General features: G+C 65.2%; 412 protein-coding genes, 7 tRNA genes and 7 pseudogenes (1 of these 426 only partly in view). 196 read left to right on the forward strand and 230 right to left on the reverse strand.

The window, feature by feature from the left end:
* The first annotated feature begins 112 nt into the window (after nt 1–112).
* The 5 genes from QX051_RS00305 (at nt 113) to QX051_RS00325 (ending at nt 4,638) form a co-directional block, all read left to right on the forward strand.
* Nucleotides 113–964: a 3-hydroxybutyryl-CoA dehydrogenase gene (locus QX051_RS00305; RefSeq protein WP_315741150.1), complete on the forward strand. Its 852-nt coding sequence runs from the start codon at nt 113–115 to the stop codon at nt 962–964.
* 897 nt (nt 965–1,861) lie between these two features.
* The gene (locus QX051_RS00310; RefSeq protein ID WP_315741151.1) at nt 1,862–2,158 is read left to right on the forward strand and encodes a copper-binding protein; all 297 of its coding nucleotides are present in this window, start codon (nt 1,862–1,864) and stop codon (nt 2,156–2,158) included.
* 25 nt (nt 2,159–2,183) lie between these two features.
* Entirely contained in the window at nt 2,184–3,017 is an 834-nt protein-coding gene (locus QX051_RS00315; protein WP_315774598.1) for a DUF2066 domain-containing protein, read from the forward strand.
* A gap of 116 nt (nt 3,018–3,133) precedes the next feature.
* A complete protein-coding gene (locus QX051_RS00320) occupies nt 3,134–3,973 on the forward strand; it encodes an SH3 domain-containing protein (RefSeq protein WP_409998049.1) in 840 nt (279 codons plus the stop codon).
* 230 nt (nt 3,974–4,203) lie between these two features.
* Nucleotides 4,204–4,638, forward strand: a complete 435-nt coding sequence (locus QX051_RS00325) for a Rieske (2Fe-2S) protein (protein ID WP_315712272.1) — start codon at nt 4,204–4,206, stop codon at nt 4,636–4,638.
* A 27-nt stretch (nt 4,639–4,665) separates the two neighbouring features.
* Here QX051_RS00325 and QX051_RS00330 read toward each other — a convergent pair whose 3' ends face one another.
* From QX051_RS00330 to QX051_RS00355, 6 genes are all read right to left on the reverse strand, one after another.
* On the reverse strand, nt 4,666–4,896 hold the full coding sequence (locus tag QX051_RS00330) for a zinc ribbon domain-containing protein (protein WP_315755665.1): 231 nt from the start codon (nt 4,894–4,896) through the stop codon (nt 4,666–4,668).
* A gap of 228 nt (nt 4,897–5,124) precedes the next feature.
* A complete protein-coding gene (locus QX051_RS00335) occupies nt 5,125–5,340 on the reverse strand; it encodes a hypothetical protein (protein ID WP_315741157.1) in 216 nt (71 codons plus the stop codon).
* Between the two features lie 467 nt (nt 5,341–5,807).
* A complete protein-coding gene (locus tag QX051_RS00340; RefSeq protein ID WP_315741158.1) occupies nt 5,808–5,999 on the reverse strand; it encodes a hypothetical protein in 192 nt (63 codons plus the stop codon).
* A 63-nt stretch (nt 6,000–6,062) separates the two neighbouring features.
* Nucleotides 6,063–6,413, reverse strand: coding sequence for a zinc ribbon domain-containing protein YjdM (locus QX051_RS00345; RefSeq protein WP_315741159.1), 351 nt, complete (start codon nt 6,411–6,413; stop codon nt 6,063–6,065).
* A 133-nt stretch (nt 6,414–6,546) separates the two neighbouring features.
* Nucleotides 6,547–6,831 (reverse strand): DUF2312 domain-containing protein, encoded by a 285-nt coding sequence (locus QX051_RS00350; protein WP_315774600.1) that lies wholly within the window; start codon nt 6,829–6,831, stop codon nt 6,547–6,549.
* A 147-nt stretch (nt 6,832–6,978) separates the two neighbouring features.
* Complete coding sequence (locus tag QX051_RS00355) at nt 6,979–7,794, reverse strand: transglycosylase SLT domain-containing protein (protein ID WP_409998050.1); 816 nt, start codon at nt 7,792–7,794, stop codon at nt 6,979–6,981.
* 128 nt (nt 7,795–7,922) lie between these two features.
* Between QX051_RS00355 and QX051_RS00360 the strand changes: the two genes are divergently transcribed.
* Together QX051_RS00360 and QX051_RS00365 are read left to right on the forward strand one after the other, a co-directional pair.
* Nucleotides 7,923–9,992, forward strand: coding sequence for a methyl-accepting chemotaxis protein (locus QX051_RS00360; protein ID WP_315774602.1), 2,070 nt, complete (start codon nt 7,923–7,925; stop codon nt 9,990–9,992).
* 921 nt (nt 9,993–10,913) lie between these two features.
* Nucleotides 10,914–11,126: a DUF2171 domain-containing protein gene (locus QX051_RS00365; protein WP_315774603.1), complete on the forward strand. Its 213-nt coding sequence runs from the start codon at nt 10,914–10,916 to the stop codon at nt 11,124–11,126.
* Nucleotides 11,127–11,323: 197 nt separating this feature from the next.
* On the opposite strand, the gene QX051_RS00370 is transcribed toward QX051_RS00365, so the two are convergent.
* The gene (locus QX051_RS00370) at nt 11,324–11,635 is read right to left on the reverse strand and encodes a helix-turn-helix domain-containing protein (RefSeq protein WP_315737741.1); all 312 of its coding nucleotides are present in this window, start codon (nt 11,633–11,635) and stop codon (nt 11,324–11,326) included.
* 90 nt (nt 11,636–11,725) lie between these two features.
* On the opposite strand from QX051_RS00370, the gene QX051_RS00375 reads away from it, so the two are divergent.
* Both QX051_RS00375 and QX051_RS00380 read left to right on the forward strand, forming a co-directional pair.
* Complete coding sequence (locus QX051_RS00375; protein WP_315774604.1) at nt 11,726–12,478, forward strand: glucose 1-dehydrogenase; 753 nt, start codon at nt 11,726–11,728, stop codon at nt 12,476–12,478.
* Nucleotides 12,479–12,892: 414 nt separating this feature from the next.
* A complete protein-coding gene (locus QX051_RS00380) occupies nt 12,893–14,434 on the forward strand; it encodes a hypothetical protein (protein ID WP_315774605.1) in 1,542 nt (513 codons plus the stop codon).
* Between the two features lie 451 nt (nt 14,435–14,885).
* Here the strand turns inward: QX051_RS00380 and QX051_RS00385 are convergent, their stop codons facing one another.
* Both QX051_RS00385 and QX051_RS00390 read right to left on the reverse strand, forming a co-directional pair.
* Entirely contained in the window at nt 14,886–15,140 is a 255-nt protein-coding gene (locus QX051_RS00385) for a hypothetical protein (RefSeq protein WP_315774606.1), read from the reverse strand.
* Between the two features lie 106 nt (nt 15,141–15,246).
* Nucleotides 15,247–15,510 (reverse strand): hypothetical protein, encoded by a 264-nt coding sequence (locus QX051_RS00390; protein WP_315774607.1) that lies wholly within the window; start codon nt 15,508–15,510, stop codon nt 15,247–15,249.
* A gap of 140 nt (nt 15,511–15,650) precedes the next feature.
* Here QX051_RS00390 and QX051_RS00395 point away from each other — a divergent pair, with 140 nt between their 5' ends.
* Nucleotides 15,651–16,145 (forward strand): protein-tyrosine phosphatase family protein, encoded by a 495-nt coding sequence (locus QX051_RS00395; RefSeq protein WP_315774609.1) that lies wholly within the window; start codon nt 15,651–15,653, stop codon nt 16,143–16,145.
* Nucleotides 16,146–16,297: 152 nt separating this feature from the next.
* Nucleotides 16,298–16,426 (forward strand): hypothetical protein, encoded by a 129-nt coding sequence (locus QX051_RS00400; protein WP_315774610.1) that lies wholly within the window; start codon nt 16,298–16,300, stop codon nt 16,424–16,426.
* Nucleotides 16,427–16,603: 177 nt separating this feature from the next.
* On the opposite strand, the gene QX051_RS00405 is transcribed toward QX051_RS00400, so the two are convergent.
* Both QX051_RS00405 and QX051_RS00410 read right to left on the reverse strand, forming a co-directional pair.
* A complete protein-coding gene (locus tag QX051_RS00405) occupies nt 16,604–17,830 on the reverse strand; it encodes a pentapeptide repeat-containing protein (RefSeq protein ID WP_315774611.1) in 1,227 nt (408 codons plus the stop codon).
* 108 nt (nt 17,831–17,938) lie between these two features.
* The gene (locus tag QX051_RS00410) at nt 17,939–21,712 is read right to left on the reverse strand and encodes a vitamin B12-dependent ribonucleotide reductase (protein WP_315774612.1); all 3,774 of its coding nucleotides are present in this window, start codon (nt 21,710–21,712) and stop codon (nt 17,939–17,941) included.
* Between the two features lie 831 nt (nt 21,713–22,543).
* Here QX051_RS00410 and QX051_RS00415 point away from each other — a divergent pair.
* Nucleotides 22,544–23,437 carry a DMT family transporter gene (locus tag QX051_RS00415; protein WP_315774613.1) on the forward strand — a complete coding sequence of 298 codons (894 nt, stop codon included), beginning with the start codon at nt 22,544–22,546 and terminating at the stop codon, nt 23,435–23,437.
* Here the strand turns inward: QX051_RS00415 and QX051_RS00420 are convergent.
* The 3 genes from QX051_RS00420 to QX051_RS00430 all read right to left on the reverse strand — a co-directional run bounded on the left by QX051_RS00420 (nt 23,400) and on the right by QX051_RS00430 (nt 29,339).
* Nucleotides 23,400–25,685: a CHASE3 domain-containing protein gene (locus QX051_RS00420; protein ID WP_315774614.1), complete on the reverse strand. Its 2,286-nt coding sequence runs from the start codon at nt 25,683–25,685 to the stop codon at nt 23,400–23,402. The genes QX051_RS00415 and QX051_RS00420 overlap by 38 nt on opposite strands.
* A gap of 214 nt (nt 25,686–25,899) precedes the next feature.
* Nucleotides 25,900–28,218: a CHASE3 domain-containing protein gene (locus QX051_RS00425; RefSeq protein ID WP_315774616.1), complete on the reverse strand. Its 2,319-nt coding sequence runs from the start codon at nt 28,216–28,218 to the stop codon at nt 25,900–25,902.
* Between the two features lie 455 nt (nt 28,219–28,673).
* Complete coding sequence (locus QX051_RS00430; protein ID WP_315774617.1) at nt 28,674–29,339, reverse strand: BA14K family protein; 666 nt, start codon at nt 29,337–29,339, stop codon at nt 28,674–28,676.
* Nucleotides 29,340–29,501: 162 nt separating this feature from the next.
* Here QX051_RS00430 and QX051_RS00435 point away from each other — a divergent pair, with 162 nt between their 5' ends.
* Nucleotides 29,502–29,912: an NADH:ubiquinone oxidoreductase subunit NDUFA12 gene (locus QX051_RS00435; RefSeq protein ID WP_315738307.1), complete on the forward strand. Its 411-nt coding sequence runs from the start codon at nt 29,502–29,504 to the stop codon at nt 29,910–29,912.
* Between the two features lie 90 nt (nt 29,913–30,002).
* Here the strand turns inward: QX051_RS00435 and QX051_RS00440 are convergent, their stop codons facing one another.
* Nucleotides 30,003–30,701 (reverse strand): DJ-1/PfpI family protein, encoded by a 699-nt coding sequence (locus QX051_RS00440; protein ID WP_315737753.1) that lies wholly within the window; start codon nt 30,699–30,701, stop codon nt 30,003–30,005.
* 172 nt (nt 30,702–30,873) lie between these two features.
* On the opposite strand from QX051_RS00440, the gene QX051_RS00445 reads away from it, so the two are divergent.
* The 5 genes from QX051_RS00445 (at nt 30,874) to QX051_RS00465 (ending at nt 35,107) form a co-directional block, all read left to right on the forward strand.
* The gene (locus QX051_RS00445; RefSeq protein WP_315774618.1) at nt 30,874–31,815 is read left to right on the forward strand and encodes a GlxA family transcriptional regulator; all 942 of its coding nucleotides are present in this window, start codon (nt 30,874–30,876) and stop codon (nt 31,813–31,815) included.
* 72 nt (nt 31,816–31,887) lie between these two features.
* A complete protein-coding gene (locus QX051_RS00450) occupies nt 31,888–32,217 on the forward strand; it encodes a hypothetical protein (protein WP_315774619.1) in 330 nt (109 codons plus the stop codon).
* Nucleotides 32,218–32,375: 158 nt separating this feature from the next.
* Nucleotides 32,376–33,134, forward strand: a complete 759-nt coding sequence (locus tag QX051_RS00455; protein WP_315774620.1) for an SDR family NAD(P)-dependent oxidoreductase — start codon at nt 32,376–32,378, stop codon at nt 33,132–33,134.
* Between the two features lie 22 nt (nt 33,135–33,156).
* Entirely contained in the window at nt 33,157–34,407 is a 1,251-nt protein-coding gene (locus QX051_RS00460; protein WP_315737757.1) for an FAD-dependent oxidoreductase, read from the forward strand.
* Nucleotides 34,408–34,438: 31 nt separating this feature from the next.
* Entirely contained in the window at nt 34,439–35,107 is a 669-nt protein-coding gene (locus QX051_RS00465; RefSeq protein WP_315755635.1) for an amino acid ABC transporter permease, read from the forward strand.
* 127 nt (nt 35,108–35,234) lie between these two features.
* On the opposite strand, the gene QX051_RS00470 is transcribed toward QX051_RS00465, so the two are convergent.
* From QX051_RS00470 to QX051_RS00510, 9 genes are all read right to left on the reverse strand, one after another.
* The gene (locus QX051_RS00470; protein ID WP_315737759.1) at nt 35,235–36,113 is read right to left on the reverse strand and encodes a transporter substrate-binding domain-containing protein; all 879 of its coding nucleotides are present in this window, start codon (nt 36,111–36,113) and stop codon (nt 35,235–35,237) included.
* Between the two features lie 133 nt (nt 36,114–36,246).
* The gene (locus QX051_RS00475; protein WP_315775293.1) at nt 36,247–37,260 is read right to left on the reverse strand and encodes a Na+-dependent transporter; all 1,014 of its coding nucleotides are present in this window, start codon (nt 37,258–37,260) and stop codon (nt 36,247–36,249) included.
* 102 nt (nt 37,261–37,362) lie between these two features.
* On the reverse strand, nt 37,363–38,427 hold the full coding sequence (locus QX051_RS00480) for a ketopantoate reductase family protein (protein WP_315755634.1): 1,065 nt from the start codon (nt 38,425–38,427) through the stop codon (nt 37,363–37,365).
* Between the two features lie 262 nt (nt 38,428–38,689).
* A complete protein-coding gene (locus QX051_RS00485; protein ID WP_315774621.1) occupies nt 38,690–39,301 on the reverse strand; it encodes a YitT family protein in 612 nt (203 codons plus the stop codon).
* 25 nt (nt 39,302–39,326) lie between these two features.
* Complete coding sequence (locus tag QX051_RS00490; RefSeq protein ID WP_315774623.1) at nt 39,327–40,493, reverse strand: amino acid aminotransferase; 1,167 nt, start codon at nt 40,491–40,493, stop codon at nt 39,327–39,329.
* 181 nt (nt 40,494–40,674) lie between these two features.
* Complete coding sequence (locus QX051_RS00495; RefSeq protein ID WP_315774624.1) at nt 40,675–40,995, reverse strand: hypothetical protein; 321 nt, start codon at nt 40,993–40,995, stop codon at nt 40,675–40,677.
* Between the two features lie 78 nt (nt 40,996–41,073).
* Complete coding sequence (locus QX051_RS00500) at nt 41,074–41,430, reverse strand: cupin domain-containing protein (RefSeq protein ID WP_315737764.1); 357 nt, start codon at nt 41,428–41,430, stop codon at nt 41,074–41,076.
* Nucleotides 41,431–41,612: 182 nt separating this feature from the next.
* Nucleotides 41,613–42,575, reverse strand: a complete 963-nt coding sequence (locus tag QX051_RS00505) for an alpha/beta hydrolase (protein WP_315774625.1) — start codon at nt 42,573–42,575, stop codon at nt 41,613–41,615.
* Nucleotides 42,576–42,603: 28 nt separating this feature from the next.
* Nucleotides 42,604–43,377, reverse strand: coding sequence for an SDR family oxidoreductase (locus QX051_RS00510; protein WP_315774626.1), 774 nt, complete (start codon nt 43,375–43,377; stop codon nt 42,604–42,606).
* 213 nt (nt 43,378–43,590) lie between these two features.
* Between QX051_RS00510 and QX051_RS00515 the strand changes: the two genes are divergently transcribed.
* Nucleotides 43,591–44,571, forward strand: coding sequence for a DUF2155 domain-containing protein (locus tag QX051_RS00515; RefSeq protein WP_315737766.1), 981 nt, complete (start codon nt 43,591–43,593; stop codon nt 44,569–44,571).
* A 6-nt stretch (nt 44,572–44,577) separates the two neighbouring features.
* On the opposite strand, the gene aat is transcribed toward QX051_RS00515, so the two are convergent.
* From aat to tcuA, 10 genes are all read right to left on the reverse strand, one after another.
* On the reverse strand, nt 44,578–45,258 hold the full coding sequence (gene aat / locus QX051_RS00520; protein WP_315737767.1) for a leucyl/phenylalanyl-tRNA--protein transferase: 681 nt from the start codon (nt 45,256–45,258) through the stop codon (nt 44,578–44,580).
* A 59-nt stretch (nt 45,259–45,317) separates the two neighbouring features.
* Nucleotides 45,318–46,406 carry a sensor histidine kinase gene (locus QX051_RS00525; RefSeq protein WP_315774627.1) on the reverse strand — a complete coding sequence of 363 codons (1,089 nt, stop codon included), beginning with the start codon at nt 46,404–46,406 and terminating at the stop codon, nt 45,318–45,320.
* On the reverse strand, nt 46,403–46,840 hold the full coding sequence (locus QX051_RS00530) for a response regulator (RefSeq protein WP_315737769.1): 438 nt from the start codon (nt 46,838–46,840) through the stop codon (nt 46,403–46,405). The genes QX051_RS00525 and QX051_RS00530 overlap by 4 nt, the downstream gene beginning before the upstream one ends.
* On the reverse strand, nt 46,837–48,357 hold the full coding sequence (locus QX051_RS00535; protein WP_315774628.1) for a sensor histidine kinase: 1,521 nt from the start codon (nt 48,355–48,357) through the stop codon (nt 46,837–46,839). Before QX051_RS00535 ends, QX051_RS00530 begins: the two co-directional genes overlap by 4 nt.
* 114 nt (nt 48,358–48,471) lie before the next feature.
* Nucleotides 48,472–49,821, reverse strand: a complete 1,350-nt coding sequence (accC, locus tag QX051_RS00540) for an acetyl-CoA carboxylase biotin carboxylase subunit (RefSeq protein ID WP_315737771.1) — start codon at nt 49,819–49,821, stop codon at nt 48,472–48,474.
* A 90-nt stretch (nt 49,822–49,911) separates the two neighbouring features.
* Nucleotides 49,912–50,397: an acetyl-CoA carboxylase biotin carboxyl carrier protein gene (gene accB / locus QX051_RS00545; RefSeq protein ID WP_315737772.1), complete on the reverse strand. Its 486-nt coding sequence runs from the start codon at nt 50,395–50,397 to the stop codon at nt 49,912–49,914.
* 51 nt (nt 50,398–50,448) lie between these two features.
* The gene (gene aroQ, locus QX051_RS00550) at nt 50,449–50,928 is read right to left on the reverse strand and encodes a type II 3-dehydroquinate dehydratase (RefSeq protein WP_315755619.1); all 480 of its coding nucleotides are present in this window, start codon (nt 50,926–50,928) and stop codon (nt 50,449–50,451) included.
* Nucleotides 50,929–51,205: 277 nt separating this feature from the next.
* Nucleotides 51,206–51,880, reverse strand: a complete 675-nt coding sequence (locus tag QX051_RS00555; protein WP_315774629.1) for a DUF1236 domain-containing protein — start codon at nt 51,878–51,880, stop codon at nt 51,206–51,208.
* 183 nt (nt 51,881–52,063) lie between these two features.
* Nucleotides 52,064–53,161, reverse strand: a complete 1,098-nt coding sequence (gene tcuB, locus QX051_RS00560) for a tricarballylate utilization 4Fe-4S protein TcuB (RefSeq protein WP_315774630.1) — start codon at nt 53,159–53,161, stop codon at nt 52,064–52,066.
* Nucleotides 53,148–54,563, reverse strand: a complete 1,416-nt coding sequence (gene tcuA / locus QX051_RS00565; protein ID WP_315774632.1) for an FAD-dependent tricarballylate dehydrogenase TcuA — start codon at nt 54,561–54,563, stop codon at nt 53,148–53,150. The genes tcuB and tcuA overlap by 14 nt, the downstream gene beginning before the upstream one ends.
* Nucleotides 54,564–54,767: 204 nt before the next feature.
* Between tcuA and QX051_RS00570 the strand changes: the two genes are divergently transcribed.
* Nucleotides 54,768–55,439 carry a GntR family transcriptional regulator gene (locus tag QX051_RS00570; RefSeq protein ID WP_315774634.1) on the forward strand — a complete coding sequence of 224 codons (672 nt, stop codon included), beginning with the start codon at nt 54,768–54,770 and terminating at the stop codon, nt 55,437–55,439.
* A gap of 122 nt (nt 55,440–55,561) precedes the next feature.
* Here QX051_RS00570 and QX051_RS00575 read toward each other — a convergent pair whose 3' ends face one another.
* Together QX051_RS00575 and QX051_RS00580 are read right to left on the reverse strand one after the other, a co-directional pair.
* Entirely contained in the window at nt 55,562–56,326 is a 765-nt protein-coding gene (locus QX051_RS00575; RefSeq protein WP_315772229.1) for a DsbA family protein, read from the reverse strand.
* Nucleotides 56,327–56,454: 128 nt separating this feature from the next.
* Nucleotides 56,455–57,849: a M48 family metalloprotease gene (locus tag QX051_RS00580; protein WP_315772228.1), complete on the reverse strand. Its 1,395-nt coding sequence runs from the start codon at nt 57,847–57,849 to the stop codon at nt 56,455–56,457.
* 152 nt (nt 57,850–58,001) lie between these two features.
* Between QX051_RS00580 and QX051_RS00585 the strand changes: the two genes are divergently transcribed.
* Nucleotides 58,002–59,201: a pyridoxal phosphate-dependent aminotransferase gene (locus tag QX051_RS00585; protein ID WP_315774636.1), complete on the forward strand. Its 1,200-nt coding sequence runs from the start codon at nt 58,002–58,004 to the stop codon at nt 59,199–59,201.
* A gap of 12 nt (nt 59,202–59,213) precedes the next feature.
* Nucleotides 59,214–59,402 (forward strand): annotated as a pseudogene (locus QX051_RS00590) (cation:dicarboxylate symporter family transporter); the annotation flags it as partial.
* Nucleotides 59,403–59,474: 72 nt separating this feature from the next.
* On the opposite strand, the gene QX051_RS00595 reads toward QX051_RS00590, so the two are convergent.
* Nucleotides 59,475–62,705, reverse strand: a complete 3,231-nt coding sequence (locus QX051_RS00595; RefSeq protein WP_409998051.1) for an Rne/Rng family ribonuclease — start codon at nt 62,703–62,705, stop codon at nt 59,475–59,477.
* A gap of 806 nt (nt 62,706–63,511) precedes the next feature.
* Between QX051_RS00595 and QX051_RS00605 the strand changes: the two genes are divergently transcribed.
* The 5 genes from QX051_RS00605 to QX051_RS00625 all read left to right on the forward strand — a co-directional run bounded on the left by QX051_RS00605 (nt 63,512) and on the right by QX051_RS00625 (nt 70,725).
* Entirely contained in the window at nt 63,512–64,837 is a 1,326-nt protein-coding gene (locus tag QX051_RS00605) for an N-acetylmuramoyl-L-alanine amidase (RefSeq protein ID WP_315738309.1), read from the forward strand.
* Nucleotides 64,838–65,067: 230 nt separating this feature from the next.
* The gene (locus tag QX051_RS00610; protein WP_315737782.1) at nt 65,068–67,575 is read left to right on the forward strand and encodes a penicillin-binding protein 1A; all 2,508 of its coding nucleotides are present in this window, start codon (nt 65,068–65,070) and stop codon (nt 67,573–67,575) included.
* 117 nt (nt 67,576–67,692) lie between these two features.
* Nucleotides 67,693–68,827, forward strand: a protein-coding gene (prfB, locus tag QX051_RS00615) for a peptide chain release factor 2 (protein ID WP_315737783.1) whose coding sequence is annotated in 2 segments (ribosomal slippage) — nt 67,693–67,761 and nt 67,763–68,827 — 1,134 coding nt in all. Because the reading frame shifts where the segments join, the coding sequence is not laid out codon by codon here.
* Between the two features lie 2 nt (nt 68,828–68,829).
* Nucleotides 68,830–69,711: an NAD(P)-dependent oxidoreductase gene (locus QX051_RS00620; RefSeq protein ID WP_315774639.1), complete on the forward strand. Its 882-nt coding sequence runs from the start codon at nt 68,830–68,832 to the stop codon at nt 69,709–69,711.
* 111 nt (nt 69,712–69,822) lie between these two features.
* The gene (locus tag QX051_RS00625) at nt 69,823–70,725 is read left to right on the forward strand and encodes a DMT family transporter (protein ID WP_409998052.1); all 903 of its coding nucleotides are present in this window, start codon (nt 69,823–69,825) and stop codon (nt 70,723–70,725) included.
* A gap of 15 nt (nt 70,726–70,740) precedes the next feature.
* Here the strand turns inward: QX051_RS00625 and upp are convergent, their stop codons facing one another.
* Both upp and QX051_RS00635 read right to left on the reverse strand, forming a co-directional pair.
* Entirely contained in the window at nt 70,741–71,376 is a 636-nt protein-coding gene (upp, locus tag QX051_RS00630) for a uracil phosphoribosyltransferase (RefSeq protein WP_315737785.1), read from the reverse strand.
* A 53-nt stretch (nt 71,377–71,429) separates the two neighbouring features.
* Complete coding sequence (locus tag QX051_RS00635) at nt 71,430–73,157, reverse strand: cation:proton antiporter (protein WP_315755609.1); 1,728 nt, start codon at nt 73,155–73,157, stop codon at nt 71,430–71,432.
* A 25-nt stretch (nt 73,158–73,182) separates the two neighbouring features.
* Between QX051_RS00635 and QX051_RS00640 the strand changes: the two genes are divergently transcribed.
* A complete protein-coding gene (locus QX051_RS00640; protein ID WP_315775295.1) occupies nt 73,183–73,737 on the forward strand; it encodes a DUF3124 domain-containing protein in 555 nt (184 codons plus the stop codon).
* A 12-nt stretch (nt 73,738–73,749) separates the two neighbouring features.
* Here the strand turns inward: QX051_RS00640 and QX051_RS00645 are convergent, their stop codons facing one another.
* A complete protein-coding gene (locus QX051_RS00645; protein WP_315774642.1) occupies nt 73,750–75,900 on the reverse strand; it encodes a methyl-accepting chemotaxis protein in 2,151 nt (716 codons plus the stop codon).
* A gap of 773 nt (nt 75,901–76,673) precedes the next feature.
* Here QX051_RS00645 and QX051_RS00650 point away from each other — a divergent pair.
* Complete coding sequence (locus tag QX051_RS00650; protein WP_315774644.1) at nt 76,674–77,921, forward strand: LysM peptidoglycan-binding domain-containing protein; 1,248 nt, start codon at nt 76,674–76,676, stop codon at nt 77,919–77,921.
* Between the two features lie 207 nt (nt 77,922–78,128).
* On the opposite strand, the gene QX051_RS00655 is transcribed toward QX051_RS00650, so the two are convergent.
* Complete coding sequence (locus QX051_RS00655) at nt 78,129–79,565, reverse strand: PLP-dependent aminotransferase family protein (protein WP_315774645.1); 1,437 nt, start codon at nt 79,563–79,565, stop codon at nt 78,129–78,131.
* A gap of 107 nt (nt 79,566–79,672) precedes the next feature.
* On the opposite strand from QX051_RS00655, the gene QX051_RS00660 reads away from it, so the two are divergent.
* Both QX051_RS00660 and QX051_RS00665 read left to right on the forward strand, forming a co-directional pair.
* Nucleotides 79,673–80,800, forward strand: coding sequence for a pyridoxal phosphate-dependent aminotransferase (locus QX051_RS00660; protein ID WP_315774646.1), 1,128 nt, complete (start codon nt 79,673–79,675; stop codon nt 80,798–80,800).
* A gap of 250 nt (nt 80,801–81,050) precedes the next feature.
* Entirely contained in the window at nt 81,051–82,217 is a 1,167-nt protein-coding gene (locus QX051_RS00665; protein ID WP_315737794.1) for a trans-sulfuration enzyme family protein, read from the forward strand.
* Here QX051_RS00665 and QX051_RS00670 read toward each other — a convergent pair whose 3' ends face one another.
* Complete coding sequence (locus tag QX051_RS00670) at nt 82,218–83,576, reverse strand: peptidoglycan DD-metalloendopeptidase family protein (RefSeq protein ID WP_315774648.1); 1,359 nt, start codon at nt 83,574–83,576, stop codon at nt 82,218–82,220.
* 105 nt (nt 83,577–83,681) lie between these two features.
* Complete coding sequence (locus QX051_RS00675) at nt 83,682–84,368, reverse strand: peroxiredoxin (protein ID WP_315774649.1); 687 nt, start codon at nt 84,366–84,368, stop codon at nt 83,682–83,684.
* Between the two features lie 514 nt (nt 84,369–84,882).
* On the opposite strand from QX051_RS00675, the gene QX051_RS00680 reads away from it, so the two are divergent.
* Entirely contained in the window at nt 84,883–88,593 is a 3,711-nt protein-coding gene (locus QX051_RS00680; RefSeq protein ID WP_315774650.1) for a DUF3971 domain-containing protein, read from the forward strand.
* 52 nt (nt 88,594–88,645) lie between these two features.
* Here the strand turns inward: QX051_RS00680 and QX051_RS00685 are convergent, their stop codons facing one another.
* From QX051_RS00685 to tyrS, 3 genes are all read right to left on the reverse strand, one after another.
* A complete protein-coding gene (locus QX051_RS00685; RefSeq protein WP_315774651.1) occupies nt 88,646–90,343 on the reverse strand; it encodes a methyl-accepting chemotaxis protein in 1,698 nt (565 codons plus the stop codon).
* A gap of 149 nt (nt 90,344–90,492) precedes the next feature.
* A complete protein-coding gene (locus QX051_RS00690) occupies nt 90,493–91,752 on the reverse strand; it encodes an MFS transporter (protein ID WP_315774652.1) in 1,260 nt (419 codons plus the stop codon).
* A gap of 55 nt (nt 91,753–91,807) precedes the next feature.
* A complete protein-coding gene (tyrS, locus tag QX051_RS00695) occupies nt 91,808–93,061 on the reverse strand; it encodes a tyrosine--tRNA ligase (RefSeq protein ID WP_315774653.1) in 1,254 nt (417 codons plus the stop codon).
* A 193-nt stretch (nt 93,062–93,254) separates the two neighbouring features.
* Between tyrS and QX051_RS00700 the strand changes: the two genes are divergently transcribed.
* Nucleotides 93,255–94,358 (forward strand): anhydro-N-acetylmuramic acid kinase, encoded by a 1,104-nt coding sequence (locus QX051_RS00700; RefSeq protein WP_315737801.1) that lies wholly within the window; start codon nt 93,255–93,257, stop codon nt 94,356–94,358.
* 81 nt (nt 94,359–94,439) lie between these two features.
* Nucleotides 94,440–95,123, forward strand: coding sequence for a glutathione S-transferase family protein (locus QX051_RS00705; RefSeq protein WP_315774655.1), 684 nt, complete (start codon nt 94,440–94,442; stop codon nt 95,121–95,123).
* 329 nt (nt 95,124–95,452) lie between these two features.
* On the opposite strand, the gene QX051_RS00710 is transcribed toward QX051_RS00705, so the two are convergent.
* Nucleotides 95,453–96,100, reverse strand: a complete 648-nt coding sequence (locus tag QX051_RS00710; protein ID WP_008971476.1) for an alpha/beta hydrolase — start codon at nt 96,098–96,100, stop codon at nt 95,453–95,455.
* 331 nt (nt 96,101–96,431) lie between these two features.
* Nucleotides 96,432–97,280, reverse strand: coding sequence for a LytTR family DNA-binding domain-containing protein (locus QX051_RS00715; protein ID WP_315774656.1), 849 nt, complete (start codon nt 97,278–97,280; stop codon nt 96,432–96,434).
* 115 nt (nt 97,281–97,395) lie between these two features.
* On the opposite strand from QX051_RS00715, the gene QX051_RS00720 reads away from it, so the two are divergent.
* The 8 genes from QX051_RS00720 (at nt 97,396) to QX051_RS00755 (ending at nt 105,086) form a co-directional block, all read left to right on the forward strand.
* Entirely contained in the window at nt 97,396–98,559 is a 1,164-nt protein-coding gene (locus QX051_RS00720; protein WP_315774657.1) for a cysteine desulfurase family protein, read from the forward strand.
* An 84-nt stretch (nt 98,560–98,643) separates the two neighbouring features.
* Nucleotides 98,644–100,140, forward strand: coding sequence for a Fe-S cluster assembly protein SufB (gene sufB / locus QX051_RS00725; RefSeq protein WP_315737805.1), 1,497 nt, complete (start codon nt 98,644–98,646; stop codon nt 100,138–100,140).
* 113 nt (nt 100,141–100,253) lie between these two features.
* Entirely contained in the window at nt 100,254–101,006 is a 753-nt protein-coding gene (gene sufC / locus QX051_RS00730) for a Fe-S cluster assembly ATPase SufC (protein ID WP_315712154.1), read from the forward strand.
* 22 nt (nt 101,007–101,028) lie between these two features.
* Nucleotides 101,029–102,342, forward strand: coding sequence for a Fe-S cluster assembly protein SufD (gene sufD, locus QX051_RS00735; protein WP_315774658.1), 1,314 nt, complete (start codon nt 101,029–101,031; stop codon nt 102,340–102,342).
* The gene (locus QX051_RS00740) at nt 102,339–103,586 is read left to right on the forward strand and encodes a cysteine desulfurase (protein ID WP_315755584.1); all 1,248 of its coding nucleotides are present in this window, start codon (nt 102,339–102,341) and stop codon (nt 103,584–103,586) included. Before sufD ends, QX051_RS00740 begins: the two co-directional genes overlap by 4 nt.
* The gene (locus QX051_RS00745) at nt 103,583–103,954 is read left to right on the forward strand and encodes an SUF system Fe-S cluster assembly protein (protein ID WP_315772211.1); all 372 of its coding nucleotides are present in this window, start codon (nt 103,583–103,585) and stop codon (nt 103,952–103,954) included. Before QX051_RS00740 ends, QX051_RS00745 begins: the two co-directional genes overlap by 4 nt.
* Nucleotides 103,955–104,015: 61 nt before the next feature.
* Nucleotides 104,016–104,417 (forward strand): iron-sulfur cluster assembly accessory protein, encoded by a 402-nt coding sequence (locus QX051_RS00750; protein WP_315772210.1) that lies wholly within the window; start codon nt 104,016–104,018, stop codon nt 104,415–104,417.
* Nucleotides 104,418–104,534: 117 nt separating this feature from the next.
* Nucleotides 104,535–105,086 carry a TfoX/Sxy family protein gene (locus QX051_RS00755; RefSeq protein ID WP_315737810.1) on the forward strand — a complete coding sequence of 184 codons (552 nt, stop codon included), beginning with the start codon at nt 104,535–104,537 and terminating at the stop codon, nt 105,084–105,086.
* Nucleotides 105,087–105,120: 34 nt separating this feature from the next.
* On the opposite strand, the gene QX051_RS00760 is transcribed toward QX051_RS00755, so the two are convergent.
* Both QX051_RS00760 and QX051_RS00765 read right to left on the reverse strand, forming a co-directional pair.
* Nucleotides 105,121–106,188 carry a diguanylate cyclase gene (locus QX051_RS00760; protein ID WP_315737811.1) on the reverse strand — a complete coding sequence of 356 codons (1,068 nt, stop codon included), beginning with the start codon at nt 106,186–106,188 and terminating at the stop codon, nt 105,121–105,123.
* Nucleotides 106,189–106,536: 348 nt separating this feature from the next.
* A complete protein-coding gene (locus tag QX051_RS00765) occupies nt 106,537–107,997 on the reverse strand; it encodes a DEAD/DEAH box helicase (protein ID WP_315737812.1) in 1,461 nt (486 codons plus the stop codon).
* A gap of 484 nt (nt 107,998–108,481) precedes the next feature.
* On the opposite strand from QX051_RS00765, the gene QX051_RS00770 reads away from it, so the two are divergent.
* A complete protein-coding gene (locus QX051_RS00770; protein WP_315774659.1) occupies nt 108,482–109,981 on the forward strand; it encodes a caspase family protein in 1,500 nt (499 codons plus the stop codon).
* A gap of 8 nt (nt 109,982–109,989) precedes the next feature.
* On the opposite strand, the gene QX051_RS00775 is transcribed toward QX051_RS00770, so the two are convergent.
* From QX051_RS00775 to parE, 4 genes are all read right to left on the reverse strand, one after another.
* A complete protein-coding gene (locus tag QX051_RS00775) occupies nt 109,990–110,757 on the reverse strand; it encodes a glucose 1-dehydrogenase (RefSeq protein WP_315774660.1) in 768 nt (255 codons plus the stop codon).
* Between the two features lie 28 nt (nt 110,758–110,785).
* Nucleotides 110,786–110,971 (reverse strand): hypothetical protein, encoded by a 186-nt coding sequence (locus QX051_RS00780; RefSeq protein WP_315712631.1) that lies wholly within the window; start codon nt 110,969–110,971, stop codon nt 110,786–110,788.
* Nucleotides 110,972–111,173: 202 nt separating this feature from the next.
* Nucleotides 111,174–111,947, reverse strand: a complete 774-nt coding sequence (locus QX051_RS00785) for a porin family protein (protein WP_315737815.1) — start codon at nt 111,945–111,947, stop codon at nt 111,174–111,176.
* Nucleotides 111,948–112,185: 238 nt separating this feature from the next.
* Entirely contained in the window at nt 112,186–114,249 is a 2,064-nt protein-coding gene (gene parE / locus QX051_RS00790; RefSeq protein WP_315755577.1) for a DNA topoisomerase IV subunit B, read from the reverse strand.
* A 270-nt stretch (nt 114,250–114,519) separates the two neighbouring features.
* Here parE and QX051_RS00795 point away from each other — a divergent pair, with 270 nt between their 5' ends.
* From QX051_RS00795 to QX051_RS00840, 10 genes are all read left to right on the forward strand, one after another.
* The gene (locus tag QX051_RS00795; protein ID WP_315737817.1) at nt 114,520–115,050 is read left to right on the forward strand and encodes a DedA family protein; all 531 of its coding nucleotides are present in this window, start codon (nt 114,520–114,522) and stop codon (nt 115,048–115,050) included.
* A 250-nt stretch (nt 115,051–115,300) separates the two neighbouring features.
* Complete coding sequence (locus QX051_RS00800) at nt 115,301–115,966, forward strand: FMN-binding negative transcriptional regulator (protein WP_315774661.1); 666 nt, start codon at nt 115,301–115,303, stop codon at nt 115,964–115,966.
* Nucleotides 115,963–116,955, forward strand: coding sequence for an N-acetyl-gamma-glutamyl-phosphate reductase (argC, locus tag QX051_RS00805; protein WP_315774662.1), 993 nt, complete (start codon nt 115,963–115,965; stop codon nt 116,953–116,955). Before QX051_RS00800 ends, argC begins: the two co-directional genes overlap by 4 nt.
* Nucleotides 116,956–117,072: 117 nt before the next feature.
* Complete coding sequence (locus QX051_RS00810; protein WP_315737820.1) at nt 117,073–118,299, forward strand: threonine ammonia-lyase; 1,227 nt, start codon at nt 117,073–117,075, stop codon at nt 118,297–118,299.
* Nucleotides 118,300–118,546: 247 nt separating this feature from the next.
* A complete protein-coding gene (locus tag QX051_RS00815) occupies nt 118,547–119,806 on the forward strand; it encodes an extracellular solute-binding protein (protein WP_315774663.1) in 1,260 nt (419 codons plus the stop codon).
* A gap of 1 nt (nt 119,807) precedes the next feature.
* Nucleotides 119,808–120,749, forward strand: coding sequence for a sugar ABC transporter permease (locus QX051_RS00820; protein WP_315774664.1), 942 nt, complete (start codon nt 119,808–119,810; stop codon nt 120,747–120,749).
* Entirely contained in the window at nt 120,742–121,590 is an 849-nt protein-coding gene (locus QX051_RS00825) for a carbohydrate ABC transporter permease (protein ID WP_315774665.1), read from the forward strand. Before QX051_RS00820 ends, QX051_RS00825 begins: the two co-directional genes overlap by 8 nt.
* A 22-nt stretch (nt 121,591–121,612) precedes the next feature.
* Entirely contained in the window at nt 121,613–122,710 is a 1,098-nt protein-coding gene (locus QX051_RS00830; RefSeq protein WP_315774666.1) for a Gfo/Idh/MocA family oxidoreductase, read from the forward strand.
* Nucleotides 122,711–122,720: 10 nt separating this feature from the next.
* Nucleotides 122,721–123,365, forward strand: coding sequence for a ThuA domain-containing protein (locus tag QX051_RS00835; RefSeq protein WP_315712128.1), 645 nt, complete (start codon nt 122,721–122,723; stop codon nt 123,363–123,365).
* The gene (locus QX051_RS00840; RefSeq protein ID WP_315755568.1) at nt 123,362–124,411 is read left to right on the forward strand and encodes a LacI family DNA-binding transcriptional regulator; all 1,050 of its coding nucleotides are present in this window, start codon (nt 123,362–123,364) and stop codon (nt 124,409–124,411) included. Before QX051_RS00835 ends, QX051_RS00840 begins: the two co-directional genes overlap by 4 nt.
* Before the next feature lie 9 nt (nt 124,412–124,420).
* Here QX051_RS00840 and QX051_RS00845 read toward each other — a convergent pair whose 3' ends face one another.
* Nucleotides 124,421–124,819, reverse strand: a complete 399-nt coding sequence (locus tag QX051_RS00845) for an MAPEG family protein (RefSeq protein ID WP_315737826.1) — start codon at nt 124,817–124,819, stop codon at nt 124,421–124,423.
* A 73-nt stretch (nt 124,820–124,892) separates the two neighbouring features.
* Complete coding sequence (locus tag QX051_RS00850) at nt 124,893–126,698, reverse strand: class I poly(R)-hydroxyalkanoic acid synthase (RefSeq protein WP_315774667.1); 1,806 nt, start codon at nt 126,696–126,698, stop codon at nt 124,893–124,895.
* Between the two features lie 369 nt (nt 126,699–127,067).
* On the opposite strand from QX051_RS00850, the gene QX051_RS29435 reads away from it, so the two are divergent.
* The 5 genes from QX051_RS29435 to QX051_RS00875 all read left to right on the forward strand — a co-directional run bounded on the left by QX051_RS29435 (nt 127,068) and on the right by QX051_RS00875 (nt 132,119).
* Nucleotides 127,068–127,256, forward strand: coding sequence for a hypothetical protein (locus QX051_RS29435; RefSeq protein ID WP_409997747.1), 189 nt, complete (start codon nt 127,068–127,070; stop codon nt 127,254–127,256).
* A 234-nt stretch (nt 127,257–127,490) separates the two neighbouring features.
* On the forward strand, nt 127,491–128,711 hold the full coding sequence (locus QX051_RS00860) for an LL-diaminopimelate aminotransferase (RefSeq protein ID WP_315737828.1): 1,221 nt from the start codon (nt 127,491–127,493) through the stop codon (nt 128,709–128,711).
* 39 nt (nt 128,712–128,750) lie between these two features.
* Nucleotides 128,751–130,070, forward strand: coding sequence for a homoserine dehydrogenase (locus QX051_RS00865; protein WP_315737829.1), 1,320 nt, complete (start codon nt 128,751–128,753; stop codon nt 130,068–130,070).
* 204 nt (nt 130,071–130,274) lie between these two features.
* Nucleotides 130,275–131,276: a class II fructose-bisphosphatase gene (gene glpX, locus QX051_RS00870; RefSeq protein ID WP_315737830.1), complete on the forward strand. Its 1,002-nt coding sequence runs from the start codon at nt 130,275–130,277 to the stop codon at nt 131,274–131,276.
* Nucleotides 131,277–131,399: 123 nt separating this feature from the next.
* On the forward strand, nt 131,400–132,119 hold the full coding sequence (locus QX051_RS00875) for a haloacid dehalogenase type II (protein WP_315774668.1): 720 nt from the start codon (nt 131,400–131,402) through the stop codon (nt 132,117–132,119).
* 10 nt (nt 132,120–132,129) lie between these two features.
* Here QX051_RS00875 and QX051_RS00880 read toward each other — a convergent pair whose 3' ends face one another.
* Nucleotides 132,130–133,218 carry a methyl-accepting chemotaxis protein gene (locus QX051_RS00880; protein WP_315737832.1) on the reverse strand — a complete coding sequence of 363 codons (1,089 nt, stop codon included), beginning with the start codon at nt 133,216–133,218 and terminating at the stop codon, nt 132,130–132,132.
* Nucleotides 133,219–133,527: 309 nt separating this feature from the next.
* Between QX051_RS00880 and recJ the strand changes: the two genes are divergently transcribed.
* A complete protein-coding gene (gene recJ / locus QX051_RS00885; protein WP_315774669.1) occupies nt 133,528–135,369 on the forward strand; it encodes a single-stranded-DNA-specific exonuclease RecJ in 1,842 nt (613 codons plus the stop codon).
* A gap of 725 nt (nt 135,370–136,094) precedes the next feature.
* Nucleotides 136,095–137,102 (forward strand): serine hydrolase, encoded by a 1,008-nt coding sequence (locus QX051_RS00890; protein ID WP_315774670.1) that lies wholly within the window; start codon nt 136,095–136,097, stop codon nt 137,100–137,102.
* A gap of 121 nt (nt 137,103–137,223) precedes the next feature.
* Here the strand turns inward: QX051_RS00890 and QX051_RS00895 are convergent, their stop codons facing one another.
* A complete protein-coding gene (locus QX051_RS00895) occupies nt 137,224–137,625 on the reverse strand; it encodes a hypothetical protein (protein WP_315737835.1) in 402 nt (133 codons plus the stop codon).
* 295 nt (nt 137,626–137,920) lie between these two features.
* Here QX051_RS00895 and QX051_RS00900 point away from each other — a divergent pair, with 295 nt between their 5' ends.
* Nucleotides 137,921–138,712: an NYN domain-containing protein gene (locus QX051_RS00900; RefSeq protein ID WP_315737836.1), complete on the forward strand. Its 792-nt coding sequence runs from the start codon at nt 137,921–137,923 to the stop codon at nt 138,710–138,712.
* A gap of 190 nt (nt 138,713–138,902) precedes the next feature.
* Here QX051_RS00900 and QX051_RS00905 read toward each other — a convergent pair whose 3' ends face one another.
* Nucleotides 138,903–140,135: a lytic murein transglycosylase gene (locus QX051_RS00905; RefSeq protein ID WP_315774671.1), complete on the reverse strand. Its 1,233-nt coding sequence runs from the start codon at nt 140,133–140,135 to the stop codon at nt 138,903–138,905.
* Between the two features lie 58 nt (nt 140,136–140,193).
* Entirely contained in the window at nt 140,194–140,739 is a 546-nt protein-coding gene (locus QX051_RS00910) for a MarR family winged helix-turn-helix transcriptional regulator (RefSeq protein ID WP_315774672.1), read from the reverse strand.
* Nucleotides 140,740–140,792: 53 nt separating this feature from the next.
* Between QX051_RS00910 and QX051_RS00915 the strand changes: the two genes are divergently transcribed.
* Both QX051_RS00915 and QX051_RS00920 read left to right on the forward strand, forming a co-directional pair.
* The gene (locus QX051_RS00915; RefSeq protein WP_315737839.1) at nt 140,793–141,263 is read left to right on the forward strand and encodes a carboxymuconolactone decarboxylase family protein; all 471 of its coding nucleotides are present in this window, start codon (nt 140,793–140,795) and stop codon (nt 141,261–141,263) included.
* A 59-nt stretch (nt 141,264–141,322) separates the two neighbouring features.
* Nucleotides 141,323–141,505 (forward strand): hypothetical protein, encoded by a 183-nt coding sequence (locus tag QX051_RS00920; protein ID WP_315712101.1) that lies wholly within the window; start codon nt 141,323–141,325, stop codon nt 141,503–141,505.
* Between the two features lie 84 nt (nt 141,506–141,589).
* On the opposite strand, the gene QX051_RS00925 is transcribed toward QX051_RS00920, so the two are convergent.
* The 3 genes from QX051_RS00925 to efp all read right to left on the reverse strand — a co-directional run bounded on the left by QX051_RS00925 (nt 141,590) and on the right by efp (nt 144,138).
* Complete coding sequence (locus tag QX051_RS00925) at nt 141,590–141,853, reverse strand: hypothetical protein (RefSeq protein ID WP_315774673.1); 264 nt, start codon at nt 141,851–141,853, stop codon at nt 141,590–141,592.
* A gap of 62 nt (nt 141,854–141,915) precedes the next feature.
* Nucleotides 141,916–143,532, reverse strand: a complete 1,617-nt coding sequence (locus tag QX051_RS00930; protein WP_315774675.1) for a M23 family peptidase — start codon at nt 143,530–143,532, stop codon at nt 141,916–141,918.
* A 39-nt stretch (nt 143,533–143,571) separates the two neighbouring features.
* Nucleotides 143,572–144,138, reverse strand: coding sequence for an elongation factor P (gene efp / locus QX051_RS00935; protein ID WP_315712097.1), 567 nt, complete (start codon nt 144,136–144,138; stop codon nt 143,572–143,574).
* Nucleotides 144,139–144,276: 138 nt separating this feature from the next.
* Here efp and epmA point away from each other — a divergent pair, with 138 nt between their 5' ends.
* Genes epmA through QX051_RS00950 form a run of 3 tightly spaced genes read left to right on the forward strand, consistent with a single transcriptional unit; the run spans nt 144,277 to nt 146,711 of the window.
* Nucleotides 144,277–145,326, forward strand: a complete 1,050-nt coding sequence (gene epmA, locus QX051_RS00940) for an EF-P lysine aminoacylase EpmA (RefSeq protein ID WP_315774677.1) — start codon at nt 144,277–144,279, stop codon at nt 145,324–145,326.
* Nucleotides 145,323–146,417 (forward strand): lysine-2,3-aminomutase-like protein, encoded by a 1,095-nt coding sequence (locus QX051_RS00945; protein WP_315737844.1) that lies wholly within the window; start codon nt 145,323–145,325, stop codon nt 146,415–146,417. Before epmA ends, QX051_RS00945 begins: the two co-directional genes overlap by 4 nt.
* Before the next feature lie 36 nt (nt 146,418–146,453).
* On the forward strand, nt 146,454–146,711 hold the full coding sequence (locus tag QX051_RS00950) for a hypothetical protein (protein ID WP_315737845.1): 258 nt from the start codon (nt 146,454–146,456) through the stop codon (nt 146,709–146,711).
* Nucleotides 146,712–146,759: 48 nt separating this feature from the next.
* On the opposite strand, the gene QX051_RS00955 is transcribed toward QX051_RS00950, so the two are convergent.
* From QX051_RS00955 to QX051_RS00965, 3 genes are all read right to left on the reverse strand, one after another.
* Nucleotides 146,760–147,845 carry a 3-deoxy-7-phosphoheptulonate synthase gene (locus tag QX051_RS00955; RefSeq protein ID WP_315774678.1) on the reverse strand — a complete coding sequence of 362 codons (1,086 nt, stop codon included), beginning with the start codon at nt 147,843–147,845 and terminating at the stop codon, nt 146,760–146,762.
* A 230-nt stretch (nt 147,846–148,075) separates the two neighbouring features.
* Nucleotides 148,076–148,663, reverse strand: a complete 588-nt coding sequence (locus tag QX051_RS00960) for an HdeD family acid-resistance protein (RefSeq protein ID WP_315774679.1) — start codon at nt 148,661–148,663, stop codon at nt 148,076–148,078.
* 129 nt (nt 148,664–148,792) lie between these two features.
* Complete coding sequence (locus QX051_RS00965; protein ID WP_315737848.1) at nt 148,793–149,821, reverse strand: PrsW family intramembrane metalloprotease; 1,029 nt, start codon at nt 149,819–149,821, stop codon at nt 148,793–148,795.
* Between the two features lie 776 nt (nt 149,822–150,597).
* Here QX051_RS00965 and QX051_RS00970 point away from each other — a divergent pair.
* The 4 genes from QX051_RS00970 (at nt 150,598) to QX051_RS00985 (ending at nt 154,178) form a co-directional block, all read left to right on the forward strand.
* Entirely contained in the window at nt 150,598–151,746 is a 1,149-nt protein-coding gene (locus QX051_RS00970) for a PLP-dependent cysteine synthase family protein (protein WP_315755545.1), read from the forward strand.
* 185 nt (nt 151,747–151,931) lie between these two features.
* Entirely contained in the window at nt 151,932–153,161 is a 1,230-nt protein-coding gene (gene hemA, locus QX051_RS00975; RefSeq protein WP_315737850.1) for a 5-aminolevulinate synthase, read from the forward strand.
* 140 nt (nt 153,162–153,301) lie between these two features.
* Nucleotides 153,302–153,880: a hemerythrin domain-containing protein gene (locus tag QX051_RS00980; protein WP_315774681.1), complete on the forward strand. Its 579-nt coding sequence runs from the start codon at nt 153,302–153,304 to the stop codon at nt 153,878–153,880.
* A 172-nt stretch (nt 153,881–154,052) separates the two neighbouring features.
* Nucleotides 154,053–154,178, forward strand: coding sequence for a hypothetical protein (locus QX051_RS00985; RefSeq protein ID WP_315737852.1), 126 nt, complete (start codon nt 154,053–154,055; stop codon nt 154,176–154,178).
* A 278-nt stretch (nt 154,179–154,456) separates the two neighbouring features.
* Here the strand turns inward: QX051_RS00985 and QX051_RS00990 are convergent, their stop codons facing one another.
* Complete coding sequence (locus QX051_RS00990) at nt 154,457–155,209, reverse strand: hypothetical protein (RefSeq protein WP_315737853.1); 753 nt, start codon at nt 155,207–155,209, stop codon at nt 154,457–154,459.
* A gap of 199 nt (nt 155,210–155,408) precedes the next feature.
* Here QX051_RS00990 and QX051_RS00995 point away from each other — a divergent pair, with 199 nt between their 5' ends.
* The 4 genes from QX051_RS00995 (at nt 155,409) to QX051_RS01010 (ending at nt 156,769) form a co-directional block, all read left to right on the forward strand.
* On the forward strand, nt 155,409–155,741 hold the full coding sequence (locus tag QX051_RS00995; protein WP_315774683.1) for a Rieske 2Fe-2S domain-containing protein: 333 nt from the start codon (nt 155,409–155,411) through the stop codon (nt 155,739–155,741).
* 214 nt (nt 155,742–155,955) lie between these two features.
* Nucleotides 155,956–156,030: transfer RNA gene (locus QX051_RS01000), tRNA-Glu, on the forward strand.
* Nucleotides 156,031–156,198: 168 nt separating this feature from the next.
* Nucleotides 156,199–156,456, forward strand: a complete 258-nt coding sequence (locus QX051_RS01005; RefSeq protein WP_315712079.1) for a PilZ domain-containing protein — start codon at nt 156,199–156,201, stop codon at nt 156,454–156,456.
* 43 nt (nt 156,457–156,499) lie between these two features.
* Entirely contained in the window at nt 156,500–156,769 is a 270-nt protein-coding gene (locus QX051_RS01010) for a porin (protein WP_315774685.1), read from the forward strand.
* A gap of 5 nt (nt 156,770–156,774) precedes the next feature.
* Here QX051_RS01010 and QX051_RS01015 read toward each other — a convergent pair whose 3' ends face one another.
* Together QX051_RS01015 and QX051_RS01020 are read right to left on the reverse strand one after the other, a co-directional pair.
* Entirely contained in the window at nt 156,775–157,416 is a 642-nt protein-coding gene (locus QX051_RS01015) for a glutathione S-transferase family protein (RefSeq protein WP_315737856.1), read from the reverse strand.
* Between the two features lie 267 nt (nt 157,417–157,683).
* Nucleotides 157,684–158,136 (reverse strand): VOC family protein, encoded by a 453-nt coding sequence (locus QX051_RS01020; protein ID WP_315737857.1) that lies wholly within the window; start codon nt 158,134–158,136, stop codon nt 157,684–157,686.
* A gap of 591 nt (nt 158,137–158,727) precedes the next feature.
* Between QX051_RS01020 and QX051_RS01025 the strand changes: the two genes are divergently transcribed.
* Nucleotides 158,728–159,030 carry an HU family DNA-binding protein gene (locus QX051_RS01025; protein ID WP_172109121.1) on the forward strand — a complete coding sequence of 101 codons (303 nt, stop codon included), beginning with the start codon at nt 158,728–158,730 and terminating at the stop codon, nt 159,028–159,030.
* A 450-nt stretch (nt 159,031–159,480) separates the two neighbouring features.
* Here QX051_RS01025 and QX051_RS01030 read toward each other — a convergent pair whose 3' ends face one another.
* Nucleotides 159,481–159,606, reverse strand: a complete 126-nt coding sequence (locus QX051_RS01030; protein WP_315774686.1) for a hypothetical protein — start codon at nt 159,604–159,606, stop codon at nt 159,481–159,483.
* A gap of 133 nt (nt 159,607–159,739) precedes the next feature.
* Between QX051_RS01030 and QX051_RS01035 the strand changes: the two genes are divergently transcribed.
* The gene (locus QX051_RS01035; protein WP_315774687.1) at nt 159,740–160,024 is read left to right on the forward strand and encodes a hypothetical protein; all 285 of its coding nucleotides are present in this window, start codon (nt 159,740–159,742) and stop codon (nt 160,022–160,024) included.
* A gap of 62 nt (nt 160,025–160,086) precedes the next feature.
* On the opposite strand, the gene QX051_RS01040 is transcribed toward QX051_RS01035, so the two are convergent.
* Nucleotides 160,087–160,251, reverse strand: coding sequence for a hypothetical protein (locus QX051_RS01040; protein WP_315737860.1), 165 nt, complete (start codon nt 160,249–160,251; stop codon nt 160,087–160,089).
* Nucleotides 160,252–160,624: 373 nt separating this feature from the next.
* Here QX051_RS01040 and QX051_RS01045 point away from each other — a divergent pair, with 373 nt between their 5' ends.
* The 3 genes from QX051_RS01045 (at nt 160,625) to QX051_RS01055 (ending at nt 162,478) form a co-directional block, all read left to right on the forward strand.
* Nucleotides 160,625–161,386 (forward strand): SIR2 family NAD-dependent protein deacylase, encoded by a 762-nt coding sequence (locus QX051_RS01045; RefSeq protein WP_315774688.1) that lies wholly within the window; start codon nt 160,625–160,627, stop codon nt 161,384–161,386.
* A gap of 200 nt (nt 161,387–161,586) precedes the next feature.
* Entirely contained in the window at nt 161,587–162,240 is a 654-nt protein-coding gene (locus QX051_RS01050; RefSeq protein ID WP_315737862.1) for a cold-shock protein, read from the forward strand.
* Nucleotides 162,241–162,401: 161 nt separating this feature from the next.
* Nucleotides 162,402–162,478, forward strand: a tRNA-Pro gene (locus QX051_RS01055).
* Nucleotides 162,479–162,553: 75 nt separating this feature from the next.
* On the opposite strand, the gene QX051_RS29440 is transcribed toward QX051_RS01055, so the two are convergent.
* Entirely contained in the window at nt 162,554–162,757 is a 204-nt protein-coding gene (locus QX051_RS29440; RefSeq protein WP_409998054.1) for a helix-turn-helix domain-containing protein, read from the reverse strand.
* 117 nt (nt 162,758–162,874) lie between these two features.
* On the opposite strand from QX051_RS29440, the gene QX051_RS01060 reads away from it, so the two are divergent.
* Nucleotides 162,875–163,144, forward strand: coding sequence for a helix-turn-helix transcriptional regulator (locus QX051_RS01060; RefSeq protein WP_315774689.1), 270 nt, complete (start codon nt 162,875–162,877; stop codon nt 163,142–163,144).
* Nucleotides 163,144–163,899 (forward strand): hypothetical protein, encoded by a 756-nt coding sequence (locus QX051_RS01065; protein ID WP_315774690.1) that lies wholly within the window; start codon nt 163,144–163,146, stop codon nt 163,897–163,899. Before QX051_RS01060 ends, QX051_RS01065 begins: the two co-directional genes overlap by 1 nt.
* A 28-nt stretch (nt 163,900–163,927) precedes the next feature.
* On the opposite strand, the gene QX051_RS01070 is transcribed toward QX051_RS01065, so the two are convergent.
* The 6 genes from QX051_RS01070 to QX051_RS01095 all read right to left on the reverse strand — a co-directional run bounded on the left by QX051_RS01070 (nt 163,928) and on the right by QX051_RS01095 (nt 169,776).
* Entirely contained in the window at nt 163,928–164,341 is a 414-nt protein-coding gene (locus QX051_RS01070) for a hypothetical protein (protein WP_315774691.1), read from the reverse strand.
* 671 nt (nt 164,342–165,012) lie between these two features.
* Entirely contained in the window at nt 165,013–165,705 is a 693-nt protein-coding gene (locus tag QX051_RS01075; protein ID WP_315774692.1) for an ABC transporter ATP-binding protein, read from the reverse strand.
* Entirely contained in the window at nt 165,702–166,937 is a 1,236-nt protein-coding gene (locus QX051_RS01080) for an ABC transporter permease (protein WP_315737864.1), read from the reverse strand. The genes QX051_RS01075 and QX051_RS01080 overlap by 4 nt, the downstream gene beginning before the upstream one ends.
* Nucleotides 166,934–168,013 (reverse strand): efflux RND transporter periplasmic adaptor subunit, encoded by a 1,080-nt coding sequence (locus QX051_RS01085; RefSeq protein WP_315772151.1) that lies wholly within the window; start codon nt 168,011–168,013, stop codon nt 166,934–166,936. Before QX051_RS01085 ends, QX051_RS01080 begins: the two co-directional genes overlap by 4 nt.
* A 42-nt stretch (nt 168,014–168,055) precedes the next feature.
* Nucleotides 168,056–168,460 (reverse strand): translational machinery protein, encoded by a 405-nt coding sequence (locus tag QX051_RS01090; RefSeq protein ID WP_315774693.1) that lies wholly within the window; start codon nt 168,458–168,460, stop codon nt 168,056–168,058.
* A gap of 173 nt (nt 168,461–168,633) precedes the next feature.
* Entirely contained in the window at nt 168,634–169,776 is a 1,143-nt protein-coding gene (locus QX051_RS01095; RefSeq protein ID WP_315774694.1) for an OpgC domain-containing protein, read from the reverse strand.
* Nucleotides 169,777–169,998: 222 nt separating this feature from the next.
* Between QX051_RS01095 and QX051_RS01100 the strand changes: the two genes are divergently transcribed.
* Nucleotides 169,999–170,304 (forward strand): ETC complex I subunit, encoded by a 306-nt coding sequence (locus QX051_RS01100; protein ID WP_315737868.1) that lies wholly within the window; start codon nt 169,999–170,001, stop codon nt 170,302–170,304.
* Nucleotides 170,305–170,320: 16 nt separating this feature from the next.
* On the opposite strand, the gene QX051_RS01105 is transcribed toward QX051_RS01100, so the two are convergent.
* The gene (locus QX051_RS01105) at nt 170,321–170,806 is read right to left on the reverse strand and encodes an Lrp/AsnC family transcriptional regulator (protein ID WP_315774696.1); all 486 of its coding nucleotides are present in this window, start codon (nt 170,804–170,806) and stop codon (nt 170,321–170,323) included.
* A 13-nt stretch (nt 170,807–170,819) separates the two neighbouring features.
* Nucleotides 170,820–171,464 carry a TetR/AcrR family transcriptional regulator gene (locus QX051_RS01110; RefSeq protein ID WP_315774698.1) on the reverse strand — a complete coding sequence of 215 codons (645 nt, stop codon included), beginning with the start codon at nt 171,462–171,464 and terminating at the stop codon, nt 170,820–170,822.
* 328 nt (nt 171,465–171,792) lie between these two features.
* Between QX051_RS01110 and QX051_RS01115 the strand changes: the two genes are divergently transcribed.
* Genes QX051_RS01115 through QX051_RS01125 form a run of 3 tightly spaced genes read left to right on the forward strand, consistent with a single transcriptional unit; the run spans nt 171,793 to nt 176,344 of the window.
* The gene (locus QX051_RS01115; protein WP_315774700.1) at nt 171,793–173,400 is read left to right on the forward strand and encodes a carboxyl transferase domain-containing protein; all 1,608 of its coding nucleotides are present in this window, start codon (nt 171,793–171,795) and stop codon (nt 173,398–173,400) included.
* A 2-nt stretch (nt 173,401–173,402) separates the two neighbouring features.
* Nucleotides 173,403–175,409 (forward strand): acetyl/propionyl/methylcrotonyl-CoA carboxylase subunit alpha, encoded by a 2,007-nt coding sequence (locus QX051_RS01120; RefSeq protein ID WP_315774701.1) that lies wholly within the window; start codon nt 173,403–173,405, stop codon nt 175,407–175,409.
* A 23-nt stretch (nt 175,410–175,432) separates the two neighbouring features.
* Nucleotides 175,433–176,344 carry a hydroxymethylglutaryl-CoA lyase gene (locus QX051_RS01125; RefSeq protein WP_315774702.1) on the forward strand — a complete coding sequence of 304 codons (912 nt, stop codon included), beginning with the start codon at nt 175,433–175,435 and terminating at the stop codon, nt 176,342–176,344.
* A gap of 94 nt (nt 176,345–176,438) precedes the next feature.
* Here QX051_RS01125 and QX051_RS01130 read toward each other — a convergent pair whose 3' ends face one another.
* Genes QX051_RS01130 through dctP form a run of 3 tightly spaced genes read right to left on the reverse strand, consistent with a single transcriptional unit; the run spans nt 176,439 to nt 179,365 of the window.
* Nucleotides 176,439–177,797, reverse strand: coding sequence for a TRAP transporter large permease (locus tag QX051_RS01130; RefSeq protein WP_315755523.1), 1,359 nt, complete (start codon nt 177,795–177,797; stop codon nt 176,439–176,441).
* Nucleotides 177,794–178,339, reverse strand: a complete 546-nt coding sequence (locus QX051_RS01135; RefSeq protein ID WP_315737875.1) for a TRAP transporter small permease — start codon at nt 178,337–178,339, stop codon at nt 177,794–177,796. The genes QX051_RS01130 and QX051_RS01135 overlap by 4 nt, the downstream gene beginning before the upstream one ends.
* A 3-nt stretch (nt 178,340–178,342) precedes the next feature.
* Entirely contained in the window at nt 178,343–179,365 is a 1,023-nt protein-coding gene (gene dctP / locus QX051_RS01140; protein ID WP_315774703.1) for a TRAP transporter substrate-binding protein DctP, read from the reverse strand.
* Between the two features lie 364 nt (nt 179,366–179,729).
* Between dctP and QX051_RS01145 the strand changes: the two genes are divergently transcribed.
* Nucleotides 179,730–179,969 carry a pentapeptide MXKDX repeat protein gene (locus tag QX051_RS01145; RefSeq protein ID WP_315737877.1) on the forward strand — a complete coding sequence of 80 codons (240 nt, stop codon included), beginning with the start codon at nt 179,730–179,732 and terminating at the stop codon, nt 179,967–179,969.
* A gap of 119 nt (nt 179,970–180,088) precedes the next feature.
* On the opposite strand, the gene QX051_RS01150 is transcribed toward QX051_RS01145, so the two are convergent.
* The gene (locus QX051_RS01150; protein ID WP_315737878.1) at nt 180,089–180,442 is read right to left on the reverse strand and encodes a DUF6481 family protein; all 354 of its coding nucleotides are present in this window, start codon (nt 180,440–180,442) and stop codon (nt 180,089–180,091) included.
* A gap of 307 nt (nt 180,443–180,749) precedes the next feature.
* Here QX051_RS01150 and QX051_RS01155 point away from each other — a divergent pair, with 307 nt between their 5' ends.
* The 5 genes from QX051_RS01155 to QX051_RS01175 all read left to right on the forward strand — a co-directional run bounded on the left by QX051_RS01155 (nt 180,750) and on the right by QX051_RS01175 (nt 183,096).
* On the forward strand, nt 180,750–180,995 hold the full coding sequence (locus tag QX051_RS01155) for a hypothetical protein (RefSeq protein WP_315712050.1): 246 nt from the start codon (nt 180,750–180,752) through the stop codon (nt 180,993–180,995).
* A 46-nt stretch (nt 180,996–181,041) separates the two neighbouring features.
* A complete protein-coding gene (locus QX051_RS01160) occupies nt 181,042–181,179 on the forward strand; it encodes a hypothetical protein (protein WP_315755519.1) in 138 nt (45 codons plus the stop codon).
* A 267-nt stretch (nt 181,180–181,446) separates the two neighbouring features.
* The gene (locus QX051_RS01165) at nt 181,447–182,322 is read left to right on the forward strand and encodes a hypothetical protein (RefSeq protein WP_315797371.1); all 876 of its coding nucleotides are present in this window, start codon (nt 181,447–181,449) and stop codon (nt 182,320–182,322) included.
* 145 nt (nt 182,323–182,467) lie between these two features.
* On the forward strand, nt 182,468–182,854 hold the full coding sequence (locus QX051_RS01170) for an NUDIX hydrolase (RefSeq protein ID WP_315712048.1): 387 nt from the start codon (nt 182,468–182,470) through the stop codon (nt 182,852–182,854).
* A 47-nt stretch (nt 182,855–182,901) separates the two neighbouring features.
* A complete protein-coding gene (locus tag QX051_RS01175) occupies nt 182,902–183,096 on the forward strand; it encodes a hypothetical protein (protein ID WP_315737880.1) in 195 nt (64 codons plus the stop codon).
* 12 nt (nt 183,097–183,108) lie between these two features.
* Here QX051_RS01175 and QX051_RS01180 read toward each other — a convergent pair whose 3' ends face one another.
* The 4 genes from QX051_RS01180 to QX051_RS01195 form a co-directional block, all read right to left on the reverse strand.
* The gene (locus QX051_RS01180) at nt 183,109–183,537 is read right to left on the reverse strand and encodes a group II truncated hemoglobin (protein ID WP_315737881.1); all 429 of its coding nucleotides are present in this window, start codon (nt 183,535–183,537) and stop codon (nt 183,109–183,111) included.
* A 95-nt stretch (nt 183,538–183,632) separates the two neighbouring features.
* The gene (locus QX051_RS01185; protein ID WP_315737882.1) at nt 183,633–184,046 is read right to left on the reverse strand and encodes a response regulator; all 414 of its coding nucleotides are present in this window, start codon (nt 184,044–184,046) and stop codon (nt 183,633–183,635) included.
* A 137-nt stretch (nt 184,047–184,183) separates the two neighbouring features.
* Nucleotides 184,184–184,594 carry a hypothetical protein gene (locus QX051_RS01190; protein ID WP_315737883.1) on the reverse strand — a complete coding sequence of 137 codons (411 nt, stop codon included), beginning with the start codon at nt 184,592–184,594 and terminating at the stop codon, nt 184,184–184,186.
* Between the two features lie 159 nt (nt 184,595–184,753).
* Nucleotides 184,754–186,229, reverse strand: a complete 1,476-nt coding sequence (locus tag QX051_RS01195) for a short-chain fatty acyl-CoA regulator family protein (RefSeq protein WP_315774705.1) — start codon at nt 186,227–186,229, stop codon at nt 184,754–184,756.
* A 144-nt stretch (nt 186,230–186,373) separates the two neighbouring features.
* On the opposite strand from QX051_RS01195, the gene QX051_RS01200 reads away from it, so the two are divergent.
* Nucleotides 186,374–188,011 carry an isocitrate lyase gene (locus tag QX051_RS01200; protein ID WP_315774706.1) on the forward strand — a complete coding sequence of 546 codons (1,638 nt, stop codon included), beginning with the start codon at nt 186,374–186,376 and terminating at the stop codon, nt 188,009–188,011.
* A gap of 323 nt (nt 188,012–188,334) precedes the next feature.
* Here the strand turns inward: QX051_RS01200 and QX051_RS01205 are convergent, their stop codons facing one another.
* Both QX051_RS01205 and QX051_RS01210 read right to left on the reverse strand, forming a co-directional pair.
* Nucleotides 188,335–188,946: a LysE family translocator gene (locus QX051_RS01205; RefSeq protein ID WP_315774707.1), complete on the reverse strand. Its 612-nt coding sequence runs from the start codon at nt 188,944–188,946 to the stop codon at nt 188,335–188,337.
* 123 nt (nt 188,947–189,069) lie between these two features.
* On the reverse strand, nt 189,070–189,276 hold the full coding sequence (locus tag QX051_RS01210) for a hypothetical protein (RefSeq protein ID WP_315774708.1): 207 nt from the start codon (nt 189,274–189,276) through the stop codon (nt 189,070–189,072).
* A 562-nt stretch (nt 189,277–189,838) separates the two neighbouring features.
* Here QX051_RS01210 and QX051_RS01215 point away from each other — a divergent pair.
* The 3 genes from QX051_RS01215 (at nt 189,839) to QX051_RS01225 (ending at nt 193,315) form a co-directional block, all read left to right on the forward strand.
* A complete protein-coding gene (locus QX051_RS01215; RefSeq protein ID WP_315774709.1) occupies nt 189,839–191,002 on the forward strand; it encodes an IS110 family transposase in 1,164 nt (387 codons plus the stop codon).
* Between the two features lie 1,145 nt (nt 191,003–192,147).
* Nucleotides 192,148–192,705: a hypothetical protein gene (locus QX051_RS01220; protein WP_315774710.1), complete on the forward strand. Its 558-nt coding sequence runs from the start codon at nt 192,148–192,150 to the stop codon at nt 192,703–192,705.
* Between the two features lie 121 nt (nt 192,706–192,826).
* Nucleotides 192,827–193,315, forward strand: a complete 489-nt coding sequence (locus QX051_RS01225) for a hypothetical protein (RefSeq protein WP_315774712.1) — start codon at nt 192,827–192,829, stop codon at nt 193,313–193,315.
* A gap of 83 nt (nt 193,316–193,398) precedes the next feature.
* Here QX051_RS01225 and QX051_RS01230 read toward each other — a convergent pair.
* Nucleotides 193,399–193,536 (reverse strand): annotated as a pseudogene (locus tag QX051_RS01230) (IS256 family transposase); the annotation flags it as partial.
* A gap of 90 nt (nt 193,537–193,626) precedes the next feature.
* Here QX051_RS01230 and QX051_RS01235 point away from each other — a divergent pair.
* The 3 genes from QX051_RS01235 to QX051_RS01245 all read left to right on the forward strand — a co-directional run bounded on the left by QX051_RS01235 (nt 193,627) and on the right by QX051_RS01245 (nt 195,544).
* Entirely contained in the window at nt 193,627–194,049 is a 423-nt protein-coding gene (locus tag QX051_RS01235) for a hypothetical protein (protein WP_315774713.1), read from the forward strand.
* A gap of 239 nt (nt 194,050–194,288) precedes the next feature.
* Nucleotides 194,289–194,690 carry a helix-turn-helix domain-containing protein gene (locus QX051_RS01240; protein WP_315705390.1) on the forward strand — a complete coding sequence of 134 codons (402 nt, stop codon included), beginning with the start codon at nt 194,289–194,291 and terminating at the stop codon, nt 194,688–194,690.
* Nucleotides 194,687–195,544, forward strand: coding sequence for an IS3 family transposase (locus QX051_RS01245; protein WP_315757083.1), 858 nt, complete (start codon nt 194,687–194,689; stop codon nt 195,542–195,544). Before QX051_RS01240 ends, QX051_RS01245 begins: the two co-directional genes overlap by 4 nt.
* A gap of 987 nt (nt 195,545–196,531) precedes the next feature.
* Here QX051_RS01245 and QX051_RS01250 read toward each other — a convergent pair.
* From QX051_RS01250 to QX051_RS01265, 4 genes are all read right to left on the reverse strand, one after another.
* Nucleotides 196,532–197,665, reverse strand: coding sequence for a TylF/MycF/NovP-related O-methyltransferase (locus QX051_RS01250; protein WP_315774714.1), 1,134 nt, complete (start codon nt 197,663–197,665; stop codon nt 196,532–196,534).
* A gap of 462 nt (nt 197,666–198,127) precedes the next feature.
* Nucleotides 198,128–198,203, reverse strand: a tRNA-Lys gene (locus QX051_RS01255).
* 427 nt (nt 198,204–198,630) lie between these two features.
* A complete protein-coding gene (locus tag QX051_RS01260; RefSeq protein ID WP_315774715.1) occupies nt 198,631–201,336 on the reverse strand; it encodes a glycosyltransferase in 2,706 nt (901 codons plus the stop codon).
* 343 nt (nt 201,337–201,679) lie between these two features.
* Nucleotides 201,680–202,273 (reverse strand): beta-1-3, beta-1-6-glucan biosynthesis protein, encoded by a 594-nt coding sequence (locus QX051_RS01265; protein ID WP_315774716.1) that lies wholly within the window; start codon nt 202,271–202,273, stop codon nt 201,680–201,682.
* A 435-nt stretch (nt 202,274–202,708) separates the two neighbouring features.
* Here QX051_RS01265 and QX051_RS01270 point away from each other — a divergent pair, with 435 nt between their 5' ends.
* Nucleotides 202,709–204,238, forward strand: coding sequence for a beta-(1-6) glucans synthase (locus QX051_RS01270; protein ID WP_315775296.1), 1,530 nt, complete (start codon nt 202,709–202,711; stop codon nt 204,236–204,238).
* Here the strand turns inward: QX051_RS01270 and QX051_RS01275 are convergent.
* Nucleotides 204,198–204,578 carry a hypothetical protein gene (locus tag QX051_RS01275; RefSeq protein WP_284416120.1) on the reverse strand — a complete coding sequence of 127 codons (381 nt, stop codon included), beginning with the start codon at nt 204,576–204,578 and terminating at the stop codon, nt 204,198–204,200. The two genes, QX051_RS01270 and QX051_RS01275, sit on opposite strands and share 41 nt — an antisense overlap.
* A gap of 108 nt (nt 204,579–204,686) precedes the next feature.
* Entirely contained in the window at nt 204,687–206,042 is a 1,356-nt protein-coding gene (locus QX051_RS01280; RefSeq protein WP_315774717.1) for a hypothetical protein, read from the reverse strand.
* A 135-nt stretch (nt 206,043–206,177) separates the two neighbouring features.
* Between QX051_RS01280 and glmU the strand changes: the two genes are divergently transcribed.
* Nucleotides 206,178–207,524, forward strand: a complete 1,347-nt coding sequence (gene glmU, locus QX051_RS01285) for a bifunctional UDP-N-acetylglucosamine diphosphorylase/glucosamine-1-phosphate N-acetyltransferase GlmU (protein ID WP_315774718.1) — start codon at nt 206,178–206,180, stop codon at nt 207,522–207,524.
* 9 nt (nt 207,525–207,533) lie between these two features.
* Here the strand turns inward: glmU and QX051_RS01290 are convergent, their stop codons facing one another.
* Nucleotides 207,534–207,761, reverse strand: a complete 228-nt coding sequence (locus QX051_RS01290) for a hypothetical protein (protein WP_315737896.1) — start codon at nt 207,759–207,761, stop codon at nt 207,534–207,536.
* Between the two features lie 228 nt (nt 207,762–207,989).
* Between QX051_RS01290 and glmS the strand changes: the two genes are divergently transcribed.
* The 3 genes from glmS to QX051_RS01305 all read left to right on the forward strand — a co-directional run bounded on the left by glmS (nt 207,990) and on the right by QX051_RS01305 (nt 211,470).
* Nucleotides 207,990–209,816: a glutamine--fructose-6-phosphate transaminase (isomerizing) gene (gene glmS / locus QX051_RS01295; RefSeq protein WP_315774719.1), complete on the forward strand. Its 1,827-nt coding sequence runs from the start codon at nt 207,990–207,992 to the stop codon at nt 209,814–209,816.
* Between the two features lie 52 nt (nt 209,817–209,868).
* Nucleotides 209,869–210,483: a LysE family translocator gene (locus tag QX051_RS01300; RefSeq protein WP_315774720.1), complete on the forward strand. Its 615-nt coding sequence runs from the start codon at nt 209,869–209,871 to the stop codon at nt 210,481–210,483.
* 189 nt (nt 210,484–210,672) lie between these two features.
* Complete coding sequence (locus QX051_RS01305) at nt 210,673–211,470, forward strand: DUF502 domain-containing protein (RefSeq protein ID WP_315774721.1); 798 nt, start codon at nt 210,673–210,675, stop codon at nt 211,468–211,470.
* A 60-nt stretch (nt 211,471–211,530) separates the two neighbouring features.
* Here the strand turns inward: QX051_RS01305 and QX051_RS01310 are convergent, their stop codons facing one another.
* Entirely contained in the window at nt 211,531–211,905 is a 375-nt protein-coding gene (locus QX051_RS01310) for a VOC family protein (RefSeq protein ID WP_315737900.1), read from the reverse strand.
* A 281-nt stretch (nt 211,906–212,186) separates the two neighbouring features.
* Here QX051_RS01310 and QX051_RS01315 point away from each other — a divergent pair, with 281 nt between their 5' ends.
* A complete protein-coding gene (locus tag QX051_RS01315; RefSeq protein ID WP_315774722.1) occupies nt 212,187–214,079 on the forward strand; it encodes an autotransporter domain-containing protein in 1,893 nt (630 codons plus the stop codon).
* Between the two features lie 162 nt (nt 214,080–214,241).
* Nucleotides 214,242–215,105, forward strand: a complete 864-nt coding sequence (locus QX051_RS01320; RefSeq protein ID WP_315774723.1) for an NAD(P)-dependent oxidoreductase — start codon at nt 214,242–214,244, stop codon at nt 215,103–215,105.
* Between the two features lie 126 nt (nt 215,106–215,231).
* On the opposite strand, the gene recG is transcribed toward QX051_RS01320, so the two are convergent.
* Entirely contained in the window at nt 215,232–217,334 is a 2,103-nt protein-coding gene (gene recG, locus QX051_RS01325) for an ATP-dependent DNA helicase RecG (protein WP_315774724.1), read from the reverse strand.
* Nucleotides 217,335–217,530: 196 nt separating this feature from the next.
* Here recG and QX051_RS01330 point away from each other — a divergent pair, with 196 nt between their 5' ends.
* The 5 genes and pseudogenes from QX051_RS01330 to QX051_RS01350 all read left to right on the forward strand — a co-directional run bounded on the left by QX051_RS01330 (nt 217,531) and on the right by QX051_RS01350 (nt 224,729).
* Complete coding sequence (locus QX051_RS01330; protein WP_315737904.1) at nt 217,531–217,818, forward strand: succinate dehydrogenase assembly factor 2; 288 nt, start codon at nt 217,531–217,533, stop codon at nt 217,816–217,818.
* Entirely contained in the window at nt 217,818–221,333 is a 3,516-nt protein-coding gene (mfd, locus tag QX051_RS01335) for a transcription-repair coupling factor (protein ID WP_315774725.1), read from the forward strand. The genes QX051_RS01330 and mfd overlap by 1 nt, the downstream gene beginning before the upstream one ends.
* Nucleotides 221,334–221,714: 381 nt before the next feature.
* On the forward strand, nt 221,715–221,975 hold the full coding sequence (locus QX051_RS01340; RefSeq protein WP_315774726.1) for a transposase: 261 nt from the start codon (nt 221,715–221,717) through the stop codon (nt 221,973–221,975).
* Nucleotides 221,858–222,391 (forward strand): annotated as a pseudogene (locus tag QX051_RS01345) (integrase core domain-containing protein); the annotation flags it as partial. The gene QX051_RS01340 and the pseudogene QX051_RS01345, both read left to right, overlap by 118 nt.
* A gap of 217 nt (nt 222,392–222,608) precedes the next feature.
* Nucleotides 222,609–224,729 (forward strand): MASE1 domain-containing protein, encoded by a 2,121-nt coding sequence (locus QX051_RS01350; protein ID WP_315774727.1) that lies wholly within the window; start codon nt 222,609–222,611, stop codon nt 224,727–224,729.
* On the opposite strand, the gene QX051_RS01355 is transcribed toward QX051_RS01350, so the two are convergent.
* Nucleotides 224,724–225,386, reverse strand: coding sequence for a response regulator transcription factor (locus QX051_RS01355; protein WP_315772117.1), 663 nt, complete (start codon nt 225,384–225,386; stop codon nt 224,724–224,726). The genes QX051_RS01350 and QX051_RS01355 overlap by 6 nt on opposite strands.
* Nucleotides 225,387–225,951: 565 nt before the next feature.
* Here QX051_RS01355 and opgC point away from each other — a divergent pair.
* A complete protein-coding gene (gene opgC / locus QX051_RS01360; RefSeq protein ID WP_315774728.1) occupies nt 225,952–227,319 on the forward strand; it encodes an OpgC domain-containing protein in 1,368 nt (455 codons plus the stop codon).
* A gap of 431 nt (nt 227,320–227,750) precedes the next feature.
* Nucleotides 227,751–227,882: pseudogene (locus QX051_RS01365) on the forward strand (IS3 family transposase); the annotation flags it as partial.
* Between the two features lie 53 nt (nt 227,883–227,935).
* Here QX051_RS01365 and QX051_RS01370 read toward each other — a convergent pair.
* The 3 genes from QX051_RS01370 to QX051_RS01380 all read right to left on the reverse strand — a co-directional run bounded on the left by QX051_RS01370 (nt 227,936) and on the right by QX051_RS01380 (nt 232,710).
* A complete protein-coding gene (locus QX051_RS01370) occupies nt 227,936–229,168 on the reverse strand; it encodes a GGDEF domain-containing protein (RefSeq protein WP_315774729.1) in 1,233 nt (410 codons plus the stop codon).
* A gap of 155 nt (nt 229,169–229,323) precedes the next feature.
* Nucleotides 229,324–230,832 (reverse strand): class I adenylate-forming enzyme family protein, encoded by a 1,509-nt coding sequence (locus QX051_RS01375; protein ID WP_315774730.1) that lies wholly within the window; start codon nt 230,830–230,832, stop codon nt 229,324–229,326.
* 51 nt (nt 230,833–230,883) lie between these two features.
* The gene (locus QX051_RS01380) at nt 230,884–232,710 is read right to left on the reverse strand and encodes an extracellular solute-binding protein (protein ID WP_315774731.1); all 1,827 of its coding nucleotides are present in this window, start codon (nt 232,708–232,710) and stop codon (nt 230,884–230,886) included.
* A gap of 261 nt (nt 232,711–232,971) precedes the next feature.
* On the opposite strand from QX051_RS01380, the gene QX051_RS01385 reads away from it, so the two are divergent.
* The gene (locus QX051_RS01385; RefSeq protein WP_315757443.1) at nt 232,972–233,748 is read left to right on the forward strand and encodes an invasion associated locus B family protein; all 777 of its coding nucleotides are present in this window, start codon (nt 232,972–232,974) and stop codon (nt 233,746–233,748) included.
* Between the two features lie 149 nt (nt 233,749–233,897).
* Here QX051_RS01385 and hspQ read toward each other — a convergent pair whose 3' ends face one another.
* Nucleotides 233,898–234,230: a heat shock protein HspQ gene (gene hspQ, locus QX051_RS01390; RefSeq protein WP_315711998.1), complete on the reverse strand. Its 333-nt coding sequence runs from the start codon at nt 234,228–234,230 to the stop codon at nt 233,898–233,900.
* A 144-nt stretch (nt 234,231–234,374) separates the two neighbouring features.
* On the opposite strand from hspQ, the gene QX051_RS01395 reads away from it, so the two are divergent.
* Nucleotides 234,375–235,328 (forward strand): AEC family transporter, encoded by a 954-nt coding sequence (locus tag QX051_RS01395; protein ID WP_315737913.1) that lies wholly within the window; start codon nt 234,375–234,377, stop codon nt 235,326–235,328.
* 6 nt (nt 235,329–235,334) lie between these two features.
* Here the strand turns inward: QX051_RS01395 and QX051_RS01400 are convergent, their stop codons facing one another.
* The gene (locus QX051_RS01400; protein ID WP_315774732.1) at nt 235,335–236,534 is read right to left on the reverse strand and encodes a UbiH/UbiF family hydroxylase; all 1,200 of its coding nucleotides are present in this window, start codon (nt 236,532–236,534) and stop codon (nt 235,335–235,337) included.
* A 118-nt stretch (nt 236,535–236,652) separates the two neighbouring features.
* On the opposite strand from QX051_RS01400, the gene pcsA reads away from it, so the two are divergent.
* The 3 genes from pcsA (at nt 236,653) to QX051_RS01415 (ending at nt 239,268) form a co-directional block, all read left to right on the forward strand.
* On the forward strand, nt 236,653–237,387 hold the full coding sequence (pcsA, locus tag QX051_RS01405) for a phosphatidylcholine synthase (RefSeq protein ID WP_315774734.1): 735 nt from the start codon (nt 236,653–236,655) through the stop codon (nt 237,385–237,387).
* A complete protein-coding gene (locus tag QX051_RS01410) occupies nt 237,384–238,109 on the forward strand; it encodes a TerC family protein (protein ID WP_315737916.1) in 726 nt (241 codons plus the stop codon). Before pcsA ends, QX051_RS01410 begins: the two co-directional genes overlap by 4 nt.
* Before the next feature lie 184 nt (nt 238,110–238,293).
* Complete coding sequence (locus QX051_RS01415) at nt 238,294–239,268, forward strand: quinone oxidoreductase (protein WP_315772107.1); 975 nt, start codon at nt 238,294–238,296, stop codon at nt 239,266–239,268.
* A gap of 24 nt (nt 239,269–239,292) precedes the next feature.
* Here QX051_RS01415 and QX051_RS01420 read toward each other — a convergent pair whose 3' ends face one another.
* The 3 genes from QX051_RS01420 to QX051_RS01430 form a co-directional block, all read right to left on the reverse strand.
* Nucleotides 239,293–240,048 carry a hypothetical protein gene (locus QX051_RS01420; RefSeq protein ID WP_315774735.1) on the reverse strand — a complete coding sequence of 252 codons (756 nt, stop codon included), beginning with the start codon at nt 240,046–240,048 and terminating at the stop codon, nt 239,293–239,295.
* A gap of 120 nt (nt 240,049–240,168) precedes the next feature.
* Entirely contained in the window at nt 240,169–240,450 is a 282-nt protein-coding gene (locus QX051_RS01425; protein WP_315737919.1) for a hypothetical protein, read from the reverse strand.
* 386 nt (nt 240,451–240,836) lie between these two features.
* The gene (locus QX051_RS01430) at nt 240,837–242,033 is read right to left on the reverse strand and encodes an acetylornithine transaminase (RefSeq protein WP_315774737.1); all 1,197 of its coding nucleotides are present in this window, start codon (nt 242,031–242,033) and stop codon (nt 240,837–240,839) included.
* A gap of 418 nt (nt 242,034–242,451) precedes the next feature.
* On the opposite strand from QX051_RS01430, the gene QX051_RS01435 reads away from it, so the two are divergent.
* Nucleotides 242,452–243,573 (forward strand): DUF2336 domain-containing protein, encoded by a 1,122-nt coding sequence (locus QX051_RS01435; protein ID WP_315737921.1) that lies wholly within the window; start codon nt 242,452–242,454, stop codon nt 243,571–243,573.
* A gap of 91 nt (nt 243,574–243,664) precedes the next feature.
* Here QX051_RS01435 and rimO read toward each other — a convergent pair whose 3' ends face one another.
* Complete coding sequence (rimO, locus tag QX051_RS01440) at nt 243,665–244,990, reverse strand: 30S ribosomal protein S12 methylthiotransferase RimO (RefSeq protein ID WP_315774739.1); 1,326 nt, start codon at nt 244,988–244,990, stop codon at nt 243,665–243,667.
* 113 nt (nt 244,991–245,103) lie between these two features.
* On the opposite strand from rimO, the gene QX051_RS01445 reads away from it, so the two are divergent.
* From QX051_RS01445 to QX051_RS01465, 5 genes are all read left to right on the forward strand, one after another.
* Nucleotides 245,104–245,694 (forward strand): ANTAR domain-containing response regulator, encoded by a 591-nt coding sequence (locus tag QX051_RS01445; RefSeq protein ID WP_012044202.1) that lies wholly within the window; start codon nt 245,104–245,106, stop codon nt 245,692–245,694.
* Nucleotides 245,691–246,845: a CmpA/NrtA family ABC transporter substrate-binding protein gene (locus QX051_RS01450; protein ID WP_315774740.1), complete on the forward strand. Its 1,155-nt coding sequence runs from the start codon at nt 245,691–245,693 to the stop codon at nt 246,843–246,845. The genes QX051_RS01445 and QX051_RS01450 overlap by 4 nt, the downstream gene beginning before the upstream one ends.
* Nucleotides 246,846–247,190: 345 nt before the next feature.
* Nucleotides 247,191–248,981: a NirA family protein gene (locus QX051_RS01455; RefSeq protein ID WP_315774741.1), complete on the forward strand. Its 1,791-nt coding sequence runs from the start codon at nt 247,191–247,193 to the stop codon at nt 248,979–248,981.
* A complete protein-coding gene (locus tag QX051_RS01460; protein ID WP_315774742.1) occupies nt 248,978–250,579 on the forward strand; it encodes a sulfite reductase subunit alpha in 1,602 nt (533 codons plus the stop codon). The genes QX051_RS01455 and QX051_RS01460 overlap by 4 nt, the downstream gene beginning before the upstream one ends.
* 159 nt (nt 250,580–250,738) lie before the next feature.
* The gene (locus tag QX051_RS01465) at nt 250,739–250,888 is read left to right on the forward strand and encodes a hypothetical protein (RefSeq protein ID WP_315774743.1); all 150 of its coding nucleotides are present in this window, start codon (nt 250,739–250,741) and stop codon (nt 250,886–250,888) included.
* A gap of 6 nt (nt 250,889–250,894) precedes the next feature.
* On the opposite strand, the gene QX051_RS01470 is transcribed toward QX051_RS01465, so the two are convergent.
* From QX051_RS01470 to pxpB, 3 genes are read right to left on the reverse strand one after another with little or no spacing between them, the layout of a single operon-like run.
* Complete coding sequence (locus QX051_RS01470) at nt 250,895–251,662, reverse strand: 5-oxoprolinase subunit PxpA (RefSeq protein WP_315774744.1); 768 nt, start codon at nt 251,660–251,662, stop codon at nt 250,895–250,897.
* Nucleotides 251,663–251,712: 50 nt separating this feature from the next.
* Entirely contained in the window at nt 251,713–252,747 is a 1,035-nt protein-coding gene (locus QX051_RS01475; RefSeq protein ID WP_315774745.1) for a biotin-dependent carboxyltransferase family protein, read from the reverse strand.
* Nucleotides 252,744–253,475, reverse strand: a complete 732-nt coding sequence (gene pxpB / locus QX051_RS01480; protein WP_315774746.1) for a 5-oxoprolinase subunit PxpB — start codon at nt 253,473–253,475, stop codon at nt 252,744–252,746. Before pxpB ends, QX051_RS01475 begins: the two co-directional genes overlap by 4 nt.
* Before the next feature lie 249 nt (nt 253,476–253,724).
* Here pxpB and QX051_RS01485 point away from each other — a divergent pair, with 249 nt between their 5' ends.
* Nucleotides 253,725–254,423 carry a ribonuclease activity regulator RraA gene (locus tag QX051_RS01485; RefSeq protein ID WP_315737930.1) on the forward strand — a complete coding sequence of 233 codons (699 nt, stop codon included), beginning with the start codon at nt 253,725–253,727 and terminating at the stop codon, nt 254,421–254,423.
* Between the two features lie 48 nt (nt 254,424–254,471).
* Complete coding sequence (locus QX051_RS01490; RefSeq protein ID WP_315774747.1) at nt 254,472–254,879, forward strand: cupin domain-containing protein; 408 nt, start codon at nt 254,472–254,474, stop codon at nt 254,877–254,879.
* 89 nt (nt 254,880–254,968) lie between these two features.
* Here the strand turns inward: QX051_RS01490 and QX051_RS01495 are convergent, their stop codons facing one another.
* Together QX051_RS01495 and QX051_RS01500 are read right to left on the reverse strand one after the other, a co-directional pair.
* Nucleotides 254,969–255,823: a DUF2147 domain-containing protein gene (locus tag QX051_RS01495; RefSeq protein WP_315774748.1), complete on the reverse strand. Its 855-nt coding sequence runs from the start codon at nt 255,821–255,823 to the stop codon at nt 254,969–254,971.
* A gap of 91 nt (nt 255,824–255,914) precedes the next feature.
* Nucleotides 255,915–256,391, reverse strand: a complete 477-nt coding sequence (locus QX051_RS01500) for an Lrp/AsnC family transcriptional regulator (RefSeq protein ID WP_315774749.1) — start codon at nt 256,389–256,391, stop codon at nt 255,915–255,917.
* 145 nt (nt 256,392–256,536) lie between these two features.
* Between QX051_RS01500 and QX051_RS01505 the strand changes: the two genes are divergently transcribed.
* Nucleotides 256,537–257,556, forward strand: a complete 1,020-nt coding sequence (locus tag QX051_RS01505; protein WP_315757464.1) for a 1-aminocyclopropane-1-carboxylate deaminase — start codon at nt 256,537–256,539, stop codon at nt 257,554–257,556.
* Nucleotides 257,557–258,470: 914 nt separating this feature from the next.
* Here the strand turns inward: QX051_RS01505 and QX051_RS01510 are convergent.
* The 12 genes from QX051_RS01510 to QX051_RS01565 form a co-directional block, all read right to left on the reverse strand.
* Nucleotides 258,471–258,845: a GNAT family N-acetyltransferase gene (locus QX051_RS01510; RefSeq protein ID WP_315774750.1), complete on the reverse strand. Its 375-nt coding sequence runs from the start codon at nt 258,843–258,845 to the stop codon at nt 258,471–258,473.
* A 69-nt stretch (nt 258,846–258,914) separates the two neighbouring features.
* Nucleotides 258,915–262,088 (reverse strand): efflux RND transporter permease subunit, encoded by a 3,174-nt coding sequence (locus tag QX051_RS01515; RefSeq protein WP_315774751.1) that lies wholly within the window; start codon nt 262,086–262,088, stop codon nt 258,915–258,917.
* A complete protein-coding gene (locus QX051_RS01520) occupies nt 262,085–263,509 on the reverse strand; it encodes an efflux RND transporter periplasmic adaptor subunit (protein ID WP_315774752.1) in 1,425 nt (474 codons plus the stop codon). Before QX051_RS01520 ends, QX051_RS01515 begins: the two co-directional genes overlap by 4 nt.
* 76 nt (nt 263,510–263,585) lie before the next feature.
* Complete coding sequence (locus tag QX051_RS01525; protein WP_315774753.1) at nt 263,586–263,978, reverse strand: FixH family protein; 393 nt, start codon at nt 263,976–263,978, stop codon at nt 263,586–263,588.
* A 90-nt stretch (nt 263,979–264,068) separates the two neighbouring features.
* On the reverse strand, nt 264,069–264,437 hold the full coding sequence (locus tag QX051_RS01530) for a hypothetical protein (protein WP_315774754.1): 369 nt from the start codon (nt 264,435–264,437) through the stop codon (nt 264,069–264,071).
* 275 nt (nt 264,438–264,712) lie between these two features.
* Entirely contained in the window at nt 264,713–265,504 is a 792-nt protein-coding gene (locus tag QX051_RS01535; RefSeq protein ID WP_315774756.1) for a transporter substrate-binding domain-containing protein, read from the reverse strand.
* Nucleotides 265,505–265,680: 176 nt separating this feature from the next.
* Nucleotides 265,681–266,091 carry a hypothetical protein gene (locus tag QX051_RS01540; protein ID WP_315774757.1) on the reverse strand — a complete coding sequence of 137 codons (411 nt, stop codon included), beginning with the start codon at nt 266,089–266,091 and terminating at the stop codon, nt 265,681–265,683.
* A gap of 235 nt (nt 266,092–266,326) precedes the next feature.
* A complete protein-coding gene (locus tag QX051_RS01545; protein ID WP_315774759.1) occupies nt 266,327–267,325 on the reverse strand; it encodes a hydroxyacid dehydrogenase in 999 nt (332 codons plus the stop codon).
* 28 nt (nt 267,326–267,353) lie between these two features.
* Nucleotides 267,354–268,454, reverse strand: a complete 1,101-nt coding sequence (locus QX051_RS01550) for a sn-glycerol-3-phosphate ABC transporter ATP-binding protein UgpC (RefSeq protein ID WP_315774760.1) — start codon at nt 268,452–268,454, stop codon at nt 267,354–267,356.
* Nucleotides 268,455–268,473: 19 nt separating this feature from the next.
* Nucleotides 268,474–269,385, reverse strand: a complete 912-nt coding sequence (locus QX051_RS01555) for a carbohydrate ABC transporter permease (RefSeq protein WP_315757471.1) — start codon at nt 269,383–269,385, stop codon at nt 268,474–268,476.
* Entirely contained in the window at nt 269,385–270,320 is a 936-nt protein-coding gene (locus QX051_RS01560) for a sugar ABC transporter permease (protein ID WP_315774761.1), read from the reverse strand. Before QX051_RS01560 ends, QX051_RS01555 begins: the two co-directional genes overlap by 1 nt.
* Before the next feature lie 123 nt (nt 270,321–270,443).
* Nucleotides 270,444–271,784 carry an ABC transporter substrate-binding protein gene (locus QX051_RS01565; RefSeq protein WP_315774762.1) on the reverse strand — a complete coding sequence of 447 codons (1,341 nt, stop codon included), beginning with the start codon at nt 271,782–271,784 and terminating at the stop codon, nt 270,444–270,446.
* 505 nt (nt 271,785–272,289) lie between these two features.
* Here QX051_RS01565 and QX051_RS01570 point away from each other — a divergent pair.
* Both QX051_RS01570 and QX051_RS01575 read left to right on the forward strand, forming a co-directional pair.
* On the forward strand, nt 272,290–272,934 hold the full coding sequence (locus QX051_RS01570) for a Spy/CpxP family protein refolding chaperone (RefSeq protein WP_315775297.1): 645 nt from the start codon (nt 272,290–272,292) through the stop codon (nt 272,932–272,934).
* Between the two features lie 431 nt (nt 272,935–273,365).
* A complete protein-coding gene (locus tag QX051_RS01575; RefSeq protein ID WP_315774763.1) occupies nt 273,366–274,649 on the forward strand; it encodes a hypothetical protein in 1,284 nt (427 codons plus the stop codon).
* Between the two features lie 115 nt (nt 274,650–274,764).
* Here the strand turns inward: QX051_RS01575 and QX051_RS01580 are convergent.
* Nucleotides 274,765–274,854 (reverse strand) — tRNA-Ser (locus QX051_RS01580).
* 931 nt (nt 274,855–275,785) lie between these two features.
* Here QX051_RS01580 and QX051_RS01585 point away from each other — a divergent pair.
* Nucleotides 275,786–276,706, forward strand: coding sequence for a septal ring lytic transglycosylase RlpA family protein (locus QX051_RS01585; protein WP_315774765.1), 921 nt, complete (start codon nt 275,786–275,788; stop codon nt 276,704–276,706).
* Nucleotides 276,707–276,781: 75 nt separating this feature from the next.
* On the opposite strand, the gene QX051_RS01590 is transcribed toward QX051_RS01585, so the two are convergent.
* Nucleotides 276,782–281,977 (reverse strand): beta strand repeat-containing protein, encoded by a 5,196-nt coding sequence (locus tag QX051_RS01590; RefSeq protein ID WP_315774767.1) that lies wholly within the window; start codon nt 281,975–281,977, stop codon nt 276,782–276,784.
* A 1,026-nt stretch (nt 281,978–283,003) separates the two neighbouring features.
* On the opposite strand from QX051_RS01590, the gene QX051_RS01595 reads away from it, so the two are divergent.
* The 4 genes from QX051_RS01595 to QX051_RS01610 all read left to right on the forward strand — a co-directional run bounded on the left by QX051_RS01595 (nt 283,004) and on the right by QX051_RS01610 (nt 285,351).
* On the forward strand, nt 283,004–283,546 hold the full coding sequence (locus tag QX051_RS01595; RefSeq protein ID WP_315774769.1) for a phage tail protein: 543 nt from the start codon (nt 283,004–283,006) through the stop codon (nt 283,544–283,546).
* Nucleotides 283,547–283,675: 129 nt separating this feature from the next.
* Nucleotides 283,676–284,203: a phage tail protein gene (locus QX051_RS01600; RefSeq protein WP_315711949.1), complete on the forward strand. Its 528-nt coding sequence runs from the start codon at nt 283,676–283,678 to the stop codon at nt 284,201–284,203.
* A gap of 62 nt (nt 284,204–284,265) precedes the next feature.
* Nucleotides 284,266–284,814: a phage tail protein gene (locus tag QX051_RS01605; RefSeq protein WP_315774770.1), complete on the forward strand. Its 549-nt coding sequence runs from the start codon at nt 284,266–284,268 to the stop codon at nt 284,812–284,814.
* Between the two features lie 18 nt (nt 284,815–284,832).
* Nucleotides 284,833–285,351, forward strand: a complete 519-nt coding sequence (locus QX051_RS01610) for a GNAT family N-acetyltransferase (RefSeq protein ID WP_315774771.1) — start codon at nt 284,833–284,835, stop codon at nt 285,349–285,351.
* On the opposite strand, the gene QX051_RS01615 is transcribed toward QX051_RS01610, so the two are convergent.
* Nucleotides 285,348–286,301 (reverse strand): alpha/beta hydrolase, encoded by a 954-nt coding sequence (locus QX051_RS01615; RefSeq protein WP_315774772.1) that lies wholly within the window; start codon nt 286,299–286,301, stop codon nt 285,348–285,350. The two genes, QX051_RS01610 and QX051_RS01615, sit on opposite strands and share 4 nt — an antisense overlap.
* A 164-nt stretch (nt 286,302–286,465) precedes the next feature.
* Between QX051_RS01615 and QX051_RS01620 the strand changes: the two genes are divergently transcribed.
* The 7 genes from QX051_RS01620 to QX051_RS01650 all read left to right on the forward strand — a co-directional run bounded on the left by QX051_RS01620 (nt 286,466) and on the right by QX051_RS01650 (nt 293,985).
* Nucleotides 286,466–287,725, forward strand: a complete 1,260-nt coding sequence (locus QX051_RS01620; protein ID WP_315774773.1) for a D-alanyl-D-alanine carboxypeptidase family protein — start codon at nt 286,466–286,468, stop codon at nt 287,723–287,725.
* A gap of 4 nt (nt 287,726–287,729) precedes the next feature.
* Entirely contained in the window at nt 287,730–288,410 is a 681-nt protein-coding gene (gene tmk, locus QX051_RS01625) for a dTMP kinase (protein ID WP_315774774.1), read from the forward strand.
* A complete protein-coding gene (locus tag QX051_RS01630) occupies nt 288,407–289,447 on the forward strand; it encodes a DNA polymerase III subunit delta' (protein WP_315774775.1) in 1,041 nt (346 codons plus the stop codon). Before tmk ends, QX051_RS01630 begins: the two co-directional genes overlap by 4 nt.
* A gap of 70 nt (nt 289,448–289,517) precedes the next feature.
* Nucleotides 289,518–291,590 carry a methionine--tRNA ligase gene (metG, locus tag QX051_RS01635; protein ID WP_315774776.1) on the forward strand — a complete coding sequence of 691 codons (2,073 nt, stop codon included), beginning with the start codon at nt 289,518–289,520 and terminating at the stop codon, nt 291,588–291,590.
* Complete coding sequence (locus tag QX051_RS01640; RefSeq protein WP_315774777.1) at nt 291,590–292,381, forward strand: TatD family hydrolase; 792 nt, start codon at nt 291,590–291,592, stop codon at nt 292,379–292,381. The genes metG and QX051_RS01640 overlap by 1 nt, the downstream gene beginning before the upstream one ends.
* Complete coding sequence (locus tag QX051_RS01645) at nt 292,378–293,178, forward strand: MBL fold metallo-hydrolase (RefSeq protein WP_315774778.1); 801 nt, start codon at nt 292,378–292,380, stop codon at nt 293,176–293,178. Before QX051_RS01640 ends, QX051_RS01645 begins: the two co-directional genes overlap by 4 nt.
* 177 nt (nt 293,179–293,355) lie before the next feature.
* On the forward strand, nt 293,356–293,985 hold the full coding sequence (locus QX051_RS01650; RefSeq protein ID WP_315774779.1) for an antibiotic biosynthesis monooxygenase family protein: 630 nt from the start codon (nt 293,356–293,358) through the stop codon (nt 293,983–293,985).
* Between the two features lie 5 nt (nt 293,986–293,990).
* On the opposite strand, the gene QX051_RS01655 is transcribed toward QX051_RS01650, so the two are convergent.
* Nucleotides 293,991–294,575 (reverse strand): hypothetical protein, encoded by a 585-nt coding sequence (locus QX051_RS01655; protein WP_315737985.1) that lies wholly within the window; start codon nt 294,573–294,575, stop codon nt 293,991–293,993.
* A 76-nt stretch (nt 294,576–294,651) separates the two neighbouring features.
* Between QX051_RS01655 and QX051_RS01660 the strand changes: the two genes are divergently transcribed.
* On the forward strand, nt 294,652–295,200 hold the full coding sequence (locus QX051_RS01660; protein ID WP_315774780.1) for a DUF2975 domain-containing protein: 549 nt from the start codon (nt 294,652–294,654) through the stop codon (nt 295,198–295,200).
* 6 nt (nt 295,201–295,206) lie between these two features.
* Nucleotides 295,207–295,443, forward strand: coding sequence for a helix-turn-helix transcriptional regulator (locus QX051_RS01665; RefSeq protein WP_315757488.1), 237 nt, complete (start codon nt 295,207–295,209; stop codon nt 295,441–295,443).
* Nucleotides 295,444–295,485: 42 nt separating this feature from the next.
* Here the strand turns inward: QX051_RS01665 and QX051_RS01670 are convergent, their stop codons facing one another.
* Genes QX051_RS01670 through QX051_RS01680 form a run of 3 tightly spaced genes read right to left on the reverse strand, consistent with a single transcriptional unit; the run spans nt 295,486 to nt 300,278 of the window.
* The gene (locus tag QX051_RS01670) at nt 295,486–297,129 is read right to left on the reverse strand and encodes an acyl-CoA synthetase (RefSeq protein ID WP_315774781.1); all 1,644 of its coding nucleotides are present in this window, start codon (nt 297,127–297,129) and stop codon (nt 295,486–295,488) included.
* Nucleotides 297,130–297,157: 28 nt separating this feature from the next.
* Nucleotides 297,158–299,224 carry a TRAP transporter large permease subunit gene (locus QX051_RS01675; RefSeq protein ID WP_315775298.1) on the reverse strand — a complete coding sequence of 689 codons (2,067 nt, stop codon included), beginning with the start codon at nt 299,222–299,224 and terminating at the stop codon, nt 297,158–297,160.
* Nucleotides 299,225–299,258: 34 nt separating this feature from the next.
* Nucleotides 299,259–300,278: a TRAP transporter substrate-binding protein gene (locus tag QX051_RS01680; protein WP_315737989.1), complete on the reverse strand. Its 1,020-nt coding sequence runs from the start codon at nt 300,276–300,278 to the stop codon at nt 299,259–299,261.
* Between the two features lie 319 nt (nt 300,279–300,597).
* On the opposite strand from QX051_RS01680, the gene QX051_RS01685 reads away from it, so the two are divergent.
* Nucleotides 300,598–301,587, forward strand: coding sequence for a hypothetical protein (locus tag QX051_RS01685; protein ID WP_315774782.1), 990 nt, complete (start codon nt 300,598–300,600; stop codon nt 301,585–301,587).
* A gap of 52 nt (nt 301,588–301,639) precedes the next feature.
* Here the strand turns inward: QX051_RS01685 and QX051_RS01690 are convergent.
* From QX051_RS01690 to QX051_RS01700, 3 genes and pseudogenes are all read right to left on the reverse strand, one after another.
* Nucleotides 301,640–302,560, reverse strand: a pseudogene (locus QX051_RS01690) (ATP-binding cassette domain-containing protein); the annotation flags it as partial.
* Between the two features lie 86 nt (nt 302,561–302,646).
* Nucleotides 302,647–303,372, reverse strand: a complete 726-nt coding sequence (locus QX051_RS01695; protein ID WP_315774783.1) for a site-2 protease family protein — start codon at nt 303,370–303,372, stop codon at nt 302,647–302,649.
* The gene (locus QX051_RS01700; protein ID WP_315774784.1) at nt 303,369–304,187 is read right to left on the reverse strand and encodes a DUF2167 domain-containing protein; all 819 of its coding nucleotides are present in this window, start codon (nt 304,185–304,187) and stop codon (nt 303,369–303,371) included. Before QX051_RS01700 ends, QX051_RS01695 begins: the two co-directional genes overlap by 4 nt.
* A gap of 357 nt (nt 304,188–304,544) precedes the next feature.
* Here QX051_RS01700 and QX051_RS01705 point away from each other — a divergent pair, with 357 nt between their 5' ends.
* A complete protein-coding gene (locus QX051_RS01705; protein ID WP_315774785.1) occupies nt 304,545–305,366 on the forward strand; it encodes a hypothetical protein in 822 nt (273 codons plus the stop codon).
* A gap of 69 nt (nt 305,367–305,435) precedes the next feature.
* Here the strand turns inward: QX051_RS01705 and QX051_RS01710 are convergent, their stop codons facing one another.
* Together QX051_RS01710 and QX051_RS01715 are read right to left on the reverse strand one after the other, a co-directional pair.
* The gene (locus tag QX051_RS01710; protein ID WP_315737997.1) at nt 305,436–306,323 is read right to left on the reverse strand and encodes a hypothetical protein; all 888 of its coding nucleotides are present in this window, start codon (nt 306,321–306,323) and stop codon (nt 305,436–305,438) included.
* 242 nt (nt 306,324–306,565) lie between these two features.
* On the reverse strand, nt 306,566–308,026 hold the full coding sequence (locus QX051_RS01715; protein ID WP_315770711.1) for a GH1 family beta-glucosidase: 1,461 nt from the start codon (nt 308,024–308,026) through the stop codon (nt 306,566–306,568).
* 278 nt (nt 308,027–308,304) lie between these two features.
* Here QX051_RS01715 and nthA point away from each other — a divergent pair, with 278 nt between their 5' ends.
* From nthA to QX051_RS01735, 4 genes are all read left to right on the forward strand, one after another.
* The gene (nthA, locus tag QX051_RS01720; protein WP_315774787.1) at nt 308,305–308,940 is read left to right on the forward strand and encodes a nitrile hydratase subunit alpha; all 636 of its coding nucleotides are present in this window, start codon (nt 308,305–308,307) and stop codon (nt 308,938–308,940) included.
* On the forward strand, nt 308,940–309,602 hold the full coding sequence (gene nthB, locus QX051_RS01725; protein ID WP_315774788.1) for a nitrile hydratase subunit beta: 663 nt from the start codon (nt 308,940–308,942) through the stop codon (nt 309,600–309,602). Before nthA ends, nthB begins: the two co-directional genes overlap by 1 nt.
* Nucleotides 309,599–309,985, forward strand: a complete 387-nt coding sequence (locus QX051_RS01730; RefSeq protein WP_315738002.1) for a nitrile hydratase accessory protein — start codon at nt 309,599–309,601, stop codon at nt 309,983–309,985. The genes nthB and QX051_RS01730 overlap by 4 nt, the downstream gene beginning before the upstream one ends.
* 187 nt (nt 309,986–310,172) lie before the next feature.
* Entirely contained in the window at nt 310,173–310,949 is a 777-nt protein-coding gene (locus tag QX051_RS01735) for a hypothetical protein (RefSeq protein WP_315774789.1), read from the forward strand.
* Between the two features lie 52 nt (nt 310,950–311,001).
* Here QX051_RS01735 and queC read toward each other — a convergent pair whose 3' ends face one another.
* Entirely contained in the window at nt 311,002–311,718 is a 717-nt protein-coding gene (gene queC, locus QX051_RS01740) for a 7-cyano-7-deazaguanine synthase QueC (RefSeq protein WP_315757501.1), read from the reverse strand.
* Nucleotides 311,719–311,852: 134 nt separating this feature from the next.
* Between queC and mazG the strand changes: the two genes are divergently transcribed.
* Nucleotides 311,853–312,671, forward strand: coding sequence for a nucleoside triphosphate pyrophosphohydrolase (gene mazG, locus QX051_RS01745; RefSeq protein WP_315774790.1), 819 nt, complete (start codon nt 311,853–311,855; stop codon nt 312,669–312,671).
* Between the two features lie 23 nt (nt 312,672–312,694).
* Here the strand turns inward: mazG and QX051_RS01750 are convergent, their stop codons facing one another.
* On the reverse strand, nt 312,695–313,597 hold the full coding sequence (locus QX051_RS01750; protein WP_315738006.1) for a LysR family transcriptional regulator: 903 nt from the start codon (nt 313,595–313,597) through the stop codon (nt 312,695–312,697).
* Between the two features lie 128 nt (nt 313,598–313,725).
* Here QX051_RS01750 and QX051_RS01755 point away from each other — a divergent pair, with 128 nt between their 5' ends.
* The 3 genes from QX051_RS01755 to QX051_RS01765 are packed head-to-tail and all read left to right on the forward strand — an operon-like array spanning nt 313,726 to nt 318,550.
* A complete protein-coding gene (locus QX051_RS01755; protein WP_315774791.1) occupies nt 313,726–315,099 on the forward strand; it encodes an MFS transporter in 1,374 nt (457 codons plus the stop codon).
* 20 nt (nt 315,100–315,119) lie between these two features.
* The gene (locus QX051_RS01760; protein ID WP_315774792.1) at nt 315,120–316,820 is read left to right on the forward strand and encodes an FAD-dependent oxidoreductase; all 1,701 of its coding nucleotides are present in this window, start codon (nt 315,120–315,122) and stop codon (nt 316,818–316,820) included.
* Nucleotides 316,817–318,550 (forward strand): thiamine pyrophosphate-requiring protein, encoded by a 1,734-nt coding sequence (locus QX051_RS01765; RefSeq protein ID WP_315738009.1) that lies wholly within the window; start codon nt 316,817–316,819, stop codon nt 318,548–318,550. Before QX051_RS01760 ends, QX051_RS01765 begins: the two co-directional genes overlap by 4 nt.
* A 64-nt stretch (nt 318,551–318,614) precedes the next feature.
* Here the strand turns inward: QX051_RS01765 and hflX are convergent, their stop codons facing one another.
* The 7 genes from hflX to dusB all read right to left on the reverse strand — a co-directional run bounded on the left by hflX (nt 318,615) and on the right by dusB (nt 328,026).
* The gene (hflX, locus tag QX051_RS01770) at nt 318,615–319,994 is read right to left on the reverse strand and encodes a GTPase HflX (protein ID WP_315774794.1); all 1,380 of its coding nucleotides are present in this window, start codon (nt 319,992–319,994) and stop codon (nt 318,615–318,617) included.
* A gap of 27 nt (nt 319,995–320,021) precedes the next feature.
* Entirely contained in the window at nt 320,022–320,270 is a 249-nt protein-coding gene (gene hfq, locus QX051_RS01775; RefSeq protein WP_006613906.1) for an RNA chaperone Hfq, read from the reverse strand.
* A 269-nt stretch (nt 320,271–320,539) separates the two neighbouring features.
* Nucleotides 320,540–321,910 (reverse strand): sigma-54 dependent transcriptional regulator, encoded by a 1,371-nt coding sequence (locus tag QX051_RS01780; RefSeq protein WP_315738011.1) that lies wholly within the window; start codon nt 321,908–321,910, stop codon nt 320,540–320,542.
* A 17-nt stretch (nt 321,911–321,927) separates the two neighbouring features.
* A complete protein-coding gene (locus QX051_RS01785; protein WP_315738012.1) occupies nt 321,928–324,273 on the reverse strand; it encodes a PAS domain-containing sensor histidine kinase in 2,346 nt (781 codons plus the stop codon).
* 175 nt (nt 324,274–324,448) lie between these two features.
* A complete protein-coding gene (gene ntrC, locus QX051_RS01790) occupies nt 324,449–325,891 on the reverse strand; it encodes a nitrogen regulation protein NR(I) (protein WP_315711890.1) in 1,443 nt (480 codons plus the stop codon).
* 9 nt (nt 325,892–325,900) lie between these two features.
* On the reverse strand, nt 325,901–327,076 hold the full coding sequence (locus QX051_RS01795) for a nitrogen regulation protein NR(II) (RefSeq protein ID WP_315774795.1): 1,176 nt from the start codon (nt 327,074–327,076) through the stop codon (nt 325,901–325,903).
* Entirely contained in the window at nt 327,073–328,026 is a 954-nt protein-coding gene (dusB, locus tag QX051_RS01800) for a tRNA dihydrouridine synthase DusB (protein ID WP_315775299.1), read from the reverse strand. Before dusB ends, QX051_RS01795 begins: the two co-directional genes overlap by 4 nt.
* 449 nt (nt 328,027–328,475) lie before the next feature.
* On the opposite strand from dusB, the gene QX051_RS01805 reads away from it, so the two are divergent.
* The 3 genes from QX051_RS01805 to QX051_RS01815 all read left to right on the forward strand — a co-directional run bounded on the left by QX051_RS01805 (nt 328,476) and on the right by QX051_RS01815 (nt 331,049).
* Nucleotides 328,476–329,657, forward strand: coding sequence for a bifunctional 2-C-methyl-D-erythritol 4-phosphate cytidylyltransferase/2-C-methyl-D-erythritol 2,4-cyclodiphosphate synthase (locus tag QX051_RS01805; RefSeq protein ID WP_315738014.1), 1,182 nt, complete (start codon nt 328,476–328,478; stop codon nt 329,655–329,657).
* A 69-nt stretch (nt 329,658–329,726) separates the two neighbouring features.
* Nucleotides 329,727–330,338, forward strand: a complete 612-nt coding sequence (locus QX051_RS01810; protein ID WP_315774796.1) for a CinA family protein — start codon at nt 329,727–329,729, stop codon at nt 330,336–330,338.
* Nucleotides 330,339–330,506: 168 nt separating this feature from the next.
* Nucleotides 330,507–331,049, forward strand: coding sequence for a hypothetical protein (locus tag QX051_RS01815; protein WP_315774797.1), 543 nt, complete (start codon nt 330,507–330,509; stop codon nt 331,047–331,049).
* Here QX051_RS01815 and QX051_RS01820 read toward each other — a convergent pair.
* Nucleotides 330,982–331,284, reverse strand: coding sequence for a type II toxin-antitoxin system RelE/ParE family toxin (locus QX051_RS01820; RefSeq protein WP_315775300.1), 303 nt, complete (start codon nt 331,282–331,284; stop codon nt 330,982–330,984). The genes QX051_RS01815 and QX051_RS01820 overlap by 68 nt on opposite strands.
* Nucleotides 331,281–331,508 carry a hypothetical protein gene (locus tag QX051_RS01825; RefSeq protein WP_315770741.1) on the reverse strand — a complete coding sequence of 76 codons (228 nt, stop codon included), beginning with the start codon at nt 331,506–331,508 and terminating at the stop codon, nt 331,281–331,283. The genes QX051_RS01820 and QX051_RS01825 overlap by 4 nt, the downstream gene beginning before the upstream one ends.
* Nucleotides 331,509–331,909: 401 nt before the next feature.
* On the opposite strand from QX051_RS01825, the gene QX051_RS01830 reads away from it, so the two are divergent.
* Entirely contained in the window at nt 331,910–332,878 is a 969-nt protein-coding gene (locus tag QX051_RS01830; RefSeq protein ID WP_315774798.1) for an alpha/beta hydrolase family protein, read from the forward strand.
* Nucleotides 332,879–332,914: 36 nt separating this feature from the next.
* Here QX051_RS01830 and QX051_RS01835 read toward each other — a convergent pair whose 3' ends face one another.
* The 3 genes from QX051_RS01835 to QX051_RS01845 form a co-directional block, all read right to left on the reverse strand.
* Nucleotides 332,915–333,265, reverse strand: a complete 351-nt coding sequence (locus QX051_RS01835) for a DUF1127 domain-containing protein (RefSeq protein WP_315738019.1) — start codon at nt 333,263–333,265, stop codon at nt 332,915–332,917.
* A gap of 249 nt (nt 333,266–333,514) precedes the next feature.
* Complete coding sequence (locus QX051_RS01840) at nt 333,515–334,072, reverse strand: HD domain-containing protein (protein WP_315774799.1); 558 nt, start codon at nt 334,070–334,072, stop codon at nt 333,515–333,517.
* Between the two features lie 46 nt (nt 334,073–334,118).
* A complete protein-coding gene (locus tag QX051_RS01845; protein ID WP_315774800.1) occupies nt 334,119–334,379 on the reverse strand; it encodes a hypothetical protein in 261 nt (86 codons plus the stop codon).
* A 555-nt stretch (nt 334,380–334,934) separates the two neighbouring features.
* Between QX051_RS01845 and QX051_RS01850 the strand changes: the two genes are divergently transcribed.
* Nucleotides 334,935–336,197 (forward strand): methyl-accepting chemotaxis protein, encoded by a 1,263-nt coding sequence (locus QX051_RS01850; RefSeq protein WP_315738023.1) that lies wholly within the window; start codon nt 334,935–334,937, stop codon nt 336,195–336,197.
* A 352-nt stretch (nt 336,198–336,549) separates the two neighbouring features.
* Here QX051_RS01850 and QX051_RS01855 read toward each other — a convergent pair whose 3' ends face one another.
* Together QX051_RS01855 and lipA are read right to left on the reverse strand one after the other, a co-directional pair.
* Complete coding sequence (locus QX051_RS01855; RefSeq protein ID WP_315770753.1) at nt 336,550–337,023, reverse strand: type II toxin-antitoxin system RatA family toxin; 474 nt, start codon at nt 337,021–337,023, stop codon at nt 336,550–336,552.
* A 10-nt stretch (nt 337,024–337,033) separates the two neighbouring features.
* On the reverse strand, nt 337,034–337,993 hold the full coding sequence (gene lipA, locus QX051_RS01860; protein WP_315757515.1) for a lipoyl synthase: 960 nt from the start codon (nt 337,991–337,993) through the stop codon (nt 337,034–337,036).
* Nucleotides 337,994–338,128: 135 nt separating this feature from the next.
* Between lipA and QX051_RS01865 the strand changes: the two genes are divergently transcribed.
* Nucleotides 338,129–338,767 (forward strand): DNA-3-methyladenine glycosylase, encoded by a 639-nt coding sequence (locus tag QX051_RS01865; RefSeq protein WP_315774801.1) that lies wholly within the window; start codon nt 338,129–338,131, stop codon nt 338,765–338,767.
* Nucleotides 338,768–338,840: 73 nt separating this feature from the next.
* On the opposite strand, the gene QX051_RS01870 is transcribed toward QX051_RS01865, so the two are convergent.
* The 5 genes from QX051_RS01870 to QX051_RS01890 all read right to left on the reverse strand — a co-directional run bounded on the left by QX051_RS01870 (nt 338,841) and on the right by QX051_RS01890 (nt 345,804).
* Complete coding sequence (locus tag QX051_RS01870; protein WP_315774802.1) at nt 338,841–341,705, reverse strand: valine--tRNA ligase; 2,865 nt, start codon at nt 341,703–341,705, stop codon at nt 338,841–338,843.
* Between the two features lie 309 nt (nt 341,706–342,014).
* Nucleotides 342,015–342,773: a DUF2497 domain-containing protein gene (locus tag QX051_RS01875; protein ID WP_315774803.1), complete on the reverse strand. Its 759-nt coding sequence runs from the start codon at nt 342,771–342,773 to the stop codon at nt 342,015–342,017.
* A gap of 379 nt (nt 342,774–343,152) precedes the next feature.
* The gene (locus QX051_RS01880) at nt 343,153–344,538 is read right to left on the reverse strand and encodes a TolC family outer membrane protein (RefSeq protein WP_315774804.1); all 1,386 of its coding nucleotides are present in this window, start codon (nt 344,536–344,538) and stop codon (nt 343,153–343,155) included.
* A gap of 282 nt (nt 344,539–344,820) precedes the next feature.
* Complete coding sequence (locus QX051_RS01885; RefSeq protein WP_315774805.1) at nt 344,821–345,486, reverse strand: protein-L-isoaspartate O-methyltransferase family protein; 666 nt, start codon at nt 345,484–345,486, stop codon at nt 344,821–344,823.
* 132 nt (nt 345,487–345,618) lie between these two features.
* Nucleotides 345,619–345,804: a hypothetical protein gene (locus QX051_RS01890; protein ID WP_315774806.1), complete on the reverse strand. Its 186-nt coding sequence runs from the start codon at nt 345,802–345,804 to the stop codon at nt 345,619–345,621.
* Nucleotides 345,805–346,061: 257 nt separating this feature from the next.
* Between QX051_RS01890 and QX051_RS01895 the strand changes: the two genes are divergently transcribed.
* From QX051_RS01895 to QX051_RS01920, 6 genes are all read left to right on the forward strand, one after another.
* Nucleotides 346,062–346,136: transfer RNA gene (locus QX051_RS01895), tRNA-Asn, on the forward strand.
* Nucleotides 346,137–346,322: 186 nt separating this feature from the next.
* The gene (locus tag QX051_RS01900; RefSeq protein WP_315774807.1) at nt 346,323–346,826 is read left to right on the forward strand and encodes an NUDIX domain-containing protein; all 504 of its coding nucleotides are present in this window, start codon (nt 346,323–346,325) and stop codon (nt 346,824–346,826) included.
* 15 nt (nt 346,827–346,841) lie between these two features.
* Nucleotides 346,842–347,687: an EamA family transporter gene (locus QX051_RS01905; protein WP_315774808.1), complete on the forward strand. Its 846-nt coding sequence runs from the start codon at nt 346,842–346,844 to the stop codon at nt 347,685–347,687.
* A gap of 206 nt (nt 347,688–347,893) precedes the next feature.
* Nucleotides 347,894–348,373, forward strand: coding sequence for a response regulator (locus QX051_RS01910; protein WP_315774809.1), 480 nt, complete (start codon nt 347,894–347,896; stop codon nt 348,371–348,373).
* Entirely contained in the window at nt 348,351–348,755 is a 405-nt protein-coding gene (locus QX051_RS01915; RefSeq protein ID WP_315774811.1) for a response regulator, read from the forward strand. Before QX051_RS01910 ends, QX051_RS01915 begins: the two co-directional genes overlap by 23 nt.
* A 364-nt stretch (nt 348,756–349,119) precedes the next feature.
* A complete protein-coding gene (locus QX051_RS01920) occupies nt 349,120–349,299 on the forward strand; it encodes a hypothetical protein (protein ID WP_315711867.1) in 180 nt (59 codons plus the stop codon).
* A 120-nt stretch (nt 349,300–349,419) separates the two neighbouring features.
* Here the strand turns inward: QX051_RS01920 and QX051_RS01925 are convergent.
* Nucleotides 349,420–349,920: pseudogene (locus QX051_RS01925) on the reverse strand (PQQ-binding-like beta-propeller repeat protein); the annotation flags it as partial.
* Nucleotides 349,921–349,987: 67 nt separating this feature from the next.
* On the opposite strand from QX051_RS01925, the gene QX051_RS01930 reads away from it, so the two are divergent.
* Together QX051_RS01930 and QX051_RS01935 are read left to right on the forward strand one after the other, a co-directional pair.
* The gene (locus tag QX051_RS01930) at nt 349,988–350,311 is read left to right on the forward strand and encodes a hypothetical protein (RefSeq protein ID WP_315774812.1); all 324 of its coding nucleotides are present in this window, start codon (nt 349,988–349,990) and stop codon (nt 350,309–350,311) included.
* The gene (locus tag QX051_RS01935; protein ID WP_315774813.1) at nt 350,308–350,463 is read left to right on the forward strand and encodes a hypothetical protein; all 156 of its coding nucleotides are present in this window, start codon (nt 350,308–350,310) and stop codon (nt 350,461–350,463) included. Before QX051_RS01930 ends, QX051_RS01935 begins: the two co-directional genes overlap by 4 nt.
* A 12-nt stretch (nt 350,464–350,475) precedes the next feature.
* Here QX051_RS01935 and QX051_RS01940 read toward each other — a convergent pair whose 3' ends face one another.
* Both QX051_RS01940 and QX051_RS01945 read right to left on the reverse strand, forming a co-directional pair.
* Nucleotides 350,476–350,718: a hypothetical protein gene (locus QX051_RS01940; RefSeq protein WP_315774814.1), complete on the reverse strand. Its 243-nt coding sequence runs from the start codon at nt 350,716–350,718 to the stop codon at nt 350,476–350,478.
* A 62-nt stretch (nt 350,719–350,780) separates the two neighbouring features.
* Complete coding sequence (locus tag QX051_RS01945) at nt 350,781–350,981, reverse strand: hypothetical protein (protein WP_315774816.1); 201 nt, start codon at nt 350,979–350,981, stop codon at nt 350,781–350,783.
* A 355-nt stretch (nt 350,982–351,336) separates the two neighbouring features.
* Here QX051_RS01945 and QX051_RS01950 point away from each other — a divergent pair.
* Nucleotides 351,337–351,410: transfer RNA gene (locus tag QX051_RS01950), tRNA-Cys, on the forward strand.
* Nucleotides 351,411–351,459: 49 nt separating this feature from the next.
* Here the strand turns inward: QX051_RS01950 and QX051_RS01955 are convergent.
* From QX051_RS01955 to QX051_RS01980, 6 genes are read right to left on the reverse strand one after another with little or no spacing between them, the layout of a single operon-like run.
* Nucleotides 351,460–351,633, reverse strand: a complete 174-nt coding sequence (locus tag QX051_RS01955) for a hypothetical protein (RefSeq protein ID WP_315774817.1) — start codon at nt 351,631–351,633, stop codon at nt 351,460–351,462.
* A 50-nt stretch (nt 351,634–351,683) separates the two neighbouring features.
* Nucleotides 351,684–352,421: a tRNA-uridine aminocarboxypropyltransferase gene (locus QX051_RS01960; RefSeq protein ID WP_315774818.1), complete on the reverse strand. Its 738-nt coding sequence runs from the start codon at nt 352,419–352,421 to the stop codon at nt 351,684–351,686.
* 39 nt (nt 352,422–352,460) lie between these two features.
* On the reverse strand, nt 352,461–355,565 hold the full coding sequence (locus tag QX051_RS01965; RefSeq protein WP_315774819.1) for an efflux RND transporter permease subunit: 3,105 nt from the start codon (nt 355,563–355,565) through the stop codon (nt 352,461–352,463).
* The gene (locus QX051_RS01970; RefSeq protein ID WP_315774820.1) at nt 355,565–358,693 is read right to left on the reverse strand and encodes an efflux RND transporter permease subunit; all 3,129 of its coding nucleotides are present in this window, start codon (nt 358,691–358,693) and stop codon (nt 355,565–355,567) included. The genes QX051_RS01965 and QX051_RS01970 overlap by 1 nt, the downstream gene beginning before the upstream one ends.
* A gap of 29 nt (nt 358,694–358,722) precedes the next feature.
* On the reverse strand, nt 358,723–360,117 hold the full coding sequence (locus tag QX051_RS01975) for an efflux RND transporter periplasmic adaptor subunit (protein ID WP_315774822.1): 1,395 nt from the start codon (nt 360,115–360,117) through the stop codon (nt 358,723–358,725).
* Nucleotides 360,107–361,561: an efflux transporter outer membrane subunit gene (locus QX051_RS01980; RefSeq protein ID WP_315774823.1), complete on the reverse strand. Its 1,455-nt coding sequence runs from the start codon at nt 361,559–361,561 to the stop codon at nt 360,107–360,109. Before QX051_RS01980 ends, QX051_RS01975 begins: the two co-directional genes overlap by 11 nt.
* Before the next feature lie 368 nt (nt 361,562–361,929).
* On the opposite strand from QX051_RS01980, the gene QX051_RS01985 reads away from it, so the two are divergent.
* The 4 genes from QX051_RS01985 to QX051_RS02000 all read left to right on the forward strand — a co-directional run bounded on the left by QX051_RS01985 (nt 361,930) and on the right by QX051_RS02000 (nt 366,555).
* Nucleotides 361,930–363,243: an NAD(P)/FAD-dependent oxidoreductase gene (locus tag QX051_RS01985; RefSeq protein ID WP_315774824.1), complete on the forward strand. Its 1,314-nt coding sequence runs from the start codon at nt 361,930–361,932 to the stop codon at nt 363,241–363,243.
* Between the two features lie 7 nt (nt 363,244–363,250).
* The gene (locus tag QX051_RS01990; protein ID WP_315774825.1) at nt 363,251–364,096 is read left to right on the forward strand and encodes a DUF1365 domain-containing protein; all 846 of its coding nucleotides are present in this window, start codon (nt 363,251–363,253) and stop codon (nt 364,094–364,096) included.
* 110 nt (nt 364,097–364,206) lie between these two features.
* Nucleotides 364,207–365,439 (forward strand): cyclopropane-fatty-acyl-phospholipid synthase family protein, encoded by a 1,233-nt coding sequence (locus tag QX051_RS01995; RefSeq protein WP_315774826.1) that lies wholly within the window; start codon nt 364,207–364,209, stop codon nt 365,437–365,439.
* 81 nt (nt 365,440–365,520) lie between these two features.
* Entirely contained in the window at nt 365,521–366,555 is a 1,035-nt protein-coding gene (locus QX051_RS02000) for a cysteine synthase A (protein WP_315774827.1), read from the forward strand.
* Nucleotides 366,556–366,619: 64 nt separating this feature from the next.
* Here QX051_RS02000 and QX051_RS02005 read toward each other — a convergent pair whose 3' ends face one another.
* Genes QX051_RS02005 through QX051_RS02020 form a run of 4 tightly spaced genes read right to left on the reverse strand, consistent with a single transcriptional unit; the run spans nt 366,620 to nt 371,153 of the window.
* Nucleotides 366,620–367,363, reverse strand: a complete 744-nt coding sequence (locus tag QX051_RS02005) for an amino acid ABC transporter ATP-binding protein (RefSeq protein ID WP_315711850.1) — start codon at nt 367,361–367,363, stop codon at nt 366,620–366,622.
* Nucleotides 367,364–367,385: 22 nt separating this feature from the next.
* Nucleotides 367,386–368,906, reverse strand: coding sequence for an amino acid ABC transporter permease (locus QX051_RS02010; protein ID WP_315774829.1), 1,521 nt, complete (start codon nt 368,904–368,906; stop codon nt 367,386–367,388).
* Nucleotides 368,903–370,108 carry an amino acid ABC transporter permease gene (locus tag QX051_RS02015; RefSeq protein WP_315738049.1) on the reverse strand — a complete coding sequence of 402 codons (1,206 nt, stop codon included), beginning with the start codon at nt 370,106–370,108 and terminating at the stop codon, nt 368,903–368,905. The genes QX051_RS02010 and QX051_RS02015 overlap by 4 nt, the downstream gene beginning before the upstream one ends.
* A 28-nt stretch (nt 370,109–370,136) precedes the next feature.
* Entirely contained in the window at nt 370,137–371,153 is a 1,017-nt protein-coding gene (locus tag QX051_RS02020) for an amino acid ABC transporter substrate-binding protein (RefSeq protein ID WP_315738050.1), read from the reverse strand.
* A 315-nt stretch (nt 371,154–371,468) separates the two neighbouring features.
* Between QX051_RS02020 and metC the strand changes: the two genes are divergently transcribed.
* Both metC and QX051_RS02030 read left to right on the forward strand, forming a co-directional pair.
* Complete coding sequence (metC, locus tag QX051_RS02025; protein WP_315774831.1) at nt 371,469–372,662, forward strand: cystathionine beta-lyase; 1,194 nt, start codon at nt 371,469–371,471, stop codon at nt 372,660–372,662.
* Between the two features lie 120 nt (nt 372,663–372,782).
* Entirely contained in the window at nt 372,783–374,477 is a 1,695-nt protein-coding gene (locus QX051_RS02030) for a Na/Pi cotransporter family protein (protein WP_315774832.1), read from the forward strand.
* Between the two features lie 145 nt (nt 374,478–374,622).
* On the opposite strand, the gene QX051_RS02035 is transcribed toward QX051_RS02030, so the two are convergent.
* The 6 genes from QX051_RS02035 to QX051_RS02060 form a co-directional block, all read right to left on the reverse strand.
* The gene (locus QX051_RS02035) at nt 374,623–374,961 is read right to left on the reverse strand and encodes a lipid-A-disaccharide synthase N-terminal domain-containing protein (protein WP_172109779.1); all 339 of its coding nucleotides are present in this window, start codon (nt 374,959–374,961) and stop codon (nt 374,623–374,625) included.
* Nucleotides 374,961–375,698: a glycosyltransferase family 2 protein gene (locus tag QX051_RS02040; protein WP_315774833.1), complete on the reverse strand. Its 738-nt coding sequence runs from the start codon at nt 375,696–375,698 to the stop codon at nt 374,961–374,963. Before QX051_RS02040 ends, QX051_RS02035 begins: the two co-directional genes overlap by 1 nt.
* Before the next feature lie 97 nt (nt 375,699–375,795).
* Nucleotides 375,796–376,587 carry a phosphatase PAP2 family protein gene (locus QX051_RS02045; RefSeq protein ID WP_315774834.1) on the reverse strand — a complete coding sequence of 264 codons (792 nt, stop codon included), beginning with the start codon at nt 376,585–376,587 and terminating at the stop codon, nt 375,796–375,798.
* Complete coding sequence (locus QX051_RS02050; RefSeq protein WP_315774835.1) at nt 376,588–378,330, reverse strand: glycosyltransferase family 39 protein; 1,743 nt, start codon at nt 378,328–378,330, stop codon at nt 376,588–376,590.
* A 51-nt stretch (nt 378,331–378,381) separates the two neighbouring features.
* Nucleotides 378,382–380,598, reverse strand: coding sequence for a penicillin-binding protein 1C (gene pbpC / locus QX051_RS02055; RefSeq protein WP_315774837.1), 2,217 nt, complete (start codon nt 380,596–380,598; stop codon nt 378,382–378,384).
* Nucleotides 380,595–385,814: an alpha-2-macroglobulin gene (locus tag QX051_RS02060; RefSeq protein WP_315774838.1), complete on the reverse strand. Its 5,220-nt coding sequence runs from the start codon at nt 385,812–385,814 to the stop codon at nt 380,595–380,597. The genes pbpC and QX051_RS02060 overlap by 4 nt, the downstream gene beginning before the upstream one ends.
* Before the next feature lie 473 nt (nt 385,815–386,287).
* On the opposite strand from QX051_RS02060, the gene QX051_RS02065 reads away from it, so the two are divergent.
* Both QX051_RS02065 and QX051_RS02070 read left to right on the forward strand, forming a co-directional pair.
* Nucleotides 386,288–386,364 (forward strand) — tRNA-Arg (locus QX051_RS02065).
* A 271-nt stretch (nt 386,365–386,635) separates the two neighbouring features.
* Nucleotides 386,636–387,076: a hypothetical protein gene (locus QX051_RS02070; RefSeq protein ID WP_315774839.1), complete on the forward strand. Its 441-nt coding sequence runs from the start codon at nt 386,636–386,638 to the stop codon at nt 387,074–387,076.
* A 44-nt stretch (nt 387,077–387,120) separates the two neighbouring features.
* On the opposite strand, the gene QX051_RS02075 is transcribed toward QX051_RS02070, so the two are convergent.
* Both QX051_RS02075 and QX051_RS02080 read right to left on the reverse strand, forming a co-directional pair.
* Complete coding sequence (locus QX051_RS02075; protein ID WP_315774840.1) at nt 387,121–387,504, reverse strand: hypothetical protein; 384 nt, start codon at nt 387,502–387,504, stop codon at nt 387,121–387,123.
* Nucleotides 387,505–387,625: 121 nt separating this feature from the next.
* A complete protein-coding gene (locus tag QX051_RS02080) occupies nt 387,626–388,465 on the reverse strand; it encodes a DNA adenine methylase (protein ID WP_315774841.1) in 840 nt (279 codons plus the stop codon).
* 320 nt (nt 388,466–388,785) lie between these two features.
* Here QX051_RS02080 and QX051_RS02085 point away from each other — a divergent pair, with 320 nt between their 5' ends.
* Entirely contained in the window at nt 388,786–389,559 is a 774-nt protein-coding gene (locus tag QX051_RS02085; RefSeq protein ID WP_315774843.1) for a DUF3800 domain-containing protein, read from the forward strand.
* A 33-nt stretch (nt 389,560–389,592) separates the two neighbouring features.
* On the opposite strand, the gene QX051_RS02090 is transcribed toward QX051_RS02085, so the two are convergent.
* From QX051_RS02090 to QX051_RS02105, 4 genes are all read right to left on the reverse strand, one after another.
* Nucleotides 389,593–389,877, reverse strand: coding sequence for a hypothetical protein (locus tag QX051_RS02090; protein WP_315774844.1), 285 nt, complete (start codon nt 389,875–389,877; stop codon nt 389,593–389,595).
* 83 nt (nt 389,878–389,960) lie between these two features.
* Nucleotides 389,961–390,428 carry a hypothetical protein gene (locus QX051_RS02095; protein ID WP_315774846.1) on the reverse strand — a complete coding sequence of 156 codons (468 nt, stop codon included), beginning with the start codon at nt 390,426–390,428 and terminating at the stop codon, nt 389,961–389,963.
* Nucleotides 390,428–390,799 (reverse strand): hypothetical protein, encoded by a 372-nt coding sequence (locus QX051_RS02100; RefSeq protein ID WP_315774847.1) that lies wholly within the window; start codon nt 390,797–390,799, stop codon nt 390,428–390,430. Before QX051_RS02100 ends, QX051_RS02095 begins: the two co-directional genes overlap by 1 nt.
* Before the next feature lie 62 nt (nt 390,800–390,861).
* Nucleotides 390,862–391,800, reverse strand: a complete 939-nt coding sequence (locus QX051_RS02105; RefSeq protein ID WP_315774848.1) for a glycosyl hydrolase — start codon at nt 391,798–391,800, stop codon at nt 390,862–390,864.
* Between QX051_RS02105 and QX051_RS02110 the strand changes: the two genes are divergently transcribed.
* On the forward strand, nt 391,799–393,985 hold the full coding sequence (locus QX051_RS02110; RefSeq protein WP_315774849.1) for an acyltransferase family protein: 2,187 nt from the start codon (nt 391,799–391,801) through the stop codon (nt 393,983–393,985). The two genes, QX051_RS02105 and QX051_RS02110, sit on opposite strands and share 2 nt — an antisense overlap.
* A gap of 6 nt (nt 393,986–393,991) precedes the next feature.
* Here the strand turns inward: QX051_RS02110 and QX051_RS02115 are convergent, their stop codons facing one another.
* From QX051_RS02115 to QX051_RS02200, 18 genes are all read right to left on the reverse strand, one after another.
* Complete coding sequence (locus QX051_RS02115) at nt 393,992–395,434, reverse strand: hypothetical protein (RefSeq protein WP_315774850.1); 1,443 nt, start codon at nt 395,432–395,434, stop codon at nt 393,992–393,994.
* Nucleotides 395,434–395,817, reverse strand: coding sequence for a hypothetical protein (locus tag QX051_RS02120; RefSeq protein WP_315774851.1), 384 nt, complete (start codon nt 395,815–395,817; stop codon nt 395,434–395,436). The genes QX051_RS02115 and QX051_RS02120 overlap by 1 nt, the downstream gene beginning before the upstream one ends.
* Before the next feature lie 85 nt (nt 395,818–395,902).
* Nucleotides 395,903–396,136 carry a hypothetical protein gene (locus QX051_RS02125; protein WP_315774852.1) on the reverse strand — a complete coding sequence of 78 codons (234 nt, stop codon included), beginning with the start codon at nt 396,134–396,136 and terminating at the stop codon, nt 395,903–395,905.
* Nucleotides 396,133–397,164 carry a hypothetical protein gene (locus QX051_RS02130; protein ID WP_315774853.1) on the reverse strand — a complete coding sequence of 344 codons (1,032 nt, stop codon included), beginning with the start codon at nt 397,162–397,164 and terminating at the stop codon, nt 396,133–396,135. The genes QX051_RS02125 and QX051_RS02130 overlap by 4 nt, the downstream gene beginning before the upstream one ends.
* Nucleotides 397,165–397,170: 6 nt before the next feature.
* A complete protein-coding gene (locus QX051_RS02135) occupies nt 397,171–401,106 on the reverse strand; it encodes a host specificity factor TipJ family phage tail protein (RefSeq protein WP_315774854.1) in 3,936 nt (1,311 codons plus the stop codon).
* Nucleotides 401,106–401,531, reverse strand: coding sequence for a hypothetical protein (locus QX051_RS02140; RefSeq protein WP_315774855.1), 426 nt, complete (start codon nt 401,529–401,531; stop codon nt 401,106–401,108). Before QX051_RS02140 ends, QX051_RS02135 begins: the two co-directional genes overlap by 1 nt.
* Nucleotides 401,528–402,052: a DUF1833 family protein gene (locus QX051_RS02145; protein WP_315774856.1), complete on the reverse strand. Its 525-nt coding sequence runs from the start codon at nt 402,050–402,052 to the stop codon at nt 401,528–401,530. The genes QX051_RS02140 and QX051_RS02145 overlap by 4 nt, the downstream gene beginning before the upstream one ends.
* Before the next feature lie 3 nt (nt 402,053–402,055).
* Nucleotides 402,056–402,427, reverse strand: a complete 372-nt coding sequence (locus QX051_RS02150; protein ID WP_315774857.1) for a hypothetical protein — start codon at nt 402,425–402,427, stop codon at nt 402,056–402,058.
* Between the two features lie 2 nt (nt 402,428–402,429).
* Complete coding sequence (locus QX051_RS02155) at nt 402,430–404,430, reverse strand: hypothetical protein (protein ID WP_315774858.1); 2,001 nt, start codon at nt 404,428–404,430, stop codon at nt 402,430–402,432.
* A 139-nt stretch (nt 404,431–404,569) separates the two neighbouring features.
* Nucleotides 404,570–405,025: a gene transfer agent family protein gene (locus QX051_RS02160; RefSeq protein ID WP_315774860.1), complete on the reverse strand. Its 456-nt coding sequence runs from the start codon at nt 405,023–405,025 to the stop codon at nt 404,570–404,572.
* Nucleotides 405,022–405,549 (reverse strand): hypothetical protein, encoded by a 528-nt coding sequence (locus tag QX051_RS02165; RefSeq protein WP_315774862.1) that lies wholly within the window; start codon nt 405,547–405,549, stop codon nt 405,022–405,024. The genes QX051_RS02160 and QX051_RS02165 overlap by 4 nt, the downstream gene beginning before the upstream one ends.
* A 47-nt stretch (nt 405,550–405,596) precedes the next feature.
* On the reverse strand, nt 405,597–406,025 hold the full coding sequence (locus tag QX051_RS02170; protein WP_315774863.1) for a phage tail tube protein: 429 nt from the start codon (nt 406,023–406,025) through the stop codon (nt 405,597–405,599).
* A 49-nt stretch (nt 406,026–406,074) separates the two neighbouring features.
* A complete protein-coding gene (locus tag QX051_RS02175; protein WP_315774864.1) occupies nt 406,075–406,578 on the reverse strand; it encodes a hypothetical protein in 504 nt (167 codons plus the stop codon).
* Between the two features lie 33 nt (nt 406,579–406,611).
* Complete coding sequence (locus QX051_RS02180) at nt 406,612–407,016, reverse strand: DUF3168 domain-containing protein (RefSeq protein WP_315774865.1); 405 nt, start codon at nt 407,014–407,016, stop codon at nt 406,612–406,614.
* On the reverse strand, nt 407,013–407,372 hold the full coding sequence (locus tag QX051_RS02185) for a head-tail adaptor protein (RefSeq protein ID WP_315774866.1): 360 nt from the start codon (nt 407,370–407,372) through the stop codon (nt 407,013–407,015). The genes QX051_RS02180 and QX051_RS02185 overlap by 4 nt, the downstream gene beginning before the upstream one ends.
* A gap of 5 nt (nt 407,373–407,377) precedes the next feature.
* Nucleotides 407,378–407,953 (reverse strand): head-tail connector protein, encoded by a 576-nt coding sequence (locus QX051_RS02190; RefSeq protein WP_315774867.1) that lies wholly within the window; start codon nt 407,951–407,953, stop codon nt 407,378–407,380.
* 477 nt (nt 407,954–408,430) lie between these two features.
* Nucleotides 408,431–408,883, reverse strand: coding sequence for a hypothetical protein (locus tag QX051_RS02195; protein WP_315774868.1), 453 nt, complete (start codon nt 408,881–408,883; stop codon nt 408,431–408,433).
* Nucleotides 408,884–408,958: 75 nt separating this feature from the next.
* Entirely contained in the window at nt 408,959–410,269 is a 1,311-nt protein-coding gene (locus QX051_RS02200) for a phage major capsid protein (protein WP_315774869.1), read from the reverse strand.
* 180 nt (nt 410,270–410,449) lie between these two features.
* Between QX051_RS02200 and QX051_RS02205 the strand changes: the two genes are divergently transcribed.
* Nucleotides 410,450–411,298 (forward strand): hypothetical protein, encoded by an 849-nt coding sequence (locus QX051_RS02205; protein ID WP_315774870.1) that lies wholly within the window; start codon nt 410,450–410,452, stop codon nt 411,296–411,298.
* A gap of 19 nt (nt 411,299–411,317) precedes the next feature.
* Here QX051_RS02205 and QX051_RS02210 read toward each other — a convergent pair whose 3' ends face one another.
* From QX051_RS02210 to QX051_RS02220, 3 genes are read right to left on the reverse strand one after another with little or no spacing between them, the layout of a single operon-like run.
* Nucleotides 411,318–412,172 (reverse strand): S49 family peptidase, encoded by an 855-nt coding sequence (locus QX051_RS02210; RefSeq protein WP_315774871.1) that lies wholly within the window; start codon nt 412,170–412,172, stop codon nt 411,318–411,320.
* A 5-nt stretch (nt 412,173–412,177) separates the two neighbouring features.
* Complete coding sequence (locus QX051_RS02215) at nt 412,178–413,506, reverse strand: phage portal protein (RefSeq protein WP_315774872.1); 1,329 nt, start codon at nt 413,504–413,506, stop codon at nt 412,178–412,180.
* On the reverse strand, nt 413,506–415,221 hold the full coding sequence (locus QX051_RS02220; protein WP_315774873.1) for a terminase TerL endonuclease subunit: 1,716 nt from the start codon (nt 415,219–415,221) through the stop codon (nt 413,506–413,508). Before QX051_RS02220 ends, QX051_RS02215 begins: the two co-directional genes overlap by 1 nt.
* Before the next feature lie 49 nt (nt 415,222–415,270).
* Here QX051_RS02220 and QX051_RS02225 point away from each other — a divergent pair, with 49 nt between their 5' ends.
* A complete protein-coding gene (locus tag QX051_RS02225) occupies nt 415,271–415,690 on the forward strand; it encodes a hypothetical protein (protein ID WP_315774874.1) in 420 nt (139 codons plus the stop codon).
* Here QX051_RS02225 and QX051_RS02230 read toward each other — a convergent pair.
* The 6 genes from QX051_RS02230 to QX051_RS02255 all read right to left on the reverse strand — a co-directional run bounded on the left by QX051_RS02230 (nt 415,687) and on the right by QX051_RS02255 (nt 420,612).
* Complete coding sequence (locus QX051_RS02230; protein ID WP_315774875.1) at nt 415,687–416,178, reverse strand: hypothetical protein; 492 nt, start codon at nt 416,176–416,178, stop codon at nt 415,687–415,689. The genes QX051_RS02225 and QX051_RS02230 overlap by 4 nt on opposite strands.
* Before the next feature lie 96 nt (nt 416,179–416,274).
* The gene (locus tag QX051_RS02235; RefSeq protein ID WP_315774876.1) at nt 416,275–416,556 is read right to left on the reverse strand and encodes an HNH endonuclease; all 282 of its coding nucleotides are present in this window, start codon (nt 416,554–416,556) and stop codon (nt 416,275–416,277) included.
* A gap of 273 nt (nt 416,557–416,829) precedes the next feature.
* Entirely contained in the window at nt 416,830–417,444 is a 615-nt protein-coding gene (locus QX051_RS02240; RefSeq protein WP_315774878.1) for a transcription termination/antitermination protein NusG, read from the reverse strand.
* Nucleotides 417,441–418,700, reverse strand: a complete 1,260-nt coding sequence (locus QX051_RS02245; RefSeq protein WP_315774879.1) for a hypothetical protein — start codon at nt 418,698–418,700, stop codon at nt 417,441–417,443. Before QX051_RS02245 ends, QX051_RS02240 begins: the two co-directional genes overlap by 4 nt.
* 65 nt (nt 418,701–418,765) lie before the next feature.
* Nucleotides 418,766–419,026 (reverse strand): hypothetical protein, encoded by a 261-nt coding sequence (locus QX051_RS02250; RefSeq protein ID WP_315774880.1) that lies wholly within the window; start codon nt 419,024–419,026, stop codon nt 418,766–418,768.
* Complete coding sequence (locus QX051_RS02255; RefSeq protein WP_315774881.1) at nt 419,023–420,612, reverse strand: DNA cytosine methyltransferase; 1,590 nt, start codon at nt 420,610–420,612, stop codon at nt 419,023–419,025. Before QX051_RS02255 ends, QX051_RS02250 begins: the two co-directional genes overlap by 4 nt.
* An 86-nt stretch (nt 420,613–420,698) precedes the next feature.
* Here QX051_RS02255 and QX051_RS02260 point away from each other — a divergent pair, with 86 nt between their 5' ends.
* On the forward strand, nt 420,699–421,319 hold the full coding sequence (locus QX051_RS02260; protein WP_315774882.1) for a hypothetical protein: 621 nt from the start codon (nt 420,699–420,701) through the stop codon (nt 421,317–421,319).
* A gap of 214 nt (nt 421,320–421,533) precedes the next feature.
* Here the strand turns inward: QX051_RS02260 and QX051_RS02265 are convergent, their stop codons facing one another.
* The 7 genes from QX051_RS02265 to QX051_RS02295 all read right to left on the reverse strand — a co-directional run bounded on the left by QX051_RS02265 (nt 421,534) and on the right by QX051_RS02295 (nt 426,277).
* A complete protein-coding gene (locus QX051_RS02265) occupies nt 421,534–421,938 on the reverse strand; it encodes a hypothetical protein (protein WP_315774883.1) in 405 nt (134 codons plus the stop codon).
* A complete protein-coding gene (locus tag QX051_RS02270) occupies nt 421,931–422,122 on the reverse strand; it encodes a hypothetical protein (RefSeq protein ID WP_315774884.1) in 192 nt (63 codons plus the stop codon). Before QX051_RS02270 ends, QX051_RS02265 begins: the two co-directional genes overlap by 8 nt.
* The gene (locus QX051_RS02275; protein ID WP_315774885.1) at nt 422,119–423,981 is read right to left on the reverse strand and encodes an MT-A70 family methyltransferase; all 1,863 of its coding nucleotides are present in this window, start codon (nt 423,979–423,981) and stop codon (nt 422,119–422,121) included. The genes QX051_RS02270 and QX051_RS02275 overlap by 4 nt, the downstream gene beginning before the upstream one ends.
* Nucleotides 423,981–424,469, reverse strand: a complete 489-nt coding sequence (locus QX051_RS02280) for an HNH endonuclease (RefSeq protein ID WP_315775301.1) — start codon at nt 424,467–424,469, stop codon at nt 423,981–423,983. Before QX051_RS02280 ends, QX051_RS02275 begins: the two co-directional genes overlap by 1 nt.
* Nucleotides 424,469–424,939 (reverse strand): DUF2312 domain-containing protein, encoded by a 471-nt coding sequence (locus QX051_RS02285; protein WP_315774886.1) that lies wholly within the window; start codon nt 424,937–424,939, stop codon nt 424,469–424,471. Before QX051_RS02285 ends, QX051_RS02280 begins: the two co-directional genes overlap by 1 nt.
* On the reverse strand, nt 424,936–425,433 hold the full coding sequence (locus QX051_RS02290) for a hypothetical protein (protein ID WP_315774887.1): 498 nt from the start codon (nt 425,431–425,433) through the stop codon (nt 424,936–424,938). The genes QX051_RS02285 and QX051_RS02290 overlap by 4 nt, the downstream gene beginning before the upstream one ends.
* Nucleotides 425,434–425,956: 523 nt before the next feature.
* Nucleotides 425,957–426,277, reverse strand: a complete 321-nt coding sequence (locus tag QX051_RS02295) for a hypothetical protein (protein ID WP_315774888.1) — start codon at nt 426,275–426,277, stop codon at nt 425,957–425,959.
* 27 nt (nt 426,278–426,304) lie between these two features.
* Between QX051_RS02295 and QX051_RS02300 the strand changes: the two genes are divergently transcribed.
* From QX051_RS02300 to QX051_RS02335, 8 genes are all read left to right on the forward strand, one after another.
* A complete protein-coding gene (locus QX051_RS02300; protein WP_315774890.1) occupies nt 426,305–426,643 on the forward strand; it encodes a helix-turn-helix transcriptional regulator in 339 nt (112 codons plus the stop codon).
* A 355-nt stretch (nt 426,644–426,998) separates the two neighbouring features.
* The gene (locus QX051_RS02305; RefSeq protein ID WP_315774891.1) at nt 426,999–427,229 is read left to right on the forward strand and encodes a hypothetical protein; all 231 of its coding nucleotides are present in this window, start codon (nt 426,999–427,001) and stop codon (nt 427,227–427,229) included.
* 43 nt (nt 427,230–427,272) lie between these two features.
* Nucleotides 427,273–427,551, forward strand: a complete 279-nt coding sequence (locus tag QX051_RS02310) for a hypothetical protein (RefSeq protein ID WP_315774892.1) — start codon at nt 427,273–427,275, stop codon at nt 427,549–427,551.
* Nucleotides 427,548–427,733: a hypothetical protein gene (locus QX051_RS02315; RefSeq protein WP_315774893.1), complete on the forward strand. Its 186-nt coding sequence runs from the start codon at nt 427,548–427,550 to the stop codon at nt 427,731–427,733. The genes QX051_RS02310 and QX051_RS02315 overlap by 4 nt, the downstream gene beginning before the upstream one ends.
* 260 nt (nt 427,734–427,993) lie before the next feature.
* Nucleotides 427,994–429,151 carry a site-specific integrase gene (locus QX051_RS02320; protein WP_315774894.1) on the forward strand — a complete coding sequence of 386 codons (1,158 nt, stop codon included), beginning with the start codon at nt 427,994–427,996 and terminating at the stop codon, nt 429,149–429,151.
* A 31-nt stretch (nt 429,152–429,182) separates the two neighbouring features.
* Nucleotides 429,183–430,064 (forward strand): hypothetical protein, encoded by an 882-nt coding sequence (locus QX051_RS02325; RefSeq protein WP_315774896.1) that lies wholly within the window; start codon nt 429,183–429,185, stop codon nt 430,062–430,064.
* A gap of 224 nt (nt 430,065–430,288) precedes the next feature.
* Nucleotides 430,289–431,026 carry an FkbM family methyltransferase gene (locus QX051_RS02330; protein WP_315774897.1) on the forward strand — a complete coding sequence of 246 codons (738 nt, stop codon included), beginning with the start codon at nt 430,289–430,291 and terminating at the stop codon, nt 431,024–431,026.
* 472 nt (nt 431,027–431,498) lie between these two features.
* Nucleotides 431,499–431,660: a hypothetical protein gene (locus tag QX051_RS02335; RefSeq protein ID WP_315774898.1), complete on the forward strand. Its 162-nt coding sequence runs from the start codon at nt 431,499–431,501 to the stop codon at nt 431,658–431,660.
* Between the two features lie 82 nt (nt 431,661–431,742).
* Here the strand turns inward: QX051_RS02335 and QX051_RS02340 are convergent, their stop codons facing one another.
* The 3 genes from QX051_RS02340 to QX051_RS02350 all read right to left on the reverse strand — a co-directional run bounded on the left by QX051_RS02340 (nt 431,743) and on the right by QX051_RS02350 (nt 434,737).
* Complete coding sequence (locus QX051_RS02340; RefSeq protein ID WP_315738059.1) at nt 431,743–431,955, reverse strand: hypothetical protein; 213 nt, start codon at nt 431,953–431,955, stop codon at nt 431,743–431,745.
* A 122-nt stretch (nt 431,956–432,077) separates the two neighbouring features.
* On the reverse strand, nt 432,078–432,551 hold the full coding sequence (locus QX051_RS02345; RefSeq protein ID WP_315774899.1) for a hypothetical protein: 474 nt from the start codon (nt 432,549–432,551) through the stop codon (nt 432,078–432,080).
* Nucleotides 432,552–432,700: 149 nt separating this feature from the next.
* Nucleotides 432,701–434,737 (reverse strand): acyltransferase family protein, encoded by a 2,037-nt coding sequence (locus QX051_RS02350; RefSeq protein WP_315774900.1) that lies wholly within the window; start codon nt 434,735–434,737, stop codon nt 432,701–432,703.
* A 1,129-nt stretch (nt 434,738–435,866) separates the two neighbouring features.
* Between QX051_RS02350 and QX051_RS02355 the strand changes: the two genes are divergently transcribed.
* Both QX051_RS02355 and QX051_RS02360 read left to right on the forward strand, forming a co-directional pair.
* Nucleotides 435,867–436,022: a hypothetical protein gene (locus QX051_RS02355; protein WP_315738062.1), complete on the forward strand. Its 156-nt coding sequence runs from the start codon at nt 435,867–435,869 to the stop codon at nt 436,020–436,022.
* Nucleotides 436,023–436,287: 265 nt separating this feature from the next.
* Nucleotides 436,288–436,563, forward strand: coding sequence for a hypothetical protein (locus QX051_RS02360; RefSeq protein WP_315738063.1), 276 nt, complete (start codon nt 436,288–436,290; stop codon nt 436,561–436,563).
* Between the two features lie 85 nt (nt 436,564–436,648).
* On the opposite strand, the gene QX051_RS02365 is transcribed toward QX051_RS02360, so the two are convergent.
* Nucleotides 436,649–437,017, reverse strand: a complete 369-nt coding sequence (locus QX051_RS02365) for a PRC-barrel domain-containing protein (protein WP_315738064.1) — start codon at nt 437,015–437,017, stop codon at nt 436,649–436,651.
* Between the two features lie 72 nt (nt 437,018–437,089).
* Nucleotides 437,090–437,254 carry a hypothetical protein gene (locus QX051_RS02370; RefSeq protein ID WP_315738065.1) on the reverse strand — a complete coding sequence of 55 codons (165 nt, stop codon included), beginning with the start codon at nt 437,252–437,254 and terminating at the stop codon, nt 437,090–437,092.
* A 211-nt stretch (nt 437,255–437,465) separates the two neighbouring features.
* Here QX051_RS02370 and QX051_RS02375 point away from each other — a divergent pair.
* Nucleotides 437,466–437,893, forward strand: a pseudogene (locus QX051_RS02375) (SDR family oxidoreductase); the annotation flags it as partial.
* A 10-nt stretch (nt 437,894–437,903) separates the two neighbouring features.
* Here the strand turns inward: QX051_RS02375 and QX051_RS02380 are convergent.
* Both QX051_RS02380 and QX051_RS02385 read right to left on the reverse strand, forming a co-directional pair.
* Nucleotides 437,904–438,035, reverse strand: a complete 132-nt coding sequence (locus QX051_RS02380) for a hypothetical protein (protein WP_315756589.1) — start codon at nt 438,033–438,035, stop codon at nt 437,904–437,906.
* 24 nt (nt 438,036–438,059) lie between these two features.
* Nucleotides 438,060–438,251 carry a hypothetical protein gene (locus QX051_RS02385; protein WP_315770763.1) on the reverse strand — a complete coding sequence of 64 codons (192 nt, stop codon included), beginning with the start codon at nt 438,249–438,251 and terminating at the stop codon, nt 438,060–438,062.
* Nucleotides 438,252–438,900: 649 nt separating this feature from the next.
* Between QX051_RS02385 and QX051_RS02390 the strand changes: the two genes are divergently transcribed.
* Both QX051_RS02390 and QX051_RS02395 read left to right on the forward strand, forming a co-directional pair.
* Complete coding sequence (locus QX051_RS02390) at nt 438,901–445,080, forward strand: HAMP domain-containing protein (RefSeq protein ID WP_315770875.1); 6,180 nt, start codon at nt 438,901–438,903, stop codon at nt 445,078–445,080.
* A 13-nt stretch (nt 445,081–445,093) separates the two neighbouring features.
* Complete coding sequence (locus QX051_RS02395) at nt 445,094–446,587, forward strand: HWE histidine kinase domain-containing protein (protein WP_315738068.1); 1,494 nt, start codon at nt 445,094–445,096, stop codon at nt 446,585–446,587.
* Between the two features lie 14 nt (nt 446,588–446,601).
* Here QX051_RS02395 and QX051_RS02400 read toward each other — a convergent pair whose 3' ends face one another.
* Both QX051_RS02400 and QX051_RS02405 read right to left on the reverse strand, forming a co-directional pair.
* Nucleotides 446,602–448,887: an FdhF/YdeP family oxidoreductase gene (locus tag QX051_RS02400; protein ID WP_315774902.1), complete on the reverse strand. Its 2,286-nt coding sequence runs from the start codon at nt 448,885–448,887 to the stop codon at nt 446,602–446,604.
* 266 nt (nt 448,888–449,153) lie between these two features.
* A complete protein-coding gene (locus QX051_RS02405) occupies nt 449,154–449,714 on the reverse strand; it encodes a type 1 glutamine amidotransferase domain-containing protein (RefSeq protein ID WP_315774903.1) in 561 nt (186 codons plus the stop codon).
* On the opposite strand from QX051_RS02405, the gene QX051_RS02410 reads away from it, so the two are divergent.
* Nucleotides 449,707–450,291 carry a hypothetical protein gene (locus QX051_RS02410; RefSeq protein ID WP_315774904.1) on the forward strand — a complete coding sequence of 195 codons (585 nt, stop codon included), beginning with the start codon at nt 449,707–449,709 and terminating at the stop codon, nt 450,289–450,291. The genes QX051_RS02405 and QX051_RS02410 overlap by 8 nt on opposite strands.
* A 103-nt stretch (nt 450,292–450,394) precedes the next feature.
* On the opposite strand, the gene QX051_RS02415 is transcribed toward QX051_RS02410, so the two are convergent.
* Nucleotides 450,395–450,589: a hypothetical protein gene (locus QX051_RS02415; protein ID WP_315774906.1), complete on the reverse strand. Its 195-nt coding sequence runs from the start codon at nt 450,587–450,589 to the stop codon at nt 450,395–450,397.
* Nucleotides 450,590–450,878: 289 nt separating this feature from the next.
* Here QX051_RS02415 and QX051_RS02420 point away from each other — a divergent pair, with 289 nt between their 5' ends.
* Nucleotides 450,879–451,166 (forward strand): hypothetical protein, encoded by a 288-nt coding sequence (locus tag QX051_RS02420; protein ID WP_315738073.1) that lies wholly within the window; start codon nt 450,879–450,881, stop codon nt 451,164–451,166.
* A 20-nt stretch (nt 451,167–451,186) separates the two neighbouring features.
* Here the strand turns inward: QX051_RS02420 and QX051_RS02425 are convergent, their stop codons facing one another.
* Complete coding sequence (locus QX051_RS02425; RefSeq protein WP_315774907.1) at nt 451,187–452,548, reverse strand: glycoside hydrolase family 3 N-terminal domain-containing protein; 1,362 nt, start codon at nt 452,546–452,548, stop codon at nt 451,187–451,189.
* A 210-nt stretch (nt 452,549–452,758) separates the two neighbouring features.
* Here QX051_RS02425 and QX051_RS02430 point away from each other — a divergent pair, with 210 nt between their 5' ends.
* Nucleotides 452,759–454,147, forward strand: partial view of a DUF4173 domain-containing protein gene (locus QX051_RS02430; RefSeq protein WP_315774908.1) — the 5' portion only. It continues 84 nt past the right edge of the window; 1,389 of the gene's 1,473 nt are visible here — the first part of the coding sequence; the start codon lies at nt 452,759–452,761; the stop codon falls past the right edge of the window.

The raw sequence follows: 454,147 nt of genomic DNA on the forward strand, positions 1-454,147 counted from the left end.
GCCGGCCCGGTCTGGCTCGTCGTGTTGGGTCTACCCGGCCGGGCGATAGCCTGTTAAGCAACGGCGCAGGACGGGGCGGTCCCCGCGGATACGAGACTGAGAGGAAGCGGCAATGATTCAGACGGTCGGCATCATCGGAGCAGGCACCATGGGCAACGGCATCGCGCAGGTTTGCGCCGCCGCGGGCGTTCCGGTCGTCATGGTCGACATCTCGGAGCAGGCGGTGGCGCGCGGGCTCGCGACCGTGGGCTCCAGCCTCGACCGCCTGGTCAAGAAGGAGAAGATGACGGCCGCCGACAAGGACAGGGCGTTGTCGCTCATCACCGGCACTGCCGACAAAGCGAAGCTGGCGAGCTGTGACCTGGTCATCGAGGCAGCGACGGAGAACGAGGAGCTGAAGCTCAAGATCCTCAAGGACCTCTGTGCCGGCCTGAAGCCCGAGGCGCTGATCGCGACCAACACCTCTTCCATCTCGATCACCAAGCTCGCCACCGCCACCGACCGGCCCGATCGCTTCATCGGCATGCACTTCTTCAATCCGGTGCCGATGATGGCGCTGCTCGAACTGATCCGCGGCCTGCAGACCTCGGATGCGACCCATGCGGCCGCCGCCGAATTCGCCAAGCGGATCGGCAAGGTTGCGATCACCGCGAAGAACAGCCCGGGCTTTGCCGTGAACCGCATCCTGTGCCCGATGATCAACGAGGCGATCTTCGCATATTCGGAAGGCATCGCGACCGCCGCCGACATCGACGAGGGCATGAAGCTCGGCTGCAATCACCCCATCGGTCCGCTGGCGCTGGCGGATCTGATCGGTCTCGACACGATGCTGTCGGTGATGGAGGTGTTCTACAACGGCTTCAACGATCCGAAGTATCGTCCGGCGCCGTTGCTGAAGGAAATGGTGGCTGCAGGCCAGCTTGGCCGCAAGACCGGCAAGGGCTTCTACGATTACAGCAAGTAGCTGCGGCAGATTGCGTCGGCGGCGGGTGACGCCTGCGCCCGCCGCGCATCCGCCGATGATGGATTTCGTTTCGGGGACATTGGGAATGCGGCGATGCCGCGAGCCGATATATTGGCTGGCATTGGTCAACTGATCCCTGCACGCGATCGGCTGATCACACGCTCCAATGTTCGCGTTGCGCAGTATCAGCCCGAGTGTTGGGTCTCGAGCCGCCGCTCCCGAATGATAGCTACCAAGCTCGCGCTGAAGTGATCCAGATTGACGGCACAGCGCCGGGCGGGCAAGGGGCCATGCCTCGCTGATGCAGCCCACTAAGCCGCGACCCGGCGTGCCGTTCGTGATTTGCCGCTATGCGATGGTCCGAAGCGAGTCCCGTCGCACTCAGCGGATCTGGTACGGAGGTGGAGTCATAGAACCTCCCTGCAATCAGATGGGTTGTTGTCGTTCGAACATCACCGGCACCATGATGAGCGGCCACCGGAAATGCACGACGAGGTGATCGTCCTCCCGGCTGTCTGCGCTGTCAAGGTGCATCCTGACGCATTGATGAATTCGGCGTTACAGGGCGTCGATACTGCGAGTGCAGGAAAACTTTGATCACGCGCTGGTCTGATGACAAATCCGCGCAAATCACTACATGAGGGGGGCCGAGCCGTGTCGGTCGAAGAAGGTTCGCGATTGCGCCCGGTCGAGCGCGCGTCGTCCGCAGGGCGGAGACGATCAGGATCTTGTATGTAGGCGTAGTGCTTGGGGGCAACAAAAAAGCTGCACGGCGCAGCGACATCGATTGCGGTGCGTCAAACGGCCCAAGGTCGTCAGCGACGAAGCTGAAGGTTCCGGGAACCAAAGATTTCGTGGTGTTTTGTTTGGCGCGAAAAGCAAGGCAGGAGAACAGCGATGAGAGCAGTTGGCATTACTCTGGCGACGGTCGCCCTGTTTGCGGGGACTCTGCCCGCTCTCGCGGCGGAGCAGGGCACGGCGGGCATGGTCACGGGGATCAACCGTCTCAACGGCACGATCGCGATCAAGCGCGTTCCCAACGGGACCGTCGGCGCCAACACGGCGGGAGCGGACCAGGAGTTCAAGATCAAGGACAGCGCCATGATCGAGAACATCCACGCCGGCGATCGGGTGACGTTCTCGACGTCCGACGCCGCCACACCGACGATCATCAAGCTCGATCGGCAGAAATAGCCGACATAGCCGGATCGAGGGCGCGATGCAGCAGTACAGTGTTCTCCGCGGGCTGGGCGCTTGGCGTCTCGGGCTCTGGGTGATGATGACGGTCGGGGCCTGCACCGTTGCGAATGCGGCCTCGACCGACCTGTACCAGGCGCAGACGGTCGTGACCGGTCAGGGCGAGGACAATCGCCGGGCAGCCTTTGCAGCATGTCTGGAAGACGTGCTGATCAAGGTATCCGGTGCATTTCAGCTCAGGAATGACGCTAGGCTCGCGCCACTCGAGGCGCGAGCGGCGGAGTTCGTCACCGGCTTCGACTATCACGATCAGATGTCGGGCAAGCCGAAGCACGACGAGCAGGGCACGCGCGACCGGCCGTATGACCTGACTGTGTCATTCGATCGCGCGCGGATCGATCAGTTGCTGGCGAGCTTGAACGTCAAGCCGTGGCCGGGGCCGCGCCCGTCGATTGCCGTGATCGTGGCGATGACGGCAGGCGGCCGCACGTTCCTCGTTGCATCCGACGACCGGACGTCCGATCTGCAGCGCGACGCATTGCGCGCGGCTGCCGTCAAGCGTGGACTCGAGATCGCTCTGCCAAGCGCCGCCGAGATCTCGAAGGCCGCTATTGAGAAGACCAAGCTGAACGATGTCCAGCCTGTGGCCGTCGCGTCATGGTTTCCCGGAGCTGAGGTCATGCTCTTCGGCGATCTCACCTGGGACGACGCCGAACTGGGGTGGGTCACGCGATGGCGCCTCGATCGTGCGGGCAAGCAATATCGGTGGCAATTCCGTGGCGTGACGTTCGACGAAGCATTTCGCCGCGCTCTCGGTGGAGCCGCGCAGCTCCTCTCCGACAACGGAGCGCCGTGAGGTTGCCGCGATAGTCTGCAACCATCCCTGTCGAGTGCATGCCGGAGCCGCGCATGCGGGGCGCGAGAGTCTCGCGCCCGAGCTCGCTCCGGCAAACAGACAGGAGGGTGTCCGTGGTGAAACTCAGAACGTGTCTCGTTGCTGCGCTGTTGATTGCCACGCCCGCCTCGCTGGCGGTGGCTGCCCCGGGCCTGGTGCGCACCGCGGCCACCATGCGCGCAGGACCTGGCTCGGGTTTTCCCATCGTCGAGCGTATTCCGGCCGGGGCCCGGATCACCATCCATGGCTGCATTCAAGGCGGCGCGTGGTGCGATGTCAGCTTCGGAGGCGAACGCGGCTGGGTCGCGGCGCGGACGCTCGCCTATCTGTACCGTGAGCAGTACGTCTACCTGCCCGAATATGTCGAGTACGTGCCGACTGTCGGCTTCACGCTGACCACCTATTGGAGCAGCTTCTATTTCGGACGGCCCTGGTATCATCGGCACGCGTTCTGGAACCGCTACTGGCATCGCCATCCGCCGGTCATGGCGCAAAATCCGCCTCAGCCTGGCATGACCCCGGGAATGCCGGGTCGTGGTCCCGGCGGAACGATCCAGCCTGGCGCCGGAGCGGGCGCGGTCGCCGGCACAGGCCAACAATCCGGACCGCCTCTGGGCATGCAGGGTCGTGTGCCACCTGCCACTGCCGCCGGCCCCGCCGCACCTCCAGCCGTGGCTGGTGCTCCCGCTCGAGCTGGAACACCACCGATGGTGCAGCCTCTGATGAGCCGGAGCGGCGGTGCGCCGCAGAGCGCCCGCGCGCAGATGGGCGGCATGCGCATGGTCGGGACTTCGCCGCAAATCGGCTTGGCGCATATCGGGGGCGGCCCCGCCATGGGTGCTGCGCGTGTCGGCGTCAGCGGCCCTCGCGGCGGCGGCGGGCGTTCCGGTCCGGGCGGTGGTTTCCGCCGGCACTGAGTCTTCAGCGTTGGCGTGGTGTCCGGATCGTGAAGGTGGCGTGCCGGCCGGCGCTGGCGACGGCGGGCGCTGAAATTTCCCGGCATCGGCCGCCTCGGCATGCCACCGGCCTGAGGCCCGCGATCTGCCTGTCGGGCACTCCTGGCTGGCATGCTGCTTGCTGCGAGCATCTTCAGCGCGCCTGCGATGTCGCGGATGCGCCAAACGCCGGGCGAGGCGAAAAGAGGCGGATGATGAGCACGCTGTTTGCGATCTGCGCGACCTATGAGGTGGACGATGGCGCGGCGCGGGGCTTCGTTCTCCAGCGCCGCGAGCCCGATGGCAGCGCCAAGCCCTGGCCGATCCTGGTCACGCGCAAGGGCAACAATTTCTACGGCTTCGAGAATGCCTGCCCACATCAGGGCGCTCGCCTCGACAAGCATCCTGGCGAGTTCATGGACGAGGAAGGCAATTTCCTCGTCTGTGGCGAGCATGGCGCGCAGTTCGACCTCGATACCGGACAATGCTTCATCGGGCCCTGCCAGGGCCGGACGCTGTCTCCGGTCGAGCTCGTGATCGATGACGGTGACATCTGCCTCTCCGGGATCGATCTGGATGAGGAGGACGGCCTCGACATCGACGATCCCGAGGATGACGTGCCCGAGGTGCAGATCACATCGGACTGAGGCTGAGGGCCGGCCGCCGCTGCCGGGTTAGCGTTTCTTCCGTTCGGCGCGGCTGTAGTTGCTGAAATGCCCCTCGCGCGCTGCCTGGCTGCGCGCGGCCTTGATCAGGCCGGGGCTGCGCGCTGGCGGCGCCGGCAGCGAGGGCAGGCGGGTCAGCTTGCGACTGCCACAGGTCGGACAGACCGGCCTTTCAGAAATCCCGATCAGCAACTCGAAATCCTCTGCGCAAGCTGCGCAATGGAAGCTGTAGAACGGCATGACGTCATCCCCCATTGTCGCGAGGGGCATTGCACGAAGCGGGCCAGCGTCATTGCGGGTCGAATCGCCGATTCCGGGCTCGTTGGCACGCGAACGGCAGCATTCTCTTTGCTGCGCGTGTCCCGAATGCGACGCGGCTGGGGTCGAACATTCGACAGCAGCGCAGAGGTCCTGCGCCCGGCCGGCCGGTCCCGGATACCCGGGCGCCGGCCGGACGGGCAAAGCGGATCAGGCGTTGGTCTTCGGCACGTACTTACCGGCGACACACTTGTAACTCTGCAGACGCCACTCGTGATAGGGACCCTTGGACATCCAGTCTGCGATTCCGATCTGCGCGCTGACGGCGCAGGATGTCATCGTGATGCCGGACATCTCGCTGTTGGTGACGACCTTCTCCATGCAGAGCTGGCCGTTGCATAGCATTGCGACGAGAGTGACGAGCACGTTGATTCTGCCTCCATAGAGTGGGACCCGGTCAGGATCGAGAAAGCAGGGTTCATGCCAAGTTATGAATCTGGGCCGTGCTCCTACGGAACGGATTGCTACGGGTGTCACTTCATGGCTACAGAAGCGTGATGGATTCACTGCTTGGATCACGCCGCGTTCGGCAACGGACCCGCGCGGGCTGGCCGATGAATTCGGGATTTGCTTGTGTGCGGTGCCTTCGGCCTGATGGTCGAGGCTGGCCCGGGTCTGCCGTGCCAAACAACAGGCACCGCCTGCGCAGTCCTGCGGCGCTCGCGGCTATTGGACGGCCGGGTCCCTTGGTGAACGCCGGGGCCGAACACGTAGACTTGCGCGACCAATATCCGATGCCCAGGACACGAGAATCAGTCGGAAGCCCGTCTCATTTGGCGGGCTGATATCAACGCCTTGATGCAGATGCCAGGGCCCTTCGGTCGTCCGTGGCGTCAGGCCTCGTTCAATCCGGCACCTCGATCGGTCAGGATCTTCTGCCCCTTCGCCGTCAGCTCGTAGATGTCGCCGTCCTTGGCGACATAGCCTTCGCGGATCAGTCCATCGAGCTCGTCGTGCCGGTCGGGCGAGAAGGCGATCGCCTGGCCGATATCCGAAAGCGTCGCGATCTGGTCGTCCGTCAGCATGGCCATCCTCCCGTTGTTGATCCGAACGCCATAGCGTCGCGAATGTTCCGGGAGCACTCGGAACTACGCCTTGCGCACGAACTCCGACTTCAGGTTCATCTGGCCGATGCCATCGATCTTGCAGGCGATGTTGTGGCCGTCGCTCGCTTCTTGCAGGCGGATGTTGCGCACCTTGGTGCCGCCCTTCACCACCGAGGACGATCCCTTCACTTTCAGGTCCTTGATGACGATGACGCTGTCACCGTCGGCCAGAACGTTGCCGTTGGCGTCGCGGATGCTGGCATCGTCGCTGGACGCTGCCGCGACCGCGGCGTCGCCGCTCCATTCATGGCCGCATTCCGGACAGACCCATAGCGCGCCGTCCTGATAGGCGTGCTCGGAGCGGCATTGCGGGCAGGTCATTGCGTCGGTCATCTCATCCTCGGGCGCGGGCAGGAGTGTAGCGCAGCGTTAGAGGCTCGGACGGAACCGGGCAAGAAAAATCCCCGGGGGAGGGCAGCGCGCGGCACAGATCGGCAGCGCGCCGCCATCGTCGGTCGGCAGCGTGTCACGCCGCCTTGCGCTCGGAGGTTTTGCTGGCCGGCGCGGTCTCGGCCGCTTCCATCGCCCGGAGGTAGGTATCGAGCAGCGTCTCGTGCTCGTCCCGCTCGTCCTGGTCCTGCTTCCTGAGCTTGATGATCTCCTTCAGGATCTTGACGTCGAAGCCTTCGCCCTTGGCCTCGGCGAACACTTCTTTCTTCTGCTCGTTCAGTTCCGCCAATTCGCCATCGAGGTGCTCGATCCGCTCGATGAAGGACCGGATGCGCGCGCCGGGAATGCCGATCTCTGACATGGTGACTCCTGTACTAATGGGAGGGAGAAAATGCGCGGCAGTTCGTTGCCAATGTCTTAACGCGCGCGCCTTGCACACACCCGCAAATCCGACGTGCTTAACGCGGAACCGGGCGGGCTGCCGATGTTGCCGAGCGGGCGCCATGCGCTAACTTCGCTCCGCTGCCGAGAGCTTCTGAAACTGCTTCTTCATCGCATTGACGCGGCCGAGATAGCCGGCGACCGAATGGTCGCCGCAGCGCTCGCCATCCGCCGGCTTGAAGCCGCGGCGCACGAATCCGGCCGCCGGCCCGGCGCCGCACAGATGAATGACGGCCGCGAGATCCTGCCGCTGCTGCGCGGTCGGCTTGCCGGAGGGCTGCCGTGCGAGCGCGGCGGCGACTTGGCGGTCGAGCGAGATCACCGTGAGCGCCACCGCGTGCGCCGGCCAGGCGCGAACGTACAGGCTCGGCGAGCCGCAGCCGTCGCTGACCACCTCGTGATCCCGAATGCAGAACCGTGCGGCGTCGGCAAAGGCGCCGTCGGTCATCTGGAACAGGCCGACGGCGCTGGAAGCCGGCTGATAGAGCGCAAACGGATTCCACGCGAACCGCCAGCGCCAGTAGGTGCGCGCCACCGGATTGCCCGAGCTCTCGGTCTGCGCCAAGGCGGCGAGCAGCTCCGGCGTGATCGATCGCGTCGCGCTCTCACGGAACAGCGCGCCATATTGACGCCAGGTCTTCTCCGGCTCCTTGTCGAGCGAATGACCCGTCACCACGAACAGCTCGGTCGGCTTGCGCATGACATGATAGGCCAGATTGACCAGCGCGAAGGTCACGAGCAGCACCAAGGCGCCGCAGGTGATCTTGATCCACCGCGGCGCCGCGCCCACCGTCCGGCCCAGCCACTGCGCACCACGCCCTGCGATTCGCTTCGCATCGCGCCGCAGCGCGCGCCAACGGCTGCCGCGTTGCGGCTTGCGCATTTTTTGTTGTCGTGGAGCAGGGGGATTCGGCAACTGATTACCTCGGTCGCCGGTGTGCCGGTCCATGGTTAAGGAAGAATTTGTGCAATGGCGTCATCCTGCCACTTTCCGGTGTGGGGCGGTGCGTGATGAGGAAATCGGTCAGTACTCTGCTGATGGTGCTGCTGTCGGTGCTGGCGGCGGGCATCCTGGTGTCCACGGCGATCCTGATGAGCGGTGCCGCGGGCCGCTATCGCGAGAGCGTCGCGACCGAGCAACTGACCGCGGCCGACAAGGCGATCTTCCAGAACGTCCTCGTCATGCGTGCCCACCGCGGCGACATCCAGAGCGTGCTGCTGAGCGAGGACGATCCGCGCGCCAAGCTCACCGAATATCAGGGCATCGAGGCCAAGGGCTATGACGGCATCGTCACAGCGCTCGCCGGCGTCGACATGGCCGAGCGCGACGACCTCATGGCCGGGTTGAAATCGAGCTGGGACGCCACGGTTCCGCAGTTCAAGCTGCTGTTCGACGAGGCCGCGAAGCCGCGCGCCGAGCGCGTGCTGGCGCGTACGCAGGCCTGGTATGAGGCAATGACCAAGACGCTGGACGTCGCCAACGCCGCCTCGCTCGCCGTCTCCAACCGCGCCTGGATGACCGATCCGGCGATCGCCAAGATGGTGCAGGCGCGGCGGCTGGCCTGGCAGGTCCGCGACCGCTACGGCCTGCAATGCTCGGCGCTGCGTCCCAACATCAACGCCTCCAAGCCGCTCGACGACACCCAGAAGGGTGGGATCGCGCAGTGGCGCGGCACCGTCGCCGCCGGCTGGTCCGGGCTCGACGACCTCCTGGCGGGGGGCGGCAGCACCGCGCTCGCCGGCGCCGTGAAGACCTCGCGCGCCGAGGTCGAGGCCGCGCATCAGCGCATGGACCAGCTCGCCAAGGGGTTTGACGGCAGCGGCAAGCCGGCGATGCCGGCGCCGGAATGGAACGCGTTCTGCCAAGGCCCGTTCGCCGGCATCATCGCGATCGGCATGACCGCGCTCGACGGCTCGATCGCCCGCGCCGAGGAGATCAAGACCGCAGCGCTGAGCAGCCTGATCGTACAGTCGCTCGCCTTCATCGCCGCGCTCGTGGTGGCCGGCCTGGCGCTGCGCGCGGTGCGCGTCCGCCTGATGCGCCCGGTCGGCATCCTGATGCAGGCGATCCAGCGCATCGGCCAGCGCGACTACCAGACGCCGGTGCCGCAGTTCGCTCATGCCGACGAGTTCGGCGCCATGGCTGCCGCCCTCGAGGGCTTGCGCGAGAGCGCCGCCACCGCCGAGCAGCTGTCGCGCGAGCGCGAGCTCGACCAGGGCCGCCGGCTGGAGCGCTCGCAGGCGATCGACAGCGCCTGCAAGAGCTTCGACGACACCGTGCAGGCGGTCATCGTCAGCATGGGCAACTCGACCGGCCAGCTCGATTCCAGCGCCGGCGACGTCCGCAAGCTGGTCGATGAGTCCACCGAGCAGACGGCCGCGGTCGCCAGCGCCGCGGAGACCGCGACCACCAATCTCGAGACCATCGCCGCCGCCACCGAGGAGCTGACCGCGTCGGTCTCCGAGATCGCGGCGCAGGTGCAGGCCTCCGCGGCCGATGCGCGCCAGGCGGTGGAGAAGGCGGCGCAGACCAACGCCACCGTCGAGATGCTCGACCGCGCCGCCAACCGCATCGGCGAGGTGGTCAAGATGATCACCGCGATCGCCGCGCAGACCAACCTGCTGGCGCTCAACGCGACCATCGAGGCCGCGCGCGCCGGCGATGCCGGCCGCGGCTTCGCTGTCGTCGCCGGCGAGGTCAAGAATCTCGCGGCGCAGACGGCGACCGCGACCGACGACATCACCCGGCAGATCGCCGAGATCCAGGCCGCCACCGGCGAGTCGGTCGAGGCGATCCACGCCATCAGCCACAACATCTCCAGCATCGACGAGAAGATGACGGCGATCGCCGCGGCGGTCGAAGAGCAGCGCGCCGCCACCACCGAGATCTCGCGCAACTTCCAGCACGCCGCGCAGGGCACCCGCGCCGTGACCGACACGATCGGCTCGGTCGCAGCGCTCAACCGCCAGACCGGCAATGCGGGCGCGGCAATGGTCGACTCCGTCCGCCGCATGTCGACGGATGCCGATCGTTTCCGCGTGGCGGTCGAGGGCTTCCTCGGGACCGTGCGCAAGGCTTGAAGCGGCGCCTGCATCGCGGCGGCGACGCTGCCTTGCGTCGTCGTCAGGACATGCGCTGAAACGTTGTCAAACAGCCCCGTGAGCGGATGAGTTCGGCGCACGATATGCGCTGACGATCCCGCGACGCAGATTGCGCCCGAGTCTTGCTCTTTGTTTGCCCTCCGAAGCAGAGAGGGCGCGGGGAATGCCGGGCGCTGGCCGCACCCATGGCCCGCCTGCGAAAGAAATGCAGGCGGCAGGAACCACAGGTTCAGCCGAGACATCCCAGCATTCCCCGCGCGATGGTTTTCACGCTTATGTCGCGATCTCCTCGGTGTCCGGCTTTTTAGCCACCGTCGCCCTCGGGATCATCAGCCCCTCGGACTTGGCGCCAGCATCGGGGCGCCAGGACCACGCGTCTTCGCGTCCGCAAGCGTGCCGTTCGTCGGCGGGCATCAAGCCCGCTGCGGCACACTCACAGCCACCGCATCTCCGGCCCACGTCTCGTGACGATCGCGATGCGCCCCTCTCGGCGGGCCGGGATGGGCGTAGACAATCATGATTTTTGAAAAAGCGAAAGTGATTTATTTTTCACCGAAGGACTGGACAGGCCAAATCAGCTTGAGACCAAGCACGAATTGGCTGGTGACGCGCACGGGTCTCTCCCGGCGTCATTGCGCTCGCGATGACGGCAGATGAGGCGGTCGGGTGGGCAAAGGCGCCCGGCTGGACATTGTCTGACGGCATGTTTCGCGCGCCGCGCCCACCGTTCGCATCCGCCGGTACCGATGGTGGGCACGCGCCGCCTCGCGGAGTCGCTTTGCCCACCCTACGACAGCGTCTGCGTGGAGATACGTTCCGGAACACTTCCCCGAGCCACAGGTTGAAAATGCTTCCACATCGGACACGGAGCCCTTCATCATGTAGGACATCAAGGAACACATGGAAGTCATCGGCGCCGACGGCGTGCATGTCGGCACCGTCGACCACGTCGAAGGCAATCGCATCAAGCTGACCAGGAAGGACAGCGGCGAGGGCAGCCACAAGGGGCATCATCACTTCATCGACAAGGGCCTCGTCGCCGACGTCGAGGGCGACAAGGTGCGGCTGTCCGCCGTCGGCGCCGTCGCGGTGACGATGGAGGAGGAGAAGTAGGACGCGTCCACTTCTGTCTGCGTCGCTGCGCTCGCAATGACGATGAGTGACAACCGTAGGGTGGGCAAAGCGGCGCCGTCGGGCGGCGCGTGCCCACCATCAAGGCGGGCGGGTGCGGCCGGTGGGCACGGCGCGGAATACATCATGTCCCATATCAACGTGAGGGGCGCGCCTTTGCCCACCCTACGTTTCTACGCCTACTCCGCGTAGCCGACGATCGTCTTCAACAATTTCGGGAACCTTGCGTTGAGGTCGGCCTCGCGCACGACGTTGCGGTGCTCGACGCCCTTTTTCGTGGTCTGGATCAGGCCGGCCTCGCGCAGGATCCGGAAATGGTTCGAGAGCGTCGATTTGGCCATGTCGGGGCAGGGCGCGGCCGCGGAGCAGGACATGCAGTCGTTCTGCTGCATCAGGCTCTTGACGATGCGCAGCCGCATCGGGTCGGCGAGCGCCGAGAGCACGCCGGCCAACGTGATGTCCTCCCGCGACGGATGAAACAATGGCGCCATGAAAAAACATATAGCGACGGCCTTGCGCCCGTTCAATAGTTCACTAGTTCTGAACTATTGAACGGAGCGCCGCGGCGCAAGGAGAGCAGGATGAGCAGGAGATTCGAAGGCAAGGTGGCGCTGGTGACCGGCGCATCCAAGGGGATCGGCGCGGAGATCGCCGCCAGACTTGCCGCGGAAGGCGCCGCGGTCGCCGTCAACTACAGTTCCAGCCGCGAGGGCGCCGACCGCGTCGTCGCCGCGATCACCGGCAAGGGCGGCAAGGCGGTGGCCGTGCACGGCAATCTCGCCAATCCCGGTGACGTCAAGACCGTCGTCGCCGAGACCGTCAAGGCGCTGGGCCCGATCGACATCCTCGTCAACAATGCCGGCGTCTACGACTTCGCGCCGCTCGACGGCATCACGCCGGAGCACTTCCACCGACAGTTCGACGTCAACGTGCTCGGCCTGCTCCTGGTGTCGCAGGAGGCCGCGCGGCATTTCAATCCGGCCGGCGGCAGCATCGTCAACATCTCCTCCGGCGTGTCGACCCTGACGCCGCCGAACACCGCCGTCTACACCGCGACCAAGGCCGCCGTCGACGCCATCTCCTCGGTGCTGTCGAAGGAGCTGGCGCCGCGCAAGATCCGCGTCAACACCGTCAATCCCGGCATGATCGTGACCGAGGGCGTCGTCGCCGCCGGCCTGCACGAGGGCGACATGCGCAACTGGATCGAAACGACCACGCCGCTCGCCCGTGTCGGCAAGGCCGAGGAGATCGCCGCCGCGGTGGCGTTCTTTGCCTCGGATGATGCGTCCTACGTCACCGGCGAGACGCTGCACGTCACCGGCGGTTTACGCTGAGCGTCACGTCGCTCCGCTCGTAACAACGGCCGGCGAACCGTAGGGTGGGCAAAGCGCCGCCGCAAGGCGGCGCGTGCCCACCATCGGCGCCGGCGGGTGTGGGCGGTGGGCACGGCGCGTGAGAGATCGGGCACACCAACGTCGTGCGGGGCGCGCCTTTGCCCACCCTACGCGCCGGAAACCGGCTCTGGCGAATAGGCCGTCATTGCCTCCGCCAGTGCGGTCGAAGACGAATGGCGACAACAACTATAGATTGATTATATATTTGATATCGTATCAAATTGGGCTCGCCGAATCCGTGATGCGCGCATCGCGGACAAGATCGGCGTTTCAACCTCCGGCCGGCCGGACGATGGCGTTTTGCCATCTATTCACCTCCCCGCCTGCTGCATTTCGGATGACCAAGGAGTTTCCATGCGCATTGGCATTGCACTTTCGACCCTCTCCGTCGTCGTGGGAGCGGCGGTTCTCGGCTGGGGGCTGACCGCGCCGCGCACCGCGCACGCGTTCCTGGAGGACATCTGCGTCCCGCGCGTGAAGGGCGGTCTGAGGAATTGTCTCGCGCCGGCCAGCGCGTGTCGCAATCCGGCAGAAGCGCTGAACCGGGGCTGCCTGCTCGAGGCGGTGCAGTTCGCCGTCATCCCGCCCGGCCGCAGCATGGTTCATGCCGACTCCACCTATTTCATCGCCCAGGCGCTCGGCTATCGCGCCGACGTGGCCTATTGGATCGCCGCCTACAACGAGAACTCCGACTACGCGCAATATGCGCCGATCGACCAGTGCGGCGGGCAGGCGACATCGACCAATTCGGGCGCCAGCTACATCACCGCCAAGTTCAACGGCTTCCAGCGCACCAACAACACCACCGACGGGCCGCTCTATCATTATCTCCTGAACTTCTCGCCGAACGGGCAGGGCACCGACGTGCACGGCGCCAGCGGCGTGCAGGCGGTGTATCCGTTCCACTATCCGCCGCCCGGCTATCCCGTGACCATCGACAGCGTCTATCAGGGCACGCTGTACGATCTCCGGCAATGGGCCATGAAGGGCGACGAGGCCCCGGGTCTGCTGTGCACCGCCGGATTCACGACGCCGAACGGGTCATCGAACTTCAGCGGCCCGCAATGTCTGGCAAACGTGCCGATCAGCGGCAACGTGCCGCTGCTGGAGAACTACGCGATCGGGCCGGCCATCAACATCACCTCGGGACCGAAGGTGCTCGACAACAGCAACGGCGTCGTCGACTACACCCAGCTCAAGTCCTGGCTGGACGACAAGAGCCGGACTACCGGCGTGCTGTTCGACGACCCCAGGAAGCCGCCGGTGCCGGTGCAGATCGCCCGGATCGGGCTCTATCTGCACTCCTTGCAGGATGCCTCGTCGCACGGCACCTTTTGCGGCGACGACGCGCCGTCGCCGCCGGGCGGCTCGGACGTCGGCAGCTACATGACCATGAGTTCCGGCAGCGTGAAGCTCGCGTTCGGCACCTATTGCGCCACCGGCCCGCATCTGGCGAGCCATGTCCAGGAGACCGGCACGGGTGACGCCAGCCTGCCGCTGCGCGACTATGTAGCGCTGAACAACACGCTCGACGAACTGATCCTGTTCGGCAACAACGTTGCCAAGCCGCGCGGCTGGATCGTCAACCCCAGCCTGCTGCCGCCGAACGTCGTCGGGGCTAAGAGCGCCGCCGGCGACAGCGCCGCCGATTTGAAGTCGCGCCTCGTCGGCCGCATCGTGCAGGGCCAGCAATGGTCCCGCGCCGAGGTCTACGCGTCCGGCGTCGTGACGCTGCCGCTGCAGCGCACCGACGCGCAGGACCGGCTGAACACCATGAACGCTGCGCTCGGCGCCTATTCTAAGCGGCTCTTGGCCACCAACTCCAAGCTGACCCCGCTGCGGCCGATGCCGGGGAATTCGTTCGACCCGAACGAAAAGTCGGTGTGCTTCCGCTAAGTAGCCCGGATGAGCGAAGCGATATCCGGGGTCTCATGCGCAGGTCGTGCGGTCCCGGATGTCGCTTCGCTCATCCGGGCTACGCGCGCTGATCATCGCGGTGCGTGGAAGAAAACGCGCGGCGCCCATGAATGCGCCCTCTCCCCTTGTGGGAGAGGGCATGTCAGGAATGTCGGCAAGCTCGGTCGGGTGAGGGGTCTGCCTCCACGCGCATCGTTTGCGGAGAGATACCCCTCACCCAATCGAGTCCGTGGGCGGGGCGGAGATGCCCTCTCCCACAAGGGGAGAGGGCGCTGTATCGCTCAGCGCGACGAGTCGATGGGATGCGCAAAGCGCCGCCGTCGGCGTGCCAACAATGTCACCCGTCCGGGCGGCGGTGGGCATGACTCCGCAGCGTCGCCGGGCGGTCGAGCACGATCCGCTCATCCGCGCGCGCGGCGTGGTCGGCCGATCAGCACCATCCCTTCTTCCAGTGGCCCGGCGGACAGTGATGGCCGCGCCATCCCACCTTTCGGCCGCGACTCCAGCCGAAGGCCCGGTGACCGCCTCCGCGGCCCCAGCCATGACCATGGCCATGACCGCCTCTCACCTCGATGAGATCAGATGCGCCGCGATCGACCTGAAGGGGAGCGCGAGGCAACGCGCTGGCGGGCACGATCAGCGCGGTTGAAATCGATGTTGCAAGGATGAAGATCGCTTTGCGCATGTGACTCCTCGGATGTCTGGAAGATGAACTGAGAGGCTTACGGCTTTTCTGTGTCTTCAAGCGAAAGGGGGCCGGGAAGCGGGATCGTATCCCGTTCGCGCGCCCACTACCTCCTATGCGTGCTGGAGCCGGTGGTCGTCATGCGCTGGCCGGGAGCGCTCTCGGAATGTCCCGGGCCGGCGGCGGTGTTGCTCTGATGACCGGGCGCTTTCTTCGACGCGCCGTGCGAACTTGCGCCGGTCTCTGCGGCGAACACCGGCGAAGCGGCGAACAGAGCCGCCGTCAAAACGATTGCCATCTGCATGAACGAACCTCCTTCGTTGTTGGGTTCGTAGTAAACTGCGGCGTGTCGGCGATCGTTCCGCTGCACCGGGAAATCCTGGGGATCGTGTAGCGGACGCGGTATGATGTTCGGGGGCCTGAGAGTGCATCCGTCTCGGCAACCGCGATCCCGGATGTCGCTCTCGCTTATCCGGGTTACGAACGCTCATTCATGACAGGACCATCACCATGTCCCGCCTGCACCGAATCGACCTGCCCACCGCCGGCCGCCTCGCCATCGCGGCGCGGCCGAGGGCGGAGGACTGGCTGGCGGAGGACATCGCGGCCTGGGTGGGCGAGGGCATCGCCGTCGTCGTCAGCCTGCTAGAGCCGGCTGAGGTTCATGACCTCGGCCTTCAGCGCGAGGCCGCGCTGTGCCAGTCACACGGCATGGCCTTCGTGTCATTTCCGATCCCCGACCGTGGTCTTCCTGAGAGCCGCAGCGTAGCGTTGCAGCTCGCGCACGACCTCGCCGCGCGGCTGACGGACGGCCAGACGGTCCTGATCCATTGCCGCGCCGGCATCGGCCGCTCCGCCGTCATCGCGGCCTGCGTGATGATTCGGCTGGGCATTGATGGAGCTGAGGCCTTCGACCGGATCGCCGCCGCACGCGGCGTGCGCGTGCCGGATACGGAAGATCAGCGGGAGTGGGTGAGGACGTTCGAGCGCAAACAGATCGAGTAAAGTGCAGCGTCACCGTAACTCCCAAGCCAGTCCGCCAGGAAACCTGCCACGTCGAGACTGCTGGCTTGCCGATGAGCCGCCATGCCATTGTTCGCGAGGGAGATAAGCGCTAAACGCCGACCGATCGGACGAACCTGATCCTGGAGACCATCATGGCCAACGAAAAAGGCCCGAACATCAAGAAGAAAGCCAAGTGCAAGAATTGCGAAGGCAAGGGCTTGGTCAAGAAGGGCGACAAGGTCGTAAAATGCCAGCGCTGCCACGGAACAGGACTGCGCTAGACCAGGGCGCGGGCGCCGGCGATGATCACCGCCGATGAACAGCTCGTACAGTAAAGTGCAGTCCATCCAGCACTGTCAGCTGCGTAGGGCGCGTTAGCGAAGCGTAACGCGCCGATCCGGTCAAGCGGCGGATTACACTCCGCTAGTCCGACCTACGCCCGCTGAATTTGGAATAGACTAATCAACATTTCCGTATCCGCGGGTCAGCGAGATTACATCTCGAACGTCCTCAGAAAGAATCGTCTGGTCGTTGTAGGTGGCTTTGGCCAAAAAAGTCGCCACGCTTGCTATCTCTGTCATTTCCCAGGGCTCGGCAGTGCCTTGGGATCTTATCCGATCAACGATGTATCTAAGAATGCTGCTGAAAGCGCTTTCGAGATTTGCTCCGGAGATATCTAACGACGTCAGATTTGCTCCACAAAGGTCTGTTCTTTCGAGCTTTGTATCTCTGAAGTCTGTGTTGACGATCTGTGCTCCGCCTAGGTTGGCATGTTTGAAGCAGGAAAATCTAAACGATGTGTCCTCAAGGTTCGCGTTCCTAAGGACGGATCGGTCAAATACACTTCTTGCGAAGCTGGATTCATTTAGTTTGGAAGCGTTGAGAAATGACCCGGTAAAGTCAGATCGGTCAAAGTTTAAGCCAGAAAGATCATATCCCACCAGATTGGTATCTCTGAAATCTAAGTTCCAAACGCCATGCTCGGCTTCTTGCCGAACTTGCAAGGAGCGCCGACCTATGATCGTGAGGGCAGCTTGGACATCGCTCCGGCGCGTAGCCTTAGGTGTTCGCGCCCCGAAAAAGAACTCCTGCCGTTCCTTATCTTCTTCTGGGAGTTCGAGAGGAGAGTTCTCTCTCACGTATGCGCACAACGTTTCAAGTATGGCTCGCCGGTCGCTTTTACTCTCGTTGAGCAGGCGCTCTAGAGAGTACAGTGCCCCGAGACGTGCTTCATAATTTGGCATGGATCGGGTTATGGATGTTCCGTCTGGCCGAATCGTCTTCAACTCTCGAATTCCGCCGAGCAGCTCTACAGACTTTGTAAAAATCCCTGTTATCTGGTTTTCGAATGCAACGTTCGCTTGCCGTGCAGCAGCGGCCGCTTGCATGTGAGCTACCCACGTTCTCCAAACGAGAAACGGTGCCCCAAAGACGCCCACGAGTGCGAAGAAGAAGTTCTTAGCGGAATCTTGATAGACGGTGCTTGGAAGCGTTAGAGCATCCCAAATCAATCGAGCTAGAAGGAATAAGCTTAGAAGAACAAGGGCGGCAAAGACTAGCATTGCGATGATCGCAATTACGCTGGCTGAGGCCCGTGCAACAGACGGCAAAGCGCGTATTGCTTTTCTGTTCAGAAAGAAATCGCTAAGCCAATCGGTTTCCGTGTCGGAGTCGACGGCGGCCATGTTGTCAAGGCTCCTGCGTTTCGTCGGCCTTGCAAAGCCGAGAGCGACCTGAAGGTCGCCCTCGATGTCGTCGATGCTTGAGCGAGCAGCACGCCGATCAGAGCGCCCTTACGAACACCCCGTCGTGCTTCCGCACGTATCGCACTTCATGCACGTGCCATTCCGCACCAGCGTGAAGTTGCCGCACTCCGAGCACATCTCGCCTTCGTAGCCCTTGGCCTTGGCTTCGGCGCGGCGTTCGGCCTTGGAGGCGACTTGCGTGTTCGCCGTGCCGGCCTTGCTCCATTGCAGCGCTTCGAGCTTCTCGGTCGGCGAGAGGTCGTGCTGCGGCTCCTGCTTCAGGGCGACGGCGCCTTCGATGGCGTCGCCGGCGCGGGCATGGGAGAGGGCGGTGACAGTCACCCCGCCCCGATCGGAAGCTGCGTTTCCGATCGACCCTCCCCCTGCAGGGGAGGGTGACGAGGAGCCGCCGCGCATCACGACGAGATTGTCGGTGCGGGAGCGGGTCAGGCCGCGCGACACGTACTTCGTGGCCTGCTGGCTCCCGTCCTCCGACGGCTTGCCTTCGTCGACGCCGCGGCCGAGCGCGTCAAAGTTGCTCTCGGAGGGGTCGACATGGGCGAGGTCGAAGCGCGACATGTAGCTGACGGCGAGCTCGCGGAACACGTAGTCGAGGATCGACGTGGCGTATTTGATGCTGTCGTTGCCCTGCACGGGACCTGCCGGCTCGAAGCGGGTGAAGGTGAAGGCGTCGACATACTCCTCCAGCGGCACGCCGTATTGGAGACCCAGCGACACCGCGATGGCGAAGTTGTTGATGAAGGAGCGCAGCGCCGCGCCCTCCTTGTGCATGTCGATGAAGATCTCGCCGAGGCGGCCGTCATCATACTCGCCGGTGCGCAGGTACACCTTGTGGCCGCCGACGACCGCCTTCTGGGTGTAGCCCTTGCGGCGATCCGGCATCTTCTCGCGCTCGCGCATCACGACGATGCGCTCGACCAGCTTCTCGACGATCTTCTCCGAAACCTGCGTGGCGCGCGCGGCCATCGGCTTCTCGTAGAAGGACTCGACCGCATCGTCCTCGTCCTCGTCGTCGGCGATGAGCTGCGAGTTGAGCGGCTGCGACAGCTTCGAGCCGTCGCGGTAGAGCGCGTTGGCCTTCAGCGCAAGCTTCCACGACAGCAGATACGCCGCCTTGCAGTCCTCGACCGTGGCGTCGTTCGGCATGTTGATGGTCTTGGAGATCGCACCCGAGATGAACGGCTGCGCCGCCGCCATCATGCGGATGTGGCTCTCGACCGAGAGATAGCGCTTGCCGATCTTGCCGCAGGGGTTGGCGCAATCGAACACCGCGTAGTGCTCCGCCTTCAGATGCGGGGCGCCCTCGACCGTCATCGCGCCGCAGATGTGCACGTTGGCGGCCTCGATCTCGCGCTTGGTGAAGCCGATCGCGGTGAGCAGGTCGAAGGTGGGGGCGGCGATCGCATCAGTGGTGACGCCGAGCTGCTTGACGATGAAGTCCTCGCCGAGCGTCCACTTGTTGAACACGAACTTGATGTCGAACGCGGTCGGCAGCGCCTTCTCGACCTTGGCGATGGCTTCGTCGGTAAAGCCCTTGGCCCTCAGGGTGGTGGCGTTGACGCCGGGGGCGTTCGACAGCGAGCCGTGGCCGACCGCATAGGCCTCGATCTCGGCGATCTCGCTCTCGCGATAGCCGAGCACGCGCAACGCCGCCGGCACGGCGCGGTTGATGATCTTGAAGTAGCCGCCGCCGGCCAGCTTCTTGAACTTCACCAGCGCGAAATCAGGCTCGATGCCGGTGGTGTCGCAATCCATCACCAGGCCGATGGTGCCGGTGGGGGCGACCACGGTGACCTGGGCGTTGCGATAGCCGTTGGTCTCGCCGAGCGTGAGCGCGTCGTCCCAGGCCTGGATGGCGTGGCTGACCAGCGAGACCTGCGGGCAGTGGGCGTGATCGAGCGGCACGGGCGCGACCGAGAGCGCCTCATAGCCGGTCGCCTCGCCGCGCGCGGCGCGGCGATGGTTCTTGATGACGCGCAGCATGTGCGCGGCGTTCTTCTTGTAGCCGGGGAAGGGGCCGAGCTCGCCGGCCATCTCGGCCGAGGTCTTATACGCAATGCCGGTCATGATCGCCGACAGCGCGCCGCACAGCGCGCGGCCTTCCTTGCTGTCGTAGGGCAGGCCCATGGTCATCAACAGGCCGCCGATATTGGCGTAGCCGAGGCCGAGCGTGCGGAACTCGTAGGACAGCTCGGCGATCGCCTTCGATGGGAACTGCGCCATCAGCACGGAGATCTCGAGCACGACCGTCCAGAGCCGGCAGAGATGCTCATAGGCGCCGACGTCGAAGTGCTTGGTCTCGGTGTTGTAGAAGGTCAGCAGGTTGGCCGAGGCCAGGTTGCAGGCGGTGTCGTCCAGGAACATGTATTCCGAGCACGGATTGGAGGCGCGGATGTCGCCGGACGCCTTGCAGGTGTGCCAGTCGTTCATCGTGGTGTTGAAGTGCAGGCCGGGGTCGGCCGAGGCCCAGGCGGCGTGGCCGATCTTCTCCCAGAGGTCGCGCGCCTTCAGCGTCTTGACGACCTTCTTGTTGGTGCGGCCGATCAGATTCCAGTCGCCGTCGGTCTCGACGGCGCGGAGGAAGTCGTCCTTCAGCGACACCGAGTTGTTGGAGTTCTGGCCGGAGACGGTCAGATACGCCTCCGAATCCCAGTCCGTGTCGTAGATCGGGAAGTCGATGTCCTTGTAGCCCTGCTTGGCGAACTGGATGACCCGCTTGATGTAGTTGTCGGGCACCAGCGCGCGGCGCGCGAGCTTGATCTCGCGGCGCAGGGCAGGGTTCTTCTCGGGATCGAAGCAGTCGTCGCCGGAGCCCTCGCAATTGACGCAGGCCTTCATCACGGCCTTGAGGTGCTTCTGGTTGATCTTGGAGCCGGTGACCAGCGCGGCGACCTTCTGCTCCTCCTTCACCTTCCAGTCGATATAGGCCTCGATGTCCGGATGGTCGGCGTCGACCACCACCATCTTGGCGGCGCGGCGGGTGGTGCCGCCCGACTTGATGGCGCCGGCGGCGCGGTCGCCGATCTTGAGGAAGCTCATCAGGCCGGACGAGCGGCCGCCGCCCGACAGCCGCTCGCCTTCGCCGCGCAGCCGCGAGAAGTTGGAGCCGGTGCCGGAGCCGTATTTGAACAGGCGCGCCTCGCGCACCCACAGGTCCATGATGCCGCCGTCATTGACGAGGTCGTCCTCGACGCCCTGGATGAAGCAGGCGTGCGGCTGCGGATGCTCGTAGGACGACTTCGACTTGGTCAGCTTGCCGGTCTTGTAGTCGACGTAATAGTGGCCCTGGCCGGGGCCGTCGATGCCGTAGGCCCAGTGCAGCCCGGTGTTGAACCATTGCGGCGAGTTCGGCGCGACCATCTGCTTGGCGAGCATGAAGCGCAGCTCGTCGTAGAACGCCACCGCGTCCTCCTCCGACGAGAAGTAGTTGCCCTTCCAGCCCCAATAGGTCCAGCAGCCGGCGAGGCGGTCGAACACCTGCTTGGCCGAGCGCTCGCTGCCGTAGCGCTCGTTCTCAGGGAGAGCAGCCAGCGCCTCGGTGTCCGGCACCGAGCGCCACAGCCAGGACGGCACGGTCTCTTCCTCGACCTTCTTCAGGCGCGCGGCGACGCCCGCCTTGCGGAAATACTTCTGCGCCAGCACGTCGGAGGCGACCTGCGACCAGAACTCGGGCACCTCGACATTCTCGAGCCGGAACACCACGGAGCCATCCGGATTCTTGATCTCGGACGTGGTCAGGCGGAAGTCGATCCCTGCATAGGGCGACTGTCCTTCGGTGGTGTTGCGCCGTTCAATCCGCATCGCGAGCCCCAATAGTTCTTGCCGGACCGCGCTTGGCGGCCGGGATCATTGCATCCAAGGGCGACGGCTGGAAGTCCCCGGACGCTGCCGGAAAATTCGTCTGCCGCCGCAGTTCAACCGGTTGCCCGGTCCGCATCTGTTCAGCCTCGAAGGCGAAGGCCTTGCGCCGTTGACCGGCGTCTCGCCCCGTCTTTCCTCGCCGGCCCGTGCAGCCCGTCCGCTGCCCGCGCCGCCGTCTCAACGCATCACGCTCTCAACGCATCACGCCCGCCATCCGGCTCCGTCGTCACCGCAGGGGAGCCCCCACATCTAGTGGGGTTCCCTTAAGGGGACACCGGCTGCCACCGTCCCAGCCTGGGACAGACGAGGCCCCGCACGCCGGGCCGACTGGCCAAAGAGCGTGATTGTCCTCGAACCCTGCTGGGAAGCGGCCGGCCAGACCCGAAACTGACTGTGCGCCGAACCGGGCCGGAAGCTAGGACGACTCCGCTTCCCACGTCAAGGACTAGTGGGGGTTCCCTAACCAAACACTAAATATGGGGGAAAGTACGGGAAAACCAGGGCGCGTGCCGGTACCGTGATGGCCGTAACTATCGGCGAGTCCTCGCGGATTCGAAACCGAAAAAATTTGCCCGGAGCGCTGTCCACAGGGCTTCGTCCCGCTGTTCACAGGGGCAGATTTATTCGCGTGCGGACGACGTGTTTCGCTTGCATCGGCGGGACTCACGGGCGCCTACGGAGCGTTCGCGGGGCTGGCATGCCCCACAATCCCTGGTGTGGCCGGAAAAACGCCGGCAAGCTCATCGTCCCACGGACGGTGCCGGTGATTCCATGACAGACAAGCCAGTGGCCAGCGGGCGGATCACGCCCGCCGGGCTGATGTTCCTCGCCATCACCTCGCTTGGCTGGGGCTTCAACTGGCCGGTCACCAAGCACCTGGTCGGCGTGCTGCCGCCCCTGACCCTGCGCGGCACCACCGGGGTGGTCGGCGCGCTGCTGTTGGCGCTGCTGGCCGTCATCCGCAGCCAGAGCCTTGACGTGCCGCGCGAGGTCTGGCCGCGGCTCATCCTGGCCGGGATGCTCAACGTCACCGCCTGGATGGTGCTGATGGGGCTGGCGCTGCTGTGGCTGCCGGCCAGCGAGGCGGCGCTGATCGCCTACACCATGCCGGTGTGGGCCTCGCTGCTGGCGTGGCCGATCCTGGGCGAGCGGCCGACGCTCTTGCGCGTGCTCGCGCTGGTGCTGGCCTTCGCGGGGCTGGCCTCGATCATGGGCAGCAACGGGCTCACCGCCAGCCGCGACAAGCTGCCGGGCATCCTGATGGTGCTCGGCGGCGCGTTCGGCTTCGCGCTCGGCACGGTCATGGCCAAGAAGCTCCCGATCAGGCTGCCGCCGCTGTCGGCGGCGGCCTGGCAGATCGGCATCGGCTGCGTGCCGATCGTGATCGTCGGATTCGTGGTCGAGCACTCCGACTGGACGAAGCTCGACCAGCTCGACTGGGCGCTGATGTTCTATTCCACCGTGATCCAGTTCTGCGTCGCCTATGTCGCGTGGTTCGCGGCGCTGTCGCGGCTGCCGGCTTCCGTCGCGGCGATCGGCACCATGGCGGTGCCGGTGATCGGTGTCTTGGCCTCCGCGATCGCGCTGCGCGAGCCGCTCGGGGCAGGGCAGGTGGCCGCGTTGGCCTTCACGCTGGCTGCGGTGGCGATGGCGACCCGCGGCTAGCGTCAGCCGCCCTGCCGTCCAGCGCCTGCCGCACCATCTGCGCGAGCTCGGCGCGGCGATAGGGCTTGGTCAGCAACAGCGCGTCCGGCACAAGCTGCCGGTTCTCGGCGATCGCCTCGTCGGTGTAGCCGGAGGTGTAGAGCACCCGGAGCGCGGGGCGCGTCGTCATCATGGTTTCGGCCAGCTGCCGGCCGCTGATGCCGCCGGGCATGATGACGTCGGTGAACAGCAGGTCGAAGGGCTGGCTCTGCGCGGCGATGGCCAGCGCCTCCGTGGCCTGCGAGGCGACGAGGGTGGTGTAGCCGAGGCCCTGCAACTGGGCGAGCACGAAGTCGCGCACCAGCGGATCGTCCTCGACCACCAGGATCGTCTCGCGGCCATGCGGCAGCGCCTGCTCGTGCTCCGGCTCGGTCTGCTGCACCGCCTGAGCCGCCGGCAGATAGAGCCGGATCGTCGTGCCGCGGTTCTGCTCGCTCTGAAGCTTGAGGTGGCCGCCGGACTGCCTGACGAAGCCATAGACCATGCTGAGGCCGAGACCGGAGCCCTTGCCGGCATCCTTGGTGGTGAAGAACGGCTCGAAGGCGCGATCCTTCACCTCCCGTGGCATGCCGCTGCCGGTGTCGCTGACCGCGACCATGACGTAGGAGCCGGGCACGATGCCGGGATTGGCGGCTGCGTCGGCCTCGTCGAGCGCGATCTTCATCGTCTCCAGGCGCAGCCTGCCGCCGTCGGGCATCGCATCGCGCGCGTTGATCGCCATGTTGACCAGCGCGTTCGCGAGCTGCGCGGAATCGACATGAGCGATGAGATCCTCGTCGGCGAGAACGGTCCTGATCTCGACCTGCTCGCCGAGGGTCGGCCGCAGCAGCTTGGCGATGTCCTCCACCGTGGCGTTGACGTCGATGTCGCGCGGACGTAGCGGCTGCTTGCGGGCGAAGGCGAGCAGATGCCGGATGAGCTCGGTGCAGCGATCGGTGGCCCTGCCGATCAGGGCCGCGAACTCGGCCGCCGCCGGCCGGTCCTGCACCGCGTCGATCAGGACCTCGATCGACCCGGTGATGATCGTCAGCATGTTGTTGAAGTCGTGCGCGACGCCGCCGGTGAGCTTGCCGATGGCATCGAGCTTCTGCGCCTGCTGCAGCAGGCGCTCGGTCTCATGCACGTCGGTGACGTCGTGATACACCAGCGCCGCGCCGCTGATCGCACCTGCGGAATTGCGCAGCGGCCGCCCGCTGACCATCAGGCGAAACTGCGGCCGGCCGTCGGTCGGCTTGACCACGACCTCGCGGCGGTCGAACGACAGCCCGCGCAAGGCGCACGCGATCGGGAGCTCCTCGTCGACGATGCGGGTGACGGCGTCGCTCTCGTAGAACTGGTTTGCGGCCAGCATCTCGACGAAGGTCTCGCCCACATTCGTTCCCAAGAAACGTCCCACCGCCTGGTTCGACAGCATGATCGTGCCTTCGGGATCGACGACGAGGACGCCCTCGGCCATGCTGTTGAAGGTGTTCGTGAGAATGGCGGAGAAGCGGCGCAGCTCGTCATAGGCGGCGGCGAGATCGCCGCGCTGCTGCACGGCCTGGGCTTCCAGCGAGGTCGCGGTCTCCTGCGACCGGGTGAGGGACGAGCGCAGCGCCCGGTCGGAAAGATGAGCGCGCCGGACGAGATAGGCCGACATCAGGAGCAGCAGCCCGACGCCGGCGAGGTCGATCGCCAGCAGCCAGGATCCGGTCCGTCGCGAGATCGTGGCACGGTCCGCCAGCAGCCGGCGCTCGTCGTCGGTGAAGGCGTCGAGCGCCTGGTTGATCGTCGTCATCGCCGCCGGACCGGCTGCGCTCGCCGCCGCCGCCTGCAGGCCGTCGCGATCGTTCGCCGCGTGACGACGGATCAACTCACCGGCAAGCTGGATGTGCCGCTGCACGATGCCGTCAATCGATCGCAGCCGCTCGCGCTGCGAGGAATTATCCCGGACGAGCCCCTGCAGGTCCGCCCAGGCTGCAGGGATAAATCCGCTCGTCTCCCGAAGCTCGGTGATGAACCGGTCGGCTCCGGACAATGCGAAGCCGCGCGAGGCCGCTTCTGCCTGCCGCAGCAGGACGCGGAGCTCGGAGGATTTCTCCAGCACCTCCATCGTGTGCTCGACCAGGGCGGTGTCGTTGCGCGCCTTGATGTCCAGCCCCGTCGACGCGGCGCCGATCGCGAGCAGAGTTCCAAGGCCGAGCCTGATGACCACGCGCCGGCGGATCATCGGTGGCTTCCAATGGCGCGGGATGCGCTCGGTCGATCAAGCAGCATCGTGACTATGACTTGCCCTATCGTGTATGGCGAATAGTTCGGTCAGCCAATGTCGTGAGTTGTAAGCAGCGCGTCGCGTCCTGCCAATTGCATGGGGTAGGTTTCCATCGGAATTTGTGGCGCCGAGCTCCGTGATGATTGCAGTTCCAATCCGCGCGATGGTCAAGTCAGGAGAAGTGAGCGCGCGTCGGCGCGTCCTCGGAAAAGGCGTTCTCGGCCAAGGCATCATCGGCCAAGGCGTCCGCGGCGGCGCCGGCCAGCGCGAGCCGCACCATCTTGGCGAGCTCCGACTTGCGATAGGGCTTGGTGAGCAGCAGCGCCGCCTGGTCGAGGCGGCCGTGCTCGACCATCGCATTGTCGGTATAGCCGGACGTGTACAGCACCTTGGTGCCGGGCCGCTGCCGCAGCGCCTCCTCGGCGAGCTCCTTGCCGTTGACGCCGCCGGGCATGATGACGTCGGTGAAGAGGAGATCGAAGCTTTGGCCGGAGTCGATCTTGGCCAGCGCCTCGACCCCGGTCGATGCGGTGATGGTCTTGTAGCCGAGGCTCTGCAACTGCGTGACGACGAAATCCTGCACCAGTGGATCGTCCTCGACGATGAAGATCGTCTCCTCGCCGCGCGGCGGCGGCGGCTCGGGCGGAGCGGGGCTCGCAGCCTGTCCCTTGGGTGTGGGGATGTAGAGCCGGATCGTGGTGCCCCGTCCTTCCTCGCTGTAGATCTTGATGTGGCCGCCGGATTGCTTGACGAAGCCGTAGACCATGCTGAGACCGAGGCCGGAGCCCTTGCTGGCTTCCTTCGTCGTGAAGAAGGGCTCGAAGGCGCGGTCGCGGACCTCCGGCGACATGCCAGTACCCGTGTCGCTGACGGCGACCATGACATAGGATCCGGGCGTCACGCCGGCGTTGGCTGAGGCATAGGCCTCATCGAGCTCCACCCGGCGCGATTCCAGCAGCAGCTTGCCGCCATTGGGCATCGCGTCGCGGGCGTTGATCGCCATGTTGACCAGCGAGTTGGCGAGCTGCGCCGAGTCGATATGCGTGATCAGCGTCTCCTCTTCGAGGATCGAGTTGATCTCGATCTGCTCGCCAAGCGTCGGACGCAGCAGCTTTGCGATGTCGAGGATCGTGCTGTTGACGTCGCTGTCGCGCGGATGCAGCGGCTGCTTGCGGGCGAAGGCGAGCAGATGCCGGATCAGCTCGGTGCAGCGGTCTGCCGCCTGTCCGATCAGCGCGGCGGTCGCCGCGGCTGCGGGGCGGTCTTTCACCTCGTCGGCCAGCGTCTCGATGGTGCCGGTAATGATCGTCAGCATGTTGTTGAAGTCGTGTGCGACGCCGCCGGTGAGCTTGCCGATCGCATCGAGCTTCTGCGCCTGCTGCAGCAGCCGCTCGGTCTCGTGCGCCGTAGTGATGTCGTGATAGACCATCGCCGCGCCGGTAATGCCGCCGGCGGCGTCGCGCAGCGGGCGGCCGGAGATCATCAGCCGCAGCGTCTCGTCCCGGTCGGGCCGGTAGACGATCAGCTCGCGGCGGTCGAAGCTCTCACCCCGCAAGGCTCGCGGCGTCGGCAGGTCGTGCGCTGCGACCGGCGTCACGCCGTCGCTTTCGTAGACGCGGAGGTGCGCGCGGACGTCGGTCAGATTCTTTCCCGGGCTGTAGCCGAGCAGATGTTCGACCGCGGGGTTCGAGAATACCACGGTGTCCGCGGCATCGATGACGAGCACGCCCTCCGCCATGCTGTTGAACGTGCTTTGCAGGATGTCGGCGGAATGGCGCAGCCTCTCATGGGCGGCGATCAAGTCGAGATGCTGCTGCTCGGCCTTTTCCGCCAGCGAGATGGCCTCGGCTTCGGAGCGGACCAGGGACGCGCGCAGCGCACGATCGTGCAGATACGTCCGCCGGATGAGGTAGAAGGCGATGATCAGCAGCAGCGCGAGGCCGCACAGGTCGATCGTGAGCAGCAGCGATCCGGTGGCCTTCGACGTCATCGAACGCTGCGTCAGCAGCTTGCGCTGATCGGCAACGAAACGGTCGAGATGGGCCGTGATCTCGCTCATGGTCGCCGGGCCTTCGGCGCGGCTTCTGAGCGCTTCGAGCCCCGCACGATCCGAGGCGGCGCGCAACCGGATCAGCTCCGCAGCGAGCTCGACCCTGCGGGCAATCAGGGCTTCGGTCTCGGTCAGAAGCTCCAGTGGTTCGGGATTGTCGGCCACGGCGCGCCGCAGCTCGGCCATGGCGACCGGGATTCTCGTGCTGACATCGGCAAACTCCGTCCTGAACTGATCGTCAGCGATGAGCGCGTAGCCGCGAGAGGTCGCTTCCGCTTCGCGGAGCAGCAGGCGCAGATCGGAGGTCTTCTGCAGGATGTCGAGCGAGGAATTCACCCAGGCCGCGTCGTGGCGCGACTTGATGTCGAGCGCCGTGGACGCAGCGCCGATCGCCAGCAGCGTTCCAAGACCGAGCCCCAATGCGAGGCGCTGATAGGTCATCTGCGTTTCTCAATCATCGACATGTCCGCCAGCTGGGCCGGGGATCACCGCGGCCAGCCACATGCATCCGAGTTGCGATGCAGCTGCGTCCAAGCAGTGAAGATATGTCGGCAAGGCGCGCCTCCTTGTTCGAAGTTCCTGGCGCGTTCGCGGGCGGCAGGCCCAAGCCGCTCACCCGCGGCGTTTGCACTGCGCGAGTCCCGCGAAAATCCATGTGCCCATCGAGAGATATCAACCCAGCCTGCGAAACGGCCCGTACGGGCAGAATCACGAGCTCAAACGATATTGGACCGGAACGGGCGGATCATCTGCATGTCGCGGGGCACATTTTGGAATATGGGCGAAAATCAGCCTGCAACGTGGCGCTTCAGACACAGAACAAACAACAATGCGGCGCGAAAAAGGCGGCGAGCATGGCCTCGCCGCCTTATTGTCGCAGCTACTACGTCAGACTCTTACGGGCATGGATGGCGAAAACCGTCATAGCCGAGATAGGTTCCCGAAGCCGGATCATACGAGCGGTACCGGCGTGCGCAATAGCTCGGGTCGACGCCTTCGGTTCCGATGACGGCGACAGGCGCGGAGTCGTCATAGTACGAGTAGTCGGAGTAATAGTCGGGCCCGTAATAATACGGATCATTGTAGTAGGCATAGCTGCTACCCAATCCGATCCCGACGCCAACGCCGACACCCGGCCAGAAGCCGCCGCCGCGGCGATGCCAGCCGCCACGGTGACCGCCCTGCCAGCCGCCGCCACTCCAATTGCCGCCGCTCCAGTTGCCGCGGCCGCCACCAGTGTTGACGGCGACGTTGGCGCCGGCCGCCGGGCCGCGACCCGCCAGGGCTGCGCCGCCAACGGCTGCGCGTCCGGCGAAGCTGCCGCCGCTCATGCCGCCGCCACCCGGGCCGGCCGCAAAGCCGCCGCGTCCGCCGGCGCCGCCGCCGCCACCACCGATAGCCGCGCCACCGCCACCGCCCCCGCCACCGCCGATGGCGGCACCACCACCGCCCGGACCACGACCGCCGCCGCCGGGACCCTGGGCAAAGCTCGTCGTCGCTGCCGCCAGCGGCAGAATCAGCGCCACTGCCGCCGCAGTGCTCCATGTCTTCAGTCTGGTCATCGCTATCGCTCCATCAGGGGAAAATGACCTAACCGCAGGCCGCGGATGTCGTTCCCCGCCGCGAACCGATACATCGTCGCGGGCGGAGGCGGTGCAACACTGGACAAGATGCGGGCGGGGTGGCATCAGAGCCGGGACCTTCACAGAACCGGCCCCAAGCCCATGAAACAGTTCTTTCTCAAGCTCTTCACGTGGTGGAACGGCCAGACTTTCGGCACGCAATTGTGGACCTGGCGGTTCGGCGAGCTCGTGGGGCAGGATGCACAAGGCAACCGCTATTACCGGACCGCCGGCGGCAAGATCGATCCGGTGCTGCATTTCGAGCGCAGGTGGGTGATCTACAACGGCCTGGCCGAAGCCAGCCGCATTCCGCCCGAATGGCACGCCTGGATGCATCACATGGTCGACGTGCCGCCGACTCAGGACAGCTACAAGCCGCGCGAGTGGGAAAAGCCGCATCAGCCGAACCTGACGGGGACTGCTCTGGCGTATCGCCCGGCCGGCTCGACCTTGGCCAGCGGTCGCAGGCCAAAGGCCACCGGTGATTATCAGCCCTGGACTCCTGGCAGCTGATTCGATTTCGTTCAAGATGATCCGATCGGAAGAGGCCGTCCCCAGCTCCGGGCGGCCTCTTTTTGCTTTCGGGAGCCTGCCAAGCCTGCGCTACGTCGGGTTGGTCCTGAGGGCGGCCGCCGCATGCTCCGCCGCCGCAATCCGCCGCTTCCGGGAAGGTGCGATCCGCTCCAGCATGCGTGACACCACTTCGGGCGGTGCCGTGTCGGGGGAACCGGCGGTGAAAGGGGGCGCCGGATTATATTCGAGCCGGAGCTGGATCGCCTCCGCCGTCTGACGATCGACCAACTGCGCCACCAGGGTCAGCGCGAAGTCGATGCCGGCCGTGACGCCGCCGCCGGTGATCCGGTTGCGGTCGATGCAGACGCGCTCGGTGCTGACGGTCGCGCCGAACAGCGGCAGGCACTCGCGCGCGCTCCAATGGGTCGCCGCGCGATAGCCATCCAGCAGGCCGGCGGCGCCGAGCGCGAGCGAGCCTGTGCAGACCGACGTGACGTACCTGGCCTTTTCGGCCAGGCGGCGGATGAAGCCGATGACCTCGTCGTCATCGAGGATGGCGTCGACGCCGAAGCCGCCGGGAACGCAGATCACGTCCGCCTGCGGACAGTCGGCGAAGGTCGTGGTCGGCATCAGAGTGAGAACCGAGTCTGTCGGAATGGGCTCGATCCTCTTCCACGCCAGATGTAGCGTCGCGCCGGGCACGCTGGAGAACACCTGCACCGGACCGGTGAGATCGAGCTGGGTCAGATGTGGAAACAGGACGAGAGCGATCGAGAGCGGTTGGGCCATGGCGGTGCTCGCAGGTCTGGTGCTTGACGGCCGTCATTCTGCATGGTCCGCTGGATGGCTGATATGCCAAAGTTCCCTCGTTTCCGGACAGACTTGGGATTTCACACCTGGGCACTCAGACTTGGGATCTCAGGCTTGGGACCTCAGACTTGAGATCACGGAGCCATCCACCATGATCGGCGTGCTCATCTATCCCGATTTTCAGTTGCTCGACGCCGCCGGGCCGATCTCGGTGTTCGAGATCGCTTCGCGCTATGCGCGCGCCGCGCCATCGATCAGGGTCGTCGCTGCCACGCCCGGACCCGTGCGGTCGTCGTCGGGGGCCGAGATGTTGGCGCGCAAATTCGGTCCGGTGTCGGCGCTGACCACGCTGCTGATCGCCGGCGGCGAGGGCGTCGAAGCGGCGAGCCGCAACGCATGCACGCTGAACTTCGTCCGTAAGGTCGCGCAGCGCGGCACTCGTCTTGCCAGCATCTGCTCCGGCGCCTTCATGCTGGCCGAAGCGGGCCTGCTGGACGGGCGGCGCGCGACGACGCATTGGCAGCGCACGCGGCAGTTCCTGCGCGCCTACCCCCATGTGAAGCTCGAGCCTGACAGCATCTATGTCCGCGACGGCAATGTCTGGAGCTCGGCTGGGATCACTGCCGGCATCGATCTCGCGCTTGCCATGGTCGCCGACGACCACGGCGAGGAGATCGCGCAGAAGACGGCACGGCAGCTCGTGCTATATCATCGCCGCAGCGGTGGGCAGTCGCAGTTCTCCTCGCTGCTGGAGCTGAAGGCGCCGAGCGGCCGTTTTGCGGATCTGCTCACCTGGGCGCGGGAGCACCTCTATGCCCCGCTGACCCTCGACGATCTCGCCGAGCGTGCCGGCATGAGCACGCGGCATTTCACCCGCGCCTTCGTCGCCGAGACCGGCACCACGCCGTCGAAGGCGATCGAGCGTCTGCGGCTGGAAGTGGCGCGCGATCGGGTGCAGGCCTCGCATCAGCCGATCGAGCTGGTGGCGGAAGCGACCGGCTTTCGCGATCCTGAGCGGATGCGTCGCGCCTTCATTCGCGCCTTCGGTCAGCCGCCGCAGGCCCTGCGGCGCGCGGCACGCGTCACCACCTGACCTGCATCAGTGGACGAGGAGCCGCGGGCAGAGATCCTCGTCGGCAATTGAAACAATTTAAAGTTGTGTCACATGCAGGAAACGCTCATAGTGAGCGCATTGCCACTGTTCATGGAGGATACGATGCGCGTATTGCTTTACCTGATTTTATTCGTTGCTGCCGCGGTCGGCGGTCTCGACAGCGCTTTTGCGGCGAAGGCCGAACTCACCGGAATGTGCGTCTGCAAGAAGGGCGGCAGCGTGCTGAGCACCTATAGCGAGACGCAATGTGTGAAGAACGATCATGCGGGCTGCACGTCGGTGAAGGTGGCCTGCGTGAACGCCAATGCCGCCGCATGCCGCACGGCCGGCGGCACGATCTCCCAGTCGACCAAGACGTGCAGCGTCGGCGCCAAATGCTGAGCAACTGATTTTATCAGCTTCGCTCGGACGGTTCGGAACGTCTGAGGTAATAGGCAGTCCCGCGCGGCGGACATCGGCGCATGTCCGTCCGCGTGTTGGCATCGGCAGGTCCGGGACCTATAGTCCGCCCCGCGAAACGAGGGGCAGACCAGGGCGCGATGCGTGTCACCATCATCACCGGCAGCGGGGCCGGCATCGGCGCTGCCGTGGCGCGCCGCCTGGCCGCGCCGGGGCAGGCCGTGATGCTGCACGGGCAGGGGGCTGACGAAGCGGGTCTCGCGCGTCTGCGGGACGTCGCCGCAGCGTGCCGGGAGGCCGGCGCCGACGCCGAGTTTCATTGCGGAGACCTGGCCAGGCAGGGCGTTGCCACCGGTTTGGCGACTGCGGCACGAACGCGTTTCGGCCGGATCGACGCGGTGGTGCATGCCGCTGGCTTTGCCGACCGCCGCAGCTTTCGCGATCTGCCGCGCGACGGACTCGACCGCTCGCTCGCAGTGATGCCGGCGGCCTTTCATGAGCTTGCCAGCGCCGCGCTCCCCGACCTCGTGCAGAGCACGCATGCGCGCGTGGTCGCGATCTCCAGCTTCGTCGCGCACCGCTTCGTGCCGGGCGGCACCTTCCCGGCCTCGGCCGCCGCCAAGGCGGCGCTGGAGGCGCTGGTGAAATGTCTGGCCATCGAGCTGGCTGCGTGCGGCGGCACGGCGAATGTCGTCGTGCCCGGCTATACGCGCAAGGATGCGGGACGGCTCGGCTCGCTCGATCCTGCCGCGTGGCAGACGGCGGCGTCTGCCAATCCGCAACAGCGCCTCGCCGAGCCCGACGACATCGCCGCGGCTGTCGCCTTCTTGCTGTCGAAAGATGCCGGCCACGTCACCGGCGCGGTGCTGCCGGTCGATGGCGGCCTGACCCTGATGTAAACGGCGGATGGATCGAGAGACGATGGAGCGTATGCAGCAGACAGCCGACGTGGTCGTGCTGGGAGCGGGGATCGTCGGCGTCTCCTCCGCCTACGCCATCCGGGAGCGTGGGTTCTCGGTGGTGCTGGTCGACCGCAAGGCGCCGGGCGAGGAGACATCGTATGGCAATGCCGGCATTCTCTCCTCCGGCTCGATCCTGCCGCTCAACAAGCCCTCGCTGTTCTCAGCGCTGCCGTCCTATCTCCGCAATCGGAGTACGGCCGTGCGCTGGGATCCATCGTGGACTCTGCGCAACCTCGAATGGGTGCTGCGCTTCCTCGCCAATGCCGTGGAGTCCCGCGTCAAGCCGCGCGCGACCGCGCTGCATGGCCTGATCGGCGCGTCGCTGACGCTGCATCGCGACTGGATCGTCCGATCTGGCGAGCCGCAGCGCATCCGTGAGACCGGCTGGCTGAAGGCGTGGCGCAGCGATGCGATCGCAGCCGCCAAGGCCGAGCAGGCGTTCCTGGCCGAATACGGCATCAAGAGCGAGCTGCTCGACCGCCAGGGCATCTCGGCGCTCGAGCCGAATTTGCTGCCGGTCTACAAGGTCGGCCTGCTGCATAGCCAGACGGCGTCGGTCGATTCGCCCGGCAACGTCACCAAGGCCTATGCGCGCATGTTCGAGGGCGCGGGCGGCGTGCTGCGCCAGTCCGAGATCAGGGCCTTGCTGGCCGACGGCGATGGCTGGCGCGTCGTGCTCGGCGACGGCGAGATCCGCGCCCGCCAGGTCGTGGTCGCGCTCGGGCCGTGGTCGCCGGACATTCTCAGGTCGCTCGGCTACCGCGTGCCGATGGCGTTCGAGCGCGGCTATCACCAGGAGTTCACACCCAATCCGGCGCGCATGCTGCACCGTCCGATCCACGACGCCGAAGGCAGCTTCCTGATGACGCCGATGGAGAACGGCGTGCGCGTCACCTCCGGCGTCGAGCTGACCGATCGAGATGCGCCGTCGAATTTCGCCCAGCTCGAACAGGTGGTGCCGCTGGCGCGCGGCGTGGTCGAGTTCGGCGAGGCCGTGGCCCAGCCCTGGCGCGGCGCGCGGCCGACCTTGCCGGACTCGCTGCCGATGATCGGGCCGGCGCCGCGCCATTCCGGCCTGTGGCTTGCATTCGGCAATCAGCACATCGGCTTCACCACGGGGCCGGCCACGGGCGCGGCGATCGCCGCGATGATCGCGGGCGAGACGCCGTCGTTCGACGCCTCCGCCTTTGCTCCGAGCCGGTATCTGTGAGGGGCCGCGACCGCGTCACGCCGGAGCTGCGATGAACTATACCTGGGATTTCGCCATCCTCGCCAAGTACAGCCATCTGTTCTGGGTGGGGCTCGGCTGGACCATGGCGTACACGCTCGGCACCATCCTGCTCGGCTCGGTGATCGGGCTCGTCGTCGGCATCGTCAGGCTGCGCCGTCCGGTCGTGATCGACTGGCTGCTGATCGGCTATATCGAGCTGTTCCGCTGCACGCCGCTGCTGGTGCAGATCATTTGGTTCTACTACGCATTCCCGGTGGTGATCGGCATCAACATTCCGGCGCATGTCGCCGCCGTCACCGTGCTGTCGCTCTATGCCGGGGCGTTCTATGCCGAGATCGTGCGCGGCAGCATCGAGAGCGTGCCGCGCGGGCAGTGGGATGCGGCACGCGCGCTCGGCTTGCGTCCGTGGCGGATGATGCGGCTCGTGATCCTGCCGCAGGCGCTGAAGCCGATGCTGGCACCTTATGTCAACCAGTCGGTGACGCAGTTGAAGAACACCTCGCTGGTGTCGGTGATCGCGGTGCCGGATCTCGTCTACAACGCGACGCTGATCAACGCCGACACCTACCGGCCGCTCGAGGTCTACACCATCATCGCGCTGATCTATTTCGCGATCCTGTTTCCGGCGACGCTGCTCGGCCGCCGCTTCGAGCGCGGCATGACGTACGACAAGGCGTGAGGCGATACATCATCGAATGCCTCCGTCATTGCGAGCGAAGCGTAGCAATCCAGGGCGGCACGCGCGGTCCTGGATTGCTTCGTCGCTGCGCTCCTCGCAATGACGCTAGGAGAGAGCGTGGCTTCGCTTAGATATTCACTTCGACCGGCACGTCCTCGGCCTTGACGCCGGCCAGCCCCAGGCCCTTGACGAACCATTCGCGCATCTGGCCGATGCCGCGGTTGTAGTCGATCCACACCGCGAGGAAGTCGCGCCAGCGCTTGTCGGCCTCGCGGCGCACGCCCATGCTGGAGGGGATCGCGACCGAGGGCGACTGCAGGATCTTGTAGGTGCCGAGATTGGGGTTCTTGGCGATTGCGGTGAGGCCCAGGATCAGCGCGTTGACGACGACGTCGACGCGGCCCGAGGCCATCTCCAGCATCACCTCGTCGCGCGACTTCAGCGACTTGATGGTCGCGTTCGGCGCAAAACGGCGCGCCACCGCCTCGTTGGCCGAGCCGACGTCGACGGCGATCTTCACTTCCGGCTTGTTGATGTCGGCCCAGGTCTTGGCCTCCATCCCCTTCTTCAGCATCGCGCCGAACGGATGCGGAAACACCGTGCCGCAGAAGTCGATGACCAGCGCGCGCTGCGGCGTCGGGTTGAGCGCGAAGCCAAGATCGATCTTGCCGGCCTGCAGGTCGAGCACCGAATTGCCGTAGGTCGACTCGACATATTCGAGCTTCACGTCGAGCAGCTTGGCGATGTCGTTGGCCATCTCGATCGAGAAGCCCGACCACGTGCCGGAGGCGAGGTCCTTGTTGAAATAGGGCAGCTCGCCCGGCAGCACGGCGATGCGCAGCACCTTGTTGGCGCGGACCCGGTCGAGCGTGTTGTCGGCCGCTTGCGCCGAGGCGGGCGTCGTCGTCATGGCGGACGCGAGCGCGGCACCGGATCCGATGGCGAGCGCGTAGCGCAGCGCATCGCGGCGGTCTTCGGAAATTTTCTGATCGTCTGACGTGGTCACATAATCCTCCTGCACCAACAGCCACGGAGCGTAGCGCCGGCCTTGCACGCCAGCAACAACCATGTCGGCCTTGATAGTAAGCGGCTGGCCGTCGCGTCATGCCGAAGCGGCCGCATGCCGTTGCTGCTTTGCCTCATTCCGATGCAGGGCTGGTCAAGCCGTGATCGGTCCCGCCAGATGGAAGCGCCTTCGGACGCAGGCGCTCGGCGAGCGGCCGCAGCAACTGCGGGGCAAGGTGAATCGGGAACTGGCTCATCGCGAAATACAGCCAGGTGGTGCCGGGGATCGCGCCCTCGGTCGCCGCCAGCATCAGCCCCATGTTGCGCAGCGATACCATCATGCCGAGCGCCATGGCGCGTTCGCGGCCCGCGCCGCGAAACAGCAGCATCGTGGTACCAAGCAACAGCAAGAACACGGTGAAGGCGAGCAGCGCTAGTCCCAGCATGCGGAACGGGCTCGCGGCCAGGTCGGCCAGGAAATGAGCCATGATGGCGGAGGCGAACACGAACAGGATGAGGACGTTGAAGCCGTCGATCGGCGCGCGATGGCGGCGGATCGTATCGATGCCGAAGGCAAGGCGGATCGCGGCGGCCGCAGCCAGCGCGCCCGCAAGGATGGCGGCGAGCTTCAGCCCGAGCGCGGCCGGAGACAGTGACAGCGTCTCGCCCAGGAACACATAGGCGAACAGCGGTGCCGTCAGCGGCACCAGCGCGGTCGAGGTCACCAGCGTGATGAGAACGAGTGTCGCGTCGAGCCCCATCAGCGCGGCGAGCGCGGGCGAGGCCATCATCGGCGAGGCCGTCCCCTGCAGCATCAGCGCGAGATACAGGTCGGGCGCTGTGGCATCGACGCCCGTGATGCGCCCGATCGAGCCGACCAGCGCCGGCACGGCGATCGTGGTCCAGGCCGTCGCGGCCACCACCAGCAGCGGGCGGCGCAGATGCGCTGTTAGCATCGCGACGTCGACGCGCATGAACGAGATGCAGAGCAGCAGGAAGATCGCGTGCGTGACGTAGGGTCGCGCCAGCTCGCCGAGCGGCGGCACGGCGATCGCCAGCAGCAGCACCGCGACGATGGCGCGGGTGCCCTGATTGCCGAGCCAGCTCAGGGCCTGCAGAGGAAAAGCGAGAGGCCCGAAGGATGGCATCTTCATTCCGAACGCTGTGAATCAATGAACGCGCGAACCATGCGTTGGCCGCGCGTTCATGCAAAGTCACATCTGGTTACGGACGATGTCGGCGCCTGCTCATCACTGCGCGCTGGAGCCGCCGACCACGATCTTCTCGTTGAGCTTGAAGTCGACGGTCTGCACCGTCTGGTCGATCTCGGCATTGGGCATGCCGAGCTGCTGCGAGATCAGCTTCACCAGAAGGTCGACGCGCTCGATGAACGGCGCGCCCGCGGCGACGGCCCGCGCGGCCGACGACGGCTTGAGCAGGCTCTCGGCCGCCTTGGCGTATTTTTCGAACGGCACCTGGTCGCTCGGATCTGCGCCGAGCTTGCGCGCGATGGCATCGACGTGCTCGTAGATCGATTTCGACTGGGCGAGATTGCCATGAACGGCATCACGGATGGCCTGCGGCTCACCGCGCGTGATGCAGCGATAGTTGCCGGTGAGCAGCATCGACCACTTCGCCAGCGGCACGAACAGCGAGTCGAACACCTTCAGCTTCACCGGCACGTCCTGGCCGTCGAGCCTGACCGCGTCGATGTCGCGCTCCAGCTCACGCAGCAGCGCATTGTGCTTTTCGTCCTCGAAGGCGGCGGCCTTGAAGTTGGTCGGCAGGCCGACATGCAGCACGTTGGCGGCTTCCTCCGGCGGACGGAAGGCCTGCGGATCCGGCGAGCACAGCGTGACCAGCCCGGGCGTGAAGCGTTCCCACACCGCGGGGTTGGTGTAGGCCTCGTCGAGGTCGACGTTGGCGAGCGCCGGGATGCGCTTGAGATAGGGCAGCGGCGGCATGTTCATGATCGACAGGCACGGCAGCCTGGCCTCGGCGATCTTCACCATCAGCACGCGAATGGTGTGGTTGGTGTATTGCGGTTCCTGCATCGCCAGGCCAACCAGGTCGTAGCGCGACAGGTCGACGCTATCCGGCGTGGCCGCGTCGAGCTTGCCCGGCAGGTCGCGCGAGAAGATCGAGCGATGCGCCGGCTCGTCGCGCAGCTTGATGCGGACCTCCGTGCCGTCGCGGTTGATCAGCTCGGCGGTCTTCTTGCGGCAGACCAGCGTCACGTTGTGGCCGGCCATCAGCAGCTTGGTGCCGAGGAGGGAGCCGTAGGAAGCCCCGAGAATCAGAATGTTGCGTGCCATACCTTGGTCGTCCCCAGAGATCGGTTCGAGATTTTGCGTTCGCGTTTCTTGTTGGCGATCCAGCCGCACCGAAGAGTCCGTCAGGCGCCCCGCAGGGGCGGACGGAGGCGGTAACCCATTGCCTCGGTTGCTGGCATACCAGAGCTTTCATCCCACGGAATGCGCCGTCTGGCAAGGTGCAGCGCACCCATGCGGCATCCGGCGCGTGTCACGGTGGGGGCTATCCGAGCGCAGATCGACCTTGCGGTTGGAGCTCGGCCGTTCAGCTCAGCGCCATGTAGCGCCCCGGCTTGTGGTTGATCGCGATGATGACGTTGACAATCACGATGCCGATGATCGACAGCGCCAGCCGGTTCACGGGGATGACGAAAAAGGCGGCGATCATGATCAGGACGTCGACCGCGAGCTGGAAGTAGCCGGCCCTGATCTTCCAGTGCTCCTGCAGATACAGCGCCAGGATGTTGATGCCGCCGAGGCCCGTGCGATGGCGGAACAGCATCAGCAGCCCTGTGCCGGTCAGGCCGGCGCCGATGATGGTGGCATAGATCGGCTCGATCCACGCAATCTCCACCCAGGACGTCGTCAGGCGCGAGAACAGCGCCACAAGCCCGACCGCCAGGAAGGTGCGGATCGTGAACGGCCAGCCCATGCGCTTCACGGCCAGCACGTAGAAGGGCAGGTTGAGCAGGAAGAAGCTGACGCCGAAGCCGTAGCCGCTGATATAGCTCAGCAGCAGCGACAGGCCGGCGGTGCTGCCGACCAGCAGCACCGTCTTGCTGTAGATGAGCATGCCCAGCGAGACGAACAGCGTGCCGAGCGTCAGGGCCATTGCGTCTTCGTAGAGCTTGTGCCGTTCCTGGACGATCTCGGTCACGCTGTCATTCCTCGCCCGCGCTCGCTCAAAGCGACTTGAACAGGCCGGCGACGCGCGTCACGTCTGATAGCTTCAGGCCGGCGACATTGATGCGGCCCGAGGTCGGCATGTAGACGCCGCTCTTCTCACGCAGGGTCAGCACCTCCGCCGGGGTAAGTGGCAGCAGCGAGAACATGCCTTCCTGGACGCCAATGGCGACCGTGTTGGACCAGCGGCCACCGAGCGCCTCGGCAAAGGCACGGCGCAGCGTCGCAAGGCGCAGGCGCATCGATTCCAACTCTTCGCTCCAGTCGCGCCGCAGATCGGGGCTGCCGAGAATGGTCTTCACGATCGCCGAACCGTGGTCCGGCGGCATCGAGTAGCTGGTGCGCGCGATCGCGACGAGATTGGAGCGCGCGGTGTCGGCTGCCGCCTGCGATGCCGCGACGGCGTAAAGAGCACCAGTGCGCTCACGATAGAGTCCGAACGACTTCGAGCAGGACACTGCGACGAGCGCCTCGGGGACGGCCGCGATCAGCATCCGCAGACCGGCCGCATCGCCGTCGAGGCCGGCGCCGAAGCCCTGATAGGCGGAATCGATCAGCGGCACGAGGCCGCGCGCTGTGATCATGGCGGTGATCCGCGTCCAGTCGTCGGCGCTGAGGGGAGCGCCGCTCGGGTTATGGCAGCAGGCATGGATCAGGACGGCATCGCCCGGCTGAGCGCGCCGCAGCGCGTCGAGCATGCCGTCGAGCTGCAGGGTCTGCGATGGCACGTCGAAGTATGGATAGGTCTCGACCTCGAGTCCCGCCGCGGCGAAGATGCCGGCGTGATTGGGCCAGCTCGGCAGGCCGAGCCAGATCTTGCCGGTGCCGGCCTGCCGGATCAGATCGGCGGCGAGGCGGAGCGCGCCCGAGCCGCCCGGAGTCTGCACGCCTGCGGCATGGACCGATGGCGCGGGGCCGCCGACGAGCGACCACAACAGGTCGAGGAAGCGCTGGTCGCCTTCCGGCGCCACATAGCTCTTGCTGTCCTGGCTCTCCCAGATGATGCGCTCCGCAGCTTTCACAGCGCGGAAGATCGGCGAATGGCCGGCCTCGTCGCGATAGACGCCGACGCCGAGATCGACCTTGTCCGGCCTCGGATCGGCTTTGAAGATGCCGATCAGAGCGAGCAGGGGATCATCGGGCTGGCGGGTCAAGCGGTCGAACATCGGGGCGATCCTATCGGAGGAGGGGCCCGCCAGACGGCCACAAGCCGTCCTTGCGGGCGACAGGACACTATCTCGGTTGCAGCGCAAAAACAGCGGACATTTCGGCGATGCTCCGCTTCGTCCGCTGCATGGGCGGCCGTTGCGCCCTCAGAACTGGCGGTGGCCCGCCTGAGCGACAACGTCAGCGACTGCCTTCTGAGCCAGAACGGGGCTCGGGGGCCGACTGTGGGGGCTCGTTGCGGATCTTGCGCGCGCCCCTGGCGGCGAGCTGTGAGCGAACCCTGCCATCGACTTTGCGCCCGGTCGCACGTTGCCATTTCCGAAGCTCGGCCGCGGTCAGGATCACTTTCACGATCCGCTCGTCCGGGCGACTGCCGATCGTGTCGATGACCTCCTGAGCGCTGGCCAGCCATTCTTCGTAGGTGTCGTGCAGATCTGGGCAGATCCTCTCCCACTCTTCGGGCTTGAACCAAGCCAGCGCAATCTCCAGAGTTGGCTCCATGTTTATCCTGCTCACCTGTCCGCTCTGAATGATATCTCAAGCTCGCGGAGTCCCGAAGCTCTGACGCCTTCCGGCGAGTCAGATGCGCGGCTTGGGCGCGGGCACCCGGTCGGAGTCGCCGGAGTTCGGTTCGCCCTTGGGTTCGATCAGGAGCACCTTGACCTCTTTGGCCGCGCGCGGCCGGTGGACGACCCCTTTGGGGACGACGAACAACTCGCCGGCCTTCACCGTCCGCGAAGGCTGCCCCTGAATGTCCATCTCCATCTCGCCTTCCAGGACCAGGAAGAAGTCATCCGTCGTGTCATGCTTGTGGAACGGGAATTCTCCCATGAACTTCACGACCATCACGTCATTGTCGTTGTAGTCCGCGATCACGTGCGGGTCCCAATGGCCTGAGAATTGGCTCAGCTTGTCGGCGAGGTTCACGGTCTTCATGCGGGAGTCTCCTGCTGCGAGGAATGAGATGTGAGCTGTCCAGTCGTCCCGCCCGGCTTGCACGGGATGTAGCTGCTGCTCGAGCGCGAGCAAGCCGATCTCACACGAGACGACTTCGGCCGCATGTGAGCACGATCCGCGAACTCGCGGGTCGTTGCGTTCTGAGCTCAGCGCGGTAACGCTCAGATGCCGCCGGGCCGGTCGAGCTGCTTCAGCCAGGCGCCGATGTCGCGCGCCGCGACATTGGCCTGGTCCAACAGCTTGCCCATCGTGAAGAAGCCGTGGAACTGGCCGGGATGCGTTCGGTAGGTCACCGCCACGCCGGCCTCGCGCAGGCGCCGCGCGTAGTCGTCGCCTTCGTCGCGCAGCGGATCGGCGCCGGCGGTGAGCACATAAGCGGGCGGTAGCCCCACCAGGCTTTCCGCCTTCGCCGGCGAGGCCCGCCAATCGTGAATGTCGGCGACGCTGTTGAGATAATGGTCGCGAAACCAGCGGATGACCGAATGCGTCAGCAGCACGCTGGTCTCGGGCTCGCTGTGGGAGGGATGGCTCATCGTGAAGTCGGTGGCCGGATAGATCAGCACCTGGCCTGAGAGCTTCGGGCCGTTGCCGTCACGCGCCGAGAGTGCGACGACGGCGGCGAGATTGCCGCCAGCGGAATCGCCGCCGACGCTGAGCCTGGCGGCATCGATGCCGAGCGCGGCGGCATTGTCGGCGATCCATCGTATGGCCGCGACGGCGTCGTCGACCGCCGCCGGAAACTTGTGCTCGGGCGCGAGGCGGTAGTCGACCGAGATCACGATCAGTTCGCCTTCGTGCGCCAGCGCGCGGCATACCACGTCATGCGAATCCAGATTGCCGATCACCCAGCCGCCGCCGTGATAGAACACCAATCCCGGCGCAAGACCGTTGGTCTGCCGCACCGCCCTTGGCCGATAGAGCCGTGCCGGGATTGCGCCATGCGGGGCAGGGATGGCGAGGTCCTTGACGTCCGCAAGCTCGGGCGGCTCGGGATTGCTCACGACGCGCGCGGCCAGATAGTAGTCCCGCGCCTCCTGCGGTGTCAGCGTCTCATAGGCCGGCCGACCGCCCTCCTGGAACGCCTTGTAGACGGCGGCGGCATCGGCATCGAGCTGAACGGGCATTGCAATCGACCTGTGCGTTGAGGGGACGTCAAGCGGCGGTGCGGCCACCATCGACGGTGTAGGCGGCGCCGGAGACGTAGCTGGCATCGTCGGAGGCGAGGAAGGCGACGATCGAGGCCACCTCTGCGCCCTGGCCGAGTCGGCGTGCGGGGACGCGATCGACCACCTTGTCGGCCGGAACCGGGGCGCCGCTGCGTCCTTCGATGATCGCGCTCAGCATGCGGCTCTCGATCAGCCCGGGGCAGATGCAGTTCACACGCACATTGGTCCCGGTGCACTCCCAGGACGCGCTCTTGGTCAAGCCGATGACCGCGTGCTTGCTGGCGCTGTAGACGGCGATCTGCGGCGAGCCGATCAGGCCGGCGATCGAGGCGGTGTTGATGATCGAGCCGCGGTTCTGCTTCAGCATCACCGGAAGCACGTGCTTGAGGCCGAGGAAGACGCCGACGACGTTGACGTCGAGCACGCGACGGAACGCCTCCAGCGGATAGGCGGTGATCGGCTTGATCTCGCCTTCGATGCCGGCGTTGTTGAAGAACACGTCGATGGTGCCGAACCGATCGCACGCTTGTCGCACATAAGCCGCGACCTGGTCCTCGTCGGTGACGTCGGCGGCCACGGCGAGCGCCTCGGCGCTTGCGGGCAGGGCGGCCGTCGCGGCGGCGAGATCGGCCTCGCGCCGGTCCACCGCGACGATGCGGGCACCGCGTGCGGCCAGCAGCCGCATGGTCGCGGCGCCGATGACGCCGGCCGCACCGGTAACGACGGCCACTCGGCCGTCGAGACGGATCGAATCAGACATCGGTTTCCTTCCCTTTGACGCCGGTTCCGATCGGGCTCTTGATCACGACTATCTCATTGGATGAACCGGCTGACCAGCACGCGGAGCGCTGGCAGCTCGCCCTTCCCCCGCCGTATTCGACATGTTAACGGGAGGGCTGATCGAGAGCGGCGGATGGGTCATGACGCGATTTGATTGTCCCGAACCCCGATTCGCCTGATAAAGCCGCGCGAGATGCACCGAACAATCGTCCTGACCGGTATCGCGGCATTGCTGGCCGCCACATCCCTCACGCTGTCCGTGCCGGCGCGCGCGCAGATCGGTACCATTTTCTCCGATCCCGTTCCGCGCCCGCCGGGCAACATTCCGCGCCGTGGCGAGCCGATTCCGCCTCCCGAGGAAGAGGAGGAGGTCCCGGAGCTGCCGCAGGGCCGGGTGCTGCCGGCGCCGACCCGTCCGCCGCCAGGGCAGGGCGCCGCCCTGCCGGGCCCGGTCCAATCCCAGCCGCTGGCGCCGCCGCCGGGAACGACGATCCTGCCACAGAACAATCCCCCCGTCGCGGCCGTGCCGCCGCCCGGCCAGGCTGCGCCCGGTCAGCGGCAGGCACCGGCTCGCGGCGCCCCCCAGAATGCGGCGATCCCGCCGAACGGCGCGGTGCCGCAGACGCCGGCCACCATCCAGCCGGGCGACGAGGTCGTGACCGAGCCGCCGGCGCAGAAGATCGTGAACAAGAAGGCGAGCTTCTCCGGGCTCGACAAGATCACCGGCCGCATCATCAATTTCGACGAGGACATCGGCGAGACCGTGCAGTTCGGCGCGCTCCGGGTGAAGACCGACGCCTGCTACACGAGGCCGGCCACCGAGGCCGCCAACACCGACGCGTTCGTGCAGGTCGACGAGATCACCTTGCAGGGCGAGGTGAAGCGCATCTTCTCGGGCTGGATGTTCGCGGCCAGCCCCGGCCTGCACGGCGTCGAGCACCCGATCTACGACATCTGGCTGGTCGACTGCAAAGAGCCGCAGACCACGGTGGTCAGCGCAGCCCCCGATCAGAAGCCCACGCCCACGGCGCAGCCGGCACAGAAGCGGCCGCCGCAGCAGAGGCAGGCGGCTCCCAGGCCGCCATCGCCGCCGCAGCAATATCAGACCCAGCAGGTGCCGCCACCGCCGCCGCCGCCCCAGGCGGGCGGACCGTTCGGCGGAGTGTTCAGATAACCGGGCTCAGCCGCGCGCGGCGATGATCGCCAACGCTTCGGTACCCGGCATCGGCCGATCGACCGCCAGCCTGGCGAAATTGGCGGCCGGTCCCCTCAGGGCCTTTTCGAGCAGCACGGTGTAGCGCCGGCGCGGGATCTCGACGGCGCCGAAGGTCTTGAGGTGCTCGGTGACGTATTGGGTGTCGAGCAACTCGAAGCCGCCGGCGATCAGCCGCGCGACGAGATGCACCAGCGCGACCTTCGAGGCGTCGCGGGTGCGATGAAACATGCTCTCGCCGAAGAAGGCGCGGCCCAGGCTGACGCCGTAGAGGCCGCCCACCAGCTCGCCATCCTGCCAGCATTCGACGCTGTGGCAATGGCCGAGCGCGTGGAGGCCACTGTAGAGCTCGCGGATACGCTTGTTGATCCAGGTGTCCTCGCGACCGGGCTGCGGTTCGGCACAGCCATCCATCACCGCCTTGAAGGCCTGGTTCACGGTCACGGTGAAGGTGTCCGATCGGACCGTGCGCGCAAGGCGCGAGGCGACGCGAAAGCCGTCGAGCGGAATGACGCCGCGCAGCTCCGGCTCGACCCAGAACAAGGTCGGGTCGTCGGCGCTTTCGGCCATCGGGAAGATGCCGCAGGCATAGGCACGCAGCAGCACCTCGGGCGTGATCTCGGACGCTGCAGAGTCGCGCGTATTCATGGGATCAGCATAGCAGGCCGACGTCGGGTGCGCGATGGTCGCGTGCCGGCTGCGTCGGCTCAGCCGACCCCAGCAGCCGCGGGCTTGGGAGCATGTTTTTCGAGGCGGAAGCGGACCACGATCTTGGTGCCGGCATGGCTCGGATCGGGGCCGACGGTGGCATCGAGCTTGGTCGCCATGGCGCTGACGATGCGCTGGCCCATTCCGGTCGAACGCGGATCGCTGGTTGCGTTGAGGCCGACGCCGTCGTCGGCAATCGACAGCACGATGTCCTCGCCTGCAAGCTTCAGCTCGACATGGATCGGGCCCGGCCCATCGGGGTAGGCGTATTTGACCGCGTTCATGACCAGCTCGTTGACGACGATGCCGATCGCGACCGCGCGATCCGGGTCGATCTCGACCGGCTCCGCCTTCAGGGTCAGCCGCGACATCCGGTTGCCCTCGGCCGAGCGGCGCAGGTCGTCGAGCAGCGAATCCAGATACTGGTTGAGCAGCACGCTCTTGAGATCCTGAGACGTGTAGAGCCGGCGGTGCACCTGCGCCACGGCGGCGACGCGGCCCATCGCATTGGTGAGCGCGGCCTTGACGTCGTCCTGGGTGCTGGAGTTGGCCTGAAGATGCAGCAGCGAGGCGATGATCTGCAGCGAATTGCCGACGCGATGATTGACCTCGCGCAGCAGGACCTCGCGCTCCGCCGCCAACGCCGCGTAGCGGTCGCGTGACGCCCGCACTTCGGCCTCCGCCTCGTCGCGGGCCTTCTGCAGCCGTGCCTGCCGCACCGCGCCTTCGGCTGCGACCTGCAGCAGCGGGATGAACTCGCCCTGCACGTCCTTGACGAGGTAGTCGGCTGCGCCCGCCTTCAGGGCTGTGACCGCGATCTTGGAATCCTGCGAGGCGGTGACGAACACCACCGGCGGCGGTTCGGGCAGCGCCATGATGCGCTCCAGCGTCTCGAGCCCGTCGAAGCCGGGCATGTACTGGTCGAGCGCAACGACGTCGATCCCGCCGCGCTCCAGCCTCTGCAAGCCCGCGCTGCCGTCGGCGGCGTGTTCCACCGTGAAGCCCAATCGCTTGAGCCCGCGCTCGACCAGCCGCGCCAGCGCCGCGTCGTCGTCGATGTAGAGCAGCGTGGGGGCGGCGGAGCTCATGCGGCGGGCGGAACCTGGATGACGGAGAAGAACAGACCAAGCTGGCGAATGGCGTTGGCGAAGCTTTCGTAGTTGACCGGCTTGGTGATGTAGACGTTGCAGCCGAGCTCGTAGCAGCGCTTGATCTCCTGCGAGTCGTCGGTCGTGGTCAGGATGACCACGGGCGCGCTCTTCAGGAAGCTGTTCTGCTTGACCATCTTGAGGATGTCGATGCCGGTCATGTCCGGCAGGTTCAGGTCCAGCAGGATCAGCAATGCTTGCCCCTTGTGATCGAGGCCGGTGCCGTCAGCACCCAGCAGATACTTCACGGCATCTGTACCGTTGGTGAACGGCTTGATCTCGTTGTTGACTCCCGAGCGGCGGATGTTGCGCTCGATCAGGCGGGCGTGGCCTTCGTCGTCCTCGATCATGATGATCGTCACGGGCATGGTCATCGGTCTGAGTTCCGGGTTGAGGCGTTCCAGTTGATCGGGAGCGTGATGGTGAACGTGCTGCCCTGGTCGAGCTCCGACGCGACCGACATGGTTCCGCCGAGCCGGCGCACCAGCGCGCGCACATGGGCCAATCCGATCCCCTGACCCGGACGGTCCTGGGTCCCGGCGCGGCGGAACAGATCAAAGATACGTTGGTGATCCCTGGGATCAATCCCCCGGCCATTGTCCGTGATCTCGAAGATGGCGAAACCGAGCTTGGTGCGGGCGCGAATGGCGATGTCACCGGCAACGCCGGGCTTCAGATATTTGATCGCGTTGTCGATCAGGTTGGAAAAGATCTGCTCCAGCGCAAGGCGGTCGCTGACGATGGCGGGCAGCGGCTCCACGCGGATGGTGGTGTTGGTTTCCGCAGCCTGATGCGCGAGCGTCGAGACGATGCCCTCGATCAGCTCGCGGGTGTCGATGCGCACCGGCACGAACTCGCGGCGGCCTTCGCGGGTCAAATTGAGGATGGCGGTGATGAGCCGGTCCATTTTTGCGATCGAGGACTTGATGAAGCCCAGCGCCTCGGTGAAATCCTCCGAGAGCTGCTTGTCGGCGCCTTCGAGCTCCGGCTCGGTGCCTTCGGCGGGCGGCGGCGCGTCCGACACCGCGCGCGCGAGCGCCGCGATGCGCCGGAAGATGTCGCTGCGCAGCTCGTCGAGCTCGCTGGTGAAGCCCATGATGTTGACGAGCGGCGAGCGCAGATCGTGGCTCACGATGTAGGCGAAGCGCTGGATCTCCTCATTGGCCTCGCGCAGGTCGGCGGTGCGCTCGTCGACGGTGGCTTCGAGGTTGAGGTTGCTCTCGCGCAGCTTGGCCTCGGCCTCGTCGCGGGCGCTGGTCGAGCGGCGCACAAGGAGCAGCGAGATGACGGCGAGCAGGACGACCAGCGCCGAACCGGCGACAGTGACGATGGTCGCGAGCTGCTGGCTCTCGTCGGCATTGGTGGTTCGCACCGCCAGCAGGCGTTCCTCCTCGGTGCGCATCGCCTCGGCGGTGGTACGCATGGTCGTGCTGCTGTCGATCGATGCGGCATCGCGCACCAGGGCCACCGCACTGGGAAGATCGCCGGACGCGACGAGAGCCTTCTCCCGGTCGAATTGCGCCAGTCGGGTCTCGATGATGCTGCGCAATCTGGCGAGCTTCGTCACCTGAGCCTGGTTGTCGGCGAGGAGCGTCGCAAGCTTGTCGAGCACGGGCCGGATCGCGGCAACGGCGGCTTCGTGATCTCTGAGAAAATCCGGGCTCTGGGTCAGCAGGTAGGCGCGGGCGCCGCTCTCGGCGCGGCGGACCTCGAGCAGCAGCGCATTGATCTGGTTCTCCGCCTCGATGGTGTGCACCACCCAGGCGCTGTCTCTGCGGGCCTTGTTGACCAGCAGCACCGAGGCCGTGCTGACGACGACCAGCACCAGGAATCCCGCCGACAACAGCAGGATTTGTCCTAGCGTGCGCCTCTGTCTGATCTCAGGCGCCACCGCTCACTCGCATGCCGATTGAAATACCTGCCCCCTCAGCGGAACCGCCGACAGAGCAGAACGTCGTGCAGACCGAAGAGTTCCCGCCGGGCCGCGGGATTCTTCAGGTGCTGCTCAGTCCGCGTTCTGGCCGGCGAGATACTGCTCGAGCCAGTGGATGTGGTAGTCGCCATCGATGATGGCGGGCTCGCGCACCAACGCCCGGAACAGCGGCAGGGTGGTCTCGATGCCGTCGACGACCATCTCGTCCAGCGCCCGCCGCAGCCGCATCAGGCACTCGACCCGGGTCTTGCCGTGGACGATCAGCTTGCCGACCAGCGAGTCGTAATAGGGCGGGATCACGTAGCCCTGATAGACCGCCGAATCGATGCGGACGCCGAGGCCGCCCGGCGGATGGTACTGCAGGATCTTGCCCGGCGATGGCCGGAAGGTGACGGGATTTTCCGCATTGACGCGGCACTCGATGGAGTGGCCGTTGATGACAACCTGGTCCTGGGTCATCGGCAGGTCGCCGCCGGCCGCGATGCGGATCTGCTCCAGCACGAGGTCGATGCCGGTGATCATCTCGGTGACGGGATGCTCGACCTGGATGCGGGTGTTCATCTCGATGAAGTAGAACTCGCCGTCCTCATAGAGGAATTCGACGGTGCCGACGCCGATATATTTCAGCTCCTGCATCGCCTTGGCGACTGTCTCGCCGATCTTGGCGCGGCTGGCCGGGTCGAGCACCGGCGAGGGGCCTTCCTCCCAGACCTTCTGGTGGCGCCGCTGCAGCGAGCAGTCGCGCTCGCCGAGATGGATCGCGCCGCCGCGGCCATCGCCGAGCACCTGGATCTCGATGTGGCGGGGCTTCTGCAGATACTTCTCGAGATAGACCGAAGCGTCGCCGAACGCGGATTTGGCCTCGTTGGCCGCGGTGGTCAGCGCCAGTTGCAGGTCCGCCTCGGTGTGGGCGACCTTCATGCCGCGGCCGCCGCCGCCGGCGGCCGCCTTGACCAGCACCGGAAAGCCGATCTCCTTGGCGATCGCCATCGCGTCCTGGTCGGGCGTCACCGCACCGTCGGAGCCGGGAACGACCGGAATGCCCAGCCGCTTGGCGGTCTTCTTGGCCTCGATCTTGTCGCCCATCAGGCGGATGTGTTCCGCCTTGGGTCCGATGAAGTGCAGGTTGTGGTCGGCGAGGATCTCGGCGAAGCGCGCGTTCTCCGAGAGGAAGCCGTAGCCGGGATGCACGGCGTCGGCGCCGGTGATCTCACAGGCGGCGAGCAGCGCGGGGATGTTGAGATAGCTGTCCTTCGACGGCGGCGGGCCGATGCACACGCTTTCGTCGGCGAGGCGGACATGCATGGCATCGGCGTCGGCGGTGGAATGCACCGCGACGGTGGAGATGCCGAGCTCCTTGCAGGCCCTGAGGATGCGAAGGGCGATTTCGCCGCGATTGGCGATGAGGATCTTGTCGAACATGGTGCCTCGGGCGCGAGTGGCGAGTAGCGAATAGGGAGTAGCGAATAGGGAACGGACGGCTATTCGCTATTCGCCATTCGCTACTCGCAATTATTCAATGATCACCAGCGGCTCGCCGAACTCAACGGGCTGGCCGTCCTCGACCAGGATCTGCGTCACCGTCCCGGCGCGCGGTGACGGAATCTGGTTCATCGTCTTCATCGCCTCGATGATCATCAGGGTCTGACCGACCGACACCTTGGAGCCGACCTCGACGAACGGCTTGGCGCCGGGCTCGGGCGCCCAATAGGCGGTGCCGACCATGGGCGAGGGCACCACGCCGGGATGTTTGGACAAGTCCGCGCCGGCGGCCGCCGCCGTCGCAGCTGCGACCAGGGGAACGCCAGCGGCGACCGCTCCGATGGACGAATGGACGGCCGCCGCAACGGTCACGTTGCGGGCAACGCGGATGCGAAGGCCGGCACGCTCCAGCTCGATCTCGGTCAGGCTGGTCTCATCCAGCAGCGCTGCGAGCTCGCGAATGAGCTGGCTGTCTTCGGATTTCGCGATGGTCTTGTCGTCGGGCTGGGGCGCCATGATCTGATCCGGAACGTTGGGTGGCGTGAGGACTGTGACGTCAGGCTTGCGCTAGATGTCGGTCTGCGTATCGGCTTTGGCGCCGATCTTGGCGGCGAGGCCAGTGATCGCGAGCCGGTAGCCGTCGATGCCGAAGCCGCAGATCGAGGCAAACGCCGCCTTCGCGGTGAAAGAATGGTGCCGAAAGCTCTCGCGAGCGTGGATGTTGCTGATGTGCACTTCAACGGTGGGGATCTTCACCCCCATCAGCGCGTCATGCAGGGCAATGGAGGTATGAGAGTAGGCGCCGGCATTGAGGATGATTCCGACCACACCGCGGCTGCGGGCCTCATGGATGGAGTCGACCAGCACGCCCTCATGGTTGGACTGCCGGCACTCCGCCACCAGGCCGAAGCGGGCAGCCGTCTCGACGCAGAGCCGTTCCACGTCGGCGAGGGTGGCGTGGCCATAGGTCTCCGGCTCGCGGGTGCCCAACAGGTTGAGGTTGGGTCCGTTGAGGACATAGATCGTGTTGTGAGCGGCGTCGGCCATTCCCATCCCGGCGGTGTGGCGGCAGTGGGCGGCGTTATAGGTAACAAAGCCGCCAAGGGGAAGCCTTTCGGCAGCCAGGCCGGCCGTTCGAGGCTTGGTCCGTCACACGAAAAAACCGTCTTAAGTGTGCGAAATCGCTGATTAACCAGGTTTGTCCACCGGGCTGCACGGGTTGCGTGTGATCGCCCTTGCGTGCTCTTTGCGCAATAGATTGGCGCAATAGAATGGGGCGGGCATTGCTGCCCGCCCCATGTCCTCATCGCCTGCCTGGTCGGGATCAGGCGTCGAGAACTGCGACGATCTCGTGGGTGCGAGGATCGATTACGATGATCTGCTCACGAACCAGGATGAAGTCATATCCGCGCCATTCCGGATAGATCGTCACGACTTCGGCCGGGAGCCGGTGGAAGTGAACGTCGCGCGGCACCCGGGTCCCGACCGAGATGTTGAAGTTCACGTTGGTCACCGGCTCGACGCGCTGGCTGCGGATCACGCTGGTGATCTTGGTGCGCTGCTCGGTCGTGAGCTTGGCGCCGGCGCCGGCCAGTCCGGTGGTGGTCTGCGACCGGTCGCTGCCGGTCTTGGTTTCGGCGTTCGTGCTGGTGCCGCTCTTGCTGTCGCGGCTCTCGGCCTTCATGCTCTTGGAGCCCGCCTTGTCGCTCTCGGAGGTCGCGCCCTTGGCAGTCGGACCCTTCATGCCTTCCTCGGCGCGCTGGCCCTTGGTCGCACCAGACTTCTGATCCGACTGGCTGGAGCGCATGTCGGACGCGCCGCCGGCCGCAGGCGAGGCGCTGTCGCGATGCATCGTGCCGCCGGGCGCGTTCATGCCGCCGGCTGCGCCGCCGGACTGTCCAACTGCGCCGCCCGCACCGCCGGCGCTCTGCGCATGAGCAAAACCTGCACCCGCCAGGAGCGCGATTGCAGCAACTGATACCATCAAGCGATTGGTCATCCTCTATCCTCCTCGTATTGGCACTGCCCGCGCCGACAACGGCAGGAGGTAGGAGTCGTTCCGTGCGTCTCCGATCGTTCCGGAAAAATGTCGCAGATCGCAACTTTATGAACGGATGCTCAGGGTCATGAATGCTGCATGACGACGGCGATCAGTTGCGCGTTGACGGCGACCTCGCGCGAGCTACGCGCCGTGACGTTCGCGCGCGTAGCGGAGGAGCGCCAAGAATCGATAGAGGCCGTGCACGAACTTGCCATAGGGCATCGTGATGAAGATCGCGAACACCGCACCGAGATGGACCGCGAGCAGCACGCCCATCGTGCTGGTCTCGCGAAGCACGAGGAGAGCGAGTCCGGTCGCGCCGGTGAGGACGAGCATCGCCAAGAACGCGACATCCATGCCGCGGCTGCCGCCGTCCATCATCGCCGGCTCACGCCTGCGCTTGGCGGCGTAGAGTCCGAGCGGACCGACCACGATGCCGAATCCGCCGAGCGTGCCGAGCACGACGGGCAGATCCCACAACGGATAGGGCGCCTCGCGGTGCAGAAGATAGTGATAGAGCGTCGCGACGCTGGTCGATGCGAAGCAGAGCACGAAGCCCCAGAACGTCAGATGGTGATAGAACCGCCGGGTGTCGCGCGGCCGCTCATCCTCGTTGTAGCAGCCGACGCCGCCGCCATCGAGATAGCGCAGGCTGCCTGCGTCGCGAACGGCGCGCAGCAGTGGACGTGAGCGCGTCAGGGTCGAGCTCGGCTCGCCGATGTCATTCCAGAAGGCCCGAGCGCCCATGATGATGGCGATGATGGCCCACAGGAAGGCGGCGCCGAACAACAGCGCCATCGTGTTGTGAGGCATGAGCGCGTAGAACGATCCCGGGCCGTGCCGGCTTGCAAACAGCGCGGCGGGATCGTTGAAGGCCACGAAGCCGAGGACGAACGCGGCCATGCTGATGACCGCGATGAGCGATATGGCAAGGCCGTTGCGCCTGAACAGCGGCGCCAGCGCGGGCGGCCAGGCATAGTCGGCGTAGCTCTCGTGCCGCACCCGGGCCAGAACGGACGGGACGCGAACGTCGAATTCGTGCGGCGGCGAGAATTGGCAGTCGACGTAGCAGGCGCCGCAGGCATGGCAGAGATTGGCGAGATAGTTGAGGTCGCCGCCGGTGAAGGCGCGGCGCATCTCCATCGCCGGAAACACGGCGCAGAGGCCCTCGCAATAGCGGCAGGAATTGCAGATCGTCATCAGCCGATCCGCCTCGGTCAACGCCTCACTGCGCTGCATGTGTCGCTGCTCCCCGGCCCGCGATGCGGCCGAACACGCTGCCGATCGTCATGCCGATGCCCGCAGCATAGCCGCGGCCGAGCACGTTGCCGGCCATGATCTCGCCGGCGGCGTACATGTTGTCGGCTGGCCCGCCGGCCTTCATCATCATCCTTGCCGCTTGATCGACGCGCACGCCGAGGTAGGTGAAGGTGATGCCGGGCCGGACCGGATAGGCGTAGAAGGGCGCTGAATCGAGACGGCGCGCCCAATGCGATTTGGGCGGCGCCAAGTTCTCGGTGCGACAATCGTCCAGGATGTCGGGATTGAAGCTGCCGTCGCGCACCGATGCGTTGAATTGCGCGACGGTGGTGGTCAGCTTGTCGGGATCGAGGTCGAGCTTGCCGGCGAGCTCGGTGATGCTGGCCGCCTCGATCGCGGGGTAGAGCGATGGCATGAACAGGTTCGCCGATTTCGCGTCGAAGATGATGTAGGCAATCTGGTTCGGCTGGGTCGCGACCAGGCGGCCCCAGATGGCGTAACGCTTCGGCCAGACATCCTCGCCTTCGTCGTAGAATCGCTCAGCGTTGTTGTTGACGACGATGCCGAACACGACGCAGTCGAGCCGCGTGATGATGCCGCCGTCATATTTGGGCGCCCGCGCATCGATCGCCACCGCATGGCATTGGGTCGGGTCGCCGATACTGTCGACGCCGGCGCCGAGCAGCATGTCCAGCACCGCGCCGCGATTGTTAGGCGTGCCGCGGATCAGGAAGTTACGGGCGATCTCACCCCAGCCCTCGACCAGCTTGTCGATGTTGGATTCGAAGCCGCCCGCGGCCGCCACCAGCGCCTTGCCGCCGATGCGCATCCTGCCGTTGCCGTGCTGCACGATCGCCGCGCGGAAGCGGCCGTCGTCCATCTGCAGCCCCACCACCTCGGCCTCGTAGCGCACGTCGACGCCGAGGCGCTCGGCGGTCAGATACAGAGCATTGAGCATGGCCCGGCCGCCGCCGAGGAAGAACGAGTTGGTCCGCCCTAAGCTCAGCGTTCCGCCGAGCGAGGGCTGGAAGCGCACGCCTTGTTCGACGATCCAGTCGAGCATGTCCTTGGATTCGCGGATCATCAGGCGCGCCAGTTGCTCGTTGGTCTGGCCTTCGGTGACGCGCAGGAGATCGTCCCAGAACTCGTCCTCGGTGTAGGGGCCGCTCAACGTTGCGGTCGCCGCGTCATGGGCGCAGCGCATGTTGCGGGTGTGGCGCGTATTGCCGCCGCGATAGAACTTCGAGGCGGCCTCCAGCACGATGACCGAGGCCCCGGCGCGCCGTGCTGCAATGGCGGCGCAGAGGGCCGCGTTGCCGCCACCGACCACGACGACGTCGTAGGTCACGGGATGGTCGGCGATATCGCTTAGATCAATCATCGCACGCCCTGGCGGACGCAAGGCGGCAAACCCTGGATCGTCTTGCGTCCGCACAGCCGCGCCATCGGTACGACAGCCGTCGGCCTAGCGACAATGGACAGTGCTGAAGTACCGGCTGCGGAGGCATTGTATTAGTATACTATTGTATACGATGATATGCAAGAGATGCTGTTGTTCGGAACAAGGTTGTGAGACAGTGACCCCATGTCCTCGGAAGCGCCATCGCTCACCATCGATCGTGACAACGTCTCTCTCGGCGAGGCGGTATTTCGTGCGCTGTGCCATGCGCTGGAGAACGGCCTCTATCGCTCCGGCGATCGACTGCGTGAGGATGAGGTCGCCCAGAAGCTGAACGTCAGCCGCACGCCGGTCCGTGAGGCCTTCGGCAAGCTGGTGGCCAAGGGGTGGGTGCAGCCGGCTGGTGGCCGCGGCCTGATCGTGCGAAGTCTCGACGAGAATGAAATCCTCGAGCTGTACGCGATGCGGGAGATTCTCGAAGGCGCTGCGGCCCGGCTCGCGGCACAGTATGCCGTGCCGGCCGAGATCGCGGCGCTGCGCGACATTCATGCGCGCTTCGTCAGCGGGGAGGGCGACGCCGTCGAGCTCGCGCGGCTGAATCGGCTGATGCACGGTGCGATCCAGCGCGCCGCGCGCAACCGCTATCTCGATGCCGCCCTCGAGGACATGCATGTGGCGACAGCGCTGCTGGGAACCACAACGTTTGCGGCCGAAGGACGTCCGGCAACGGCCGCGGCCGAGCATGGTGAGCTGATCGAGGCGATCGCGATCCGCGATCCCGATCGGGCCGAGGCGATTGCACGCGGCCACATCCGCGAGGCACTTCGAACCCGGCTCGGCATGAAGCTGACGGGATAGGCGAGGGCGGCAGCGCCACCGGTCTCTTGCTTCTTCACCGGCTCACGGCAAAAGCAGAAGGCCGGCTGATACAGCCGGCCTTCGATTGATCTCGTGATGGCGAGACGCTTTGACAGATATGCTCAGCAGCTCGCCTTGCCGCAGCGGGCCGTGCTGATCTTCTCGCGCAGGCCCTCGACGCCGACGGCGCCGATCACGACCTGCTTGCCGATCACGTAGCTCGGCGTGCCGTTCATACCCATCTCCTCGGCGAGCTTGAAGTTCTCCTCGATCGTCGCCTTGGCCTCGGGGCTTGCCATGTCCTTCTCGACGCGGGCCATGTCGAGGCCGAGTTCCTTGGCCACCGCGAGCGCGTGGGCCTTGTCGGCCTGGCCGCGGCCGCCGAGCAGCTTCTGGTGGAAGTCGAGATATTTCTGCGGGGCCTGCATCCGAACGGCAACCGCGACCTGCGCGGCCTCGACGGAGCCCTGGCTCAGCACGGGAAATTCCTTGAGCACGACCTTCAGCTTCGGGTCGCTCTTCATCAGGTCCATCATGTCGGCCATCGCGCGCTTGCAGTAGCCGCAATTGTAATCGAAGAACTCGACGAAGGTGACGTCGCCATCCTTGTTGCCGAGCACGACACCGCGCGGCGAGTTGAAGATGGTCTCGGCGTTCTTGCTGATGCTGGCCTCGTGCTTGGCCGCCTCGGCCGCCGTCTGGCGCTTCTGCAGCTCGGCCATCGCCTCTTCGAGCACCTCGGGATGCGCGATCAGGTAGTTTCGGACGATCGTCTCGATCTCGCCACGCTGGCTGTCGGAGAAGCTCTCCGCCGACGCGAGCTGAGGCACGCCGCAGAGCGAGAGCGCGAGCAACATCGCGGGAATGAGCGTGCGGACTGACGGCATGAAGGAGGTCCTCTGGGTCAAATGATCGGGTCCTTGTCGATGGTCGTGATCGGTATCTTGATATTCTGGATCGGATGATAGCAGTAATTCAAAACTTCAACGGGCGCCAACCCCCGCTGTCCGGCACATTACTGGCCGGAAAGCGGCTTTGCCGTGACGATGTCGTCGGCCTTGACCCAGCCCGGCGACCCCACCGCGAAGCGGGTTTTCGCACGCGAGGCAAGCTCGCGCGCCGTCTTGTTGTCGCCACGCAGGAAGGCGGCCTGCGCCGAGGCGAGATCCGCCTCCGCATAGTCGCCCTTGCGGCCATAAGCCATCGCGAGCTGGGAATAGCCGAGCGGTGCCTCGGATTCGCGCGCGACTGCCGCGCGCAGGATCGAGATCGCCTCGTCAGTGTAGGCTTTGTTCTCGGATGCCACCAAGGCCTGACCAAGTAACATCTCGATGAGCGGGGCGTTATTGGACAGGTGCACCGCCTTGCGCAGCGGGGCGATCGCCTCAGTGGGACGGCCGCCCTCCAGCAGGGCCTGGCCCCGGACCTCGTAGAAATAGGCGTTGTTGGGTTGCACCTGGATCAGGGCATCGATCTGGCTCAGGGCGCTGCGCAGGTCGCCATGCAGGTAGGTGGAGATTGCCCTGGCGTAGCGGGCGGGCAGGCTGGTGTCCGACAAGGGATATCGCCGTGCCACCGTGTCCGGCCGTTCCATGAAGGCCGAGATCTTGGCCCGGACCATGTCGTGGCGGAGCTGCAGCGCGGGGTCGTCCTTCTTGTCCCAATAGGGGCTCTGGCGCGCGAGGCCCTCGAGCGCCTCGACGCGATCGGCCGGCATCGGATGTGATTGCAGATAGGGGTCGGCGCCACGTGCGGCGAACAGGCTCTCATTGGTGAAGCGCTTGAACGTCTCGTACATGCCCTTCGGCGATTGCGCTGCCGCAGTGAGGAATTTCACCCCCGCACGGTCGGCGTTCTCCTCCTGCTGGCGCTGATACGACAACAGCGAGCGGCGGATGACCTCGCCCGGCGCGGACAGCGTCGCGGCGCCGGCATTGGCGAGGCCGCTGCCGCCGCCGCGGGCGCCGACGGCGAGGGCGCCGGCGCCGAGAATGGTGGCGATGATCATCTGGGTCTGGGCGGTGGCGAGCTGCTGGCGCAGCTTGGCGAGATGGCCGCCGGCGAGATGGCCGGTCTCGTGCGCGAGAACGCCGATCAGCTGGTTCGGATTTTCCGACTGCAGGATGGCGCCGTAATTGACGAAGATGCGGCGGCCGTCGGCAACGAACGCGTTGAAGGACGCATCGTTGATGATGACCATCTGGATGTTCTGCTTTTCGAGTCCGGCGACGCGTAGGATCGGCCGCGTATATTCACGCAGCAGCACCTCGGTCTCGGTGTCGCGCAGGATCGGCGGTCCCTTGCCTTGCTGCGCCGATGCAGGCGCGAGCGGCGCCAGCGTCACGGCCGCAGCGACGACCGCGGCAAGCCCGCCGGACAGTTTCTTGCGAAGCACGATACGGAGCGACATCAGGCGATCTTTGCAATTGGCGCGAGGCTCGAGACGGGCTATTGCCCACCAAACGGCGGAATGCGGCTCATCTGCGGCGAATGAGGCCCATGGGCTGACCTCGACCGGTTCACGGAGCGGGTCCGAACAGCCGGGGTCAATAGCAGATATCGATGGTGGATGCGACAGTGATACCGACATTGGAACAGCGGATCGCCAACCTGACGGCGCCGTCCGCGCGCAGCAATGTTCCGCCGTTCATGGTGATGGACGTGATGGCTGCGGCCGAGCGGATCGAGGCGGGCGGCGGACATGTCATCCACATGGAGGTCGGCCAACCTGCGGCGCCTGCGCCGCGAGCGGCCATCGCGGCCGCGCACGCTGCGCTCGATCAGGCGCGCATCGATTACACCTCGGCGCTCGGCCTGCTGTCGCTGCGACAGCGAATCGCGCGGCACTATCGCGAGACGCACGCTTGCGAGATCGATCCGGCGCGGATCGTGATCACGACGGGATCCTCGGCCGGATTCATCCTCGCGTTCCTGGCGATGTTCGAGCCCGGCGATCGCGTGGCCGTGACCGTGCCTGGCTATCCGCCCTATCGCCACATCCTGACGGCGCTGGGCTGCGAGCCGGTGCTGATCGAGACCACGGCGGAGAACCGCCACGCCCTGACCGGCGAGGCGCTGCTTGCCGTTCACTGCAAGACGCCGCTCAAGGGCGTGCTGGTGGCAAGTCCCGCCAATCCGACCGGCACCATGATGTCGCGTGAGGCGCTGGGCGGCGTCATCGCAGCCGCGCGCGATGCGGGCATCCGCTTCATCTCCGACGAAATCTATCACGGTCTGGACTACGCGTTTCCGGCGGTGACGGCGGCGGAGCTGTCGAGCGAGGCCCTGATCATCAACTCGTTCTCGAAGTACTTCTGCATGACCGGCTGGCGCATCGGCTGGATGGTGGTGCCGGATGCGCTGGCGCGGCCGATCGAACGTCTGCAGCAGAACCTCGCGATTTCGGTTCCGACCCTGTCGCAGATCGCTGCGGAAGCGGCGTTCGACGGCCGGACCGAAATGGAGGCGATCAAGCACGGTTATCAGGAGAACCGCCGCATCCTGATCGAGGGTTTCCCGAAGGCCGGCCTGACCCGCTTTCTGCCGGCCGACGGCGCGTTCTACCTCTATGCCGACGTGTCCGACTTCACCTCCGACAGCTTCGACTTCGCCAAGCGGATGCTGGAGGAGACCCATGTTGCGGCCACGCCCGGCGTCGACTTCGATCCGATCCACGGCCGCAGCTTCGTGCGCTTTTCCTATGCGCGTTCGGCCGAGGACATGCGCGAGGCCGTCTCCCGGATCGCCCGCTGGCTCGCGTAGGGCGGGCAGGACGTCGGCGCCCTGGCGCGCGGCGACATCCTGCAGGTGCTGCCGTTCGCGATCCCGTTCGGCTTCGCGCTGATGGCGCGCGGCGAGCGCGGTCAGCGGCCGCGGGACGTGATCGACGGTACAGCGCATGCGGTGTTCGGCGTCATCGCCATCGTCATGAAGTCGGCGCCGGTCGGCGCATTCGGTGCCATGGAAGAACGTCATATGAAAACGCCCGGCCATCTGGCCGGGCGCTTTGCATTGAAGCGTCGGAAAGCGGGGGGCTTACTGCCCGCCACCGAAACGGCGGGACCACCAGCCGGCCCGGCGCGGGGCCGCAGGGGACGAGGAATCGGTGGCCGCCGGCTCGGTGGCAACCGGCTCGGACGCAGCGACGTCGACAGCCGGAGCGGGCGCGCTGCTCTCGGCGACGTTGACGGCCGAAACCGCGCTCTCGGGCCTGGGCTCGGTGAGGAAGCTGACCTTCTCGCGAACCGTCGAACGGCGCGGGGTCTTCTCGGATTCCGTCTTCGGAGCCTCGGTCTGCTGCACTTCGGGTTGTCGAGGAGCAGCCTGGGGCACGGGCACGGAGGCGTCAGCGATGGGCTCATCGGCCTCGGCTGCGGCCGCCGCATGGACCGGCGCCGCGGGTTCGGCCGGCTCTTCCTCGTCGTGGCGGGAAGCGCCATTGCCGTCGAAATCGGCCACGGCGGCTTCTGCCTCCGATGCCGAAGCCGGCGCTAGCTCGTCGCCGATTGACGCGGCGAGACCTTCTTCCGCGCCACCGCGCCGACGGCGACCGCCGCGGCGTCCACGCCGGCGCGGACGCCGCTCGCCGCCAGGCTGATCCGTCTGCTCGCCTTGGGCGAACGCAGGCTGTTCCTCCGACTCGTCGTCTTCGCCGTCGGAGTCCTCGGCTGACTGCTCGGCGGCAAGGCCCGGCTCTGCGGGCTGCAGTCCGGCCGTTCCTTCAGGCAGCGTGCCCTCGCGGGTCTCGCCGCCGCGGCCGCGCCGGCGCCGTCGCCGCTTGCGGCGCGCGCCGTCCCGCTCGCCGTCGGCAGCGCTGCCGTCGGCCGCATCCTCGGACAGGCCTTCGGTCTCCTCGGTCTCGACCTCGGATTCCGTCTCGATGTCGAACGTCTCCTCGTCGTCGAAGACTTCCTCGGCCACCAGCGGCGGCGCGGAGGCCTGCGCCGCGAGCAGCGCCTTGGCGGCCTCCAGCGTATGCACCTGCTCGCCGCGATCGATGATGAAGGATTGCTGGCCGCTCACAGTCGGATCGGCGATGACCGCGAGCGACACCTTGAAGCTGTTCTCGAGGTCGCGCAAATGGCCGCGCTTGTGGTTGAGCACGTAGAGCGCCACCTCGGTGCGGGTGCGGACCACGAGGTTGTGGGTCGCGCCCTTCATCAGCGTCTCTTCGAGGCTGCGCAAGAGCTGCAGCGCCACCGAGGATACCGAGCGCACGTGGCCCGTGCCGCCGCAATGCGCGCACGGCTCGGTCGAGCTTTCCAGCACGCTGGCGCGGATGCGCTGGCGCGACATCTCCAGCAGACCGAAATGCGAGATGCGGCCGACCTGGATGCGCGCGCGATCCTGCCGCAGGCAGTCGGACAGCTTGCGCTCGACGGAGCGGTTGTTGCGCTTCTCGTCCATGTCGATGAAGTCGATGACGATCAGCCCGGCGAGGTCGCGCAGCCGGAGCTGGCGCGCCACTTCCTCGGCGGCCTCCATATTGGTCTTGAGCGCGGTGTCCTCGATGTGATGCTCGCGCGTAGCGCGGCCGGAGTTCACGTCGATCGAGACCAGCGCCTCGGTCTGGTTGAGCACGATATAGCCGCCCGAACGCAGCTGGACGGTCGGCGAGAACATCGCGTCGAGCTGGCTTTCGACGCCCATGCGCGAGAACAGCGGCTGGCCGTCGCGATACTGCTTCACCGCCCGGACGTTGGTCGGCATCAGCATCTTCATGAAGTCGTGCGCCTCGCGGTAGCCGGCTTCGCCGGCCACCAGGATCTCGTCGATCTCCTTGTTATAGAGGTCGCGCAGCGAGCGCTTGATCAGCGAGCCTTCCTCGTAGACCAGGGTCGGGGCCTGCGACTTCAGGGTCATGTCGCGGACCGTTTCCCACAGCCGCAGCAGATATTCGAAGTCGCGCTTGATCTCGGGCTTGGTGCGGTTGGCGCCGGCGGTGCGCAGGATGACGCCCATGCCCTCGGGCACGTCGAGGTCCTGCACCACTTCCTTCAGCCGCGAGCGGTCCTGCGCCGAGGTGATCTTGCGGCTGATGCCGCCACCGCGCGCCGTGTTCGGCATCAGCACGGCGTAGCGGCCGGCCAGCGACAGATAGGTCGTCAGCGCCGCGCCCTTGTTGCCACGCTCCTCCTTCACGACCTGCACCAGCATCACCTGGCGGCGCTTGATGACCTCCTGGATCTTGTACTGGCGGCGCGGGCGGAAGGTGCGCTCAGGCACTTCTTCCAGCACGTCATCGCCGCCGACGGATTCAACGAGCTCTTCCTCGATCTCCTCGCCGTCGTCCTCGTCGTCCTCGTGGTCGCCGGACCCCGATTCAGCGCTGTTGTCGTCGCCCGGCACGATCGTGACGCCGTTGCCGTCATGCTCGGCTACGGGCGCGCCGTCATCGTGGTGATCATGTTCGTCGTGATCGTGATGGTCATGGTCGTCATGGTCATGTTCGTCATGACCATGCTCGTCATGATCATGGCTTGCATGGTCATGTTCTTCGTCGTGCTCTTCCGCGGCGACAGCGGGGCTGGCCGCCTCGGCAGAGGTCGCGTCGCCGTTCTGCGCGACCGCGGTGTCCGCGGCTTCGCCGGCGGGCTGTTCGGCAGCCGCCACACGGTCCTGCGCGGCGACGGCATCATGCGGCTCGTCGGCCTGGTCGCGCGATTCGTCGGCTGCACCGTGGTGAGCTTCGCCCGGCGCGTCCTGACCCTGGGCCTTGACCGGGCCCTCGGAGAAGCCCTGCGCCTCGCTGGGATCGGTCGCGTCGGCGTGCGGCCGATCGTCGTCCTGCGCATAGGCGTGGTGCTCATGCGCCTCGTGGTCGGCCTCATGCCCTTGGGGCTGGGCAGGGAGGCCTGCCTCGGCGGCCTCGACGATCTCGCTCTGAACCCGTTCGCCGCTGCCGCGGCGTCGCGAACTGCGGTGCCGGTTGCGGCGGCGATTGGAGCGGTTCTCGCTTTCCTCTTCGGCTTCGCGGTGCGCGCGCTCCTCGGCCTCGATCAGAGCCTGCCGGTCGGCGACCGGGATCTGATAATAGTCCGGATGGATTTCGCTGAAGGCCAGGAAGCCGTGGCGGTTGCCGCCATACTCGACGAAGGCGGCCTGCAGCGAGGGCTCAACGCGGGTAACCTTGGCCAGGTAGATGTTGCCGCGGAGCTGCTTGCGTTGGGCCGTTTCGAAATCAAATTCCTCGACGCGGTTGCCGCGGACGACAACGACCCGGGTCTCTTCCGGGTGGGTAGCATCGATCAACATCTTGTTGGGCATATTGGAACTCTTGGAGGCGACGGGCGCGATTGGCCGCGAGCGCGTGGCGCGCTGTCGGATGACGCGACGGTCCACCTGATTCGGGGGTGAGGGGAAGGCCTAAACGCAGCTGGTCGCGCCGCGCCAACCCTGATGCCGGCGGGGCGATTGGCCGGGCAGGGGTCTGGCCCCGCATCGGCGCGGATCGTCCGCTGGTCATGGTTGGCAACTCAGTCTGGCGCATCAAGCGTCGGCCCGTCTGGAATACGTGGGCGGCAGCGGGTGCCGCCTTGCTCTGTTGCCGAAGGCCAGATTGCGCCGAAACGCTTGCCTGGATCGAATACCCACCCTGTCACGGGTGCGGTATCAGGCTATACCGTGTCTGACCTGGTGCCCGGGCGGTCTCTGCGAGGAGGCGCCTGACAGGCGCCACTCGGCTCGTGACCGGCTCTCCGTTGCGGCCGCGCGGGATCGCGCAGGCTTTGGTGGAGCGTCGGAAAGGCGCTGGAATCTCCGCCACGATCGAGGACCCGATACCGAGCACCCCGATCACGAAGCTTCCGGCGTTTCACCGGGAGGTTGAACGCGACACAACCGGCAGTAAGGATTAGCCTTCAGCCCTTCGTACATACGAGGAATGGTCAGGTCGCGCAAGCGAAGCGTCGCGGAACCGCAACAATCGGTGGCCTTTAACGAAAATGACAAAATTTGGCGGTTAACCCCTGGGATTGGTTGCGGTAAGACCATCCCGCGGAGGCATCGATTTGGCAGCTGGCCGGGCGAATTACCTTTCTTTGCTGGGATGCGCGTCGCTGTGCGTCACGCAAATGTTATGTGCGGCCGTCATTCCGGCCCGCGCCCAGAGTGGGCCGGTCGGCCAGGTGCCGCCTGCCGTGGTCGGGCCCGGGTTCCCGATCGCCACCGATGCGCGGGTCGCCGGCGATTCCCGACAGACCCGATTCGTGCTCGATCTCGACCGGACGGTGCCGTTTCGAGCCTTCCTGCTCAGCGAACCCTATCGCGTCGTCGTCGACCTGCCCCAGGTCAGCTTTCATCTGCCCACCGGAGCCGGGACCAGCGGCCGGGGTTTGGTGAAGGCGTTCCGCTATGGGATGGTGATGCCCGGTGGGTCCCGCATCGTGTTCGATCTCACCGGCCCGGCCCGAATCGCCAACTCCACGGTGCTTGATGCCGCCAACGGTCAGCCGCCGCGGCTGGTGCTCGAACTGGAGGAGGTCGACGAGGCGACCTTCGCCCGCGCCATCGGCAGCGACAGTCGTCTTGCCGCCAGGCCTGCCGATTCGAGTTCGGCGACGGCGTCGGTCGCTGTCGCAGGAAACCCTGCGCCGCCGGCAGTCCGGCCGCCGCCGACCACGGTTGCCATCGCCCCCCCTCCGACGGACGGCCCGCCGGACACCCGGCCCGTGATCGTGATCGACCCCGGTCATGGTGGCGTCGACTACGGCACACAGGGCGGGGAGGTGCCGGAGAAGAATCTGGTGCTCGCCTTCGGCCAGGCGCTGCGCGACCGGCTGGAACGGTCGGGCAAGTTCCGCGTGGTCATGACCCGAGACGACGACACCTTCATCCCGCTCGGAGACCGGGTCCGCATCGCCCAGAAGCAGTCGGCGGCGCTGTTCGTCTCCATCCACGCCGATGCGCTGCCGCGAGGTGAGGGCACTGCGCAGGGCGCGACCATCTACACGCTGTCCGACAAGGCGTCCGACGTCGAGGCGGAACGGCTGGCCGAGGCCGAGAACCGCGCCGACCAGATCGGCGGGGTCAATCTGACGGAGGAGCCGGCTGACGTGGCCGACATCCTGATCGATCTGGCCCGCCGGGAAACGCGGACGTTTTCCAACCGGTTCGCCCGTCTGCTGATGAACGACATGAAGACGGCGGTGCATATGCATAAGCGTCCGCTCAAATCGGCCGGTTTCCGCGTGCTCAAGGCGCCCGACGTGCCATCCGTGCTGGTCGAACTCGGCTATGTCTCCAATAAGGGCGATATGGGAAACTTGGTCTCCGACGCATGGCGGTCGCGCACGGCGGACGCAATGGCGCGGGCGATCGATGCCTTTCTGGCCAAGCGCATCGCCAATGCGGGCCCCGACAGGCCGGACAAGCCGGGGCCGGTACGCGCAAAGCCCTAGTTTGGCCACAGCAACATCCCTATAAACGTGCTGCGAGGCACCCGGAATCAGTGAAGATTCCTTCTCGGCAGACTTGTGATAGGCTTGACCGCTGATAGGCTTGACCGTGCGTTTCTCTGGCATGGGTCACGTGGCATTGCAGCCGACCGTGTGATTTTTGGCGGTAGCGCCCGTGGGTGCGCCGCGTCCGAGCCGAGAGACGAAACAAGAGTTGGAACGGATATTCGCCGATGCGCTTTCTGGTGCGGTTTTTGGGCTTCCTGTTCGCGGCCGGTACCGTCTTGTTCCTGGTCGGTGTGGCAGCAGCGGCCGGCCTGATCTGGCATTTTTCCAAGGACCTGCCTGATTACTCCCAGCTGCAGGATTATGAGCCGCCGGTGATGACGCGCGTGCACGCGGCCGACGGCTCGCTGGTCGGTGAATATGCCCGGGAGCGTCGGCTGTACCTGCCGATCCAGGCGGTTCCCAAGCTCGTCATCAACGCCTTCCTCGCCGCCGAGGACAAGAACTTCTACGAGCATGGCGGCATCGACTTCACCGGCATGGCGCGCGCTGCCGTGGTCTACGCCCAGAACTTCGGCTCGAATCGCCGCCCGCAGGGTGCCTCGACGATCACGCAGCAGGTCGCCAAGAACTTCCTGCTGACCAACGAGGTATCGTTCGCCCGCAAGATCAAGGAAGCGCTGCTGGCGATGCGCATCGAGCGCACCTACTCGAAGGACAAGATTCTCGAGCTTTATCTCAACGAGATCTATCTCGGCTCCGGCGCCTACGGCATCGCCGCGGCGTCGCTGGTCTATTTCGACAAGTCGGTCAACGAACTGACGGTGGCCGAGGCCGCCTATCTGGCGGCTCTGCCGAAGATGCCGGGCAGCCTTCATCCGATCCGGAATCGCGACCGCGCCATCGAGCGCCGCAACTACGTCGTCGATCGTCTGCTTGAGAACGGCTGGATCAAGCAGGCCGACGCCGACAAGGCGCGCAAGGACCCGCTGACGATTGCGAGCCGCAACACCGGCGCCCACATCTTTGCAGGTGAATATTTCGCCGAGGAAGTGCGCCGTGACATCTTCGAGCGTTATGGCGAGAAGAAGCTCTACGAGGGCGGCCTGTCCGTCCGGACGACGCTCGATCCGAAGATCCAGGTCATGGCGCGCAAGGCCATGGTCGCCGGACTCGTGAGGTACGACCAGGAGCAGGGCTATCGCGGGCCTGTCTCCAAGCTCGATACTTCGGGCGACTGGGGCGTGAAGCTCGCGGACATCAAATCGCTCTCGGACATCTCACCGTGGCGGATGGCCGTGGTGCTCGAGACCAGCGACCAGTCCGCCCGCATCGGCTTCCAGCCGCCGCGCGAGCTCGGCGGCGCCGTGAGCAAGGAGCGCCAGACTGGCCTGATCACGCTCGACGGCGTGAAATGGGCGCGGGCTGCGACGGCCAATGGCCGTGGCAAGGTGCCGACGTCGGTCGCTCAGGTGCTGCAGCCGGGCGACGTGATCTATGCGGATCCGCTGTACAAGGAAGGCAATCCGGTCGAAGGCCAGTATCGCCTCGAGCAACTGCCCGAAGTGTCCGGCGCGATGGTTGCCATGGATCCGAATACGGGCCGTGTGCTCGCGATGGTCGGCGGCTTCTCCTTCGACCAGAGCCAGTTCAACCGGGCAACGCAGGCCTACCGGCAGCCCGGATCGTCATTTAAGCCGATCGTCTATTCGTCAGCGCTCGACAACGGCTATACGCCGTCGACCCAGGTCGTCGACGCACCGATCGAGATCGACCAGGGGCAGGGTGGCCAGGTCTGGCGCCCCGAAAACTTTACCAACGGCAAGTATCTCGGGCCCACGACCTTGCGCAACGCGCTGCGCCTGTCGCTGAACACGGTGACCGTGCGTCTCGCGCAGGACGTCGGCATGCCGCTGATTTCCGAGTATGCCAAACGGTTCGGAGTCTATGACGAACTGCCGAATTACCTGTCCTACGCACTCGGTGCGGGCGAAACCACGGCCATGCGCATGGTCACGGCCTATTCGATGATGGCCAATGGCGGCCGCCGGGTGAAGCCGACGCTGATCGACCGGATCCAGGATCGCTACGGCCACACCATCTTCAAGCATGATGCCCGCGAGTGCCGCGGCTGCGACGCGCCGGACGGCTGGAAGAACCAGAGCGAGCCGCAACTGGTCGACCGCCGCGAGCAGGTGCTGGATTCGATGACCGCCTATCAGATCACCTCGATGCTCGAGGGTGTGGTGCAGGCGGGTACGGCAACCGTGCTCAGGGAGGTCGGCAAGCCGATCGCCGGCAAGACCGGCACCACCAACGAGGCCAAGGACGCATGGTTCGTCGGCTTCTCGCCGGACCTCGCCGTCGCGATCTACATGGGTTACGACAAGCCGCGGCCGCTCGGTAAGGGTAATGCCGCGACCGGCGGTCATCTGGCCGCGCCGATCGCAAAAGATTTCATGAAGCTCGCGCTGGCCGACAAGCCGGCCACGCCCTTCAAGATCCCGGCCGGCATCAAGCTGGTGCGTGTCGACGCCAAGACCGGCATGCGGGCGAGCCCGGGCGACGGCGGCCGTACCATCATGGAGGCGTTCAAGCCTGGTACGGCGCCGCCGGACAACTACTCGGTCATCGGTGTCGCCGACGCCGATGGACGTGTGATGCCGTCGCAGGGCGGCGGCCAGCCTGATGCGGGCAGCTTCATCATCCGTCCGGGTACCGGTAGCCTCTACTAGACCGGCGAAACTGTGCTGGTGCGGTGCAGAGCGATTGCGCTTTGCGCCGAGCGCCGTTACATCCCCCTGTGAGAGATGATGCTGCGGCGCTTCGAGCCGTGGCCTGAAGAGAGCGACATGCGCGCCGAAATCGAGAAAATCGTAGAAGAGATCAAGCAGTCGGTCGGGCTGCTGAGGAGGCATCTTTGACGTCGAGACATCGACGGCAAGGCTCGCCGAGCTGAACAAGCTCGCCGAAGATCCCAATCTCTGGAACGACCCCCAAAAAGCTCAGCGGCTGATGCAGGAGCGGACCTCGCTGGAGGATTCGCTGACCGGCATTGGCAAGGTCGAGCGTGAGCTCAGCGACAACATCGAGATGATCGAGCTCGGCGAGGCCGAGAACGATCCGGGGGTCGTCACTGAAGCCGAGAATGCGCTCAAGGAGCTGAAGAAGGAGGTCGCGCGGCGCGAGCTCGAGGCGCTGCTGTCCGGCGAGGCCGACAAGTTCGACACCTATCTCGAGGTCCATGCCGGCGCCGGCGGCACCGAGAGCCAGGACTGGGCGCAGATGCTGCTGCGCATGTACACGCGCTGGGCCGAGACCCACGGCTTCAAGGTCGAGTATCTCGAAGAATCGCTGGGTGAAGAAGCCGGCATCAAGTCCGCGACCATCCAGATCTCCGGCCATAACGCCTATGGCTGGCTGAAGACGGAAGCCGGCGTGCATCGCCTGGTCCGAATCTCGCCGTTCGATTCGAATGCGCGGCGCCACACTTCATTCTCTTCGGTGCAGATCTTCCCGGTCATCGACGACAGCATCAAGATCGACATCAAGGAGTCCGATGTCCGCGTCGACACGATGCGGTCGGGCGGCGCCGGCGGCCAGCACGTCAACAAGACCGAATCGGCGGTGCGGCTGACGCACATCCCGACCGGCGTTGCCGTGGTCTGTCAGGCCGGTCGCTCACAGCACAAGAACCGCGCTCAGGCCTGGGACATGCTGCGCGCACGTCTCTATGAGATCGAGTTGAAGAAGCGCGAGGAGAAAGCGGCGGCCGATCAGGCAGCCAAGACCGAGATCGGCTGGGGTCACCAGATCCGTTCCTACGTGCTGCAGCCGTATCAGATGGTGAAGGATCTGCGCACCGGCGTGCAGACGTCCGACACCGCCGGCGTGCTCGACGGCGATCTCGATGAGTTCATGGCGGCGACGCTGGCGCAGCGCGCGTTCGGCACGACGCCAGGCGCTGCGATCGAGGACGTCGATTGAGCGTGGCGCGCGTTGCCTTCATCGGGCTCGGGCGCATGGGCCATGGCATGGCCGGTCGTTATCTCGACGCAGGCTATTCCGTCGCGGTCTGGAATCGCAGCCGGGCGAAGGCGGAGGATCTGATCGCGCGCGGCGCGCGCTGGTCGACCTCGCCAGCTGATGCGGCAATCGATGCCGATGCGGTCGTTACGATGGTGGCTGATGACGACGCCTCGCGCGTGGTGTGGCTCGGGCCGGATGGCGCCGCGGCCACCATGCGGGTCGGCACGATCGCGATCGAATGCTCGACCGTGTCGCGCGACCATGCGCTGCGCCTGTCGCGCGAGCTGGATGCGCGCGGCGTGACCTATCTCGACTGCCCGGTGACCGGGCTGCCCGACGCGGCCGCGAGCGGCAAGCTGACCTTGCTGGTCGGCGCCGACGCCGCCGATCTCGACCGCGCGCGGCCGTATCTGGCGCCGATCGGCTCGACCATTCGCCATTTCGGGCCCGTGGGCGCCGGGACAGTCTACAAGCTGATCAACAACCTGCTTGGCGCGATGCAGATCGCAGGTCTCGCCGAAGGCCTTGCGATCGCCGAGCAGGCCGGGCTCGACATGGGGCTCGTGCTGGAGGCGATCCAGGGCGGCGTCGCGGCGAGCCCGCAGGTTCTGCGCCACGCGCCGCGCATGATCGCGCGCAACTTTGCCGATGCCAGCTTCACGGCGGCGCTCCGTCACAAGGATGCAGCCTATGCGCTGCAGCTCGCCGAGCAGCTGCTCGGTGAGCGTCCCGTCATGGCCCAGGCAGCCGTCGATGCCTATGCGCGGGCGAAGGCGGCGATGCCGGATGAGGACGAAGGCCGCATGATCGAGCTGGTCTCGCGGCCAAGAGATACGCGGTAGAGCGCGACGTCTGCGCCGACGGAAAGCGGGTGGACCTTGCTCCGCTTCATCTGCAACGTTCACGCGGACATTGAACAGCGGTTTGCGGTGATGACATCCCCGAACGACAGGATGGACACGCGGGATTGGTCGCTGCTTGGGCTGCTGTCGCTGCTCTGGAGCGGATCTTTCATCTTCAACGGCCTTGCCTTGAAGGAATTGCCGCCGCTGACGCTGGTGCTGCTGCGCATCGTGTTGGCGGCCGCGATCCTGCTGCCGCTGTTGCGACTGCGCGGGCTCGGCTTTCCCAAGGGGTTTGCCGGCTGGCGACCGTTCTTTGCCGTGGCGCTGTTCAACAATGTCGTGCCGTTCTGCCTGATCGTGATCGGCCAGACGTTCATCACCTCCGGCCTTGCCTCCGTCCTCAATGCGACGACGCCGCTGTTCACGATCGTGGTGATGGCAGCCGCGGGAGAGGAAAGGCTGTCGGCCCGGCGGGCAGCGGGTCTGGTCGTAGGCTTCGTCGGCGTCGTGATCCTGCGAGGTGGGCCGGGGCTCGACGGCTCGGGAGGCGGCTACGGCTTTCTGTTCGGTCTCGGCGCGTCGCTCAGCTACGGTATCGCCGCGCTGCTGGTGCGCCGCCATCTCGCCCATTCGCCGCCGCTTGCGACCGCCACCTTCCAGCTCTCGGCTTCCAGCGTGATGATGCTGGCCATCGCCGCTGTCGTCGACCAGCCATGGCGTCTTCCAATTCCCGGACTGCAGACCTGGCTCGCGGTCATCGGGCTTGCGGCGCTGTCGACGGCCTTCGCCTATATCGTGTTCTTCCAAATCCTGCGCCGCTCCGGGGCGACCAACGTGATGCTGGTGACGTTGTTGATCCCGTTGACGACGATCCTGCTCGGGTCGCTGGTGCTCGGCGAAAGCATCTCGTTGCGGGAGATCGGCGGTGCGCTGGTGATCGGGAGTGCGCTGCTGGTGATCGATGGTCGCATCTTCAGCGTCATTCGTCCTTCGCCGCGACCGTCCTGCTGAACCGCTCGCGCACGATCACTTCGTGCCGAACATCCGATCGCCAGCATCGCCGAGACCGGGCACGATGTAGGCGTGGTCGTTCAGCTTCTCGTCGATCGCGGCGGTCCAGATCGGAATGTCCGGATGCTCCTTCTCGAATTGCGCGATGCCCTCAGGTGCCGCCAGCAGGCAGACGAAGCGGATGTCGCGGGCGCCGCGCGCCTTCAGCAGCTCGGCCGCCGCGCAGGCCGAATTGCCGGTCGCCAGCATCGGGTCCATCAGGATCACCGTGCGGTCCGTCAGGTCCTGCGGCGCCTTGAAATAGTACTCGACGGCCTGCAGCGTCTTCGGGTCACGGTACAGGCCGATATGGGCGATGCGCGCGGACGGCATCAGCGCCAGCATGCCGTCGAGGAAGCCGACGCCGGCGCGCAGGATCGGCGCAAGCGTCAGCTTCTTGCCGGCGATCTTCGGCGCCTTCATCGGCGCGATCGGCGTTTCGATGTCCACCAGCTCGAGCGGCAGGTCGCGCGTGACCTCGTAGGCCAGCAGCATGCCGATCTCGTTCAACAGCTCACGGAAGCCCTTGGTCGAGCGGTCACGCTCGCGCATCAGCGAGAGCTTGTGCTGGACCAGCGGGTGATCGACGACGTGAACGTTCGTGTTTGCCATGCTTCAAGTCCAGCGGGATCGGAGATTCTGTGGAAGATGGATGCGCGCCGGCCTCATGGCAGCACCTCGCGGCGATCGGCGAGCATGGCCTCGGCCTCGTTGCGGCGCTCCGACAACAGCCCGGCGCTGGCGTCCTGGATCAGGTTAAGCAGAACCTGCGCATCGCTGAGCCTCGGCACCGTCACATAGTCGGCGCCGGCGTCGTAGAGATCGTTGACGTCCGCGAGCAGGTCGGCGGTGGCGACGATCTTGGCCGTGGCATTAATGCTGCGGACGTGCCGCACCAGCTTCTCGTTGTTGGCGCCCTTGAGCAGCGAATCCGGGATGCTCAGGATGATCAGCTCGGCCTGGCCGACCCCCGCATGAACCAGCGTGTCGACATTGCTGATGTCGCCATAGGTCACCTGGATGCCGCGATCGGACAGGGTGCGAAACACCACCGGATTGAAATCGACCACGCCGATCTGCTCCAGCAGCGCCGGCTGGCTGCGCTCGATTTCGCTGAGGAGGGCGCTGGCGGTGCGGAAGAATCCGAGCAGCACGATCGGACGCCCGGCGCCGTGTCCGCCCTCGTGGCCGGCCTCGCCATCCTTGCTTGCATCGAGGTCGCGCAGACCGATCCGCTTGAGCAGCGGGATGCTTCGCCGCGCGATCGGATCGGAGCGGACGATGACGAAGGTCGAGAGCACCGCGAGCAGCACGAAGGCAAAGGACGCCGCGCTCGACGTGCCGTTCTTGAGGTGACCGGCGGCGGCTCCGGTCTGGATCACCACCAGCGAGAATTCGCTGATCTGGGCCAGGTTGAGCGCCGGCAGCAGGCTGGCGCGCAGGCCCTGCCGCATCATGTACAGCGGCGTGAACGTGGTGAGCAGCCGGCTCGCCACCGTGAACAGCGCGATCACCAGCGCCAGCCCGACAACGGACATCGTCGGGATCGGGATGGTCATGCCGAGCGCGACGAAGAACAGCGTGATGAAGAAATCGCGCAACGTCGTGACCTTGGCGGTGACGTCGAGCGCGTAGGGGAAGGTCGATAGCGAGACGCCCGCGACCAGCGAGCCCATCTCGCGTGACAGGTGCAGCCTTTCTGCGATCTCGCCGATCAGGAAGCACCAGGCCAGCGCGCCGAGCAGGATCAGCTCCGGGGTACGCGCGATGCGATGGAACACCGGCGGCAAGACGTAACGGCTGAGGAGCAGGGCGATCGCGACCAGCGTGCCGGCGCGGGCGAACGACAGCAGGATCACGCTGACATGGAGGTCGTCGAGGCTCGGCTGTACCGCCAGGAAAAGGATCGCGAACACGTCCTGCAGCACGAGCACGCCGAGCGTGATGCGGCCGGGCAGGGTGTCGAGCTCGCGCTTCTCGTACAGCACCTTGACGATGATGACGGTCGAGGACAGCGCGCAGGCGACGCAGAGATAGAGCGCGTCGTAGCTCTCGGCGCCCATCCGCATGCCGATCGCGACGAAGAACAGGATGCCGAGCGCGGCGCCGCCGAGCAGCTGGACGCCGCCCGCGATGAGAATCACCGGGCCGGCGCGGATGATCTTCTTGAGGTCGATCTCGAGCCCGATCATGAACAGCATGAAAATCAGGCCGAGCTCCGAGATCACCGAAATCGACTCCTGGGACTTGACCCAGCCGGTGCCGAAGGGGCCAATGGCGAAGCCCGCGACCAGATAAGCGAGAATCGAGGGCTGGCGCCATTTATGCGCTGCCAGTCCAAGCACCCACGCAAACAGGATGCAGAGCGTGATGTCGCCGATCAGTTCATGCATGAAGCAACCCCCGGGGCGGCAACTTATGTCGTGCCGCCGCGCAAGGAAACCCGCAATCTGTCACATCCGGACCGGCGCATTCGCGCTGCTGCTCATCGCAGCTGCTGCGGCCGGCCCGGCGCAGGCCGCCGACGACGTGACCACCGCTTTCGCGAGCTCGCTGACGCCAGTTCCGGCGGAGCCCGTCACGGTCACGGGCGCCGTCTATGTCCCCGTCTATTCCAGCGTCGCGATGACCCCGGGCCGGGTCCAGGCCGATTTCTCGGTGACGCTGAGCATCCACAACGCCTCCGAGCAGCGGCCGCTGATCGTCCGGCGCATCAACTATTACGATACGGCCGGCACGCTGGTGGAGGCGCATCTGCGCGAGCCCGTCGCCTTGAAGCCGTTCGCGACCGTCGAGGTCTTCGTGCCCATCAAGGACACCCGCGGCGGCACCGGCGCCAATTTCGTCATCGACTGGGCCGCGACCGGTGAGATCGCCGAGCCCGTCGTCGAGGCGCTGATGGTCGGCGGCATCGGCGCCGGCCATTACGCCTTCATCAGTCAGGGCCGCCCGATCCGGCTGACCGGGCGGTGAGCGCGGGGCGGCTCAGGCCGCCCGCACGTTGCCAAGGAATCGGTCGACCTCCTGCCGCAGCCGGTCGCTTTCCTGCGACAGCGACTGCGCCGCCGACAGCACGTTGCCCGAAGCAGAGCCGGTCTGCGAGGCGCCGCGCTGGACGTCGACGATGTTGGTATTGACCTCGGTGGTGCCGCGCGACGCCTCCTGGATGTTGCGCGAGATCTCCTGCGTCGCCGCGCCCTGCTGCTCGACGGCGGCGGCGATGGTCGAGGAGATTTCCGACAGCCGCTCGATCGTCGTGCTGATCTCCCGGATCGCCGACACCGATTCCTGCGTCGCCGCCTGGATGCCCGAGATCTGCTGGGCGATCTCACCGGTGGCCTTCGAGGTCTGCTCGGCGAGCGCCTTGACCTCGGACGCGACCACGGCGAAGCCGCGGCCGGCATCGCCGGCGCGCGCCGCCTCGATGGTAGCGTTCAGCGCCAGCAGGTTGGTCTGGCCGGCGATGGTGTTGATCAGCTCGACCACGTCGCCGATCCTCGCAGCTGCCTTCGAGAGCTCGTTGACGCGGTCGTTGGTGGTGCGCGCCTGATCGACGGCGCCGTTGGCGATGCGCGCCGATTCCTGCACCTGGCGGCTGATCTCGGTCACCGACGAAGTCAGTTCCTCGGTGGCCGAGGCGACCGACTGCACGTTCGTCGCGGCCTGCTCGGACGCGGCGGCCACGGTGGTGGCGAGCTCCTGCGAGCGCGTCGCGTTCGAGGTCAGCGTGCCGGCGGACGTCTCGAGCTGCGACGACGCCGAAGATACCGTCTGCACGATGCCGCCGATCGCGCTTTCGAATTCGCTGGCGAGCTTGTTCATTCCGGCCTTGCGCTTGACCTCGGCCGAGCGCTGCACAGCCTTCACTTCCTCGCTGTTGAAGCGGACGATCGCCTGCACGGTCTGCAGGTTGCGCAGGGCCTCGCCGAGCTCGTCGTCGCGCTCCACCGGGATGCGGTTGTCGAGCTTGCCCTGGCTGATGTTCTGCATCGCGTCGTTGAGCACCTTGAGCGGCCGCAGCACCGCGCGGATGCTCTGCAGGCTGAACGTAGCGCCGATTCCGATACCCGCCAGGATCATCACAGAAATGATCGCGAGCACCACCAGATATTGTCTCTCGGCCTCCTCGTAGAGCGCCTTGCCTTCCTTCACCTGGATCTGAACGAGCTTGTCGAGCTCGTGCTTGGCGGCCTCGAACAGATCATGCCCCTTGGTGGCGATATGCTGGCTCGCCTCGTCGAACTTGCCCTGCTCGAGCAGAGCCAATCCTGGCCTGATGCCTTCCTCCAGATAGGCCTTGCGTCTGATCGCGAAGGCATCGGCGACGATCTTCTCCTCCGGCGTCAGGTAGCTCGCCATGTAGTCGGCCCACACCTTGGTGATCCTGGCGCTGTTTCCGTCCACCAGCGCCCTGATGCCGTCGATCGGTTTTCCGGCCTTGCCGTTCGCCGCCGCGGACTGTTGCGACGACATGTTCTGCAAGGTGCGATCGTTGATCTCGAGCAATTGCGCCAGTGGAATCGTGCGATCCTCGTACAGCGACTTCATGGCGACGTTGGTGGAGCGGGTCGACAGCAGGCCGGCCGCGCCGATGATCAGCATGAACACGCCCAGCACCGCGGCCAAGGTCGTCAGGCGCGCCCTGAGTGTACCCGTGAACAGCGACAGGCGGTCGAACACCGAGCGGCGGCGGATGACGCCCGCGCTGATCGCGTAGCCCTGCGCCTTGTTCTGATTCAGCAGCCCGTAGACCTTCTCGGCCTCGGCGCGCTGCTCGGCCGGCAGCTTGGTGCGGATGGAGGTGTAGCCCGTGATCTCGCCATTCTCGCGGATCGCCGACGCGGTCGCCTGCACCCAGTAGAAGTCACCGTTCTTGCGGCGGTTCTTGACGGCGCCGGCCCACGGCTTGCCTTGCTTCAGCGTGTCCCAGAGGTTGGCGAATGCGGCCTCCGGCATGTCGGGATGACGGATGATGTTGTGCGGCTGGCCCATCAGCTCGTCCGGCGTAAAGCCGGCGGCGTCGACGAACTGGTCGTTGAAATAGGTCAGCTTGCCCTTGAGATCGGTGCGCGAGACGATCAGCGTCTCGTCGGTGATCGGGTATTCGTTGGACGTGACGGGTAGATTCTTGCGCACGGATATGAACTCCAGCTGCCCAGTCGTATTCGGTGTCGGAATGCCAACCTTGGAACTAACAAGAGGCCCCAATCCGTTAAAGGTTGCGTAAAAGATGGGCACCGTAGGACTACGCGTTGTGCATTGCAGTGGGGCGGGAGCTGGGCACCACCTCAAACAACCAGCAATTGATACCGCATGCGAAATGCCTCGTGACGCATAAGCGTCCGAGCTTTGGGCAGCGAGCCCTCGAAACGAGGGCGCAGGGAATGCCGGGTGAAGGCCTCACCCATGGCCCGCCTGCGAAAAAAATGCAGGCGGCAGGTACCACAGGCAAAGCCGTAGCCGGCATTCCCTGCGCGATGGATTTAACAACTTATACGCGATCTCCCCGGGGACCGGGCTTTCTTGCCCCCGTCATCCGCGCCGTGACTTTATCGGCACCGGCACGAACTTAGCGCCAGCATCGGGGCGCCAGGACCACGCGACTTCGTCGTCCGCGAGCGGCCATGCCCGTCGTGCATCGCAGCCCACGTCCACCGCAGCCCGCCCCAACGTCCGTGACGACGCGTACGCCCCTCGCAACGAGGCGGGATGGGGAGATCATACATGATTTCTGGAAAAAAGAAACAGCAAAATGGCGTGGGGGTATTCGGCTAAAGGGGATGATGCCGAGCATGGGCCCGTTCAGCCGAATGATGGCGTTTCGGCGAACATGGTGCTAAGAGCGAACCGAGCATCCTGCTGGCGGAGCCGTCGTCTCCGTGTTCGCCGCGAACAGGACGGAGCTACGCATGAGCACCGGAATCAGTCGAGGCGTGTTTTGGGCAGGCGGTTTCGTGGCCGCGCTCGCGGCGGGCGCTGCCGCGATCGTGCTGGCGCCTGGTATCGATCTCGACCTTTCGATCTTCAAGCGTGAGCTGTCGGCCGCAAGCCCGACGGATGCTGCAGCACCGCGAGCGGCGTCTGCCCCAGCGGCTCCGGGCCGCGCGGTGGTGGAGCAGGAGCCGGCAGACCCGGGCGGCGCGAAGCAAGCTGCGGCCGCGCTGGCGACTGCCCGGCAACAGGCTAGCGGTCTGGCAGCGCTGTTGGCGCCGGTCGCGCCAGCCGCTCTCGACAGCGACGAGCCGTCGTTCGACGTGGTCAGCGTGGAGCCCTCGGGGGAGACCGTGGTCGCAGGCCGGGCCGCGCCCGGCGCGACCGTCGAACTGCTGCGCAACGGCGAGCCGCATGCGCAAACGGTTGCCGATCGATCGGGACAATTCTCCATGGTTCCGCCTCCCTTGCCGGCTGGAGCGTTCGACCTGACCCTGCGGTCACGGCAGCTCGACGGCCGCGAGGTGTCATCCAAGCAGAGCGTGGCCGTCGTGGTCGACGCCCGAAAGCAACCGCCTACGGTCGCGTTGATCGCGCCGGACCAGCCGACCCGCGTGCTGTCGAAGCCTGAGGGGGCGACGCCTCAGGCCGTGGCGATAGAGGCCGTGGACTTCGAGCCGAACGGAAATCTGCGCGTCAGTGGACGGGCCCGGCCCGGCGCGACGGTGCGGCTCTATCTCAACGATCGCCTGGTCAGCTCGGCCATTGCCGGTGCTGACGGTCGTCTCGCGGCGACCATCAAGGACGCCGCCTGGGGCAGCAAGGACCGGTTGCGGCTCGACGAGGTGGATGCCAAGTCGGGCACGGTTCAGGCCCGCGCGGAAGTGCCTTTGAACGTACCGGAGACGCTGACCACGGCCTCGCTGCCCGCGGCCGCCGGCCAGGGGAGCGCAGCCGCTCCCGCGAGCGCAAGCGCTCCAGGCGCGCGCACGCAGCTTGCGGCGGCATCGCCGGCCGACCTCAAGGACATGGCGGCATCACCCGCCCGCGGCGGTGGCGCCAGGACGATCACCGTGTCGCGCGGCGACAGTCTGTGGCACATCAGCCGGCGCCTGCTCGGCGAGGGCACGCGCTATGCGGTCATCTACCGTGCCAACCGCGAGCAGATCCGCCGGCCCGATCTGATCTATCCCGGCCAAGTGTTCGTGCTGCCGGCCAAGCGCTAGGCGGGGCTGAACTGACCGCTCGCGCAGATCCATGATTGAACCATCGCTGTCATCGTCCGCGAAGGCGGACGATCCAGTACGCCGAGACGTCGCGGTTCGCATCTTCTGCCGCGGAATACTGGATGCTCCGCTTTCGCGGAGCATGGCGAGGGTGGAGACGGCCAGACTTCCACCGCCCATCAATTGCCGGCTCTCAGGAAACGGTGTCTAGGCGAGCGGCTCATGAGCCAGCTCCCCCAGCCGTTCGACGCTGCGCTCGATGCGTGCGTCCCAGTCGTGGCTGCAGCTCAGCCGCAGGCAGTTGCGATAATCTGATGTCGCCGTGAACAGGCTGCCGGGCACGAAGCAGATGCGTTCGCGGATGGCGTGGTCATAAAGTGCGTCGGAATTGAAATCCGCGGGCAGCTCCAGCCAGAGCACGAAGCCGCCTCTGGGGTCGGTCATCCGCGTCTCCTTGGGGAAGCTGCGGTCGACAGTGCGGCGCATGCGGTCCATGTTGGCGGCGAACACCTTGCGGATGCGCCGCAGATGGGCGTCGTAGCCGCCGGAGCCGAGGAAGTCCGCCATCGCCTTCTGCGGCAAGGCCGCGCCGCTCAGCGACAGCGCGAACTTCGCGGCAAGGATCTGATCGTGGCGGCGGTTGGAGGCGAGCCAGCCGATGCGATAGCCCGGCGCGATGGTCTTCGAGAACGAGCTGCACAGGATGATGTCGGCCTTCGGGGCGATCGCGGCGAATGGGCGCGGCCGGTCGTCGCCGAAGCTGATGTCGCCGTAGATGTCGTCCTCGATCAGCGGCACGCCGTGGCGCGTGAGCACGCGGATGATGGCGGCCTTGCTGGCATCGTCGGTGCGCGTGCCCAGCGGATTGTTGAAGCTCGAGGCGAGCAGGCAGGCGGCGACGCGGCGCGCGCCGAGCGCCTTGTCGAGCGCGGCGACGTCGACGCCACGGGTCGGATCGGTCGGCAGCTCCAGCGCGCGCAGGCCGCGGGCTTCGAGCACCTGGAGCAGGCCGAAATAGGTCGGGGATTCGATCGCGACCGCGTCGCCCGGCCGGGTGGTGACGCTCAAGGCGATGTTCAGCGCCTCGGTGCAGCCGTTGGTGATGAGGACGCCATCGGGCGGCACGGCGTGGCCGAGGCGCAGTGCGCGCGCGGAGATCTGCGCGCGCAGCTCGGCATCGCCATGCGGATCGGCGTAGATGTTGTAGTGGCGGCCATGGACGCGGGCGCAGCGGGCGAGATGACGGTCGAGCCGCTCGGCGGCGAGCAGGTCGGCGCTCGGGAGGGCGCAGCCCAGCGGCGCATAGGTCGGGTCGCCGGCAAAGGCGAGCACGCTGAAGACGGGACTGGAGACGGCCACCGGGTTGGCGCGCTGCGGCGGCTGCGACGCGGTCGGCAGCGCGCGCTGCCGGTGGCTCCGCTGCGTGACGTAGAAGCCGGATTTCGGCCGGGCTTCGAGCACGCCGCGATCTTCCAGCAGGCGATAGGCCTGCACCGCCGTGGTCAGACTGACGCCGTGCTGGGCGGCGAAGGCGCGCACCGAGGGCGCGCGCATGCCCGGACGCAGGACGTTGTCGTCGACCAGCGCCGTGAGGTGGCCGGCGAGGGCTTCGTAGAGCGGCGAAGACGGGGTGCGCTGGTCCATACAGATCATCCAATCGCAAATCTGTACTGGTGGCAATCGGGCGTCTCTGTATCTGTCATCCCCAGCCCCCCGGGCGGTAGCTTGAGCGCATCACTCGGAGCTCAGCCATGCCGCACGTGCCCAGCCGTTTCCCGTACAACGACATCATCAGCTTGACCTCGCAGCCGGTCCGCTACGATCTCGCCGAGAGCATCGGCCCGGATCTTGGGCTTGACGAGCTGCTCGCGGACGGGCTCGGCGACGCGCTGACGGATGTTGTGCTGAGCTATGGTCCGACCGAAGGCCACCTCGAGCTGCGCGAGCTGATCGCCGCGCGACATGGTGTCGGCGCTGACGACGTCATCACCACCGTCGGCGCCATGCAGGCGCTGTTCCTGACGGCCTTCGTTCTCAGCGCGCCCGGCGCTGAGGTCGTGATCGGACGTCCTGCGTTTCCCAACGCGCGCAACGTGCTTGCGTCGGTGGGCCTGCGCGTTCTCGACCTGCCGCTGCATTTCGATGACGGCTATCGTCTCGATGTCGGCCGCCTGCGCTCGTTGCTGACGGCGCGGACGCGGCTGGTCAGCCTGGCCTCGCCGCAGAATCCGTCCGGCGTGGCGCTGTCCGATGCCGAGCTGCGCGAGGTGCTCGCGGCGATGGACGAGATCTGCCCCGATGCGTTCCTGCTGGTCGACGAGACCTATCGCGAGGCCGTGCATGGCGAGGCGGAGCCGCGTCCGAGCGTCGTCGCGCTGGATCGGCGCATCATCAGCTGCGCGTCGTTCTCGAAATGCCATGGCGCGCCGGGCATCCGCACCGGATGGGTGATCACGCGGGACGAGGCGCTGCGCGCACAGCTCGTGCTCGGCAAGTTCAACACCACGATATCGAACTCGGTCGTCGATGAGGCGATCGCGCGATCGATCCTGCGGAATCTCGACGGGATCATGCGCGAGCGGCGCCGTCATCTTGCCGAGGGTCTGGCGCGCACCGCCGGCTTCGTTGCCGCCCATGCCCGCCTGCTCGAATGGATCAGGCCGGATGCGGGCGCGCTGTGCTGCATCAGGCTCAGGCGCGAGATGTTCGAGGACGCGGCGGTGGCGCGCTTTCATCGCGAGCTGGCCGATCGCGAGACTCGCGTCGGTCCGGGATCGTGGTTCGGCGACGAGGCGCGGGTATTCCGTCTCGGCTTTGGCGTGCTCGCGTTGCCCGAACTCGACGAGGCGCTGCGGCGCGTCTCACAGGCGCTGAAATAGGCGTCCGTTATGGCGGTCGATCAGCCGTCATTGCGAGCGAAGCGAAGCAATCCAGGGCTGCGAGTGCGACTCTGGATTGCTTCGTCGCTTCGCTCCTCGCAATGACGGTGCCCCAAGATGACCTTTCGCCAAGCGGCCGGCCTCTTCTCAGTTGGATCGGTCACTCCCCAGTTTCGGTTATCGAAACCGCCCCCCCTGACCTCGCGCATTTGCGTTACGATGGCTGCACGCATTGTCTCACGAGGTGTCCATGCACGATCTCACCCGCTGCGTTCAACATCCTGCCGTGTCGCATGACGGCTTCACGTCGCTGGCCGTTCCCACCTATCGCGCCTCGACCATCGTCTATGACGATCCGCAGGACTTTGCCGGGCGCGCCGCGCGCGGCCTCGACGGCTACACCTATGGCCTGCACGGCACGCCGACGACACGGACGCTGGAAGCGCAGATCACCGCGCTGCATGGCGGCGAGCGCACGGTGCTGGTGCCGTCCGGACAGGCCGCGGTCGCGATCACGATGCTCGCCGTGCTCAAGCCCGGCGACACCGTGCTGATCCCCGATCACGTCTATCCGCCGGTGCGGCATCTGTGCGCCAATTATCTCGCCTCGCGCGGCATCGCGCATCGCGTCTATGATCCGCTGATCGGCGCCGGGATCGCCGATCTCATCGACGCCAGCACCAAGCTGGTCTGGCTGGAGTCGCCGGGCTCGGGCACGATGGAGGTGCAGGACGTGCCGGCGATCGCGCGGGCCGCGCGGGCGCGGGGCGTGCTCACCGGTTGCGACAACACCTGGGCGAGCCCGCTGCTGTTCAAGCCGCTGGCGCATGGCGTCGATTTCGCAGTGGAGGCGCTGACCAAATATGTCGGCGGTCATTCCGACCTGCTGCTCGGCTCGATCACGGTTGGGGATCTCGGCCTGCGCAAAGCGCTGAAGGAGGTGCTCGGCGTGCTCGGCATCGGCGTCTCGCCGGACGAGGCGGCGCTGGCGCTGCGCGGCATCGAGACGATGGGCGTGCGCATGGCGCATTCCGGCCGGGTCGCGCGCGAGTTCGCCGAGCGCCTGCAGGCCGCGCCGGCGGTCGCGCGCGTGCTGCATCCGGCGCTGCCGTCCTGTCCCGGCCACGAGATCTTCGCGCGCGACTTCAAGGCCGCGAGCACGGTGTTCAGCCTGGTGATCAAGCCGGAGTTCACGGCGCGAATTAATCCGGCGCTCGGCCATGTCCGCCTGTTCGCGATCGGCGCCTCCTGGGGCGGCACCCACAGCCTGATCGCGCCGATGGATGTGGTCGCCGACCGCACGGTGCGGCCGTGGAATGCCGCGGAAGGATTGGTGCGGCTCAGCATCGGACTCGAGGAGCCGGGCGAACTGTGGGACGACCTGTCGCGCTTTCTGGATGCGCTGGTGGCGGGCTGATCAGCCAGCGCTCAACCTGATCCCCGCGCGCAAGAATTTCTGCGGGTCGACGGCTTCGCCGTCGATGCGGGTCTCGTAGTGCAGATGCGGGCCGGTCGAGCGGCCGGTCGAGCCGACCTCGCCGATGATGTCGCCGATCTTCACCTGCTGGCCGATCTTGACGTTGATCTCGGAGAGATGGCCGTAGCGGGTGGAGAGGCCGTTGCCGTGATCGACCTCGACCATGCGGCCATAGCCGCCGGCCCAGCCGGCATTGACCACCTTGCCGTTCGCGGTCACGCGAACCGGATCGCCGGTGGCAGCACGGAAGTCGAGACCGGTATGCATCGCGGGGCGGCCGACGAACGGATCCGAGCGCACGCCGAAGCCGGAGGTGAACTCGACCTCGCCGATGACCGGCTTGCGATAGGGTACCAGCGACAGCGCGCGGTTCATCTTCTCGACCTGGGCGCGGGTGATGCTGATGCGGTAGAGCTGACGCTCGAACGGACCGGATTCGGCGCCGAGCTTGACCGGCACGAACGGGCCGCCCATGCCGCCCTTCGGCGCGGCCGCCTCGAGCTGGCCCATGTCGAGGCCGAGGTCGGTGATGACGCCGCGCATCCGCCGCAGCTTCGATTCCAGCGTCTCCTCGGCCGAGGACAGCATCGCGATCTGCCGCGCCTCGACCTGGTCGAGCGAGCGCGTCAGCCGCGTCAGCACGCTGTCGACGCCGGCGAGCTTGGTCGATGGGTTCGGCTGCGCATTCGCCATCACGGGGCTGCGCGATTCGAGCCGGGCCTCGCGGTCCGGCGGCGCGGTGAAGATCACGGTGTCGCTGATCGGCGACGGTTTTGGCGCGGACGACGCCGACTCGGTTGCCGCGGGTCCGCGCGCCGGCAGACGGATCGAGCCGGTGACGTCGGGCATGCTACCCAGCGCGGTGGCGCGACCTTCGAGCGCGGTCTGGCGCTTCAGAATCTGGTCGAGCTTCTGGTCGAACTGTTCCTGGTCGAGCAGCTGGCGGCTGGTGGCGCGGTCGACCTTGGCGCGCAGCTCGGCGATGCGGTCCTCATAGGCGTATTGCATCTCGGCCTGGCGCGCGATCAGCCGCGTCAGCACGTCGTCGCGGAAGGCGAAATAGGTCGCGGTCGCCGCCGACCAGAGGCCGAGCAGGCTGACGGTGCCGACCACGATCCAGAACACCACGGGGCCGATGCGCACCTGCTTGCCGGCATGCACCAGCGTGTAGTCGCCCTGCGATGCGGCCGCGACCTGCGCCGGATGGCTGACGGGTGCACGCCGATGGTGGTGGGCGTGCCCGCGATCATGAGGATGGTGCTGGGGATATTCGGCGTGATGGCCGGAACGATACGACATCGGCACTCCCGCGCCGGCCGGAGATCGTCATTCCAGCGGCGTCATTTACGGGAGCGATTTGACCTCTGCATGGTTAATTTTCCGCCAACGCCGTCAGGCGCATTCTCAGAGCGCGCGCGTCGCCGCCAGCACCGCATCGGCGTGGCCGTCGACCTTGACGTTGCGCCACATCTTGGCGACGCGGCCGTCGGCGCCGATCAGGATGGTGCTTCGGATGATGCCGAGGAACTTGCGGCCATAGAGCGACTTCTCGCCCCAGGCGCCGTAGGCCCCCAGCATCTCGTGCGTCTCGTCCGAGATCAGGGGCACGGCGAGATCGTGCTTGTCGCGGAAATTGTCCTGTGCCTTGACCGAATCGGCGGAGACGCCGAGCACGGCGGCGCCGGCGGCGGCGAAGTCCTTCGACAGGCGGGTGAAGTCGATCGCCTCCTTGGTGCAGCCGGGCGTATTGGCCTTGGGATAGAAGAACAGCACGAGCTTCCGGCCGGCATAGTCGGCCAGCGAGACGGTTCCGCCGCCATCGCGCGGCAGCTTGAAGGCGGGCGCCTTGGCGCCCTCGGCGAGGCCCGTTCCGGCCGCAGCCGGCGTCGCGGGCTTGGCCTTCGCCGCCCCGGTTTTGGTGGGCGCGGCTTTGGTCGTCGCGGTCTTTGCGGAGGTCGTCTTGGCGGCTTTCGTCAATGCCGGTTTGGCCGTCTTCTTGGTCGCCTTCTTGGCCGCGGTGGCGAGCCGGTTCCCGTCAATCGCCCCGTAGGACGCCGGGTTGGAGGATTTCTTTTGTGATTCCTTTGACATACGCCTTCCTTTCGTCGCTTTCGGCGGCTCAAAAATGAAAGTATCTCGGTTCTTGTCCGGTGTCCCGGGATCGATCTGGCATCCGTGCTTCGCGGCGCGCAGGGGATCACGCCTCTTGCGATGAAGAGAAGATCATGGCTACCAGCAGGCGTGAGCACCAGCGCAGTCGAGCACAGTGCAATGACGACTCTCGTACCGTCCGGATCAGACGCTCCACCAAAAATTTCGTCCGGCGGTGGAGCGGCGCCGGTCCGCTGGCGCGAGCAGGTGGGCAAACCTGACGGCGGTGGGGTATGGTGACGGGGATTTCGCGCGTCGTCCGCGCCGCCGGCGTACCGCCGGCAGGCGTGTTGACAGCTCCCGCCGAAGCGTGACGGGATCATTGGGGGATCGGGCCCTGCCGGCAGTGAGCACGCGCGCTGCGTGAACGGGCGGGGCTACACCGGCGACCAACCTGGCCGAGGCCAGATTGACACGAAATGTTTCGGACACGAGGGGCCGGCACCGAGAGGCAATGGCAAGACAGACATCACCCCACCGGCCCCATCTGCAAGCGGACACCCAGGGCCAACAGTGGGATGAGGCCGACTGGGATGTGGCCGACCAGTACGAGGCCGCCGCCGAGCCCGACGAGAGGGCTGGGCAGCGCGCCCGCCGCCTGTTGTCGCGGTCCGATTCGGGCGAGAGCACCGGTCGATTCGGCGGATCGCGCCCGCGTGTGCCGGGCGGCCGCATGGTCAAGCGGGTCGTCGTCACCTTGGCATCGCTGATGCTGCTCGTGGGGCTCGGCTTCGCCGGCCTGTGGCTGCGGCTGGGTGCGGGCCCGATCAGCCTCGATCTGGCGACGCCGTGGCTCGCGGCGGCGATCGAGGACAATATCGGCCACGGCAACACCGTCGAGGTCGGCGGCACCCAGATCGAGCGCGCCGGCCGGATCCGGATCGCGGTCCGGATCCGCGATATCATCGTGCGCGATCAGGATCACGCCATCGTCGCCAGCGCGCCCAAGGCCGAGGTGCGGCTGTCCGGCGCTGCGCTGCTGATGGGCCAGCTGCGCGCCGAGAGCCTCAAGCTGGTCGACGCCGAGCTTGCGATCCGCATCACGCCGGACGGCACCGTCACCGTATCGACGGGTGAGACCAACAAGCCGCTGGCGACGGGCGTCGCCTCCAAGCGCGACGCCGGCCTGCCGCCGACATTCCCGCGGCCGGGACAGGCCGCGCCACCGCCCAATGCGCCGGGACCGCAGGCCGGCTCGCAGCCGTCAGCACCGACCACTTCGACTTTGCCTGCGACTGCCGCGCCGGCCGCTCCCCAGAACGGCCTGCTGGCCGGCCTCGACTGGCTCGACAGCCTCAGCCTGACCGGGCTCGATGGCCAGAACCTGAACGAGATCGGGTTGAAGAACGGCGTGCTGGTCGTCGACGACCAGCAGCGCGGCAACAAATGGACGTTCGAGAACATCAGCCTCAGCCTGCGCCGGCCGTCCGGCGGCGGGGTGGCGCTGAGCCTCGGCGAAGAGGGCGCCAAGCCGTGGCAGCTGCGCATCCTGGTCGGGCCGCAGGCCAACGGCGTGCGCACGGTCGACATCAAGGCCGACAAGGTCTCCACCAGCAACATCCTGCTGGCGATGCGGCTCAAGGATCTCACCTACATGGCGGACCTGCCCATGAGCGGCGAGATCAAGGGCGAGCTCGCGCGCGACGGGCTGCCGACCTATCTGCGCGGCAAGATCAACATCGGCGCGGGCAAGATCATCGACACCGATACGCCCGACTATCCGATGGCGATCGATTCCGCCGAGATCAGCATGGAATGGGACGCCGGGCGCCGCGTGCTGATCGCGCCGTTGAAGGTGATCTCGGGCGCCAACCGCGTCACGCTCAACGCCAATCTCGAGCCGCCGAACGACACCGCAAACGACTGGCGGCTGGGTCTCAACGGCGGCACCATTCTGCTCGGCGCCATCGAAAACGAGCCGCCGCTGATCTTCAACCGCATCTCGATCAACTTCCGCTTCGACACCGAGGGCAAGCGCGTGCTGCTGACGCAGGCCGAGGTGTCCAACGGCGAGATCGGCGTCGCCGGCACCGGCAGCGTCGAATATGCCGGCGAGCCGCGGCTGAAGCTCGGCTTCGCGGCGACGCCGATGCCCGCGCTGGCGATGAAGCGGATCTGGCCGGCGCTGATCGTGCCGGAGGTGCGGGCCTGGATCATCGAGCGCATCGAACGCGGCTCGGTGCAGCGGATCGATGTCGCGGTCAATTCGCCGACGCGCAACCTGCCGCGCAAGGGGCCGCCGATTCCCGACGATGGTCTCGACGTCAACATCGTCGCCACCAATGTCACCGTGCATCCGGTCGACGGCCTGCCGTCGGTGCGCGATGCCGACGTGAAGGCGCATGTCACCGGCCGCACCGCGACGGTGACGATCGGGCAGGGCGTCGCGGATACGCCGGCCGGACGCAAGCTCAACTTCTCCGACGTCGTGTTCGAAGTGCCGGACATGGCGCCGAAGCCGTCGCCGTCGCGGGTACGCATGCGCGTCGAAGGTCAGGTCGCCGCTGCCGCCGAGATCCTCGCCTCCGACCGGCTCAACGATCTGTCGTCGATGCCGATCGATCCCAACCAGACCAAGGGAACGTTCCAGGCCAGCGTCAATCTCGCGATGCCGGTCAAGGGCGAACTGACCAAGGCCGACACCAGTTACGCGGTCACGGCCGATCTCAACGGCTTTGCCGCCGACAAGCTGGTGATGAACCAGAAGCTCGAGGCCAACACGCTCAAGATCGTGGCCAACACCGCCGGCTATCAGGTGAAGGGCGACGTCAAGATCAACGGCCAGCCGGCCACGCTCGACTATCGCAAGCCGACCGAGGGCGACGCCGACATCAAGATGCAGGCGATCCTCGACGATGCCAGCCGGGCCCGGCTCGGCATGGATCTGGGCACCGCGATCACCGGCAACGTGCCGCTCAAGCTCAATGGCAAGATCGCGGGCTCCAGCGATCGCGACAGCCGCATCGGCGTCGAGGCCGATCTGACCCAGCTCAAGCTCGACAACCTGCTGCCGGGCTGGGTGAAGAATCCGGGCAAATCGGGGAAGGCCACCTTCAACGTTGTCGCCAAGCAGCAATCGACACGCTTCGAGGACATCAGCATCGAAGGCGGCGGCGTCTCCATCAAGGGCTCGCTGGAAGTCGACCAGAACGGCGACCTGATGAACGCCAACTTCCCGACCTATTCGCCGTCGGAAGGCGACAAGACGCAGCTCAAGGCCGAGCGCGGCCAGGACGGCGTGCTGAAGCTGTCGATGCGTGGCGACGTGTTCGACGGCCGCGGCTTCCTGAAGTCGGCGATCTCGGGCACCAACAAGGACGCCGACAAGAACAAGGCGCGCTCGAACCTCGACTTCGACGCCGAGGTCAAGCTTGGCGCCGTCGCCGGCTTCAACGGCGAGGCGCTGCGCAGCGTCGACGTCAAGCTCTCCAGGCGCGGCGGTGCCTTCAAGAGCTTCAATCTGAGCGGAAAGGTCGGCCGCGACACGCCGGTGACGGCCGACCTGCGCATCGGCCGCGAGGCGCCCAGCGCCGATCCGCGGGCACGCCGCCAGGGCCGCGAGGTGATCTATCTGGTGACCAATGATGCCGGCGCGCTGCTGCGGTTCGCCGACACCTATTCCAAGATGGCAGGCGGCGAGCTGGAGCTTGCGATGGAGCCGCCGACGGCCGACACCAGCCCCAAGGAGGGCCTGGCGATCGTTCGCAACTTCACCGTCAGGGGTGAGCAGGCGCTGGATCGCGCTGCCTCAGGCGCCGCACAGGGCGCCTCGCAAGGCATCGCCTTCACCATGCTGCGCGCGGAGTTCACGCGGCAGAACGGGCTGCTCTCGATCCGCGACGGCGTGGTCAAGGGACCGACGCTCGGCCTGACCATCGAGGGCAGCATCGACTACAACGTCAACCAGGTCCGGGCTTCGGGCACGATCGTGCCGCTGTACGGGCTGAACAACATGTTCAACCAGATCCCGATCGTCGGCCTGTTCCTCGGCGGCAGCAATGAGGGGCTGTTCGGCGTGACCTACGAGGTCGTCGGCACGCCGAGCCAGCCGGTGGTGCGCATCAATCCGATCTCGGCCATGCTGCCGGGCGTGACGCGCAAGATCATGGACTTCAACACCGGCAGGCAGCAATACCCGCCGGCGGAGCTGCCGCCGAACAATTGACGCCGCTGGCCGCGTCAGCGTTTGGCGACGCCGTTGTGGCGGATCGAAGCGGTCAGGCGGCTCTGACGCCCGCAAGGAAGGTGTCGACCTCGCGGGAGAGCTGCTCGGCCTGCTTGGAGAGGTTGCCGGCGGCGATCAGCACGTGGCCGGCGGCGCTTCCGGTCTCATTGGCCGCCGTCGAGACGCCGCCGATGTTGGCGGTGACCTCGCGGGTGGCCTGCGCCGTCTGGGTGACGTTGCGCGCGATCTCCGCCGTGGCGGTTCCCTGCTCCTCGATCGCCGATCCGATCGTCGCGGCGATCGCCGACACCTCCTCGATGGTCAGGGTGATGCCGTCGAGCGCGCCGACCGCTTCCCTGGTCGCGTTCTGGATCTGGGCGATGCGGTCGCCGATCTCCTGCGTGGCCTGCGCGGTCTGGCTGGCCAGGCTCTTCACCTCCGCTGCGACCACGGCGAAGCCGCGGCCGGCTTCGCCGGCGCGCGCGGCCTCGATCGTGGCGTTGAGCGCCAGCAGGTTGGTCTGGCCCGCGATGCTGGAGATCAACTCGGCAACGTGCTCGATCTGCTTGGCGCCGTCGGCCAGTGCGCGAACGATCCCGTCGGTGTGGCGCGCGCTTTCGACGGCGCGTCCGGTGACCTCGGCGGATTGGGCGACCTGACGGCTGATCTCGGTGATCGACGAGGTCAGCTCCTCCGCAGCGGTGGCGACCGTCTGCACGCGCGAGCTCGCTTCCGTCGCCGCGGAGCTGACGGCGGTGGCGCGCGCATTGGTGCTCTCTGCCGTGCCGGTCATCGATTTTGCCGTCGCCTCGAGCTCTCCGGCGCCGGACGCCATCAGGGCGACGAGCTGGCCGACGGAGGCATCGAAGCGGTCGGCCATCGCAATCAGCGCGTCGCGCTTGTCCGCTTCGCTGCGCTGCTTGGATGCGGCCTGCTCCTGCTCCAGCATGCGCGCGGTGATCGCCGTCTTGCGCAGCACCTCCAGGGTCTCGGCCATGCGGCCGATCTCGTCGCCACGCTCGGTCTCGGCCACCGGCTGCTCGAGCCGCCCGCCGGCGATATCCTGCATGCGATCCTTCAGCCGATGCAGCCCGCCGACCACGTTGTGCGAGATCAGGAAGGACAGGAGGCCGAGCAGCACAAGCAGCGCCGCGCCGATCCCCGCGAGCCGCATCAGCAGTGCATAGACATCCGCCTCGATGTCGTCGACATAGAGCCCGTAGCTCATGACGATGTTCCACGGCGCGAAGCTGCGGACGAAGACGACCTTCCTGAGCGGCTCGGTCTGGCCGGGCCGGGGATAGAGATAGGACGTCGTGCTGCCTTCGGGTTTCTGCTGCGCAGCCTTGATCTGCGCATCGGCGATCATGACGCCGTTGGCGTCCTTGGTGCCGAGGATCTTGCCTTCCAGCTTCTCGTTGGCGGCGTTCAGAAGAAGCGCCGAATCGGACGCGTTGTAGGCGATCGGATATCCCTGGCCGTTGTTGAACGTCATCCGTCGCGCAAGATAGCGGAACTTGTTCTTGGCCTCCTCCACCGACATCTTTCCTGCCGCGACCTCCGTCTGCAGCGTCTCCGCGAGGCCGTAGACGAGGTCGACCGCCGTATGCATCTGGGTGATGCGGTCCTCCAGCATGCGCGCGCGGCTGAGCCAACCGGAGACGGCCACGATCGCGATCACCGTCGCGATCGCAAGGATCACCATGCTTGCAAGCTTGGTGCGGAACTTCATGCGGCTGAGCAGTGTCACGGCGTCCTCTTCGTTGTTGTTGCCGGAACAACTATCATCAAGCTGCTTACTAATCATGAATGCGAATCTGTCGAGCCGAGTCCATTATGTGGACTGACGCGGCAATCAGGCGCGTCCCAGCACATCGTGCGCGGATGGCCCGACCGCAACTACGTGCGGAGGGCAGGAACCACGAGGAACGGGATCATCCCGATGACGACGCTCACGAGCGCGAGCAGAATGACGGCATCGTAGCCGTGGGTGAGATCGTGGATGACGCCGCCGCTCCACGATCCCAGCGCGGATCCGAGCCCGCTGCCGATCGTGATGGTGCCGTAGATGGTGCCGAGCCGCTTGCCGCGGAAGATCTTCATCGCGGTGGCCGACAGGAGCGGTCCGCGCGAGCCGATCATGCTGCCGAAGCAGACGACGAAGCCGGTGAGCAGGAAGATGTTCGGCGAGAATTGCAACGCCCACAGCATCAGGATTCCTGCGATCGATACGGCGTAGGAGAACAGCACCGACGGCCGTCGGCCGATCAGCCCATCGAGGGCCGAGACGCCGAGCATGCCGAACAGCAGCACCACGCCCGAGAAGCCCCAGGCGGTGGCGGCCTGCAGCGGCGCGAAGCCGGCGTCGATCAGATAGGCGACGACCTGCGGCGCGATCGCATACATGCCAACGGCGGTGAAGAAGAAGGTCGAGAACAACGCCCAGAAGGCGTGATGACGTAGCGCCCGCGACAAGGTCCAGGCATCGTCGGCGAGCTCGTCGGCGACGGGCCTGGTGATGTGGGGCGCGCCGGCGGCAAACAGCCGCCAGGGCAGCAGCGCCAGCGGCACCAGCAGAATGAAGGCGGCGGCGCCGAACGCCTGATATGTGCTGCGCCACCCGATCGCGTCGATCAGCAGTTGTGAGCCCGGCAGCAGGATCAGCACGCCGGCGCCGGTGGCGGAATAGATCATCGCCATCGCGGTCGGCAGCTTCTTGCCGAACCAGCGGCCCAGCAGGATCGAGTTGGGGACGTTGCCGATCAGCGCGATGCCGATGCCGACGCACAGGCCGATGCTGATCTGGAATTGCCACAGCGCCTGCGCGTGCGCGGCGGCCGTGAAGGCTGAACCAAGCAGCAGGAGGCCGAGCGCATAGACGGCGCGTGGTCCGGAGTGGTCGAACAGCCGCCCGATCAGCGGAGCGGCGAGGCCGCCGGCGAGCGCCGTCAGCGAATAGATCGAGACGACCTCGGAACGATCCCAGCCGAAGCTGTCGGAGATCGGCTTGAGAAAGACGGTGAAGCTTTCTCCCAGCCCGCGGCCGATCACCGACAGCGCAAAGCAGAGACCCAGCACCACGAACGCCATGCGCACTCGTGGTGGAGCTGTCGGGGTTTCCTCGGCTTGCGCAGGCTCTCGCGGCGCGCTGATCGTCATGCCGTCAGGGAGCGCCTTTCGGCCTTCCCTGACAAGCAGGCAAAAAGGAATGCGGCTATGCAGGCTTGACCAGCACGTGGCGCTTCTTGCCCAGCGACAGCTTGATCACGCCCTCGCTGGTCAGCGCCGCCGGCGTCAGCGCCATCTTCTCGTCGGTGACCGCAACGTCGTTGACGCGCAGGCCACCGCCCTTGATCTGCCGCCGCGCCTCGCCGTTGGAAGCCACGAGGCCGGCCTTGACGAAGGCGTTGAGCACGCCAAGGCCAGCGTCGAGCTCGGCCTGCGGCACCTCGACCGTCGGCAGGTTCTCGGCGATGGCGCCTTCCTCGAAGGTGCGGCGGGCGGTCTCGGCAGCGGTGCGCGCCGCCTCTTCGCCATGCAGCAAGGTGGTGGCCGCATCGGCCAGTGCCTTCTTGGCCTCGTTGATCTCGGCGCCCTGCAGTGCAGCGAGCTTCTCGATTTCGGACAGCGGCAGCGTGGTGAACAGCTTGAGGAACTTGACGACGTCGGCGTCCTCGGTGTTGCGCCAGTACTGCCAGAAATCATACGGGCTGCACTGGTCGGCATTGAGCCAGATCGCGCCCTGCGCGGTCTTGCCCATCTTGGCGCCGGACGCGGTGGTCAAGAGCGGCGTGGTCAGCGCGAACAGCTGCTCGGTGCCCATGCGGCGGCCGAGCTCGACGCCGTTGACGATGTTGCCCCACTGATCGGAGCCGCCCATCTGCAGCCGGCAGCCGGTGCGCCGCGCCAGCTCGACGAAGTCGTAGGCCTGGCAGACCATGTAGTTGAACTCGATGAAGCTCATCTCCTGCTCGCGCTCGAGCCGCAGCTTGACCGAATCCATGGTCAGCATGCGGTTGACCGAGAAGTGCCGGCCGATGTCGCGCAGCATCTCGATCCATTTCAGCTGCGTCAGCCATTCGGCATTGTCGAGCATGATGGCGTCGGTCGCGCCATCGCCGTAGCGCAGCACCTTGGCGAACACGCCGCGGATCGACGCCTTGTTGGCCTCGATCTCCTCGACCGTGCGCATCGCCCGGGTCTCGTCCTTGCCGGAGGGATCGCCGACCATCGTCGTACCGCCGCCCATCAGGGTGATCGGCTTGTTCCCGGTCTGCTGCAGCCAGTACAGCATCATCATGGTCAGGAAGTTGCCGATGTGCAGCGAGCGTGCGGTGCAGTCATAGCCGACATAGGCGGTCGCCTGGCCCTTGGCGGCGAGGGCATCCAGCCCCTCGAAATCCGAGCACTGATGAATGAACCCGCGGCTCTGCAGCACGTTCAGGAAATCAGACTTGAAGCCAGTCATTGTCGGCGACTCTGAGCATTTGTTTACGGTATTGACCGCTTGTCGCGGGGACGTGCGGGGGGCACATGCCACGGATACGGGCGTTGTGGCATTATAAGATGCGCCGGGCTTGTACAAGCATGTGCACGGCCTGGGCGGGACCTCAAATCGGCCGTACTTGGCAAGCAGGGCAGGGTTTTTAGGTTCGACTGCAATGATTCTGACCGCACTTGGCCTCATGAGTGGCACCTCGCTCGACGGGGTGGACGTGGCCCTCATCGAGACCGATGGGCGGCAGATCAAGAGCCTCGGTCCCTCGGGCTACCGGGCCTATAGCGCCGCGGAGCGCAGCCTGCTGCGCGAGGCGCTCGCCGATGCGGTGCAGATCGAGCGGCGCGATGCGCGCCCCGGACGGGTGCGCGACGCCGAGCGCGTCGTGACGGTGGCGCATGCCGAGGCGGTCGCCGCGTTCCTGGCGCAGCACCGGCTCAAGCCCGAGGACATCGATATCATCGGCTTTCACGGCCAGACTGTGCTGCACCGCCCCGAACGCCGCCTGACCGTGCAGATCGGCGACGCGGCCGCGCTCGCCAAGTCCGTCCATATCCCGGTGATGCACGATTTCCGCGCTGCCGACGTCGATTTCGGCGGGCAGGGCGCGCCGTTCGTGCCGGTCTATCACCGCGCCCTGGCGCAATCGCTGTCGCGCGCGGGGCCGATCGCCGTCGTCAATATCGGCGGCGTCTCCAACATCACCTATATCGACGGCGACGACGTGCTGATCGCCTGCGACACCGGTCCCGGTAATGCGCTGCTCGACGACTTCATGCACCGGACCACGGGCCAAGCATTCGATCAGGATGGCCGCGTGGCGGAGCAGGGCAACCCGGACGAGGCCTGGATCACCAGCGCGCTGGAAATGCCCTTTTTCGCGCTGCCGCCGCCGAAATCTCTCGACCGCAACGATTTTGCCGCGCTGAAGCTGGGCGATGTGAAGCCGGCGGACGGGGCCGCGACCCTGACGGCGTTCACGGCCGCAGCGATTGCCCGCATCATCCCGCTGCTGCCGAAGCCGCCGGCGAGCTGGATCGTCTGCGGCGGCGGCGCCCGCAACCATACCATGATGCGGATGCTGCGCGAGCGTGTCGCGCCGGCGAGCGTCGAATCGGCCGATGCGCTGGGCTGGTCGGCGGACGCCATCGAGGCCCAGGCGTTCGGCTTCCTGGCGGTCCGCGGCATGAAGGGCCTGCCGCTGAGCTATCCCACCACCACAGGCGTGCCGTTTCCGATGACCGGCGGGGTGATTGCTCGCCCTTGATTCATGCAATTGCATGAACCTTGACAGTTCGATGCGCGTGCATCTAGTTTGATGCATCTGCATCAAACTGTCGAGGATGTCATGGCGCCTGTCCTGAAGCTGATCAGCCACAAGCTCTGCCCCTATGTGCAACGCGCCGTCATTGCGCTCACCGAGAAGGGCGTCGCATTCGAGCGGATCGACATCGATCTCGCCAACAAGCCCGACTGGTTCCTGAAGATCTCGCCGCTCGGCAAGGTGCCGGTGCTGGTGCTGGTGGTACCCTTAGGCCAGGGCGAAGTCGCGCTGTTCGAGAGCAACGTGATCTGCGAGTACATCGAGGACACGCAGCCGGCTGTGAGGCTGCATCCCGAGGACGCGCTGGTCCGCGCGCAGCATCGGGCCTGGATGGAGTTCGGCTCTGCGATCCTCGGCGATCTCTGGGGCCTGGAGACGACGCAGGATGCCGCATTGTTCGCGGCCAAGCGCGAGGCGTTGACGGCGAAGTTTGCTCGCGTCGAGGATGCGCTGGGCGAGGGGCCGTATTTTGCCGGCGCGCGTTTCAGCCTGGTCGACGCCGTGTTCGCGCCGATCTTCCGCTACTTCGATGTGTTCGATGCGTACGGTGATCTCGGCATCTTTGCGTCCACGCCGAAGGTTCGGGCGTGGCGCGATCAACTCGCGCAGCGGCCGAGCGTGAGGACGGCGGTCAGCGCCGACTATCCGCAGCTGCTGCGCGCGTTCCTCGCGCGGCACGATGCGTATTTGTTGAAGCAGGCGGCGTAGAGAGGCACGACGTTGTCATGGAAGGTGCCGGCTCCACTCACAGCGTCATCGTCCGCGCAGGCGGACGATCAAGTATTCCGAGACGCCGGTGACGAACTGAGAAGCCGCGGCGTACTGGATCACCCGCCTGCGTGGGTGATGACGGCGGAGGATGTGGCGACAGTTCGTAGTTCGTAGGGTGGGCAAAGCCGCAGGCGTGCCCACCATCGTCTCCGAGCCGCCAAATGAAGATGGTGGGCACGGCGCGTTGCGACCATCCGCGTTGACGGAGTGTCGGACGCGCCTTTGCCCACCCTACAGATCGAGGGCTTTGCAGCGACGTACCGACCTCACCTCACATTGGCGAGGCGCATGTCGAGATAGGCGGTGATGGTTTCCATCAGTGGCTCGAGCTTGCCGTCGAAGAAGTGGTTGGCGCCGGGGATGACCTGCTGGTCGATCACGATGCCCTTCTGCGTCTTCAGCTTCTCGACCAGCGTGTTGACGTCCTTGGGCGGCACCACCGCGTCGCGCTCGCCATGCACGATCAGCCCGGAGGACGGGCAGGGCGCGAGGAACGAGAAGTCGTAGAGATTGGCGGGCGGCGCGATCGAGATGAAGCCCTCGACCTCCGGGCGGCGCATCAAAAGCTGCATGCCGATCCAGGCGCCGAACGAGAAGCCGGCGACCCAGCAGGCGCGTGCCTCGGGGTTGATGGTCTGCGCCCAATCGAGCGCGGACGCCGCATCCGACAGCTCGCCGGTGCCGTGGTCGAACGAGCCCTGGCTGCGGCCGACGCCGCGGAAATTGAAGCGCAGCACCGAGAAGCCGCGATGCGCGAAGGCATAGTAGCACTGGTACACGATCTGATGGTTCATCGTGCCGTGGAACTGCGGATGCGGATGCAGGATCATCGCGATCGGCGCGTTCTTCTGCTTCGCCGGATGGTAACGGCCTTCGAGGCGGCCGGCCGGACCGTTGAAGATGACTTCAGGCATCAGAGAATCCTTGGCAGAGCGTCGACCGACTTCGTCCATGCTTCATCTGGCGCCTCGCCGAAGATATCAGCAGCGGACATCAGCAGGAAAAGTGGTGATCGAGCGCCATCCGTTCGCTTGGACGGAGCAGCGCTGGCGTGACTGGAAGTTGGCCTTCTAGCATGGAGCGCGGGGCAAAAAGCAAGGATTTTCAACGCCCGGCAAGGCGGCTGCGGCAGGGATGCAGACCGGGCCGCCGATACAGCGGCGGGGCGAAGCGGCCGCGGAACGTCATCCGAATGCGCCTGCAATTCTATGAAAATACTGGCGTTTTCGTCTGCAGCCCGGCCGTTCAGCGCAGCGACGCCGTCTGCTCCAGCTGCGCAACGGCGCTGCGATAGCGGCGGCTGCCCTGCACGGATTGTCCGTTGTCGAAGGTCAGGCCGAAATCGCCCGTTGGCAGGACCGAAAGCGCGGCGACCCGGGCCATGTTGACCAGCCGGCCGCGGTGGATGCGGACGAGCGCGAAGCGGGCGAGCTCGACCTCGGCGGCCGACAAGGTGCCGCGGATGAGATGCCGCCTGCCGTCGGCCATGGCATATTCGACGTAGTTGCCGGCCGCGGCGACCCACAGGATGTCGGCCGGCGAGATGCGGATGCGGCTCGGGCCGTCGCGCAGCCAGAGCGTGGCAGGGGCAGGAGGCTCGGATCGCCGTGTCGGCTCTCGGACAGCGCTCGCGCGATAGCCGTCGTACAGCCAGAGCGTGCCACCGATGAGGAGCGCCGTCATGACGTCCTTGCGGAACTCGTACACGATGGTGGCCAGCGAGAGCTGGAAGTCGTACGCGCCGCCCGCGGTCCACATCAGCAGCTTGCGCAGCGTCACCATGCCGATCATGTGAAGCGCAGAGAACGCGACGACGGCAGCAATTGTGAGCGCGATGTGACGTGCCATGGCAGCCGGGCCCAGCCGGATGGAACGAACGGTGGCGACCAGCAGCGGCGCCAGCAGGATGATGACGACAATGCTCGTCATTTCCCACAGCAACTGCTTTTCCAGATCATAGGCCGCGCCCCGCCTGACGGCATCGTGGGCGGCGGAAAGGGCGTTGACGACGCCGATGCCGAGCGAGAGCCCGGCCATGATCGCGTAGAAGGTACGATCATTCGGACGCAGCATCGAGCCGACAAGCTTGTTCATGGCACCGGACCCGCTATCTCAATCTCGCGCCCGACGATATCACGCTGGCCGTCGCGCATCATCATGGCGCGGGCGAGCGATGGTCGTTCGTGTCCCGAGTTGATAAGAACGAGCCATGGCCGACAGGATCTATCTCGACTGGAATGCGACGACCCCGCTGCGACCGCAAGCGCGCGCGGCGATTCTCGCCGCCATGGATCTGGTCGGCAATCCCTCGTCGGTTCACGCCGAAGGCCGCAAGGCGCGGCGGCTGACCGAGGAGGCCCGCGAGGTGATCGCCCGGGGGCTCGGCACCGTCGCGCGCCGCGTGGTGTTCACCTCGGGCGGAACCGAGGCCAATGTGCTCGCCTTGAGCCCAGGCCTGCGCGCGCCGGCCGGCCCGGTCGAGCGGCTGCTGGTGTCTGCGGTCGAGCATGCCTCGGTGCTGGCCGGCGGCCGGTTCGCGCCATCAGCGGTGCAGACGATCCCTGTCGACTCCTCCGGCGTGGTCGATCTCGGCCGCCTGGAAGCCCTGCTGGCCGGCGGGCCGCCGGCGCTGGTGTCCGTCATGGCCGCCAACAACGAGACCGGGGTGCTTCAACCGGTTTCGAAAGTCGCCGAGATGGTGCACCAAGCGGGCGGCGTGCTGCACGTCGATTCGATCCAGGCATTCGGGAAAATACCCCTCGATATCAAGCAGATGGGCGCGGACCTTGTGACCATCTCTGCGCACAAGATCGGCGGACCCAAGGGCGTCGGCGCTCTGGTCCTGGGCGCCGGCGTGGAGGAGCCGATTCCGGTTCTCCGCGGTGGTGGCCAGGAGCGCGGTCGCCGGGCTGGAACCGAAAACGTGGCCGGAATTGCCGGATTTGGCGCCGCGGCCGGCGCTGCCCTGGCTTCGCGCGAGGTAGACCTGACCCGGATCACGGCGCTGCGCGACCGGCTGGAAGCGGGCCTTCGTCAGACCGCTGGCGTAACGGTATTTTCGTCCGAAGCGGCGCGGCTTCCGAACACGACGCTGTTCACCGCACCGGGGCTCAAGGCCGAGACGGCCGTGATCGGCTTCGATCTCGAAGGGATCGCGGTGTCTTCCGGCTCGGCGTGCTCGTCCGGCAAGGTCCAGCCGTCCCATGTGCTGGAAGCGATGGGCGCCAGTTCCGCAGCGGCCCAGGGAGCGGTGCGCCTCAGTCTGGGCTGGTCCACCACGGAGGCGGAGGTCGATCGTTGCGTCCAGGCTTGGCGAAAGCTGTCGTTGACCCTACTTAAAGGAGGCGACGAAACCGTGCTTGAGCGATTCTAAGGGCGTGATTTCGTCGAGGAAACGTCGTAAGACGGTTCCAGAAGATGTCCACCGCGGTCCTTGAAACCGCGAGCGGAGGATGGAATGCCAGCCGTACAAGAGACGGTCGACCGCGTCAGGCGGATCGACGTCGACCAATATCGCTATGGGTTCGAGACTGTCATCGAATCCGAGAAGGCTCCGAAGGGGCTTTCCGAAGACACCGTCCGCTTCATCTCGGGCAAGAAGAACGAGCCCGCCTGGATGCTCGAATGGCGCCTCGAGGCCTATCGCCGCTGGCTGACCATGACCGAGCCGACCTGGGCGCGCGTCGACTATCCCAAGATCGATTTCCAGGATCTCTACTACTACTCGGCGCCGAAGCCGAAGAAGCAGCTCTCCTCGATCGACGAGATCGATCCTGAGATCCTGAAGACCTATGAGAAGCTCGGCATTCCCCTGCGCGAGGTTGCGATCCTCGAAGGCGTCGAGCCGGTGCCCGGCGCTGGCAGCCCCGAGACGCGCAAGATCGCGGTCGATGCCGTGTTCGATTCGGTGTCGGTCGCGACCACGTTCAAGGAGGAACTGAGGAAGGCCGGCGTGATCTTCATGCCGATCTCGGAAGCCATCCGCGAGCATCCCGAGCTGGTGCAGAAATATCTCGGCAGCGTGGTGCCGACCTCGGACAATTTCTATGCGACGCTGAATTCGGCGGTGTTCTCCGACGGTTCGTTCGTCTACGTGCCGCCGGGCGTGCGCTGCCCGATGGAGCTGTCGACCTACTTCCGCATCAACGAGCGCAACACCGGCCAGTTCGAGCGCACGCTGATCATCGCCGACAAGGGCGCCTACGTTTCCTATCTCGAGGGCTGCACCGCGCCGCAGCGCGACGAGAACCAGCTGCACGCGGCCGTGGTCGAGCTGGTCGCGCACGATGACGCCGAGATCAAGTACTCGACGGTGCAGAACTGGTATCCGGGCAATTCGGAAGGCAAGGGCGGCATCTATAATTTTGTCACCAAGCGTGGCGACTGCCGCGGCGACAATTCCAAGATCTCCTGGACCCAGGTCGAGACGGGATCGGCGATCACCTGGAAATATCCGAGCTGCATCCTGCGCGGCGACAATTCCCGTGGTGAATTCTATTCGATCGCGATCTCGAATGGCTATCAGCAGGTCGATAGCGGCACCAAGATGATCCATCTCGGCAAGAACACGACCAGCCGGATCATCTCCAAGGGCATCGCCGCAGGCCGCTCGCAGAACACCTATCGCGGCCTGGTGACGGCGCATCGCAAGGCGTCCAACGCGCGCAACTTCACCGCCTGCGATTCGCTGCTGATCGGCGACAAGTGCGGCGCGCACACCGTGCCCTATATCGAGGCCAAGAATTCCTCGGCCACTTTCGAGCACGAGGCGACGACGTCCAAGATCTCCGAGGACGTGCTGTTCTACTGCGTCCAGCGCGGCCTTTCGCAGGAGGAGGCGGTCGGCCTCGTCGTCAACGGCTTCGTCAAGGACGTGCTGCAGCAGCTGCCGATGGAGTTCGCGGTCGAGGCGCAGAAGCTGATCTCGATCAGCCTCGAAGGATCGGTCGGCTAAGACCACATGGGAGCGGGTCCGCGGCGCGGCCCGCTCTTGCTGACATCAACATCATCCGCCCTCGGACCCGATCGATCGGTTGCTCCAGGGCAAGCGTTGAGCGGAAACAGATTATGGCACTACTCGAAATCAACAATCTGCAGGTCCGCGTCGAGGAGCGCGAGATTCTCCACGGCCTGACGCTTTCGATCGACGCCGGCAAGGTGCACGCCATCATGGGGCCGAACGGCTCCGGCAAGTCGACGCTCTCCCATGTCATCGCCGGCAAGCCGGGCTATGAGGTCACCGGCGGCGAGATCCTGTTCAAGGGCGAGGATCTCCTGGCGATGGCGCCGGACGAGCGCGCCGCCAAGGGCGTGTTCCTGGCGTTCCAGTATCCGGTCGAGATTCCAGGCGTCGCGACCATGACGTTCCTGCGCACCGCGCTCAACGCGCAGCGCAAGGCGCGCGGCGAGGAGGAGTATTCGACGCCGGATTTCCTCAGGAAGGTGCGCGAGATCTCGAAATCGCTCAGCATTCCGCAGGACATGCTCAAGCGCGGCGTCAATGTCGGCTTTTCCGGCGGCGAGAAGAAGCGCAACGAGGTGCTGCAGATGGCGCTGTTCCAGCCGTCGCTCTGCATCCTCGACGAGATGGATTCCGGTCTCGACATCGATGCCCTGCGCATCGCCGCCGACGGCGTCAACGCGCTGCGCTCGCCGGAGCGCTCGATGATCGTGATCACCCACTATCAGCGGCTGCTGAACTACATCGTGCCCGACGTCGTTCACGTGATGTCGAAGGGCCGCGTCGTGAAGAGCGGCGGCAAGGAGCTCGCGCTGGAGCTCGAGGCGTCCGGTTACGCCCAGTTCGAAGACGCGGCCTGATCGCTGCGTGAATGGATCTGTGATGAACGTAGCTTTGGTCAAAAACGACAGCGGTCCGGCGGCGAGCAGCTTGCTCTCTGCCGCTTTGGGCCGTCTGCCCGGCATCGGCAAGGTGGCTGATATCCGGCGCGAAGCCTTCGCGGCTTTCGAGCGCACCGGCCTGCCGCACCGTCGTATCGAGGAATGGAAGTACACCGATCTTCGTGTGCTGATGCGCGAGGTGCTGCCGCTGGCAGGCGCGCCGGACGCGGCGGCGCTGGCGCGGGCCAAAGCCGTGCTGGCTTCTGTTGCCGTCGACGGTGCTCGGAAGCTGGTGCTGGTCGACGGCGTGTTCGTGGCGGAGCTCTCGGATATTTCGGCCTCCGAGGATGGTGTCAAGGTTCACACGCTGCGCGAGGCGCTGCAGAGCGCCGGCAGCGAGCGGCTGCTGGAAACGACCGTCAACGATGCCATGGTCATCTTGAACGGGGCGCTTGCGACCGATGGTGTCCTGATCTCCGTGGCGGATGGTGCAAAGCTCTCGAACCCGCTGCAGATCATTCACATCGCGACAGCATCGCAAGCATCGCGTGCCAGCCGCTCGCATCTTTCGGTAGGGAACGGCGCGCAGGCGACTTTGATCGAAAGCGCGATCGCAGCCGATGGTGCCTCAGGCTATCAGGCCAATGACGCCGTGGTCGTCTCCCTCGGTGATGACGCTGCGCTGTCCACCATTCGCCTGATGCGCGATGCCAGGGACGCCGTTAACATCACTTCAGCCAAGTACGAGGTCGGTGCGCGGTCGAAACTCAATCTCTTCAACATGACAACAGGCGGCGCCGTCAGTCGTCTGCAGGGCTTCATTACTCTCAAGGGCGAAGGCAGCGAGCTGATCATCAACGGTGTCAACCTGCTGCGCGACAAGCAGCATGGCGACCTGACGCTGGTGGTCGATCACGCGGTGCCCGGCTGCACCAGCCGCGAGAATTTCCGCGCCGTGCTCGACGATCGCGCTCACTCGGTGTTCCAGGGTCGCATCATTGTTCGCCCCGATGCGCAGCAGACCGACGGCAAGATGATGACGCGAGCGCTGCTGTTGTCCGACGAGGCCGAGGCCGACAGCAAGCCGGAGCTCGAGATCTTTGCCGACGATGTGTCCTGCGGCCACGGCGCCACCGCCGGCGCGCTCGACGAAAGCCTGCTGTTCTATCTGCGCGCCCGCGGCCTGCCCGAGAAGCAGGCGCAGGCGGTGCTGATCCAGGCCTTCGTCGGTGAGGCGATCGAGGCGATCGAGGATGATGGCCTGCGCGAGCGCGTCATCGCCGCCGCCCAGGACTGGATGGAGGCGCGCGCATGAGCACGCATCCCGCTGTCTCAAACGGCTCCTACGACGTCGCCCGCATTCGCGAAGATTTTCCGGCGCTGGCGCTGCAGGTCTACGGCAAGCCGCTCGTCTATCTCGACAATGCGGCGTCGGCGCAGAAGCCGCGCGCCGTGCTCGACCGCATGACGCAGGCCTACACCAGCGAATACGCCAACGTGCATCGCGGCCTGCATTATCTCGCCAATGCCGCGACTGAAGCTTATGAGGGCGGCCGCGAGCGTGTCACGCGCTTCCTCAACGCGCGGCGCAGTGAAGAGATCATCTTCACCCGCAACGCGACCGAGGCGATCAACCTCGTCGCATCCTCCTGGGGAGGACCGAACATCGGTGAAGGCGACGAGATCGTGCTCTCGATCATGGAGCACCATTCCAACATCGTGCCGTGGCACTTCTTGCGCGAGCGCCAGGGCGCCGTGATCAAGTGGGCTCCGGTCGACGATGACGGCAACTTCCTGATCGACGAGTTCGAGAAGCTGCTGACGGACAGGACCAAGCTGGTCGCGATCACGCAGATGTCGAACATGCTGGGCACGTTGGTTCCGGTGAAGGAGGTCGTGCGATCAGCGCATGCGCGCGGCATCCCTGTGCTGGTCGACGGCAGCCAGGCCGCCGTGCACCTCGCAATCGATGTCCAGGACATCGATTGCGACTTCTATGTCTTCACCGGCCACAAGCTGTACGGGCCGACCGGCATCGGCGTGCTCTACGCCAAGTACGACCACCTCGTTGCCATGCGCCCCTACAATGGCGGCGGTGAGATGATCCGCGAGGTCGCGCGCGACTGGGTCACCTATGGCGATCCGCCGCACAAATTCGAGGCGGGCACGCCGATGATCGTCGAGGCGGTCGGGCTGGGCGCTGCGATCGATTACGTCAATTCGGTCGGCAAGGAGCGGATCGCGGCGCACGAGCATGATCTGCTCACCTACGCCCAGGATCGGCTGCGCGAGATCAATTCGCTGCGGCTGATCGGCACCGCCAAGGGCAAGGGCCCGGTGATCTCGTTCGAGATGAAGGGCGCGCATGCGCATGACATTGCGACGGTGATCGATCGCCAGGGCGTCGCGGTGCGGGCGGGCACGCATTGCGTGATGCCGCTTTTGGAGAGATTCAACGTCACGGCGACCTGCCGGGCCTCGTTTGGCATGTACAATACGAGGGAAGAGGTTGATCAGCTGGCACAGGCATTGATCAAGGCGCGGGAATTGTTTGCATGACCGACACGGCCGAAGTCAAAACCCAGACCGTCGAAACGCAGTCGGCGCTGCCGCCGGAGGAGACCGAGCGGCTCTCCGCCGAGATCATCGCCGCGTTGAAGACGGTGTTCGATCCGGAGATTCCGGCCGACATCTACGAGCTCGGTCTGATCTACAAGGTCGACATCAAGGACGACCGCAGCGTCGACGTCCTGATGACGCTGACGACACCGAATTGCCCGGCGGCCGGCGAGCTGCCGACGATGGTGGAGAACGCGATCGCCAGCGTTCCGGGGGTCGGCGTGGTCAATGTGAGCATCGTCTGGGAGCCGCAATGGACTCCGGACCGGATGAGCGACGAGGCCCGGCTCGTCCTGAACATGTGGTGAGACGAGCGGGCACGAAGTTTGAATAGTAAGGGCGGATCACATACCCCGCCGGGATGACGCCATGACCAGCACGACGAATACGACAGCTCCTGTCGCCAAGCCCAAGCCGCGGCCCCGTCCGCAGGTGATGCGGCTCACCGATGCGGCGGCCAAGCGCATCCGTGAGCTCACTGATCGCGCCGAGTCCGAGATCATCGGATTGCGTGTCGGTGTCAAGAACGGCGGCTGCGCCGGGCAGTCCTACACGGTCGAATATGCCCATGATATCCGGCCGACCGACGAGGTGGTCGAGGACAAGGGTGTCAAGATCCTGGTCGACCCCAAGGCGGTTCTGTTCCTGCTCGGCACCGAGATGGACTATCAGGCCGACAAGATGCAGGCGCAGTTCGTGTTCAACAATCCGAACCAGATCAGCGCCTGCGGCTGCGGCGAGTCGGTTCAGCTCAAGCCGGCCGAGGTCTGATCGTCCGCTTTCAGCCAGGGCGGCACCGGAGCTGTCGCGTTGCGGACATTGACACGCGCCACCCTCTCGACCGAAAACTCCAGGCGGGCAACTGGGGCGTTGGCGAGAGCTGGTGCGATGGACCGCGAATTCCTGATCGATCTGTTCGCCGGTTTCGGTCCGGTCACGATCCGGCGGATGTTCTCCGGCTTCGGCATCTCCGCCGACGGCATCAACTTCGCGCTTGCGCTGCGCAGCGGCCTTTATCTCCGTGCTGATGAAACCAGCTTTGCCAGGTTCGAGGAGGCCGGATCCAAGCCGTTCTCCTACGAGACCCGCGCGCGGACCATGACGGTGCGCTCGTATTGGCAAGTGCCGGCGCATCTGTTCGACGACTCCGACGAGTTCGCGATATGGGCCCGAGATGCGTTTGCAGCGGCGCAAAGAGCGGCCCTGAGCAAGCAGACCAGGAAGCGGGCGGCATCTCGCCGCGGGCGCGAGCAGGGTCCGGCACGTGGCGGGGTGCAGCCCGGTGCGACCAAGCCAGCGGCGAAAACGGCCAAGCCGGCCAAGACGCGGAAGGTCGCCAAGACGATCCGCAAAGCGCCCGCGGCAGGTCGCAAGACGCGCAGTGCGACAGCAGCGTCGGGCCGACAGAAATCCCGCACGCCATCATCGCGGACGCGTTGATGCTGCTGCCGGGGCAACGCCGGCACCGTCGCAGTCAGGCCACCCGACCTCGCGTCGTCGTCGCGTATTCGGGATCGTTCTCGCACACCACCTTGTTGCGCCCGTTGCGTTTGGCGGCATAGAGGCAGGCGTCGGCGCGTTCGATCAGCGTATCGGTATCGTCGCCGGCCCGCAGCAGCGACACGCCGACCGAGATCGTCACACGTCCCAGGATCTCCCCGGTCGACTTCTTCTTCAGCTCCTTCGCCGTCACGGCGCGGCGGATGTGATCGGCGACTGTCAGCGCGTGCTGCAGCGAGGTGTTCGGCAGCACGACGGCGAATTCCTCGCCGCCGTAGCGCGCCGCGATGTCCTGCCCCTTGATGGCGTGCTTCAGGGTCATTCCGACCAGGCGCAGCACCTGGTCTCCGGTGAGATGTCCGTAGGAATCGTTGAAGGACTTGAAATGGTCGATGTCGAACATCAGCAGCGACAGCGGCTGTTGGGTCGCTAGCCCCGATTGCACGGTCGTTTCGATCATCCGGTCGAAATATTTGCGATTGCCGAGGCCGGTGAGCGGATCGGTCAGGCTCTCGGCCCGGATCACCTCCAGGCTATGCTGCAGCCCGCTGATCTCGTCCTTCGACAGCGTCAGCCGCTCTTCGAGGATCCGGTTGGTCTCGCGCATCTGTCTGGTCGAATCGGTGAGCGCCTCGATGATGTCCACCAATTGCTCGCGGCTGGTCGCCGACGCGAGCCGCTGATCGGCGCCCGCGAGGCTCGCATCGTAGCTCGCCGTTCTGCCGAGAGCATCGGTGAGCATGTTCACCAGGTCGTCGATCTCGCCGACGACGCGCGCGCCGACCTTGTCGATGCGATCCGACGTCTTGAGCTGCGCGAGGTAGGAGTCGTACAGCTGATCGAGATCGGACTGCGACAGCTTGCCGTTGCGCGACAGCGTCTCGTTGATGATCTCGTTCAGCGGTGCGTTGTAGCCCGTCGCGTAGACGTACCAGACCTCGTAATTGCGCGGATTGGCCGAATGGCGAAGCGTTCTGATCTGGCTGAGCGCGACTTCGGCGAAGCCTATCGTGCGTTCGTGTTCGTCAAGCGCATTGACCACCACAGGTTCTCCCCAATCGCCCGCGTCGCCGTCGTCACAGCAATGAAATAAACAATGCCGGCCAAGCTAAAGGACGTTTGTGAACCAGGGGTAAATACGGCCGTAGAGTCCCGGATACGCCCAAGCCACGCATACGGGAACGTCACCTCATATGTTCAATAAGCTACATATGACGCTTCTGGGAACTTGCTGAAGCGGGCTGGAGCTGTTCGCTCGGGTGTGCGCCTCGCTGATAGCTCAGCGCTGTCGTCGACTTAGGTCTCATGTCTGACGGAAGCGGCAGCTGATCTTTTTGCGGACGCGACGTTCCGGGCGATCACATTTGGAACAGCCCGGAATCTTGCTTGCTCAGGGAAGCGGTGCCCTCACCGGGCGAAGCAGGAACGCCGGCAGATGTGAGTGATCAGCGGGCTCGTTGTCGAGGTCGCGCCGCGGCCGCCGCGCTTCATTGCGAGGCTGTTCGTTACGAGGCTGTTCCTTGCGAGCGCTCGGCGCGGCAGGCCGAGGAGAATTTGCCTGTGCGGCGCGCGGCGCTGCCGCCCGCGGCTCACGCTCGCGCGGGGCTGCATCACGCTCGCGAGGGGCCGCATCGCGCTCCCGCGCCTTGCCGCGGCTGCCGCGACGCGCGGCGTCACGCGGACGGCGCTCACGCGTGTCCTCGTCGCCCGAGGATTCCTGCACCTCGTAGTCGCCCTCGATCGTCGGAATGCCCTGTCCGATCAGCTTCTCGATGGCAACCATCGACTTCTGGTCGGCCGGGGCCACGATCGAGATTGCGGTGCCGGTCCGTCCGGCACGGCCGGTGCGGCCGATGCGGTGAACGTAGTCGTCGGAATGATGCGGCACGTCGAAATTGAAGACGTGGCTGACTTCCGGAATGTCGAGGCCGCGTGCGGCGACGTCGGAGGCGACGAGCAAGGGCAGTTCGCCCTTGCGGAATTGATCGAGCGCGGCCGTGCGGGCCGACTGGTCCATGTCGCCGTGCAGGGCGCCAACACTGAAGCCGTGCTTCTGCAGCGACTTGTGAACGATGGCGACGTCGCGCTTGCGGTTGCAGAAGATGATCGCGTTGTTGAGATCCTTGGCGTTCCGCAACAGCCTGCGCAGCACCTCGCGCTTCTGATGCGCCTCGCGTCCGGATGGGACCTGCAACTGGGTCACGGTGACGGCGGTCGTGGCCGGCTTGGAGACCTCGACCTTCTGCGGGTTGTGCAGGAAGGTTTCGGTGATGCGCCGGATTTCCGGCGGCATGGTTGCTGTGAAGAACAGCGTCTGGCGGGTGAAGGGGACGAGCTTGCAGATGCGCTCGATGTCCGGGATGAAGCCCATGTCGAGCATGCGATCGGCTTCGTCGATGACCAGGAGCTCGACCCCGGTGAGCAGCAATCCGCCGCGCTCGGTATGGTCGAGCAGGCGGCCCGGCGTGGCGATTAGCACGTCGACCCCGCGGGTCAGCTTGGCGTCCTGGTCGCCGAAGGAGACGCCGCCGATGAGGAGCGCGACATTGAGCTTCTGCCCGGCGCCATAGCGATCGAAATTCTCCTTGACCTGGGCGGCCAGCTCGCGGGTCGGCTCCAGGATCAGGGTGCGCGGCATTCGTGCGCGGGCGCGGCCCTTCTCGAGGATCGTGAGCATCGGCAGGACGAACGCGGCGGTCTTGCCGGTGCCGGTCTGGGCGATGCCGAGCACGTCGCGGCGCGCCAGGACGTGAGGAATCGCTTGTTCCTGAATGGGCGTGGGGGTGGTGTAACCGGTGGCCGCAACTGCAGCCAACACCTTGTCGGACAAGCCGAGATTGGAAAAAGACATCGAGCCTCTATGTCACGCGCCGATAGGCACGGGGCCTCTGTTCGACGCCGCCGTTAGGAATCGAGGGGTAAAAGGCTGTGGTCGCGCTCAACCCCGAAACGGCATGCTCTAAGGAAGCTGGGGGTTTTCTGACTAACGCCGACCCGCGGTCAATCTCTCAGGAATCGGATGCGATCCGGCCGCGCTGCTGCGGAAGATAGGGGCGAATCCTGCAAAGTCAATGGAAGAGGGGAACGAAGTACCGAAAAAGCTTAATGTTTTTGCATTATTTGCGGGCAACCTGTCGTCGAGCTGTCGTATTCGGCTGCTCCGAAGCTCTGGCCGGCCGTTGGCGGAAAGCGCTCTGGTCGAATTGTCGACGGAATTGCGGCGTGTGTTCGGCAGGGAGTTGGAGCGGCCCGCGGGCGCCTCGGAGATGAACCGGTGGCGGCGTGCCGCCGACTATCGATGGCGGCAGCCCACGCAATGAAGGCAGGGACGGACGATGAGATCGATGCGGACGTGGCTGGCGTGCGGGCTGGCGATGGCGGCGGTGGTTCTGGCGCCGGCCGCCGCGCATGCCGAGAAGCGCGTTGCGCTCGTGATCGGCAACAACGACTACCGCTACGTTCCGAAGCTGCAGAAGGCCGTCAACGACGCGCGCACGATGGGCGACACGCTGAAGCAGCTCGGCTTCAACGTCATGGTCGCGGAGAATCTCAGTCGCCAGCAGTTCAGCCAGACGCTGCTGGCGTTCGACAATGCCGTCGAGCCGGGCGACACGGCATTCTTCTTCTATGCCGGCCACGGCTTCGAGATTGCCGGTCAGAACTTCCTGCTGCCGACCGACGTGCCGGCGGCGACCGAAGGGCAGGAGGAGCTGGTGCGCGACGCCTCGATCCTCGCGGACCGCGTCATCGAGCGGCTGCAGAACAAGAAGGCGCGCACCTCGATCCTGGTGTTCGACGCCTGCCGCAACAATCCGTTCGAGCGCTCGGGCACCCGCGCGGTGGCGGGCGGGGGTGGCCTGGCCCCGATGACGCAGTTGCCCGAAGGCGTATTCTCGGTGTTCTCGGCCGGTCCGCGCCAGACCGCGCTCGATCGGCTCTCCAACGATGACGCCAATCCGAACTCGGTGTTCACGCGCACCTTCGCCAAGGAGCTGACGCAGCCCGGCGTCAATCTGGTGCAGGTCGCACAGCGCACCCGCCGTCTGGTCAGCGAACTCGCCGAGACCGTGCGGCACAAGCAGATTCCGGTCTATTTCGACCAGATGGTCGACGATGTGTTTCTCAACGGCATGGCGAAGGGCCCGGCCGCGGCCGACAAGCCGGCCGAGCCGCAGCCGAAGCTCGCGGCGCTGCCTCCCGTCTCGGCGCCACGCATTCCGCCGGCGAACGAGAGCCTGAACGCACCGATTGCGATGTTCTCGCGCCACAATGGCGGCTGGACCGTCACGTTCTCGATCGCCGATCCGACGCTCGGTATTTCCTGGCGCATGGGTGAGGCAGGGGAGTTTCGCGAGACTGGCTTCATGGACGTGCTCGATCCGCGCACGCGCAAGCGCATGCCCAATCCCTCGATCCAGCTGTCGGCGGATGCGCCCGCGGGCACCATCCAGGTCCGCTATGTCGATGCGACGGGCGAGATGCAGGGGCCGTTCCCGATCCGGTTCGAGCCGGAGGCCGCGCTGGTGCGTGACCAGCGCAAGATCCTCGACATGACGGCGACCAGCTGGCTGTCGTTCCGCGAGTTCAACGGTCTCCTGGTCTACTACACGCACCTGATGTCGTATCGCTGCGCGATCCGCGAGGTCCGCATCGGCGTCGACACGGCCGTGCCGGACAAGGTCCTGAACATGCCCGGCTGTGACATGCGCGATCCCATCGCGATTCCATCCAACGCCACGCCCTATTTGAAATTGCCGCCGGCGACGAAGTTCGTCTCGGTGGAGTTGACCTATCGTGACGGCAGCGTTTCCGAGATCAAGAGCTTTCGTCGCTGAGGCCTCGGCTACGCCATGATCGAATAGCCGCCGTCGACGGGAATGGCTGTGCCGGTGACGAAGTCCGAGGCCGATGAGCTCAGAAACGTGGCGATGCCGGCGAAATCGTCGATGTCGCCCCAGCGTGCCGCGGGCGTGCGCGCCAGCACGCGGTCGTGCAGGCCGTCGATCTGGCTGCGCGCCGCGCGCGTCAGGTCGGTGTCGATCCAGCCCGGCAATATCGCGTTCACCTGGATGTTGTCGGGCGCCCAGGCGCAGGCACAGGCGCGCGTGTACTGCACGATTCCGCCTTTGCTGGCTGCATAGGCCGGCGCGAAGCTGGCGCCGAAGATCGACAGCATCGAGCCGATGTTGATGATCTTGCCGCCGCCGTTCGCCTTGAGGGCCGGGTAGGCGGCCTTCGAGCACAGGAAGGCGCTGGTGAGATTGGTGTCGATCACCTCCCGCCACTCCTCCAGCTCGAGCACGTGCGGCGGCTTGCGGATGCTCATGCCGGCATTGTTGATGAGGATGTCGATGCGACCGAGCTCGCCGGTCACGCGCGCGACCATGGCGGTGACGTCGTCCTTGTTGCTGACGTCGGCCGTGACGGCGATGGCGTTGACGCCGCGCGCCGCCAGATCGGCAACTGCCGCCTGCGACTTGGCTTCGTTGCGGCCGACCACGGCGATGTCAGCGCCGGCATCGGCAAGCCCGCGCGCCATTCCCAGGCCAATTCCGCCGTTGCCGCCCGTCACGATCGCAACCTTGCCCCTCAGGTCGAAACGGCCCGCCATGCCGTGTCTCCATTGTTGTTGTCGGAGATCAGCAGGTGCCCTGCCAGATCATCACCAGGCCGAGCGCACCCATGCCGACGCCGTAGCCTGCCCACTGCAGCTGGTTGATCATGAAGCTCGTCCGCGGCCATGCCACCACCCCGGTGCCCTGACCGACCCAGAGCAGGCCGATGGCGAGCAGAAGCAGGCCGCCGATCATCAGGAATTTCCGCATGGCCACTTCCTCCCTCATCGACCGCGTCACAGCATCGGAAACGCTGCTGCCGTCTTTTTTGTGAAGTTTTGTGACGAGGAGGCTAGCGGCCGGCGCGGCAGATGACCAGCGGCTCCAGCCGCCAATATCCGAGCCAAAAACAAAAAGCCCCGGATCAACCGGGGCTTTCCGCAGAATTATTGAAAGACCGAGTGCGTTCGGCTCAGTACTTGACGACCGGGCCGGTCCAGTTGAAGCGGTAGACCAGCGAAGTGCTGATGGTCTGCACCCACGGCTTGAAGCTGACGGAGTCGGTCGTCACGAGGTTGCCGACGTCGGTACGGACCGCGATGTCCTTCCGGTCGTAATAGGCAGCGCGATATTCGGTCTTCATGAACCAGCCCGGCGCCGAGATGCCGAAGATGTTCAGGTTATTCTCGACGCCGCCGCCGACGAACCAGCCATTGCGGTTGAACGAGTCGGTGTGGAAGCCGGACGCCGCGCCGGTGAGGGTGGTCAGGCCGGTGCCCGACCAGTGCGAACCAGAGTAGCCGGCGTTGACGTAGGACAGCACGTTCGGCGCAACCAGGTAGCCGACGCGAGCGCCAGCGGCCCAGGCGGTTTCCATCTTGATCCGGCCGGTCAGGGCAGCGAACTGATCCTGCACGGTGCCACGCAGGCTGCCGAACTGGCCGTCAGCGAACACACCGAAGACCCAGGTCGGGTTGAACTGCCAGTCATAGCCCGCGCCGACTGTGCCGAACCAGCCGTCGCCGCCGACGCGCTGATCGATCGTCACCGGCACGCCGTTGAAGTTGGTGTGCGAGTCTGCATCCCAGATGCCGCCGCCGGCACCACCGAAGATGTAGAAGCCGGTCCAGCTCGGCGCCACCGGCATCATCGGAGCCTTCACATAGGGGCGAGCCGCCAGATCAGCAGCCGAAGCGGCACCCGTGATCGCAACCAGCGCAGTGGCAGCAAGCAAAAGCTTTTTCATATTCAATTCCCCAAGATCGTCATGTCGCAGGTGCCGGGTTGCGGCGGCGATTCCCTCGCCAGATGTGCCCGAACTATAGCCGATTGGTGCCCAAAAGCTGTTGCCGGTTGACCACACCGGAGGGGAAAGTGCGGTGCGGGACGCCTTAGCTTTCTGTAAACAACTGAAACAGAAAGAGAAAAGCAGGCCCAGGCGAGCGAATGGAACCTGCAATCGAGGCGTGAAATCGGGTCAAAAGCTAGACGTCGAGCAGCTCGTCGCTGGCGAATTCGGCCTTTTCCGAAATGAAGGCGAAGCGGGCCTCTGCCTTGGTCCCCATCAGCCGCTCGACCGAGTCGGCGGTGCCGTCGCGATCCTCGGCCAGCAGAACCACGCGCAGCAGGGTGCGCTTGGCCGGATCCATGGTGGTTTCCTTGAGCTGTGCCGGCATCATCTCGCCGAGACCTTTGAAGCGGCCGATCTCGACCTTGGCGTTGGCATTGAACTCGCGCTTCAGGAGCTCGTCCCGATGGGCATCGTCGCGCGCGTAGAACGTCTTGCTGCCATGGGTGAGCCGGTAGAGCGGCGGCACGGCGAGGTAGAGATGCCCCTCGTCGATCAGCGGCCGCATCTGCCGGTAGAAGAAGGTGATCAGCAGCGAGGCGATGTGGGCGCCGTCGACGTCGGCGTCGGTCATGATGATGATGCGCTGGTAGCGCAGATCCTCTTCGCGATACGACGTGCCGGTGCCGGCGCCGATCGCCATCACGAGATCGGCGAGCTGGGCGTTGGCGGTCAGCTTGTCCTTGCCGGCCGAGGCCACGTTGAGGATCTTGCCGCGCAGCGGCAGCACCGCCTGCTTCTTGCGGTCGCGCGCCTGCTTGGCGCTGCCGCCGGCCGAATCGCCCTCGACAATGAACAGCTCGGAGCCCTCGGTGCCCGCGTCGGTGCAGTCGGCGAGCTTGCCGGGCAGGCGCAGCTTCTTGGTCGCGGTCTTGCGCGCCGTCTCCTTTTCCTGGCGGCGGCGGATGCGGTCCTCGGCGCGCTCGATGACGAAGTCGAGCAGGCGATTCGCCTGCACCGGGTTGCCGGACAGCCAGTGATCGAACGGGTCCTTGACGGCCTGCTCGACGATGCGCTGAGCCTCTGCGGTGGCGAGGCGGTCCTTGGTCTGGCCCTGGAATTCCGGCTCGCGCACGAACACCGAGAGCATGATGGCGGCGCCCGCCATGATGTCCTCGGAGGTGATGTTGGCCGAGCGCTTGCCCTGGCCGACGCGCTCGGCGTGGTCCTTCAGGCCACGCAGCAGCGCGCTGCGGATGCCGGATTCGTGCGTGCCGCCGTCGGGCGTCGGAATCGTGTTGCAATAGGAGGACAGGAATCCGTCGGCGTCCGCGGTCCAGGCGACCGCCCATTCGCAGCCGCCATGGCCACCGGTGCGGCCCGACTTGCCGGCGAAGATATCCGGATGGACCAGCGTGTCGGCATGGATCGCGGCGGCCAGATAGTCCTTCAGGCCGCCGGGGAAGTGGAAGGTCGCCTCGGGCTGAACGTCCTCGATGCCCTTCAGCAGCGACGGATCGCATTTCCAGCGGATCTCGACGCCGCCGAACAGATAGGCCTTCGAGCGCGCCATCTTGAACAGGCGCTGCGGCTTGAACGTCGCCTTGGCGCCGAAGATGGTCGGGTCGGGTTGGAAACGCACCCGTGTGCCGCGCCGGTTGGCGACCTTGCCGACCTCCTCGAGCTTGCCCTTCGGGTGGCCGCGCTCGAACACCATGCGGTAGAGCTTCTGGTTGCGGGCAACCTCAACCTCGAGCCGGGTCGACAGCGCGTTCACCACGGAGATGCCGACGCCGTGCAGGCCGCCCGAGGTCTCGTAGACCTTGGAGTCGAACTTGCCACCCGCATGCAGCGTGCACATGATGATCTCGAGGGCCGACTTCTTCGGAAACTTCGGATGCGGATCGATGGGGATGCCGCGGCCGTTGTCGGTCACGGTCAGGAAGCCTTCGGCGTCGAGCTCGACTTCGATGAAGGTGGCATGGCCGGCCAGCGCCTCGTCCATCGAGTTGTCGATGACCTCGGCGAACAGGTGGTGCAGCGCCTTCTCGTCGGTGCCGCCGATATACATGCCGGGGCGCCGCCGCACCGGCTCCAGGCCCTCGAGGACCTCGATGTCACGGGCGGTGTAATCGCCCTCGGCACCTGCCGAGCGGGCGGTTGGCTTGGCCGGAGCCTTGCCCTTTGCGGCGAACGCCGCCAACGGGTCCGTGACGCCCTTGGCCTTGGCTTTTGCAGCTGATTTCAACGGCTTACCCATGGAATCTGATGTTGCGTGTGCGCAAGATGGAACGAATCGTTGGGCCTGACTATGCCATGGACCGGCATAAAACAATGACCCGGGAAACAACGACGTTCACCGGCCCGCCACGTCTTGGCCGGTTCCGATCGCCGGATCGACGCTGTTCACGCGGTTCAGCCGGTTGTTGTGACTTGAAGTGGGCGGGTTCGGTGGCGTACCAGTCTGCGCCAGGGAACCGCGAAGGCCTTCAAGCACTTAAGCGCCCCGGAGCAGAAAGGCGTCGAGCAGATGGAAGATTTTGGCCGCGCGGTTGCCGACTTCGTGCGCGACCATCAGGCCTGGGCTGCTCCGATCGTCCTGCTGCTTGCCTTTGGCGAGTCCCTGGCCTTTGTCTCACTCCTGATTCCCGCCTGGGGCGCCCTGGTCGCGATCGGCGCCCTGATCGGCGCCACCGGGATCAGCTTCTGGCCGATATGGCTGGCCGGGGGCATCGGCGCCGCGCTCGGCGACTGGCTCTCCTATTGGTTCGGCTACCGCTACAAGGATCGTGTCGCCCAGATGTGGCCACTGTCGCGCTACCCGGAGATGCTTCCGCGCGGCGAGGCCTTCGTGCGCGATTGGGGCGTGCCGAGCATCTTCATCGGCCGGTTCTTCGGCCCGTTGCGTGCATCGGTGCCGCTGGCGGCGGGCATTTTCGAGATGCCCTACATGGTGTTCCAGATCGCCAACTTCGTGTCGGCGCTGGTGTGGTCGGCGGTGCTGCTGCTGTTCGGCGACATCATCGGGCGCATCATGGAATGGCTGTGGCATGCGGTCTGATGCCAGCCCTAAAAACGGGAACCGGGCCGACTTGCGAGCTTGACGCAGGAACCCGGCGGCCTTATAGGCCTGCCCCCATGATCAACGCAGCGACCAACATGATCGCCGAAATGCGCCGTCGTACCCCCGCGGTACGGGCGATGATCTGCGTCTAGATCACAGCCCCTGCCGCCGGATCCGAATCCCGCGGCAGACTTTCTCCTTGCAGCGCGATTGATCAGGCGGCTCCTTCGTTCAGCAGGAGTTTCCGATGTACACGCCACCACCCTTCAAGCCCGATCGCGCCGCGAGCCTCGGCTTTGCAGACGCGCGCGGCTTCGGCACGGTGTGCGCGTCGGACGGCACCAAGCCGATCGCGTCCTCCGTGCCGTTTCATCTCGGGGCGCTCAACGATGGCACGCCGCAGGCGTTCTTCCACGTCGCCCGCGGCAATCCGCTGGCGAAGCTCGCCGACGGCGCGACGCCGTGGCTGCTCGCCGTCAACGGCGCCGATGCCTATGTGTCGGCCGACTGGTACGTCTCGCCCGATCAGGTGCCGACCTGGCTTTATCAGGCAGTACATCTGACCGGCCCGGCACGCGTCCTGTCGGAGGCGGAGCTCGCAGAGCAGGTGGATGCGGTCAGTGCCAAGTTCGAGCAAAGGCTGTTGCCGAAAACGCCGTGGACCTCGGACAAGATGAGCGCTGGCCGGCTGGAGGCGATGCGCAAGGCGATCATCGGCATCGTGATGACGATCGACCAGGTCGAAGGCAGTTTCAAGCTCAACCAGCACAAGTCCGAAGCCGACTATGCGGCGGTCGCAACCCGGCTCGGCGAGCGGCCCGACATCGGCGCGCAACAGATATCGTCTCTCATGCGGCAGGCGCGGCCCCAGGCCTTTGCCGGCGAAACCCACCCCTCAAGGAGCGTGTCATGACCGTGATCGATAGCAACTTGCCGAAAGCTCACACTGCCTCCGGGGCTGCGGCGCGCGCCGTGTTCGTCGACGGCGGCTCGGGCACGACCGGCTTGGGAATCGCCGAGCGGCTCCGGCACCAGCCGGACATCGTCGTGAAGACGATCGCCGAGGACAAGCGCAAGGATCCAGCGGCCAAGCGGGCGCTGATGGCGGAGGTCGATCTCGTCATCCTCTGCCTGCCGGATGATGCGGCCAAGGAGACGGTGGCGCTGATCGACGGCATGGGAAATGCCGCGCCGAAGGTGCTGGACGCGTCGACCGCGTATCGGGTCGCGCCGGACTGGGCCTATGGCTTCCCCGAGCTCGCCGCCGACCAGGCCGACAAGATCCGGAATGCGCGCAAGGTCTCCAATCCCGGCTGTTATCCCACCGGCGGCATCGCGCTGCTGCGGCCGCTGGTCGATGCCGGACTGATGCCGCAGGACTATCCGGTCACGGTGAACGCGGTGAGCGGCTATTCCGGCGGCGGCAAGACGATGATCGCGGCCTTTGAGAATGGCACCGCGCCGAACTTCGAGCTGTACGGCCTCAGCCTCGAGCACAAGCATCTACCCGAATTGCAGCTCTATTCGCGGCTGACCCGGCGGCCGATCTTCATTCCCTCGGTCGGCAACTACCGGCAGGGCATGCTGGTCTCCGTGCCGCTGCAGCTCGACACGCTGCCGGGCAAGCCGTCTGGCTCAGACCTGCAGGCCGTCCTGGCGAAGCACTATGCCGGCAGCAAATACGTTTCGGTGATGCCGCTTGATGGTGCGGCGGCCAAGAGCGGCCGGCTGGAGCCGGAGGCGCTCAACGAGACCAACAAGCTCGAGCTCTACGTCTTCGCCAGCGACAAGCATCACCAGGCGGTGCTGGTGGCGCGGCTCGACAATCTCGGCAAGGGCGCGTCGGGCGCGGCCGTGCAGAACATGCGGCTGATGCTCGGGCTGCCCGATCTCGGCAGCTGAGATCGATCTGGATCATCCGGTCGCGGAAGCGCCCGGCACGATCGGCAACATCATGCGACGGCCGGCGTTCCGCCGGCCGCGCTGTGCAACGACGCACGCTGAGGAATGGGCAGACCCATGACCCCCACCGATCTGAATGCGCTGGCCGTCACCGTGAGCGATGTGCGAGCCGCCGCGGCGACCATCCACGGCGCCGTACTCGCGACCGCCTGCAACCAGAGCCGGACGCTCGGCGAGATCTGCGGATGCAACATCTGGCTGAAATTCGAGAACCTGCAGTTCACGTCCTCGTTCAAGGAGCGCGGCGCGCTGAACCGGCTGAATGCGCTGTCCGCCGAGCAGCGCGAACGCGGCGTGATCGCGATGTCGGCCGGTAACCACGCGCAGGGGGTCGCCTACAACGCGCGGCGTCTCGGGATTCCCGCGACCATCGTGATGCCGGTGGGCACGCCGATGGTGAAGGTGGAGAACACCAGGCGGCACGGCGCCGAGGTCGTGATTTCCGGCGCCACCTTGGAGGAGGCGGGCGCGTTCGCCAGGGAGCACGGCGCGGCTCACGGCATGACCATGATCCATCCTTACGACGATCCGCTGATCATCGCGGGGCAGGGCACGGTGGCGCTGGAGATGCTCGCGGTGGTCCCCGAGCTCGATACGCTCGTGGTGCCGATCGGCGGCGGCGGGCTGATCTCCGGCATGGCAGTCGCGGCGCGCGCGATCAAGCCGGGCTTGCGCATCGTCGGCGTTCAGGCCGAGCTCTATCCGTCGATGTACAACGCCATCCGCGGCAGTCAGCTGCCGATGCGCGGCGACACGCTCGCCGAGGGCATCGCGGTGAAATCGCCGGGCCGGATCACGACCGAGATCATCCGCCATCTCGTCGACGACATCCTGCTCGTCACCGAACCGCAGATCGAGCGGGCGCTTGCCACCCTGATCTCGATCGAGAAGACGGTCGTCGAAGGCGCCGGCGCCGCCGGTCTCGCGGCCGTGCTCGCGCACCCCGCGCAGTTTGCCGGACGCAATGTCGGGCTTGTGCTGAGCGGCGGCAACATCGACACCCGGCTGATCGCCTCGGTCCTCACCCGCGAGCTGGCGCGCGAGGGGCGGCTGACGCAGCTGTCGATCGACATCGTCGATCGTCCCGGACAGCTTGCTGCCGTCTCCACATTGCTGGCGGACGCAGGCGCCAACATCATCGAGGTGTCGCACCAGCGCACGTTCTCCGACCTGCCGGCGAAGGCGACCTTGCTGGAGCTGGTGATCGAGACGCGCGACCAGGGGCATCTCAACGACGTGATGGCAAAACTGGTGGCCGCCGATTTCAAGGCGCGCTGCACCTGAGGGTCAGGCGATCTCCAGCAGATCCTTCTCGGTGCGGCAGACGTCCGCTCCGCATTTTCCAGGCGAAAGGCGCGTGCGGCTGCCCGCCGATTCTTGCTCAGCCCAACTAGCGATCTCTCTGTCTGCTCGTGCAGCTGTTCGCAAATGCGAACACGTTTGAGGTTTGCTCGGTCAGAATTTCAGTTGCGTACCTCAAAAAATGAGGACAGGATTACCGCAACAAAAAAGACGGTTGGGAGGATTTCTGATGAGACTGCTCGCGAAGCTGGGACTCGCCGCTGCCGCATGCCTGCTCTGGGCCAACGCCGCGAGCGCCGACACCACCGTGAAATGGCTGCATATCGAGGTCAATCCAGCCCAGGTGAAGATCTGGGAGGAGGTGGCCCGCGCCTATGAGGCGTCGCATCCGGGCGTCAAGATCGAGATGCAGTTCCTCGAGAACGAGGCCTACAAGGCCAAGCTGCCGACCATCCTGCAATCCAAGGACCGCCCGAACATCATCTACAGCTGGGCCGGCGGCGTTCTGAAGGCGCAGATCGAGGCTGGCGTGCTCGAGGACATCACTGAGCAGGTGAAAGGCTACAGCGACAGCGTGACTCCGGCGGCGCTCGCGGCATTCACCGATAGCGGCCACGTCTACGGCCTTCCGATCTCGCTGTCGCAGGTCGGCTTCGTCTGCAACAAGGAGCTGATGGCCAAGGCGAAGGTCGATCCCACGGCGATCAAGAGCTGGGACGATCTGCTGAGCGCCGTGAAGACGTTGAAGGCGGCCGGCGTGACCCCGATCGTGGTCGGCGGCGCCGACAAATGGCCGCTGCATTTCTACTGGACGCATCTTGCGGTGCGGATCGGCGGCAAGCCGGCATTCGACGCGGCGCTGCGCGGCGAGAATGGCGGCTTTGCCGGCGACACCTTCGTCAAATCAGGCGAGCTGTTCAAGCAGCTCGTCGATTTGCAGCCGTTCCAGAACGGCTTTCTTGGCTTCAAGAATCCGCAGGCGGTCGGTTATTTCGGCGATGGCAAGGCGGCGATGACGCTGGCGATCAGCTCGGTCTACAATCTCCAGCGCGCGCTCGCTGCCGATAAGGTCGGGTTGAGCGAGGACAATATCTGCTGGTTCGATTTTCCGGTCGTGCAAGGCGGCAAGGGGGCGCCGACGGATACGCTCGGCGGCATCACCGGCTGGCTGATCACCAAGGGCTCGCCGAAGGAAGCGGTCGATTTCCTGAAGTACTTCATCTCGAAAGATGTGCAGACACGGCTGGCGGCAGGGAATTTCGTCATCCCGGTGGTGCAGGGCGCGGAGGCAGGCCTCAACAACTCCTTCATGAAGCTGATCGCCGCCAATCTGGCGAAATCGAACTATCACCAGAACTTTTATGACCAGAGCCTCGGCCCCTCGGTCGGTCGCGTCGTCAACGACGTCTCCGCGGAGATCGCGGGTGGCAGCATGAGCCCGCAGGACGCCGCCAAGGCGATCGAGGCGGCGCGGAAGCAGGGCAACTGACGTGGCAAGGCCATTCGCGGGCTCGCCGGCGATGGATGTGTCGCCGGCATCGCTCTCGTCACGCGCGGTGCGTGGCCCGAGTTGGGACGGCCGCTTCACCGTCCTGATCCTGTTCTTGCCGCCGGCGCTGCTGCTGTTCACGCTGTTCGTGGTGCTGCCGATCGGCGAGGCCGCCTGGTACTCGGGCTTCAACTGGAATGGGTTCGGCAGGCCGACCCATTGGATCGGCTTCGACAATTATCGCTTCGTGCTGGAGACACGGGCGTTCTGGCTCGCGCTTCGCAACAATGGTCTGATCGTCGCGGTCTCGCTCTGTGTCCAGCTACCGCTTGCGCTGACGCTGGCCTTGATGCTTGCGGAGCGGTTCCGCGGCGCAGTGGCGCTGCGGATGCTGTTCTTCATGCCCTATATCCTCGCCGAGATCGCGACCGGGCTGATCTTCAGCTTCGTCTATGACGGCGATTACGGCCTGGTCGCCTCGATCTGGCGCAGCTTTGGCGCCGACCCGCCGCATCTCCTGGCCTCGACCGACACGGCGATGCTGGCAGTGCTGATCGTGATCGTCTGGAAGTATTTCGGCTTCCACATGATGCTGTTCATCGCCGCGCTCCAGAGCATCGACAAGAGCCTGATCGAGGCCGCCCGGATCGACGGCGCGACGCGGTCGCAGAGCCTGCGCCACATCGTCATTCCCTTGCTCCATCCGACGATCCGGCTCTCGGTGTTCTTCGCCATCGTCGGCTCGCTGCAGCTGTTCGACCTGGTCATGCCGCTGACCCGCGGAGGGCCCGCCGACTCCTCGAATACGATGGTGAGCTTTCTCTACAACAACGGCATCTCCCGCATGCGGGTCGGCTACGGCAGCGCCATCGGCGTCATCCTGTTCGTGATCTGCGTGACCTTTGCCTTCACCTACAAGCGATGGTTCATGCGCGATGAATAGTGCCGAGGCCACCAGGGCGCCGTTCGATCCTGCCGTGCTGTTCAAGGCAGCGTTCCTCGCCATCGTCGCCATCTTCGTGCTGGTGCCGCTGCTTGCGACGCTGCTCGGTGGCTTCAAGTCGCTCGGGGAGCTGCGCGTCAACCCGTTCGGCCTGCCGCATCACTGGGAGTGGCAGAATTATGCCGACATCCTGTTCTCCGGGCGCTACTGGCAGCTGCTGCGCAATTCGCTGATCATCTCGACGCTGACGGTCGTCCTGACTCTTATCGTCGCCTCGATGGCGGCCTTCACCTTTGCCCATGTCCGATTCTACGGCAGCTCGATGCTCTTGAGCTATTTGACGCTCGGCCTACTGTTTCCGGCGGCGACCGCGGTGTTGCCGCTGTTCATCAAGGTGCGCGATCTCGGGCTGCTCGACACCTATTTCGGCGTCGCGCTGCCGCAGGTCGCCTTCAGCCTCGCCATGAGCGTGCTGCTGCTGCGCCGCTTCTTCAAGGACATCCCCTACGAGCTGCTCGAGGCCGCGCTGGTCGACGGCTGCAGCTATATCAAATTCTTCCGCTACGTGACGTTGCCATTGTCGCGCCCGATCCTGGCGACGGTCGGCACCATCACCTTCGTCAACAGCTGGAACGCCTATCTGCTGCCGCTCGTGATGCTCAACACCGATGCGCTGTATCCATGGCCGCTCGGCATCATGGTCTATCAGGGCGAGTATTCGTCCGAGTGGCACCTGATCCTCGCCTTCATCACCCTGACCATCCTGCCCACCATCATTCTGTTCCTCCTGGCGCAGAAGCACATCGTTGCTGGCCTGACATCGGGCGCGGTCAAGGGATGAACGGGACCTCACGGAGACCACAATGAGAAAAATCGGCATCGGCATCATCGGCTGCGGCAACATCAGCACCGCCTATCTGAAGGCGGCCCAGCGCTTCCCTGTTCTGGACATCAAGGCGCTCGCCGACATGCGCAGCGACGCGGCCGAGCGACAGGGCGCAGCCTTCGGCCTGCCGGCGATGCGGGTCGATCAATTGCTGAAGCGCGACGACGTCGAGATCGTCATCAATCTCACCGTGCCGCTCGCCCATACCGACGTCAGTCTCGCCGTGCTGAATGCCGGCAAGCACTTGCATTCCGAGAAGCCGCTCGGAATCGACGTCGCGGAAGCCCGCAAGGTGATCGAGCTTGCCGCGCAGAAGAACCTGCGGGTCGGCTGCGCGCCCGACACGTTCCTTGGCGGCGGCCACCAGACCGCGCGTAAGCTGATCGACGACGGCGCGATCGGCAGGCCTGTGGCGGGCAGCGCGTTCTTCGGCTGTCCCGGCCATGAGCGCTGGCATCCGGCCCCGGGCTTCTATTACCTGCGCGGCGGCGGGCCGATGCTCGACATGGGCCCGTACTACGTCACCGATCTCGTGCAACTGCTCGGCCCGGTCGCGAGCGTCATGGGCTCCACGGCGCGCCCGCGATCAGAGCGCCTTGTCACCAGCCAACCGATGAACGGCACGCTGATCCCGGTCGAGGTCGCGACCCACGTCGCGGGCACGCTGGAGTTCGAGAGCGGGGCGGTGGTCTCGGTCACGATGAGCTTCGACGTTCCGAAGCACCGGCACGCGCCCATCGAGATCTATGGCGCCGAGGGTAGCATGCTGGTGCCGGACCCGAACCGCTTCGGCGGCGAGGTCCAGGTCGCCAAGACCGGCGGCGACTGGCAGACGATGCCGTTGACGCATGGTCACGTCGACGGCGAGTTCCGCTCCATCGGCGTGGCCGATATGGCGACCGCGATCGTGAACGACCGGCCGCATCGGGCCAGCGGTGCGCTCGCCTTCCACGTGCTGGAGGTCATGGAGGCGTTCCAGACCTCCGCAAACGAAGGCCGGCGGGTCAGGATCGAGAGCCGCGTGGAGCGGCCGGCGATGTTGCCTGTTGGACGCGACACCGGACAGATCGACTGAGGACAGAGACATGCGCAAGGCAATGATTGTATGGGGCGGCTGGCCAGGACATGACCCCGATCTCTGTGCCTCGATGATCCGCGGCTGGCTCAAGGCGGAAGGCTTCGAGGTGCGGATCGAGACCACAACGGCCGCGTTCGCAGATCCTGCGATCCACGATCTGTCGCTAATCATCCCGATCTACACGATGTCCAAGATCGAGAAGGCGGAAGCGCTCAATCTCTGCGCGGCGGTGCGCAGCGGGGTCGGGCTCGCCGGCCATCATGGCGGCATGTGCGATGCCTTCCGCGATTCGGTCGACTACCAGTTCCTGTGCGGCGGGCAATGGGTCGCCCATCCCGGCAACATCATCGACTACCGGGTCGACTTGACCAGGCCGGACGATCCCATCATGAAGGGCCTGACAAGTTTCGAGCACCGTTCCGAGCAGTATTACATGCATGTCGATCCGGCCAACGAGGTGTTGGCGACCACGACCTTCACCGGAGAGCACGCCCCATGGATCGAGGGGGTAGTGATGCCGGTGGTCTGGAAGAAGCGTTACGGCGCGGGCAGGGTGTTCTATTCCTCGCTCGGCCACCGTGCCTACGAGCTCGACGTGCCGGAGATCCGGACGTTGATGACCCGCGGCATGCTATGGGCGGCGCGCGAGTGACGGCTGACGCGAACCCGTTACCGGTCCGGGCCACGCTGGAGGACGTCGCGCGGACGGCGGGCGTGTCGCTCGCCACCGTCGACCGCGTCATCAACCGGCGCGAGGGCGTGCGTGCCAAGACCGTTGCCCGGGTGGAGGCCGCTGTTGCCAAGCTGGGCTATCGCGCCGACGTCGCAGCGGCACGGCTCGCGCGCGGGCAGAGCTTCCGCTTTGCCTTCGTGCTGCCGACCGGCGGCAACAGCTTCATGACCATCCTGACCGAGCAGGTCCAGCGCACGGCAGAGTGGCTGGCCGGCCAGCGCGGCTTCATCGATATCCTCCACGTCGACGTGTTCGATCCTGACGTGCTGGCCGGTGCGCTGGAGAACCTGTCGCCGGCCTATCAGGGCGTTGCGGTCATCGCGCTGGATCACCCCAGAGTGCGCGCCGCGATCGACGAGCTCACCGCGCGCGGCGTCGCGGTGGTGACCCTGGTCTCGGATGCCCCGAGCTCGCGCCGCCTGCACTATGTCGGCATCGACAACCCTGCCGCGGGACGGACGGCGGCCACGCTGATGGGGCGCTACCTCGGCGGCCGCGAGGGGACGGTTGCCGTGATCGCGGGATCATTGTCGCTGCGCGATCACGCCGAGCGGCAATTCGGCTTTCACCAGATCCTGTCCAGCGAGTACCCGAACCTGCTCGCGCTTCCGGCCATCGAGGGCCGCGATGAGAGCGAGCGCACGCGGGAGCTGACCGCCGCGCTGCTCGCCCGCCATCCGGATCTGCGCGGCATCTACTGCTGCGGCGCCGGCAACCGCGGCATCGCCGACGCGCTCGAGGCATCCGGCCGCGCCCGGGATGTGGTCTGGATCACCCATGAGCTGACCCAGCACACGCGGCGGTTCTTGGTCCGCGGAACGCTGGACGCCATCATCAACCAGGATCCCGGCCACGAGGCGCGCTCGGCGGCGCGCATTCTGCTCGCGCACTGCTCGGGGGAGCCGATCAGTCCGGACCAGGAGCGCATCCGCATCGATATCTTTCTGCGGGACAATCTGCCCTAGCAGATCGGCCTAGAGCCAGCCGAAGATGGCGAGCGCCAGGATGGCCTGGGCGATGAAGCCGACCACGAACGCCAGCGTCCGGAACACGGGCAGGCCGATCGCGTAAACGATGACGTGGGCCACCCGCGACCAGAAATAGACGGCGCAGGCGAGCACGGTCCATTTGGTCGAATAGTCGATCGCGTTGAGGATCAGCACCAGCGGCGCGAAGATCACGAGGTTCTCGACCGCATTGTCGTGCGCGAACATCAGCCGCGTTGCCCACGGCGCGTGCGGCTTGTCGTTGCGGGAGGGGTTGGCCATCGCGCCCGTGAGGCCGCGGACCTGGCAGCGGTTCAGGATGTAGGGAACCCACAGCAGGCCGGTCAGAATGACCGTGAGCGTCAGCCAGAACAGTTCGCGCGTCATCGAGATCCCCTCAACTGATTCCCGTCCCGTCCCGGCGGGACGGAGCGGTTATAGTCAATCGCGGCGGATCACGCTATGCGCGGACGCGGACATAGGAGCCCGGCGCATCCTCGAGCGGTGGATAGGCCTCGCTGCCGACGCCGCGCGCGGGAACCTCTTCCGGATCGAGCTGGCTCAGCCATTCGCGCCAGTCCGGCCACCAGGAGCCCTTGTGCTCCTGCGCGCCCTTGATCCAGTCCTTCAGCGAGATGTCGTGGATCTGGTCGTTGGTCCAGTACTGATACTTGCCGGAGGAGGGCGGGTTGACGACGCCGGCGATGTGGCCGGAGCCCGACAGCACGTACTTCACCGGCCCGCCGAAGAATTGCGAGCCGTACAGCACGGAGTCGGCCGGCGCGATGTGGTCCTCGCGGGTGGCGAGGTTGTAGACCGGCACCTTCACCTTGGAGAGATCCAGCAGCGTATTGTCGAGCACCATGGTGCCCGAGGTCAGCCGGTTCTCGAGGTAGCAGTTGCGCAGATAGTAGGAATGGTTGGCCGCCGACATCCGCGTGGCGTCAGAATTCCAGTGCAGCAGGTCGAACGCCTGCGGCGCCTGGCCTTTCAGGTAATTGTTGACGACATAGGACCAGATCAGGTCGTTCGAACGCAGCATGTTGAAGGCCATCGCCATCTTGCTGCCCTCGAGCACGCCCGACGCCTGCATGTCGCGCTCCAGCGCCGAGATCTGGGTCTCGTCGACGAACACCAGCAGATCACCGGCATGGGTGAAGTCGACCTGTGCGGCAAGGAACGTCGCCGAGGTCACGCGCTGGCGGCGCTTGTCGGCGAGCCAGGCGAGCGTGGTCGCGAGCATGGTGCCGCCGACACAGTAGCCGAGCGTGTGCACCTTCATCTCGCCCGTCACCTTCTCGATGACGTCCATCGCGGTGAGCGGGCCTTCCTTCATGTAGTCATCCCAGGTCTTGGTCCCAAGCTTTTTGTCGGGATTGACCCAGGAGATCACGAACACCGTGAGGCCCTGATCGACGCACCATTTGATGAAGGATTTCTCGGGGCGCAGATCGAGGATGTAGAACTTGTTGATCCAGGGCGGCACGATCAGCAGCGGCGTGCGCAGCACGTTCTCGGTCGTCGGCGCGTACTGGATCAACTGCATCATCTCGTTCTGGAAGATCACCTTGCCCGGCGTCGTCGCCATGTTGACGCCGACCTCGAGATTGCCCGGGTCGGACTGGCGGATCTTCAGCGAGCCCTTGCCGGCTTCGATGTCCTCCGCGAGCATCTGCATGCCGCGCACCAGATTGTCGCCGCTCGACGCCACCGTCTGCCGCAGCACCTCCGGATTGGTCAGGACGAAATTCGAGGGCGCCAGCGCATTGATGATCTGGCTGACGTAGAACTCAGCCTTCTTGCGCGTGTGCGGATCGAGGCCTTCGGCATTGTGGACGAGGTCCTGGGCCCACTGCGTCGTCAGCAGATAGGCCTGCATCACGAAATCGAAGAACTGGTTCGACTTCCATTCCGGATCGGCGAAGCGCTTGTCGCGCGGGGAGGGCGAAATGGCCGGGGGCGCGTCTTCGCCGGCGAGACGGCGCGCGGCCGAGCCCCACAAATCGAGATAGCCCTTGGCGATCTTGGTCTGGATGTCGCTGGCGCGCTCCTTGTCCGACAGCCAGTAGTCGGCGACGGCGGTGAAGGATTTGACGACCTCGGTCAATTCGGTCGGTGGCCGGTCCTGAACTTCGCCTGTCTCGCGCGGCTTCAGATAGGCCGAGAGCGCCTTGCCGCTGCTTTCCATGGCTTTCGCGATGTTCATCGCGAACGCTTCCGCATCGAATGTTTTTTCTGGATTGCTGCTGTTCTGAACGTCGGTCATGGCTCAATCACACTATCGCGTCGGGACCGTCTCGTCACCGCGCGAGATCAATAATCCGCGAGTTTGCGACAAATTCGATTTCTGATTGTTGCGTTGCGAAAAAATCTCTCGCTTCCGACATGTTGATCACGTAGCTGGATGAAATTCCTGTTCAAGCCGGTAACGTTTCGAGTGACAATTGGTTGTACTGCGGCAAAATGCGCCGCGCCGCGGTCGGACTGGGCACCGCTGACTGGAAGTTGGGGACCGAGGGACGTGCGCGTGGGGACGCAGGGGCGAGGCTGGAGGTCGGGACGGCGCGCCCTTGTTGCGGGGCTCGTTGTGTTCGGCGCGCTCGCGCTTGCCGGGTGCTCCAGTCCAATCGCGGACATGCCGTCGCTCGACGCGGATGCGGTCGCCCGACCCAAGGAGCCGGGCGGGTATCTGCCCGTCAACGACGTGCCGCGCGACCGCGATGCGCCGATCATTTCGCCGCAGGAGCGCGCCAAGATCGAAAAGGAGCTGCTCGCGGCGCGTGACCGCCAGGCTTCGGCGGGCACCACCACCAGGCCCAAATGATCGGCCAGGTGACCAAGGGCTGGGAGATCGGCCGCTCTGAGCGGCGTAATTGTCTGGCGTGGCGCGGCGGCCATGATAAAACACCGCCATCAACACCTCCGCGTGTCGTTGCCAGCCAAGCCGCGAGCCCGTGCTAAACTCCTGATCCAGCACCGGTTTCAATGCATGGCCCGCGTCGCCGCAGCGCCAGCTCTGCTGGCGAATCCGCCCCCGGTTGCCGGAGCCGAGAGACCCATGGAAGATTTCTATCGCATCCGCCGTCTGCCGCCTTACGTGTTCGAGCAGGTCAACCGAGCCAAGGCGGCCGCGCGGAACGCCGGGGCCGACATCATCGATCTCGGCATGGGCAATCCGGATCTGCCGGCGCCGCCGCACGTGCTGGAGAAGCTCAAGGAGACCCTCGGCAAGCCGCGGACCGACCGCTACTCGGCGTCGCGCGGCATCGTCGGCTTGCGCCGGGCGCAGGCGGCCTATTACGACCGCCGTTTCGGGGTGAAGCTCAATCCCGACACCCAGATCGTGGCGACGCTCGGCTCCAAGGAAGGCTTTGCCAACGTGGCGCAGGCGATCACCGCGCCGGGCGACGTCATTCTCTGTCCCAATCCGAGCTATCCGATCCACGCCTTCGGCTTCCTGATGGCGGGCGGCGTAATCCGCTCGGTGCCGTCCGAGCCGACGCCGCAGTTCTTCGAGGCGGCCGAGCGCGCGATCATTCATTCGATCCCGAAGCCGCTTGCGCTGATCGTCTGCTATCCGAGCAACCCGACCGCCTATGTCGCGAGCCTCGACTTCTATCGCGACCTCGTCGCATTCGCGAAGAAGCACGAGATCCTGATCCTGTCGGATCTCGCTTATGCCGAGGTGTATTTCGACGACAAGAACCCGCCGCCGTCGGTGCTGCAGGTGCCTGGCGCGATGGATGTCGCGGTCGAGTTCACCTCGATGTCGAAGACCTATTCGATGGCCGGCTGGCGCATGGGCTTTGCCGTCGGCAACGAGCGCATCATCGCAGCGCTCGCCCGCGTCAAATCGTATCTCGACTACGGCGCGTTCACCCCGGTGCAGGTCGCGGCCACGGCTGCCCTGAACGGTCCCGACGACTGCATCCGCGAGATGCGCGACGTCTATCGCAAGCGCCGCGACACGCTGGTCGAGGCGTTCGGCCGGGCCGGCTGGGAGATCCCGTCGCCTGAGGCCTCGATGTTCGCCTGGGCGCCTTTGCCGGAGAAGTTCAAGAGCCTCGGCAGCATGCAGTTCGCGACGCTCATGGTCGAGAAGTCCGGCGTGGCGGTGTCGCCGGGCGTCGGCTTCGGCGAGCATGGCGAGGGCTATGTCCGCATCGCGATGGTCGAGAACGAGCAGCGCATCCGGCAGGCCGCGCGCGGCGTCCGCCGCTTCCTTGAAAGCGGGATCGAAACGTTGCACAACGTCGTTCCCATCGCCAACCGGCGTTGAACCCTCCCGTATTTTCCTTTCGACAGGTTCTTTGATTCCATGGTCGCACCCCTGAGAGTGGGCATCGCGGGCCTCGGCACCGTGGGTGTCGAGGTCGTTCGTCTCATCGAGCGTCAGGGGCGCGTGCTCACCGAGCGGACGGGACGCCCGGTGAAGGTCGTCGCCGTGACGGCGCGGTCGAAGGCCAAGAAGCGCGGCATCGATCTGTCCGGGATCAAATGGGCCAAGGATCCGATCGCACTGGCTGGTGATCCCGAAATCGACTGCCTGGTCGAGCTGATGGGGGGCGCGGGTGATCCCGCGCTGTCGGCGATCGACACCGCGCTCAAGGCCGGCAAGTCGGTGGTGACCGCCAACAAGGCACTGATTGCGAAGCATGGCCTGAAGCTCGCCAAGGCGGCCGAGAAGCATGGTGGCGCGCTGAACTTCGAAGCGGCCGTCGGTGCCGCCATTCCGGTGATCAAGACCCTGCGCGAGGGGCTTGCCGGCACCGGCATCAACCGCGTCTATGGAATCCTGAATGGCACCTGCAACTACATCCTGACGCGGATGGAGCAGGAGGGGCTGTCGTTCGACGAGTGCCTCAAGGATGCCCAGCGCCTGGGCTATGCCGAGGCTGACCCGTCGTTCGACATCCACGGCCATGACACCGCGCAGAAGCTTGCGATTCTCGCGAGCCTCGCCTTCGGCACCCAGGTGGCGCAGAACTCCGTCTATGTCGAAGGCATCTCCTCGATCGCGCCGGAGGACCTGCGCGCGGCCGCCGAGCTCGGCTACCGCGTCAAGTTGCTTGGCGTTGCCGTGCGCACCGCCAAGGGCATCGAGCAGCGGGTGCATCCGACGATGGTGCCGAAATCCTCCTCGATCGCCCAGGTCATGGGCGTGACCAACGCGGTCACGATCGACGGCGACGGTATCCCGCCGATCACGCTGGTCGGTCCGGGAGCAGGGGGCGCCGCCACGGCCTCCGCGGTCGTCGCCGACATCGCCGATGTCGCGCGCGGTATCCGCGCGGCGCCGTTCGGACGGCCGGTCGATAAGCTGCAGGCGACCGAGAAGGCGCCGATGGAGCGGCACGAGGGCGGCTACTACATCCGCCTGATGGCGCGCGACCATGCCGGCACGGCAGCGACCATCGCGACCCGGCTCGCCGAGCAGAAGATCTCGATCGAATCGATCGTGCAGCGCCATCCCAACGGCAGCGAGCCGGCGAAGACCGCCGGCAAGTCCGCGCCGGTCCCGGTGATCCTGATCACCTACGCGACCCACGAGGACGCCGTGCATCGCGCGCTCCAGGCGGTGCAGCGCGACAAGGTCATCAGCGGCAAGCCCCAGGTGATCCGGATCGAGAAGAACTAGCGCATGATGCACAGGGAACCGCTTGTCCCTGCTCAAACAAACGCGTGGCGTTTGGTATAGGTTCATGCTCAAACCGGGAGAGTAGACAGGCGGGGAACGGCCATTCGTGCCGACCGCCTGGCCCGGCTGCCGCCCAGGGGGGCGGCGTGCGAGCGGTAGATTTTGATGGCGGATGTCCGCCGTGACGTCTTGAGGAGTTGACCGATGTCGACGCAGATTTCTGTCCCGCAACAATTGCTGCTCGAGCGCATCCTGACGCTGGAGCTGGTGCGCGTGACCGAACGGGCGGCGGTATCGGCGGCGCGGCTGCGCGGCCACGGCCAGGAGAAGCCGGCCGACCAGGCCGCCGTGGATGCGATGCGCCGCGAGCTCAACAAACTGCCGATCGAAGGCACGGTCGTGATCGGGGAGGGTGAGCGCGACGAGGCGCCGATGCTCTATATCGGCGAGAAGGTCGGCCTCAATGCCGGCCCCAGGGTCGACATCGCGGTCGACCCGCTCGAGGGCACCACCCTGTGCGCCAAGAACATGCCCGGCGCGATCGCGACCATGGCGATGGCCGATGGCGGCACGCTCCTCCATGCTCCCGACGTCTACATGCAGAAGATCGCGGTCGGCCCCGGCTACGCCAAGGGCGTCGTCGACATCGACGCGACGCCTGCCGACAACGTCCGCCGGCTCGCCAAGGCCAAGGGCGTCGAGCCGGGCGCGATCACGGTGCTGGTGCTGGACCGCCCGCGCCATGCTGACATCATTCAGGGCGTGCGCTCGACCGGCGCTGCGGTACGCCTGATCACCGACGGCGACGTCGCCGGCGTGATCCACTGCGCCGATCCCGACAACACCGGCGTCGACATGTATCTCGGCACCGGCGGCGCGCCGGAGGGCGTGCTGGCCGCGGTGGCGCTGCGCTGCATCGGCGGCCAGATGCAGTGCCGCCTGATCCTCGACACCGAGGAGAAGCGCGAGCGCGCCCACAAGATGGGCGTCGGCGATCCCAAGATGATCTACGGCATCGAGGACATGGCCCGCGGCGACTGTCTGTTCGCAGCCACCGGCGTCACCACCGGCTCGCTGCTCTCCGGCGTCAAGTTCCGCAAGGACGGCGTCATCGAGACCGAGACCGTCGTGATGCGCTCGGTCACCGGCACGGTGCGCTACATCCGCGCCGAGCACCGCCAGCTGGCGAAATTCCACCTCGACTGATCCAGCACAGTCGTTCCGGGGCACGCGGAGCGTGAACCCGGAATCTCGAGACCGTGGCGCGAGATGCCGGGTCTGCGCGCTGTGCGCGCATCCCGGAATGACGAAATTGGAGAGCGGCTCAGCATGTCCGATCTGTCCATGGTCAAGGCGCTGGTGTTCGACGTGTTCGGCACTGTCGTCGACTGGCGCACCAGCCTGATCAACGACTTTACCGCGTGGTCGAAGACCCGCGGCATCCAGGGCGACTGGACCGCGCTGGTCGATGGCTGGCGCGGGCTCTATGTCGGCTCGATGGATGAGGTCCGGAGGCATCCGGAGCGCGGCTACGTCATCCTCGACGTGCTGCACCGGCGCTCGCTGGAGACGCTGGTCGCGCAGCTCGGCATCACCGGCCTCACCGAAGCCGATCTCGATCATCTCACCCGCGGCTGGCACCGGCTGCATCCGTGGGCCGACAGCGTCGCCGGGCTGACCCGGCTGAAATCCAGATACATCATCGCGCCGCTCTCCAACGGCAATGTCGCGCTGCTCACCAACATGGCGAAGTTTGCCGGGCTTCCTTGGGATCTCGTCCTGTCGGCCGAGCTGTTCGCGCACTACAAGCCCGATCCCGAGACCTATCTCGGTGCCGCACGTCTCCTTGGTCTTTCGCCCGGCGAGGTGATGATGGTCGCCGCGCACAACAATGATCTCGAGGCGGCGCAACGCTACGGCCTGAAGACCGCCTTCGTCGCTCGCCCCACCGAATACGGCCCGCTGCAGAGCCGCGACTTCGAGGCCACCGGCGCCTGGGACATCGTCGCCGATGACTTCAACGGCATCGCCGACCGGCTCGGCTGCTGATCGCCCTGCCTCACGCGCCCGACACGATCACGCCATACCAGCCGAGCCCCTTGTAGGTCTCGTAGCCGGGCGTCGCGTGGAACGCGACCATGCGCCCGGAGATGTCCTGATAGAAGCCGCTGCGCTTGCCATCGAGCTTCAGCGACACCCGCTCGCTGAGAATGCCCTGGCCGTCCGAGGACGCGATGACGCGCAGATTCGAATCCACCAGCAGCACGCGCGCCTTGTCGCTTTCGCTGACGCGGACGCCCTGCACGATCGCGCGCGCCTGAGCCTCCCAGTCGAAATGAATGGCGAGCACGCCGAGCGGCTTGCCATGGGCCTTGCCGTCCTCGCGGACCGAGGCGCAATAGGTCGCGACCTGGGCGTTGCCGAGCAGCGGCTGGCACTCGACGTCGCCGGCGACGTAGTCGTCGCCCGAGCGCAGTCCGCGCGCCTCGCGAAACCATTTGGTGTCGGCGACGCTCTGGCCGACGACGTTGAAGCGGTCGGCGCGGCCGTTGGCGATCACCTTGCCGCTCGGATCGCACAGCCACAGATCGAGATAGACGGTGTAGGCCGACAGAATCACCGCGAGCCGATCGGAGACATGGGCGACGCGTGCGGCGTCTGGGTCCGCCGCGCAATCGACCACGGCCGAATCGGTCGCCCACCAGCGCACGTCGCAGGTCCGCTCGTAGAGATTGCGGTCGATCAGCTCGATCGCATTCAGCGCCAGATCGACCATGCGCTCGCCGCGCGCCCGCTCGGTCATGCGTTCGATCGAGCTCTTCAGATTGCCGGTGCGGGTCGTGAGCTGGCCTTCCAGCTCGCGCGCGATGGTCTCGACGAGCTGTCCGACGGCGCGGACCTCCTGGGCCACCACGGCGAAGCCCGCGCCCTGGGCGCCGACCCGCGAGCTCTCGATCAGCGCGTTCAGCGCCAGCATCTTCATCTGGTTGGTGATCTGCTGGATCGACTTGGTCTTCTCGCAGGCGATCTGATTGACCTCGCCGGTGAGCCGGGCGATCAGCGCCGAGACGTCGGTCTCGTCATCCTTGGGAGTCGTTTGTGCCGGAGCGGCGGAGGGCTGCGTCTTCAACTCGGGCGCGGTCAGCATCGGCAATGAACTCCATGTTGCCGCGCCTCCTGGTCGGCACGAAGAGGGCGGACAAATCGGATGTAATAATTGATTGAAATGTTACGGAGTTCGCCTAACGGCTGTTTAATGCACTCCATTGAACGCAGCTCGAATTTTAGGCAACCAGCCGTATATGGGCGGCATTTCCCTGATTTCCTGTGAGTTCCGCCAAGTTCTGGGACGATTCTGGTGGGTTTCATGGATGGAACCTGCTGAGGCAGGCCAGTTGCTGTAGATTCGACGGCGTCCGTTTCGAATCGCTGCGCTGCAAGCGAGGCCCCGCGCGTCATGGCACCATCCGCCCTTGCACTGCCCCTGAGCGCCCCGCAGGCGTTCCTGGGCGTGCGGCTGTCGCTGACCAACAAATTGTGGCGCGACCGGCTGGATGCGCGCGGCGCGGCGCGCGCGCTTGCGATGGTGCAGCGCTATCAACTGCCGGAGATGCTGGCCCGGGTTCTGGCGGGGCGTGAGGTCGAGCTCGATCAAGTCAACGACTTCCTCGATCCCACCATCCGCAAGCTGATGCCGGATCCGTTCACGGTGACGCAGATGGAGGCGGCGGCCGAGCGCATTGCCGACGCAGCGGTCAAGGGCGAGAAGGTCGCGATCTTCGGCGACTACGATGTCGACGGCGCAACCTCGGCGGCGCTGCTCGCCTGGCATCTGCGCCATTGCGGGCTCGATCCGCTGATCCACATTCCCGACCGCATCTTCGAAGGCTACGGCCCGAACGTCGATGCCATCCGCGCGCTCGCGGCCAAGGGCGCGACGCTGCTCGTCACGGTCGACTGCGGCACCACCAGCCTCGAGCCGCTGGCGGAGGCGCGGCGGCTCGGCATGTCCGTGGTGGTGATCGATCACCATCAATGCGGCGAGGAACTGCCCGAGGTCGACGCGCTGGTGAATCCGAACCGGCCCGACGATCTCTCCGGCCTCGGCTATCTCGCCGCGGTCGGGCTCACGCTGGTCACGCTGGTTGCGGTCAATCGCGAGCTGCGCGGCCGCGGCTTCTGGAGCAGCACGCGCCCGGAGCCGGATCTGCTCAGCATGCTGCATCACGTCGCGCTCGGCACCGTCGCCGACGTCGCGCCGCTGATCGCGCTCAACCGCGCGTTCGTCGCCAAGGGCCTGATCGCGATGCGCCGGCGCGACCATGTTGGGCACACCGCGCTGATGGATGTCGCCCGGCTCAACGGTCCGCCCGAAGCCTGGCATCTCGGCTTCATGCTGGGACCGCGCATCAATGCCGGCGGGCGCATCGGCCGCGCCGATCTCGGCGTGCGGCTGCTGTTGGAAAGCGATATCTCCGAAGCCGCGCGCATCGCGGCCGAGCTCGACCGCCTCAACAGCGAGCGCCGCGTCATCGAGCAGCAGGCCGAAGCGCAGGCCGAGGCCGAGGCGCTGGCCTCGCTCGGCCTGGAGGACAAGGGCGCCGTCATCGTGACGGCGTCCGAAGGCTGGCATCCGGGCGTCGTGGGTCTCGTCGCCTCGCGGCTGAAGGAAAAGTTTGCCCGTCCGGCGTTTGCGATCGCGCTCGAGCCCGGCGGCATCGGCACCGGGTCGGGCCGTTCGATTCCCGGAGTCGATCTCGGCAAGGCCGTCCGCCATGCCGTGGAGCAGGGCATCCTGATGAAGGGCGGCGGGCACGCGATGGCCGCCGGCGTCACCTTGCGCAAGGAGCGGTTGGCCGAGTTTCGCGCCTTTCTCGAAAGCGCGCTCGCCGCCGACGTCGCCGACGCACGGCACGTCAACGAGATCCTGATCGACGGCGCCATCAGCGCGCGCGCCGCGACGCCGGAGCTGGTCGCGACCCTCAATCGCGCCGGTCCGTTCGGCAGCGGCAATCCCGAGCCGATCGTGGCGCTGCCGTCGCATCAACTGGTCTATGCCGACGAAGTCGGGCAGGCGCATCTGAAGCTGCGCTTCAAGTCCGGCGACGGCGCCATGGTGAACGCGATCGCGTTCCGCTCCGTCGGTCAGAAGCTCGGCAACGCGCTGGTTCAGCATCGCGGCCAGATCCTGCACGTCGCCGGCACGCTCACCGTCGACCGCTACCAGGGAGTCGAGCGCGTGCAACTGCGCGTGCTCGATGTCGCCGTGCCGGATCATGGACCGGCGATGATCAGGTAGCGGCCCCAACACCGCGCGGAGGCAGGGACGACAGCGGAGTGCGGGGGGCCGTCGCGTGATTACAGGGCAAGTCTTTGTAATCCCGCCGCGCATCTGCGCTCGAGTGATGCTGGATCAAGACCCTCATCAGAGAAGAGAGGGCGCAGGGAATGCCGGGTGAAGGCCTCACCCATGGCCCGCCTGCAAACAAAAAGCAGGCGGCAGTCACCACAGGCAAAGCCGTTTCAACCGGCATTCCCTGCGCGGAGGTCTTAACGCTTATACGCGATCTCCCCGGTGTTCGGCTTGATAGCCACCGTCGTCTCCGGGATCATCATCACCCAAAGACTTGGCGCCAGCATCGGGGCGCCAGGACCACGCGATTTCACGTCCGCAACCTGCCGTTCGTCCGCGTACATCGAGCACGCTGCGACACGATCGCGGCCACCGCATCCCATCCTCCACGTTCGTGACGATCGCGAAGCGCCCCTCTCATGAGGACGGGACCGTCATATAATTTCCGATTTTCATAAGAATGGCAAGCGAAATCTTGCGCCTCCCAAAGCGGTTTCGGTCATCCGACTGACATCGGTGCGAGACATGACGTTCGCTTGCTGTGGCGTTGAGGAGCACGCGGCGACGGGACGTCGGTGTTGCAACCTGCCGCTCGTTCTTGCCAATTTGCCATCTTGGCGCACTGAGTCATCTTCGCGACGAGGGCGGCTGTCCGACAATGTGGGTGTTCGATGCAATATCTGTCTGGTGTCTTCGTGGTGCTGTTGCTGTGCTTGCCGTGGGCGCATGCCGAACCGGGCCTGCACTGGCAGACAGCAAACCCCAGCGAAAAGCCTTGGACCGCGGCGATTTCGCAGGAGGTTCAGCAGTTCGCCGACGCGCAGAAGCCGACGGCGATCATGGTGGTCAGAGACGACGAGATCATTGCGTCGTCGGGTGACATCGGCGCCAAGGTCAATATCCGGTCCGAGCGCAAAAGCCTCATCAGCGCCCTGTACGGCTTGGCGGTCGAGGAGGGCCGGATCAACCTCGACAGCACCCTTGCCGAACTTGCGATCGACGATGGTCCCGACGCCCTGTCGCCGACCGAGAAGACCGCGACGGTTCGCCAATTGTTGATGGCTCGTTCCGGCGTCTATCATCTCGCGGCCTACGAGACGCCGCGGATGAAGGACCTCCGGCCTGCCCGCGGAAGCCATCCGCCTGGCAGCTTCTGGTACTACAACAATTGGGATTTCAATGCGCTCGGCACGATCTATCGGCAATCCCTGGGCGACGTGTTCAGAAGCTTCGAGACGCGGATCGCGCGGCCGCTCGGCATGGAGGATTTTTCGACGAAGGATGGTCACTACCAGAGGGAGGACTCGTCCTCTCATCCCGCCTACGTGTTTCACATGAGCGCACGCGACCTCGCGCGGTTCGGCGTGCTTTATCTCAACGGCGGACGCTGGAACGGGACCCAGCTGATCCCGGCTCATTGGGTGACGGAATCGACGACGCGGCTGTCGGACACCGAGCAGCCTGAACGCGGCTATGGCTATCTCTGGTGGACGTACACGAAGGGCAGTCCGGGCGTCAGCGCCTTCTTGGCCAATGGCTATGGTGGGCAATTGGTCGTCGTCGTTCCGTCGAAGCGCCTGGTGCAGGTCGAGCTGGTCGATCTCGCCGTCAACCCGCATGGCGTCCGAACCCAGCGCGTCCTCGATCTCGTGAGCAGGATCAGCGCGTCGGTGCCGTGAGGAGCATGCGATGGCGATCGCGCTCGATCTGAGATCGGATCACGTCTCAGCAGGTGAGATCGAGCGTCCGTGGGATCGGGTCGCAGCGCGCGACACAGGGCTCCTCGACAACCGCGACAGCTCAACGCCAGGACGGCTTCGGCAGATGATCGGGACTGAATTTCGGCGTCGGCCGGGGCGTTTGCGGAGGTGCGGCGTCGTCGGACGCCGAGAACAGCAGCAGCGCCTCGAACGGCACGTCGGGAGCTTCCGCGGCATAGCCGGAGCACGTGACGGGCGTGCCTCTGCAGCACCCTTCGAGGCTGAGCGTCAGCTCGTCGGGGCCGAACAGCGACGGCTGTCCCGGCGCGTGACGCTTCGTCTTGATGATGGCGGTAAACCGATCGCCATGCGTCTCGTAGCTGCCGGCATAGCTCAGCACGGTATCGCCGCCGCAGACCTTGCCGCCCACCAGTTCGACGATGCCGGTTCCCTGGCCTTTGGGGGTCCTGAACCAGGCCGAATAGGTGCCTTCCTTCATCATCTGCCGCAGATCCCATCGTTGGGTCGTCCGCATCGTTGTGCGAGGCGAATTAAGAGAAGGTGAAAACAACCGTCAGAACAGGCCTGGAGCCCAAATTTGTTCGTGTACGAACGGAGGGAGCGTCAGCGGCCGGTCTCCGCGCACCCAGCCAGCCGTGCCGCGACTCGCGGAGTGCCTGGTTGCGCATCCCGTGGTCTTGCCATTCGTCTCAAGAAAATTATTCGGCTGGATGTCGGCCCGCGCATAAGGGCGCGTATAAGGGAATGAGAACTGGGCCAACTTTGAGGACTATCCGATGCCGTCCGAACCTCGCTCGCCGCGTCTTGCCGTTCTGATCGATGCCGACAATGCCTCGGCCAAGATCGTGGACGGGCTGTTCGAGGAGATCGCCAAGATCGGCGAGGCGAGCGTGCGCCGGATCTATGGCGACTTCTCCAGCCCGCGCTCCAGGCCCTGGGCCGACACGCTCGCCAGACACGCCATCGTGCCGCAGCAGCAGTTCGCCTACACCACGGGAAAGAACGCCTCCGACATCACGCTGGTGATCGACGCGATGGACCTGCTGCACAGCGGACGGTTCGACGGCTTCTGCCTGGTGTCCTCGGACAGCGACTTCACCCGGCTCGCGGCGCGCATCCGCGAGCAGGGCATCGACGTGTTCGGCTTCGGCGAGCAGAAGACGCCGGAGAGCTTTCGGCAGGCCTGCCGCCGGTTCATCTACACGGAGAATTTGCGCAGCGACGCCGCGACCAGCAAGGACGCCGATACGGCTGCGGCACCCAAATCTCTTTTGCCCATCACCGCGGCGACGCCGATGATCAAGAACGTCATCACGCAGATGGAGAGCGAGGACGGCTGGGTCGCGCTCGGCGAGGTCGGCAAGCAGCTCTCCAACCTGGTCTCCGACTTCGATCCGCGCACCTATGGCTGCCGCAAGCTGAGCGATCTCGTCCGCAAGACCGGCGCGTTCGAGATCGAGGAGCAGCCGAAAGGCGGCTCGGTGCGCATTCGCGTCAGGGCGTCGAGCGCGTCGCAGCCCAAGGCGAAGGCGCCGAGGGGACACCGCGAGGCGGCGGCCAAGGCGTGACGCAAGCTGAGCGTCGCCGTTGCTCGCAACATGACGGACACATAGGATGGGCAAAGCAGCCGCCGAAGGCGGCAGCGTGCCCATCGTCGGGCGGCGTGCTCAGCGGTGAGGTGGTGGGCACTGCGCCACTACCAGCTCTCCTGTGGCGAGAGCACGGCCGCGCCTTTGCCCACCCTACATTTCTTCGCGGCTAGCCGCCCTGTCTGAGCTTCGCCAGCAGCTTCAAGCCGCCATAGCCGTCGGCCGGCTGGAGGCCGGCCTTGGCCTGGAAGTCGCGGATCGCCTTCATGGTGTCGTTGCCGACGCGGCCGTCGGTGCCGCCGGTGTCGAAGCCGGCGGCCGTCAGGCGCTTCTGCATCTCCTGCACCTCGGCAAGCGTCAGCGCGCGCTCGGAGCCGGGGAAGGGCTGCAGGAACGGCGGGGCGCCCAGGATGCGGTCGCCGAGATGGCAGATCGCGAGCGCGTAGCTCATCGCCGGATTGTAGGACTTCACCGAATAGAAGTTCGGGCCGAGCAGAAAGGCGGGGCCGCCCGCGACCGGAATCCAGAGCTGCGCGGTGGCATTGGGCTGCGGGAACGGCTGGCCGTCGGCGCGGGTGACGCCGGTCGCCTGCCAGGCCGCGTAGCTGCGGCTGCCCGACATGTTGCCGGACGCGCGCACCTCGTAGCCCCAATGTTCGCCGCGGTGATATTTGCCGCGGTTGATGAGATAGCGCGCGGTCGAGCCGAGCGCGTCGTCGGGGCGGCCGAACGGGTTGATCTTGCCGTCGCCGTCATAGTCGAAGCCGACGTTGAGCCAGACTTCGGGCATCCATTGCGTGTGGCCCATCGCGCCGGCCCAGGAGCCGCGCATCTCCTCCGGCGTGCTCCAGCCGCGATCGACGATTTTCAGCGCATTGATGAGCTCGGTCTCCCAATAGGCCTTGCGGCGCGGCTCGTTCCAGGCGAGCGCGGCGAGCGCCGGAAACACCGGGCGCATGTGGTTCTGCTGCACCAGCGGATCGCCATAGGCGGACTCGACGCCCCACAGCGCCAGCAGAGTGCCGCGCTCGACGCCAAAGTCCTTCTCGATGCGCGCGAACAGCGCCTCGTTCTTCTGCAGCGCGATCTTGCCGTTGATGACGCGCCAGTCGGAGACGCGACGGTTGATGTACTGCCAGAGCTGCTCCTTGAACTCCGGCTGGTTGCGCATCTCCTTGAACACGGTCATGTCGGGCTCGAGCCGCGCCATGACCCGGGTCCAGGTGGCCGCCGAGATGCCCTTGGCCAGCGCACGAGCGCGAAAGCCGTCGCGCCAGGCCTCGAACTCGGCCGGGGCAGCCGCTGCCGGCAGGGCGGGGCCGAGCAGCGCGGCGGCACCGATGCCGGAGCGGAGCAGGGCGCGGCGGGTCATCGTATCGGGCTGTGAATCGGACTGAGTCATGGAGGGCAGTCTACCCGCTGATGCGGGCCGGCGGCAAAGCCCGGAGCGGGCGGAACTTTCACGCTTGGTGGAGCTCGGCGGCGATGCGGGCCAGCCAACGGCGGATGGTCGCGAGGTCCCGCTTGCTCAGGTCGCCGGCGAGTCGCCGCTCCAGCGCGCTGGCGCGGCGACGGGCCTTGGCGAGCAGAGCGAGGCCGTGCCGAGTCAGGGTCCATTGCAGCGCCCGGCCGTGCACGGGATGCGGTGCTCTCTGGATGGCGCCGTCGCGCTCGAGATTGCCGATGATCACGTTGACGGTCTGCGGCGTCAGCAGCGCGACGCGGGCGAGGTCGGCGCCGGACAGCCCGGGATAGGCCTTGAGCATCGTCAGCACCACGAATTGCGGATGGGTCAGTCCGGTGGCGATGAGCGCGCGGTCGAGCGACAGCCGCGCCGCGGCCTGTGCCTGGCGCAGCAAATAGGCGAGGTAGCCGTCCTCGCCGCGCTTGCCCTCGCCGGGCGATGGCGGGCGGGCCGCTGTCTTCGGCCGATGCGCGGGGCCGGCCTTTGCGGGGGCTGCCTTCCGAGGCGCTCGCGAGGTCGTCAATTCCGGTGCCTTGCGCATATCATCAGAGCCCTGATAAGTTATCAGATATCTGATAACATGAGAGACAGACCATGTCACATGCGCGCAGCGAGTACACCACGTTCCGGAGCCAGGCGCCGGAGCTGTACGATGCCATCCTTGCGGTGAGTCAGCAGGCGGCCAAGGCCGGCCTCGACAAGCAGCTGCTCGAGCTCGTCAAGATCAGGGCGTCGCAGATCAACGGTTGCGCATTCTGCGTGCAGCATCACGTGCTGCTGGCCGAGAAGCTCGGCGTGTCCGCCGACAAGATCAATCTCGTCGTGGTGTGGCGCGAGGCGCCGCAATTCTCGGCTCGCGAGCGCGCGGCGCTGGCGTTCACCGAGGCGCTGACCACGCTGCAGGGCGGCGTCAGCGACGAGGTCTATGCCCAGGCCCGGGCGGAATTCTCGGAAACGGAGCTGGTGTTCCTGACGTCGGCGATCGGCGTGATCAATCTCTGGAATCGCTACGGCGTCGCGTTCCGCTGGACGCCGGCGGAGCGGCCGGCGCGGGCGGCGTCCTGAGTTGCCTGGAACCGCGGCACGGCCCGGCGGGTTATGCGCGGGAGGTAGAGGAGGCGCGCATGACCGGGACGGACGAACCGCTCAAGCCGGAGGATTTTCCGCTGGAAGCCGACAAGGAGCGCGTGCAGCGCCAGGACGGCAAGCCGATCGCCACGACCAAGAACGAGGCGATGGCGCAAGAGATTGCGGACCGCCTCAATGCCGAGGAGCATCGTCGCGAAGAGGACAAGTGGTCGGCGTGACTGTTGACTGTCTCCCCGTCTCGTATCTCGCCGAGACAGATGCCGCTTGCAATCAGCTCGAACTAATAAGCACGCGTGCCACGCTCAAAACGGATTCGCCGGCTGCGCCCGCTTGGGGCCTTCCGGCTTCGGCTCGACCGCGAGGGTGGGGTCGGTCGGCATCACGCGCGCGCCGGCGGCGCGGGCGACCTGGCCGGTCGTCGAATGCCGTGCCGCCTCGGGGGACTTGATCTCCGGCGGATGCCAGCGGTCGCGCACCAGCATTGTCAGCGCGCCCACGCAGAGCAGCGCAATCGCGGCTGAAACGAGCGCCGGTCCGGCTCTGCGATGCGGGTTGGCTGTCATCATCTGCGATCCTCCGTGGCCAGACAACCCGGAGCGGTGGGCCCCGGTTCCGGGTCCGCCGGCGATCAGTTCCGGTCGCGCGCGGCGGCGGCGTCGGCCGCAGGTCCGAGCGGCGACGATCCGAGTGCCCCGGTGGTCGCCGGCGGCGACGCGGCGATCTCCTCCAGCCCGACCTCGCGGCCGCGGCCGCCGATCAGGCGCTCATAGGCTGCAATCAGCGTCACGTAGGGATTGACCCAGATCCAGCCATCGCGCGTGAACAGCTGGACGTCGAAATGCAGATGGCGCGTGGTGCCGTTGGGATGGTCGAGATAGTTCGAGACCACGCCGATCGGCTCGCCCTCGCGGAGGCTGCGGCCATTGAGCAGGCCGTCGGCATCCATCGCCGCGGGATTCATGTGCATGTAGCGGAAGCGGACGTGCTCGGTGCCGCTGTTGACCTGCACCGTCACGGCCTGCTGCCGGGTCGAGCGGATCACGACGCCGTCGCGCACGGCGAGCACGCGCTGCCGCCACGGGTTGCAGCCGTCGGCGCCGTCGCGGCGCACCGGGCAGGCGCCCGGCCTGAGATCCTGGCCCTGATGGCCGAAGCCGCTGGCGCATTGGCCGACGTTGAAGCTGCGCGCCTCGCAGAAATTGTCGCGCCAGGGATACTGGCTCCACGGCTGGTCGAATTTGTCGCTCGCGCGCCGGCGGCCGAACGACTGCGAATGCACATAGGCCGGCGCATCCAGCGGATAGCGGATCTGCGAATAGACGGTGCGGTCGGCCCGCCCGCCCTGGCCGCGTCCGCCGCTGTTGGCGACGATGTCGCCAACGGGCCGATAGGTGAAATCGGCATCCAGCGTGACCGGGCGCTCGGCGGCGAGCGGCGCGATCTCCGGCGGGATGCGCGACGGCTGCCCGCCGGCGATGCGCAGTGCCTTGAGGAAGCGCTCGGCGATGGGATTGGCCTCGCGGCAGGCGAGCCGCCGCGGTCGCGGCGCGCTGTCGAGGCACTGGATCGAGACCACATAGGGCACGCCGAAGCGCGTGAAGGCGTAGCGGACATAGCCCTCGCGAATGAAGCGGCGCAGATCGGGATATTGCGCTGACAGCGCCTTGACGGCTTCGCCCTTGCCGCCGGCGGGATCGGCGACATCGTAGGTGAGGAGTGATCCGGTGATCTGGATCTCGACCGGTTTTGCGAAGACGCGCGACGGCAGGCCGGAGGTCACCTCCGGCGGCAGCGAGAACACCGCGTCGTAGCCGGACGGGCCGGCATCGAACAGGTCGGTCTGGAAGTCGGCCTGATAGCGCGGCAGGCCGCGCGCCGCGATGGCGGCGCTGCGGCGCGCAGCAAGATAGGACGTGGCGTCGAACGGCAGCAAAACGGGGACCGGACTGCGTCCGATCCCCGTGAAGATGGTCGAGGTCACGCCGTTGAGCTGGACCAGCGCGGGCCTGCGCCGCGCATCGCCGGCCGAAACGCCGCTCCGGTGCGCGGACAGAGCGAAGTCGGCGGCGACCTCAGGCGCCGCGTTGAGTTCGGAGCGGAGCTGGTCCAGCGCCGCGCGCCAGTCGGCGCGGTTGATGGTGAGGGCGGGCGGAGCAAAGTCATCGGCCGCGCGCGTCGTGGACGGCGCGGCCAGCGCGATGACCGCCGCAAGGGCGGCGGCGATGATGGTGACCCGTGCCCCCAATTCCCCCCACGCCCCCCGGCGTCAGATCCTCGAGATGCCTCAGTCCTTGGCGCGCTCGCAGTAGGAGCCGTCCTCGGTCATGACGACGATGCGGGTGCCGACCGTGATGTGCGCCGGCACGCCGGTACGAACGCCGTTGGAGAGCACCGCCGGCTTGTAGGACGACGACGCGGTCTGGCCCTTGGTGACCGGCTCGGTCTCGACCACCTCGAGCGTGACGCGCTGCGGCAGGGTGATCGCCACCGGGACCACGTCGTGCATCGACAGCTTGACCGTCATGTTCTCCTGGAGATAGGCGGCCTGGTTGCCGACCACGTCCTTCGGCACCTGGACCTGGTCGTAGGTCTCCGGGTTCATGAAGTGGAAGCCGTCGGCATCCTCGTAGAGATACGTGAAGTTGCGCTCCTCGATCGTCGCCTTCTCGACCTGGTCGGTGGTCTTGAAGCGCTCGGAGATCTTCACGCCGTCGCTGATTCGGCGCATTTCGATCTGGCTGACCGGAGTGCCCTTGCCGGGATGGATGTTCTCGGCGGTCACGACGACATAGAGCTTTCCATCTTGCTCAATGACGTTACCCTTGCGAATAGAGCTGGCGATGACTTTCAAAGCTGTTTTCCTGACACTGAAAAAGGGGCGCCGGACTGGGCCGGGGCGCCGCGCGACGCGGAATGCGGTTTCGGGCGGCAACATACTGATTTTGTCCGGGGTTGCCAGTCTTTTGCGGCCGGAACGGGCGATCCCCTGATGTCCCGGGAGCCCGCGCCTTCGCCCTGGTGGTCGCCGCAGCGGCACGCCGACATCAGGCCGTTCCTGCTCGCCCGGGCCGCCATCATCCGCGCGCTGCGGGCCTGGTTCGACGAGCAGGGCTTTATCGAGGTCGAGACCGGCATCCTGCAGGTGTCGCCGGGCAACGAGACCCATCTGCACGCGCCGGGCACCGACCTGACGAGGCCGGACGGAACCCGCCATCGGCGGTATTTCCGAACGTCGCCGGAATTCGCCTGCAAGAAGCTGCTGGCGGCCGGCGAGCGGCGGATCTTCGAGTTTGCCCGCGTGTTCCGCGACCGCGAGCGCGGCGACCTGCATCTGCCGGAATTCACAATGCTGGAATGGTATCGGGCGGAGGCGCCCTATGACGCGATCATGGCCGACACGGTCGTGGTGATCGCGCACGCGGCCCAGGCGACGGGAATCCGGCAGTTCGCCTTCCGTGGCCGCACCGCCGATCCCTTCGCCGAGCCCGAGCTGCTGACGGTTGCCGGCGCGTTCGAGCGCCATGCCGGCATCGACCTGCTGGCGACCATCCGCGACGGCGCGGGCGACCGCGCCGCGCTGGCGCAGGCCGCCGCTGGCAAGATCCGGATCAGCGACGACGACACCTGGTCTGACCTGTTCAGCAAGGTGCTGGTCGAGCATGTCGAGCCGCATCTCGGGCAGGGACGCCTCACCGTGCTATATGAATATCCGGCGCCGGAGGCCGCGCTGGCGCGGGTGGCGGCGGACCCGCGCGTTGCCGAACGGTTCGAGGTCTATGCCTGCGGCGTCGAGCTCGCCAATGGCTTTGGCGAGCTCACCGACGCCGCCGAGCAGCGCCGCCGCTTCGAGCAGGAGATGGCCGAGAAGGAGCGGCGCTATGGCGAGCGCTATCCGCTCGACGAGGACTTCCTCGCCGCCGTGGCCGCGATGCCGCAGGCGAGCGGTGTGGCGCTTGGCTTCGACCGCCTGGTGATGCTGGCGGCCGGCGCCACGAGGATCGACCAGGTGGTATGGACGCCGCCGGCAGGTGAGCGATGAACAGGGTCGAACGTCCGACGACATTGCGCAGCGCCGAGGATCTCGTCGCGCAGGGATTGGCTGACGCGGCGGACCAGCCGGCGCTGGCGCGCGTGGCGCAGCGCTATGCGGTGGCGGTGACGACGCATCTCGCCGACCTGATCGACGTTGACGATCCGAATGATCCGATCGCGCGCCAGTTCGTGCCCAGCATGGACGAGCTGAAGGCCGCGCCCGGCGAGCGCGGCGATCCGATCGGCGACGACGCGCATGCGCCGGTGCCCGGCATCGTGCACCGCTATCCCGATCGCGTGCTGCTCAAGCTCGTGCATGTCTGCGCGGTGTATTGCCGTTTCTGTTTCCGCCGCGAGATGGTCGGGCCCGGCAAGGACAACGCGCTGTCGGAGGAGGCCTATCGCGCGGCGCTGGACTACATCCGCGCACATGACGAGGTCTGGGAGGTGATCCTCACCGGCGGCGATCCGCTGATGCTGTCGCCGCGGCGGCTGAAGGAGATCATGGCCGATCTCGCCGGCATCGATCACGTCAGGATCATCCGTATCCACACCCGTTTGCCGGTCGCCGATCCCCAGCGCATCACGCCGGCGCTGGTCGAGGCGCTGAAGGTGCCGGGCGCCGCGACCTGGGTCGCGCTGCACGCCAATCATCCGCGCGAGCTCAGCCCTGCGGTTCAGGCGGCCTGCGCGCGGCTGATCGATGCCGGCATTCCCATGGTCAGCCAGTCGGTGCTGCTGCGCGGCGTCAATGACGATGCGGCGACCCTGGAGGCGCTGATGCGCGCCTTCGTCGAGATTCGCATCAAGCCGTATTACCTGCACCATGGCGACCTCGCGCCGGGCACGGCGCATCTGCGGACCACGCTGGCGCAAGGTCAGGCCCTGATCCGAACGCTGCGCGGCCGGGTGTCCGGCCTGTGCCAGCCCGACTACGTGCTCGACATTCCCGGCGGCTACGGCAAGGCGCCGGTGGGGCCGCAATACCTCACTGCCGATGAAACTGTTGAGCAGGATCATGCGGCAGGTGCGCAAACGCGCTATCGTGTGATTGACTATTGCGGCGAGGCGCACCTCTATCCGCCCGCCGCGGGATGAAGTGTCCTGCCGATTCCGCTGACACGGAGGAGCAACATGAAGAGACTTGCGATCGCGATGGGGCTCCTGATGGTCGTGACTGATGGCATCGCGCTGGCGCAGAGCGGCAGCGGCTCCTCCGCCGGCACCGGATCGAAGAGCGGCATGCCGCCGCAGGCGCCGGTCGGTCACCGCCAGGTCCGCCCGAGCGATTTGCCAAAGGCCGAGCAGGCCGAAGAAAATTCATTCAGCGGCATGACCAAGGAAGACCGCGAGCTCGATCGCAAGATCAAGGGCATCTGCCGCGGCTGCTGAGCGCGACCTGCGGCGCGCCCGACGCGCGCCGCTCATCGGTCGTGAGTGCTACGCCGAGCGCTCACGCGGGGAGTTGCGCTGCGCCGCACGCCGGGCGGCGACGGCTTCGGCGAGCTGCTCCAGCACCTCCACCGTCGTGTCCCAGCCGATACAGCCGTCGGTGATGCTCTGGCCGTAGGTCAGCGCCACGCCCGGCTTCACGTCCTGCCGACCCGCCACGAGATGGCTCTCGATCATCACGCCCATGATGCGCTGCTCGCCTGCGGCAAGCTGGCGTCCGACGTCGGCGGCGACCAGCGGCTGGTTCTCCGGCTTCTTGCTCGAATTGGCGTGGCTGGTGTCGATCATCAGCCGCGCCGGCAGTCCGGACTTGATCAGCTCGGCCGCGGCCTGCTCGACATGGGCGGCGTCGTAATTGGGGCCGCTGCCGCCGCGCAGGATGATGTGGCAGTCCTCGTTACCGGTGGTCGCCGCGATGCCCGAGCGGCCGCCCTTGGTCACCGCCATGAAATGATGCGGATGAGCGGCCGATTTCACCGCGTCGGCTGCGATGCGGATGTTGCCGTCGGTGCCGTTCTTGAAGCCGACCGGGCACGACAGGCCTGAGGCCAGCTCGCGGTGGATCTGGCTCTCGGTGGTGCGCGCGCCGATCGCGGCCCAGGCCACGAGGTCCGCGATGTATTGCGGCGTCGTCATGTCGAGGAATTCGCATCCCGCCGGCAGGCCGAGATTGTTGACGGCGGACAGCACGCTGCGCGCGAGCCGCAGGCCCTTGTTGATGTCGAAGGAATTGTCCAGGCCGGGATCGTTGATCAGGCCTTTCCAGCCAACGGTGGTGCGCGGCTTCTCGAAATAGACCCGCATCACGATTTCGAGGCGGTCGGCGAGGCGCTCGCGCAAGGTGGCGAGGCGGCCGGCGTAGTCGATCGCCGCGTCGGGATCGTGGATGGAGCAGGGGCCGACGATGACCAGCAGGCGGTCGTCGCTGCCGGTCAGGATGGCGTGGATCGCGTTGCGCGCCGCCATCACCACACGGGTCGCGGTGAGGGTGCGGGGGATTTCACCCATCACCTCCGCCGGCAGGCTCAATTCCTTGATTTCCTTGATACGAAGATCGTCTGTGGTGCTCAGCATGGCGGGCTCCTGGGTGTCTTGATGGGCACCTGCCGGCAACAAAAAAGCCGCCAGGTTCTGGCGGCTCGTTCGGATATCTTGCTGCAATGTGTCAGATTGAGCGCGATCCTCCCGCCGCCAGCGAGCTGTCGTAGCTAAAGTACCAATAGAAGCTGGTGGCGGCGTTGATCATGGCCATCCTATAGCGGCCGCGCGGCCGCTTGTCATCCCGAAAATCGAGCCCCCCGGCGTCAGCCGTTGCGCGCGGCGAGCGCCATGCCGATCATCGACAGCCCGCCGAACAGCAGGTTGATGCCGACCAGCAGACCGATCGCCCACATCGCCGTGCCCGGTAGCCCCGAAATGATGATGCCGGCGATCGCGATGTCGACCACGCCCGAGATTGCCAGCCACGACCAGCGCCCGGACAGCTCGCGGCGGTGCTCCAGCGCATACATGATGGTGGCGACGCCCTCGGCGAGGAAATAGACGCCGATCACGATGGTCAGCGTTACCGTCCCTTGAACCGGCTGCGCCACCAGAATGATTCCGGCGATGATGGCGAGAACCGCCGACAACAGCGACCACCAGAAGCCCGGCATGCCGCGGGCCCAGAAGGTGAGCGCGAGCCCCGTGATGCCCGAGATCAGGAACATCCAGCCGAGGAAGATCGTGACCGCAAGGCTTGCCAGCGGGGTGAGGATCATCGCAAGCAGGCCGAGTACGGCGAGGAGGATGCCCTCGATCAGGAAGGCCTTCCAATGCGTGCGCACGGCTGCGCCCATTTGCGACCTCATGCGATCGAGTTCGGGCGGAATCGTATCCTGCGGAAGGGTCATGATCGTCACTCCGGGCAAGGTCACGGGCTGGATGCCGCGTCCGCCTTCCCACGCAGATGGTGAGGAACGACGGCCGGGACAAGCGCGTGATGCGCGTTTCGTTGCTCTGATGGCGCGGCGGGGCCGGGATTATGCCGTCGTCCGCATCCGGTTGCGGCCGAAAACATAGATCGTCGTCGTGACAATCAGAAGGGCCATCCCGACGATGATCGCGGTGAGGCCCAGCGGAACCAGAACGCCGGCGACGTTGCGGTCGGGGTTGAGCAGCCAATGCCGAATCGAGGTCAGCACGAATCCCAGCCCGACGAAGCCGGCGGCGCCGCCGAGCAGCAGCAGCGCCCACATCCTGCGCAGCTGGCTCAGTCTTGCCCGCGCCACCTCGGTGCGGGGCGTGTGGTGATGGGCGACCCGGCGCACCAGCCGTACGGCGAGGCCGATCGAGGAGAACCCGATCAGCACGCTGACGCCGCCGAGCCAGAGGCGCGCGGCGGTGTCGAGCGTCGACGCCCGCTGCAGCAACAGCAATGGATAGTCGAAGGCCGCATGCAGCATCACGGGAGCGGCCAGCACCAGCGCCCAGCTCGACAGCCGTGCCCCTTCGCGATTGTGGCGGTTGGCGCCGAGCGCCGTACTGGTGCGGGCGATCGCGAGATAGGCACCGGCAATGATGCCGAGCGCGCCGTGAAACGGCACGGTGAGCACGCTGCGCAGCACCGCCAGCGAGCGCCACATCTCGGCATGCTGGACGAGGTAAGCGAGATTTTCATAGGCAGCAAAGCCGAGGCCTACGGCCGCGCCATAGAACACCGTGTCCATGGCGTTGCCGACCTGCCGGCGCCGCGACCATAGCGCGGCGATCACCGCGACCTTGGCGAGCTCTTCCGGCAAGGCGACGCCGAACAGGGCCCGGACCGCCTGGGCGATCCAGGGATTCTCCAATGTCAGCCCGACATGCTGGAACGGCATCCTGACAATGCCGAGCAGCAGCACGCTGGCTGCCCCGAGCAGGAAGGCGGTCCAGATCTTGAGCGGGGGGCCTGAATTGTCACCGGCGGCGACCACCAGCCAGAGGATCAGCAGCGCGGGAGCGATCGCCGCGGTGCCGATCACGGTCGCGAGGGCTTCGAGCAGGTTCATTTGCGATGGCAAGTAAGCCATGGTCTCCGATCATCCAATGCGGCGGAGCCGAACCGGCCCTCCACCGCCCGCGCGGGGGTGGATTTGACATCGGTCCGTGGCCGCACGGCAAGATCTACATGTCGGCAGAATGAGCCGCCCTTCAAGGGAAAGAACCGCGCCCTGGCGCTCGATTGGGGAGAGACCGCCGCAGGGCCGAGTGCAGCCGCGGTCGGCTGCCGCCCGGCTGGCCTCAACGGGGCCGGGAGGTTCTCGGCGCCGTCGCCTCGCCGCCGCGCACCGGGGCCTCCTGGCGCGGCTCGACCGGGGTCCAGGCGTCGGTGCGGGAGGTAGTTGGCGCCTGGGCGGTCGTCGGCGTTTCCACGCAGCTCAAGCGTGGCGTCGGGTCGGCCACACGCCGGCATTCCAGACCTTCAGCGAGAGCGGCCTGACTGATCGCGCACGCAACCAGAACAATCGAAAGAACTCTCATGGTGCCCCTCGGAGCAGGCGTGGGTCGCCCGTGATGCAGGCTCGACTCGGTCGTGCCGTTCGATGATGCCCAGCTTGGTCGCAAAAGCGTGCAAATATTTGACCATTCCCGCCGTCATTCAAAAGATTCTTCCGAAATTCACGCGTGCATTCCATGAGTTGCAAGCGATGCGAGCGTTTTCCGCTGATGCAAATGCGAAGCCGTTCGCTCCGTTGCGGCGCCAAGGCTCGGCGGCTGGCGCCGAACCGCTATTTGCCCCCAGCTTGCTCGGCATGGGCGGCCGGGCGGGCTTGATGTGGCGAAGGGATCATGGTCGGTTGCCGCGATGAATTCGCCGCCTTGGTCAGCTTCCGACAGAGCCCGTGGTCCACGCTATCGCCGTGGCTGGGTCGACGACGCCGTGGCGGCCATCGAGGCCGACCAGTGCCGGACCGCCGACACGCACTTGATCCGGCTGATCGTGCCCGCGCTCGCGGGCATCGACATCTACCTGAAGGACGAGTCGACCCATCCGACCGGGAGCCTCAAGCATCGGCTGGCCCGATCGCTGTTTCTCTATGCGTTGTGCAACGGCCACATCCGCGAAGGCACGCCCGTGGTCGAGGCCTCCTCCGGGTCGACAGCGGTATCGGAAGCCTATTTCGCGCAGATGATCGGCGTGCCGTTCTACGCGGTAATGCCGCGCACCACCTCGGCGGAGAAGATCGCCGCGATCACGCATTACGGCGGCAACTGCCATCTCATCGATGACGGCCGGTTTCTCTATGCCGAGGCGGCTGCGCTCGCGAGCCGGCTCGGCGGCCATTACATGGACCAGTTCACGTTCGCCGAACGTGCCACCGATTGGCGCGGCAACAACAACATCGCCGAGTCGATCTTCAACCAGCTGCAGGGCGAGCGCTGCCCGCTGCCGGAATGGATCGTGATGGGCGCGGGCACCGGCGGCACGTCGGCGACGATCGGCCGCTATCTGCGCTACCGCCGCCACCCGACGCGGCTGTGCGTCGCCGATGTCGAGCATTCCGCGTTCTTTGACGCCTTCTGCAACGGCGACAGCGCCCGGACGTGCGAACGGCCGTCGCTGATCGAGGGCGTCGGCCGTCCGCGCTGCGAGCCATCCTTCGTGCCGGGGGTCGTGGATCGCATGATGAAGGTGCCGGATGCCGCCTCCGTCGCGGCGATGAACGTGCTGACGCGGCGGCTGCGCCGGCCGGTCGGCGGCTCGACCGGGACCAATTTCCTGGCGCTGTGCCGGCTGGCGGCCGAGATGCGGCAGGATGGACAGAGCGGCTCACTGGTCACGCTGATCTGCGATTCCGGGGAGCGCTATCGCCAAACCTATTACGAGCCGCAATGGCTCTCCGCGCGCGGTCTCGACCCCGCGCCGTACGAGGCAGCTCTGTCTGCCTTCCTCGACACCGGTGCGCCGCTGCGGCTCGAGGTTGCCGATGCGGAGAACCCGCTGCGCGCCTGAACGCCTCCCGGGGGGCGTCGCGGACCGCGGCGAGCGGCATCCGGATGCCCGGCATCGTGCGCGATCCCTGATCTGGATCAACGAAGGACGCGCCGGATTGCGCTTTGGTCCGACCCCGAACAGGCCTCCAAGGGCGCGCCGGAACGCAGGTTCGGGACGCGGGCAGGGGAAGGACGGATCAGGTGATGAACTACGACAGCTATTTCGAGCGTGCCCTCGACCAGTTGCACCAGGAACGGCGCTATCGCGTCTTCGCCGATCTGGAGCGCCTCGCCGGCCGTTTCCCCCGCGCAATCTGGCATTCGCCGGAGGGGCCGAAGGACGTCGTGATCTGGTGCTCCAATGACTATCTCGGCATGGGCCAGCATCCGAAGGTGATCGGCGCCATGGTCGATGTCGCCGCGCGCATGGGCACCGGCGCCGGCGGCACCCGCAACATCGCCGGCACCAACCATCCGCTGATCGAGCTCGAGCGCGAGCTTGCCGATCTCCACGGCAAGGAAGCGGCGCTGGTGTTCACCTCGGGCTACGTCTCCAACGAGACCGGCATCTCGACCATCGCAAAACTGCTGCCGAACTGCCTGCTGCTGTCGGACGCGCTCAACCACAATTCGATGATCGAGGGTGTCCGCAAGGCCGGGAGCGAGAAGCAGGTCTGGCGGCATAACGACCTCGCCCATCTCGAGGAGCTGCTGCGGGCGGCCGATCCCGACCGGCCCAAGCTGATCGTCTGCGAGAGCCTGTATTCGATGGATGGGGATGTCGCGCCCTTGCACCGGATCTGCGATCTCGCCGAGCGTTATGGCGCGCTCACTTACGTCGACGAGGTCCATGCGGTCGGCATGTACGGCCCGCGCGGCGGCGGCATCGCCGAGCGCGACGGCGCGATGGCCCGCATCGACATCCTCGAAGGCACGCTCGCCAAGGCCTATGGCTGCCTCGGCGGCTACATCGCCGCCAATGCCAATCTGATCGACGCCGTCCGCTCCTATGCGCCGGGCTTCATCTTCACCACCGCCTTGCCGCCGCCGGTCTGCGCCGCCGCGACCGCCGCGATCCGCCACCTCAAGACCTCGCAGTGGGAGCGTGACCGGCACCAGGATCGGGCGGCCCGACTCAAGGCCGTGCTGAACGCCGCCGGGCTGCCGGTCATGCCGTCCGACACGCACATCGTGCCGGTGCATGTCGGCGATCCCGAGAAGTGCAAGACGGCGTCCGACCTGCTCTTGTCCGAGCACGGCATCTACATCCAGCCGATCAACTATCCGACCGTGCCGCGCGGCCTGGAGCGGCTGCGGATCACGCCATCGCCCTACCATGATGACGGCCTGATCGACGCCCTGGCCGAGGCGCTGGTCGACGTTTGGGACCGGCTCGGCCTTGCGCGGGCGCCGCAGGCGCTGGCCGCGGAGTGAGCCCGTCCCGCTGACCTATCACATCGGCCAGTCAGTTTGATCTGCCGCAATGCCGCCCGCGCTCGCGCGGGCGTAGTCTTTTGTGTTCAGGGAAAATGCCGGTTCGGCAGGGCCCGGCCGGCGCACAGGCGAGGGCGGCCATGGCTAGGATCATCGAAGCGCTGCTGCAGGAGCACGAGAATCTCGAGAAGCTTCTGTCGGTGCTCGAGCACGAATTGGAGCTGTTTGATCACAATCGGCGGCCGGACTACGACATCCTGCAAAGCATCATCGCCTATTTCGAGGACTATCCGCAGCGCTGTCATCATCCCAAGGAGGAGATGATCTTCGACAAGCTGCGCGAGCGCGACCCTGCCGCGGCCGCAGCCTATGGCGACGTCGACGACGAGCACGAGACCGAGGCGCGGCGGCTGCGCGGCTTTGCCGACGCCGTGAACGCGGTGCTGTCGGACCAGGAGATCCTGCGCGAAAGCTTTCATGCCGCCGTGCACCAGTTCATCGACAGCCAGCGCGAGCATCTGCGCAAGGAGGAGACCCTGCTGTTTCCCGCGGCGCTGCGCACCCTGAGCGCGGAGGACTGGGCCGATATCGATGCCCGCATGTCCGACCGCAAGGACCCGCTGTTCGACGGCGACGTCGCCGAGAAGTTCCACAATCTCGAGCGGACCATCCTGCGCTGGGAACAGGAGGCGGAGCAGGCGCGCGCCACCGCCGGCTGATGGCGTTTTGCCCAATTGCGCCCCGTGGTTGCTGGACTATAGTTCCAGTCGGGGCAGGCACTCTTTCGCGGAGCTGGCTATGGCCGCTTTGAACACTGGGCTCAATCCGGTCCGAGGTTCGTCGAATGCAGGGGGAGGGGCAGACGCGGCCCGGACGCCTGCGCAGGTCCCGATGGCGCAGCAGAGTGCCTTTGGCAGCCACGGCTACGACATGTATCCCCAGGAGCTCGTCCGGCTGTCGGGCTGCCAGGAGCAGGCGCTGCGCCGTGAGACGAAGCGCACCTTGCAACTGAGCTGACGGTCTTGTCCGATCTCGCCGTTCGATGGTCCTCGCGCTGCTTCATGGCCGGAACGCAAACCCGGGATCATGGTTGTAGAGCTCAGGATCGTGGTTATTCCGGTATACGTGCGTTAACCTATCATTAACCAGATCGCGCGACCCTGTTCGCATATTCCCCAGGAATGCGACGGAACCGGACGGCCGGAGCCGGCAGTCGCGACAAGAGGCCGGCGGCGTAACGCCCGCCGGCCTTTTTGCGTGGGCGGGTCAGCTGGAATTGACACCGCACCCTTGCGTCAGTTGCGCCGCGCCAGCGAGCGCAGGAACCCCTGATATTCCTCATTCAATTCCATATCGACCGCGGGCGCGAGCCTCAGCAGGACATTGGCGATGAACGCCTGGTCGTTTCGCGGCTCCTCCAGCACCTCGCGCAGCACCGGGACGTTGTCCTCGATGTGATGCAGAAAGGCGACGCCTTTCTCCGCCGTCTCGGTCCAGCGCGCCCGCGTCCATTTCGCCAGCGGATACATGATCTCGTGGACGAAGTTCGACTTGCGCGCCTTCTCGAAGAAGCGCAGTCCGGCGCTCCAATATTCCTTGGCGCGCAGTGGCGGCGGCGGCAGATCGCCCGTCAGCATCTTCTTGCCGGCCTGGCCGACGAAATCGTCGAGCGTGGTCGGTGCATCGATCGTGGCGCGAAAGTGCCACAGCGCGAACGAGCCGGGAAAATCCTTGCCCATGCCGTCGAGCAAGGCGGTCTCGACCTTGTCGACCGCGGCCTTGTCGCCCTTCAGCGACGCCGTCATCGCGAAGGCGAACAGCGCGTCGTTGCCGACCTCGTGGACGCCGCCGTTCTGCAATTGCGCCGCCGACAATGCGGGTGTCTTGCCGTCTGCAGGCACCGTGGCCTCGCCAGCGCGCTGCGCCTTGATGAAGGCGGTGATCTCGAGCCAGCCCATGAGGTTGGCGATGAAGGCGTCGGGATCGACATGCACGATGGCGAGATTGAGCGGCTCCTTGCGTGTTCTCAGCTCGGTCATGTCGGTCATGTCGCACTCCGCCGCAACTCGCCGCCGAGCGGTCTGTCGCCTTTGCGACACGTCGGCTCGTTCGACCAGATCTGCAGGGCAGGCAGCAAGAAGGGTGCCACGGTCTTGTCGGGCTCGCGGGGTACAGCGCGGTCCGCGGAACGAGTTTTGCTCGTGGTCCTTCGATTGCGATGGTCGCAATGGAGCATGAGGCCAGCGAATGTTCACCCGCGTCTGCAAGGCCGACACCATCGACGAAGGCGGCATGCGCCTCGTCATCGCCGACGCCCAGCTCATCATCCTTGCCTGGCCCGACAATGGCGAGCTCAAGGCGTTCCAGGGCGTCTGCCCGCACACGGCGGCGCCGATGGAGGAGGCCGGCTTCGACGGCCGCGTCCTCAGTTGCCCCATGCACAATTGGACGTGGGATGCTTTCACCGGTACGCCGCTCCACCCGCCGGAGAGCGCGCTGGCGCAATATCCGGTCAAGGTCGAGGAGGGCGTGGTCTACATCGACACGGACGGCATCTCCCCGCTGTTTGCGGCGCGTTGAGCATGGCCGGAGGAGCGCGGAAAGACCGCCAAGGGGTGGCTTGCCCGGCCGGCGAAACGCCTCTATACGTTCGGCGCGCGGCACGGAATCACCGTCGGTGGTTCAGCCGACCTCGCAGGTCACCGCCTCAAGCGACTGATTTGCTGAAGGTTTTATCGAAACGTGCAAGCGGCGATGGCACCAGGGCCTCGTGCCCTCTGGCATCGTGCGTATTGCTCCCTTCGTCTATCGGTTAGGACGCCACCCTTTCACGGTGGAGAGAGCGGTTCGATTCCGCTAGGGAGCGCCACTCCGCGCCGGCTTTCCTTGCCCATCCCCCGATCTTGAAATCCACGGTCCGCGTCGAGATGCGGTCGGCGTGAGGTCTGCGCTCATGCACCGCAGGCGAGTACGTGGTCCGGTCAACCGTCCATTAGGGTCCTTGCCGTACTGCAGCGGGCGAAGCAGGAGCAGGATGATGGCCGCGCCCAAGAAGCGGGAAGCCCGCAAATCGATGAAGCAGCCGGCGTGGATCACGCTGGATGGCGGGTTCGCCGTGCGCCATTGCCTGGTTCAGGACATTTCCAGCGCCGGCGCCAAGCTGACCCTGCAGGACGCGGCGGCGCTGCCGGCGACCATCCGGCTCGCCTTCGCGCGCGACGCAAGAACGGGCCGCCAGTGCCAGGTGGTGTGGCGCCGCGGCGCCTCGGTCGGCGTCAAGTTCATCGGCAAGTAGACGTCGCTGTCGCATCCCTGCGGCAGACGCGCTAACAAGCAGCATGTGTCGATCTCTCATCCTGGGCGCCATCGCGGCGCTGGCCGCCGTGACCGTGGCAACCGCCGGCTCGCCGGGATCATCGCTTCTTGCGCCACCGCTTCCCGCGCCGAAGGCGGCTGGACCCAACAAGGCTGCACTCCGTTCAGGCGCCGCCAGCAACAATCCCTGCGCGTCTTACGGTGCCAACTTCGTACGCGTCGAGGGAACCAATACCTGCGTGAAGGTTGGCGGGGCCTTGCGCGTCGAGATGGGCACCTCGGCCAGCCGCTGAGGTGCTCACGACAGCGGCGGCGCGATGTGGCGGATGAAGGCCGGGCGTCGCGCGATCTCCCCGTACCAGCGCGCGAGACTCGGCAGCTCCGGCTTGACGACACCTTCAACTCCGAACCAGCGCCGGGCATAGGCGCCGAGCGCGATGTCGGCGAGCGTGAAGCGCTCGGCCTCGACATGGCTGCGCGTGGCCAGATGCGTGTCGAGGATGCGCCACATCGCCGCGGCGTCGTCGGCCGCCTTCTGCAAGGCGGCCATGTCGCGCTGCTCCGCCGGCGTTCGCACCAATCCCCAGAACAGCGGACGCTCGATCGGCTGCACCGTCGACAGCGTCCAGTCCAGCCAGCGCTCCACCGCGGCGCGGTGCCGCGGCGTCGTTGGATAAAGCGGCGTGCCATCGCCATGGGCGAGGCAGAGATAGCGCATGATCGCGTTGCTCTCCCACAGCACGAAATCGCCCTCGACCAGCGTCGGGATGCGGCCGTTCGGATTCATCGCGAGATAATCCGCTTCGTTGTTGCGGCCGAACTGCATGCCCGCGTCGATACGGTCATAAGGGACATCGAGCTCGGCGAGACACCACAGCACCTTCTGCACGTTCACCGAATTGGGGCGGCCCCAGATCGTCAGTCTGTTGTCGGCGGACACGTCCGGCTCCTGTCTGGGCGAGCGGCATTGCTAGCGAATGTTACGCAAAAAGCCCCGCTCGAAGCGGGGCTTTTCCGTCGAACGCGTCGTGCGCGGCGATCAGTGGCCGAAGAACAGCCACAGCAGAATGATCACCGGAATCGGCACGCCCAACAACCACAGTAGAATTCCTCGACCCATCTCGGCCTCCTCGAATCCTCTCCATCAATCGGAGCGACAACGCGAGGATGGCCTCGATGTTCCGGCAGGTGGAGGAGTGCGAACAGCTCACCAATGTCCGGTGTTCGGCATCGACAGCCAGGGCTCGGCCGGCGCCTTCGGCTCGCCCTTCTGCAACAGCTCGATCGAGTGCAGATCGGGCGAGCGGATGAAGGCCATGTTGCCGTCGCGCGGCGGCCGGTTGATGGTAATGCCGAGCTTCATCAGCCGGTCGCAGGTGGCGTAGATGTCGTCGACCTCATAGGCGAGATGGCCGAAGAAGCGGTCCTCGCCATAGCTCTCCTCGTCCCAATTGTAGGTGAGCTCGACCAGCGGGGCGCCGCGCGTCGGCGGCAGGCTCTTCAGCAGGTGTTCATCTTCGGGTGCGCAGAGAAACACCAGCGTGAAGCGACCCTTGTCGTTGTCGATCCGGCGCACCTCCTTGAGGCCGAGCGCATCGGAATAGAATTTGAGCGCGGCGTCGAGATTGCGCACGCGCAGCATGGTGTGGAGATAACGCATCGTTTCTTCTCTCCCTGAACTCGAAGCGGATGCTCAACGGCCGCCTGCGGACGCCGATCCATAGCAGCAATTCGTGCGCCCGTGTATCGAGCCTGATGCTGCGGCGATGCCGGCTCGCGCGGATGTGCAGTGCGCGCGGCGACGCATTCGACGGGGCTGCGCGGTGTTGCGAGAGCCTCTCCGTATGCCAGCGAATCGCTGTTTTGGCGGTGATTCGGGGCAGGGATGAACGGGCGCGATGCGACCGCATGCAGGGATTTCAGCGTGTTTCGCCTGCAATGTGAGGCCAAAATCACGCAGGACCATCGAAAATGCCTGGAAATATAGGGGAAAATGAATCGCATGCTCCGTTCGATCGCCATCGCAGCTTGACTTCTGCGCGCTCCGTTGGAATTTTGGCGCCGCTGTGGGTGCTTCGGGGCCCCTTGAAATGCAGGAGAATCCCGAAAAATCGCGGGGTGATACGCCACCAGACGACTGAAGTCCCGGCTGTGCAATGCAGCCAGAATGCCCCGACCAGTCTGCGCAGCAATGCGCTGATAGCCGCGCAGTCGTCACGTCATTCACCGGTACCAATCACAAGGAGATACGATGGCTACCCAACTTTCCAAGTCGCAGCTGATCGAGAAGATTGCGACCTCGACCGAGCTGTCCAAGCGCGACGTCAAGAACGTCATGGAGACGCTCACCGACGTCGGCCACAAGGAGCTGAAGAAGAACGGCGTGTTCCTGGTGCCGGGCTTCGCCAAGTTCGTCGTCGTCAAGAAACCCGCCGTGAAGGCGCGCAAGGGCACCAACCCCTTCACCGGCGAAGAGATGATGTTCAAGGCCAAGCCGGCCCGCAAGATCGTGCGCGCGCGCCCGGTCAAGGCCGCCAAGGACGCGGTTGCCTGATCTGACCGTCAGTCACGGTCGTGATCACGTCAGAGGCCCCCTGAGAAGGGGGCCTCTTTCGTTGCGGAATGTGTAGGCTGCAGCGGGCCTGAGTGTCGCGTTCGCGGATCGCGAAGTCTCGCGCGGGGAGAGCGGAAAACGACAGCAGCGCCAGCGCGACGGAATATCTTCGTCGCGTGGCGCCACCCTCGAGCACTGGGCCCTGAAATCCCCAGTACTGATCTGTCTCGGCGTGCCGCAGGAAGGTTCAAGGGTTTTTCCGGGAAGATTGACCGGCCCGTGCGGCCTCCGCCCAAGCGGGCAGCGTCGTCGCGCGCGCCGGGGACAAGCTGGTGGATATTGCGCAGCAAGCCGTTGATCCGGGAGCCAAAAGACACAGACTGGGAGCTGTGGACAGGCGTTGGATCGATTGTGGATGAGCCTCCGGCGTGATCGCCACGCGGCTCGGCGTCAGTCGCGGTCCAGATACGCTCCGTCTTCCGTACCGGCCGCCTCGGTCCCGGGATGAAGGAACGCAAGCACGACGAAGCCGCCATAGCCGATGATGTTGAATAGAAGTTCCAGCCAGGATGCCATCGCGGACTCCCCCTAGAGCGGTGAACGCATGACTAGCGTTACCGTTCCCGCCGCGCGCGGGGGGCGACCAGCCTGCAACCAATTCCCCCGCATCTGCGTTGTTTGGACGCATCGGAATTGGAGGACATCGATCATGAGAAAGGCATGGGCAGTTCTGGCGACCGCGGGTGCCGTCGCCGTCACCGCATTGGCGGCACCCGCGCCGGCACAGGCGCGCGGTCTTGGTCCGGGTCTCGCATTCGGCCTCGCGGCGGGCGCGCTGACCGCCGGCGCGATCGCGGCGTCGCATCCCTATTATTATGGTCCGGGCTACGACTACTATGACTACGGCCCGCGTTACGTCTACGCGCCCGGCCCGTATGCCTATTACGGCGGACCGTACTATCATCGCTACCACCACTGGCGTCATCACTGGTAGACGTCAGTCGTGAGAAGGAGAGCCCGGATGGCGATAGCCTCCGGGCTCTCGTTTCATCCCTGCTATTCCGCGGCCTCGCCGCGCTGCGCCTTCTTCCACGCCGAGCGGGCATATTCCTCGCGTTCGCGCGCGAACTTCTCCTGGGTCGACTTGAACCGTGCAATCCTTGCGGTGATGTCGGCGCGCTCCTTCGCGCGGCGGTCGTCCTGCGTCTCGTTCTGCCTCACGGATCCTCTCTGCTCCGGTTGCTATCCGGCGAGCCTCGCCGTGAGACGCGTGACAAACTTCCTGGCGAATCGCTGGCGCGATGTGGATGTCCGATTGAGGCGTGATTGCGGACGCACGGCCCGGCTGCAGGCGGGCCGCGCGTTTTGCCGGGGACAGACCGCGGGAGGCGAGCAGCGCCAACGTCTTCAGGTAGACACGGAACAATCCGACTCGTTTTGCTTGTAGCCGCGTCGTTCACGGCCGGTTCCGGTGGAGACGGAGTGGCACGACGACGCAGCCGGGCCGGACACGCTTGGAGGCGGGAGCCAGTTTGTCGTGCTATGAAGGGAGGACAATGATGATGCGAGGTCTCATGGTTCGGGGCAGCCGCTGATGATTGCATCCGATCTGCACGACGGGGTGAATCGCCTGGGAGACATGATCGCTGCGGCGCGTGTGATCGTGCCCTTCACCGGCGCTGGACTATCGACCGAGACGGGCATTCCGGATTTCCGTTCTCCCGGCGGTCTATGGACGCGCAACCGGCCGATCCATTTCGACGAATTCCTCGCCAGCCAGGAGGCGCGGGACGAGGCTTGGCGGCGGCGCTTCGCGATGCAGGAGACGTTTGCCGCGGCGCGGCCCGGCCGCGGCCATCTGGCGCTTTCGTCGCTCTACCGTGCGGGGAAAATTCCGGCCGTCATCACTCAGAACATCGACAACCTGCACCAGGACTCCGGTTTCGCTCCGGATCACGTCATCGAACTGCACGGCAACACCACCTACGCGCGATGCATCGGATGCGGGCAGCGCTATGAGCTCAACTGGGTGCGCGAGCGCTTCGAGGCCGACGGTGCCGCGCCGGATTGTCCCGAATGCGCGGAGCCGGTGAAGACGGCGACGGTATCCTTTGGTCAGTCGATGCCCGAGCATGAAATGCAGCGTGCCACCGAACTCGCGCAGCACTGCGATCTGTTCGTCGCGATCGGCTCATCGCTGGTTGTGTGGCCGGCCGCGGGCTTTCCATTGATGGCAAAGCGGGCTGGCGCGCAACTCGTGATCATCAACCGGGAACCGACCGATCAGGACGACGTTGCAGACCTTGTTATCCACCACGACATCGGCGAAGTACTCGGATCGTTCGTCCGTAATTGAACGGAAATTGATGCATTTTTGTCGGCATCTCTGTTCATATGCCTCACTGAAACCGATTTTTATCTATGCGCGGCACGAGGGAATGTTATCTTTGATTCGAGAGATTCGCGTGACTCATCGTGGGTATAGGTGGTGAGCACGTGTATGAGGGCGCCGTTGCAGGGGTGGCGGCTCACAATTCATATGTGAGGTCCGGGGTTATGGGGTCGGACGGATTTGAGTCCAAGAAGCTTGGGATGCCGGTCGTTGGTGTATCGACACCAACCCGGCTCGGGGCGGAATATCAAACCGGCGTCGCGCGCGACTCGGCAATCGATGCGATGACCGGTCTTGGCGAGAACCTCGTCGAAATCAGCGGTGTCATCAAATGGTTCGACGCCTCGAAGGGATACGGTTTCATCGTTCCCGACAATGGCTGGCCGGACGTGCTGCTGCACGTCACGGTGCTCAGGCGCGACGGCTACCAGACCGCCTATGAAGGTGCTCGCCTGGTGGTGGAGTGCGTGCAGCGCTCCAAGGGCTACCAGGCGTTCCGCATCGTCTCGATGGACGAGTCGACGGCGATCCATCCGGCGCAGATGCTGCCGCCGCGCACCCATGTGACGGTGACGCCGACCAGCGGGCTGGAGCGAGCCCAGGTCAAGTGGTTCAACCGGCTGCGCGGCTTCGGCTTCGTGACCTGCGGGGAAGGGAGCCCGGACATTTTCGTCCACATGGAGACCCTGCGCCGCTACGGCATGACCGAGCTGCGCCCCGGCCAATGGGTGCTGGTCCGCTACGGGCCCGGCTCCAAGGGCATGATGGCGGCCGAGATCCACCCCGAGACGGGCTCGCCGGCATTGTCCTCGCACTGAGCGGATGCTTCCTGCGACCACGGTATTTGACGGCCCCCGGAACGGCGCTTCCTGGGGCCGTTTTCATGTCGGCTCCGCTTCACGGACCGGGCCGCGGTCTTGCTGCGGAGGCCGCGACCGTGTAGTGACGGGTCCTCCAGGACAATGGTCCTTGAGAACATCGGGGTATAGCGCAGCCTGGTAGCGCGGCAGTTTTGGGTACTGCAGGTCGTTGGTTCGAATCCAGCTGCCCCGACCAAGATTTTTGATTTAAAATCAATGACTTAGCAAAAAATTGGCGTCTATAGCACTCAGATTGGTTGGCACGCCAATATTATTCTGCAGACTTAGGTTGCCGCTCAGGCAACGCCCTCCAGAACCTCTCCAGCTCACTCGTTAGCAAGAGCACGCGCCCTCCGTACTTCTTCGCTTTCAGGTCTCCACGCGCGATCGCGCGGTCGAGTGTGTTGATGGAAACACCTAACGCCTTGGCTGCTTCCTTTCGCGTTAGCACGCGCGGCCGGTCGTCGAGGTTCATAGCCGCTCCGAGGAGAAGAGTATTCGATGTCGACTATAGACTGTGTATTTCCAGACACAAGAAATATGTTGGCTATAGAATGTGGTTTTATAGGCTTCGAGGTGTTGGCTTCATGCCATGGATGCGCGAGGCCTGCTTGCTTGGAACTTACGGAGATGGCGCGTTAGACGCGAGTTGTCCCAGGAACAGCTTGCCGTCGACGCCGATGTAAACCGGACGTATGTCAGCGGTGTAGAGCGGGGAGTAGAAAACCCTACAATCGAGTTGCTGGAGCGGCTCGCTAAGGCGCTTTCAATTGAGCTGGCGGATCTCTTTGCAAAGCCCGCGCCGAAGGAGCGGCCACCTAAGCCACTCGTCGCTGGAAGAAAGAAGAAAGCTCCGCGCTAATGATCGAGCCATCGAAAATCGAAAGATATTCCGATGAACGATTTCTGGAAACCAGCACGTCACGAAAACCGACTTGGACTGCCTCGCACGGCGATTGCTCTGCGCGGGCGTGGATCAGTGGATTGAGGAGAGAGTTTTGTTCCGATTTTGGCTTCCTAAGCCGTACGGTTTCTTTCCTTATTAGTCAACAGGAGCGCGGACAGGTCGCGGTCGGTAACCTTCATGTTTGGCGAAGTCATCCTGACGATGAGCACTTCCCAAATCTTGAAGGGTTCCTCAATTGCTGTGACATGATCTCTCAAGATAGCTACAACTCAGCTTATGTCGTTTCGAAGTTGTGGGGTGGTGAGGATGAAGGCCAATGGGGCTGGACTGATAAGCCGTTTGCCTACGGCGACCTCATCATCTTCAATCGACTGGTCAGCGACGCCCAGAAATCGAAGGATATTTCCGCAGTCTGGGCGCTTGTTAACGAACTGCTACATCACCTTCAGCGCATCAGTGGCAAACATTTGACGTCGGCAATTATGCTGAAAGCGTTCCCGCTCGAGTTTGAAGGCAATGTTGATGCCAAAAACAAGAAAAAATTTGAGCGTCGGAAGCGTGCATTGATGCGACACTATCGACAAAGGATGGGCTTTGAACCGGTGCCGAATTCGTCGCTGGCTAAAGAAGGCTGGATGCTAAAACTAATCAATTCGTTTGCGGCACCAGAAAAACGACGGCGGCGCACCGCGCGCAATCCCGAGATCTGACGCATATTTCTGGGAGCCTCGCGACTCCTCACTTGTCACGAGGCCACAACTTCAATTGGTCAATTTTGTTAATCGCTTCTGCCACCGTGCATTGATCTACGTCCATAACGTGCGTGACCTGCCCAATTTTCCAATCTCGATCAGCCATTGCTCGCCCGGCGGCAATCGGGTCGTCGAGTCGAAAAGCTGCCCGATCAGGGAAACGGGCATCCAACGCCAAATGGATCTCCCGGTAGTCCTGCTCGGTGAATTGTCGGGGTGGTCTCTCACGTCGTGCGGTTGTGCGATCAGTCCATAGCTTCGATCTGGCTTCGTTCAACTCGCGTAGTTTTTGACCGATCTCGCGGCGGTTCTGATCCGTGAGAGCGTCCAACAATATGTGAAATTGCTGATCAAGATCGCCGAGTTGACCATCAATTTGTTCTTGTGTCAGTTTCGTCATTTCAATGGCCTGCGATCTCTTCGGACTTCCTAGATCATCCAGAGGGGCAATCCCCGATTGAGGATGCCCCTCTGCGACTATAGAACCTTGTTGGCGGCATTCAAAATTTTGGCGGATCAGGATGACGAAGAAGAGGCCCCCAGCTGAGCGGCGTCACCTACAAGAGCGATCCATGAGAAAATCAGTTCATTGATGCGAGTAAATCGCAAGAAAATTGGCAGAATTCGTAATCTTAAGTACCCACAAAAACGACCTGCAGAAATCGGTCGATGGTTCTAACCATCAGGCAAACCAACAGAAATCTTGATGTGTTCGGATCTAGCTGCCCCGACCATCTCCGCAGCGGCGCGGCTTTCTCAGGCGGGGCCTGATAGCTGGCGCGATACTCACGATAGCGAGAAAGATTTCGGCCAGGCCGAGAAAGATTTCGGCCAGGCCGCCAGCGGTCAATCGGCCGAGCGACCGCGAGCGCGGCTGGGCCGATAAAAAAATTCGGATGCTCCCGCAGCGGCAAAACCCGGGAGCATCCGAAGTGTGCGGGTGAATCCGGGGAAGGAACATCCGCTGGTCGTCAGCATCCTCTGAATCGAAATCTCGCGTCTTTGCGCTAAATCAAATCAGGCGCAGGAGGCCGTTCGCGCGTCGGCCGTGCCGAGGTCGCGGCGGGCCGATCAGCGCGCCAGCTCGTCCTGCGCCAGGCGGCCGTCGATGATGTGCACGCGCCGGTGCATCTGAGCGGCGAGGTTGAGATCGTGCGTGACCGCGACGACGGTCTTGCCGCGCAGCGTGACCAGATCGCGCAGGATGCCGAACACCTGCGCGGTCGCGGCGGTGTCGAGGCTGCCGGTCGGCTCATCGGCGAGGATCACCGGCGGATCGTTGGCGAGCGCGCGCGCCACCGCAACGCGCTGACGCTGGCCGCCGGACAATTTGTCCGGCGTCTTGCGCAGATGATCGGCGAGGCCGAGCGACGCCAGCAGCTCCTCGGCGCGCTGGGTGACCGCGCGCGGCGACAGCCGGGCCAGCGCGCGCATCGGCAGCGCGACGTTCTCGGTGATCGAGAATTCCGGCAGCAGGAAATGAAACTGGAAGACGAAGCCGAGCCGCGACAGTCGCACCTCGGCGCGCTCATCCTCGTTCATGCCCGTCGTCGAGCGGCCGTCGATCAGCACGTCGCCCTGGCTCGGCAGGTCGAGCAGGCCAAGCAGGTAGAGCAGGGAGGATTTTCCCGAGCCCGACGGTCCGGTGATGGCGATGAGCTCGCGCGGACGGATCACGAGATCGATGTCGGCCACCAGCGTCACCGGCACCTCGCCGGGCAGCACCTTCGTCACTTGCCGCGCCTCGATCAGGGGCGGGCTCACGTCGCGCCCCGGATGATGTCGACCGGATGCAACCGCGCCGCGGCCCGGGCCGGAAAGTAGCCGGCGACGGCGCTGGAGATCAGCGCGACCGCGCCCGCGAGCAGATAGTGCTTCAGCGAATACAGCACGGGCAGATGATTGTAGTCGGAAAACGGCGTCTTGAACTCGAGCGAGGCGAGCCCGCGGGTAAGCAGGTAGCCGAGCGCCCAGCCGAGGGCGGCACCGGTGAGGCCGATGAACAGCGCCTCGACGATGAAGATGGCGCGGACCGTGCGGTCGCGGAAGCCGAGCGACTTGAGGATGGCGATGTCGCGGGTCTTCTCGTGGGTGATGGTCGAGATGATGTTGTAGGTGCCGAAGCTCGCGACCAGCAGGATGGCGCCGACGATGGTGTACATCAGCACGTTGCGCAGCGTGATCGCCGCCAGCAGATCCTCCTGCGCCTCCTGCCAGGAGACCGCCTTGTAGCCGGTCTGCTCGCCGATGCGCTCGCTGATCAGGCGCGCCTGCATCGGATCGTTGGTGCGGACGCGGATCTCGTTGATGATCCCGGTCTGGCGCTCCAGGATCTGCGCGGTGCGCAGCAGCACGTAGCCGGTGGTCTCGTCGGTGCCGCGGAAGCCGGAATGGAAGGTGCCGACGACGGTCGCGTTCATGCTGATGCCCTGGGCCGAGGCGAGCGTGATGTTGGAGTTCACCCGCGCGCCGATCTTGGCCGCGAGCCGGTCGCCGAGCAGGATCGCGTGCGAGGACCGGTACAGCGAATTGAGATTGCCCTGCCGCATGTGGCTCGGCAGCGTCGAGACTTGGCCCTCCGTGCGCGGATCGATGCCGATGATCGCGACCGTCAGGTTGCGGCCGGCGAAGCGCAGCACGGCCTTTGACTGCACCGACGCCGTCAGCGCGCCCGGCACCCAGCCCTGCAGCGAGGCAATGGTGGCCATCGGGTTCTTGATGCCGGGGCGGCGGACGTTCGGGGTCAACCGGTGGAATTCGGCCGCCGCATAGACCAGGTCGGCCGGCTGGCGGGTCGGCTGGCGCAGCTCGTCGGTGATCGAAATGTGCGGCAGCGCGTCGACCAGCGTGCGGATGAAGTCGTCCTGGGAGCCCTCCATCATCGCCGCCATCATCACCGAAAACGCCACGCCGGTCATGACGCCGGCGATCGCGACCAGCGTCTGCCGGGCGCGATGGCGCACATGGGTCCAGGCGATGGTCAGGACGAGGCTCATGGCGCGGACGTCTCGGGCTCGATCACGCGGATCCGCTCGCCGTCCTTGATGTCGGCGGTCGCGGGCGCCGCGACCAGCTCGCCTTCGCGGGCGCCGTCGAGGATCTCGACCGCCGCGGAGCCGCGGATGCCGATCCGCACCGCGCGCCGATGCACACGGCCGCCTTCGATCACCATGAGGCTGTTGTTGACGACGGCATTGGCCGGCGCGAGCAGCGTGTCGGCCGTCTCGCGGCTGACGATGTTGGCCTCGACGCTCATGCCGACGCGCAGCGGCGTGTTGTCGGGCAAGCCGATCCGCACGCGGAACGTCTTCGCCACGGGATCGCCCGCCGGCGTGATCTGCTTCACCGTCCCGGGCAGCGCCTGGTTGCCGAACGCATCGGCGCGCAGCAGCGCCTTCTGGCCGACCTGGACACGGGGGATGTCCTCTTCGTTGACGTCGGCGACGACCCAGAGCGGCTTCTCCAGGCCGACGCGGTAGAGGATGGTGCCGGGATCGACCATGTCGCCGACCTCGCCGTCCTCCTTGAGGACGACGCCGTCCATCGGCGCCACCAGCTTGAAGTAGTCGAGGCGCTGGGTCTGGGCCGCGATCTGGGCGCGGATGCGGGCGAGATCGCTTTCGGAGCGCTGGTACGCTTGCGAGGTGGCCGCGCCGCGCGCCAGTAGCTGCGTCTGCCGCTCGAATTCGAGGCGCTGGAATTCCTCCTGTGCGCGCAGATCGTTCAAGGTGGCCAGCGCCTCCTTGTCGTCGAGCCGCGCCAGCACGTCGCCGGCCTTGACCAGCTTGCCCTCGCAGCGGCAGCGCTCGACGATGCGGCCGCGAACCAGCGGCGTGCTCCGCGACCACGTCTCCGGCTCCACCGCGCCGGTTGCATAGACGATCTCGGCCGCCGTGCCGCGAGTGATGCGGGCGGTCGCGATGAGCGGTCCACGCATCCACCATACGGCAAACCCAGCCAGTGCGCCGAACAGCAGGATGATCGAGAGCAGGCCGCGCCACGGAAAACGACGCCGGCCGCGATCGATGGCCGGCGTGGCAGCAATGGCATTGGATTGGTCCGGCGTCAGCATGTCCATGATCGAACGGACCCTGCGACGGGAGAAAGGCTATACTTAGCCCGCAGTGCCAGTCGCCACGCGGGGCGGAGCCATCTTGAAGTGCTGTTTGGCATAGGCGACGATCTGGCGATCGGTCGGGTGATCGGCAGCTTCGACGCCGACGATGCGCTTTCCGACCGCAGGATGCTTCTCGTGCAGGTACTTGGCAAGCTCGGTCTTGGCGCTGGACGGGCCGATGATCAGGATCTCGCCGGCGTCATCGAGCGCGTGCGCGACCTCCTCGAGGAAATTCTTGTCGGGCGCCGCGTGGCCGCTGCCGATCTCGTTGGCCTTGTGGTGCAGATGCTTGGTCTGCAGGTGTGGATGCAGCGTCAGCTCGTCGGCACCGGTCAGTCCGATATGGAACACCTTGGCCTCGCTGTGATCGAGCCACACGACGGCATGGAAATGAGTCGGCATGTTCTGGTCCTTGTCAGCAAATCGCCGCGTGGCGGCCTTGTGCGTTCGCCAGGGAACGCGCGCCGCGGAAGGCGGCACCCTTTGTGATGCAAACCTTAGCGAGCCCGATCGTGGTCGGCTTGATGCAGGTCAACGGACGCGGGAACCACCCCCGCGCCCCTGATGTGCGGGGGTTACTTCGGCGCAGGCGGCTTCGGCAGCGGCTTGTCCTGCCTCTTCGACCAGGAGATGTAGTAGGCCACGGTGGTCATGATCGCGATGCCCGCCGCGCTGACGAGGATCTGCGCCAGCAGCGAACCTGAGCTCAGCATCAGGGTGAAGTGGCCGATGAAGGACAGGAACACGCCGACGCAGAACACCGCCAGCGACTGTTGGCCGCAGACGACGAGGGGATCGAGCGCCTTCCACTCCAGGCCCGGCCATTCCTTCGGCACGAAACGGATGACCAAAATGACGATCACCACGAAATGCAGGAAGCGGTACGGCGCGAGATTGGTCTTGTCGTTGGGATTGAAGGCCGAATAGAGCCAGTTCGGAAACATCGATCCGAGCTCAGGGAAGCGGCCGGCCATCGTCATGACCAGTGCGAGCACCATATAGGCGATGCAGAAATAGAGCGTAGCCGGCGCCGTGATGATGCCCATCGAGCGGCGGGCGCCGCCGAGCGCGCACCATGAGCCGAACACGAACAGCACCTGCCAGCAATACGGATTGAAGTACCAGGTGCCGGCCGGGTAGGCCGCAAAATTCCAGCCCATCTGCCGCGCCACGAGCCAGAGCACGATCGAGGCGATCATGGTCAGGTCGGGCTGGCGCAGCATCATCCACAGCACCGGCGGGAAGAAGCCCATCAGCACGATGTAGAGCGGCAGCACGTCGAGATTGACCGGCTTGAACTTCAGGATCAGCCCCTGGGCCAGCGTATCGCTGGCGTGGTCGACGAGGCCCGCGACGTTGAACTCGTCGATGATCTCGGAGACGCCGAAGCGCGTCGCCAGATAGCTGATGGCCACAATATAGATCACGAACAGCACGATGTGGGCGACGTAGAGCTGCCACACCCGCTTGAACAGCCGGGTGGCGCCGACGATGAAGCCGCGGTCGATCATCATGCGCGCATAGACGAACGAGGCGGTATAGCCGGAGATGAAGACGAACAGGTCGGCGGCGTCGCTGAAGCCGTAATTCCGCGTGGTGATCCAGTTCACCACATTGTCGGGGATGTGATCGAGAAAGATCGCCCAGTTGGCGATTCCGCGAAACAGGTCGAGCCGAAGGTCGCGCCCTCGCTCGGGCAGCGTGGCATTGATTTTCATGGCCGCTTCAACGCACTGTTTTGAATGGAAAACGTCGGGGGGCAGAGGCGCCGTGGCAGTCGACCGAGATTGTCACGGGACGGCAGAATGACTATACGGAGCACGATAAACGGTCATGTCCAGGATGGGAATCACCGTTCCGTGCTGAAGCTTGCCTGTAACCCATCCCGGCCGTTTCCGCCAAACGCATGACGACCGCAGCTTCCAGGGGCTCTACCAGCCATGACCGCACGCATTTTCAAGCCCGCCAAGAACGCGATGCAATCGGGCAAGGCCAAGACCCGGGACTGGCAGTTGGATTATGAGCCGGAGCAGCCGCGTTCGGTCGAGCCGCTGATGGGCTGGACGTCGTCCTCGGACATGAAGCAGCAGGTCACCTTGCGCTTCGACACCAAGGACGAGGCGATCGCCTATTGCGAACGCAAGGGCATTCCCTATGAGGTGATCGAGCCGAAGGAGCCGGTGAAGCGGCAGATCGCCTATGCCGACAATTTCTCGTTCCGCCGCGGCGAGCCCTGGACGCATTGAGGGGCCGACACGGCCATCATCCGTTCAGCAGCCCGCCGGGGATGGGCAGCGGCGCGTCCTTGGACAGGCCAAGCACCGGGAAGCTCCTGATGGCCCGGACGCCGGGCAGGGCAGCGAACTGGCGGAGCTGGCGGCTCATGCCTTCGACTCCGGTCGACACGCATTTCAGCAGAAAATCCGCATCTCCCGACAGCCGCCAGCATTGCTGGACCCAGGGCAACGGCACGATCGCGGCCTCGAACGCCTCCAGCGCCGTCTGGTGCTGGCTGTCGAGCTGAATCGACACGAACGCTACGACCTCATAGCCCAGCGACCGCTCGTCGATGCTGGCGCGGATGGACTTGATCACGCCGCTGTTGCGCAGCGTCCGCACGCGGCGCAGGCAGTTCGGATGCGAGATCCCCACCCGGCCGGCGAGCTCGTTGATGCGGATCCGGCCGTCGGCCTGGAGCTCCGCCAGGATCCTGTGATCGATCGCGTCGAGCTCCGGGCTGCCAGCCATCGGCGCGGCCCGTTCAGCCGATCGGGTGATCAGGCCGGCCGCCGCCGGCCTGCGCAGGCCCGGCGGTGCGCGGCATGACGCCGGAGAGGACGAGCTTCTCATGGGCCGCGATGATCGTCTCCTTGCTGAGCCGGCCGCCCGGACGGTACCAGCTGCACAGCCCGGTCAAGAGCGCGATGATGGCAAAGGTCGCGACCTGGATGTCGTCGACGTCGAACACGCCTTGCGCCACACCGTCGCTGAGGATGTCGGCCAGCCGGCGCTCATAGGCGCCGCGCAGCGCTACCACCGCCTCATAGTTGCGGGGCTCGAGACTGCGCAGCTCCGAGTTGGCGATGAAGACCTCGCGCTTTCGGGTCATGTGATAGCCGACGTGGAAGGCGACGAACGCCCTGAGACGTTCGACCGGACCCTGGGTGTCGCGCAGCGCCTGTTCGAGCTCGCGCAGGAGGTCGTTGATGTGGTCCTGGATCAGCTCCGCCAGCAGCTCCTGTTTGGTGCTGATGTGATTGTAGAGCGAGCCTGGCTGGATGCCGACCTCGGCGGCGAGCTGGCGCAGGCTCATGGCCTCATAGCCATGCTGGAAGATCAGCCGCAGGCCGGCCTTGCGGATCGCCTCCATCGTCGTCGGACCATGTGACCCGATCGTGCGCGCCATCTCGTCCTCGCTGGACCGTCCCGGTGCCGATCGCGGCGGATCCGCCACGGTAGGGGGTCCCGTAGTGAAGTCTGAAAATTCCGTGGTCTCAAGCAAATGCTGCCCGCCCCGGACCCTACAACAATCCGCTTGAGAATAGAATTTAAAAACGTATGATCGTTTAATTCGAGAAGGACGGATGGCCGCAAACCGGGCCGCCGGCGGGCAGGGAGGACAGCATGCGGGCAAAGATGGTACACCCGGGCTCGCAGCGGCCTGGACGGCCGCGACCGCTCTGACGCGTGCTCCCACGGCTTCCCCCTCCAGCCTCGCAACGAAGACGCCGGTCATGATGCTTCATTCCACGATCGATCCATCGTCCTCCGATTTCGCCCGTAATGCCGACGCCATGCGCGCGCTGGTCACCGACCTCAGGATGAAGCTGGCGCAGGTCGCCGAGGGCGGCGGCGAAGCCTCACGCAACCGGCACCTGTCGCGCGGCAAGATGCTGGCGCGCCAGCGCGTCGACCTGCTGCTCGACCCCGGAACGGCGTTCCTCGAACTGTCGCCATTGGCCGCACATGGGCTCTATGGCGGCGACGTCCACTCGGCCAGCATCGTCACCGGCATCGGCCGCATTGCCGGCCGCGAATGCGTCGTCGTCGCCAACGACGCCACCATCAAGGGCGGCACCTACTACCCGATGACGGTGAAGAAGCATCTGCGTGCCCAGGACATCGCCCGGCAGAACAATCTGCCCTGCGTCTACATGGTCGACTCGGGTGGCGCGTTCCTGCCGCTGCAGGATGAGATCTTCCCCGACGAGCGGCATTTCGGCCGCATCTTCTACAACCAGGCGCAGATGTCGGCGGCCGGCATTCCGCAGATCGCGATCGTGATGGGCTCGTGCACGGCGGGCGGCGCCTATGTGCCGGCGATGTCGGACGAGAGCATCATCGTGCGCAACCAGGGCACAATTTTTCTGGGCGGCCCGCCGCTGGTGAAGGCGGCAACCGGCGAGGTGGTCAGCGCCGAGGAGCTGGGCGGCGCCGACGTGCATTCGCGGCAGTCGGGCGTCACCGACCACTATGCGCAGAACGACGCGCACGCGATCGGCATCGCGCGGCGCATCGTCGGCACGCTGAAGCCGCCGGGCGCACGCAGCGCGCTGAACATGCGCGAGGTGCGCGAGCCGCGCTATGCGGCGGAAGAGATCTACGGCGTCGTGCCGGTCGACGGCCGCAAGCCGTTCGACGTGCGCGACATCATCGCGCGGGTGGTCGACGGCTCGGAGTTCGACGAGTTCAAGAAGCTCTACGGCCAGACGCTGGTGTGCGGCTTCGCGCATATCTGGGGCCATCCGGTCGGCATCATCGCCAACAACGGCATCCTGTTCAGCGAGAGCTCGCTGAAGGGGGCGCACTTCATCGAGCTGTGCTGCCAGCGCAACATCCCGCTGGTGTTCCTGCAGAACATCACCGGCTTCATGGTCGGCAAGAAATACGAGGCCGGGGGCATCGCACGCGACGGCGCCAAGCTGGTCACGGCGGTCGCGACCGCCGCGGTGCCGAAGTTTACCGTCGTGATCGGCGGCTCCTATGGCGCCGGAAACTACGGCATGTGCGGCCGCGCCTATGCGCCGCGCTTCCTCTGGATGTGGCCGAATGCGCGCATCTCGGTAATGGGCGGCGAGCAGGCGGCGATGGTGCTGAGCCAGGTCCGCCGCGATGGCATCGAGGCCAAGGGCGAGAGCTGGCCCACGGAGGAGGAAGAGAAATTCCGTAGCCCCATCCGTGCGCAATACGAGGCGCAGGGCAATCCTTACTACGCGACGGCGCGGCTGTGGGACGACGGCGTGATCGATCCCGCCGATACCCGCCTCGTGCTTGGCCTCGGATTGTCTGCCGCCGCCAATGCCCCGGTCGAGCCGACCAGGTTCGGCCTGTTCAGGATGTGATCATGGTTCGTCCCGGATTGTATCGCCGTTTCCGCAAGCTCCTGATCGCCAACCGCGGCGAGATCGCCGTGCGCGTCATCCGCACGGCGCGCGCGATGGGGTTGAAGACCGTCGCTGTCTATTCGGAGGCCGACCGCAACGCGCTGCATGTCGCGCTCGCCGACGAAGCCGTGCTGCTCGGCCCCGCGCGTGCCCGCGATTCCTATCTCAACATCGAGCGGCTGATCGAGGCCGCCAGGCAGACCGGTGCCGAGGCCGTTCATCCCGGTTACGGCTTTCTGTCCGAAAGCGCCGAGTTCGCGCAGGCCTGTCTCGACGCGGGCCTGGTGTTCGTCGGGCCGACGGCCGCGATGATCACCGCGATGGGCTCCAAGTCCGGCTCCAAATTCCTGATGGAGCAGGCCGGCGTGCCGCTGGTGCCCGGCTATCACGGCGAGGCGCAGGACGAGGCGACGCTCGCCAATGAAGCCGCGCGGATCGGCTTTCCCGTGCTGATCAAGGCCTCCGCCGGTGGCGGCGGCCGCGGCATGCGCGTGGTCAATGCAGCCGACGATCTCGCTGATGCCGTCACCAGCGCCAAGCGCGAGGCCAAGGCGGCGTTTGGCGACGACCGTGTGCTGATCGAGAAATTCGTCCAGAACCCGCGCCACATCGAGGTGCAGATCATCGGCGACAGCCACGGCAATCTGGTGTCGCTGTTCGAGCGCGAATGCACCTTGCAGCGTCGGCATCAGAAGGTGATCGAGGAGGCGCCGTCGCCGACGCTGACGCCGGAGCAGCGGGAGACGGTCTGCGCGGCGGCGAGGCGCGCGGCGGGCGCGGTGAACTATGTCGGCGCCGGCACCATCGAGTTCGTCTCCGACGGCCGCGACGTGTTCTTCATCGAGATGAATACACGCCTGCAGGTCGAGCATCCCGTCACCGAGTTGATCACCGGCGTCGATCTCGTCGAATGGCAGTTGCGCGTCGCCTTCGGCGAAGAGCTGCCGCTGACGCAGGACCAGATCCGGTTGCATGGTCATGCCATTGAGGCCCGCGTCTACGCGGAAAATCCCGCCAAGAACTTCATGCCCTCAGTCGGCACGATCAAGACCTGGCGGCTTCCTGCTGAAACCGGCGGCCTGCGCATCGATGCCGGCTATCGCGAGGGCGATGCGGTCTCGCCCTATTACGACGCGATGCTCGCCAAGATGATTGCCTGGGCGCCGACCCGCGAGGTCGCGATCGAGCGGCTCAACCGCGGCCTGGAGGACACCGACGTCCGCGGCATCGTCAGCAACATCCCGTTCCTGTCGGCGCTGCTGACGCATCCCGACGTCGTGGCGAACGCGATCGACACCGGTTTCATCGAGCGCCATCTAACGCATCTGACCCAGTCAGGGTCGGTCGCCGGCGACGTCGAGCTCTGTGCCGCCGTCGCGGCCATTCTCATCGACGAGCAGACCGTGGTCGTGAAGGAGCAGGGATCGCCGTGGCGCGCATCCGGTTGGATGCCGGTGGGACTGCGGCAGCGCATGTTCTCGTTCCGCCAGGGCGCCGGAGCGGAGTCGCGGACGGTGACGCTGGCCTATGGTCCGGGCGTGCAGCGCCTGTCGATCGAGGGCCGTGAGACCTCGTTCTCGGCACTTCCGACCGACGACGGCGGCTTCGACCTTGTGCGCGACGGCGTCAAATCCCATGTGGTGGCCGTCATCGAGGGCCACGAGCTGTACCTGCGAACCCGCAACGGCCGTTTCGATCTGCATTGGATCGATCCGTTCGGCGGCGACGACGAGGAGCAGGCCGGCGAGGACAAGATCGTGGCGCCGTTGCCGGGGACCGTGGTGGCGCTGCTCGCGCAGGAAGGTGCGGTCCTGGAGAAGGGCGCGGCGATCCTGACGCTCGAAGTCATGAAGATGGAGCAGACCCTGCGGGCGCCGTTCGCAGGCCGGCTCAAGGCGATCAAGTGCAAGGTCGGCGACATCGTGCAGGAAGGCGTCGAACTGGCGGACCTCGAACCGTCCGCCTGATCCTCGAACCCGAAGAGGTCGGCATGAGCGAAAGCGTGCGCATCATCGAAATGGGCCCGCGGGACGGCCTGCAGAACGAGAAGATGCCGATCAGCGTGGCCGATCGCATCGCCTTTGTCCGTGCGCTGGTGGACGCAGGGCTGACCACGGTCGAGGTCGGCGCCTTCGTCTCGCCCAAGGCAATCCCGCAGATGGTGGGATCGGACGAGGTGATGCGCAGCGTCGCCGCGTTGCCCGGCGAATTCCACGTGCTGGTGCCGAACGTGAAGGGCTATGAGGCGGCGCGCGCCGCGGGCGCCAAGGTGATCTCGGTCTTCACCGCGGCCTCCGAGAGCTTCTCCCGCGCCAACATCAATTGCTCGATCGAAGAGTCGCTGGAGCGCTTCAAGCCGGTGATCGCCCACGCCAAGGCCGACGGCATCCGGGTGCGCGGCTACGTCTCCTGCGCGCTGGGTTGCCCCTATGAAGGCGAGATCAGGCCGCAGGCCGTCGCCGATGTCGCCAAGGCGCTGTGGGACCTCGGCTGCTACGAGATATCGCTGGGCGATACGATCGGCGTCGGCACGCCGCTCAAGGCCAGGCAGATGCTGCGCGCTGTCTGCGACGACGTGCCGGTGACGCATCTGGCGATGCATTTCCACGACACCTACGGCCAGGCGCTGGCCAATCTCTATGCGGGCATGGAGGAGGGCGTCCGCGTCATCGATGCCGCGGCCGGCGGCCTCGGCGGCTGCCCATTCGCGCCGGGCGCGACCGGCAACGTCGCGACCGAGGACGTCGTCTACATGCTCGAAGGCATGGGCATCCGCACCGGCGTCGACATGACGAAACTGCTGGCCGCCACCAACGAAATCAGCCGGCTGCTCGGCCGGCCACCGGTCAGCCGTGTTGCAGCGGCACTGAATGCGAAGAACAGGCGAGCAGCGAATGGCTGAAGGGACGAACAGCGAGTAGGGAATAGCGAATCGGGGAAAGGCAGAATCGCCGTATTCCCTATTCGCCACTCCCTATTCGCCATTCGCCGCCGTGTCAGCGGCTCAGATCCGGCCCCATCACGAGATCCGGCAGCGCCGTCGAGATCTGCGGCACGAAGCAGAGCAGCAGCACGGCGGCCATCATCAGCAGCACGAACGGCAGCGTGCCCCAGATCACCTCCCGCAGCGGGATGTCCGGCGCGACGTTTCTGATGACGAAGATGTTGAGACCCACCGGCGGATGGATCAGGCCCATCTCCATGACGATCGTCATCACCACGCCGAACCAGATGATGTCGAAGTTCGCCGCGCGCAGCGGCGGCAGGATGATCGGCGCCGTCATCAGGATGATCGACACCGGCGGCAGGAAGAAGCCGAGCACGACCACCATCAGCAGGATCGCGGCGAGCAGCTCCCAGCGCGGCAGATGCATCGCGACGATGTATTCCGCCACCGACTGCGAGATGTGCAGGTAGCTCATCACGTAGGAGTACAAGAGCGACATGCCGATGATCAGCATCAGCATGGTCGACTCGCGCAGCGTCGCCTTCATGATCGGCGCGAGGTCGGTCGGGCTCCAGACTCGGTAGATGATCGCAATCAGCACCAGCGCCAGGATGCCGCCGAGACCTGCCGTCTCCGACGGCGTGGCCAGCCCGCCATAGAGCGCAACCATGACGCCGGTCAGCAGCAGCACGAACGGGATCACGCGGGGCAGCACGGAGAAGCGCTGCGCCATCGTGTATTCGTCCTTGATCAGGATGTCCGACCAGGTGCCCGACTTCTCATAGACCGTTTTTGCGCGCGCGTATTCCTGGCGGAAGCGCACCACGGCATAGACGCCGAACAGCGTGACCAGCAGCAATCCGGGGCCGATGCCGGCCAGGAACAGCCGTCCCAGCGATTTCTCCGCGGCGATCGCGAACAGGATCATCGTGATCGACGGCGGCAGCAGGATGCCGAGCGTGCCGCCGGCGGCGATGATGCCGGCTGCGAAGCCGCCGGAATAGCCGCGCTTGCGCATCTCGGGAATGCCGGCCGAGCCGATCGCCGAGCAGGTCGCGGGCGACGATCCCGCCATCGCCGCGAACAGCGCGCAGGCGAACACGTTGGCGACGCCCAATCCGCCGGGCACGCGATGCAGCCAGGCATGCAGCGCGGAGTAGAGATCCTGTCCGGCGCGGGAACGGCCGATCGCGGCACCCTTGAGGATGAACAGCGGGATCGACAGCAGCGTGATCGACGCCATCTCCTCGTAGACGTTCTGCGTGACGGTATCGAGCGACGCGGCCGGCATGTAGATGGCCATGAATACGACGGCGACGGCGCCGAGCGCGAACGCGATCGGCATGCCCGCGAACATCGCAAACAGGGTCGAGAGTCCGTAGGCAACCCCAATTCCGAACACGCTCATCGACGCGCTCCGGTCAGCGGGGCCACGATCTGCAGCAGCATCTGCAGGCACAGCAGGGTCATCCCGGCGGCCATCAGGCCGTAAGGAATCGCCAGCGGCGGCGACCACATCGAATTCGAGACCTGGCCATCGACCCAGGCCTCGTGTGTCAGGGTCCAGGATTTCCAGGTGAAGAAGGCACAAAACAAGAAGCTCGCGACGTCGACCAGCCAGAGCCTGATCTTGTTGGCGAGCGGAGACATCAACCCAACGAAGGCTTCGATGCTGACGTGGCCGCGATGCTCCTGCACATAGGCCGCAGTCATGAAGGTGGCGCCGACGAGCAAGAATACGGCGGCTTCGTCCTGCCAGTAGTTGGCGGCCTTGAACAGTGCACGGCCCGCCACGCTGTAGCTCAGGATGACGCAGGCCGCGACCAGTGCAAACGCAGCCAGAACGACGATGATGCGATTGAGTAGCGAGACAACACGCTGGAGCGGCGCCAGCGGTCCGCTGGCGCCGATGGCTGTCGTGGCCTCGGTATCGATAACGGGCGCGTGCATCAATCAGGCCGCGACGTCGGAGGCGAGCTTGAGGAGCTTGGCGCAGTTCGCAGACTTGCCGCCATAGTCCTTCCAGGCCGTGTCACGGGCAATGTCGCGCCATTTGTTGACGGTCCCGACATCGAGTTCCACAACCTTGGCGCCCGCCTTTTCGTAGACTTTTGCAACTTCGATGTCGTCGTCCTGCGCGCCCTTGCGCCCGAACGCCTCCATCTCCGCGCCAACCGCGAGGAGGATGTCCTGCTGGTTCTTCGGCAGCCTGTCGAACGAGGCCTTGGACATCATCAGCGGCTCGAGCATGAACCAGTACGACGCCTTGGCTCCGGAGGTGAGGGCCTTCGACACTTCTTCCAGGCGGAACGAGATCAGGCTGGTCGACGAGGTGATGCCGGCATCGCAGGCACCGGTCTGCATCGCGGTGTAGATTTCGTTCGATGGAACCGACAGCACCGAGGCGCCGGCGGTCTGCAGCACCATGTCCATCTCGCGCGAGCCGCCGCGCACCTTCATGCCCTTGGCATCGTCGGGTGTCACCAGCGGCCGCGATCGGCTGGCGACTCCGCCCGCCTGCCAGACCCAGGTCAGCAGGATGATGCCCTTGTCGGCCAGAAAATCGCTCAGCGTCTTGCCGACCGGCTCGTTCTTCCAGCGCATGCCCTGGTCGTAGGTCGTGACCAGACCCGGCATCAGCGCGATGTTGGTCTCGGGAACTTCGCCGCCAGCATAGGGCATCGGATAGAGGCTGATGTCGAGCGCGCCCTTCCGCATGGCGGAGAACTGCGCGACGGTCTTGATGAGCGAGGAGTTCGGATAGATCTCGGTCGCGATCTCGCCGCCGGAGCGCTTCGCAACCTCCTCCGAGAACACCCGGCAGAGCCGGTCGCGGAAATCGCCCTTGTCGATGGTGCCGCCGGGAAACTGGTGGGAGATCTTCAGCGTCGTTGCCGCGTGGGCCGTACCGGTTCCAAAACGCAGAATGGCCGGCGCAGCGAGCGCGGATGCGATGACATGACGGCGTGATAGCATGAGATTTCCCCTGGACAACTTCTGGTTGGGTTCCCGACCCCGGTTCGTTGGCGTGACCTATACCAGCCAATTTACCGGACTTACCTCTAGCCGAACTAGACAGTTCGTTCGAGGCCAAATGCATGGGAAGCGACATAATGCTGCGGCGCACGTGCCGGCCTGTGAATCCCTTGCGCTGGTTGTACTAACATGGTTTTGCCGGGCAAAATTGTGTCGTTGATTCCAGAAGAGGGCGCATTCGAGTCAAATTTGATCGAACAAAGATTCTCGTCCGCGCTCGTAACAATCGCCTTCATCGGAACGTCGATGTCCAAGAACGGCGCGTCCGTCGCCGTCGAACCCGTCATACGAAGGAGCGATCATCATGACCAATCGTAGCCGCCTCATCCTCGGAATCTCCGCTGCCGCACTCGCGTTCAACGTGGCCGTCGCGCCGGCGGCATTCGCGGAGGACAAGATGAGCAAGGACGATGGGATGAAAAAGGGCGCGATGTCCCACGACGGCATGAAGAAGGACTCGATGGCGAAGGACGCCGTGAAGAAGGACGATGCCATGTCCAAGGACGGGATGAAGAAGGACGACGGCATGATGAAGAAGAACTGACGCGTTTCGCACGTCATCGTGCGATGGGACGACCGTATCAGTCCCATCGCCGATGAATGAGGAATCGCAGCGATGCCGGCTGCGACGACACGCAGGTCTCGTGGTGGCAGCGTCGCTGCTTACTTCTTCTTTCCACGGGCCTTGCGCGCGGCATAGCGCGCATCGCGCTTCGCCTTCTGCTCGGCTTCCATCTCGGCCAGGCGGGCGGCTTGTTCTTCCGCCTCGCGCGCAAGCCGGGCACTCTCGGCGGCCTTGGCCTCTTCCTCGAGACGCTTCTGCTCGGCCTTGGCGGCCTCGCGCTCCAATCGCTGCTGCTCGCGGCGGGCGGCGGCGGCTTCGCGCTCCTGCCGTCGCTTCACGACTTCGGGATCGTCCGGTCCCGGCTGCGATTTGAACTTCTGCACGATGCTCTGGCGGGCCTGCTGTGCGGCCTTCTGCCGATCGGCAAATCCAGGTTCCTTGAATCCTCTCATGGAGACGTCGTCACTTCGCTAGTTGGGTGTTCGGTCAGGGGCTGCACGCGCCGCCAGGCAATTCTTCCACGATGTCGTGAACACGAGCGGAGGCCGACGCGAGCCCGTGTGTATAGGATCGCATGCGTCGATGACAAATGCTTTATCGCCGCTCCTCCACATCCGACCTGCCCGGCGCTTGCATGGCGTTCGCCGGAGGCTATGTAAGCAGCCCCGTGGCTGACGCAGGTCGGCGGGCTGTGAGTCGGTTCACGCCTCGCGGCACCAGCGCACCGCCCGGGTGCGACATCCAACGGAGTTGACCGGCATGACCTCTGTTCGCCGTGGGCGCATGGCGCTCGGCCTCGCGCTCGTCGCTCTCGTGGTCAGCGCATGCGTGATGACCGCGGTCCTCGCCCGCCCGAGGCCCGTTTCGGCCGGTGTGCTGGGTTCCGAATGGGAATGCGGGCAGCTGTTCTGGGTGACGAGCTGCACGCGGATCGAGTCGATCTCGCCGGCATCGCGCCAGCAGCAGCAACCGCACGGTGAGGCCGCTGGCCTGCGGGCCGCCTAGGGCACCGATGAGTACGCAGGGGCCGGATAACGGGCGACGCGGCGCCGTGGCGGGACTCGTGTTCGCGGCGGTCGTGGTGGCCTTCGGCTTGTGGTTGGCCCGCAGCCTGACCTCCGCAAGCCGGATGCAGGATTGTCTGATGTCGGGACGAACCAACTGCAACGTGATCGTGCCCGACCGGTGACCGCCGATCAGCTCGAACCGGACCGGCAAGACCGCGCAAGCGAGGTTGCACGATCGGAGCGGCGAATCAGCGTGCGTCTCGGTTAACCTGACGCGGCAGGCTGACTTGGCCGCAAAATAGTCGGGATTTTACCCGTTTGTCGCGCAAATTATGGTGTGTCCGGACCGTACACGCGGAAGCCGGCGAGCCGGAGTCATCAGTCCGCATCGCACCCCGCCCTGTGCGGCAACCAACGCAGACGGCGGGCGATCAAAGGGGTAGGGGAGAATGACGTTGTCCAACCAGAGCACACGGTGGCTGCCCGCGATCGCAATCCTGACCGCGGTCGCGATCCCCGCCCAAGCCGGGGCGCAAACCCAGGACCAGGCTGGTCCTGGCGCTGGGCATTCGCCCCAGGCCCGCTCGCCGGGTGTCATCCGCCAAGCGCCAGCCCAGGGTGGGCAACCGGGCGGCCAGCCCCATGTCCCGATTCCGCGGCAAGCCGGCCCCATGGCCGGCCAGCCGCAGGGAGCACAGCCGGCCGCACCGCCGCGGGCTGCCGTTGCCCCCCAGGGACGTCCGCCGGGAGCCAGCCATGGCTACGCCGCAGGCCCGGGTCCGGCGGCGATCGGGCCGGGACCGGATGCGCGTTATGCGCACGGCAGGGTCGCCGTGCGCGACTATGGTGGGCAGCCTTATCGCGGCCGGATCGGCTGGGAAGGTGGCCGCTGGCGGCACGAGGTTCACAACGGCCGTCCGGGCTGGTGGTGGGACGTCGGTGGCGTCTGGTACTATTATCCCGAGCCCATGGAAGGGCCGCCGACCTACGTGTCGGAGGACTATGCTGACGATGTGGTCTATGCACCGTCGGCGGCCTACGAGGCGCCCCCGCCGGTCGCCTACGAACCGGCGCCGCCGCCTCCGGCCGAAGTCGATCCGGGCGCCAGCGCGCTCGGGGGCGCGATCATCGGCGGGGTGCTCGGCGGCATCCTCACCGGCAAGGCGGGCGGTGCCGCTGCGGGCGCCGTGCTCGGTGGTGCCACCGGCGCTATCGCCGGCGCGACGGCTGCGGCGCGACCAGGCTATTATCTGTCGCAGGGCAATTGCTACTATCGCTATCCGTCGGGAGAGTATGTCGCGGTCGATCCGCGCTCCTGCTACTGAGCCACTGCCGACGGGGAGCGCTGCGGTCGAGCCTGCCCGGCGGACGCGCGGTCCTGGCCGAATCTCCGCAAAGCTCCGGAGCAGGAGTGGGAGCGAATCTTGATAGACTCCGCTTCATTGTTCGAGAGGTGAGAGCTTCGGGGCCATGACCAAGGCGTCCAAGCTGGTTGCCGCCAAGGGCGGAAGGGTTCTCCTGGTCCGGCGCCGGGCCGATGGACGCTGGATGTTTCCGGGCGGCCGCAAACGCGCGCAGGAAACGGCGAAGGATTGCCTGAAGCGCGAGATCAAGGAGGAGCTTCCGAAGCTCAAGCTCGGGCGCTTGCGGCTGTGGAAGGAAGTCACCGCCAAGAACAAGCGCTCGGGTCGCAAGATGAGCGACGCCATCTTCATCGCCAAGCATGCCAAAGGGCGCCTGGAGATCGGAGACAAGAAGGAGATCGACCGCGCGGTGTGGCAGAAGCCCTACGGACTCAGCCTGACGCCGACGTCGCGCTACATCCGCGACCAGCTGTTTCCACGAAAGTCGGACTGAACCATCGTATGCTGGGAACATCCCGGCCGCTTGGGCGTTATCTGCCCATGCCTTACGATAGCACAGACAGACAGCCTCGCGTCCTCACGCCGGAAGAGCGTCGGGCGCGTGACGCCACCCGCAGGGCTGATGCCGAGCAGGCCATGCGCGATCACGAGGCGGCCCAGCGGGCCTTTTACGCCAACCGCGAGCGGCTCAGGGCCGAGCGTCTGGCGCGGGAGGCCGCCACCAAGTCGGACTGATGGGAGTTCCAGTCAGCTCGCCTGGCGGCTCCGGAATGCGTTCGCCATCCGCAGGAATGCTTGATCAAGCAGTGCATACATGTCGCCGGTGATGTCGCAATCGAACATCGCGCGGCGCATGCATGTCATCCACTCGTCGCGCTCGGCATCGCCGATCGGATACGGACGGTGCGCCGACATGATGCAGCGATGCTCGGCCCGCTCGAAATAGAGCGCCGGCCCGCCGAGCCATCCGCTGAGAAATTCGAACAGCAACTGCTTGATCGGACCAAGATCGGCGTCGTGCATCGCCCGGATGCGGCTGGCGCCGGGCTCTTGGTCCATGATGGTGTAAAAGCGCTCCGCCAGACGGCGCACGCCAGCCTCGCCGCCCACGAGCTCATAGGGCGTCGCTTCGATCACAACTGCTTCTGCTTCGTTGGCTGAATTCGCTGCCGTCATCGCATCTCGTTTCCGCTCGTCCCTCTGCAGCCAACAAGCGGCAGAGGTATGGCGCCTTGATCTGGATCAAGCGGGAAAACGAGGGGGCGTTCGGGCTAGCGAATGCTCGCTTTGACGCGGCGCTGCCGGTCGGTATCGGCAGCGATCTGGCGCAGCGTCTGTCGGAGCAAGGCGAGGTCGACCGGCTTGGAGAACGGCGGATAGACGTTGAGGCCGAGGATCTTGCCGGCGCGGACCGTGACGTCCCGGGTCTGATCGTCGGAGCCGCTGATGATCAGCACCGGCGTGCGGGATTTGATGTCCGCCAACAGCTGCAACACCTCCGTGCCGGAGCGCTCGCCCAGATTCAGGTCGAGCGTGATGCATTCGAAGCTGCGCCGGCGCAGCACGTTCATCGCGCCGTCGACCGAGTTCACGCCGGTCGTCGCAAAGCCCGCCTGCACGGCGATCTTGCGCAGGATCGACAGATGAACGTCGGCATCTTCGATCACGAGAAGTTCGTTGAGCATGGTCCCCGCGCGGCTGTGTGTCGGCTTCTGATGGACCGGCGGAGCTTAAGAGGGGGTTTCTGATTTCCTCGTAAACAACCAGTCCCGTAGAACAACGGGAGGATCAGCTGCACGCTATCCACCACTGCCGGCGCGGCTCAGAACGGGCGCCGGCCCGGCATCGCGTTGGAGGAGCCCGGCAGATTGGTCGTCGGCGCCGAAGCGGGCGGTGGCGACCGGCCGCTCGATTGGCGCCAGTGCTGAACGTGCAGGAGGATCCCGGCCACCAGCAGCGGCGCGACGGCGGCAACCGCCAGCAGCGGCGACAGCGGCTTGGGGGTGATCATCTCCATCGTCATCTCGCAGACCATCCAGATAGCTGCGGACGCCAGCACGAAGTCGCGGGAGGGGATGCGAAGCCAGTACAGGAAGCCGGTGATGATCGCGGCCGGCGCAATGATCGGGCCGATCATGTAGAAGTTCAGCTCGGGCGGCGTCACGGCGTCGAGGACCATCGATGCCAGCAGCCACAGACTGAGGAACATCACAGCGCCGTCGACGTATCTCATGGCCAATCTCCGCCGCGACATTTTGGCGCAATCTTTGTCCGGTTTATGGCTGTTCCGTCAAGGGCCATGGCGTCCCAGCCGATTTGCAGCCCGTTTTGGCGGATTTTCGTCCGCCATCCCGGCCGCCGACCAGCTCCTTGTTCCATTGCCGGCCCATGCTCAATCCGCCGAGAAGCCGAACGGAACCGACGACGTCCGGAAATCGTCCGGCAGGATCTCGCGCCCGATCGGCGGCGCCGAGCGCGCCGCGCATTTCGGGCGGTGGCAGACCCGGCAGGCGACGCCGATCGGGGTCGGCGCGTTGGCATCAGGCCCGTGGCCGTCGCGGGTGTAGATCAGCTGGCCCGCATGCTCGGCCGCGCAGCCAACCGCAATCGCCCGCTCGACCCGGACGGCGCCGTAGGAGCCGCCGCCGGCGGTCACCGTGCGCGCGATCGAGAAGAAGCGGCGGCCGTCCGGCAGCTCCAGCCATTGCGTCACGATCTGGCGCGGCGTCTTGAAGATGCCGTGCACCGACCACAGCGGGCAGGCACCGCCGTGGCGGGCGAACGGGAAGCCGGCGCCGTCGAGCAGTTTTGAGACGTTGCCGGCGGGATCGACCCGGATCAGGAAGAACGGAATCCGCTCGGCGCCCGGCTTCTGCAGGGTCGTGACGCGATGCGCCGTCTGTTCGAAGCTGGTGCCGAACTGCCGCGCCAGCGCCTCGAGATCATAGGCCCTCGCATCGACGGCCTTCGCGAAGATCGAATAGGGCATGATGATCGCAGCCGCCGCGTAGGCCGCGAGCGCGCGCCGCGCCAAGAGCTCGGCGGTCTTGCTGGCGAACTTGCCGTCCTCCAGCGCTGCGCCGATCTCGGTATCGAGCTCGAGATAAGCGAGCTGCCGGGCGAGCTCGAATTTCAGGCTCGCGCTGTCCAGGGAGTCCTCGATCAGGAGTTGCCGCCGGTGCAGGTCGAGCCGCCGCAGCGAGCCGAGCATGACGTTCGGCGGCATGTAGCGGACCTGGAGATTGTGCCGCGCGCGAAAGCGCTCGATGAAGCCGGCCGGCCCCGCCGAGACCTGCGGGGACCCGGTCGGCGGCCCCTGGAAGATGGCCTGGGCGAGGCGCTCGGCGGCATCGTCGAGCTGGGCAAAGTTGTTGCGGCGGGCGGCCAGGAAGCGGCGGACGTCGGCAACAGGATCGTTGGCATCGAAACCGTCATTTCCCGGCCGCGGCGCTGTGCCGGCCAGCGCCGGCGCGCGCTGCTCGGCCAGCGCGAGCTGCTCCTCGCGATACGCCGTGTAGAGGCGCAGGAAGGCTTCGGTCATGCCGGGATAGCTGACCGCGAGGTCGGAAATCTCCAGCGCGGGGATGTCGATGTCGGAGAACATCGGGTCCTTCAGGACCGACTGCATCCGCGCGGTGTGATCGGCGCCGCCGTCGCCGGCCAGATCGGCCAGGTCGATCTTGTAGGTCCGCGCCAGCCGCAGCAGCATGTCGGCCGTCACCGGCCTCTGGTTCCGCTCCAAAAGCGCGACGTAAGGCGCTGAGATTTCGAGGTCGGCGGCCATATCGGCCTGGGTCAGGCCGAGCTCGCGCCTGAGGCGGCGCAGGCGCGGGCCCATGAAGATCGATCGTGCCGTGGCGGTGGTCATGGCCAAATCCCGGTCTTGTAATCTCCTTACAGCTATACACGAGATGTTTGTAAAGTGTGACAAGTTTTCCGCGCAATGTCTGGTCCGCCGTCCCAGCGTGCTTACAACAGGTCCCAGGTTGTCCTTAACCAAGGGATCACGGACATGAATTTCCAACCGCGTGGATTGAGCGATCAGGCCATCCAGGGGCCGGCGTCCTATCAGGCCGAAGTCGAGGCGGCGCGTGCGCTGCTCGAGACCCAGCCGACCTGGAACGGCGTCACCGCCGAGGCCGTGGCGCGCATGCGCCTGCAGAACCGCTTCCGGACCGGCCTCGACGTCGCCCGCTACACCGCCGCGGTGATGCGCGCCGACATGGCCGCCTACGATGAGGACAGCACGAAGTACACCCAGTCGCTGGGCTGCTGGCATGGCTTCATCGCGCAGCAGAAGCTGATCTCGATCAAGAAGCATTTCGGCAAGACCGACCGCCGCTACCTCTATCTCTCGGGCTGGATGATCGCGGCGCTGCGCTCCGAGTTCGGCCCGCTGCCGGACCAGTCGATGCACGAGAAGACCTCGGTGCCCGCGCTGATCGAGGAGCTCTACACCTTCCTGCGCCAGGCCGACTCGCGCGAGCTCAATGATCTGTTCCGCACGCTGGACGCAGCCCGCAAGGCCGGCGACAAGGCGAAGGAGACGGAGATCATCGCCAAGATCGACGGCTTCCAGACCCACGTCGTCCCTGTCATCGCCGATATCGACGCCGGCTTCGGCAATGCCGAGGCGACCTATCTGCTCGCCAAGAAGATGATCGAGGCGGGCGCCTGCGCGCTGCAGATCGAGAACCAGGTTTCCGACGAGAAGCAGTGCGGCCATCAGGACGGCAAGGTCACCGTGCCGCATGACGTCTTCCTGGCCAAGATCCGCGCCTGCCGCCACGCCTTCCTGGAGCTCGGCGTCGAGGACGGCATCATCGTCACCCGCACCGACTCGCTCGGCGCCGGCCTGACGCAGCAGATCGCCTTCTCGAGCCAGCCCGGCGATCTCGGCGACCAGTACAACAGCTTCCTCGACTGCGAGGAGGTGACGCCCGAGAACGCCCGCAACGGCGACGTCATCATCAACCGTGACGGCAAGATGCTGCGGCCGAAGCGGCTGCCGTCCAACCTCTACCAGTTCCGTCCCGGCACCGGTGAGGACCGCTGCGTGCTCGACTGCATCACCTCGCTGCAGAACGGCGCCGACCTGTTGTGGATCGAGACCGAGAAGCCGCATATCGAGCAGATCGCGAAGATGGTCGACCGCATCCGCAAGGTGATCCCGAACGCCAAGCTCGCCTACAACAACTCGCCGTCGTTCAACTGGACCCTCAACTTCCGTTGGCAGGTCTATGACGCGATGAAGGAGGCGGGCCAGGACGTCAGCAAGTACAACCGCGCCGAGCTGATGAAGGCGGAGTACGACGACACCCCGCTGGCGAAGGAAGCCGACGAGCGCATCCGCACCTTCCAGGCGGATTCGGCCAAGCGCGCCGGCATCTTCCACCACCTGATCACGCTGCCGACCTACCACACGGCCGCACTCTCGACCGACAACCTCGCCCGCGAGTACTTTGGCGAGCAGGGCATGCTGGGCTACGTCAAGAACGTCCAGCGCGCCGAGATCCGCCAGGGCATCGCCTGCGTCAAGCACCAGAACATGGCCGGCTCCGACATCGGCGACGACCACAAGGAGTACTTTGCTGGCGACAAGGCGCTGAAGGCCGGCGGCGCGCACAACACGATGAACCAGTTCGGCTGATACAGTCCTGCTGAATTGTTGAACTAACACGACCCGTCTGGAGCGGCACCGCTCCGGGCGGGTTTTGTTTTTGCGCAGGCTTTCCAAGGCGCAACTCGATACTCCCATCATAAGCGCGCTACTCGTGGTCAACGTGCAGCGGCGGCCTCGGACCCCCACCCCTCATGGTGAGGAGCGCCGCCCTTGCGGCGCGTCTCGAACCATGAGGCCACAGCGCGGGCCTCGCCCTTCGAGACGCCCGCCTGCGGCGGGCTCCTCAGGGTGAGGAGCGAAGGTCGTATTCCCGTCGCCATGAGCCGTCAGCCCCCCTTGATCGGCCGCCCTCACCGCTCGCTCAGCGCCAGCCGGGCGCCAAGCAAAGCAAAGCCGCCGGCGAAGGCCCGGCGCAGCCACGCCATCACCCGGGGGCGGCTGACGACGCGATCGCGCACCGCTGAGGCGAACAGCCCGTAGACAACGAACACCGTGAACGTCATCACCATGAACGTGGCCGACAGCTCGAGCATGGCGGCGAGCGGATGCACTTCGTCCGCGGCGATGAACTGCGGCAGGAAGGCGAGGAAGAAGATCGACAGCTTGGGATTGAGGATGTTGATCAAAAAGCCGGTCAGCACCACGCGCCCGGCCGAGCGCGCCTCATCTTTGGCTTCGACCGAGAGCGCGCCGCGCTCCCCGAGCGTCTGCCAGGCCATGTACAAGAGATACGCAACGCCACACCACTTCAGCGCGGCAAATGCCAGCGCGCTGGTGTGCAGCACCGCGGCAAGCCCGATGATCGCGGCGAGCATCGCCGGGATGATGCCGAGCGTGCAGCCGAACGCCGCGGCGACGCTCATCCGCGCCCCCTTCGTCAGCGCCACCGCGAGCGTGTAGAGCACGCCGGTGCCGGGCGAGGCCACCACGATCAGCGAGGTCAAGAGGAAGGCGTAGGACATCGGGAAAGCTCCTTGGGCGAGACGAGGCGCATCAGCCCGCAAGGCGCGGCAGCAGCCTCAGCGCGTCGCCGCGCTTGATCTCGGCGGGCTGCTGATCGCTGAACACGGGTGACGGCCACGATGTCAGGGAGCCTTCGCCATTTCAACCGGCTCGGGCGCCCGATGCGGCCGCCGCATTGCCTCGAGGTGAGGACCAGCGGCGTCGGCCTCGCCGCAGCCGGCGAGCATGACCGCGCCGATCGTGAGCCGTGGGCTCGTGCCGCAATGCGACGGCCAGGCGATGATGGCGGCGATGTTGCCGAGGAGGAGAACGGCGAGCAGGACGAGCATGGCCCGCCGTCCTGTTGGTGTGGGTGACGACATCGGGGCTTCCTCACGATACGGTTGACGCGATCGCGGCTGCACCGCGAGGAGCGCCATCGGTTCGATCGCGTGCGGCCACACATGCGAACACACGCCGCGTCGGCGGCGCTTTTGCGCAGGTCTGATGTCGTCATGTAAGATCTTGTTGCTGTTCGTGCGCGCGCTCCCGGCAGCCGGTGATTGAAAGCCACGTGCGTCCGCACCGCGGGGACGCAACGGGCGACTGCGCTCAGTCCCGTCGTAGGACGACCAATCGGCCGGGCCATCTGAACCTCATCACGACGCAGGAGCGGTTGCGGGGCAGGGGACGCGATCAGGCATCGTCGCGACGCGTTTCGCGCCCGAGCTTTGCTCATCGTTCGCCCCCGATCGAACAGAGGGCGCGGGGAATGCCGGGCTGCAGGCCGCAACCCATGGCCCGCCTGCAGAAGAAAAGCAGGCGGCAGTCACCACAGATCCTATGGGGCGGCGGGTGGTCAAGAAGGGTTAGGATTGGATTTCCGAACCATCCGGCCCTCGGAGGATCAAGATGATCAAGCTCGATCGCACTGACACACCCGCCGCGGCGGAGCATGCCACGGTTTACCTCGCGTTTGAACTGAGCAAAGCGAAATGGAAGCTCGGCGTGCTGCTTCCTGGCTCGCAGAAACTGAGCCGGTACACGATCGGCGGCGGTGACTTGGCCGCCTTGGCGGCCCGGCTTGCGGACATGCGCAAGAAGGCTGCGGCTGCCGCGGGCGGCCGGCCGGTGCGCATCCTGTCATGCTACGAAGCAGGCTTGGATGGCCACTGGCTGCACCGATGGCTGAGCGGACAAGGCATCGTCAATCATGAGGTCGACCCTTCCAGCATCGAGGTGAACCGTCGTGCCCGGCGCGCCAAGACCGACCGGATCGATCTGGAGAAGCTGATGCGGGCGTTCCTCGCCCATTTGCGGGGCGAGCCTCGGGTCTGCAGCATCGTCCACGTGCCAAGCGTCGAGGATGAGGATCGCAAGCGCCGTACCCGTGAACGTGATCGCCTGATCCAGGAGTGCACGGCTCACAGCAACCGCATCAAGGGACTGCTGCACGGCCAGGGCATTCGCGACGTCCACCCGCTCGATCGCTCGTTCCTGGAAAGCCTTGCCAGCCTGCGCACTGGCGACGGTCGTCCACTGCCGGTGCGGCTCAAGGAAGAGATCGTGCGCGAACACGAGCGACTGTGCCTGGTGGCACGGCAGCTCAAGGAGCTCGAGGCCAAAAACAAAGCCGAGCTGTGCGCCGCTCGGCCCGGCTCGCCGGAAGCCAGGATCATGCAGCTCATGGATCTCAGGAGCATCGGCCCGGTCGGCGGCCAGAAGTTGGTCAACGAGGTGTTCTATCGCGACTTCGACAACCGTCGTCAGGTCGGCAGCTACTTTGGTCTCACCGGCACGCCCTATGACAGTGGCGAGCGCAGCCGTGAGCAGGGCATCAGCAAAGCCGGCAACCGGCGCGCCCGTGAGCTCGCGGTCGAGCTGGCGTGGCTATGGACCGTTCATCAGCCGGACAGCGCACTGACACGCTGGTTCCGCGAGCGGGTGCGCGACATCAAGGGACGCATCCGGCGAATTGCCATTGTCGCTCTGGCACGCAAGCTGATGGTGGCGCTGTGGCGCTATCTGGTGACCGGCGTTGTTCCCGAAGGCGCCGTGCTGCGTCCAACTTCGTAAACGGCTGCGCGCGCCATGACAGCCGACGTGAGCCAGGACCGACGCGTGACCGTGCTGAACCGGGGGCATAAACCTCCCGCTCTCACAGAGGGGTCCCGTCTTGACTGGGCCTTACCTTCCCCCGTGCATGAAAGATCAGGGTACCGGGCCTCGCGCCCGACCGGATACAAGGTGATGCGGTCGTTCCGCATTGTCGTTCACGGCCCAATCCTCGCATCACGTCCGGCCTGCCATCGCGACACCGCGCGTTGCGGGCGCGCCATGATGGCGCCAAGCTCGGCGCGCTCAAGGCCGCTGACGCGCCGCCTCCGGCGGTGGCCTTCGGCCAGCCTTGACCGCGCCTCTCCTTGGCGCCAAAGACCGCCCCCAACAAACGACGCCCCTCTTGACAACTTACTCCCCATACAAGGTTCAGCCGACATCCGGCATTCCCCGCGCGATGGTCTTCACGCTTATACGCGATCTCCCCGGTGTCCGGCTTGATAGCCACCGTCGCCCTCGGGGATCATCACCCCCAGGACTTGGCGCCAGCTTCGGGGCGCCAGGACCACGCGATTTCACGTCCGCACGGAGTCGTTCGTCCGCGCGCCTCAAGCACGCTGCGACCCGCCTGCGGCCACCGCATCCCGCGCCCAACGTCCGTGACGATCGCGATCCGCCCCTCTCGAGGAGCGCGGGATGGGGACAGTCAATCATGAGTTTCGGAAAAATGGAAGAGAAATATTTTTCAGAAGCGGACTGGACAGGGGTGATCGTGTTGAGCGGCCTGATGAAATAAGTTTGTCCGTGCATCCTCACAGCACATGTTGCTGGAAAGCGCAGCGCCGTCGCGCCATGATCCGGGATGCCCACCGGTCACTGCAACCTGTGCGGGTACCGAGCGCGCCGCCCTGGCATTGATCGCGAGGAAGGTTGTGGCGGGGCAACCGCGTCATGTTGATGACCCTGAATTCCCGCCGCTGGCGATCGTCTGACACATGACCACCGACGTATTTGATGCTGGGGGACGACAGCGACTGTGTCCTGTCCGCAACGTCATCGGTTTTTGATAGTCGCTCTATTCCCCCTAAGGTTGCGGCTATTGTTCCCCAGATCGGCCCCTGCTACCGCTAGTCAACAACAGTAGGGGTGCTGTGGGGGCTCAAATGGACTATTTGCGTTGGATGGCCACCTGGCTGGCCATCCTTGGAGGGGCGTGTCTTGGCGGGTGTGCTGCGCCGCTTGCGGTCAACAATGTGACCGACATCAGGCCGAGCACGGGCAGCCGAGGGATCGACGTCTACGAGCCGAAGCGCCGAACCGACGCAAGCGTGCCCGAGTTCGCGGGTGACCAGCTTGTGGAAGTGCGGACGTTTCACAATCCCGGCCAGGGCGAGGTCGAGATGGCCGGGGCTTCCTGCTCACTGGAAGCCTCCGGTTTCAGCGCAACCATGACGAGCCCCGCGAAGGTGCGCGTGCCGCTCTACCGCGGACAATCGAGCACGCTTGCCGTGACCTGCCAGAAGCCTGGCTATCAAAAGCGGATGATCACGGTCGCGCCGTTCGATGCGACGCGCCAGGCTCGTCTGGCCAGCGGCGTCAATGGCGGGATCCTTGGTGCGGTGATCGTGGCAGGCATCGATGCCGCCGCCGACAACACGAAGAACGACTGGCGTTATCCCGTGGCGAAGGTCGTGTTGGAGGCCGATCCCTCCGGGAGGTGAGGGACGGTTCTTTCGTTATTGGCGGTTACGGCAGTTGCGGTGACGCGCATGAAACTGGCTGCGCGGGAACCCTGCACGGCGCTGTGTGCATCTCCCGCCACGATCGATGGAGCAGGCTTCCGTGCAGATCCTCTCGGACGCATTGGGCTTTGATGTAGGAGAAGCTCGGGAGCTTCTTAGACAAGGTGAAGAGGAAACGGCTGTCTCCTATCTAGAGCAGTTCATAGCAAAGGGCTCTATTTTGGCCATGATCGAGATGGCGGAGTATCTGCAAGACAAGGGAGACAACTCTTCCAGTTTGCACTGGATGGAAAAGGCCGAACGGGCAATCGGACCCGGGGACTTCGATTCGCTTCTCTATCTTTCGGGAGCTCTTCGGCGCGGACTTGGAGCCGGGACTGCCAAGGAGCGCTATTTTCGAGCCTTCGACTTGAAGGAGCGAGTGGCAGAAGCGGGTCATCTGGCGGCCATTCGGGAAATGATAGTAAACTACGCTCATGGCCTAAATGGTGCTGCAAAGGATCCAGAACGGGCTATCTATTGGGTGAGGAAAGCTGCTGCGCTCAATGACGAAAAGGCGAAGCAAATTCTTCGAGACGAAGGGCTCTGATAGCGCGTAACCCGGAAAAGGTCCGTAGGGCGGATCGTGATCCGCCGTGAGCTATCGCCAAATTTTGGTGACGGACGGGCCGGTCAGGCGGCGGCGGTTACGAGCTGACGGTCAGTCGGTTTGGCGATGACCTCGATCCCGTCGTTGAATGTCACACCGAGAACGAGTTTTGGCAACTGGTTGTAGCCATCGAGGCGGCGCCAGCTTTTCTGCGCGCCCTCAGCTGCAACAGGGCTTGTTCGTTGCCGCTGATGTTCTTGTCAGATGCTGTTCCTGTGACATGATCGGTGCGTGGCTGGGAGGATCAGACAATGACACTTGCTGATGCCCAACAATGGGCCAAAGTGGCACCGCTTGCCACGACGTTCATCGCGTTCGTTGGTGTCGCCATCGCGTGGCGGCAGTTCCACCTCAACCGGAAGAACCAACGCGAGACCACGGCCAAAGCTACGTTCCGCGAGTTCTTGAAGCTTTGTGTCCAGCATCCAAAGTTGGCCTATGGAAGGCCGCCCGATCGCGAGACGGAAGAATACGAGTGGTTTGTTGCGAGCTTTCTTTACGCCGCAGAGGAGCTCCTCGAATATGATGGTGAAGAATGGGGCACGAACCTTAGGCTTCATCTCTCGTATCACGCGGAATTCTTGCGAACGGACAAGCGATTCCGGGAAGAGGACTTTCCGGCTTATAGTCCCGCCCTGCAGCAGTTCATCCGGGACAACATCGACGGATTCTGAAAGCGGCATCGTTGGGGGCTCGCGTTGTACGCCAACATCGCTCTGTACCACCGGGCTGAAATACGCCGATCGCAGTCTTGGGCCCTTCGTGAGGGCTATCGACATTCAACTAAAGGCGACGTCATGCGCGGCATCAACGATGAGCACATAATTCGGATCAGGATTACGGTGACAGTGCTGGACTGCACCCCTTAAGTGAGACACGATAATTTCTGTGACAGGCATTTCGAGGATGACCTGTGGCAGCAAGAGGGAAGAACCGTCAGTTTCCGACGGCTTACAAACTGAAGGCGATCAAGCGCGTCGAGCGAGGCGAAGGCGTTCTGCCTGTGGCTCGCGAGCTTGGGATATCTCGCAAGATCCTGCATGACTGGATCAAGGCCTGGAAGGCGCAAGGACCCGAGGGATTGAACCGCAAGCGAGGGCCGAAGCCCGGCCCCCGGAAGCTCAAAGCTACGGCAACCTATGACGACAAGCGGTCTGCGCTGACGCGCGCAAATGCTCGCATCGCCGAACTCGAACGGCTTGTCGGCCGTCAGCAGATGGATCTCGATTTTTTTCGGCAAGCCTTGCGCGCATTGGAGCGGCCGGCAGCGCAAGGCGGACCCGCACCCGCATCATCGAAGTCATCCAAGCCATGACATCGGAGGCAACGGAGTCCCACGCCGACGTGCAACGGCTCTGCGGTCTGGCCGGCCTGCCACGCGCGACCTATTACCGGCATCTCAACAAACGCAGTCGTGAGACTGCCGACTGCGAGCTGCGCGACCAGATCCAACGCATTTGCCTGAAGCATCCGTTCTACGGCTACCGGCGCGTGACGGCCACCATCCGACGTAAAGGCATGGTCGTTAATGCTAAGAAGGTGCTCAGGCTCATGCGCGAGGACAATCTTCTCGCACAGCGCAAGGCGCCATTCCTGAAGCCGCCTGCAGAGCGACCAAGGGACATTGTCGTGGTGCCCAATCTGGTGCGCGGCCTGGTGCCGTCCGCTCCCGATCAGATCTGGGTCGCAGACATCACCTACGTCCATCTCGCCACGACCTTCGCCTACCTCGCGGTCATCCTCGATGCCTTCTCGCGCAAGGCGGTTGGCTGGGCCTTCGAGAACACGCTCAATGCCTCGCTCGCGATTGCAGCATTGAACAAGGCCATCGAGGCCCGCAAGCCGCAACGCAGCAGCCTGATCCACCATTCCGACCGCGGCGTGCAATACGCGTCAATCGCCTATCGCCAAATATTAGCGGATCGCGACATCACGATCAGCATGAGCAGGCCGGGCAACCCCTTCGACAACGCCAAGGCTGAGAGCTTCATGAAGACGCTCAAGGCCGAGGAGGTCAACGGCAAGGCGTTCTCCGACATAAGAGACGCTCGCCGCCGGATCGATAGCTTCATTGCGGATGTCTACAACAAGGAGCGCCTGCACTCGGCGCTCGGCTATCGATCGCCTATTGAGTTCGAAGCCGCGTTCGCGCAAAACAAGGCACGATAGTCGTCGTGGCAATCCCACTGTCACAGAAATTATCGTGTCTCACTTAAGGGGTGCAGTCCAGCACTGTCACCGTATTTACCGTATTTCCGGTCTCCTCATCCGCTGCAGCGGCTCGCCGACCCTTGGCTGTCACGCCCACTCATGCTGGTGCGATGGGGCCCCCAGTCAGGCGGCCACAGCTGCTCCAAAACTTATGGCGAGCAGTAGAAGTATATGTTAGATTGTAATTCTTGCATAAAAAATCTTAAGGTGCAGGCCGGAGGAAGTTGAAATGAAGAATATGGGAAGATTCAATCCTAACTGGAATCCTATTCGAGCGGGTGGCTTATCGCAACACGACGTCGACCATCTCAAACGACAGGGATGGATTGAGGGGACCACAGAAAAAGACGTTGACGAAGCCCCAATTGGCTTCTCTGCGCCGGATATCCCCGGAGGATATACAATGCATAACTTTTCTATCCCGAAGGGAACAAGGTATCTTTACAATCCACAAGATGAAAGGGCGATACTTCGTGAATGTGGCAACCCGACTTGCTGGCGTTACTTGATAAAATCTTGATTTTTGCCATAGCTCGGCAAAGCGGACATTGATTGGCCGTCCTGATCATGCCGCTGCCTGATCTCCCTTGTCGACACCGCGAGCGACAATCTTCAACGCATCATCCGGCAACTGCCGTTGCAGCGCCTTCGATTCATCCCACGGCGCGCGCATCCACACATCGCGCTCCTCATCCGTTGTCAGGGATTACGGTGCCAGTGCACTAAAGTCAGTGACGGAGGGACGTTCAATTTTGTGCACTGTCACAGAAATTATCTGTGTCTCACTTGAGGGGTGCAGTCCAGCGCTGTCACCGTAAGTCTCAACTGAATCGCGACGACTGTTCTTGCCCAATTCATCGAAACGCCCCGGCAATTAAATCAAGGACTGCAACTCTCGATTGTGCCTTGGATTGGCCGAACAAGCCAGTCGGCATGTGGACAACCTTACGCCGTCGTCATCCCAAAAAAACGCTTCACGGTGGCGGTGCGCAAAAATGGAGCTATGAAGCGCCGCTTCCGGCGTACAGCCCCCGACGCCGGTGGCGGCTTGATGATCAGGCCTTGTCCTGTGGGAAGCGCGAGGATAGCGACGCCATGCCGAGCGGCCCAAGCGTCGAACGCACGCTTCTGGGCCTCGTAGCGGACGAAACCATAGTCGTCGAGCAGAACCGGGGCGCCTGGCTGCAGCTTGCTCCAGAAGTGGTCGATGGCCGCGATCTCGGGCGTGACATTGTTCATGTCGATCGACAGATAAGCGACGGCATTGATGTCGACGGTCGACAGGCTCGATGGGACACTGCCACGAATGATTTCGACGTTCTTGTATTCGGAGAAGTTGCGAACGGCATCCTCATAGATGTCGGTCTTGTACATCTCTCTGAAGTAGCCGAGGTTGCCGCTTGCGACCTCCTCATCGGTGACGAGGCGCTCGTCGACACCGGTAAACGTATCAAACAGAAAAAATCGACGTTGGATGTTGTTCCAGTCGAGATAGTGCATGATTGAAGAGCTGAGCATGCCGCGACATACGCCGCATTCGACGAAATCGCCGCCAAGGCTGACGCCGATGCTGGCGCACCAGAGCGCAACGTGCGTCCGCCAGAAATAGCGAGGCTCATAGCCCTCGGCGGCGGCGCCACGTTCGTAGGCGGCGACGAAGCGGGGATCCCGCATGAAGTCATGGTTGTGCACGATCGCGGGATCGGTCCGCAATCCCGCGTAGTCGTATACGGGTGTGTAGAGCCGGGGGCCGGCAACGTCCGGAGTCGAGGGCTCGCTCGTGTTGGTGCCGTCGTTCGCTCCGGCCAGTTGCAGCTTGAGCTTGATGAGCTCGGTCGACATCTCACGAAGCGCCAAACTCTCGCGCTGCAGGTTCTGGAGATAGCTGGCCGATACCGTCTCCGTCGGTTCGCTGGCTTGCGAATCCGTTCGGACTTGATCCTCACCTTCGTTGTCCTGCTCGCTTGCACGTCCATTGCGGGCCGACGAGACCAGCTGATGGAGCGTCGATTGGCGAATGAGTTGGAAGCCGACGCCGTTGAGCAGCCGGTTGATCACGGCGCCATAGCTTGCAGACATGCTGGCTCCACTGGCGCGAACGCCTTGCCAAAAAGGCCTTACCGGAATTCGATAAAAATGACTTGCGATACCTTTGATTGTCGTTCTTAGCACCCTGGTTGCGCAGACTGCAATTCCGACAGACGTGGAGGTGCCGACATGATCGAGCTGACGGGCGAGAGCGGACGCGCGGCGCGTCTGACCGCGTGATTCGGCAGCTTCCTCGTTACATCGCCTGGATGGAAGAGAACATGGAGACGTCCCGCCAGGTTCGTACGAGCATCGTAGCCAAGGAAATGACTGAGGACCCAAAGCCGCGTGAGGATCGAGGGCGTTCGACTCATCGAATATGAAATCGAGTTCCGATCGAGACCCATTCAGGCCGCCGCTTACGGGCGATCCAGGCCACGCATCGTCTTACCGATGTTCCGACGTGGCCAAGGGAGGCGTCTGCCAGGCTGACTATTCGATCGTTCGGGATCTTGGTGAGCGCGCCGGGACTCGAACCCGGGACCCCATGATTAAAAGTCACGTGCTCTACCGGCTGAGCTACGCGCTCGCTTCCAAGAAGCGGTGCGACGGCAGGGCCGTCACTGTCCGGATCGTCGGCAGGTCCCCATCGGAACGCTTGCGGCGTGGCCGTGGTTCACTGCGGCATGAGATCGGGGCGGCAAAAAACCCCGACCTTGGGCCGCATGCTGTCGTGGGCGCTGTGTAGGGGGTGGGTCCGTTCCGGTCAATAGGGCGGGCGGGGGAAACCACGGGAGATCGACGATCGTTTCGGGCGCGGCGATGACGGGGCCGTCGCCCGCCATGAGCCGCCGTGATGAGCCGCCGCCGGCGCTCGACAGAGCGACGGCGACATGCGGGGTCTCACGGGCCCCGTTGCGATGACCCCGGATGTCGCTGCCGCCTGCGCCCTTCGGGGCCCTTGCGTCCGCTCATCCGGGCTACGCGGTGCAGGCTTCGGCAGGCCTCGCTCGGCGCTACGCCTTATCCGCCGCCTTCGTTGCTGCCGCGCTCAGCGGCGCCGGTTGCATCCCGGGCCCCGCCAGCTCGGGCACCCAGACCGGGCGCAGGCCGATCAGCTCGGCGGTGCGGACGGTGGTGTAGCGCCAGAACTCGAAGGAGTTGATGCGCGACATCTCCAGCAGCGCGATGGCGACCGCCGAGAGGAACGGCAGGCTCTCCAGGATCAGGACGGCGGCGAAGATGTAGAGTTCGGTGATGGCAAGCGTGTTGGTCACGATCAGGATGGTGGCGCCGATCAGGAGCAGGGCGCCGATCACGGCCTCCCAGAACGCCTGGAACTCGATCGACATCCGCGACAGGCCGCCCTTGGACGTGCGGGCGAACGCCAGGTGCTCGGTGATCAGGCCCTGCGCCACGGCGCGGCTGACCGTCCACTGCACGCTCATCGCCGCGACCATCGCGCCCAGCATCTGCCACGGCTTCACCGCCACCCGCAGCCGGTAGAGGATCAGGAAGTGGGCGAGCGAGACCACAAAGGCGGCGAGGATCGGGATGGTCAGGATCTTGTCGGGAATGGCGATGCCGGCGAAGGCCACGATCGGCGTCCAGATCAGGTTGAGGATCGCGACCACGACGCCGAGGCTCTCGGCACCGAGCCAGTTGAGCCAGCCGAGCGAGAACTCGCGCTTCTGGTCCGAGGTCAGCCGGCTGCGGCCGGGCAGGAAGCGGCGCCAGTGCTTCTTGACGATCTGGAAGCCGCCATAGGCCCAGCGATGGCGCTGCTTCTTGAACGCCTCATAGGTGTCGGGCAGGAGGCCCTGGCCGTAGCGGGTGTTGGTGTAGTGGGTCTGCCAGCCGAGCTCCTGGATGGCGAGGCCGAGATCGGTGTCCTCGCAGATCGTGTCGCTCGACCAGCCGCCGGCCATGTCCATCGCCGCGCGCCGGATCAGGCACATCGTGCCGTGCACGATGATCGCGTTCTCCTCGTTGCGCTGGACCATGCCGATGTCGAAGAACCCGGCATATTCGCCATTCATGATGTAGTGCATCAGCGACAGATCCTCGTCGCGATGCTCCTGCGGCGCCTGCACCAGGCCGACCGCGGGGTCGGCGAAGGCCGGCACGAGGTCGGAGAGCCAGTCCGGCGTCACGACATAGTCGGCGTCGATGATGCCGATGATCTCGGCGTCGACGGCGGTGCGCTCCATCGCGATGCGCAAGGCGCCGGCCTTGAAGCCCTTGACCTTCTCGGCGTTGATGAACTTGAAGCGCTCGCCGAGCATGCGGCAGTGATCCTGGATCGGCTGCCAGAACGCCGGGTCGGGTGTGTTGTTGATGATGCAGACGACCTCGTAGTTCGGGTAGTCCAGGCGGGCCAGCGCATCCAGCGTCTGCTTCATCATGTCGACCGGCTCGAAATAGGCCGGCACGTGGATCGAGACCTTCGGGCAATAGCCCTCCGGCATGGCGGCGCGGTCGCGCGCGGCCTTGTCGCGGGTCAGCAGACGGCGGGGCTCGCGGCCGAAGGCGATCGCGGCGATCTCCTCGATGCGGGCCATCGCAATGAGGATCAAAGGAACCAGGAGGATCAGGCCGAGGGTCAGTGCGAAGGTCGAGCCCCAGACGAAATAGTGCACGTTCCAATAGGCGAAGACGTTGGAGACCCAGGCACCGACGCCATGTGCCGTGATGGCGAGCATCATCGCCTGCAGCACGGTCGGTTGGCGCAGCCGCACGATCGGCAGCGACAGCAGCACGCCGACCAGCAGCGCGATGGCCGCGAGCTGCCAATAGTCGGGATTCACGATCGGGCCGGTCCAGGCGAATTTCGCCTCGCGCGCGGCATTGAGGACGCCCCAATACGGGCCGACGCCGCCTTCGAAATATTTCCAGGGCTGATCGATGGCCTCGACGATGTTGTATTCCATGCCGATCGAGGCGGCCTGGGCGAGAAAATTGCGCAGCACCTTCGCCTGCCGGAGCGGGCCCGGCACGGCGGGGCCGCGGTTGTCGCCGCTGCGGCTGTAGCCCTGGCTCGGCCAGCCGAACTCGGCGATCATGATGCGCTTGCCGGGGAACTGCTTCTTCAGAAGCTGATAGCGATCCACCGCCTGATCGACGGCCTGGTCGTCGGTGAAGAATTCCCAATAGGGCAGCACGTGCGCGGCGATGAAGTCGACATTGGCCGCGAGCTCGGGGTTGTCGCGCCAGCTGTTCCAGACGTCGCCGGTGGTAACGGGCACGTTGACCGACTTCTTCACGCGCTTGATCTTCTCGATCAGCTCATCGACCTTCTGGGTCGCCGTGAGGATGGTCTCGTTGCCGACCACGATGCCGATGACGTTGCTGTTGCGGCGGGCGAGGGTGATGGCCGACTGGATCTCGCGCTCGTTGCGGTCCGGATCCTTGTCGATCCAGGCGCCGAGCATCACCTTCAGTCCGGCCTCCGCGGCCAGCGGCGGCACGATCTCGAGGCCGCCGGTAGAAGAGTAAAGCCGGATGGCCCGCGTCATCGTGGCGAGCTTCTTCATGTCGGCGCGGATACGTTCCGGCGAGGCCACGGTGTTGGCGCCGGGGGCTCCGGTTCCTTCATGCGGATCGTAGGAAACGCTCTGCAGCAGGCCGGTGAAATTGGGGGCCTCCTGCTTGTCCTGCAGCAGTCCCCAGAGGGCGGCGTGCACAGCGGTGACGAGGAGCAGGACGGCGACGACGGCACGCATTGGAGGGGCAACCATTCCTAGGATCAAGTCAGCGGCGAAGCGGAGCGGTCGATCGCCGTTCCATCTCGGGTATGCGATGCTACCGGGAGCACGTTCACGCGTGACGTTCGACGACGAACGACGAAGGCGGTCATTCTCACACCGTCACAGCCGAAGGCCGCGACATCATATGCCATCCCAACAGAGCCCAATCATGCTGAACGGTGCCTGAACCGGGGCGAGGCTCAAGCGCGCGTCGACGACCTCGATCGTATCCTGCCACGTGATCGGAGCGCTGTCATGCGCACGCCACGCATGGGGGGCGGTCGCCGGGATCGTGCGTCCTGCCTGCCTCAGGCGCCGGTCACTTCGCCGGAGGCTGCGCGGGCGAGGGCGAAGCCTGGGGGGCGGGCTGCTGCGTCGGCGCTGGAGACGCCTGCGCGGCCGGCGTCGCTGCCGGGCTCGAGGCTGGGCCCGGCGCAGGCGCCGCAGCCACCTGCGGCTTCGCGTCCGGATTGATCCAGCAGGTATGGACGTGGTTGTTCAGCGAGTTCGGCACCTTCGGATCGATCTGCGGGATGAATCGCGTCAGGCAGCGGAAGGCGGCCTGAACGTGGCCACCGGGGCAGCCGAACCGGTCATAGAGATCGAGGTGGCGGAAGGCGGTATCGAGGTCGTCGTTGTACATCAGCTGGACGACGCGGCGGCCGAGCCAGACGCATTCGGGATTGCCGGCCGGGCCGCCACTGAGCGCCTGGGACGCTTCGGTGAATTCGTCGGCCTTGCGCTGGTTGTCCCTCGACACGTCGGCCGGATTGGCCGCCTGCGGCTTTTGGTCCTGGGGATGGTCGCTGCCGCTCTGGGCGAGGGCGCCGGGCGCGCCGATGAGGAGCACGAGGCCCAGAGCCGCGGACAGGCGCGAAACCGAAAACTTGGACTTGAGCACGCGTCGACCCATAAATTCCCCGATTGTTGCCTTCGTGCCGTCCCCTGACGGACGCAGTGTTGATGCCGATCAAATCAGCCCCGATTGCGGCGGGAGATTGATTCCGACTGTCGCAGAGCGTTCCTAACGGGCGCTTGCGCAGGGGCCCAATCTGGGTTGCGACGTTGCGACGGCCGGGGTCAACCGGGATTCCCAATGACCGGAATCTCGGATTTTGTCCAGCAACGTACCAACTTTCTCGCGTCATCGTAAAAGGGCGATGTGGAGCAGGTACGCCGGGAGCGCCGGAGGGCCCGATCGCCTACTTGGCAGATCGCCGCCGACCGGGTAATCGACACCACCCTGCCTGGAGACACGGAACTGAAATCCCTTCCTACGCCGCTGGCGCTTCTGCTCATATCCTTGGGTGTCATCGCCGCCGCGTGGTGGTGGCTGGCCCAGCCGATCATGCTCGCGCGCGCGCCGATCGAGCCAGCTTCGAAGCTGCAGTGCGTGTCCTATGCGCCGTTCCGCGGCCAGCAGAGCCCGCTGGATCCGACCACCCATATCGACCCCGAGCAGATCGAGCAGGACCTGGTGCAGCTCGCCAAGATCTCCGAATGCGTGCGCACCTATTCGATCGAGAACGGTCTCGACCAGGTGCCGGGAATCGCCGCCCGCGTCGGCATCAAGGTGATCCAGGGCATCTGGCTCGGCTCCAACAAGCTGAAGAACCAGCAGCAGATTGGCATCGCGGTCGACCTGATCAAGCGCTACCCGAAGGTGATCACGGCCGTGGTGGTCGGCAACGAGGTGCTGCTGCGCGGCGAGATGACATCAGCCGATCTGGCCGCGACCATCCGCAGCGTCAAGGCGCAGGTCACGATTCCCGTCACCTATGCCGACGTCTGGGAGTTCTGGCTGCGCAACCGCGAGCTCTACGACATCGTCGACTTCGTCACGGTTCATATCCTGCCGTATTGGGAGGACATCCCGGTGCGCGCGAAATTCGCCGCCTCCCATGTCGACGCGATCCGCCAGCAGGTCGGCGTCGCCTTTCCGGGGAAGGAGATCCTGATCGGCGAGACCGGCTGGCCGAGCGAGGGGCGCATGCGCGAGGGCGCGCTGCCGTCGCGGGCCAACCAGGCCCGCGTGGTGTCGGAGATCCTCAGCCTCGCCAAGCGCGAGAACTTCCGCGTCAACCTGATCGAGGCCTATGACCAGCCGTGGAAGCGCAAGCTGGAAGGCACGGTCGGCGGCTATTGGGGCCTGATCAGCGACGATACGCGGGCGCTGAAATATCCGCCGGGCGAGCCCGTCAGCAACTATCCGCTGTGGAAGCTGCAGATGGGCGGCGGCATGATCCTGTCGTTCGTGGTGTTCCTGGCCGGGTGGCTGACGGTGCGGCGCCGGCCCTGGCCGCCGCACGTTTCGGCCTGGATCGGGGTCGGGTTCTCCGCGACGACAGCGGGCGCGCTGTTCGGCATGGCCGCGGACAAGATGTTCTATGAGAGCCTCGGTGTCGGCGGCTGGCTGCATTGGGGGGCGCTGCTCGCTGCCGGCGTCCTGGCGCCCATCCTCAGCGCCAACGCGGCGATGGCCGGGCGGCCGTTGCCGACCTTTCTCGACCTGCTCGGACCGAATGACGGCCGCAAGCAGTTGAAGATCACCTACCTGCTGGGTCTGGTCCTGGTCGTGACGGTGCTGATCGCGGCCGAGACGGCGCTCGGCTTTGTATTCGACCCGCGCTACCGCGATTTCCCGTTCGCGAGCCTGACCATGGCGGTGGTGCCGTTCGCGATGCTGCTCGGCAATCGTCCGGCGCAGGGCGCGCGCCCGATCGCCGAGGCCAGCTTCGCCGGCCTGCTCGCGATCTCCTCGGTCTACGTGATCTACAACGAGGGCCGCGACAACTGGCAGGCGATGTGGACCTGCGCGATGTATCTGCTGCTGGCGTTCACGCTGTGGCGGGCGCGGGCCGCGCAAAGCCGAGGATGAGCAGGCCGATCGCCAGCCCCGACAGCACGATGTTGTAGAGCACGATGCCGAGGCCGGCGGCGATCAGCCCGCCGGTCAACAGCACGATCGACGGCCGCATCACGTGCAGCACTGCAATCACCAGCGCGGTGGCGCCGAATACCGAATTCTTGAACAGCGTGGTCGCGACCGCCCGGCTCTTGCAGGCCAGCGTCTGCAGGCCCGCATCGCAGGCCAGCGCGACGCTCGACAGCTCGATCGCGAGATAGCGCAGATAGAGGGCATAGCCGACGGTGACGAAGCCTATGATCAGGAGCCATTGCACCTGATAGGGCGAGAGGCGGAACGGGGTCTTTTTCATGCGCGGGACTATGCTGCGGAAAGGATCGTCGGACAAGCCGCAAAGCCGGTTCGCGGACTGCTTTCACAATCCGTCCCAACCGGCTTTGGCTGCACGATGATTTGAGGCTCAGGAGCGGCGGAAGAACGACGAGAGCGCCGACGGTTGCTCGGGCTTGGGCGCCTCTGCCGGCGGCGGCGCCGGTGCTGCTGCTGTGGGCGGCGGCTCCTCGCGCTTGCCGTGGCGCTGCTGCTGGACCTGCGGCTGAAACGTGCGCCGGCGCTGCACCGGCTTCTGGGCGGCAGCCGCGGGAGCGCCCGGCTTGGCCGCCTCGGCCCCCTCCGGCTCCTCACGGACCGCGAGGCGCTGGCCGTCATAGACGGTGGTCTCGCAAGCGCGCCGGCTCTCGGCGAGCACCGCGCAGATCTTCGCCGCCGTGGCCGCGTCGCCCAATGGGCCGGCGCCGAGTCGCAGCTGCATGCCCGGACCGCTCCGGCCTTCCTTCAGGATGATGATCGGCCTGAGCGAGGTGAGGTCGGCATGGGTCTTCACGAGATCCCGCCACAGCGCCCGCAATCCTCCGAGCGAGCTGGCCGCGCCGAGATCGACTGCGAATTCGGTCTTCTGGACCGCCGTGACCGCGACGTCCGTGCTGTCATTGCCCTTGGCGGCGGCCTCTGCGGGCTCAGCCTTTGCGAGCTTGTCGGTCTCGGCCGGCTTGCCGGCCGGGTCCGGTGCGCCACCAGGCGGCTGGGAACCGGTCGCCGCGACGGCGGGTGCAGGTGGGGTCGGCGACAGAGCGGCGGAGACGGACGATGACGAAGCACCCGACAGCCCGGCCGACATCGGCCTGGACTGCTCCTGTTTCGTCTTGTCGGCGCTCGCGGCAGCTGCCGGGGAACCAGGCTGAGCCGGATTGATTCCGGCGGCCCCGTTGGGAATCGGCATGAACGGCGACGCGTTCGCGTAGGCCGGCAAGGGGCTGGACGCCGCGGAACTCGATGGGGCCGCCACCGTGGCCTGGGACTCCACGGCCGCGATCTGCGGCGCGGGTGCGGCTTTGCCGCCGGGGGCGGGATTGGCGGTTGCCTGGGCGCTCTGCTTGGCCAGCGCGCCGGTCACCGAGTCCAATCCCTGCTCGAGCACGGTCACGCGCGCGTACAGCCGGTCGCGATCGGTGTTGAGCGTCTCGATGGCCGCGCCGAGCTGGCGCGCCTCGCCTTGCGTCTCGCGGGCCAGCGACTGCAGCAATTGTGCCTGGCGCGACAGATCGGCCGCGGAAACACGGTCCTGCCGCCATCCCTGTGCGGCCTGATTGGTGAAAACGGCCAGGCCGACGGCGCCGACGGCGCCAGCCCCCCACCAGCCGAGCCGCCACAGCGCGCGGCGATCGAACTCGTTCTCGTCGGCAAACAGTCCGGACAGAGTCGCCCCCGTCTTCTCAGCTCCATTTGTGCCGGCGGATTTGCGGGAGTCCTTAGCCATGAACCTGCCTTAATCGAATCACGAAGCGAACATTAACAGGAAAACCACCAGGGGCTTCAGCGGGTGCGGTTTGCCCCGCGCAGAAAACGCATTATGACAGCGCGACCTATGCGCTCCCTTCATTCCAGGTGTTTCATGACCGCTCGATCCAGTCTGACCATCGTGCTTGCGGCAGGCGAGGGCACGCGGATGCGCACGAGCGTCCCCAAGGTGCTGCATCCCATCGCCGGCGAATCATTGCTCGCGCACGTCCTGGCGGCGGCGCCGCAAGGCGATGGCGCCAGCATCGCCGTGGTGGTGGGGCCAGGGCACGAAGCGGTCGAGAAGGAAGCCAGGCGCCTGCGGCCCGACGCGGATATCTTCGTTCAGCGCGAGCGGCTGGGGACGGCGCATGCGGTGCTGGCGGCGCGGCAGGCGATCGCGCGCGGCGCAGACGATCTGCTGGTCGCATTCGGCGACACGCCGCTGATCACGGCCGAGACGTTCGCGCGGCTGCGGGCAGCGCTCGTGGAAGGCGCAGCGCTCGCCGTGCTCGGCTTCCGCGCCGCCGATCCGACCGGCTATGGACGCCTTCTGCTCGACGGATCGAAGCTGGTCGCGATCCGCGAGCAGGCCGATGCAAGCGAAGCGGAGCGGGCGATCACGCTGTGCAATGCCGGGGTGATGGCGATGGACGGCCGTCGCGCGCTCGCGATCCTCGACAGGATCGGCAATGCCAACAGCAAGGGCGAGTACTATCTGGTCGATGCGGTGGCGATCGCGCGCGAGCAGGGGCTCGAGGCGGTCGTGATCGAGACCTCCGAGGACGAGGTGCGCGGCGTCAATACCAAGGCGCAGCTCGCCGAAGCCGAGGCGGTGATGCAGAACCGGCTGCGCCGCGCGGCGATGGATGCAGGCGTGACGCTGGTCGCGCCGGAGACCGTCTACCTCGCTGCGGATACCACGTTCGGCAAGGACGTGACCATCGAGCCGTTCGTCGTGATCGGCCCCGGCGTGTCGATCGGCGACGGCGCGGTGGTCCATTCGTTCTCGCACATCGTGCAGTCCAAGCTCGGCCGGAACAGCCTGCTCGGGCCGTTCGCGCGGCTGCGGCCCGGTACGTCACTCGGAGACGGCGCCAAGATCGGCAATTTCGTCGAGGCCAAGGCCGCGGTGCTGGAGGCGGGCGTGAAGGTCAATCACCTGTCCTATATCGGCGACGCCCATGTTGGGGCCAATGCCAATATCGGTGCCGGCACCATCACCTGCAACTATGACGGCTTCAACAAGCACAAGACCAATATCGGCGAGGGCGCTTTCATCGGCACCAACACCTCGCTGGTGGCGCCGATCACCATCGGCGCCCGCGCCTATATCGGCTCTGGCTCGGTGATCACGCGCGACGTGCCCGATGATGCGCTGGCGCTCGAGCGGAGCCCGCAGACGACGCGTGAGGGCGCTGCGGCGCGCTTCCGTAATGCCAAGCAACGCCACAAGAAGTGAGCTGAGAAATCAGCTTTCGTCGTCCTGGAACTCAGCGAACATCGCACGTGTCAAACGCCACCCGCGGCGGGTGGCGTGCTTGACGGGCTCGTTGGCGCGATGTTTGATCGGCATCGGCTTGAGCTCGCTGCTCAAGGCCGGCGGCGGCCAGTGCGCCAGATGGCTTCCGGAGGTCGGATGCGACAGGCTCAGCGGGCTGGTGCCTTTGGGATCAGTTGGGCGGCGGCTATAGGTCATGGCGTCCTCTCCGACGCGACAGTCTCTGCGCGAAAGCGTTGACCGGGCGTTAAGTGCGCTTCGACTTGGACCTCCGCATCGAACCGGAGTTGCCTGCCGGCCCTTGGTTAGGGCCCCACTTAACCCTGTCGCAATCCGCAATAATTATTGAATCCTGAATGCGCGCGGTTTTCGTTAAGACAATGCCATGCATTTGAATCATTCTCGACGATTTGGGGACAAGCGCTGATGTGCGGAATCATCGGGATCCTGGGACGCGGGCCGGTTGCCGAGCAATTGGTCGACTCGCTCAAGCGGCTCGAATATCGCGGTTATGATTCTGCCGGCGTTGCTACGCTCGAAGGCGATCATCTCGAGCGGCGGCGCGCCGAGGGCAAGCTGAAGAACCTGGAGAAGCGGCTCGGGCAGCAGCCGCTGAAGGGGCACGCCGGCATCGGTCACACCCGCTGGGCGACCCACGGCAAGCCGACCGAGAGCAACGCGCATCCGCATGCGACTGACAACGTTGCCGTGGTACATAACGGCATCATCGAGAATTTTCGCGAACTACGGGCCGAGCTCGAAAAGCAGGGCGCCAGGTTCGCGTCGGAAACGGACACCGAGACCGTCGTCCATCTGGTCAACTCCTATTTGCTGAAAGGCCATTCGCCGCAGCAGGCCGTGGCTGCGTCGCTGCCGCAATTGAAGGGCGCGTTCGCGCTGGCCTTCCTGTTCAAGGGTCATGGCAACCTCCTGATCGGCGCGCGCAAGGGCTCGCCGCTCGCGATGGGCTACGGCGACGGTGAAATGTTCCTCGGCTCGGATGCGATCGCGCTGGCGCCGTTCACCGACACGATCAGCTATCTCGATGATGGCGACTGGGTCGAGATCACCCGCGACTCCGGCATCATCCACGACGCCTCGGGCGCGGTGGTGAAGCGCGACGTGTTGAAATCCGGCGCGTCGTCGTTCCTGGTCGACAAGGCCAACTATCGCCATTTCATGGCCAAGGAGATCCACGAGCAGCCGGAGGTCGTCGGCCATACGCTGGCGCGCTATGTCGACATGGGCACCGAGCGCGTAGTGCTGCCGGCGCGGCTGCCGTTCGACTTCAAGGACATTCAGCGCATCTCGATCACCGCCTGCGGCACCGCGAGCTACGCCGGCTTCGTCGCCAAGTACTGGTTCGAGCGATTCGCGCGCGTGCCGGTCGAACTCGACGTCGCCTCGGAGTTCCGCTATCGCGAGGCGCCGCTGCGCCAGGGCGATCTCGCCATCTTCATCTCGCAATCCGGCGAGACTGCCGACACCCTGGCGGCGCTGCGCTATGCGAAGTCGCAAGGCGTGCACACGCTCTCCGTCGTCAACGTGCCGACCTCGACGATTGCGCGCGAGAGCGAGATCGTGATGCCGACGCTCGCCGGCCCGGAGATCGGCGTTGCCTCGACCAAGGCCTTCACCTGCCAGTTGATGGTGCTCGCGGCGCTCGCGATCGCGGCAGGTCGCGGCCGCGGCGAGCTCTCCGAAGCCGACGAGACCAAGCTGGTGCATGGCCTGGTCGAGGTGCCTCGCCTGATCGCGGCGGCGTTGACGACCGAGCCGCAGATCGAGAAGCTCGCCCGCGAGATCGCGAAGTCGAAGGACGTGCTCTATCTCGGCCGCGGCACCTCCTATCCGCTGGCGCTGGAAGGCGCGCTGAAGCTGAAGGAGATCTCCTACATCCACGCCGAGGGGTACGCCGCCGGCGAGCTCAAGCATGGGCCGATCGCGCTGATCGACGAGACCATGCCGGTCGTCGTCATCGCGCCCTATGATCGCGTGTTCGAGAAGACGGTGTCGAACATGCAGGAGGTCGCCGCGCGCGGCGGCAAGATCATCCTGATGACCGACGCCAAGGGAGCCGAGGAGGCGACCGTGGACTCGCTGGTGACGATCACCATGCCGGATATGGCCGCGACGTTCACGCCGATCGTCTACGCCATCCCGGTGCAGCTGTTGGCCTACCACACCGCCGTGGTGATGGGGACCGACGTCGACCAGCCGCGCAACCTCGCCAAGTCGGTCACGGTGGAATAGGCAAACGTCCGGCCCGGCGGATCGGTCGGTTCGCTTGATCACGGGGATCGGGATGACCCTCAACACCTGGCTGCTGCTCTTCGTCACGTCCGTGGGGATCTCCCTGACGCCAGGCCCGAACGGCCTGCTCGCCTTGACGCACGGGGCGCTGCACGGCGGACGCAGGACGCTGTTCACGATCGCGGGCGGCCTGATCGGCTTCATCCTCGTCATCGCGCTGTGCATGTTCGGCATCGGTGCGCTGGTGCAGTCGTCGATCACCTGGCTCGTGGTCCTAAAATGGGTGGGCGGGCTCTATCTCGCATGGCTCGGGGTCAAGTTGTGGCTCGCGCCGCCGGTGGGCGTCGATCTGGCCGACCAAGCCGTGACGGCCAGAGGACACGCGCTGTTCCGCCAGGGTTTCCTGACCGCGGCGACCAACCCGAAATGCCTGCTGTTCTTCAGCGCGCTGCTGCCGCAGTTCATCGATCCCGATCGCAGCCTGGCGGTGCAGTTCGCCGTCGTGGCCGTCACCTATACGGTGACCGAGTTCGTCACCGAATACGCCATCGCCAGCGCGGCGGCCCAGGTTCGCCCCTGGCTCGCGCGGGTTGGGCGGCGCTTCAACCAGGTCTGCGGCGGCATCTTCGTGGCGGTCGGGCTGGCCTTGCCGCTGCGCAGCGCCTAGGGCGCCGCGTTCGGCCGTCCGCGTCGCAATTCGCCGCCACGGACCTGAAGCACCTTCCGCCTGAAATGGGTGTCCGGCTGCCGGGCCACAGGTCAGCGGCAAAGCGCGCATGTGTCGGAAAGAGGGCCTTTGCCCTTCAAAAATCTGCTAAGACCCTTAGCTGAGATTTGATCCGACCCGGAAGTTCGCATGAGTTCCCGCGACGACCTGCCGCCAGAGACCGATCCCTTGGCCGATGCTCCGGCCGAGACGCCCCACCATGGGCTGATGTTCCGGTTTCGCAACTATTTCCTGACCGGCCTCGTCGTAGCCGGACCCGTCGCCATCACGCTCTACATCACGTGGTGGTTCGTGACCTGGGTGGACGGGCTGGTCCGGCCGTTCGTGCCTCTGGTCTATCGTCCGGAAACCTATCTGCCGTTCGGCGTGCCCGGCTCCGGCCTGATCGTGGCCGTGATCGGACTGACGCTGCTCGGCTTCCTGACGGCCAACCTGATCGGCCGCACCCTGGTCGACCTCGGCGAGCGGCTGCTCGGCCGCATCCCGGCGGTGCGGGCGATCTATCGCGGCCTCAAGCAGGTGTTCGAGACGCTGTTCTCGGGCAAGGGCTCGAGCCTGCGCCGAGTCGGCCTGGTCGAGTTTCCGTCGCCGGGCATGTGGTCGATCGTCCTGATCTCGCAGCCGCCGAGCACGGAGATTGCGAGCCGCCTGCCCGGTGACGACGAGCAGATCTCGGTGTTCTTGCCGTGCGCGCCGAACCCCACCACGGGCTTCTTCTTCTATCTGCCGCGGAGCAAGATCATCGAGGTCGACATGAGCGCCGAGGACGCGGCGACGTTGATCATGTCATGCGGCGTGGTGCAGCCGGGATCCGACCAGCAGAAAAAGGTCGCGGCGCTGGCCAACATGGCCAACACCGCGCGCCTCGCCAACGCACCCGCGCAGCCATCGCCGCATCGCCAGCCGGAGCCGGCCAAGGCGGACTAGGCTGAAAGCAGACTAGGCTAAAAGGCCGACTGGCGCGAAAGGCTAGCCACTGCGGAAGAGCTAGGCCGCATCCTGCGGAACGAACACGCGCAGCCGATGCCCGTCCGGATCGAGCGCGACGAACGTCGTTCCGAAATCCATCCGTGTCGGCGCCTGCGCGATCGAGAGTCCGCGCGCCTTCCAGTCGTCGTGCAGCCTCTGGACCTCGCCGGCATTGCCGACCGCGAACGCGACCTCGGCGAAGCCTGCTGCGCCCGTCGCTGTCGGCTCGACCGTGTGCCGCGACCACAAGCCCAGCATGACCCCCTCGCGCAGCGGCAGCATGGCGAATGTCGGCGATTGTTCGATCACGGGCCGGCCGAGCAGATCCGCATAGAAGGCCGCGCTCCTCGGCGGGTTGTCGACGTAGAGGATCAGAAAATTGAAGTCGGGCATCGTCGTTTCTCCGGTGGCGGCGCCGTCTGCAGCGCTTCAGCCACACGACTAGCCGAGCCCTCTGCCAGATTCTGTCAGCAGCCTTCGTGAGCATGGTCGCTGGCGGTCCGGTCCGCCCAGCGGGCAAACGTGCGCATCGCGGCGCTTTGCACTGCATGATGATGCGGGGAAAGCACAGCCACGGATGTCGTCGTTCCTACAACCAGCGGGCGGTGGTGTTTCGAATGGTCACCATGGAAACATCGGGCAAACAAAAGTAAGGCGTTGGGGAGGCGCGTAGGATGCCTGTGAGTAGGACGACATTGTTGTGCGCAGTCGCGCTGTCCGCGGCGTCCCTGCAACTGACGGGGCCGGCAGCAGCCCAGACCACCTATACGCGCATTCAGGCATTTGGCGACAGCTACGCCGACACGGGCAATCTCTGGACCTTCACCGGCGGCGCCGGCAAGCTGCCGCTCTATCCCACCGGCCGCTTCAGCGGCGGCACGAATTTCGTCGACACGACCTCGGCGCTGCTCGGCATTCCCCAGCTCAACTACGCGATCGGCGGCGCCATGGCCGGCAATACCAACGTGGTGGCGCCCGGCATTCCCGGCTTCTTCCAGGAATGGAGCGGACTGACGGGCTTCTCCGGCAGGATCTCGTCGACCGACCTGGTCGAAATCTCGGTCGGCGGCAACGATGCGCGGGCCTATTACCGCGCCGGCGGCTCGCTCGCTGGAGCGCCGACGGCCGCGGCCGTCACGGCCCAGCAGGCCATGGCCGGCATCAACGCGCTGGTCGGGGACGGCGCGCGCAGCATCGTGTTCACGGCCGGCGATGTCAGCACCTTGCCGGAGGCCGTAGGCAACGCCAATGCCCCGGCCGGCAAGGCCTACAGCACGACCTATAACAGCCTAATGCAGCAGTCGCTCGCTGGCGTCGCGCGTTCGGGCGTACGTGTCGAGTATGTCGACACCGGACTGGTGGGGACGCTAATCCAGGCCAATCCACAGCGCTATGGCTTCACCAATGTCGGCGCCTGTCCGGTGGCGTGCATCGGCAATCCGGCGCTGCAGAGCCAGTATCTGTTCTATGTCGACGGCGTGCACCTGACCTCGCACGGCTTCGAGGTGCTGGGCCAGTACATCGTCAACCGCCTCAACGCGCCGCTGACCTTCGCGCCGCAGGGCGAGGTGGCATCGATCACGGCGATGGGGTTTGCCTCGACGCTGTTCGGCAAGCTGGATCAGTTCCGCGAGACCGCCGGCTTCGCGCCGTCGACGATGAATTCCTTTGCCGCCGTGACGAAGGCGCCTTACGCCAAGTCCCCCTACACCAAGGCGCCGCCGCTGGCGCCGGTCAGCCCATGGTCGTTCTACATGCAGGGCAATGGCGGCGTCAGCGACCGCCAGGGCAGCGCCGCCTCGAACGGCTTCAATCTCGACAGCATCGGCGGCACAATTGGCGTCGAGTACCGGCTGTCGGCGAACGCCATGATCGGTACCGCCTTCGACTATTCCAATCCGAAGGCGAGGCTGTTCAACAGCGCCGGCACCACGGATGCCAACTCCTATCAGTTCGGCCTCTACGGCGCCTGGGCGAGCAGCAACCTGTTTGCCGAGGGCCTGGCGACGATCGGCCGTCAGGACTATCGCAACACGCGGCCGGGCGTGGTCGACACCATCACCTCCAGTCCCGGCGGCACCACCTTCGTCGCGGCCGGCAAGGCCGGTTACCTGTTCGATGCAGGCACGGCGAAGCTCGGACCGATCGGCGGGCTGACCTATGCCCGCGCCCGTGTCGACGGCTACACCGAGACCGGCGATCCTGCGCTGACGCTCGCGGTCGGCTCGCAGACCGCCGAGACCCTGATCGGCAGCGTCGGCGTGCAGCTGCGCACGCCGTTCCAGGTGCAGGGCAACGTCATCAATCCGTACCTGAACCTGACGCTCGATGACGACATCATCGGCAACGGCCGCCTGATTCAGTACAACGCGACCTCGGCGCCCGTCATCGTCAACAACTGGACGGTTCCGAACGGCACCTCGCACAACGTCTACGGCCGGGTGAGCGCCGGCGTCGTGGCGCCGTTCTGGAGCAATGTGGCGCTGACGGTGAACGTGTCGCGCACGATCGGACGCACGGGGGGAGACGATTTCTTCGGCAGCGGAGGCTTGAAGATCGCGTTCTGAGGTCTGCCGCGGCGACCAGCGTTCTCGGGGGCTCTGAGGGGGCGCTGACGTTGCGGCCAAGGCGAGGGCAGCCCGGAAGGGCTGCCCTTCGTTTTCGTGCCTTCAGTTTTGTCATGGGGTGGGCATAGTTTTAGAGACCATCGTTGGAATCGGAGCGTCATCATGCCTCCCAGCATTGCCGTCATCGCGCCCGGCGCCATGGGCAGCGCCATCGCCGCCCGTCTCGTGGAGCACGGCTGCAAGGTTCTGACTTCGCTCGAGGAGCGCAGCGCGGCGACGCGGGCGAGGGCGGCCGCATCCGGCATGGTCGGCGCCAGCGACGCCGAGATCGCCAATGCCGACATCATCCTGTCGATCGTGCCGCCGGGCGAGGCTGTGGCGCTGGCGGAGCAACTCGCGACGGTCATCAATCGGAATTCGAAGAAGCCCATCATCGTCGACTGCAACGCCGTCAACGTCGACACCATCCGGACCATCGAGGACATCGTGCTGTCCTCGGGCGCGCGCCTGGTCGATGCCGCCATCATCGGTCTGCCGCCGAAGCCGGGCACGAAGGGACCGGCGTTGTATGTGAGCGGCGAGGCGGCCGTTGATGTCGCCGCGCTGGGCCAACTCGGGCTCGATCTGCGCCGGATCGAAGGGCCGATCGGCGCGGCTTCGGCGCTGAAGATGTCCTATGCGGGCATCAACAAGGGCCTGACGGGGCTCGGCGCCGCGATGGTGCTGGCCGCCACCCGCGCCGGCGCCGCCGACGCGCTGCGCGACGAGTTGGCGCTGAGCCTGCCGCACGTCCAGGCGCGGCTTGCCAATGCGCTGCCGGACATGCTGCCGAAGGCCTATCGCTGGGTCGCCGAAATGCGCGAGATCGCGGGCTTCCTGGGTGATGACCATCCGGCCGCGCTGATCTACGAAGGCTTCGCCCGTCTGTTCGAGCACATCGCGACGGACGTGCAGGGGCAGGGCACCGATGCAGCGCAGCTGGTGGCGTTCGCCGAGAGCTGCAAGGTGAATAAGCCGGCGTCATAGACTCGTAGGGTGGGCAAAGGCGCGCCGCGCAACGCGCGGTGTGACGTGCCCACCGTTGTTCTTTACGACCATCGACATGGTGGGCACGCGCCGCCTTTGGCGTCGCTTTGCCCACCCTACGACATGTCAGCCCGCCGTCAGCAGCGGGATCGCCTCGTCGCGTTCGTAGAGATAGAGCAGGCAGCGCAGCGCGTCGCTGCGCGGGCCCTTCAGCTTCGGGTCTTCCTTGAGGATCCGCAGCGCCTCGTCGCGCGCCTGGGTGATCAGTTGGGCATGCACCTCGGGACGGGCGATGCGATAGCCGGGCAGGCCACTCTGGCGGATGCCGAGCACGTCGCCTTCGCCGCGCAGCTTGAGGTCCTCCTCGGCGATCCGAAAACCGTCGGTGGTCTCGCGGATCACGGCGAGCCGCGCCTTCGACATCTGCCCCAGCGGCTCGTGATAGAGCAGGATGCAGGTCGAGGCCTCCGAGCCGCGGCCGATGCGGCCGCGCAACTGGTGCAGCTGGGCGAGACCGAAGCGCTCGGCATTCTCGATCACCATGATGCTGGCGGCCGGCACGTCGACGCCGACCTCGACCACGGTGGTCGCAACCAGCAGCCGCAACTCGTGGGCCGCGAACCGGCCCATGACGTCGTCCTTCTCGCTGCCCTTCATCTTGCCGTGGACGAGGCCGACCTTGGCACCGAAGCGCTCGCGCAGGCTCTCGAAGCGATCCGTCGCATTGGTGAGATGATCGATGCCCTCGGCCTCGGATTCCTCGACCAGCGGGCAGATCCAGTACACCAGCTTGCCGGCATCGAGCGCGCGCCCCACCGCGTCGATGACCTCGCCGAGCCTGGTGTCGGCGACCGCACGGGTGTCGATCGGCTGCCGGCCGGCCGGCTTCTCGCGCAGCTCGGAGATGTCCATGTCGCCGAAATAGGTCAGCACGAGGGTGCGCGGGATCGGCGTCGCCGACAGCACCAGCACGTCGACGGCCTCGCCCTTCGAGGTCAGCGCCAGCCGCTCGCGCACACCGAAGCGATGCTGCTCGTCGACGATGGCGAGCGCGAGCGACTTGAAGACCACGTCGTCCTGGATCAGCGCGTGGGTGCCGACCAGCAGGTCGATTTCGCCGGCCTCCAGACGCGCAAGAATGTCGCGACGCTCCTTGCCTTTCTCGCGCCCCGTGAGAATGGCCACGTTCATCCCAGCGCGCTCGGCGAGCGGCGTGATGGTCTTGGCATGCTGGCGCGCCAGAATCTCGGTCGGCGCCATCAGCGCCGCCTGCTTGCCGGCCTCGGCGACGGCGGCCGCCGCCAGCAGCGCCACCACCGTCTTGCCGGAACCGACATCGCCCTGCAGCAGCCGCAGCATCCGTACCGGCTTTTCGAGATCGGCGGCGATCGCTTCGATCGCCCGGGCTTGCGAGTTCGTCAGCGCGTACGGCAGGGCATCGATGATCTTGCGGCGCAGACGGCCGTCGCCGGCATGACGGTTGCCCGCGGGCCGGCGCAGTTGCGCCCGCACCAGTGCCAGTGCCAGTTGGCCGGCGAGCAGCTCATCGAAGGCCAGCCGTGACCAGAACGGGTTTTCCGGCAGGATGTCGGTCAGCTCCTGCGGCACATGCACCCGCGTCAGCGCCTCCTTCAGGGGCGGGAAGCCGCAGCGGCTGAGCACCTCCGGACTGATCCATTCCGGCAGCTCGGGCAGCTTGGTTAGCGCCGCGGCGATCGCGCGCCGCAACGATCCGAGTGCGAGGCCTTCCGTCAGCGGATAGACCGGATCGATGCCGGAGAGTTTTGCAAACCCCGCTTCATCCAGGATGCGGTCGGGATGCACGATCTGCGGCACGCCGTCATACATCTGCACGGTGCCGGAGACGTAGCGCTTGGCGCCGACCGGCAGCACCTTCTCGATGTAGTCGCCCTTGGGACGGAAGAAGGTCAGCACGACGTCGCCAGTCTCGTCGCTGGCGTAAACGAGGTACGGCGCGCGGGCGTTGCGCGAGGGGCGGTGGCGATCGACCGTGACTTCGAGCGTCACCACGGTTCCGGCCTCGGCGTCGCGCACCTTGGGCCGGTGGCGGCGGTCGATCACGCTGGCCGGCAGATGCAGGAGCAGGTCGACCAGGCGAGGCGTCTCGCTGCAGCCGAGCAGGTAGCGCAGCAGCTTGTCCTGCTTCGGCCCGACACCCGACAAGGTGGTGACCGGCGCGAACAGGGGATTGAGAACGCTTGGGCGCATGGACCGAACACTTAAAGCGGTTTGAGAGCCGGAATAGCCGCGAATGCCAAGACATCCACGTCTTTTTCTCAGGTTTCAGGTGCCGGGCATGCCGGTTCTGCAGCCTGGGAGGGCTGACAGGAGCGCTGCGTGCCGCTATATCGAACCGCGCCCGGCACCGTCCGGGCTTTTGGCGTTGTCCTGCAGGAATATCGCGATGACCGGAACGACCCGATCGAGCCAAGGCCTAGACGACCGTCGCAAGCGGCTCCTGTTCCGCTGCTGGCATCGCGGCACCCGTGAGATGGACCTGATCCTCGGCCGCTTCGCCGATGCCGAGATCGGGAGCCTCTCCGAGAGCGAGCTGGCCGAGCTCGAACAGCTTCTGGAAGTTCCGGACCCGGATTTCTATGCCGCGGTGACCGGCGCCCGGCCGCTGCCGCCGGAGCAGACCCCGGCATTGTTCGAGCGCATCAAGGCGTTCCGCGCGGTGGACGCCGATTGATGAAGAGCCCGGTCAAGTCGCCAGCCGAGCATCTCGCGCCGGGGCGCGCGCTGACGCTCGCCAATGTCGCCGAGGGCGCCGAAGGCCTGGTCGTCTCCGATCTCGCGCGGGCGGTCGCGGCCAAGCCGAAGCCGCCGGCGGTGAGCCTCGCCGTGGTCTGTCGCGACGGCAATCGGATGCAGCAGCTGGCGCGGGCGCTCGACTTCTTCGCGCCGGATCTGCCGGTGATGCAGTTCCCGGCCTGGGACTGCCAGCCTTACGATCGCGTCTCGCCGCATGGCGGTATTCTCGCCCAGCGCGTCACGACGCTGGCGCGGCTGTCGCGCCTCGCCGGCAGCGACAAGCCGCTGATCGTGCTGACCACCGTCAACGCCATCGTGCAGCGCGTGCCGGCGCGCGACACCATGGCCGGGCAGGCGCTGTCGGTCGCGCCCGGCCATGTCGTGCCGATGGACTCCGTCGTCGCCTGGCTCGAGCATAACGGCTATCACCGCTCGTCGACCGTGCGCGAGAGCGGCGAATATGCCGTGCGCGGCGGCATTCTCGACCTGTTTCCCGCCGGCCTCGACCAACCGGTGCGCTTCGACTTTTTCGGCGACAGCCTGGAATCGATCCGCACCTTCGACGCCGAGACGCAGCGCACCTTGCTCGACATGCGCTCGCTCGACCTTGTGCCCGTCTCTGAATTCCAGCTCGTCACCGACACCATCCGCCGCTTCCGCATGGGCTATGTCGCCGAGTTCGGCGCGCCGGAGCGCGATGACGCGCTGTACGAGGCCGTCAGCGAAGGCCGCCGCTATCCCGGCATGGAGCACTGGCTGCCGCTGTTCCATGACAAGATGGAGACCTTGTTCGACTATCTGCCGAACACACCCATCGTGATCGAGCCGCAGGGCGAGGACGCCGCGCGCGAGCGCTTCAAGCAGATTATCGACTATTACGACGCGCGCCGCGAGGCGATGGAGCATCCCGGCGGCGGTGCGATCTACAAGCCTTTGACGGTTGACCGGCTGTATCTGACGTCGTCGGAGTGGGCTGAACGGCTCGCCGCCGTCCCGCTGGCGCGGGTGACGCCATTCGCGGTGCCGGAGAGCACCGGCGTCGTCGACATCGGCGCGCGGCAGGGCCGCAATTTCGCGCCCGAGCGCAACGATTCCGCCGTCAACGTGTTCGAGGCAGTTGTCGCCCACGTGCAGGCATTACAATCGGTGCGCAAGAAGGTCGTGATCGCGCTGTGGAGCGAAGGCTCGCGCGACCGCATGGCCAGCATGCTGAAGGACCACAAGCTGATCCACGTCACCAGCGTCAACACCTGGCGCGTGGTGCAGGCGACGCCGCGCAACGAGACCATGCTCGCGGTGCTCGGCCTGGAGACCGGCTTCGAGACCGACCAGATCGCCGTCATCTCCGAGCAGGACATTCTCGGCGACCGCCTGGTGCGGCCGCGCCGGGCGAGCCGCAAGCTCGACAACTTCATCTCGGAGGTGACGAGCCTCGCGATCGGCGACATCGTGGTCCATGTCGATCACGGCATCGGCCGTTTCGTCGGGCTGCAGACGCTCGAGGTCGCCGGCGCGCCGCATGATTGTCTCGAACTGCGCTATGCCGGCGAGACCAAGCTGTATCTGCCGGTCGAGAACATCGAGCTGTTGTCGCGCTACGGCTCCGACCAGACCAATGTCGAGCTCGACAAGCTCGGCGGCTCCGGCTGGCAGACGCGCAAGGCCAAGCTGAAGAACCGCATCCGCGAGATGGCCGGTGAGCTGATCAAGATCGCCGCCGAGCGCATGCTGCACGAGGCACCGAAGCTGCCGGTGCAGGCTGGCCTCTATGACGAGTTCTGCGCCCGCTTCCCCTATGACGAGACCGAGGACCAGCTCGCCGCGATCCAGGCGACGCTCGCCGATCTCGAAGCGGGACGTCCGATGGACCGGCTGGTCTGCGGCGACGTCGGCTTCGGCAAGACCGAGGTGGCGCTACGCGCCGCCTTTGCCGTCGCGCTCGACGGCAAGCAGGTCGCAGTCGTCGTGCCGACCACGCTGCTCGCGCGCCAGCATGCAAAGACTTTCGCTGAGCGCTTCAAGGGCTTTCCGGTCAACGTCGCACAGGCGTCGCGGCTGGTCAGCACCAAGGAGCTCAATCAGGTCAAGAAGGGCCTCGCCGACGGCTCGGTCGACATCGTCGTCGGCACCCATGCGCTGCTCGGCAAGGCGATCAAGTTCCGCGATCTCGGCCTCGTCATCATCGACGAGGAGCAGCATTTCGGCGTCAGCCACAAGGAGCGGCTCAAGCAGCTGCGCGCCGAGGTGCATGTGCTGACTCTGTCGGCGACGCCGATCCCGCGCACCTTGCAGCTCGCACTCACCGGCGTGCGCGAGCTGTCGATCATCGCCTCGCCGCCAGTCGATCGTCTCGCCGTTCGCACCTTCGTCGCGCCGCACGACCCCGTGATGATCCGCGAGGCCCTGCTGCGTGAGCGCTATCGCGGCGGTCAGGCGTTCTACGTCGTGCCGCGTATCGACGATCTCGCCGAGGTCAAGGAGTTCCTCGACAAGACCGTGCCGGAGATGAAGGTCGCCGTCGCGCACGGCCAGATGGCGCCGACCGTGATCGAGGACATCATCGGGGCGTTCTACGACGGCAAGTTCGACATCCTGCTGTCGACCACGATCGTCGAATCCGGCCTCGACATTCCCCGCGCCAACACGCTGATCGTGCACCGTGCCGACATGTTCGGCCTTGCCCAGCTCTATCAGCTGCGCGGCCGCGTCGGCCGCTCCAAGCTGCGCGCTTATGCGCTGTTCACCCTGCCGTCGACGCACAAGATCAGCCCACTGGCCGAAAAGCGCCTGGGCGTGCTGCAGTCGCTGGAGACGCTGGGGGCCGGCTTCCAGCTCGCCAGCCACGACCTCGACATCCGAGGCGCCGGCAACCTCCTCGGCGACGAGCAGTCCGGCCACATCAGGGAGGTCGGCTTCGAGCTCTATCAGTCGATGCTGGAGGAGGCGATCGAGAACCTCAAGGCGGGCATCACCGAGCCGACCGTCGACCGCTGGTCGCCGCAGATCACGATCGGCATGCCCGTGCTGATCCCTGAGGACTACGTCTCCGACCTCTCGGTGCGACTGTCGCTGTACCGTCGGCTCGCCGATCTCGAGACCGACGACGAGATCGACAACTTCGCGGCCGAGCTGCGCGACCGCTTCGGCAAGCTGCCGGACGAGACGCGCTATCTGTTCAAGGTCGCTGCGATCAAGAACTACTGCCGCCGTGCCAATGTCGAGAAGGTCGATGCCGGCCCAAAGGGCGCGGTCATCGCCTTCCGCGACAACAGCTTCGCCTATCCCGATCGTCTCGTCGCCTTCATCAAGCGCCACGGCCAGGCCGCCAAGGTGCGCCCCGACATGAAGGTCGTGTTCCTGCAGGTCTGGGAGACGCCCGAGGAGCGGCTCGCCGGCACCACCGATATCCTGAAGGAGCTCGCCGACCTCGCGGAGAAGAAGAAGGCGGCGTAGCGGAATGGAGCGTTAGCGAAGCATCCAGCCGAAATGCAACGCAAGGCTGGCGATCGTGAAGACTGAGACGATCGCGATCACGCTGATCCAGTCGGTCTGATCGCGAGATTGTCTGTTCTGCATCGCAACGCTCCGCTTCACAAGACGCCACACGCCCCGTCCGATGATCAGATCAGACGAGTGAGGCGAATGCGCGATCTGAAGATGTACGTGTTTGGTTGAGATCGTGGCCAAGCCGACGTTCCGTCATTGCGAGCGAAGCGGAGCAATCCAGAAGCCACGCCAGAATTCCGGATTGCTTCGTCGCTTTGCTCCTCGTGACCTGCCCCTAAGAATTTCCTCCAGAAGGATTTAGAGTCCGGCCTGACGAAGGACGGACAGATGAAGCGTAAACGGTTCACGGAAGAGCAGACCATCGCGGTTTTGAAAACCGGCGCGAAGACGGCTGATCTCGCCCGCAAGCACGGGATCTCGGAGACGACGTTCTACAATTGGAAGACCAAGTTTGGCGGCACGGACGTGTCCAGTTCGCCCCAGGACAGCGCTTCCGTATCCTCAACATCGTTGACGACGTCACCGAGGAGAGCCTGGGAGCGATCGCTGACACCTCGATCTCGGGCCGGTGGGTGGCGCGGGAGCTGACCACTATCGTCGCCCGACGCGGCAAGCCGGGTTCGATCGTCTCGGACAACGGCACCGAGGCGATGCTGGCCTGGTGCAAGGACAACGCCATCGACTGGCACTTCATCGCGCCCGGCAAGCCGATCCATAACGCCTTTGTCGAGAGCTTCAACGGCCGGATGCGCGACGATCTCTTGAACGAAACGCTGTTCTTCGGCCTCGACGACACGCGGCGCAAGCTCGCCGCCTGGGTCACGGACTACAACGGCGAGCGGCCGCACTCCTCACTGAAATACCAGACCCTGCGGCCTATGCCGCCAACCTCCCCGCAACGGGCGATCGGCGGCGCAACCCCGACCAGCTCCGCCAATCGCCCGTTGCTGCACCCGCGCCACTCCGCGTAAAAACCCAACAGGACTCCAAATGCTCCTGGATGAAACTTCGGTGGCAGGTCAGTTGCAGAACACGGCGGGCCTGCGATGCTCGCCCGTATCGGCATCATGCGAGCGCTAGCTAAGTCCGGCTCGAACGCGTGTGCAACCTTGAGATGGTCGCACGAGTCCCTAAAGAGGATTAATGTTTCGCAGATCTTCATCAAGAAGATCAAAGATCAGTTGTGGGGGACGGTCCAACTGCCTAGTCCAGGCGTCGACGATGTCCGATCCACGATCACTATCGCCGGAGATAAATTTCCGCCGAGGCATTAGCTATGCCGGCGGTCTGGTCGCAATTGGACTGATCTATTTCGTCCTGGCAAAAGGTGGCCTTGCTCTCGCCTCTATTCATCCCAGTGCAACGCCAATTTGGCCACCGACAGGTGTCGCGCTGGCGGCGGTGCTGTTGTGGGGATATCGGACTTGGCCCGCAGTCTTCACGGCGGCGGTGATCGCCAATGCGGCGACCGCCGGCTCGGTTGCCACCGCAATTGCGATTGCGACCGGTAACTCTCTTGAAGCGGTTGTTGGCGCTTACCTAATCAATCGATGGTCGAGCGGATGTAATACGTTTTCGACGCCAAATTCTGTCGCGAAGTTTACCCTGATTTGCCTCGTGATCGCGACACCGATCAGCGCCACCATTGGACTGTCCAGCCTGGCAACCGCCGGGTACATCGAACGGACGAATTTCGCAAACGCCTGGGTCACATGGTGGCTGGGAGATGTGACCGGCGCGCTGGTCATTGCCCCCGTTATCGTGCTTTGGGCATCAAGCCCCTACCATGCTTTCAACCGCAAGGAATTTTTGGAGACGGTCGGCGTCCTCGCAACAGCGGCGGCTGTTGGACTCATTGCTTTCAGCCCCCTGATCGAGCAAACGCCGAGCCGAAATCCACTGGGTTTTCTTGCGATCCTGCCAATGTTGTGGGCGGCGCTGCGCCGCGGTCCACGTGACACCGCAACGGTTGCGCTGGTGCTTGCGGGGATCACGATTTGGGGGACGCTCACGGGCGGCGGCCCCTTCACGACCGTGGATATCAACGTTTCATTCCTGCTGGTATTGATGTTCTTGATCAGTATTACCGTTCCAAGCTTGTTACTGAGCGCCGACGTCGAGGTGCGCAAGAAAGCGGAGGAAAGTCTGCGCCACTCGCAGATGGAACTCGAACGGAAGGTTGCAGAGCGTACGCAAGAGCTGGAGCTCGCCAATGCAGCAAAATCGCGCTTTCTTGCCATGGCAAGCCATGATTTGCGGCAGCCATTACATGCACTAGGCCTGTTCGTTGCCCAGCTGCGCACGCCGCTCAAATCGGGGGAAAGGACAAAGACGATCGAGCGGATCGATGCAACGCGCAAAGAAATGGATGAAATGTTCAACTCGCTCCTGGATATTTCCAGGCTCGATGCTGGAATCCTTACACCCAAAATTACCGAATTCCCAATCGCGCGCCTGTTGCAAACAATTGAGACTACGTTTGATCAGGCAACGCGAGAAAAAGGCTTGCGTCTACGCGTTCGGCGAAGTGATGCCTGGGTGCGGAGCGACGCCATGCTGCTCGAACGCATACTGCTCAATCTGGTATCCAATGCTGTGCGCTATACGTTACGAGGCGGGATCATCGTCGGATGTCGTCGGCGCGGTGAAATGTTGCGTATCGAAGTATGGGATAGCGGTCCCGGCATTCCTGAGGATCAGAAGCAGAATATCTTTGGCGAGTTTTTTCAACTACCCGGCCCAGAACGGAACCGGTACGGCGGCCTGGGGCTCGGCCTGGCTATTGTCGACAGGCTTCGCGTACTTCTCAACCATCAAGTCGACTTGGCTTCGACCGTGGGCCGAGGTTCGCGATTCGCAATCTTGATTCCGATGGCCGATAAATGCGTCACGTCCACTGAGCCCGTCGACACACCTCGCCCCGCAGTCGTTGCGGTCGAAGGCAAGGTAATTCTTGTTATTGCCGATGCTCCAATTGTGCGAGAGGAGACGGGCGGATTGCTTGGCAAATGGGGATACTCCGTCCTTACCGCCGGATCCGACGAAGCTGCGCTTATCCGACTGGCTGAGCGCCAGCAACGCCTCGATCTTATAATCTCGGATTATCATCTTGCCAGCGGAAAGACCGGGATCCGAGCAATTGAACAAATTAGTGCGGCGTTTGGCTCATCAATTCCAGCTATCCTCACCAGCGGCGATACGGCACCCGAACCATTACGTGACGCTAAGGATAGAGGGTACATTTTGCTGCACAAACCTGTCGACCCAATGCGGCTCCGCGCTGTCATGCAAGAGTTCTTGAGGGATCAAGACGATAGGAGAGACACCGGGGCGGCGTTATGAATCAGATTTCGGCGACAATTCCCAGCCCATTTTTCCGACTTTTATTACTGCCTCGGTGCGACTCGTTACATTGAGTGCCTTGAGAACGACCGTGATGTGGTTCTTTACTGTCGGCACGGCCATATCGAGGGTCTTGGCAATGATCTTGTTGCTTTTTCCCTTCATCAGGAGCGCAAGCACTTCAATCTGCCGATCGGTCAACCCGAGACCCTTGGGAGAGTCGCGCGCCGCTAGCTTATTTGTAAGCCGCGGAGACGTTGGTTCCTCAAGAATCTCCGAGGGAATGTAAATGCCGCCAGAGAACACTAACTTGATGGCGTTGAGCATGACCTCACGTTCGGTAGTTTTCGGGATGAAACCAAGAGCGCCAAGTTTGAAAGCGCGCTTGACTGTATCTTGATCATCCGAGGACGAGAGCATGACGATAGCAATGGTCGCATAGCGGTCACGCAGTTCGCGGAGGACAGAGAAGCCATCTCGATCAGGCAAATTGATATCAAGCAAAATGAGGCTGATGTCAGGATGTTCCTCGACTATGTGCACTGCCTCACGGCCGTTCGAAGCTTCAAAAATGACGGAGTCTCGCTTCAGTTGTTTCACGACAGCGTGCAACGCCTCGCGGATTAATGCATGATCGTCGACAATAAGAACTTTCATAAAAGCTCTCCGTCATCTCATTGCACGGAGATCCAACTTAAAAAACATACACCCACCTTCGGGTCTTTGGCGAGGAAGAAGCTGGCGGAAGACTGGCTCCCGATACCGTCCATCCACCATCATCCTTGGCCCAACCAGCGGTCCGCCGCCGGGCACTCAAGGTAGGAGCCGAATGCCGTTGTGTGGTGTAATTGTAATCACCTCACGGTAGGAGCGCGAGTACGGACCACGAAAGTCGTGGGACTCAGAGTCTCCTTCGCCTGTAGGCAAAGGTGATTGATGCCGAGATCTGTACGGTACCTTGATCATAGGACCTAGGAACCTCTCTCTGTGGACCTCCGGCTGATTTACGTGCTGTGCCGTTTGAACGATGATCGTCAAACTCACGCGCCAGCAGGTTCTACCAAGCGCCGCCATATGATCGTTATCGTAATAGCGTTCGTGGCGGGGTCGGCGTGAAGCAGATCTAGATTGCGGCGTTGTCACGATCCGGCAGCGCGGCGGTGACTTTTTGTCAAATTCGGTCCCTCTTGAAGCGTGCTCGTACGCCGGACGGGGCAATCAGATGCATGATCGAACTGCCGACCTGAAGCCATCGGTAGGCGCGTTGCCGGAGCTGAAAGGCTACGGCCGCGATTTGCGCATTGATGCCTGCCGCGGCATCGCGCTCTGGTGCATCTTTCTTGATCATGTCCCCAACAACATCGGGAGCTGGCTGACGCTGCGGAACTACGGCTTCAGCGATGCCGCGGAAGTGTTCATGTTCGTGTCGGGCGTAACCTGCACGTTGGCCTACGGCAAGGCATGGCGCTGCGGGGGCTGGACCGGCGTGATCGGCCGGACGCTGTGGCGAAGCTGGGATATTTATGTCGCATTTCTGCTGCTCACGCTCGCCTGCGCCATCATGGTTCACCTCGCAGGCGGCGGCCATCTTGCCGACGAGAGCAATACGCGCATTCTGTTGGAGCAGCCGGGCGTGACGCTCGCGCACGCGGCGATCCTGCAATACTGCCCCGTCAACACCGACGTCTTGCCGCTCTTCGTGCTTTATCACCTTTTGTTCGCGCCGCTGCTGTGGCTGCTGCTGCGAGCGCCGAACGCAACGCTCGGCGCGTCGCTGTTGCTTTACGCACTGGTGCACGTCTTCGGCTGGACCATCCCGGCATGGCCGAACGGCCACTGGGCCTTCAATCCGCTGGCGTGGCAGCTGCTGGTCGTGCTTGGCGTGTGGTGGATGATCGAAGACAAGAGAGCCCGGCCATGGGTGACCTCAGGCACCGCGCTTGTGGCTGCCGCTCTCTATCTGGTGTTCAGCCTCATCATCGCATTGAGCTGGAGCATCAAACCGCTGGAAGCGCTGGTCCCGCAAGCGCTGCTGACGCTGCTTTACCCGATGGACAAATCGAATCTCGATCCATTGCGACTGCTGCATTTCTTGGCCCTTGCGGTTTTGGTGGTATGGTTAGTGCCTCGCAATTGGCGGGGGCTGACGACGGCGGTGATGCGCGGCGCCATTCTCTGTGGCCAGAATTCGCTGCCAATCTACTGCCTCGGCGTTCTGCTGACGTTCGCCAGCCGCCTGGCGCTGCTCGGCATCTCGGAGGGGCTGACGATGCAGATCGCGCTCAGTGTTGGTGGCGTCCTGGTGATGATCGTGGCGGCGACGCTGCTGAACTTGATCAAGATCAAGCCGAGGCAGCAGCCGGACGCGAAGCCCGTCGAGCAGACAACCAGGTCTGAGCTGGTCGTCAATCTCAAGCCAGCCAAGGCGCTCGGCGTTGACATTCCGCCCACGTCGCCCGCCTCGGGCCGACGAGGTGGCCGAATAAAGATGCTGTTTGCTCCGGTGCGCGAGTCCGGCTGCGGCGCTGGTCCAGTGCCAGCAATGAGCACGCCTTCGGGCCACCAGCGAAAACTGTGGGTCAGGTCGTGAATTAGATCACAAGGACCGTGGAGCCTGCCCTTTATTCTTCCGGCCATCGTACAGAGGAGCCAAGGCCATGATTTTCCACCCAAGGACCCACAAGGGAGCGGTGCTGATCGCGGCGTGTGTGATGTTTGCCTGCGTAGCGGCATTATTGTCGGTCAACCTGACGTCACCCACTAGCGCCGCGCTCGGCGCTGACTGGCAGTGCAGCCGGCTTGCGCTCGTTATCACGACCTGCACCCATGTGCGTGCACACGAGACCGTTTCAACTGGCGTGCGCAAGCGGACCTGGTACCCGGAATCATAGCTCGGTGATACGGCGGTCTTTGAAGCGGCGTTGCCGGGCCTTTTTCTTGGTCCAGACGTTTCTTGGTCCAGACGAAGGGCTCAGATCTGACGTTATATGCTTTGATGTAGTGACCTGCCCCTAAGAATTTGCGGCCTATGCCGCCAACCTCACCGCAACGGGCGATCGGCTGCGCAACCCCGACCAGCTCCGCCAATCGCCCGTTGCTGCACCCGCGCCACTCAGCGTAAAATTCAACAGGACTCTAAATGCTCCTGGATGAAACTTCGGTGGCAGGTCACTCGCAATGACGCCCGTGACGCAGGCAACATCGTTCTATGAAGCCGCGCGTTGCGCCTCGCCGTAGACGCGGGCCAGCAGGCTTCGGGCGGTATCGCCGGCCTGCAGCGCGGCGACGGTGACCGAAGGCTCCGTGCGCGTATCGCGCTTGCCGTGGGAGGTGTGGCGCATCACGCTGGAGAGGCGGCGCGCGATGGCGTGAGCCGAGCGCAGATCGGTCTCGGCGAACACGACGACGACCGAGCCGTTGTCCTCGTGGGTGCCGAAATCCATCCGCCGCATCAGGCGGCTGATGATGCGCGCGCCGTCATACTGCACGCGCGGATTGACCGGATCGAACGCGAAGCGGGCGACGGCAAGGCTGCCGCCGTTCTTCTGGGTCTGGCTGACGGCGGCGGCGAAGTCGCGGGCGAACGCGTTGCGGGTGAGCAGGCCGGTCTGCGGATCGAGCATGCCGCCGGCTTCGATGGCGCGCAGCGTGCGGTTGAGGCGGGCCTCGAAGGCGTGCTGGCGGATCAAGGGCAGGGCGCTGGCCGCGATGTGCGCGGGTGCGCCGGCGATGATCTCGAGATTGGCGAGTTCCTGCAGCGGTGCTGGCTGGTTGGCGGTGACGACCACGGCGAGGTTGCGGAAGCGAGTGTCCTCGGCAAGGACGGCGAGGAACGCATCGACCACGCGCGGCGAAAAACCTTCGCCGAGCACGATCCCGTCGATGTCGCGGCTCGACAGATGCTTCGCGGCGGCTTCGATGCTCAGCGCGCCGACCACGGCCATGCGCTCGCCGAGCGCAACCGAGAGGCCGGGCAGAGAGGTGCCGCGGCCGAGCAGTAGCACGGTCGCATCATCGAGCGGATCTGTTTCCGGCAGCGCGGCGTCGGGCGTCTTCTTCTCGTCGAGACGGCGCAATACGGTGGTGTGCAGAGTGCGGACACGCAGGGCGGCGCGCAGTCGCGCCAGTAGCCGTTCGTGGTTGTCGCTGTCCTGCAGGGGAAGAGCGTGATCGGGCAGGGTTGCGTCACCCGGCGTGATTGCGATCAGCGGCACGTAGGGCTTTCGCGCGCCGATATGACGCGAGAGCGCCGCAAGCTCGGCCGCATCAGCGCCCTCCATCACGGCCACCACTGCGGCCGGCTGCACCTTGGACATCGCGCTCAGCGCATCGGTCCAGCGCGTTTCGACGGAGGGGAGAATCTGCGCCGCCGCGAGGGCAGCCGTCAGCGAAGGCCGCGTGGAAGGAGAGACGATGAGAAGCGGGCCTTGTTGGGACATCCAGGGAACTCAGGATACGCTGATGACAACGTGCGATCCTAGGTCGCTCCCGTTAACGCGGCGTCAACACTGTTCCGAGCGCACCGGTTCCGCTGTCAGAGTGCGCGCCTTTCTCGCGGGCGCACCGGATCGACGACCTGGCCAACGCGGCAATATCAGCCGCCCGAGCTGGCGCGATCGCGGAAGGCCTCGACCATCAGCGGATTGAGGCCGAGTTCGGCGAGCGCTTCCCGCGCGCGCGCATTGTCCATCGCGCGGCCCGCGAGGCGGTGACCGCTGAGACGGTCGGGCAGAGCGGTGAGCAGCGCGCCTTGGCCGAGCCGCCGTGACCATTCGTGCAGATCCTGCGCGAGGAAGCGGTAGCCGCCCACGGCCATCACGCCTGCCGGCGGCGCCGTGATCGAGATCGTGTCCTGGGCGCGGTCGAAACGCACGGCGTATTCGGTGTCGACGTAGTCGCGCGGCGCTGCCGGCAGCAGCGAGTCGCTTGGCGGCGGCGGTGGCGCGTAGGCGGCCAGCACGACCATGGGCCCACGCAGTCCGAGCGTGCCCTTCGGCGTCACCAGGATCTCGCCGGCGATCGACGAGCCCGGCTGTTCGCGCGGGGCGCCCTGGCGTCCCGGTTTGACCGGGCCCGGGCTGCCGTCGGCCGCGGTGCGGCGCACCGCGAACAGGCCGGCTTCGCCGAACAGATAGACATCGGTGAGCTCGATGTCGCGCGTCTTCCACGATGCGCTCGACGCGACCTGCTCGGGCGCGCGCCACAGGCCGAGCACATAGCGCAGGTTCGGCAGCCGCGCGGCGAGGTCGCCCTCGTCGAGACGCAAGGCGAGTTGGGCCGGGGCGATCAGCGTATCGCAGGCCAGCTCCGCGAGCTGCTGTTCCAGCGCATCGGCGTCGAACGGGTGATGCAGCGCAAGGGTGCCGCCGGACAACAGCCATGTCACGACCGAAGCGGCGAGACCGGCGAATGACGACGGCAGGAAGGCCGACATCATGTTCACGCCCTGCGGCAGATCGCTCTCGAGCGAGACGGCGAGCCCGCCGGCGATCAGGCTCAAATGGGTGCGTGGGACGGCGCGGAAGCCGTCGGCGGTCACGTCGAACGAGACGATCGCGGCCTTGCGGCCGTCCGGCATCATCCCGCGCGTCGAACGCGAGGGTTTTGCGATCGACTGGTCCAGCGAATACATGCCCTCCGGCAGGTCGGAGCCGAAGCCGCAGACGTGGCGGATCGAGAACGCCTCCGACGCCGCGTTCATCGCGAGATCGGAGTGGATCACGCCGTCGATCTTCGACATCGTGACGATGGCGCGCGCGCTGGTGCGGTTCAGCGCCGCCACGAGCTCCGACTGACGCCACAGCAGCGGGAACACGGCGACCACGAGGCCGGCGCGATGCGCGGCCAGCACCGTCAGCACGAACTCGATGGTGTTGGGCAGTTGGACCGCGATCACCGAATGAGCGGGCAGGCCGGCGTCAATGAAATGCGCCGCCAGCGCAGAGATCACGCGATCGGCTTCGGCATAGGTCAGGCGCATCGGCGGCCGCCCGGTGACGCGCTGCTTGTTGATCGGATCGACCAGCGCGACCGCATCCGGCTTGCGCGCCAGGATGCGTTGAAACAACGCGTCGAGCGTCGGCGACGTATTGGCCTGATTCACCTGTTGCCCCGTACTTTCACGGACCCGGCCACGACCAATTGCCCCGATTGGTCACTTCTGTGCCGGCTCCGGCCGCTGCCACCAGCTCTCCGGGAGCGCTCCCGTCAAAGCCGTCCTCTCTGGCCGTTCTATACGATTCCACCGAGCAATCCATTCCTCAGCGGCATTGAGCACTGGAATAGCGTAGAACCCCGCCATCAGGGTACGGTCCAATGCGCGAACCGTCGAGATAAATTCCGGCCTGTCGCGGGCGCGCAACAGCGCCGCGATCATGGCGTCGATCGCAGGATCCTTGGCACCCATGTAGTTGCGGGTTCCGGTGCGGTCGGCGGCCTCGCTGCCCCAATAGAACGCCTGCTCGTTGCCGGGAGACAGCGACTGGTCCCAGCGGTTCTGGATCATGTCGAACTCGAAGCTCAGGCGGCGCTGATCGAACTGCACGGGATCGACGACCCTGATCGAAGCATTGATGCCGGCCCGCTTGAGACTGCCGGCGTAAGCCAGTGCAATACGCTCCTGATCGCGCGTCGTGACCAGGATCTCGAAGGCGAGGGGGGCCCGCGTCGTCCGATGCCGCAAGACCGTCCCGTCGAAGCCATAGCCAGCCTCGTTCAGCAGATCGAGCGCCGCCTTCAGCGTTGCGCGGTCGCGGCCGGACCCGTTGGTGATCGGCAGGCGGTAGCTGCCGTCCAGGATGTCGGCGGGGATCTGCGCGGCGTACGGCTTCAACAGCTCGAGCTCGGCCGCATCGGCTGGACGTCCATAGGCCGAAAGCTCGGATCCGGCGAAATAGCCACCGCTGCGGCGGTACAGCCCGAAGAAGTAGTTGCGGTTGATCCATTCGAAATCGAACAGCAGCGTCAGCGCACGGCGCACCTTCACGTCGGCGAACACCGCGCGCCGCGTGTTGAACACCAGGAACTGCGAGGGCTGCGGCATCCCCGAGGTGAAGCTGTCGCGGATGACCTCGCCATTGCGGGCGGCCGGGAAATCGTACCCGACGTGCCAGCGCAGCGGCTCGGTCTCGACGCGGAAGTCGTACAGCCCGCGTTTGAAGGCTTCGAACTGTCCATTGGACTCGCGGTAGTAATCGAGCCTGATCTCGTCGAAGTTCCACAATCCGCGGTTGACCGGCAGGTCGCGTCCCCAATAGTCCGGATTGCGGGTGAGGGTGACGCTGGATCCCGGCTGCACCGCCGTGACACGATACGGGCCTGACCCGAGCGGCGCGGTCATCGTCGTGTCCTCGAAGCTCGCCACGTCCGTCGCGTGCTTCGCCAGAATGGGCATCAGGCCGAGGATCAGCGGCAGCTCGCGGTCCTCGGCGCCGCCGAAATCGAACCGGATGGTCAGCGGGTCGAGCACGTCGGCCCTGGCGACCTTGCCGTAGAACTGCCGGTGGTTGGGGCGGCCGTGATCGCGCAGCAGCGCAAAGGAGAACGCGACGTCCTCGGCAAGCACCGGGCTGCCGTCGGAGAAGCGGGCACGCGGGTCGAGCCGGAAGGTGACATAGGTTCTGTTCTCGTCGGTCTCGACGGTTTTCGCCAGCAGGCCATACAGCGTGAACGGCTCGTCGTTACCGCGGGTGAGCAGGCTCTCGACCACATAGCTGCGGATTTGCTGCACCGCGATGCCGCGGACGATGAACGGGTTCAGGCTATCGAAGGTGCCGAGCAGTCCCCAGACCAGACGACCGCCCTTGGGCGCGTCGGGATTCGCGTACGCCATGTGGTCGAAGTCGGCGGGCAAGGCTGGGTGACCATGCATGGCGATCGCCGCAGTTTCTGCCGCGTTCGCCGTGGGAGTGTAGACCGCGGGCAACAATGCCAGGATCACGGCGGCCCATCTCGCGGCCGCGCTGAATATGCGCTGCAGCATCAGGATCGGGGCGCAAGCATTTGATTCGGAACAGGTCACAAGGGGCTTTTACCACAGGCTCGCCAGCGCTAGACCGCGGCTTCGACATGGTCTCGCGGCATTGATTCTTCCGCGCACCGCGTTAAGAAGGCGGGCGATTGAGTGAGGGCGGCAACGCCTGTCACTTAACCGCCTCATTTCCTGAGGAGACAGCCGCTTCAACGGCTTGGTGTGGCGCCTTTGGCGGTCTCGGGCGCTGCCGTTCAGAAAGGGTTTTCCGCAATGAATTTCCGTGACTTGGCCTCGTCGGTTGGGCCGCGTGGGCGGCTCGTCGCGCTGCTCGCGGTCACCGCGCTGGCCGTTTCCTTCGCTCCTTCGGTTGCGCAGGCTCAAGCGCCGAAGGCGAAGGCTCCGGCTGCCGCTCCCAAGGCTCCCGCTCCGGCCGCTCAGGCCCCTGCAACTCCTCCCGCCGGCGGCCAGCCTCAGGCCCAGGCTCAGCAGGAGATGCCGCAGCTGATCTACGCGCCGTGGACCAAGTTCTGCTTGAAGGGGCAGGATGCCAACGCCAAGCAGGTCTGCTTCATCGGCAAGGACGGCCGCATCGAATCCGGTCAGCCTGTGGTTGCAGCCGTCATCATCGAGCCTGAAGGCGAGCCGAAGAAGATCCTGCGCGTGACGCTGCCGCTCGGCATGCAGCTCCAGCCCGGAACCCGCATCGTCATCGACAACAACCAGTTCATGGAAGGCAAATACGTCATCTGCTTCCAGAACGGCTGCATGTCGGACTACGAAGCCACGCCTGAGTTCGTGAACAACCTGAAGAAGGGCCAGACCCTGTTTGTCCAGGCGATCAACTCGAACGGCACCGCGCTGACGCTGCCGCTGCCGCTGCAGGAAGGCAACAGCAGCTTCGCCAAAGCCTATGATGGCCCGCCGACCGACCCGAAGCAGTTCGAGGAGACCCAGAAGAAGCTGCAGGAAGAGCTGCAGAAGCGCGCCGAGGAGCAGCGCAAGAAGCTCGAGCAGACCCAGCCAGGCCAGCCGCAGGCGAAGCAGTAACGCCGGTCGGGTCCATTCCGCAAAATCAAGGGCGCTCCATTCGGAGCGCCTTTTTCGTTCTGCGAACGGATGTGAGGGGAACTTGCGCGCCGGGACCAAAGATCAAGCCTGCGCCCACGGCGCTGGGTTGAAACCCTCCGGTCGACAGGTCAGTTCATCAGCGGATTGCGCGGACGATAGCCGCCCGACTTGTCCTTGATGAAGATCTCCGCAACCTGGGAATGGCGGATCGGCTCGCCGGACTCGTCGGGAACCAGGTTCTGCTCGGAGACATAGGCGACGTATTCGGATTCCGCGTTCTCGGCCAGCAGGTGATAAAATGGCTGGTCCTTGTGCGGACGGACCTCCTCGGGAATCGACAACCACCATTCCTCGGTGTTGTTGAACTCCGGATCGATGTCAAAAATCACGCCCCGGAACGAGAACACCCGATGCCGGACGATCTGGCCGATCTGAAACTTGGCAGTTCGCGCTTTGATCATCCCAGTCGAATAGACCAGGATGGGGAGCGATGCTAGTGCCCCGCGGGCGGATTTGATCTAGACCAATCCGATTCGCGTCAAGCCGCGACGCCCCCGCATTCCAGGCCCTTCCCAGGCCCCCTCAGGGGGTCATCTTCCGAGCCCATGTTCGACATTCTCAATCTGGCCCTGCCTTATTTCGGCGTCGTTTTCATAGGCTTCGCCTGCGGTAAGTGGAGGAGGCTGCCCGAAGCCGGGCTCGCCTGGATGAACTTCTTCCTGCTCTACGTCTCGCTGCCCGCTTTGATGTTCAACCTCATCGCGCGCACGCCGTTCACGGAGCTGAGCAACCCTCCCTTCCTGGTTGCAACGACGCTTGCCACCATGCTCACCTTCGCCCTGGCGCTCGTGCTCGGCAAGGCCATCGGGCGGCTGTCGCTGCGCGAGGCGACCATGGCCGGGCTCGCGGGTGGCTACGGCAATATCGGCTATATGGGGCCGGGGCTGGCGCTGGCCGTGCTCGGGACTAAGGCGGCGGCGCCGACCGCGCTGATCTTCTGCTGCGACAGCATCTTCCTGTTCTCGATCGTGCCGCTGCTCGTCGAACTGACCGAGCGCGACCACGCCTCGGTGGCGCATGCGCTGCGCACCGTGCTGCGCCAGATCCTGCAGAACCCGCTGATCATGGCGACGGCAGCCGGCATCCTGGCGGCCGCATTTCAGCTGCATCCGCCGACGGTGCTCGATCGCACCCTGCAGTTCCTGCAGAACGCCGCTGCGCCGACGGCGCTGTTCGCGCTCGGCGTGACCGTGGCGCTGCGCCCGTTCGAGCGGCTGCCCTGGGAGGTGCCGGTCCTGACCGTGGTGAAGCTCGTCGTCCACCCGCTGCTGTCGTTCGGGCTGATGCTGCTGTTCGGGCCGTTCGCGCAGCCCTGGGCGGCGACCGCGGTGCTGATGGCGGCGCTGCCGCCGGCGCTCAATGTGTTCGTAATCGCGCGCCAGAATGACAGCTGGATCGAGCCGGCCTCATCGGCGGTGCTGATCGGCACCTTCGCCTCGGTGATCACCCTGACCAGCGTGATGTGGCTGATCCAGACTGGTCGGCTGGTGTTTCCCTGACGGTGCTCAACCGGCCTTGCGCGTGGCTCTCCATGACGGCGCCAGGCCCTCGCGCATCGCGAGCCGCCGCAGCGGGCCGATGCCGCCGATCAGGTGCATGCCGACGGCGCGCAGCGACTGCATCGGCAGGAGATCGCTGAGCAGCGAGCGGTTGGCGACGTCGATGGCGAAGGTGCGGCTCAGGATGTCGGCGCGGCGCGCCGCACCATAGCGCGCGAGCACCTGCGGCGCACCGATATCCTCGCCGGCCGCATTGGCCTTGCGCACGACATCGGCGATGTCGATGCCGTCGCGCAGGCCGAGGTTCAGTCCCTGGGCACCGATCGGCGGCACCACATGCGCGGCCTCGCCGACCAGGACGATGCGGTTTTGCGCGTAGCGCAGGGGCCGCTCGATCGCGAGCGGAAACACATGGCGGCCCGGCTCGACGCGAACGCGGCCGAAGATCGAATGCGACTGCCGCTCGGCCGCTGCCGACAGGGCATCGTCGTCGAGCGCGAACAGCCGGTCGGCCTCCTTCGGGGCTGCGACCCAGACGACGCTGGAGCGGTCGCCCGGCAGCGGCACGAACACACAAGGTCCCTGCGGCGTGTGGAATTCCGTCGACACGTTGTGATGCGGCCGCGCATGGGTGATGTTGAAGGTCAGCGCCGACTGTTGCAGCGTGCGCCGGCTCACGCCGATACCGGCGGCCTCGCGGCACAGCGAATGCCGGCCATCGGCGCCGATCACGAGCCGCGCCGTCAGCACGCGGCCCGATGCGCTGGTGACGGTCACCGCATCGGCATCGCTGCGGACGCTTTCCGCATCCTCGGCGATCCGCACCAGGCCGTCGATCTCGCCGGCGCGTTGTTCCAGCGCCTCGACCAGGACGGCATTGGCGATGTTGTAGCCGAACACGTCGAGACCGATCTCGTCGGCGACGAAGCGCACCTCCGGGGCCCGGATCAGCCGGCCGGTATCGTCGACCAGCCGCATCGCCTTCAGGCCGGCGGCGCGGTCACGGCACGATGACCAGACGCCGATCTCGTCGAGGAAATCGACCGAGCCGCCGAGCAGGGCGGTGGTGCGGTTGTCTGCATACGGGGCCTTGCGGGCCACGAGCGCCGTCCGCGCCCCGGTCTGCGACAAGGCAACGGCGGCGGCGAGCCCGGCGGGCCCGCCGCCGACGACGATGACGTCAAAGCTGGCGTCTGTGTTGCTCATGCGGGAACATTTGACGTTCCTGCGGGGCTTTTTCAAGAGTATTGCGTGAGCCTGCGCGGCGCATCGCCGCAACGGCGGATATGCAATTGGCTCCGATTCCTGATAGCACTGGCGCCGCATGGATCAGTTGAGACCAGAGAGCAGGGTGGCCGCAACGCCCGCCCATCGCGCCGCGGCGTTCTCGGTGCACGTCTTCACCGCGCTCGGTGCGGGCGTCGCGCTCCTCGCGCTGCTCGAGGCCGTGCGCGAGCATTGGACAGCGATGTTCTGGTGGCTCGGCGTCGCGCTCGTCATCGACGGCATCGACGGGCCGCTGGCGCGTCGGCTCGACGTCGTCCATGTGCAGCCGGACTGGTCGGGCGACGTGCTCGATCTGGTAGTGGATTTCACGACCTATGTGTTCGTGCCGGCCTACGCCATCACCGCCAGCGGGATGCTGCTGCCGCTCTCCGCGCCGGTCATCGGCGTCGGCATCGCCGTCACCGGCGCGCTGTATTTCGCCGATCGCCGCATGAAGAGCGACGACAATCATTTTCGCGGCTTTCCGGGACTCTGGAATATCGCGGCATTCTACCTGTTCCTGCTGCATCCCTCGCCATCGTTGGCGACCTTGGGTCTCGCGGTCCTGATCGCGCTGACCTTCGTCCCATTCCATGTCATCCACCCGGTGCGCGTCGAACGGCTGCGCTGGCTGACGCTGCCGCTGGTCGCGCTCTGGGGCGTCCTGGTCATCGATGTGCTGGGAAATAACTTCGCCGTGGACCCGATCGTGACGACGCTGTTGTGCGCGATCGCCCTCTACATCGTCGCGAGCGACTCCGCGATCCGCCTGTTGAGATCCTTGAAAGCATGATCGACCTTCTGACCAGTCCCGAAGCGTGGGCGGCGCTGCTCACCCTGACCGCCCTCGAGATCGTTCTCGGCATCGACAACGTCATCTTCCTGTCGGTGATCACCTCGCGCATCCCGCAGCCGCAGGCGACACGCGCCCGGCAGGTCGGGCTGGCGCTGGCCTTGATCTTCCGCATCGTGCTACTCAGCGTGCTGGTCTGGCTGATCGGGCTGACGCAGCCGGTGCTCACGATCGGCGGCGTCGGCTTCTCCTGGCGCGACATCATCCTGATCGCCGGCGGCTTGTTCCTGATCGCCAAGGCCACGCATGAGATCCATGCCGAGGTCGAGGCGCGTGAGGACGGCGGGTCGCAGGGCGGCGGCACCAACAAGTTCTTCTGGGTGATCGTGCAGATCATCGTCATCGATCTCGTGTTCTCGCTGGACTCGATCATCACGGCGATCGGCATGGCCCAGGATCTCGAGATCATGATCGCCGCCGTCATCATCGCCATGGTCATCATGTACGTGTCCTCCGGACCGGTCGCTCGCTTCGTGGCGAACCATCCGACCACCAAGATGCTGGCGCTCGCTTTCCTGCTCCTGATCGGCGTCGCGCTGGTCGCCGACGGCTTCAAGTTCCACATCCCGCGCGGCTACATCTACTTCGCGATTGTCTTTGCGCTGGCGGTCGAAGCCTTCAACGTGATGGCCTCGCGCAACCGCAGGAAGCGCAACGCCTGACAGGTGCCGAGTTGACAAGGCCGTCGCGATCGACTTCGCTTTTGCCGCCGGCAGCGCCCGATGCGCGGCCGGAGTCCGGCTCCTTCAACGGAGCCGGATGTCCGATGAGAATCAGGTAACTGTCGGAAGTTCTTTCGCCGGATTCTCGGACGCGGCGATGGAGAGTCCGAAGGGAGATGGCGGGATGACCAAGGCGGTGCGCGTGCACAAGGTGGGAGGCCCCGAGGTGCTCGTCTATGAGCCGGTCGACGTCGCCGCGCCCGGCCCCGGCGAGGTCCGCATCCGCCAGCACGCGATCGGCCTGAACTTCATCGACGTGTACTACCGCACCGGACTGTACAAGGCGCCCGGCCTGCCGTTCATCACCGGCAACGAGGCGGCAGGCGAGGTGATCGCCGTAGGGCCGGGCGTCACGAATTTTCATCCCGGCGACCGCGTCGCCTACTACGAAAATCTGGGCGGCTACGCGACCGAGCGCAATATCGCTTGGCAGCGCCTAGTCAAGCTGCCCGACCACATCACCTATGAGCAGGGCGCGGTGCTGATGCTCAAGGGGCTGACGGTCTGGTATCTGCTGCACAAGACGTTCAAGGTCGAGCCGCACCATCGCGTGCTGATCCACGCTGCCGCCGGCGGCATCGGCCTGCTGGCCTGCCAGTGGGCGCGCGCGCTCGGCGCGCACGTCATCGGCACCGTCGGCTCCAAGGCGAAGGCCGATCTCGCCCTGGCCAATGGCTGCGACCACGTCATCCTCTACAACGAGGAGGACTTCGTCGCACGGGTCAAGCAGATCAGCCGTGGTGAATTGTGCGACGTGGTCTATGACGGGGTCGGCAAGTCGACCTTCCCCGGCTCGTTGTCCTGCTTGAAGCCGCGCGGTCTGTTCGTCAGCTTCGGCAATGCCTCGGGTCCGGTGCCGCCATTCTCGATCGCCGAGCTCAACAGCCATGGCTCTCTGTTCGCGACCCGGCCGAAGCTCAACGACTACATCGGCAAACGATCGGAGTTGCTGGAGGGCGCCGATACGCTATTCTCGGCGGTGATCAGCGGCAAGCTGCACGTGCAGATCAATCACGCCTATGCGCTGAAGGATGCGGGCCGGGCGCACGCCGATCTCGAAAGCCGCGCCACGACCGGGGCCTCGATCCTCAAGCCATAGGCGCTTGGCGATCGGGATCTGCCGCTAGAATTCGTCCCGGATCGAAGCGCCACCAGCCGAAGCCCGGCTCCAGAGCACCGCGTCCGTCTGCGCTGCCGTCGTCGACGCCTCGATCCGCGCCGGCGCGAGGCTGTCTTGTCCGTCGCGCCAGGCGCGCTCGCGCTCGGGGTCGTGGAGCGCCAGAACGAGACCCTGATTGAGCTCATAGAGGCCAGCGGCGAGTCCTGCGCTGTCGAGCGCTTCCCTGAGCGAATCCTGCACCACGGCGCGCAGCGCGACGTGTGGCGCCGAGACCGGCACATCCACCTCGCGGCCGGCCATGGCCTGCGCGCAGGCGCGCCGGTCGAACGAGGCATGGCCGCGGCAGGCGAGCGGACGCGCGGGATGGATGATGCAGCCGCCGCGCACGACGAATGGGCAAGGCTGGCGCAGCTTCATTCGCTCGGTCTCGCCCAAGCCGCGCGTCGCGCGGTTGGCGAGCTTGATCCGTCGTGACAGCGAGCCGAGCGCGGTTGCCGGCATGCGCTGATCGATCTGCCGGGCGTAGCGCGCGAGCAGGAAGATCTCCGGTGCCGTCGCCGTCACGCGCAGCGCGCAACAGGAGGGGCAGCCCTTGGCGCAGGCGAGGGCGGGCAGATGCGCCGTCTGGGCGTGGATGTTGGCTTCGAACAGATCGAAGGCGCGGTCGGCGAGCATGTCTACCAGGTTCTGCGAGGCCCGCCCGGACGCCAGCAGCGCGCTGAAGACCCGTCGCAGTTCGCTGAAAGCTGCTTCGCTCAATGTTTTCCCCCGACGCCCGCACGAACCAAAACGTCAGCGACCGCGGCGCACCCGGCGCACCGCGGTCGACAAGGATGAGGCAGAGAGGACGCCCGCTGCCTCATCCGGAGAGAGCCGACGTCAGGCAGCAACGCCTTTCAGGATCGCGTCGAAGCAGGGGCGGGGGATGCGGAAGAAGCCGCGGCCGCCGGCGAACGTCCGATAGTGCGGACGTGCCATCTCGAGCAGGCGCTCGTACCATTCGTTCGCGGTGAGCCCGGCCGGCTTCTCGCCGATCGAGTTGATGTCCGAGTTCGGAAAGAAGCGGACGTGAATCAAAACCTCTTCGGTGGCGGCAGCGGGGGCGATGTGGCTCGCGGCGTCCGTGACGGGTAGCGCCCGAGCCAGATTGTCTCTCGCCATTCTCGTATCTCCTTGTGTCGTACCGACGTCGTTGTCGGCGGAATGATCATCAGCTTGGTCCGGCAAGCCTCGTCCCTCCGAGCTGATCACATCCCGTACAACGCTATATCCACAAGGATATAACGTATGTCATCGGACCGCAGGTGTTTGGCTCCGCAAAGATCGTTGGTCAGGCGGCGCGCTGTCTTTGATCTAGGTCAATCGACGTCCGGGAACCTCCGTCGCGACGCGATAGACCTGACGCTGTGGCTCCTCGTCTTCGCGCCGGCATTCTTCCGCTCCTCCGACAATCATGTTCTCGGCGATCGCGCGCCCCTCCGGACGCGCATCCCGCAAGGCCGGCTCGACTGATGAATGCCGCGCCGGTCCTCCCGCGATCTCGGCCGCTACGCCACGCACCGGGCAGCGCCGACCTTGGTCAGGATGCCATCCAGCGTGTCGATCATCGCCGCGATTTCGTCCCGGGTCACGTTGAGCGCCGGCATGAAGCGCAACGCATCCGGACGCGGCGCGTTCAGCAGCAGGCCGAGCTCGAAGGCATGCGCGACGATCGCCGGCGCGATCGGCCTGATCACGTCGAGCGCGAGCAACAGACCGCGGCCGCGCACTTCGCCCAAGCCGTGCCTTGCCGACATGCGCTGCAGTTCACTCTCGAGATAGATCCCGTTGTCCGCGACAGCCTTGAGAAACTCCGGCTTCTCGATGACGTCGAGCACAGCAAGCCCCGCCGCGCACATGAGCGGATTGCCGTTGAAGGTGCCGCCCTGATCGCCATGCTCGAAACAAGACGCCGCGTCGGTCGCCAGCAGGGCGGCGAGCGGGACACCACCGCCGATGCCCTTGCCCAAGGTCATGATGTCCGGGAGGACGTCGGCATGCTCATAGCCGAACAGTTTTCCGGTGCGGCCCATTCCGGTCTGGATCTCGTCGACGATCAGCAGCAGCCCGTGCTCGGCGGTCAGCGCCCGCAAATGCTGCAGGAACTTGTCCGTCGCGGGCCATACGCCGGCCTCACCCTGGATCGGCTCCAGCATTATCGCGACCGTCTGGTCGGAGATCAGCGCCTCGACCGAGTCGATGTCGTTCAGGCGCGCCTTGGGAAAGCCCGGTACCTTCGGCTCGAACAGCGGCTCGAACGCCTTCTTGCCAGAAGCCGACATCGTCGCCAGCGTCCGGCCGTGGAAGCCGCCCTCGAAGGTGATGATCTCATACGCGCCGTTCTTGCGCAGGGCGCCGTATTTGCGCGCGAGCTTGATGGCGCCTTCATTGGCTTCGGCGCCCGAATTTGTGAAGAACACCTGGTCGAAGCACGAGCGGTCGACCAGTGCTTTGGCGAGTTGCAGGCTGGTATCGTTGAAATAAGCTGGGCTCGGCGTGATCAGGCGCGCCGCCTGGTTGGTGAGCGCGCTGGCAAGCTCCGGCGGCGCATGCCCGAGCGCGTTCACGGCCCAGCCCTGGATGAAGTCCAGATAGCGCTTGCCGTCGTCGTCCCATAGCCAGGAGCCCTTGCCCTGAACGAAAACGGTGCGCGGACGCGCCGTGATCTCCATCAGAGCGTCGTAGGGATGGGAGGCGGTCAGCATGTGCAATCTCCTGTGCTCAGGGGGAAACGGTGGGCCAAAAAGCGAGAAGGCCGCTCCTTTGCGGGAGCGGCCTTCTCGAAAACCTGGAGCTGATGAGCTAGCTGATCAGCAACGTCTTCGGACATGGCGCGCCCCGGCATCGTCACGGCGGTGACGACGGCAAACGGCGGCGCGGCGGTTGGTCCGGTTGAAGATCATGCGGCGGCCATACAGGCAAATCGCAACCGGTGTCAAGATGCCGGCCTGCAGGCTGCAATACGGGCCGCTGCTCCGGGAAGCGGCGAGGGAAGCGCCGGCCGGTGCGAAGGCCGCACGATCCAATCTCGGGTCTCGCGCTTTAGTGACAACTTTACCAAACATTTAGCGGCTGCGTTTACTTTGCCGGGCAGCTTGAAAATGCAAGCGCTCAGGACGAGCGATGTCGAACCCCCATCTCACGATCGCCGAAGAAGTGCAGGCGGCCATAGCCACCGGCTCAGCCGACCGCTGCTCCGGCGTGGCCGAGCGGGTGGCCGCCCTGTTCGTCGCCTCGGCCGGCAGCCTGGATATCGAGCAGCACGCGCTGTTTGCCGACGTCTTCGAGCGTCTCGTCAACACCATCGAGCTGCGCGCGCTGGCCGACGTCGGTGCCCGGATCGCACTCGCCGAACTCAGCGCCCAGCTTGCCCCGATCCCGCAGGCGCCGGCCGGCGTGATCCGGCGGCTGGCCTATCATGACGACATTGCCGTCGCGGGGCCGGTGCTTTCGGAATCGCCGCGGCTGAGCAGCGAGGATCTCGTCGAGATCGCGCAGACGCGCGGCGAGAAGCACCTGATTGCGATCGCCGGGCGCTGGTGGCTGCAGGAGATCGTTACCGATGCGCTGCTCGCGCGACGCTATCCGAGCGTGAGCCGCCAACTGATGAGGAATCCCGGGGCGCGGGTGTCTCCCGCCGGATTCGCCGCCATCGTGGCACAGGCGGCTGGAGATGCGGAGCTCACGGTCGCGGCCGGCATCCGCGCCGATCTGCCGGCAGCCTTGCGCAGGACCCTGTTGCAGCGCGCGACGGAGGCGGTGAGGGCGCGGCTGCTCGCGTCGGCGCCGCCGCATCTCTACGAAGAAATCCGCAGCGCCATTTCAGCGGCCACGGTCGACGCCGAGCGCGACATGTCGCGAAACCGCGATGGTGGCAGCTCCAAGGTGGCGGTTGGCCAGCTGAAGCAGGGCGGAAAGCTGACCGAGGCCGCGCTGCTGGAATTTGCCCGTCAGCGGCGCTACGGCGAGACGATCGCGGCCATCGCGGAGCTCGCGAAATGCAGCATCGAGCTGGTGCGGCCGCTGATGCAGAGCCTGCGCAGCGACGGCATTCTCGTGCCGTGCAAGGCCGCTGGACTGAGCTGGGTCACGGTTGCGGCCATCCTCGACAGCCGGTTCGTCTCAGGTGCAACGCCTCCCGACGAGCTGACCAAGCTCAAGAACAAATATCTCGAACTGAAGCAGGACGAGGCGCTTCGCCTGCTGAAGCTCTGGTCGGTTCGCACCACGGGCTCCTCGCACTGAGGGGCAGTCCGCAGGTCCAGGACGCATCTCCTCGCCCGTCTGTAATTCCCCCGAGTTCCCGGCGGCTGGCCCGAGACGCGACAGAGCCGCGCTAGAAACCCGCGACCGTGCCGTGCAGGTCGTATTCGTCGGCACGCTCGATCTTGACCGTGACGATCTCGCCGACACGCAGCGGCCTGCGGCTGGACAGATAGACGGCGCCATCGATGTCGGGGGCATCAGCCTTGGTGCGGCCCTTGGCGACGCTCGGCCCGACCTCGTCGATGATCACCTGCTGACGCGCGCCAACCTTGCGCTTGAGCCTGCGCGCCGAGATCTTCTGCTGGCGGGCCATCAGCGCGTCCCAGCGCTCCTGCTTGACCGCGTCCGGGACCTGGTCGGGCAGGGCGTTGGAGGTCGCGCCGGCCACCGGCTCGTATTTGAAGCATCCGAGCCGATCGATCTCGGCCTCATCCAGCCAGTCCAGCAGATAGGCGAAATCCGCGTCCGTCTCGCCGGGGAATCCGACGATGAAGGTCGAGCGCAGCGCAAGGTCGGGGCAGGCTGCCCGCCAGGCCTTGATCCGGTCCAGCGTCTTGTCCTGCGCCGCCGGGCGGCGCATCGCCTTCAGAACGTTCGGGCTGGCATGCTGGAATGGGATGTCGAGATAAGGCAATATCTTACCGTCTGTCATGAGGCCAATCACCTCGTCGACATGCGGGTAGGGGTAGACGTAATGCAGCCGGACCCAGGCTCCGAGCTCACCGAGCTCGCGCGCCAGATCGAGGAAGCGCGCCCGGACGCTGCGGTCCTTCCAGGCGCTTTCGGCATATTTCAGGTCCAGCCCATAGGCCGAGGTGTCCTGCGAAATGACCAGGAGCTCCTTGACCCCGGCTGCGACCAGCCGCTCGGCCTCGCGCAGCACGTCGGCCGCGGGGCGCGACACCAGATCGCCACGCAGCTTCGGGATGATGCAGAAGGTGCAGCGGTTGTTGCAACCTTCGGAGATCTTCAGATAGGCGTAGTGCCGGGGCGTAAGCTTGATGCCCTGCGGAGGAACCAGGTCGAGATGAGGGTTGTGCGCAGGCGGCGATGCGCGGTGGACCGCGTCCAGCACACTCTCGTACTGCTGCGGGCCGGTGATCGACAGCACGCCGGGATAGGCCTGCTCGATCTGCTCCGGCTCGGCGCCCATGCAGCCGGTCACGATGACCTTGCCGTTCTCGGCCATGGCGGAACCGATCGCCGACAGCGATTCCTGCTTGGCACTGTCCAGGAACCCGCAGGTGTTGACGATGACGACGTCGGCGCCGTCATGCTTCCGGGCAAGCTCATAGCCCTCGGCGCGGAGACGCGTGATGATGCGCTCGGAATCGACCAAGGCCTTGGGACATCCGAGCGAAACAAAGCTGATCTTGGGCGCCGAACCCTGCTGCATCTTGGAACTGCCTGATGAGATAGGCGTCAGCTAGTCCGAATTGTCCAGAAAGACAAGGCTTTGAGGCGGCCACGTCCATGCTATGGGTGAGGGCCCGGACAACCTGGTGATCGATGAGCGCCGAGCAATCGCCTAAAATCGTGATCGTCGACGAAAGCCCGATCCGCGCGGCCATCCTGGAGGAGGGCTTGCGGGAAGCGGGCTTTACCGGCGTCGTGCATGTCAGCGAGATGCAGGGTCTTCTGGCGCGCATCTATGCCCTGGATCCGGACGTCATCGTCATCGACCTGGAGAACCCGAGCCGCGACGTGCTGGAGCAGATGTTCCAGGTCAGCCGCGCCGTCCGCCGGCCGATCGCGATGTTCGTGGACCAGAGCGACGCCGCCTCGATCCAGGCCTCGGTGGAGGCGGGCGTCTCCGCCTACATCGTTGATGGCCTGAAGAAGGAGCGGATCAAGCCGATCCTCGACCTCTGCATCTCCCGCTTCAATGCGTTCTCCAAGCTTCAGGACGAGCTGGAGCGCGCCAAGTCCGCGCTCGAGGACCGCAAGGTGATCGACCGCGCCAAGGGCATTCTGATGAAGATGAAGGGCTTCACCGAAGAGGAAGCCTACGTGCTGTTGCGCTCCACAGCCATGCGCGAAAAGAAGAAGATCGGCGAGATCGCACAATCGATCCTGACCGCCTCGGAGATGTTGAAATGACCGGCCCGCTTCGCATTGGCTTCATTCCGCTGGTCGATGCCGCGGCGCTGATCGTCGCCGTCGATAAGGGCTTCACGGCCGCGGAGGGGCTCGACGTCACCCTCGTCCGCGAGGTTTCCTGGTCGAACGTCCGCGACAAGCTCAACATTGGCCTGTTCGATGCCGCGCATCTGCTGGCGCCGGTGGCCATTGCGTCCAGTCTTGGTATCGGCCACGTCAAGGTTCCGATCGTCGCGCCGTTCAATCTCGGCGTGAACGGCAACGCGATCACCGTGACGCCGGCGCTGCATGCGGCAATCATGGCCCACCTCGAGGGTGATCGTTTCGACCCGATGACGACGGCGCTGGCCCTGGCGCGCGTCGTCGCTGAACGGCGCAAGGTCGGCGCCGAGCCGCTGACTTTCGGCATGACGTTTCCGTTCTCGACCCACAACTATCAGTTGCGGTTCTGGATGGCCGCAGGCGGCGTTGACCCCGATGAGGACGTCCGCCTCGTGGTGCTGCCGCCGCCCTACATGGTGGAGAGCATCGCCAACGGTCACGTCGATGCGTTCTGCGTCGGAGCACCGTGGAACTCGATCGCGGTCGATCTCGGCATCGGCCATATTCTCCACTTCGTGTCTGACGTGCTGGTGCGCGCGGCCGAAAAGGTGCTGGCGGTCAGGCAGAGCTGGGCTGACAATAATCCCGGCGCCCTCGCCGGCCTGGTCCGCGCCTGCGCCAAGGCCGCCGATTTCATCGAGCAGAACCATGGGGAGGCCGCGCGTATACTGGCCCAGCCGGAGCGGATCGGCGTCGATGCGGAGGTGCTCCAGCGTACGCTGGACGGCCGCCTCAAGATCTCGCCGGATGGCACCTTCCGCGAAAGCTCGCGCTATCTGCTGGTGGGCCGGGAAGAAGCGGGACGGCCCGAGAAGATCCAGGCGGCATGGCTGTATGCCCAGATGGTGCGGTGGGGCCAGACTCCCCTCAGCAATGAAGCCCTGGGCACCGCCATGGGCGTGTTCCGGCCGGATATCTACGACGCGGCGATGGGCACGGCTGCGGTCGGCACGGATGCCGCCATCGGCGCGTTCGCTGGTCCGCCTTTTGCGGTGGACGACGTGATCGGCCATCTCAAGGCATTCAAGATCGGCCGCTGGACGGCCTGATCCACCGCTCCGATCAGGGTCTGGGCACCGGGCGCCGCCGACCAATTTTTGGGCGGCGTGCCCGTATTTCGGGGCTTGAGCCTGACAACGCGCCTTCATCGATTCGGGCAGCGACCTGATTCTTCGCGCTTTTCCTTGATTTGTCCCGCTGGCACGCAACTTGAATGTTGCGGTGCAGTCGGCCGCCGCAGACGCCGCTGACTGCAATCCATGTCGGATTTCCGCAGCAACGAAGCTGGTCGGATCGCTCACCTGAAGCAGGCCATATCGGCCGGTCGGACGATGCGATCCTCATCCCATTCCCGAACGCCAATCGCCCTGGCCGCTGGAGCTTCGTTCGCCATCATGAAAATCGAATCGTTGCCAGTCGACTTCAACGACGAGCAGAAGCGCTACCTCGAAGGGTTGGCCGCGGGCCTCAAGGTCACGCTCGCAGGACGCGGCCAGGGTGGCGCGCCGACAGCAAGCGAGCCGACCGGTCCGGACGCCATCCACATCAAGGCGCAGGACAAGGTGATCGCGTCGGGACGGAAGCTCGCCGACCAGGAAAAGGTCAAACGGGAAGGACATCCGTTCGATGCCTACGAACGGCTGAAGGAGCAGGCGCGCAACGATGCCGCGCCATCCACGGCCGACAATTTCCGTTGGCGCTACTACGGCCTGTTTCACGTCGCTCCGGCGCAGGACTCCTACATGTGCCGTCTGCGCATCCCCAACGGCATCCTGAAGCATTGGCAGTTGACCGGCCTCGCCGATCTCGCCGACGAGCTTTGCGGTCCCTACAGCCACGTCACCACGCGGGCAAACCTGCAACTGCGCGAAATCCCACCCAGGCACGCGGTCATGCTGCTGGAGGGACTCTCGGATCTCGGTCTGACCGCGCGCGGCTCCGGCGCCGACAACATCCGCAACGTAACGGGAACGCCAACCGCGGGGATCGATCCGCAGGAATTGCTGGATACGCGGCCCTATGCGCGCGAATGGCATTTCCACATCCTCAACGACCGTTCGCTGTACGGCCTGCCACGCAAGTTCAACGTCGCTTTCGACGGTGCCGGGCAGATCGCGGCGCTCGAGGACACCAACGACATTGCGTTCTCGGCGGTCGAGGTGAAGGACGGATTTGGGGTTGCGCCCGGCGTGTGGTTCAGACTCGGCCTCGGCGGCATTACGGGACACAAGGATTTTGCCAAGTCGACCGGAATCATCGTCGAGCCGGAGCGGGCGACCGAGGTGGCTGACGCCATCGTGCGGCTCTTTATCGAGACCGGCGACCGCACCAACCGTCTCAAGGCGCGGCTCAAATATGTGCTCGACAACATGGGGCACGACAAGTTCATGGAAGCCGTCGAGACGAGGCTTGGCCGCAAGCTTGCGCGCGTGCCGGACGAGGCGCTCGAGCCGCGGCCCGACTCCGACCGCATGGCCCATGTCGGCGTGCACCAGCAGAAGCAGCAAGGGTTGAACTGGATCGGCGTCGTGCTGCCGCTGGGCAAGCTGACCACGGATCAAATGCGCGCGCTTGCCAGAATCGCAGCGGATCTCGGCGACGGCGAGATCCGGCTCACGGTGTGGCAGAACCTGCTGTTATCGGGCGTCCGCGACGACAAGGTCGCGCTGGCCTGCGCCGCGGTCGAGCAGATCGGACTGTCGGTCAAGGCCTCGCACATCCGCGCCGGACTGATCGCCTGCACAGGCAACGCCGGCTGCAAGTTCGCAGCATCCAACACCAAGAAACATGCGGCCGAGATCGGCGACTGGTGCGAGAGCAGGGTGGACGTCGACACGCCGCTGAACATTCATCTCACCGGCTGTCATCACTCCTGCGCCCAGCACTACATCAGCGACATCGGCTTGATCGCGGCAAAGGTGCCGGTTGGTGACGGCGACGACACGGTCGAAGGCTATCATCTGTTCGCCGGGGGTGGTTTCGGCCCTCAGACCGATATCGGCCGCGAGGTCTATCGCGACCTCAAGGCGGCGGATGCGCCTGTAACCGTCGAGAAGCTGCTCAAGGCCTATCTCGCCCATCGCGCCTCGCCCGAAGAGACCTTCCTCTCGTTCGCACGCCGTCACGACGGCGAAGCGCTGCGCAATCTCGCCGAAGCCCAGACCTCGTCGCAGGTGTCAGCATGAACCAGATCACGCCCATGCCCAACATCGATATCATTCCTCCGACGGCGCCATTTTCCGAGGCGCAGCGCTCGTGGCTCAACGGCTTCCTGGCCGGAGCGCTCGGTCTAGACGGCTCGACAGCATTGTCGCCGACGCAGAACGGCGCTGTGCTCGCGCCCGCAGGCGACGGTGATGACGGCGAGGCGCCATGGCACGATCAGACCATGCCGATCGCCGAACGCATGAAGCTGGCCGAGGGTCGCCCGCTGCGCCGGCGCATGATGGCGGCCATGGCGCAGCAGGACTGCGGCCAATGTGGCTACAATTGCAACGACTATTCGGATGCGATCGCCGGTCGCAGCGAGGCGCGGCTGAATCTGTGCGTCCCCGGTGGCAAAGAAACCGCGCGGATGCTGAAGGCTCTTTACGAGGAGATCGACACGGCTCCGGCGGCCGCCAAGCCCGCTGCTGCCGCGCCGGCCACCGTCTCCGTCGTCGTCAGCGAGCCCGGCCGCTCGCGCGATAATCCGGTGGAGGCGACGTTCCTGTCGCGGCGCCTGCTCAACAAGCCGGGCTCGGAGAAAGAGACCTGGCACATCGAGTTTGATCTGGGAGAGAGCGGGCTCGACTACGTCGTCGGCGATTCCTTCGGCATCTTCGCCAAGAATGATCTCGGCCTGGTCGACCAGATCATCGCGCTGCTCGGCGCCTCGCACATGACCGAGGTGAACGGCAAGCCGCTGCGGCAGTGCCTCTTGGAGGATGTCTCGCTGGCGCCGGCGCCGGATTCGCTGTTCGAGCTGATCTCCTTCATCACCGGCGGCGCGACCCGCGAGAAGGCGCGGCAACTGGCGCAGGGTGAGGATCCCGATGGCGATGCGGCGACGCTCGATGTGATGGCGGTGCTGCAGAAGTTCTCCGGTGTCCGGCCGCATCCCGAAGCCTTCGTCGAGGCGCTGGAGCCGCTGCAGCCGCGGCTCTACTCGATCTCGTCGTCGCACAATGCCACGCCCGGCAAGTTGTCGCTGACGGTCGACTGCGTCCGCTACGTCATCGGGAAGCGCAAGCGGCTGGGCCTCGCCTCGACGTTCCTGGCCGAGAGGATCAATCCCGGCGACAAGCTGCGCGTCTATGTGCAGAAGGCGCATGGCTTCGCGCTGCCGGCCGATCCCAAGACGCCGATCATCATGGTCGGCCCCGGCACCGGCGTTGCGCCGTTCCGTGCCTTCCTGCTCGATCGCAGGGCGACCGGCGCGCCGGGCAAGAACTGGCTGTTCTTCGGCCATCAGCGCAGCGACTGCGACTTCTTCTACGCCGACGAGCTCAACGCCATGAAGACCGCGGGCCTCTTGACGCGGCTGTCGCTGGCGTGGTCGCGCGACGGCGACAAGAAGTTCTACGTCCAGGACCGCATGCGCGAGGTCGGCCGTGAGGTGTGGACCTGGCTCGCCGACGGCGCCCACCTTTACATCTGCGGCGACGCCAAGCGCATGGCCAAGGACGTCGAGCGCGCCCTGGTCGACATCGTCGCCCAGTTCGGCGCGCGTTCGACGGACGAGGCGGTGAGTTTCGTCGCAGACCTGAAGAAGAAGGGCCGGTTCCAGCTCGACGTCTACTGAGCTGGAACCCGGCGGAGAATATTCTCGGCCGCAACATTGGCCGAGAATTTTTTGGTTCCAAGCGGACCCAAAACAGGGGGCTTGTCGTTATTTCGCCGGTTGCCTTGCACCGGCTCGCGAGAACGCTTTTCTCATGGCCGGAACTTCAGGAGACCGGCCATGCGGACGATATCGACGCCCCTGCGACACATGCCCCAGGCCCGCGCCATTCGCGAGCGCGGCGCAACCGTCGCGCTGGTTGCCTTCTACAGCGCGATGGCGCTGATTGCCGCGATCACCCTGGGCACGTCTTTCACGCATCCGTTCTGATTCTCGTCACCTCTTGAACGGCGCGACCGTGATGGCGGCCGCGTCGAGTGCCTTGCGGACCTCGCGTGCGATCTCGACGGCGCCGGCTGTATCGCCGTGGATGCAAACGGTGTCGGTGCGCATCTTCATGACCTTGCCGCTCACTGAAATCACGGCGCCGTCCTGAACCATTCGCACGACGCGCTCCGCGATCTGCTTGGGCTCGTGCAGCACCGCGCCGGGCTTGCTGCGCGACACCAACAGTCCATCGTCGCCATAGGCGCGGTCGGCAAACACCTCGTGAGCCATCCTCAGATTGGCCCTCTCGCCCGCGGTCACCAGCTTGGAGTTGGCGAGCACGACGAAGATCAGGCTGGGATCGACGGCCTTGATCGCCTTGGCGATGGCATTCGCCGTCATGTCGTCCTCGCAGGCGACGTTGGACAGCGCGCCGTGTGCCTTCACATGCGTGACCTTGTGACCGGCCGCGGTGGCGATCGCCTGCAGGGCGCCGATCTGATAGGCGACGAGGTTCTCGATCTCCGATGATTTCAGCCCCGGCACCGGACGCCGGCCGAAACCGTGCAAATCGCGATAGCCGGGATGCGCGCCGACGCTGACGCCTTTGGCCTTCGCCATCTCGACCGTCCGCCGCATGATGTCGGCGTCACCGGCATGAAAGCCGCAGGCGACGTTGACCGATGTCGCCAGCTCGATCATCGCGGCGTCATTGCCCATTTCCCACAGGCCGAAGCCTTCTCCGAGGTCGCAGTTCAGATCGACGGTGCTGGTCATGTCAGGGTCCGCTCGTTGATGGGTCCGAAGCAACGTGAGATGTGATCAAACTAATCGGGAGTGACTCCAGGCCAAGTGGTGGCGTCGGTTGCGCTGACGGCATGACCGGCCACATTGGCCGTGAGCAGCGCATCGACGTTGAAGTCGCTGCTCGCGATCGCGGTGACGCGGCCGGGCAGGCTGCGCAACAGGTCCTTATAGCGGCGCAGCTCGGCCTGTGCCTCGACCATGCTCACCGCCTTGAAGCGGAACGGCGTGCCGGCGGGCGTCTGCGCCAGGCGGCCGAAATCGGCTGTGATGACGGTCGCGATCTTCGGATAGCCGCCGCTGGTGCCGCGGTCCGACATCAGCACGATCGGCGAACCATTGCCGGGCACCTGGATGCTGCCGTCCACGGTGCCGTCCGAGACGATGTTGTGACCGTGCAGGTGGCGGATCCGCGGCCCCTCGAGCCGATAGCCCATGCGGTCGCTGGTCGCCGAGACCATCCAGTCGCTGCCGAGGAACAGCGCTTTCATCTCGTCGCTGAACTCGTCGTCCTGCGGCCCCATGACGACTCGAATCGCGCCGCTAATTTTCGGCAGATCGATCCGCAGTTCCGGCGCGTCGCCAGCGGGTGCGACCTCGAACACGTCGCCGGCCTGGAGCGGCCGCGGGTAGGGACTGCCAAGTCCAGCGCGTGCATTCACCGAGAGACTGTTGAACATCGGTTCGCCGGCGATGCCGGCTTCGACGGCGAGATAGGTGAAGGAGCCGCCGCGAGCAAAGCCGAGCGTGAGTTCCTCTCCGTCGTTCAGCGTCACCGACGTGTTGATCTCGACCTGCCGCTTGGCAACATCCGCCGGTCGTTGCGCGCCCGCGAGCGCCACGCGCACCGCGCCGCCCTTCGCCGTGAAGGTCGCGCCGAACGGGCCGATCTCGATCGCAGCCGCCATCGGCTCATTGCCGACGAGGCTGTTAGCTGCGGCCAGCGCCAGCTTGTCCATTGCACCGGACGGCGTCAGCCCGTAGCGCTGCGCGCCGAAACGCCCGCCATCCTGGACCGAGCTTGCCGGGCCGATCTGTGAGACGACGAGCGTGCTCATGCGACGATCCGCTCGGCAATGAGCTCGCCGCCCTCGGCGGCGCGCTCCTGCTCGGTGAAGGTCTTCACGTCAACGGCGTAGAAGCTGACCTCGTCGCCAGGCTCGAGCAGGAAGGTCGGGTCGCGATGCAGTTGAAACGTCCGCATCGCGGTGCGGCCGAGCAGGTGCCAGCCGCAGGGGCCCGCAAGGCATTGGATGCCGGTCTGGATGCCGCCGATGGCGATGATGCCTGCCGGCGTCGAGAGCCGCGGATTCTGGCGGCGCGACATCTGCAGCGTGGGATCGAGACCGGACAAATAGGACCAGCCGGGGGTAAAGCCGATCATTGCGACGCGATAAGTTCTGGCGATATGGCGCGCGACGACTTCGTCCGGCGTGAGACTCAACGCCTTCGCGACATCCTCGAGGTCGATGCCATTCTCTCCGCCATAGCAGACAGGAACCCGCCAGCGCCTGACCTCGCTGTCCGGCGCGAGCGACCCGGCCGACAGCGCCAACAGCCTTGCCCCGAGCGTGTCGTGGTCGATGACGTCAGCATCATAATGCACGAGCAGCGAACGATAGGTCGGCACCGTCTCCGTGATGCCCTCGATCCCGGCCGCTGCCACTGCATGGTCGAGCGCCAGGACGCGGCGGTTGGCGATCTCGTCGATGGTCCGGCTGAACTCGACGGTGACGGCGCTGTCGCCGCTGGGCAGCAGGCGGGGAGGTGGAAAGGGATCGGCCATGAGTCCGAAGTGATCCGCGTTGATGGTCCCTGATCTAGCTCGTTTCGATCGCAAGTGGAATTGGGTCAAAGGCAAAAAGTCTCGAAAATTCAATAAATTAATCGGATACTCGGCGATAAGAAGACTTTATCGGATGGGCGCAAGCCCCGCATGCGCTGGACGCACCGAGCATTCCCTTGACGCCGCCTTCGTCGCTCGCAAGATGCGCCTGCTTTTTTCCGCCAGCCTGTTTGGAGCGCCAGTCTCAAGATGTCCCTCACCCCCGAAGCCATCGCCACCCTGTCTCAAGTCACAACCGCGACCATCACGACGGTCTTGCTGAAGAAGGGGTTGCGCAATGTCTGGCTGCGCGGCGCCAAGCCGCTGCGCCCGGGACAGAAGCGGCTGGTCGGTCCCGCCTTCACGCTCCGCTTCGTGCCGGCGCGCGAGGATCTGGCGACGCCGGAATCCTGGTCGTCGCCGATCTCGACCCGCACCGCGATCGAGGCCATGCCCGAAGGCTGCATCGCCGTGGTCGATGCGATGGGCGTCAAGGACGCCGGCATCTTCGGCGACATCCTCTGTGCCCGCATGGTCAAGCGCGGCGTCACCGCGCTGATCACCGACGGCGTGGTGCGTGACCTCGAAGGCGTGCTCGGCACCGGGCTTCCGGTATGGTGCGACGGCTACGCTGCTCCGCCCTCGGTCGCCGGCCTGACCTTCGTCGGTTGGGGCGAGGCGATCGGCTGCGGCGGTGTGGCCGTGTTCCCGAACGACGTCGTCGTGGCCGACCAGGACGGTGCGGTGCTGATCCCGCAGGCGATGCTCGATCACGTGCTCGCCGAGGGCCCCGAGCAGGAACGCATGGAGGCCTGGATCGTCGACGAGGTGAACAAGGGCGCGGTGCTGCCGGGTCTCTATCCGATGAACGCAGAGACCAAGGCGCGTTACTCCGCGTCGAAGAAGTAGTTCACGGCCCCGATCAATCGACGGCACAGATTCAGGAAAGGTAGAACAATGGTCGAAGTCTATCTCGCGGGCTCTCGCCCCACCCGCCGCGCGGCGGCGGAAAGCTTTACGGGCACGGTCTGGCAGGATCCGATCATCACGCCACAGGCTCCGGCTCGCGTCGCCTCGGCGCGTGTCGCGTTCGAGCCGGGTGCTCGCACGGCCTGGCACACCCATCCCCTCGGGCAGACGCTCTATGTCATCCAGGGCGTCGGCCGCGTGCAGGCCAAGGGCGGGCCGGTGCGCGAGATCAAGGCCGGCGACGTCGTCTGGATTCCGCCGGGCGAGAAGCATTGGCATGGCGCCGCGCCGACCACCGGCATGGTCCACGTCGCGATGCATGAATCGCTCAATGGCGAGCACGTGACGTGGATGGAGCACGTCACCGACGAGGAATATGCCGCCCCGGTCGGCTGAGGCCGAGCAGCGCCCGAGATCAGTTCGAGCGCGCGGTCGCAAGGCCGCGCGCTTTTCATTTGAAAGAGCGTGGACCGCAGGCGCGGCGCTCAGTTCACCCGCGTCCAGGTCTGGCCACCGCAGAACATGCCGCCGAAGGCGCAGCCCTGCACGCGCAGACTGTCCATTCCCTTCAGCGCAATGGTCGAGTCGTAGGTGCTGCCACTGTTCGGATCGAAGATGCGGCCGGTCCACTTCTTTTCCTGCGTCTTGTCGCTCGGACGCATGTTGATCAGGATCTGCTCGCCGTTCTGGTTGGTCTTCGTATCCACGGCGTAGCCGCAGAGATTGGTGCCGCAGGGCTCGATGCGGATCTGGCCCTCCTTCTCCTCGGTCAACCAGATGCCGACCGGCGAGTTGGGATCGCGACCGGCGGTCTGCGCCGCAGCGGGCGGCGCGGCTGCGGTGGTCACGGCAGGCGTCTGGGCTGGGCGCGGTGGCGGCGGCGCGGCGGCAGGAGCCGGAGCCGCAGCAGGTGCCACAACGGCCGTCGCAGCGGCTGGCGGCGCAACCGGTGCCGCGGCGTTGGCGGCCGGGGCCGCTTGGACGGGAGCAGGCGCAACCGGCGGGGTCGCCGGTACGGCTGCCGTCGGAGCTGGTGCGGGAGGAACAGGGGCTGGGGCCGCGGCGGCCGGAACCTGCGGCTGCGGGGCCGGCGTAACGGCCGCCTCGGCTGGCGCCTGGGCCGGCTTGTCCGCGCCGGGCTGCGGCCTGGCCGCCGGATCCGGATCGCGCTTGGTGCGCTTGGTCTTCTTCTGCTCGGTATTGTCGTAGACCCCGGGGATCTGCACGGTGCCGCGGTCGGGATCGATGCGGATCGTCTTGCCGCCGTATTCGATGACGTACTGCGCCTCGGCGGCACTGCTGGCCAGAACCAAAGCCACAACAGCCAACAGCCTCTTCATCCGTGTCTCCGCGATGTCGGTTGCTGATGTGAGCGAGCTCACGCGCAGTTAAGTCGCTGATGCGGCGTCCCCGGTTCAATGCGCCACCTGCTCAGAAATCGAGCGGCGCATTGTCGACGACCTCCTTCATCACGAAGAACGTGCGCGTCTGGCGTACGCCGGGCAGCGAGATCAGTTGGTCGCCATGCATCCGATTGAAGTCGTGCATGTCGCGGACGCGGATCTTCAGGAAGAAGTCGAAATCGCCGGCCACGAGATGACAGTCGAGCACGAATTTCAGCTTTCGGATCGCGGCCTCGAAGGTGCGAAAGCTCTCGGGCGTCGAGCGGTCGAGCACGACGCCGACCAGCACCAGCGCGCTGCGCTCGACCTTCTCCGGCGCGATCTGCGCGCGCACGCTCCTGATGTAGCCGTCCTCGAACAGACGCTGGGTGCGGCGATGGCAGGTGGCCGGGCTGACATGGACGGCTGCGGCCAGGTCGGCATTGGTCATGCGGCCGTCCTTCTGCAGCAATTGCAGAATGCGCCGATCGACCCGGTCGAGATCCGGGGTGGAAGGTTCTTTCACATTTATCGTCATCTAAGGACGTATCTCTTGCCAAAGTCGAGCTTGGTGGACGTAAGCACGAAACATAGGAACGATAAAGAGAGCACCTTTCCCCGGCAATTTTGTATGTTTGGGGCGGCCCTTTCATCCACCCACGGAGAGACCCGTGCTTCGGCTCGACAAGTTCAAGAAGTATCCTCTGACCTTCGGTGCCACCCCGATCGAGCATCTGCCGCGGCTGACCGCGGCACTCGGCGGCAAGGTGCAGATCTACGCCAAGCGCGACGACTGCAATTCCGGCCTCGCGATGGGCGGCAACAAGCTGCGCAAGCTCGAATACATCGTGCCCGACGCGATCGAGTCGAACGCCGACACGCTGGTCTCGATCGGCGGCGTGCAGTCCAACCACACCCGCATGGTCGCCGCGACCGCTGCCAAGATCGGCATGAAGTGCGTCGTCGTCCAGGAGAGCTGGGTGCCGCACGAGGACGCCGTCTATGACCGCGTCGGCAACATCCTGATGACGCGCCTGATGGGCGCCGACAGCCGAATCGTGCCGGATGGATTCGACATCGGCATCCGCAAGAGCTGGGAGGATGCGATCCAGTCGGTGAAGGATGCCGGCGGCAAGCCCTACGGCATTCCGGCCGGCGCCTCCGTGCACAAGTTCGGCGGCCTTGGCTATGTCGGCTTCGCCGAGGAGGTGAGGGCGCAGGAAGCCGAGATGGGCATCAAGTTCGACTACATCATCGTCTGCGTCGTGACCGGCTCGACCCAGGCCGGCATGATCGTCGGCTTCGCCGCCGACGGCCGCGCCGACCGCGTCATCGGCATCGACGCCTCCGGCACGCCGGAGCAGACCCGCACCCAGGTGCGCCAGATCGTCGACAACACCGCCGAGCTCGTCGAGCTCGGCCGCAAGGTCCGCGACGACGAGATCGTGATCCTGAATGACTACGCCTATCCGGCCTATGGCGTGCCGAGCGCCGAGACCAACGAGGCCATCCGCCTCGCCGCCCGCACCGAGGCGATGATCACCGACCCGGTCTATGAGGGCAAGTCGATGCAGGGCATGATCGACCTGGTCAAGAAGGGCTACTTCCCGGAAGGATCGAAGGTGCTCTACGCCCATCTCGGCGGTGCTCCGGCGATCAACGGCTACAGCTACACGTACCGGAACGGGTGAGGGCGGTTTCGTCTTCCGCCGCCGCGTAGCGGTGGTCCGAGGTCCAACACCACATTCCGCTGTCGTCCCGGCCTTCGAGCCGGGACCCATAGCCGCCGGCGGTGCTGTTGTCGTCCTCTGCATCTCCGGCTGTGCCTCAAACTACGGCCTGTGAGTATGGGTCCCGGCTCAAGGCCGGGACGACACCGAATGTGTCGCGCGAGCGATCCACACATGACGTCGCCTTCTCGCGACGCGCCAGCGTCCGAGGGATCCATCAGTTCGCCCCTCTGAATGAAGAGGGTGCAGGGAATGCCGGGTGAGGGCCTCACCCATGGCCCGCCTGCAACAAGAAAAGCAGGCGGCAGTTACCACAGGATCAGCCGAACATCCGGCATTCCCTGCGCGACGGTCTTAACGCTTATACGCAGTCTCCCTGGTGCGCCGGGCTTGTTGGCCACCATGGCGACAATGCGCTTGCGCGCATTGCGCTGGACACCAGCATCGGGGTGTCAGGACGCTGCGATTTCACGTCCGCGCCGTGCCGTTCGTCCGCGTGCAAGCACGCTGCGGCAAAACGCGGCCATCGCCTCCCCACCTCGCGTGTCGTGACGATCGCGCGCAACGCCCCTCTCGTTGAGGTGGGATGGCGGCAGTCAATCATAGTTTCCGTAAAAACGAAAGATGAATATTTTTAGCGCAAGGACTGGACAGGGGTCTTCGCGTTGAAATGACTGCAGGACTTTGCGTTTTGCGTCCTGCTGGACATTCCATGTCAGGTTCCGGCTGCGGCCTCATCTCGGAATCCGCAGTATCCCAATGGAGACCCTGACCGCCGTCTTGTATAAGCCCCGCGATGATGCCCTCCGGAAACATCCACAGCAGCGAAATCATCGCACTATGCTACACTCACGCTACCACGAACGCCGTCGAGATCACGTTCTCATAGCGGCCGTCGATGCGGACGGCGTTGCGTTGCAGCCCTTCGGCTCGGAAGCCGACGTCCTTAAGGCGATCGCATTCATGTTCTCCTCGCGCACGGTCAGCTCGATGCGCGTGAGGCCGAAGGCAAGCGCGGCGTCCATCGTCCGTCGAATGAGAGCACGACCAATTCCGCGGCCGCGATGAGCTGGCAGCAGACCTATGCCGAGGGTGCCGCAATGGGCGTAATCACTCGGCAAGCACGTGTCCTGCGCCAGACGAGGGGAGGCAATGGCGCTGTCGGCGCAACGCAGGTCGCGCAGCTCCCCCAAGGCAGCATATTGGAAGACGGCTGTTCTCGCGTGCCACCGCGAGCGCGCGATCCGCAAGTCCCGTCGACGTGTCCAAGCGAGCCTGGCGGCAGGGCGATGACCTAACCTCCGTCTCGAAGCTTCGGCTCAAGCCGCCTCTGCCACCGGTTCCGATCCATCGCCAGAGGCGCCGCGCGCCGCTGTGCTGCCGGATGACAGGCCGCGTCCTTTCACCAGACCGAAAATGGCGGGGATCACGATCAGAGTGAGCAGAGTCGATGAGATCATGCCGCCGATCATGGGGACGGCGATGCGCTGCATGATCTCTGAGCCCGTACCATTGCTCCACATGATCGGAAGCAGACCCGCCATGATGGCGACCACGGTCATCATCTTCGGCCGGACGCGCTCGACGGCGCCCTCCATGATCGCGTCCTGGAGATCGCGCCGGGTCAAGGGCGCGCCCTCAGCGGCCCGCCTGGCTTTCATCTCGGCCAGCGCGTGGTCGAGATAGATCAGCATCACGACGCCGGTCTCAGCGGCCACGCCGGCGAGTGCAATGAAGCCGACCGCGACGGCGACCGATAGATTGAAGCCGAGCCACCACATCATCCAGATGCCGCCCACCAGCGCGAACGGCAGCGACAGCATCACGATCAGGGTCTCCGTCATGGCCCTGAAGTTCAGATAGAGCAGCAGGAAGATGATGGAGAGCGTCACGGGGACGACGATCTTGAGGCGGGCAGCGGCCCGCTGCAGATATTCGTACTGGCCGCTCCAGACCACGTAAGTGCCGGCTGGAAACTGGATGTTCTCGGTGACGGCGCGCTGCGCGTCGGCGACGTAGCTGCCGATGTCGCGATCGCGGATGTCGACATAGATGTAAGTTGCAAGCTGTCCGTTCTCGGTCCGGATCGAGGTGGGTCCCCGGACCGGCTCGATCCTGGCGACCTCGCCGAGCGGCACGGCGCCGCCGGCCGGCATCGGCACCAGGACATCGTCGGCGATGGCCTTCGGATTGTCGCGGAGATCGCGCGGATACCTCATGTTGACCGTGAAGCGCTGGCGGCCCTCCACCGTGGTGGTGACCGTCTGGCCGCCGAGAGCAGCCGCGATCGTATCCTGGACGTCCTGGACCAGCAGGCCGTAACGAGCGAGCGCCTCGCGGTCGGGTGTGATCTCGAGGTAGTAGCCGCCGATGCCGCGCTCGGCATAGGCCGAGGACGTTCCGGGGACGGTCTTGATGACCCGTTCGATCTGCTTTGCCAGACGATCGATCTCGGTCAAATCAGTGCCCATCACCTTCACGCCAATCGGCGTGCGGATGCCGGTCGAGAGCATGTCGATGCGGGCCTTGATCGGCATCGTCCAGGCGTTGGAAACGCCGGGGAATTGCAGCGCCTTGTCCATCTCGGCGATCAGGCTGTCGATCGTGACGCCAGGGCGCCATTGATCCCTCGGCGTGAGGTTGACGACCGTCTCGAACATCTCGATCGGCGCGGGATCGGTTGCGGTCGCCGCCCGCCCGGCCTTGCCGTAGACCGAAGCGACCTCCGGGAACGATTTGATGATGCGGTCCTGCATCTGCATCAGCTCCGCGGCCTTGGTCACGGAGATGCCGGGCAGGGTCGTGGGCATATAGAGCAGCGTGCCCTCGTTCAAGCTGGGCATGAACTCGGTGCCGAGCTGGCGCGCCGGCCAGATGGAGATGGCGAGCACCGCGACCGCGGCAAGGATTACGATCGTCTTGGCCCGCAACACGCCCTTGATGACGGGCCGGTAGATCCAGATCAGCAAGCGGTTGATGACGTTGCGGCGCTCGGGAATGATTCTGCCGCGCACGAAGATCACCATCAGCGCCGGCACCAGCGTGACCGACAGCAGCGCGGCCGCCGCCATCGCGAACGTCTTGGTGAAGGCGAGCGGGCTGAACAGCCGGCCTTCCTGCGACTCCAGCGTGAAGATCGGCATGAACGACACGGTGATGATCAGGAGGCTGAAGAACAGGGCAGGGCCGACCTCCGCGGCCGCGTCGATCAGGATTTGAACACGCGATTGGTCGGGCTTGGCCCGCTCGAGGTGCTTGTGGGCGTTCTCGATCATGACGATCGCGGCATCGACCATGGCGCCGATCGCAATCGCGATGCCGCCCAGGCTCATGATGTTCGAGCCGAGCCCAAGCAGTTTCATCGCGCCGAACGCCATGAGCACGCCGACCGGGAGCATCAGGATCGCGACCAGGGCGCTGCGGACGTGCAGCAGGAAGACGACGCAGACGAGGGCGACGACGATGCTCTCCTCGAGCAGGGTGTGCTTGAGCGTGGCTATGGCGGCATAGATCAGGTTCGAGCGGTCGTAGACCGGAACGATCTCGACCGATTTTGGCAGACTGCTCGCGATCTCGTGCAAGCGCTTCTTGACGTTCTCGATGACATCGAGCGCGTTGACGCCGAAGCGCTGCAGCACGATGCCGCTGGCGACTTCGCCCTCGCCGTTGAGCTCGGCAATGCCGCGCCGCTCGTCCGGACCGAGCTCGACGGTTGCGACGTCGCGCAGCAGCACCGGCGTGCCGCCGGACGTCTTCAGCACGATGCTGCCGAGGTCGTTTATATTCTTGATGTAGCCCTTGCCGCGGATGACGTATTCGAACTCCGAGAGCTCGACGGTGCGGCCGCCGACATCGGCATTGCTGGAACGGATCGCATCGCGGATCTTCTGCGTGCTGACGCCGCGATCGCGCATCCGCTGCGGATCGAGAACGACGTTGTACTGCTTGACGAAGCCGCCGATGCTCGCGACCTCGGCGACACCTTCCGCCTTGGCCAATGCGAATTTGAGGGTCCAGTCCTGGATCGTGCGGGCGTCGGCGAGGTTCAGCTCCTTCGACATGACGGCGTATTGATAGACCCAGCCGACGCCGGTGGCGTCGGGGCCGATCGTGGGTGCAATTCCCGCCGGCAGCCGCGACGCTGCGCTGTTCAGGAATTCCATCACGCGCGAGCGTGCCCAATAGATGTCGGTGCCGTCCTCGAAGATGACGTAGACGAACGAGACGCCGAAGAACGAGAAGCCGCGCACGACCTTCGACTTCGGCACCGTGAGCATGGCCGTGGTCAGCGGATAGGTGACCTGATCCTCGATCACCTGCGGTGCCTGACCGGGATATTCGGTGTAGACGATGACCTGTGTATCCGACAGATCGGGGATCGCGTCGAGCGGCAGATGAATGAGCGCGTAGAAGCCGGCGGCTGCGGCGAAGCCGGTGCCGAACAGGACCAGCAGGAGATTGCGCGCGGACCAGGCGATGATGCGGGCGATCATTTGTGCGCTCCCATCCCGGCGTGATCGGCGTTGGCGGGCTGCTGCTCAGCTGCTTCGGCAAAGCTCTTCAACGCGGCCTTGAGGTTGCTCTCGGCATCGATCAGGAAGTTGGCTGACGTGACGACCGCCTCGCCCTCCGACAGACCGTCCCGCACCTCGACATAGCCGGCGCCGTGGCGGCCGAGCTTGACGGCGCGCGGCTCGTAGCGGCCGTCGCCCTTGTCGATCAGGACCGCCTGGCGGCTGCCGGTGTCGAGCACGGCATCTGCCGGCACAGCCAGCACCGGCGCCGGGGCTGCGGTCTCGATCTCGGCATCGACATACATGTCAGGCAGCAGCGCGAGGTCCGGATTCGCGAGCTCGATCCGCACCCGCGCCGTCCGCGTGTCCTTGTTCACCTGGGGATAGATCACCGCGATCGCGCCAGCGAAGGTCCGCCCCGGGAAGCTGCGCGCGCGGATCATCACGGGCTGACCCACCGCGATGCTGCCGAGATCGCGTTCGGCGACGTCGACCAGGGCCCAGACCAGCGAGATGTCGGCGATGCGGAACAGTACGTCGCCCGGATTGGCCCGCATGCCTTCGATCGCATTGCGCTCGAGCACGATGCCGTCGCGCGGTGCCGACCATTGCACCGTCACGGGGGCGGTGTGCGACTTCTCCATGGCCGCGATGACCGGCTCCGGCACGTCCAGATTGGTCAGCCGCTGGCGCGAGCCGCGGCCATAGGCGGCATTGCCGCCGACGATGTTGGAATTGATGGTGGAGAGATATTCGGCGGCGGCCGCCGCGATCGCCGAGCTATAGATCTCCATCAGCGGCTGGCCCGCTCTGACGCGCGTGCCGGTCGTCACGTCGGCGACCTTCTGCACGAAGCTTTCGGCGCGCATCGCGATCACGGAGATGCGCCGCTCGTCGAGCTGGATGGTGCCCGGCGCCTTCACCGCGACGTGGAGCGTGCGCCGCTCGACCGGCGTTGACTTCACGCCGCTGCGCTGGATCTTGCCGGGCGACAGCTTCACCACGCCGTCGTCGGCCTCGTCGCCGTCGTAGACGGGAACGTAGTCCATTCCCATCGGGTCCTTCTTCGGAGTGGGAGACGTGTCCGGCAGGCCCATCGGATTGCGGTAGTAGAGAATCTTGCGTGAGGAGTCCGCCAGCTGCTTCGGCTTGGCCGGCTCCGGCGCCGCTTGATCGTCGTCATAGACGGGCAGATAGTCGTGCCCGCGATCGTCCTTCCTGGGGGTCGCCGACCAAGCGGGGGCACCGCTTGGGTCGCGATAGTACAGCGGCATCCGATCCGCCGCGGCGGCGGCAAGAGGGGCGCGAAACGACGGAGGCGTGGTCTGGATGGATACGAGCCCACCCAAGCCGAGGCCAGCACCGACCGCAATGGTCGCGAGCAGACGCAACGTGTTCATGGCATCACCGTGAGGCGCGCTGGGCGCGCGCTATCCGTTGGGAGACTGGGGCGCTCGTCGGGAGCGCCCCGCGAGCTCACTTCGTCGCCTTGACGATGACCTTGCCGGTGACCGTCTCAGGCTCGCCCTGCACCTTGGCGGACAGCGTGACTTGGTAGCGCCCGGCCATCGGCAGGTCGGTCTTGAAGGCGTAGACGCCCGGTTCCTTCGACGGCAGCGGCGCCACGTCCGACACCATGTCGGCCATCCCGTCGGGAGCCATGTCGACGCGCGTCTTGAAGATGACCGCGTCGGCGACCGGCTTGCCGGTCTGCTTGTTGGTGAGACGAATGGCGACCGTGACATCGTCGCCCTTCTTTATCTCTGGAGTGACCGGTTCGAACGTGTAGTCAGTCGCGCCTGCCAGGGCGGCTGGTGTGGCAAGCGAAAGGGTGGCGGCGAACGCCGCGATGCTGAGTCTGGAAAGCATGGTCCTGTCCTCATGAATGGATCTCGGCCGTGGCGCCGATGGCGCGCACGTCAGCGGTCGGCGCGCAGGCATGCGCGCGTCGGTACGAGATCAGACTCGAGGAGGCCGGAAAGGAGGACTGCCGCTATCGAAGGAGGCCACCTGGTCGGCGGGAAGTGCCAGCGTGGTCGCCGCGATGGCGAGTGGAGCGACGACGATGGTCCTGATATCGCCGAGCGCAACCGCTCCGCCGGCGCAGCAGAAACCCATCCCACATTTGTCGCCGTGTGATGGGGAACTCGTCCCCTTCATGTCGTCAGGACAGCACTCGTCCATCGACATGTCGGCGCCATCGCCCATGGCCATGCTTGCCTGCATGTCGTTCGACGACATTGCGACCGCCGCCGTCGATGCGCCAATCGGCAGCATCGCCAGCGAGAGGGCGATCGCGAACGCCAGGATGGTCCGAACAAGCCGCATCAGGATCCGAGTTTGCCTTGGCCGCAGCATACCCTACTGCGCTTCTGGAGGCAGTCCTTGAGACGGGTCAAACTGCGCCATCGCGGACGCGATGGCTGCCAGGGTCGACGACATCGACCACGATATACCCCCATGGGGTAGATTCCGCAAGCCGGGGTGAATGCCCGGGCGAGCCGGGCATGACGACCGAAGGTCTCGTGAATTCCTGCCACTCCGGCGCGCGCCGGGTTTGAAGCGATGGTTCCGGCAGGAGTCGCGCGGGGCAAATGCCGACGTCAATCAAACCAATTCTTGTAGACGGCCTGATAGCTGCCGTTCTCGGTCGAGATGTGGAGCCACTGGTCCACGAACGCCTTCAGCGCCATGTCGCGCTGCAGCCAGTAGGCCTTCTCGGAGAAGTCGAACGGCTTCTCCGGGTGGACGGCGCAGAGCACGCCGGGATGCAGCTTCTGCTGATAGCGCGTCTCCGACGCGTCCGTCATCATCAGGTCGGCGTCGCCCTTGGCGATCTCGTCGAAGATGGTGACGTTGTCGGTGTGGACGCGGATGTCGGCGGCTTTGACGTTGGCGCGGGCGAAGCGCTCATTGGTGCCGCCGGGGTTGACGACGACGCGGGTGCCCGGTCTGTCGATATCGGCCAGCGTCTGGTATTTCGACGTGTCCGAGCAGCGAGCGATCGGCGTCTTGCCCTCGCGCATGATCGCGGTCGAGAAGTAGCCCTTCTTCTGGCGGTCGAGCGTGATCGACACGCCGCCCATGGCGACGTCGAACTTGTCGGCCTCGAAATCCTTCATCAGTTGCGGCCAACTGGTCGGCACGAACTCGACCTTGACACCGAGCGCCTTGCCGAGCGACTCGGCCATGTCGACGTCGAAACCGGAGAATTTGCCGGTGGCCTTGTCGAGATAGGTGAAGGGCTTGTAGTCGCCGGTCATGCCGACCCGCAAGCTACCGCGCTGCATGATCTCGTCGAGGCGCGAGGCCTGCTCGGCGGCCGCCGGGACGGCAAGGCTGCAGACGAGGACGAGCCCAGTCAGAACGGACAGCGGACGATCGAAGAACCCCATGATGCGACACCTCGGCTTGAGTGGGACGAGGTTCTTCTTATACGAAGCGGTGTCGCGGGACGAGGGGCAGAGGCGGCTGTCGTACCGTTCGGAGCGGCTCACGGCCGCCGCCGGCGGTCGATGCTGGTCCACCAGGCGATGCCGCGCATCATTCAACGATGCGGAGCGACCGAGCGCTAGGTCCGGCCGGGTCCTACCGGAGCAAACGCACCCTTGCCGGTCATCTCGTTCTTCAGCGCCTCGAAGCGCTCTGCCGCCTCGTGCGCACGGGTGTCGACCATGTCGATGGCGGCTTCGGCCGTCATCGGGCCGCTGCTGACGGCGATCGAGGTCGGCCCGACGGTCTCGTCGACGTAGTAACCGTCTTCGCCGCGCCGCGCGGTCCAGCGGAAGCGGATTGCAGAGATCGGGCCGGGCCCGATCTTGGTGTAGCCGTCGGCCTGATCGAACGAGACCACTGTGCCTGCGGCCTTCTTGGCGGGAGAGTTGGGAGCAGGCGCGGCCGCCCGGTCGTCACGCTTCGCAGACTCCGGCTTGTCGAGGATGCTCGCTATCGTTGCGAGCGCGTGCTCCGTCGCAACACTCATGATCGCCTCTGTTCCTACTGACGCGCGCAAACGCCGACGCCAATAGCTATAGTTGTAGCGAAATCTGGGCGAGATGCAACAATGCGTTCAAAATTGGGCGACAAAGCGGTGGACGAATATCCCGAGGAGTGCAGGAGGGCCCGTGCTCCAAAGGTGGATGGCCGGGACGGAGCCCGGCCATGACCATTCACGTACTGAGCAGATCTATCAGCGCGAGTCGGCGCCAGCCCGCGACTCAGAGCACGTCCTGATTGATCACGTTCTGCCGAATCGGATCGCCGTCGAGCACACTCAGGATGTTGCGCGCGGTCTGCTCGCTCATGCGGTCGACGGCCTCGCGGGTGACGCCGGCGACGTGCGGCGCCATGATCACGTTGGGCAGCGCATGCAGCGCGTGGCCGACCGGCGGCGGCTCCTGCTCGAACACGTCGAGGCCGGCGCCGGCGAGGCGGCCGGACACCAGCGCGTCGTACAGCGCTGCCTCGTCGATCAGGCCACCGCGCGCGGTGTTGATCAGATAGGCGGAAGGCTTCATCAGCCGCAGACGCGCTGCATTGAACAGGCCGATGGTCTCCGGCGTCTTCGGGCAGTGGATGCTGACGAAATCGGCGCGCGGCAGCGCGGCGTCGAGGTCGGTCACCGGCTCGCAGCCGGCGGCGGTGATGTCGGCGGCCGGCTTGTAGGGGTCGTAGACCAGGACCTGCATCTCCATCGCCAGGCAGCGCTTGGCGGTGCGGGTGCCGATGCGGCCGAAGCCGATGATCAGCACGGTCTTGCCGTACAGATCGAACGGCAGCACACCGAGCCGCGCGCCCCAGGTGCCGTCCCTGACCATCGCATGCATCTCGTTGGCGCGCTTGGCCAGCGTCAGCATCATGAACAGCGCTTGCTCGGCGACCGACGGCGAATTCGCGGTGCCCGCGACCATCAAGGGCACCTTGTGGCGGCTCAGCGCCGGCACGTCGACCGCGTCGAAGCCGACGCCGATCCGGGTCACGACCTTCATGTCGCCGGCAGCGACGAGCTCCGGCTCGCCGAACCGGGTCGCACCGAGGGCGACGCCATGCACCGGGGCATGGGAGGTGAGCAGCGCAGAAAAGTCCGCCGCCGAGATCATGTTGGGGAACTCGATCATCTCGACGTCGTCGCGCGCCGCGAGTAGCGCGCGTCCCTTGGCCGAGAAGGATTCCGTGACGAGGATCTTGTTCTTGTTGGTTGCCGTCCTGGTGGTCATATCCTGCCCTTGAAGCTTCTTGTGCTCGTCAGATCACGAGCCCGGTCGCCTCGTTTAGCAGGTGCATGTTGTTGAGGTCCATTGCCAAGCGCAGAGGGCTGCCATCCCGCGCGCCGGCGTTGGGGTTCACCCGCCCGCAGACCGGCGTCTCGTTGAGGGTGAAGTAGACCAGCGTCTCCATGCCCATTGGCTCGGTGACGTCGAGCAGCGCCTCGAACGGCTCAATCCCAGGCTCTGCATGCGGCTTGGTCTCGGTGATGTGCTCCGGCCTGATGCCGAGCAGCAGCGGCTCATTTCGCGACACGGATTGATAGCGCGCGGCGCGCGCCGGCGGCAGCGGAAAGGCGATGCGGTCGGTGAGGCGGATGTGGAGCCGGCCATTGGCCTCCTCGAGCCGGCACGGCACGAAGTTCATCGCGGGCGAGCCGATGAAGCCGGCGACGAAGCGTGTCGCCGGATTGTGGTACAGCTCGTTCGGCGTGCCGATCTGCTCGATGCGGCCCTTGTTCATGACCACGACACGGTCGGCCAGGGTCATCGCCTCGACCTGGTCGTGGGTGACGTAGACCGTCGTGGTGCGGACCTTCTGGTGCACCTTCTTGATCTCGATGCGCATCTGCACGCGCAGCTTGGCGTCGAGGTTTGACAGCGGCTCGTCGAACAGGAAGACCTTGGGATTGCGCACGATCGCGCGGCCCATCGCCACGCGCTGGCGCTGGCCGCCGGAGAGCTGCTTGGGCTTGCGGTCGACGAGGTCGGCGATATCCAGCATGCGCGCGGCCTCCGCCACGCGGCTCTTGATCTCGGCCTTCGGATAGTGCTTCAGACGCAGCCCGAACGACATGTTCTCGGCCACCGTCATGTGCGGGTAGAGCGCGTAGTTCTGGAACACCATCGCGATGTCGCGGTCCTTCGGGGGGACGTCGTTGACGACGTCGCCGCCGATGGTGATGTCTCCGTCGGAGATGTCCTCGAGCCCTGCGATCATCCGCAATGTCGTCGACTTGCCGCAGCCGGACGGGCCGACCAGCACGACGAACTCGTGGTCGGCGATATCGAGATCGATGCCCCTGACCGCCTCGACGTCGTCATAACGCTTCACGACCTTGCGCAAGCTCACTTCAGCCATGTGTGGTCAACCCCCGTCATCAGCCCTTGGTCGCGCCGGCCGTGAGTCCGGCAATGTAATAGTCCATCAGGAACGCGTAGATGATCAGCGGCGGCGCCGCGCCAAGCAGCGCGCCGGTCATGATCTGTCCCCAGTTGAAGACGTCGCCCTTGATCAGGCTCGTGACGATGCCGACCGGCAGCACCAGTTGGTCGGTCGAGGTCGTGAACACCAGCGGATACAGGAACTGCGCCCAGGAGACGGTGAAGGCAAAGATCGTCGCGGCGATCAGGCCGGGCAGGGCGACGGGAATGAAGATCCGCGTCAGCGTCTGCAGCCAGGAGGCGCCGTCGATGATGGCGGCTTCGTCGAGCTCCTTCGGGATCGACGCGAAATAGCCGATCATGATCCAGGTGCAGAACGGCACCGTCAGCGTCGGATAGATGAACAGCAGCACGTACCAGCGGTTGATCAGCTGGATGCCCGTGACGTCGCCGATCAGCGCGAACATCTTGAACAGCGGGATGAACAGCAGGCTGTCCGGAATCAGGTAAGTCAGGAACACGCCGGTCGCGAGCGTGGCCGAGCCCCAGAATTTCATCCGCGACAGCGCGAACGCCGCGGGGATGCTGATCAGCATGGTGATGATCACGACGACGATCGAGACCATGGCCGAGTTGAAGAAGAAGCGCATGAACTGGTTCGAGGTCAGCAGCTCGAGATAGTTCTCCAGCGTCGGGTGGAACACCCACCACGGATTGGTCGCCGCGGAGATCTCCGCGCTGCCCTTCAACGAGGTGATCAGCATGTAGAGCGGCGGCACCAGCGAGAAGATCGCGAACAGCGTCAGGAAGAAATACGACCAGCGCAGCGCCCAGGCGCGGTCGCGGCTCATCGAGCCATATTTGACGGCACGGGTCGGGCCGGCCTTGTCGATCGTGACGGTGCTCATCAGGATTCGTTCCCCCGCTTGTTGACGTCGCGCAGGATGAAGATGGCGGCCACCGCCAGGATCGGCACCATGAACAGCGAGACGCTGGCGCCGAGCGGAATGTCGCTGCCCTCGATGCCGACGCGGAACGCCCAGGTCGCGAAGATGTGCGTCTTGTCGAGCGGGCCGCCGGCGGTGAGGATGCGGACGATGTCGAAATTGGCGAACGTCACGATCAGCGAGAACAGCGTCGTGATGGCGATGATGTTGCGCATCATCGGCAGCGTCACGTACCAGATGCGCTGCCACCAATTGGCGCCGTCGATCGCCGCGGCTTCATAGAGCTGCTCGGGAACCGATTTCAGCGATGCCAGGTACATGATCATGAAGAACGGCGCGCCGTACCAGATGTTGACCAGGATCACCGAGAATCGCGCCCAGGCGGCGTCGCCGGTCCACGGGATCGGGCCGATGCCGAAGAAGGCGAGCGTGTAGTTGAAGGCGCTGTAGGACGGGTCGAACAGCCACAGCCACGCGAGCGTGCTCATCGCCGGCGGGATCACCCAGGGTACCAGCAGCATGCCGCGCCATTTGCGCTGCCCCTTGGCGGGGATGTTGTGGACAAAATGCGCGACGATGAAGCCGATCAGCGCCTTGAACACGACGGCGGTGATCGCGAAGATGCAGGACTGCTTGACGACCAGCCAGAACGTGTCGCGCTTGAACAGGAACTCGAAATTGCCGAAACCGACGAAGCGCTGCATCGACTTGTTCAGCGTCGCCAGATGCACCGAATACAGGGCGGGATAGACGACGAGGAGCAGGATCAGCAGGATCAGCGGCAGCGTCATCAGGAAAGCGGCGGTCGATTTCCGCTTCAACGCCCTGTGCAGACCATTGCGGCGGGCCGCGCGAGGGCGGGCGACGGCGTTTTCACCGATGGCGGCATCAACCATGAAAAAAGGCTCCTCGTGATGTCCCCTGCGACGGCGGGGTCCTCACTGGATGGGGAACACTGACAAGGTGAAAGGAGGCGGCCCGCCTGCTGAAGCGGACCGCCGGCGTTGCTTCAACATGCCTCAGCTGCGCATGAAGCCTTCGCACTCGCCTTCGGCCCAGGCGAGGGTCGATTCCATCTTCTCGCCCTGGGCGTAGCGCAGGCACATCTTGGTCATCGTCGCCTGCGCATAGATCTGCTGCGCGATCTTGGGCGGAGCAGGGGAGGCTGCGATCGACAGCGTCTGGTGATTATAGGGGTTGGGATAGTGATAGAGCGTCCCCTTCGGCGGTCCCTCCTCCTGCCACACCTTGAGCGTCGTCAGCTTCTGATAGGCCGGCAGATCGTAGCCGCCGCTCGCCGCCACCATCTTCTCGATCGATGCCGGCTTCGACAGGTGCACGATCAGGCTCTTGGCGGCCTCCTTGTTCTTGGAGAACGACCAGATGCTCCAGAAGTAGGGCAGGAACGGCGCGAAGCGGCCCTTGGGGCCGGCCGGGAAGCCGTGGGTCCAGCATTGCTCGGCGATCTGCGGCGCGTCGCGCTTGGCCACCGCCCAGGCGCTCGGCGGATTCATGATCATCGCGCCCTTGCCCGAGACCAGCCATTTGTTGTTCGATGCGTCGTCCCATGAGGCGACATCCGGCGGCAGTGCCGCGATCAGCCGCTTGTAGAACTCGAGCGCCTGGCGCACGGCATCCGTCTTCACCGTGACATCGCCCTTGGCATTCACCAGCTCGGCGCCATACGCCTGGAAGAACGCGCCGGCGGAGTCCACGCTATCGGTGGTTTCGCCGAGCCCGATGCCGAACGGCACGCCAGCCTTCTGGCAGGCCTCCGCCGCTTTCAGGAAGGTCTCTGTGGTCCAGCTGTCGGCCTTCGGTGGAGAGCCGGCCGGATACAGCTCCTGCACGTCGATGCCCGCATGCTTCTTCATGAGATCGATGCGGGTGCAGGGGCCCTTGATCTGACTGCCGACGCAGGCCGGCACGGCGAGCCATTTGCCGCCGGACTGTCCGAGATATTTGACGGTGCCGTTGACCTCGCCATTCTCCTGGATGATCGGCCCCATGATGTCGTTGACCGGCTCCAGCAGTTCGGCATGCGCATGCGGCCACCAGGTCGGCATGGCGATCAGATCGTGGCCGGACTTCGCGGCGCCCTCGGCGGCGATCGTCAGCTCGATCTTCTTGCCCTGGCTGGTGATGTAGTCGATCTGGACCTCGACCTTCTCCTTGGCGGCCCACTCGTTGACGAGATCGGTCGAGGCCTGGTTGGCGCCCGGAACCCAATGGTCCCAGAAGCCTATCGAGAGCTTGCCGGCGGCGTAGGCACCGCGCACATAGGGCGCGGCAATCATGACCGCCGAGGTGGCAGCGGTCGCAGCAACGAATTGTCGGCGGTTCAGCTTCCTCCGTGACATGGCGTTCCCTCCCTGGTGAGCCAAGCATTCTGTCGATGCGAATCCGATTTGTTAGTTGTTGCGTCGCGTCATGCGCGCATGGATTTCGCTTGGGTGCAATCAGAGCAGAATTGCGAGCGGCTGTCGAGAAAGCAGGTGAGGCGAATCCTTGAACTAATGGCGGGCACAATTCGTCGCAGGTCCGTAACTGATTGCATCGCAGCGCTGAGCGCTGCAGTGCAAGGCGCGTCCCCGGCAGAGCAGGAAGCAGAGCAGGAAGCAGAGCAGGAAGCAGTCTAGCCGAACGCGTTCGATGCATCGCACTGCATGCGGCCGATGGACTTGCGCGTTGCGGCAACGATAGAATTCGTTGGAATCATGGCCGTCACGACCAGCGACTGCGCGCGACGGTCGGACGTGTTGCACGGAGCCTGAACTGATGATGACGAGCCCCGCCGGCATTTGGCGCCGGTCTTTCCGGTGCATCGCAATAGGAGTGTCAATAGGCCTCATCGGCCTCGCGGGCCTGCCACGTCAGCTTGGCGCGCAGGGCCTGTTCAAGGGCGTCGAGCAGGGCGCGCGCGAAGGCAACAAGGCGGCGGGGCCGGTCGGCGGTGTGCTCGGCGGCGCGATCGGCGGTGTCGTCGGCGTGGTTACCGGCGTGACCGGGGCGTTCACCGGCAACAGCGGCCAGCAGAGTACGCAGCCTGAGGCACCGCCGGCCGAGGGCAGGAAGGCGAAGCCTTCCAAGGCGACGAAGACGGGCAAGGTCGCCAAGGCGACGCCGCTGCTGACGCAGCCGGGCGTCCCGCAACTCACGGCCGAACAAATCGTCGCCAACAGCGACAGCAATATCGAGCGCCTGAAGACCGGGCTGAACCTGACGGAAGAGCAGGCGAAGAACTGGGGTCCATTCGCCGACGCGATGCACGCGCTCGGCCGCAACGGCGCGGATCGACTCGAGCTGCGCATCGCGCGGTCGAAGCGCGATCCGCCGGATGACATCGTCGAGCAGATGCGCAACGAGGCTCAGTTCCTGGTCGATCGTGCCGCCGACCAGCGCGCGGTGGCCGACACGTCGGAACCGCTGTTCACCAGCCTCGACGACAAGCAGAAGCAGATCTTCATCGACGAGATGGTGCGCCTGAGTCGCGAGCGCGGACTGGACTAGCTCAACGGAGCTGGCGTCGTCGGGGCTGCGCCCGTTGGCAGCAGCGGCGCCTGCGGCATGCCGTGACGCATGACCACCGCGGTCGCGCCGCATCACGGTACATTAATACCCTAGGAATGGCAATTGGTCGCGTTGACGGCATGGTCGGGAGAAAGCAGGCTCCGCGGCATGCACATTTATCGGGCATGAGCGGGCGCGGCTCGCGCAACGTGCCGGCCACCATCGCTGCCTCTGCAACCGAATTGCGATGCAGGTTTGATGTACATTGCAATTGTATTACATGGAGAGCCGGGAGCCGGCAGGGCGGCCTTCGCAGGCGTGCTGAATCGCAGCAGCGATCGGGCGGCAGACGATCAGCAGGCCGTTCGGCTCGATGTCTTGGAGGATTATTGTTGTCGAGAGTGCGACTGCGCCGGTGGATCGAGAACCGATTGGGGATTGGCACCGCCAGCACCGAAAGCCGCCTCGATGCGGACGTGAAACGCTTCGTCGATGCGCTGCAAGCGGAGTTGGTCGCTGCGAAGGACGAGTCCGAGCGGTACAGGCGCATCACCGAAGAGAGGGGCGTGATCATGGGCCGCCTGCGCGACGAGCGGGACGGCTACAGGCTGGAGTGGGAGGCGGCGTCCGCGGAGCTTCGCCGGCTGGCGCGTAAGCGCCTGGCCGTGGTCTCGGACAATGGAGCGACGCGCCCCTCCGGCAATGGCCGCGACGCGGCCCTGAGGAATTCTCCACCTTCCACGCTGCGGGTGCTGTGCGTCGGCACCGGCCGGGACGGCACGACGTCGCTGACGCGGATGATGCAGGAGGTGTTCGACAACCAGGGCAACGGCGACAGGGCCGTGCACGAATGGGCGTCGAGCGAGCTCAATGAGCTGTTCTGCCAGCTCAAGGAAACCAACGATCCCAGCTTCGCGGATCAGATTCGTCAGACGATCCTCGATTGCCCCCATGCTTGCGTCGTCGGCAACGGCTACGCGGCCGTGCTGCCGATCATCGCCGAGCTCCTCGGCGATCAGGTCACGCTGGTGCATCTGCGCCGGCGCGACCGGGCGGCGTGCATCGCAAGCCTGGTGGAGAATGCCGAGCTGTCGCCGCAGAACCACCTCTACTACGCCGATTCGCCGGCCGCGCGTCGCAAGCGTCCGACCGCTTTCCACTTCGGAGAGATGTCGAGGCAGCAATGGATGGATCTGTCGCTGGCCGACAAGTTCGGCTGGTACTACGACAAGACCCACGCCTTGATCGAACGCTACAAGAGCCTGTTCCCGAACACGCTCTCCGTCGATACCGAGGATCTCAACGCGGACAACGTGCGCCTCGCGCTGGCCCAAGCGGCCGGCAGTGCCGAGGCGCCGCGCGCCTTCCACGTCAACCGGTTCGTCGATCTGCGCCACGTGCCACCCGATCGCCGCAGCTTCGTGCAGCGGTTGCTCGGCCAGCTCGATGTCCAGAAGCTCGCCCATGACGACCTGTACGGGCTGCGGCAGGTGCTCAACGAGATGATCTATCATCTCTCGCATTTTCCCGACGCGGCACCGGGCGCGCTGGATGAGCTGCGTTGGACGCTCAGCGAGATGCACGGCCTTCTCGACAACCGCATCCGCGACGTTCGCGAACTGATGGAGCGGGTCGGCGTGCCCCCCGAGACCGCCGGCGCCGTGAACGGCCACCGCGCGCCGCAGGCAAGCCATGGGGCGCACCCTGGTCGTTGACCGGGCGCGCGGCTCTGAGCAGGGGGGCTGCGGGCGCGCTCGCCAGCGCTGTGCGCGGCCAGCCGATCCATCGGGTCCCGGATCAGCGGCAAGTTCGGGGACGTGGAAGGAGACTTGGCGGAAGGGGTGGGATTCGAACCCACGGTACCCTTGCGGGCACGCCGGTTTTCAAGACCGGTGCCTTAAACCACTCGGCCACCCTTCCATCCGGCGTCGTGTCCGGGACGTCGGCGACGTCCACGCCACGGCAGCGCGGTAGCGACGCGATCCTTGTTTAGGGTGCTGGCTTGCGGCTCGTCAACGGCGCATTCACGCCTGCCCGAACGGCATCAGCTCAAAGCCCGCGGCTTAGCGGAGTGCGAAAACCATCAGACCCGAGCACAACACTGCCGTGCTCAGCGCTGCCAGGGCGAGAAAGCTGCTCGAAAGCAAGTCCGGACGTCCAACGTCTTGACGTCGTAGGTATGGGTATCGCATGGGCCACCTTCTACAGCTGGGCTGCCGGTCCGACCTCACGTCGATCGGAAGAAGCGGAGGACCGGACGAAGAGCGGTCTGAAAGATCTGTTGGTCGAAACTGCCGGCTTCAGGGATGTTCCTGAAGTGTCGTTATTGAAGCGGACGAAATCTTTGAAGCGGACGAGAGCCGACCATGACGTCGGCTGTCCGATCCGTCCGGAATCAGGCCCGCGAGCGGACCCCTTCAAACGCATGAGCAAGGAAGATCCCGGCGCCAACCAAGCCCATCACTGCCGTCATTGCTTCGATCATAGCGAACACACCCTGTTGCGCCCCACGTGAAGCAAACGACGTGCAGCCCTGCACAGTCAAAATGATTCAGGTCCCGGGAAATGAGAACACTCTCAAGTGAGGATTTCACGCAACATATGTGTCCAAAAAGGTGCACTCGCAACGAGGAGGCGGGGCGGAGCGCACGCTTAGGCGTCTATCGTCCTCGTCACAACCGCCGGAAAGCTCCGGTTAACCACGGCGGGGCCTACCCCATTTCCGCCGTGTTCGGGTTGCGTTATCCTTGTGCGTTGAGTTGCGGGGGACGCGACTCGCGGGGACAAGCGCGCGGCGCGCGGGGCTGATGGGATGGCCCAGCTGCGACCGGCACATTGGTAATTGGGGTCGATGGGGATTGGTCAAACAGATCCGGTCGAGAGAGCGGTGCGCGGTGCCGTCGCCGTCCTCGCCTGCCTGATGGTCGCGAACTGCGCCTCGTCCAACAAGTTCGCCAGCAAGGTCGATCCGAAATACGGCGTGTCGTCGAGCCCGCGCGTCGTCGGATTCGGCGAGCCGGTGCCGAAGGGCGGCGGCGTCTACCGCATCGGCAAGCCCTACACCGTGGCCGGCAAGACCTACGTCCCGGAAGAGGACGCCAACTACCGCGCCGAGGGCATGGCGTCCTGGTATGGCGATGATTTTCACGGCCGCCTGACTGCCAATGGCGAGGTCTTCGACATGACGTCGCTGACGGCCGCCCATCCGACATTGCCGCTGCCGAGCTACGCCCGCGTCACCAATCTCGCCAACGGCAAATCGCTCATTGTCCGCATCAATGATCGCGGGCCATACCACGGCAACCGGCTGATCGACGTCTCCAACAAGGCGGCCGATCTGCTCGAGTTCAAGGGCAACGGTATCGCCAAGGTGCGGGTGGAGTATGTCGGCCGCGCCCCGCTGGAGGGCTCCGACGACGTCCAGTTGATGGCGACCTTGCGCACGGGCATCCCGGCGCCGGCACCGTCCCTGGTGCGCGTCGCCTCGGCCAGGCCGTTCGTGCCCGAGATGGGCACAGGCCGTCCGATTCGCGGCGAGATCCCGCTGCCCGAAGGGCGCCCCTATACGCTCGGCAACGGCTCGGCTGATCTCGCCTCGATCGGCGCGACCTCGGAAATGTCGGCGTCCAGCAGGACGCGGGGCCGCAACCTCGAGAACCCGCGCGCTGTGTCCTACGACCAGGACGGCCGCTACGTCTCGCAGGGCAGGGCAGAGCCGAACGACGGCGCCAACGAGGCGCGCGACATCATGAGCGGCCGCGGCCTGTACTGAACTCCGCCAAGCACGGCTTGTTCACGTGAACCGCCCCATGCCGGGGCGGTTTTGATTCCGGCGATCAGCAAAGCTTTATTGGGCCGAGAACGGCACGCGCGCTCTCGCCGAGTAGGTCCAGACGCGGGTGGTGCTGCCGATGCCGCCCAACTCGGCGCCGAGCCCGACGCTGGCGCCGCCCTGAGTCCTGATGCCGAGACCGCCCGTGGCGCGCGCCGACCAGCCCTGCAGCAGCGGGGTCGAGGCCAGACCGGTGCCGCCGTTGGCGAGCGTGTTGGCATCCTCCTTGTTGAAGTAATAGTCGCCATACATACCGACGAACGGCGTCAGCACGATGCCGCTGTCGAACCAGGCCACCGGGTAGGCGGCTCTCAGGCCACCGGAGGCGCGGCCGCTGGCGAAGTCATTGGTGCCCTGCCGGGTGCCGAGCGAATCGGTATACGCATTCTGGTGCTCCCACAGCGCGTAGACCTTGGCCGAGGGCTCGAGCAGGAAGCCATAGGCCTTGTACATGCCCGTCAGTCCCGTCGACGCCATCCAGCGCTCGCCGTTGAAATTGCCCTGCGCCGTCCCGGCCGTGCCGTTATAGCCAATGCCGGAATAGGCGACCGTCGCATCGTAGCGGAGTGTCGGCAAGATCTTCCAGCCGAGATAGGCGCCAACCGTCCAGCCGTCTCCCTTGAGCTTCCCGTTGATATCCTGCTCGGTATAGCTGAAGGTCTCATACCCGCCGAGCACGCCGATCAGGACATTCGGCGTCGCCTTGTAGGTCAACCCCATCAGCGCGTTGATCTGCTGGCCGTAGAGCGAGGTTTGGCTTGCCTGAGTGACACCGAACGCGCTGGTCGTGCTCCAACGGTCGATGTTGGTGCCACGCACATCGGCCCAGAGCAGCCACTGCTTGTCCTCGTGCCATTTTGGCAACGCCTTCTCCGGCGTCTGCTGGTCGATCGCTGCGAAGGCATTGTCGATGCGCGACCGGCCACGGGCGGATCTGCCGCCCGGGCCGGGGTTTCCGCCACGGTCTGTAAAGGCGCTGCTGCCCGAATTGGCCGAGCTCGGGACCGCCGCGGCGTCGTCCTGGTCCCGCGGGTCAGCCGAGAAATTGAAGCGCATGCGGCCGTTGCTGGGCGTCACGAACGCGCCGCCATCGTTGAAGCCATCAGCGATGGCATCGTCGATCGCCCCGGAAATGGCCTGGCCTGAGTTCTGCGCCACCATCTTGGTGACGTTGAGCTGCAACGCGCGAAGCCTGACGCTGTCGAGCGGAACGTTCACGGTCTGCGCAAGGCCGGGTGAGGTGCTCGCCGCAAAGGTTGGGCTGCCGGTATAGCTTGCGATGATGGTGTGGCTGCCGACCGCCAGCGCGGATGTGGTGAAGGCCGCAACGCCGCCGCTCAGCGTCGCTGTTCCGATCGGTGTGCCGTTGTCGCTGAACGTCACCGTGCCCGTCGGCGTTCCACCCGACCCTGTGACCGTTGCCGTGAACGTCACGGGTTGACCGCCCTGGCTCGGGTTCTGCGACGAGCTCAGGGTTGTCTGCGTCGTCGCCGACAAATAGGTGAACCGGTCCGCGACTGAGGTCGCGGACGTCTGCCCGTTGTTGGTCACGGTCACATCGACCGCCCCGGTGCCGGGGGGCGAGGTGGCCGTAATCGAGGTCGCGGAATTGACGGTGTAGCTCGCCGCATTGACGGCGCCGAACTTCACGCCTCCCGCACCGGTGGTGCCGGCGAGGCCGGTGCCGGTGATGGTGACCGTGGCGCCGCCGGCCGCGGGGCCTGACGTCGGCGAGATCGATGTCACGGTGGGCGCGCCGATATAGGTGAACTGGTCAGCCGCCGAGGTCGGCGAGGTGCCGCCGGCGGTGGTGACCCTGACGTCGACCGTACCGGTCCCCGCTGGCGATGTCGCGGTGATCGAGGTGGCCGAGTTGACCGTGAAGCCGGTCGCGGCGGTGGCGCCGAAATTCACCGCGGTCGCCCCCGTGAAGCCGGTGCCGGTGATGGTGACCGAGGTGCCGCCGATCCCAGGTCCGGAGGTTGGTGCGACCGAGGTGACGGTCGGAGCTGTCGTATAAGTGAATTGATCGGCCGCAGAGGTGGCCGAAGTGCCGCCCGCGGTGGTCACCCTCACATCGATCGTGCCGGTGCCGGCGGGCGCGGTCGCGGTGATCGAGGTGGCCGAGTTGACCGTAAAGCCGGTCGCCGGCGTCGCACCGAAATTGACCGCTGTGGTGCCCGTGAAGCCGGTGCCCGTAATGGTCACCGACGTGCCCCCCGCCAACGGCCCGGCGGTCGGCGCGATCGACGTCACGGTCGGTACCGGCGAGTAGGTGAACTGATCGGCGGCCGACGTCGCCGAGGTGCCGCTCGGGGTGGTCACGCGGACGTCGACGGTGCCGGTCCCCGCCGGTGAGGTCGCCGTGATCGAGGTGGCCGAATTGACCGTGAAGCCGGTCGCCGGTGTGGCGCCGAAATTGACCGCGGTCGCCCCTGTGAAACTGGTGCCGGTGATGGTCACCGAGGTGCCGCCGGCGACAGGCCCGGATGTCGGCGAAAGCGAGGTCACGGTCGGCGGGCCGATATAGCTGAACTGGTCGGCCGCCGAAGTCGCCGAGGTCCCGCCTGCAGTGGTGACCCTGATGTCGGCGGTGCCGGTGCCGGCCGGCGAGGTCGCGGTGATCGAGGTGGCCGAGTTGACCGTGAAGCCGGTTGCAGGCGTGGCGCCGAAATTGACAGCGGTGGCGCCGGTGAAGTTCGTGCCTGTGATGGTCACCGTGGTGCCGCCAGCCGCCGGACCTGACGTCGGCGAGATCGAGGTGATGGTTGGTGCGGGGATGTAGGTGAACTGGTCGGCCGCAGAGGTCGCCGAGGTGCCGCCGGCAGTCGTGACGCGCACGTCGACGGTGCCGGTCCCGGCCGGCGAGGTCGCGGTGATCGAGGTCGCCGAGTTGACCGTGAAGCCGGTCGCCGGCGTGGCGCCGAAATTCACGGCCGTTGCGCCGCTGAAGTTTGTGCCGGTGATCGTTACCGAGGTGCCGCCGCCACCTGGCCCCGAAGTCGGCGAGATCGAGGTCACCGTCGGCGCGGCTACAAAGGTGAACTGGTCAGCGGCACTGGTTGCCGACGTTCCGCCGACGGTCGTGACGGTCACGTCGACAGTGCCGGTCCCGGCCGGCGACGTTGCCGTGATCGAGGTGGCCGAGTTGACCGTGAAGCCGGTCGCGGGCGTCGCACCAAAGTTGACGGCGGTCGCACCGCTGAAGCCGGTGCCGGTGACGGTCACCGTCGTGCCGCCGGTCGTCGGGCCTGCCGTTGGCGAAATCGACGTCACGGTCGGCGGGCCGACGAAGGTGAACTGATCCGCTGCCGACGTCGCCGAGGTGCCGCCCGCGGTGGTGACGCGGACGTCCACCGTGCCGGTCCCGGCGGGCGAGGTCGCGGTGATCGAGGTCGCCGAGTTGACCGTGAAGCCGGTCGCCGGCGTCGCGCCGAAATTGACAGCGGTGGCGCCGGTGAAGTTCGTGCCTGTGAGTGTCACCGTGGTGCCGCCAGCCGCCGGACCTGACGTCGGCGAGATGGAGGTGACGGTCGGTGCGGGGATGTAGGTGAACTGGTCGGCCGCAGAGGTCGCCGAGGTGCCGCCGGCGGTGGTGACGCGCACGTCGACGGTGCCGGTGCCGGCCGGCGAGGTCGCCGTGATCGAGGTGGCCGAGTTGACTGTGAAGCCGGTCGCGGGCGTGGCGCCGAAATTGACAGCGGTGGCGCCGCTGAAGTTTGTGCCGGTGATGGTCACCGAGGTGCCGCCGGCACCAGGGCCCGATGTCGGCGAGATCGAGGTCACCGTCGGCGCGGCAACGTAGGTGAACTGATCAGCGGCACTGGTGGCCGACGTTCCGCCGGCGGTCGTGACGGTCACGTCGACCGTACCGGTGCCGGCCGGTGAGGTTGCGGTGATCTGGGTGGCGGAGTTGACCGTGAAGCCGGTCGCAGGCGTCGCGCCGAAATTGACCGCCGTCGCTCCGCTGAAGCCGGTGCCGGTGATCGTGACTGACGTGCCACCGGTTGTCGGGCCTGCGGTCGGCGAGATCGAGGTCACGGTCGGTACCGCGACATAGGTGAATTGATCCGACGCCGATGTGGCCGAGGTGCCGCCTATCGGAATCGTCACCCGGACATCGACCGTACCGGTCCCAGCGGGCGAGGTCGCGGTGATCGAGGTGGCCGAGTTGACCGTGAAGCCGGTGGCAGGCGTGGCGCCGAAATTGACCGCGGTGGCGCCGGTGAAGTTCGTGCCGGTGATGGTGACCGTCGTGCCGCCGGCCAACGGCCCCGAGGTCGGCGAGATCGAGGTCACGGTCGGTGCGGGGATGTAGGTGAACTGGTCGGCAGCCGAGGTGGCCGAGGTGCCACCGGCTGTCGTGATGCGGACGTCGACTGTGCCCGTTCCCGCTGGCGACGTCGCGGTGATCGAGGTCGCCGAGTCGACCGTGAAGCCGGTCGCCGGCGTGGCGCCGAAATTGACCGCGGTGGCCCCGCTGAAGTTGGTGCCGGTGATGGTCACCGTAGTGCCGCCGGCGCCGGGGCCCGAGGTCGGCGAGATCGAAGTCACGGTCGGTGCGGGAATGTAGGTGAATTGATCGGCGGCAGACGTGGCCGATGTTCCGCCCACAGTGGTGACGGTCACATCGACGGTGCCGGTCCCGGCCGGCGACGTCGCGGTGATCTGGGTGGCAGAGTTGACCGTGAAGCCGGTCGCAGCCGTAGCGCCGAAATTGACCGCGGTCGCGCCGCTGAAGCCGGTGCCGGTGATGACGACAGATGTACCGCCGGAGCCGGGGCCCGATGTCGGCGCGATCGACGTTACCGTGGGCGCGGCCACATAGGTGTATTGATTCGCCGCCGCCGCCTGGGATGGGGCGCCATTGGTGACCGTCACATTGACGGTGCCCGCCGACCCGGCCGGCGCGACCGCCGTGATCTGGGTGTTGGAGTTGACCACGTAGCTCGTCGCATTGTTCGAACCGAACTTCACGCCGCCGGCGCCGGTGGTCCCCGTGAATCCAGTGCCGGTGATGACGACCGAGTTGCCGCCCGCGGTCGGGCCGGAACTCGGTGACAATGCGGTGACGGAGAGGCTGGGCGTGACGTTCGAGAGCGAGATGGTCAGGCCACTATCGGTCGTGCCGAACGTGCCAGTGCCAACATCAGTCGTCGACGAATAGTTCAGAATGATCGTGTCGGAGGTCGTCGGCGGCGCCGTCGTCATCGTCAGATTATAAGTTACGTAGTAGGCATTGCCGTTATTGGGATCAATCGTCTCTATCGGCGTGATCGTGTAGACGCCCCCATTCGAACCAGCGATCGATGCGGACGTGTCGGATCCGGCCCCTGTAATCGGGAAACCAGTATTTGTGTCAGTTCCGCACGCATTGTACAGGCCGCTGTTGGCGATTCGATTGTATTGTGTGCCCGTTTTCGGCACGAGCGTCGCGCCGGGACCGGTGGCGCCATTGACGCTGAATGTGATCTGCGAGTTCAGCTGAATGCTCGTCGACACCGTCAATGCGGACACTGCCGTGCAATTGGCAGCCCAGGCGTCACTTGCAGCAAAGGATACGAGGCCCACGACTGCCGAGACCACTGCCGAGACGACGGCGTAGCGCCGCGCGCCGGCTTTGCCGGGCCGGGAGGCAGAGGCTGTCGCATGGGAGGACGGGCGTGCCGGCGGTCTGTCGAGCGAGAAGCCGAAAGCGTGGGCGAATGCGTACCCCATGGCACGGACCACCATCCAGATCCCGGCAGTGAGATTCACGACGCCCCCTCGCGGCCCGTCCTCGAGCTGGATGATGCCGCTGCAAATTCTTTGATAAAAAATTCGACTGTTATCGTGTGTATTAGGTCGTTTGCGTGCATTAGGCCGTGACGGTGCGCGGCGAGCAAGCAGGCAGACGATTGTTCCCGGCAAAACCCAGCCATCGCGAGCACTTTTCGACCGTCAGTTGCGGCTCGGCAACAGGGCAGTGTGTGGTGGAACCGCCTGGGCCCGCCGCGCCCTCCCGCAGCAGCGCCGGTTGCGTGGCAGCCGACTGAGCGGCGCTCGCTGCGCGAGCGACACCGCCAGAAGTTGTTGCTCGTGATGACTGCGCGTGCGGGCTTGACTGTGCCGGTTCCGCCCACTAACAATCTTTGCGAGCAAATGCATCGTGACGCACTGCGTTTTCAACCCACCGCGCGTCAATATTCCGCGCTTCAATGAAATGGCGATCCATCGCCTGATGGAAGAGGGGGGAGCATGCCGTTACAGCCCATCCTGGGTCAGATCATGCCCTTTGCCGGCACGACGGTGCCGAGAGGGTGGGCGCTGTGCAACGGCGCGCTCCTGGCAATCCCGACCAATCAGGCGCTGTTTTCATTGCTCGGGACGTACTACGGTGGTGACGGCGTCAGGACCTTCGGGCTCCCCGACTTGCGCGGCCGCGCAATTCTCGGGTCCACCGGCGGCAGCGGCACCTTTCCTGCCGGCATGACCAGCGGCACGGTTTCGGTGACCCTGAACGCACAGCAGCTTCCAAGCCATAACCACATCGTTTTGGCATCGACAGCGCAGGGAGCCGGACGAGGCGCTTCGGCGACCAACAATCTGTTCGGCACCAACACCATTCCGCCGGCCGGCCCAAAGTCTATTTTCGTGACCGCAGGCAGCGGCGAGGTGCCGCTGGCGCCGGGCACGAATGTCCTCAATGAAGGCGGCAATCAAGCTCATAACAACCTGCAGCCGTACCTGGTCATCAACTACATGATTGCGCTCAACGGCGTCTTTCCGTCTCGCGACTGAGACTTCGACCGCGAAGCGTTCAGCTCCAGCAAACCGCTTCCATGATTGAGCTTTCCCGAACTGCGCTTCGTGAGAGGCGACACGTTCCCGACATTGATTTGCAATCGATACTTGAAAGGGACTTCGGCGATGTCAGACCCCTTTATCGGCGAAATCCGGCTGTTCGGGTTTCCACGGGTGCCGGATGGCTGGCTGGCCTGCAATGGACAAAGCCTGGCGATCGCACAATACGATACGCTCTATGCCATCATCGGCACCACCTATGGCGGCGATGGCGTGCAGACCTTCAATGCGCCCGATCTGCGCGGCCGGGTGCCGATTGGCCAGGGGCAGGGACCGGCTCTGCCGCTCTATGTGCTCGGCGAGATCGCCGGAGAGGACGGACACGTCCTGATCGAGAACGAGATGCCCGCGCATAGCCACGCGCTGATGTCGTCGACCGTCACGGCGGAAACGCAGACGCCGGGTGCGACCGTTCACCTGGCGACGGCGTCAGCGGGAAATCTGTACGCGCCGGCAGCAGACGCCGCGCCGTATGAGACGATGGCGGCCGGCGTCGCGCTTGCAGGCAACAGTTTGCCGCACAACAACATCATGCCAACGGTCGTGGGCAACTACTGCATCTGCTTCGCCGGCATCTTTCCGTCATCGGGCTGATCGCGCCTCGTCCTACGCGCGTCGGCAGATTTCACGCTTCACTGGATTTGAGGAGAGACCACGTGTCGGACCCGTATATCGGCGAAATCCAGGCCTTCCCGTTTACCTTTGCTGCTCAGGGCTTCAACCAGGCTTGGCTGCCATGCTTCGGCCAGTTGGTGCCGATCCAGCGATTCACACCCCTGTTCGCGTTGATCGGCACCGCCTTCGGCGGCAATGGGACCAGCAATTTTCAACTGCCCAACCTCAGCGGCTGCATCACCAACAGTCAAGGCGACGGTCCGGGCCTTCAGCCACGCGTGATCGGCGAATCGATCGGGAGCAGCACGGTCGGCCTGATCACCAGTGAGATGGCGGCGCACACCCACGGTCTGCAGTTGGGGAGCAAGACGGCCGCAAATGCGGCGCCTGGTCCGGGAACGGCCGGGACCATGGCCGCCATCGATCCCATCTTCAATGGTTTCGTGCCGCTGCCGAGCACCACCACGCTCGCACCGAACGCCATGACGTTGACCGGGCAGGGCATTCCCCATGACAACACGCAGCCGACCCAGGCGCTGATCTGGTGCATCGCCTATGCCGGCATCTACCCGTCGTTCAACAACTCCTGACCGGTGAGCTCGGTCGGCGTGACGACGATCGAATCCGAGATAGTCTCACGCGACGCCCGATTGCGGCTGCGGCTTGCCGAGGCCGCCGACGAGCCGTTCCTGCACAATCTGTTCAAATCCGTCAAAGGCGTGCAACTTGCCGCAGCCGGCTTGCCGCCTGCTATGCTCGACCTCGTGCTGGCGCAGCAATATCGCGCACAGGTCGAGGGCCATGCGGCGCAGTGTCCTGCGGCGCAATCGCTGATCATCCTCCGTGACGGCGCGCCGGTCGGGCGGCTGCTGCTCGACCGCGCGGCGCAGAGATGGCACGTGGTCGATCTCGCGCTGCTGCCGGGCGCGCGCAACGCGGGTGTCGGACGCGAGATCATGCAGGCGGTCGCCACGGCGGCACGGGAGCAGGGCGCCGAGGTGCTCTCGCTCGCGGTCGCGACGACGAATGAGGACGCGATAAGGTTCTACGTCCGGCTTGGCTTCCGCGACGTCGCGGACGAGGCGACGGCTTCGCATCGCATGATGGAGCGGTCGCTCGCGTGCTAGCGAGCAGGAGCCACCTCGCGCAGGAACGCAATCAGCGCCGCATTCACCTCGGCAGCGCATTCCTGCTGGATCCAGTGCCCGGCGCCGTCGACGATCAGCTTGCGCCGGAGATCCGGCAGCACGCGCGTCATCTCCTGAACGCGCTTGGCACCGATGATCCCGGTCACGACCGCGTCCGCGCTGCCGGCGATGAACAGCGACGGCTGGCGGATCTGCGCGTCCTGCCACGGCGCGGTGAGCTCCCAGTTGCGATCGATGTTGCGGTACCAGTTCAGGCCGCCGCGAAAGCCGGAAGCGCGATAGGCCGCGATAAACTCCGCGAGATCGGCCTCGCTGAGCCACGCCGGCAGAGCGAGATCCGGCGTCACGTCGCCGAGAAAGCCTTTGTCCGGTGCGACGAACAGCGACTGCGGATCGGAGAAGCCGCGCGCCAGCATGGCGCGCATCGTCAGCGCCACGTCGCGCTCGAGCTCGGCCTCGGCCGCGCCGGGCGTTTGAAAATACTGCCAGTAGAAATTCTCGATGCCGCCGGCGCGGAGCGTCTCGAGCGGCCGGCTGCGGCCGCGGAACGGCGGCGGCACGCTCAGTCCGGCAACGGCCCTGAACAGGTCCGGTCGGAACAGCGCCGCATGCCAGGCGACCGGCGCGCCCCAGTCGTGGCCGATGATGACGGCCTGGCGCTCGCCGAGCGCCCCGACCAGTCCGACCACGTCTCCGACCGCGTCGAAGATGGTGTAGGCGCCGATGTGGTCAGGCGCCTGCGAGCGGCCGAACCCGCGCATGTCGGGCGCCACGACCCGATAGCCCGCAGCGGCAAGGGCAGGGATCTGGTGCCGCCACGAATATGACAGTTCGGGCCAGCCGTGGCACAGCACGACAAGCGGGCCTTCGCCCTGTTCGCGCACGAACAGCTCGATTCCGTTGGCCTTGATGATCCGCGTCGATGACACCGTTTCCCCCTTGATTGCTCGACCTTTGATTGCCGGCCCAGGACGTATCGCACCGCGCGAAAGGCCGTGCAAATCCACGGGAGAGCGGTCTGATCCGCGGGATTGCCGAGTTGTTTGCGCCCCCCGCAGCTGCTAGATTCCCAGTGCGCTCCAGAGCTTAGCCGATGGATTTCATGACCTTACCGCTGCGTCGCGCCGGTTTCACGTCCGGACGGACGACGCGTGCGCTCATCGCCTTGGCCGTGGCGGTTGCCGTCGGCTGGAGCGGTGCGCTTTTCGCTGCCAACCAGAGCGTCCAGGGCGCGCGCAAGGAGGATGGCGGCTTCGACGGCGATGCGCCGACCGCGATCCTGATCGAGGCCAACAGCGGCAGTGTTCTGTTCGAGAAGAACGCGGACGAGCTGCGCGCACCCTCCAGCATGATGAAGCTGATGACCGCCGAGGTGGTGTTCAACGCCGTCAAGGAGGGCACGATCAAGCTCAATGACGAATACCGCATCAGCGAGAATGCCTGGCGCCGGGGCGGAGCGCCCTCCGGCACCTCGACGATGTTCGCCGCGCTCAACAGCAAGGTGTCGGTGAGCGACCTCCTGCACGGCGCCATCATCCAGAGCGGCAACGACGCCTGCATCGCGCTCGCCGAGGGCATGGCCGGCAACGAGAAGATCTTCGCCGCCGACTACATGACCAAGCGGGCGCGCGAGCTCGGCCTCACCAAATCGACCTTCGCCAATTCCAACGGGCTGCCGGATCCCGGCAACAAGATGACGGTTCGCGAGCTTGCCATGCTCGCCCGGCACATCATCCTGGATTTCCCGGAGTTCTATAAGATCTTCGGCGAGAAGGAGTTCACCTGGAACAAGATCCGGCAGCAGAACCGCAACCCGCTGCTGAACGCGATGGAGGGCGCCGACGGCCTCAAGACCGGCTACACCAAGGAAGGCGGCTACGGCATGGTCGGCTCGGCCGTGCAGAACGGCACGCGGCTGATCGTGGTCGTCAATGGCCTGGAGGATTCCGAGGACCGCGCCACCGAGGCCAAGAAGATGCTGGAATGGGGCTTCCGCAATTTCGAGACCCGCACCCTGTTCGCCGCGGAGCAGCCGATCGGCTACGCCAAGGTGTTCGGCGGCGAGAGCCGCTCGGTCAAGCTGTCGAGCCCGGTGCCGGTCAAGGTCATGGTGCAGAAGAACGGCGGCGACAAGCTGATCGCCCGCATCGTCTACAGTGGCCCGGTCAGGGCTCCCGTCGAGCCCCGGCAGAAGGTCGGGGTTGTCAGGGTTTGGCGCGGCCCCAATATCGCCATGGAGGCCCCTGTCTATGCTGCGGAAGCGGTGGGCAAGGGGTCCACGATGCGGCGTGCGATCGATGGGGTCAGCGAGCTCGTGATCGGGATGTTCCGCGCCGGGGCCGAGAAGCTCTAGAGACATGGCGGAAGCAGCTTTGAAACGTGGTCCTGGCCGCGGCCGATTCGTCACCTTCGAGGGCGGCGAGGGCGCCGGAAAATCGACGCAGATCAAGATGCTGGCGGACCATCTGCAGAAAGAGGGTGTGCGCCTGGTCCTGACCCGCGAGCCCGGGGGCTCACCGGGCGCGGAGATCATGCGCCACCTCGTGCTGTCGGGCATGGGCAGGCTGCTGGGCCCGGAGGCCGAGACGCTGCTGTTTGCCGCCGCGCGCGACGACCATGTCCGCAACGTGATTCTGCCGGCGCTGAACCAGGGCAGCTGGGTGCTGTGCGATCGCTTCTTCGATTCGACCCGGGCCTACCAGGGCAGCCAAGGCAAGGTCGCGCCGGACGTGCTCAATGCGATGCAGCGGGTGACGATCGGCGACCTCAAGCCGGATCTGACCCTCATCCTCGATGTTCCCGTCGAGATCGGTCTCAAGCGTGCCGGGGCGCGGCGCGGCGCCGGAACCCCGGACCGGTTCGAAGGCGAAGACATCAAGTTCCACAAGGGGCTGCGCGAGGCCTTTCACAAGATCGCCGCCGAGGATCCCCGGCGCTGCGTGCTGATCGACGCGACGGCGAGCGCGGAGACCGTCTCGCAGCTCGTTTGGGACGCCGTGCGCGAGCGCCTGTTCACGGAAGTGGCGGCGGCGTCATGAGCGCACGCAAGGTCGAGCCGGAGATCGCGGTCCGCCATCCACGCGAAACCACCGCCTTGTTCGGGCATCGCGACGCCGAGGCGGCGCTGCTTTCCGCCTACCGCAGCGGACGGATGGCGCATGCCTGGCTGATCGGCGGCCCACAAGGCATCGGCAAGGCCACCTTGGCCTACCGCATGGCGCGCTTCGTGCTGGCCCACCGCGATCCCACCACCGCCGAGGTGCGTGCTGCCGATTCGTTGTACGTCGATGCGGAGGACCACGTCGCGCGCCTGATCGCCTCCGAGGCCCATGGCGGGCTGCTCACCTTGGAGCGCTCGGCCAACGACAAGGGCGTGCTGCGCACCGTCATCACTGTGGACGAGACCCGCGAGACGATCTCGTTCTTCGGCTCGACGGCGGCGGTCGAGGGCTGGCGGGTGTGCATCGTCGACACCGTCGACGAGCTCAATCCCAACGCCGCCAACGCGCTGCTCAAGATCCTCGAGGAGCCGCCGCAGCAGTCGCTGTTCCTGCTGGTCAGCCACGCACCGGCGCGGGTGCTCGCCACCATCAAATCGCGCTGCCGCCGGCTGGCGCTGCGGGCGTTGTCGACCGACGACGTCGTCAGCGCCGCGGCCGAGGCCACCGGAATGGACGGAGCCGATCCGGCGCTGCGCGAGGCCGCCAGGGCTTCCGAGGGCAGCGTCGCGCGGACCCTGATGCTGTTGGGCGGCGACGGGCTGCAGCTGCAGACCCGGACCGCCGCGCTGCTCGCGAGCCTGCCCCGGATCGACCCGGGCGAGCTGCATGCCCTGGGCGATGCGCTCGGCACCAGCGACCGCGTCGCGCTGGCGAGCTTCCTCGACAGCATCGAGCGCTGGGTGGCGGAGCGGCTGCGCGCCGCAGATCCCAACGCGGAACTGCCGCGCCTTGCACGGCTGGCGGAGGTATGGGAAAAGATCGTCCGCGCCGCGCGCGACACCGAATCCTATAATCTGGAGCGAAAACCGCTGGTTTTCTCGGTGTTCGGGATGCTCGCCGAAGCCACGCGGTAACCGCGCCGACCATCATCCCGGGATCATCAGGATCAATCCGTCGACCGACGTCGTCAAAGAGGAATTTGCCGTGGCGAAGGCCAACAAGACCACCGTGAAGAAGGGTAAGCCCGCGGGCAAGAGCGCCGCGAAGAAGGCTGCCGCCAAGGTGCCCGCGAAGGGCAAGGCCAGCGCGGCCAAGGCGAAGGCGGCGAAAGCGAAGGCAGCGAAGGACAAGGACGCCAAGACCGCCAAGTCCAAGACGGCGCCCGCGAAAGCCAAGAGCAAAGCCCCGGCGGCGAGTGCGGTCAAGAAAGCTTCGAAGAGCGCCGTCAAGAAAGCTGTGAAGGCGCCAGCCAAGAAGGCCGCGACAAAGCCTGCCGCACCGCCGGCCAAGAAGACCGTCGCCAAGCCCGCGGCAGCAACGAAAAAGCAATCGGCAGCGAAGAAGCCCGCCGCGACGAAACAGCCGGCCGTGCCGAACAAGGTCGCGCCGACCATCGTTGAAGCGCCGAAGCCGCCACGCGCCGCGGAGCCGAAGGCACCGCGCAAGCCGAAGGTCGAGGCCGTGGTCGTCGAGATCGACGAGGTCGTAGCGCAGGTCGCCGCAGCGCCGGTCGTCAAGAACACCTTCTACGTCACGACCGCGATCGCCTATCCCAACGGCAACCCGCATATCGGCCACGCCTATGAGGCGATCGCGACCGACGCCATCGCGCGCTTTGCGCGGCTCGACGGCAAGGACGTGTACTTCCTGACCGGCACCGACGAGCACGGGCTGAAGATGGTGCAGACCGCGCAGAACGAGGGGCTGACGCCATCGGAGCTGGCGACCCGCAACGCCGGCCGCTTCCGCGACATGGACGAGCGGTTGAACGTCTCGTTCGACCGCTTCATCCGCACCACCGAGCCCGCGCATCATCGCTCCGTCCAGGCGATCTGGAACCGCATGCGCGAGAATGGCGACATCTATGCCGACAGCTATGCCGGTTGGTACTCGGTACGCGACGAGGCCTATTACGCCGAGGACGAGACCGTCGTCGGCGAGGACAACGTCCGCCGCGGACCGCAGGGCACGCCGGTCGAATGGGTCGAGGAGAAGAGCTATTTCTTCCGTCTGTCGGCCTATCAGGAGAAGCTGCTGGCGCTGTATGAGAGCCAGCCCGATTTCATTGGGCCGGACGCGCGGCGCAACGAGATCATCAGCTTCGTCAAGGGCGGGCTGAAGGACCTGTCGATCTCGCGCACGACTTTCGATTGGGGCGTCCGGGTGCCGCATGACGACGAGCACGTGATGTATGTGTGGGTCGACGCGCTGACCAACTACATCACCGGCGTCGGCTTTCCCGACGAGAGCGATGCGAACTGGAAATACTGGCCGGCCGACGTGCACGTCATCGGCAAAGACATCATCCGCTTCCATGCGGTGTACTGGCCGGCGTTCCTGATGTCGGCCGGCGTGCCGGTGCCGAAGCGGGTCTATGCGCACGGCTTCCTGTTCAACAGGGGCGAGAAGATGTCGAAATCGGTCGGCAACGTCGTCGACCCGTTCAATCTCGCCGACCAGTATGGCGTCGACCAGCTCCGCTACTTCTTCCTGCGCGAGGTGCCGTTCGGCCAGGACGGCAACTACAATCACGAGGCGATCGTCGCGCGCATCAACGCCGATCTCGCCAACGACCTCGGCAACCTCGCGCAGCGCTCGCTGTCGATGATCGCAAAGCAGCTCGGAGGCCAGCTGCCGGAGCCCGGCGAGTTCTCGGCCAACGACAAGGCGATCCTGGCGGAGGCCGACGCGATGATCGGCGCCGCACGGAAAGCCATGGCGACGCAGCAGATCCACCAATGGCTCAATGCGGTCTGGTCGGTCGTGGCCGAGGCCAACCGCTATTTCGCGGGTGAAGCGCCCTGGGCACTGGCGAAGACCGACCCGCCGCGCCAGCACACGGTGCTCTACGTCACCGCCGAGGTGATCCGTCAGGTCGCGATCCTGACCCAGCCGGTCATGCCGGCAGCGTCGGCAAAGCTGCTCGACAGCCTCGGCATCCCCGAGGACGAACGGAATTTCGCGCAGCTCGGCGGCGAGGTCAGGATTGCGGCCGGGACGCAGCTGCCGGCGCCCCAGGCGGTGTTCCCGCGCTACATCGAGCCGACGGCGGCGTGATGCTGGTCGACAGCCATTGCCATCTGGACTTTCCGGATTTCGCCGACGATCTGGATGGCATCGTCACGCGTGCCGCCGCCGCCGGCGTCGGCCGCTTGGTGACGATCTCGACGCGGGTGCGGCGGCTTCCTGAGCTGCTCGCCATCGCCGAGCGTTTCGACAACGTCTTCTGCTCGGTTGGCACCCATCCGCACAACGCGGACGAGGAGGACGGCATTCCGGCCGAGGAGCTGATCGCGCTGACGCGCCATCCCAAGGTGGTCGCGCTCGGCGAGGCCGGACTCGACAATTTCTACGACCACGGCTCTAAGGACGCCCAGGAGCGTGGTTTTCGCGCGCACATCGCGGCGGCGCGCGCCACCGGCCTGCCGCTGGTGATCCACACCCGGGAGGCCGACGAGCAGTGCAGCCGCATCCTCGACGAGGAAATGGCGCGCGGACCTTTCAAGGCCGTGCTGCATTGCTACACCGGCGGGCGTGAGCTGGCGATGAAGGCGATCGATCTCGGACTGCACATCTCGTTCACGGGCATCGTGACGTTCAAGAAGTCCGAGGCATTGCGCGCGCTCGCCGCCGAGGTGCCCGCCGACCGCATCATGGTCGAGACCGATGCGCCATATCTGGCGCCCGGCAAGTTTCGCGGCAAGCGCAACGAGCCCGCCTACGTCGTCGAGACCGCGAAGGTGCTGGCAGACGCGCGCGGCGTCTCGCTCGAGGAGTTCTCGCGCCAGACCACCGAGACCTTCTTCAAGCTGTTCTCGAAGGTGCCGCGGCCACAGGAGGCTGCATGACGCTGACGCTCACAATCCTCGGCTGCGGCTCCTCCGCGGGCGTGCCGCGCCCGGCGCTCGGGTGGGGCGCCTGCGATCCGAACAATCCCAGGAACCGCAGGCGGCGCTGCTCGCTACTGGCCGAGCGCCGCGGCGCGCATGGCGTCACCCGCGTCGTGATCGACACCTCGCCCGATCTGCGCGAGCAGCTGATCGACACCGAGGTCGATCACATCGACGCGGTGTTCCTGACGCATGAGCATGCCGACCAGACCCATGGCATCGACGATCTGCGCTCGGTGGTGATGCATCAGCGGCGGCGCATTCCGGTCTATCTGAACCAGTCGACCGCCAAGGACATCATGCACCGGTTCTCCTATTGCTTCATCTCGCCACCGGGCAGCGACTATCCGCCGATCCTGACCCAGCATGCGATCGAAGCCGGCGAGACCCAGGCGGTGGAAGGCAAGGGCGGCGAGCTGAAGCTGACGGCGTTCCTGGTCCAGCACGGCAACATCCCCGCGCTCGGCTATCGCATCGGCGATGCCGCCTACACGCCGGACCTCAACGACATCCCCGAGGAGAGCTGGGGCGCGCTGGAGGATCTCGACCTCTGGATCGTCGACGGCCTGCGCCCTGCCTCGCATCCGAGCCATTTCTCGGTCAACGACGCGCTCGCCTGGATCGAGCGCTTCAAGCCGAAGCGCGCCGTCATCACCAACATGACCGCCGATCTCGACTACGAGGTGCTGCGCCAGAGCCTACCCGATGGCGTGGTACCGGCGTATGACGGCATGCGACTGGAGCTGGATTCGTAGGGTGGGCAAAGGCGCGGCCGCGCTCTCTCCCCATGCGGGATTGCGATGGCGCCGTGCCCACCATCTTGCTTCTTGAGTCCGCCGCCCGACGGTGGGCACGCGGCGCCTAACGGCGCCGCTTTGCCCACCCTACGCAGCGACTATCATGTTCGCGAACTAACAAGGAGCAGCCTTGCCATGCTGTCGCTGTTCTTCGAGGTCGAGGTCAAGCCAGGTCGGCTCGACCAATATCTGCAACTCGCCGCGGCGCTGCGGCCCGAGCTCGATGCGCTCGGCGGCTGCCTGTTCCTTGACCGCTTCAGGAGCCTGTCGCGTGACAATCTTATCCTCTCCTATCAGATCTGGCAGGACGAGGGCGCCATGACCGCCTGGCGCGTCCACGCCCATCATCACGACATCCAGACCCTCGGCCGCGACAAGGTGTTCTCGGACTATCGCCTGCGTATCGCCGAGTTGGTCCACGAAATCAGGCCAGGGCAGGCCGCCTGGCAGCCGGAGCGGCGCGGCACCTACAATGATCCGAAGCGGCGGGCGCCGACGTATGTGCTGGCCGTCGAGACGGCGAGGCCGCAGTTGGGCAGCGTGACCGACCTGCCGGTCGCGAGCTTCTCGAGCGTCTATCGCGAGGGCCGCTTCGCGCATCTCGTCGAGCTGCCGGACGAGGCCACCGGCCTTGCGCTGAGCAAACAATTGCTCACCGAGCCGGGTGCCGACAACATCCGTATCGTCGAGGTCACCCGCGACTACGGCATGTACGACCGCCGCGAGGCGCCGCAATATTACGCGGAGAAGACACGAGACGCGTAGCGAGCTCAGGTGGGGCAGCGCGGAATGCCATCGACCACGGCCTGATCAGGAGCAATCGAGCGCAGATCGACGTCACGTGCCAGCGTAACATAGTCGATGGTCTCCGATGTCCTCAGATAGGTCGTGAAGTTGATGGGGCCAGCCGGCAGCGCTACGGTGGTGCAGGCCTTCGGCGCGACCGAGATCGTGATCGATCCGCCACCGGCAGAGTTCTTTTCCGCCATCAGCTCGGCGCGAAAAGACTGTAGACGCGCCGTGTCGGCCTCCTCGAGGCGGTAGGCGTAGATGCGCGTGCCGGCTCCGGCCTCCTGCGCCAGAGCCGGGGGATCCGGAATTTCCCGCAGCACGAAGTCCCGCTGCTGTTCCGCGCCGCGCCCGCGTTTCACGGCAATCCTCAGCACCACGCCACCTGGCAGCGGCCGCAGACTCGTGGGCAGTCTCACGGCCGCGCGCAGCTGTGCGGGGTCGCTGGTCTGGAAATCGACCCGGGCCAGCTTGACCATTGAGGTCACCGGCATATGGCCACAACCAACAGCGCTCAACGTTAGTCCGATGGCCAGAACGAGCCGCTTGAAGGGATGCATGGGCATGAGGAGGAGCCTTCGTTTGACAGTCATTAATTATCGTAATACGATAAAATATTCACTGGTCAATAGGAGGCTCGTCATGGTGGACCGTGCGGATCAATCCCGTCGCCTGCGCCACTTCTCCCGGGTAATGGCCTGGATCACGGGGCTCGGCATCGTCTTGATCGCCGCCGCGACGTGTCTCGTCTTTGTGATTCCGGAGTGGACGAGAGGTCTGCTCCTGGCGCGCCTCGGCACGGCTGGCGCGGAGCTGCAAACCACGCCGGATCGCGTGCTTTTGGGCGCGGCGTTGACTGCGATCCCGGTCGGCGTGATGCTGTACGGGTTGTGGCAGGTGAGAGCCCTGTTCCTGGATTTTGCGGAAGGGATGGTTTTCACGCTGGCGACAGCGCGCCGCTTGCGCGATTTCGCCGTCACGGTCCTGGCGCAGGCCTTGCTCGGTCCGCTGTCGTCGACGGCCCTGCTGATCGCCTTCACCATCAGCAATCCACCTGGCAGCCGGCAACTCGGTATCGCGCTCTCGGTCAACGACTACATCGCGCTGATCGTTGGCAGCGTGCTGCTCGCCGTCGCCTGGGTCATGGCTGAGGCGACCCGGATCGCCGAAGAGAACGCCAGCATCGTGTGAGGCGTGATGCCGATCATCGTCAATCTCGACGTCATGCTGGCGCGCCGCAAGATGCGATCCAAGGAGCTCGCCGAACGCATCGGTATCACCGAGCAGAACGTCTCGCTCTTGAAATCGGGCCGGGTGAAGGGCGTGCGTTTCGACACCCTTGCGCGGATATGTGAGGTGCTGCGCTGCCAGCCCGGTGACATTCTCGAGTATCGCAGAGGCAACGAAGACACCACCATGCCGGAGACCGCATGAGCATGGCGCACGCGTGCGCCTCGCTCATGCGCATGTCTTGGCTTACGCCGAGATCGCCTTGGCCGAGTCGATCTGATTGCGCAGCAGGAATTTCTGGATCTTGCCCGTCGACGTCTTCGGGATCGGGCCGAACACCACGACCTTGGGCGTCTTGAAGCCGGACATGTGGCTGCGGCAATAGGCGATGATCTCGGCTTCGGTCGCCTCGGCGCCATCCTTCAGCTCGACGAAGGCGCAGGGCACTTCGCCCCATTTCGGATCGGGCTTGGCGACGACGGCGGCGAACAGCACGGCGGGGTGCTTGTAGAGGATGTCCTCGACCTCGACGGAGGAGATGTTCTCGCCGCCGGAGATGATGATGTCCTTGGAGCGGTCCTTGATGATGACGTAGCCGTGCTCGTCGAGCACGCCGAGATCGCCGGTGTGGAACCAGCCGCCGGCAAACGCTTCCTGCGTGGCCTTCTCGTTCTTGAGATAGCCCTTCATGACGATGTTACCCCGGAACATGACCTCGCCGATGGTCTCGCCGTCGCGCGGCACCTCCTGCATCGTCTCCGGATTGATCACCGTAACCGCCTCCTGCAGCGGATAAGGCACGCCCTGACGGCGCTTCAGGCGGGCGCGCTCGGGCGCGGGCAGGTCGTCCCAGCCCGGCTGCTCGGCGCAGACGGAGGCGGGGCCATAGACCTCGGTCAGGCCGTAGACATGGGTCAGCTTGATGCCGATGCTCTCGGCGCCTTCCAGCACGGCCACCGGTGGAGCGGCGCCTGCGATCAAGCCGACGACCGGCTTGTCGCGCTTGCCCTTGGGCGCGTCCGGCGCATTGATCAGCACGTTGTAGACGATCGGCGCGCCGCACATGTGGGTGACGCCGTGGGTCTTGATCAGCTCGAATATCTTCGTCGGCTCCACCTTGCGCAGGCAGACATTGACGCCGGCCGCCGCCGCCATGGTCCAGGGGAAGCACCAGCCGTTGCAGTGGAACATCGGCAGCGTCCACAGATAGACCGGATGCTGGCCGAGCCCGCCGGCGAGAATGTTGCTGACGGCGTTCAGATAGGCACCGCGGTGATGGGTGACGACGCCCTTGGGATTGCCTGTGGTGCCCGAGGTGTAGCTCATCGCGATCGCGTCCCATTCGTCCGCCGGACGGCGCGGCTCGAACAGCGGATCGCCCGAGGCGACGGCGGCTTCGTACTCGATCTCGCCGATGCGGCTGCCGCCGGCATAGGAGGCGTCGTCGACGTCGATCACGAACGGCTTTGCGCCGCTCATCAGCTTCAGCGCTTCGCTGATCACACCGGAGAATTCCGGATCGACCAGGATGATCTTCGCCTGCCCGTGATCGAGCTGGAACGCGATCGCCGCCGCATCGAGGCGGATGTTGAGCGTGTTGAGCACGGCGCCGGCCATCGGCACGGCGAAATGGACCTCGTTCATCGCCGGGATGTTCGGCAGCATCGCCGCCACCGTGTCGCCAACGCCGATGCCGCGGCCCTCGAGGTACGACGCGAAGCGCCGGCAGCGGTCATAGGTCTGGCGCCAGGTGAAGCTGCGGCCTTCATAGACCGTGCTGACGTGGTCGGGATAGACGGCCGCGCTGCGGGCCAGGAAGCTGAGCGGGGTCAGCGGCACGTAGTTGGCCGGCGTCTTGTCCAGACCGAGCTGATACTGGTTCGTGCTCATCACCACCCTCCCTCGTCATCTGAAGAGTTTACAGGAACCCGATCGAAATCCACGGAAAAATCGCAACGATGATGAGGCCGATGAGAAGCGCCAGCAGGTAGCCCCAGATCGGACGGATGCCCTCGGCGGGATCGACCCGGCCGATCGCGCAGGCGGCGTAATATCCGACTCCGAACGGCGGTGCGAACAGGCCAATTCCCATCGCCAGGATGATCACCATGGCATAATGCACCTCGTGCACGCCGACGGCACGCGCGATCGGAAACAGCAGCGGGCCGAACAGCACGATCGCCGGAATGCCCTCGAGCACGCTGCCCAGGATCGTGAAGGCGACGATCGAGACCGCGATGAACGTCGCCGGGCCGCCCGGCAGCCCGGTCATGGCCGCCGCCAGCGCGCGCGAGAAGCCGGACTGCGTCAGGCCCCAGGCCATGCCGGTCGCAGTCCCGATGATCAGCAGGATGGCGCCGGACAGCGCCGCCGTCTCGATCAGCATCGGCATCAGCCGGCGCCAGTCGAAGCGGCGATAGACCAACAGGCCCGCCAGCACGCCATAGACGATGCCGATGGTCGAAACCTCCGTCGCCGTCGCGACGCCCTCGACGACGGCAGCGCGGATCACGAAGGGCAGGGCCAGGGCAGGGAGCGAGACGATGAAGGCCTTGCCGATCTCGGCTCCGGTCGCGCGGCGGACGCCGCTCATGTCCTCGTTGCGGTAACGCCACCACACCAGCGCGCACAGCGTGATCGCCAGCACCACGCCCGGCAGCAGACCACCAGTGAACAGCGCCGCGATCGACACGCCGGTGACGGAGCCGATCGTGATCAGAACCAGGCTCGGCGGAATGGTCTCGGTCTGTGCGCCGGTGGCGGCGAGCAGGGCGACGAGATCGCCGGGCTTGGCGCCGCGCGCCTTCATCTCCGGAAACAGCACCGGCGCGACCGCGGCCATGTCGGCCGCCTTGGCGCCGGAAATGCCGGACACCAAGTACATCGCGCCGACGAGCACGTAGTGCAGCCCGCCGCGGACGTGCCCCAAGAGGCTCGCCAGGAACGCGACCATGGCGCGGGCCATGCCGGTCATCTCGATCAGCAATCCGAGAAAGACGAACAGCGGCACCGACAGCAGGATGAGATGGCTCATGCCCTCGTCCATGCGCCCGACCAGCACCATCAGCGGCGTGCGCGTCGTCAGCGCCAGATAGCCGAAGATCGCGAGCCCGAAGGCGAACGCGATCGGCACGCCGGCGAAGACGCACAAGCCGACCACGCCGACGAAGAAGATGATCAGGTTGAGGTTGCCGAGCGGCTTGAGCGCCGGCTGCGCCAGCCAGAACAGCGCGATGACAGCAACGACACACATGATCGCGCCTACGACCAACCTGTTCTGGCTGATGCGCGATAGCAGCAGGAAGGCAAACAGCACTGCCAAGCAGGTACCAACAGCCAGCGCCCCGAGCCAACTCGCCGGTTTGGGAAGCGGTAGCACCCACAGGTGAGGGAGCACATACCAGTAAAGCCCGATAATGACGGCAACCGATAGAATCGCGCCCAGGATTAGCCGGTGGTCGCCGCACCGCGCCAACCGCAGCACCGCAAACATCGCCATCAGACCGATGCCGATCGGCAACGCCGCCGCCCGCCAGATATTTGCGATCTGCAGCGCCGGTGTGGTGATAAAGCTTTCCTCATAGGCGTATTCATAGGCCGGCCAAGCCACCATCAGCAGGAATGCCAGCGCCGCGACGGTCGCCGCGACGTCCAGGAAGGCCCTTAGTCGAGGGCCCGCCATGGCGACGGCCGCCGTCATCCGCATATGCTCGGCCCGGCGGAATGCGACGACAGCGCCGAGCATCGCTAGCCACAAGAACAGGATCGAGGCCAGTTCGTCCGACCAGATCAGCGGCCGGTGCAGGCCATAGCGCGCGACGACGCCGGCGAACAGGATGACAACCTCGGCCACGACCAATAGCGCAGCGGGAATCTCCACCAGGAGACCCAGCCCCGCGTCGAGCGTATCCAGAAACGACCGGCGGCGAGGGGACTCGATGATCACCTCGCCGATCGCGATTTCCGTGAACTCGGCATGCGCCATGACGTCACCCGAACGCGCCTCAGCCATCAACCCGTCAGGACAGCTTGCCGACGGCCTTTTCCAAGAGCGCCCAGGCTTCATCGCCGTATTTGCCCTTCCACTCGGCATAGAAGCCGGCGGAGCGCAGCTTGTCGCGGAACGGCGCGACGTTGGGCTGATTGAACGTCAAGCCTTTCGACGCGAGCTCCTGCTGCAGGCCGGCATTGAGCTTGGCGACGTCCTCACGCTCCTTCACGGCGGCCGCATTGATGTGCTTGGCAACGATGGCTCGCATGTCGGCCGGCACGGCCTCCCAGGCGCGGCGGTTCGCCAGGAACCAGAAGCCGTCCCACATGTGGTTGGTCAGCGAGCAGTATTTCTGCACCTCGTAGAGCTTGGCGGTCGAGATGATCGCCAGCGGGTTTTCCTGGCCCTCGACGACCTTGGTCTGCAGCGCCGAATAGACCTCGCTGAAATTGATCGAGGCGGGCGCCGCCTCGAATGCCTTGAACATCGAGGTCCACAGCGGCGACACCGGCACGCGGATCTTGAAGCCCTTGAGGTCGTCGGGCCCATTGATCGGCTTGGTCGACGACGTCGTCTGGCGGAAGCCGTTGTCCCAGATCTTGTCCATGACCACCAGGCCGGCCTTGTTGATCTGGCCGCGCACGTAAGCGCCGAGATCGCCGTCCATGGCCTTCCAGACCGTGTCGTAGTCCGGGAACGCGAAGCCGATGCCGTTGATCGAGGCCGCCGGCACCAGGGTCGCCAGGATCAGCCCGGACAGCGTGAAGAACTCGACGCCGCCGGAGCGGATCTGGCTCAGCATGTCCGTGTCGGATCCGAGCTGGTTGTTCGGGAAGATCTGCAAGTCGAACTTGCCGTTGGTCTCGGCCTTGATCGCCGCCGCCATCTCCTTGGCACGAACGTTGAGCGGATGGGTGTCGGGCAGGTTGTTGGCGTACTTGTAGGTGAATTCGGCGCTCTGGGCGCGCGCCACATGCGGCGCCGCGATCCCACCCAGTACGGCTGACGCTGCGGAGGCCTTCAGCAGCGCGCGTCGTGACAGGCTCATGCTCGTTTCTCCCTGAGAAGCTTCTTCTTGTTGCATCCAGTCGCCGCATGATGGCGCGGTCCGAATCCCGCGACGTCAGCAGCGTCATCAGCGCTTATTGCAGCGATGAGCCGCAGCAGCAATATGCGGCGTTCGCTGCGGGCGCCTTGGCGCGGGTTTCAGGCGCCAATGGCGAGCGGCGATGGTCGTGCTCGCGACGCGGGCTGCAGGCTCGGTGCTACGGCAGAGTTTGAGGTGTTGGCCGCAAGTCTATGAATTCCCTAATCATATAAATATTCCATAATATACCTTATGCGAATTGCTTATGGGCGGCCCTGACGTGAAGAAGCCGCACAACGGCCCGCCCAGCGCACGTCGGCGCCTGTGCGAAATCGCCCCCGCCTTGTCACCCCGCAGTCTTCGTTTGGTCAAAGCCCGGAGGTCAAAAGCGCATCCTTCAGGATTGGGCACGGGCGTATCGCGAATGGGACCCGAAGACATGCCAGTTCAGTCGACGCCGAAGGAAGTTGATCCGGGTGATGTCGCGCTGCCGCCCGACGACGATATCTGCGAGGAGATCTATCAGCGGGTGCTGGCCGAGGTGCGCGCACGTATCGACCAGCGGATCGCCGCCATCGAGGCCCAGGCCGCCGCTGATGCAGTCGAGGCTGCCGACCCCGCTGCAGGCAGCGAGCCCGTGGAAACGCCTCCTCCGGCCCGGCGCCGGCCCGTATTGCGGGCGATGATCACGCTGATAGCGTCAGCCGGGCTCGTCGGCGCTGCCGTCACCCTGGCGCGGGACCATACCGAGACCATCACCTCCGTCACCGACCGGATCGAAGCGGCGGTTCAATCCATCCGGCGTGAGAACGCTCAGACGGTGAATCCGGCCGGGTCACCGGAGACGGCGGCGAGCGGATCGAGCGCGGCAGAGACGGCAGAGACGGCCCCTTCCTCGCCTTCACCATCCGTTTCGCCGACACCCGAGACATCATCAGCATCAGTATCAACGCGCTCCAGCGATCCATCCTCCGCGATGGCGGAGGCAACGCCGGAGCATGACATGCCGCCCGCTCCCGACCGGGACGTCGCGCCGCTGATCGAGAAGATCGCGCATGATGTCGCCGAACTGAAGAGCGGGTTTCAGGAGCTCAAGGCCAGCCAGGAGCAGGCCAACCGCGATCACGCCAGGGCGATCGAACAGCTGCAGGCGAGCCAGGACCAGCTCGCGCGCGCGTTCCGCGCAGCGAAGACCGAGCCGACGACCGTCGGCGCAGCGGCGCGCCTCGCGCCCCGGCCGCCCCAGGCGCGCCCGCCCCGTTTCCCGTAGCTCCGAACGAATGAGATCCGGGCAGGGAGCTGGGCACCCCTGCTCCTGTCCCTCAGAGATAGTTCGCCGCAGCCTCCGCCTCGAAGCGTTCCGGCGGGCCTTCCCAGACGATCTTGGCATGATCCAGCACGTAGACGCGGTCGGCGTGCGGGAGCGCGAAAGTGACGTTCTGTTCGCCGAGCAGCACCGTGATCTTGGTGGTCTCGCGCAGTCGATCGAGCGCCTTCGACAAGGTTTCCAGGATGACCGGCGCAAGTCCGAGCGTCGGCTCGTCGAGGATCAGGAGCTTCGGCTTCATCATCAGCGCGCGCGCGATCGCCAGCATCTGCTGCTCGCCGCCGGACAGCGTGCGCGCCAGCTGCGGCTGCCTCGACTTGAGGATCGGAAACAGCCCGAACAGCCATTCGAGCCGCTCGGCACGCTCGGTGTCGGGCAGCGCATTGCCGCCGAGCTCGAGATTTTCGCGCACGCTCATGTCGCCGAACAATTCGCGCGTTTCCGGACACTGCACGATGCCGGATCGCGCGATCTGCGCCGCCGTCCCGCCGGCAAGGCTGCGCCCTGCCCACTTCACCTCGCCCGAATACGGCACCAGTCCCGAGATCGCGTTGAACAGCGTCGTCTTGCCGGCGCCGTTGAGGCCGACGACCGAGACGAACTCGCCCTCGTGGACGTGCAGCGAGACGTCCTGTAGCGCTTGCGCCTTGCCGTAGAGCACGCCGACATTGTCGACCTGCAGTGCCGGCGTGACGTCCTTGAAGCTCGCTTCGGGCCGCGCGGTCGAGACCAGCGCGCCGCCGAGATAGACGCGGCGCACGGTCTCGTCCTGCATCACCTCGGTCGCCCTGCCCTCGGCGATCTTCTCGCCGAGATACATCGCGAGCACGCGATCGACCAGCGCCGACACGCTCTTGACGTTGTGATCGACCAGCAGCACGTCGCGGATGAGGTCGGAGAAGTCGGCGACCTCGGACGCTGAGGAAGGCCCATGTCCTCACGACGAGGCGGCGCCTTGACCTACATGAAGCTTCTCAACTGAAGCGGCGACCTCAACAGCACTCAGCCAAGCTGACGCAAGTGCCCAAGCATCTCGTGCACGTCGTAGGTCATGACGGCGAGAAGCGCCGCCAGCGCGAGATAGGTCCCGGCATATTCGAGCTTGGTCTGCAGCGTCGTACCGTAATAGGCGACGTTCTCGGGCGCGCCGGGATCGTAGCGCCAGGCCTTCATCAGTTGCGGGGCTGCGAGGATGGCGATGATGATCAGCATCGGGCTCGGCCGATAGAGCATCAAGGTCAGCAGCATGGGAACGCCAAGCAGCCAGATGCGCGGACTCAGCACGCTGGTGACGCGGCCGCCGTCCAGCGGCGAGATCGGCAGCAGGTTGAACAGGTTGAGGAACAGACCGGAATAGGCGATCGCAAGCAGCAGATTGCTGTCGTCCGATCGCGCCCACAGATAGACCGCAAGCGCGGCGGCGGTCCCGACCAGCGGACCGGCGAGTGCCACATAGGCTTCCGTCTCGACGTCGACCGGCTGCTCCTTGAGCGCGATCCAGGCGCCAACGAAGGGGATGAAGGCGGGAGCGCCGACGTTGAGGCCGCGCTGGCGCGCCGCGATGTAGTGCCCCATTTCATGGGCGAACAGGAGCGCGATGAATCCGGCGGCATAGCGCCAGCCCCAGATGCCGGCATACACGACCAGCGACAGCAGCATGGTGCCGCCGCTCATCGCGAGCTTGCCCCATTTCAGGCCGGAGAACAGGATCAGCAGGAGGGCTTTCACGCAGCTCCGCCGGCGTTGTCGTTGCGCGACTTGCGGCGGAAGAAGTTCATGACCGCAGCCCCGAACCCGATGACCGCGAAGATGATGATCTTGGCGAACTTCAGGACGAAGGCGCCGGCGAGCGCCAGCAGTCCGAGCTTCTTGGCGGCAACGCCGCCGACCAGCGCAAGCAATCCATATTCGGCGATCCGATCCGTGCTCGCGCTGAAATCCTCATAGCGCTTGCCGGCATTGTAGGAGAGATCGGACAGCAGCTCGTGCGCCACCGCCTTGTCCCCCGCGATCCGCTCCGAGCCGGACAGGAGGTTCAGGCTGAAATAGCCGTCACGCCCGAGCGCGTAGGTGTTGTAGTTGACGTTCTTCGGCGCATCGTCGGGCTGGCCCTTCTCCTTCGCGAGCAGCGACCAGACGAGACGATGCGTCGTGGCATCGTAGGCCGGCGGCTCGACCCAGCCGACGACGGCCATTTCCGGAAATCCGCGCGCCGCACGGTCCTTGTTCGCCTCCTCGGCGCCGGCGCGAAGGTTGCTCAGGAGATCGTCCGCGTTCCAGTTCTTGGCGTCGTCGTCTTTGATGTAGCCGTCCTTGATGTGCTTGATGACCACCATCCAATCGTCGTTCTGGCGTCTGCCGACGACCAGCCCGACGAAGGTCACGTCGTTGACGACGTTGCCGAGCGCGCGTAGGACCCGCAGACCTTCGCTCTTCGGCACGTAGAAGTAGTCGGCCGGCAGCTTCAGCGTGCCCTGATCGATCAGCACGATGTCGCTTGGTCCGTCGGTGCCCGCCTGGCTCGCCGCCTGCCAGGCCGCCATCAATTCAGCCTTGCGCGTGGCCTCATCCGCTGGCGCGGCCTGCACGTGAACGCTAAGGACTACGAACGCTGCGCACAACACTGCGCGCGCAATGACAATCAAGCTTTGCACCGGCCCCAATCCCCAAAAACATCGGTCGGATAGTACCTCGAAGGCTCGGCGGTGCGCAACCAAGGGCGGATTCAAGCCTCTCGAAGCGATCTGCTGGCGCTGCAGCGAGGGAGAGATGGTCCGAAAAGGCCCCCTCCTCGTCACGACGCTGTCTTGCTTTCGGCCAAAGCGGCGGGTCGAGTCACGTTTGAAAATTCAAAGAGAACAGCGGCGTCGGCGGCGGGCTAAGGGGTTTGGGGATCAGCAATGCAGTCCACACAGAACGTGCAACAGATTGATCAGAGCGAGATCGGCCTCGCCCCGGAGAAGCCCGAGAAGGCAAGCTACGATCAACTGTACCGGCGGGTGCTGCGCGAGGTGCTGACCCGGATCGATACGCGGCTCGCGGCAATCGAGAAGCCGGGTGTGGCGGCGGATGCGGCGGCGGCGAGCACGAGCGAGGCGACAGGCAGCGGGGCCAGCCGCTGGGCGCGGATGAAGGCGCCGCTCGGCAAGCTGCGCGGGCGCAACGCCGTTGGCCTCGCTCTGCTGGTCGTGCTGGTCGGTGGCTCCGTCGCCTGGTCGCAGCGCGACGCCGGCACCTCGCTGATGGACCGCTGGATGCCGGGCGCCAGCGAAGCGTCGCAGGATGAGGCGTCGGTCCAGCAGGGCAGCGAGGATGCCATGATGTCGAATGCCTCACTGAGGGGAGCGGAGGACACCACCGGCGCCCGTGAGCCGGGAACGTTGATGCAGAGGATGGCGCGCGACATCGCCGAGCTGCAGCAGGGCATCGAGCAGATCAAGTCGACGCAGGATCAGGCCAGCCGCGATCACACCCGCGCCATCGAGCAACTGCAGGCCGGCCAGGATCAGCTGATGCGACTGGTGTCGCGGATGACGAACCAGGCGGTGCAGGCACGCGGCACTGCGGTCCCCCCGGGCCCGCCCCAGCAGATCATCGTGACGCCGCAGCAGCGGACCACGACGGGAATGGCCCGTCCGCAGCCGGCGCAGCCGCAGGGCTCGACGTTCGGGACACTCTTTACCCGCAACACCTCGGGCATTCAGCCGCCGATGCCGCGTTGATGGTGTGATCGGCAGCGGCGATCGGTGGCGGTCTTGGCCGCCGCCGATGCACCACTTTCCGATCGCTCCTTACGAGCAGGTGTGAACGCGCCCGTCGTAGCCCCGATAGGTGCCCTTCTCCGCGTCATAGGTGCGGAAGCTCTTGCAGCTGGCACCACCCCTCTTCGCCTCCCGCTTCATTTCGCTGTTCGTTTGGCTCTTGGGCTTGCGGGCGCGGTGCTCGCGTTTGGCGGGCTTGGCGTCGTCCTCGGCATGGTGATGCGCTTGGCCGTGCCGTTCGGGCTTGGCTGACGTGGTTGCGGTGTTCTGCTTCGCAGCCGCCTTCTCCGGCGTGGCCGCGGGAGAAGCTGCGGCCGGCGGCTCGGATTTCTTGGGCTCGGCCGGCGCCGCCGCGGGCTTGCTCTCGGCGGCCTTCTCCTCGACCTTCTCCGATGCGGGCGCGTCCTTGGCGACGGCAGCGGGCTGAACGGCCAGAGTGGGCTCTGCCGGTTTCGACTCGGTCACGGCCGGCTTCTGGCCGACGTCGGTGCCGGAGTTCGGTTCGACCTTGGTCTCGGATTTGGCCTCGGCCGGCTTGCTCTCGGCCGCAGCATCCGTCGCGGCTTTTTCAGTCGATGCCTTGTCCGCCGGCGGCTGGCTCGCGCTGTCTGTGGCCTGAACGGGCTTGGCGTCCGCAGCGGCTGGCTCGCCGGGCTTCTCGGCCGTCTTCTCAGGCTCGGCCGCAGGCTTGCCGGCGGCATCCGAGGGCTGCTCGGCGGGCCTGGTTTCAGCGACCGCGGGTTTCGGCTCGGACTCTGCGGGCTTGTCGGCCGTCGGCGCGGCAGACTGCTCCGTGGCGGGCTTGGCCGCATCGTTCGCGGCTCCCTGAGCCCAGGCGCTGGAGCCAGCGATCACTCCGAGGACGCAGAACAGAACGCCGGCGCGGACGGCTGGCGGACAAACAACGGAAACTTGCATGCTGGAAAACTCGCTTGAGGGGCCGGCAGATTGCCGGTTTACGTCATCTGCAGCCAGCTTTCGCCACGAAAACGGCATGCGCGCAAAAGAGTCGCACAAGGTGTGCTTTCCGCATCATGAATTTGCAATCGCGGCGTGAAGGCCGGCGTGCCGACACTCAATGCGCCGGATGCCGACGGCACATTGGCCGCCTGAATGGCGCGGACTGCGTCCGGCTGGACCCCGGGTGGCGTCGCGGCGCTTCACGCGCTCACGGCGTTGCGGCTGATCACGTGATGGTAGTACGACGCGCTGAGCTTGGGCGTGCGCACCTGCGTGTCGAAGTCGACGTGATAGATGCCGAAGCGCTGCTTGTAGCCGAACACCCACTCGAAATTGTCCAGCAGGCTCCACAGGAAGTAGCCTTTCACGGGCACGCCCTCGGACGTTGCGCGCTGCAGCTGGGCGAGATAGTTGCGCAGATACATCACGCGGTCGAGGTCGTGGACCTTGCCATCGGCGGTCAGCTTGTCGTCCGAGGAGGTGCCGTTCTCGGTGATGTAGATGGTCTGGAGATTCCAGATCTTGGCGGCGAGCTTCGGCACCCAATAGGCCGTCTCCGGACCGACCAGCAGCCAGGGTGAGCTCATGTGCGGGAACGAGGACGGCATCGGCAGCACGTCGAATCCGGCCGCGCGGTCCGACGCGACGACATAGGCTTGCGGCGCGTAGATATTGAGGCCGACGAAATCGACCGGCGCCGAAATGATCTTCAGTTCGTCGGCGGTAAACTTCGGCGCGTCCTTGCCGGACCACGCCAGGAACCCTTCGGTATAGCGCCCCTCGAGGATGACGTTGAGAAAGCCGGCATTCAATTCGCGCGTCGCGATCTCGGCGGCGCGGATGTTCTCCGGCGTGTCGATCGCCGGCAGGCAGGCCGTGATGTTCTCGGCCATGCCGACGCGCATGCCGGCGCGCCCGCCGGAGCGGATGGCCTGGACGGCGAGACCGTGCGCCAGCGCCACGTGATGGCGCGCCTGGTTGACCTGCTGCTGCGGCAGCTTCAGCCCGGGCGCGTCGACGCCGAGGCCGTAGCCGAACGGGACGAAGCGGCCGCATTCGTTGATGGTGAAGATGGTCTTGACACGGTCGCCGAGATGCTGCGCGACGTAGCCCGCATAATGCGCAAAGGCCTTGGCCGTGTCGGCCGAGAGCCAGCCGCCGACACGGTCCTGCAGCGCCTGCGGCAGATCCCAATGATACAGCGTTGCGTACGGCGTGATGCCGTTCGCCAGGAGCTCGTCGACGAGCCGGTTGTAGAAGTCGAGGCCCTTCGGATTGGGCGTCAGCCCGCCGTCGGGAAACAGCCGGGGCCAGGCGATCGAGAACCGATAGGCCCGGCAGCCGAGCTCCTTGATCAGCCGCACGTCGTCCTTGTAGCGGTTGTAGTGATCACAGGCGACGTCGCCGGTGCTGCCGTCCTCGATGTTGCCCTGCAAATGCGTGAACACGTCCCAGATCGACGGCCCGCGGCCATCGGCCGTAGCCCCGCCCTCGATCTGGTACGACGACGTCGCCGTCCCCCACACGAAATCGGCGGGAAACCGCCGCCCGATGTCCTCCTTCACCGCGCCCTCCTCCGCTTGCGCCGGGCCATTGGCAGCCCCGAGGGCGGCCAGCCCGGCCAGCTTCGCAAGATCACGGCGGGAGACGTCGTTCGGCATTGATGAACCTCAAACCTCTGCTGCTATCGTGCCCGATCGGAACGGCGAAAGCACTACGAACCATATCTGGGCTCCGATTTGAACCGCCCGAGATGGCGGCAATGGAGCGGCCCCGATCACATCTGCGTCCGGAATCGGCGCGTCAATGACCGAGGACGCCGCGCTCGGCATTGTGACCGCCGCACGGCTGCGGCGGCAGTGAAACGCGACTGCTCGCACCGTGGGTTCGTAGCGGCCTCGGCTCGACAGCGGTGCCCGATTACGCCTATGGTTGAGTCATGACGGATCACGATCACCATCACGACCATCCGCACGATCACTCGGACCTGTCCGAGACCGATCTGCGCGTCCGCGCGCTCGAAAGCATCCTGACCGAGAAGGGGTATATCGACCCCGCCGCGCTCGACGTGCTCATCGAGACCTATGAGAGCAAGGTCGGTCCCCGCAACGGCGCGCAGGTCGTGGCGCGGGCCTGGACCGATCCGGCCTATCGGGCGCGCCTTCTTGCCGACGCCACGCCGGCGATCGGCGAGCTCGGCTATGCCGGCCGCCAGGGCGAGCACATCGTGGCGGTCGAGAACACGCCCGATCTGCACAACATGGTCGTGTGCACGCTGTGCTCCTGCTATCCGTGGCCCGTGCTCGGCCTGCCGCCGGTCTGGTACAAATCGGCGCCCTATCGCGCCAAGGCGGTGAAGGATCCGCGCGGCGTCCTGAAGGATTTCGGCTTCGAGCTGCCGCCGACGACGAAGATCCGGGTGTGGGATTCGACGGCCGAGGTCCGCTACTTCGTGCTGCCGATCCGTCCCGCCGGGACCGATGGCTGGAGCGAGGATCAGCTCGCCGCGCTCGTCACGCGCGACAGCATGATCGGCACCGGCCTGCCGAAGCAACCGCACGAGGTTGGCCGCTGATGGATGGTGCGCATGACATGGGCGGCATCGCCGGCTTTGGTCCGGTCCGCCCCGAGCCGAACGAGCCGGTGTTCCACGCCGAATGGGAGCGTCGCGCCTTTGCCATGACGCTGGCGATGGCGACGCCCGGCGGCTGGAACATCGACATGTCGCGCTTCGCGCGCGAGAACCGTCCGCCGGACGATTACCTCGGCATGAGCTACTACCAGATCTGGCTCGCGGGCATCGAACGGCTGATGCAGGAGCGGCATCTGGTCGACGCGGATGAGATCATCGCCGGCAAGATGCTGCATCCGGCCAAGCCCGTCGCCAAGATCCTCACCGCCGATGCCGTCGCGCCGACCTTGCGTCGCGGCGGCCCGACCGAGCGCGCGGCGACGAAGCCGGCGCTGTTCGCGGTCGGCGACCGCGTCCGCGCCAAGGACATCCATCCGACGACGCATACGCGGCTGCCGCGCTACGTGCGCGGCCATCTCGGCCGCGTCGAGGCGGTCAGAGGCGTGCACGTGTTTCCGGACAGCAACGCCCATGGCGGCGGCGAAGACCCGCAATGGCTCTACACGGTGTCGTTCAGCGGCGCCGAGCTGTGGGCCGATGCGCCCGATCCGCTGCTGGAGGTCACGGTCGACGCCTTCGAGCCCTATCTGGAGTCGGCCCGATGACACCCGACCGAGAGGCGGCAGCCGCGGCGACGCGCGCCCTGCCTGGCATTCCCGTCGACGACAGCGGGCCCGTGTTTCGCGAGCCGTGGGAAGCCCACGCCTTCGCGATGGCCGTCACGCTGCACGCCCGCGGCCTCTTTACCTGGCCCGAATGGGCGGCTGCGCTCGCCGAGGAGATTTCGCGCGCGCAAGCGTCTGGCGATCCCGATTGCGGCGATACCTATTACCGGCACTGGCTCGCGACGCTCGAGCGGCTCGTCGCCGAGAAGGGCGTCACCTCCGCCGACGCGCTGACGCGTTACCGCAATGCCTGGGATCACGCTGCCGATCGCACCCCGCATGGCAAGCCGATCGAGCTCAGGCCCGAGGATTTTGTCGGCTGAGCCCTTCGCGCGCGCGTCTGGCGGATGCTTAATGCCCGGTGTGCGGACGATCCTGCTTTTGATGGTCCGGTCTTAACGGCCGGCTATTCATGCCGCGAATAGCGGTATTCGTTCGAAATTGAACGTTCATCAGTGCGTCCGTAGCGTCCCGCGCATCTTCTTTGCTGAAGTTGAGGGGGACGTCGAAATGCCCGCGCCAGAGTTCGCCACCATCGTCGACACGCTCGCCGGCGTGCGTCAGGACTATCACGAGAAGCTCAAATCGATTCCGCAATACGAGGCCTTCCTGCTGATCGAGAGCTCGACCGAGAAGGCTGCGGGAGCCCTGCACGGCACCGAGGCGTCGGGCTCCTCCATCGCCACCGACGTGATCGATTCGCTGCAATATGCGCGCAACCGGTTCGAGCAGCACATGGCCTCGATCCCGGAGTATCGCGTGCTGGTGGCGATCGACAGGCTGATCAAGGAAATCTCGCAGCATCTCGGCCTCGCGCCGCATGATGATGCGCCGGCCAAGGAGGGCCTTGCCGCGGCCGCCGAACAGCCCGCCGAAGCCGCCGAGGCTGTGGTCCGCGCTGAGAGCGCCGACACCGATGCCCCCGCCGAGGAGGCCGCGCCCCCCGAGCCGGAGCAGGCAGAAATGGCCGAGGACGAACCGGCCGCAGCCGCAGCGGAGCCGGTCGAAGCCGAGGCCCCCACCCTGCGTATCGTCGACACCCCAGTGAAGTCGCCGTCGATCGTGCCCGCCGATCACGACGGTGCCGCCCACGACGACGACATCGTCGTGCTCAACGCGCCTGCCTGGGAGAAGAGCGGCAAGGACGCCAAGGACGACATCACCGCGCGCCTCGTCGCACAGGCGGCATCCGCGGCAGCCAATGAGGCCGATGACGGCCACCACCTCGCCGATGCGGATCTCGTCATCGTCAGCCAGCGTGAGCCGTCCGACAACGAAGCCGCCTGAGCGCTCGTCTGTCGCGCAGCTCTCCGCGGGGCCCGAGGGCCCCGCTTCCGATTCAGGATGGCCCGCCCGCCGCGACGTACGCGCGCCATCCTTTGGCGCGCAGCTCGCAGGCGGGACAGTGACCGCAGCCGTGACCCCAGTCATGCCGCGCGCCGCGCTCGCCGAGATAGCAGGTGTGCGACTGGTCGCGGATCAGGTCGACGAGGCCGGCGCCGCCGAGGTCATGCGCCAGCTGCCAGGTCGCGGCCTTCGACAGCCACATCAGCGGCGTGTGCAGCTCGAACGCGCGCGCCATGCCCAGGCTCAGCGCATTCTGCAGCGCCTTGATGGTCTCGTCGCGGCAGTCCGGATAGCCCGAATAGTCCGTCTCGCACATGCCGCCGACGATGTGGCGGATGCCGCGGCGATAGGCGAGCGCCGCCGCAAAGGTCAGGAACACCAGGTTGCGGCCCGGCACGAAGGTGTTGGGCAGGCCGTCGGCGCCCATCTCGATCGCGACGTCGCGCGTCAGCGCGGTCTCGGAGATCGCAGCCAGCGTTGGAATTTCCAGCGTGTGGCTGTCACCGAGCTTGGCTGCCCAGTCGGGGCGCAGGCGCGCGATGCCCTCGACCAGCCGGTCGCGGCAGGCGAGCTCGATCGCATGGCGCTGGCCGTAGGCGAATCCGATCGTCTCGACGCGCGCGAAGCGGTCGAGCGCCCAGGCCAGGCACGTCGTGGAATCCTGCCCGCCCGAGAACAGCACCAGGGCCGTCGTGTCCTGCTCACTCATGGCCCCCGCTTAGCATCATCGACGGGTCGGGCCAACCCGCCGGGCGCATCCCGTGCAGTCGCCCTTTTCGCTGGGAGCCGCGCGCGGCTTGGGGCATACAGGACCCGATCGAACGATGCTGTCAGGACCTGCCCATGATCCCCTCCCGCGACATCTCACGCCTGATCGAGATCATGGCGGCGCTGCGCACGCCGGTCACCGGCTGCCCGTGGGATATCGAGCAGACGTTCCGGACCATCGCACCCTACACCATCGAGGAAGCCTATGAGGTGGCGGACGCGATCACGCGTGACGACCTCGACGATCTGCGCGAGGAGCTCGGCGATCTCCTGCTGCAGGTGGTCTATCATGCCCGCATCGCCGAAGAACAAGGCGCGTTTGCGTTCGGCGACGTCGTCGAGGGCATCACGAAGAAGATGGTCCGCCGCCATCCGCATGTGTTCCCGGACAAGGACGGCAACGTCACCCAGCCCACCAAAGGCACCTGGGACCGCATCAAGGCCGAGGAGAAGGCCGAGCGCGGCGCGCGGCGGCCGCCCGAGGCGCAGACGAGCAAGTCCTCGCTGCTATCGGGCATCAAGGCCGGACAGCCGGCGCTGGTCCGCGCCATGGAGCTGCAGCGCAAGGCCGCGACCGTCGGCTTCGATTGGAACGATCCGCGCGCGGTGTTGCAGAAGATCCGCGAGGAGGCCGACGAGATCGAGGCCGCGCTCGACAACAAGGATGCGACCGAGCTGACCGAAGAGACCGGCGATCTCCTGTTCGCGCTGGTCAATCTTGCCCGCCACGCCGAGGTTGATCCGGAGACCGCATTGCGCGGCACCAACGCCAAGTTCGAGCGCCGTTTCGCGCACATCGAGCAGGCGTTGACGGCGAAGGGCCGCACACTCGAAGAAGCGTCGCTCGACGAGATGGACGAATTGTGGAACGAGGCGAAGCGGCTGGAGAAGTAGCGTCCCCGGTTCCGAGGTCGTGATCAGCCGCCCTTGCGCGACAGCTCGGCCCTTGCGATCTCGACGAAGCGCTGGGCGGCCGGCGACAATCCAAAGTCGGCGCGGCTCAGCAGCGAGACGTGCCGATGAATCGTCGGCTGCGACAGCGGGATCGCGGCCAAGGTCGGAAATTGTGCCTTGGGCAGCATGTGCGCGGGCAGGATGCTGATGCCGGCGCCCTCCGCCGTGAGCGCCAGCGCGGTCGTGATCAGCGACACTTCCCAGGCAGGCTTCAGCGACCGCCCGGTCTCCGCCAGCGCCTCGTCGATCTGGCGGCGGATGCGCGTGCCGTGACGCATCGTGATCAGGTCGGAGCTCATGATGCCGTCCCACGTCAGACGGCGGTGCTTCTCGAACCGGCCGTCCTTGATGCCGATCGCCGAGAGCGGACTTTGCATCAGCGTCTCAATTCTGACCTCCGGTACGCCCTCGTCCTCCACGCTGCCGAGGCCGAACTCCGCATGCCCGGCCATCACGATCGCGAGCAGTTCGTCGGGCGCGACATCACGCAGATCGATGCGCACCTCGGGATGGCGCGATCGAAACGTCGCAAACACGCGTGGAAGCAGCGCCGACGCGACGCCCGCTGAGACCGCGATGGAAATTCGGCCGGCCTTGATCTCGGCAAGGTCGCGCATCCGCTGCGACAGCCCCTGCGTCCCCGCCAGGATGCGTTCCGCCGCCGTGATCGCCTCGCGGCAGGCCGCCGTCGGATGCAGCGCCCGCGTCGTGCGATCGAACAGCTTGAGCTGAAAGTTCTCCTCGATCTGTCGGATCAGCAGGCTGATCGCCGACTGCGTGACGCGCAGCTCGGCGGCCGCCTTGGTGATGCTGCCGAGCCGATACACCAGGACCAGGGCCTCCAATTGCCGCAAGGTCGGGGGCATTAGCTTTCCTCATGAATGAATGAGAATTTTGTGGCTAATCGAAAGAGTTTGATCATGCAACATATTTGCAAACAGCCGGCGGCTGCGGTGAAGCGGCCAGGCAATAACAAGCACATGGGGAGGGACATTTGACGCAAGCGATCAATCTCACGCGCTACGTCGACGAGCGGCCGCTGTCGGGATTCCAGATCAGGGTGATCTGCCTGTGCGCGTTGGTCGTCGGGCTCGACGGCTTCGATGCCCAGGCGCTCGGCTTCGTCGCCCCTGCCCTCAGCAAGGACCTGCATCTGGCGCCGGGCGCCCTGGGACCGGTGTTTGGCGCGTCCCTGTTCGGCGTGATGATCGGCTCGCTGGTGTTCGGCGCCCTGGCCGACTATCTCGGGCGCAAATGGCTCGTCGTCGCCGGGGTTCTCGTGTTCGCGCTTGGATCGCTGGTGACCACCCAGGCCACGAGCGTATCCGACCTCGTCATCATTCGGTTCCTCACCGGCCTCGGGCTCGGCGGCGTCCTGCCCAACACGATCGCTCTGACCGGCGAATATTCGCCGCAGCGTCGCAGGACCCTGTTGATCATGCTGATGTTCATGACGGTGTCGCTGGGATCGGCGATCGGCGGAGCGGTCGCGGCCAAGCTCATCACCGCCTATGGCTGGCAGATCATCTTTCTCATCGGCGGCATTCTGCCGCTCATCCTCTGTCCCGTCCTCATTATCTGGCTGCCGGAATCGCTCTCGCTGCTGGCCCTCGACGACAACAAGAATGATCGCGTGCGCGCGCTGCTGACGCGGATCGATCCGTCGGACCGCCTGCCCGCCGACGCGCGCTTTACGATCATCGAGGAGAGCGGCAAGGGCTTTCTGCTGCCACAGCTGTTCACCAAGCGGCGTCTGCTGCCGACCTTGCTGCTGTGGGTCATGTTCTTCATGAACATGATGGACATCTATTTCCTCAACAGCTGGCTGCCGACGCTCACACATGGTGTCGGGCTCGACGTCCAGGCGGCGATCTCCGTCGGCATCGCCTTCCAGCTCGGCGGCATGCTCGGCACCGTCGGGCTCGGCCTGCTGATCGAAAAGTTCGGCTTCGATCGCGTCCTGTTCGCGACCTACGTTGCCGGCTTCCTCTCGATCATCACCATCGGTATCGCGGGAGCCTCGTTGCCGATTCTCGTGCCGGCCGTCTTCATTGCCGGCGTCGCGGTGATCGGCGGACAGATCGGCTGCAACGCCTACGCGGCGCGCATCTATCCGACCTACATCCGCGGCACCGGCATCGGCTGGGCACTGGGCATCGGCCGCTTCGGCTCGATCCTCGGCGTCACGATCGGCGGGTTGATGCTCGCGGCGAAATGGGACGTCTCCTCGCTGTTTCAGGCCAGCGCGGTACCGCAACTGTTCTCGGCGCTGGTGATCCTCGGCCTCGCGGTCCTCGGCATGCGCGGCAGTCTTCCGAGCGCCGACGATGCGCAACGCAGTGCGCTCTCCACGCCCGAGCGCGCGTAGATCAAAGCAAGAGAACCGACATGAAGACGATACGAACCCAGGTGCTCATCGTGGGCGCCGGCCCGGTCGGACTGACCGCCGCCATGGATCTCGCCTCGCGCGGCATCGACGTGGTGGTCGCGGAGATCAGGCGTGCCGGAGAGCCGCCCAACGTGAAATGCAACCACGTCTCCGCGCGCTCGATGGAGGTGTTCCGCCGCCTCGGCATCGTCCGCGAGGTGCGCGAAGGCGGCCTGCCGGCTGATTTTCCAAACGACTGCGCCTATCGCACCGCCGTCGTCGGCCGCGAGCTGACGCGCATCCCGATCCCATGCCGCCAGGACCGCTACACGGCAACCGGTGGGCCGGACACCGATTGGCCGACGCCCGAGCCGCCCCATCGCATCAATCAGATCTATCTCGAGCCGATCCTGTTCGCTTGCGCAGAGGCGCAACGCGGCATCACGATTCTCAACCGCGTCCAGGTCGATCGGTTCGACCAGGATGAAAACGGCGTGATCGCGCGGGCGCGCGATCTCGACGCCGGCCGGGACATCACCATCTCAGCCGACTATCTGATTGGCTGCGACGGTGGCCGCTCCACGGTGCGCAAGCTCATCGGCTCACGGCTCAGCGGCACCGATGTCGTGCAGCGGGTGCAGTCGACCTACATCCACGCTCCTGCGCTGAAGGAGCTGATCACCCAGAAGCCGGCCTGGATGACGATGTCGCTCAACCCGCGGCGCTGCGGCACCACCGTCTCCATCGACGGCCGCGACAACTGGCTGATCCACAACCACCTCGCGGCCGAGGAGCTCGAGTTCGACAGTGTCGATCGCGATTGGGCACTGCGCACCATTCTCGGTGTCGACGACCGTTTCCAGTATGAGATCATCAGCAAGGAGGACTGGATCGGACGTCGCCTGGTGGCGGATCGCTTCCGCGATCGCCGCGCCTTCATCTGCGGTGATGCGGCGCATCTGTGGATCCCCTATGCCGGCTACGGCATGAATGCAGGGATCGCCGATGCGGTCGACCTGTGCTGGATGCTTGCCGGCGTCCTCCACGGCTGGGCCACCCCTGCCCTGCTCGACGCCTACGAAGCGGAGCGGCAGCCGATCACCGAGCAGGTGTCGCACTTCGCGATGAACCACGCGCTCGCGGTGATGAGCCAGAGACGCGCCGTGCCTGCGGAGGTGGAGATCGATGGCCCCGTCGGCGACGCGGCGCGCAGCAAGGTCGGCAAGGCCGCCTATGATCTCAACGTGCAGCAATATTGCTGCGCCGGCTTGAATTTCGGCTATTACTACGACCGGTCTCCGGCGATCTCATACGATGGCGAGACGCCGCCGCCCTACGGCATGGGCCATTTCAGCGCGTCCACAGTGCCCGGCGCACGCGCGCCGCACGTCTGGCTGGCCGATGGCCGATCGCTGCTGGATGCGCTTGGCCCGGCCTACACGCTGGTGCGGTTCGATCCGGCCGTCGATGTCATGCCACTGGTCGACGCCGCGGCCCGCCAGGGCGTTCCCTTGACGCTCGTCGACGTCGAGCGCGCAAAGGCCGGCTATGGCTTCCCGGACAGCCTGCTCGTGCTGCGGCCGGACTCGCACATTGCCTGGCGCGGCTTGGCCGCACCGCTCGAGCCCAACGACCTGTTCGATCGCCTGCGTGGACAGGCAAGTCAGAGCATGCGCCGTGACGATGCCGTCGTCGCCCTGACCCGCGTCGTCGCGCCATGACCCGCCACACCACCGCGCATTACTTCCTCGAGGCGCTCGTCGAGATCGGCATCGACTACATCTTCGCCAATCTCGGCACCGATCATGTCTCGCTAATCGAGGAGATTGCACGCTGGGACAGCGAAGGTCGACGGCACCCCGAGGTGATCCTGTGTCCCCACGAGGTGGTCGCGGTGCACATGGCAATGGGCTATGCGAGCGCGACCGGCCGCGGCCAGGCCGTGTTCGTCCATGTCGATGCCGGCACGGCGAATGCGTGCATGGCGATTCAGAACGCCTTTCGCTACCGGCTGCCGGTGCTGCTGTTTGCAGGGCGGGCTCCGTTCGCGATGCATGGCGAGCTGCCGGGAGGACGTGACACCTACGTCCACTTCGTGCAGGAGAGTTTCGATCAGGGCAGCATCGTGCGTCCTTATGTCAAATGGGAATACACGCTGCCGTCGGGTGTCGTCGTCAAGGAGGCGGTCGCCCGCGCTGCCGCGTTCATGCACAGCGATCCGCCCGGCCCGGTCTACATGATGCTGCCGCGCGAGACCCTCGCCGAGACCTGGGACGAGGCGGCGATGCCGGCCTACCCGCCCGCGCGCCGTGGCAGCGTCAAGGCGGGAGGGATCGAGCCGGAGCGCGCGCGTGCCATCGCGGACGCGCTGATGAAGGCGGAGAATCCGATCGCGCTGACCGCTTATCTCGGACGCAGCGCCGAGGCCGTCTCTGTGCTGGAGCGGCTGGCGCTGGTCTGCGGAATCCGTGTCGCGGAGTTCAACCCCGTCACGATGAACATCTGCCAGGACTCCCCTTGCTTTGCCGGCTCCGACCCGGCCGCGCTGGTCGCCGGCGCCGATCTCGGGCTGCTCATCGACATCGACGTGCCATTCATTCCGCAGATGCTGAAGGCCGCCGATCGGCTGCGCTGGATCCAGATCGATATCGACGCCCTGAAGGCGGACATCCCGATGTGGGGATTTGCCACCGACCTCCGTATTCAGGGCGATTCGGCCGTCATTCTTCGTCAGGTGCTGGAGATCATCGTTGCCCGTGGCGACGACGCCTATCTCACGAGAGTGCGCGACCGGATCGCGAGCTGGCAGCCGGCACGCGAGGCCGCGCAGGCGAAACGGATATCCGCGGCGGCACAGAAGGGCCGGATCGGAGCGATCAACCCGGCCTATTTGTTTGCGCGGTTGCAGGCGCTGCTGTCGGAGGACGACATCGTCCTCAACGAGGCGGTCCGCAACGCGCCAATCCTGCAACAGCAGCTTCGCCGCACCAAGCCGATGACCTATGTGGGCCTGGCCGGCGGCGGCCTCGGCTTCAGCGGCGGCATGGCGCTCGGACTCAAGCTCGCCAATCCCTCAGCGCGCGTGGTGCAGATCGTCGGCGACGGCGCCTATCATTTCGCCGCGCCGGACTCCGTCTACGCCTTATCGCAGCAGTGCCAGCTCCCGATCCTGACCGTGATCCTCGACAACAACGGATGGCAGGCGGTGAAGGCATCGGTGCAGCGCGTCTATCCGGACGGCGCCGCACAGCGCACGGACTCCTTCCTCTCTAGGCTCAGCACCGGGCGCCAGGGCGAGCAGCGTCGTCTCGCCGACATCGCCTGCGCATTCGGCGCCCATGGCGAGCGGGTCGACGATCCCGACAAGCTCGATGCGGCGATCGAGCGCTGCCTCGCCGCCCTCGGTGACGGCCGAGCCGCCGTGCTGCACGTCGACATCACGCCCTTGTAGCCCGATGGATAGGCGCAGCGATGCATGTCATCCTGCACGAGAGGCAAACGACGTCGCGCGAGGCTCACGCCACGCGGGGCACGCCGTGATAGCGCTCGACCACGATGTCGCGCTTGGTGGCATCGACGCGCACGGTCATGTCGTAGTGGCCCTCGTGCAGCTCCTTGGCCAGCACTTCGGCGTTGCGATGCAGCCAGGAGATGCCGGCGCCGTCGGCCGCATCGATGGTGAGATCGAGCGTCGTCCGCGCCGCCGCGAGCCGGTCCTCGATCGTCTGCAGGAGCGCCTCGACGCCCTCCCCGGTCTGGGCCGAGACCAGTAGGCATGGCCGCTCCGGTGGCCGCCGTGCGGCGATGTTGGCGAGGTTCTCGCGCGCCGCCTCGTCGAGGCGATCGATCTTGTTCCAGACCTCGATGATGGTGTCGGTAGCCTCGGGATCGATGCCGAGCTGGCTGAGCACCAGCTCGACATCGTGCTGCTGCGCCTCGGCATCCTCGTGCGACATGTCGCGGACGTGCAGGATCACGTCGGCCTCCAGCACCTCCTCGAGCGTGGCGCGGAAGGCGGCGACGAGCTGCGTCGGCAGGTTGGAGATGAAGCCCACGGTGTCCGACAGCATCGCCTTGCCGCCATGCGGCAGCGTGATCGCGCGCAAGGTCGGATCGAGCGTCGCGAACAGCATGTCGGCGGCCTGGACGTCGGCGCGCGTCAGGCGATTGAACAGCGTCGACTTGCCGGCATTGGTGTAGCCGACCAGCGCCACGACGCGATACGGCACGCGTTGGCGGCCGGCGCGATGCAGCCGCCGCGTCGCCTGGACCTTCTTCAGCTCGTTCTCGAGCCGCGTGATGCGGTCGCCGATCAGCCGGCGGTCCGCCTCGATCTGGGTCTCGCCGGGACCGCCCATGAAGCCGAAACCGCCGCGCTGGCGCTCGAGATGGGTCCAGGACCGCACCAGACGGCTGCGCTGATAGTTGAGATGCGCGAGCTCGACCTGCAGCGCACCCTCCTTCGTCTTGGCGCGGCGGCCGAAGATCTCCAGGATCAAGCCGGTGCGGTCGAGCACCTTGGTGTTCCAGGCCTTCTCGAGGTTTCGCTGCTGGATCGGCGAGAGCGCGCAATCCATCACCACCAGCTCGACGCCATGGCCGGCGATCACGCCGGCAATCTCTTCGACCTTGCCCTTGCCGAGATAGGTCGCGGGGCGGATCTGCCCGATCGGCGCGAGAATGGCCTCGGCCACGGTCAGGTCGATAGCCCGCGCGAGGCCCGCCGCCTCGTCGATCCTCGCCTCGAAATCCCGCATGTCAGATTGGCCTGCTTGCGCGCCATCGTCGCCGCGGCGCGCTCGCAAGTAGGGGCCGACCACGATGACGAGCCCGGTCCCCTTATTGTCATCCGGCCTCGACAGGCCGATGGTCCCTTCGCGATCGCGGGGTTCCAATCAGGTCACTCTCACGTCAGGTCACACTCACGCAGACGCGTCCTCGCCGCCTTCGAACAACTGGATCGGCGCGCCTGGCATGATGGTGGAGATCGCATGCTTGTAGACGAGCTGCGAGTGACCGTCGCGCCGGAGCAGCAGGCAGAAATTGTCGAACCATGTGACAATCCCCTGCAGCTTCACGCCATTGACCAGGAAGATCGTGAGCGGCGTCTTGGTTTTGCGGACATGGTTTAGAAAGGTGTCTTGTAGGTTTTGTGCGCGGTCTGCCGCCATTGTTATTGTCTCGCAGTCTTGTGCTTTTTCTTATTGAACCTTCGATGTCCCGATCGCAGGCCCCGGATTCATCGAGGTGGCCCATGGTCCATTGAGATCCCCCTCGAGGGACCACGGGATGCCGGATTAGAAGACAGGCGAGCATATTAGGCAAGCCGCTTGCAAGGAAGCCGGTTCCAAAACAACCGGATTCATCCGTAAAATTCCGGAAATGGACGAATTTTCCAATGTAAATTCGTCCAGTCGGCAGGTTTGGCCGAGCTGGAGCCTCAGCCGACGCCGAGCGCCTTCAGCTTGCGATGCAGGGCCGACCGCTCCATGCCCACGAACTCGGCCGTGCGCGAGATGTTGCCCGAGAAGCGGCTGATCTGGGCGATCAGATAGTCGCGCTCGAACACCTCGCGTGCCTCGCGCAGCGGCAGGCCCATGATGTGCTCGCCATTGTTGCTGGTCGGCATCGCCGGCACCATCGATCCCACATCCGGCGGCAGCATGTCGGCGGTGATGATCACCTCCGGTCCACCGGCAGCCAGAATCATGACACGCTCGACGTTGTTGCGAAGCTGACGGACGTTGCCGGGCCACACATGCGACTGCAGCACGGCCATGGCGTCCTGGCCGATCTGGCGCTTTGGCAGGCCGGTCGTGGCCGAAATCTGCTCCATGAAATAGTCGATCAGCTCGGGAATGTCCTCGCGGCGCTCCGACAGCGGCGGAACCCGGATCGGCACCACCGACAGACGGTGATAGAGGTCCTCGCGGAAACGCCCGGCGGCAATTTCCTCCTCGAGATTCCGTGCGGTCGAGGAGATGATGCGCACGTCGACGTGCACCTTGGTGGTCCCGCCCGCACGCTGGAACGTCTGATCGACCAGCACGCGCAAGATCTTGTTCTGCGTCTCGCGCGGCATGTCGGCGATCTCGTCGACGAACAGCGTGCCGCCATGGGCCTCTTCCAGCGCGCCGGTCTTGCGCGACTGCTCGCCGTTCGACTGCTCGATGCCGAACAGCTCCTCCTCCATCCGCTCCGGCGTGATCGCGGCGGCGTTGATGACGACGAACGGGCCCTCGGAGCGCGGCGATTGAGCGTGCAGCGAACGCGCGGCAAGCTCCTTGCCCGAGCCCGGCGGGCCGACGATCAGGATGCGGCTGTTGGCCTTGGCGGCGCGCTCGATGGTCTGGCGCAACTGGTTCATCGATGGCGAGCGGCCGGTCATGCTGCTCGCGGTCGGCGCCAGCTGCTTGAGCTCACGAACCTCGCGCTTCAGCCGGGAATTCTCTAGCGCACGCGTGGCAACCAGAATCAGGCGGTCGGACTTGAACGGCTTCTCGATGAAGTCATAGGCGCCGCGCTTGATCGCGGCGACCGCCGTTTCGATGTTGCCGTGGCCGGAGATCATCACGACCGGAAGGTCGGGATGGTCCTTCTTGATCTGCTCGAGGAGCTGCAGACCGTCGAGCTTGGAGCCCTGCAGCCAGATGTCCAGGAACACCAGGTTGGGACGGCGGCTCGTGATCTCCGCGAGCGCCGAATCGCTGTCGCGCGCGGTTCGCGTCGTGAAGCCTTCGTCATCCAGGATGCCGGCGACCAGCTCCCGGATATCGGCTTCATCGTCGACAATCAGAATATCACTCGCCATGGGTCACGCCTGTCTCGTCAGCTGCCGGTTGCGGCTTGGATTTTTGGTTCATCATTGGTCGTTTGAACCGTGTCAGCGGTTTCGCCGCCGGCCTCGGTCTTCTGCGCATTGTCAGACGCCCCCGCCTGCTCCTTCGCTCCCGTCTTCGCGGCCTGGCCGGAGACGGCAAAGCGCAGCCGCATCCAGGCGCCGCGCTGGCCGGGACGGAAATCGGACGCGTCCTTCAGCTCGAGCTTGCCGCCATGGTCTTCCAGCACGCGGCCGACGATGGCGAGCCCGAGGCCGGTGCCCTTGGCGCGCGTCGTGACGTAGGGCTCGAGCAGCCGCTGCCGCGCCACCTTCGGCAGACCGATGCCGTTGTCGATGACGTCGATCAGCACGTCCTCACCCTCGCGCGAGGCGACGACATCGATTCGGCCCTTGCCGAGCTCCGCCTCGGGCACCACCTCGATCGCCTCGGTGGCGTTCTTGATGATGTTGGTCAGCGCCTGCGAGATCAGGCGGCGGTCGAACTGCGCGCGCAACGGGTCCTGCTTGATCTCGGTCTCGATGTCGATCTCGGGATGCGCGACCTTCATCAGGAACACGGCCTGCCGCACGGTGTCGGCGACGTCCTCGCCTTCCATCACCGGCTTCGGCATCCGCGCGAATCGCGAGAACTCGTCGACCATTCGCCTGATGTCGTCGACCTGCCGCACGATCGTCTCGGTACATTGCTCAAATACCGCCTTGTCCTCGGTGATGACCTTGCCGAATTTGCGGCGGATGCGCTCAGCCGAGAGTTGAATCGGCGTCAGCGGATTCTTGATCTCGTGCGCGATGCGGCGCGCGACGTCGCCCCAGGCGGACGTGCGCTGCGCCGAGACCAGCTCGGTGATGTCGTCCAGCGTGATGATGTAGCTGTCGCGCGCCTGGTTGGTCTGCTCGGCGGTGACGCGCACCGACAGATTGCGCTCGTGGCCGTCGCGCTGGATCGTGATCTGCCCCTGCACCAGCCGCTGCTTGCCCTCGCGCGCCGTCTTCATCATGTCGTCGAGCTCGGGCAGCACGTCGGAGAGCGGATGATCCAGCACCTCCTGCTCGGCATGTCCGATCAGCTTCTCGGCCGAGCGGTTGAGGATGCCGACGCTGCCCGAGGCATCGACGCCGATGATGCCGGCGGAGGCCGACGACAGCACCGCCTCGATGAAGCGGCGCCGGCTGTCGATCAGCTCGCTGGCGCTGACCAGCTCGTCGCGCTGCGTGCGCAGCTCCTGCGTCATCTTGTTGAAGGTCTGGCCGAGCTGGGCGAGATCGCCCTCCGAGCGATGCACCGGGACCTGGACGTTGAGATCGCCGGTCGAGACGGTGTTCGCGGCATTCATCAATTGCCGGATCGGCGCCACTAGCCAGTTGGCGAAGTTCAGCCCGATCAGCACCGAGGCCATCAGGATGGTCAGCGCGATCACCGCGAACATCAGCGCGAAGGCGATCTGGATGCCGAAGCGCCGCGCTTCGACCTGGGCGTATTCGGCGACCGACAGCTCGGTCTGCTTGAGCTGCTCGACGACCTGCGGATCGAGCGGGCGCGCGACGTAGAGGAAGGTGTCGTTGAACGCGCGCAGCCGGATCACCGCGGCGACGTAGTTCGATTCCGGCAGGACCGCGATCTCGGGCTCCTCCTCCCGGACATTGTTCAGGAACTCGGGCGCCGGCGGCGAATAGGCCAGTTGCACCCCGCCGGTCTCGGCCCAGACGATCGGATTGGTGTTCTTGTCGATGATCATCGCGCCCGGCAGGTTGCGTGAGGCGGCGCTGGTGGTGAGCAGCTCGCGGAAGCTGGCGCGGTCCTGGTCGAACAGCGGCCGCGCGCGTGCGATGTCGGTCGCCATGCCGATGATGTCACCGCGGATGAATTGCGCGTGCTCCTGCATGTAGGCGCGCGCGATGGTCAGCGAGTTCTGGATCGCGACCTTGGCCGGTCCGGAGAACAGCCGGTCGAGGCCGCGATCGATGGTGACGTTGGCCGCCACGGCGACCAGCACCGCCGGCAATACCGCGATCACCGAGAACAGGCTGACGATCTGCACGTGCAGCCGCGCCGCCGCCCGGCCGCGCCGGCGGGCCTGCACCACCTGCCAGACCTCGCGGATGATGATCCCGACCAGGACCAGGATCGTTCCGGCGTCGATCAGGTAGAAGGTCTTGACGACGTCGGTCGTCGGCTCGACCGGGGTCAACCCGACCAGCACGATGAAGGTGAGGAAGGCCGACAGCAGCGCGAGCGCCACCGCCACCGGCGCCAGCCAGGTGCGCCAGGTCCAGCGCCGGCCGTCGGTGGACGACGAATCGAAGGGGGTGGCCGAGGTCTCTGCGCTGGTCATTCCGGCAAGGTGGGTGATGCTGAACGCGGCATGTCCGGGAATCGGACTGATGCATTCCTACCACGCTGTTGCCAAATTGCGACAAATCCGCGGCGCCGGAGCGCGTCGCGGATTTGTCTACATTAATTCTCACCTGAGGCGGGCCTGAGCCCGCCGGAAAGGTATCAAATCACCATCAAGCGCCGCTGCGGTACACCTGAATGTCGAGGTCGCGAATCTTCTTCCGCAGCGTGTTGCGGTTGAGGCCGAGCAGATCGGCCGCGCGGATCTGGTTGCCGCGGGTCGCCGCCAGCGCTGCCGTCAGCAGCGGAATCTCGATCTCCTTGAGAATGCGGTGGTACAGCCCCGGCGGCGGCACGCCGTTGGGAAACCCCTGGAAGTGCGACGACAGATAGGCCTCCACGGCGCCACCGAGATTGTCGATCGAGGTCGGCGTGTTCGAGCCGGTGGTCACCGCCGGCGGCGCCAGCTCGCCATCGATCACCGAGGCAGTGATCACGTCCTGCGGATACAGCGCGGCCAAACGCCGGGCGAGATTCTCCAGCTCGCGGACGTTGCCCGGCCAGCGGTGCTGCTTGAGCCGCTCCAGCGCCGCAGCATCGAGCTTCTTCGGCGGCAGCCCGTCCTTCTCGGCCAGCGCGAAGAAGTGGCGGACGAGGTCCGGCAGGTCCTCGATGCGCTCGCGCAGCGGCGGCAGCCGCAGCGGCACGACGTTGAGGCGGAAGAACAGATCCTCGCGGAACAGCCCCTGCTGGATCAGGATGCGCAGGTCCTTGTTGGAGGCGGCGACGATGCGCACGTCGGTCTTGATCGGGGTGCGGCCGCCGACGGTGGTGTACTCGCCCTGCTGCAGCACGCGTAAGAGCCGCGTCTGCGCCTCCATCGGCATGTCGCCGATCTCGTCCAGGAACAGCGTGCCGCCCTCGGCCTGCTCGAAACGGCCGGAGGCGCGGGTGTTGGCGCCAGTGAAGGCGCCGCGCTCGTGCCCGAACAGTTCCGACTCGATCAGGTCGCGCGGGATCGCCGCCATGTTGACCGCGACGAACGGGCCGTTCCGCCGTTTGCCGTAATCGTGCAGCGCGCGCGCCACCAGCTCCTTGCCGGTGCCGCTCTCGCCGGAGATCATCACCGTGAGGTCGGTCTGCATCAGTCGCGCCAGCACGCGGTAGATGTCCTGCATCGCCGGCGAGCGGCCGACCAGAGGGATCGATTCGAATTCGCCGTCGTCGGGCTGGCTCGCCGCACGCTCCTTCGGCTCGGCCAAGGCACGGCCGACGATCGCGATCAGCTCCTTCAGGTCGAACGGCTTCGGCAGATACTCATAGGCGCCGCGCTCCGACGCCTTGATGGCGGTCATGAAGGTGTTCTGCGCGCTCATCACGATGACCGGCAGGTTGGGCCGCATCTTCTTGATCCGCGGCAGCAGGTCGAACGCGTTCTCGTCCGGCATCACCACGTCGGTGATGACGAGATCGCCCTCGCCCTGGCTCACCCAGCGCCACAGCGTCGCGGCATTGCCGGTCAGCCGCACCTCATAGCCGGCGCGTGACAGCGCCTGGTTCAGGACCGTGCGGATGGCCGTATCGTCGTCGGCAACGAGAATGCTACCTGCAGGCATAGGTGGTCCTCAATTTGATCCCTGTGAGGCATGCAACGGCGTCCCCGAAACGTCATCGCGATGGCCGTGGTCTGGTTGTCTGGTTGCGCTGTACATCGGCATCAGCACCCGGAAGGTCGTCTTGCGCGGCTGCGACTCGCACTCGATGATCCCGCCATGGTCGCCGACGATCTTCGCGACCAATGCAAGTCCGAGGCCGCTTCCGGTCGGCTTGGTGGTCACGAACGGATCGAACAGGTTGGGCATCAGGTCTTCCGGCACGCCCGGGCCGTTGTCCCTGACGCAGAACTCCAGCGGCAGCGACACCCGCGATTTCTTGCCGGGCACCGACAGGCGCACGCCCGGGCGGAAGGCCGTGGTGAGCTGGATCTCGGCATCCGAGCCGAGATCGACGACCGCTTCCGCGGCATTCTTGACCAGGTTCAGGAACACCTGGATCAGTTGATCCTGGTTGGCGAGCACCGGCGGCAGCGACGGATCGTAATCCTCGACGAAGCGGATGTTGCGGGCAAAGCCCGACTGCGCCAGCCGCTTCACGTGATCGAGCACGGAATGGATGTTCACGGGCCCGCGCGCCACCGGGCGGTCGTCGCCGAACACCTCCATGCGGTCGACCAAAGTGACGATGCGGTCGGCCTCGTCGCAGATCAGCCGGGTCAGCATGCGGTCCTCGGAGGAGGCCTGCTGCTCCAAAAGCTGCGCGGCGCCACGGATGCCCGACAGCGGGTTCTTGATCTCGTGCGCCAGCATCGCGGCCAGCGCGATCACCGAGCGCGCAGCGCTGCGATGCGTGAGCTGGCGGTCCATCTTGTCGGCGATGGTGCGCTCCTGCAGCATCACCACGATATGGCCGGGGCGCTCCGGCAGCGGCGCGACGTGCAGGTCGACGAGCCGATCGGCGCCGGTGCGCGGCGTGCCCAGATCGACCTTGTATTCATTGACCGGCGCGCTGGTGGTGCGGACCTGGTCGATCAGCGCCAGCAAGGGGCTGCCGAACGGCACCAGCTTCTTCAGCGACTGCCGCTGCAAAAACTGCGTCGAGGAATCGAAGAAGGATTCCGCCGCCATGTTGGCGTCCACGATCATGCCATCCGGGCCGATGACGAGGACCGGATTCGGCAAAGCGTTGAGGATGGCGTCGCCATCCGACGGAAGTCGCTTGCGCTGTTCTGCGGCTGAGCTCATGCGGCTGCACTCCAGGCAAAATCGTCGAAAGCCTCACGCAGCGCCCGATGCACCTGGGATGGCTGCTCGGACGTCAGGATCTTTTCGCGCCATGCCTTCCGTTTTTCGGCCGGCGCCTGGGCGTGCTGGGCGGCGACGTCGAGCCCCCAGCTGAGATGCTTGCGGGCGTGGCGCAGGCCGACACGCGCGCCATAGTGACGGCAGATCTCGTCATAGAGCGCTGTGAGAAGACTGAGCTGCTGCGCCAGCTCCGGCGCGCCCTCTTCCGCACCGCCGTCGAGTCGGCGGCCGATCTGGCCGGGCAGCCAGGGCTGGCCTTGCGCGCCGCGCCCGATCATCACGGCATCGGCGCCGGACGTATCGAGCGCCTCGCGCGCGGCTTCGTAGGTGGTGATGTCGCCGTTGACGACGACCGGCAGATCGACGGCGTCCTTCACCGCGCGCACCGCGCTCCAGTCGGCCTCGCCCTTGTAAAACTGCTGCCGCGTGCGGCCGTGCACGGTGATCAGCTGCACGCCCGCGGCTTCGGCGCGGCGCGCCAGCTCCGGTGCATTGAGGCTGCCCTCGTCCCAGCCGAGCCGCATCTTCAGCGTCACGGGCACATCGACCGCCTCGACCGTCGCCTCGATCAGGGTCAGCGCATGATCGAGATCACGCATCAGGGCCGAGCCGGACTGGCCGCCGGTCACGTGGCGCGCCGGGCAGCCCATGTTGATGTCGATGATATCAGCGCCGCCCTCCTCGGCGACCCTCGCGCCCTCGGCCATCCAATGCGCCTCGCAGCCGGCGAGCTGCACCACATGCGGCCCGACGCCGCTCGCCTCGCAGCGCAACCGGGATATCCACCGCCCGCGCACGAGATCGTCGCTCGCGGTCATCTCGGACACCACCAGCCCGGCGCCGAGCTCGGCCGCGAGTCGGCGGAACGGCGCGTCGGTGATGCCCGACATCGGCGCGAGAATGGCCCGGTTGGCGAGTGAAACGTCGCCTATCTTCAAGGCTTTGGCGTGTGTATTGGCCGGACCGGTCACGAACGACTCTTAAAGCTCTTCGGACGCATCATCGCGTCTGCGCTGTACTCTCAAGCACAAATCTTGGGCAGTCAAGCGTCATGCCTACACTTTAGCCAAGACAATCAGCATTTCAAGTGCAGTGCAGCAAAATATGCTTGTTCGGCAGTCATGGTAAACCCGTGAGCCGCCGGATTTTTGCATGGCTCAGCGAGGATGCCCACAGGCGGCAGGGCGATCGGCCCGCTCGAGGCCACGGCGCCTCCCGGCACGTGCAGCGCGATCGCAGTTGCCGCTCAGGCAACGTGTGATCCTGCTCGCTTAACATGTTCTGCAGATGTAAGAAGCCGCGAACCCATCATCTCCCTTTGCATCGATACCCTGTTCCCATGACGACTTCTCAGCGGACTGCAGCCATTCTCGTCGCGGCCGGACGTGGCCTGCGCGCCGGCGCCGGCGGTCCGAAGCAATACCGCATGATCGGCGGCCGCACGGTCATCCATCGCGCGCTCGCCGCCTTCGCCGATCATCCCGAGGTGGCGGTGGTCCAGCCGGTGGTGAACCCCGACGACATCGACATCTTCAACGCAGCCGTCTTCGGCCTGCGCCACGAGGTCCCGGCGCATGGCGGTGCGACGCGCCAGGCCTCGGTGCTCGCAGGCCTGGAAGCGCTGGCGCCGCACAAGCCCGACATCGTGCTGATCCACGATGCCGCGCGTCCGTTCGTCACGCCCGCCGTGATCTCGCGCGCGATTCGAGCGGCCGGCAAGACTGGTGCGGCGATTCCCGTGGTGCCGGTCACCGACACCATCAAGGAAGTCGGCACGGGCGGCGACATCACCGCGACACCGGAGCGCGCGAAGCTGCGCATCGCCCAGACGCCGCAGACCTTCAAGTTCGACACGATCCTGGAGGCACACCGCCGCGCCGCGCGCGACGGCCTCACCGAGTTCACAGATGATGCGGCGATCGCCGAATGGGCGGGATTGACCGTCGCGACCTTTGAGGGCGATGTTGCCAACATGAAGCTCACCACACCGGAAGATTTCGTGCGCGAGGAAGCGCGCCTTGCCGCGCAGCTCGGCGACATCCGGACCGGCACCGGCTACGACGTCCACGCCTTCGGCGAAGGCGACCATGTCTGGCTGTGCGGCCTGCGTGTGCCGCATAGCAAGGGGTTCCTTGCCCACTCCGACGGTGACGTCGGTCTGCACGCTCTGGTTGATGCAATTTTGGGCGCCCTGGCCGATGGCGACATCGGCTCGCACTTCCCGCCCTCCGACATGAAGTGGAAAGGCGCCGCCTCCGACCAGTTCTTGAAATACGCCATCGAGCGCGTGACCGCGCGCGGCGGCCGGGTCGCCAATCTCGAGGTCACGATGATCTGCGAGCGCCCGAAGATCGGCCCCCTGCGCGACCAGATGCGCGCCCGCATCGCCGAGATCACCGGCGTCGACATCTCGCGCATCGCGGTGAAGGCCACCACCAGCGAGCGGCTCGGCTTCACCGGCCGCGAGGAAGGCATCGCAGCGACCGCGAGCGCGACGATTCGTCTGCCGTGGAGCGCCTAGAGGCGCACCACCACCCTGTCACCGCTCGTGGAGCTTTCGATCTGACGGTCGGATGAGGACAACGCAGCCATGGCCAGCGAACGTCAAATCGGCTCTACCAGCGCGCTGGCCCGCTCGCTGCTCGACCTCTGCCGGTCGCGCAAGCTGATGATCGCGACCGCCGAGTCCTGCACCGGCGGCCTGGTCGCCGCAGCGCTGACCGACATCCCCGGCTCGTCCGACGTCATCGACCGCGGCTTCGTCACTTACTCCAACGAGGCCAAGCGCGCGATGCTCGGCGTCGAGGCCTCCACCTTGCAGACCTTCGGCGCCGTCTCCAAGGAGACCGCGATTCAGATGGCGGTCGGCGCGTTGGAACGCGCCGATGTCGATCTCGCGGTGGCCATCACCGGCATTGCCGGCCCCGGCGGCGCCACGCCCGGCAAGCCGGTCGGCCTGGTCCATTTCGCCGTCGCCGCCCGCGACGGCCGCATCACCCACCGCGAGCACCGCTTCGGCGCCATCGGCCGCAGCACTGTGCGCACGCGCTCGGTGCTGGAAGCCCTGCGCCTGCTGATGGAGCTGGCCCGGCCACAGGTCGCTGCCAAGCCCAAGCGCGCCGCCGCCACCCGCCTCCGTCCGCGCGTCGCCCGCGCGCCGCGGCTGCATCCGGTCAAGCGGCCGAGGCGGCCGCGGACGTAGTCGCTCGTGACGCGCGCAGCTCTCGCCCCATCGTCATCGCGAGCGCAGCGACGCGATCCAGGACTTTTCTCGCTTCAAGACTCTGGATTGCTTCGGCGCAAGGGCGCCTCGCAATGACGTGGATGGAGTCGTGAATTTCAATCAGATGAACGTACCGGCATATCAGCAATGAAACAGCGCCAGACATCCGTCTCCAACCTGGCGGTCAACGATCTCTTCCATGCAGCGTTTTCGAACGACGCCGTCCGCATTTGCATCGTGACGGCGCTGGATGACGGCACCCTAACGGCACGGGCGCTGACGACCCAGGAAATATTCCGCTTCGACCGAAGGAGCGGCACGAGCATCCCTTTGGAAGCCGACGGCGCCGTCTGCACGATCGACTCGGTCGCACCGCTTTCAGACAGCATCGGCGATACTTTGCTCGGCTACGATCGACGCTGCCGCACGTCCAAAGACCCCGACGCGGGTCGATCGACGGTGGACGAGCGGCGGGCCCTGCTCGACGCCCGACAATTCTACGCGGCAAATCAAATCGATCGACAGACGATGTCTGTACGAGCGCCGGGACACGATCCAAGACTTTCGCGCTTCAAGACACTGGATTGCTTCGGCGCGATAGCGCCTCGCAATGACCAGATGTTCAATCTTCATTCCGCCCCTGACCGATCTCATCCGGATTGCGCGCCGTGTGACGCACACTGTGAATGACCACCTCGTCGGCAGTAACTTCGTAGTAGATGAGGTAAGGATAAGGATTGATAATCAATCTGCGCAGGCGCGGATGGGTCGATTGAGCACCTGCCTTAGGATAATAAACCAACATGTCAAAGACGGACTTGATCCGCATGTGAACGCGCCTTGCGCCGCCTGGCGAATGCGACGCGACATAATCGAGTACGCTCTCAAGCTCGTTCGCTGCGCGAGTCGTGAAGCGAAGCTTCAGAGACCGTGCTTAGCCCATATGGCCTTGATTTCGTCTTCGGTCGCGAACCGCCCTTGATCTGCTTGGCGCAGCGATTCTTCCAGCGAAGCAAGGTCGGCAGGAGTCAGCTCAACGCAAGCTTCGTCGTATCCGGTCAACCGTAACAGTACCCGCGCCAGCTCATCCTGCTCTTCGGCCGGAAGCTGGCGTGCGACGTCAAAAGCCCTGTCAAGCAATGTTGTCATGCAGGCAATATATACTGACGAGCCTCCGCCGGGAAGTGTTCACGCAATAGGCTGCGGACACCTAGGCAAAGAGCCGCCCGTAAGGCGCCCGGACTGCCGCCATGTCAGCCGCGCATTCGGAATGGTGGGCACGGCGCGCCCGCACTGGCCGGGACTGAGGCTAACGTTTGGGAGTTACCGCAGAACCTCGACGGCTTGATCAAATCATCTTGTCATCGGAGGCACGAGCTGGTGGTGAACGCAAAGATGGTCGGCACGACAGACCCTATGGCACCCGAGGTGATCTGCCGATGGATTGTCCACTCCGGTTCGACGGCCGGTCATTGGGCGGAACGGGCGGTCCAGTTGGCACAACTTTCGCGGGTACACGCTATTTCGTAGTTCAACGTGAGGAGACCGTCTTGCTTCATCGGACCTTCGCCACTCTCGCGCTGCCGCTCCTCCTCCTGACCTCCTCCGCCCACGCCGCTGGCTTGCAGCTCTTAGAGGTCGATCATGGATTTCACGGCATCATCTGGACGCCCTGCGCCGCAGACGCCGGTAGCGTGCCGGTTGGAAGCCTCGCGATCCCAGGGCTGGAGACACTGCCCGGGGTAAAGAATTGTCCAATCAAGGGCACGAAGCTGCCATTGGTCGTGATGTCCCACGGGCGCGGCGGCTGGATCGGTGGAAACCACGATGTTGCGGAAGCGCTGGCGGACGCGGGATTCATCGTCGCGGCGATCAACCATCCCGGCGACAGTGTCGGTGACCTGGCGCAGCGCGACAGCCTGTCGGTCTGGCTCTCACGGCCGCAGGACATCATGCATCTGATCGATTTCATGTTGAACGATTGGACAAGCAGAGCCGCGATTGATCCGGACCGGATCGGCTTCTTCGGCTTTTCGCGCGGTGGCTACACCGGAACCGTTCTCGCCGGCGTCGACCCGGACTTTCAAAGGGTGGCGCACTACTGCACGCAACAGAACCCGTTCTGCGAGCAGGTCCGCAATGGCGAGTTTCCCAGAAGCTGGCCGCACGACGAGAGGATCAAGGCGGCCGTGCTGGCCGACGCCGCCCACACGGTCGGATTCACGCGAGCAAATCTCGCGAGCATCAAGATTCCCCTCCAGGTCTGGCGCTCGGAGCTCGGCGGCAACGGGGTCGATCCGGAAGGGACCGCCCGCGTAACCGCGAGCCTTCCCGGCACGCCCGAGGTCCACACCGTGCCCGCCGCGCATTTTGCTTTCCTCGCGCCGTGCTCCGCGGAGCTCGCGGCCGCCGTTCCGCGCATCTGTGCTGATACGCCTGCGGATTTCGACCGCGCGGCGTTTCACCGAGAGTTTGACGCCCAGGTCGTCAGGTTCTTCTCCGAGAAGCTGGGCAAGTAGGATCCGTGGCAGAACCTGCGTTCCGCCGCGTCGCTCTCATGCGCGCCAGAACGGGCGCCGGCACAGCCGCCGCGCCTCGTCGCGTGTCAGGCCGTAGTCCTGCAGCACCTCGTCGGCGATCCACGGCAACTCCCGGGCGAAGCGACCGCGCTCGCGCCAGCGCTTCCACCAGAGCCGCAGCAATGACACTGGCTGCAGCTCGGCGCAGCTTTGATCAGGCGCCGGTCGCGCCAAGTAGTAGATCTCGGCGCCGGGCTTGGGCGAGATGGGATGGCTCGCCGAGGGACCACGGCGCCGCTCGTCGAGTTCCTGGAAACGCAGCACATGATGGAGCGGAGTTCGCTCCTCGATGGCGCTGCCCCTCGGATCGTCGGTCGTGCTCGGCATGGCGGGCTCCCCCTTCAAATGAAGAACCTGCCGGCAACAAAAAAACCGCCAGGTTCTGGCGGCTGTTCGGATCAAATGCTGCAATTCGTCAGATTGAGCGCGATCCTCCCGCCGCCAGCGAGCTACGGTGCGTGATGCGACCAAAACGATGGGAAGCGACGGTGATCATGGCCGGCTCTATAGCGGATCGCCCTGAGGTTGTCATCATCGAATCCGGTGCGAGGCGGGCAAGCGCCTTGCCCGATCTGGTCAGGACGGAAAAGCACCGACGGTCCGCGCAAGTTGCCGCGTCAACGGTCCAGGCAGAGCCTCATCGAAAATCCGGCTCAGCGTGCGGTAGTACCAGATCGTCCCATCCCTTCCACCGGTGAAGCGTTGCCACACGACGTCGCCCACCTCATCAAGGTCGCTCGCGATCGCTTCCGCGTTGTCAACCTTGTCAGCGAGCGAGACCAGCAGCGATGACGCCGGCTTGAGCGGCAGCCGGGCGAGATAGGCTTCCTTCCGCGGGCGCCAGGCCGGCCTCGGATCGACCCAGGAATCCGTGCAGTCGGCAACGATCACGGCGACGCTATCGCCAAAACGCCGGCGGATCTCATCCAGCGTGGCCTGCCCGCCCTGGTCCTCGGCGGCGTCATGCAACAGTCCCGCGATAGCCTGCACCTCGCTGCCGCCCGCCGACAGCACGCGGCTGGAGACGCTCAGCAGATGCGCGATGTAGGGCACGTTGCTGCCCTTTCTCAATTGGGTCCGGTGCAGCCTTGTCGCATAGACGAGCGCTTCGTCGTAGAGATGGGAGAGTGACATTGCTTGCTTTCTTCTCTGGCTGACGCAGGGTCAGGCCGATGGTTCGTCATTGGGGATTATCGGCATTGTTCCAATCATTGGGCACCACGTCGAGCATCATCCTAGCCGACCCGTCGGGCGAATCAGCTGGCGTGCGGAATAGCGGAGAGCCCGCCTCCGGTGCCTTGCTGCGATCGAAGCGCATCGCGAGGGCGTGCGCCGAGACACTGATTTCCTCAATCCGTTCAATGTCCGACTCACTGTCCAGTCCTGCCGACGAAAATATTCTCGTTTCTATTTTCCAGAATTCATGCTTCCCTCCCGTCATCCCGCCTCGACACGAGGGGCGTATCGCGATCGTCACGACACGCGAGGTGGGGAGGCGATGGCCGCCGATGGGCCGCAGCACGTCTGATGACGTGCGGACGAACGGCTCTTGGCGGACGTGAAGTCGCAGCGTCCTGGCACCCCGATGCTGGTGTCACGCCGGTGGAGATGATGATCCGCCGGTCACGGGGGCAAGACAGCCCGGTCCCCGGGGAGACTGCGTATAAGCGTGAAGACCATCGCGCAGGGAATGCCGGATGTCGGCTGGACCTGTGGTGACTGCCGCCTGCTTTTTTTGTTGCAGGCGGGCCATGGGTTGCGGCCAGCACCCGGCATTCCCTGCGCCCTCGTGATTTCAGAGGGTCGATCGAGATGCACAGCCCGGGCGTGATTGCGCCGCGGAGGATGCGGCTGCGTGCCCGCTGGATGCCGTCCCTCACCGTCCGGACCGCGATCGCCGACGATTATCGCTCGCCCCTCCACGGCCTAAAGGTTTTGGTTAATTTTGTCCTGCTACGTCTCGCGCATTCTTCTCTGACAGTGGATTCGGGACCCCATGGCTTTCTTCTCCGGCAAGTCGGCTGATCGCACGCATAACCTCCTGATGACGGAGCTGTTCGAACGCCATCGCGACGCCATCCTGGTGATGTCCGACGGCAAGATCATCGCCTGCAACGAGACCGCGGTTCGCTTCGGCGGCTTCCGCAGCAAGCAGGACTTGCTGTCGCGTTCGCCGGCGACCATGGCGCCGGAGTTTCAGCCCAGTGGCAAGCGCTCCGCCGACGTGGTGAAGGAGATGGATGCCAAGGCCAGGCGCGAGGGCCACGCGACGTTCGAGTGGACCACCAAGCGCGCCGACGGCAGCCCGGCCCTGGTGCAGATCACGCTGGTGCCGACCCAGGTCGAGGGCCAGACCTACGTCATGAGCTTCCGCCGCGATCTTTCCGACCTCGTCGCCGCACGCGAGGAGAAGAAGCGCGCGCTGGACCAGATCGCCAAGGATTTCGAGACCAGCGTCGGCGCCATCGCCAATGCGATCTCTGGCGCCTCGCGCGAAGTCGAGACGACGGCCGCGTCGCTGACGACCACGGCGGACCAGGCCGCGCAGCGCGTGGCGCTGGTCGCGTCGGCGTCCAACTCCGCATCGTCCAACGTGCAGTCGGTGGCCGGCGCCACCGAGGAGCTCTCGACCTCGGTCAGCGAGATCAACCGCCAGGTCGCGACCTCCTCAACCATCGCAGCCGAGGCGGTCGAGGCGTCCTCGCGCACCAACGATCTCGTCAACAGCCTGGCGGACGCGGCCGCCAAGATCGGCGCGGTCACCGACATGATCAACGCGATCGCGAGCCAGACCAACCTGCTGGCGCTGAACGCGACCATCGAGGCGGCGCGCGCCGGCGATGCCGGCCGCGGCTTCGCCGTCGTGGCCTCGGAGGTGAAGAGCCTGTCGAGCCAGACCGCCAAGGCGACCGACGAGATCAGCGCGCACATCAGCGCGATGCAGCGCGCCACCAGCGACACGGTGGCTGCGATCCAGGGCATCGGCGGCACCATCGGCCAGATCAGCGAGATCGCCAAGACCATTGCGACCGCGGTCGACCAGCAGGGCCACGCGACGCAGGAGATCGCCCGCTCGGTCAGCCAGGCCGCCAGCGGCACCCGCGAGGTCGCCACCAACATCGGCTCGGTCAGCCAGACCGTGGAATCAGCTGGCGGCGCCGCGCGGCAGATGCTGGGCGCGGCCGGCCAACTCGCCAAGCACGCGGACGAACTGCGCGGCAAGGTGAAGGACTTTTTGAGCGCCGTGCAGGCGGCGTAGTTTCGATCGCGGCTCGACGTGTCCGCGATCAGAACGACTCCGCGACGATGTCGCGGAGCGGCTGTTTGAAGACGTGGATAGGAAGGAAAGCGCTCGGGCTTCGCACTCGGAACGCGCGGGGTGAGATGACGAGGAGCGTCCTCACCCTTCGCTGTCGTCCCGGGCAAGCCAGAGCGTCGCGGAGGCGCCGACCCGGGACCCATACTCCGCGGCGGCTATGGTGAGACGAGATCGGAACTACGCGGGTGCCGCCACACCGCATCCTGTGGCTATGGATCCCCGCGTTCGCGGGGACGACAGCTGAGGTTGGGACGCCGGCCGTGGTCTACCATCGGCAGGGATTGGCAAGGACTTACGTCGACGACACCGCCGGCTTGCGGCCGTAAATCGCATCGGCGCGCTTTTCGAACGCCGCCGACATGCGCGCGAAGATCGTGTCGAACATCGAGCCCATCAGCATCGCCAGCATGCGGCTCTTGAACTCGTAGGCGATGAAGAACGTCACCTCGCAGGCGCCCTGCTCGCGCGGCTCAAAGCTCCAGCGGTTCTCCAGGCTGGAGAACGGCCCGCTGACATATTCGACCAGGATCTTGCGCCCGGCGCGGTCGAGCGTGACGCGGCTGGTGAAGGTCTCCTTCACCAGCTTGAACGACACCGTCATGTCGGCGACGACGACCTCGGTGCCATCGGGCTTCTGGCTGCGCTGGCGCACCACCAGCTTCTCGCACAGCGGCACGAATTCGGGATAGCGCTCGACATCGGCGACGAGGTCGAACATCTGGTCAGCCGTATGCGCGACGCGGCGCTTGTTAGAGAATCTCGGCATCTGGTCTCGATCAGCGCGCGATAGCGGCGCGCGCGGCCTTCAGCTTGGCGAAGTCCTCGCCGGCATGGTGCGAGGAGCGCGTGAGCGGGCTCGCCGACACCATCAAGAAGCCCTTGGTGTAGGCGACGGTCTCGTAGCCGGAGAATTCCTCCGGCGTGACGAAGCGCATCACGGCGTGGTGCTTCCTGGTCGGCTGCAGATACTGGCCGATGGTGAGGAAATCGACCTCCGCCGAGCGCAGGTCGTCCATCACCTGCAGCACCTCGTGGCGCTCCTCGCCCAGGCCGACCATGATGCCGGACTTGGTGAAGATGGTCGGATCGATCTCCTTGACCCGCTGCAGCAGCCGGATCGAGTGAAAGTAGCGCGCGCCGGGACGGACCGAGAGGTAGCGCGACGGCACGGTCTCGAGATTGTGGTTGAAGACGTCGGGCTTGGCCGCGACGACCTGCTCCAGCGCGCCGTCCTTGCGCAGGAAGTCCGGGGTCAGCACCTCGATCGTCGTGGTCGGGCACTTGGCGCGGATGGCGCGGATGGTCGCGGCGATATGCGCGGCACCGCCGTCGGCGAGATCGTCGCGGTCGACGGAGGTGACAACGACATGGGCCAGGCCGAGCTTGAAGGTGGCCTCCGCCACATGCTCGGGCTCGCCGGCGTCGAGCGCCTGAGGCAGGCCGGTCTTGACGTTGCAGAAGGCGCAGGCCCGCGTGCAGGTGTCGCCCATGATCATGAAGGTGGCGTGCTTCTTGTCCCAGCACTCGCCGATGTTGGGGCAGCCGGCCTCCTCGCAGACAGTGACGAGGCCGTTCTCGCGCACGATGTTGCGGGTGTCGGCATAGCCGCGGGTGGTCGGCGCCTTGACCCGGATCCAGGCAGGCTTGGCCGGCGAGATCGAGTCCGGCCGGTTCGCTTTTTCGGGGTGGCGCGGGCGCAGCGGCGTGTTCGAGAGCGTGTCGACGATGGTGACCATGGGATTCGCACAAACCTCTGTTGCGCCCTAGCTATTCCGTGCCGCGGCGCGCCGCAACCGGCTGGCCGACGATACCAGGGCATGGCAGATATGGGCAGCGCGGAACAGCGCTCATCACGGCGGATTTCCTCAAGAATGGCGCAAAAACCGGCAAAAGCCCCCGGGGTTTCACGGCCCCGGCGGCATGGCGCGGCCAAACGGCTGACGCGGGCGTTCTTCGCCCGCGAGGTGCTCGCGGTGGCGCCGGAGCTGATCGGGGCGACCTTTCTGGTCGACGGCGTCGGCGGAACCATCGTCGAGGTCGAGGCCTATCATCACACCGACCCGGCGGCGCATTCGTTCCGCGGCCCGACGCCGCGCAACCAGGTGATGTTTGGTCCGCCCGGCTTCGCCTATGTCTACCGCTCCTACGGCATTCACTGGTGCATGAACTTTGTCTGCGAGGTGGAGGGCTCCGCGAGCGCGGTCCTGATCCGGGCGATCGAGCCGACGTTCGGGATCGATGAGATGCGGCGGCGGCGCGGGCTGGAGGATGTCAGGACACTGTGCTCGGGGCCGGGCAAGCTGACCGAGGCGATGGGGATCACGATCGCCCATAATGGCCTGGCGCTGGATGCTCTACCGATCGAGCTGTTCGCCCGACCGGGAGATGTCGACGTCGTCACCGGCGTGCGCATCGGCATCACCAAGGCCGTCGAGCTGCCCTGGCGGTTCGGACTGAAGGGCTCGCGATTCCTCAGCAAGCCGTTCGCCCCGTCATCGCGAGGAGCGTAAGCGACGAAGCGATCCAGGGCTGCGCAGGGACTCTGGATTGCTTCGATCGCGATGACGAAGAGAGAGGCTCAGGTCAGACGCCCTGGAGTCGGGCGAGCGCGTCCTGGAACTTGGCCTTGCGGGCCAGTGCCGCCTCGCGCTTCTCCTTCTCCTCCTCGACGAGTTCCTCGGGCGCGTTGGCGACGAACTTCTCGTTGCCGAGCTTCTTGTCGACGCGCTCGATGTCGGCCTCGGCCTTGGCGATCTCCTTGCCCAGGCGGGTGCGCTCGGCGGCGAGATCGACCACGCCCTTGAGCGGCAGCGCCGCGACCTCGCCGCGCACGACGAGCTGGGCGGAGCCTTCGGGCGCCGTATCGGCGAAGGAGATGTCGGAGAGACGCGCAAGGCGCTTGATCACCTCGCTCCAGCGCGGCGCGCGCTCCCTCGTCTCGGCGGAGGCTGCGACGAGCGCGAGCGGCATCAGAGTCGCCGGCGGGATGTTCATCTCGGCGCGGACCGAGCGGATCGCGGTAACGAGATCGACCACCCAGCCGATCTCGGCCTCGGCGGCCTCGTCCTTGAAGCTGGCGGCGTCGAACGACACCAGCATCGGCGGCACCAGGGGATCGCCGAAGCTGGCGGCCGACAGCGCGGCGATCTCGGCGACCGTCGGCCTGTCGGTGCGGTGCGGCCAGGGCGACAGGGTCAGCAGACTGTCGCGCTTGGCGGTCGACTCCCACAGCGCCTCGGTGATGAAGGGCATGAAGGGATGCAGGAGCTTGAGGATCTCGTCGCGCGCCCAGGCGACCATGGCGCGGGTCTCGGCTTTGGCCGGGCCGTCCTCGCCGAGCAACGTCGGCTTGGAGAGCTCGACATACCAGTCGCAATAGACATCCCAGACGAAGCGGTAGATCGCATTGGCCGCGTCGTTGAAGCGATACGCCTCCAGCGCCTCGGTGACCTCGCGCGTCGCGGCGGCCGCCTCATGGGCGATCCAGCGATTCAGCGTCTCCTTGGCGGAGGCCGGATCGAAGCCGGCCGGCACGGTGCAGCCGTTCATCTCGGCGAAGCGGCTCGCGTTCCAGAGCTTGTTGGCGAACTTGCGGTAGCCGTCGACGCGCTGGGTCGACAGCTTGATGTCGCGGCCCTGCGCCGCCATCGCGGCCAGCGTGAAGCGCAGCGCATCGGCGCCGTGCTCGTCGATCAGCGCGAGCGGATCGATGACGTTGCCTTTCGACTTCGACATCTTGGCGCCCTTCTCGTCGCGGACGAGCGCATGGATGTAGACGGTCGAGAACGGCACCTCCTTCATGAAATGGATGCCCATCATCATCATGCGGGCGACCCAGAAGAAGATGATGTCGAAGCCAGTGACCAGCACGTTGGTCGGGTAGTAGCGCTTCACCTCCGGCGTGGCGTCGGGCCAGCCGAGCGTCGAGAACGGCCACAGCGCCGAGGAGAACCAGGTGTCGAGCACGTCCTCGTCACGTGTGATGAAGCCGTCGCGCTTGTTGCGGTCGAGCGCCATCTCGCGGCCCTGCTCCGCCGTGATGACCTCCTGCTCGACGTAGTAGCCGAGTGCGTTGGACACCGCCTCTTCCTCGGTCTCGGCGACGAACACCTTGCCGTCGGGCCCGTACCAGGCCGGGATCTGGTGGCCCCACCACAGCTGGCGCGAGATGCACCAGGGCTGGATGTTCTCCATCCAGTCGAAATAGGTCTTCTCCCAGTTGCGCGGCACGAACGTCGTCGCGCCCGACCTGACGGCTGCGATCGCCGGCTGCGCCAGGGTCTTTGCGTCGACGTACCACTGGTCCGTGAGGTACGGCTCGATGACGACACCGGAGCGGTCGCCATGCGGCACCATGTGCGTGTTCGGCTCGACGCGCTCGAGGAAGCCGAAGGATTCCAGCCGCTCCAGGATCTTCTTGCGCGCAGCAAAACGCTCGATGCCGTGGAACTCCCTGGCAAACTCCTCGGAGCCCTCAGGCAAGCCGCGCAGATAGTCCTCGTTGTCGACCAGCGCGATGCAGCCTTCGCGATCGAGAATGCTGATCTGCGGCAGGCCGTGGCGGCGGCCGACCTCGAAATCGTTGAAGTCGTGCGCCGGCGTGATCTTGACTGCGCCGGTGCCCTTCTCAGGATCGGAATAGGTATCGGCGACGATCGGGATCTCACGGCCGACCAGCGGCAGGATCACGCGCTTGCCGACGAGATGCTGATAGCGTTCGTCGTCCGGATGCACCGCGACCGCGCTGTCGCCGAGCATGGTCTCGGGACGCGTGGTGGCGACCACGATGAAGCTCGCGGGATCCTCGGGGCTGAACGTCGTGCCCTCGATCGGATAGCGCAGGTACCAGAGATTGCCCTTGACCTCGATCTGCTGCACCTCGAGGTCGGAGATCGCGGTCAGGAGCTTCGGGTCCCAGTTGACCAGCCGTTTGTCCTTGTAGATCAGGCCGGCGCGGTGCAGCTCGACGAACACCTTCACGACGGCCTTGGACAGGCCCTCGTCCATGGTGAAGCGCTCGCGGCCCCAGTCGCAGGAGGCGCCGAGGCGCTTGAGCTGGTTGATGATGGTGCCGCCGCTCTCGTCCTTCCACTGCCAGACGCGCGCGAGAAACTTCTCGCGGCCCATCTCGCGGCGGCCGGGCTGCTGGCGCTCCATCAGCTGACGCTCGACCACCATCTGGGTCGCGATGCCCGCATGGTCGGTGCCCGGCTGCCACAGCACGTCGCGGCCGCGCATGCGCTCGAAACGGCACAGGATGTCCTGCAGCGTGTTGTTGAGCGCGTGCCCCATGTGCAGCGAGCCGGTCACGTTCGGCGGCGGGATCACGATGGTGAAGGGATCCGCATTGCGCCGATCGGGGCGACCGGCGGAGAACGCGCGGGCATCCTCCCAGACCAGGGACATGCGACCTTCGAGATCGGTGGGCTGATAATTCTTATCGATCATGGCATTTCCAGCGGCGCGGGGCCGGCTGTCCAATTCGGGATGTCGCGGAACTCGTCCGGGCCTTTTGTGACACGACCTGAAAAAGCTCGCGCAAGCTGTTGGTGCTTGGGCTGTTTTCGGACTGATGCCCGACCGCGGACCGCGCTCCCGGAAGAGCCCTCTCGATCCGTCCGGCAGGGATCAGCTTGACAGGGCTAGAAAGCCGCCGCGGCGCGCCAAGTCAACAGCAGCGGCGAACATTGACGGATAGCGTCTACCGCCCGCCGCGGCTCACTCCAGAACGGAACGGGAGATCGTGCCGTCTTGGCGTCAGCGGCCGCGCGAGACGCGCTCGATCTCCGCCTTGACGATGCGCTCGACCAGGGCCGGAAGATTGTCATCCAGCCACGATTTCAGCATCGGACGCAGCATCTCCTTGACGAGGTCCTCAAGCGTCCGGGCGTTGTTGCTCAGCACCGTATTGGCCAGCGCGTTGAACGCCGATTCGACGGCGTTCACCGTCGATGGGGCCAGGATCGGCTGCTTCGGCGTGACTTGCTCGAACGGGGACTCGAAGCTGGCAGCCTTCTGATTGAGCCGCCCGGCCTCGATGAACTCGATATCGTCCCGCGGATCCACCTTTCGGAAGGATGCCGCGGCGGGGGCTGGCGCTGGAGCGGGAGTCGGTGGGGCCACTGCCATGTCGTCCGTCAACTCGAGTACTTCAGGTTCGGGATCGGGCTCGGGTGCTACCGGCCGAACCTCTGCGACTGGAGTCGTTTCATCCAAACCCGCCAGCAATGCGTCAATGTCGTCCTGGTTGTTGCTCGCGGCGGCCGCAGGCGCTGGCGGCGGTGCGGGAGGTGGAGGTGCGGGCTTGGCGGGAGCCGCAGCGGCGATCTTCGAAGGTGGGATGTCGTTCATCGCCGACTTCGCTGCCGGGGCCGCCGGCTTCTCGGCCTTGACCGGCTCCGGCGCGGCGGCCTTGTCTGCCGCCGGCGGCTTACCCTCGTCGTCGGCAATGATACGCCGGATCGACGCCAGAATCTCCTCCATGGAGGGTTCTTGGACCTTCGCAGGCTGCGTCATTTCCGACTCCAAATCAGCAACGCTGCCGTACGAACCGGCTCAGCGCAAAAGTCCCGGGCGCCGGCCCCAAGTGGCTTGGACTTCTCAACGGACATGCCAACTTGTCTCCGGACAAGGCCTGATCGATGCAAAACAACAGAACGATACTGCCCATGTCGGAGTCTATTCTTGGAAGAACTTCCGACGCAGTCCGAATCGTTCGGCGGCCATTTTGAGGCTATGTCATGGCAACAAATGAATGCAAGCAACGCCGGCCGCGAACCCGGTGGAGCACGGAGGTCGCCTGTCAAGCGTCGCCCATTCGTCACAACCACAGCATGTGCCACAAAAAAATCCCCCGGCCAAGGACCGAGGGATCAGGGTCGATATTAAGAATGTACTAATGACCATCCGGCGTCCGTACACCCGCCCAGTTATCCCGGACCTGCTGGTAGTGCACGCTGGGATCGTAGGTGGTGGTCGGCAGGTTCAGCACCTGCGGTGACAGCCGCCCCACGGTCTGAAGCACCGTATAGGATGCCACCACGCGGTCATGCTGGGCGTTCACCAGCGAATTCCGCGCGTTGACCAGCGCCTGCTGAGCGTTGAGCACGTCGAGGGTGGTGCGCTGCCCGGCCTTGGCCTCTTCGCGGACACCATTGAGGGCGATCTCGGAGGCTGAGACCTGGGCCTGTGCCGACTGCACCTGTGCCTTGCCCGCGAGCAGCTTGCCCCAGGCAGATACCACGTCGGAGCGAGCCTGATCGCGGGTCTGCTCCAGGACCAGACGCTGCTGCGCCAGCGACTCCTTGGACTGACGAATCAGCGAATATTCCGCCCCTCCGTTGTAGATTGGGACGGTCAGCGATGCGACAGCCGACGCGTTGAATCCACGATAGGACTGCAGGCTCGACTCGTAGCTTTGCTGAGCTTGAGCCTGGAGGTTTACGGTCGGCAGCAGCGCACCTTCTTTGATTTTCGTCTCAAGATACTGGACGTCGATGCCATACATCGCCGAGGTCACGCTCGGGTTTTCCGTCAGGGCCGTTTCGACCGACTGCTGGAGGGTCGGCGGCAAGTAACGGTCGACAGGAGAGCCCGGCGCCAAGTTCTGGGGATCGTTGCCGATGATGCGGCGGAAGTTCGAGCGGGTCGCCGTTAGTTGGGCCTCTGCTGTGAGCTGCTGCGTGCGGCCGGCGGCGAGCTGAGCCTCGGATTGTGCGACGTCGGTGCGGGTGACCTCGCCGACGTTGAACCGATCGCGGGTCTGCTTGAGCGTCTGCTCCAGCACCCGCGTGTTGCTGCGCTGGACCTCGACGATCGCCGCATCGCGCAGATAGTCCATATAGATCGTGGCCGCCGCTAGCAGCACCTGCTGCTCAAGAATGCGGAGAGCCTCGCGCTGCGCCGACACGCTCGCTTCAGCCTTGCGTACGCCGTTTGCCGTCTGCTGACCGTTGTAGAGCGTCTGGTTGACCGTCAGCCCGACGCTCCGCGGCCTCTGCACGCCGTGGCCGGCTGGAGTTGCGGGTGCGGTCTGGACGTCCTGATATTGAATGCCCGCCGTCGCGTTCAGACTGACCTTCGGCCGATATCCCGAGAGCGCCTGCGGGACGCCTTCGTCGACCGCACGAGCCTGGGCCCGCGACGCGTTCAGTTGCGGGTTGTTCTGATAGGCACGCACCAGCGCAGCCTCGATCGTGTCGGCCAGCGCAGGCGTCGGGCCTGCACAAGCCATCACGAGGACCGCAGCCGCCGCTGCGGTGACGAGCTTCACCCCAAACATCCCTGTTCCATTCATTTGTTACCGGCTCGAACGCCAGAGCCGGGCCGTAACCTGTTGAAGAGACTCCCGCGCACCTCGCACCTTATTCCCCATGCATGCGCAACGGAACTACCCAAGCCTGGAACCTGTGCCGAAAACTGTCAACGTGCAGCATCCGGGCCACACTTCTGATTTAAAACAGAATTTCGCCCGCCAGAGGGCGCGAAAACGACGCAGCAAACCCTGCTCGCCACGGGATGGCCCGCCAGTTCAGAGAAGCCGCGAAGAACTTCGTTGGGCGATTTAAAACACGAATTCCGGGAGCTGTTCGAGACCGGGAATGACCGGTGCCGCGGCATCGAACAGGACCCTGCTGCCGATATCACCATGCGATCGCGTAAAGATCATGGCGCGGGCGGGACGTACGGTGGCGAAGACACCGACCAGGCGGCCGCCCTCCTTCAATTGACGGCAAAGACCGTCGACAGTGACCTCGGTGGCCCCATTGAGGAGAATCACGTCGAAGCGGCCGTCCGCCGGATCACCCTGCGCGGCCGGCGCGACCCGAATCGTGACCGGGCAGCCATCGACGGCGGCAAGCAGCTGCTTGGCGCGCCCTTCGACCGCAGAATCGACCTCGGTCGCCGTCACGCTGCCCGCAAGTCGGGCGGCCAGCGCGGCGAGATAGCCCGTCGCACATCCAACCACCAGCACGCTGTCGGTTGGCTTGATCTCGGCAGCCTGCAGCAGCTTTCCGGTCAGCATCGGCTTGATCAGATACCGCTTGGCAGAAGCGGATTCGGAGACGTCGAGATCCAAGTCGAGATAGGCCAGCGCCTGCCGATCTGCGGGAACGTAGGCTTCCCGCGGCACGGTCAACAACGCATCCAGCACGCGGTGATCGGTGACGTCGCTGGTCCGAACCTGACCATCGACCATTTTCTGGCGCGCCGTCGCGAATGAAGACATGAGCAGACCTGCAAGCAAAGCGGATGGACCGCGGACGATCTGCGCAATCTTTTGGTACAAGGTCCCCGAAAAGGCAACATGCGGGTTTGAACGGATCCGCTGGGAAGCCGCGTCTGCGAGGGCGGTCGCCGGCTACTCGATCACCACGGCGAGTCGTCCGAGCAACTGCACGATCTCGTCAATATGTTCGGAATCACCGCGCGTCACCATGTCGGCCAGCCGCGTGAGGCATTCGTCGTCGCTGAGACGCTCGACCTGGTCGGGAATCAACGAGGGCGCGGAGACTGCTTCAGCGAATGGGATGACGGTGTTTGGCATCTACGACACTCCATGACCGCGGGCACTGGCCGGTTCCAGCAAACTATCGGGGCCGGTTTGCTCCCCTCCAAGTGAATTTCCTGTCATCGAACTGTGGGCGACCGCTGCCCAGCAAGCGTTCAAAATCAATATAACCATCTGAAATTTCGGTATTTTGTTCCTGAACCCGCAATCGTCGCAAAGATGCGATTTCGTTCTATGCAAGGCGAAACGGCTTTGTTATACGCAGCCGCATTCGCGAACATTGCTTCGCCTGTTCCTCGGTAGCTCAGCGGTAGAGCATTCGACTGTTAATCGAATGGTCGCTGGTTCGAATCCAGCCCGGGGAGCCATTCTGGCCATGCCGAATGGTTCTTTATCCTCACATTCCCTCTTTCTTGTGACGCTGGGCACCCGCCGATTCGCGGCGAACGCGCGCCCTCCTGACCGTCATCTGGCTGGGCGGCGTGGCTGTCCGCCTTGACGGCGCATGGGACGTCGGGCAAGCGGGGCGGATCTCTTGCAAGTGGCGACCAGCGATGCCGATTTCCGATCATCTGAGAGCCGTCCGCAGCAAGATCGGCCATGATCTGTTGGCGACCACGGCAGTTTCCATCTCCGTGTTCGACGACCAAGGACGCATTCTACTCGGACGCGACGCGGAGACGGGCCTCTGGACGTTGCCTGGCGGCGCCATCGATCCGAATGAGCACCCAGCCGACGCGGCCACCCGCGAATGCTTCGAGGAGACCGGACTGGTGGTCCGGCCAAAACGTCTGCTCGGGGTATTCGGCGGCCCGGAGTTCCTCATCCGCTATCCCAACGGTGATCTGACCTACTATACGGTCATCGCGTTCGAGGCCGTCATCGAAGGCGGCGCGCTTGCGCCCGACGGCGAGGAGATGGCGAGCCTGCGATTTGTCGATCGCGCGGAATGGGAACAGCTTGCGGTTTCGCCATCGAGCCGAATCATCTCGCGGCAGGCGCTCCAGCACGACCCCGTCCCCTACTTCGCTGCCGCGAGCTGGCGGCCCGAGAGCTGATCCGGACCCAAGACGTTGGATCCTGTCGCCGCAAGTCTCATGCTGATGGCCGGTCTGCTTCACGCGACTTGGCATGCCATCGTCAAGACCGGCAGCAGCCTCTCTCTCCTGGCTGGCATGGGGCTGGTGAGCAGCATCCTGATCCTGCCCTTCATGTTTCTCGTTCCCGTTCCGGCCCCCTCGACCTGGCCGCTCATCGTCGCTTCGCTCGTCTTGCACGCAGGCTACAAGGCGAGCCTCGCAACGGCCTACCGCTCGGCCGAGCTTGGACGCTCCTACCCGATCGCGCGCGGCGCCGTTCCGCTGTTCGCAACGCTGTTTGCCTCGCTGGGTCTACAGCAACCGCCACGGAGCGGGCAGTTGATCGGGATTGCCGTCATCGTCCTCGGCATCACCGGCCTGGCGCGCGACCGCATCCACGGTCCCGTCGATCGCCGTGCGTTCTGGGCTGCGATCTGCGCCGCCGCACTGGTCGCGGGCTATTCGGTCGTCGATGCGGCAGGCACCCGGCAGACCGAAGGCTGGGCTTCGTTCACGGTCTGGATGATCGTGCTCGACAGTGTCGCGTTCTTCCTCGTCGCGATCATGCTGCGAGGGCCTGCGCTGGTGTGGGAAATCCGCGACGCCTGGATTCCGGTGCTGATCGCAGGAACCCTGGGGCTGGCGTCATTCGTGGTATTCCTTTGGGCCTTGAGCCGCAATCCGATCGCCAATGTGGTGGCCTTCCGCGAATGCAGCGTCTTGTTTGCGACGCTGATCGGCGTGCTGTTCTTGAAGGAGCGCGCGACGCCGCGGCGGCTCTGCTGCGCCGCACTGATCGCAGCCGGGCTGGTCGCCATCGCCTTGCTCAAGCCGGGCTGAGCTTCTCCAAACTGCCGAAGCGATTGGTCCGGAAAGCATGGTTCCATCTTCGTCGCTTAGTGCACAACATACGCCGGCCCGCGGCCGGGAAGTTCCGTGAAACTCCTCGTTGCAGAATCGTAACAACTAATTCAGTGTTAACCACTTTGTCATTCTCGAGCTTCAACCCATTGTCCTTGTAGCGTGAGAGTCCTTCAGTCCCGCTGATGCTGAGGTGGCCCATGCCTACTGTCCTCATTATTGACGATGACTATGCTACGCGCGCTGCGCTGGAAGCATCATTGAAGAAGAAGCGGTTCTGCGTGTTTCTCGCGCCGGACGGTCCGACCGGCATTCGATTGATCGGCAGCGTGTCCTTCGATGCCGTCGTGATCGACATGTTCATGCCGGGTATGGATGGGATCGCAACCATTCGCGAGCTCATCAAGATCGATCCCACGGTGCCGTTCATCGCGATCTCCGGCTACGCATTCACCGACAAGAAACAGGGCGCTCCGGACTTCCTCGGTATGGCAATCAAGCTCGGAGCGACGGCTGCGTTGCAGAAGCCGTTCGACATCCGCGATCTGCTCGAAGCGGTCGATCGTTCGATCGAGGTGCGTCAACGACTTCTGACCGAGGCGCGGCACGTGGCTCCTCGCTCACATCTGTCAGGAAGGCCTCATGATGAACATCCTGGTCGTTGATGACGAAGTCGGCGTTTGCTGTGTCATCCAGCACCTTCTGGTTCGCGAGGGCTACGCGGTCACTGCCGTCACCAACGGTCGGCTGGCGATGGATGCGGTGACCCGCGGTGACTTCGCCGCGGCTCTGATCGATCTCAACCTGGCCGACATGGACGGCAACGACGTGATCCGGGCTGCACGCGCGGCTCGGCCCACGATGCCCATCGTGATGATGTCGGGCATGGTGCTGGAATCAGGACGCGGGACGGCTGATTTGCTCGGCCCCTCGGCCAGAGTGGTCGGCCTTCATCGTTTGGCGAAGCCGTTCAAGCCGAAAGACCTGTCGCAGCTGATGCGTGACATTCTGGCGCAGGACACCGAACCTCTCGCCGTCGCGGTCTGACCGCCAGCGATTCGGTCGCACGCGTCGAGCCGGACGTTTGGACGGATCGCCTCTTCGACCTTTGCCGGAGAAGCAGCCTGCGACTCGCGGCGGCCATGTCGATCTCTTGCTCACGGTCGGCTGCAGGCCGGCTCGTCGTCGCTGTACGCCATCACCTGGCGCACAGGGGTCAAGGGGAGACGAGAAGTCTCGAGGGGTGTGAGCCTGTTCACACCGGAACAGCGCGGACCGCGGTACCTTTTGGAACGACGGGCACCGGTAACGATTAGGTCCTTTGCGCCCGATCGTTAGAATTTGAGCGATCCGCTCAATTTGAACAAAGTGGAATTTTGCCATCGTGGCTCGCAGTTTGCGCGAGGGCAAGATGAGCGAAGCCGAATACGAGTTGTTGATGGACGTTGTGAGAACGGCTATTGCGCCCGAGACCGAGACCGATTCCATGGCCCGCTTGTTTTCGATCCTGCATTTCCCCACGGCAGCCAACGACAACCAGGGCGCCTGGCCGCTGATCCCGTTTCCAGACGGCTGGTTCGCGGCCTGCTGACGCGCGATCTTCTGTCGCCATGCAGGCCAGGCGATCGGCACGTCTTGGCCGGAACATTGCTGCAGTCTTCGTTTCCTGGAATGGCGACGGCCGAGGCCGCCGCCATTCAGATCACCGGCGCTACTTCCTGACTGCGAACACCCAGACGACGCCGCCTTGCGGGACGTTGTCTTCGAGACCGATGTTGCCTTTCGAGAGCGCATCCTGGATGCGCTGCGCGTCGACGCCCCAGCCGGACTGCACGGCGATGTACTGGGTGCCATCGACCTCATAGGCGACCGGCATGCCCATGATGCCCGAATTCGTCTTCTGCTCCCACAGCAGTTCGCCGGTGTTGGCATGGAAAGCCCGGAACATCCGGTCATTGGTGCCGCCGACCAGGACGAGATCGCCCGCCGTCGCGGTCACCGACCCGAACAGCTGGGATTTCGGGAAATTGTGCGACCAGACCTTCTTGCCTGTCGCTGGATCCCAGGCCTGCAGCTCCCCGAAATGGTCGGCACCGGGCCGCACCGTGAGCCCGATGTCCTCGGCCTTGGTGCCGAGCCAGAGCTGGCCGGGAACGAGCGACAGCTTTTCCCCGGTGAAGCCGCCGCAGAAATTCTCGTTCGCCGGCACGTACGCCGGTCATCCCGATGCGGCGGCCGCCGCGGTGATCTGCTTCGAGTAGCTGCAGCGGCCGGAAAACGTGCTGGCCGGCTACTTGACCTGGAACGACTATCGCGGCCCGCGCGCGCCGACGCAGATCCGCATCGAGCACCACAAGACCGGCGAGATGGTGCTACATCCGCTCGAGGGGACGACGGCCGACGGTGGCACGCTGTTCTACGAGGAGGCCGAGGCCGTGCTGGCCAAGGTCCCGCGCCTCAGGATCATCATGCGCGACCGACCGGCGCCGATCGGCCCGGGCAATTGGGACAACATGAGCATGGCCCGCTTGGTGCGGGCGCTGTGCGAACGGCTCGGCCTACCCGAGACTTCACCCTCGACACTTGCCGCCATGGCGGCATGACCGAGCTCGAGGAGGCCGAGCTCACCGACGCCCAGGGCCGCGCGCTCTCGGCGCACAAGTCGAAGGCATATGAAGGCTATGCGAAGCGGACGGAGAAGCGGGCGCAGGCGGCGACGCGGAAGCGCCATGCGCACCGGATCGGGACTACCTGATACAGGTTTCGTCTAGACCTGCTGCCCGTTTGTGTTTTCAGGCTGAAGGCCAGATCTTGCCTTATCAATGAAGACCGGCGCACCCGCTCCAAGATAGAACGCGGTGATAGCGCTGTTTGCATCGAGAGCAACCGGAATGAAGCCGGCCAGAATCGCCAGCGTAGCTCTCATGACGAGGTAAAACGGTTTGTTGTAGGGTGGAGGGCACGAGCCCCCGTTATCAGACGCCGCCTTGACTGCGGCGACCACCTCCACCGCCACGCTCCCGAACGACCCCCACATGTAGTTCGAAATGTCGTAACCAAATAGGAGCAAGGTCAGCTGTGGCGGTGATCTCTCCGATACTCGCCACCCCCCAGATTGAGCAACCACAAGTAAGCATTAGCTTTTTCAGTAATTTTGTTAGCCAACTGCCGGTGATGCATGAGGCGCAGGAGCGCAACACCGAAGCTCGTGCTAACAAGGAGCCCGATCGACCCTAAAAAAACCAATCCGATAGCATCCGCAATGGAAGTCATGACTTGCTCCGGAACCTATGATGTCGAGGTGCGGTTAACGTTGCATTAGCCGCGAAGTTCAGCGGATCAGTTCAAATACAGGTTGTGGACCTGCGTAGGTTGTGGACCTTGCCTGCAGCGGAACCGCTATGTCAATCAGCTTTGATGTCGATTCCAGTGAAATTGCGGCCGTCAAACTACGGTGCTCCATGATCGGCTAACATGTCTCCCCCGCGTCCAACCTTCGAAGACCCGGAACAGAGCAGAAACATGAGTTTCAGAACCCTTGCGGAATATGCGTTTCAGAACCACTCGCCAGAACGAAACAAGCTGGTTGCCTAACCCATTGGTCTCCTATATCGATCTGCCCCGTTGGGGCCACGTGGCGGAGTGGTTACGCAGCGGTCTGCAAAACCGTTTACACCAGTTCAATTCTGGTCGTGGCCTCCACTCAATCAAAATCAAGCGGTTGGACTACCCGTTGGGCCGCGAACCGGCGCTAGATGGGCAGATCGTCGATGCCGCCGGGATAGCTGACCTGCGCGCGCGGCCAGGTCAGAATTGCCCTTCGTTCACCGGCCGAGACACCGCCCCGATCCGAGCCAGACCTGCCGGCCAGCCGGGGCGCGTAATCCCGGAACTGCACCACATTGGACTTTTCTGCTTCCTGCATGGCTCTCATCCTCGTTCCATGCTGCAATGCAAGAAGCGTACCCTTGGTTCCTAAACCCGCCGTTTGCGGCTGCGCCAATCCGGCTTGCGGGCCTTTGGGCGGGGCGTGAGCTCCGGATGCTCTTTCTCCACCTCCCGATACCGCGCAAGCATGCGCTCGAAGCTCGCGTCGAGGGCCGTCGCGATCTCAGGCCGCCGTTCCAGCGCGGCCATCAGCATCCCGGCCGCCTCGATGGTCGACAGCCCGTCGCGGCGCGGTTCGCGGCGCAGCCGACCGTAGCGCGACGGCTGCCGCGGCCCGAGGATCACGCGCTGGCACTTCAGCATCCACGGATTGCGCCACCACAGCGCCTTGGCCTGGCTCCAGGTGCCGTCGAGCAGGATCACGCCCTCGATCGACTTGAGGATGGCGTGCTGGTTGTCGGCCACCTCACCCTTGCGGGTCACCGCCACCACCTCGCTCTCGGGATCGAGCTCGGCCACCTTCGCCGAGCCGAGATAGAGAATGGCCCAGCGCGCGGGATCGGCGACCGGCCGTCCCAGTGCCTTGGCGAGGCTCGGCCAGGATAACCCGACCTTGACCACCGCGTTCTTGAAGTGCAGCGCGGCGAGCCGCGCGGTGCCGAGGGCGCGATCCTGCTCCTGCGGGTGCTGCAGGATCAGGAGCCCCAGCCGGCTTTCCAGCGGTGTGACGCTGTCGCAGATGCACAGCGGCAGCGGCTTCTGGCAACGCGGGCAATCGGGCGGCGCCTCGGTGGCGAGCGGCGGATGGTCGTGTGGTTCTGGCATGCGGCGGCTATACGCGCCCGCGGACAGCGCCACAACGGCTCATTCGGCGGGCGCGGCAAGCGGCTCCGGCGCAGGCCGGCGGCGCAGCCGGTCGATCAGCAGATAGATCACCGGCGTCGTGTACAGCGTCAGGATCTGCGACACCAGGAGGCCGCCAATGATGGTGATGCCGAGGGGACGGCGCAGCTCGGTGCCGGGACCGGTCGCGATCACCAGCGGCAGACCGGCGAACAGCGCGGCGAGCGTCGTCATCAGGATCGGACGGAAGCGCACCCGGCAGGCCTCGAAGATCGCGTCGGCCGAGGACATGCCGCGCTGGCGCTCGGCCTCGAGCGCGAAATCGACCAGCATGATGCCGTTCTTCTTGACGATGCCGATCAGCAGGATGATGCCGACGAAGGCGATCACGGTCAGCGGCGTATTGGTGATCTGCAGCGCGAGCAGTGCGCCGAGCCCCGCCGACGGTAGCGTCGAGATGATGGTCAGCGGATGCGCCAGGCTCTCATAGAGCACGCCGAGCACGATATACATCGCGGCCAGGGCGAACAGGATCAAGAGCGGCTGGCGGCCGCTGCTCTTGTTGAAGTCTCCGGCATTACCGTCGAAGCTGCCGCGGATGCCCTCCGGCATGTGCAGCTCATCGACGGCGCGCTGAATGTTGGCCGTCGCGGTCTGCAAGGGCACGTCCGGCAGCAGGTTGAACGACACGGTGGTCGAAGGGAACGATTGTGAGTGATACACCGCCAGCGGTGACAGGCCGCGCTCGGCCTTGACCAGTGCCGACAGCGGCACCTGCGCGTCCCCTGCCCCCGCCACATAGATGCGGTCGAGATTCGAGGGATCGGTCTGGAATTTCGGGTCGATCTCCAGCACGACCATGTACTGGTTGCGCTGGCTGTAGACGATCGAGATCTGCCGCTGCGCAAAGGCGTTGTTGAGCGCGTTGTCGATGTCCTGGACACGGACGCCGAGGCTCGCCGCCTTTTGGCGGTCGATCCGCAGCGCGAGCTGGAGGCCACCGGGATCGCGGTCGCTGGATATATCGGTGATGCCGTCGACCGTCTCCAGGCGCTTGGCGACAATCGGCGCCCATTTCTGCAGAAGGTCGAGATCGGGGCTGCTCAACGTGTACTGGTAGTCGGAATCGCTCTGACGACCGCCGGTGCGCACGTCCTGCGCGGCGAACATGAAGAGCCGAATGCCAGGGACCATCGCGAGGCTCCGCCTGAGGCGGTTGATCACGAGCTCAGTCGAGATGCCCTCGCGCTCCGCCGGGGGCTTGAGGTTGATGAACATGGTGCCGCGGTTGGACGTCGCGCCGCCCGGCCCGCCGCCGCCCCCGATGGTCGAGCCGATCCCGGCCACGGCGGGATCGGCCATCACGATGTCGGCGAGCCGCTGCTGCAGGCCCAGCATGGACTGGAACGAAATGTCGGCCGAGGCGCGCGTCGCACCGATGACGAAGCCGGAATCGTCGGTCGGGAAATAGCCCTTGGGCACCTTGATGTAGAGCGTCACCGTGAGCGCGATGGTGGCGAAGAACACGATCAAGGTGAGGAACGGATAAACCAGCACGCCGCGCAGCGTCCAGGCATAGAAGCGGACCATGCCGGACAGCGCGCCTTCGACGATACGGTCGAACCAGGTGGCACGATCGGACAGCGTCTCCTTGATGTAATGCGCGCAGATCATCGGCGTCACCGTCAGCGACACCAATGTCGAAACGACGATTGCGAAGGTCAGCGTCAGCGAGAACTCACGCAGGAGACGGCCGACGACGCCGTCCATGAAGATCAAGGGCACGAAGGCTGCAATCAAAGAAAGGCTGATCGACAACACGGTAAAGCCGATCTGGCGGGCGCCATCGAGCGCGGCGCGCATCGGCGACAGGCCATGCTCGAGATTGCGGTACATGTTCTCGATCATGACGATGGCGTCGTCGACGACGAAGCCGACGGAGATCGCGAGCGCCATCAGCGAGAGATTGTCGATCGAGAAGCCTGCGAGCCACATCGCCGCGCAGGTGCCGGCCAGCGCCAGCGGAACCGAGACGCCGGCCGCCACCGTCGGCACCAGGCGGCGCAGGAACAGGAACACGACGACCATCACCAGCACGGCGGTCGCGAGCAAGGTCCACTGCATGTCCTCGACCGAGGCGCGAATGGTCCCGGTGCGATCGACCAGAGTGGCGATCTCGATGCCAGCCGGCAGCCATTGCTTGAGCTCGGGGAGCAGCGCCTTCACACGGTCGACGGTCTCGATCACGTTGGCGTCGCCCTGTTTCGCGATCTGGATCAGCACCGCCGGCTGCTTGTTGAACCAGGCGATCGAACGCACGTTGCGTACGGAATCCTCGACGTCGGCGACATCCGACAGCCGCACGAAGCTGCCATTGCTGCTCTTGATCAGGATGTCGCGGAATTCGGCCGCACTGCGCATCTGCCGGTTGATGGCAATGGTCTCGCTCTGCCGCGCGCCCTCGAAGATGCCGACCGGCCCGATCGGATTGGCATTGATGATCGCCGTCCGGACATCGTCGGTCGAAATCCCGGCATTGGCGAGCGAGACCGGATTGAGTGCGATGCGCACGGCAGGCTGATCGGCGCCGCTGACCGTGACATTGCCGACGCCGGGCACCTGGAACAGACGCTGCGCCAGAACGGTGTCGGCGACGTCGTACATCGCGCTCGGCGTCATCGTCTTCGAGGTCAGGGCCAGAACGAATACGGGAGCCGCGGCCGTGTTCGCCTTGCGGAAGCGCGGCAGCGCCGGCAGGTCGCTCGGAAGGTCCGACAGCGAGGCGTTGATGGCCGCCTGGACGTCACGCGCGGCCTTGTCGATGTCGCGGCCGATCGAGAACTGGATCTGGATGTTGGTGGTGCCGAGCGAGCTCGTCGATGTGATCTGGTCGACACCTGCGATTTCGCCGAGCCGCCGCTCCAACGGCGCCGCGACCGTCCCCGCCATGACGGACGGGTCCGCACCCGGGCGCGACGCGCTGACGAAGATCGCGGGGAAATCGACGTTCGGCACGGGCGCGACGGGAAGGAAGATATAGGCGACGATCCCGACCAGGAACAAGCCGATCGAGAGCAGCGTGGTGCCGACCGGCCGGCGAATGAACGGCTCGGAGATCGAGGCCATCACTGGATGCCTTCGGTCGCACCTGCGATCGGCGGCGACGGCAGGTTCGGCGCCGGCGGCAGCGCGCGCTCGAAGCGACGATTGATGCGGTCGAGCGCGAGATAGATGACCGGCGTCGTGTACAGCGTCAGCAATTGGCTGAGCAGCAGGCCGCCAATGATGGAGATGCCGAGCGGAAAGCGCAGCTCCGAGCCGGTGCCGCTCTCGATCGCCAGCGGCAGCGCGCCGAACAGCGCGGCCAGGGTCGTCATCATGATCGGGCGGAAGCGCAGGAGACACGCCTGCACGATCGCGTCGTAGGGTGTGCGGTTTTCGTGACGCTCCGCTTCGAGCGCGAAGTCGATCATCATGATCGCGTTCTTCTTGACGATGCCCATCAGCAGAATGATGCCGATCAAGCCGATGACCGAGAGATCCTGGCCGAACAGCATCAAGGCCAGGATGGCGCCGACGCCCGCCGACGGCAAGGTCGACAGGATCGTGATCGGATGGATGTAGCTCTCATAGAGCACGCCGAGCACGATGTAGATCGTGACCACGGCCGCCAGCAGCAACCAGGGCTGGCCGGCCAGCGACTTGGCGAACTCGGCGGCATCGCCCGAATAGACACCGATGATGCTGCCGGGCATGCCGATGCGGTTCTCGGTCGCATGGAGCGCCTCGACCGCCTCGCTCAGCGCCGCGCCGGACGCGAGATTGAAGCTCAGCGACACCGCCGGAAACTGCGCCTGGTGCGAGATGGCGAGCGGCGCGGTGGTGCGCTTCAGGCTCGCCACCGCCGAGAGCGGCACTTGGCCGCCGGCGCCAGGCAGATAGAGCTTCGATAGGATCGAGGGATCGCGCTGATACATCGGCAGCGCCTCCAGCACGACGCGGTACTGATTGGCCTGACCATAGATCGTCGAGATCTGCCGCTGCGCGAAGGCGTCGTTGAGCGTGTCGGTGACGCCCTGCAGGCTGACGCCGAGCTGGCCGGCGCGCTGGCGGTCAATGGTCAGCTCCGCGCGCAGGCCGCCCTCCTGGGCTTCGGAGGAGACGTCGCGGAATAGAGGGTCGCGGCGCATTTCTCCGACAAGCTGCCTCGCCCATTTCGACACCTCGGTGGCATCGGCGCCGGTCAGCGTGTACTGATATTGCGAGCGGCTCGCCTGGGTCGAGATCTGCACGTCCTGGACCGGCTGGAAGTACACGGTCATGCCGGGCACGCCCGAGGTCTTCTGCTTCAGCCGGTCGATCACCTCGGCGACGCCATCTTGCCGCTCGCCGAGCGGCTTCAAGGTCATGACGAGACGGCCGACATTGGTGGTCGGGTTGACCGATCCGGCGCCGATCACCGAGACGACGCCGACGACGTCGGCGTCAGCTTGGATCGCGGCGGCGACGTCCGCCTGGCGTTTCGTCATTTCGGCGAACGACACGTCGGGGCCGGCCTCGGTCACCGCAGTGATCGAGCCGGTATCCTGCAGCGGCAGAAAGCCCTTGGGCGCGACGACGTAGAGCGCCAAGGTCGCCGCCAAGGTCGCGAAGGTCACGACCAGCGTCTCGGTCTGGCGATCCAGCACCCACAGCAGGCTGCGATGATAGACGGCCACGGTACGGTCGATGAAGCGGCTGACGGCGTTCAGCCCCGGCAGCACCCACTCCTCGCTGGCGTGCTTCAACAGCCGCGAGCACATCATCGGCGTCAAGGTCAACGACACCACCGCCGATGTCACCACTGCAATCGTCAGCGTCAGCGCAAATTCCCGAAACATGCGGCCGACCAGACCGGACATGAACAAGAGTGGAATGAACACTGCGATCAGCGATACCGTCAGCGAGATGACAGTGAAGCCGATCTCGCGCGCGCCTCGCAGCGAGGCGTTCATCGCGCTCTCGCCATTCTCCATGTGGCGCACGATGTTCTCGATCATCACGATGGCGTCGTCGACGACGAAGCCGGTGCCGATCGTGAGTGCCATCAGCGAGAGATTGTCGAGGCTGAAGCCGGCGAAGTACATCACGCCGAAGCTCGTGATCAGCGACAGCGGCAGCGCGACGCCGGCGATGATCGTGGCCCGCAACGAGCGCAGGAACAGCAGCACGACCAGCGTCACCAGCACCACGCTGAGCAGCAGCGTGAACTGCACGTCGTGCACCGAGGCGCGGATGGTCACGGTACGATCGCTGACGATAGCGAGCTTCACCCCGGCCGGAATCATGCGCTGCAGCTTCGGGATCTCGGCACGGATCTGCTTGACGACCTCGATGACGTTGGCACCCGGCTGGCGCTGGATGTCGAGGATGACCGCAGGGACACCCTGGTACCAGCCGCCGGTCCGATCGTTCTCCAGACCATCGAGAATCGTTGCGACATCGCCGATCGTGACCGGCGAGCCGTTGCGGTAGGCGATGATGATCGGCTTGTAAGCGTCTGCGGCCCCGATCTGGTCGTTGGCCGTGATCAGATAGGCCTGCTGCGCCCCGTCCAGCGATCCCTTGGGTCCGGAGACGTTGGCGCCTGCGATGGCGGCGCGCAGGTCCTCTATCGAGATGCCATAGGCCGCGAGCCGCGCCAGGTCGGCCTGCACGCGCACCGCGGGCTTCAGTCCACCGAGCACCGAGACGCGGCCGACGCCGGAGACCTGGCTCAGCCGCTGCGCCAGGATCGTGTCGGCCATGTCGCTCATCGCGCGCAAAGAGATCGTGTCCGAGGTCAGCGCGAGCGTCATGACCGGCGCGTCGGCCGGATTGACCTTGGCGTAGGTCGGCGGATAGGGCAGCGACTTTGGCAAGACGCCGGCGGCGGCATTGATTGCCGCCTGGACGTCCTGGGTTGCGCCGTCGATGTCGCGGCCGAGATCGAACTGCAGCGAGATCTGGCTGACGCCGAACGAGCTTGTCGAGTTCATCGCGGACAAGGACGGGATCTGGCCGAGCTGGCGTTCCAGCGGGGCCGTGATCAGCGAGGCGATCACATCAGGGCTGGCGCCCGGCAGTTGCGTCGTCACCTGGACAGTCGGGAAGTCGACCTGCGGCAGCGCCGAGACCGGCAGCGCGAGATAGCCGAGCAGGCCGCCGATCAGCAGGGCGACGCCGAGCAGCGAGGTCGCGATGGGACGGCGGATGAAGGGTTCGGAGACGCTCATCGCGACTGCTCGTCACTCTTGCGGTTGCGTCATGGCTGTGCCTTCGCGCCGCGACCTGCCTCACTCCCTCCCTGGGGCGCTGCACCGCCGGGGTCGGTCTGACCCCCAGCCTCAGGCCTGCGGCGCCGCTCGCCGTCCTTCGGCGCACCTTCGGGTGGCGCTCCGCCCTCCTTCGCCTGCTCTTTTCCTTGCGGATTGCGGCTGCGCTTGCGCGGCGCCAGATCGGCCTGCGGCGTCTGCTCGGCGCGTCCGACCACGACTTTGACGCCGTCGGCCAGATTGGCAAAGCCGGTCGTCACCACGCGGTCCGACGGGCTCAAGCCGCTGGCGATCACGGCCTCGCTCTCGTTCTGCTGCACGACCGTCACCGGATGCGCCGAGGCGATGTCGCCCTCGCCGATCACGTAGCTGAACGTGCCTGCCGGCCCGCGCTGCACCGCCGAGGTCGGCACCGTGATCGCCTGCGACAAGGTCTCGACCTTGAGGCGGACATTGACGAACTGTCCGGGCCAGAGCTGGAATTTGCCGTTGGGGAATTCTGCCTTCAGCTTCAGCGTGCCCGTCGTCTGATCGACCTGGTTGTCGATACCCCGCAACGTGCCGGTGTCGATGACGGTGACGCCGTCATTGCCGAACACGTCGACAGCGAGCGGCCCCTTGGCAGCAGCCGCATTGACGCGCATGATCTGCTGCTGCGGCAGGCTGAACTGCACCGCAATCGGCTGAAGCTGCGTGATGACGACGAGACCGGTCGCGTCGGACGCATGGACGATGTTGCCCTGGTCGACCTGGCGCAGGCCGGCGCGGCCGGAGAGCGGCGCCACGATCTTGGTGTAGCTCAAGGTCGTCGCCGCATTATCGATCGCGGCCTGATCCGCCTTGATCAGCGCCTGCTGCTGCGCCACCACCGCGCGCTGCGTGTCGGCCTGCTGCTTGGAGCCGGCATTGCTGGCGGCCAGCTGCTCGTAACGGGCGAGGTCGAGCTTCTGGTTGGCGAGCTGCGCCTCGTCCTGTGCCTTCTTGGCCACGGCCTGGTCGTACTGCGCCTGGTAGATCGCCGGATCGATCTCGGCGAGCACGTCGCCCTTCTTGACGTCCTGCCCTTCGACGAAATTGACCGTGATCAGCTTGCCGTCGACCTGGGAGCGCACCGTGACGGTGTTGAGCGCGCGGACGGAGCCGACGCCATCGAGATAGACCGGCACGTCCTTGATGACAGGCGAGGCGGCCAGGACCGGAACCGGAAGGTCGGGCCGCGCGAAGCGGTTATTGGCCTGCTGCTTCTGCTGCATCGCCGACCAGCCGATATAGCCGAGGCCGCCCAGGATCAGCAGCGTGATCGTGATCGACACCAGCCGCCGTGCCACGCTGGACCGCGCGCGCTTCACTGCCGCTGCTCCCTTCTCGTCCGGTTTAAAGAGCATCGGCCGACTTCTCCATGCGCGGCTCCCAGCCGCCGCCGAGCGCCTGATAGAGGCTCACGAACGCCTGCAGGCGCGCCAGTTGCGCCTGCCATAGCGCGTCCTCGGCCTGGAACAGCGTCAATTGCGTATTCAAGACTGTCACGATGTCGGCAGTTCCCGCGCGCAGTTGCTGCTCGGAGAGCTGGAAGGCGCGGCGGGAGGCGGCAACGACTTCTCGCTGCAATTGCAACTTGATCGTGGTCTGCTTGATCGAGAACAGCGCATTGTTGACGTCGGTGAAAGACTGGATGACCGTCTTGCGGTAGGTTTGCAGCAGCTCGTCCTGTCGCGCCTTGGCGTTCTCGAAATTGCCCAGGATTCTGCCACCATCGAAGATCGGCTGGGTCAGACTGCCGGCGAGGCTGAAGAACGCCGCATGCGGCTGAAACAGCGACACCAGTGCTGCGCTCTGGTAGCCGCCATTGCCGGTCAGCTGGATGCTGGGAAAGAACTGCGCCCGCGCGCTGCCGACATTGGCGGTGGCCGACGCCAGCTGCGCTTCCTGCCGGCGGATGTCCGGCCGTTGCGTCAAGAGTTCGGACGGCAGCCCGGGCGTGACCCGCGGCGTCCTGATCCGGTCGAGCGAGCCGCCGGCAATGCGAATGCCCTCGGGCGATCGCGCGACCAGCACGGCCAGCGCGTTGACGTTCTGATCGAGCGTCTGGCGCAGCGGCGGCACCGCCGCCTTCTGGTTGGCGAGCACGCTCTCCTGCTGCGCGACGTCGAGATCATTGCCGGTGCCTGCCTTCTGCCGCTCGCGGATGGCATCGAGCACACGCGTGGCGCTGGCGATGTTGCGCTCGGCGGTCCGAATCCGATCCTGCGCGGCCAGCACCTGGAAATAGGCATTGGCGACGGTGGCGAGCGTCGTCAACTGCGTGACGTCGCGGTCGAAGCGGTTGGCCACCGCGGTTTCCTCGGCCGCCTGCAGCGCGTCGCGATTCTGGCCGAAGAAGTCGAGCTGGTAGCTCGCAGAGAGCGACGCCTGGTAATTGACGACCTCGCGGCCGCCATTGGTGAGCCCGCTGGAGCTCGACCCGGACGTGCGCGAATAGGTCTCCTGGCCGGTGGCGGACAGGCTCGGCAGCAGCGCCGCGCCGGCCTGCCGCGCCAGCGCATCGGCCTGCCGGAACCTTGCCACAGCAGCGGCAATATCAAGGTTGACGCTCTGCGCCTCCTCCATCAGCTGGGTCAGCTCGCGTGATCCGAAGCCGCGCCACCAATCCAGCGGCGGTGGCGCCGCCATATCGGAACCGGACGCCGCCTTGTAGCGCTGGGGCATTTCGAGGGCCGGATCGGGAATATCCTGGGTCAGCAGGCAGCCGGCCGAGTTCGCCGCCAATCCGATCGCCGCCAGCCAGTGGACAAATCGCCGCAGGGTAGCCGGCACACGGCGCTCCCGCATCCCGGCGACGATCCGCGGGTCAGCGGACGCGCGGCAAGGCTCGTCGACGGCGATCGGCACGATGGACACTGGCGTGATGCTTCCCTGTAGTCTTGGGAATCATTCTAGCCGCAGCCCACGGCGCCGGACAGCCCTGCAGCCCCCCGTCCCCCCAGCAGCGATGGTGCCGATAAAGTCCACCGAATCGACGAATCTCCCGTAAATCAGCGGAGTTTCGTGCAGGCACGGGCCACGGGCCACGGGCTGCCGCCTTACCAAGATTTCATCTGTCGAATGCCGTTTTGGACGGGGTGTGACGCGGGGAGCGCGCCCGTGAAACCCTTTGGCGGCGACTCCGTAACTTGCACGTGAACTTCAGGGGGGCATTCATGCGAGTTGCGGTGGTCGGAACGGGTATTGCGGGTAACGCCGCGGCCTGGTCCCTGGCGAAGCGTTATCCGATCACCGTCTACGAGCGCGATCTCCGTCCGGGCGGCCACAGCCACACCGTGACGATCGACTATGACGGCGCTCCGGTCTCTGTCGACATCGGCTTTATCGTCTACAACGAGCTGAACTATCCTGAGCTCACCGCCTTGTTCGACCATCTGGGGGTCGAGACGGTCGACAGCAGCATGAGCTTTGCCGTCACCGCGGATGCCGGCCGCTTCGAATGGAAGGGGGGCGGCAACACCTGGCTCGACACCGCCAAGGGGCTGTTCGCGCAGCCGAGCAATCTGCTGTCGACATCCTATCTCTGGATGCTCAGGGACATCCTGACCTTCAACGAGCAGAGTACAGCCGACTTCAAGGCCGGGCGCCTGCATGGCCTTACGCTCCGGGATTATTTCCGGCGCAACCATTTCGCCCCGCGACTGCTCACCGACTATCTGGCGCCAATGGGTGCCGCGATCTGGTCAGCCCCGGCGTCTGAGATGCTGGACTTTCCGGCCGAGAACTTCGTCGCGTTCTTCAGCAATCACAGGTTGCTGCAATATGACCGTCCGGTCTGGCGCACCGTCAAGGGCGGCAGCCGCCGCTATGTGGAGAAGCTGACGTCGAGCTTCCGCAAGCACATCCGGCTCGGCAGCGCCGTGACCAGCATCGAACGCACTGCCCACGGCGTCGTCGTTCAGGACAGCAGCGGCCGTCGCGACACCTACGATCATGTCGTGATCGCCGCACACAGCGACCAGGCGTTGTCGATGCTCACCGATGCGGACGAGCGGGAGCGCAGCATGCTCGGGGCGATCAAATATTCGCCCAACACGATCTATCTGCACCGTGACAGCAGGCTGATGCCGAAGCGTCGCCGCGCCTGGGCTTCGTGGAATTTCCTGCGCTGGCAGCGTGAGGGCGTTCCCATGAACGACGTCGCCGTCACCTATTGGATGAACAACCTCCAGGACATCGACAACGCCAAGCCGCTGTTCGTCAGCCTCAACCCACCCTTCGCTCCGGCTCTGGAGCTAACCTTTGGCAAGTATATCTGTGAGCACCCGCAATACACGGCTGCCGCCTTTGCGGCGCAGAAGCGTCTGGCAGCGATTCAGGGGCAGCGCCATACCTGGTTCTGTGGCGCCTGGACCGGCTATGGCTTTCATGAGGACGGGCTACGCTCGGGTCTCGCCGTGGCAGAGGCGCTCGGCGCGAACGTGCCGTGGCGCGGGCTTCCCACCGAGCTCGCCGAGGCTGCGGAATAGGCGCGATATGGACATGGATCACTCGGGACCAGATGACAGAACGGAAGCGGCCGCGCTCTATGTCGGACAGGTCATGCATGCCCGCATGCGCCCGACCACGCATCGCTTCCGCTATCGCGTGATGAGCCTGCTGATCGATCTCGGTCGGCTCGACCAGGCGGACCGGCAGGCTTCGCTGTTCGGGGTCAATCGGCGCGCGCTCTACAGCTTCCACGAGGCCGACCACGGTCCGGGCGACGGCTCGTCGCTACTGGCCTATGCGCAGACCTGTGCGGCGGATCAGGGGATCGATCTCAGCGGTGGGCGCGTGCTGCTGCTGTGCTATCCGCGGCTGCTCGGCTACGTGTTCAATCCGCTGTCGGTCTATTTCTGCTATCGCAGCGACGACACCCTGGCGCTGATGATCTACGAGGTCCGCAACACCTTCGGCGAGATCAAGCCCTATGTGCTGCCGGTCAGGCCGGATGAGCTATCGGCAGCAGGGCTCCGCCAGGCGCAGGACAAGACCTTCTACGTCTCGCCCTTCATCGACATGGCGATGCGTTACCATTTCCGGGTCATGCCGCCTGGCGACAATGTCAAGCTGCGGATTCTCGAAACTGGGGCCGACGGCCCCCTGCTTGCCGCAACCTTCTCCGGCCGCCGTCGCACGCTGACCTCTGGCTCCCTGCTCGCCGCCTTCGTCTCGCTCCCGCTGGTGACTGTCAAAATCTTTGCCGCGATCCATTGGGAGGCGCTGCGGCTGTGGGCCAAAGGCGTCCGCCTCGTCCCGCGCGGCGAAATCAGCGCAAGCCCTGGAACCAATACCGACTTGGCGGGGAACGGCAGCCACGCTTATATTTCACGACGCTGACCGGAAACGGCCGGCGCGCTCTGCGTCCGTGATTCCCTGCCCGCACAGGTGCCACACCGGCCAGCCGACGGGGGACGTGGGCTCGAGCCGTTTGCGTGAATGGACCTGCCATGCCGGACGTCATCCCAGTCACCCCTGACACCATCGACAAGGTGCTTGCCGATCTTCCCCGCCTGCCCCGCCTTGCCCTCGGCTTCGGCTCGCGCTTGCGGAAAGGCACGCTCGACGTGACCCTGCCGGACGGACGGGTGATCCGGCTCGGCGGCGTTGAGCCCGGGCCGGCCGCCGCAATGATCCTGGCCAATTACGGCTTCGCATCGCGCCTTCTCAATGGTGGCGACATCGGCATCGCCGAGGCCTATCTGAACGGCGACTGGGACACGCCGGACCTGACGCAGTTTCTCTATCTGTTCTGCGTCAACCAGCACCTGCTGCAGTCGATGCTGGAAGACAAGCCGCTGATCCGGTTTGCCCAGCTGGTCCGGCACTGGTTCAACCGCAACACCAAGCGTCAGGCAAAGCGCAACATCTACGCCCATTATGACATCGGGAATTCGTTCTACTCGGCGTGGCTCGATCCGAGCATGACCTACTCCTCGGCCCTGTTCGAGGAGGACACCACCGACCTCACCGCCGCGCAGACCAACAAGTACAAGCGGCTGGCCGAGGCGATCGATCTCAAGCCCGGGCAGAAGCTGCTCGAGATCGGCTGCGGCTGGGGCGGCTTTGCCGAATATGCCGCCAAGACGTTCGGCGCCCAGGTCGTTGGGCTGACGATCAGCCAACAGCAGCGCGACTTCGCGCAGCGCCGCATCCACGAGGCCGGGCTCGCCGAGAAAGTCGAAATCCGCCTGCAGGATTACCGCGACGAGCGTGACCGCTACGATCGCATCGCCTCGATCGAGATGATCGAGGCGGTCGGCGAACAGTTCTGGCCGAAATATTTCTCGCAACTGCGAGACCGTCTACTGCCGGGCGGATTGGCCGGTGTCCAGGCAATTACCATCCAGGACAGCCTGTTCCAGCACTACCGCCGCGAGGTCGACTTCATCCAACGCTACGTCTTCCCGGGAGGCATGTTGCCGACGCCGCAGATCCTGAAGTCGCTCGGCGACCGCTTTGGCATACCCGTCATCCGCGAGCGCATCTTCGGGGAAGATTATGCCAGGACGCTCGCGATCTGGCGAAAGAACTTCCGGGAGGCCTGGCCGGACCTCACGCCCGCAGGATTCGATGAGCGCTTCAGGCGGCTCTGGGAATATTATCTGTCCTACTGCGAAGCAGGTTTCCTCTCTGGGAACATCGATGTTCGCCAGGTCGTCTTTGCGAAATCAGGGGGCTGATCCGGCCGGCTTACGCTGCCCTGGATATCAGGCTAGGGTCCTCTTAAGTGTGCTCGAGGAAACTCCTACGGTATCTGCAAAATGACCATTCACAACGACGTCGTCGCGGCGATCGGCAACACGCCCCTGATCAAGCTCAATCGCGCCTCGGAGGCGACGGGCTGCACCATTCTCGGCAAGGCCGAGTTCATGAACCCGGGCCAGTCGGTCAAGGACCGTGCCGGCAAGTGGATGATCCTGGAGGCCGAGAGGCGCGGCGCTCTCAAGCCCGGCGGCCTCGTGGTGGAGGCCACAGCCGGCAACACCGGCATCGGTCTGGCCGTGGTCGCCAGCGCGCGCGGCTATCGCACGCTGATCGTGATCCCGGAGACGCAGAGCCAGGAAAAGAAGGACATGCTGCGGCTGTGCGGTGCGGAGCTGGTCGAGGTGCCGGCGTTGCCGTTCAGCAATCCCAACAACTATCAGCATGTCGGGCGCAGGCTCGCCGACGAATTGCGCAAGACCGAACCGAACGGCGTGCTGTTCGCCGACCAGTGGAACAACCTCGACAACGCCAAGGCGCATTATGAGTCCACGGGACCCGAGATCTGGGAGCAGACCGGCGGCAAGGTCGACGGCTTCATCTGCGCGGTCGGCACCGGCGGCACGATCGCCGGCACGAGCCGCTATTTGAAGGACAGAAACAAGAATATCGTCACCGCCTGCGCCGATCCGCACGGCTTCGCGATGTACGAATGGTTCAAGAACGGCGTCGTCAAATCGACGCCCGGCGATTCCATCACCGAAGGCATCGGCATCGGTCGTGTGACGCCCGTGATCGAGACCGCCAAGGTCGACGACGCGTTCCTGGTGTCCGACGAGGACGCCGTCAACACGATCTACGACCTCGTACAGCATGAAGGCTTATGCCTGGGCGGCTCGACCGGCGTCAACGTCGCCGGCGCGGTGCAACTCGCCAGGAAACTCGGCCCCGGCCACACCATCGTGACCATCCTGTGCGACTCGGGCACGCGCTATCAGTCGAAGCTGTACAATCCCGAATTCATGCGTTCGAAGAACCTGCCGGTGCCGGCCTGGCTGGAGCGGCGCAGCGGCATCAAGCCGCCTTTCGTTTGAGGGCGAGTAGCGAGTAGAACTTTTCGCCCTATTCGCTATTCGCAAGTCCCTATTCGCTTCCTCATCAATGCCGCAAAATCTGGCTCAGGAACAGCTTGCTGCGCGCATGCTGCGGGTTGGCGAAGAATTCCTGCGGCGTGTTCGATTCGATGATCTGGCCGGCGTCCATGAACACGACGCGGTTGGCGACCTCGCGCGCGAAGCCCATCTCGTGGGTCACGACCAGCATGGTCATGCCCTCCTTGGCGAGATCGACCATGGTGTCGAGCACCTCCTTCACCATCTCCGGATCGAGCGCCGATGTCGGCTCGTCGAACAGCATGACCTTCGGGTTCATCGCCAGCGCGCGCGCGATGGCGACGCGCTGCTGCTGACCGCCCGACATCTGGCCCGGGTATTTCTGCGCCTGATGCGGGATCTTGACCCGCTCCAGGAACTTCATCGCAGTCGCCTCGGCTTCCTTCTGGGGGATGTTGCGCACCCAGATCGGCGCCAGGGTACAGTTCTCCAGCACGGTCAGGTGCGGAAACAGGTTGAAGCTCTGGAACACCATGCCGACCTCGCGGCGGACCTCGTCGACGCGCTTGAGGTTGGGCCCGAGATCGATGCCGTCGACATTGATCTCGCCCTCCTGGAATTCCTCGAGCGCGTTGATGCAGCGGATCAGGGTCGACTTGCCCGAGCCCGAGGGCCCGCAGATCACGATGCGCTCACCCTTCCCGACGGAGAGGTTGATGTCGCGCAGGACGTGGAATTCGCCGTACCATTTGTTGAGGGCGGAAATGCTGACGATCGAATTTGCAGTCATGGGTCTCTCGATGATCTCAGGCTCAATGGCGCCGGTGCGCGTTGACGCGGCGCTCGACCAGCATGGAGTAGCGTGACATGCCGAAGCAGAAGGCGAAGTAGATCAGCCCGGTGAAGGCAAAGCCGGTGAAGGCCGTGGTCGGCGTCGCCCATACCGGATCGGCAAACGAGGCCTTGAGGCTGCCGAGCAGGTCGAACAGCGCCACGATCGATACCAGCGAGGTGTCCTTGAACAGCGAGATGAAGCTGTTGACGATGCCGGGGATGACGTGGCGCAATGCCTGCGGCAGCACGATGAAGCTGGTCGTCTTCCACCAGGACAGCCCGAGCGCGCTCGATGCCTCCGCCTGACCACGCGGTATAGCCTGCAGGCCGCCACGGATGACCTCGGCCATGTAGGCGCCCGAGAACAGCGCGACGCCGATCAGCGCCCGAACCAGGCCGTCGACCCTGACATTGCCGGGCAGGAACAGCGGCAGCATGTAGGTGGCGAAGAACAGCACCGTGATCAGCGGCACGCCGCGAACCAGTTCGATGAAGGCAATCGAAAAGATGCGGATCAATGGAATGGTCGAACGGCGGCCGAGCGCAAGCGCAATGCCGATCGGCATCGACGCGACGATGCCGATCACCGAGACGACCAGCGTCACCAGCATTCCACCCCACAGCCTTGTATCGACGATGGGAAGGCCGCCGCGATCGAGGCCCATGATCGCAATGACGATGGCGATGCCGGCGAAGGCCGCGGCCGTGGCGATCACGCTGCGCAGCGCCCTGCTCCCGCCACCGACGATGAAGACCAGCGCGGTGACAATGATCGCGGAGAGCACGAGATCATTCCACACGGGTTGGTGAGATTGCTGCAGCTCATTGCGGATCCAGACCAGCGGCCAGATCACGAGCGATGCAAGCGTACCGATCAGCACGACCAGCTTGCCGAGCAGCCACAGCAGCATGCCGACCACCGGCAAATTGTCGCCGGCGCGAACCAGCGCGTTACCGGCCGTATCGATGCTCTCGACGACCAGCTGGAGCGCGCCTGTGGTCCAGCTCACGCCGAAGCTCTCCAGCCCACCGCCATAGAGCAGGAAGAATGCGACCACCGGAAGCGCGAAGAAGAACAGGCCCGCGTTCAATCCTTTGGCCGGCAGGCGCGGGATCAGCAGCGGCGCCAGCAGCACCACCGCGAGCCCGTAGGTCAGATTGACCCGCCAGCGGTCGGCCTCCGGATAGAAGCCGTACATGAACTGGCCGAACTTCGCCGAAATGTAGGGCCAACAGGCGCCGACCGGATGGCCCGCGTTCTGCGCCAGACAAGCTTCGCGGTCCTTGCCGACCCACACCGCGTCGACCAGCAGGAACTTGACCGCCGGGATCACGGTGAACCAGATCAACAGCGCGCTCACCAGGGTGAGCAGGATATTGGTCGGCGAGTTCAACAGCCTCGTGCGGACGAAGCCGACGAACCCCGTCGTCTTGATGGGCGCCGGACGTTCTCCGGCCATGTCCTGACGGATGAAGGTTGAGGCCGTGATGTCGGTCATGCGCCAAGTCTCTTCCCAAGCCGCCAGCTGTAGAAGCTCATCATCGCGCTGGTGATCAGCGACAGCGCCAGATAGACGCCCATCGTGATTCCGATGATCTCGATGGCCTGACCCGTCTGGCTCATCGTCGTGCCCGCGAACACCGAAACGAGATCGGGATAACCGATGGCGACCGCGAGCGAGGAGTTCTTGGTCAGGTTCAAATACTGGTTCGTCAGCGGCGGCAGGATGACGCGGAGCGCCTGCGGCACGACGATCAGGCGCAGCACGGTGCCGCGGCTCAGTCCGAGCGAGAGCCCCGCTTCCATCTGCCCCTTGTGGACGGAGAGGATGCCGGCACGCACCACCTCGGCGATGAACGACGCCGTGTACATGGTCAGCGCCAGGGTCAGCGCGACGAGCTCGGGAATGATGCGCGAACCGCCGGCGAAGTTGAATCCCTTGAGCGCCGGCACCTCGAACGAAATCGGCACGCCGAACACGAGCGTTGCAATCAGCGGCAGGCCGATCAGCAGCCCCAGCACGTAGGGCCAGATCCGCATCGCATGGCCGCGTACGAACAGCTCTCGCCGCGCGTAATAGTGCAGACCGGCCGAGCCGACGATCGCGGCACCGAGCGCGACCAGGAACGGCATCAGGCCGGGCTCCTCGATCGGTCGCGGAACGATGAAGCCACGATTGTTGAGAAAGAACGTCGAGAAAAGAGAGATGCTCTGTCGCGGTCCGGGCAGAGCCGCCAACACCGCAAGATACCAGAACAGGATCTGGAACAGGAGCGGCAGGTTGCGGATCAGCTCGACATAGGCGCCGGAGACACGCGACAGCAGCACATTCGGTGATAGCCGGCCTAGAGCGACCAGGAAGCCCAGGATGGTCGCCAGCACGATGCCGATGACCGAGACCAGCAGGGTGTTCAGCACGCCGACGATCAGCACGCGGCTGTAGCTGTCGGAGCCGGAGTAGCTGATCAGGGTCTGGTTGACGTCGAAGCCGGCCGTGTTGTTGAGAAAGCCGAAGCCCGACGTGATACGTTGGGCTGCGAGGTTGCTGCGTGCGTTGGCCACGATCTCGTAGCCAACCCACACCAGGACTGCGACGAACAGGATCTGCAGGATGATGCCGTTCCATCCTGCCTTTCCTCCGAGCATGCGCTTCAGCCGAAGCCCATATTGCGGAGGCGGTAGCCTCGCTTCGATGCTCATTCGCCGCAGCCCCGATCTCGTGCAGCGATCAGCGGATCGGCGGCGCGTACTGCAGACCGCCCTTGTTCCAGAGCTGGTTCAGACCGCGCGCAATCTGCAGCTTGGACCCTGCGCCGACGTTGCGGTCATACATCTCGCCATAATTCCCGACCGCTTTCACGATGCGCGAGAACCAGTCCTTGGTGAGGCCGAGCTGCTCGCCGAGATTGCCATCGGTGCCGAAGGCGCGCTTGAACTCGGGCTTGTCCGACTTGGCCATCTCGTCGACGTTCGCCTGCGTCACGCCGAGCTCCTCGGCGGTGACCAGCCCGAACAGCGTCCACTTGACGATGTCGAACCACTGATCGTCACCGTGACGCACCATCGGGCCCAGCGGCTCCTTCGAGATCACTTCAGGCAGCACGACGTGATCGGCCGGATTGGACAGCTTCAGCCTCTCGGCGTAGAGGCCCGAGACGTCGGTGGTAAACACGTCGCAGCGGCCGGATTCATAGGCCTTCACAGTCTCGTCGGCGCCGGCGAACGCAATTACCTCGTACTTCATCTTGTTGGCCTTGAAGTAGTCGGCGAGGTTCTGCTCGGTGGTGGTGCCGGTCTGCACGCAGACCGAGGCGCTGTTGAGCTCGAGCGCAGAATTCACCTTGAGGGCCTTCTTCACCATGAAGCCCTGGCCGTCATAATAGGTCACGCCGGCGAAATTGGCGCCCAGCGAGGTGTCCCGCGACAGGGTCCAGGTGGTGTTGCGCGACAGCACGTCCACTTCGCCCGACTGCAGTGCGGTAAAGCGGTCCTTGGCGGACAGCGGAACGAACTTCACTTTGGTCGGATCGTTGAAGATCGCGGCGGCGATGGCGCGGCAGACGTCGACGTCGATCCCGGTCCAGTTGCCCTTGTCGTCAGGCGACGAGAAGCCAGGGAGGCCCTGGCTGACGCCGCAGGCGAGCATGCCACGATCCTTGACGGTCTTGAGCGTTTCGGCCTGGGCGCCGACGCTCGCCAGCACCGGGGCGAGAGCAAGAGTGAGAGCCAGAGTGACGCGTTTCATAAATACAGCCTTTCGCGGTCGTCCTTGGGGAGCGATGAAGTCTCAGCGCGCAGGGGGGCCCGACCTGAATCCGCGTTGCAAACGCCATACCAAGAATATGGCGTACACCATGCACGACGAAGCCGTGCAGGCGAGATGAAGCGGAAATCGCGGCAAGCCCCTCAACGTGCAGCGATCGAATTGCGCCGGCATCACAGAACGACTGGCGGTCCGGGTCAAGGGGTTGACGGGCCTGTTCTGCATTCTGTTATTAACGACCGCAGTGCTGCCCGATTTCGAGCTATCCCGGCAGGTTAAGAGAGAAAAGACACGCGAATGGCATCATCGAATGACCCCGCTGCGGCGGTGCGACAAAACGTCGAAACACGGCTGATCACGGCGGGGCGGGATACTAAGGCGCAGCACGGATTCGTGAATCCCCCCGTCGTTCATGGTTCGACGGTTCTGTATCCAACCGCCGAGGACCTGCACGCACACCGCGGCGAATTCCAGTATGGCCGCCACGGCACGCCGACGACGAAGGCCCTGCAGCAGGTCCTGATGGCGCTGGAGGGACCGCAATGCGCCGGCGTCGGCATCGCACCATCCGGCCTTGGGGCAATCTCGACCACGCTGCTGTCGGTGCTCAAGGCCGGCGACCACGTGCTGGTGTGCGACAGCATCTATCGTCCGACCCGCAATTTCTGCAACGGCATGCTGGCACGCTACGGCGTCGAGACGACCTATTTCGACCCATTGTTCGGCCCAGGAATTGAGCAACTGCTCAAACCAAATACACGCGCGGTGGTTGTCGAGGCGCCCGGCTCGCAGTCGTTCGAAATGCCGGACATCCCCGCCATTGCCGCGGTCGCACATGCGCACGGCGCACTGGTCATCGACGACAACACCTGGGCGACGCCGCTCTACCACCGCTCCCTCGACCAGGGCGTCGACATCAGTATGCAGGCGGCCACCAAATATATCGGCGGCCACTCCGACATCATGTTCGGCACGATTTCGGCCAATGCGAAGGCGTGGCCGCTGATCGCCGAGGGCATTCGCCTGCTCGGCGTCTGCGCCGGCCCGGACGACGTGTTCCTCGCCCTGCGCGGGGTGCGGACGCTGGGCGTGCGCCTGGCGCAGCATCATCGCTCGGGGCTGGAAATGGCCCGCTGGCTCGCCGCGCGTCCCGAGGTGATCGAGGTGCTGCATCCCGCGCTGGAGAGCCATCCGGGGCATGCGATCTGGAAGCGGGACTTCACCGGCGCCTCCGGCCTGTTCAGCATCGTGCTGCAACCAAAGCCACAAGCCGCGGTTGATGCGATGCTCGACACGCTGACGCTGTTCGGAATGGGCTATTCCTGGGGCGGCTTCGAGAGCCTTGCGATTCCGTTCGACTGCGCGAGCTACCGCACGGCCACCACCTGGGCGCCGGGGGGGCCCTCGCTGCGTCTGCATATCGGCCTGGAGAACGTGGAGGATCTCAAGGAGGATCTCGACCGGGGCTTTGCGGCGTTCAACGCGGCTTAAGCACGCTTGCAGCCAGCGGAGCGCCGCGCGATCGGGCAGCCGGGGCCGACAAATTGGCGTTGATGTCCCGCCGATTGGGGGTAGCCTGCGCGGCAAGGAAAGCTCGAACGAACGGAAATCATGGTTCTGCTCGATCTGATGGGCGGCGTGGCGTTGCTGCTGTGGGGCCTTCACATGGTCCACAGCGGCATTCTCCGCGCCTTCGGCCCGGACCTCCGGCTGCTGCTGTCGCGGGCGCTGCGCAACCGCTTCAGCGCCCTCGCTGCCGGCCTCGGTCTGACCGCTCTGCTCCAGAGCAGCACGGCGACCGCGCTGATCACGACCTCCTTCGCAGCGGAAGGCCTGGTCGGCCTGATCCCGGCGCTCGCGATCATGCTCGGCGCCAATATCGGCACCACGCTGATCGTCCAGGTGCTCTCGTTCAACGTGGCCGCAGTCGCCCCCATCCTGTTCGTGCTCGGCCTGGTGGCGTTCCGCAGTGGGCCGCGATCGCGCATCAAGGATCTCGGCCGAGTAGCAATCGGCCTCGGCCTGATGCTGCTGTCGCTGCATATTCTGATCGATACGTTGGCACCCGCCGAAGAAGCGCCGGCGATGCGCGTGTTCATGCAGGCGATCACGGCCGATGTCACGCTGTGCATCATCTTCGGTGCGCTCGTCACCTGGGTCGTGCACTCCAGCGTCGCCAGCGTGCTGCTGGTGATGTCACTGGCCTATGCGCATTTCGTTACGGCCGATGCGGCGCTGGCGCTCGTGCTCGGGGCCAATCTCGGCAGCGCCGTCAACCCGGTGTTCGAGGGCGCGCACCGCGACAATCCCGCGAGCTATCGCCTGCCCGTCGGCAATCTCCTCAACCGCATCATCGGCGTCGCGCTGATCACACCCTTCCTGCATCCGCTCGCCAATTTGCTGCAATCGTGGCAACCGGATCTGTCGAAGCTGACAGCGCAGTTCCACATGGCGTTCAATCTCGGCACGGCCGTGGTCTTCATCGGCCTGCTGGGCGGCATGGAGAAGTTGCTCACGCGACTGTTTCCGGACCGCCCAGCCGAGGTCGATCCGGCGAAGCCGCGCTATCTCGACGAGACCGCGCTGGAAACCCCGTCGCTTGCGCTTGCGGACGCGGCGCGCGAGGCGCTGCGCATGGGCGATCTGGTCGAGACCATGTTGCGCAACGTCATGACCGCGATGATGACCAACGACCGTGGCCTCGTGGATCAGGTGTCACGCGCGGACAACGTCGTCGACCGGCTCGACGAGGCCATCAAGCTCTACATCACCAAGCTGACGCGCGGCAGCCTGGACGAGCGCGAGGGCAAGCGCGCGATGGAGATCATCTCCTTCGCGATCAACCTCGAGCATATCGGCGACATCATCGACAAGAACCTGAGCGAGCTCGCGACCAAGAAGATCAAACGCAGGTTCCAGTTCTCCGCTGAGGGCGCCGACGAGCTGCAGGCCTTTCATCGCCAGATCATGGAGGCGCTCCGCATCGCGTTCGGCATCTTCATGTCCGGCGATGCGCAGCAAGCCCACCAGCTGCTCGATCAGAAAGCCGAGCTCCGCAACGCCGAACTCGGCGCGACCGAGCGGCACCTCGAACGTCTGCGCGAGGGCCGCTCGGAGACGCTGGAAACCACCTCGCTGCATCTCGACGTGCTGCGCGATCTCAGGCGTATCCACTCGCACATCTGCTCGGTCGCCTATCCCGTGCTCGACGCGGCCGGCGAGGTCGCGACCCGCCGCAGCGAAGCAGTCGAGAGCGCAGAGACCGCCGCCCTGCCCGCATCGTCGGCCCAGCCATTGCCGCGTTGAGTCTTGCGCGTCCTATCAGTGAAACTACTCTTCCGGTTTCACGACCACCGTCATTCCTGGGCAAGCGTCAATGTGCAGCCGCGACGCGGCTGCGCGTGGCGATTGAACCCGGAATGTCGGCGGTGGTGAGACCCCTACGGCTCGATCAGTTGCTCAGCGTCTGCGATTCCCGCTGGCGGTTCTTGAAGATCAACATCACGTTGCGGACGTAGATGATGTTCGACAGCAGCTGGCCGAAGATGATGACCGGCTCGCGCTTCACGAGACCATAAATCAGCGTCATCAGCCCTCCCCCGATCGAGAAGAACCAGAATGCGAGCGGCACGACGCTCTTGCCCGCGCGCTCGCTGGCGATCCACTGCACCAGGAAGCGCGCAGCGAAGGCCAGTTGTGCGGCGAGGCCGAACACCAGCCAGAAATCGAACTTGGCGATGAAGATGTCGTAGAGATAGTTGCTGAACGCCTGCCCGAATTGAATCAGCATTACTTCACCTCGATCGCAACCGGCGTCGGCTTCTTGCGGCGGATCAGCCACCACACGCCGGCGAGATCCATGATCCCGATCCAGAGCCGGTCGAAGAACCCGTAGTTCGAGACACCGGAGTGCCGAGGCCGGTCGATCACGTCGACATAGGCGATGTCATAGCCCTCGCGCCGCACCAGCGCCGGCAGGAAGCGGTGCAGACCATCGAAATACGGCATCATCAGGAACACGTCGCGGCGAACCGCCTTGAGGCCGCAGCCGGTGTCACGCGTTCCATCGTGCAGCACCGCATTGCGGATCTTGTTGGCGAGCCGTGACTGCAGTTTCTTGAAGCCAGTATCCTTGCGGCCGACCCGCTGCCCGGCGACGAGGCCGACATGCGCACCGCCCTTTTCGAGCGCGGCGATGAGCTCGGGCAGAAAAGCAGGGTTGTTCTGCCCGTCCCCGTCGAGCGTCGCGACGACAGCGCCGTGGGCGGCGCGGATGCCGCTCCTGACAGCCGCCGATTGGCCGGAAGCCGTCTCATGCCGTAGGACGCGCAGGTTCGGCCGCCGTGCCATTTCCTCGGCGAGCCGCTGCGCGGTCTCGTCGGTCGAGCCGTCATTGACGTAGATGATCTCGTACGGCCACAGACCATCGAGCGCGGTCGCGATCTCGCTGATCAGGGGCGTGATGTTGCCGGCCTCGTTGCGCACGGGAACGACGATGGAGACGGCAACGGGGGATTCGGTCGACAAGAGTTTGAGACTCGTAAGGGCGTGATCGGGCCGGTTCCTGCCCCGGGGCGCTCCGGCGGAGGCTTCTTATGGGGCTTGGGGCCCGCTATCAACCCCTTTAGCGCGGTACGATTTGGCCGTCCTTGCCGAGACGAAAGCCGAGCCGACGAACTGCGAACCAGTAGCGGACGAGCATGGCGCAGGCCAATCCCACCACGGCGCCGGCGACCACGTCGCTCGGATGATGCGCCAGCAGCACCAGCCGACTCAAGGCGATCACGACGGCATAGATGAACATGGGAACGCGCAACCGCGGCCAGATGGCGGACATTGCAAAGGCCAGCGCGAATGCCGTCACCGCATGCGCGGACGGCATGCTGAAATAGGCCGGCGTGCCGTTGAACGGGTCGAAGTTAAAGGCATTCGCCTTGCCGCCGACGAAAGGACGGCCGCGGCCGATGACGTATTTCAGCACTTGGGCAGCAAGTACCGCGCTCAGCACCGCGAAGAAGGCGTATTGAACGCGGGTCGCGAAATTCAGCAGACGGCTGCGGCTGGCTTCCGGCCACAGCGGCGCAATCAGGATCGTCGCGACGACGCTCACGGCCAACAGTCCCAGCACGTATTCATCCTGACCGAACTCGGTGATGATCCGCACCGGCCAAAGGCTCGGTGTTCCCCGCGCCGGCATCAGCCCGATCTCGTAAGCATCGAACGCGAACATCAGCACCAGGACCACACTCAGGCCGATGGCGCCGAGCAGGAGAAGCTCGCGCCCCAGGCGTTGCTGGCTCGCGGCCTCCGGCGCCGTTTGCGGCTGGCGGACCAGCCGGCCGAGCGAGAATTTGCCGACCAGCGCGAGCTGGGCGAAATAGCCTGACGATCGCGCGGGGCTGTCGGGCGCCGACATCTATTCGGTGCCCTCCGAGCGATAGATCGCGATCGAGACCGGACGGCCCTGCGAGATGTTGTAGCCGTCGATGCGCTTGGCGACGTTGTAGCGCAGCCCGATCGCTTCGGCCCGTTGCACGAAGGCGCGCTCGGTGCGCTGCTCGACCAAAGCAAAGCGGCAGGTGCCCTGGCTGAGGAAGTCGGCGGCGCCGGAGCCGTCCGTGAGCTGCGTCGACGACCCCGTCATGAAGACGAGGCTCGGCTCGTGGAAGCCTGCCGCCGCCGCCTTCGGCCCGACGCAGACCACGTTGCGGAGCGCGCGCGCAATCTCCGCGCTGGGAAACAGCGGCGTCAGCGCCGGCAGCACGGCGCCGTATACCACGAACGCCAGGAACATCGCCGCCACGCCGGCATTCAAGAGCGAGCGCTCGGCACGGCCGTCGTCATAGAGCCACCAGGCGAACAGGCCGAAGATCAGCGACGCCGCGACGAACGGCCAGGCCAGGAACACCGGCTGGTGCGTGACGATGATGGCGCCGATCACGGCCACCACCGAGGTGATGGCGGGAATCGCAAACCACCAGGCGGCGCCGCGCCGCAGCCAATTGCGCGCCAGCACCCGCCGCTCCAGCGCGCCCACCGTGAGGATCGCGATCGCCGGATACAGCGGCAGCACATAATGCGGCAGCTTGGTCAGCACCGCCTCGAACACGATCCAGGACGGCAGCAGCCAGGCCAGCAAGAACTGCGCCCCCGGCTCGCGCCGCGCGCGCCACACCGCAGGCGCCGCCATCGCGGCCAGCGGCGCGCCGGGCCAGAAGGTGATGAACAACAGCAGCAGATAGAGGCCCGGCGGCGCGCCATGCGACTCCTGGGCGCCGATCTTGCTCAGCATGTCGCCGCCGACGGAGTCGGCGAAGAAGGTGTCGCCGGCGCGCAGGAAGATCAGCACGAACCAGGGCAGCACCAGCACCAGCATCCACATCAGTCCCCACAGAGGGCGCAGACGCGATAGCCAGCCGGCACCGCGATCCATGATCGCCAGGGCCACGATCGTCAGTCCCGCGAACATCAGGATCAGCGGGCCCTTGATCAGGATGCCGCCGGCGAGCGCCGTCCAGAAGATCGCGGGCGGTCCCCAGGGCGGATGCACCGGATCCTCGCCGCGCTGCCACGACAGATAGACGCGCGCCAGCGCACCCATGGCAGCCACCACTGTGAACAGCAGCATCGCGTCGGTCTTGGCGAGCCGGGCTTCCACGCCGAGCAGCACCGAGCAGCACATCAGCAAGGCGGCGAACACGGCGCCGCGCCGTGTCACGAAGGAAAGCGCGGTCCAATAGGTCAGCAGCACCGCGCCGATCGCGCCGATCAGCGAGGGAATGCGGTAGACCCAGATGCGCAGCTGCGCACGCGGCAGACCGATCGCCGACGCCATCTCGACCGCGGCCGATTGCAACCAGTAGATGCCGACGGGCTTCTTGTAGCGCACGTCGTCCTGGAAACGGATGTCGACGTAATCGCCGCTCTCGACCATCTGCTTGGTCGCCTGGGCGAAGCGCGCCTCGTCGCGATCGATCGGCGGGATCGTGAAGAAGCCCGGCAGGAACAACAGCAGCCCGCAGACGAGCAGGAACGCCGCCGCCCTGGTGTGGCTCACGGTGACGGCATCGATCATCCGCACCAGCCGATTGCCTGGATTGACCAGGTTCTTCGGCTCGCGCGGCTCTCCAAAACGGGGGCGGGCATAGGTCTCGACCATGGGGTTCCGAATACGCTGAAACCGCCATGCCGACAACCGCTTAGCGAACCCTCACTGGATTCTGACCACAACTGTGTCCGCAGCGCCCGTGGCATCGATCACGGTGAGGCGGGCAAAGCCCGGCCCGGGCGGATCGATCAGGCGCTGGCGGCGGCTATCGATCTCGCCGACGGCCAGTCCATTGACCAGCATGGTCAGCGGCAGCACGCCGCCCGACACTTTCACCGGCATCACCGATGCCTCGCGTCCCGCGGATCGGTCGACATCGATGCGCGAGCCGTTCAGCGGGAACTGGATGTGCGGCGCCTGTTCGGCGCCGGTCCGCACCAATTCGCCGATCGGCCGGAACCGGCGCAGCGGCAGCGGCAACTTTGAATTGCTGGCGACCAGTGCCCCCTTGGGCGGCTTCGGCAATGTTGCTGGCAGCTTGCCGCTGCGGGCAAAAGCGTCGAACAGGATCGGCGCCGCGGCGACGCGACCGATCAGGCCGGGCACCGGCGCGCCATCAGGCCGGCCGACCCAGACGCCGATCGTGACGCGGCCGTCGAAGCCGACCGACCAAGCGTCGCGATAGCCGTAGCTGGTACCGGTCTTGAAGGCGATCCGGTTGCGGGCTGCGTTTTCCGGCGGCGGCGTCCCCAGCAGCACGTTGCCGACCTGCCAGGCGGCCGCCGAATCCATCAGCCGCATCGGCTCGCGCGCGTTATCCTGCGCGCCGTCAGCCGTCATGATCTCGCGTAGCGGCTTGGTGGTGCCGAGCCGCGGAAAGCCCGAATAGAGCTGGGCGAGGTCCTGCAAGGTCACGCCGACGCCGCCGAGGCCCATGGCGAGGCCCGGCGCCTCGTCCTTCGGCAGCACCAGGTTGCCGCCGGCCTGCTTCAGTCGCGACGACAGCCGACTGGCGCCGACACGATCGAGCAGCACGATAGCGGGCACGTTCAGGGACAGTTGCAGCGCCTTGCGCACCGGCACCGTGCCCTGGAACGTCATGTCGAAATTCTCCGGCGCATAAGAGCCGAAGCGCACCGGGCGATCCTCGATCAGGCTTTCCGGATGGGCGAAGCCGTCCTCGAAGGCGAGCCCATAGATGAACGGCTTCAGGGTCGAGCCGGGCGAGCGCACCGCGCGGGTCATGTCGACCTGCCCTGCCCGCTTCTCGTCGAAATAATCCGCCGAGCCGACATGGGCGAGCACGTCGCCGCTGTCATTGTCGATCACGATGAGGCCGACCGAGATGTTCGGTCCCAATGCGATGGCACGGTCGCGCGCCAGCGGCTCCAGCACCTTCTGCAGCGACGCATCGAGCGTCAGGCGGATGATCGGCTGATCCTTGACGGCCGCCGAGGCCTGGTCGGCGGCATGCGGCGCCAGGATCGGCATCGGCTTGCGGAAGGCCGGAACAGCTTGCGCCTTTGCCTGCGCCGCGTCCTCGGCGGAGATCACGTTCTCCGACACCACGCGGTCGAGCACGCGGTCGCGGCCGCGTCGAGCGGCCTCGGGATGCCGGTCGAGCCGCCGCGTCTCCGGTGACTGCGGCAGCGCCACCAAGAGGGCCGCTTCCGCCAGTGACAGCCGCTTCGGCTCCTTGCCGAAATATGCAATCGAGGCGGCGCGAATGCCTTCAAGATTGCCGCCATAGGGCGCCAGCGTCAGGTAGAGATCGAGGATCTCGTCCTTGCTCAGCTCTCGCTCGAGCTCGAGCGCGCGCACGATCTGCCGGAGCTTGGCATGCAGCGAGCGCTGCCGCCGCGGCTCGAGCAGCCGCGCCAGCTGCATCGTGATGGTCGAGCCGCCGGAGACGATGTGGCCGTGCGAGCCGAGCTGGATGGCCGCCCGCACCAGCGCGCGCGGATCGACGCCGTGATGGTCGAAGAAGCGCTGGTCCTCATAGGCCAGCAGCAGCTTCAGATAGGTCGGATCGACGTCTTTTTTGGCGCTGACCGGCAGCCGCCACCGCCCGTCCGCCATCGCATAGGCACGCAGCAGCTTGCCGTGGCGATCGACCACGGTGGTCGAGACCGCCTTAGCTTCCTGCAGCGGCAGCGGGCCGAGGGAGATGGTCCAGGCGGTGATGGCGACGGCGACCGACGCGACCAATGCGAGCGCAATGGCGAACAGCCGTTTGACGCCCCACCCTCTCCTGCCGTCATGGCCGGGCTTGTCCCGGCCATCCACGTCGTTCGGAGCGCGCGGAGCGACCGGGCATGGCGGAGTGTGGAGGTCCGTCTTGCCACCCAGCTCACGATCGCTCGTCCCACCCTCGCTCATTTGGCCGCGCGGACCTCCACCGAGCCCGTGCCCGTCCGACCATAGCGCGAGGGATTGTACATGTCCTCAACATAGGCCTGCGGCAGCACGTATTTGCCGGGCGACACCGCGCGCACGACGTAGGCGACCGTGAACACCGACTTGGAATCCGCGGCGCGGTCGAGCGCGGCGGTGAAGCGGTCGTCGCGGAACTCGGTGTTGACCGGTTCCTGGCCGTCCTCGATCCAGTCCAAGGTGCCGCTGTCACCCGACGACACCAGGTGCGGATTGTCGATCTCAAGCCCCGCCGGCAGATAGTCCGACACCATGATGTGGCCGTACTCCGGCTTGGCCTCGGTGACCTTCAGCACGACAGCGAAACGGTCGTTCTGCTTCGCGGTTCTGATATCGGCCGGCTTGCCGTCGAGCGTGTAGTAGCCGCGCTCGATCTTGAAGCCGTTCGACGCGGCCGGCTCCGGCGTCAGCGGCGAGCCGGAGACCGAGACCACTGCCTGCACCGGCGCATCACCGGTGTTGGTGATCTTCAGCGGCTGACCTGAGAGTTCCGCCGCCTTGTAGCTGCGGTACATCGCCTGCTTTACGGCCTGGCCGTTGACGTCGAGCGTCAGCGTCTCCCTGGCCATCGCGCGCGCCGCCAGCACCATCCACGCATTCTCCTGCGTCGAGGTGTACGGCGTCAGTCCGCGCGCGGCCTCGACGCGCGCCACGGCTTGCGAGAGCGTCGCGCGCGGCGCATTGCCCTCGCCCGCCAGCGACACCAGCGCTGCCGCATCGCGCAGGTCGGAGCCGTAATCGGTGCGGCCGAACACCAAGACCGGCTTCGGCGCGAGGCTGTCGGCCGCGGCGGCATAGACCCGCTCGGCACGGGCGCGGTCACCGACCAGCGCCAGCGCCGCGGCAAGCTGCGCCTTGGCGATCGGGGTGGCGAGATTGCCGAGCTTGGTGTCGGCGAGATAGCGCAGGTCGCCGATCGGCGCCGCGCCATTGCGCGCCAGCACGTAGAGGCCATAAGCGAGATCGCGGCCGCCCGTCTTCTCCGGCTCCTCGGCATTCACCACCGAGTTCCTGACGCGGTCGAGCGCGCTCTTGAACAGCACGTCCGGCACCGCAAAGCCCTTCTCGCGGGCGCGGGTCAGGAAGTCCGTGACATAAGCATCGAGCCAGGGATCGTCGCCGCCCGACGACCACAGGCCGAACGAGCCATTGGATCCCTGCCGCGCCAGCAGCCGGTCGATCGAGTCGCGGATGCGCTGGTCGACCTCGGTGTCCATCGCCAGATGCGCGCCGGCCGCGAGCTCGTTGACATAGAGCAGCGGCATCGCGCGGCTCGTGATCTGCTCCGAGCAGCCATAGGGGTAGCGGTCGAGCGCCTTCAGGATGGTCGCCGCATCGAGCGCGGTCGACAACCCCGCCGACAGCGACACCGTGCCGGTGCCCGCCACGAGATCGGAGAACATGTCCGATGTCAGCGTCAGGCTTTCACCCTTCGCGAGTGTGCGGATCGAGCGACGCGCCAGCACCTGGGTCGCCGGCTTCACGTCGAACTGATAGTGCCGCGCCAGCGAAAGCCCGTTGGGGCCCTTGATGTCGACATCGAGCTGCGCCTGCCCGGTGCCACTGGCGTCCAGCGACAGGGTCGCCGACGCCCGCTGCTTGGCCGCGAGCTTCATCGTGACGTTGGCATTGCCGGACACCTTGACCGGACCGCCGGCCTTCACGCTGACGACATAGTCGCCGGGCGCACCTTCGACATTGTCGACATCGAACGACAGCGTGCCGCGATCGCCTGACAGGAGGAAGCGCGGCAGGGTCGCGGTCAGCACCACGGGATCGCGCACGGTGACGTCGACATTGGCGCGGCCAACCTTGGTGGCGCTCCACGCCACCGCCATCACCCGCGCTGTGCCGGCGAACTCCGGAATGTCGAAGCTGACCTCGGCAGTTCCGTCGGGCCCGACGGTGACGATGCCCGAATACAGCGCCAGCGGCTTCTGCGTCGGTGGCGAGCCCTGCAGCTCGGCGCCGCCAGAGTCACCGCCAGAGCGGATCTGGCCGCGCGTGCCCTGCATCCCGTCGATCAACTGGCCATAGAGATCGCGGATCTCGGCCGAGAGCTGGCGCTGGCCGAGATAATAGTCGTCCGGCGCCGGCGGCTTGTAGTTGGTGAGGTTGAGGATGCCGACATCGACCGCCGCGATGACGATCTTGGCGTCCTCGCCGGGGTTGAGCCCGCCGATCTTGACCGGAATCTTCAACGCCGAGCCCGGACGCACCAGCGCCGGCGGCGTCAGCGCCACGTTGAGCGTGCGCGCCGACTTGTCGATACCGAACCAGGCGACGCCGAGCGCACGGCCCGGCATGCGCTGCGCGGCCGTATCGAGCGGACGGCGCAGCGTCGTCACGACATAGGCGCCAGTGCCCCAGTCCTTGCCGACCGCGAGCTTGACCTGGCTGGTGCCTTCCTTGACCTCGAGGGTCTGCGTCGTCAGCAGCCGGTCGCCGAGCACGTTGACCGTGAGCTTGCCGGCGGTGCGCGCATTGACCGTCACCACCATGGTGTCGCCCGACTGGTATTGCGGCTTGTCGAGCGAGGTCTCCAAGAGATCCGGCGTATCGGCGCTGCCATCGGTGTACCAGCCGACGTCGAACTGCAGCGACGTCACCGGACCGTCGGCATCCGCCGACTTGACGTCGAGGCGATAGCGCCCGGCCTCCGGCAGGAAGCTCAGCCGCGCCGGCTTGTTGGCCGCGATCGTGACGTCGCCATCGCCGATCCGGCGCGTCGACTTCACCGGCTCGTACTCCCAATAGGAGTTCTGCCGGTACCACTGATAGCGCGACTCGATCTTGAGCAGCTCATAACGCAGCCCATTGCGCGCCAGCGTCTTGCCCTCGGGCGAGACGAACACGACGTCGAACTCGGCCTTCTCGCCCTCGCCGACGCTCTTGCCGGAAAACGACGGCTTGATGCCGATCTGCGCGGCCTTGGGCGCCACGGGGAGCACCAGCTTGCGCTCGACGGCCCGGCCGCCGGTCTCAGCCATCCGCACATAGATCTGCGCCTCCTGCGGCCGGCTGGAGGACGGCGGCTTGGACAGGCTCACGGGGAACGTCGCTGCGCCCTTCTCATCCGTTTCCGGCATGCCTTCGATCGGGGTGCGCTCGTTGGAGGCGCTCTCCTCGTCGGCGACGCCGAACTGGTAGCCCGGCAAGCCCGGCCGCTCGGAGGCGGTCGTCACCAGCAGGTCGCCCTCGAGCTGCAGGCCGGAGGCCGGCGCGCCGTAGAGGAAATGGCCGTCGACCTTCACCTCCACAGGAGTCTCAGCCTTGATCTGCTTGTCCTTGGACGACAAGTCGAATTCCAGCCGCTCGGGGACGTAGTCCTCGACCATGAAGGTGGTCTCGCCGACGGACGCCCCCTTGGGATCGGTGAAGGCGCGCACGCGGTAGGTGCCGGTCGGCACCGCCGAATTCAGCGCCACACTGAACGACCGCCCGCCGGCACCCTGGTCAGGCAGCACGGCGCGGCGGAACTCGACTCCATCCGGGCGCTCGACCACCAGCGTCAGCGGCGTGCCGGTCATGGCGTTGCCCTTGCCGTCGCGCAGCAGCGCCGTGAGGTAGACGGTCTCGCTGGACCGGTAGACGCCGCGCTCGGAATACACGAAGGCGTCCGGCCCGGCCGGCGCCTCGCGGCCGGACACGCCACGGTCGGAGAGATCGAAGGCGGTCGTCTTCAGGCTGAGGAAGGCGTAGTCGGCTTTCTCGCCGACCACCGTCAGCATCGCCGGCGACAGCCCGCCCTCGCCCCGCGCCAGCCCCGTCTCGAAAAGCGCGTGCCCGGCCTCATCGGTCCTGCGGGTCGCCAGGACCTCGTTGTTGCGCGCCACCAGCCTCACCTCGGCGCGCGCCACCGGATCGGTTGAAGCCAGCGAATTGACGAACACATGGATTCCGTCATTGCCGGAAAACGAGGCGACGCCGAGATCGGACACGATGAACCATTGCGTGGCGAGCTGGCCGCCGCTGTCCTCGTCATTGCCACTGGTCGGGCCCTTCGGCGCGGCCGTCATCACATAGACGCCGGGCTGCATGTCGCTGAGCGCCTGATCCACCGGAAAGGCGGTGGTGACGTCCTGGTTCAGGGTCATCGCGGTCGAGAGCTCGCCGCTCCACACCTTCATGCCGCGCTCATTGCCGAGATCGGTGAGCTGGTAGCTCGACAGCGGCCGCTGGAAGTCGCTGTCGATGACGGTGTTGATCAGGTTGCGGTCGCCGATCCGGAAGACGTTGATGTTGACGGCGGGCGTGTTGACGCTGACCAGCGGAATGCCCTTCTGGCCGGTGCGCGGCAGCACATAGGCCTTGCCGGTGAAGCGCACGAACGGCTTGCGATCGCGGACATAGATGTTGAACTCGGCCGATTTCGGCAGGCTTTCCTTCACGCCCGACGGCAGCCCGGCTCGCAGGTTGATGTTGTAGCGCTCGCCATGCTTGAGGCCTTCGACGCAGAGCTGCTTCTCCTCCGAGGTCAGCGCCGGCTTGTCGGTGCCGGCCTGGGCCACGAACGGCGAGAAGTCGGTGCGCTTGGCGAGATCCTCGGAGAACTGGAAGCAGGCCCGCGGGCTCGCCGAGTCCGAGTCAACGGTATAGTCGAGCAGCTTGAAGCCGTGCTCGTCGCGCATCCGCTCATACTGTCCTCGGACGTCGGCGATCTCGCGCAGCTCGAGCGACATCCTGAGCGTATCGAGCGCCGGCCGCCACAGCTTGCGCTCGGCCATGGTCTTGCCGAGCACGGCGAGCGCGTCCGCCTCCTCGCCGGCATTGCCGGCGCGCTGGTAGGCGATGTAGGCCGCCGTCGAGGCGCGCTCCAGCAGGAAGGTCTGCTCCGACGAGTTGATCGGCTTGATCTGGTTGAGCACGGTGCGTGCCAGCCGCAGCCAATTACCGGAATCATCCGGGGCCACTGTGGCGATCTGTCCGAGGATTTGCAGACCCGTGCGCAGGTCGTTGCGGCGCAGCGCAGCATCGGCGTCGGTGCGCAAGGTCGCCAGCGGCTTGTTGACCGCCCCCGCCTCGCTCTTGATCTGGGCCTCCAGCTTGACGGCGGCGTCAGCCAGATCGTCGCGCTTGAACGCCTTGTCGGCGGCATGGGCGGCCACGAGGCCGAGCGCCATGATGGCGCAGAGGGCGACGGCGCGAACCAGACCGATCATGGGACAGCTCCTTGGACGGCTCTTTGAAAGTTCTCTGGAAAGATTTCCGGACAGGTCCTGGCGGTGCACGGATCGACGCCCGTGTTTGGCCGATTGGTGGCGAGAATGGACGCGATATGGTGACGGACTGATGGCAAGAGTTGTAGGGGCCAAGATAGCGACCCGTGGCCTTGGCTGCCATCGGCAGGCGGCCGCGGCCGGGAAAATCTGTTCATCAACGGCAATTCACAGGACATGGCATACCGGCAAAGGCCGCGGCAGCCGTTTGACCAGCGCCGCTGACGCGCGAACGGGCCCTTGATGACCTCCTCCGCCTCCGCTTGGTCGCCGCCGGCCCGTGTCCGGTTCGGACGGTCTTGGCGAAACGGAAGATTTTTCATATGACCCATGCTATGGGATGGCCGTACCTGCGGGGCTTCGCCTCGGGGCGTTCATCCCGTGACGTCCGCCCGTGCCGTTCACGTCGCGACGACGGTCCCATAGCTCAACTGGATAGAGTAGCGGATTTCTACTCCGCGGGTTGCAGGTTCGAGTCCTGCTGGGATCGCCAGCTAATTTCTGCGGAAACCCTGCGATAGTAGGCGTTTCTAGGCGCATCCGCGTCGACGAGCTGGACAGTTCCAGCGAAACAAAAGCGGACCAGAGTGGACATTCCGGGACCGATGAGGACCGATTTTCCCGGAAAAAGTCCCGGACTTGATCGGCAGCGCCGGCAACAAGAAGTCGCTGCGACAGCCACTCGGGAGAGCTAGTGGCCTGAGAGGGTCTACCCCCAAGTCGTAGCGGCTTCACTTCCCAGCCGGGTGCTGGAATCATGCCGTATGAGCACCCTCACCCGACGCCGAGACCCCGATGCGCGCGACGAATGCTGGCGCATCTATTTCGGCGACGTAAAGGCCGGCACGATCTCCAAACGAGTCGGCAACCCCTGCGGCACCCAGGAATGGCAATGGTTCTGCGGCTTCTATCCCGGCAGCCATCCCGGCGAGCAGGCGGTCGGCACGACGTCGACCTTTGAACAGGCCCGCGAATCGTTCGAGGCAGCGTGGACCGACTTTGTGTCTCGCCGCTCGCCAGCGGATTTCGAGGCTTGGCGCCGCCATCGCGCCTTCACCGCCTGGAAATATGCGATGTGGGACGCCGGATGCCGGATGCCGGCCCAAAGCAGCACAGGACGCTCGCGATGCTTCTGTGGGGCGCCGATCGACCTCCGCACGGCCGAGTCCCACATTTATGCATGCCACATGGCGAGGCCACGATGAGCGTGACGCACGTGGCCAGCGGGAGGATGTGGCGGCTTAACGCATCACCCCTGCGGTTTCATCCCGAGGCGCTCGCCGCACATGCTGCCATACGCCCCCATCACGCCGAGAAGGCCCTCACCGGCGGTCCAGTCCTCCGTGTTGAGCTGCTCTATCACCCCGGTGGGCGAGGCGATGATGCTGACCTTGCAGGCGTAGGTCTTCGCGCTCCGATCGCTGGTCAAGGTGGTTTCGGTCGCCAGCTGCCAGACATAGGACGATTGACCGCTGTTCATCCGAAAGCTGCTGGTCGGCGGGCCCCACTTCATCACCAGCGTATCGACGTTCTTGCCGACGTATTCCTGCCCGAGGCGCGCCCGCACCTCTGGCGCCGACGCGGCGCAGCCGCCCAGACTGGCGCAGAGCGCCAGCACCCCCAAGGCACGCATTTCAATTCCTCCAACCTACTATCACTCAAGCGCACCCCTTGCGGGATTGCAATATCGTCATGGGCCGCCCCCTGCGAAGCCGATCACTGCCACCGACGGTGCGAGCAGGCGCCCACACTGCTCAAAACGATAGCAGATCACGTATCTTCGGTAGAGGCTCGGCCGACGGCCCCGTCACCAGGATCTCGGCTACGTCCATCCATTTTCCGGAGATCGTGTACCGCGTCGAAACCGGCTCGATCGCGAATCTGCCGAATGCATCGCGCGTCTCGGCGACATCATTGACGGACAGCATGAACCGCCCTCCAATGGTCGCCAGCCGGTCCGCGAGCCTGGCAAAATCAGCCCGCGCAAACACACCGGGGCCGTAGTCCGCTTCCGATCCCCAATAGGGCGGATCGAGATAGAACAGAGTGTCCTGCCCGTCATAGCGATCGACGAAGTCCGACCAGGCCAGACATTCGATGACGACGCCGGCCAGGCGCTCGTGGATTGCCTCGAGTTGCGGTCCGAGCTTGGTCACGTCGAAGCGGGCTGCTCCGCTTGGTTCGACGCCAAAGGCACGACCAGCCACCTTGCCGCCAAACGCCAAACGCTGCAGGTACAGAAACCTGGCCGCACGCTCCAGGTCGGTCAATGTGTCGACGTTGCACGCCGCCAAGCGCTCGAACTCCGCCCGGGATGTGATCTGGAACTTCAGTGTCTCCAGAAACTGCGGATAGTGTCGCTGCAGGATCCGAAATAGTGTCACGACGTCGCGCGAGACATCGTTAATCACTTCCCGGCGCGGCGCCCAGCGTCGCCGAAAGAACACACCACCCATGCCGACGAACGGTTCTGCATAGGTCTTGTGAGGCATCGCTTCGATGCGGCGGGCGAGTAGCTCTCCCAGGCGGCGCTTGCCGCCAATATAAGCCGCGGCTGGACGAACGGGACCTACTTCTCTTTTTTCATCGCTCATTCTGAAACAGCTCAACGATTTCGCAAGCCCCGTCGCGCCATGGTGGCGCCCGGCGGGCCGGCGCTGAGCGATTGGTCGTCGGACGGGATTGGTCCAAGTCTGGCCCCGTGGTCAGGAGCGCTGCAACGCTCCTACCCCCGCCACAATAAAAAGGCCCGGCGAAGGAGCACATCCTCGGCCGGGCCAGGTTGCGGGCAAGATGTCGAAAGACCCACGTCCTCTCTCACTTCCTACGTCCGCATTCTAGGTGTACTATCCTTACCTACGTGCCGAACGCTACCTGTGCACGTCGCTAGCTTTAGCCTCGACGATGGATTGTCGTGTTAGTCTGCTATTTGGACGATAGCGGCAAGGACCCGCAGAATCGAGTAACGACCGTTGCGGGCTATCTGGCCCGTGATAAGGCATGGCAGGCCTTTGAATCGGAGGTGGAGCCGATATTCAAGAGGCGGGGGGTGACAATTCTTCATGCCAAGGATCTGGAGTCGACCAAAGGGGAATTTGCCGGCTGGAGGGTGATACAAAAGCAAACCTTCGTCGCCGAGATCAGCGCTGTGCTGTCGCGTTATGCAATGCTCGGAGTCAGCATGTCCTGTGTCAAAGAGACTTATGACAAGCGAGCAAAGGAAAGCACCAGGAAGAGAACCTCCCGCCCTTACACATTCTGCATGAATGTCATCATCGACTGGATTCTACGAGATATTCGGACAGGCCGGGCGGCTTGGAACGAAGGTGTAGCTCTGATCGTCGAAGCCGGCCACGAAAACAATCCAGAGGCTGAACAGAATTTTCATAAGATCATCGAACAACATGATCTGGGCGCTGTACTCCGTTCGATCAGCTTCGTTTCCAAGGAGCACAGCCGCGCAATTCAAATGGCCGATCTTTTTGCCTTCTATACGCGGCGGGACTCAAATGCGTTGGAGCGCTCGACGCGACCTGGCGGCAAGCCGCATATCCCGGAGCAGATGCTCAAGATCATCACCGAGAAAGGCGCGTTTCGAGGGTTCGTGGCGACAGACTTTGAACCGCAGTCGCATGATCTATCCCAAACGCCATTTCACCGGCTTGGGATTCGTGAACCGCCCTATTGAAGCGCCAATGCTCATCAATATGCGCTGCAACAATCATTGCCGCTGCAAAGGCAACCGCTCTAGCTGACGCACTCGGGCTTCGTGATCGGACAAGCTCTGCTGCTGCGCCGTCAACTGCTGCCGCAGCGCCTCGATCTTTCCGGACTGCTCGATCTGCACGATCCGGATCTGGTCAAGCTTGTCGGCGACTTGATCCATCGATGAGACCACCCGATTGCCGATCGAGAACCCGATCGGCAGCAAAATTGTGGTCGCGACGATCATGCTGGCCCGCGACCACGCCTTGAGGAGCACGCTGTCGACGAGCTTCTCGCTCACCGATCTGTCAGTCTTGTCTGGCTGGCTCACCTGTCAGTCCCGCTGTTGGCGTCCGTCACCGGACGCTCGCCCCGATGACGCACTCAACGCCGGAATGCTTTGGCGACGACGACAGCCGCCGCTGCCGGCGGCGCGACATAGAATAGCGCCTTGAAAACTTCGAGCTCGACCTCCTCCCATTTGCCGGGCAACTTCGCGACACCCCACGATCCGACGAGGTGCGGATCGAGAAGCCCGAGCAGCGACCACGGCGTGGAGTCGAGCACCACGAACCATTCGTGAAAGACGAAGCCGAGCCCGGACAGCATCGTGATGATGCCGAGCGGTCCCCACGCGCCCTCCGCTTTACGCGCCTCAAGGCGGGACTGATTGGCCGAGGTGACGGACTGCAGAAAGGAATGACCGAGCGAGACCGCCGCCTCGTCCTGCTTGCCTTCGCGTGCAGCCTGAGTCTCCTTGGCCTTGATGAAGGTCTGGCCGATAGTCGCAGCGAGGCCCGGCACCAGCGGCCCGAGAAACGATAGGATGAGTGCGAGAATGCCGGAAACCATCACTCCACCGCCTTGCTGATGGAGCGCAGACGCGCGACGATGAAGACCGCGGCGATGACGATGCCTGCGGTCGTGACCAGCGACGGATAGGCCTGCAGGCCGTCGAGGATCTGCTGCTTCAAATTCAGGCTGGGATCGCCGAGCAGCGCGGCCAAGCGGTCGATGACCTCCATCGCGATCGACGGCAGCCCCACCGCGTAAGCCGACGCGATCGTGGCCGAGCGGCCGCAGATCGCCCAGAGCTTGGCCCAGAAGCCATCGGCCTCGGCATAGAACGCCTTGAAGGTCGGCATCGCGCGCAGCACCGGCCGGATCGCGACGATGTAGAGCAACAGGAGCACGATGACAAAGAGCAAGAACCACAGCAGCATGGTAAGCCTCCTTTGAATTGCCGCCGCGGATGCGGACGGTCATGACGACGCCTTCTCAGACCTCAGAACCAGTTTGCGACGACGGCCGCGCGCTTGCGGGCCAGCAGGATCGTGGCGACCAGGGCGACGCCGAGCGCGAGGCCGATGACCGCGATCGACGCCGCGTGCGGCAGAGGCACGTGGACGCTCGATCCCTGCTTGGCCCCCTCGTTGCCGGCGCCGGCCGCGCCGGTCGCGGCGGCGGCGTTGCGCAGGCGGCGTTCTTTGGTGGTCGCAGCGTTGACGATGGCCTTCGGCGGTTTGGCGCTCGGCGGCGCGCCTGGCATCGCCTTGGCCACCGGCAGGATCCGGTCGACCGAGGCCATCCGCGCGATGATCGGATCGTTGCCGGCCATCAGATGGAGCCGGTCGGCCAGGCCATTGGAGCCGCCGTTCCAGAGCTTGACGCAGCCCTTGAAGTCGCCGGCGTCAGCCTTGGCGTTGAGGCCCTTCCAGTCCCAGAACGCGGCGCAGATCTCCGGCTGGAGATCGAGCTGCGACACCGCCTTCGGCTGGTCGACCGCCGGCACGCCGGTGCGCGCCTGGCAGGCTTTGTAGCCGTCGCGTCCGGTCCATTGCGGGCCGCCGCGGCCGATATAGGTCGAGCCGTCATGGCTGCCCGGCCGGTTGCCCATCCGGTTGCCGTAGATCTCGTCGAACGCCTGGAGCTGCCAGCCCGGCGCGGTGCCGAAGCGCGCGCGCACGGCTGCAGCCGAGGCGAAGCGGTTGGGCCAGACCTGCGCCATCCGCTCCGGCGTATAGGCCAGGCTCTCTTCGAGCCCCTTCAGCGCGAAGCCCCCGCATTCATGCTCGAGGTTGGCGAAGAAGTACGACAGCCGCGTCCGCGTCGCGTTGACGCCGACCTTAGTCAGCACGCCCTGCTTGGTGACGAAGGCCTCGATCACCGCTTCAGGCGCGCGCGGAAACACCGCGCGCAGGGTCTCGCGCGTCAGCTCGATCATGATTGGCTCCGATGTTGCGAAAACGGTGCAGGTCGCCGGTTCCAGTCCAGGACCGGTCGACTTCCCAGGGGTTGTGGTGTTAAGAGAGATCGCCTACCCGGCGACCGCCGGAGGCCGGGGCAAGGGGGCATCCGAGGTGCACGGGACGGACAAACACGCCGGCATCGACGGCCGGGTCATCAATCACGCAACTCATTATCGGCCCGATATCGACGGCCTGCGCGCCATCGCGGTGCTATCGGTCGTCACGTTCCACGCCTTTCCCAACCTACTCCGGAGCGGCTTCGTCGGCGTGGACATCTTCTTCGTGATCTCAGGCTACCTGATCACATCGATCATCCTGACCGATCTCGCCGCCAAGCGCTTCAGTCTGACGAACTTCTATGCGCGCCGCGTGCGCCGCATCTTTCCAGCGCTGATCGTGGTGCTGTTATTTTGCCTGATCGTCGGCACCTTCATGCTTTGGGCGGATGATTTCGCCCGGCTCGGCAAACACGCGGCCGCAGGCGCGGGGTTCATCGCCAATCTCGCTCTGTGGCAGGAGGCGAACTATTTCGATGTTGCTTCCGATACCAAGATACTGCTGCATCTGTGGTCGCTCGGCGTCGAGGAGCAGTTCTATCTGGCCTGGCCGGCCCTGATGCTGGTGGCGTGGCGTGGCCGCCTCAATCGCTTCGTGCTCATCGCCGCCGTTCTCGCACTCTCCCTGGCCTACAGCATCAAGGCGACCTCGACGGACCCGGTCGCGGCGTTCTACTCCCCCGTCTCGCGCCTGTGGGAGCTTGCGGCCGGCGCAAGCCTGGCGAACCTGATGCTGTTCTCGCCGCCGATCGCCGTCCGGATCGAACGCACGATCGCTACCGTTCTCGCCGGCCTCCTCTTTGAGCGCGGCGTCGACGCCGATCGGGCCTACCGCCATGTGCTGTCGACCCTGGGCATCGCCCTTGTCCTAGCCTCGACCGTCGTGGTGACCCGGCGTCACGAGTTTCCCGGCTGGTGGGCGCTATTTCCGGTCACCGGCACCTATCTCCTCATTCTCGCCGGTCCCGAGGCTTGGCTCAATCGATGGGCGCTATCCAACAAGGTATTGGTCTGGTTCGGGCTGATCAGCTACCCGCTCTATCTCTGGCATTGGCCCCTGCTGACCTTCGCCCGGCTCCATTTCGGCAACGTCGCGCCGCCGCCGCAACTCGTGCTGGCCCTTGTCGCAGCCTCCGTCGTGCTGGCGTGGCTTACCTATCAGCTCGTCGAAAAGCCCATCCGGTTCGGGCAGCGTGCGAGGAAGGCTTCGATTCCCGCCCTGGTGACAGCAATGGCCGCGATCGGCGCGTTCGGGATCGTCGACGTCCTCAGCAAGGGCTTTCCGGGCCGGCTCGAGCAGGACAAGGCTGCCTACGCTGACTACTTCAATGTGGGCTCACCGAGGCTGCAGGCTGAGTACATCAATTACATCTCGCAGAACCAGTGCAACTTCTACGCCTGGGACTCCAAAATTCCGACGATTGCTCCGCGCGCCGCCATTGATCCGAACTGCTATACTCGCCATTCCGAGCAGAGCATCATGATCCTCGGAGACTCGAACGCATCCGATCTATACTACGGTCTCAGCGAGATTCTTCCGAAGACCGTTTCACTGCTCTTGATCTGGAGTTCCGGGTGCCAGGTGAGTGAGGTGATCGAGCGCATCATCGATACCCATCACTGTCATATGGCGAACTATTTTGCGATGCAGCATATCAAGATCGATCCCCCGAAGGTGCTGCTGCTGTCATCGAACAATTCGTTCGACATCGCCTACATCCGCCAGTTCGCGAGGACCGTGAAAGGCTACGGCGTCAAGCATGTGCTCGTCTTGGGGCAACGGCCGCACTGGAAACCCTTCCTCTATAAGGTCGTTCTCGATAACTACTGGCCTGAGATTCCACGCTATATCAAAGGCCACCTCGATGATGATCTGATGGCCTTCACCAAAGCGTTTCAGTCGCAGATCCGACCTGACGAACCGTTCGAATTCGTCGACGAGATGAAGCCGTTCTGCAACGCGGAGGGATGCTTGAGCTATCTCGGCAACGACCCGAAAGAGGGTCTCATCACTGCGGATACTGTGCACTTGCGACCACACGCGTCGATCTGGCTGGCGCGGCAACAGCTTGCTCCGCTGATCATGAACCGCCTTGGCGAGTGATCCGAGCTAGTAGGCATAAGCGCCATGAGCGCCTGTAGCCGTGACACTCGCAGGCAGCGCTGTTCCGTTGTACTTGAAGGTATGCCCGTCATCCACCAGTATGTTTCCTGGTGTGCCCCAGGCCGCCGCGTTGCCCGTGATCGCCGTTCCGACCGTCGTGAGGCCCGGACCGTACAACTCCATGAAATTCGTGATGGCCATTCCGCCGGTCGGCTGAATGCCCGGGCCAAGTGAGATCTGACCGCCACGATCCGCCCGGATGATGTTTTTGAACGTATTGTTGAACGTCATGATGTTGAAGATGGCGAAGATGCAGGCGCCGTTATCGAGGTATACGCCGACATCGTTCGCTCCGCCGCCGCCATTGATGCGAACATTGGCAAAAACATCGACGACGCCATTTCCGTGCAGCTTGATGGCGGCCTTGCCGAAGACGTTGTTCTGCGAATTCAGCGTGACGTCCTGCATGATCAGCTCGGCATTGTCGCCGACCGACACGAGGTCCACGCCGCTGCTCGGCGATTGGATCGTAGCGGTGCCGCCATTTCCCTTCAGGTTGATGACGTTTGATCCAAGGCCCTGGCCACCGACGCTAAGCGTCTGCGCGAAGGTCTGGCCCGCCGTCAGCGCGATCGTGGATGACGACCCCTGCATATCCGAGTCATAGTAGATGACCGAAGCGGCGTCCTGAATGTTGACAAAGGCGCTCGCGCCTGACGCCAACCCATCGACCGTTCCGCGCGCACCAGTGCTGCCGGTGTCGCAGCAGAACGTCACATTCCCTTGCGCCCATCTCTGCTTCTTCGGAAACCAGTCCCAAACGGGTCCAGATCCGTCATTGGCACAGAAGATCTGGACATTTTGGCTGGGGTAGAGAATGAAGGTTGTGCCGTTCAGATTGATCCGCTTTCCGCGTCCCGTGCCGACGCCGGAATATGAATCCGTGTTGCGCACCATCACCGCGAAGTCCGATTGATAGCTCGACGCGGCGCCGAACGTCAGTTCGAAAAAGGCGTTATTTCCCACGTGCAGAGTCGAGCCGGCGTCGCCAGTCACAACCGAATATGCGGCGGTCTTTGCTAAGGTCTGTTTGTTGCGCCAGCCGGAAGCCGGGCTGAGCGCGGCAATGCTAATCGAGACAACCCGCCACACACCGTCGCCGAGCGGCAGTGCCCAGCAGGAATCGCCGGACGAGAACGTGTAGTTCTGCGATCCCGGCATCAGCAGCTTGGAGGAGTGCACGAAGGTCGGGCTGCCGACCAGATAGAGATGGATCGGCGGACCTTTGGGCCAGGTTGGCAGGCCGCGGACGGTGGCGGTGCCCTCGACCCAATAGGCGTCGCCCATGGCGCTTATGGCGAGCTCGGGATTCGAGGTGAGCACGCCGCCATAACGGTGCAGCGGCGGCAATTGCGGGGCCGCCGGGAACGACGAGGCGTGGTTGGTCATCAGAGGTCTCCGCCCTGCGCGAACACCTTGAACGCCTCGCCGTTGTGGGTGGATGCCATCAGCGACCAGCCGGTCGGCAGCACCAGGCCGTTGGCGAAGCTGACATCGTCCTCGAACACGGCGATCGTCGCCGACGGCGTAATGGCGGTCACCAGCCGCTCCTTGAGGAGATACTTGTTGGTGCCGTCGTTCAGGAAATACCGGATGACGCCGGCCGTCGTGGTGCCCGAAGCGACGGCACGCAGGCTGTCGATGCGCGAGCCCGAGCCGCCGGCGCTGACCACCGTCACCAGCGTGCCGGTGCCGTCGCGATTGGTGTTGGCGGCCGAGAGCGCGGCCTGCCAGGTCTTGGGGGTGCCGACGAAGACGGGAGCGGATGCCATGGGGATGAATTCCTTGGTGGGGGATGGATGGCTGGATCAAGCCCGGCCATGAAGGGCAAGAGAGAGAGCGGGCAGTGACCGCCGATCAGGTACAGGTCGACCACTGCAAGTAGCTGTTGGCGCCGGCGCTGACGCCGGCGACGGCGGCAGTGACGAACGCCTCGCTGGCCATCGCCACCTTGTTGCCGGCTCCGGTGCCGAGCATTACGACCACCCGCTGATTGTCGGTGTCGTAGACCGGCTCGAATTGCAGGCCGTTGTAGGCGCCGATCTGCGCCGCCGTGCCGTAGCCGAAACCGAATTGCGTATGCGTCGTCATGCGATGGACCCACAGCTGAATGTTGCGATGACGGGATCGGCAATCGACCCCATGCTGAGGACCGGCACGCTGGCGCCGATCGGCGTCGGCCCGGCCCAATCAGCCGAGGTATTGGAGGCCTTCACCCAGAGCCGGAACGGCGACACGTCAGTCTGCAGGAAGGCATAGCCGGTGGTCTGGCCGTCATAGGTGGCGCGCTCTGCCAGCGTGCCGGATGCATCGTAGCTGAGCCCCTGCCCCTGCAGTCCTTGGACGCCCTGGGCACCCTGCGCGCCCTGCGGGATGCCTAAGGCGAGGCTGGCGGCCGAGGACGTGCCGAGATTGGTGACGGTCGCGTTCGAGCCGGCCGGCAGGGTCGTGGTCGAGCTGATAGTGATCGTGGCGGCCGTGCCGGGCGCGCCCTGAGGCCCCTGACTGCCTGGGTCGCCCTTGCCAGCGACCAGGTCCCAGAACAACGGGTTGCTCTCAGGCGGCTTGTTGGTACTCGGCGCTTTGGCGATGTAGCTCGAGCCGAGCCGCGAGACCATGTCGGAGGCGATGTAATCCGTGACGCTGTCCCAGGCGCCGCGGTTGGTCGAGGTGCCCGCGGGATTGCCCTGGGCTACCCAGACGCCGGCGACCTTGAGCCACAGCTTCCACAGGCCGGTGTTGGTCTTGAGCGCATACTGCCCGTCCTCGCCGATCGACGGATCCGGCGCCTCGCCCGTGACAGCATAGATCGTCCCCATGCCGTTGAGGATTGCGACCAGCGCGGAGACGTCGGCCATCGCCTGGCCGCCGGCGAAGCGCAGCGGCGAGCGCTGCACGATCTTGTAGGCCGTGCCGGCCGTGACCGTGGTGTACGGCCAGGCGTCGATGACGAGATGCGTCTCATCGGTGACGTCCTCGACGATGACGGTGTGGCCGGCGATGACGATGTCGTCGCCGGCGCGGACGTTGACGCCGGACCAGATCGTGCCGGTGCCGTCGATGACGGTCGCGCCGTTGGCGACCGCCACGGTGCCGGTCGAATAGCTCGGGAATGCCATGCTGATCTACCTGCGGAAATCGGTGATATAGACCTGGCCGCCGGCCAGCGAGAACCGTGCGCCGGTCGAGACCACGCGCATCCGGAAATTATGCGCGCCATTGGCAAGGCTGGCCTGGGTGTGGCGGATGGAGATCGGCAGATACAGCTCGAACAGCGGCGAGCCGCCGCCGAACGGGTTGAGCATGTGGATCCAGCTCCACGACTTCACGACGACGTTGTCGACCAGCAGGTCGATCTGCGAGAACGGCCGCGTGCCGCCATAGTTGAACGAGGCGTTCGCCCATTGCGCCTCGTAGGCCACGGTGGCCTTGCCCGACTTGATGACCGTGGTGATGTTGAGGAAGTCGGAGAAGTCGTCGGTCTTGGCCGGCGTCGCGAACACCTGGGTCGAGGACACCGCGCCGTCGATGATGTTCGGCAGGTCGACGCCGTTGACGGCCAGTTGCGTCGTCGAGATCGAGCCGGCCTGGATGTGCACGGCCTGGACCGCGCCGGCCTGGATCATCGGCGCCGTGATCGTGCCGTTGGCGAGCAGGTTGCCGTTGATGACGACCGAGGGCGTCGCGCCGACGACGCCGGTCGTGAACAGGCTGTAGGGCACGCCGCCATTGACCGAGGGCAGCGAGATCTGCACGCGGTCGGCGAGGAAGTTGAGGACGCTGCCCGAGTTGCTGCCGTCGACCAGACGGATGCCGGAGATGGCGCCGTTGACAGTGAGGGTCACACCCCAGGACGCCGCGGCGTAGCCGTCGAGCTGGGCGACGGCCGACGAGACCGTGCTCGCGGACGAGAACGCCGGGCCGAACGTCGCCGAGACCTCGGCCTGATAGCTGGCAAACGCCAGCTCCTGGTCGACCATCGCCTGCTGCAAGGTCTCGATCTGCGCCTTGGCGTCGCCGGCCATCGCGAACAGCTGGGTGCGGACGGACTTCTTGTCGAGCCAGTTGCGCGCATCCTGATTGGCGGTGAGCGCAGCGAGGCGCTGCGTCACGTCGTCATTCGCCGCCTTGATCTGATCCTGCAGGGTCGTGACCTGGTACTGCAGGCCATCGATCAGCGATTTCAGGGCGACCGATTGCGGGATCGCTGCGATTGTCGGCGCCGCCACGTTGACGGTCGAGTACGGCCCGCGCACGGCGGTATTGACCGCCTGCACCCGCAGCTTCACCGCGGCGAGCGAGACCACCGCCGAGAACTGGTTGTCCTGGCCCTCATAGACCTGCTGCCAGTGCACGCCGTCGTCATAGGAAACATCGGCGATGTAGTAGAGCGCGCCGGCCGCCGGAAACCACGACGCCGACAGTTTCGGCTCGATCGCGCCCTGCCCGAAAGTGGCATTGAGGCCGGCGATCAGCGGCACCTTGTCGTTGGCCGGGAACTGGCCGACCGGCAGCAGCGGCGGGCTGCCGAGGTCGGTCGCATGCACGCGCTCGTCGTCGACGACCAGGCTCAAGGTGGCGTAGTCGCCCGAGGGCGTGCCGTTGAGCACGACGCAGAGCTTCGACGACGAGGTGCCGTTGCCGAACTCGAACGACGGATCCTCGGCGCCATCGGCGCGCGCCAGCACGGCCGACAAGGTCGTCGACTGCGCCGTCTCCGCGCTCGCCAGGCTCGCCGCATCGAGCACGGCAAGGCTCGCATCCGCGCCCTGCGTCGCCACCACCGGGCCGAACCATGTGCCGTTCGGACGGCGCAGGCGGATGTAATACGGGCCGGCCCCCCAGACGGGCGCCGGGTCGAGCGTCAAGGTGCGGACCGCGACCGCGGTTACGGCGCCGCCCTGGCCGTAGGCCTCCGGCAGCTCGGACTGCAGCCGCAGCACCGAGCCGAGCGTGATCGCGCGGCCCTCATACTCGACGCGGACGCTCGGCGTCTCCCGCCGGTAGATCGAGGCGAGGTAGTAGAACGCGGCCTCGCGAAACGCCTGGGCGCGGGTGACGATGCCGTCGATGCGGCGCACCTCGGGAAAGGTCGCCGTGAAGGTGAGATCGTCCGGCGGATACTGCACCGAGGCCGGCAGCCAGGTCTGCTCGTCGACATATTCGATGGTCACGGCGTCCGGATCCTCGTCGCCGAGCATCTGGAAGCCGATCGAGGTGGAATCCCGGACGACCTCGCGGTCGGTCAGGAGCAGCGACGGCACGTCGCGCCATTCGTCGCGCACGATCGAGACGGTGTCGCCGAGCCAGAAGTGGCGGGCGCGTGCCGGCGTCAGGATCTTGTCGAGCGCTTCGGGGACGGCGACCGCGGTGTCGAAGCGGTAGTCGAACTGGTCGCCGCGGCTGGCGCAGCCGGCGGCGAACGCGACCACGGCGTTGAAATCGCATTTCGCGATCGACAGCCCCGAGCCGTATTGCGCATTGACCACGGCATCGAGGAACGCCCAGCCGGGGTTGCGCGTCGCCTGCGTGGCGAAGGCCGCTCCCGTCCACACCGGCAGCTTGCGGGTGCCGAGCACGCCGAACTTGTAGCTCCCCTGCGTCGACTGCGAGGCCTTGATGCGCAGCGCTACCGTCGAGACGTCGGCGAAGGAATTGGCGCCGGCGAGGAAGGTGCGCAGGCCGGCCCAGATCACGGCATTGTTGCCGTCCTGGCCGGAGAGCTCGGCGTCCTCGCGGCGGAAGCGGACGAGATAGCGGCCGGGCGCGACGTCGACCTTGACGCTGTCGCGGATCGGCGACTGCGCGGCATAGGAGCGCTCGATCGCGAACAGCGTGACATAGGGCCCGGTCGCGATGCCCAGATCGTCGCAGGGGGCATATTCGGCCGTGAGACCGACGGTCGAATAGCCGATGTTGCCGTCGTCCTTGTTGTAGGTGTAGCAGCCGGACGGAAACACGAAGTCGATCGCGATCGCCTGGGCGCTGGTGCCGGCCGGGTTGACCGCGAAGCCGCCGAGCCAGGCGCCGGGCGAGCGGCCGAACGGCGGGAAATGGACGCCGGCCGGGCCGTAGAAGCCGCCTGACGTGCCCGAGCCCGATGGGAGCTGCTGGCCGGAGACCTCGCTGGACTGGTCGACATTGACCGGAAACAGCGTGACGGTCTGGCCCGGCTCGTAGAACGCGATCTGGCAATCGAAGCCGGGCTCGATGCCGGTGCCGGCATGCCAGAGCAGCGTGTCGTCGATATAGAGCGCCTCCGGCTCGAGGCTGCCCATCGTCGTCGCCAGCAGCACGTTCAAATACTGGTCGTTGGCGACGAACTCGCCCCAGGGCGTCGCGGCGAACTCCGGATAGCGCTTGAGCCGGCCGTACCAGACCGGCAGCGGCTGGCCGAGCCGGGCGGTGTTGCCCTGCGCGGCGACCGAATAGATCTGGTCCTGGGTCGCGGAGGGCGTGTTGGTGGCGCCGGCCTTGGGCGCGGTCAGCGCGTTGATCAGCAGCGAGCCGCCGAGGCCGATCGCAGCCCCCAGCGCCGCCGCACCAAACGTGCCGGCGCCGAACGAGGCGCCAAGCAGCGCCGCGGCGCCGCCGCCGGTGATGAAGGTCGCGAACGCCGCGACCGCGATCAGCGCGACCAGGCCGATGACGCTCTTGCCCTGATTGCGGCCGCCGCCGCCGCCGCCGCGCGGGAACGACAGGAAGCGCACGGCATCGGCCGCGCCGATACGGCGCCGGCGCCAGTCGGCGCGCAGCACCGCCTCGCCATTGACCTCGAGGATGGTCGGCAGGCCCCGCGCGAACTGCCAGCCATGCCGGCGGTCGCGCCGCGCCCAGCCGGTCCGGCGCAGGAAGGCCGCCACGGTCTCGCGCGGCCGCGGCACGGCGCTGGCGACCTCGAGGCCCGGCATCACCAGGTGCACGACGGGCCGCATCACCGCCGCCGGCGCGCGCGACCGCCTGTCGCGCGACCGCGCGCGGCCGCGCGCCGGCCCGCGGCTGACGTCGCGAACATAGGCGGCGCAGGCTGCGCCTTCGCTGATCTTCGTGCGCCTTGCCATCAGCCTTTCGGCTCCCAGAACGAAATGCTCACCCAGCCCTGATGCTTCAACGACTGGACGTCCTCGCAGCACACGCCGTTGCGACGGTCGCAGTGGATCACCTTGCGCTCGGCCGCGAGCCAGACGCCGATGTGCCCGGCGCCGGCGAACCGCCCCATCAGCACCAGCGCGCCGTCGGCGGCCGTGATCAGGCCATGCGGCCCCTGCTCCATTTCGCGCCACCTGGCGCGCTCCGGATTGCGGCCGATCTCGGCAATCATCCAGCGCCACTTCGGCTCGTCCGGGACAGCGATGCTGGGCAGCGCGCGGCCGAACAGCTCGCGCTGGACATGCGCCGCGAATTCCCAGCAGTTGCGGGTCTGCCAGGACCAGGGCTCGCCAATCAGGGGGCTGAGGAATTCACCGCGGCGTGCGGCTGAGCTCATGGCAGCAGGCTCGGAAACTGCTGGTAGTCGTAGTTCTTGTCGCGCTTCGGAAAGCGCCTGTTCATCAGGTTCTTGACCATGACCGTGCCGGTCAGCTTGGTCCCGGTCATCTCGATGGTGCGCAGCTCGAACTCGACAGGGCCATAGGCCGGCTCGGTCAGGTCGGAACCGAGATACTCGCGATAGATCACCGTGATGTACTCGCGCACGGCCTGCGCGGCGCGGATCTTCGGCACCAGCTCGCGCGCGACGTTGTCGATCGTGATCTGGCTCGACGGCGGCTGTCCTTCGCGCTGCTCGGGATATTCAGCCGTGAACGGGCACGCGATGAACGTCACCATCTCGCCGGCATTGCGCGCCGCGCCTGGCTCGATCCCGAACGCCATGTCGTCAGCCACATTGGCCACCACCCGCGCCGCCTGGTCGAATGACGACTGCCAGATCTCCAAGGTAATGTAGACGCGCGCCGATGGCGGACACGACGCATAGGCCTCGAGCAGCGCCTCGCTGTGGGTCGGCATTGATCAAAGACCGTAGATGCGCAGGGACATGGTGACGGCGACGGAGCGTGTGCCGGTCGGCTTCTCGGTCGGGCTACCCTTGGTGAATTGGCAGACTTTCACCTCAAAGCCGTCTCCCAACCAAACCGGCATGGAGAAGCGCGACGTGCCGTTGTTGAGCGTGGTTTTCACCCAATCAACAAAGATCGCGAACTCGGCACGCGGCATGACGATGGTCTGTGAGATCGCGCCGACATTGTCGCCGGGGCGAGCCCGCCGGCGTGTGTTGCCGCCGCCCATCTCCGTCTCCAGCGGCGGCAGAAACCTGCTGATCTCCGGGATGGAGTTGAGGTCAGGTGCATACCGCACACCGTCAGGCCACGCGGGAACGGTCATGCCTATTGTCCTGTGAACGGCTTCACGCCGTAATTGCCGGCCAGCACACGCCGGCCAGACCCCGATGCCAGGGACTCGCCGATGGCCTGGTCGACCAGCTTGCGGATCGTGATCGTGGTATCGCCGCCCGGCTCCTGCCGCGCTGAAACTCGCGCTTCCGAGTAGTTGTTGATGGTGATGCCGCCGCTGGTGCCAGATCCCGCGCGCATGCCCACGTTCGGGATCACCTGCGATCCCTTGGGCAGGTTGACCAGCTCCGGCCCGTTCTCGCCCACCATCGCAAGGCCACCCGGCGCATCGTCGGTGCCGCTGGCAAAGCCAGGAATGATGCCCTTCAGCAGCGAAGCGAACGGAGATAATCCGCCGGATGCCGGAGCATTGAACATCGAGCTGAACGTCGAATTGATGATGGACTTCTCCAAGGTCTTGATCAGGCTCGACAGCACATCGTTCAAGCTCTTGCCCTCGACGATCGCATCGGCAAAGGCACTCGATAGAGCCGAGCCGACCTGCGACGACGCGCTGTTCATCGCGCGGAGCTTCTCGGCAGCGGCATCATACGCGCTGGTTGCACCTGCGATGGCCTGCGACGAGGCCAGGAACGCGTCCTTGTGTTCCTTCGTCAGCATGATGCCGGAGGCCTCCAGCGCCTGCTGCGCCGACATCGACCCGCGCAGCGCCTCATACTTGTCGATCTGCTCCTGCGTGACCTCACCGTTGTCGCGCATGATCGCGGTCAGCTCCTGAAACTCCGCCCGGAACTGCGCCTGGGCAGCGTTGTTCTGGAACACCGCGGCCGTATCCGCTTTCAGCGTGGCCGTGCGCTTGGTGATCTGGTCGACCGTGATATCGAACTGATCGCGGCCGGTGCTTTCCGTCTTGCGCGATGGAATGACGCCTGTCCCGGTCTTCTCGTTCGCTGCGGCAGGCCGCGCCTGCGGCGTCGGGACGCCTTCGGGGAAGGCCGCCGCCGACTTCAGCAGCTCGACGCCGCGCAGTGCGTTGGCCGCCTGCTGCGCCTTGTCGCGCATCTCCTCGAGGCCGGCGAGCAGGGCCGGATCCTGCTTTTCGGCACTCAACGACTTGTAGTGCTCGATCACGCGGTTGAGCTGCTCGAAGTCCTGCGGCAGCCCTGCGGCATCCTTGCGCAGGATATCGAGGGAATCCGCGACCGCATCGAAAGTGCCCTGCCCTGATCCGGGCTGGATGTTGCTGGCGCGGTTGATGCCGTCCATCAGCTTGGCGGCACGGTCGACGAGATCGTCCAGCCAGGACGCGACGTCGGCGGTGACCGCCTTGAACTGCAGGCCGAGCTGGTCGGCCGACTTCTTCCAGGCCTCGTCGAAATTTCGTGCCTTGGCGATGGTCTGGCCGTCGATGACGACGCCGGCCGCGTTGGCGCTCGACGCGATCGCCTCGAAAGCCGCCGGGCCACCCTTCAGTGCATCGACCCACCCCGCGGACAGGCCGAGCATCTGGGCTGCCTTGGTCTTTTCCGGAATGGAATCGAAGCGGCCGATCAGCTCGCCCGCGGCCTTGAGAAAGCCGTTCATGTCCATGATCGCACCATTGCGGTCGCGATACTTGATGTTGTTGGCATCGAGGATCTTGGTCAGCGAGTTCTCGTTGTTCTTCGCATCCGCCAGCAGATCGGCCACGTGTTTGAGATCAGTGCTCGCATCCGACGACGACACGCCGCCTTGCGTGGCGCCGAACTTGATCTGCTGGAAACGCTCGGTCGTCTGCCCGACGTAGTCGGCTTCCTTGCCGATGTTGGCGAGCTCGGAATTGACCGCCTTCAGCCCGGCCAGCATCGCGCCGAGAGAGCCCGTTGCGCCGGCAATCACCGTGCCGAGCGAAGCGAGCCCGCCGAGCCCGGGATTGAGGCTCGAGAACGCCCCTTCGATGCGGCTGATGGCACCGTCGGCCAGGTCGCCGGCCTTGTTCATGTCGGTCGCGAACTGGTCGAGCCTGGCGCCGAGCTGGACGACGAGATCGGTCATGCGCTTTCCAGGAGAGCGTCGAATTCGGCGTCGGTCGGAGGCTCGATCTTGTCCTCGCCGCCATTCGCCTTGTTGAAGCCGTCGACACACACGCCGAGCTGCCAGAACGAGCAGCGGTCGACCTGGTCGGGCGCGAAGCCTAGGGCTGCGCCGGTGCCGTAGATGCGTCCGAAGTCGATGGCGGCGCTGGGGTCGCCGTCGTCATCCCCTCCGCGCTTTTTTTTTGCGCATCGTCACTCTTGGCCTCGATCGGCCCCGTAAACCCGGCCGTGAGGATCAGGAACGCCGGCCGCATATGTGTCAGCGGCGGATAGCGGTCGACGTCGTCGAAGTAGATCCTGAGCAGCCGATGCGCTTCTTTCGGCTCCATGCCGCCGCCGACCAGGCCGAGCCGGAGGACGTCGCGAACATCGTCCGGCCAGGCGTCGGAGGTGCGCAAGCTGTTGAGCAGCGTCATCGGGCCGACGATGCCCGCGCCAAGCTTGATCCGGCGCAGGTTGACGCACTCCTGCAGCTCGCGAAACTGGCCGATCGCGAGCCGGAAGCGATGCTCGTCGTCGCCCCAGAAAAAGCTGATGCCGCCATCCGCGCTCATGTGACTTGCCTGCCCTTGTACGTCGTCTGCACCTTGGCCGCACCGCGATGGCCGACGGAAATCACGACCTCGTTGTGCCGGTCGGGGTTCATGACATAATTGTTGTTCTGCATCGTCCGCCGCACGATCTCGTTTTCCTTGATCGTCTCGTCGAGCGTCTCGCGATATTGCGGCAGGCCGCCCATCCGATAGAACCGCGCAGTGTGATAGAAGAACGGCTTCGGCGCCTGCCTGGTGGTACCGAACTCCTCCGCCAGCGCGTAGTCAAAGCCGTCCTTCATCGTGGTCGGGCCGCCGGCCATCACCAGCACGGTCACCCGGCTGCCATCGGCATTGGTCCGGTCCTCGTACCGGACGCTGGCCTGCAAGGTCCCTGATACGTTGTGCTCGATCGCGCGCTTGATGTCGCCGACGAGCTCTGCGCCCTGCGCCAGCGCCAGCTCATGGAAGTTCTTGCGCACATTCTTGACCAGGTCGGCATTCGCCGCCTTAAAGTTGCGCAGGGATGCGTTGTTGGAGCCCATCAGCTTTCTCCCAGCCGCCGTCAAGCTTGGCGATGACGGCCAGACGTTTACGGCGTCGCCAACGGCGCGATTTCGCCGTCGCTGTCGAGGGTGACGTCGAAGGTCACGCGGTTGCCGCGCTGTCCGGTGAGGTTGAGCTTGGTGCACTTGTACGGCCCGATGGAGACGCGGGTACCGAGTTGCACCCTGATGTTCCTGGTCGCCCCCGAGTCGAACCACGATTCCCACGTGTCGTAGTCCTCATCGGCGACGACGCCGGCCCCAGAGATCGCGGCGGACATCGACACGATGTCGCGATCGAGCCAGGACGGCGCGTCCGGATCGTCGCAATCGGGCACGTTGGTTTCGTTGGTGGCCGCCGTGCGGTTGAAGCTGCGCGAGTTCAGCCCGCACGGCGCCGAGAACACCTCCGGCGAATTGCCATCGCCGAGCGAGACCAGAAACTGGGAGAACGGAAGCGTTTGCGCTTTGGCCATAGACGATAGCTCCGGGATGAAAGAGGTTCAGAACGGCGGTGGCGCTGGATCAGGACGACGACGCCACGATGGTGACGCGATAAACCGCCGAGCCCTGCGCACCGCAGGCGACCTTGAGGATATCCGCGGTCGCCGACGTCACCGGCCAACCGGTGCGGCTCACGAATACCGCCCGGTCGCCGGGCTTGATATCGATTGACGACGTGGCGCCGGAGAACGGACCGTTGAAGGTGTTCGACGCCGCGGCGCCGACGGTCAGCGTGCCCGACGACGTTTCCTGGTTGTCGATGAGGATCGCCTTGATCTTGCCGGCGTTGATGACCTGGCCGAAGGCATCGAGCAAGACGCCGAACAGATCGAGGTTCTCGGAGGTCGAGACCGACAGCGCGCGATCGTCCGAGAACGAGATGTCGGCCTTGCCGTAGCCGGCGCCATAGGACAGCACGATGTCGGCCAGGTCCGGAATGCGATCGACGGCATCGCGGCCATCCAGCGCCTTCTTGCTGACGACGTTGATCGAGGCCTTGATGACGGAGGTCATGGTCGTCGACATGGTCGAGGAGTCCTTCTGCAGCGTGAGGGGAGATCAGTCGGTGAGGAGTTGAAACGTCAGGACCGCGTGGGCGGTCTTCCCGTCGGGATCGTCGAGATGGAGCGCGTTTTCGAACAAGCAGCTGTTGAGCTGGAGATCCGGCCCCGTGAGCACGCCTTCGGCGCCATCGAGCGCAGCGACGATCTGCGCTGCCAGGGTCCGGGCCTCGACGCGGCTTTCGCTGCGCGACCAGGCGTGCAGCGTGAGATGGATCAACGCGCCTTCGAGCCCTTCAAAACGCTCGTTGATCACCTGGATCTGCCCGATCGAGACATAAGGAAACTCCGCCCCCATCGGCACCGGGCAGAAGATGCGGCTACCTGCCGCTGTCGCGGCGCTTCGCAGCACGCGCACCGCGGCTGCCTGGACCGCAAGCGTCGGATCGACCATCGTCGTCATGGCGCCTTGCCGGTCTGCATGAGGAATTCCAGATAGCGGTTCTTGCCCTCGACATCGATCGGGCCGGACATGATCGCGAACACGGTCTGCACATCGGGATCTGCGGCGCTGCGGACATCGCGGGCGCGCCAATCGGTGCCGACAGCGCGCGTGTCGCGGCACGAGCGCACCACGACGGTGAAGGTCGACTGCCCTTGCAGCCGCGCCTGCTGCACGGCTTCGCCGGCAAAGCGCGGCTGCAGCTCCGCCTGGATCTGGAACTGCTCGACGAACTCGCTTTCGACCGCGCCGGCCCCATCGTCGACGCCGCGGCGGCGGTCGAAAGCCAGGAGATAGCGCAGCGCACCGCCGGACATCCGCCCTACTCCCAGGTCTCGCTCAACAGCAGCGCCTGCGCGCCTTGCGGCAGCTCGATTGCGGCTGCACGGGCTGAGGCGACGACGCTTTCGCGGTTCTCGTAGAGATGGCCAACAATCATCTTGATGGCGGTCTTGACGTTGGCCGCGACCTTGTCGACCGCCTCGCCTGCCCGAAATTCGATGACGATCGGCTCTGCCGCGCGTGGATTGACGATCGGCCAGATCGCGCCGAGCGGCGGGACGATGCGGACCGTCGGCCCCTTAGTCTGCACCACGTACTGATCGGCCGCGAGTGTGGCCGTGACGTTGTCGAGGCCGGTATAGGTGATGCTGATGACATCACCCTTGGCCACGGGCGCGATCGGCAGGCCGTCGACCAGGCGGCGCCAGGACAGCACCGGCCATTCCAGCGTCTGCATCACGAAACGCCGCTGCACCACGCTTTGCGCCATCAGGGTGGCGGCGGCGATGAAGCCCGTGATCAGGTCGTTGTCATCCTCGAAGTCGACGCGCAGATGCGCCTTCGCTTCTTCGAGCGAGACCGGATCGGATTGAGGCGCGGCGACGGTACGAAGCATGATAGGCCTCTTGCGGCACTCCGCAGCCCGGCGCGAAGTCGCGCCGCGCGGATGACGACAGAACGAAGCGCTGCACCTCTGCCTCGGCAGTAATAGTTGCGGCAACAATGATGCGAAGCTATCGGGGGGGCGTCGGAGAGTGGACTGGACCTGCAAATTATGAGAAACTGCAAACATTAAAGTCAAAGTCATAAGGACCTATCATGTTGTTTAATAAGCAGATTATTGACGCACTTGCGGCTCTTCCTGTCTCAGCAGCAGTAGCGGCCATCGCTTCATTTCGACGCGGAAGCGCGGCAACGCTACTGATCAACTTTCCCCCCGATGCAGCTTACGACCATATTCGTCTGTTGCTGCGGTCGCGTCGCGCCGAAGATAGCCCGCTGCATCGATCTTCCAACGAGACGCGAGCCTTGCACGGGCCAGAGACGGGCATCCCCGCCGGAGGGCCGGAATGCCGTCATCCCTGAGGTCTTGTTAGATAGTCTGAGCCTGCGTCGTCGCCTTGTTGTCCGACGCGAAGCCGTAGCGCGCGTCGACCCCGAACACGGTCCCAGCGATCAGGGTGGCCGCGACCGCCGGCGTGATCGACAGCCGGAACCACTTGAAGCCGTTGCTGAAGTCGAGATCCTCCTGCTTGAGGTTGATCACGGCCTGCTTGTTGTCATCGGTGTTGGTCTTGGTGAACTGCGTGATCGCCTTGCCGGTGACGTCCTTGGCGTTGGTGCCGGTGTTGTCGATTGCCTGCTGCAGCTTGGCGTCGACGGTGGCCGCGGCGCCGATGGCGCCGAGCTGCACCATGGACAGATAGTTGTGGAAGGTGGTCGCATCGATCCAGCCGGAGGTCTGGACCGCGGACGCCGACTGCGGCGGAACGGCGCCGACGATCGCGACGCGCTGGGACGGGAGAAGTGCGGGAGCTGCGGTCATGGGGCTTGCCCTGTTGATGTCTGACGAAGGAGTCCTGCGCCGGCAGCCGATTTGGCTGCAGGGGTGATGATGGTGTTAGCGGCTGGCCAGTGCCACGAAGTGCGACTTGCTGTTGCTGCCCTTGGCCGGCGCGACCGGCGCCGACAGATAGGGTTGGCCACCGGCGCGGATGATCCAGCGGAACGCGGTCAGGTTCTGGTCGAAGAACAGATGGATCGACGCCGCAAAGTCGATGCCGCCGCCCTGCTTGGTCGCCAGCGCGTAGCCGGAGAGATCGGCCAGCACGATATCGCCGGTGGTGCCGACGGTCTGGCAGTGCTCGTTGAACAGCAAGGGATCGCCGGCCAGGATGTTCTTGAACGGAGAGCCGGTCAGCGCTTGGTTGATCGGCAGATAGGCTGCATTGTTGCCGATCGTCATGGTGCCAAGCTGGGGGATGGTGTCGCGGTTGGCCAGCCACATCGGGTTGCCGCCGGGCATTTCGAACAGACGCGCCATCATCTTGAGGATGTTGCCGGTCACGATCGTTCCCGCCGACTGGCCGCCTTCCGCCGCCACCGTCACCAGCGCGTTCGACTTCATGAAGCCGAGTGGCTTGCCGTTGCCATCGCCGAAGCACACGGCTTCGAACAGCTTCCAACGCAGCGCGCGTGCGGCCTGCACGGTGATGCGGTTCTGCAGCCGCGGCGCGTCGTCGAGCACCTCGTTCGTCGCCAGAACGAACGCATACAGCTCGTGCAGCTGCAGGATGGTCGGGGTCAGCGCCGCCTTGGTGGCGATCATCTGCGTGCCTTCGGAGCGCCAGGCGGCCTGGACGCCGGCCGCGCCCCACGGCGTGGTCTCATCCTTGACGATGCCGACCGTGTTGCCCTGCGTCGGCTCCGGATTGCAGAAGCCGAGCAGGTCGTTGTCAGCGAACACCAGCGCCCAGATCTGCTCGCGCCATTCGGTCGGCACCAGGACACCCTCACCCGACGATCCCTGATTCTGCTGATAGCCGGAGGCCGCACCGGTGATGCGCGGATCAGCAACGCCGGAGACCTGGAAATTGCGCACGGCCACTGCAAACTCGGCGAGATTCCGGAAGCCACCGGTTCGCGCCGGATCGCTGTCGTTGACGACGGTCGCGAGTGCGGGTCCGCCGGCCGCCTGGGCGCCGAACAGGCGAGCGCGCTGCGCCTTCTTTTCCTCGGCCGCGATCTCGGCATCGAGCTGCTTGACCTCGGTTTCCAGCGCGTCGACCTCGCCCTCAAGCTTGGTCAGCTCGGCCTGCTCGGCCTCGGTCAGATCGGACTTGTCGAGCAGAACATTGAGGCGATCGACCTTGCCTTTGCCGAGCTTTGCCTTGTCGGCACGGGACGCGCGCAGTTTCTTGAGATCCTTCATGGGACCGCAACTCCTGTTGTGAGGGATGTAAGAGCGCCCGGACAGAGACAGAGCTCATGGTCCCGCTGTCCGGGCGGACGCGGGCGGAGCAGACGAACTCGGACAAGGGTCACGGAAACTAGGTGTGAAATACTCGTGGAGGGCTCTAAGATGCTCCGCACCGTACCGGAGGAAGCGTCCGTGAACGCAGCCGATATTTTTTCCCTAGTTGCTATGTTGATCTCACTTTGCACGCCGCTCGCATTGTTCCTTGGCCGACACGGGCTGAAGGCGTATTTGGAGCGCAGTGTTGAACATCATTTTGCGCGGAGGCTTGAGAGCCTTCGCGCTGAGCTGCGCGAGAGTGAAGAACGCACGAAAAGCGCTTTGCGCGATCGAGAAGGCGAAATCGCAGCTCTTCGGAACACGGTTCTCAGCGGTACTTCTTCACGCCAGGCGCTCCTGGATAAACGAAGGTTCGAGGCCGTCGAGCGAATTTGGAGTACCGTCAATGACCTTGCTCGGTTGAAGTACATCTCCGGCATGGTGGCCATTATGAAGGTCGATGAGATCTCTAAACGGGTCAAAGATCCAGGAATACAGAAAATGCTGGAAATGATCGGTGCTGGCGCGCCGGCGCCGTCCGACTTGAAAAGAACCGACGCCATAAATGAGAGGCCATTTGTTCCCGAGTTGGCCTGGGCCTACTTCAAAGCGTACTCTTCGATTTTGACGGGCAACTACATGATCTTCAAGCTGTTGGAGTCTGGAATCGACAATCCAATTCAGTTCATCAACCGAGAACATACCAAAGAGATCCTAAAAGCGGCTCTGCCTCACCAGAGTCAGTGGATCGACACAGTTGCACCGGAGGCGTATCACAATCTACTCGACGAATTGGAGCTCTATCTACTTGCTGAACTTCGCAAGATCCTTGATGGCGTCGAGCTTAGCGCAGAGGAGCTGGAAAAAGCTCAAAGGCTCTTGAGTATCATCGGGCGTGCCGATGCAGATCAAGCTAAGGCAGCGATGAGCCTAGTGCGACAATAGAAGCTTTGATCGGGCGTCCTCAGTCGAACGCTAGTGCAGAGCGCCGTCGGGAACCTACGCGTGGCATCCTCCCCACCACGCCAGAGATGACCTGGTCGAAGGTGCCGATGCGATCGACCATGCCACTGGCGATGGCGTCGCGGGCGCCGAATATGCGGCCCTGGCCGAACTCTTCTTTCACCTTGGCCTGCGTCACCCGTCGCCCGGATGCGACGGCTCGGATGAACTCGGCGCCGGCATCGTTGACCCGCGCCTGCAGGTTGGCGCGGGCCTCGTCCGACAGGGGGCCGAACGGATGAGCCTCGTTCTTCTTCGGGGACTGTTCCGAGCGGATCATCGTCACCGTGATGCCGGCCTCCTCCAGCGCCTTGGAGTAGTCGACGTGAATCACCATTGCGCCGATCGAGCCGACGTCGGCCGACGGCATCATCACGATCTCGGAGGCTTGCGAGGCGATCCAATAGGCCGCCGAGGCGGCCAGCGTGTTGACGCAGGCAATGCACGGCTTCTTTTGCGCGGCCTCGGCAACCGCTGCCGCCGCCTCCGCGGTGCCGGCGACCGTCCCGCCTGGGCTGTCGACGTCGAGGACAATGCCGGCAACGTCGGAATCGGCAGCGGCGCGCGAGACCTGCGCCGCGATCTGCGCCAGCGAGGAGCCGTACCAGCTGCCACGCGGCGTCAGCGGACCAGAGACGGAAATCAACGCGATCTTGCTCGGCTGTGTCGGGACGCTCGCGGTGGCTGCGGCGCGCTGCTCCTCACGGGCAACGGCCCGCGCGAGGCAGCCGGTTAGCGCCTCCAGGTCGAGCGCCACGACCGGGTCGAGCGCCGAGATCTGCGCAATGACCTTCTGCAGGTGCTTGTCCTTGGCCATGGGGCTCAATCCTTGCTGGGCTTCTCTTCGTTGTCGGAGCCGTCGCCGTCGTTGCCATCGGCCCCGTCGCCCTCGCCGGGCTTGCCACTCTTGGTCATCGGATTGGTGTAGTCGTCGCCGCCCTCGTCGGCTCGCGGCGACATGTTCTCGAAACGGCGGATGTCGTTGGCGGACAGCCATTCGCCCTGGCGGCCGATCAGATAGGCGCGATAGCGATTCAACAGGTCGCCGCGCAGCAGGCCGGCGAAGTTGAATTCGATGAACAGCTCATCGTTCGAGTTCGCGTCGAGAAAGTCGCGTTCGGCGCCCTGCTCGATCGCGATGGCCAGCGGGGCCAGGCAGTAGACGACGAAATTGAGCGACTGCTGCTCAATGTTCGAGAAGGTCGCGCGATCGAGGCGACCGGCAAGATGCGGCGGATAGGACCACAGCCCGAACACGTCGATGTCGCTGGCCTTCTCTGTCTCGAGCAGCTGCGCCTCGGCATTGGTGACCTTGATCGGCGTGTAATCGACGCCATGGGTCAGCAGCCGGTCGCGATGCCGGTTACGGCCGGTGCCCATCGCGCGCCAATTGTCGAGGAACTGATCGCGATCGGCCTTGTCCTTGAAGGTGCCAGGGTGCTTGATCAGGCCGCCCGACTGACCGTTGTTGGCGAACCAGATGTCGCCATACTCATGCACCGCGATGGCGCGAGCGAACACCTGCCTGGCTGTTGCCCAGATCGGTTCACCGAGCAGCCCTTCCTCCTGCAGCGGATTGCCTCTGATGTGCCAGATCTCGTCATCGCGATAGGTCTCGGTCGCGATCTGGGCTCCCTGCACGATCGTGCGCGGCGGATTGAACGTGTAGTAGAGGTGTCCGTCGGCTCCGCGCTCCAGCTTGGCGAAGCGGCGCGGATGCAGGATCTCCAGCGCACCGGCTGCATAGTCATCGCCGCCCAGGTCGCCGGGGATGATCCGGCAATAGCCGTTGCGATAGTAGGACACATGCCAGGCCAGCTCGCCGATGAATTCGGCCGGCGTTTGGCGGCCATTCGGCCGGCAACCGAGCAGCCTGGAGATCGGATGCTGCGGAAGCGCCTCGCGCGCACCGTTCGCGCCCTTGCGAAACACCGACACCGGCAGGGACGACATCGCCGAGGACAGGCCCTGCCGCACGGACTGCACGGAAGCGAGCTGCGACACCCGCTCGTCGTTGACGATGACGCCCGCGATCGACGGATAACCACCGCCCCACCAATTCTCACCCCAGACGGCGCGATGATCCATCGCGCCATCGACCGCGCTGGCCATGCTGCGCAGCGCCCATCCGAGGCCGGACAAAATCCCCACTACACCATCTCCGCGACGTCGGAGCCAGTCACCAGCAGACCGGCTTGAGGATTCCAGCTCATCAGGATCGTGGCCTGCAGCAACGCGATCAGCGGATCGATCTTGGCCCGGCCAGCAACCTGCTTGGTGATCATGTCGGCGTTGCCGCGCTGTTCGACCTTGGCGTTACCAACGACCCACGTCATCAGCGCTTGGTCAGCATGGAAGTAGGTGCCGTCGGCAAGCTTCAGATCCAGACCGTACACAGCCGGTGCCAGCGCAGGGCCCTGCAGCAGCCGGCGGATCATGTCCTCAGTGATGCCGCCGGCGAACAGCGCTTCGAACAGCGCCGCAGCGCGGTTCGGGTCGATGCCGACCGCGTTCTTTTCGGGCAGCAGACCGGTCGCCTTGATGCAGGCAACGAGGCTGGTCAGCTCGGCCAGCGCCTCGGCGACGGGAAGGATCGAGAACGTCCCTTCCTTCTCGAAATCGTCAAGATGGGCCGCGATTTCCTTGCGCCGCTCCAACACGATCGGATCGGCCCAGCCGTAGCACACCGACAGCCAGTGACGCGTGCCCTTTTCGCGGCCCATGACGGCCAGGCCGAGCAGATCGTCACGACCACCGCCGTCGACGCCGATTACGACCACCTCGGAGCGCTCCAGCAGCTCCTCAAGGTCGAGCTTTTCATCGGCCTGCGCGTCCCAGAAATCGGCGCCCGACCAGCCATCGTCGTTAGTGCCCGTACCGATCTCGATGTTGAGATGCTGCGAAGCCCAGACGCTGACGGCGTCAGCGCCCTTCTCGCGCTCGCTGGCGAAATCAGCCAGCATCGAGGCGACTGTGATCGGGCGGTTGATGTTCGGCATCACCATCGGCCAGACCGCGGGGTCCATCCAGCGCGGCTCGACGCCGCGCTTGCGCTCCTCGCGCGTCAATGTTGCGATGTCGCGCGGCAGCTCATAGAGCAGAGGCAACGTCGGACGAATGACCTTGCCCCGATAAAGGCCATCCCGAACGTTCCGAACGAATTTCAGCTCGCTCTTGAACGCGCCGGCTGGCGCCTCGTCGCTTTGCGTTGTGGTGATGACCAGAACGCCCTCCTCGGTCTTATCGAGGCCGCCGCGGATCTGGCGCAGTACGCGCGAGGTATGTGCCCGCTTGCCGAGCAGATGCAACTCATCGAGCAGCACGAAGATCAGCGCCATCGCGCCCGTCAGGATCTTCAGATCGAAGCTCGCGATCATGATCTCGGACTTGGTGACCAGGTCCTCGATCGTCTTGTCATAGTCGCGAGGCTTGAAGCGTCGGCGCAGGTCCGGCGATTCCTCGATCATGCCGACCGCCTGCTCATAGGCACGATCGGCGACGGCCTGTGTCTCGCCGAGAAACAGCGCGGTGCCCCGCGGCCGAAAGTTCATCAGCATGGCGACCAGCATCAGCGCCGCCGAATAGGTCGTCTTCGACGACCCCTTCGGGACTAGCGCGAAGAAATCGCGGATCATCCTGACCTTGTTGACCGGGTCCCACGAGCCGAACACGGCGCGCACCAAGTCGCGGAACCATTCGCCTGAGGCATCCCCGAGCCGCGGAGTACCCTTCACATCCGGTAGCCGCAGCTCATCAAAGAACGCCAAACCCATTGCTGCCTCATCGGCAAACAGCGGCAGATCCGGCATCAGCGAACGGCCGTTCCGGATGCGATCTTCCCAGTCCGGGCAGGAGGTGTCCCACATGGCGGAGTTCTGCTACCCTGGCAGCTTAATTAAGGGAGATTGAACCGACATGGCGCTGACAATCATTTGCCTCTGCGGACCCGCAAATACCGGTAAGAGCAGCTCGATCCGAGAGTTTACAGCTCGATGCCTCGAATATCGAAGAGAGGGAGCGGCTCGTGATGTTTTGGGCATCTTTCGCCTGCCCATTCGCAAATATGCTGTCGGCGTGTCCAGTCGCGGCGACACCCCCGGGCAGATCAAACAAGGCCGAGATTTCCTACTGAAATACTCAGGCCTCAGAGTGATGATCGTTGCTTGCCATCCGAGCGGCGCCACCCGTCGCGAGATCGATCGGCTCGCGGCCAGGGAAAAGGTAACGCCGGTCTTTATCGAAACGAACAAGCTTAAGAGCAGGCGAGATCAGGATCGCGCTATCGAGGCAAACGTTGCGGCGATGTGGGGCCTTATGCCTCGCTCTCGAAATTAGTTCATGCTCTGCTGGCGACGGGCCATCAGTTCGCCCATGGGCGTGCCGACGTCCGGTTGCTGCGCGGCCAGCAGTGCTTCCTGTTTTTTGCCAAGTTTGGCTGGCTTGGCCGCCTTCTCCGACTTGTCGATGCGAGCGGGCCGCAACGCTTGGCCGAACTGCATCAAGTCATTGCGCTCCACCAGGTGCAGGAAGAGCCGGATTGCGGTGGTGTTGCCCTTTTGCACACCCTCGAAGCCCTTCATCAGCAGCGCGGCGTTCAACCGGTCGCGCGCGACCTCGCGGCTCTTAAGCTCCGAAAAATAATGCTTCCGCAGCGTCGGCTCCGTAATACGCATCGCGCCGGCAATCCGTTCATTGCTCCAACCGCACGCGAGCAACATGTTGACGCGATTCCGGTTTTCCGTCGTCGGGATATGAGGCGGCCTCCCCTTGCCACCATGATTGGCCGGGATGGGATCACCAAACAGGTCGAAATTTTCAGCCACGACGAAAAAAACCTGCGGATGAGAGAACGGCCGGTCCCGGAAGGGAGAGGGTTTAGAGATTGCACCACCCCCCTTCTGTTCGGCTCGCGCTGGTGGTCAGTGCCAGATGCCGCGCGTATGGAGGGATGACTGTTCCGCCTGCTGCTTGCGCTTGTCATGGCAGGCCTTGAGCAGGGTCTGCAGGTTGGTCTCATCCCAGAACAGACGCTCATCACCACGGTGCGGGATCTTGTGGTCGCATACGAGGAGCGAGGTGTTGCCTTCGATCCGGTTGCAGCCGCACTTGCAGGTGTAGTGGTCGCGCAGGAACGTCTGCAGGCGCAGGCGTTGCCAGCGGCCGGTCTTGTACCAAGACTTCCAGGGTGGTTGCGGAGGCATCTGCCCAAAGACAAATGGGCCGCCTGCGTTGCCACAGGCGGCCCAAGTCTAGGGAGGAAACAACAAAGAAAGCGGGTGCGCTCGGACCACCATCAGCCAATCCGCGTGCACCTAACCCGTGAAGCGCGAAAGCCCAGCGCGAGGGCTGGGCTTTTAGGCAGATTCCACCATTTCACCGCGAACCAGTCTTGCTGGTGGCGGATGCGCCGAAGCGGTTAGCTCCGTTCGAAGCGTCCTGATGACCTTGGCCATCTGGCACCAAGTGCGCTCAGATCATGCGCACTCAGCTTCAACCGCTTCGATGTCACTCTCCTCGATCTCCAAGGGAGTGATGCGCCTGAATATTTCGACACCGACACTGAGTCGGCCCCTTGAGTCAATTCTCTCAACCCGCGCCGAGAAGCCACGGAACGGTCCGTTCACGACCCTGACAAGCTGCCCCACTTCGAAGGCGCGCTGCCGCTTGCTTTTCGGCGTGTTGGCGATGTCCTCGATATTCCTGATGTCCTGAAACAGCTTAGGCGTCAGGTGAGGCGTCCACTCGCCGAACCGCAGAAGGCCGATAGCGCCATCGATGCCACGCCAGCATTCCCAGCGCTCCTCGAAATCTGGGATTAGCACGGCACCGAGGATCAAGGGCGATACGACGTTCCGACGCTCGATCCATTCGAAGCCGCGCCTGATGCGCTGGAATTCCTTCATCACCGTCATGACCGGCAGATAGGCGCTGATGTTGCGCAGCCGGAAGGCCTTCATCACCTTCGCCTCACAGTTCGGATGGGTGCGCAGGATGTACCAGCACTGCGGCACTGGCGCGGCCTCCGGCGCGTGCAACTTGGCGAGGTCGACGTAGCCCGCGAGGTCCCCAATCTGATAACCCATGTTCATGCTCTCTCCCCTGCTGCTGGTGACCATGTGCCGTCGCGGCGCGGCGGAAAGGACCGCGGGACGCGAAAGCCGTTGATGGATTTGCGGACACGGAAATTCGGGTGCATCGGCGAGAGGCCATGCACCGATGGATCGTGCGGCTCAAGCCAGATGCGTTCGGCCTTCGGCTCGGCGCCAAGCCACAGCTTTAGCCGGTCGCGCCAAGCCGCGAAGCGCTCCGAGCCCTCGGCGACGATCTCCCAGCCGTCCCGCCCGGCGTCGTCGACGAAGGCCGAGAGCGCCAGCAGATCCGGCTGCACGGGCATCGTGCGCCAGACGCCGCGGCCGAGCTGCTGATCGGCCACCAGCACCGGATCGCGCCGCTCGGCGATGCGCAAGGCGACCGTGAAGCCGGCGAGTTCCTCGCCCTGGATCAGGCGCCGCTCCGGAGGTGGCGGCCGCTCGTCGGGAAGCTTCGCGTTCGGGAATTCGCGGAAGCCGCCGGAGCGGACCCAGAGGTGGAACGCCCGCGGCTTCCATTTCAGCTTGCGGATCTGCGCCGCGTAGTCCGGCACGGCCGCCCTGCAGAGCTTCTGGTCGTCGGCCACGAGCGCCCGGAATTCGGCGAGCGCGAGATCGCGCCGCATCGCCTCGTGCTCCGGATAGCCTGCCCATGCCGCCCCGAAATGCTCCGGCTCCACTTCGCCTTCCTGCAAAGCGTCAGCAGCCTCCCGCCCCCCGGAGGGGGGTAAGGGGGGAGATTCAGGTTCAGGTTCAGAGTTTAGGTGGTCGCAGCAGTGCGAGGGCTGGCCGAGGGCTGGCAGAGGGCTAACCGTTTCAGGCGGGTGATTTAGCCCTTGCTGCCTGCTAGGGCTAATGACCGCTGATTTTACTTCGCTTTCGACGACGCCCCACGCGCGCGCCTCGATCTCGTCGGCATCGCGATCGAGATGCAGCACGATCAGGTCGGATGTGCGCTTGCCGCGCCCGTCGCCATTGCGGCGGCCGTGCTCGTCGACCCATTGCGGGATGCGCGTGATCGCGCCGATCTCCTCGAGCCACACCATCCGCCGGCGCACCGTGTCGACGGACAGATCGGTATCGAGCGCGAGCTGGTCGAGGCCGACGAAACACCGCCCTTCGCCGTTCACGTAGATCGAGAGCGATTTCAGCACGCCCTTCGCATACGGGTTTTTCAGATCGAGCGAGCGCGCCCAGGCATGCGCCTCATCGGCGGCAATATGCCGGGCACGGCGCTTCTCACGAGGCGCAGTCATGGTGTCAGTCTCACTTGCAGGATTTCGGGCAACGCGCACACAACGGGACACTCAGGGGCGGCGGCTCAAGGCCGTCCCTGCAGCAGGATCTCGACCGCGCGCTCGGGTGTCAGCCGGGCGAGAGCATCGCGCGCAACGGCGGTCTCGAGCCGTTGCAGCCATTCGCTGCGCAGCCGCTTGAACGGCTGCGGCTGCCCTTCCGGGGCGCCATATGCTTCGAGTTCTCCCAGCTCGCCGCCACGGACCGCGAGCAGGCAGATCGTATCGGCCAGGCGCATGGACAAATCACCAGGACGGGCCAGCGCCTCGATCAGCACATCACTCATTCGGCAGCCTCCAGCATCTGCGGCTCGGCCTCGCCGGAGAACATCGCCAACACGCACGCGCGCATCAGGCGCACGGGCACCGCGTTGCCGATCTGGCGGATCTGCTCGGTCTTGGTGCCCGCGAACTCATAGGGCTCATCGCAATCATCGAAACCCATGGCTGCCGCCAGCTCATGCGGCTGCAGCATGCGATAGAGAATATCGACGGCGTCGCCCTGCTCGCCCTCGACGAGGTTGACGCGCCCGGTGGCGCAGATCGTCGGTGCAGGGTCGTCGAGATCGTGGATGCGCGCGGCCTGCCCCGGCCGCTCGCCGAAGGCCGCAGCAATAAACGCCAATTCGCCCCGGTTCGCGGTCGTGATGGTCGGCAGCGGATCGGTGTCGACCGCCCGCGCGCGATTGGCCGTGTCGGAATGCGTGATCGGAACGACCAGCCCGAACCGGCCCTGTGAGGTCACGGTCGGCAGCGGCTCGCTATCGGACAAACATGTTTCGCCCGATCCGGAGCCGTAGTAAGGCGCGATCAGCGCATGAGCCCCATCGGTGGTGATCGTCGGCGCCGGATCGGAAACCGCCCGCGGCGCGCCGCCAGAGGCCTGCGACAGGATGAACGGCACGGCGAGGTAGCCGCCGCCGTCGCACGTGATGGTCGGCATGGGATCATCGATCGCGTGCGCGCGGCTCGCGCCGTAACCCTTGCCGTGCCTGTTCATCAGCACCGGTTGTGCTAACGCGATGTGCCCGCCTTGCGCGGCGATCGTCGGCAGCGGCACGTCGATGCCTTGCGCGCTCATGTGGTTGCGCAGGACCACGATGAACGGCTCCGGCCAGCGCTCCCTGACGATGCCGTCATAGATCCGCCGCAGTGACTTCGCCGCCAGCGGCTTCGGCCGATTGAAGATCGACTTGCCCCGGAGAGACCAATCGATGATCTCGCGCGCCGGTCGCCACGACTGCAGCCCAGCCGTGACGCGATCGCGCCGCGCATGCGTCGCCTCCGGCCAGACAATCGGATGGCCGTCGTTGCGCGCCATCAGGATGAAGCGGCGGCGCGTCGTTGCCTCGCCATAGTCGGCCGCGTTGAGCCGTCGCCATTCGACCTGATAGCCGAGCGAGCGGATGACGTTGATCCAGGCCCGGAAATACTCGCCCTTGCGTTCCTTGATCGGCTTGCCGGTGGCAGGGTCGACCGGCCCCCAATCGCGAAACTCCCAGACGTTTTCGATGATCAGGCAGCGGACGCGCAGCTCGGTCAGCCAGGTGATGACGTGCCACGGGTCCGAGCGCTGCTGGTCGGACGTCGGCTTGCCGCCGCGCGCGATGCTGTGATGCGTGCAGCTCGGCGAGGCCGTCAGCAGATCGAGATAGCCTTCCGTGACGACATGGCTCGGCCGCACCGTCGCCAGATCCTGGCAGTAGTGCCGCGCGGCCGGGTGGTTGATCGCGTGGCTGGCGACAGCGACGTTCCAGTGATTGACGCACACCAGCTCGAGTCCGAGGCCGAGCGCAGCCAGCGCTCGCGCAAGCCCGGTCGAGGTCCCGCCGGCGCCGCAGAAGAGATCGGCAACGAGGAGCGTGCGGGTCACAGAGCGCTTCTCTCGACAATCGCACGTTCCAAGGGCATCATTGAACCATGACACCTCGCCTTCCCGGTCTCACACCAATTGCTTGCTTGATGTTTGCGGCCGTACTTACCGCGTGGCTTGGCCTTTGGGGACCAATCGACATCGTCAAGCTCAAAGATTGGCAAACCTTGACGGCCTCTATAGTTGCTCCAACGATCGCCCTTTGCGCTGCATACTTGGCTTACCAAGGTGCGATGGCAAAAGTGTACTTCGATCAGAGAGAGGCGGAGCGGCGCCGTGACGCTGAACGTCTCGGTCTCTATCTCAGGATGCTCGTTAGTCTTGGACATGTCGCTGAGGAGGCGGGAGCCAAATCCGCGCTGCTCGGCGAATATCACATGGAAGAGTTCGAACTTCGGCTCTATCCAGCACTCTTGGCGATTGATCGTCCGCAAGAACTCGATGAGGCATGGCTGAACATCCATTTGATACCACCGCAGGCCATCGAGCCGCTTCAGCGATTGCGCAACCGTCTCTTTCCAGCCGTCGACATTAAAGCGGCTTACCCCAACAAAGCTTGGACGGTCCTGCAATTCAGACCGCCGGCTGCGGATCACCCTGAATTGGCCGCGCACCGCATTAACTGCGCGGGGATTGAAGTTGAGTGCAACCAGCTGATCCGAGCACTCGAGGAACGCATCCCGCCACTGCAGGACCGATTGATCTGATCTCATTCCCCCACCTGTTCGCTTGGGCTTTTGCACGGCGGCGTGCGTCCATCGTGGTCGATGCGCTCCTCACGGCGCCAGAACTCCGTCCAGTGGACCTCCCCACTAGCCTGCCATTCGTGCCGTCCGACCTTTACCGTCTCGCAATGGATGCATTGCTGCTCGGTCTTGTGATCGAAGCGGACTTTCTCGCCCCAGCGGTGCCGCGCCGAGCTCATCGTCGGTACCCCGCGAGGTAGTCCGCGCCACCAACTTGATAGCTGATGCCGCTGCGGTACTCGATCCGTACGCCATTGAACCGCGCCATGCTGATGCCAGCTTCCATGCCGGCGGAGACGCCGCGATCGGTGCAGACGACGACGGCATCGGCGAGATGCATCCAGGCGTGGCCGGCGTTGATGCCGTGCGCGCGCTCGCGCTCGTTGTCATCGTCGAGAATGCCGGGCTGGGTGTAGAGCAAATGCGACACCAGTGGCGCCTCGCCGCGCAGCAGCGCGTCCTTCACGCAGGCGCGCGCATAGGCGACGTTGGCGACGATGTCGCCGGCATAGGGCGACTCCAGGATGACGCGCCGCATCTGCCGCGGCGTCAGCGTCCGACAGGCGAGGATCTCAGCCATTCCCCTCGGCTCCCTTGATGCGTGCCTCGTTCGCCTGCAGCCATTCCAGCGTCGCGGCGGCAGCCTCGAGCCGGGAGACGTGGTATTCCGCCTGCGACCGGCTCATCCCCGGCCTGCTCTTGCGCTGCTGGATTTCGAGGTTGATGGCGCCGATCTGCTGGCGCAGCGGGATCTTGTCGCTCATGGCCGCACCTCGGCCGCAGCCGCGAGCACCGGCTGCACGAGCTGCGCCAGGAAGTCCCGCCCCTCGTCGGTGACGAGGAGTCGTTTCGTCGTCGCGTGCGCAAAGCCCGCGCCGATCAGATGGCGCGTGATGCTCCATTCGACCGCCTCTCCCGCGTCAATCGCACGCAGCGCCGCCTGCATCTCCAGCTCATCCGACGTCAGCGCCAGCCGCGTCTGCAGATGCCCGTCGACGACCTTACCGGGCAGCCGGTCGCGGCGCGCGAGATCCATCTCGGATTGTTCGGCCGCAGTCTGCGACGACGTCCGGCGCAGGAACGGCGGGATCTCGAGATCAGGAAAACCAGAGCCAGGAGAATTCGAGCCAGGTCTGCCCGCCGGCGGAACGGCGGTCTCAACTCCGATGTCCCGGTCGACGGGAGCCAGTTCGACTATCCCATCTTCCGGTGCTGGAGGCGGTACCGGCGGGGCTGGCAGATCTGCGGCACGCAATGACTCGGACTCGCCGCTGTCCGCAAACTGAACGTTTTCGCGGGGCGCATCGAAGCCCCAGGCTTCCCAGCCAGGGCGTCGGCGCCGCGCGTTGAATTCCACCTTCGGCACGTTGGGCCAGTGGAATTCGATCATCCTGTGAATGTTGTCCGGCTTCTCGCTATGCGCTCCGACCGGCTCGGTGAACACGCTGCGGAAATGCGCCGTCGCCGGAGGCACGACCTTGCCGCGCACACCGACCAGCACGATCTCGTGCTCGCCGGTGAACCAGTAGCCCATCCCGCGCGCCTCACCCATCCGCCGCTTGTCCCAGACCAGATGCGTGACGTAGGTGAAGCCCTGCAGCTCCATCACCTTGATGGCGACCGCGAGGTGCGGAATCGTCGTCCACTTGAACAGGATGCAGTCGTCGGCGAGGCAAGCGAACCGCTCGGCACAACGCGCTACGATTTCCTCAGGCGTTCGCGCCTCCGCGGCCGTCTCATAGTGCATCGACGGATGCCGCTCGGTCCCGGTCTCGGCAGACCATGTCTCATGGTCCCATTCGAAATCCTCGATCGCGACACCGAACATTCTGTCGGGCAGCGCCTGGATCTTGCGGCCGAACTCCGCCTCGCGCTCCTCGCGCCGTTCCTTCTTCGCCGCGATCTTGTCCCTGCGGATTTCCTTGATGACCGGCGCCAGCATCTTCTTGGCAACGGCGGTCAGCTTCCCCTCGGCGTCGCGCGGCAGCGAAGCTACGATCTGGGCCTGGCGCTCGATCGGCTGGGCTGCGATCTCGGCTGCAGCAGCAACCGAGATCTTGCCGCGGCTGGCCGCCTCGACGATCTCCGGCGCGGCATGCGCAATGACCGACCTGGCGCGGTCGATACCGGCAACGTCAGCCTGCGTGATCTTTGCCGCCTGCTCGCGGCTAATGTTCGCAGATTGCGAAGTTTGTTCGGGGCGCCCCTGCCTCAGCGTAACCAGCCGCGCGCCGACCATGCGCCGCTCATCGGCGGACATCTGGCGCCGATGTAGGTTGCGCGATAGCACGAAATCGAGAGGGTCGCCGTCGACCGCCTGCGCGAATTGCCGGAACAGGAAGCGATTGCCGACGTCGAGAATATCGGCGGCCTGCAGCTTGTCGCCCTCATGCAGCCCCGCATGGGACCAACCGGGACCCACACCCTCGCCCGTCGACATGATCCAGACGAGCGCGCGGTAGCGGTTGCGGCCGTCGAGGATCTGCGCGGCGGCGTCACCCTGCCCGATCAGGATGATCCGGTCTTTCAGGCCGTTGATGCGGATGTCCTCGGCCAGATCGTAGAAGTCCGCTCCCTCGATCAGCGGAAACAGCTCGGCATAGGGATGAAAAGCAAAGGTCATCAGAACGGCACCTCCGCAGGCTCCGGCTGATGACCGAGATCGGCCAGCAGCCGCAGGGCGATGGAATCGAGTGACGGGATCCGCTCGCGCGGCGTGCGGTTGCCGCAGTTCTGGCGGTGCGTCAGCCAGCGCAGATTGCAGCGGCGGTTGTCGAGCGTCTGACCGTTGATGTGGTCGACGACGTGCGTCCGCATGAAGCGGTCCGAGCGCGGCTCTGCCTTGATCATGATCTCGCGATGCATGCGCAGCGTTGCGCGGTCAGGCCCGACATTGCGCTTGGCGTACTTTTGCCACGGCGTGCGCGAGCCCCAGGAGACGTTCCAAGTCGTCTCCGACAGCCACTCGTAATCCTCGGCGTCGACCAGGCACGAGATGTCGTCGCGGACCGACAACCAGATCCGGCGCCACGGCGTGCCGCTGAGGTCGATCAGGTCGAAGGCCTGGAGATCGACCGGTCGCCGGGCAAGGTCGAAGGTTTCGCGGATCATCACGACGCCTTCCGCTTGTTCATGAAGTCCTGGAACAGCGGCGGCACGTAGTCCTCGGCGAATGACTTGCCGTCCGCAGTGCGCCAGAGCCGCATCGGCTGGCCGCCGACGCTGGCGATGATCTCGCCATTGACCGGGATCAGCAGCTGCAGCGCCTCGATCACCTGCTCGCGCCCGATGCCGTCAGCCGTCAGGCGCTTCACCTGGACGTGCAGCGGATGCTCGGACGTCATGCCGAGCGCGTGCATGTAGATGTCGTCGATCGACTCCTGCTCGGCGACCTCGCTCTGGTCCTTCTGCCGCCGCTTGATGATCCGGCGCATCGCCTTGGTGTCGAAGCCCTTCGCCTTCGCCTCGGCAAACAGCACCTTCTGATCATCCTTGAGCGCCACGATCTCCTCGACGATGCGCTCGATCCGTTCGATATAGGAGCTGAGCAGCTCGCGGCCTTCGGTGGTGGCGACGCTCATCGGCCAAACTCCAGGATCTCCGCATCGGCCAAAAGCGACGGATCGGCGCGCTCAGCGGCCAGCTTGAACAAGCCGGCGGCGCGCAGCGCGCGCTTCGCCGTCATCGCGACGTCGACCAGCAGCTGCCCGTCGATGCCGCGGATACGAACGCGGACCGCGAGATCCCCACGCACCGACAGCTCCATCACGTGCGGCGTCGAGACGACCTGCTCGGCGCCGACGACGGTCTCAGCATCTTCGGAGAAGCCAGCCGCATCCTCGCGCGCCACAGACATCGGCGCAGGCGCCAGGCCGAGCTGCCGCTCACGCGCCACGCGCAGCGCCGTCGTGACGGCCGCCTCCGGCACGATCAGCCGCGCCGCCATCTCACGGGTGTCGAGGCCCGCCGCGAACATGTCGCCGGCGGCCGATATCAGCGCCTCGTCGGCCACAGCCTGCAGGGCCGTCATCCGGTCATTGCGCTTGCGCGGGCCGATGGAGCCATCGGGTCTCATGCCAGCACCCCACGATTGCTGTGGATTGCCGCTTGCAACCTTGCCCCATCCGCTACAAGCCCAAGCAGGGCCCTCACCGGCCTGCCTCCGTTGCGGGCCAACCGGCCCAGCTCACACGGACGACGGCGCGTTACAGCGCGCCGGAGCCCGCGGGATCTACCCGCGATCAACGAAGGAGTGCGCCATGACAGAGATGGCGAAGCCGAAGCTCGTCTACGTGAAAGCGTATGACCGGCGCCGGTTCGGACGGAAGGAGCACGTGTGTGCCCATACCCGTTCGTGGCCGACCCAACTGAGCTTCGATTTTTGAGGCGGCGTCGTAACCCGCCCCAGCCGGTGAGGGCCCACCCCGGGAGCCCGTTGCAGAAAGTCCCTTGAAATGCAGGCGCGGCGTGACTTTTCCACAGCCGCGCACAGCCGCGCGGCGAGGTCGCAAGAACGGATATCCACAGGCCGAAATAATTGCCTTGCGCACCCTGCCCGCCGGATCGACCGGCGCCGCCCTGGCCCGATACGGTGCGGGTCATGGCAGCACCTCATCACCAGCAGCGGACGGCAGGCGCTGCACGACGCCCGCAAGCGCGACAGGGTCCGGCTCGATCATTTGCCAGAGGCTGTCAGGCGCATCGGCGCCGATGGCAGACAGAGCGGCCTTCAGGACTACGTAGGTCTTCGGCGGGAATTTGCCGGACGATTTGTAGCAGTGGACCGCCGGGTACTTCCCGCCGGTCAGTGTCATGATCGCTTCGATGCCGAGAGCGTCGAAGATCTGTTCGGTGGTTTCAAGGCGTCGGGGGATGTCCATAACCCCGACCGCTATCAAAATTATTTTGAAACTCAACAACCAAGTTTCTTTAATGGGATTTTAGCGATGCCTGCGCCATCCTTCGCGGCGATGAAAAAGCCGCCTGCGAAGCAACCCGAAACGCCGCCAGATCGTGAACGCACTCAAAGGCTTAAACGACTGCGCGAGATCACGAGCGGTAGCAGCCAGACGGCCTTCGCAAAAAAGTTGGATATATCCCCTGCCCGCTGGAACAATTTCGAGCGCGGCGCCCCGCTCAGCATCGAAATCGCGCAAAAGCTAGTGCGAATCATCCCCGGACTGTCCCTCGACTGGCTCTACAACGGCGAGCGGAGGGGCCTCAGCGTCGACCTTGATCGGCGTCTGCACGAGCCGGAGGCTGGCGACGATTCCGCGCGCGCCTGAGAGCGACGCCGGCTCACGCTCCGGCACAAGGAAATTCTCAACAACGTCCCGCATGTAGGCGATGACGAGCAGCGCGTCGTCTACATCCTCAGGCAACTGAGCCACGAGCGACAGCGCATGTCGCCGGTGCCAGGCCTCCCCTTTCTTCCCCATTCCCAACCCCGCCTTGCGGCATGCCGTCCGAGCGAGCCCCATCCGCTTTCAAAAATATTTTGAGTTATTGGATTGAGTTTCAAAAATATTTTGATAGAAATGCGTGGCATCGCAGGCGGCCAGGTCGATCCTTCCTAATTGTCTTAACTGTGCTCGCCTACCTCCGGTGGCGCAAGCCATGGCTAACGAAAGGTTAGTTCCGATGGTTAACAGACAGAAACAAACCTTTCGCTGGCGGCGCGAGCAGCTACTGCGGCACGGCCCGCAGGAGACCCATGCCCCGCTGGCCGCCGCGCTCGTCGTCATCGTGTTGGCTGCGATGGTGCCGCTTGCCGGCGCCGGACTGATTGCACGCCTCGCATCGTCGGAGCGTCCGGCCTGCTCCGACAGGTCTATTCTCGCCGTCCTGACCGACTGCGCGGTGGCGCGATGATCATCAGACGGTCTGCCCTCCTCGCCCGCATCGAGGCCGCGTCGTGAAGCTGAAACATCCAGTGCAACGGGTCACCTATATCACCAAGCGTGGCGAGCGCCGCATCTACGAATATCACCGCAAGCCGTGGCCGAGCACGGTCGATCAGTGCATCGCCATGCTGGCGCGGGGGCCGCTGCACCGGGAAGGCAACGCTCTGTGGCGCGCCGCCGGCCGCGGACGCCGCTTCAGAAACGCCACCGTCGAGAAAGCGATCGCGCGCGGCCTGGCCGAGCGCAGGGGCGATAAGATCTTCCTGGTCATTCGCGAGGCGGCAGAATGAGCGTGATCACTGTCATGGCCATGCACCTCGACGAGGAGCTCCAGGCGCGCGGCGTGTTCGGCATCGGCCGCGCGGATTGCGCCGAGATCTTGCGCGCCGTCATCGAGCGCACGTCCGAGGTTGCCGAGAAGGCCGTCGCCGCCGTCCATGGCCTGCCCGCGCGCGATCCACCGAAGGCCTGACGCGCCATGCCCCTGCCAGCCCTTCCGGCCGCCCTGGAGGCCCATTTCGCCATCCAGGCGACAATCGGGCTGCCGGAGCTCTGCCGCCTGCTCCCCATGGACCGCAAGACGCTGGCGCGGCATATTGAGGCCGGGCGGCTCACCGGGCGGATCAAGGGATGCGGTCGGAAGAAGCCCCGCCGCGTGTTCATGCCACGCGACGTGGTCGCCTTCCTCGAGGCCCTGGCCGTCCCGGAGCCAGCCCAGCCGAAAGCGCGCTCATGTCCATCTACCAGACCCGGAAGAGCCCCTACTGGCAGTACGACTTCGAGATCGAACATTTTCGCTTTTACGGCTCAACCAAGCTCCGGGATGAACGTCAGGCTCAGACCTTCGAGGACGCGCGCAAGATCGAGGCCCGCGCCCTCGTCGAGCGACTGAAGGCCGAGGGCTCGTCGCCCCTTACGCTCAAGGCTGCCTGCGACCGCTGGTGGACCGAGCACGGCTCGAACCTGGCCGATCAGCGCATCCGCAGCGTGCTCGATCGCCTGGTCGAGATCATGGGCGCGCGGACCTATCTGCACACCATCAACGATGACGCCGTCTCGCGCATGGTCGCCGAGCGGCGCAAGGATACCAGGCGCGATCGCACCGTGGTCGAGAACGGCCGCAAGGTCGTCCTGCGCCGGCCGATCACCCCGCGCACGGTCAATCGCACCATCGACCTCTTGCGTCAGGTCATGTACCGCGCCGCCGACAATTGGAACGCGGCGATCGTCAAGATGCCGAAATGGCGCAAGCACCGGCTGAAGCAGGTGAAGCGCCACATCCGCGAGATCTCGGCTGCCGAGGAAGCGACGCTCGACGCCGCCGAGGACCGCGATTATGCCGATGTCAGGCGGTTTGCGATCATCACAGGCCTGCGCAAGGGCAACCTGTTCCTGACGTGGCCGCAGGTCGATTTCGAGCTTGCCGTGATCCGCGTCATCACCAAGGGCGGCCAGCCGCGGGTGATCCCGTTGACCAAGGAAGCCTACCAGATGCTGTGGCGCCGCCGCGGCGATCATCCAGTCCACGTCTTCACCTTCGTCGCCCAGCGCACCTGGAAGCAGCATCCGAAGAACGGCGAAGAACGGATCAAGGGCCAGCGCTATCCCATGACCTACTATGGCTTCACCACCCACTGCCGGAAATGGAAGAAGCACGGCGTCACTGCGCGCATCCATGACCTCCGCCATACGACTGGGATGCGGACGTTACGCAAGACGCGAAACTTAAAGGTCGTGCAGACCTTACTTGGCCACACTGACATCAAGACAACGGCGACCTTCTACACGGATGCGCTGGTCGAGGACCTGCGGGAGGCGATGGAGGAGGTCAATCAAGATTCGCAGAAAGTACTCTCAGGAACTTCCAAAACTCATCCTTCGCGGAATTGAATATTTCAGGCTCTTAAGCACGGGAATAGCTATGTACGTTGCTGATTTTGTCAAACAGTGTGTGCTGTTTATTGGCAATCGAGATGACAACACGAATGAATTCGTTCCGCGGGGAACTGGATTTATTGTGACGCTCAAAGAAGGTCCTCTGGGGTTTCGTTATCTGGTCACTGCCGAACATGTGATCCGAAGCATCATCAGCCGCGGATGGGACGTACTGGTTCGTTCCAACCTACTTGAAGGTGGAGTGCGAGAAGACAGTTGGGCGGGCGCTCGCTGGTACACGCATCCCACTGAATCGTGTGACGTCGCAATTGCAACGATAGACATGCTGCCGGACGAAGAGTTTAAGCAAATCGTCCTCCGGAGCGATGAGCCAGACCGAGGAATAGCTGCGACTGCTGAAGCAATGAAGCAGAACCGGTGGGGGCTTGGCGACGAAGTACTAATCGTTGGCCTGTTTATAAGCCACTACGGCCGACGGCGGAATGTTCCGATTGTTCGTGTTGGAAATCTTTCAATGATGAGGGAGGAGCCCGTCTATACCAGGTATTGCGGCGAACTTGATGCCTATCTAGTCGAAGCTCGCTCAATAGGTGGCATCAGCGGCTCTCCTGTATTCCTTCATACTCCGCTTCCAAATTCAGTGAATGCTACGCAAATTCGGTTGTTGGGCCTCGTGCACGGCCATTTTGATGTGTCCGGTCTCACCGGTGAACGCGACGAGGAGACTGAGGGGAGAGCCCGCGGGGGCATCAATACGGGCATCGGCGTAGTCATTCCCGTGGAACGGATTCTGGAGACTTTGGATCAGGCAGAACTCGTCGCAATCCGCAGATCCGCTGTGGTCGAAGCTAAGGGCGCCGAGGACCCAAAGAGTCCCGGAAGATTCGCCGCACCAGAAGGTGGTTGATAATCAACTCATTGTCAGTACTGAATAATTTCCCACGTGAGTTGATGCTTTCTACTCCGCGGGTTGCAGGTTCGAGTCCTGCTGGGATCGCCAGTCGCCACGCCAGCGCCATCGTGGCGCCCCGCCGCTCGTCCATTTCGAAACATTGCCGTGAACGACAGGGCGTGCGCACCCAAGCTTGCCTTCGTTTGGCGCACGCGTGGCCATGGCATTGGGGGGCTCGGTTGGCGAAACATGAGGCATCCCGGTTTCTGGTGAGAATTTTGCGGTCCAGATTCCGCGACCACAAGACGGAGCTTTCCGAGCTGCGGCGTCACATCCGGCGCGGCGACGTCGTCTGCGACATCGGCGCCAACAAGGGCAGTTTTCTCTACTGGCTGGCACGGTGGTCGGCGCCGGGGCGGGTCGTCGCCTTCGAGCCCCAGCCGGACCTAGCCGAAAGATTAACGCGGCTCTGCAAGCGGTTCTCGCTCGACAACGTCGTGGTCGAACCACGGGCCGTCTATTCGTGCTCCAGCAAGAAGACCCTGTTCGTTCCCGAGGGGCACCAGCCCGGGGCCTCGCTGCTCCGCCCCGCCGAGACCTCGAAGACGATTCAGGTGCAGACGACGTCGTTGGACGACTATCTCCCCGATACGGGAAACGTGTCTGCGATCAAGATTGACGTCGAGGGTGCCGAACTCGACGTGCTGCGCGGCGCCGAGCGCACCTTGCGCCGATGCCGGCCGTTGATCGTGGTCGAGTGCGACCACCGTCTGGCAACGCTCGACAGGGTGAAGGAGACGTTCTTGCTCCTGCGGGGTCTTGGCTATCGAGGCCAATTCCTGAGCCGCGGGAGATTGCTTCCGTTGTCCGGCTTCGACCCGGAGATCCACCAGCGCGCCGATGGCGAATGGTTCTGGAAGCGAAAGGACTACTGCAACAACTTCATCTTCAGGAGCTTGCACGCGCCCACGTCCTGAACTGCGGATGAGCCGGGCTGGTCGATGATGACGTCACAGTCGCTGATCAATCGCCCCTCCCCCGCGCAGGACGAAACATTCCGGGAGCCGATCGAAACCATTTCGCCGCGCCTACGAAGTCGTCGTGAAACAGACCCCCGGCATGTTGCCGAACATCAAATCGACCGTAGGGGTTACCGATGTCCGCGTTGCTGAGCTTCATTTTCGAATCCTATTGCCTGAGCTGCCGGGCGATGTTTCCAGAGCTCAATTCCGATCAGTCGACCGTCGCGGAGTAGCTCGCGGCCGAGTGGCCGGAATTTCGATCCGAGATTGAGCCGCGCGGGCGCCGCCGGACCACTTTGGCTGTCTGCTTGCAGACTGCTCGTCCGGAAAACCAACGCGCATCAAGCTTTGCTCTTCAGCTTAGTGGCGGCTTCCATTTGACGCCGACGCCCTTCATCCGCCACGTCTTAGGCGATGGAGTTGAACCATGTTTGAACTAGCCATGTTTGCCGCAATCTGTTTCATCGCCGCTGTCGCCCTCACGATCATTTACCAGCGGCGTCAGGACGTCCTCTACGGCCCCTATATCGCGGATGTCTCGTGGCCGACGGCGCTGCCCGACGACCGCATCGAAGCGTCGTCACCCTGAACCTGGATGTGCTCCCGGGAGGCACCGGGCAGGCCGTCGCGATCACGCCAGCGATGATTGCCGATCTGCATGACGCCCGGCTTCACAAGCCGATGCGCCCGCCAGAATCGTTGAGCAGCGCATCGAGCCGGTCTGGGCTCATCCTCTGTCCACCCGGCGTCTCTATGCTGACGCAGGCAGCGCCGAGACGCAGATAGGCGTTTGCCGTGAGCAGCGCATCCTGCGCGCTGCGGCACCTGATGGTGGCGATCGCGCTGGCGCTTTCGGCCCGGACGGTGAAGGACGCGGCGGCCATGAGGGGCGGGCTCGTCTGTAAGCGGCGGCTGAAATGAAGCCGAAGCTTATGCGACGGAGCCCGACGGTATCATTGAGGCGGATCAAAGCCGCCGGTCCCAGGCTTCGCTATGGGCGTCCCGCTCAGCTCCGATTCAGCGACAGGCTGATGCGGGTGACGATGCCGTCCCAATCGCGCTCCCAGGCCCGGGGGTAGTTGATCAGCACGCAGTGGACATAGCCCCCAACGAAGTTGCAGCGATTATACCAGACGTAGTCGCCCTTGTAGCTCGACACCGCGAAGAAGCGCGAGGTGACGCGCTTGTACTGGATGTTCGGCGGCGGGTTCTTCTGGGCGAGGAATCGCGCCGGCGACTCCCGGGTGTCATTGGGCATCGACTGCACGGTCAGATTGGCGCGACCGTCCGCGGTCTGGAAGCGCTGGCCATAGCCCCCGGGTTGGCCCGCCGTGTCGCTGAAGATCGAGACGGGAATGTCGACGGACGTGCCGGTCTCCGGGATCCTATAGGTGTTCCAGCGCACCGATTCGGCCGGCGCGGCGTTGCTCCAGCACGCGGCGCATGCAAGCACAGCCATGGCCTTGATGATCGGATTCATGTCTGTCGTCCCCAACGGCTTGAGAAAACATGACGTTGAACCACCTTCGCGGCTCAGCGAAGGCAGCGTCCGCCATCAGCGGCAGGCGAACGCGCGACCCCAGTCGAAGGTTCATGGCTCCCGCAGGTCCCGTGCTCGATCGCTCCTCATCATTGAACCTGGGATGGAGCGACGTTCCGGGTTGCCGTCGGACCGTCGCCAGCCACGAGTTCGTGCGTCCCGGTCTCGGAGGGCTGCCCCAGTCTCCGCAAGAACGCATCCAGTTGCGGCGCGAGTTGCGAAAGGACAAACCTCGACCCTTCCGGGGTGAAATGGATGGTGTCCCAAACAATCGGCGTTTCCGCGTCGATCGTCAGCGGGCAACGCCTCTTGCTGCAAATCGTGTCGAGAATGGAAACGTATTGAACGAGCGGATACGCGCTGGCGATCTCCTTCAAACGGTCGTCCGCCTTGAACGACCCCTCTCTCGGCAAGAGCGAATTGCCGATTGGGACGTGCGTCTGCTCATGGTTGAACAACGTCGGAGCCAAGGGAGCGGGGAACTCGATCGAAGGACCGAGGAGCAGAACTGGAACGCCGGCTTCCTGAGCTGCCGCCAGCAGCGCGTTCAAATACCGATCGACGCCCCGTGCAGGAGGCTGGCCATAGGTTTCGAGATAGGCGCGCCAATTGCCGGAAAGAACGACGCCGTCAAAGCGGTGGGCCCTGATCTGATCGCGTAGCAGCTGATTGACGTCGTTGCAGTTTCGCGAGGTGCTCAGCTTGAGCTCGACGAACGGGGGACAGGCCCCTGACGTAAGCTGCAGAAGATGATAAGCATCGGAGGATAGGTAGCTGCGCAATCCCCAGGCATAATGTGCGGCGAGGCTGTCGCCGGCGAGCAGAATGTTGCGCTTGTTTGCGGCCGGCTTCAGGCACGCATCAAAGTCGTAGGCCGATGGCGGCTCATCGGGCCGCAAGAAGCAGCTGTGCGCACGATAGAACGGCTCCATCGTCCGGGAATCGTACCGGAGCATTCGTGCCTGGGATTGCGGGAAGCGATCGGCGTAGCCGTCATGAGCGACGCCGTGAACTCCGACCGCAATCAGGACGACGGCAATGCCCGCGATCACCGGGGAGCCACGCACGCCAACCCACTCCGTTCGCGCGCGTGCCGGCCGCTCGACGATGATGTAAGAGAGATAGGCCAGCAGCAGCGAGCACAGCAGAAGCCCGGCGGTAGCAAACGCCGAGGTCGCGGCATCGAGCGGCAGCGCGGCCCTGCCGAGGACGAACACCGGCCAATGCCAAAGATAGAGCGAATAGGACAGACGGCCGAGGAAGGCTCCGGTCTCGCGGAACGGCAGCCGGGGCCTGCCCTGCTCCTGATTGAAGGCGACAATATAGAACGCAGTACCGAGACAGGGAATCAGCGCATGCAACCCGGGGAATCGTGTCTCCGCGCGGAAGATGACCACGGGAATCAGCATGGAGCCCATGCCGGCTGTCGCAAGGATGAGACGCGCCTCGCTTCTGACCGGTGACCATCGATGCAGAAAGAACGCGATGCTTCCGATCAAAAACTCCCAGGCCCGCAGCGGGGCGATGTAGAAGGCGGCAGAGGGCGATTGCTTGATCCAAAGCTCATCGAGCACGCACAGCGCGACCGCGCCGGTGATGACCAGTCCGAGCGACAGCTTCGACGTTGGGTCGGGAAACAGCCTGCTCCAGAGCCAAGTCACAACCGGAAACAGGAAGTAGAACTGCTCCTCCACCGACAATGACCAGGTGTGGATGAGAACCTTCCCGATCGTTGGAAGATCGAAATAGCCGGTCTGCGACCAGAAGAAGATGTTCGACGAAAACAGAAGCGTCGAGACCGCGCTTCCGAAAAACATTCGGTAGTCGCCAGGAGGCGCAAAGAACCACGCGACTATCCCGGTGACGACAATCATCAGGTAGAGCGCCGGAAGCAGGCGCCGCGCCCTTCGTTCGTAGAAGGCGATGAACGAAAACGAATTGGATTGAATGCCGGTCCAGATGAGCCGGGAGATCACATAACCGGAGATGACGAAGAAGATATCGACGCCGACAAACCCGCCGCCAAAGCCTGGCAACTCGAAATGGAATCCAATGACCGAAATCACGGCTACGGCGCGCAGCCAATCGATGTCCGGCCGGTACTCCAAAACCTTTTTGCGCGTCATGCTTGTAGCCTGGGCGGGCCATTCGCCCTAACGAGTTACCTGCTGACATGTCCGCAAATGGATTGCAACGTACCGAAACACACGGAAATACCGTTCTTGGTTGGTGTATCCGAATTGCCGCACCATCTCACGGCCCCGCCGCGTGGGGACGCCGACGGATCGCAGACCCAGCGGGAGGCCATTCGCCTGCGGGGGTCATCCCGCGAGCATCAAGAGAACTCGCACTCGGTCCCGATCCCGGTGCTGACTTCGAGGCGGTGATTGGAAGCCCGACGCGCCAGAGAGAATGGCAGCACCGTCAAGGCCAACATGCCGGCAAGCCGGATCATTCACTGCGCCAGCGCGCCCCCGCCCGACGCAGCTTTCGACACAAGGACCGCTTGTGTGTCCGTGACTGACCAGCCCTCCGCCTTGATTGCTCCGGCTTGGCAACGCGCTGTCGTCACGCGGGCAGACGTGCCGCGCGTACTCCCTCGATCATCATCCACGAAACGCCTGCCACGCTGACGCCTCAACTAGGCTCGACGCGAGACGCACGCGGGATCCACGCTCGATGATTGTGCGGCTGTTGTTTGATGAGCACACCCACCCGCGAGATTTCAGCGACCGCCTTCCGTCGTCACCACTCACATGATACCAATCATGCCAAAGAAGCTGGCGAGCGAGTGGCGACATCGCCATAGCCGTTAACACCTCGCCACAAATCGGCCGAGGTCGAGGTGGGCTGCCTCTATACTTCGAGTTGCTTTTGCAACCGCATTGGCGTCGTACCTCGGACAGTGCTTTTCGGCACCGGCCCGCGCAGGCTGCGCGCGCCTAAACCGCTTCCCTGAAGGAATTTGGCTTAAAAACGTGCGACGCCGCGTCTCCGCAACCTGGCAACTTCTTTCAACAGCCAAAACGTGCAACAATACTGCACGCAACTAATATCAACCTCAGATTTAATTTACTGATCATTTACTTTCCGCAACTTTGCCCCAAAAACTGCACGATGCTGGGTTCCTCTTTCACAATTAGAACTCTTCTGGGGCCCTACAAAAACCACCTCCCCAGAAACGGGATCTAACAACCTCGGATATACTTTTCAAAACTCACTCTCCGTCTTCGTTTCGCGTACAGAGGTCCCACAATGACAACACTCATCAAGGCTCTCCCGACCCATCTCGAAGAGACTCGTATCGACTCCGAGAAGCTGCGCACGATCCTGATGCTCTGCGGCGCCACTGCGTTTGGCTTCATTCTCCACGCCACCTACGGTCTCGATCTCAGCTACGCCTTCTTCTGATTTGATCAGTCTGCCGGTCGAGGCTGGCGGCTCTTCATTGCCGGACGCAATCGGCGTCGGTCCGGGCTCGCGGGGTTATTGAACGGCCCCGCGCGTCGCCTTTTTGAAGTGATACGCGCCACGCGAAGAATATGGCAGATGCCGTCCATTGCAGGCTTGATCGTGCTTTTGCACAGCTTGGCCGCGCCGCTCCCACAATTCCGCCGCGACGACGCGACACGCTGAGGGTGTTGAGGATTGCGGTTGCTTGAGGACGAGTAGCGTCATGCGTTCACCAGTATATGATCTCTATCAGATGAAGCAGGATCGCTTGCCGAAAGGAGCCCGTTCGGCATGGCTGAGGACGAGGCCGAATGAGCCGCCGCCCGCCGCCGACGACTGGGTCTTCGTCGGCAAGGAACGGCATCCGAGCCGGTGGACGGTCGCGGAGATGAATGAAAAAGGCACCTGCTACCGCGAGATCCCGATCTGGCTTTCGAGCCGCCGCAGCATGATGGCTGGATCGGCGGCCGAAAGCGGTGCTCAGCCGCCGGCCGCCTGAGATTCATCGGAGATCGCTGACGATGGCCGCTACACGCCACGTTCGTCAGCAAGCCTCGTCAGGGCAATGAACGGGATCGGCGGTCCTACGCGAGCTGGACGCCGTAATAGTCGTCGACCTTGCGCCCCGCCCCGGCATCCCCCCAGTCCCACTCACGCTCGTCGGAATATTTCGGCGCGCCTCGCAGTTGGTTCTCGGTCACGCCGGTAACGTATCCGCCGAGTCGCGTGTCGTACTTCAGGGATTGCCAGGGCAACGGGTAGTGATCATTGCCAAGCCCGAGGAAACCGCCGAAGCCCAGGACGGCATACGAGACCCGCCCACTCAGCTTGTCGATCATCACGCGTTCGATGGTGCCGATCTTGGTGTCGTCGGCGCCATAAACGGCCGTGCCTTCGACCTTGTCGCTTCCAATCAGGTTGCCATATTCGCGTTCATCGAGCATCGACGTCATGTGGTCCTCCCGGTGCGAGTGGATCAATAACGTTCGGCCGTCACCGGCCGTTCCCAAGAGCCTGAAGCGCTCTCAGTCGGCCTCCGACGGGTTACCGTCCTGCTCGGGATGACGTGTCGCCTCGCGGGACGGAGCATCCGGAGATGTGGTCTTATGAACCTGCTGCGCACGCTCCTTGTCGGCGGGCTGATCCTCACCGCGTCCTGTCCTGACGATGCCTTGGCCTTGCTGCGCCATCGGATGGCTCTCCTTGGTTGGTGATCCACGAAGGGCGCCGGATTGGATAGCGCTGACGCCGCTGCGATTCGATCGAAACGACGCGGGCCGCGCCTGTTCGTTCCCTCCTTGAGCCAACAGGCCGCAGAGCCGACCGCGCATCTGGCGCAACACGGTGCTTTGAGCGATCCAAACGAAACGTTGGCGATCTCAGGCTGTTGACCACGTCCCTCGAGAGGAGACGTTCTGCCGGCGGCTGGTGCAACAGGCCGTCGAAGCACTCGGCGGACTCGACATTGTCGTCAATAACACCCGCGCGGCAGCAGACGCGTCAGTCGACCCTGGATGTCTCGTCCGAAGATTTCGACGCGACGATGAAAACCAATATCTATGCCCCGTTCTGGATCATCAAGGCCGCCCTGCCCCATCTGAAGCCGGGATCGGTCACCATCGGCACCTCGTCCGAGCAGGCCTATGATGGCTCTGCGGATCTCTACGACTATGCGCGAACAAAGGCGGCGACCCATGAACTATGTGAAGTCGTTGGCCAAGCAGCTCGGACCGAAGGCCATACGCGTGAACGCCGTCGCGCCCGGGCCGATCTGGACGCCGCTTCAGGTCTCCGGCGGGGCCACGATGGAGAAGATGGAGAAGTTCGGCTGCCGCTGGTTCAGATGTGGGTGATGGGCTGCGGCAGCGAATACGCTTCCGTATGCACCTGACGAATCGTCGTGAACGCGGCGACGGCCGAGGCCAGGCTAAAGGCCGTCAGCAGCGCAATGAGAACGGTGCGGGGGGTCATGGGACGCTCCTCCATCCAGATTGGTTACTCGCGTAGCGCGGTCCGGTACTCGCCGAGCGGTGCGATTTCGCCATCGAGCCAATCCTGCTGGAGCGCGAGCGCTTTCCAACCTTGGGCCATGCGTCGATAGCGCCGGAACGCCGGCTCTCCGTCGGCGCGCTCCGCGAGCTGGAGACAGTTGTCTGCGTTCTCTCTGAAAAGATCCGATCGTTTCATCTCAATCAGCTGGGAGCCACGGCGGACCGCCGCAACTCTGTTACACGATATTAATGTTCGCTCTGCGCTGGTGGAACATGGCGCACGTTGCAGCGCGGTCCTGCTCAGAAGCGACGCGACACTGCCAACGTGAAGGGCCTGCATTCTTAGGCGTCTCGGGATCTTCGGATCCGTCGGCATCTCGGCGCCATTGCTTCCGGCATCCCCGTCTCTGCCGTGGTTTCCATTGCTAGTCCCCTTCGGAGGCATCAAGACGGCAGCAATAGCGAACTTGAGGCGGGTTCTCCTCTTACTCGAATGAGACGCGCCCCCTTTCCCCGTTCCAATGGAAATCGCCTCCTTCGTCAGCGACGAATACATGGGAACCCTTTTCCTGGATTGGAGTTGAAGCACTCGCGCCAGTAAAGGCCGGTTCCATTAGCCTTGGAAATCGGCATCCTGGCTTGATTTGAGTAGTTGCGGCGGCTTCTATGGCCGCCGGCTATCCGAGTCTCGGATTTTTGCTGGTAGACGGTCTGCCACGGGGAACTTGATGAGCGATCTCGATTCTGCTGCCAGTCCGATGCCCGAGCGCCAAGGGTTTGGCCGCCAAGGCAACGGAGCCGAGGCGGCCGATGCCAGCCAGGACCTGCTCCGCGCTCTCCAGGCCATGCGTTCCGGAGATTTCTCCGTGCGTATGGGCGGCGACTATCTCGGCATCGACGGCAAGATCGCCGACACGTTCAACGAGATCATTGCGGCCAACGAGCGGATGGCGCAGCAGCTCGAGCGCGTCGGCCAGGTCGTGGGACGGGAGGGAAAGACGCGCCAGCGCGTGCGGTTCGGCATCGCAAGCGGCTCCTGGGCGGATATGGAGAGCTCGATCAACACGTTGATCGACGATCTTCTATGGCCCACCCGTGAGGTGACGCGCGCGGTTGCCGCCGTGGCCCAAGGCGACCTCCTGCAGACCGTGAAACTGGACGTCGATGGCCGGCCTCTGGGCGGCGAGTTCCTGCAGTCGGCGACCATCGTCAACACGATGATCAAACAGCTCAGCGTCTTCACGTCCGAAGTGACCCGCGTGGCGCGCGAGGTCGGCACCGAGGGCAAGCTCGGCGGCCAGGCCCAGGTTCCCGAAGTCACGGGCGTCTGGAAGGACCTGACCGAGAGCGTCAACTCCATGGCCAACAATCTCACCGGCCAGGTCCGCAACATCGCGGAGGTGACGATCGCAGTCGCCAATGGCGACCTATCGAAGAAGATCACGGTCGACGTTCGTGGCGAGATCCTGCAGCTGAAGGAAGCCATCAACACGATGGTCGATCAGCTCAGGTCGTTCGCGTCGGAGGTGACGCGTGTGGCGCGCGAGGTCGGCACCGACGGCAAGCTCGGAGGTCAGGCCATCGTTCCCGGCGTTGCCGGCACCTGGAAGGACCTCACCGACTCCGTCAACGCGATGTGCGGCAACCTCACCGCTCAGGTCCGCAATATCGCCAACGTCACCACTGCGGTCGCCCGCGGTGACCTGTCACGCAAGATCACGGTCGACGTGCGCGGCGAGATCCTGGAGCTGAAGGACACCATCAACACGATGGTCGACCAGCTCAACGCCTTCGCATCCGAGGTGACGCGCGTGGCGCGCGAGGTCGGCACCGAGGGCAAGCTCGGCGGCCAGGCGCAGGTGCCCGGCGTTGCCGGCACCTGGAAGGATTTGACCGACAACGTGAACTTCATGGCGTCGAACCTGACGGCACAGGTCCGCAACATCGCCGACGTCGCCACGGCCATCGCCAGCGGCGACCTGTCGAAAAAGATCACGGTCAACGTCTCCGGCGAGATCCTTCAGCTGAAGGAAACGCTGAACACAATGGTCGACCAGCTCAATGCGTTCGCCGGCGAGGTCACGCGCGTGGCGCGAGAGGTCGGCACCGACGGTCGGCTCGGCGGCCAGGCCAACGTGCTCGGCGTCGCCGGCACCTGGAAGGATCTCACCGAGAGCGTCAACTCGATGGCGTCGAACCTGACGGCGCAGGTCCGCAACATCGCCGAGGTGACGACCGCCGTCGCCAATGGCGACCTGTCGAAGAAGATCACCGTCGACGTGCGCGGCGAGATTCTGGAGCTGAAGGACACCATCAACACGATGGTCGATCAGCTCAACGCGTTCGCCGGCGAGGTGACCCGCGTCGCGCGCGAGGTCGGCACCGAGGGCAAGCTCGGCGGCCAGGCCATGGTGCGCGGAGTCGCGGGCACCTGGAAGGACCTGACCGACAGCGTCAACTCGATGGCCTCCAACCTGACAGGCCAGGTCCGCAACATCGCGGAGGTCGCCACCGCCGTCGCCAAGGGCGACCTGTCGAAGAAGATCACGGTCAACGTCTCCGGCGAGATCCTTCAGCTGAAGGAGACGTTGAACACGATGGTGGACCAGCTCAACGCCTTCGCCGGCGAAGTGACGCGCGTGGCGCGCGAGGTCGGCACCGACGGCAAGCTCGGCGGACAGGCCGAGGTGCCCGGCGTCGCCGGCACCTGGAAGGATCTCACCGACAGCGTCAACTCGATGGCCGGCAATTTGACGGCGCAGGTGCGCAACATCGCCGAGGTGGCAACGGCCATCGCCGGAGGCGACCTGTCGCGCAAGATCACCGTCGACGTGCGCGGCGAGATCCTGAGCCTCAAAGAGACGCTGAACACGATGGTCGATCAGCTCAACCGCTTCGCGGGCGAGGTGACGCGCGTCGCGCGCGAGGTCGGCACCGAGGGCCGGCTCGGCGGCCAAGCCAACGTGCCCGGCGTCGCCGGCACCTGGAAGGATCTCACCGACAGCGTCAACTCGATGGCCGGCAATCTGACGGCTCAGGTCCGCAACATCGCCGAGGTGACCACGGCGGTGGCGCGCGGCGACCTGTCGCGCAAGATCACCGTCGACGTGAAGGGCGAGATCCTCGAGCTGAAGAACACCATCAACACCATGGTCGATCAGCTCAACGCCTTCGCCTCCGAAGTGACGCGCGTGGCGCGCGAGGTCGGCACCGAAGGCAAGTTGGGCGGCCAGGCCGAGGTGCCGGAAGTCGCGGGCACCTGGAAGGATTTGACCGACAGCGTCAACTTCATGGCCTCGAACCTGACGGCCCAGGTGCGCAACATCGCCGAGGTCGCGACCGCGATCGCCGGCGGCGACCTGTCGAAAAAGATCACCGTCGACGTGCGCGGCGAGATCCTGCTGCTCAAGGACACCCTGAACACGATGGTGGAGCAGTTGCGCTCGTTCGCGGCCGAAGTGACGCGCGTCGCGCGCGAGGTCGGCACCGAGGGCCGGTTGGGCGGCCAGGCCGTTGTGCCCGGCGTCGGCGGCACCTGGAAGGACCTGACTGACAACGTCAACCTGCTCGCCGCCAACCTGACCACGCAGGTCCGCAACATCGCCGAGGTGACCACGGCGGTGGCGCGCGGCGACCTGTCGCGCAAGATCACGGTCGACGTGAAGGGCGAGATCCTCGAGCTGAAGAACACCATCAACACCATGGTCGATCAGCTCAACGCCTTCGCCGGCGAGGTGACGCGCGTGGCACGCGAGGTCGGCACCGAGGGCAAGCTCGGCGGACAGGCGCAGGTGCCGGGCGTTGCCGGCACCTGGAAGGACCTCACCGATACCGTGAATTTCATGGCCGCGAATTTGACCGAACAGGTCCGCGGCATCGTCAAGGTCGTGACCGCCGTCGCCAATGGCGATCTCAAGCAGAACCTCACGGTCAAATCGAAGGGCGAGGTCGCAGCGCTCGCCGAAACCATCAACAACATGACGGAGACGCTGGCGACCTTCGCCGACCAGGTGACGAGCGTTGCCCGCGAGGTCGGCGTCGAGGGCCGGCTCGGCGGCCAGGCCAACGTGCCCGGCGCGGCCGGCACGTGGAAGGATCTGACCGGCAACGTCAACCTGCTTGCGGCCAACCTGACATCCCAGGTGCGCGCCATCGCCGAGGTCGCGACGGCCGTGACCAAGGGCGATCTCACCCGCTCCATCCAGGTCGATGCCCGCGGCGAGGTGTCCGAGCTCAAAGACAACATCAATACGATGATCACCAATCTGAGGCTCACCACCGACCTCAACACGGAGCAGGACTGGCTCAAGACCAACCTGGCCAAGTTCACCAACATGCTGCAGGGCCAGCGCGACCTGACCACCGTCGGCCGCCTGCTGCTGACCGAGCTGACGCCGCTGGTGAACGCCCACCGCGGTGTGATCTACCAGGTCGAGACCGAGTCCACGCCACAGCTGCGCCTGCTTGCCTCATACGCCGATGACGGCATCTATCCTCACCGGACTCACGTCCAGTTCGGCGAGGGGCTGATCGGACAATGCGCGATCGACAAGCGACAGCGGCTCGTCTCCGAGATTCCATCCGACGTCATCCCCGTGGGCTCCGCCCTGCTCCGCGCCGTCCCGAAGAACCTCGTGGTGCTGCCGGTGTTGTTCGAGAACCAGGTCAAGGCGGTGATCGAGCTGGCGTCGCTTAGTTTGTTCACGACGTCGCAGATGACGTTCCTCGAGCAGCTCACCGACTCCATCGGCATCGTGCTCAATTCGATCGAAGCCACGATGCAGACCGAAGGGCTGTTGAAGCAGTCGCAGCAGCTCGCCGCGGAGCTTCAGACCCAGCAGCGCGAGCTGCAACAGACCAACGAGCAGCTCGAGCAGAAGGCGCAACAGCTCGCCGAGCGCAACGTCGAGGTCGAGCGCAAGAACCAGGAGATCGAGCAGGCCCGCCGCGCGCTCGAGGAAAAGGCGACCGAGCTCGCGCTGACATCCAAATACAAGTCCGAGTTCCTCGCCAACATGTCGCATGAGCTGCGCACGCCGCTCAACAGCATCCTGATCCTCGGCCAGCAGCTGACCGAGAATCCGGACGGCAATCTCACCCTCAAGCAGGTCGAGTTCGCCCGCACCATCCATGGCGCCGGCACCGATCTGCTCAATCTGATCAGCGACATCCTCGATCTCTCCAAGATCGAGTCCGGCACCGTGACGGTCGATGCCGAGGAGATCCTCACCACCAACCTCCTGGAAACCGTGGGACGTCCGTTCCGCCACGAGGCGGAAAATCGCCTGCTCGCCTTCAACATCGACGTGGACCCGAACCTTGCGCGTAGCATCGTCACGGATTCCAAGCGCCTGCAGCAGGTGTTGAAGAATCTGCTCTCGAACGCCTTCAAGTTCACCGCCGAAGGAGGGGTGCGCTTGAAGGTATCTGCGGCGCTCGGCGGATGGAGCGCAGAACATCCGGTGCTCAACACTGCGCCGGCCGTGATCGCGTTCGAAGTCTCGGACACCGGCATCGGCATTCCGCAAGACAAGCAGAAGCTGATCTTCGAGGCGTTCCAGCAGGCGGATGCCGGCACGAGCCGCAAATATGGTGGCACCGGCCTCGGGCTCGCGATCAGCCGCGAGCTCGCCAACCTCCTGGGCGGCGAGATCCATCTCAAGAGCGCACCCGGCAAGGGCAGCACCTTCACGCTCTATCTGCCGCTCAAATATTCTGGTCCCGCAACGACGCCGCGCGTCAGCCCAGCATCGCCCGTTCCCTATGTTCAACCCCCAGCCCTACAGCAAGCGGCCGCGCCGGAGCGCGGGATCGAGCCCCCGCCGGACGATCGTCTCGATCTCGAACCCGGCGATACGATCCTGCTCGTGGTCGAGGACGATCCGCACTACGCGCGCGTCCTGATCGACCTTGCGCGCGACAAGGGCTTCAAGGTCCTGATCGCCGGCCGCGGCGCCGAGGCGCTGGACCTCGCCAAGCAGTATCAACCGGCCGCGATCTCTCTCGACGTCTTCCTGCCGGACATGCTCGGCTGGACCGTTCTGAGCCAGCTCAAGCACAATCCGCTGACGCGGCACATCCCGGTGCAGATCATCACGCTCGACGAAGACCGCCAGCACGCTTTGGCGCGTGGCGCGTTCTCCTTTGTCAGCAAGCCTACGACAACGGAAGGCGTCAGCGCGGCCCTGTCGCAGATCAAGGAATACGCCAAGCCGCGACGCAAGCGGCTGCTGATCGTCGAGGACAACGCGGCCGAGCAACTCAGCATCCGCCAGTTGTTGGATCACGACGACATCGAGATCATCGCGGCGGATACGGGAGCTTCGGCGCTCGAGACGCTGCGCAGCGCGCCGTGCGATTGCGTGGTTCTCGATCTGCGGCTGCCAGACATGAGCGGGTTCGACGTACTCGATCAATTGCGCTCCGACGACTTCTTGTCGAGCGTTCCGGTGGTCGTCTTCACCGGGCGGGAATTGTCGGCCGAGGAGGATGCGGAACTGCATACGATGGCGCGCAGCATCGTCGTCAAGGGCGTCGAGTCGCCGGAGCGGCTGCTCGACGAGACGTCGTTGTTCCTACACCGTGTGATTACGGAACTGCCGCTCGAGAAGCAGCGCATGCTGGAGAAGCTGAACAGTTCCGACGAAGATCTGATCGGCAAGACGGTGCTGCTGGTCGACGACGACGCCCGCAACATCTTTGCTCTCTCCAGCGTGCTGGAACGCCGCGGCATGAAAGTGCTGACGGCGACCACCGGAAGCGAAGCGATCGACCTGGTGCAGAGCAATCCCGCGATCTCGATCGTCCTGATGGACATCATGATGCCGCAGATGGATGGTTACCAGACGATCGGCGTCATTAGGCAAAATCCCGCCTTCGTCCGGCTCCCCATCATCGCGTTGACCGCGAAAGCCATGAAGGGAGACCGCGAAAAGTGTCTCGAAGCTGGCGCCTCCGATTATCTGGCAAAACCCGTCAACACCGAGCAGCTGCTCCTTGCGATCCGCATGTGGCTGCACCGCTGAACGGTTCATCATGATGGAACATGCGAAGGTCAACATCCTCCTGGTCGACGATCAGCCGGCGAAGCTGCTGGCTTACGAGGTCATCCTGAAGGAACTCGGCGAGAAACTCGTAGTCGCCACCTCCGGGCGCGAGGCGCTCGAAATTCTGTTGAAGAACGAGATCGCGGTGATCCTCGTCGACGTCTGCATGCCCGAGCTCGACGGCTTCGAACTGGCGCAAATGATCCGTGAGCATCCGAGGTTCCAGAAGATTGCGATCATCTTCATCTCCGCCATCCAGGTGAGCGACTTCGACCGCCTTCGTGGCTATGAGATGGGCGCCGTCGACTACGTACCGGTTCCCGTCGTGCCGGAGGTGCTGCGCGCCAAGATCAAGGTTTTTGCCGAGCTCTATCGCAAGACACGCGAGCTGGAACATCTCAACCTTGAGCTGGAGGACCGGGTACGGGCCCGCACGGCCGAGCTTGAGCGATCGACAGCAAAGCTCGTCGAGAGCGAGCAGCGTCGGAGCATGGCGATCGCGGCCGGCAGGATGGGTTCGTGGGACTGGGACGGTGTCAATGGCGATTGGATGTGGGACGAAGGCCAGTACCGCATCTTCGGCGTCTCGCCTCAGAGCTTCGAGCTGAACACCGTGAACATCATGGCGCTCCTGCACCGGGAGGATGCCGAGCGTGCCCGCCAGGTGGTCGGGGAATTCAGCCGAGGCACGACATCGTACGAGGCTGAGTTCCGGATCAATCGGCCCGATGGCGAAGAACGCTGGTGCGTCGGAACGGCCGCAGCGACAACCGACAGGACCGGTCGCGTGATCCGCGTCAGCGGGGTCACGATCGACATCACCGAGCGCAAACGCGCCGAGGAACGCCAGAACCTGCTGACCCGCGAGGTCGATCATCGCGCCAAGAATGCGCTGACCTTGGCCCAGTCGATCGTTCGCCTGACAAAAGCCGACAGCGTGAAGACCTATGTCGACGCGGTAGAGGGGCGCATCAGCGCGCTGGCCCGCGTACACACCATCCTCTCGCTATCAAGCTGGGAAGGTGCGAAGATAAGCAGGCTGGTGGCCGAAGAACTCGCGCCCTATGCAACCGGCGGCCAGGTCGCCTTCGACGGCGCCGAGCTGCAACTCGAGCCGGCGACCGCGCAGACGCTGGCGCTGGCGCTGCACGAGCTGGTGACAAACTCGGCCAAATACGGTGCGCTGTCGGTCCGCTCCGGGCATCTCTCAGTCAAATGGACCATCGAGAATGAGCGCCTGGATCTGATCTGGATTGAAACCGGCGGTCCCTTGGTGCGCGCGCCGACCTCGCGCGGCTTCGGCACGCGCAGCCTGATGGCCAGTGTGGAAAGCCAGCTCGGTGGGCGCGCCTCGTTCGACTGGCGTCCCGAGGGATTGGTGTGCCGGCTGGTCGTCCCGCTTCGCCCCGGCGCGACCCCGCCGGAGATCACAAGCCCTTGCGCAACGGTGGCGCCGGGCGACGCACGACAACGGGCTGCGGGCTGACCGCTCCGGACGGCTCAGGCGGCCATGTCGCGCGAGATCCGGACCGGGATCGACTTGGCGGCGGGCACCTTGCTCCCCTCCGCGTAGTGCCATAGCGGAATCAATCCGTTGCATTCGGGGTAGTAGGCCGCAACGCTGTAGCGCGGAATGTCGAACGCCACCGCCTGAAGCCCGCCCAGCGAGCGCGCCACGCCGTCATCGGCCTCGGTCGAAAGCCGAACCAGTTCGCCCTGCTTGATGCCCAGATCAGCCATGTCGCTCGCGTTCATGAAAACGATCTGACGGCCACCCGTGACGCCGCGAAATCGGTCGTCCTCGTTGTAGATGGTGGTGTTGAACTGGCCGTCGGCGCGCAAGGTCATCAACTGGTACACGCCATTGCCTTCCTCCGGCGGATTGAGTGCCGCCTTGGGCACGGTGAAGTTCGCCTTGCCGGTCGATGTCTTCCATTTGCGTTCGCGGGCGCCAATGGGCCGCGGAAAGCCGCCGGGCTGAAACAGGCGCTTGTTGAAGTCCTTGAACTGGTCGGGATAGGTTCGCTCGATGGCATCTCTGACGCGCGCGTAGTCGCCGACCCAGGCATCCCAATCGACTCGCGGATTTGGCTTCAGGGTGGCCTTGGCGAGACCGGCGACAATGGCTGGTTCGGACAACAGGGTCTCGGCGACTGGCTGGCGCTGGCCGCGCGAGCCGTGAATGCAGGTAGTGGAGTCCTCCATCGAGACCGCCTGCTCTCCGCCCGCCTGCCGGTCGATTTCGATGCGGCCGAGGCACGGCAACAGATAGGTCACCTCGCCCGGAACGAGGTGACTGCGATTGAGCTTGGTTGCGATCTGCACCGACAGCCGCAGCTTCGACCATGCCGGCTCCATCAGCGAACGTTCCGGAACGGCGCGCAGGAAATTGCCGCCGAGGCTGACGAAGCCCTTCACGTCGCCCTTGATGATGCCCTGGCAGGCATCGACCGTGCTGAGACCGTCCCAGCGCGGCGGCTCGAAGGAATAAAGCTCGGCCAGCTTGTCGAGCGGCACCAGCTTGGTCTTCTCCGAGATTCCCACGGTACGCTGCCCCTGCACGTTGGAATGGCCGCGGACAGGCGAGATACCCGCCCCGGGCTTCCCGATGTTGCCGCGCAATAGCAGCAGATTCACGATCATCTTGGCGGTCTCGACGCCATGGCGATGCTGGGTAATTCCCATCCCATAGTTGGCTATGACGGCGCGTGAGCCTGCGTAGACCTTGGCGGCCTCCAGAATAGCGCTGCGCGTGAGGCCGGAGGAGCGTTCGATATCGCTCCACGACGCCTGCCGGCAGCAGGTTGCGAAAGCTTCGAAGCCGGACGTGTGCTGCTCGATGAAGGCGACATCGAGCACGCGCGGGCTCTTGGTCGCGACCGCGGCATCATCCGCCTCGATCACGGCCTTGCACAATCCGAGTAGCGCCGCACCATCGCCGCCAATGCGCAGCTGATGATACTGCGTGCTGATCCGCGTTCCCCCGGTCAGCACCATTTGAATGGGATTTTGCGGATTGGTGAAGTGCTCCAGCCCACGCTCCCGCAGCGGATTGAACGTGATGATGGGCACGCCGCGTTGTGCCGCCTTCTGCAACGGATGCAGCATGCGCGGCGAGTTGGTCGTCGTGTTCTGGCCGAAGAAGATGAAGCAATCCGCCTTGTCGAAATCCTGAAGGAGCACCGTACCGACGGGGACGCCAATCACCTCCGGCAGAGCCACTGATGTGGATTCGTGGCACATGTTGGAGCTGTCGGGAAAATTGTTGGTGCCGTACATGCGGCCGAACAACTGATACATGTAGCTGGTCTCGAGCGAAGCCCGGCCCGAGGTGTACATCACGACCGAATGCGGATCGAGATTGTTCAACTCCGCGCCGACGTCACGAAAGGCCTCCTCCCAGCTCACGGCGACATAGCGATCCGCCGCAGCATCGTAGCGCAGGGGATGAGCAAGACGCCCTTGCTCTTCCAGCTGATGATCCGACCATGTCCGTAACTCAGCTAGCGTGTGCCGAGCAAAGAACTCCGGTCCAACCGTCTTGCCGGTGATTTCCCACGCGGTTGCCTTGGCGCCATTCTCGCAGAATTCGAACGGGTGCGGCTTTGCCGGCTTGGCCCAGGAGCAGCTGACGCACATGAAGCCGCCTGGCTTGTTCTGTTTGAGCAGGATCTCGCTGCCGAGCAGCGTGACCTCCTCCTGCGTCAGGATGCTCGCGACCGCGCGCACCGATCCCCAACCGCCGGCCGGAGCCTTGTAGTCCTCGATTTTTGCTTTCTCACTCACGACACATCTCCCGCGGCCCGTTCAAGAGCGGCAAACCCGGGATAAGCAGCGAAGTTCCGACGTCTCACTGAACGTTGCGAGGCCGTCGACCACTGGCCAATGTGCGATCGGGGGCGGAATTGGGAACGACCCAGCCCGCCGCGCGTCTTTTCTGGGCCTCTGGCGGCGTTCCCCCATTGCGCTGGAGGCGCTCCGTGTGGACTGCGGCCCAGCGTCCGAACACCTTCGGACGCTGGGCCCGTCCCCGCGCCCCGATCGCTGCGGACTCAGGCCGCATTGCGTTTGAGATGGCGGCCTTCCTTGACCTCTTCGATGATCTTGGCGCTGAAGGCTTCCAGATCGCTGGGATCGCGCGATGTGATCACGCCCTGATCGACCACGACCTCCGCGTCCTGCCACTGCGCGCCGGCATTGGCGACGTCCGTCTTGATCGATTTGTAGGACGTCATCTTGCGCCCCTTGGCAATTCCGGTCTCGATCAGGAGCCACGGCGCATGACAGACCGCAGCAACGATCTTCTTGGCTTCGAAGATCTCCTTGATGAACCGCAGTGCCTTCGGCTCCAGACGCAGCAGATCCGGATTGATCTGACCGCCCGGCAGCACGACGGCGTCGTAGTCCGCAGCAGAAGCCTGGTCCAAAGTCTTGTCGACCTTGACGGACCGTCCCCAATCCTTGTCATCCCAGCCCTTGATCTCGCCCGGCGCGAGCGAGATGATCTCGACGGTCGCGCCCGCCTGCTTCAAGCGGTCGCACGGCACTTCGAGCTCGGATTGTTCGAACCCGTTGGTCGCGAGGATCGCGATCTTCTTTCCCTTGATGTCCATTGAATTCTCCTGGAAATTCGACACCGCGGGCAACCTCGCGCTTGCGTCCATGTTCCGCCGGGCGGGCCGGACGGATCGTCACAACTGGTCGATCGGATCGGCAAGCTCCTGCGTGGAACCAGCCAGCACCTGCAGCAGTTTGTCTGGACGTGCCTGCCTCGAATGGACGGCCGGCTTTGAGCAGCGCGGCATCGCTGCCTCGATGGATCGCAATCTGGAGGCGCTCGTGCCCTACGCATTGTTTGAGAATGACGAACAGCTGACCCGTCCGTTTCGTACCGAGCGCGAGGTCTGGGAGGCTGCGGAACAGGCTGATCTCATCACGCTCGGCACGCACGGCGAAAAGATCCTGGACAACAATTTCGAGATCAAATCGTGCGAGGCTACCGCGGAAGAGCTCATGACCGTGCCGCCGGACATCGTCTTGCCCGAGGCTCGTATCTCCGAACCAGCGCCAACGACGGCAGCCAACAGGAAGTCGCAGGGCTCCGCACGCCCCAGCCAGGGTGCAACGGATCAGGATGAAGTCGGCTCGGGCGCGCCGAACAACGACCTGTCGCAAGCATCGAACCGCTGACGCACATCGGCCGGTCAGAGCCCTCGCGTCCGGAGGGTCCGTTTTTCGCTCTGGCTCCAGATGACTGGCATCGCTCCGCGATGCTCCCAACGCCGCCAGCATCTCATGCGTGCCGGGCGCCCCGCTGCTTGCGAGGCAGCAGGCTCGCCTGCTCCACCTTGAGCTGCTCGCGCTGCTGCCGCAGCCGCTCGAGAGTTTCCAGCATGCGCTGCAACAGCGCCTCGGCCGCGGCTGTCGCCACTCCGGCTCGCCGCAGTTGCAGGATTTCACGACGCTGCCGCCCGACCTGTAGACGCATTCGATCGATCTCGTCTCGGACCCAACACAGATCGCGCATGGAGCACCCATAGGCAAGCATCGCCGCAATCTAGAACAAATCATGAACTTACGCAAGCCATTCCACAGGCGGGGGCATCCGAACTGATCAATGAGATCGAGACGCTCGCGGGGGACTGGAGCGTTCGTGCCTCAAGTAATCAGGACAACAGATCGACAAATGGTATTCCCATGTTGCCGATGCCGGCCTGGAGCCGTCGCGAATCAAGACCTGGTTGTTTAGTCTTCGCGGCATTTCGCGGGAGTGCACCATGGTTGCGGACAGTGACAGCAAGGTTGCCTGGCATCGCGCCCAGCTCAAAAAGAATCGTGCGGTCTTGAAGCAGATCGAGACGGCCCGGTTCACCGTCGGCGAGAGCGCCGACGGGAAAGCGCTGGAACTGACCAAGCGGCAAGTCGCTGAGCTCCAGCTCAAGATTCGTGAGTCCGAGCAGGTCATTGCCCAGCACGATAAGCAGACGCGACGCCCGCTGGCGACCGACCTGCGTAGCCTCTCCAACGTCGCCTGGCGCAACTGGACGGGCAACGGCCCGCGCTGAGTGTAGGCTCCTGCTGCGAGTCAGTCGACGACATTCCGACGCACGCCTTCCACCCGAACCGTCGAGATGGTCGAAGGCTCGGACGGATTGTCCTCAGGCCTCCAGCGCTTCAGCCGCTCATCGCTCCTCCGGAGTGCATCGAGATCGATGCGTCCTTCCGCCAGAGCTTCCTTGGCGCAAGCAAGCACGCGATGGAACTGGGTCCCGTCATAGGCCACCAGCAAGAGATCGGCGCCGCCATTGAGCGCTTCCACAACGGCTTTGCACAGATCATTGCCATAGACCGCCCCCATGACCAGATCATCCGTCACGATCACGCCCTGATAGTTCCAGCGGCCGCGAATGAGGCCATCGAGCACGGCCTTGGAATGTGAGGCAGGCCGTTCTGGATCGATCGCATCGACCATCACGTGACCGACCATCATTGCCGCGTGCGAGCCCTGCAGCACTTGTCGGAACGGCCGCCAATCCGACTGTTCCAACACATCGACTGCCGTGTCGAGCTGTGCCGAGAAGTGATGCGTGTCCGCCGCGACGCGCCCGAGGCCAGGGAAGTGCTTCACCGCCGCGCGAACACCGCTTGCTTCCAGGCCGCGGACATAACCAAGCGCGATGTCGCCGACCACCGTGGGATCGTTGGAGATCGCGCGCCGGCCGATCAAGGTGTGGAAGTCCAGTCGGTTGCGCGTCCAGCTCGGGCGAAGGTCGACGACAGGAGCCAGATTGAAGGTGATGCCCGCAGCCGCGAGCGCCTCACCTTGGGTACGTCCCATCGCGAACGCATCCTGCGCGCGGCGAGAGGCCGGCAGATCGGCCAGCGTCGCGAGGCCGGGCATGTTCGGCAGGGTCGGAGACAGGTGTGCGACAGTGCCTCCCTCCTGATCCGCCGCAACCAGCAGGGGCGACAGCCCGGCGCTCCGGCGCTCGGCCTGCAATCGCGCGATCTCGGCGCGCAATTGAGGCTCGGTCCGGCCACGTACGTTGTGGTGTGTCACATAGACGCCCGCGATCAATCCCTGTCGCGCCAGCGCGGCGGCGTCGTCCACGGCCGTGTAGCCGACGATGAAATGCCGGCCGAGCAGATGCGCCACGTCCGGGGGCGTGCGGAACGTCTCGTACTTGCGCCAAGCAAACATGAACTGCGTCGACGTCAGCATGATCAGCGGAACACACCATGCCACGACGAGAGCGCGTCCGGCGGCATCCCGCCGCCACCGACCGCCGAGCATCAGTAGCAGCGGAACGGCAAGTCCTATGAGAAGCAGGGCTGCGTGGCCACTGCCCCGCAGCCGAACCAGATAGGGCTCGTTGCTGTTCAGCGTGACGAAAATGAAGAGCAGAGCAAGAAGCCAGAGAACCGCGGTCCTGATACGTCCGAGCATGTGTGCAGCCGATCATCCCAAGGAGAGACGACCATTGCGTAGCAATCACGCTTCCCCTGCGCCAGATGTGGAATCGCGTCTGCACGAAATCTGCAAACAAACCCTGAAATGCTGCAGACCGTCTCCGGCACCGCTGCACGCGCGGGGGTCATGCTCGCTTCATCGGCGGGCGCTGCCGACCGAGTCGTGACTCAACCAAGGACTACTTCAATGAAAGGCTCCGCCGAGCTGACGGCTTCCCCAGAGGCATCTGAGTCCATGTGGCACAAGTTCATCATCGCGATCGGCCTGCTCGGGCTCGCCGACATCCTGCTTTACGACCAGACGCTAGGCCTCTCCTTCCCGATCTTTGCGGCAGCGCTCTTCGCAGCCAGCCTCCTCGCCAATCACGACCGGATCCACCGCCCGCGCGCGATTCTTGCGAATATCGTCCTCGTTGCAGGCCTGTTGCCCGCGATCGAGGACCTGACGACGTTGTCGGTATTGATCGTCGTCCTCGGGACGATATCGGCCGTCGCCCTGTCGACCGATCCGGCCGCCGAAGGACTTCTCGTGCCGCTGAGCGCAGCACGGCAACTTCTTCTGATCGGACCGTTCCAACTGATCCCCGATACTTTGGCCACGCTTCGTGCCAACGATTTTACACGCATCGTGCTGACCTGGAGCATCCCCCTCGCCCTCAGCCTCGTCTTCATTCTCCTGTTCGCGGCAGCCAATCCCGTCATCGAGCAATGGCTCGACGAACTGCATCCTCAGCACATTGCGTCGAGCCTGAGCGTAGGCCGTCCCATCTTCTGGCTCCTGATGGTGTCCCTGATCTGGCCATTCATCAACTTGCGCTGGCGCCAACGAGGCAAGACGCAACGTCCTCCGATCGATCTCGATGGCGACCAGGCGCCGTCGGTCGTCAGCCCCCTCCTCAACCAGCAGACCGTCGTCCGCTCCTTGATTCTGTTCAACCTGCTGTTTGCGATCCAGACCGCCCTGGATGGCGTCTATCTGTGGGGACATGCGGCGCTTCCCAACGGAATGACTTACGCGACCTACGCCCACCGAGGCGCCTACCCGCTGATCGCTACGGCACTTCTGGCGGCCGCCTTTGTCATCGCCGCCGTCCGCTCGGGACAGGAGGGGTCGCGGCTCATCCGCCCGCTCGTCTATCTCTGGGTCGGACAGAACGTGATGCTGGTCGTATCCTCGATTCAGCGGGTCCACATCTATATCGAGAGCTATCTCCTGACGCAGTGGCGCATCGCGGCTCTGATATGGATGGCGCTGGTCGCCGTGGGACTGATCCTGATCATGGCGCGGATCATTCTGGAGAAGCCCAATGCATGGCTCGTGCGCATGAACCTGCTTGCGCTCGCGGCGACGCTCTACGGCTGCGCGCTGGTCAATTTCAACGGGCTGATCGCCGACTACAACGTGACCAACAGCCGTGAGGCAGGACGCAGCGGCTCCGCCATCGATAGCGACTATCTCTCCAGCCTCGGTACCCAAGCCCTGCCGGCCGTGCGGCGGGCCATGTTGCTGTTGCCGCAGGACGCCGGTCTGCCCCGGATCCACAACCGGCTGCTGGACCAGCAGCTGGCCGAAATG

Source organism: Bradyrhizobium sp. SZCCHNR1053 (assembly GCF_032381235.1).
In the GTDB taxonomy this organism is placed as follows: domain Bacteria; phylum Pseudomonadota; class Alphaproteobacteria; order Rhizobiales; family Xanthobacteraceae; genus Bradyrhizobium.

What these genes read in the sequence shown, in the direction of transcription:
- QX051_RS00305 (WP_315741150.1), top strand. Translation starts at nt 113, where the DNA reads ATGATTCAGACGGTCGGCATCATCGGAGCAGGCACCATGGGCAACGGC.
- QX051_RS00310 (WP_315741151.1), top strand. Translation starts at nt 1,862, where the DNA reads ATGAGAGCAGTTGGCATTACTCTGGCGACGGTCGCCCTGTTTGCGGGG.
- QX051_RS00315 (WP_315774598.1), top strand. Translation starts at nt 2,184, where the DNA reads ATGCAGCAGTACAGTGTTCTCCGCGGGCTGGGCGCTTGGCGTCTCGGG.
- QX051_RS00325 (WP_315712272.1), top strand. Translation starts at nt 4,204, where the DNA reads ATGATGAGCACGCTGTTTGCGATCTGCGCGACCTATGAGGTGGACGAT.
- QX051_RS00330 (WP_315755665.1), bottom strand. Translation starts at nt 4,896, where the DNA reads ATGCCGTTCTACAGCTTCCATTGCGCAGCTTGCGCAGAGGATTTCGAG.
- QX051_RS00340 (WP_315741158.1), bottom strand. Translation starts at nt 5,999, where the DNA reads ATGCTGACGGACGACCAGATCGCGACGCTTTCGGATATCGGCCAGGCG.
- QX051_RS00345 (WP_315741159.1), bottom strand. Translation starts at nt 6,413, where the DNA reads ATGACCGACGCAATGACCTGCCCGCAATGCCGCTCCGAGCACGCCTAT.
- QX051_RS00350 (WP_315774600.1), bottom strand. Translation starts at nt 6,831, where the DNA reads ATGTCAGAGATCGGCATTCCCGGCGCGCGCATCCGGTCCTTCATCGAG.
- QX051_RS00355 (WP_409998050.1), bottom strand. Translation starts at nt 7,794, where the DNA reads ATGCGCAAGCCGCAACGCGGCAGCCGTTGGCGCGCGCTGCGGCGCGAT.
- QX051_RS00360 (WP_315774602.1), top strand. Translation starts at nt 7,923, where the DNA reads ATGAGGAAATCGGTCAGTACTCTGCTGATGGTGCTGCTGTCGGTGCTG.
- QX051_RS00365 (WP_315774603.1), top strand. Translation starts at nt 10,914, where the DNA reads ATGGAAGTCATCGGCGCCGACGGCGTGCATGTCGGCACCGTCGACCAC.
- QX051_RS00370 (WP_315737741.1), bottom strand. Translation starts at nt 11,635, where the DNA reads ATGGCGCCATTGTTTCATCCGTCGCGGGAGGACATCACGTTGGCCGGC.
- QX051_RS00375 (WP_315774604.1), top strand. Translation starts at nt 11,726, where the DNA reads ATGAGCAGGAGATTCGAAGGCAAGGTGGCGCTGGTGACCGGCGCATCC.
- QX051_RS00380 (WP_315774605.1), top strand. Translation starts at nt 12,893, where the DNA reads ATGCGCATTGGCATTGCACTTTCGACCCTCTCCGTCGTCGTGGGAGCG.
- QX051_RS00385 (WP_315774606.1), bottom strand. Translation starts at nt 15,140, where the DNA reads ATGCGCAAAGCGATCTTCATCCTTGCAACATCGATTTCAACCGCGCTG.
- QX051_RS00395 (WP_315774609.1), top strand. Translation starts at nt 15,651, where the DNA reads ATGTCCCGCCTGCACCGAATCGACCTGCCCACCGCCGGCCGCCTCGCC.
- QX051_RS00400 (WP_315774610.1), top strand. Translation starts at nt 16,298, where the DNA reads ATGGCCAACGAAAAAGGCCCGAACATCAAGAAGAAAGCCAAGTGCAAG.
- QX051_RS00405 (WP_315774611.1), bottom strand. Translation starts at nt 17,830, where the DNA reads ATGGCCGCCGTCGACTCCGACACGGAAACCGATTGGCTTAGCGATTTC.
- QX051_RS00410 (WP_315774612.1), bottom strand. Translation starts at nt 21,712, where the DNA reads ATGCGGATTGAACGGCGCAACACCACCGAAGGACAGTCGCCCTATGCA.
- QX051_RS00415 (WP_315774613.1), top strand. Translation starts at nt 22,544, where the DNA reads ATGACAGACAAGCCAGTGGCCAGCGGGCGGATCACGCCCGCCGGGCTG.
- QX051_RS00420 (WP_315774614.1), bottom strand. Translation starts at nt 25,685, where the DNA reads ATGATCCGCCGGCGCGTGGTCATCAGGCTCGGCCTTGGAACTCTGCTC.
- QX051_RS00425 (WP_315774616.1), bottom strand. Translation starts at nt 28,218, where the DNA reads ATGACCTATCAGCGCCTCGCATTGGGGCTCGGTCTTGGAACGCTGCTG.
- QX051_RS00430 (WP_315774617.1), bottom strand. Translation starts at nt 29,339, where the DNA reads ATGACCAGACTGAAGACATGGAGCACTGCGGCGGCAGTGGCGCTGATT.
- QX051_RS00435 (WP_315738307.1), top strand. Translation starts at nt 29,502, where the DNA reads ATGAAACAGTTCTTTCTCAAGCTCTTCACGTGGTGGAACGGCCAGACT.
- QX051_RS00440 (WP_315737753.1), bottom strand. Translation starts at nt 30,701, where the DNA reads ATGGCCCAACCGCTCTCGATCGCTCTCGTCCTGTTTCCACATCTGACC.
- QX051_RS00445 (WP_315774618.1), top strand. Translation starts at nt 30,874, where the DNA reads ATGATCGGCGTGCTCATCTATCCCGATTTTCAGTTGCTCGACGCCGCC.
- QX051_RS00450 (WP_315774619.1), top strand. Translation starts at nt 31,888, where the DNA reads ATGCAGGAAACGCTCATAGTGAGCGCATTGCCACTGTTCATGGAGGAT.
- QX051_RS00455 (WP_315774620.1), top strand. Translation starts at nt 32,376, where the DNA reads ATGCGTGTCACCATCATCACCGGCAGCGGGGCCGGCATCGGCGCTGCC.
- QX051_RS00460 (WP_315737757.1), top strand. Translation starts at nt 33,157, where the DNA reads ATGGAGCGTATGCAGCAGACAGCCGACGTGGTCGTGCTGGGAGCGGGG.
- QX051_RS00465 (WP_315755635.1), top strand. Translation starts at nt 34,439, where the DNA reads ATGAACTATACCTGGGATTTCGCCATCCTCGCCAAGTACAGCCATCTG.
- QX051_RS00475 (WP_315775293.1), bottom strand. Translation starts at nt 37,260, where the DNA reads ATGCCATCCTTCGGGCCTCTCGCTTTTCCTCTGCAGGCCCTGAGCTGG.
- QX051_RS00480 (WP_315755634.1), bottom strand. Translation starts at nt 38,427, where the DNA reads ATGGCACGCAACATTCTGATTCTCGGGGCTTCCTACGGCTCCCTCCTC.
- QX051_RS00490 (WP_315774623.1), bottom strand. Translation starts at nt 40,493, where the DNA reads ATGTTCGACCGCTTGACCCGCCAGCCCGATGATCCCCTGCTCGCTCTG.
- QX051_RS00495 (WP_315774624.1), bottom strand. Translation starts at nt 40,995, where the DNA reads ATGGAGCCAACTCTGGAGATTGCGCTGGCTTGGTTCAAGCCCGAAGAG.
- QX051_RS00500 (WP_315737764.1), bottom strand. Translation starts at nt 41,430, where the DNA reads ATGAAGACCGTGAACCTCGCCGACAAGCTGAGCCAATTCTCAGGCCAT.
- QX051_RS00505 (WP_315774625.1), bottom strand. Translation starts at nt 42,575, where the DNA reads ATGCCCGTTCAGCTCGATGCCGATGCCGCCGCCGTCTACAAGGCGTTC.
- QX051_RS00510 (WP_315774626.1), bottom strand. Translation starts at nt 43,377, where the DNA reads ATGTCTGATTCGATCCGTCTCGACGGCCGAGTGGCCGTCGTTACCGGT.
- QX051_RS00515 (WP_315737766.1), top strand. Translation starts at nt 43,591, where the DNA reads ATGCACCGAACAATCGTCCTGACCGGTATCGCGGCATTGCTGGCCGCC.
- aat (WP_315737767.1), bottom strand. Translation starts at nt 45,258, where the DNA reads ATGAATACGCGCGACTCTGCAGCGTCCGAGATCACGCCCGAGGTGCTG.
- QX051_RS00525 (WP_315774627.1), bottom strand. Translation starts at nt 46,406, where the DNA reads ATGAGCTCCGCCGCCCCCACGCTGCTCTACATCGACGACGACGCGGCG.
- QX051_RS00530 (WP_315737769.1), bottom strand. Translation starts at nt 46,840, where the DNA reads ATGACCATGCCCGTGACGATCATCATGATCGAGGACGACGAAGGCCAC.
- accC (WP_315737771.1), bottom strand. Translation starts at nt 49,821, where the DNA reads ATGTTCGACAAGATCCTCATCGCCAATCGCGGCGAAATCGCCCTTCGC.
- accB (WP_315737772.1), bottom strand. Translation starts at nt 50,397, where the DNA reads ATGGCGCCCCAGCCCGACGACAAGACCATCGCGAAATCCGAAGACAGC.
- aroQ (WP_315755619.1), bottom strand. Translation starts at nt 50,928, where the DNA reads ATGGCCGACGCCGCTCACAACACGATCTATGTCCTCAACGGACCCAAC.
- QX051_RS00555 (WP_315774629.1), bottom strand. Translation starts at nt 51,880, where the DNA reads ATGACCAATCGCTTGATGGTATCAGTTGCTGCAATCGCGCTCCTGGCG.
- tcuB (WP_315774630.1), bottom strand. Translation starts at nt 53,161, where the DNA reads ATGCAGCGCAGTGAGGCGTTGACCGAGGCGGATCGGCTGATGACGATC.
- tcuA (WP_315774632.1), bottom strand. Translation starts at nt 54,563, where the DNA reads ATGATTGATCTAAGCGATATCGCCGACCATCCCGTGACCTACGACGTC.
- QX051_RS00570 (WP_315774634.1), top strand. Translation starts at nt 54,768, where the DNA reads ATGTCCTCGGAAGCGCCATCGCTCACCATCGATCGTGACAACGTCTCT.
- QX051_RS00575 (WP_315772229.1), bottom strand. Translation starts at nt 56,326, where the DNA reads ATGCCGTCAGTCCGCACGCTCATTCCCGCGATGTTGCTCGCGCTCTCG.
- QX051_RS00580 (WP_315772228.1), bottom strand. Translation starts at nt 57,849, where the DNA reads ATGTCGCTCCGTATCGTGCTTCGCAAGAAACTGTCCGGCGGGCTTGCC.
- QX051_RS00585 (WP_315774636.1), top strand. Translation starts at nt 58,002, where the DNA reads ATGGTGGATGCGACAGTGATACCGACATTGGAACAGCGGATCGCCAAC.
- QX051_RS00595 (WP_409998051.1), bottom strand. Translation starts at nt 62,705, where the DNA reads ATGCCCAACAAGATGTTGATCGATGCTACCCACCCGGAAGAGACCCGG.
- QX051_RS00605 (WP_315738309.1), top strand. Translation starts at nt 63,512, where the DNA reads ATGTTATGTGCGGCCGTCATTCCGGCCCGCGCCCAGAGTGGGCCGGTC.
- QX051_RS00610 (WP_315737782.1), top strand. Translation starts at nt 65,068, where the DNA reads ATGCGCTTTCTGGTGCGGTTTTTGGGCTTCCTGTTCGCGGCCGGTACC.
- QX051_RS00625 (WP_409998052.1), top strand. Translation starts at nt 69,823, where the DNA reads ATGGACACGCGGGATTGGTCGCTGCTTGGGCTGCTGTCGCTGCTCTGG.
- upp (WP_315737785.1), bottom strand. Translation starts at nt 71,376, where the DNA reads ATGGCAAACACGAACGTTCACGTCGTCGATCACCCGCTGGTCCAGCAC.
- QX051_RS00635 (WP_315755609.1), bottom strand. Translation starts at nt 73,157, where the DNA reads ATGCATGAACTGATCGGCGACATCACGCTCTGCATCCTGTTTGCGTGG.
- QX051_RS00640 (WP_315775295.1), top strand. Translation starts at nt 73,183, where the DNA reads ATGTCGTGCCGCCGCGCAAGGAAACCCGCAATCTGTCACATCCGGACC.
- QX051_RS00650 (WP_315774644.1), top strand. Translation starts at nt 76,674, where the DNA reads ATGAGCACCGGAATCAGTCGAGGCGTGTTTTGGGCAGGCGGTTTCGTG.
- QX051_RS00655 (WP_315774645.1), bottom strand. Translation starts at nt 79,565, where the DNA reads ATGGACCAGCGCACCCCGTCTTCGCCGCTCTACGAAGCCCTCGCCGGC.
- QX051_RS00660 (WP_315774646.1), top strand. Translation starts at nt 79,673, where the DNA reads ATGCCGCACGTGCCCAGCCGTTTCCCGTACAACGACATCATCAGCTTG.
- QX051_RS00665 (WP_315737794.1), top strand. Translation starts at nt 81,051, where the DNA reads ATGCACGATCTCACCCGCTGCGTTCAACATCCTGCCGTGTCGCATGAC.
- QX051_RS00670 (WP_315774648.1), bottom strand. Translation starts at nt 83,576, where the DNA reads ATGTCGTATCGTTCCGGCCATCACGCCGAATATCCCCAGCACCATCCT.
- QX051_RS00675 (WP_315774649.1), bottom strand. Translation starts at nt 84,368, where the DNA reads ATGTCAAAGGAATCACAAAAGAAATCCTCCAACCCGGCGTCCTACGGG.
- QX051_RS00680 (WP_315774650.1), top strand. Translation starts at nt 84,883, where the DNA reads ATGGCAAGACAGACATCACCCCACCGGCCCCATCTGCAAGCGGACACC.
- QX051_RS00690 (WP_315774652.1), bottom strand. Translation starts at nt 91,752, where the DNA reads ATGACGATCAGCGCGCCGCGAGAGCCTGCGCAAGCCGAGGAAACCCCG.
- tyrS (WP_315774653.1), bottom strand. Translation starts at nt 93,061, where the DNA reads ATGACTGGCTTCAAGTCTGATTTCCTGAACGTGCTGCAGAGCCGCGGG.
- QX051_RS00700 (WP_315737801.1), top strand. Translation starts at nt 93,255, where the DNA reads ATGATTCTGACCGCACTTGGCCTCATGAGTGGCACCTCGCTCGACGGG.
- QX051_RS00705 (WP_315774655.1), top strand. Translation starts at nt 94,440, where the DNA reads ATGGCGCCTGTCCTGAAGCTGATCAGCCACAAGCTCTGCCCCTATGTG.
- QX051_RS00710 (WP_008971476.1), bottom strand. Translation starts at nt 96,100, where the DNA reads ATGCCTGAAGTCATCTTCAACGGTCCGGCCGGCCGCCTCGAAGGCCGT.
- QX051_RS00715 (WP_315774656.1), bottom strand. Translation starts at nt 97,280, where the DNA reads ATGAACAAGCTTGTCGGCTCGATGCTGCGTCCGAATGATCGTACCTTC.
- QX051_RS00720 (WP_315774657.1), top strand. Translation starts at nt 97,396, where the DNA reads ATGGCCGACAGGATCTATCTCGACTGGAATGCGACGACCCCGCTGCGA.
- sufB (WP_315737805.1), top strand. Translation starts at nt 98,644, where the DNA reads ATGCCAGCCGTACAAGAGACGGTCGACCGCGTCAGGCGGATCGACGTC.
- sufC (WP_315712154.1), top strand. Translation starts at nt 100,254, where the DNA reads ATGGCACTACTCGAAATCAACAATCTGCAGGTCCGCGTCGAGGAGCGC.
- sufD (WP_315774658.1), top strand. Translation starts at nt 101,029, where the DNA reads ATGAACGTAGCTTTGGTCAAAAACGACAGCGGTCCGGCGGCGAGCAGC.
- QX051_RS00740 (WP_315755584.1), top strand. Translation starts at nt 102,339, where the DNA reads ATGAGCACGCATCCCGCTGTCTCAAACGGCTCCTACGACGTCGCCCGC.
- QX051_RS00745 (WP_315772211.1), top strand. Translation starts at nt 103,583, where the DNA reads ATGACCGACACGGCCGAAGTCAAAACCCAGACCGTCGAAACGCAGTCG.
- QX051_RS00750 (WP_315772210.1), top strand. Translation starts at nt 104,016, where the DNA reads ATGACCAGCACGACGAATACGACAGCTCCTGTCGCCAAGCCCAAGCCG.
- QX051_RS00755 (WP_315737810.1), top strand. Translation starts at nt 104,535, where the DNA reads ATGGACCGCGAATTCCTGATCGATCTGTTCGCCGGTTTCGGTCCGGTC.
- QX051_RS00765 (WP_315737812.1), bottom strand. Translation starts at nt 107,997, where the DNA reads ATGTCTTTTTCCAATCTCGGCTTGTCCGACAAGGTGTTGGCTGCAGTT.
- QX051_RS00770 (WP_315774659.1), top strand. Translation starts at nt 108,482, where the DNA reads ATGAGATCGATGCGGACGTGGCTGGCGTGCGGGCTGGCGATGGCGGCG.
- QX051_RS00775 (WP_315774660.1), bottom strand. Translation starts at nt 110,757, where the DNA reads ATGGCGGGCCGTTTCGACCTGAGGGGCAAGGTTGCGATCGTGACGGGC.
- QX051_RS00780 (WP_315712631.1), bottom strand. Translation starts at nt 110,971, where the DNA reads ATGCGGAAATTCCTGATGATCGGCGGCCTGCTTCTGCTCGCCATCGGC.
- QX051_RS00785 (WP_315737815.1), bottom strand. Translation starts at nt 111,947, where the DNA reads ATGAAAAAGCTTTTGCTTGCTGCCACTGCGCTGGTTGCGATCACGGGT.
- parE (WP_315755577.1), bottom strand. Translation starts at nt 114,249, where the DNA reads ATGGGTAAGCCGTTGAAATCAGCTGCAAAAGCCAAGGCCAAGGGCGTC.
- QX051_RS00795 (WP_315737817.1), top strand. Translation starts at nt 114,520, where the DNA reads ATGGAAGATTTTGGCCGCGCGGTTGCCGACTTCGTGCGCGACCATCAG.
- QX051_RS00800 (WP_315774661.1), top strand. Translation starts at nt 115,301, where the DNA reads ATGTACACGCCACCACCCTTCAAGCCCGATCGCGCCGCGAGCCTCGGC.
- argC (WP_315774662.1), top strand. Translation starts at nt 115,963, where the DNA reads ATGACCGTGATCGATAGCAACTTGCCGAAAGCTCACACTGCCTCCGGG.
- QX051_RS00810 (WP_315737820.1), top strand. Translation starts at nt 117,073, where the DNA reads ATGACCCCCACCGATCTGAATGCGCTGGCCGTCACCGTGAGCGATGTG.
- QX051_RS00815 (WP_315774663.1), top strand. Translation starts at nt 118,547, where the DNA reads ATGAGACTGCTCGCGAAGCTGGGACTCGCCGCTGCCGCATGCCTGCTC.
- QX051_RS00825 (WP_315774665.1), top strand. Translation starts at nt 120,742, where the DNA reads ATGAATAGTGCCGAGGCCACCAGGGCGCCGTTCGATCCTGCCGTGCTG.
- QX051_RS00830 (WP_315774666.1), top strand. Translation starts at nt 121,613, where the DNA reads ATGAGAAAAATCGGCATCGGCATCATCGGCTGCGGCAACATCAGCACC.
- QX051_RS00835 (WP_315712128.1), top strand. Translation starts at nt 122,721, where the DNA reads ATGCGCAAGGCAATGATTGTATGGGGCGGCTGGCCAGGACATGACCCC.
- QX051_RS00845 (WP_315737826.1), bottom strand. Translation starts at nt 124,819, where the DNA reads ATGACGCGCGAACTGTTCTGGCTGACGCTCACGGTCATTCTGACCGGC.
- QX051_RS00850 (WP_315774667.1), bottom strand. Translation starts at nt 126,698, where the DNA reads ATGACCGACGTTCAGAACAGCAGCAATCCAGAAAAAACATTCGATGCG.
- QX051_RS29435 (WP_409997747.1), top strand. Translation starts at nt 127,068, where the DNA reads ATGCCGTCGCTCGACGCGGATGCGGTCGCCCGACCCAAGGAGCCGGGC.
- QX051_RS00860 (WP_315737828.1), top strand. Translation starts at nt 127,491, where the DNA reads ATGGAAGATTTCTATCGCATCCGCCGTCTGCCGCCTTACGTGTTCGAG.
- QX051_RS00865 (WP_315737829.1), top strand. Translation starts at nt 128,751, where the DNA reads ATGGTCGCACCCCTGAGAGTGGGCATCGCGGGCCTCGGCACCGTGGGT.
- glpX (WP_315737830.1), top strand. Translation starts at nt 130,275, where the DNA reads ATGTCGACGCAGATTTCTGTCCCGCAACAATTGCTGCTCGAGCGCATC.
- QX051_RS00875 (WP_315774668.1), top strand. Translation starts at nt 131,400, where the DNA reads ATGTCCGATCTGTCCATGGTCAAGGCGCTGGTGTTCGACGTGTTCGGC.
- QX051_RS00880 (WP_315737832.1), bottom strand. Translation starts at nt 133,218, where the DNA reads ATGCTGACCGCGCCCGAGTTGAAGACGCAGCCCTCCGCCGCTCCGGCA.
- recJ (WP_315774669.1), top strand. Translation starts at nt 133,528, where the DNA reads ATGGCACCATCCGCCCTTGCACTGCCCCTGAGCGCCCCGCAGGCGTTC.
- QX051_RS00890 (WP_315774670.1), top strand. Translation starts at nt 136,095, where the DNA reads ATGCAATATCTGTCTGGTGTCTTCGTGGTGCTGTTGCTGTGCTTGCCG.
- QX051_RS00895 (WP_315737835.1), bottom strand. Translation starts at nt 137,625, where the DNA reads ATGATGAAGGAAGGCACCTATTCGGCCTGGTTCAGGACCCCCAAAGGC.
- QX051_RS00900 (WP_315737836.1), top strand. Translation starts at nt 137,921, where the DNA reads ATGCCGTCCGAACCTCGCTCGCCGCGTCTTGCCGTTCTGATCGATGCC.
- QX051_RS00905 (WP_315774671.1), bottom strand. Translation starts at nt 140,135, where the DNA reads ATGACTCAGTCCGATTCACAGCCCGATACGATGACCCGCCGCGCCCTG.
- QX051_RS00910 (WP_315774672.1), bottom strand. Translation starts at nt 140,739, where the DNA reads ATGCGCAAGGCACCGGAATTGACGACCTCGCGAGCGCCTCGGAAGGCA.
- QX051_RS00915 (WP_315737839.1), top strand. Translation starts at nt 140,793, where the DNA reads ATGTCACATGCGCGCAGCGAGTACACCACGTTCCGGAGCCAGGCGCCG.
- QX051_RS00920 (WP_315712101.1), top strand. Translation starts at nt 141,323, where the DNA reads ATGACCGGGACGGACGAACCGCTCAAGCCGGAGGATTTTCCGCTGGAA.
- QX051_RS00925 (WP_315774673.1), bottom strand. Translation starts at nt 141,853, where the DNA reads ATGATGACAGCCAACCCGCATCGCAGAGCCGGACCGGCGCTCGTTTCA.
- epmA (WP_315774677.1), top strand. Translation starts at nt 144,277, where the DNA reads ATGTCCCGGGAGCCCGCGCCTTCGCCCTGGTGGTCGCCGCAGCGGCAC.
- QX051_RS00945 (WP_315737844.1), top strand. Translation starts at nt 145,323, where the DNA reads ATGAACAGGGTCGAACGTCCGACGACATTGCGCAGCGCCGAGGATCTC.
- QX051_RS00950 (WP_315737845.1), top strand. Translation starts at nt 146,454, where the DNA reads ATGAAGAGACTTGCGATCGCGATGGGGCTCCTGATGGTCGTGACTGAT.
- QX051_RS00955 (WP_315774678.1), bottom strand. Translation starts at nt 147,845, where the DNA reads ATGCTGAGCACCACAGACGATCTTCGTATCAAGGAAATCAAGGAATTG.
- QX051_RS00960 (WP_315774679.1), bottom strand. Translation starts at nt 148,663, where the DNA reads ATGACCCTTCCGCAGGATACGATTCCGCCCGAACTCGATCGCATGAGG.
- QX051_RS00965 (WP_315737848.1), bottom strand. Translation starts at nt 149,821, where the DNA reads ATGGCTTACTTGCCATCGCAAATGAACCTGCTCGAAGCCCTCGCGACC.
- QX051_RS00970 (WP_315755545.1), top strand. Translation starts at nt 150,598, where the DNA reads ATGAATTCGCCGCCTTGGTCAGCTTCCGACAGAGCCCGTGGTCCACGC.
- hemA (WP_315737850.1), top strand. Translation starts at nt 151,932, where the DNA reads ATGAACTACGACAGCTATTTCGAGCGTGCCCTCGACCAGTTGCACCAG.
- QX051_RS00980 (WP_315774681.1), top strand. Translation starts at nt 153,302, where the DNA reads ATGGCTAGGATCATCGAAGCGCTGCTGCAGGAGCACGAGAATCTCGAG.
- QX051_RS00985 (WP_315737852.1), top strand. Translation starts at nt 154,053, where the DNA reads ATGGCGCAGCAGAGTGCCTTTGGCAGCCACGGCTACGACATGTATCCC.
- QX051_RS00990 (WP_315737853.1), bottom strand. Translation starts at nt 155,209, where the DNA reads ATGACCGACATGACCGAGCTGAGAACACGCAAGGAGCCGCTCAATCTC.
- QX051_RS00995 (WP_315774683.1), top strand. Translation starts at nt 155,409, where the DNA reads ATGTTCACCCGCGTCTGCAAGGCCGACACCATCGACGAAGGCGGCATG.
- QX051_RS01005 (WP_315712079.1), top strand. Translation starts at nt 156,199, where the DNA reads ATGGCCGCGCCCAAGAAGCGGGAAGCCCGCAAATCGATGAAGCAGCCG.
- QX051_RS01010 (WP_315774685.1), top strand. Translation starts at nt 156,500, where the DNA reads ATGTGTCGATCTCTCATCCTGGGCGCCATCGCGGCGCTGGCCGCCGTG.
- QX051_RS01020 (WP_315737857.1), bottom strand. Translation starts at nt 158,136, where the DNA reads ATGCGTTATCTCCACACCATGCTGCGCGTGCGCAATCTCGACGCCGCG.
- QX051_RS01025 (WP_172109121.1), top strand. Translation starts at nt 158,728, where the DNA reads ATGGCTACCCAACTTTCCAAGTCGCAGCTGATCGAGAAGATTGCGACC.
- QX051_RS01030 (WP_315774686.1), bottom strand. Translation starts at nt 159,606, where the DNA reads ATGGCATCCTGGCTGGAACTTCTATTCAACATCATCGGCTATGGCGGC.
- QX051_RS01035 (WP_315774687.1), top strand. Translation starts at nt 159,740, where the DNA reads ATGAGAAAGGCATGGGCAGTTCTGGCGACCGCGGGTGCCGTCGCCGTC.
- QX051_RS01045 (WP_315774688.1), top strand. Translation starts at nt 160,625, where the DNA reads ATGATTGCATCCGATCTGCACGACGGGGTGAATCGCCTGGGAGACATG.
- QX051_RS01050 (WP_315737862.1), top strand. Translation starts at nt 161,587, where the DNA reads ATGGGGTCGGACGGATTTGAGTCCAAGAAGCTTGGGATGCCGGTCGTT.
- QX051_RS29440 (WP_409998054.1), bottom strand. Translation starts at nt 162,757, where the DNA reads ATGAACCTCGACGACCGGCCGCGCGTGCTAACGCGAAAGGAAGCAGCC.
- QX051_RS01060 (WP_315774689.1), top strand. Translation starts at nt 162,875, where the DNA reads ATGGATGCGCGAGGCCTGCTTGCTTGGAACTTACGGAGATGGCGCGTT.
- QX051_RS01065 (WP_315774690.1), top strand. Translation starts at nt 163,144, where the DNA reads ATGATCGAGCCATCGAAAATCGAAAGATATTCCGATGAACGATTTCTG.
- QX051_RS01070 (WP_315774691.1), bottom strand. Translation starts at nt 164,341, where the DNA reads ATGACGAAACTGACACAAGAACAAATTGATGGTCAACTCGGCGATCTT.
- QX051_RS01080 (WP_315737864.1), bottom strand. Translation starts at nt 166,937, where the DNA reads ATGAGCCTCGTCCTGACCATCGCCTGGACCCATGTGCGCCATCGCGCC.
- QX051_RS01085 (WP_315772151.1), bottom strand. Translation starts at nt 168,013, where the DNA reads ATGCTGACGCCGGACCAATCCAATGCCATTGCTGCCACGCCGGCCATC.
- QX051_RS01090 (WP_315774693.1), bottom strand. Translation starts at nt 168,460, where the DNA reads ATGCCGACTCATTTCCATGCCGTCGTGTGGCTCGATCACAGCGAGGCC.
- QX051_RS01095 (WP_315774694.1), bottom strand. Translation starts at nt 169,776, where the DNA reads ATGAAAATCAATGCCACGCTGCCCGAGCGAGGGCGCGACCTTCGGCTC.
- QX051_RS01100 (WP_315737868.1), top strand. Translation starts at nt 169,999, where the DNA reads ATGACCGCACGCATTTTCAAGCCCGCCAAGAACGCGATGCAATCGGGC.
- QX051_RS01105 (WP_315774696.1), bottom strand. Translation starts at nt 170,806, where the DNA reads ATGGCTGGCAGCCCGGAGCTCGACGCGATCGATCACAGGATCCTGGCG.
- QX051_RS01110 (WP_315774698.1), bottom strand. Translation starts at nt 171,464, where the DNA reads ATGGCGCGCACGATCGGGTCACATGGTCCGACGACGATGGAGGCGATC.
- QX051_RS01115 (WP_315774700.1), top strand. Translation starts at nt 171,793, where the DNA reads ATGATGCTTCATTCCACGATCGATCCATCGTCCTCCGATTTCGCCCGT.
- QX051_RS01120 (WP_315774701.1), top strand. Translation starts at nt 173,403, where the DNA reads ATGGTTCGTCCCGGATTGTATCGCCGTTTCCGCAAGCTCCTGATCGCC.
- QX051_RS01125 (WP_315774702.1), top strand. Translation starts at nt 175,433, where the DNA reads ATGAGCGAAAGCGTGCGCATCATCGAAATGGGCCCGCGGGACGGCCTG.
- QX051_RS01130 (WP_315755523.1), bottom strand. Translation starts at nt 177,797, where the DNA reads ATGAGCGTGTTCGGAATTGGGGTTGCCTACGGACTCTCGACCCTGTTT.
- QX051_RS01135 (WP_315737875.1), bottom strand. Translation starts at nt 178,339, where the DNA reads ATGCACGCGCCCGTTATCGATACCGAGGCCACGACAGCCATCGGCGCC.
- dctP (WP_315774703.1), bottom strand. Translation starts at nt 179,365, where the DNA reads ATGCTATCACGCCGTCATGTCATCGCATCCGCGCTCGCTGCGCCGGCC.
- QX051_RS01145 (WP_315737877.1), top strand. Translation starts at nt 179,730, where the DNA reads ATGACCAATCGTAGCCGCCTCATCCTCGGAATCTCCGCTGCCGCACTC.
- QX051_RS01150 (WP_315737878.1), bottom strand. Translation starts at nt 180,442, where the DNA reads ATGAGAGGATTCAAGGAACCTGGATTTGCCGATCGGCAGAAGGCCGCA.
- QX051_RS01155 (WP_315712050.1), top strand. Translation starts at nt 180,750, where the DNA reads ATGACCTCTGTTCGCCGTGGGCGCATGGCGCTCGGCCTCGCGCTCGTC.
- QX051_RS01165 (WP_315797371.1), top strand. Translation starts at nt 181,447, where the DNA reads ATGACGTTGTCCAACCAGAGCACACGGTGGCTGCCCGCGATCGCAATC.
- QX051_RS01170 (WP_315712048.1), top strand. Translation starts at nt 182,468, where the DNA reads ATGACCAAGGCGTCCAAGCTGGTTGCCGCCAAGGGCGGAAGGGTTCTC.
- QX051_RS01175 (WP_315737880.1), top strand. Translation starts at nt 182,902, where the DNA reads ATGCCTTACGATAGCACAGACAGACAGCCTCGCGTCCTCACGCCGGAA.
- QX051_RS01180 (WP_315737881.1), bottom strand. Translation starts at nt 183,537, where the DNA reads ATGACGGCAGCGAATTCAGCCAACGAAGCAGAAGCAGTTGTGATCGAA.
- QX051_RS01185 (WP_315737882.1), bottom strand. Translation starts at nt 184,046, where the DNA reads ATGCTCAACGAACTTCTCGTGATCGAAGATGCCGACGTTCATCTGTCG.
- QX051_RS01190 (WP_315737883.1), bottom strand. Translation starts at nt 184,594, where the DNA reads ATGAGATACGTCGACGGCGCTGTGATGTTCCTCAGTCTGTGGCTGCTG.
- QX051_RS01195 (WP_315774705.1), bottom strand. Translation starts at nt 186,229, where the DNA reads ATGACCACCGCCACGGCACGATCGATCTTCATGGGCCCGCGCCTGCGC.
- QX051_RS01200 (WP_315774706.1), top strand. Translation starts at nt 186,374, where the DNA reads ATGAATTTCCAACCGCGTGGATTGAGCGATCAGGCCATCCAGGGGCCG.
- QX051_RS01205 (WP_315774707.1), bottom strand. Translation starts at nt 188,946, where the DNA reads ATGTCCTACGCCTTCCTCTTGACCTCGCTGATCGTGGTGGCCTCGCCC.
- QX051_RS01210 (WP_315774708.1), bottom strand. Translation starts at nt 189,276, where the DNA reads ATGCTCGTCCTGCTCGCCGTTCTCCTCCTCGGCAACATCGCCGCCATC.
- QX051_RS01215 (WP_315774709.1), top strand. Translation starts at nt 189,839, where the DNA reads ATGATCAAGCTCGATCGCACTGACACACCCGCCGCGGCGGAGCATGCC.
- QX051_RS01220 (WP_315774710.1), top strand. Translation starts at nt 192,148, where the DNA reads ATGGACTATTTGCGTTGGATGGCCACCTGGCTGGCCATCCTTGGAGGG.
- QX051_RS01235 (WP_315774713.1), top strand. Translation starts at nt 193,627, where the DNA reads ATGACACTTGCTGATGCCCAACAATGGGCCAAAGTGGCACCGCTTGCC.
- QX051_RS01245 (WP_315757083.1), top strand. Translation starts at nt 194,687, where the DNA reads ATGACATCGGAGGCAACGGAGTCCCACGCCGACGTGCAACGGCTCTGC.
- QX051_RS01250 (WP_315774714.1), bottom strand. Translation starts at nt 197,665, where the DNA reads ATGTCTGCAAGCTATGGCGCCGTGATCAACCGGCTGCTCAACGGCGTC.
- QX051_RS01260 (WP_315774715.1), bottom strand. Translation starts at nt 201,336, where the DNA reads ATGCGTGCCGTCGTCGCCGTCCTGCTCCTCGTCACCGCTGTGCACGCC.
- QX051_RS01265 (WP_315774716.1), bottom strand. Translation starts at nt 202,273, where the DNA reads ATGGGTCGACGCGTGCTCAAGTCCAAGTTTTCGGTTTCGCGCCTGTCC.
- QX051_RS01270 (WP_315775296.1), top strand. Translation starts at nt 202,709, where the DNA reads ATGCTCGCGCGCGCGCCGATCGAGCCAGCTTCGAAGCTGCAGTGCGTG.
- QX051_RS01275 (WP_284416120.1), bottom strand. Translation starts at nt 204,578, where the DNA reads ATGAAAAAGACCCCGTTCCGCCTCTCGCCCTATCAGGTGCAATGGCTC.
- QX051_RS01280 (WP_315774717.1), bottom strand. Translation starts at nt 206,042, where the DNA reads ATGGCTAAGGACTCCCGCAAATCCGCCGGCACAAATGGAGCTGAGAAG.
- glmU (WP_315774718.1), top strand. Translation starts at nt 206,178, where the DNA reads ATGACCGCTCGATCCAGTCTGACCATCGTGCTTGCGGCAGGCGAGGGC.
- QX051_RS01290 (WP_315737896.1), bottom strand. Translation starts at nt 207,761, where the DNA reads ATGACCTATAGCCGCCGCCCAACTGATCCCAAAGGCACCAGCCCGCTG.
- glmS (WP_315774719.1), top strand. Translation starts at nt 207,990, where the DNA reads ATGTGCGGAATCATCGGGATCCTGGGACGCGGGCCGGTTGCCGAGCAA.
- QX051_RS01300 (WP_315774720.1), top strand. Translation starts at nt 209,869, where the DNA reads ATGACCCTCAACACCTGGCTGCTGCTCTTCGTCACGTCCGTGGGGATC.
- QX051_RS01305 (WP_315774721.1), top strand. Translation starts at nt 210,673, where the DNA reads ATGAGTTCCCGCGACGACCTGCCGCCAGAGACCGATCCCTTGGCCGAT.
- QX051_RS01310 (WP_315737900.1), bottom strand. Translation starts at nt 211,905, where the DNA reads ATGCCCGACTTCAATTTTCTGATCCTCTACGTCGACAACCCGCCGAGG.
- QX051_RS01315 (WP_315774722.1), top strand. Translation starts at nt 212,187, where the DNA reads ATGCCTGTGAGTAGGACGACATTGTTGTGCGCAGTCGCGCTGTCCGCG.
- QX051_RS01320 (WP_315774723.1), top strand. Translation starts at nt 214,242, where the DNA reads ATGCCTCCCAGCATTGCCGTCATCGCGCCCGGCGCCATGGGCAGCGCC.
- recG (WP_315774724.1), bottom strand. Translation starts at nt 217,334, where the DNA reads ATGCGCCCAAGCGTTCTCAATCCCCTGTTCGCGCCGGTCACCACCTTG.
- QX051_RS01330 (WP_315737904.1), top strand. Translation starts at nt 217,531, where the DNA reads ATGACCGGAACGACCCGATCGAGCCAAGGCCTAGACGACCGTCGCAAG.
- mfd (WP_315774725.1), top strand. Translation starts at nt 217,818, where the DNA reads ATGAAGAGCCCGGTCAAGTCGCCAGCCGAGCATCTCGCGCCGGGGCGC.
- QX051_RS01340 (WP_315774726.1), top strand. Translation starts at nt 221,715, where the DNA reads ATGAAGCGTAAACGGTTCACGGAAGAGCAGACCATCGCGGTTTTGAAA.
- QX051_RS01350 (WP_315774727.1), top strand. Translation starts at nt 222,609, where the DNA reads ATGTCCGATCCACGATCACTATCGCCGGAGATAAATTTCCGCCGAGGC.
- QX051_RS01355 (WP_315772117.1), bottom strand. Translation starts at nt 225,386, where the DNA reads ATGAAAGTTCTTATTGTCGACGATCATGCATTAATCCGCGAGGCGTTG.
- opgC (WP_315774728.1), top strand. Translation starts at nt 225,952, where the DNA reads ATGCATGATCGAACTGCCGACCTGAAGCCATCGGTAGGCGCGTTGCCG.
- QX051_RS01370 (WP_315774729.1), bottom strand. Translation starts at nt 229,168, where the DNA reads ATGTCCCAACAAGGCCCGCTTCTCATCGTCTCTCCTTCCACGCGGCCT.
- QX051_RS01380 (WP_315774731.1), bottom strand. Translation starts at nt 232,710, where the DNA reads ATGCTGCAGCGCATATTCAGCGCGGCCGCGAGATGGGCCGCCGTGATC.
- QX051_RS01385 (WP_315757443.1), top strand. Translation starts at nt 232,972, where the DNA reads ATGAATTTCCGTGACTTGGCCTCGTCGGTTGGGCCGCGTGGGCGGCTC.
- hspQ (WP_315711998.1), bottom strand. Translation starts at nt 234,230, where the DNA reads ATGATCAAAGCGCGAACTGCCAAGTTTCAGATCGGCCAGATCGTCCGG.
- QX051_RS01395 (WP_315737913.1), top strand. Translation starts at nt 234,375, where the DNA reads ATGTTCGACATTCTCAATCTGGCCCTGCCTTATTTCGGCGTCGTTTTC.
- QX051_RS01400 (WP_315774732.1), bottom strand. Translation starts at nt 236,534, where the DNA reads ATGAGCAACACAGACGCCAGCTTTGACGTCATCGTCGTCGGCGGCGGG.
- pcsA (WP_315774734.1), top strand. Translation starts at nt 236,653, where the DNA reads ATGGATCAGTTGAGACCAGAGAGCAGGGTGGCCGCAACGCCCGCCCAT.
- QX051_RS01410 (WP_315737916.1), top strand. Translation starts at nt 237,384, where the DNA reads ATGATCGACCTTCTGACCAGTCCCGAAGCGTGGGCGGCGCTGCTCACC.
- QX051_RS01415 (WP_315772107.1), top strand. Translation starts at nt 238,294, where the DNA reads ATGACCAAGGCGGTGCGCGTGCACAAGGTGGGAGGCCCCGAGGTGCTC.
- QX051_RS01425 (WP_315737919.1), bottom strand. Translation starts at nt 240,450, where the DNA reads ATGGCGAGAGACAATCTGGCTCGGGCGCTACCCGTCACGGACGCCGCG.
- QX051_RS01430 (WP_315774737.1), bottom strand. Translation starts at nt 242,033, where the DNA reads ATGCTGACCGCCTCCCATCCCTACGACGCTCTGATGGAGATCACGGCG.
- QX051_RS01435 (WP_315737921.1), top strand. Translation starts at nt 242,452, where the DNA reads ATGTCGAACCCCCATCTCACGATCGCCGAAGAAGTGCAGGCGGCCATA.
- rimO (WP_315774739.1), bottom strand. Translation starts at nt 244,990, where the DNA reads ATGCAGCAGGGTTCGGCGCCCAAGATCAGCTTTGTTTCGCTCGGATGT.
- QX051_RS01445 (WP_012044202.1), top strand. Translation starts at nt 245,104, where the DNA reads ATGAGCGCCGAGCAATCGCCTAAAATCGTGATCGTCGACGAAAGCCCG.
- QX051_RS01450 (WP_315774740.1), top strand. Translation starts at nt 245,691, where the DNA reads ATGACCGGCCCGCTTCGCATTGGCTTCATTCCGCTGGTCGATGCCGCG.
- QX051_RS01455 (WP_315774741.1), top strand. Translation starts at nt 247,191, where the DNA reads ATGAAAATCGAATCGTTGCCAGTCGACTTCAACGACGAGCAGAAGCGC.
- QX051_RS01460 (WP_315774742.1), top strand. Translation starts at nt 248,978, where the DNA reads ATGAACCAGATCACGCCCATGCCCAACATCGATATCATTCCTCCGACG.
- QX051_RS01465 (WP_315774743.1), top strand. Translation starts at nt 250,739, where the DNA reads ATGCGGACGATATCGACGCCCCTGCGACACATGCCCCAGGCCCGCGCC.
- QX051_RS01470 (WP_315774744.1), bottom strand. Translation starts at nt 251,662, where the DNA reads ATGACCAGCACCGTCGATCTGAACTGCGACCTCGGAGAAGGCTTCGGC.
- QX051_RS01475 (WP_315774745.1), bottom strand. Translation starts at nt 252,747, where the DNA reads ATGAGCACGCTCGTCGTCTCACAGATCGGCCCGGCAAGCTCGGTCCAG.
- pxpB (WP_315774746.1), bottom strand. Translation starts at nt 253,475, where the DNA reads ATGGCCGATCCCTTTCCACCTCCCCGCCTGCTGCCCAGCGGCGACAGC.
- QX051_RS01485 (WP_315737930.1), top strand. Translation starts at nt 253,725, where the DNA reads ATGTCCCTCACCCCCGAAGCCATCGCCACCCTGTCTCAAGTCACAACC.
- QX051_RS01490 (WP_315774747.1), top strand. Translation starts at nt 254,472, where the DNA reads ATGGTCGAAGTCTATCTCGCGGGCTCTCGCCCCACCCGCCGCGCGGCG.
- QX051_RS01495 (WP_315774748.1), bottom strand. Translation starts at nt 255,823, where the DNA reads ATGAAGAGGCTGTTGGCTGTTGTGGCTTTGGTTCTGGCCAGCAGTGCC.
- QX051_RS01515 (WP_315774751.1), bottom strand. Translation starts at nt 262,088, where the DNA reads ATGATCGCCCGCATCATCGCCTGGTCCGCGCGCAATCTCCTGCTGGTC.
- QX051_RS01520 (WP_315774752.1), bottom strand. Translation starts at nt 263,509, where the DNA reads ATGAACACGTTGCGTCTGCTCGCGACCATTGCGGTCGGTGCTGGCCTC.
- QX051_RS01525 (WP_315774753.1), bottom strand. Translation starts at nt 263,978, where the DNA reads ATGCTTTCCAGACTCAGCATCGCGGCGTTCGCCGCCACCCTTTCGCTT.
- QX051_RS01530 (WP_315774754.1), bottom strand. Translation starts at nt 264,437, where the DNA reads ATGCGGCTTGTTCGGACCATCCTGGCGTTCGCGATCGCCCTCTCGCTG.
- QX051_RS01535 (WP_315774756.1), bottom strand. Translation starts at nt 265,504, where the DNA reads ATGGGGTTCTTCGATCGTCCGCTGTCCGTTCTGACTGGGCTCGTCCTC.
- QX051_RS01540 (WP_315774757.1), bottom strand. Translation starts at nt 266,091, where the DNA reads ATGAGTGTTGCGACGGAGCACGCGCTCGCAACGATAGCGAGCATCCTC.
- QX051_RS01545 (WP_315774759.1), bottom strand. Translation starts at nt 267,325, where the DNA reads ATGACCACCAGGACGGCAACCAACAAGAACAAGATCCTCGTCACGGAA.
- QX051_RS01550 (WP_315774760.1), bottom strand. Translation starts at nt 268,454, where the DNA reads ATGGCTGAAGTGAGCTTGCGCAAGGTCGTGAAGCGTTATGACGACGTC.
- QX051_RS01555 (WP_315757471.1), bottom strand. Translation starts at nt 269,385, where the DNA reads ATGAGCACCGTCACGATCGACAAGGCCGGCCCGACCCGTGCCGTCAAA.
- QX051_RS01560 (WP_315774761.1), bottom strand. Translation starts at nt 270,320, where the DNA reads ATGGTTGATGCCGCCATCGGTGAAAACGCCGTCGCCCGCCCTCGCGCG.
- QX051_RS01565 (WP_315774762.1), bottom strand. Translation starts at nt 271,784, where the DNA reads ATGTCACGGAGGAAGCTGAACCGCCGACAATTCGTTGCTGCGACCGCT.
- QX051_RS01585 (WP_315774765.1), top strand. Translation starts at nt 275,786, where the DNA reads ATGGGGATTGGTCAAACAGATCCGGTCGAGAGAGCGGTGCGCGGTGCC.
- QX051_RS01590 (WP_315774767.1), bottom strand. Translation starts at nt 281,977, where the DNA reads ATGACGACGGCGCCGCCGACGACCTCCGACACGATCATTCTGAACTAT.
- QX051_RS01595 (WP_315774769.1), top strand. Translation starts at nt 283,004, where the DNA reads ATGCCGTTACAGCCCATCCTGGGTCAGATCATGCCCTTTGCCGGCACG.
- QX051_RS01600 (WP_315711949.1), top strand. Translation starts at nt 283,676, where the DNA reads ATGTCAGACCCCTTTATCGGCGAAATCCGGCTGTTCGGGTTTCCACGG.
- QX051_RS01620 (WP_315774773.1), top strand. Translation starts at nt 286,466, where the DNA reads ATGGATTTCATGACCTTACCGCTGCGTCGCGCCGGTTTCACGTCCGGA.
- tmk (WP_315774774.1), top strand. Translation starts at nt 287,730, where the DNA reads ATGGCGGAAGCAGCTTTGAAACGTGGTCCTGGCCGCGGCCGATTCGTC.
- QX051_RS01630 (WP_315774775.1), top strand. Translation starts at nt 288,407, where the DNA reads ATGAGCGCACGCAAGGTCGAGCCGGAGATCGCGGTCCGCCATCCACGC.
- QX051_RS01640 (WP_315774777.1), top strand. Translation starts at nt 291,590, where the DNA reads ATGCTGGTCGACAGCCATTGCCATCTGGACTTTCCGGATTTCGCCGAC.
- QX051_RS01645 (WP_315774778.1), top strand. Translation starts at nt 292,378, where the DNA reads ATGACGCTGACGCTCACAATCCTCGGCTGCGGCTCCTCCGCGGGCGTG.
- QX051_RS01650 (WP_315774779.1), top strand. Translation starts at nt 293,356, where the DNA reads ATGCTGTCGCTGTTCTTCGAGGTCGAGGTCAAGCCAGGTCGGCTCGAC.
- QX051_RS01655 (WP_315737985.1), bottom strand. Translation starts at nt 294,575, where the DNA reads ATGCCCATGCATCCCTTCAAGCGGCTCGTTCTGGCCATCGGACTAACG.
- QX051_RS01660 (WP_315774780.1), top strand. Translation starts at nt 294,652, where the DNA reads ATGGTGGACCGTGCGGATCAATCCCGTCGCCTGCGCCACTTCTCCCGG.
- QX051_RS01665 (WP_315757488.1), top strand. Translation starts at nt 295,207, where the DNA reads ATGCCGATCATCGTCAATCTCGACGTCATGCTGGCGCGCCGCAAGATG.
- QX051_RS01670 (WP_315774781.1), bottom strand. Translation starts at nt 297,129, where the DNA reads ATGAGCACGAACCAGTATCAGCTCGGTCTGGACAAGACGCCGGCCAAC.
- QX051_RS01675 (WP_315775298.1), bottom strand. Translation starts at nt 299,224, where the DNA reads ATGGCGCATGCCGAGTTCACGGAAATCGCGATCGGCGAGGTGATCATC.
- QX051_RS01680 (WP_315737989.1), bottom strand. Translation starts at nt 300,278, where the DNA reads ATGAGCCTGTCACGACGCGCGCTGCTGAAGGCCTCCGCAGCGTCAGCC.
- QX051_RS01700 (WP_315774784.1), bottom strand. Translation starts at nt 304,187, where the DNA reads ATGGCGGCCTGGCAGGCGGCGAGCCAGGCGGGCACCGACGGACCAAGC.
- QX051_RS01705 (WP_315774785.1), top strand. Translation starts at nt 304,545, where the DNA reads ATGCAGTCCACACAGAACGTGCAACAGATTGATCAGAGCGAGATCGGC.
- QX051_RS01710 (WP_315737997.1), bottom strand. Translation starts at nt 306,323, where the DNA reads ATGCAAGTTTCCGTTGTTTGTCCGCCAGCCGTCCGCGCCGGCGTTCTG.
- QX051_RS01715 (WP_315770711.1), bottom strand. Translation starts at nt 308,026, where the DNA reads ATGCCGAACGACGTCTCCCGCCGTGATCTTGCGAAGCTGGCCGGGCTG.
- nthA (WP_315774787.1), top strand. Translation starts at nt 308,305, where the DNA reads ATGACGGATCACGATCACCATCACGACCATCCGCACGATCACTCGGAC.
- nthB (WP_315774788.1), top strand. Translation starts at nt 308,940, where the DNA reads ATGGATGGTGCGCATGACATGGGCGGCATCGCCGGCTTTGGTCCGGTC.
- QX051_RS01730 (WP_315738002.1), top strand. Translation starts at nt 309,599, where the DNA reads ATGACACCCGACCGAGAGGCGGCAGCCGCGGCGACGCGCGCCCTGCCT.
- QX051_RS01735 (WP_315774789.1), top strand. Translation starts at nt 310,173, where the DNA reads ATGCCCGCGCCAGAGTTCGCCACCATCGTCGACACGCTCGCCGGCGTG.
- queC (WP_315757501.1), bottom strand. Translation starts at nt 311,718, where the DNA reads ATGAGTGAGCAGGACACGACGGCCCTGGTGCTGTTCTCGGGCGGGCAG.
- mazG (WP_315774790.1), top strand. Translation starts at nt 311,853, where the DNA reads ATGATCCCCTCCCGCGACATCTCACGCCTGATCGAGATCATGGCGGCG.
- QX051_RS01750 (WP_315738006.1), bottom strand. Translation starts at nt 313,597, where the DNA reads ATGCCCCCGACCTTGCGGCAATTGGAGGCCCTGGTCCTGGTGTATCGG.
- QX051_RS01760 (WP_315774792.1), top strand. Translation starts at nt 315,120, where the DNA reads ATGAAGACGATACGAACCCAGGTGCTCATCGTGGGCGCCGGCCCGGTC.
- QX051_RS01765 (WP_315738009.1), top strand. Translation starts at nt 316,817, where the DNA reads ATGACCCGCCACACCACCGCGCATTACTTCCTCGAGGCGCTCGTCGAG.
- hfq (WP_006613906.1), bottom strand. Translation starts at nt 320,270, where the DNA reads ATGGCGGCAGACCGCGCACAAAACCTACAAGACACCTTTCTAAACCAT.
- QX051_RS01780 (WP_315738011.1), bottom strand. Translation starts at nt 321,910, where the DNA reads ATGGCGAGTGATATTCTGATTGTCGACGATGAAGCCGATATCCGGGAG.
- QX051_RS01785 (WP_315738012.1), bottom strand. Translation starts at nt 324,273, where the DNA reads ATGACCAGCGCAGAGACCTCGGCCACCCCCTTCGATTCGTCGTCCACC.
- ntrC (WP_315711890.1), bottom strand. Translation starts at nt 325,891, where the DNA reads ATGCCTGCAGGTAGCATTCTCGTTGCCGACGACGATACGGCCATCCGC.
- QX051_RS01795 (WP_315774795.1), bottom strand. Translation starts at nt 327,076, where the DNA reads ATGAGCTCAGCCGCAGAACAGCGCAAGCGACTTCCGTCGGATGGCGAC.
- dusB (WP_315775299.1), bottom strand. Translation starts at nt 328,026, where the DNA reads ATGTCGGGCATCACCGACGCGCCGTTCCGCCGACTCGCGGCCGAGCTC.
- QX051_RS01805 (WP_315738014.1), top strand. Translation starts at nt 328,476, where the DNA reads ATGACGACTTCTCAGCGGACTGCAGCCATTCTCGTCGCGGCCGGACGT.
- QX051_RS01810 (WP_315774796.1), top strand. Translation starts at nt 329,727, where the DNA reads ATGGCCAGCGAACGTCAAATCGGCTCTACCAGCGCGCTGGCCCGCTCG.
- QX051_RS01815 (WP_315774797.1), top strand. Translation starts at nt 330,507, where the DNA reads ATGAAACAGCGCCAGACATCCGTCTCCAACCTGGCGGTCAACGATCTC.
- QX051_RS01825 (WP_315770741.1), bottom strand. Translation starts at nt 331,508, where the DNA reads ATGACAACATTGCTTGACAGGGCTTTTGACGTCGCACGCCAGCTTCCG.
- QX051_RS01835 (WP_315738019.1), bottom strand. Translation starts at nt 333,265, where the DNA reads ATGCCGAGCACGACCGACGATCCGAGGGGCAGCGCCATCGAGGAGCGA.
- QX051_RS01840 (WP_315774799.1), bottom strand. Translation starts at nt 334,072, where the DNA reads ATGTCACTCTCCCATCTCTACGACGAAGCGCTCGTCTATGCGACAAGG.
- QX051_RS01845 (WP_315774800.1), bottom strand. Translation starts at nt 334,379, where the DNA reads ATGACGGGAGGGAAGCATGAATTCTGGAAAATAGAAACGAGAATATTT.
- QX051_RS01850 (WP_315738023.1), top strand. Translation starts at nt 334,935, where the DNA reads ATGGCTTTCTTCTCCGGCAAGTCGGCTGATCGCACGCATAACCTCCTG.
- QX051_RS01855 (WP_315770753.1), bottom strand. Translation starts at nt 337,023, where the DNA reads ATGCCGAGATTCTCTAACAAGCGCCGCGTCGCGCATACGGCTGACCAG.
- lipA (WP_315757515.1), bottom strand. Translation starts at nt 337,993, where the DNA reads ATGGTCACCATCGTCGACACGCTCTCGAACACGCCGCTGCGCCCGCGC.
- QX051_RS01865 (WP_315774801.1), top strand. Translation starts at nt 338,129, where the DNA reads ATGGCGCAAAAACCGGCAAAAGCCCCCGGGGTTTCACGGCCCCGGCGG.
- QX051_RS01870 (WP_315774802.1), bottom strand. Translation starts at nt 341,705, where the DNA reads ATGATCGATAAGAATTATCAGCCCACCGATCTCGAAGGTCGCATGTCC.
- QX051_RS01875 (WP_315774803.1), bottom strand. Translation starts at nt 342,773, where the DNA reads ATGACGCAGCCTGCGAAGGTCCAAGAACCCTCCATGGAGGAGATTCTG.
- QX051_RS01880 (WP_315774804.1), bottom strand. Translation starts at nt 344,538, where the DNA reads ATGTTTGGGGTGAAGCTCGTCACCGCAGCGGCGGCTGCGGTCCTCGTG.
- QX051_RS01885 (WP_315774805.1), bottom strand. Translation starts at nt 345,486, where the DNA reads ATGTCTTCATTCGCGACGGCGCGCCAGAAAATGGTCGATGGTCAGGTT.
- QX051_RS01890 (WP_315774806.1), bottom strand. Translation starts at nt 345,804, where the DNA reads ATGCCAAACACCGTCATCCCATTCGCTGAAGCAGTCTCCGCGCCCTCG.
- QX051_RS01900 (WP_315774807.1), top strand. Translation starts at nt 346,323, where the DNA reads ATGCCGATTTCCGATCATCTGAGAGCCGTCCGCAGCAAGATCGGCCAT.
- QX051_RS01910 (WP_315774809.1), top strand. Translation starts at nt 347,894, where the DNA reads ATGCTGAGGTGGCCCATGCCTACTGTCCTCATTATTGACGATGACTAT.
- QX051_RS01915 (WP_315774811.1), top strand. Translation starts at nt 348,351, where the DNA reads ATGATGAACATCCTGGTCGTTGATGACGAAGTCGGCGTTTGCTGTGTC.
- QX051_RS01920 (WP_315711867.1), top strand. Translation starts at nt 349,120, where the DNA reads ATGAGCGAAGCCGAATACGAGTTGTTGATGGACGTTGTGAGAACGGCT.
- QX051_RS01935 (WP_315774813.1), top strand. Translation starts at nt 350,308, where the DNA reads ATGACCGAGCTCGAGGAGGCCGAGCTCACCGACGCCCAGGGCCGCGCG.
- QX051_RS01945 (WP_315774816.1), bottom strand. Translation starts at nt 350,981, where the DNA reads ATGACTTCCATTGCGGATGCTATCGGATTGGTTTTTTTAGGGTCGATC.
- QX051_RS01955 (WP_315774817.1), bottom strand. Translation starts at nt 351,633, where the DNA reads ATGCAGGAAGCAGAAAAGTCCAATGTGGTGCAGTTCCGGGATTACGCG.
- QX051_RS01960 (WP_315774818.1), bottom strand. Translation starts at nt 352,421, where the DNA reads ATGCCAGAACCACACGACCATCCGCCGCTCGCCACCGAGGCGCCGCCC.
- QX051_RS01965 (WP_315774819.1), bottom strand. Translation starts at nt 355,565, where the DNA reads ATGGCCTCGATCTCCGAGCCGTTCATTCGCCGGCCGGTCGGCACCACG.
- QX051_RS01970 (WP_315774820.1), bottom strand. Translation starts at nt 358,693, where the DNA reads ATGAGCGTCTCCGAACCCTTCATCCGCCGTCCCATCGCGACCTCGCTG.
- QX051_RS01975 (WP_315774822.1), bottom strand. Translation starts at nt 360,117, where the DNA reads ATGCTCTTTAAACCGGACGAGAAGGGAGCAGCGGCAGTGAAGCGCGCG.
- QX051_RS01980 (WP_315774823.1), bottom strand. Translation starts at nt 361,561, where the DNA reads ATGCGGGAGCGCCGTGTGCCGGCTACCCTGCGGCGATTTGTCCACTGG.
- QX051_RS01985 (WP_315774824.1), top strand. Translation starts at nt 361,930, where the DNA reads ATGCGAGTTGCGGTGGTCGGAACGGGTATTGCGGGTAACGCCGCGGCC.
- QX051_RS01990 (WP_315774825.1), top strand. Translation starts at nt 363,251, where the DNA reads ATGGACATGGATCACTCGGGACCAGATGACAGAACGGAAGCGGCCGCG.
- QX051_RS01995 (WP_315774826.1), top strand. Translation starts at nt 364,207, where the DNA reads ATGCCGGACGTCATCCCAGTCACCCCTGACACCATCGACAAGGTGCTT.
- QX051_RS02000 (WP_315774827.1), top strand. Translation starts at nt 365,521, where the DNA reads ATGACCATTCACAACGACGTCGTCGCGGCGATCGGCAACACGCCCCTG.
- QX051_RS02005 (WP_315711850.1), bottom strand. Translation starts at nt 367,363, where the DNA reads ATGACTGCAAATTCGATCGTCAGCATTTCCGCCCTCAACAAATGGTAC.
- QX051_RS02010 (WP_315774829.1), bottom strand. Translation starts at nt 368,906, where the DNA reads ATGACCGACATCACGGCCTCAACCTTCATCCGTCAGGACATGGCCGGA.
- QX051_RS02015 (WP_315738049.1), bottom strand. Translation starts at nt 370,108, where the DNA reads ATGAGCATCGAAGCGAGGCTACCGCCTCCGCAATATGGGCTTCGGCTG.
- QX051_RS02020 (WP_315738050.1), bottom strand. Translation starts at nt 371,153, where the DNA reads ATGAAACGCGTCACTCTGGCTCTCACTCTTGCTCTCGCCCCGGTGCTG.
- metC (WP_315774831.1), top strand. Translation starts at nt 371,469, where the DNA reads ATGGCATCATCGAATGACCCCGCTGCGGCGGTGCGACAAAACGTCGAA.
- QX051_RS02030 (WP_315774832.1), top strand. Translation starts at nt 372,783, where the DNA reads ATGGTTCTGCTCGATCTGATGGGCGGCGTGGCGTTGCTGCTGTGGGGC.
- QX051_RS02035 (WP_172109779.1), bottom strand. Translation starts at nt 374,961, where the DNA reads ATGCTGATTCAATTCGGGCAGGCGTTCAGCAACTATCTCTACGACATC.
- QX051_RS02045 (WP_315774834.1), bottom strand. Translation starts at nt 376,587, where the DNA reads ATGTCGGCGCCCGACAGCCCCGCGCGATCGTCAGGCTATTTCGCCCAG.
- QX051_RS02050 (WP_315774835.1), bottom strand. Translation starts at nt 378,330, where the DNA reads ATGGTCGAGACCTATGCCCGCCCCCGTTTTGGAGAGCCGCGCGAGCCG.
- pbpC (WP_315774837.1), bottom strand. Translation starts at nt 380,598, where the DNA reads ATGAGCGAGGGTGGGACGAGCGATCGTGAGCTGGGTGGCAAGACGGAC.
- QX051_RS02060 (WP_315774838.1), bottom strand. Translation starts at nt 385,814, where the DNA reads ATGATCGGTCTGGTTCGCGCCGTCGCCCTCTGCGCCATCATGGCGCTC.
- QX051_RS02070 (WP_315774839.1), top strand. Translation starts at nt 386,636, where the DNA reads ATGAGCACCCTCACCCGACGCCGAGACCCCGATGCGCGCGACGAATGC.
- QX051_RS02075 (WP_315774840.1), bottom strand. Translation starts at nt 387,504, where the DNA reads ATGCGTGCCTTGGGGGTGCTGGCGCTCTGCGCCAGTCTGGGCGGCTGC.
- QX051_RS02080 (WP_315774841.1), bottom strand. Translation starts at nt 388,465, where the DNA reads ATGAGCGATGAAAAAAGAGAAGTAGGTCCCGTTCGTCCAGCCGCGGCT.
- QX051_RS02095 (WP_315774846.1), bottom strand. Translation starts at nt 390,428, where the DNA reads ATGGTTTCCGGCATTCTCGCACTCATCCTATCGTTTCTCGGGCCGCTG.
- QX051_RS02100 (WP_315774847.1), bottom strand. Translation starts at nt 390,799, where the DNA reads ATGCTGCTGTGGTTCTTGCTCTTTGTCATCGTGCTCCTGTTGCTCTAC.
- QX051_RS02110 (WP_315774849.1), top strand. Translation starts at nt 391,799, where the DNA reads ATGATTGGCTCCGATGTTGCGAAAACGGTGCAGGTCGCCGGTTCCAGT.
- QX051_RS02105 (WP_315774848.1), bottom strand. Translation starts at nt 391,800, where the DNA reads ATGATCGAGCTGACGCGCGAGACCCTGCGCGCGGTGTTTCCGCGCGCG.
- QX051_RS02115 (WP_315774850.1), bottom strand. Translation starts at nt 395,434, where the DNA reads ATGACCAACCACGCCTCGTCGTTCCCGGCGGCCCCGCAATTGCCGCCG.
- QX051_RS02120 (WP_315774851.1), bottom strand. Translation starts at nt 395,817, where the DNA reads ATGGCATCCGCTCCCGTCTTCGTCGGCACCCCCAAGACCTGGCAGGCC.
- QX051_RS02125 (WP_315774852.1), bottom strand. Translation starts at nt 396,136, where the DNA reads ATGACGACGCATACGCAATTCGGTTTCGGCTACGGCACGGCGGCGCAG.
- QX051_RS02130 (WP_315774853.1), bottom strand. Translation starts at nt 397,164, where the DNA reads ATGGCATTCCCGAGCTATTCGACCGGCACCGTGGCGGTCGCCAACGGC.
- QX051_RS02135 (WP_315774854.1), bottom strand. Translation starts at nt 401,106, where the DNA reads ATGGCAAGGCGCACGAAGATCAGCGAAGGCGCAGCCTGCGCCGCCTAT.
- QX051_RS02140 (WP_315774855.1), bottom strand. Translation starts at nt 401,531, where the DNA reads ATGAGCTCAGCCGCACGCCGCGGTGAATTCCTCAGCCCCCTGATTGGC.
- QX051_RS02145 (WP_315774856.1), bottom strand. Translation starts at nt 402,052, where the DNA reads ATGCCGACCCACAGCGAGGCGCTGCTCGAGGCCTATGCGTCGTGTCCG.
- QX051_RS02150 (WP_315774857.1), bottom strand. Translation starts at nt 402,427, where the DNA reads ATGACCGTTCCCGCGTGGCCTGACGGTGTGCGGTATGCACCTGACCTC.
- QX051_RS02155 (WP_315774858.1), bottom strand. Translation starts at nt 404,430, where the DNA reads ATGACCGATCTCGTCGTCCAGCTCGGCGCCAGGCTCGACCAGTTCGCG.
- QX051_RS02160 (WP_315774860.1), bottom strand. Translation starts at nt 405,025, where the DNA reads ATGAGCGCGGATGGCGGCATCAGCTTTTTCTGGGGCGACGACGAGCAT.
- QX051_RS02165 (WP_315774862.1), bottom strand. Translation starts at nt 405,549, where the DNA reads ATGGGCTCCAACAACGCATCCCTGCGCAACTTTAAGGCGGCGAATGCC.
- QX051_RS02170 (WP_315774863.1), bottom strand. Translation starts at nt 406,025, where the DNA reads ATGGCCAAAGCGCAAACGCTTCCGTTCTCCCAGTTTCTGGTCTCGCTC.
- QX051_RS02175 (WP_315774864.1), bottom strand. Translation starts at nt 406,578, where the DNA reads ATGTCGACGACCATGACCTCCGTCATCAAGGCCTCGATCAACGTCGTC.
- QX051_RS02180 (WP_315774865.1), bottom strand. Translation starts at nt 407,016, where the DNA reads ATGACGACGATGGTCGATCCGACGCTTGCGGTCCAGGCAGCCGCGGTG.
- QX051_RS02185 (WP_315774866.1), bottom strand. Translation starts at nt 407,372, where the DNA reads ATGTCCGGCGGTGCGCTGCGCTATCTCCTGGCTTTCGACCGCCGCCGC.
- QX051_RS02190 (WP_315774867.1), bottom strand. Translation starts at nt 407,953, where the DNA reads ATGCTTCGTACCGTCGCCGCGCCTCAATCCGATCCGGTCTCGCTCGAA.
- QX051_RS02195 (WP_315774868.1), bottom strand. Translation starts at nt 408,883, where the DNA reads ATGACCGCAGCTCCCGCACTTCTCCCGTCCCAGCGCGTCGCGATCGTC.
- QX051_RS02200 (WP_315774869.1), bottom strand. Translation starts at nt 410,269, where the DNA reads ATGAAGGATCTCAAGAAACTGCGCGCGTCCCGTGCCGACAAGGCAAAG.
- QX051_RS02210 (WP_315774871.1), bottom strand. Translation starts at nt 412,172, where the DNA reads ATGGCCAAGGACAAGCACCTGCAGAAGGTCATTGCGCAGATCTCGGCG.
- QX051_RS02220 (WP_315774873.1), bottom strand. Translation starts at nt 415,221, where the DNA reads ATGTGGGACACCTCCTGCCCGGACTGGGAAGATCGCATCCGGAACGGC.
- QX051_RS02225 (WP_315774874.1), top strand. Translation starts at nt 415,271, where the DNA reads ATGGCGCTGACAATCATTTGCCTCTGCGGACCCGCAAATACCGGTAAG.
- QX051_RS02235 (WP_315774876.1), bottom strand. Translation starts at nt 416,556, where the DNA reads ATGCCTCCGCAACCACCCTGGAAGTCTTGGTACAAGACCGGCCGCTGG.
- QX051_RS02240 (WP_315774878.1), bottom strand. Translation starts at nt 417,444, where the DNA reads ATGAACATGGGTTATCAGATTGGGGACCTCGCGGGCTACGTCGACCTC.
- QX051_RS02245 (WP_315774879.1), bottom strand. Translation starts at nt 418,700, where the DNA reads ATGACTGCGCCTCGTGAGAAGCGCCGTGCCCGGCATATTGCCGCCGAT.
- QX051_RS02250 (WP_315774880.1), bottom strand. Translation starts at nt 419,026, where the DNA reads ATGAGTGATGTGCTGATCGAGGCGCTGGCCCGTCCTGGTGATTTGTCC.
- QX051_RS02265 (WP_315774883.1), bottom strand. Translation starts at nt 421,938, where the DNA reads ATGGCTGAGATCCTCGCCTGTCGGACGCTGACGCCGCGGCAGATGCGG.
- QX051_RS02270 (WP_315774884.1), bottom strand. Translation starts at nt 422,122, where the DNA reads ATGAGCGACAAGATCCCGCTGCGCCAGCAGATCGGCGCCATCAACCTC.
- QX051_RS02275 (WP_315774885.1), bottom strand. Translation starts at nt 423,981, where the DNA reads ATGACCTTTGCTTTTCATCCCTATGCCGAGCTGTTTCCGCTGATCGAG.
- QX051_RS02280 (WP_315775301.1), bottom strand. Translation starts at nt 424,469, where the DNA reads ATGATCCGCGAAACCTTCGACCTTGCCCGGCGACCGGTCGATCTCCAG.
- QX051_RS02285 (WP_315774886.1), bottom strand. Translation starts at nt 424,939, where the DNA reads ATGAGCGTCGCCACCACCGAAGGCCGCGAGCTGCTCAGCTCCTATATC.
- QX051_RS02290 (WP_315774887.1), bottom strand. Translation starts at nt 425,433, where the DNA reads ATGAGACCCGATGGCTCCATCGGCCCGCGCAAGCGCAATGACCGGATG.
- QX051_RS02300 (WP_315774890.1), top strand. Translation starts at nt 426,305, where the DNA reads ATGCCTGCGCCATCCTTCGCGGCGATGAAAAAGCCGCCTGCGAAGCAA.
- QX051_RS02305 (WP_315774891.1), top strand. Translation starts at nt 426,999, where the DNA reads ATGGTTAACAGACAGAAACAAACCTTTCGCTGGCGGCGCGAGCAGCTA.
- QX051_RS02315 (WP_315774893.1), top strand. Translation starts at nt 427,548, where the DNA reads ATGAGCGTGATCACTGTCATGGCCATGCACCTCGACGAGGAGCTCCAG.
- QX051_RS02320 (WP_315774894.1), top strand. Translation starts at nt 427,994, where the DNA reads ATGTCCATCTACCAGACCCGGAAGAGCCCCTACTGGCAGTACGACTTC.
- QX051_RS02325 (WP_315774896.1), top strand. Translation starts at nt 429,183, where the DNA reads ATGTACGTTGCTGATTTTGTCAAACAGTGTGTGCTGTTTATTGGCAAT.
- QX051_RS02335 (WP_315774898.1), top strand. Translation starts at nt 431,499, where the DNA reads ATGTTTGAACTAGCCATGTTTGCCGCAATCTGTTTCATCGCCGCTGTC.
- QX051_RS02340 (WP_315738059.1), bottom strand. Translation starts at nt 431,955, where the DNA reads ATGGCCGCCGCGTCCTTCACCGTCCGGGCCGAAAGCGCCAGCGCGATC.
- QX051_RS02345 (WP_315774899.1), bottom strand. Translation starts at nt 432,551, where the DNA reads ATGAATCCGATCATCAAGGCCATGGCTGTGCTTGCATGCGCCGCGTGC.
- QX051_RS02350 (WP_315774900.1), bottom strand. Translation starts at nt 434,737, where the DNA reads ATGACGCGCAAAAAGGTTTTGGAGTACCGGCCGGACATCGATTGGCTG.
- QX051_RS02355 (WP_315738062.1), top strand. Translation starts at nt 435,867, where the DNA reads ATGACAACACTCATCAAGGCTCTCCCGACCCATCTCGAAGAGACTCGT.
- QX051_RS02360 (WP_315738063.1), top strand. Translation starts at nt 436,288, where the DNA reads ATGCGTTCACCAGTATATGATCTCTATCAGATGAAGCAGGATCGCTTG.
- QX051_RS02365 (WP_315738064.1), bottom strand. Translation starts at nt 437,017, where the DNA reads ATGACGTCGATGCTCGATGAACGCGAATATGGCAACCTGATTGGAAGC.
- QX051_RS02370 (WP_315738065.1), bottom strand. Translation starts at nt 437,254, where the DNA reads ATGGCGCAGCAAGGCCAAGGCATCGTCAGGACAGGACGCGGTGAGGAT.
- QX051_RS02380 (WP_315756589.1), bottom strand. Translation starts at nt 438,035, where the DNA reads ATGACCCCCCGCACCGTTCTCATTGCGCTGCTGACGGCCTTTAGCCTG.
- QX051_RS02385 (WP_315770763.1), bottom strand. Translation starts at nt 438,251, where the DNA reads ATGAAACGATCGGATCTTTTCAGAGAGAACGCAGACAACTGTCTCCAG.
- QX051_RS02390 (WP_315770875.1), top strand. Translation starts at nt 438,901, where the DNA reads ATGCGTTCCGGAGATTTCTCCGTGCGTATGGGCGGCGACTATCTCGGC.
- QX051_RS02395 (WP_315738068.1), top strand. Translation starts at nt 445,094, where the DNA reads ATGGAACATGCGAAGGTCAACATCCTCCTGGTCGACGATCAGCCGGCG.
- QX051_RS02410 (WP_315774904.1), top strand. Translation starts at nt 449,707, where the DNA reads ATGTCCATTGAATTCTCCTGGAAATTCGACACCGCGGGCAACCTCGCG.
- QX051_RS02405 (WP_315774903.1), bottom strand. Translation starts at nt 449,714, where the DNA reads ATGGACATCAAGGGAAAGAAGATCGCGATCCTCGCGACCAACGGGTTC.
- QX051_RS02415 (WP_315774906.1), bottom strand. Translation starts at nt 450,589, where the DNA reads ATGCGTCTACAGGTCGGGCGGCAGCGTCGTGAAATCCTGCAACTGCGG.
- QX051_RS02420 (WP_315738073.1), top strand. Translation starts at nt 450,879, where the DNA reads ATGGTTGCGGACAGTGACAGCAAGGTTGCCTGGCATCGCGCCCAGCTC.
- QX051_RS02425 (WP_315774907.1), bottom strand. Translation starts at nt 452,548, where the DNA reads ATGCTCGGACGTATCAGGACCGCGGTTCTCTGGCTTCTTGCTCTGCTC.